This window comes from Methylomonas sp. Uni0009 (assembly GCF_054188105.3).
Map to the genome: position 1 here is coordinate 1,325,400 of NZ_JBTAFN010000001.1, position 461,373 is coordinate 1,786,772.

The 461,373-nt window shown below is 52.3% G+C and carries 425 protein-coding genes, 1 other RNA gene, 6 pseudogenes and 1 riboswitch (2 of these 433 running past the window's edge); of the genes and pseudogenes, 230 read left to right on the forward strand and 202 right to left on the reverse strand.

Annotated features, from left to right (window positions below):
• From polA to ACWAU0_RS06195, 5 genes are all read left to right on the forward strand, one after another.
• On the forward strand, positions 1–1,881 hold the 3' portion of the coding sequence (polA, locus tag ACWAU0_RS06175) for a DNA polymerase I (protein ID WP_458138665.1). It extends 906 nt beyond the left edge of the window; the window shows 1,881 of its 2,787 coding nt (coding positions 907–2,787); its start codon lies off the left edge, out of view; its stop codon occupies positions 1,879–1,881.
• Between the two features lie 22 nt (positions 1,882–1,903).
• Entirely contained in the window at positions 1,904–2,800 is an 897-nt protein-coding gene (locus ACWAU0_RS06180; RefSeq protein WP_171696914.1) for an MBL fold metallo-hydrolase, read from the forward strand.
• Positions 2,778–3,188, forward strand: coding sequence for a hypothetical protein (locus tag ACWAU0_RS06185; RefSeq protein WP_415879594.1), 411 nt, complete (start codon positions 2,778–2,780; stop codon positions 3,186–3,188). The genes ACWAU0_RS06180 and ACWAU0_RS06185 overlap by 23 nt, the downstream gene beginning before the upstream one ends.
• A gap of 89 nt (positions 3,189–3,277) precedes the next feature.
• Positions 3,278–3,814, forward strand: a complete 537-nt coding sequence (locus ACWAU0_RS06190) for an REP-associated tyrosine transposase (RefSeq protein ID WP_033158295.1) — start codon at positions 3,278–3,280, stop codon at positions 3,812–3,814.
• Between the two features lie 215 nt (positions 3,815–4,029).
• Positions 4,030–4,584, forward strand: coding sequence for a hypothetical protein (locus tag ACWAU0_RS06195; RefSeq protein WP_129871319.1), 555 nt, complete (start codon positions 4,030–4,032; stop codon positions 4,582–4,584).
• A 500-nt stretch (positions 4,585–5,084) separates the two neighbouring features.
• Here the strand turns inward: ACWAU0_RS06195 and mltB are convergent, their stop codons facing one another.
• The 4 genes from mltB to ACWAU0_RS06215 all read right to left on the reverse strand — a co-directional run bounded on the left by mltB (position 5,085) and on the right by ACWAU0_RS06215 (position 8,928).
• Positions 5,085–6,266 (reverse strand): lytic murein transglycosylase B, encoded by a 1,182-nt coding sequence (mltB, locus tag ACWAU0_RS06200; protein ID WP_033158297.1) that lies wholly within the window; start codon positions 6,264–6,266, stop codon positions 5,085–5,087.
• Positions 6,267–6,283: 17 nt separating this feature from the next.
• Positions 6,284–7,417, reverse strand: a complete 1,134-nt coding sequence (locus tag ACWAU0_RS06205) for a PilT/PilU family type 4a pilus ATPase (protein WP_171696916.1) — start codon at positions 7,415–7,417, stop codon at positions 6,284–6,286.
• 15 nt (positions 7,418–7,432) lie between these two features.
• Positions 7,433–8,470 carry a type IV pilus twitching motility protein PilT gene (locus ACWAU0_RS06210; protein ID WP_101053853.1) on the reverse strand — a complete coding sequence of 346 codons (1,038 nt, stop codon included), beginning with the start codon at positions 8,468–8,470 and terminating at the stop codon, positions 7,433–7,435.
• Between the two features lie 116 nt (positions 8,471–8,586).
• Entirely contained in the window at positions 8,587–8,928 is a 342-nt protein-coding gene (locus tag ACWAU0_RS06215; protein ID WP_033158299.1) for a TraR/DksA family transcriptional regulator, read from the reverse strand.
• 145 nt (positions 8,929–9,073) lie between these two features.
• Between ACWAU0_RS06215 and ACWAU0_RS06220 the strand changes: the two genes are divergently transcribed.
• Genes ACWAU0_RS06220 through ACWAU0_RS06230 form a run of 3 tightly spaced genes read left to right on the forward strand, consistent with a single transcriptional unit; the run spans position 9,074 to position 12,878 of the window.
• Positions 9,074–9,979 carry an AAA family ATPase gene (locus tag ACWAU0_RS06220; RefSeq protein WP_458138666.1) on the forward strand — a complete coding sequence of 302 codons (906 nt, stop codon included), beginning with the start codon at positions 9,074–9,076 and terminating at the stop codon, positions 9,977–9,979.
• The gene (locus tag ACWAU0_RS06225) at positions 9,976–10,926 is read left to right on the forward strand and encodes a DUF58 domain-containing protein (protein WP_458138667.1); all 951 of its coding nucleotides are present in this window, start codon (positions 9,976–9,978) and stop codon (positions 10,924–10,926) included. The genes ACWAU0_RS06220 and ACWAU0_RS06225 overlap by 4 nt, the downstream gene beginning before the upstream one ends.
• A 2-nt stretch (positions 10,927–10,928) precedes the next feature.
• Entirely contained in the window at positions 10,929–12,878 is a 1,950-nt protein-coding gene (locus ACWAU0_RS06230) for a transglutaminase TgpA family protein (RefSeq protein ID WP_458138668.1), read from the forward strand.
• A 110-nt stretch (positions 12,879–12,988) separates the two neighbouring features.
• On the opposite strand, the gene ACWAU0_RS06235 is transcribed toward ACWAU0_RS06230, so the two are convergent.
• On the reverse strand, positions 12,989–13,252 hold the full coding sequence (locus tag ACWAU0_RS06235) for a hypothetical protein (protein ID WP_458138669.1): 264 nt from the start codon (positions 13,250–13,252) through the stop codon (positions 12,989–12,991).
• A 101-nt stretch (positions 13,253–13,353) separates the two neighbouring features.
• Between ACWAU0_RS06235 and ACWAU0_RS06240 the strand changes: the two genes are divergently transcribed.
• From ACWAU0_RS06240 to rimK, 8 genes are all read left to right on the forward strand, one after another.
• Complete coding sequence (locus tag ACWAU0_RS06240) at positions 13,354–14,274, forward strand: SPFH domain-containing protein (RefSeq protein ID WP_033158304.1); 921 nt, start codon at positions 13,354–13,356, stop codon at positions 14,272–14,274.
• A 2-nt stretch (positions 14,275–14,276) separates the two neighbouring features.
• Entirely contained in the window at positions 14,277–14,723 is a 447-nt protein-coding gene (locus ACWAU0_RS06245) for an NfeD family protein (RefSeq protein WP_458138670.1), read from the forward strand.
• A gap of 76 nt (positions 14,724–14,799) precedes the next feature.
• On the forward strand, positions 14,800–15,510 hold the full coding sequence (locus ACWAU0_RS06250; protein WP_458138671.1) for a hypothetical protein: 711 nt from the start codon (positions 14,800–14,802) through the stop codon (positions 15,508–15,510).
• A gap of 398 nt (positions 15,511–15,908) precedes the next feature.
• An RNA gene (rnpB, locus tag ACWAU0_RS06255) (RNase P RNA component class A) lies at positions 15,909–16,258 on the forward strand.
• Positions 16,259–16,291: 33 nt separating this feature from the next.
• Positions 16,292–16,918, forward strand: coding sequence for a methylthioribulose 1-phosphate dehydratase (locus ACWAU0_RS06260; RefSeq protein WP_458138672.1), 627 nt, complete (start codon positions 16,292–16,294; stop codon positions 16,916–16,918).
• Complete coding sequence (locus ACWAU0_RS06265) at positions 16,915–17,472, forward strand: 1,2-dihydroxy-3-keto-5-methylthiopentene dioxygenase (protein WP_458138673.1); 558 nt, start codon at positions 16,915–16,917, stop codon at positions 17,470–17,472. The genes ACWAU0_RS06260 and ACWAU0_RS06265 overlap by 4 nt, the downstream gene beginning before the upstream one ends.
• On the forward strand, positions 17,469–18,143 hold the full coding sequence (gene mtnC, locus ACWAU0_RS06270; RefSeq protein WP_458138674.1) for an acireductone synthase: 675 nt from the start codon (positions 17,469–17,471) through the stop codon (positions 18,141–18,143). The genes ACWAU0_RS06265 and mtnC overlap by 4 nt, the downstream gene beginning before the upstream one ends.
• 18 nt (positions 18,144–18,161) lie before the next feature.
• On the forward strand, positions 18,162–19,052 hold the full coding sequence (gene rimK / locus ACWAU0_RS06275) for a 30S ribosomal protein S6--L-glutamate ligase (RefSeq protein WP_171696927.1): 891 nt from the start codon (positions 18,162–18,164) through the stop codon (positions 19,050–19,052).
• 83 nt (positions 19,053–19,135) lie between these two features.
• Here rimK and ACWAU0_RS06280 read toward each other — a convergent pair whose 3' ends face one another.
• Genes ACWAU0_RS06280 through ACWAU0_RS06290 form a run of 3 tightly spaced genes read right to left on the reverse strand, consistent with a single transcriptional unit; the run spans position 19,136 to position 21,008 of the window.
• Positions 19,136–19,546, reverse strand: coding sequence for an ExbD/TolR family protein (locus ACWAU0_RS06280; RefSeq protein WP_033157489.1), 411 nt, complete (start codon positions 19,544–19,546; stop codon positions 19,136–19,138).
• A gap of 4 nt (positions 19,547–19,550) precedes the next feature.
• The gene (locus tag ACWAU0_RS06285) at positions 19,551–20,231 is read right to left on the reverse strand and encodes a MotA/TolQ/ExbB proton channel family protein (protein ID WP_033157490.1); all 681 of its coding nucleotides are present in this window, start codon (positions 20,229–20,231) and stop codon (positions 19,551–19,553) included.
• 15 nt (positions 20,232–20,246) lie between these two features.
• Entirely contained in the window at positions 20,247–21,008 is a 762-nt protein-coding gene (locus tag ACWAU0_RS06290) for an energy transducer TonB (RefSeq protein WP_523070768.1), read from the reverse strand.
• Positions 21,009–21,263: 255 nt separating this feature from the next.
• Between ACWAU0_RS06290 and ACWAU0_RS06295 the strand changes: the two genes are divergently transcribed.
• A complete protein-coding gene (locus ACWAU0_RS06295; protein ID WP_458138675.1) occupies positions 21,264–23,150 on the forward strand; it encodes a potassium transporter Kup in 1,887 nt (628 codons plus the stop codon).
• 25 nt (positions 23,151–23,175) lie between these two features.
• Here ACWAU0_RS06295 and ACWAU0_RS06300 read toward each other — a convergent pair whose 3' ends face one another.
• A complete protein-coding gene (locus ACWAU0_RS06300) occupies positions 23,176–23,622 on the reverse strand; it encodes a hypothetical protein (protein ID WP_101053827.1) in 447 nt (148 codons plus the stop codon).
• 73 nt (positions 23,623–23,695) lie between these two features.
• Positions 23,696–24,571: a fumarylacetoacetate hydrolase family protein gene (locus ACWAU0_RS06305; protein WP_101053824.1), complete on the reverse strand. Its 876-nt coding sequence runs from the start codon at positions 24,569–24,571 to the stop codon at positions 23,696–23,698.
• Positions 24,572–24,910: 339 nt separating this feature from the next.
• On the opposite strand from ACWAU0_RS06305, the gene mmoX reads away from it, so the two are divergent.
• The 13 genes and pseudogenes from mmoX to ACWAU0_RS06370 all read left to right on the forward strand — a co-directional run bounded on the left by mmoX (position 24,911) and on the right by ACWAU0_RS06370 (position 39,547).
• A complete protein-coding gene (gene mmoX, locus ACWAU0_RS06310; RefSeq protein WP_033157495.1) occupies positions 24,911–26,494 on the forward strand; it encodes an aromatic/alkene monooxygenase hydroxylase subunit alpha in 1,584 nt (527 codons plus the stop codon).
• Between the two features lie 28 nt (positions 26,495–26,522).
• Positions 26,523–27,701 carry an aromatic/alkene monooxygenase hydroxylase subunit beta gene (gene mmoY / locus ACWAU0_RS06315; protein ID WP_458138676.1) on the forward strand — a complete coding sequence of 393 codons (1,179 nt, stop codon included), beginning with the start codon at positions 26,523–26,525 and terminating at the stop codon, positions 27,699–27,701.
• A gap of 9 nt (positions 27,702–27,710) precedes the next feature.
• A complete protein-coding gene (gene mmoB, locus ACWAU0_RS06320) occupies positions 27,711–28,136 on the forward strand; it encodes a methane monooxygenase regulator MmoB (RefSeq protein ID WP_192392557.1) in 426 nt (141 codons plus the stop codon).
• Positions 28,137–28,145: 9 nt separating this feature from the next.
• Complete coding sequence (gene mmoZ, locus ACWAU0_RS06325) at positions 28,146–28,643, forward strand: aromatic/alkene monooxygenase hydroxylase subunit gamma (RefSeq protein ID WP_458138677.1); 498 nt, start codon at positions 28,146–28,148, stop codon at positions 28,641–28,643.
• Positions 28,644–28,798: 155 nt separating this feature from the next.
• Positions 28,799–29,059: a soluble methane monooxygenase-binding protein MmoD gene (gene mmoD / locus ACWAU0_RS06330; RefSeq protein WP_458138678.1), complete on the forward strand. Its 261-nt coding sequence runs from the start codon at positions 28,799–28,801 to the stop codon at positions 29,057–29,059.
• Between the two features lies 1 nt (position 29,060).
• Positions 29,061–30,098 carry an aromatic/alkene monooxygenase hydroxylase FAD-binding subunit MmoC gene (gene mmoC / locus ACWAU0_RS06335; protein ID WP_171696933.1) on the forward strand — a complete coding sequence of 346 codons (1,038 nt, stop codon included), beginning with the start codon at positions 29,061–29,063 and terminating at the stop codon, positions 30,096–30,098.
• Between the two features lie 115 nt (positions 30,099–30,213).
• Positions 30,214–30,507, forward strand: a complete 294-nt coding sequence (locus ACWAU0_RS06340; RefSeq protein WP_192393531.1) for a hypothetical protein — start codon at positions 30,214–30,216, stop codon at positions 30,505–30,507.
• Positions 30,508–30,527: 20 nt separating this feature from the next.
• Entirely contained in the window at positions 30,528–32,210 is a 1,683-nt protein-coding gene (gene groEL / locus ACWAU0_RS06345) for a chaperonin GroEL (protein ID WP_458138679.1), read from the forward strand.
• Between the two features lie 212 nt (positions 32,211–32,422).
• Positions 32,423–34,210, forward strand: a complete 1,788-nt coding sequence (locus ACWAU0_RS06350) for a sigma-54-dependent Fis family transcriptional regulator (RefSeq protein WP_458138680.1) — start codon at positions 32,423–32,425, stop codon at positions 34,208–34,210.
• Positions 34,211–34,962: 752 nt separating this feature from the next.
• Positions 34,963–35,184 carry a hypothetical protein gene (locus ACWAU0_RS06355; protein ID WP_445369930.1) on the forward strand — a complete coding sequence of 74 codons (222 nt, stop codon included), beginning with the start codon at positions 34,963–34,965 and terminating at the stop codon, positions 35,182–35,184.
• Positions 35,185–35,195: 11 nt separating this feature from the next.
• Positions 35,196–35,288 (forward strand): annotated as a pseudogene (locus ACWAU0_RS06360) (DUF6531 domain-containing protein); the annotation flags it as partial.
• Positions 35,289–35,360: 72 nt separating this feature from the next.
• The gene (locus tag ACWAU0_RS06365) at positions 35,361–38,969 is read left to right on the forward strand and encodes an RHS repeat-associated core domain-containing protein (RefSeq protein ID WP_458139205.1); all 3,609 of its coding nucleotides are present in this window, start codon (positions 35,361–35,363) and stop codon (positions 38,967–38,969) included.
• Positions 38,957–39,547, forward strand: coding sequence for a hypothetical protein (locus ACWAU0_RS06370; protein ID WP_523070769.1), 591 nt, complete (start codon positions 38,957–38,959; stop codon positions 39,545–39,547). The genes ACWAU0_RS06365 and ACWAU0_RS06370 overlap by 13 nt, the downstream gene beginning before the upstream one ends.
• A 161-nt stretch (positions 39,548–39,708) precedes the next feature.
• On the opposite strand, the pseudogene ACWAU0_RS06375 reads toward ACWAU0_RS06370, so the two are convergent.
• Both ACWAU0_RS06375 and ACWAU0_RS06380 read right to left on the reverse strand, forming a co-directional pair.
• Positions 39,709–39,897, reverse strand: a pseudogene (locus ACWAU0_RS06375) (IS110 family transposase); the annotation flags it as partial.
• Between the two features lie 344 nt (positions 39,898–40,241).
• Entirely contained in the window at positions 40,242–40,475 is a 234-nt protein-coding gene (locus ACWAU0_RS06380; RefSeq protein WP_458138681.1) for a hypothetical protein, read from the reverse strand.
• A gap of 140 nt (positions 40,476–40,615) precedes the next feature.
• Between ACWAU0_RS06380 and trpE the strand changes: the two genes are divergently transcribed.
• From trpE to ACWAU0_RS06410, 6 genes are all read left to right on the forward strand, one after another.
• On the forward strand, positions 40,616–42,124 hold the full coding sequence (trpE, locus tag ACWAU0_RS06385; protein ID WP_458138682.1) for an anthranilate synthase component I: 1,509 nt from the start codon (positions 40,616–40,618) through the stop codon (positions 42,122–42,124).
• On the forward strand, positions 42,121–42,711 hold the full coding sequence (locus tag ACWAU0_RS06390) for an anthranilate synthase component II (RefSeq protein ID WP_458138683.1): 591 nt from the start codon (positions 42,121–42,123) through the stop codon (positions 42,709–42,711). The genes trpE and ACWAU0_RS06390 overlap by 4 nt, the downstream gene beginning before the upstream one ends.
• Positions 42,712–42,820: 109 nt before the next feature.
• A complete protein-coding gene (locus ACWAU0_RS06395; RefSeq protein WP_458138684.1) occupies positions 42,821–43,252 on the forward strand; it encodes a DUF2442 domain-containing protein in 432 nt (143 codons plus the stop codon).
• 86 nt (positions 43,253–43,338) lie between these two features.
• Complete coding sequence (locus ACWAU0_RS06400; protein ID WP_033157508.1) at positions 43,339–43,575, forward strand: hypothetical protein; 237 nt, start codon at positions 43,339–43,341, stop codon at positions 43,573–43,575.
• Positions 43,572–43,829, forward strand: coding sequence for a Txe/YoeB family addiction module toxin (locus tag ACWAU0_RS06405; protein WP_171696943.1), 258 nt, complete (start codon positions 43,572–43,574; stop codon positions 43,827–43,829). The genes ACWAU0_RS06400 and ACWAU0_RS06405 overlap by 4 nt, the downstream gene beginning before the upstream one ends.
• Before the next feature lie 7 nt (positions 43,830–43,836).
• Positions 43,837–45,081: a TIGR03862 family flavoprotein gene (locus tag ACWAU0_RS06410; protein WP_458138685.1), complete on the forward strand. Its 1,245-nt coding sequence runs from the start codon at positions 43,837–43,839 to the stop codon at positions 45,079–45,081.
• A gap of 66 nt (positions 45,082–45,147) precedes the next feature.
• On the opposite strand, the gene ACWAU0_RS06415 is transcribed toward ACWAU0_RS06410, so the two are convergent.
• Positions 45,148–45,993, reverse strand: a complete 846-nt coding sequence (locus tag ACWAU0_RS06415; protein ID WP_458138686.1) for a hypothetical protein — start codon at positions 45,991–45,993, stop codon at positions 45,148–45,150.
• 376 nt (positions 45,994–46,369) lie between these two features.
• On the opposite strand from ACWAU0_RS06415, the gene trpD reads away from it, so the two are divergent.
• The 4 genes from trpD to trpC all read left to right on the forward strand — a co-directional run bounded on the left by trpD (position 46,370) and on the right by trpC (position 51,029).
• Positions 46,370–47,386 (forward strand): anthranilate phosphoribosyltransferase, encoded by a 1,017-nt coding sequence (gene trpD, locus ACWAU0_RS06420; RefSeq protein ID WP_458138687.1) that lies wholly within the window; start codon positions 46,370–46,372, stop codon positions 47,384–47,386.
• Positions 47,387–47,887: 501 nt separating this feature from the next.
• Positions 47,888–48,256, forward strand: coding sequence for a hypothetical protein (locus ACWAU0_RS06425; protein WP_458138688.1), 369 nt, complete (start codon positions 47,888–47,890; stop codon positions 48,254–48,256).
• 81 nt (positions 48,257–48,337) lie between these two features.
• A complete protein-coding gene (locus ACWAU0_RS06430; RefSeq protein WP_458138028.1) occupies positions 48,338–49,435 on the forward strand; it encodes an IS5 family transposase in 1,098 nt (365 codons plus the stop codon).
• Between the two features lie 796 nt (positions 49,436–50,231).
• Positions 50,232–51,029 carry an indole-3-glycerol phosphate synthase TrpC gene (gene trpC, locus ACWAU0_RS06435; RefSeq protein ID WP_458138689.1) on the forward strand — a complete coding sequence of 266 codons (798 nt, stop codon included), beginning with the start codon at positions 50,232–50,234 and terminating at the stop codon, positions 51,027–51,029.
• 166 nt (positions 51,030–51,195) lie between these two features.
• On the opposite strand, the gene ACWAU0_RS06440 is transcribed toward trpC, so the two are convergent.
• Positions 51,196–51,939, reverse strand: a complete 744-nt coding sequence (locus ACWAU0_RS06440) for a methylenetetrahydrofolate reductase (protein WP_458138690.1) — start codon at positions 51,937–51,939, stop codon at positions 51,196–51,198.
• A gap of 334 nt (positions 51,940–52,273) precedes the next feature.
• Between ACWAU0_RS06440 and ACWAU0_RS06445 the strand changes: the two genes are divergently transcribed.
• The 13 genes from ACWAU0_RS06445 (at position 52,274) to ACWAU0_RS06505 (ending at position 68,911) form a co-directional block, all read left to right on the forward strand.
• Positions 52,274–53,650 (forward strand): efflux transporter outer membrane subunit, encoded by a 1,377-nt coding sequence (locus ACWAU0_RS06445; protein WP_458138691.1) that lies wholly within the window; start codon positions 52,274–52,276, stop codon positions 53,648–53,650.
• On the forward strand, positions 53,647–54,825 hold the full coding sequence (locus ACWAU0_RS06450) for an efflux RND transporter periplasmic adaptor subunit (protein WP_458138692.1): 1,179 nt from the start codon (positions 53,647–53,649) through the stop codon (positions 54,823–54,825). Before ACWAU0_RS06445 ends, ACWAU0_RS06450 begins: the two co-directional genes overlap by 4 nt.
• Positions 54,822–57,929: an efflux RND transporter permease subunit gene (locus tag ACWAU0_RS06455; RefSeq protein ID WP_458138693.1), complete on the forward strand. Its 3,108-nt coding sequence runs from the start codon at positions 54,822–54,824 to the stop codon at positions 57,927–57,929. The genes ACWAU0_RS06450 and ACWAU0_RS06455 overlap by 4 nt, the downstream gene beginning before the upstream one ends.
• 477 nt (positions 57,930–58,406) lie before the next feature.
• A complete protein-coding gene (locus ACWAU0_RS06460) occupies positions 58,407–60,704 on the forward strand; it encodes a PKD domain-containing protein (protein WP_458138694.1) in 2,298 nt (765 codons plus the stop codon).
• Positions 60,705–60,995: 291 nt separating this feature from the next.
• The gene (locus ACWAU0_RS06465) at positions 60,996–62,882 is read left to right on the forward strand and encodes an ATP-binding cassette domain-containing protein (RefSeq protein WP_458138695.1); all 1,887 of its coding nucleotides are present in this window, start codon (positions 60,996–60,998) and stop codon (positions 62,880–62,882) included.
• Positions 62,883–62,884: 2 nt separating this feature from the next.
• A complete protein-coding gene (locus ACWAU0_RS06470) occupies positions 62,885–63,394 on the forward strand; it encodes a hypothetical protein (protein ID WP_458138696.1) in 510 nt (169 codons plus the stop codon).
• Between the two features lie 8 nt (positions 63,395–63,402).
• Entirely contained in the window at positions 63,403–63,846 is a 444-nt protein-coding gene (locus tag ACWAU0_RS06475; RefSeq protein WP_458138697.1) for a universal stress protein, read from the forward strand.
• Positions 63,839–64,366, forward strand: a complete 528-nt coding sequence (gene cobU / locus ACWAU0_RS06480) for a bifunctional adenosylcobinamide kinase/adenosylcobinamide-phosphate guanylyltransferase (protein ID WP_458138698.1) — start codon at positions 63,839–63,841, stop codon at positions 64,364–64,366. The genes ACWAU0_RS06475 and cobU overlap by 8 nt, the downstream gene beginning before the upstream one ends.
• 7 nt (positions 64,367–64,373) lie before the next feature.
• Positions 64,374–65,414, forward strand: coding sequence for a nicotinate-nucleotide--dimethylbenzimidazole phosphoribosyltransferase (gene cobT / locus ACWAU0_RS06485; RefSeq protein WP_458138699.1), 1,041 nt, complete (start codon positions 64,374–64,376; stop codon positions 65,412–65,414).
• Between the two features lie 174 nt (positions 65,415–65,588).
• Complete coding sequence (locus ACWAU0_RS06490) at positions 65,589–66,002, forward strand: TM2 domain-containing protein (RefSeq protein ID WP_205451919.1); 414 nt, start codon at positions 65,589–65,591, stop codon at positions 66,000–66,002.
• A 2-nt stretch (positions 66,003–66,004) separates the two neighbouring features.
• On the forward strand, positions 66,005–66,727 hold the full coding sequence (locus ACWAU0_RS06495) for an adenosylcobinamide-GDP ribazoletransferase (RefSeq protein ID WP_458138700.1): 723 nt from the start codon (positions 66,005–66,007) through the stop codon (positions 66,725–66,727).
• Entirely contained in the window at positions 66,724–67,437 is a 714-nt protein-coding gene (gene bluB, locus ACWAU0_RS06500; protein ID WP_458138701.1) for a 5,6-dimethylbenzimidazole synthase, read from the forward strand. Before ACWAU0_RS06495 ends, bluB begins: the two co-directional genes overlap by 4 nt.
• A complete protein-coding gene (locus tag ACWAU0_RS06505) occupies positions 67,427–68,911 on the forward strand; it encodes a cobyric acid synthase (RefSeq protein WP_458138702.1) in 1,485 nt (494 codons plus the stop codon). The genes bluB and ACWAU0_RS06505 overlap by 11 nt, the downstream gene beginning before the upstream one ends.
• Positions 68,912–69,006: 95 nt before the next feature.
• Here ACWAU0_RS06505 and ACWAU0_RS06510 read toward each other — a convergent pair.
• Both ACWAU0_RS06510 and ACWAU0_RS06515 read right to left on the reverse strand, forming a co-directional pair.
• Positions 69,007–69,099 (reverse strand): annotated as a pseudogene (locus tag ACWAU0_RS06510) (IS5/IS1182 family transposase); the annotation flags it as partial.
• Positions 69,100–69,225: 126 nt separating this feature from the next.
• A complete protein-coding gene (locus ACWAU0_RS06515) occupies positions 69,226–69,669 on the reverse strand; it encodes a winged helix-turn-helix transcriptional regulator (RefSeq protein ID WP_458138703.1) in 444 nt (147 codons plus the stop codon).
• Positions 69,670–69,773: 104 nt separating this feature from the next.
• On the opposite strand from ACWAU0_RS06515, the gene ACWAU0_RS06520 reads away from it, so the two are divergent.
• The 4 genes from ACWAU0_RS06520 to ACWAU0_RS06535 all read left to right on the forward strand — a co-directional run bounded on the left by ACWAU0_RS06520 (position 69,774) and on the right by ACWAU0_RS06535 (position 73,487).
• Positions 69,774–70,616: an oxidoreductase gene (locus ACWAU0_RS06520; RefSeq protein WP_458138704.1), complete on the forward strand. Its 843-nt coding sequence runs from the start codon at positions 69,774–69,776 to the stop codon at positions 70,614–70,616.
• 100 nt (positions 70,617–70,716) lie between these two features.
• The gene (locus ACWAU0_RS06525; RefSeq protein ID WP_458138705.1) at positions 70,717–71,718 is read left to right on the forward strand and encodes an NADP-dependent oxidoreductase; all 1,002 of its coding nucleotides are present in this window, start codon (positions 70,717–70,719) and stop codon (positions 71,716–71,718) included.
• A gap of 54 nt (positions 71,719–71,772) precedes the next feature.
• A complete protein-coding gene (locus tag ACWAU0_RS06530) occupies positions 71,773–72,570 on the forward strand; it encodes an SDR family NAD(P)-dependent oxidoreductase (RefSeq protein ID WP_458138706.1) in 798 nt (265 codons plus the stop codon).
• A gap of 347 nt (positions 72,571–72,917) precedes the next feature.
• Complete coding sequence (locus ACWAU0_RS06535; RefSeq protein ID WP_458138707.1) at positions 72,918–73,487, forward strand: TetR/AcrR family transcriptional regulator; 570 nt, start codon at positions 72,918–72,920, stop codon at positions 73,485–73,487.
• A gap of 121 nt (positions 73,488–73,608) precedes the next feature.
• Here ACWAU0_RS06535 and ACWAU0_RS06540 read toward each other — a convergent pair whose 3' ends face one another.
• The 6 genes from ACWAU0_RS06540 to amoA form a co-directional block, all read right to left on the reverse strand.
• On the reverse strand, positions 73,609–74,115 hold the full coding sequence (locus tag ACWAU0_RS06540) for a DUF1993 domain-containing protein (RefSeq protein WP_458138708.1): 507 nt from the start codon (positions 74,113–74,115) through the stop codon (positions 73,609–73,611).
• A 64-nt stretch (positions 74,116–74,179) separates the two neighbouring features.
• On the reverse strand, positions 74,180–74,560 hold the full coding sequence (locus ACWAU0_RS06545; RefSeq protein ID WP_458138709.1) for a tautomerase family protein: 381 nt from the start codon (positions 74,558–74,560) through the stop codon (positions 74,180–74,182).
• A gap of 20 nt (positions 74,561–74,580) precedes the next feature.
• Positions 74,581–75,843: an MFS transporter gene (locus tag ACWAU0_RS06550; RefSeq protein WP_523070770.1), complete on the reverse strand. Its 1,263-nt coding sequence runs from the start codon at positions 75,841–75,843 to the stop codon at positions 74,581–74,583.
• A 431-nt stretch (positions 75,844–76,274) separates the two neighbouring features.
• Positions 76,275–77,048 (reverse strand): bacterial ammonia monooxygenase, subunit AmoC, encoded by a 774-nt coding sequence (amoC, locus tag ACWAU0_RS06555; protein ID WP_033157540.1) that lies wholly within the window; start codon positions 77,046–77,048, stop codon positions 76,275–76,277.
• A gap of 16 nt (positions 77,049–77,064) precedes the next feature.
• Complete coding sequence (gene amoB, locus ACWAU0_RS06560) at positions 77,065–78,303, reverse strand: bacterial ammonia monooxygenase, subunit AmoB (RefSeq protein ID WP_458138711.1); 1,239 nt, start codon at positions 78,301–78,303, stop codon at positions 77,065–77,067.
• A 12-nt stretch (positions 78,304–78,315) separates the two neighbouring features.
• Positions 78,316–79,068, reverse strand: coding sequence for an ammonia monooxygenase, bacterial type, subunit AmoA (amoA, locus tag ACWAU0_RS06565; protein WP_033157542.1), 753 nt, complete (start codon positions 79,066–79,068; stop codon positions 78,316–78,318).
• A 251-nt stretch (positions 79,069–79,319) separates the two neighbouring features.
• Here amoA and ACWAU0_RS06570 point away from each other — a divergent pair, with 251 nt between their 5' ends.
• Positions 79,320–80,255, forward strand: a complete 936-nt coding sequence (locus ACWAU0_RS06570; protein WP_033157543.1) for a LysR family transcriptional regulator — start codon at positions 79,320–79,322, stop codon at positions 80,253–80,255.
• Here ACWAU0_RS06570 and ACWAU0_RS06575 read toward each other — a convergent pair.
• The 3 genes from ACWAU0_RS06575 to ACWAU0_RS06585 all read right to left on the reverse strand — a co-directional run bounded on the left by ACWAU0_RS06575 (position 80,252) and on the right by ACWAU0_RS06585 (position 82,344).
• Entirely contained in the window at positions 80,252–81,346 is a 1,095-nt protein-coding gene (locus tag ACWAU0_RS06575) for an L-dopachrome tautomerase-related protein (protein ID WP_458138712.1), read from the reverse strand. The genes ACWAU0_RS06570 and ACWAU0_RS06575 overlap by 4 nt on opposite strands.
• Positions 81,347–81,703: 357 nt before the next feature.
• The gene (locus ACWAU0_RS06580; RefSeq protein WP_458138713.1) at positions 81,704–81,925 is read right to left on the reverse strand and encodes a hypothetical protein; all 222 of its coding nucleotides are present in this window, start codon (positions 81,923–81,925) and stop codon (positions 81,704–81,706) included.
• A 167-nt stretch (positions 81,926–82,092) separates the two neighbouring features.
• Positions 82,093–82,344, reverse strand: a complete 252-nt coding sequence (locus tag ACWAU0_RS06585) for a hypothetical protein (protein WP_033157546.1) — start codon at positions 82,342–82,344, stop codon at positions 82,093–82,095.
• Between the two features lie 719 nt (positions 82,345–83,063).
• Between ACWAU0_RS06585 and ACWAU0_RS06590 the strand changes: the two genes are divergently transcribed.
• Positions 83,064–84,065: a hypothetical protein gene (locus tag ACWAU0_RS06590; RefSeq protein ID WP_458138714.1), complete on the forward strand. Its 1,002-nt coding sequence runs from the start codon at positions 83,064–83,066 to the stop codon at positions 84,063–84,065.
• 603 nt (positions 84,066–84,668) lie between these two features.
• Here ACWAU0_RS06590 and lspA read toward each other — a convergent pair.
• Together lspA and ileS are read right to left on the reverse strand one after the other, a co-directional pair.
• On the reverse strand, positions 84,669–85,148 hold the full coding sequence (gene lspA / locus ACWAU0_RS06595) for a signal peptidase II (protein WP_458138715.1): 480 nt from the start codon (positions 85,146–85,148) through the stop codon (positions 84,669–84,671).
• Positions 85,141–87,972, reverse strand: a complete 2,832-nt coding sequence (ileS, locus tag ACWAU0_RS06600; protein WP_458138716.1) for an isoleucine--tRNA ligase — start codon at positions 87,970–87,972, stop codon at positions 85,141–85,143. Before ileS ends, lspA begins: the two co-directional genes overlap by 8 nt.
• 326 nt (positions 87,973–88,298) lie before the next feature.
• Here ileS and ACWAU0_RS06605 point away from each other — a divergent pair, with 326 nt between their 5' ends.
• Together ACWAU0_RS06605 and ACWAU0_RS06610 are read left to right on the forward strand one after the other, a co-directional pair.
• Positions 88,299–88,901, forward strand: a complete 603-nt coding sequence (locus ACWAU0_RS06605; protein WP_458138717.1) for a nitroreductase family protein — start codon at positions 88,299–88,301, stop codon at positions 88,899–88,901.
• A 44-nt stretch (positions 88,902–88,945) separates the two neighbouring features.
• Complete coding sequence (locus ACWAU0_RS06610; protein WP_458138718.1) at positions 88,946–90,337, forward strand: sensor domain-containing diguanylate cyclase; 1,392 nt, start codon at positions 88,946–88,948, stop codon at positions 90,335–90,337.
• Positions 90,338–90,385: 48 nt separating this feature from the next.
• Here the strand turns inward: ACWAU0_RS06610 and ACWAU0_RS06615 are convergent, their stop codons facing one another.
• Positions 90,386–91,459, reverse strand: coding sequence for a TIGR03790 family protein (locus tag ACWAU0_RS06615; RefSeq protein WP_523070771.1), 1,074 nt, complete (start codon positions 91,457–91,459; stop codon positions 90,386–90,388).
• Positions 91,460–91,681: 222 nt separating this feature from the next.
• On the opposite strand from ACWAU0_RS06615, the gene ACWAU0_RS06620 reads away from it, so the two are divergent.
• Positions 91,682–92,113 carry a DUF2721 domain-containing protein gene (locus ACWAU0_RS06620; RefSeq protein WP_458138720.1) on the forward strand — a complete coding sequence of 144 codons (432 nt, stop codon included), beginning with the start codon at positions 91,682–91,684 and terminating at the stop codon, positions 92,111–92,113.
• A gap of 39 nt (positions 92,114–92,152) precedes the next feature.
• Here the strand turns inward: ACWAU0_RS06620 and ACWAU0_RS06625 are convergent, their stop codons facing one another.
• Together ACWAU0_RS06625 and ACWAU0_RS06630 are read right to left on the reverse strand one after the other, a co-directional pair.
• Positions 92,153–92,539: an MAPEG family protein gene (locus ACWAU0_RS06625; RefSeq protein WP_458138721.1), complete on the reverse strand. Its 387-nt coding sequence runs from the start codon at positions 92,537–92,539 to the stop codon at positions 92,153–92,155.
• Positions 92,540–92,706: 167 nt separating this feature from the next.
• Positions 92,707–93,333, reverse strand: coding sequence for a DUF998 domain-containing protein (locus ACWAU0_RS06630; protein ID WP_458138722.1), 627 nt, complete (start codon positions 93,331–93,333; stop codon positions 92,707–92,709).
• A gap of 213 nt (positions 93,334–93,546) precedes the next feature.
• Between ACWAU0_RS06630 and ACWAU0_RS06635 the strand changes: the two genes are divergently transcribed.
• From ACWAU0_RS06635 to ACWAU0_RS06645, 3 genes are all read left to right on the forward strand, one after another.
• A complete protein-coding gene (locus ACWAU0_RS06635; protein ID WP_458138723.1) occupies positions 93,547–94,227 on the forward strand; it encodes an SDR family NAD(P)-dependent oxidoreductase in 681 nt (226 codons plus the stop codon).
• Between the two features lie 46 nt (positions 94,228–94,273).
• A complete protein-coding gene (locus ACWAU0_RS06640; RefSeq protein ID WP_458138724.1) occupies positions 94,274–95,533 on the forward strand; it encodes an NAD(P)/FAD-dependent oxidoreductase in 1,260 nt (419 codons plus the stop codon).
• A 252-nt stretch (positions 95,534–95,785) separates the two neighbouring features.
• Positions 95,786–96,202 (forward strand): hypothetical protein, encoded by a 417-nt coding sequence (locus tag ACWAU0_RS06645; protein WP_458138725.1) that lies wholly within the window; start codon positions 95,786–95,788, stop codon positions 96,200–96,202.
• A 176-nt stretch (positions 96,203–96,378) separates the two neighbouring features.
• Here the strand turns inward: ACWAU0_RS06645 and ACWAU0_RS06650 are convergent, their stop codons facing one another.
• Positions 96,379–97,230 (reverse strand): YicC/YloC family endoribonuclease, encoded by an 852-nt coding sequence (locus ACWAU0_RS06650; protein ID WP_240618080.1) that lies wholly within the window; start codon positions 97,228–97,230, stop codon positions 96,379–96,381.
• 54 nt (positions 97,231–97,284) lie between these two features.
• Between ACWAU0_RS06650 and ACWAU0_RS06655 the strand changes: the two genes are divergently transcribed.
• From ACWAU0_RS06655 to ACWAU0_RS06670, 4 genes are read left to right on the forward strand one after another with little or no spacing between them, the layout of a single operon-like run.
• Positions 97,285–98,190, forward strand: a complete 906-nt coding sequence (locus tag ACWAU0_RS06655; RefSeq protein ID WP_458138726.1) for a serine/threonine protein kinase — start codon at positions 97,285–97,287, stop codon at positions 98,188–98,190.
• A 57-nt stretch (positions 98,191–98,247) separates the two neighbouring features.
• A complete protein-coding gene (gene rph / locus ACWAU0_RS06660; RefSeq protein ID WP_171697841.1) occupies positions 98,248–98,997 on the forward strand; it encodes a ribonuclease PH in 750 nt (249 codons plus the stop codon).
• 4 nt (positions 98,998–99,001) lie between these two features.
• Positions 99,002–99,589: an RdgB/HAM1 family non-canonical purine NTP pyrophosphatase gene (gene rdgB / locus ACWAU0_RS06665; RefSeq protein ID WP_458138727.1), complete on the forward strand. Its 588-nt coding sequence runs from the start codon at positions 99,002–99,004 to the stop codon at positions 99,587–99,589.
• Positions 99,586–100,650: a phosphotransferase enzyme family protein gene (locus ACWAU0_RS06670; protein ID WP_458138728.1), complete on the forward strand. Its 1,065-nt coding sequence runs from the start codon at positions 99,586–99,588 to the stop codon at positions 100,648–100,650. Before rdgB ends, ACWAU0_RS06670 begins: the two co-directional genes overlap by 4 nt.
• Before the next feature lie 244 nt (positions 100,651–100,894).
• Here ACWAU0_RS06670 and ACWAU0_RS06675 read toward each other — a convergent pair whose 3' ends face one another.
• The 10 genes from ACWAU0_RS06675 to ACWAU0_RS06720 all read right to left on the reverse strand — a co-directional run bounded on the left by ACWAU0_RS06675 (position 100,895) and on the right by ACWAU0_RS06720 (position 116,250).
• On the reverse strand, positions 100,895–101,305 hold the full coding sequence (locus ACWAU0_RS06675) for a hypothetical protein (protein WP_523070772.1): 411 nt from the start codon (positions 101,303–101,305) through the stop codon (positions 100,895–100,897).
• A gap of 250 nt (positions 101,306–101,555) precedes the next feature.
• Positions 101,556–103,919, reverse strand: coding sequence for a penicillin acylase family protein (locus tag ACWAU0_RS06680; protein ID WP_458138730.1), 2,364 nt, complete (start codon positions 103,917–103,919; stop codon positions 101,556–101,558).
• A 247-nt stretch (positions 103,920–104,166) separates the two neighbouring features.
• Positions 104,167–105,726, reverse strand: a complete 1,560-nt coding sequence (locus ACWAU0_RS06685) for a SulP family inorganic anion transporter (protein ID WP_101053743.1) — start codon at positions 105,724–105,726, stop codon at positions 104,167–104,169.
• 32 nt (positions 105,727–105,758) lie between these two features.
• Positions 105,759–106,391: a carbonate dehydratase gene (can, locus tag ACWAU0_RS06690; RefSeq protein WP_319962767.1), complete on the reverse strand. Its 633-nt coding sequence runs from the start codon at positions 106,389–106,391 to the stop codon at positions 105,759–105,761.
• Positions 106,392–106,539: 148 nt separating this feature from the next.
• Positions 106,540–108,111, reverse strand: a complete 1,572-nt coding sequence (locus ACWAU0_RS06695) for a complex I subunit 4 family protein (protein WP_458138731.1) — start codon at positions 108,109–108,111, stop codon at positions 106,540–106,542.
• On the reverse strand, positions 108,104–109,645 hold the full coding sequence (locus tag ACWAU0_RS06700; RefSeq protein ID WP_458138732.1) for a complex I subunit 4 family protein: 1,542 nt from the start codon (positions 109,643–109,645) through the stop codon (positions 108,104–108,106). Before ACWAU0_RS06700 ends, ACWAU0_RS06695 begins: the two co-directional genes overlap by 8 nt.
• A complete protein-coding gene (locus ACWAU0_RS06705) occupies positions 109,642–111,219 on the reverse strand; it encodes a proton-conducting transporter transmembrane domain-containing protein (RefSeq protein ID WP_458138733.1) in 1,578 nt (525 codons plus the stop codon). Before ACWAU0_RS06705 ends, ACWAU0_RS06700 begins: the two co-directional genes overlap by 4 nt.
• On the reverse strand, positions 111,216–114,416 hold the full coding sequence (locus ACWAU0_RS06710) for a DUF2309 domain-containing protein (RefSeq protein WP_458138734.1): 3,201 nt from the start codon (positions 114,414–114,416) through the stop codon (positions 111,216–111,218). The genes ACWAU0_RS06705 and ACWAU0_RS06710 overlap by 4 nt, the downstream gene beginning before the upstream one ends.
• A 2-nt stretch (positions 114,417–114,418) precedes the next feature.
• A complete protein-coding gene (locus tag ACWAU0_RS06715) occupies positions 114,419–114,781 on the reverse strand; it encodes a hypothetical protein (protein ID WP_458138735.1) in 363 nt (120 codons plus the stop codon).
• Positions 114,778–116,250, reverse strand: a complete 1,473-nt coding sequence (locus ACWAU0_RS06720; RefSeq protein WP_458138736.1) for a complex I subunit 4 family protein — start codon at positions 116,248–116,250, stop codon at positions 114,778–114,780. Before ACWAU0_RS06720 ends, ACWAU0_RS06715 begins: the two co-directional genes overlap by 4 nt.
• Before the next feature lie 322 nt (positions 116,251–116,572).
• Between ACWAU0_RS06720 and rlmH the strand changes: the two genes are divergently transcribed.
• The 6 genes from rlmH (at position 116,573) to ACWAU0_RS06750 (ending at position 124,357) form a co-directional block, all read left to right on the forward strand.
• On the forward strand, positions 116,573–117,037 hold the full coding sequence (gene rlmH / locus ACWAU0_RS06725; protein ID WP_033157571.1) for a 23S rRNA (pseudouridine(1915)-N(3))-methyltransferase RlmH: 465 nt from the start codon (positions 116,573–116,575) through the stop codon (positions 117,035–117,037).
• 4 nt (positions 117,038–117,041) lie between these two features.
• Positions 117,042–117,617: a Maf family protein gene (locus ACWAU0_RS06730; RefSeq protein WP_319962772.1), complete on the forward strand. Its 576-nt coding sequence runs from the start codon at positions 117,042–117,044 to the stop codon at positions 117,615–117,617.
• Positions 117,614–119,071: a ribonuclease G gene (gene rng, locus ACWAU0_RS06735; protein ID WP_192392342.1), complete on the forward strand. Its 1,458-nt coding sequence runs from the start codon at positions 117,614–117,616 to the stop codon at positions 119,069–119,071. Before ACWAU0_RS06730 ends, rng begins: the two co-directional genes overlap by 4 nt.
• A 9-nt stretch (positions 119,072–119,080) precedes the next feature.
• Positions 119,081–122,881, forward strand: coding sequence for a YhdP family protein (locus ACWAU0_RS06740; RefSeq protein WP_458138737.1), 3,801 nt, complete (start codon positions 119,081–119,083; stop codon positions 122,879–122,881).
• A 70-nt stretch (positions 122,882–122,951) separates the two neighbouring features.
• Entirely contained in the window at positions 122,952–123,770 is an 819-nt protein-coding gene (locus ACWAU0_RS06745) for a carbon-nitrogen hydrolase family protein (protein WP_033157575.1), read from the forward strand.
• Between the two features lie 5 nt (positions 123,771–123,775).
• Positions 123,776–124,357: an outer membrane protein assembly factor BamC gene (locus ACWAU0_RS06750; protein ID WP_033157576.1), complete on the forward strand. Its 582-nt coding sequence runs from the start codon at positions 123,776–123,778 to the stop codon at positions 124,355–124,357.
• A 15-nt stretch (positions 124,358–124,372) separates the two neighbouring features.
• Here the strand turns inward: ACWAU0_RS06750 and moaC are convergent, their stop codons facing one another.
• Positions 124,373–124,861: a cyclic pyranopterin monophosphate synthase MoaC gene (gene moaC / locus ACWAU0_RS06755; RefSeq protein ID WP_033157577.1), complete on the reverse strand. Its 489-nt coding sequence runs from the start codon at positions 124,859–124,861 to the stop codon at positions 124,373–124,375.
• Between the two features lie 53 nt (positions 124,862–124,914).
• Here moaC and ACWAU0_RS06760 point away from each other — a divergent pair, with 53 nt between their 5' ends.
• Together ACWAU0_RS06760 and ACWAU0_RS06765 are read left to right on the forward strand one after the other, a co-directional pair.
• A complete protein-coding gene (locus ACWAU0_RS06760; RefSeq protein ID WP_101053714.1) occupies positions 124,915–125,148 on the forward strand; it encodes a MoaD/ThiS family protein in 234 nt (77 codons plus the stop codon).
• 1 nt (position 125,149) lies between these two features.
• Positions 125,150–125,608, forward strand: coding sequence for a molybdenum cofactor biosynthesis protein MoaE (locus ACWAU0_RS06765; RefSeq protein WP_033157579.1), 459 nt, complete (start codon positions 125,150–125,152; stop codon positions 125,606–125,608).
• Between the two features lie 5 nt (positions 125,609–125,613).
• Here the strand turns inward: ACWAU0_RS06765 and ACWAU0_RS06770 are convergent, their stop codons facing one another.
• From ACWAU0_RS06770 to trxA, 5 genes are all read right to left on the reverse strand, one after another.
• Positions 125,614–125,874, reverse strand: a complete 261-nt coding sequence (locus tag ACWAU0_RS06770; RefSeq protein ID WP_033157580.1) for a hypothetical protein — start codon at positions 125,872–125,874, stop codon at positions 125,614–125,616.
• Between the two features lie 134 nt (positions 125,875–126,008).
• A complete protein-coding gene (locus ACWAU0_RS06775) occupies positions 126,009–127,109 on the reverse strand; it encodes a glycoside hydrolase family 5 protein (RefSeq protein WP_033157581.1) in 1,101 nt (366 codons plus the stop codon).
• 43 nt (positions 127,110–127,152) lie between these two features.
• Entirely contained in the window at positions 127,153–128,823 is a 1,671-nt protein-coding gene (locus tag ACWAU0_RS06780; protein WP_084153348.1) for an ABC transporter ATP-binding protein/permease, read from the reverse strand.
• Between the two features lie 231 nt (positions 128,824–129,054).
• Positions 129,055–130,311, reverse strand: coding sequence for a transcription termination factor Rho (gene rho, locus ACWAU0_RS06785; protein ID WP_033157583.1), 1,257 nt, complete (start codon positions 130,309–130,311; stop codon positions 129,055–129,057).
• A gap of 174 nt (positions 130,312–130,485) precedes the next feature.
• On the reverse strand, positions 130,486–130,812 hold the full coding sequence (gene trxA / locus ACWAU0_RS06790) for a thioredoxin TrxA (RefSeq protein ID WP_033157672.1): 327 nt from the start codon (positions 130,810–130,812) through the stop codon (positions 130,486–130,488).
• A 101-nt stretch (positions 130,813–130,913) separates the two neighbouring features.
• On the opposite strand from trxA, the gene rhlB reads away from it, so the two are divergent.
• Complete coding sequence (gene rhlB, locus ACWAU0_RS06795) at positions 130,914–132,254, forward strand: ATP-dependent RNA helicase RhlB (protein ID WP_101053711.1); 1,341 nt, start codon at positions 130,914–130,916, stop codon at positions 132,252–132,254.
• Here rhlB and yrfG read toward each other — a convergent pair.
• Positions 132,193–132,849 (reverse strand): GMP/IMP nucleotidase, encoded by a 657-nt coding sequence (yrfG, locus tag ACWAU0_RS06800; protein WP_101053708.1) that lies wholly within the window; start codon positions 132,847–132,849, stop codon positions 132,193–132,195. The two genes, rhlB and yrfG, sit on opposite strands and share 62 nt — an antisense overlap.
• Positions 132,850–133,026: 177 nt before the next feature.
• Here yrfG and ACWAU0_RS06805 point away from each other — a divergent pair, with 177 nt between their 5' ends.
• Positions 133,027–134,538 carry a methyl-accepting chemotaxis protein gene (locus tag ACWAU0_RS06805; RefSeq protein ID WP_101053705.1) on the forward strand — a complete coding sequence of 504 codons (1,512 nt, stop codon included), beginning with the start codon at positions 133,027–133,029 and terminating at the stop codon, positions 134,536–134,538.
• Positions 134,539–134,621: 83 nt separating this feature from the next.
• Positions 134,622–135,173 (forward strand): ADP compounds hydrolase NudE, encoded by a 552-nt coding sequence (gene nudE / locus ACWAU0_RS06810; RefSeq protein WP_101053702.1) that lies wholly within the window; start codon positions 134,622–134,624, stop codon positions 135,171–135,173.
• A gap of 11 nt (positions 135,174–135,184) precedes the next feature.
• Here nudE and ACWAU0_RS06815 read toward each other — a convergent pair whose 3' ends face one another.
• The 18 genes from ACWAU0_RS06815 to gshB form a co-directional block, all read right to left on the reverse strand.
• Positions 135,185–136,873, reverse strand: coding sequence for a BatD family protein (locus ACWAU0_RS06815; RefSeq protein ID WP_458138738.1), 1,689 nt, complete (start codon positions 136,871–136,873; stop codon positions 135,185–135,187).
• 12 nt (positions 136,874–136,885) lie between these two features.
• Complete coding sequence (locus tag ACWAU0_RS06820; protein ID WP_458138739.1) at positions 136,886–140,011, reverse strand: efflux RND transporter permease subunit; 3,126 nt, start codon at positions 140,009–140,011, stop codon at positions 136,886–136,888.
• 3 nt (positions 140,012–140,014) lie between these two features.
• Positions 140,015–141,151: an efflux RND transporter periplasmic adaptor subunit gene (locus ACWAU0_RS06825; protein WP_458138740.1), complete on the reverse strand. Its 1,137-nt coding sequence runs from the start codon at positions 141,149–141,151 to the stop codon at positions 140,015–140,017.
• A gap of 191 nt (positions 141,152–141,342) precedes the next feature.
• On the reverse strand, positions 141,343–142,641 hold the full coding sequence (locus ACWAU0_RS06830) for a hemolysin family protein (RefSeq protein ID WP_458138741.1): 1,299 nt from the start codon (positions 142,639–142,641) through the stop codon (positions 141,343–141,345).
• Between the two features lie 71 nt (positions 142,642–142,712).
• Positions 142,713–144,506 (reverse strand): vWA domain-containing protein, encoded by a 1,794-nt coding sequence (locus ACWAU0_RS06835; protein ID WP_458138742.1) that lies wholly within the window; start codon positions 144,504–144,506, stop codon positions 142,713–142,715.
• The gene (locus ACWAU0_RS06840; RefSeq protein ID WP_458138743.1) at positions 144,503–145,489 is read right to left on the reverse strand and encodes a vWA domain-containing protein; all 987 of its coding nucleotides are present in this window, start codon (positions 145,487–145,489) and stop codon (positions 144,503–144,505) included. Before ACWAU0_RS06840 ends, ACWAU0_RS06835 begins: the two co-directional genes overlap by 4 nt.
• Positions 145,486–145,953 (reverse strand): DUF4381 domain-containing protein, encoded by a 468-nt coding sequence (locus ACWAU0_RS06845; protein ID WP_458138744.1) that lies wholly within the window; start codon positions 145,951–145,953, stop codon positions 145,486–145,488. The genes ACWAU0_RS06840 and ACWAU0_RS06845 overlap by 4 nt, the downstream gene beginning before the upstream one ends.
• A 9-nt stretch (positions 145,954–145,962) precedes the next feature.
• Positions 145,963–150,105 carry an EAL domain-containing protein gene (locus ACWAU0_RS06850; RefSeq protein ID WP_523070773.1) on the reverse strand — a complete coding sequence of 1,381 codons (4,143 nt, stop codon included), beginning with the start codon at positions 150,103–150,105 and terminating at the stop codon, positions 145,963–145,965.
• Positions 150,106–150,138: 33 nt separating this feature from the next.
• Positions 150,139–151,056, reverse strand: a complete 918-nt coding sequence (locus ACWAU0_RS06855; protein WP_458138746.1) for a DUF58 domain-containing protein — start codon at positions 151,054–151,056, stop codon at positions 150,139–150,141.
• Positions 151,057–152,043: an AAA family ATPase gene (locus tag ACWAU0_RS06860; RefSeq protein WP_205452208.1), complete on the reverse strand. Its 987-nt coding sequence runs from the start codon at positions 152,041–152,043 to the stop codon at positions 151,057–151,059.
• 66 nt (positions 152,044–152,109) lie between these two features.
• A complete protein-coding gene (locus ACWAU0_RS06865) occupies positions 152,110–152,814 on the reverse strand; it encodes an LOG family protein (protein ID WP_205452219.1) in 705 nt (234 codons plus the stop codon).
• Positions 152,815–152,870: 56 nt separating this feature from the next.
• Positions 152,871–154,160: a dihydroorotase gene (locus ACWAU0_RS06870; protein WP_205452221.1), complete on the reverse strand. Its 1,290-nt coding sequence runs from the start codon at positions 154,158–154,160 to the stop codon at positions 152,871–152,873.
• Positions 154,161–154,230: 70 nt separating this feature from the next.
• Positions 154,231–155,196: an aspartate carbamoyltransferase catalytic subunit gene (locus tag ACWAU0_RS06875; protein WP_458138747.1), complete on the reverse strand. Its 966-nt coding sequence runs from the start codon at positions 155,194–155,196 to the stop codon at positions 154,231–154,233.
• The gene (gene pyrR / locus ACWAU0_RS06880; RefSeq protein ID WP_033157601.1) at positions 155,193–155,714 is read right to left on the reverse strand and encodes a bifunctional pyr operon transcriptional regulator/uracil phosphoribosyltransferase PyrR; all 522 of its coding nucleotides are present in this window, start codon (positions 155,712–155,714) and stop codon (positions 155,193–155,195) included. The genes ACWAU0_RS06875 and pyrR overlap by 4 nt, the downstream gene beginning before the upstream one ends.
• 101 nt (positions 155,715–155,815) lie before the next feature.
• Positions 155,816–156,262, reverse strand: a complete 447-nt coding sequence (ruvX, locus tag ACWAU0_RS06885; protein WP_415879516.1) for a Holliday junction resolvase RuvX — start codon at positions 156,260–156,262, stop codon at positions 155,816–155,818.
• Positions 156,255–156,821 (reverse strand): YqgE/AlgH family protein, encoded by a 567-nt coding sequence (locus tag ACWAU0_RS06890; protein ID WP_020483975.1) that lies wholly within the window; start codon positions 156,819–156,821, stop codon positions 156,255–156,257. Before ACWAU0_RS06890 ends, ruvX begins: the two co-directional genes overlap by 8 nt.
• Before the next feature lie 16 nt (positions 156,822–156,837).
• Positions 156,838–157,731 (reverse strand): energy transducer TonB, encoded by an 894-nt coding sequence (locus tag ACWAU0_RS06895; protein WP_458138748.1) that lies wholly within the window; start codon positions 157,729–157,731, stop codon positions 156,838–156,840.
• 1 nt (position 157,732) lies between these two features.
• On the reverse strand, positions 157,733–158,683 hold the full coding sequence (gene gshB / locus ACWAU0_RS06900) for a glutathione synthase (protein WP_033157674.1): 951 nt from the start codon (positions 158,681–158,683) through the stop codon (positions 157,733–157,735).
• 139 nt (positions 158,684–158,822) lie between these two features.
• On the opposite strand from gshB, the gene rpmB reads away from it, so the two are divergent.
• Both rpmB and rpmG read left to right on the forward strand, forming a co-directional pair.
• The gene (rpmB, locus tag ACWAU0_RS06905) at positions 158,823–159,059 is read left to right on the forward strand and encodes a 50S ribosomal protein L28 (protein ID WP_033157675.1); all 237 of its coding nucleotides are present in this window, start codon (positions 158,823–158,825) and stop codon (positions 159,057–159,059) included.
• Positions 159,060–159,070: 11 nt separating this feature from the next.
• Positions 159,071–159,226, forward strand: a complete 156-nt coding sequence (gene rpmG / locus ACWAU0_RS06910; RefSeq protein WP_013816853.1) for a 50S ribosomal protein L33 — start codon at positions 159,071–159,073, stop codon at positions 159,224–159,226.
• 59 nt (positions 159,227–159,285) lie between these two features.
• Here the strand turns inward: rpmG and ACWAU0_RS06915 are convergent, their stop codons facing one another.
• Positions 159,286–160,617 carry a cyclic nucleotide-binding domain-containing protein gene (locus ACWAU0_RS06915; protein WP_033157604.1) on the reverse strand — a complete coding sequence of 444 codons (1,332 nt, stop codon included), beginning with the start codon at positions 160,615–160,617 and terminating at the stop codon, positions 159,286–159,288.
• A gap of 152 nt (positions 160,618–160,769) precedes the next feature.
• Between ACWAU0_RS06915 and ACWAU0_RS06920 the strand changes: the two genes are divergently transcribed.
• Positions 160,770–162,110: a DegQ family serine endoprotease gene (locus ACWAU0_RS06920; RefSeq protein WP_101053671.1), complete on the forward strand. Its 1,341-nt coding sequence runs from the start codon at positions 160,770–160,772 to the stop codon at positions 162,108–162,110.
• 2 nt (positions 162,111–162,112) lie between these two features.
• Here ACWAU0_RS06920 and rep read toward each other — a convergent pair whose 3' ends face one another.
• Complete coding sequence (rep, locus tag ACWAU0_RS06925) at positions 162,113–164,119, reverse strand: DNA helicase Rep (RefSeq protein WP_458138749.1); 2,007 nt, start codon at positions 164,117–164,119, stop codon at positions 162,113–162,115.
• A gap of 582 nt (positions 164,120–164,701) precedes the next feature.
• On the opposite strand from rep, the gene ACWAU0_RS06930 reads away from it, so the two are divergent.
• Both ACWAU0_RS06930 and cueR read left to right on the forward strand, forming a co-directional pair.
• The gene (locus ACWAU0_RS06930) at positions 164,702–165,526 is read left to right on the forward strand and encodes a class I SAM-dependent methyltransferase (RefSeq protein WP_101053667.1); all 825 of its coding nucleotides are present in this window, start codon (positions 164,702–164,704) and stop codon (positions 165,524–165,526) included.
• A 188-nt stretch (positions 165,527–165,714) separates the two neighbouring features.
• A complete protein-coding gene (gene cueR / locus ACWAU0_RS06935) occupies positions 165,715–166,116 on the forward strand; it encodes a Cu(I)-responsive transcriptional regulator (protein ID WP_101053665.1) in 402 nt (133 codons plus the stop codon).
• Between the two features lie 103 nt (positions 166,117–166,219).
• Here the strand turns inward: cueR and ACWAU0_RS06940 are convergent, their stop codons facing one another.
• Positions 166,220–168,181, reverse strand: coding sequence for a Wadjet anti-phage system protein JetA family protein (locus ACWAU0_RS06940; protein WP_458138750.1), 1,962 nt, complete (start codon positions 168,179–168,181; stop codon positions 166,220–166,222).
• A 103-nt stretch (positions 168,182–168,284) separates the two neighbouring features.
• On the opposite strand from ACWAU0_RS06940, the gene ACWAU0_RS06945 reads away from it, so the two are divergent.
• Complete coding sequence (locus ACWAU0_RS06945; protein WP_415879503.1) at positions 168,285–169,085, forward strand: WYL domain-containing protein; 801 nt, start codon at positions 168,285–168,287, stop codon at positions 169,083–169,085.
• 300 nt (positions 169,086–169,385) lie between these two features.
• On the opposite strand, the gene avs1c is transcribed toward ACWAU0_RS06945, so the two are convergent.
• The 11 genes from avs1c to ACWAU0_RS07000 form a co-directional block, all read right to left on the reverse strand.
• Positions 169,386–169,715 (reverse strand): AVAST type 1 anti-phage system protein Avs1c, encoded by a 330-nt coding sequence (avs1c, locus tag ACWAU0_RS06950; protein ID WP_458138751.1) that lies wholly within the window; start codon positions 169,713–169,715, stop codon positions 169,386–169,388.
• Between the two features lie 13 nt (positions 169,716–169,728).
• Entirely contained in the window at positions 169,729–175,584 is a 5,856-nt protein-coding gene (avs1b, locus tag ACWAU0_RS06955; protein ID WP_458138752.1) for an AVAST type 1 anti-phage system protease Avs1b, read from the reverse strand.
• Positions 175,581–176,792 (reverse strand): AVAST type 1 anti-phage system MBL fold metallo-hydrolase Avs1a, encoded by a 1,212-nt coding sequence (gene avs1a / locus ACWAU0_RS06960; protein ID WP_458138753.1) that lies wholly within the window; start codon positions 176,790–176,792, stop codon positions 175,581–175,583. The genes avs1b and avs1a overlap by 4 nt, the downstream gene beginning before the upstream one ends.
• A 334-nt stretch (positions 176,793–177,126) precedes the next feature.
• Positions 177,127–177,876 carry a hypothetical protein gene (locus ACWAU0_RS06965; RefSeq protein ID WP_171694460.1) on the reverse strand — a complete coding sequence of 250 codons (750 nt, stop codon included), beginning with the start codon at positions 177,874–177,876 and terminating at the stop codon, positions 177,127–177,129.
• Positions 177,877–178,093: 217 nt separating this feature from the next.
• Complete coding sequence (locus ACWAU0_RS06970; RefSeq protein ID WP_458138754.1) at positions 178,094–178,861, reverse strand: BglII/BstYI family type II restriction endonuclease; 768 nt, start codon at positions 178,859–178,861, stop codon at positions 178,094–178,096.
• Between the two features lie 7 nt (positions 178,862–178,868).
• Positions 178,869–180,722 (reverse strand): TniQ family protein, encoded by a 1,854-nt coding sequence (locus ACWAU0_RS06975; protein ID WP_458138755.1) that lies wholly within the window; start codon positions 180,720–180,722, stop codon positions 178,869–178,871.
• Complete coding sequence (locus ACWAU0_RS06980) at positions 180,719–181,390, reverse strand: TniQ family protein (RefSeq protein ID WP_458138756.1); 672 nt, start codon at positions 181,388–181,390, stop codon at positions 180,719–180,721. Before ACWAU0_RS06980 ends, ACWAU0_RS06975 begins: the two co-directional genes overlap by 4 nt.
• A complete protein-coding gene (locus ACWAU0_RS06985) occupies positions 181,384–182,358 on the reverse strand; it encodes a TniB family NTP-binding protein (protein WP_458138757.1) in 975 nt (324 codons plus the stop codon). Before ACWAU0_RS06985 ends, ACWAU0_RS06980 begins: the two co-directional genes overlap by 7 nt.
• 13 nt (positions 182,359–182,371) lie before the next feature.
• A complete protein-coding gene (locus tag ACWAU0_RS06990; protein WP_458138758.1) occupies positions 182,372–184,369 on the reverse strand; it encodes a TnsB C-terminal domain-containing protein in 1,998 nt (665 codons plus the stop codon).
• A complete protein-coding gene (locus ACWAU0_RS06995) occupies positions 184,332–185,090 on the reverse strand; it encodes a TnsA endonuclease N-terminal domain-containing protein (RefSeq protein WP_458138759.1) in 759 nt (252 codons plus the stop codon). The genes ACWAU0_RS06990 and ACWAU0_RS06995 overlap by 38 nt, the downstream gene beginning before the upstream one ends.
• Positions 185,091–185,316: 226 nt before the next feature.
• Positions 185,317–185,604, reverse strand: coding sequence for a hypothetical protein (locus ACWAU0_RS07000; protein WP_458138760.1), 288 nt, complete (start codon positions 185,602–185,604; stop codon positions 185,317–185,319).
• Between the two features lie 163 nt (positions 185,605–185,767).
• Here ACWAU0_RS07000 and ACWAU0_RS07005 point away from each other — a divergent pair, with 163 nt between their 5' ends.
• A complete protein-coding gene (locus tag ACWAU0_RS07005) occupies positions 185,768–186,649 on the forward strand; it encodes a hypothetical protein (RefSeq protein ID WP_458138761.1) in 882 nt (293 codons plus the stop codon).
• Between the two features lie 47 nt (positions 186,650–186,696).
• Here the strand turns inward: ACWAU0_RS07005 and ACWAU0_RS07010 are convergent, their stop codons facing one another.
• Positions 186,697–187,422: a hypothetical protein gene (locus ACWAU0_RS07010; protein ID WP_458138762.1), complete on the reverse strand. Its 726-nt coding sequence runs from the start codon at positions 187,420–187,422 to the stop codon at positions 186,697–186,699.
• Positions 187,423–187,933: 511 nt separating this feature from the next.
• Here ACWAU0_RS07010 and ACWAU0_RS07015 point away from each other — a divergent pair.
• On the forward strand, positions 187,934–188,173 hold the full coding sequence (locus tag ACWAU0_RS07015; RefSeq protein WP_458138763.1) for a helix-turn-helix domain-containing protein: 240 nt from the start codon (positions 187,934–187,936) through the stop codon (positions 188,171–188,173).
• Positions 188,174–188,406: 233 nt separating this feature from the next.
• Here the strand turns inward: ACWAU0_RS07015 and ACWAU0_RS07020 are convergent, their stop codons facing one another.
• A complete protein-coding gene (locus ACWAU0_RS07020; RefSeq protein WP_458138764.1) occupies positions 188,407–189,213 on the reverse strand; it encodes an NYN domain-containing protein in 807 nt (268 codons plus the stop codon).
• A 329-nt stretch (positions 189,214–189,542) separates the two neighbouring features.
• On the opposite strand from ACWAU0_RS07020, the gene ACWAU0_RS07025 reads away from it, so the two are divergent.
• Positions 189,543–191,681, forward strand: coding sequence for an SEC-C metal-binding domain-containing protein (locus ACWAU0_RS07025; RefSeq protein ID WP_458138765.1), 2,139 nt, complete (start codon positions 189,543–189,545; stop codon positions 191,679–191,681).
• Between the two features lie 393 nt (positions 191,682–192,074).
• On the opposite strand, the gene gyrB is transcribed toward ACWAU0_RS07025, so the two are convergent.
• The 4 genes from gyrB to dnaA all read right to left on the reverse strand — a co-directional run bounded on the left by gyrB (position 192,075) and on the right by dnaA (position 198,298).
• Entirely contained in the window at positions 192,075–194,480 is a 2,406-nt protein-coding gene (gene gyrB, locus ACWAU0_RS07030) for a DNA topoisomerase (ATP-hydrolyzing) subunit B (RefSeq protein WP_033157627.1), read from the reverse strand.
• A 120-nt stretch (positions 194,481–194,600) separates the two neighbouring features.
• Positions 194,601–195,674 carry a DNA replication/repair protein RecF gene (gene recF / locus ACWAU0_RS07035; RefSeq protein ID WP_415879482.1) on the reverse strand — a complete coding sequence of 358 codons (1,074 nt, stop codon included), beginning with the start codon at positions 195,672–195,674 and terminating at the stop codon, positions 194,601–194,603.
• A 14-nt stretch (positions 195,675–195,688) separates the two neighbouring features.
• Entirely contained in the window at positions 195,689–196,792 is a 1,104-nt protein-coding gene (gene dnaN, locus ACWAU0_RS07040; RefSeq protein ID WP_171697042.1) for a DNA polymerase III subunit beta, read from the reverse strand.
• Between the two features lie 189 nt (positions 196,793–196,981).
• Complete coding sequence (dnaA, locus tag ACWAU0_RS07045; protein WP_033157630.1) at positions 196,982–198,298, reverse strand: chromosomal replication initiator protein DnaA; 1,317 nt, start codon at positions 198,296–198,298, stop codon at positions 196,982–196,984.
• A 121-nt stretch (positions 198,299–198,419) separates the two neighbouring features.
• Between dnaA and gmk the strand changes: the two genes are divergently transcribed.
• The 9 genes from gmk to ACWAU0_RS07090 all read left to right on the forward strand — a co-directional run bounded on the left by gmk (position 198,420) and on the right by ACWAU0_RS07090 (position 204,965).
• Complete coding sequence (gmk, locus tag ACWAU0_RS07050) at positions 198,420–199,034, forward strand: guanylate kinase (protein WP_192392404.1); 615 nt, start codon at positions 198,420–198,422, stop codon at positions 199,032–199,034.
• 17 nt (positions 199,035–199,051) lie between these two features.
• Complete coding sequence (locus ACWAU0_RS07055; RefSeq protein WP_033157632.1) at positions 199,052–199,492, forward strand: hypothetical protein; 441 nt, start codon at positions 199,052–199,054, stop codon at positions 199,490–199,492.
• 141 nt (positions 199,493–199,633) lie between these two features.
• Positions 199,634–200,920: a glutamate-1-semialdehyde 2,1-aminomutase gene (gene hemL / locus ACWAU0_RS07060; RefSeq protein ID WP_458138766.1), complete on the forward strand. Its 1,287-nt coding sequence runs from the start codon at positions 199,634–199,636 to the stop codon at positions 200,918–200,920.
• Between the two features lie 76 nt (positions 200,921–200,996).
• The gene (locus tag ACWAU0_RS07065) at positions 200,997–201,245 is read left to right on the forward strand and encodes a CCDC90 family protein (protein WP_458138767.1); all 249 of its coding nucleotides are present in this window, start codon (positions 200,997–200,999) and stop codon (positions 201,243–201,245) included.
• 204 nt (positions 201,246–201,449) lie between these two features.
• On the forward strand, positions 201,450–201,812 hold the full coding sequence (locus tag ACWAU0_RS07070) for a lysozyme inhibitor LprI family protein (protein ID WP_523070774.1): 363 nt from the start codon (positions 201,450–201,452) through the stop codon (positions 201,810–201,812).
• A 420-nt stretch (positions 201,813–202,232) separates the two neighbouring features.
• Positions 202,233–202,505 (forward strand): type II toxin-antitoxin system Phd/YefM family antitoxin, encoded by a 273-nt coding sequence (locus ACWAU0_RS07075; RefSeq protein WP_458138769.1) that lies wholly within the window; start codon positions 202,233–202,235, stop codon positions 202,503–202,505.
• Positions 202,486–202,755, forward strand: a complete 270-nt coding sequence (locus ACWAU0_RS07080; protein ID WP_458138770.1) for a Txe/YoeB family addiction module toxin — start codon at positions 202,486–202,488, stop codon at positions 202,753–202,755. Before ACWAU0_RS07075 ends, ACWAU0_RS07080 begins: the two co-directional genes overlap by 20 nt.
• Before the next feature lie 187 nt (positions 202,756–202,942).
• Complete coding sequence (locus ACWAU0_RS07085; RefSeq protein ID WP_458138771.1) at positions 202,943–203,590, forward strand: hypothetical protein; 648 nt, start codon at positions 202,943–202,945, stop codon at positions 203,588–203,590.
• A gap of 31 nt (positions 203,591–203,621) precedes the next feature.
• Complete coding sequence (locus tag ACWAU0_RS07090; protein WP_458138772.1) at positions 203,622–204,965, forward strand: DNA recombination protein RmuC; 1,344 nt, start codon at positions 203,622–203,624, stop codon at positions 204,963–204,965.
• A 482-nt stretch (positions 204,966–205,447) separates the two neighbouring features.
• Here the strand turns inward: ACWAU0_RS07090 and ACWAU0_RS07095 are convergent, their stop codons facing one another.
• Positions 205,448–208,432, reverse strand: coding sequence for a cytochrome c peroxidase (locus ACWAU0_RS07095; protein ID WP_523070775.1), 2,985 nt, complete (start codon positions 208,430–208,432; stop codon positions 205,448–205,450).
• A gap of 512 nt (positions 208,433–208,944) precedes the next feature.
• On the opposite strand from ACWAU0_RS07095, the gene ACWAU0_RS07100 reads away from it, so the two are divergent.
• Genes ACWAU0_RS07100 through ACWAU0_RS07110 form a run of 3 tightly spaced genes read left to right on the forward strand, consistent with a single transcriptional unit; the run spans position 208,945 to position 214,093 of the window.
• Positions 208,945–209,871 carry a hypothetical protein gene (locus ACWAU0_RS07100; protein WP_033157639.1) on the forward strand — a complete coding sequence of 309 codons (927 nt, stop codon included), beginning with the start codon at positions 208,945–208,947 and terminating at the stop codon, positions 209,869–209,871.
• Between the two features lie 41 nt (positions 209,872–209,912).
• Positions 209,913–210,980, forward strand: a complete 1,068-nt coding sequence (locus tag ACWAU0_RS07105) for an efflux RND transporter periplasmic adaptor subunit (RefSeq protein ID WP_458138774.1) — start codon at positions 209,913–209,915, stop codon at positions 210,978–210,980.
• Positions 210,977–214,093: an efflux RND transporter permease subunit gene (locus ACWAU0_RS07110; RefSeq protein WP_458138775.1), complete on the forward strand. Its 3,117-nt coding sequence runs from the start codon at positions 210,977–210,979 to the stop codon at positions 214,091–214,093. The genes ACWAU0_RS07105 and ACWAU0_RS07110 overlap by 4 nt, the downstream gene beginning before the upstream one ends.
• A gap of 240 nt (positions 214,094–214,333) precedes the next feature.
• Here the strand turns inward: ACWAU0_RS07110 and ACWAU0_RS07115 are convergent, their stop codons facing one another.
• The 7 genes from ACWAU0_RS07115 to hldE form a co-directional block, all read right to left on the reverse strand.
• Positions 214,334–214,981 carry a glutathione S-transferase family protein gene (locus ACWAU0_RS07115; RefSeq protein ID WP_101052874.1) on the reverse strand — a complete coding sequence of 216 codons (648 nt, stop codon included), beginning with the start codon at positions 214,979–214,981 and terminating at the stop codon, positions 214,334–214,336.
• Positions 214,982–215,244: 263 nt separating this feature from the next.
• Positions 215,245–215,694 carry a nucleoside deaminase gene (locus tag ACWAU0_RS07120; RefSeq protein WP_171697028.1) on the reverse strand — a complete coding sequence of 150 codons (450 nt, stop codon included), beginning with the start codon at positions 215,692–215,694 and terminating at the stop codon, positions 215,245–215,247.
• Positions 215,695–215,846: 152 nt separating this feature from the next.
• Entirely contained in the window at positions 215,847–216,710 is an 864-nt protein-coding gene (gene ubiA / locus ACWAU0_RS07125; RefSeq protein ID WP_458138776.1) for a 4-hydroxybenzoate octaprenyltransferase, read from the reverse strand.
• Between the two features lie 103 nt (positions 216,711–216,813).
• A complete protein-coding gene (locus ACWAU0_RS07130) occupies positions 216,814–216,969 on the reverse strand; it encodes a hypothetical protein (protein WP_458138777.1) in 156 nt (51 codons plus the stop codon).
• 42 nt (positions 216,970–217,011) lie between these two features.
• Positions 217,012–217,278 carry a hypothetical protein gene (locus ACWAU0_RS07135; protein ID WP_171697025.1) on the reverse strand — a complete coding sequence of 89 codons (267 nt, stop codon included), beginning with the start codon at positions 217,276–217,278 and terminating at the stop codon, positions 217,012–217,014.
• A 4-nt stretch (positions 217,279–217,282) separates the two neighbouring features.
• Positions 217,283–217,516 carry a DUF4258 domain-containing protein gene (locus ACWAU0_RS07140; RefSeq protein WP_216614915.1) on the reverse strand — a complete coding sequence of 78 codons (234 nt, stop codon included), beginning with the start codon at positions 217,514–217,516 and terminating at the stop codon, positions 217,283–217,285.
• Between the two features lie 71 nt (positions 217,517–217,587).
• Positions 217,588–219,018 carry a bifunctional D-glycero-beta-D-manno-heptose-7-phosphate kinase/D-glycero-beta-D-manno-heptose 1-phosphate adenylyltransferase HldE gene (hldE, locus tag ACWAU0_RS07145; RefSeq protein WP_458138779.1) on the reverse strand — a complete coding sequence of 477 codons (1,431 nt, stop codon included), beginning with the start codon at positions 219,016–219,018 and terminating at the stop codon, positions 217,588–217,590.
• Between the two features lie 72 nt (positions 219,019–219,090).
• Here hldE and arsC point away from each other — a divergent pair, with 72 nt between their 5' ends.
• Both arsC and wrbA read left to right on the forward strand, forming a co-directional pair.
• Positions 219,091–219,438 (forward strand): arsenate reductase (glutaredoxin), encoded by a 348-nt coding sequence (gene arsC, locus ACWAU0_RS07150; protein ID WP_458138780.1) that lies wholly within the window; start codon positions 219,091–219,093, stop codon positions 219,436–219,438.
• Positions 219,438–220,028 (forward strand): NAD(P)H:quinone oxidoreductase, encoded by a 591-nt coding sequence (gene wrbA, locus ACWAU0_RS07155; RefSeq protein WP_458138781.1) that lies wholly within the window; start codon positions 219,438–219,440, stop codon positions 220,026–220,028. The genes arsC and wrbA overlap by 1 nt, the downstream gene beginning before the upstream one ends.
• A 10-nt stretch (positions 220,029–220,038) precedes the next feature.
• Here wrbA and blaOXA read toward each other — a convergent pair whose 3' ends face one another.
• From blaOXA to ACWAU0_RS07195, 8 genes and pseudogenes are all read right to left on the reverse strand, one after another.
• The gene (gene blaOXA / locus ACWAU0_RS07160; protein ID WP_458139206.1) at positions 220,039–220,821 is read right to left on the reverse strand and encodes a class D beta-lactamase; all 783 of its coding nucleotides are present in this window, start codon (positions 220,819–220,821) and stop codon (positions 220,039–220,041) included.
• A 186-nt stretch (positions 220,822–221,007) separates the two neighbouring features.
• A pseudogene (locus tag ACWAU0_RS07165) lies at positions 221,008–221,304 on the reverse strand (VOC family protein); the annotation flags it as partial.
• 46 nt (positions 221,305–221,350) lie between these two features.
• Positions 221,351–221,827, reverse strand: a complete 477-nt coding sequence (locus tag ACWAU0_RS07170) for an SRPBCC family protein (protein ID WP_458138782.1) — start codon at positions 221,825–221,827, stop codon at positions 221,351–221,353.
• Positions 221,828–221,856: 29 nt separating this feature from the next.
• A complete protein-coding gene (locus ACWAU0_RS07175) occupies positions 221,857–222,384 on the reverse strand; it encodes an SRPBCC family protein (RefSeq protein WP_458138783.1) in 528 nt (175 codons plus the stop codon).
• Between the two features lie 25 nt (positions 222,385–222,409).
• Entirely contained in the window at positions 222,410–222,766 is a 357-nt protein-coding gene (locus ACWAU0_RS07180; protein ID WP_033157653.1) for a YciI family protein, read from the reverse strand.
• Between the two features lie 11 nt (positions 222,767–222,777).
• Positions 222,778–223,185, reverse strand: a complete 408-nt coding sequence (locus ACWAU0_RS07185) for a VOC family protein (protein ID WP_205452348.1) — start codon at positions 223,183–223,185, stop codon at positions 222,778–222,780.
• 42 nt (positions 223,186–223,227) lie between these two features.
• Positions 223,228–223,713 (reverse strand): VOC family protein, encoded by a 486-nt coding sequence (locus ACWAU0_RS07190; RefSeq protein ID WP_458138784.1) that lies wholly within the window; start codon positions 223,711–223,713, stop codon positions 223,228–223,230.
• Between the two features lie 121 nt (positions 223,714–223,834).
• Positions 223,835–224,227, reverse strand: a complete 393-nt coding sequence (locus ACWAU0_RS07195; protein ID WP_205452345.1) for a YciI family protein — start codon at positions 224,225–224,227, stop codon at positions 223,835–223,837.
• Positions 224,228–224,532: 305 nt separating this feature from the next.
• Between ACWAU0_RS07195 and ACWAU0_RS07200 the strand changes: the two genes are divergently transcribed.
• Entirely contained in the window at positions 224,533–224,805 is a 273-nt protein-coding gene (locus ACWAU0_RS07200) for a YchJ family metal-binding protein (RefSeq protein ID WP_458138785.1), read from the forward strand.
• Positions 224,786–225,112, forward strand: a complete 327-nt coding sequence (locus ACWAU0_RS07205; protein ID WP_458138786.1) for a hypothetical protein — start codon at positions 224,786–224,788, stop codon at positions 225,110–225,112. Before ACWAU0_RS07200 ends, ACWAU0_RS07205 begins: the two co-directional genes overlap by 20 nt.
• 43 nt (positions 225,113–225,155) lie before the next feature.
• On the opposite strand, the gene ACWAU0_RS07210 is transcribed toward ACWAU0_RS07205, so the two are convergent.
• From ACWAU0_RS07210 to ACWAU0_RS07225, 4 genes are all read right to left on the reverse strand, one after another.
• The gene (locus ACWAU0_RS07210) at positions 225,156–225,647 is read right to left on the reverse strand and encodes a DUF4411 family protein (RefSeq protein WP_033157657.1); all 492 of its coding nucleotides are present in this window, start codon (positions 225,645–225,647) and stop codon (positions 225,156–225,158) included.
• Positions 225,644–226,783 (reverse strand): XRE family transcriptional regulator, encoded by a 1,140-nt coding sequence (locus tag ACWAU0_RS07215; RefSeq protein WP_458138787.1) that lies wholly within the window; start codon positions 226,781–226,783, stop codon positions 225,644–225,646. The genes ACWAU0_RS07210 and ACWAU0_RS07215 overlap by 4 nt, the downstream gene beginning before the upstream one ends.
• A gap of 465 nt (positions 226,784–227,248) precedes the next feature.
• On the reverse strand, positions 227,249–228,475 hold the full coding sequence (locus ACWAU0_RS07220) for an RNA polymerase sigma factor (RefSeq protein WP_458138788.1): 1,227 nt from the start codon (positions 228,473–228,475) through the stop codon (positions 227,249–227,251).
• A 23-nt stretch (positions 228,476–228,498) separates the two neighbouring features.
• The gene (locus ACWAU0_RS07225; protein ID WP_205452335.1) at positions 228,499–228,981 is read right to left on the reverse strand and encodes a MarR family winged helix-turn-helix transcriptional regulator; all 483 of its coding nucleotides are present in this window, start codon (positions 228,979–228,981) and stop codon (positions 228,499–228,501) included.
• A gap of 71 nt (positions 228,982–229,052) precedes the next feature.
• Here ACWAU0_RS07225 and ACWAU0_RS07230 point away from each other — a divergent pair, with 71 nt between their 5' ends.
• Positions 229,053–230,213: an aminotransferase-like domain-containing protein gene (locus ACWAU0_RS07230; RefSeq protein ID WP_458138789.1), complete on the forward strand. Its 1,161-nt coding sequence runs from the start codon at positions 229,053–229,055 to the stop codon at positions 230,211–230,213.
• 1 nt (position 230,214) lies between these two features.
• Here ACWAU0_RS07230 and ACWAU0_RS07235 read toward each other — a convergent pair whose 3' ends face one another.
• Positions 230,215–231,015, reverse strand: coding sequence for a helix-turn-helix domain-containing protein (locus ACWAU0_RS07235; protein WP_458138790.1), 801 nt, complete (start codon positions 231,013–231,015; stop codon positions 230,215–230,217).
• A 147-nt stretch (positions 231,016–231,162) separates the two neighbouring features.
• On the opposite strand from ACWAU0_RS07235, the gene ACWAU0_RS07240 reads away from it, so the two are divergent.
• The 7 genes from ACWAU0_RS07240 (at position 231,163) to ACWAU0_RS07270 (ending at position 235,449) form a co-directional block, all read left to right on the forward strand.
• Entirely contained in the window at positions 231,163–231,633 is a 471-nt protein-coding gene (locus ACWAU0_RS07240) for a hypothetical protein (RefSeq protein WP_458138791.1), read from the forward strand.
• Between the two features lie 341 nt (positions 231,634–231,974).
• Positions 231,975–232,775, forward strand: coding sequence for a hypothetical protein (locus tag ACWAU0_RS07245; protein ID WP_458138792.1), 801 nt, complete (start codon positions 231,975–231,977; stop codon positions 232,773–232,775).
• A 211-nt stretch (positions 232,776–232,986) separates the two neighbouring features.
• Positions 232,987–233,220 (forward strand): addiction module protein, encoded by a 234-nt coding sequence (locus tag ACWAU0_RS07250; RefSeq protein WP_494522769.1) that lies wholly within the window; start codon positions 232,987–232,989, stop codon positions 233,218–233,220.
• Positions 233,221–233,343: 123 nt separating this feature from the next.
• Positions 233,344–233,748, forward strand: a complete 405-nt coding sequence (locus tag ACWAU0_RS07255; protein ID WP_458138794.1) for an MbcA/ParS/Xre antitoxin family protein — start codon at positions 233,344–233,346, stop codon at positions 233,746–233,748.
• A complete protein-coding gene (locus tag ACWAU0_RS07260; protein WP_205452319.1) occupies positions 233,748–234,446 on the forward strand; it encodes an RES family NAD+ phosphorylase in 699 nt (232 codons plus the stop codon). The genes ACWAU0_RS07255 and ACWAU0_RS07260 overlap by 1 nt, the downstream gene beginning before the upstream one ends.
• 9 nt (positions 234,447–234,455) lie before the next feature.
• The gene (locus tag ACWAU0_RS07265; RefSeq protein ID WP_205452318.1) at positions 234,456–234,932 is read left to right on the forward strand and encodes an MEKHLA domain-containing protein; all 477 of its coding nucleotides are present in this window, start codon (positions 234,456–234,458) and stop codon (positions 234,930–234,932) included.
• A gap of 40 nt (positions 234,933–234,972) precedes the next feature.
• A complete protein-coding gene (locus ACWAU0_RS07270) occupies positions 234,973–235,449 on the forward strand; it encodes a CreA family protein (RefSeq protein ID WP_205452314.1) in 477 nt (158 codons plus the stop codon).
• Positions 235,450–235,463: 14 nt separating this feature from the next.
• On the opposite strand, the gene ACWAU0_RS07275 is transcribed toward ACWAU0_RS07270, so the two are convergent.
• The 5 genes from ACWAU0_RS07275 to ACWAU0_RS07295 form a co-directional block, all read right to left on the reverse strand.
• Entirely contained in the window at positions 235,464–237,389 is a 1,926-nt protein-coding gene (locus ACWAU0_RS07275; protein ID WP_205452312.1) for an ATP-binding protein, read from the reverse strand.
• Positions 237,386–237,895, reverse strand: a complete 510-nt coding sequence (locus ACWAU0_RS07280; RefSeq protein ID WP_205452311.1) for a YfiR family protein — start codon at positions 237,893–237,895, stop codon at positions 237,386–237,388. Before ACWAU0_RS07280 ends, ACWAU0_RS07275 begins: the two co-directional genes overlap by 4 nt.
• A 17-nt stretch (positions 237,896–237,912) precedes the next feature.
• Complete coding sequence (locus ACWAU0_RS07285) at positions 237,913–239,943, reverse strand: TonB-dependent receptor plug domain-containing protein (protein WP_458138795.1); 2,031 nt, start codon at positions 239,941–239,943, stop codon at positions 237,913–237,915.
• A gap of 304 nt (positions 239,944–240,247) precedes the next feature.
• Positions 240,248–241,096, reverse strand: coding sequence for an aldo/keto reductase family protein (locus tag ACWAU0_RS07290; RefSeq protein ID WP_458138796.1), 849 nt, complete (start codon positions 241,094–241,096; stop codon positions 240,248–240,250).
• A gap of 342 nt (positions 241,097–241,438) precedes the next feature.
• Positions 241,439–243,076: a hypothetical protein gene (locus ACWAU0_RS07295; RefSeq protein WP_458138797.1), complete on the reverse strand. Its 1,638-nt coding sequence runs from the start codon at positions 243,074–243,076 to the stop codon at positions 241,439–241,441.
• Positions 243,077–243,761: 685 nt separating this feature from the next.
• On the opposite strand from ACWAU0_RS07295, the gene ACWAU0_RS07300 reads away from it, so the two are divergent.
• The 6 genes from ACWAU0_RS07300 to ACWAU0_RS07325 all read left to right on the forward strand — a co-directional run bounded on the left by ACWAU0_RS07300 (position 243,762) and on the right by ACWAU0_RS07325 (position 250,069).
• Entirely contained in the window at positions 243,762–246,257 is a 2,496-nt protein-coding gene (locus ACWAU0_RS07300; protein ID WP_458138798.1) for a hypothetical protein, read from the forward strand.
• Positions 246,258–246,263: 6 nt separating this feature from the next.
• Positions 246,264–246,599, forward strand: coding sequence for a J domain-containing protein (locus ACWAU0_RS07305; protein WP_458138799.1), 336 nt, complete (start codon positions 246,264–246,266; stop codon positions 246,597–246,599).
• Positions 246,596–247,246: a nucleotide exchange factor GrpE gene (locus ACWAU0_RS07310; protein WP_458138800.1), complete on the forward strand. Its 651-nt coding sequence runs from the start codon at positions 246,596–246,598 to the stop codon at positions 247,244–247,246. Before ACWAU0_RS07305 ends, ACWAU0_RS07310 begins: the two co-directional genes overlap by 4 nt.
• A 17-nt stretch (positions 247,247–247,263) precedes the next feature.
• Positions 247,264–249,000, forward strand: coding sequence for an Hsp70 family protein (locus ACWAU0_RS07315; RefSeq protein ID WP_458138801.1), 1,737 nt, complete (start codon positions 247,264–247,266; stop codon positions 248,998–249,000).
• Entirely contained in the window at positions 248,997–249,404 is a 408-nt protein-coding gene (locus ACWAU0_RS07320; protein WP_458138802.1) for a hypothetical protein, read from the forward strand. The genes ACWAU0_RS07315 and ACWAU0_RS07320 overlap by 4 nt, the downstream gene beginning before the upstream one ends.
• A gap of 194 nt (positions 249,405–249,598) precedes the next feature.
• Positions 249,599–250,069, forward strand: a complete 471-nt coding sequence (locus ACWAU0_RS07325; RefSeq protein ID WP_192392320.1) for a hypothetical protein — start codon at positions 249,599–249,601, stop codon at positions 250,067–250,069.
• 11 nt (positions 250,070–250,080) lie between these two features.
• Here ACWAU0_RS07325 and ACWAU0_RS07330 read toward each other — a convergent pair whose 3' ends face one another.
• On the reverse strand, positions 250,081–250,830 hold the full coding sequence (locus ACWAU0_RS07330) for a zinc ribbon domain-containing protein (RefSeq protein WP_458138803.1): 750 nt from the start codon (positions 250,828–250,830) through the stop codon (positions 250,081–250,083).
• 148 nt (positions 250,831–250,978) lie between these two features.
• On the opposite strand from ACWAU0_RS07330, the gene ACWAU0_RS07335 reads away from it, so the two are divergent.
• Entirely contained in the window at positions 250,979–251,500 is a 522-nt protein-coding gene (locus ACWAU0_RS07335; RefSeq protein ID WP_458138804.1) for a GNAT family N-acetyltransferase, read from the forward strand.
• 23 nt (positions 251,501–251,523) lie between these two features.
• Here the strand turns inward: ACWAU0_RS07335 and ACWAU0_RS07340 are convergent, their stop codons facing one another.
• From ACWAU0_RS07340 to ACWAU0_RS07355, 4 genes are all read right to left on the reverse strand, one after another.
• A complete protein-coding gene (locus ACWAU0_RS07340; protein ID WP_319962154.1) occupies positions 251,524–252,435 on the reverse strand; it encodes a response regulator in 912 nt (303 codons plus the stop codon).
• Positions 252,436–252,915: 480 nt separating this feature from the next.
• Positions 252,916–255,303, reverse strand: coding sequence for a Lon protease family protein (locus ACWAU0_RS07345; protein ID WP_319962153.1), 2,388 nt, complete (start codon positions 255,301–255,303; stop codon positions 252,916–252,918).
• An 8-nt stretch (positions 255,304–255,311) separates the two neighbouring features.
• Positions 255,312–255,920 (reverse strand): GTP cyclohydrolase II, encoded by a 609-nt coding sequence (ribA, locus tag ACWAU0_RS07350; RefSeq protein WP_020484109.1) that lies wholly within the window; start codon positions 255,918–255,920, stop codon positions 255,312–255,314.
• 27 nt (positions 255,921–255,947) lie between these two features.
• Entirely contained in the window at positions 255,948–256,187 is a 240-nt protein-coding gene (locus tag ACWAU0_RS07355) for a DUF7230 family protein (RefSeq protein WP_319962152.1), read from the reverse strand.
• A gap of 54 nt (positions 256,188–256,241) precedes the next feature.
• On the opposite strand from ACWAU0_RS07355, the gene mnmG reads away from it, so the two are divergent.
• The 4 genes from mnmG to ACWAU0_RS07375 are packed head-to-tail and all read left to right on the forward strand — an operon-like array spanning position 256,242 to position 260,350.
• Positions 256,242–258,110, forward strand: coding sequence for a tRNA uridine-5-carboxymethylaminomethyl(34) synthesis enzyme MnmG (gene mnmG / locus ACWAU0_RS07360; protein WP_458138805.1), 1,869 nt, complete (start codon positions 256,242–256,244; stop codon positions 258,108–258,110).
• Entirely contained in the window at positions 258,110–258,736 is a 627-nt protein-coding gene (gene rsmG, locus ACWAU0_RS07365) for a 16S rRNA (guanine(527)-N(7))-methyltransferase RsmG (protein WP_171697833.1), read from the forward strand. Before mnmG ends, rsmG begins: the two co-directional genes overlap by 1 nt.
• Positions 258,729–259,505, forward strand: coding sequence for a ParA family protein (locus tag ACWAU0_RS07370; protein WP_171696985.1), 777 nt, complete (start codon positions 258,729–258,731; stop codon positions 259,503–259,505). Before rsmG ends, ACWAU0_RS07370 begins: the two co-directional genes overlap by 8 nt.
• Complete coding sequence (locus tag ACWAU0_RS07375) at positions 259,502–260,350, forward strand: ParB/RepB/Spo0J family partition protein (protein ID WP_458138806.1); 849 nt, start codon at positions 259,502–259,504, stop codon at positions 260,348–260,350. The genes ACWAU0_RS07370 and ACWAU0_RS07375 overlap by 4 nt, the downstream gene beginning before the upstream one ends.
• Positions 260,351–260,515: 165 nt before the next feature.
• Here ACWAU0_RS07375 and ACWAU0_RS07380 read toward each other — a convergent pair whose 3' ends face one another.
• Positions 260,516–260,662: a hypothetical protein gene (locus ACWAU0_RS07380; RefSeq protein WP_165385999.1), complete on the reverse strand. Its 147-nt coding sequence runs from the start codon at positions 260,660–260,662 to the stop codon at positions 260,516–260,518.
• On the opposite strand from ACWAU0_RS07380, the gene ACWAU0_RS07385 reads away from it, so the two are divergent.
• From ACWAU0_RS07385 to glmS, 11 genes are all read left to right on the forward strand, one after another.
• A complete protein-coding gene (locus ACWAU0_RS07385) occupies positions 260,661–261,029 on the forward strand; it encodes an ATP synthase subunit I (RefSeq protein WP_033156958.1) in 369 nt (122 codons plus the stop codon). The two genes, ACWAU0_RS07380 and ACWAU0_RS07385, sit on opposite strands and share 2 nt — an antisense overlap.
• Before the next feature lie 17 nt (positions 261,030–261,046).
• A complete protein-coding gene (atpB, locus tag ACWAU0_RS07390) occupies positions 261,047–261,811 on the forward strand; it encodes a F0F1 ATP synthase subunit A (protein ID WP_026147085.1) in 765 nt (254 codons plus the stop codon).
• Positions 261,812–261,853: 42 nt separating this feature from the next.
• Complete coding sequence (gene atpE / locus ACWAU0_RS07395; RefSeq protein ID WP_020484117.1) at positions 261,854–262,138, forward strand: F0F1 ATP synthase subunit C; 285 nt, start codon at positions 261,854–261,856, stop codon at positions 262,136–262,138.
• An 84-nt stretch (positions 262,139–262,222) separates the two neighbouring features.
• Positions 262,223–262,696: a F0F1 ATP synthase subunit B gene (locus ACWAU0_RS07400; protein WP_026602690.1), complete on the forward strand. Its 474-nt coding sequence runs from the start codon at positions 262,223–262,225 to the stop codon at positions 262,694–262,696.
• A 3-nt stretch (positions 262,697–262,699) separates the two neighbouring features.
• A complete protein-coding gene (locus ACWAU0_RS07405) occupies positions 262,700–263,230 on the forward strand; it encodes a F0F1 ATP synthase subunit delta (RefSeq protein WP_033156957.1) in 531 nt (176 codons plus the stop codon).
• Between the two features lie 21 nt (positions 263,231–263,251).
• Entirely contained in the window at positions 263,252–264,793 is a 1,542-nt protein-coding gene (gene atpA, locus ACWAU0_RS07410; protein WP_033156956.1) for a F0F1 ATP synthase subunit alpha, read from the forward strand.
• An 11-nt stretch (positions 264,794–264,804) separates the two neighbouring features.
• Positions 264,805–265,668: a F0F1 ATP synthase subunit gamma gene (gene atpG / locus ACWAU0_RS07415; protein ID WP_415879432.1), complete on the forward strand. Its 864-nt coding sequence runs from the start codon at positions 264,805–264,807 to the stop codon at positions 265,666–265,668.
• A 42-nt stretch (positions 265,669–265,710) separates the two neighbouring features.
• On the forward strand, positions 265,711–267,084 hold the full coding sequence (atpD, locus tag ACWAU0_RS07420; RefSeq protein WP_033156954.1) for a F0F1 ATP synthase subunit beta: 1,374 nt from the start codon (positions 265,711–265,713) through the stop codon (positions 267,082–267,084).
• A 24-nt stretch (positions 267,085–267,108) separates the two neighbouring features.
• Entirely contained in the window at positions 267,109–267,531 is a 423-nt protein-coding gene (locus ACWAU0_RS07425; protein ID WP_033156953.1) for a F0F1 ATP synthase subunit epsilon, read from the forward strand.
• A gap of 72 nt (positions 267,532–267,603) precedes the next feature.
• The gene (gene glmU / locus ACWAU0_RS07430; RefSeq protein WP_458138807.1) at positions 267,604–269,025 is read left to right on the forward strand and encodes a bifunctional UDP-N-acetylglucosamine diphosphorylase/glucosamine-1-phosphate N-acetyltransferase GlmU; all 1,422 of its coding nucleotides are present in this window, start codon (positions 267,604–267,606) and stop codon (positions 269,023–269,025) included.
• Position 269,026: 1 nt separating this feature from the next.
• Positions 269,027–270,862 (forward strand): glutamine--fructose-6-phosphate transaminase (isomerizing), encoded by a 1,836-nt coding sequence (gene glmS / locus ACWAU0_RS07435; protein ID WP_458138808.1) that lies wholly within the window; start codon positions 269,027–269,029, stop codon positions 270,860–270,862.
• A 116-nt stretch (positions 270,863–270,978) separates the two neighbouring features.
• Here the strand turns inward: glmS and ACWAU0_RS07440 are convergent, their stop codons facing one another.
• On the reverse strand, positions 270,979–271,128 hold the full coding sequence (locus ACWAU0_RS07440; protein WP_523070776.1) for a hypothetical protein: 150 nt from the start codon (positions 271,126–271,128) through the stop codon (positions 270,979–270,981).
• Between the two features lie 119 nt (positions 271,129–271,247).
• On the opposite strand from ACWAU0_RS07440, the gene ACWAU0_RS07445 reads away from it, so the two are divergent.
• The 3 genes from ACWAU0_RS07445 (at position 271,248) to ACWAU0_RS07455 (ending at position 273,748) form a co-directional block, all read left to right on the forward strand.
• The gene (locus tag ACWAU0_RS07445) at positions 271,248–271,400 is read left to right on the forward strand and encodes a hypothetical protein (protein ID WP_415879429.1); all 153 of its coding nucleotides are present in this window, start codon (positions 271,248–271,250) and stop codon (positions 271,398–271,400) included.
• Positions 271,401–271,513: 113 nt separating this feature from the next.
• Positions 271,514–272,932 carry a deoxyguanosinetriphosphate triphosphohydrolase family protein gene (locus tag ACWAU0_RS07450; protein ID WP_415879428.1) on the forward strand — a complete coding sequence of 473 codons (1,419 nt, stop codon included), beginning with the start codon at positions 271,514–271,516 and terminating at the stop codon, positions 272,930–272,932.
• 345 nt (positions 272,933–273,277) lie between these two features.
• Positions 273,278–273,748 (forward strand): hypothetical protein, encoded by a 471-nt coding sequence (locus ACWAU0_RS07455; protein WP_415879427.1) that lies wholly within the window; start codon positions 273,278–273,280, stop codon positions 273,746–273,748.
• 686 nt (positions 273,749–274,434) lie between these two features.
• On the opposite strand, the gene ACWAU0_RS07460 is transcribed toward ACWAU0_RS07455, so the two are convergent.
• The 3 genes from ACWAU0_RS07460 to ACWAU0_RS07470 all read right to left on the reverse strand — a co-directional run bounded on the left by ACWAU0_RS07460 (position 274,435) and on the right by ACWAU0_RS07470 (position 280,533).
• Positions 274,435–279,069 carry an EAL domain-containing protein gene (locus ACWAU0_RS07460; protein ID WP_458138809.1) on the reverse strand — a complete coding sequence of 1,545 codons (4,635 nt, stop codon included), beginning with the start codon at positions 279,067–279,069 and terminating at the stop codon, positions 274,435–274,437.
• A 69-nt stretch (positions 279,070–279,138) separates the two neighbouring features.
• Complete coding sequence (locus tag ACWAU0_RS07465; protein WP_171697112.1) at positions 279,139–279,828, reverse strand: tetratricopeptide repeat protein; 690 nt, start codon at positions 279,826–279,828, stop codon at positions 279,139–279,141.
• Between the two features lie 231 nt (positions 279,829–280,059).
• On the reverse strand, positions 280,060–280,533 hold the full coding sequence (locus ACWAU0_RS07470; RefSeq protein ID WP_319962136.1) for a CYTH domain-containing protein: 474 nt from the start codon (positions 280,531–280,533) through the stop codon (positions 280,060–280,062).
• Positions 280,534–280,657: 124 nt separating this feature from the next.
• Here ACWAU0_RS07470 and sodB point away from each other — a divergent pair, with 124 nt between their 5' ends.
• Complete coding sequence (gene sodB, locus ACWAU0_RS07475; RefSeq protein WP_458138810.1) at positions 280,658–281,239, forward strand: superoxide dismutase [Fe]; 582 nt, start codon at positions 280,658–280,660, stop codon at positions 281,237–281,239.
• A 226-nt stretch (positions 281,240–281,465) separates the two neighbouring features.
• Here the strand turns inward: sodB and ACWAU0_RS07480 are convergent, their stop codons facing one another.
• The 8 genes from ACWAU0_RS07480 to ACWAU0_RS07515 form a co-directional block, all read right to left on the reverse strand.
• Positions 281,466–282,455: a stage II sporulation protein M gene (locus tag ACWAU0_RS07480; protein ID WP_458138811.1), complete on the reverse strand. Its 990-nt coding sequence runs from the start codon at positions 282,453–282,455 to the stop codon at positions 281,466–281,468.
• A 7-nt stretch (positions 282,456–282,462) separates the two neighbouring features.
• The gene (locus ACWAU0_RS07485) at positions 282,463–283,233 is read right to left on the reverse strand and encodes an RDD family protein (protein ID WP_101052851.1); all 771 of its coding nucleotides are present in this window, start codon (positions 283,231–283,233) and stop codon (positions 282,463–282,465) included.
• A 52-nt stretch (positions 283,234–283,285) separates the two neighbouring features.
• The gene (locus ACWAU0_RS07490; RefSeq protein ID WP_101052849.1) at positions 283,286–284,584 is read right to left on the reverse strand and encodes a DUF58 domain-containing protein; all 1,299 of its coding nucleotides are present in this window, start codon (positions 284,582–284,584) and stop codon (positions 283,286–283,288) included.
• Positions 284,584–285,552, reverse strand: coding sequence for an AAA family ATPase (locus ACWAU0_RS07495; RefSeq protein WP_101052847.1), 969 nt, complete (start codon positions 285,550–285,552; stop codon positions 284,584–284,586). The genes ACWAU0_RS07490 and ACWAU0_RS07495 overlap by 1 nt, the downstream gene beginning before the upstream one ends.
• Positions 285,549–286,844, reverse strand: coding sequence for a DUF4350 domain-containing protein (locus ACWAU0_RS07500; protein ID WP_101052845.1), 1,296 nt, complete (start codon positions 286,842–286,844; stop codon positions 285,549–285,551). Before ACWAU0_RS07500 ends, ACWAU0_RS07495 begins: the two co-directional genes overlap by 4 nt.
• A complete protein-coding gene (locus ACWAU0_RS07505; RefSeq protein WP_101052843.1) occupies positions 286,841–287,722 on the reverse strand; it encodes a DUF4129 domain-containing protein in 882 nt (293 codons plus the stop codon). The genes ACWAU0_RS07500 and ACWAU0_RS07505 overlap by 4 nt, the downstream gene beginning before the upstream one ends.
• Positions 287,722–288,489, reverse strand: coding sequence for a YciC family protein (locus ACWAU0_RS07510; RefSeq protein WP_101052841.1), 768 nt, complete (start codon positions 288,487–288,489; stop codon positions 287,722–287,724). Before ACWAU0_RS07510 ends, ACWAU0_RS07505 begins: the two co-directional genes overlap by 1 nt.
• A 311-nt stretch (positions 288,490–288,800) precedes the next feature.
• Positions 288,801–289,451 (reverse strand): glutathione S-transferase family protein, encoded by a 651-nt coding sequence (locus tag ACWAU0_RS07515; protein ID WP_458138812.1) that lies wholly within the window; start codon positions 289,449–289,451, stop codon positions 288,801–288,803.
• A 115-nt stretch (positions 289,452–289,566) separates the two neighbouring features.
• On the opposite strand from ACWAU0_RS07515, the gene ACWAU0_RS07520 reads away from it, so the two are divergent.
• Positions 289,567–290,139, forward strand: a complete 573-nt coding sequence (locus ACWAU0_RS07520) for a TetR/AcrR family transcriptional regulator (RefSeq protein ID WP_319962132.1) — start codon at positions 289,567–289,569, stop codon at positions 290,137–290,139.
• 115 nt (positions 290,140–290,254) lie between these two features.
• Positions 290,255–291,736 (forward strand): oligosaccharide flippase family protein, encoded by a 1,482-nt coding sequence (locus ACWAU0_RS07525; RefSeq protein ID WP_319962131.1) that lies wholly within the window; start codon positions 290,255–290,257, stop codon positions 291,734–291,736.
• Here the strand turns inward: ACWAU0_RS07525 and ACWAU0_RS07530 are convergent.
• Positions 291,733–291,963, reverse strand: a complete 231-nt coding sequence (locus ACWAU0_RS07530; RefSeq protein WP_319962130.1) for a DUF1289 domain-containing protein — start codon at positions 291,961–291,963, stop codon at positions 291,733–291,735. The genes ACWAU0_RS07525 and ACWAU0_RS07530 overlap by 4 nt on opposite strands.
• Positions 291,960–292,904, reverse strand: coding sequence for a bifunctional riboflavin kinase/FAD synthetase (gene ribF, locus ACWAU0_RS07535; protein ID WP_319962128.1), 945 nt, complete (start codon positions 292,902–292,904; stop codon positions 291,960–291,962). The genes ACWAU0_RS07530 and ribF overlap by 4 nt, the downstream gene beginning before the upstream one ends.
• A gap of 156 nt (positions 292,905–293,060) precedes the next feature.
• Here ribF and ACWAU0_RS07540 point away from each other — a divergent pair, with 156 nt between their 5' ends.
• Positions 293,061–293,651 (forward strand): LOG family protein, encoded by a 591-nt coding sequence (locus ACWAU0_RS07540; RefSeq protein WP_458138813.1) that lies wholly within the window; start codon positions 293,061–293,063, stop codon positions 293,649–293,651.
• A gap of 108 nt (positions 293,652–293,759) precedes the next feature.
• The gene (locus ACWAU0_RS07545) at positions 293,760–294,653 is read left to right on the forward strand and encodes a PilZ domain-containing protein (RefSeq protein ID WP_458138814.1); all 894 of its coding nucleotides are present in this window, start codon (positions 293,760–293,762) and stop codon (positions 294,651–294,653) included.
• Positions 294,654–294,714: 61 nt separating this feature from the next.
• On the opposite strand, the gene ACWAU0_RS07550 is transcribed toward ACWAU0_RS07545, so the two are convergent.
• On the reverse strand, positions 294,715–295,071 hold the full coding sequence (locus ACWAU0_RS07550; protein ID WP_458138815.1) for a hypothetical protein: 357 nt from the start codon (positions 295,069–295,071) through the stop codon (positions 294,715–294,717).
• Positions 295,072–295,462: 391 nt separating this feature from the next.
• On the opposite strand from ACWAU0_RS07550, the gene ACWAU0_RS07555 reads away from it, so the two are divergent.
• The 4 genes from ACWAU0_RS07555 to ACWAU0_RS07570 are packed head-to-tail and all read left to right on the forward strand — an operon-like array spanning position 295,463 to position 299,468.
• Positions 295,463–296,455 carry an SPL family radical SAM protein gene (locus ACWAU0_RS07555; RefSeq protein ID WP_458138816.1) on the forward strand — a complete coding sequence of 331 codons (993 nt, stop codon included), beginning with the start codon at positions 295,463–295,465 and terminating at the stop codon, positions 296,453–296,455.
• Complete coding sequence (locus ACWAU0_RS07560; protein ID WP_458138817.1) at positions 296,443–297,156, forward strand: SDR family oxidoreductase; 714 nt, start codon at positions 296,443–296,445, stop codon at positions 297,154–297,156. The genes ACWAU0_RS07555 and ACWAU0_RS07560 overlap by 13 nt, the downstream gene beginning before the upstream one ends.
• A gap of 6 nt (positions 297,157–297,162) precedes the next feature.
• Positions 297,163–298,767 (forward strand): NAD-binding protein, encoded by a 1,605-nt coding sequence (locus ACWAU0_RS07565; protein WP_458138818.1) that lies wholly within the window; start codon positions 297,163–297,165, stop codon positions 298,765–298,767.
• The gene (locus tag ACWAU0_RS07570) at positions 298,764–299,468 is read left to right on the forward strand and encodes a potassium channel family protein (RefSeq protein ID WP_033156927.1); all 705 of its coding nucleotides are present in this window, start codon (positions 298,764–298,766) and stop codon (positions 299,466–299,468) included. The genes ACWAU0_RS07565 and ACWAU0_RS07570 overlap by 4 nt, the downstream gene beginning before the upstream one ends.
• Positions 299,469–299,496: 28 nt before the next feature.
• Here the strand turns inward: ACWAU0_RS07570 and ACWAU0_RS07575 are convergent, their stop codons facing one another.
• Entirely contained in the window at positions 299,497–300,717 is a 1,221-nt protein-coding gene (locus ACWAU0_RS07575; protein WP_033156926.1) for a potassium/proton antiporter, read from the reverse strand.
• A 321-nt stretch (positions 300,718–301,038) separates the two neighbouring features.
• On the opposite strand from ACWAU0_RS07575, the gene ACWAU0_RS07580 reads away from it, so the two are divergent.
• The 5 genes from ACWAU0_RS07580 to ACWAU0_RS07600 all read left to right on the forward strand — a co-directional run bounded on the left by ACWAU0_RS07580 (position 301,039) and on the right by ACWAU0_RS07600 (position 306,767).
• Entirely contained in the window at positions 301,039–301,992 is a 954-nt protein-coding gene (locus ACWAU0_RS07580; protein ID WP_084153300.1) for a universal stress protein, read from the forward strand.
• A 70-nt stretch (positions 301,993–302,062) separates the two neighbouring features.
• Positions 302,063–302,560: a disulfide bond formation protein B gene (locus ACWAU0_RS07585; protein WP_101052790.1), complete on the forward strand. Its 498-nt coding sequence runs from the start codon at positions 302,063–302,065 to the stop codon at positions 302,558–302,560.
• Positions 302,561–302,960: 400 nt separating this feature from the next.
• A complete protein-coding gene (locus tag ACWAU0_RS07590; protein WP_458138819.1) occupies positions 302,961–305,168 on the forward strand; it encodes a primosomal protein N' in 2,208 nt (735 codons plus the stop codon).
• Positions 305,169–305,341: 173 nt separating this feature from the next.
• Complete coding sequence (locus ACWAU0_RS07595; protein ID WP_458138820.1) at positions 305,342–306,094, forward strand: DUF5765 domain-containing protein; 753 nt, start codon at positions 305,342–305,344, stop codon at positions 306,092–306,094.
• 1 nt (position 306,095) lies between these two features.
• Positions 306,096–306,767 (forward strand): NAD(P)H-dependent oxidoreductase, encoded by a 672-nt coding sequence (locus ACWAU0_RS07600; protein ID WP_458138821.1) that lies wholly within the window; start codon positions 306,096–306,098, stop codon positions 306,765–306,767.
• On the opposite strand, the gene ACWAU0_RS07605 is transcribed toward ACWAU0_RS07600, so the two are convergent.
• The 7 genes from ACWAU0_RS07605 to ACWAU0_RS07635 all read right to left on the reverse strand — a co-directional run bounded on the left by ACWAU0_RS07605 (position 306,764) and on the right by ACWAU0_RS07635 (position 313,401).
• Positions 306,764–307,321 carry a C40 family peptidase gene (locus ACWAU0_RS07605; protein ID WP_240618033.1) on the reverse strand — a complete coding sequence of 186 codons (558 nt, stop codon included), beginning with the start codon at positions 307,319–307,321 and terminating at the stop codon, positions 306,764–306,766. The genes ACWAU0_RS07600 and ACWAU0_RS07605 overlap by 4 nt on opposite strands.
• A gap of 463 nt (positions 307,322–307,784) precedes the next feature.
• Entirely contained in the window at positions 307,785–308,696 is a 912-nt protein-coding gene (locus ACWAU0_RS07610) for a hypothetical protein (RefSeq protein ID WP_033155283.1), read from the reverse strand.
• Between the two features lie 302 nt (positions 308,697–308,998).
• Positions 308,999–310,423, reverse strand: coding sequence for a hypothetical protein (locus ACWAU0_RS07615; RefSeq protein ID WP_458138823.1), 1,425 nt, complete (start codon positions 310,421–310,423; stop codon positions 308,999–309,001).
• Positions 310,424–310,592: 169 nt separating this feature from the next.
• A complete protein-coding gene (dinB, locus tag ACWAU0_RS07620) occupies positions 310,593–311,684 on the reverse strand; it encodes a DNA polymerase IV (protein WP_458138824.1) in 1,092 nt (363 codons plus the stop codon).
• Positions 311,685–311,690: 6 nt separating this feature from the next.
• Positions 311,691–311,993, reverse strand: a complete 303-nt coding sequence (locus ACWAU0_RS07625; protein WP_033156920.1) for a DUF4389 domain-containing protein — start codon at positions 311,991–311,993, stop codon at positions 311,691–311,693.
• A gap of 7 nt (positions 311,994–312,000) precedes the next feature.
• Positions 312,001–313,020 carry a DUF2333 family protein gene (locus ACWAU0_RS07630; protein WP_020484171.1) on the reverse strand — a complete coding sequence of 340 codons (1,020 nt, stop codon included), beginning with the start codon at positions 313,018–313,020 and terminating at the stop codon, positions 312,001–312,003.
• A 108-nt stretch (positions 313,021–313,128) separates the two neighbouring features.
• On the reverse strand, positions 313,129–313,401 hold the full coding sequence (locus ACWAU0_RS07635) for a YcgL domain-containing protein (protein ID WP_101052774.1): 273 nt from the start codon (positions 313,399–313,401) through the stop codon (positions 313,129–313,131).
• 86 nt (positions 313,402–313,487) lie between these two features.
• On the opposite strand from ACWAU0_RS07635, the gene ACWAU0_RS07640 reads away from it, so the two are divergent.
• The 8 genes from ACWAU0_RS07640 to ACWAU0_RS07675 all read left to right on the forward strand — a co-directional run bounded on the left by ACWAU0_RS07640 (position 313,488) and on the right by ACWAU0_RS07675 (position 322,871).
• Positions 313,488–314,078 carry a CPBP family intramembrane glutamic endopeptidase gene (locus ACWAU0_RS07640; protein WP_458138825.1) on the forward strand — a complete coding sequence of 197 codons (591 nt, stop codon included), beginning with the start codon at positions 313,488–313,490 and terminating at the stop codon, positions 314,076–314,078.
• Between the two features lie 9 nt (positions 314,079–314,087).
• On the forward strand, positions 314,088–314,573 hold the full coding sequence (locus tag ACWAU0_RS07645; RefSeq protein WP_458138826.1) for a hypothetical protein: 486 nt from the start codon (positions 314,088–314,090) through the stop codon (positions 314,571–314,573).
• Between the two features lie 76 nt (positions 314,574–314,649).
• The gene (guaB, locus tag ACWAU0_RS07650) at positions 314,650–316,116 is read left to right on the forward strand and encodes an IMP dehydrogenase (RefSeq protein ID WP_033156917.1); all 1,467 of its coding nucleotides are present in this window, start codon (positions 314,650–314,652) and stop codon (positions 316,114–316,116) included.
• An 83-nt stretch (positions 316,117–316,199) separates the two neighbouring features.
• Positions 316,200–317,159 carry a class I SAM-dependent methyltransferase gene (locus tag ACWAU0_RS07655; RefSeq protein WP_240348151.1) on the forward strand — a complete coding sequence of 320 codons (960 nt, stop codon included), beginning with the start codon at positions 316,200–316,202 and terminating at the stop codon, positions 317,157–317,159.
• A gap of 72 nt (positions 317,160–317,231) precedes the next feature.
• Complete coding sequence (gene guaA / locus ACWAU0_RS07660) at positions 317,232–318,818, forward strand: glutamine-hydrolyzing GMP synthase (RefSeq protein ID WP_205452472.1); 1,587 nt, start codon at positions 317,232–317,234, stop codon at positions 318,816–318,818.
• A 1,365-nt stretch (positions 318,819–320,183) separates the two neighbouring features.
• Positions 320,184–320,690 carry an RNA polymerase sigma factor gene (locus ACWAU0_RS07665; RefSeq protein ID WP_205452469.1) on the forward strand — a complete coding sequence of 169 codons (507 nt, stop codon included), beginning with the start codon at positions 320,184–320,186 and terminating at the stop codon, positions 320,688–320,690.
• 150 nt (positions 320,691–320,840) lie between these two features.
• Positions 320,841–321,785 (forward strand): FecR family protein, encoded by a 945-nt coding sequence (locus tag ACWAU0_RS07670; RefSeq protein ID WP_205452461.1) that lies wholly within the window; start codon positions 320,841–320,843, stop codon positions 321,783–321,785.
• Between the two features lie 399 nt (positions 321,786–322,184).
• Positions 322,185–322,871 carry a hypothetical protein gene (locus ACWAU0_RS07675; protein ID WP_458138827.1) on the forward strand — a complete coding sequence of 229 codons (687 nt, stop codon included), beginning with the start codon at positions 322,185–322,187 and terminating at the stop codon, positions 322,869–322,871.
• A 73-nt stretch (positions 322,872–322,944) separates the two neighbouring features.
• Here the strand turns inward: ACWAU0_RS07675 and ACWAU0_RS07680 are convergent, their stop codons facing one another.
• Positions 322,945–323,445 (reverse strand): septal ring lytic transglycosylase RlpA family protein, encoded by a 501-nt coding sequence (locus ACWAU0_RS07680; protein WP_458138828.1) that lies wholly within the window; start codon positions 323,443–323,445, stop codon positions 322,945–322,947.
• 274 nt (positions 323,446–323,719) lie between these two features.
• Between ACWAU0_RS07680 and ACWAU0_RS07685 the strand changes: the two genes are divergently transcribed.
• From ACWAU0_RS07685 to ACWAU0_RS07700, 4 genes and pseudogenes are all read left to right on the forward strand, one after another.
• Entirely contained in the window at positions 323,720–325,021 is a 1,302-nt protein-coding gene (locus tag ACWAU0_RS07685; RefSeq protein ID WP_458138829.1) for an NAD(P)/FAD-dependent oxidoreductase, read from the forward strand.
• A gap of 25 nt (positions 325,022–325,046) precedes the next feature.
• Positions 325,047–325,571 (forward strand): YcxB family protein, encoded by a 525-nt coding sequence (locus ACWAU0_RS07690; RefSeq protein ID WP_458138830.1) that lies wholly within the window; start codon positions 325,047–325,049, stop codon positions 325,569–325,571.
• Positions 325,572–325,654: 83 nt separating this feature from the next.
• Positions 325,655–326,161 carry a hypothetical protein gene (locus ACWAU0_RS07695; protein WP_458138831.1) on the forward strand — a complete coding sequence of 169 codons (507 nt, stop codon included), beginning with the start codon at positions 325,655–325,657 and terminating at the stop codon, positions 326,159–326,161.
• 132 nt (positions 326,162–326,293) lie between these two features.
• Positions 326,294–326,785 (forward strand): annotated as a pseudogene (locus tag ACWAU0_RS07700) (transposase); the annotation flags it as partial.
• A gap of 792 nt (positions 326,786–327,577) precedes the next feature.
• On the opposite strand, the pseudogene ACWAU0_RS07705 reads toward ACWAU0_RS07700, so the two are convergent.
• A pseudogene (locus ACWAU0_RS07705) lies at positions 327,578–327,670 on the reverse strand (REP-associated tyrosine transposase); the annotation flags it as partial.
• Between the two features lie 447 nt (positions 327,671–328,117).
• On the opposite strand from ACWAU0_RS07705, the gene ACWAU0_RS07710 reads away from it, so the two are divergent.
• The 8 genes from ACWAU0_RS07710 (at position 328,118) to ACWAU0_RS07745 (ending at position 335,415) form a co-directional block, all read left to right on the forward strand.
• Complete coding sequence (locus ACWAU0_RS07710; RefSeq protein ID WP_458138832.1) at positions 328,118–328,912, forward strand: chemotaxis protein CheW; 795 nt, start codon at positions 328,118–328,120, stop codon at positions 328,910–328,912.
• A 154-nt stretch (positions 328,913–329,066) separates the two neighbouring features.
• Positions 329,067–330,587, forward strand: a complete 1,521-nt coding sequence (locus ACWAU0_RS07715; protein WP_458138833.1) for a fumarate hydratase — start codon at positions 329,067–329,069, stop codon at positions 330,585–330,587.
• A 205-nt stretch (positions 330,588–330,792) separates the two neighbouring features.
• Positions 330,793–331,323 carry a hypothetical protein gene (locus ACWAU0_RS07720; protein WP_458138834.1) on the forward strand — a complete coding sequence of 177 codons (531 nt, stop codon included), beginning with the start codon at positions 330,793–330,795 and terminating at the stop codon, positions 331,321–331,323.
• The gene (gene pssE / locus ACWAU0_RS07725; protein ID WP_458138835.1) at positions 331,320–331,778 is read left to right on the forward strand and encodes a PssE/Cps14G family polysaccharide biosynthesis glycosyltransferase; all 459 of its coding nucleotides are present in this window, start codon (positions 331,320–331,322) and stop codon (positions 331,776–331,778) included. Before ACWAU0_RS07720 ends, pssE begins: the two co-directional genes overlap by 4 nt.
• A gap of 125 nt (positions 331,779–331,903) precedes the next feature.
• On the forward strand, positions 331,904–332,908 hold the full coding sequence (locus tag ACWAU0_RS07730; RefSeq protein WP_458138836.1) for a helix-turn-helix domain-containing protein: 1,005 nt from the start codon (positions 331,904–331,906) through the stop codon (positions 332,906–332,908).
• A 162-nt stretch (positions 332,909–333,070) separates the two neighbouring features.
• Entirely contained in the window at positions 333,071–334,360 is a 1,290-nt protein-coding gene (locus ACWAU0_RS07735) for an NAD(P)H-binding protein (RefSeq protein ID WP_033156903.1), read from the forward strand.
• Positions 334,357–334,830: a DUF2269 family protein gene (locus ACWAU0_RS07740; RefSeq protein WP_033156902.1), complete on the forward strand. Its 474-nt coding sequence runs from the start codon at positions 334,357–334,359 to the stop codon at positions 334,828–334,830. The genes ACWAU0_RS07735 and ACWAU0_RS07740 overlap by 4 nt, the downstream gene beginning before the upstream one ends.
• Before the next feature lie 3 nt (positions 334,831–334,833).
• Complete coding sequence (locus ACWAU0_RS07745; RefSeq protein WP_458138837.1) at positions 334,834–335,415, forward strand: DUF4166 domain-containing protein; 582 nt, start codon at positions 334,834–334,836, stop codon at positions 335,413–335,415.
• Positions 335,416–335,860: 445 nt separating this feature from the next.
• Here ACWAU0_RS07745 and ACWAU0_RS07750 read toward each other — a convergent pair whose 3' ends face one another.
• The 6 genes from ACWAU0_RS07750 to ACWAU0_RS07775 all read right to left on the reverse strand — a co-directional run bounded on the left by ACWAU0_RS07750 (position 335,861) and on the right by ACWAU0_RS07775 (position 342,988).
• A complete protein-coding gene (locus ACWAU0_RS07750; protein ID WP_033156900.1) occupies positions 335,861–336,937 on the reverse strand; it encodes an alkene reductase in 1,077 nt (358 codons plus the stop codon).
• A gap of 951 nt (positions 336,938–337,888) precedes the next feature.
• A complete protein-coding gene (locus tag ACWAU0_RS07755; protein WP_171697175.1) occupies positions 337,889–338,107 on the reverse strand; it encodes a DUF3820 family protein in 219 nt (72 codons plus the stop codon).
• A 58-nt stretch (positions 338,108–338,165) separates the two neighbouring features.
• The gene (locus tag ACWAU0_RS07760) at positions 338,166–339,212 is read right to left on the reverse strand and encodes an NUDIX domain-containing protein (RefSeq protein ID WP_205452519.1); all 1,047 of its coding nucleotides are present in this window, start codon (positions 339,210–339,212) and stop codon (positions 338,166–338,168) included.
• A 10-nt stretch (positions 339,213–339,222) separates the two neighbouring features.
• Positions 339,223–340,920, reverse strand: a complete 1,698-nt coding sequence (locus ACWAU0_RS07765; RefSeq protein WP_205452520.1) for an NAD+ synthase — start codon at positions 340,918–340,920, stop codon at positions 339,223–339,225.
• A 19-nt stretch (positions 340,921–340,939) separates the two neighbouring features.
• Entirely contained in the window at positions 340,940–342,130 is a 1,191-nt protein-coding gene (pncB, locus tag ACWAU0_RS07770; protein ID WP_205452521.1) for a nicotinate phosphoribosyltransferase, read from the reverse strand.
• A 9-nt stretch (positions 342,131–342,139) separates the two neighbouring features.
• Complete coding sequence (locus ACWAU0_RS07775; RefSeq protein ID WP_205452522.1) at positions 342,140–342,988, reverse strand: cysteine hydrolase family protein; 849 nt, start codon at positions 342,986–342,988, stop codon at positions 342,140–342,142.
• A 128-nt stretch (positions 342,989–343,116) separates the two neighbouring features.
• Between ACWAU0_RS07775 and ACWAU0_RS07780 the strand changes: the two genes are divergently transcribed.
• Complete coding sequence (locus tag ACWAU0_RS07780; RefSeq protein ID WP_205452523.1) at positions 343,117–343,815, forward strand: NUDIX hydrolase; 699 nt, start codon at positions 343,117–343,119, stop codon at positions 343,813–343,815.
• On the opposite strand, the gene yfbR is transcribed toward ACWAU0_RS07780, so the two are convergent.
• From yfbR to ACWAU0_RS07800, 4 genes are all read right to left on the reverse strand, one after another.
• Positions 343,810–344,433: a 5'-deoxynucleotidase gene (yfbR, locus tag ACWAU0_RS07785; protein WP_205452524.1), complete on the reverse strand. Its 624-nt coding sequence runs from the start codon at positions 344,431–344,433 to the stop codon at positions 343,810–343,812. The genes ACWAU0_RS07780 and yfbR overlap by 6 nt on opposite strands.
• Positions 344,433–345,218: a retropepsin-like aspartic protease family protein gene (locus ACWAU0_RS07790; protein WP_319961565.1), complete on the reverse strand. Its 786-nt coding sequence runs from the start codon at positions 345,216–345,218 to the stop codon at positions 344,433–344,435. The genes yfbR and ACWAU0_RS07790 overlap by 1 nt, the downstream gene beginning before the upstream one ends.
• Positions 345,219–345,412: 194 nt before the next feature.
• Positions 345,413–345,868 (reverse strand): hypothetical protein, encoded by a 456-nt coding sequence (locus ACWAU0_RS07795; protein ID WP_319961566.1) that lies wholly within the window; start codon positions 345,866–345,868, stop codon positions 345,413–345,415.
• Positions 345,869–346,288: 420 nt separating this feature from the next.
• A complete protein-coding gene (locus ACWAU0_RS07800; protein ID WP_458138838.1) occupies positions 346,289–346,693 on the reverse strand; it encodes a hypothetical protein in 405 nt (134 codons plus the stop codon).
• A 215-nt stretch (positions 346,694–346,908) separates the two neighbouring features.
• Between ACWAU0_RS07800 and ACWAU0_RS07805 the strand changes: the two genes are divergently transcribed.
• Positions 346,909–347,721, forward strand: coding sequence for a sulfite exporter TauE/SafE family protein (locus tag ACWAU0_RS07805; RefSeq protein ID WP_033156889.1), 813 nt, complete (start codon positions 346,909–346,911; stop codon positions 347,719–347,721).
• A gap of 69 nt (positions 347,722–347,790) precedes the next feature.
• On the opposite strand, the gene typA is transcribed toward ACWAU0_RS07805, so the two are convergent.
• The 4 genes from typA to ACWAU0_RS07825 all read right to left on the reverse strand — a co-directional run bounded on the left by typA (position 347,791) and on the right by ACWAU0_RS07825 (position 351,580).
• On the reverse strand, positions 347,791–349,599 hold the full coding sequence (gene typA, locus ACWAU0_RS07810) for a translational GTPase TypA (RefSeq protein WP_415879388.1): 1,809 nt from the start codon (positions 349,597–349,599) through the stop codon (positions 347,791–347,793).
• Positions 349,600–349,706: 107 nt separating this feature from the next.
• Positions 349,707–350,099 carry a rhodanese-like domain-containing protein gene (locus tag ACWAU0_RS07815; RefSeq protein WP_319961570.1) on the reverse strand — a complete coding sequence of 131 codons (393 nt, stop codon included), beginning with the start codon at positions 350,097–350,099 and terminating at the stop codon, positions 349,707–349,709.
• A gap of 12 nt (positions 350,100–350,111) precedes the next feature.
• The gene (locus ACWAU0_RS07820; RefSeq protein WP_458138839.1) at positions 350,112–350,681 is read right to left on the reverse strand and encodes a class I SAM-dependent methyltransferase; all 570 of its coding nucleotides are present in this window, start codon (positions 350,679–350,681) and stop codon (positions 350,112–350,114) included.
• Positions 350,678–351,580 (reverse strand): LysR family transcriptional regulator, encoded by a 903-nt coding sequence (locus ACWAU0_RS07825; protein WP_020484211.1) that lies wholly within the window; start codon positions 351,578–351,580, stop codon positions 350,678–350,680. Before ACWAU0_RS07825 ends, ACWAU0_RS07820 begins: the two co-directional genes overlap by 4 nt.
• A gap of 142 nt (positions 351,581–351,722) precedes the next feature.
• Between ACWAU0_RS07825 and ACWAU0_RS07830 the strand changes: the two genes are divergently transcribed.
• The 9 genes from ACWAU0_RS07830 (at position 351,723) to ACWAU0_RS07870 (ending at position 357,569) form a co-directional block, all read left to right on the forward strand.
• Complete coding sequence (locus ACWAU0_RS07830) at positions 351,723–351,923, forward strand: hypothetical protein (RefSeq protein ID WP_319961571.1); 201 nt, start codon at positions 351,723–351,725, stop codon at positions 351,921–351,923.
• Positions 351,924–352,106: 183 nt separating this feature from the next.
• Positions 352,107–352,427 (forward strand): phosphoribosyl-ATP diphosphatase, encoded by a 321-nt coding sequence (locus tag ACWAU0_RS07835; protein WP_171697187.1) that lies wholly within the window; start codon positions 352,107–352,109, stop codon positions 352,425–352,427.
• A 23-nt stretch (positions 352,428–352,450) separates the two neighbouring features.
• On the forward strand, positions 352,451–352,666 hold the full coding sequence (tatA, locus tag ACWAU0_RS07840; protein WP_033156884.1) for a Sec-independent protein translocase subunit TatA: 216 nt from the start codon (positions 352,451–352,453) through the stop codon (positions 352,664–352,666).
• A gap of 8 nt (positions 352,667–352,674) precedes the next feature.
• Positions 352,675–352,998 carry a Sec-independent protein translocase protein TatB gene (gene tatB, locus ACWAU0_RS07845; protein WP_026602621.1) on the forward strand — a complete coding sequence of 108 codons (324 nt, stop codon included), beginning with the start codon at positions 352,675–352,677 and terminating at the stop codon, positions 352,996–352,998.
• Positions 352,973–353,728, forward strand: coding sequence for a twin-arginine translocase subunit TatC (gene tatC, locus ACWAU0_RS07850; RefSeq protein ID WP_205452536.1), 756 nt, complete (start codon positions 352,973–352,975; stop codon positions 353,726–353,728). The genes tatB and tatC overlap by 26 nt, the downstream gene beginning before the upstream one ends.
• Positions 353,721–354,404: a YggS family pyridoxal phosphate-dependent enzyme gene (locus ACWAU0_RS07855; protein ID WP_458138840.1), complete on the forward strand. Its 684-nt coding sequence runs from the start codon at positions 353,721–353,723 to the stop codon at positions 354,402–354,404. The genes tatC and ACWAU0_RS07855 overlap by 8 nt, the downstream gene beginning before the upstream one ends.
• Positions 354,405–354,461: 57 nt before the next feature.
• A complete protein-coding gene (gene argS / locus ACWAU0_RS07860; protein ID WP_458138841.1) occupies positions 354,462–356,219 on the forward strand; it encodes an arginine--tRNA ligase in 1,758 nt (585 codons plus the stop codon).
• On the forward strand, positions 356,219–356,863 hold the full coding sequence (locus ACWAU0_RS07865; protein WP_458138842.1) for an SPOR domain-containing protein: 645 nt from the start codon (positions 356,219–356,221) through the stop codon (positions 356,861–356,863). Before argS ends, ACWAU0_RS07865 begins: the two co-directional genes overlap by 1 nt.
• Before the next feature lie 145 nt (positions 356,864–357,008).
• On the forward strand, positions 357,009–357,569 hold the full coding sequence (locus ACWAU0_RS07870) for a FlgO family outer membrane protein (RefSeq protein WP_033156879.1): 561 nt from the start codon (positions 357,009–357,011) through the stop codon (positions 357,567–357,569).
• An 85-nt stretch (positions 357,570–357,654) separates the two neighbouring features.
• Here ACWAU0_RS07870 and ACWAU0_RS07875 read toward each other — a convergent pair whose 3' ends face one another.
• A complete protein-coding gene (locus ACWAU0_RS07875; RefSeq protein ID WP_458138843.1) occupies positions 357,655–358,677 on the reverse strand; it encodes an asparaginase in 1,023 nt (340 codons plus the stop codon).
• Between the two features lie 56 nt (positions 358,678–358,733).
• Here ACWAU0_RS07875 and ACWAU0_RS07880 point away from each other — a divergent pair, with 56 nt between their 5' ends.
• From ACWAU0_RS07880 to phoU, 6 genes are all read left to right on the forward strand, one after another.
• Positions 358,734–359,279, forward strand: a complete 546-nt coding sequence (locus tag ACWAU0_RS07880) for a dihydrofolate reductase (RefSeq protein WP_458138844.1) — start codon at positions 358,734–358,736, stop codon at positions 359,277–359,279.
• 80 nt (positions 359,280–359,359) lie between these two features.
• A complete protein-coding gene (locus ACWAU0_RS07885; RefSeq protein WP_458138845.1) occupies positions 359,360–360,349 on the forward strand; it encodes a PstS family phosphate ABC transporter substrate-binding protein in 990 nt (329 codons plus the stop codon).
• A 216-nt stretch (positions 360,350–360,565) separates the two neighbouring features.
• Entirely contained in the window at positions 360,566–362,845 is a 2,280-nt protein-coding gene (locus ACWAU0_RS07890) for an ABC transporter permease subunit (protein WP_319961580.1), read from the forward strand.
• The gene (gene pstA, locus ACWAU0_RS07895) at positions 362,842–364,497 is read left to right on the forward strand and encodes a phosphate ABC transporter permease PstA (protein ID WP_458138846.1); all 1,656 of its coding nucleotides are present in this window, start codon (positions 362,842–362,844) and stop codon (positions 364,495–364,497) included. Before ACWAU0_RS07890 ends, pstA begins: the two co-directional genes overlap by 4 nt.
• A 36-nt stretch (positions 364,498–364,533) precedes the next feature.
• A complete protein-coding gene (gene pstB, locus ACWAU0_RS07900) occupies positions 364,534–365,367 on the forward strand; it encodes a phosphate ABC transporter ATP-binding protein PstB (protein WP_033156874.1) in 834 nt (277 codons plus the stop codon).
• A gap of 10 nt (positions 365,368–365,377) precedes the next feature.
• On the forward strand, positions 365,378–366,097 hold the full coding sequence (gene phoU / locus ACWAU0_RS07905) for a phosphate signaling complex protein PhoU (RefSeq protein WP_033156873.1): 720 nt from the start codon (positions 365,378–365,380) through the stop codon (positions 366,095–366,097).
• Positions 366,098–366,283: 186 nt separating this feature from the next.
• On the opposite strand, the gene ACWAU0_RS07910 is transcribed toward phoU, so the two are convergent.
• The 4 genes from ACWAU0_RS07910 to ACWAU0_RS07925 form a co-directional block, all read right to left on the reverse strand.
• A complete protein-coding gene (locus ACWAU0_RS07910) occupies positions 366,284–366,826 on the reverse strand; it encodes a YfiR family protein (protein ID WP_319961584.1) in 543 nt (180 codons plus the stop codon).
• A 27-nt stretch (positions 366,827–366,853) separates the two neighbouring features.
• Positions 366,854–368,842 (reverse strand): TOL_0244 family TonB-dependent receptor, encoded by a 1,989-nt coding sequence (locus tag ACWAU0_RS07915; protein WP_458138847.1) that lies wholly within the window; start codon positions 368,840–368,842, stop codon positions 366,854–366,856.
• A gap of 99 nt (positions 368,843–368,941) precedes the next feature.
• Entirely contained in the window at positions 368,942–369,559 is a 618-nt protein-coding gene (locus ACWAU0_RS07920) for a class I SAM-dependent methyltransferase (RefSeq protein ID WP_319961586.1), read from the reverse strand.
• 6 nt (positions 369,560–369,565) lie between these two features.
• Positions 369,566–370,537: a Tim44 domain-containing protein gene (locus ACWAU0_RS07925; RefSeq protein WP_319961587.1), complete on the reverse strand. Its 972-nt coding sequence runs from the start codon at positions 370,535–370,537 to the stop codon at positions 369,566–369,568.
• A gap of 170 nt (positions 370,538–370,707) precedes the next feature.
• On the opposite strand from ACWAU0_RS07925, the gene ACWAU0_RS07930 reads away from it, so the two are divergent.
• The 6 genes from ACWAU0_RS07930 to ACWAU0_RS07955 all read left to right on the forward strand — a co-directional run bounded on the left by ACWAU0_RS07930 (position 370,708) and on the right by ACWAU0_RS07955 (position 377,775).
• The gene (locus ACWAU0_RS07930; protein ID WP_458138848.1) at positions 370,708–371,073 is read left to right on the forward strand and encodes a hypothetical protein; all 366 of its coding nucleotides are present in this window, start codon (positions 370,708–370,710) and stop codon (positions 371,071–371,073) included.
• Between the two features lie 127 nt (positions 371,074–371,200).
• Positions 371,201–372,511, forward strand: a complete 1,311-nt coding sequence (locus ACWAU0_RS07935) for a TolC family protein (protein ID WP_415879375.1) — start codon at positions 371,201–371,203, stop codon at positions 372,509–372,511.
• Positions 372,508–373,599 (forward strand): efflux RND transporter periplasmic adaptor subunit, encoded by a 1,092-nt coding sequence (locus ACWAU0_RS07940; protein WP_458138849.1) that lies wholly within the window; start codon positions 372,508–372,510, stop codon positions 373,597–373,599. The genes ACWAU0_RS07935 and ACWAU0_RS07940 overlap by 4 nt, the downstream gene beginning before the upstream one ends.
• On the forward strand, positions 373,599–376,658 hold the full coding sequence (locus ACWAU0_RS07945; RefSeq protein ID WP_458138850.1) for an efflux RND transporter permease subunit: 3,060 nt from the start codon (positions 373,599–373,601) through the stop codon (positions 376,656–376,658). Before ACWAU0_RS07940 ends, ACWAU0_RS07945 begins: the two co-directional genes overlap by 1 nt.
• Positions 376,658–376,963, forward strand: coding sequence for a DUF3240 family protein (locus tag ACWAU0_RS07950; RefSeq protein ID WP_033156867.1), 306 nt, complete (start codon positions 376,658–376,660; stop codon positions 376,961–376,963). Before ACWAU0_RS07945 ends, ACWAU0_RS07950 begins: the two co-directional genes overlap by 1 nt.
• 98 nt (positions 376,964–377,061) lie before the next feature.
• Positions 377,062–377,775 carry a DUF3240 family protein gene (locus ACWAU0_RS07955; protein ID WP_458138851.1) on the forward strand — a complete coding sequence of 238 codons (714 nt, stop codon included), beginning with the start codon at positions 377,062–377,064 and terminating at the stop codon, positions 377,773–377,775.
• A 447-nt stretch (positions 377,776–378,222) separates the two neighbouring features.
• Here the strand turns inward: ACWAU0_RS07955 and ACWAU0_RS07960 are convergent, their stop codons facing one another.
• Positions 378,223–383,379, reverse strand: a complete 5,157-nt coding sequence (locus ACWAU0_RS07960; RefSeq protein ID WP_523070778.1) for an MG2 domain-containing protein — start codon at positions 383,377–383,379, stop codon at positions 378,223–378,225.
• 31 nt (positions 383,380–383,410) lie between these two features.
• Between ACWAU0_RS07960 and ACWAU0_RS07965 the strand changes: the two genes are divergently transcribed.
• Entirely contained in the window at positions 383,411–383,740 is a 330-nt protein-coding gene (locus tag ACWAU0_RS07965; protein ID WP_523070779.1) for a hypothetical protein, read from the forward strand.
• Here ACWAU0_RS07965 and ACWAU0_RS07970 read toward each other — a convergent pair.
• The 5 genes from ACWAU0_RS07970 to ACWAU0_RS07990 all read right to left on the reverse strand — a co-directional run bounded on the left by ACWAU0_RS07970 (position 383,710) and on the right by ACWAU0_RS07990 (position 390,592).
• Positions 383,710–384,180, reverse strand: a complete 471-nt coding sequence (locus ACWAU0_RS07970) for a hypothetical protein (RefSeq protein WP_205452571.1) — start codon at positions 384,178–384,180, stop codon at positions 383,710–383,712. The genes ACWAU0_RS07965 and ACWAU0_RS07970 overlap by 31 nt on opposite strands.
• Positions 384,177–385,865, reverse strand: coding sequence for a hypothetical protein (locus ACWAU0_RS07975; protein WP_458138853.1), 1,689 nt, complete (start codon positions 385,863–385,865; stop codon positions 384,177–384,179). The genes ACWAU0_RS07970 and ACWAU0_RS07975 overlap by 4 nt, the downstream gene beginning before the upstream one ends.
• Positions 385,835–387,373: a DUF1175 family protein gene (locus ACWAU0_RS07980; protein ID WP_458138854.1), complete on the reverse strand. Its 1,539-nt coding sequence runs from the start codon at positions 387,371–387,373 to the stop codon at positions 385,835–385,837. The genes ACWAU0_RS07975 and ACWAU0_RS07980 overlap by 31 nt, the downstream gene beginning before the upstream one ends.
• A 235-nt stretch (positions 387,374–387,608) precedes the next feature.
• Entirely contained in the window at positions 387,609–388,205 is a 597-nt protein-coding gene (locus tag ACWAU0_RS07985; RefSeq protein ID WP_458138855.1) for a VPLPA-CTERM sorting domain-containing protein, read from the reverse strand.
• A gap of 221 nt (positions 388,206–388,426) precedes the next feature.
• Positions 388,427–390,592, reverse strand: coding sequence for a zeta toxin family protein (locus ACWAU0_RS07990; RefSeq protein WP_458138856.1), 2,166 nt, complete (start codon positions 390,590–390,592; stop codon positions 388,427–388,429).
• Positions 390,593–390,897: 305 nt separating this feature from the next.
• Between ACWAU0_RS07990 and glyQ the strand changes: the two genes are divergently transcribed.
• The 4 genes from glyQ to ACWAU0_RS08010 are packed head-to-tail and all read left to right on the forward strand — an operon-like array spanning position 390,898 to position 395,152.
• Complete coding sequence (glyQ, locus tag ACWAU0_RS07995; protein ID WP_458138857.1) at positions 390,898–391,812, forward strand: glycine--tRNA ligase subunit alpha; 915 nt, start codon at positions 390,898–390,900, stop codon at positions 391,810–391,812.
• Between the two features lies 1 nt (position 391,813).
• A complete protein-coding gene (glyS, locus tag ACWAU0_RS08000; protein ID WP_458138858.1) occupies positions 391,814–393,883 on the forward strand; it encodes a glycine--tRNA ligase subunit beta in 2,070 nt (689 codons plus the stop codon).
• Positions 393,880–394,422 carry a D-glycero-beta-D-manno-heptose 1,7-bisphosphate 7-phosphatase gene (gene gmhB / locus ACWAU0_RS08005; RefSeq protein ID WP_445367599.1) on the forward strand — a complete coding sequence of 181 codons (543 nt, stop codon included), beginning with the start codon at positions 393,880–393,882 and terminating at the stop codon, positions 394,420–394,422. Before glyS ends, gmhB begins: the two co-directional genes overlap by 4 nt.
• Positions 394,388–395,152, forward strand: a complete 765-nt coding sequence (locus tag ACWAU0_RS08010) for a lysophospholipid acyltransferase family protein (RefSeq protein ID WP_445367600.1) — start codon at positions 394,388–394,390, stop codon at positions 395,150–395,152. The genes gmhB and ACWAU0_RS08010 overlap by 35 nt, the downstream gene beginning before the upstream one ends.
• 386 nt (positions 395,153–395,538) lie before the next feature.
• Here ACWAU0_RS08010 and ACWAU0_RS08015 read toward each other — a convergent pair whose 3' ends face one another.
• From ACWAU0_RS08015 to ACWAU0_RS08025, 3 genes are all read right to left on the reverse strand, one after another.
• Positions 395,539–395,676: a hypothetical protein gene (locus ACWAU0_RS08015; RefSeq protein ID WP_165385996.1), complete on the reverse strand. Its 138-nt coding sequence runs from the start codon at positions 395,674–395,676 to the stop codon at positions 395,539–395,541.
• A 100-nt stretch (positions 395,677–395,776) separates the two neighbouring features.
• Positions 395,777–397,684, reverse strand: coding sequence for a DCC1-like thiol-disulfide oxidoreductase family protein (locus ACWAU0_RS08020; RefSeq protein WP_458138859.1), 1,908 nt, complete (start codon positions 397,682–397,684; stop codon positions 395,777–395,779).
• A gap of 135 nt (positions 397,685–397,819) precedes the next feature.
• Complete coding sequence (locus tag ACWAU0_RS08025; RefSeq protein WP_255189959.1) at positions 397,820–397,948, reverse strand: hypothetical protein; 129 nt, start codon at positions 397,946–397,948, stop codon at positions 397,820–397,822.
• A 213-nt stretch (positions 397,949–398,161) separates the two neighbouring features.
• On the opposite strand from ACWAU0_RS08025, the gene ACWAU0_RS08030 reads away from it, so the two are divergent.
• A complete protein-coding gene (locus tag ACWAU0_RS08030) occupies positions 398,162–398,581 on the forward strand; it encodes a hypothetical protein (RefSeq protein ID WP_033156855.1) in 420 nt (139 codons plus the stop codon).
• A gap of 58 nt (positions 398,582–398,639) precedes the next feature.
• On the opposite strand, the gene ACWAU0_RS08035 is transcribed toward ACWAU0_RS08030, so the two are convergent.
• Positions 398,640–398,831, reverse strand: coding sequence for a DUF2970 domain-containing protein (locus ACWAU0_RS08035; protein ID WP_458138860.1), 192 nt, complete (start codon positions 398,829–398,831; stop codon positions 398,640–398,642).
• Between the two features lie 75 nt (positions 398,832–398,906).
• Between ACWAU0_RS08035 and metH the strand changes: the two genes are divergently transcribed.
• Together metH and ACWAU0_RS08045 are read left to right on the forward strand one after the other, a co-directional pair.
• Positions 398,907–402,578, forward strand: coding sequence for a methionine synthase (metH, locus tag ACWAU0_RS08040; RefSeq protein ID WP_458138861.1), 3,672 nt, complete (start codon positions 398,907–398,909; stop codon positions 402,576–402,578).
• 11 nt (positions 402,579–402,589) lie between these two features.
• A complete protein-coding gene (locus tag ACWAU0_RS08045; RefSeq protein ID WP_458138862.1) occupies positions 402,590–402,853 on the forward strand; it encodes a glutaredoxin family protein in 264 nt (87 codons plus the stop codon).
• Between the two features lie 67 nt (positions 402,854–402,920).
• On the opposite strand, the gene ACWAU0_RS08050 is transcribed toward ACWAU0_RS08045, so the two are convergent.
• The gene (locus ACWAU0_RS08050; protein ID WP_523070780.1) at positions 402,921–407,060 is read right to left on the reverse strand and encodes a PAS domain-containing protein; all 4,140 of its coding nucleotides are present in this window, start codon (positions 407,058–407,060) and stop codon (positions 402,921–402,923) included.
• Positions 407,061–407,364: 304 nt separating this feature from the next.
• Positions 407,365–408,390: an HD-GYP domain-containing protein gene (locus ACWAU0_RS08055; RefSeq protein WP_101052714.1), complete on the reverse strand. Its 1,026-nt coding sequence runs from the start codon at positions 408,388–408,390 to the stop codon at positions 407,365–407,367.
• A 332-nt stretch (positions 408,391–408,722) separates the two neighbouring features.
• On the opposite strand from ACWAU0_RS08055, the gene ACWAU0_RS08060 reads away from it, so the two are divergent.
• The gene (locus ACWAU0_RS08060) at positions 408,723–408,908 is read left to right on the forward strand and encodes a YjfB family protein (protein WP_171697219.1); all 186 of its coding nucleotides are present in this window, start codon (positions 408,723–408,725) and stop codon (positions 408,906–408,908) included.
• 21 nt (positions 408,909–408,929) lie between these two features.
• On the opposite strand, the gene rsmI is transcribed toward ACWAU0_RS08060, so the two are convergent.
• Positions 408,930–409,781: a 16S rRNA (cytidine(1402)-2'-O)-methyltransferase gene (rsmI, locus tag ACWAU0_RS08065; RefSeq protein WP_458138864.1), complete on the reverse strand. Its 852-nt coding sequence runs from the start codon at positions 409,779–409,781 to the stop codon at positions 408,930–408,932.
• Positions 409,782–409,802: 21 nt separating this feature from the next.
• On the opposite strand from rsmI, the gene ACWAU0_RS08070 reads away from it, so the two are divergent.
• Genes ACWAU0_RS08070 through ACWAU0_RS08080 form a run of 3 tightly spaced genes read left to right on the forward strand, consistent with a single transcriptional unit; the run spans position 409,803 to position 412,586 of the window.
• Positions 409,803–411,623, forward strand: coding sequence for a penicillin-binding protein activator (locus ACWAU0_RS08070; RefSeq protein WP_458138865.1), 1,821 nt, complete (start codon positions 409,803–409,805; stop codon positions 411,621–411,623).
• Position 411,624: 1 nt separating this feature from the next.
• The gene (locus ACWAU0_RS08075; RefSeq protein ID WP_458138866.1) at positions 411,625–411,993 is read left to right on the forward strand and encodes a YraN family protein; all 369 of its coding nucleotides are present in this window, start codon (positions 411,625–411,627) and stop codon (positions 411,991–411,993) included.
• Positions 411,994–411,998: 5 nt separating this feature from the next.
• Entirely contained in the window at positions 411,999–412,586 is a 588-nt protein-coding gene (locus ACWAU0_RS08080; RefSeq protein WP_020483819.1) for a phosphoheptose isomerase, read from the forward strand.
• 55 nt (positions 412,587–412,641) lie between these two features.
• On the opposite strand, the gene glgC is transcribed toward ACWAU0_RS08080, so the two are convergent.
• From glgC to ACWAU0_RS08095, 3 genes are all read right to left on the reverse strand, one after another.
• The gene (gene glgC / locus ACWAU0_RS08085) at positions 412,642–413,907 is read right to left on the reverse strand and encodes a glucose-1-phosphate adenylyltransferase (protein WP_458138867.1); all 1,266 of its coding nucleotides are present in this window, start codon (positions 413,905–413,907) and stop codon (positions 412,642–412,644) included.
• A gap of 103 nt (positions 413,908–414,010) precedes the next feature.
• A complete protein-coding gene (locus tag ACWAU0_RS08090) occupies positions 414,011–414,484 on the reverse strand; it encodes a carbohydrate-binding protein (protein WP_458138868.1) in 474 nt (157 codons plus the stop codon).
• A gap of 303 nt (positions 414,485–414,787) precedes the next feature.
• Positions 414,788–416,680 carry a thiamine pyrophosphate-binding protein gene (locus tag ACWAU0_RS08095; protein ID WP_171697225.1) on the reverse strand — a complete coding sequence of 631 codons (1,893 nt, stop codon included), beginning with the start codon at positions 416,678–416,680 and terminating at the stop codon, positions 414,788–414,790.
• Positions 416,681–417,610: 930 nt separating this feature from the next.
• Here ACWAU0_RS08095 and ACWAU0_RS08100 point away from each other — a divergent pair.
• Entirely contained in the window at positions 417,611–418,075 is a 465-nt protein-coding gene (locus tag ACWAU0_RS08100; protein WP_319961611.1) for a hypothetical protein, read from the forward strand.
• Positions 418,076–418,149: 74 nt separating this feature from the next.
• Here ACWAU0_RS08100 and ACWAU0_RS08105 read toward each other — a convergent pair whose 3' ends face one another.
• The 3 genes from ACWAU0_RS08105 to rluD are packed head-to-tail and all read right to left on the reverse strand — an operon-like array spanning position 418,150 to position 420,686.
• On the reverse strand, positions 418,150–419,025 hold the full coding sequence (locus ACWAU0_RS08105) for a ZIP family metal transporter (RefSeq protein ID WP_458138869.1): 876 nt from the start codon (positions 419,023–419,025) through the stop codon (positions 418,150–418,152).
• Position 419,026: 1 nt separating this feature from the next.
• Entirely contained in the window at positions 419,027–419,752 is a 726-nt protein-coding gene (gene pgeF, locus ACWAU0_RS08110) for a peptidoglycan editing factor PgeF (protein ID WP_458138870.1), read from the reverse strand.
• Entirely contained in the window at positions 419,733–420,686 is a 954-nt protein-coding gene (rluD, locus tag ACWAU0_RS08115; RefSeq protein ID WP_458138871.1) for a 23S rRNA pseudouridine(1911/1915/1917) synthase RluD, read from the reverse strand. Before rluD ends, pgeF begins: the two co-directional genes overlap by 20 nt.
• Before the next feature lie 83 nt (positions 420,687–420,769).
• Here rluD and ACWAU0_RS08120 point away from each other — a divergent pair, with 83 nt between their 5' ends.
• From ACWAU0_RS08120 to ACWAU0_RS08130, 3 genes are read left to right on the forward strand one after another with little or no spacing between them, the layout of a single operon-like run.
• On the forward strand, positions 420,770–421,618 hold the full coding sequence (locus ACWAU0_RS08120; protein ID WP_171697229.1) for an outer membrane protein assembly factor BamD: 849 nt from the start codon (positions 420,770–420,772) through the stop codon (positions 421,616–421,618).
• 3 nt (positions 421,619–421,621) lie between these two features.
• Positions 421,622–422,842: a hypothetical protein gene (locus ACWAU0_RS08125; protein ID WP_458138872.1), complete on the forward strand. Its 1,221-nt coding sequence runs from the start codon at positions 421,622–421,624 to the stop codon at positions 422,840–422,842.
• 54 nt (positions 422,843–422,896) lie between these two features.
• Entirely contained in the window at positions 422,897–423,451 is a 555-nt protein-coding gene (locus ACWAU0_RS08130) for a DUF2058 domain-containing protein (protein WP_458138873.1), read from the forward strand.
• Between the two features lie 73 nt (positions 423,452–423,524).
• Here ACWAU0_RS08130 and trmB read toward each other — a convergent pair whose 3' ends face one another.
• The 4 genes from trmB to aroG all read right to left on the reverse strand — a co-directional run bounded on the left by trmB (position 423,525) and on the right by aroG (position 427,253).
• The gene (gene trmB / locus ACWAU0_RS08135) at positions 423,525–424,214 is read right to left on the reverse strand and encodes a tRNA (guanosine(46)-N7)-methyltransferase TrmB (RefSeq protein ID WP_458138874.1); all 690 of its coding nucleotides are present in this window, start codon (positions 424,212–424,214) and stop codon (positions 423,525–423,527) included.
• 425 nt (positions 424,215–424,639) lie between these two features.
• Positions 424,640–424,837 carry a (2Fe-2S)-binding protein gene (locus ACWAU0_RS08140; protein ID WP_458138875.1) on the reverse strand — a complete coding sequence of 66 codons (198 nt, stop codon included), beginning with the start codon at positions 424,835–424,837 and terminating at the stop codon, positions 424,640–424,642.
• Between the two features lie 355 nt (positions 424,838–425,192).
• On the reverse strand, positions 425,193–426,170 hold the full coding sequence (gene thiS / locus ACWAU0_RS08145; RefSeq protein WP_458138876.1) for a sulfur carrier protein ThiS: 978 nt from the start codon (positions 426,168–426,170) through the stop codon (positions 425,193–425,195).
• 3 nt (positions 426,171–426,173) lie between these two features.
• Entirely contained in the window at positions 426,174–427,253 is a 1,080-nt protein-coding gene (gene aroG, locus ACWAU0_RS08150; RefSeq protein ID WP_319961620.1) for a 3-deoxy-7-phosphoheptulonate synthase AroG, read from the reverse strand.
• Positions 427,254–427,359: 106 nt separating this feature from the next.
• Here aroG and ACWAU0_RS08155 point away from each other — a divergent pair, with 106 nt between their 5' ends.
• Together ACWAU0_RS08155 and ACWAU0_RS08160 are read left to right on the forward strand one after the other, a co-directional pair.
• Positions 427,360–428,154: an RMD1 family protein gene (locus ACWAU0_RS08155; protein ID WP_033156832.1), complete on the forward strand. Its 795-nt coding sequence runs from the start codon at positions 427,360–427,362 to the stop codon at positions 428,152–428,154.
• A 216-nt stretch (positions 428,155–428,370) separates the two neighbouring features.
• The gene (locus ACWAU0_RS08160) at positions 428,371–429,093 is read left to right on the forward strand and encodes a hypothetical protein (RefSeq protein WP_458138877.1); all 723 of its coding nucleotides are present in this window, start codon (positions 428,371–428,373) and stop codon (positions 429,091–429,093) included.
• Here the strand turns inward: ACWAU0_RS08160 and cobD are convergent.
• From cobD to ACWAU0_RS08180, 4 genes are all read right to left on the reverse strand, one after another.
• A complete protein-coding gene (cobD, locus tag ACWAU0_RS08165) occupies positions 429,064–430,083 on the reverse strand; it encodes a threonine-phosphate decarboxylase CobD (protein WP_458138878.1) in 1,020 nt (339 codons plus the stop codon). The genes ACWAU0_RS08160 and cobD overlap by 30 nt on opposite strands.
• Positions 430,076–430,993 carry an adenosylcobinamide-phosphate synthase CbiB gene (gene cbiB / locus ACWAU0_RS08170; protein ID WP_458138879.1) on the reverse strand — a complete coding sequence of 306 codons (918 nt, stop codon included), beginning with the start codon at positions 430,991–430,993 and terminating at the stop codon, positions 430,076–430,078. The genes cobD and cbiB overlap by 8 nt, the downstream gene beginning before the upstream one ends.
• Positions 430,994–431,108: 115 nt before the next feature.
• Positions 431,109–431,684, reverse strand: coding sequence for a hypothetical protein (locus ACWAU0_RS08175; protein WP_458138880.1), 576 nt, complete (start codon positions 431,682–431,684; stop codon positions 431,109–431,111).
• A 19-nt stretch (positions 431,685–431,703) separates the two neighbouring features.
• Entirely contained in the window at positions 431,704–433,527 is a 1,824-nt protein-coding gene (locus ACWAU0_RS08180) for a TonB-dependent receptor domain-containing protein (RefSeq protein ID WP_458138881.1), read from the reverse strand.
• Positions 433,528–433,646: 119 nt separating this feature from the next.
• A riboswitch (cobalamin riboswitch) is annotated at positions 433,647–433,864 on the reverse strand.
• A 139-nt stretch (positions 433,865–434,003) separates the two neighbouring features.
• On the opposite strand from ACWAU0_RS08180, the gene fliW reads away from it, so the two are divergent.
• On the forward strand, positions 434,004–434,462 hold the full coding sequence (gene fliW, locus ACWAU0_RS08185) for a flagellar assembly protein FliW (RefSeq protein ID WP_033156828.1): 459 nt from the start codon (positions 434,004–434,006) through the stop codon (positions 434,460–434,462).
• 47 nt (positions 434,463–434,509) lie between these two features.
• On the opposite strand, the gene panD is transcribed toward fliW, so the two are convergent.
• The 5 genes from panD to pcnB form a co-directional block, all read right to left on the reverse strand.
• The gene (panD, locus tag ACWAU0_RS08190; RefSeq protein WP_033156827.1) at positions 434,510–434,890 is read right to left on the reverse strand and encodes an aspartate 1-decarboxylase; all 381 of its coding nucleotides are present in this window, start codon (positions 434,888–434,890) and stop codon (positions 434,510–434,512) included.
• Between the two features lie 97 nt (positions 434,891–434,987).
• Positions 434,988–435,839 carry a pantoate--beta-alanine ligase gene (gene panC / locus ACWAU0_RS08195; protein ID WP_458138882.1) on the reverse strand — a complete coding sequence of 284 codons (852 nt, stop codon included), beginning with the start codon at positions 435,837–435,839 and terminating at the stop codon, positions 434,988–434,990.
• A gap of 4 nt (positions 435,840–435,843) precedes the next feature.
• A complete protein-coding gene (gene panB, locus ACWAU0_RS08200; RefSeq protein WP_458138883.1) occupies positions 435,844–436,653 on the reverse strand; it encodes a 3-methyl-2-oxobutanoate hydroxymethyltransferase in 810 nt (269 codons plus the stop codon).
• Entirely contained in the window at positions 436,650–437,153 is a 504-nt protein-coding gene (folK, locus tag ACWAU0_RS08205) for a 2-amino-4-hydroxy-6-hydroxymethyldihydropteridine diphosphokinase (RefSeq protein ID WP_458138884.1), read from the reverse strand. The genes panB and folK overlap by 4 nt, the downstream gene beginning before the upstream one ends.
• The gene (gene pcnB / locus ACWAU0_RS08210; protein WP_458138885.1) at positions 437,140–438,450 is read right to left on the reverse strand and encodes a polynucleotide adenylyltransferase PcnB; all 1,311 of its coding nucleotides are present in this window, start codon (positions 438,448–438,450) and stop codon (positions 437,140–437,142) included. Before pcnB ends, folK begins: the two co-directional genes overlap by 14 nt.
• A gap of 327 nt (positions 438,451–438,777) precedes the next feature.
• Between pcnB and ACWAU0_RS08215 the strand changes: the two genes are divergently transcribed.
• The 3 genes from ACWAU0_RS08215 to ACWAU0_RS08225 are packed head-to-tail and all read left to right on the forward strand — an operon-like array spanning position 438,778 to position 439,868.
• On the forward strand, positions 438,778–438,957 hold the full coding sequence (locus ACWAU0_RS08215) for a hypothetical protein (RefSeq protein WP_020483849.1): 180 nt from the start codon (positions 438,778–438,780) through the stop codon (positions 438,955–438,957).
• Positions 438,958–439,422, forward strand: a complete 465-nt coding sequence (locus ACWAU0_RS08220) for an RDD family protein (protein WP_523070781.1) — start codon at positions 438,958–438,960, stop codon at positions 439,420–439,422.
• 59 nt (positions 439,423–439,481) lie between these two features.
• Positions 439,482–439,868 carry a hypothetical protein gene (locus ACWAU0_RS08225; protein WP_033156821.1) on the forward strand — a complete coding sequence of 129 codons (387 nt, stop codon included), beginning with the start codon at positions 439,482–439,484 and terminating at the stop codon, positions 439,866–439,868.
• Between the two features lie 68 nt (positions 439,869–439,936).
• On the opposite strand, the gene lptG is transcribed toward ACWAU0_RS08225, so the two are convergent.
• Both lptG and lptF read right to left on the reverse strand, forming a co-directional pair.
• The gene (lptG, locus tag ACWAU0_RS08230; protein ID WP_503428545.1) at positions 439,937–441,007 is read right to left on the reverse strand and encodes an LPS export ABC transporter permease LptG; all 1,071 of its coding nucleotides are present in this window, start codon (positions 441,005–441,007) and stop codon (positions 439,937–439,939) included.
• The gene (gene lptF, locus ACWAU0_RS08235; RefSeq protein ID WP_458138887.1) at positions 441,004–442,137 is read right to left on the reverse strand and encodes an LPS export ABC transporter permease LptF; all 1,134 of its coding nucleotides are present in this window, start codon (positions 442,135–442,137) and stop codon (positions 441,004–441,006) included. Before lptF ends, lptG begins: the two co-directional genes overlap by 4 nt.
• Positions 442,138–442,228: 91 nt before the next feature.
• Between lptF and ACWAU0_RS08240 the strand changes: the two genes are divergently transcribed.
• The 6 genes from ACWAU0_RS08240 to ACWAU0_RS08265 all read left to right on the forward strand — a co-directional run bounded on the left by ACWAU0_RS08240 (position 442,229) and on the right by ACWAU0_RS08265 (position 447,646).
• Positions 442,229–443,713, forward strand: a complete 1,485-nt coding sequence (locus ACWAU0_RS08240) for a leucyl aminopeptidase (RefSeq protein WP_458138888.1) — start codon at positions 442,229–442,231, stop codon at positions 443,711–443,713.
• A 76-nt stretch (positions 443,714–443,789) separates the two neighbouring features.
• The gene (locus ACWAU0_RS08245) at positions 443,790–444,245 is read left to right on the forward strand and encodes a DNA polymerase III subunit chi (RefSeq protein WP_033156818.1); all 456 of its coding nucleotides are present in this window, start codon (positions 443,790–443,792) and stop codon (positions 444,243–444,245) included.
• 118 nt (positions 444,246–444,363) lie between these two features.
• Positions 444,364–445,500: an efflux RND transporter periplasmic adaptor subunit gene (locus ACWAU0_RS08250; RefSeq protein WP_033156817.1), complete on the forward strand. Its 1,137-nt coding sequence runs from the start codon at positions 444,364–444,366 to the stop codon at positions 445,498–445,500.
• On the forward strand, positions 445,497–446,168 hold the full coding sequence (locus ACWAU0_RS08255; RefSeq protein WP_033156816.1) for an ABC transporter ATP-binding protein: 672 nt from the start codon (positions 445,497–445,499) through the stop codon (positions 446,166–446,168). Before ACWAU0_RS08250 ends, ACWAU0_RS08255 begins: the two co-directional genes overlap by 4 nt.
• 113 nt (positions 446,169–446,281) lie before the next feature.
• Positions 446,282–446,710, forward strand: coding sequence for a hypothetical protein (locus tag ACWAU0_RS08260; RefSeq protein ID WP_415879339.1), 429 nt, complete (start codon positions 446,282–446,284; stop codon positions 446,708–446,710).
• A gap of 36 nt (positions 446,711–446,746) precedes the next feature.
• Positions 446,747–447,646, forward strand: coding sequence for a hypothetical protein (locus tag ACWAU0_RS08265; RefSeq protein WP_458138889.1), 900 nt, complete (start codon positions 446,747–446,749; stop codon positions 447,644–447,646).
• A 102-nt stretch (positions 447,647–447,748) separates the two neighbouring features.
• Here ACWAU0_RS08265 and ACWAU0_RS08270 read toward each other — a convergent pair whose 3' ends face one another.
• Together ACWAU0_RS08270 and ACWAU0_RS08275 are read right to left on the reverse strand one after the other, a co-directional pair.
• On the reverse strand, positions 447,749–448,663 hold the full coding sequence (locus ACWAU0_RS08270) for a DMT family transporter (protein WP_458138890.1): 915 nt from the start codon (positions 448,661–448,663) through the stop codon (positions 447,749–447,751).
• A 151-nt stretch (positions 448,664–448,814) separates the two neighbouring features.
• On the reverse strand, positions 448,815–449,780 hold the full coding sequence (locus ACWAU0_RS08275) for a helix-turn-helix domain-containing protein (protein ID WP_458138891.1): 966 nt from the start codon (positions 449,778–449,780) through the stop codon (positions 448,815–448,817).
• A gap of 299 nt (positions 449,781–450,079) precedes the next feature.
• Here ACWAU0_RS08275 and ACWAU0_RS08280 point away from each other — a divergent pair, with 299 nt between their 5' ends.
• The 6 genes from ACWAU0_RS08280 to ACWAU0_RS08305 all read left to right on the forward strand — a co-directional run bounded on the left by ACWAU0_RS08280 (position 450,080) and on the right by ACWAU0_RS08305 (position 456,551).
• The gene (locus tag ACWAU0_RS08280) at positions 450,080–452,071 is read left to right on the forward strand and encodes a TonB-dependent receptor (RefSeq protein ID WP_205452664.1); all 1,992 of its coding nucleotides are present in this window, start codon (positions 450,080–450,082) and stop codon (positions 452,069–452,071) included.
• Positions 452,072–452,135: 64 nt separating this feature from the next.
• Entirely contained in the window at positions 452,136–453,350 is a 1,215-nt protein-coding gene (locus ACWAU0_RS08285; RefSeq protein ID WP_205452671.1) for an amidohydrolase family protein, read from the forward strand.
• Between the two features lie 150 nt (positions 453,351–453,500).
• Positions 453,501–454,706 carry an ABC transporter permease gene (locus tag ACWAU0_RS08290; protein ID WP_458138892.1) on the forward strand — a complete coding sequence of 402 codons (1,206 nt, stop codon included), beginning with the start codon at positions 453,501–453,503 and terminating at the stop codon, positions 454,704–454,706.
• A 1-nt stretch (position 454,707) separates the two neighbouring features.
• Positions 454,708–455,907 (forward strand): ABC transporter permease, encoded by a 1,200-nt coding sequence (locus tag ACWAU0_RS08295; RefSeq protein ID WP_101052681.1) that lies wholly within the window; start codon positions 454,708–454,710, stop codon positions 455,905–455,907.
• Between the two features lie 125 nt (positions 455,908–456,032).
• Positions 456,033–456,308, forward strand: a complete 276-nt coding sequence (locus ACWAU0_RS08300; protein ID WP_101052679.1) for a late competence development ComFB family protein — start codon at positions 456,033–456,035, stop codon at positions 456,306–456,308.
• 42 nt (positions 456,309–456,350) lie between these two features.
• Complete coding sequence (locus ACWAU0_RS08305; RefSeq protein WP_101052677.1) at positions 456,351–456,551, forward strand: hypothetical protein; 201 nt, start codon at positions 456,351–456,353, stop codon at positions 456,549–456,551.
• 83 nt (positions 456,552–456,634) lie between these two features.
• Here ACWAU0_RS08305 and ACWAU0_RS08310 read toward each other — a convergent pair whose 3' ends face one another.
• The 4 genes from ACWAU0_RS08310 to speE form a co-directional block, all read right to left on the reverse strand.
• Positions 456,635–457,330, reverse strand: coding sequence for an OmpA family protein (locus ACWAU0_RS08310; protein WP_033156808.1), 696 nt, complete (start codon positions 457,328–457,330; stop codon positions 456,635–456,637).
• Between the two features lie 35 nt (positions 457,331–457,365).
• On the reverse strand, positions 457,366–457,803 hold the full coding sequence (locus ACWAU0_RS08315; RefSeq protein WP_033156807.1) for an exosortase system-associated protein, TIGR04073 family: 438 nt from the start codon (positions 457,801–457,803) through the stop codon (positions 457,366–457,368).
• Positions 457,804–457,966: 163 nt separating this feature from the next.
• A complete protein-coding gene (locus tag ACWAU0_RS08320; RefSeq protein WP_101052675.1) occupies positions 457,967–458,881 on the reverse strand; it encodes a GGDEF domain-containing protein in 915 nt (304 codons plus the stop codon).
• Positions 458,882–459,133: 252 nt separating this feature from the next.
• The gene (gene speE, locus ACWAU0_RS08325; protein WP_033156805.1) at positions 459,134–459,979 is read right to left on the reverse strand and encodes a polyamine aminopropyltransferase; all 846 of its coding nucleotides are present in this window, start codon (positions 459,977–459,979) and stop codon (positions 459,134–459,136) included.
• Between the two features lie 83 nt (positions 459,980–460,062).
• On the opposite strand from speE, the gene speA reads away from it, so the two are divergent.
• On the forward strand, positions 460,063–461,373 hold the 5' portion of the coding sequence (gene speA, locus ACWAU0_RS08330) for a biosynthetic arginine decarboxylase (protein ID WP_033156804.1). It continues 516 nt past the right edge of the window; 1,311 of the gene's 1,827 nt are visible here — the first part of the coding sequence; the start codon lies at positions 460,063–460,065; the stop codon falls past the right edge of the window.

A 461,373-nucleotide genomic window follows, 5' to 3' on the forward strand; every position in this document is an offset into this window, starting at 1 on the left:
GCAAAAAACGATTCTTCGGAATCCTCAGCCCAGCTCTCTCCCGCTGGAGAGAAGGAGCCGACAGCTGCGTTAGCAAGGGATTACCAAACCATCCTGACCCAAGCCGATTTCAATACTTGGCTGAACAAGCTGCAAAAAGCCGAACTTTTTGCCTTCGACACCGAAACCACCAGTTTAAATTACAGCGACGCGCAAATCGTCGGCGTGTCGTTTGCGGTAGACGCCGGCCAGGCCGCTTATCTGCCGGTGGCGCACGATTATCCTGGTGCGCCAGTCCAGCTCGACCGGCAAACCGTTTTAGACGCCTTGAAACCCTTACTCGAAGACCCAAAAAAAGCCAAGCTGGGCCAAAACCTGAAATACGACAGCCATGTGTTGGTCAATCACGGCATCGCACTACGCGGCATCCAGCACGACACCATGCTGGAATCGTATGTGCTGAACAGCACCGCGACCAAACACAATATGGATGATCTGGCCAAGCATTACCTGGGGGTGGATACCATTCATTTCGAAGACGTGGCCGGCAAGGGCGCCAAGCAGATCGGCTTCGCCGAAGTGGCTATCGAGCAAGCCAGCGAATATGCCGCCGAGGATGCCGACATCACCTTGCGCCTGCATCAAACCCTGTCCGCGCAATTGCAACAACACCCTCGTTTGTGGGAGTTGTATAACGAAATCGAAGTGCCGCTGATCGGCGTGTTGGCGCGCATCGAGGAAAACGGCGTGTTGATCGACAGTGCAATGCTGGCCCAGCAAAGTCTGGAGTTGGCGAACCGGATGATAGGCATCGAACAGCAAGCTCACGACCTGGCCGGCTCGGCGTTCAACCTGGGTTCGCCCAAGCAGATTCAAGAAATATTGTACGACCGCTTGAACTTGCCGGTGTTAAAGAAAACCCCGAAAGGTCAGCCTTCCACCGACGAATCGGTATTGCAGGAACTGGCGGTGGATTATGCTTTGCCCCGGTTGATTTTGGATTTTCGCAGCATGAGCAAGCTGAAATCCACGTATACCGACAAATTGCCGCAGCAGATCAATGATCGCACCGGCCGGGTGCATACCTCCTATCATCAAGCGGTGGCCGCGACCGGCCGTTTGTCCTCGTCCGACCCCAATCTGCAAAACATCCCGATTCGTAGCGAGGAAGGTCGCAAAATTCGGCAGGCTTTTATCGCCCCGCCCGGCTATAAAATTGTCGCCGCCGACTATTCGCAGATCGAACTGCGCATCATGGCCCATCTATCCGGCGATGCCGGCCTGCTGGCGGCGTTTTCGCAAGGTGTGGACGTGCATCGCGCGACGGCGGCGGAAGTATTCGAAGTGGAACTGGATCAGGTGACTCACGATTTGCGCCGTTCGGCCAAGGCCATCAATTTTGGTTTGATTTACGGCATGTCGGCGTTTGGACTGGCTCAGCAATTGGGCTTGCCGCGCAACCAAGCCCAGGCGTATATCGATCTGTACTTCAGCCGTTATCCCGGCGTGAAGCAATATATGGACAACACCCGGGAACTGGCCAAGCAGCAAGGCTATGTCGAAACCATTTTCGGCCGGCGTTTGTATTTGCCGGAGATCAACTCCCGCAACGCCGCGATGCGCCAGTACGCCGAGCGCACCGCGATCAACGCGCCAATGCAAGGTACAGCCGCCGACATCATCAAGCGGGCGATGCTGGCTTGCGACGCCTGGATAGGTGCAGACAATCCGGACGTAAAAATGATCATGCAGGTACACGACGAATTGGTGTTCGAAGTAGCCGAAGTGCGCTTGACCGAACATATGGAAACCATCCGCGGCATCATGTCCGGCGCCGCCGAGCTGCATGTACCCTTGCTGGTGGAAGTGGGTAGCGGCGAGAATTGGGACGAAGCGCATTGAGCATTGCTGAGGCTGTCGGGCCATGAAATTCAAGTTCTGGGGAGTGCGCGGCTCGATTGCCACGCCGGGGCCAAGCACGGTTAAATACGGCGGTAACACCACCTGTATCGAAGTCACCAGCAGTGCCGGCGATTTAATCATTCTGGATGCAGGCACCGGCATCCACGCACTGGCGCAAAGCTTGCCCCAACAAGCGTTGACAGCGCATATCCTGATTACCCATACCCATTGGGATCACATCCAGGGTTTGCCGTTTTTCCTGCCGATGTTCAAAGCCGGCAATATCATCAACATCTACGGCGGCCTGGAACCTTTGACGCATCAAGGCATCGAGCGGGCGATGCATGTGCAGTTGCAGCACAGTTACTTCCCGATCAGCGAAGCGCAGTTAAAGGCCGAGGTGCGTTATTTCACACTGAAAGCCGGCGCGCCGATTACCGTGGGTAGCGTACGGGTGACGCCAACGGTACTGAATCATCCGGTTTACAACTTTGGTTATCGTCTGGATGACGCTGACGGCAGCTCCTTGTTTTTCACCGGCGATTACGAGCCGCAGCTTAATCCTTATCAGCCCGATCATCCCGGCTACCCGGCCATGCAGGAATTAATAGAACAAAAGCACGAAGAGGTGATTGCGGCGATGGCAGGTGTCGATGCGTTGATTATGGACAGCTCCTACACCGACGCCGAATACGCCAACCGGCATGGCTGGGGCCACGGTACTTATCGTTCGGCGATGAATTTCGCGGCCCAGGCGGGCGCTAAACGCTTATTTTTGACGCACCACGAGCCGACGCGGAGTGATGCAGATTTGGAGGCGATTTTTGCATCGCTTTTGCAGACTGGTGAGGTTTCGGTTTGTTTGGCTCGGGAGGGGGAGGAGTTTGAGTTGTTGGATGACTCTGGTCAGTCCGAATAAGTTAGGTCTGATTTTGCTGGAGTTTGGTTTTTTTGTGTCGCTGGCGCGACGGGTTATTTGTAAGTCGGGGCTCGGCCCGACAGCCGAGATACTTTCGCTACGAAAACCATCCCTGGTTTTTGCCCTTCGGGCCAGCCTGACGGCTGTTCAAATTCGCTCCCGGCGAATTTGTGCTTCGCCAAAAGAAAGTATCCAAAGAAAAGGCCACCCGGATGCCGCTTATTCCCTGTGCTCCTCGCTTTTGAACGGGGTCGCCGAAAGAGGCTTCCTGCCCCTTCGGCAACGCGATGCATCCATGCATCGCCCCTACGGGCTGCTCCGTTCAAAAGCTGCGGTGCTCGGCGCGGTATACGGGAGAAAACCGTACCTCGCTTTGGATGTTATTTAGTATTTCCTCGTTCCCACGCGCCGCGTGGGAACGCAGACTATCCGCGCCAGCGGTAACATACGACAAAGCAAGCAAACGAGGTCAAACCCATGGGCCGCAGTCGTTACCGCATTCTCCAATCCCAGCAGCCGCATTTCATAACCTGTACCGTACTTAACTGGATACCGTTATTCACGCGCCCGGCTACCGTGCAAATCGTGCTGGACGCCTTGATTTACCGTCAACAGCAGCACAATTGGCGAATTTACGGCTACGTCATTTTGGAAAATCACTTGCATTTGCTGGTACAAGTTGACGATTTATCCCATCAATTGGCCCACTTCAAATTATACACCGCGCGCCAGCTGATCGATTATTTGCAAGCCATTAACGCCGAGCGCTTATTGAAGCAATTGAACTGGTTTCGCAAGGCTCATAAAACCGACCGGGATTATCAGTTGTGGGAAGAAGGTAGTCATCCGCAGTTGATCGACAACCCCGACGTCTTGCGGCAGAAATTAGACTATATCCACCTGAATCCGGTCAAACGCGGCTATGTCGATTTACCGGAGCATTGGCGGTATTCGAGTGCCCGGAATTATGCGGGGCAGGATGGATTGTTGCCGGTTTATCGGGATTGGTTTTAGCTGACCGCAGCGCGGCTGGTTTGCATTCCCACGCGGCGCGTGGGAACGAGATAATACCGTTGATCGGCTCAACGGATGGACAGGAGTCAACGCCTCCGCCGTTGGCAATGCGGCAAATGATAAAACCTGGAGATTATCCGCATGAAAAATAATAATGCGTTAATGCAAGACCTGGCCCCTATTGCGCGTGATAACGGTAATTGATGGAGTTTTATATGATTTTGAATAGTTTGAAAATACAGCGCAATGCCTGTTGGTTATTGCGCCTTGCAGCCTTCTGTTTCACCTTATTGTCATGCCAAAACAGCTTGGCAGAAACTAATCCCGAGCCTGTTTTCGAGTTGACGCATACCTGGGGCGGCGTTCCTACTTCCGTTATCAAAATATATCCCGATGGCAAAGTCCATTTTCACCGCAACAAAACTGATTTTGGTAGTGAATCCGAAGACCGCTATGCACAGATGACAGCAGAGCAGTTGAATGAACTGGTGGATGTATTTTTATCGCTTCCATTTGATGCCTCAAAAAAGCTTGAGCGGGCAAAGGAAAGTGTAAGTGTACCTTGGCGTGTTTTTATCGCCTATAAAGATAAATTCATTAATATTACTATTCAAGACTCTATTTTTTTTCAATTTTTTGAAAAAAAAATGAGTAAATATAGCAATCTAAAACAATTGCTTTGCGGTGAAAACAATCAAGATGAATGTGGCACCAATGTATCCAATATACCCGATGATTTACAGGGCCTTAGAAAATACATGGAACCATGAAGCTTACTTTAAATTTTAACTTACATACAAACAGCGGAAAACTATGACAACGGTAACCGATGACCAAAAAGGCCAACTCATTAAATCCAGCTGGTTTTACCCGATGGAGACTAAAGGATTGACACTTATCTATAGCATCGTAGCCCCGATTAGCGAAGCGTAATCGGGGGGATGTGAGTCTTGCGTACGATTACGCTCCGCTAATCGTACCTACGGGGTATCGTGAAATCGGGATGGTTTTGTTCCCGTATGCCGCGCCGAGCACCGGAGCTTTTGAGCGGAATAGCCCGCAGGGGCGATGCAGGGATGCATCGCGTTGCCGAAGGGGCAGGAAGCCCCTTTCGGCAACCCCGTTCAAAAGCGAGGAGCGGAGGATCAAAGCGGCATCCGGGTGTCTTTTCTTTTGGATACTTTTCTTTGGACAAGCAAAGAAAAGTATCTCGGTTGTCGGTCCAAGAACCGACATTAAATCAAGCCGTCGCGCCAGCGACACAAAAATCCTACCCAGCATCAGACCGATTAACAGCCACCCTCTGATACCCCCTCTTAATCGCCAACGCCAACTCATGCACCGCCATCGCATAGTGCGTGCTCTGGTTGTAGCGGGTAATCGCATAAAAGTTAGGATGTCCCAGCAAGTATTCGTCTTTGCTTTGATGCCTGAGCAACAACAGCCGCAACGGATAATCGCAAGCACATGTGTCAGCCGGTTCCACACCTGCTTTAACCAAGGTATCCAAAGAATAAGCATGGTCCGCGCCGGGTTCCAGGCTGTCGATGCCATGGAAGCTGCCGCGTGTGGCCGAGACGATGGGTTGACCGGCTTGCCAGCCGTGCTGAGCAAAATAATTGGCCACGCTGCCGATCACGTCCTCCGGATTCCACAGGTCGCGGCGGCCGTCGCCGTTAAAGTCCACCGCCCATTGCAAAAAACTGCCGGGCATGAATTGGCCCAGGCCCATTGCGCCGGCGAAGGAGCCGACCGGTTTGCCGGGGTCCAGGCCCTCGCTACGGCTCATCACCAGAAAATTTTCCAGTTCGCTGCGGAAATATTCGCCACGCCGCTGGTAGTCAAAGCCCAAGGTCGTTAGCGCGTCGATGATTCTATGGTTGCCGACGAAGCTGCCGAAAGTGGTTTCCACGGCCATGATGCCCAGGATGTATTCGGCCGGCACGCCGTATTGCTGGCTGGCGCGTTGCAGCGTTGCATGATGCTGTTGCCAGAAGCTGATGCCGGCGTTGATATGCCGGTCGTCCAGAAATTGCGCGCGGTAGCGGGTCCAGCCGCCTTTGCTGGTTTTACCTTTCATGCCCTGATCGGATTTGGCCAGATAATCCAACGTCCATTGCTTGCGTTTGGCTTGCGAGAACAGGCCTTGCAGATATTCGCGGTTAAAGCCGTGCTTTTGCACCATCTGTTCGATGAACTGGTTCAAAGCCGGATAGCCGGCGTAATCACCGGTGACGGCTGTAGCGTGATAGCCGCCGACGCTGGCGAACGGCCGTAAGTCCGGCGTGGCTTGGCGCGACTGGTTGGGCGCGGTTTGTTGGGTGGGTGTGCGGACGCGAGTATTGGCTTTATCGCCGGCGGGCGGCTGCGAGGCGCAGCCCGCCAAAAGTGTTATTAACAGTGCCGAACCGGCGTTTTGTAGCGAGACTTTACTAGTACTAAATGTATACAAGCGAGTTATATCCAGGGCTATTTAAAAAGACTGCCTCCCTCGTCGTCGTTTTCGGCCAGGGTCATGCCGGCGGTTTCGAAGTTGACGTTCTCGGCCCCCAGTTTAATCATCAGGCGCACCTCGTTGCGGGAGTCGGCAGCGTGCAAGGCGTCATCGTAACCAATTTTACCCGCCGTATACAGATCGTAAAGCGCTTGGTCGAAAGTCTGCATGCCATGCTCGCGGGAGCTTTTCATCAGTTCTTTTAATTTGTGTACTTCGCCCTTGCGGATCATGTCTGATGCCAGCGGGGTATTCAGCAAAATCTCAATAGCCGGGTAGCGGCCCTTGCCGTCGGCGCGCTGAATCAATTGTTGGGCGACAATACCGCGCAAGTTCAAAGACAAATCCATGAACAGCTGGCTGTGCATTTCTTCCGGGAAAAAATGCAGGATACGGTCGATAGCCTGGTTGGCATTATTGGCGTGCAAGGTGCAAACGCACAGGTGGCCGGTTTCCGCGAAGGTGATGGCGTGTTGCATGGTTTCCCGGCTCCTGACCTCACCGATCAGAATCACATCCGGCGCTTGCCGCAGGGTGTTTTTTAAAGCCACTTCGAACGATTCGGTATCCAGGCCCACTTCGCGCTGGGTAATGATGCAGCCCTTGTGCGGATGGATAAACTCGATAGGGTCTTCAATGGAAATGATGTGGCCGCTGCTGTTTTCGTTGCGGTGCCGAATCAAAGCCGCCAGCGAAGTGGATTTACCGGTACCGGTGGCACCGACAAACATCACCAAACCGCGCTTGTACATGATCAGTTCTTTCAACACCGGCGGCAGATGCAATTCCTCGGCGCTGGGGATGGTGGTTTCGATGCGCCGTAACACCATGCCGGCCGAGTCGCGTTGGGTGAAGGCGCTGACCCGGAACCGGCCCAAACTGTGGGCGCTTAAGGCAAACTGGCATTCGTGAGTGTTTTCAAACTCGTCCCGTTGGCGCTGCGACATAATGCTGAGCACCAGCATCATGGTCTGTTCGCTGGTTAAAACGGTTTTCGACACTTCGACGACCTTGCCGTTGACTTTCATCGACGGCGGCCGGCCGGCGGTGATAAACAAGTCGGACGCTTTCTTTTCCACCATCAGGGCCAATAGGGCTTTAAAGTCCATGACGCCTCCTAAAATTTAACGGAACATGTCTTTGTTGACGGCTTTGACCATCGCGCCTTTCGCGGTAATCAGGCCTTTATCGACCAACTCCTTCAGGTTTTGATCCAGCGTCTGCATGCCGTCTTTGCGGCCGGTTTGGATCGCGGAATACATCTGCGCCACCTTGGCTTCGCGAATCAGGTTACGGATGGCCGGCGTACCGACCATGATTTCGTGCGCGGCAATCCGGCCGCCGCCGACTTTTTTCAACAGGGTTTGCGAGATTACTGCCTGCAAGGATTCGGACAACATGGCGCGGATCATGTCTTTTTCCGCAGCGGGGAACACGTCGATAATCCGGTCTATGGTTTTGGCGGCCGAGGTGGTATGCAGGGTGCCGAATACCAAGTGACCGGTTTCCGCGGCGGTCAATGCCAGGCGGATGGTTTCCAAATCCCGCATCTCACCCACCAGAATGATGTCCGGGTCTTCCCGCAGTGCCGAGCGCAAGGCTTCGTTAAAACCTAAGGTATCGCGATGAACTTCACGCTGGTTGATCAGGCATTTCTGGCTTTCGTGGACAAACTCGATAGGGTCTTCGACGGTGAGAATATGGGCGTAATCGTTGGTGTTAATGTGGTTCACCATCGCCGCCAGCGTGGTGGATTTACCGGAACCGGTCGGGCCGGTCACTAGAATCAGGCCGCGCGGTTTGGTACACAATTCCGCAAAAAACTTTGGTGCATCCAGGTCTTCCAGGGTTAACACCTTGGACGGAATGGTCCGGAATACCGCACCGGCGCCTCTATCCTGATTGAAGGCATTCACCCGGAAGCGAGCCACGCCGGGCAGCGCGAACGAGAAGTCGGTTTCCAGAAACTCTTCGTAATCGCGGCGCTGCTTGTCGTTCATGATGTCGTAAATCAGCGCATGGACTTCCTTGTGATTCAAGGACGGGATATTGATGCGGCGGATGTCGCCGTCCACCCGAATCATCGGCGGCAGGCCGGCGGAAAGATGCAAGTCGGAGGCTTTGTTTTTGACGGAAAAGGTCAAGAGTTCGGCGATATCCATGATTTATGTCCCAACAATAAAAGGAATGATCGTCGGCAAGGATAGTACACAATTCAAAACCGGCCGGCTTATTCCTGCGTAGCAGCAACCCTTATGCTGGTAAGTGGTGGATCGGCCTAGCGGTGCTGGCTTTTTTCGGCGCAGTGTATACATTGATTGGCATACGGCACCGCAGCCAAGCGTTCCTTTTTTATGGGTTCGCCACAGCTCAGGCAAATGCCGTAGGTACCGGCATCGATGCGGGAAATGGCTTGTTTGATTTTTTCGACTTCATCGCGCGTAGCATTGCCCAAGGCGTCCAATACTTCGTCATTTTCGGTTTCGACGGCCTGCTCGGAAAAGTCCTGGGCCAGCGGTTTGTCGGTGTGTCTGACGTCTTCGGTGATTTTTCCCAGCCTGTCGTCAAGGTCTTCCAGCATATTCAATAGTTGGTCGCGTACATCGGTATAGTCTTTCATGGTGCTCTCCGCAGCAGGGCTGCATGGTTTAATAACCGGCTTCTGTCGGCCGGATGTCGTTCCCTGGTTTATACAATGAAGCCGATAGCAGGTGCAACCAAGCTGATCTATACTCGAGTCATCGACATTTCTAGCTTTTTGCACAATGGACCTTGCTCTCGACCGCTTACTCGCCGCCGCCAATCAAGTCATTCTCGGTAAACAAGCACAAATTCGTTTGGCGGTGTGCTGCCTGTTGGCCAGGGGGCATTTGCTGATCGAGGACATTCCCGGTGTCGGCAAAACGACCTTGTCGCATACGCTGGCGCGCTTGTTTGGTCTGGAATATCAGCGGATTCAATTCACCAGCGATATTTTACCGGCCGACATCGTTGGCTCTTCGGTATTCGATGCCCATCAGCAGCTCTTCAGTTTTCATCCGGGGCCGATTTTCAAACAAATGATTTTGGCCGACGAAATCAACCGGGCGACGCCCAAGGCACAAAGTGCCTTGTTGGAAGCGATGGAAGAACGGCAAGTAACCGTCGAAGGCCGGACTTACCCCTTGCCGCAACCGTTTTTCGTCATCGCTACCCAAAATCCGGCGCATCAGATTGGCACCTTCCCTTTACCGGAATCGCAAGTCGATAGGTTTTTGATGCGTATCGAGTTAGGTTATCCCAGCCGGCAAGCCGAACGGGAATTACTGAGCGGTCAACCCCGGCATGTCTTGATCGACGAGTTGCCGGTGGCCTTACTGCCCGCGCAATTGGCCGATTTGCAACAGGCGGCGGATCAGATACACGTATCGCCGGCCTTGCTGGATTATCTGCAAGCTATTTTGGCCTTTAGCCGCCAATCCAACGACTTTGCCAGCGGCCTGTCGCCGCGTGCGGGCTTGGGTTTGTTGGCCGCCGCCAAGGCATGGGCGCTTATTGACAAGCGCAAGGCCGTGTTGCCGGAAGATCTGCAAGCGGTTTTGCCGGCAGTGGCCGGGCATCGTTTAAACGTGGGCGCCAATGATTCGGCCGCCATCGTCGCGCCCATTCTCAAGCACGTACCGGTACTTTGAACGAAGCGGCCTTATCCATAAAACAGCGCTTTAAACTGTCGCGCTTTTTTACCGGTGAGGCGCCGACCGCAGGACCTATTGTATTGACGCAGCGGCGGGTGTTTATTTTACCGACCCGACGCGGTTTGGCATTTGTGTTGTTGATTCTGTTGCTGGTACTGATCGGCTTTGTCTACAACAATAATCTGGCTTATTTACTGGGATTTTTACTGGCCAGCATCTTTTTCGTGACCATCCTGCACAGCTTCAAAGCCTTGGCCGGACTAACGATTCAGCCGTCCCGGCAGCAAGCAGTGTTTGCCGGCCAGGCCGGACCGTTTAATTTCCAGATCAGCAATCCGGGTTCACAGCCGCGCTTTGCTTTGGATTTGGCTTTGCAATCCGAGTTATCCATAAGCTTGGCAGCCGAACAAACCCAAACGGTGACGCTATATCAACCCACCCGGCAGCGTGGCTGGCTGTTGCCGGGCACATTGACCCTTTCCAGCACCTACCCCTTGGGTTTATTTCGGGCTTGGGCGCCACTACGTTTCGATAGCCCGCTGCTGGTGTATCCCAAGCCGGCCAGTAAATTACTGCCGTTTCCAGACAGCGACGGCGGCCAGGATAAGCCCGGTCAAAACCGCCGCAGTGGTGACGAGTTTGATGGCGTAAGAGTGTATCAGCGTGGTGACGCGATTCGGCAAATCCATTGGAAAGCCTTTGCCAAAGGCCAGGGTGTGCACAGTAAACATTACAGCGGCGCCAGTGCTAGCGAATTGTGGTTGGATTATCAACAGGCACCAGGGCATCACACCGAAGAACGCCTCAGCCAGTTATGCCGTTGGCTAGTGGACGCCGAACAAGCCGGTTTACGCTACGGCTTGGTGCTGCCTGGCTTGCGTCTGCCGCCGGACAACGGCACCGCGCATTACCGTCACTGCCTGCAAGCCTTGGCGCTGTTTTGAGCATGCCGTTTCTGCCGTCCACGCGGCTGATGTTGTTTATGTTGGGTTCGATAGGCCTGATTACCTTGCCGCATGCCTGGCATATTCCGCCGATATTGTTTAGTTTTTTCACTCTGCTGCTACTCTGGCGCTTGCTGAGCATTTGGCAGCCCCGCTATTTGCCGAACCGGTTTGGCGTGTTTTTATTGATGCTGCTGGGAATAGGCTTGTTATACAGCCAGCAGCACTCGGTATTCGGCCGCGATGCCGGCACCAGTCTGTTCGTGGTGGCCTTGGGTTTGAAGTTGCTGGAAATTCACGGCCGGCGCGATGTGTATGTGATCGTTTATCTGGCTTTCATCGTCGCCGTCACCCAGTTCTTGTACGAAGAAAGTATCTTGATGGCGCTTTATATTCTGGTAGTTTGCGGAGTTTTGCTGGCTACCTTGATTACGCAAAACAGCCACACGCCGCAAACCCTGGCGGCTTTAAAAACTTCGGCGGCGATTATTCTGCAAAGCCTGCCGTTGGCCCTGGTGTTGTTTGTATTGTTTCCGCGTCTGGAAGCGCCACACTGGAGTTGGTTGGACGATGATACGCATGCCAATAGCGGTTTAAGCAATACATTGGAGCCTGGCTCCATCGCTGAACTAAGCCTGTCGCCGGAACTGGTGTTCAGGGTTAAATTTGACGGAGAAATGCCGCCGCCGGCGCAGCGCTATTGGCGCGGACCTATTTACGCCAGTACCGATGGCGTAAGTTGGCGAGCGCCGCCGGTGTTAGGGCGGGAAAACAATCCGGATCAACCTGTTTTTACTGGCGCGACTTACGATTACACGCTGATGATGGAGCCGCAAAAACAGAATTGGGTATTCGCGTTGGAGATGCCCAGCCAGTTTGACGGCTTGCGGCGCAATGGCCTGTATCAGCTACTTACCAACAAAAATCCCGGCGACCGCGCCGAGTATCGGCTGAGCTCGTCGCCAGCCTATAACACCGGCGGCATCAGTAAATCCGAGCGCCGGGAAAATTTGCAACTACCCGGCAAACCATCGGAAAAAATCGTCGAATTGGTGAAGCAGTTACAAGGGCGGCAGGCAGGCCCCGAGTTGTTTATCGCCAATTTGTTGCAGCATTTTCGCCAGGAGAATTTTCATTACACCTTAAGCCCGGAAGCGATGCCGGATAAACCCATCGAGACGTTTTTGTTCGAGCGCCGCGCCGGGTTTTGCAGCCATTACGCCACGGCTTTCGTGTATTTGCTGCGGGTGGCGGAGATTCCGGCACGGGTGGTGGGCGGTTATCAAGGTGGGCAGATTAACCAAGTCGGCGGCTTTCTGGAGATCAGGCAAGCCGACGCGCATGCCTGGGCGGAAGCCTGGCTGGAAGGACGCGGCTGGGTTAGATTCGATCCGACCGCCGCCATCGCTCCGGAACGCATCGAGCGCGGCGTGAATGTGGATTTACAAATTGCTAGCGGCGCGGTGAATTTCAGCCCGGTGCAACTCGACGCCAAGACTTTGTCCTGGCTGCAACGCGGCCGGCAACTGTGGCAAAGCGTCGATTACAACTGGCAACGTTGGGTCATCAATTACGACACGGTTAATCAGAAAGCGTTTTTACAGAGCTTAGGAATAGACAGCTTTGTGAAGCTTGGCTATTGGCTGGTGATTAGCGTTGCCGGTATCGGTGGTGTCGTGGCTTGGCGCTTGTTGCGGCCTAACCGGCGCCGCCAAGATCCGGCGTTGCGCTTGTACCGGCAATTTTGTACCAAGTTGGCTAAAGCCGGCTTAAGCGTTGAAATTGGCGACGGCCCCAAAACCGTCGCCGAGCGCGCCAAAAAACTGCGCCCGGATTTGGCCGAAACGATTGAGCGGATCACCGCGCTTTATATTCGCTTACGCTACCAAGCCGACAGCGAAGCCGGCGATTTGCAGGTTCTAAAAGGACTAGTCGCGCGCTTTAGGGTTTAAATATACCTTTCCCACCCCAAATTTCGGCATATATGCTTGATGCCATCAGGGAGCGGGCTGGCGTGAGGGAAGCAAAAAGCGAAATTTGCAGCGCGAATTTATGCGACGGATTAATGTAAATCCGGCACTTCTTCAGCCCCTTTTTGCGCCGGTTGTTTGGTGGCGGCCGCGGCTTGTTCCTGCTGTTTTTGTTTATTGCCTTCGCCGAACATCACCGCGCCGGCCATGAATATGGCACCGGCAATCGCGATGATAGGCAGGCGGCCGGGCTTATCCATCCACAACAATATCCACTTGGGTTTGATCAGACCGACGACCAATATAATCGCCGCCAAAATCATCACGTTAAAACTGTAGTAGATCAAAGTATTCATGAATCGGAACCCTGTTTCCAGCAAGTTAAAGAGACATACATTATTATTAGCCGCGTGACCGTTGGCAATACACAATTCATTTTCATAATTTAGGAGGCGCTATGGGCGGCTTTGGTTTATTCGCAATAATGTTGTTGGTATTTGCGGTTTTGATGGTGTTCATGAGCGTCAAATCTGTTCCGCAAGGCATGGAATACACCGTCGAACGCTTCGGTAAATATACCGCGACTTTGACACCTGGCTTGAATATCATCATGCCTATCATCGACCGCATCGGCCGCAAGCTGAATATGATGGAACAGGTGCTGGACGTGCCGTCGCAAGAGGTCATTACCAAAGACAACGCCATGGTGCGGGTGGATGGGGTGATTTTTTACCAGATCATGGATGCCGCCAAAGCGGCGTATGAAGTCAATTTCCTCGACGTGGCAATCATCAACTTGGTGATGACCAATATCCGAACAGTGATGGGTTCCATGGACCTGGACGAACTCTTGTCACGTCGTGATGAAATCAACGCCCGCCTGCTCAATGTAGTCGACGAGGCCACCTCGCCGTGGGGTATTAAAGTCACCCGTATCGAAATCAAAGACATCGCCCCGCCCAAGGACTTGGTCGATTCCATGGCCCGGCAAATGAAAGCTGAGCGGGAAAAACGCGCACAGATTCTGGAAGCCGAAGGCTTGCGGCAAGCGGAAATTCTGAAAGCCGAAGGTTTGAAACAAGGTGCGATTTTGGATGCGGAAGGCCGCAAAGAAGCCGCATTCCGCGACGCCGAAGCCCGCGAACGTCTGGCAGAAGCGGAAGCCCGCGCCACGATGATGGTGTCGGAAGCCATTTCCAAAGGCGATGTACAAGCCATCAATTACTTCGTCGCGCAAAAATATATCGAGTCTTTAAAAGACGTCGCCTCCGCCAACAACAGCAAACTGATCTTCATGCCGCTGGAAGCCTCCAGCGTCATCGGCGCACTGGGCGGCATCGGCGAACTGGCTAAAGAAGCCTTAAACAAAAAGGCCTGATTATGGGGGAGCAAGACATCGTATTTTGGTACTGGTGGGTGCTAGCGGTCGGCTTTTTGGCCTTGGAAATTGTTGTCACCGGCTTCTTTTTTCTGTGGTTGGCGGTGTCGGCGTTCATCGTCGGCGCGGTAGTGCTGTTAGTGCCGGCCACGCCGTTCAACGTGCAGTTATTGATGTTTTCCTTGTTGGCGGTGTTGTCGGTATTGGGCTGGCGTAAATACGCCCGCACCCGCGCCGTGGTGGCCACCGATCACCCCTTGTTGAATCAGCGTGGGGCACAGTACATCGGCCGAACCTTTAATTTGATCGCGCCAATTGAGAATGGTCAGGGCAAGATTAAGGTCGATGACACCTTTTGGAAGGTGCATGGGGAGGATAGTCCGCTGGGGGCTAAGGTTAAGGTAGTGGCGGTTAAGGGGACGGTGTTTGAGGTGGAGGTTTGTGAGTAATTCTAAACCGTTAACCTGATGCTATTTCTCCTAATATTAGCTTGTTACATCAATACTTAATCTCTAATTGTAAATTATGAAGAGAACTCTCATCGTAATGGGCGTGGTTGCTGGACTACTACTTCTTATTCCGATAGCTCCGTATATCTGGGTCTACGGATTTCATTGGTCCGATTCACAAGAGATATGGGGACAGTTTGGCGACTTTTTCGGTGGCTTGCTAAATCCGATTTATGCGTTTCTGGCGTTTCTGGCGTTGCTATACACGATCGCTATTCAAGCCACAGAGCTCAAGCTTGCAACTACTGAGTTTGCTCGGCAGGCGGATTCTATGCAAAAGCAATTAGATCACAACAGACTTTCAGCGGAGAAAGAAGACCTGTTCAAAATTATAAAAGATATCGACGATGATCTAGAGTCTATTTTACAAACTGTGGTTAGTCCTGAACACTCCGAGCCTGAGTTAAGAGTTCAACATATAATTCACGAGGGGTTTAGGCTCAGGCATACGCCAAATAAATCAGATAGTTACGAAAACTTTATTGTTCTCGCAAAATCTAGCGGAAGCATAGTTGAATCGGTATATTTAAGGCTGGCATTGGCGGCTGGCAGTCTGTATCGATATTTGAACATGTACCGAGTTATCTCAAATGATTCCTCTTATGTTGCTGATTACTTTAGATACAAACATTTCATGGTGGGTCAACTATTGAAAGACGTAGGGAATGTGGACAAAGAAATTTATGAATTTTTTCTTTCAGCTAATAGCTCAACAGGTAAACATTAAGTTTTTCTGCTCACGCGGGATTTGAAGGCTTACAGAATAATTTGTCGCTGACGCAACTGCTCTATTTAATCGGGTCTCGCACCCGAAGGCGAGATACTTTCTTTTGCTCCGCCAAAAGAAAGTATCCAAAGAAAAGGCGGCCCGGATGCCGCTTGCACCCTGCGTTCCTCGCCTTCGCCGGGGGTTGACGAAAGCACCGGTACTCGGCGCGGCATACGGGAAAAACCCCGTCCAGTGCTTTGAAGCTTGATACGCATCGCGTACCTTTTCGCTTTCGCCGATACAGTGGCCTTCGACTTTTGCGACTACCGATCCATCACATCCCGTCTGATTCCTCTCTGAGTAGATAAAGTGCGCAATTACTCCTATTTCCCGGCTTTGCCTGTATAATCCACAACAGAGTTGGCCGAACAGTCGCCGTTTTACGCAAATAAAAGGGAGGAAAGTCCGGGCTCCATAGGGCAGGGTGCCAGGTAATGCCTGGGAGGCGTGAGCCTACGGAAAGTGCCGCAGAAAATATACCGCCTGGTTTTTCGGAACCCGGTAAGGGTGAAATGGTGCGGTAAGAGCGCACCGCGCAACTGGTAACAGGTGTGGCAGGGTAAACCCCACCCGGAGCAAGATCAAATAGAGGAGCATTGGCGTGGCCCGCGCTGCTCCTGGGTAGATTGCTTGAGCGTCAGAGTGATCTGACGCCTAGATGAATGGCTGTTCAAGACAGAACCCGGCTTACAGGCCAACTCTTTCTCTTCTTTTTCTTTTGCAATCCGCAAAATACTCCATGACAGCAAAAACCGACGAATTTTTCCGCAAGGCAGATCAGTTGATTGCCGCCGGCCGCTTCATTGACGGCAAGGGCTGGGTGCCCGCCACCAGCGGCAATTTTTCCGCCAAACTCAGCGACGGCAATATTGCGATTACCGTATCCGGCCGGCACAAAGGCCGTTTGCAAGCCGACGATATTATGCTGATCGACAGCAAAGGCAACTCGCTGGACGGTAAGAAACCGTCGGCGGAAACGCTATTGCATACTGCGCTGTACCAACGTTTTCCGGAGATTCAGGCGGTGCTGCATCCGCATTCGATCAACGCCACGTTAACGGCGCGCTTGTTCAAGCATGAGATCGTGCTGAAGGATTACGAACTGCTCAAGGCGTTTGCCGGCATCAATACCCATGAGACCCGTATTGCCATCCCGATTTTTGCTAACGATCAGGACATTCCCCGGTTGGCCGACAAGGTGGACAATTACCTGGACCATCACACGCATGACGTTTACGGCTATATTATTGCCGGCCACGGTTTTTATACTTGGGGCGCATCGGTAGATGATGCCTTGCGCCACCTGGAAGCACTGGAATTTTTATTCGACGTTGAAATTCGCCTACATGGAGTAACACGATTATGAGCGCATTAACCCTCTACCCCGCCACCCAGCCGCAACATGGCCGCACTTTCCGCGACTTTGCAAGCATCGCAGAGCAGTTACAAGCAATTGGCGTACAGTTCGAACGCTGGCAGGCCGATTGCGAATTTTCGCAAGCTGACGATGCCGATGCAGTATTAAAGGCGTATGCAAGTTCGATAGACAAACTCAAACAGCAATACGGTTTTCAGTCGGTGGACGTCATCAGCCTGAACGCCGACCATCCCAATAAGGATGCCTTGCGGCAGAAGTTTTTGGCCGAGCATACCCATAGTGATTTCGAAGTGCGGTTCTTCGTGGAAGGCAAAGGGCTGTTTTATCTGCATGTCGGCGATCAAGTTTATGCCATGCTGTGCGAGCAAGGCGATCTGATCAGCGTGCCGGCCAATACCACGCATTGGTTCGATATGGGGGAAAATCCGGCGTTTAAATGCATACGCTTGTTCACCACCGAAGACGGCTGGGTAGCGGAGTTTACCGGCAATCCGATTGCAGAAAGTTTTCCGACGCTGGACCAATACGTCGCCGGCTTATGATCAAGGCTATCGTTACCGACATTGAGGGAACCACGTCATCGCTGTCGTTTGTTAAAGACGTGTTGTTTCCGTACGCCCGCGCCCGCTTGCCGGATTTTGTGAGCCGCCATCGAGAGCAAGCCGAGATCAAGCTATTATTGACCGATGCCAAGCAGTTAGCCGGCGGTGAACTCGATGACGAGGCATTGATTGCGCAGTTCATCCACTGGATAGATACCGACCAAAAAATTACGCCGTTAAAATCCTTGCAGGGCTTGATCTGGCAGGAAGGCTATCGCAACGGCGATTTCACCGGCCATGTCTATGAAGACGCTGTGCGCAACTTGAGAAACTGGTTTGGCCTGGGCTACAAGCTTTATGTCTATTCCTCCGGCTCGGTGCAGGCGCAAAAGCTGTTGTTCGGGTACAGCGACTTCGGCGATCTTACCCCTTTATTTTCCGGTTATTTCGATACACATATCGGTGGCAAGAAAGAGGCAACGTCGTATGAGCGGATTGCCGCCGAGCTTGGCTTGCCGGCCGAACAAATCCTGTTTTTGTCGGATATAAAAGACGAATTGGACGCCGCGCGCCAGGCCGGCTTCGCCACTTGCTGGCTGGTGCGCGACCAGGTTCCCGACTCCGACACTGAACACGTGCAAGTCAGCGATTTTGATGGCATTCATCTGTAAACCTGGCACTGTTTACCTATGAAAATAGCCATCCTGTCGCGCGACGCGACGCTGTATTCCAGCGTCCGGCTGCTGGAGGCCGCCGCCGCTCGCGGCCATGAGGCCAGAGTATTGGATCCGACCCACTGCTATATGAACATCACCTCCATGAAGCCGTCCATTCATTACATGGGTGAAAATTTGGTGGGTTACGACGCAGTCATTCCCCGCATCGGTGCGTCTATCACCTTTTACGGCACGGCGGTGCTTAGGCAATTCGAGGTGATGAACACCTTCGTTCTCAACAATTCCGCATCGATCAGCCGCTCCCGCGACAAACTGGCGTCCAGCCAGTTGCTGGCGCGCAAGGGCATAGACCTGCCGATTACCGCGTTTGCCCATAATCCGGACAATATCGAAGATCTAATCGCCGAAGTCGGCGGCGCACCGTTGGTGATCAAACTGGTGGAAGGTTCGCAAGGCATAGGCGTCGTGCTGGCCGAAACCCATAACGCCGCACATAGCGTGATTCAAGCCTTCATGGGCCTAAACGCCAACATCATGGTGCAGGAGTTCATTCAGGAAGCCGCGGGTAGTGATATTCGCTGCTTTGTTATCGGCGACAAAGTGGTCGCGGCAATGAAACGCCAAGGCCGCGAAGGCGAGTTTCGTTCCAATCTGCATCGTGGCGGCACGGCCACACTGGTGAGGTTGACCCCGCAGGAGCGCTCGGCGGCAGTGCGCGCCGCCAAAATCATGGGCCTCAATGTCTGCGGCGTGGACTTGCTGCGTTCCAAACGCGGACCGCTGGTGATGGAAGTCAATTCCTCCCCTGGTTTGGAAGGCATAGAAAAAACCAGCGACAAGGATATTGCCGGCTTGATGATCGAATATATTGAAAAGAATGCCGGGAAAAATAAATCCGGGTAATCGGTAACCCGGATTTAGTCAACAGAATCGTTAAAGCGTTGGAGGGGGATCGCGGGTTGGGCGAGAAACCCAGCCGATATGGATTATTTTTCCAATGTCACGAATGCCAACTTGGAAATCCCGGCATGCTGTACTGTCGCCATCACTTCCGCCACTTTGCCGTAATTCACGCCTTGATCGGCATAAATGTGAATGATTAGCTCGGGGTTGCCGGCCAATTCGTTCCTCAGCGTGGTATCCAACGCCGCTAAATCGGCCACGGCGTTTTTATTCAGGGTTACGGCACCTTGCGCGTCGATACCCAGTTGCATAGGCTGCTTTTCCAAATCCGGGGTCGTGGAGGCCGTTTTCGGCAAAGCCACGTTGACCGATTGGGTCAACAACGGTGCGGTGACCAACAAGATAATCACCAACACCAACATCACATCTACCAGCGGCGTAACATTAATCTCGCTAACCGGCCCATCGTCGTCTGAGTTTGTTTTAAATCCCATGTAATTAATCCTTGTTTTTACTGGTATTGATGTTTGAGTCGCCGAAGGCGATATGCAGAAAACCCTCGACGAAATTTTCCAGCGAAGCCCGGTGGTGCTTGGCGCGACGCTGGAAGAAATTATAGGCCAACACTGCTGGTACGGCTACGGCGATACCGATAGCCGTAGCAATTAATGCATCGCCGATTGGCCCGGCCACTACGTCCAAACTGGCCGAACCGCTGGCGCTGATGTCGTGCATGGCGTGCATGATGCCAAGCACGGTGCCGAACAGGCCGACGAACGGCGCGGTGCTACCGATACTGGCCAGCATGGTCAAGCCGCTTTCCATTCGGCGTTGTTCGTCCTGAGTCTGTTTACGCAGGGTTTGTTCCAGCAAATCTTGTGGAGAGCCACGAAACTTCAGGCTGGTGCAGGTTTCCGGATGCGTCATTTCCGCCAACCAGGCAAAGCCGCAGGCTGCAACCCGAGCTTTAGGGCCGCGCGCGGTTTCGGCGGGCAGTTGCTCGGCGGCATTTAAATCGGTAGTGTCCCAAAAAGCGCTGTCGTATCGTTTGTTGTAATAATTATTCTTGGCAAACTGCCAGATTTTGAAAAAAATCAACGTCCACGTTATCAACGAAAACACCAGCAATGTGTAAAGGGTAGCGTCGATAACCGCTTCCGGGGCTATATGGTAGGGCATTAATCTCTCCGATTTTTATTCACGCAAAGTAAAAATTATTGGCACAATCACCGAACTGGCCACCGGCGTTTCGCCGCGTTTGGCCGGAATGAATTTCCATTTTTTCACGGCTTCCACTGCCGATTCGTCTAGCATCTCGTGGCCGCTGCTGTGCTCGACCGCCACCGAATCGCTTAAACCCTCCGGCGAGACTTGTACCCGTAACATCACCTTGCCCTGCCATCCGCGGCTTTTCGCAATCATCGGATATTCCGGCTTGGGGTTGTGGGCGTAGTTTGCCCGAAAATTGGCTTCGGTAAACTGCTCGGCGTTGGTCGCGGTCGTGTTGGTCGTCGTAGTCGTTACCGGCGCACTGCTCGCTGTATTGCTTACCGGTGTCGGCGGCGGCTCGGAAACCGGCTCAACCGGCGCATATTCGGGCGCCTTTTGCACGATGGGCGGCGCTTTTTTGGGAACCGGCTTGGGCTGCGGCTTTTTCGGCGGCGGCTCTTTTTTGGGCGGCGGCGGGGCGGGAGGCGGCGGGGCGGCGGCGGGCTTAGGTGCGGACATCGCAATCATCGATACTTCCATCATCAAAGGTTGCGCCGGCGTGACTTTTTCCTCGGGTTTCAGCAATTGCTGCAAACCCCAAACATGTAGCAACGCGACTAATAGCGTTAACAGCCTCAGCATGCTGGCGGGCCGTTCTTCTCCCAATAGCGTCCGCCAAAATGAGCCGGAACCGCTTGCCACTGCCGGCAGATAACCGCCGAACGACGCTAACTCTTTATTTTGCAAAGCATCCTCGTGGTTTTTAAATAAATACATATAAACTGTTGAATACAAAATTAAGCGCGATTCGAATTTAGCCGGGCATTGTAAATTAATACGTCTTAGCGCGACAGCCATCCTTACAGGAAACAACACTATCTAACCATTCCTTACTAAGACGTTTCAGCCGTCAAAATCCCCACTGGCTGATGACGGTTTCGGGCTAAATTACAATCTGTGGCATAATTTCCACTCCCGTCTTGTATTTCCGATTGATTCCATATGTCCGTAAAACAATCCGATCATCCCCAGGGTCAAGTCAACACACTGGCTTTAAGCGCGATAGGCGTGGTGTTTGGGGACATCGGCACCAGTCCTTTGTATGCGGTAAAAGAGGTTTTTCACGGCGGCTTGCCGACCGATGCCGCCCATGTGCTCGGGGTGCTGTCCTTGATTTTTTGGGCTATCACCTTGGTGGTCACCACCAAATACGCAATTTTTATCATGCGCGCCGACAACAAGGGCGAAGGCGGCATCATGGCCTTGATGGCGCTGGCCTTGCAGGGGTCCAAAGATAATCCGGAACGCAAAGCGTTCATCGTCACCATCGGCCTGCTTGGTGCCTCGTTGTTTTATGGCGACAGCATGATTACCCCGGCCATTTCGGTACTCAGCGCCGTGGAAGGTTTGCAAATCGTGGCGCCGCGTCTGGAACATTACGTTTTGCCGATCACCATCATCGTGCTCAGCGTGCTGTTTTTTATCCAGACCAAAGGCACCGGCAAAGTCGGCAGAATGTTTGCGCCCATCATGTGTTTCTGGTTTGCCACGCTGGGTCTTTTGGGGGGCATCAGTATTGTCCAACATCCGGATGTATTGATGGCGGTCAACCCCTATTACGCGGTCAGTTTATTAATTGAATTGGGCTGGAAAGGCTTTTTAATCATGGGCGCGGTGGTGTTGGCGATAACCGGCGCCGAAGCCCTATATGCCGATATGGGACATTTCGGCTTAAAACCAATTCGGCGCGCCTGGTTCTATTTCGTATTTCCGGCCTTGCTGCTTAATTACTTTGGCCAAGGCGCATTGTTGATCGGCAATCCCAAGGCCGTTGAAAATCCGTTTTATCTAATGGCACCGCATTGGGCCCTGTATCCGCTGCTGATCCTGGCGACACTGTCCACCGTGATTGCCTCGCAAGCCGTCATTTCCGGGGCGTTTTCTGTAACCCGGCAAGCCATACAACTCGGTTACTGTCCAAGGATGAATGTTCGCCACACCTCCGGCGACGAAATGGGCCAAGTCTATTTGCCTGCCGTCAACTGGCTGCTAATGGTCTCGGTGTTTATTTTAGTTTTGAGTTTCAGATCGTCGTCCGCATTGGCATCGGCATACGGCATTGCCGTAACCGGCACGATGATTGTCGATACCATCCTGGCCTTTATCGTGATCCAGGCCCTATGGCAATGGAACAGAGCCACCAGCATTGCTTTTCTATCGACCTTTTTGATTATCGACCTGCTGTTTCTGTCTTCCAACAGCCTGAAAATCCCACACGGCGGTTGGTTGCCGCTGGTGGTGGGTACGGTATTTTTCTTGATTATGACCACCTGGATCAAAGGTAAGGAATTGTTAGCCAGGTACCTGGACGAAAAACGGGTATTGTTCGAGGACTTGGACGAACGTTTGAAAGACCGGCCCCTGGTTACGGTACCCGGCACGGCAATCTATATGGCCCGCAGCGTACACGGTGTGCCGCAGGTCTTGCTGCACAACCTGGAGCACAACCATGTGATGCACGAAAAACTCATCGTGCTGACCATCGTGACCCGCGAGGAACCTTACGTGGATGAAGCGCATAGGGTAAAAATCCGCATGTTCGGGGATAGCGGCGGCTTTTACCGGGTGAAATTGTATTTCGGCTTTCAAGAAGAACAGGACGTACGCCGCGCCCTGCAACTTTGCTGTCATGAAGGTTTGGATATCGATCAAAAAACCGTATCGTTTTTTATCGGTAGCGAGAAACTGTCGTTCCGCCGCAAAAGCCCGATGCCGAAATGGCGGCGCTCCTTGTTCAGTTTCTTAACGCATAATTCCAGTAGTGCGATAGAGTATTTCAAAATCCCCGTCGAACGTGTGATCGAGCTGGGAATCCGCATCGAATTGTAGAAATCCACTGTGCGCCTCGGCGCGCTTAGTCGCCGCGTCTGCCGAAACGGCCGCCCCAGCCGCCGCGCTGATGGTCGCCGTCACTGTCCCTGCGCCCGAAACCGCGTTCCTGTCGCTCCGGCATCGATTGTTGTTGGAGGGATCTTTGTTCGGCATGCCGTTCACGATCAAAGTCCCGACGCCCCAAGTCCCGCCCCTGCCAACCGCCAACACGATGATCGAAATGCGGCATTGGTTGATGCCAGTCATGATGATCATCGTGATGATGCTCCGGACGATAACTCGGCTGCACATAATAGCGGCCGTAAGTAATACTGGTGCTCGGGCTGGCATAACTACGCCCGTAGCTTTGGTAATAGCCGGGCGACGAGTAAGCACTGCCATAACCATAGTCACGCTGATAATAGCCGGTCGCGCAACCCGATAGGGTTAATACGGCGATGGTAAGAATGCTGACTTGTATGGTTTTCATGACTGCCTCTTGGCTGGTTGGCCCTCTAATGTAAAGTTAGGCTTAGCATATCCGAGGCAGACTTAATCAATGCTTAACCTGAGGCGCCGACCAAAAAATGTTCCGGCTCGGCAATCACCGGATTGCTTAGCGCGCCGATGCCTTCTATCTCGATACGCACAGTTTGTCCCGGTTTCAGATACCCGCGCGGCTTCATTTTTACTCCCACCCCAGCCGGTGTACCGGTACTGATCACATCGCCCGGCTCCAACGTCATCACTTGTGTCAGATAAGCAATCAACTCGTAACAATTAAAAATCATGTCGCCGGTATTACCGTTTTGCCGCAACTCGTCGCCCACCCAGGTTTTTAAACTGAGATTATGCGGATCGGCGATTTCGTCGGCTGTCACCAGCCATGGCCCCAGTGGACCATGAGTATCGAAAGATTTGCCCAAGGTCCAGGTTGGCGTGCGTTGCTGCCAATCGCGCACCGTCACATCGTTGCAAATGGTGTAGCCGGCTATCACTTCATGTGCCTGTTCTACCGTTACGTGTTTGCAGCGCTTGCCAATCACAAACGCCAACTCACCTTCGTAATCAACCTTGTCCGACACCGGCGGCAGATGAATCGCCTCGCCATCGGCGATGACACAGGTACTTTGCTTGGTAAAAAAGGTTGGATATTCCGGTTTTTCCATTCCGGTTTCACCGATGTGATCGGCGTAATTCAAACCAACGCCCAACAGCTTGCCGGGACGCGGAATCGGCGCCAACAACTGCACGTCGCTGAGAGCGATGCGTTCGCCGTCGGCAGCAATCTGCTTTTGCAGCGCTAGTTTTGCCGACTCTCCAGCCGCCAGAAAATCGAGCATATTGCCGGGCAAATCCGCGCCGGCCGGGACGATTTGCGCGCCAACCAGTGCGCCTATATGTACTTGACCATTGTATTTATAGCTCAGTAGTTTCATACCGAATCAACTCTTCATCCAAACAAAATCCGCATTGTATCGCAGTGCCGGTGTCGCCCGGCAAAACCCGCGAATTGGACGTCTTATTTCTAAGCAGTGTCCAGTTATTGGACGCTCATTCTTTAAAAAGCGCCGGCTCAAAGCCGTAGGTAATTCCATCTAAAGTATTGTTAATAAAAGACTTAATCAAATAAAGCAATCCTGGCACACGTGTTGCACTCTGACCACCGAGGCTGGCGTCAGTCCAGGCCAATCAGCGCTTTAAGGCAACGGAAAGTCACCGCTTAGCTTAATGACGACAGCCTCGCCATTCTTATAACACCACAACGAGGATTCAATATGGCTATAAGTACCGCCACAAAAGCCGCAACCGATGCGTTGGCCGCCAATCCGGCGCCCGTCAGTGTGGGTGCACAGGAAGTTCACCGCTGGATGCAGAGCTTTACCTGGGATTTTGATAAAAATCGTACCAAGTATTCAACCAAATACAAAATGGCCAACGATACCAAGGAGCAATTCAAGCTGATCGCGAAAGAATATGCCCGCATGGAATCGGTGAAGGACGAGCGTCAATTCGGCAGCTTGCAAGACGTTTTGACGCGGGTGGATGCGGCGAACCGCGTGCATCCGAAATGGAATGAATCGATGAAGATCATCTCCAACTTCCTGGAAGTGGGTGAATACAACGCCATTGCCGCTACCGGCATGCTGTGGGATTCCGCTACCGCGCCCGAACAAAAAAACGGTTACTTGGGCCAAGTGCTGGACGAAATTCGCCACACAAACCAATGTGCTTACATCAACTATTACTTTGCCAAACAAGGCCAGGATGCGGCCGGCCATAACGATGCCCGCCGCACTCGAGCAATTGGTCCGCTGTGGAAAGGCATGAAACGGGTATTCTCGGACGGCTTTATTTCCGGCGATGCGGTGGAATGCTCCATCAATCTGCAATTGGTCGGCGAAGCCTGCTTTACCAATCCATTGATCGTGGCCGTGACCGAATGGGCGTCCGCCAACGGCGACGAAATGACTCCGACCGTGTTCTTGTCCATCGAAACCGACGAGTTGCGTCACATGGCCAACGGTTATCAAACCGTGGTGTCCATCGCCAACGACGAAGCGGCTTCAAAATATCTGAACACCGATTTGAACAACGCCTTCTGGACCCAGCAAAAATACTTCACCCCGGTATTGGGCATGATGTTCGAGTACGGCAGTCATTTCAAAGTCGAGCCATGGGTGAAAACCTGGAACCGCTGGGTGTACGAAGATTGGGGCGGTATCTGGATCGGCCGGCTGGGCAAATACGGCGTTGAGTCGCCACGCAGCTTGCGCGATGCCAAAAAAGACGCCTACTGGGCGCATCACGACTTGTTCCTGATTGCTTATGCCTTGTGGCCCACCGGTTTCTTCCGTTTGAGCCTGCCAACCCAGGAAGAAGCGGAATGGTACGAAGCCAATTACCCTGGCTGGTACGACATGTACGGCAAAGTCTACGACGAATGGCGCGCACGCGGTTGCGAAGATCCAAGCAGCGGCTTCCTGCCCATCCAATGGTTCATCGAAAACAACCATCCGATCTATATCGACCGGGTTTCGCAAGTACCTTTCTGCCCTAGTTACTGCAAAGGCGAAAGCACCTTGCGGGTGCTGGAATACAACGGCAAGAAACATTCCTTCAGCGACCAATGGGGCGAAAGAATGTGGCTGTCCGAGCCCGAGCGTTATGAGTGCCAAAACATCTTCGAACAATACGAAGGCCGCGAATTGTCGGAAGTGATTGCCGAAGGCTTTGGCGTGCGTAGCGACGGCAAAACCTTGATCAGCCAGCCGCACACCAAAAAGGACGGCAAGCTGTGGACGCTGGATGACATCAAACGGATTAACTGCGTGTTTTCCGATCCTTTGAAAGCTCTGTAACCGTTTCAACACTTTAAGGAACTAGCTTATGTCTATAGAAGTAAATGGCGGCAGACGCGGCCTGACCGACCCGGAAATTGCCGCAGTGATCATGGCCGCAGTGCCGGACAAGCCTCTGGAAACCCAGCGCAAAATGAACTACTTCATGAAGCCGCGCGGTAAGCGGATCAATGAATATGAAGTGTTGTGTTGCTATAGCCAGCCGACACCGGACTGGATTCCCGGCGGCTTGGACTGGGGCGATTGGACCCAAAAATTCCACGGCGGCCGCCCATCCTGGAGTAACGAGTCCACCGAAATGCGCAGCTCGGATTGGCTGGCGCACCGCGACCCGGCTTTCCGTTGGCATGCGCTGTATGTCAAGGATAAAGCCGAAGAGTGGCGTTATACCGACCGCTTCCTAAAAGCCTATTCCGCCGACGGCCACGTGCGTTCCATCGATCCGGTATGGCGCGATGAGGTTTTGGGCGATTATCTCGGCGCTTTCGGCTTTTACGAATACGGCTTGTTCAATGCGCATTCCTCCGTGGTGCGCGATTGCCTGGGCGACACCCTGCGGATGAGCAGTGCGATGATCGGTCTGGACAAGGTCGACAACGCGCAAATGATTCAAGCGGAACGTACCTTTTTGTCTAAATTGGTGCCGGGTTTCCCCGAGTCCACCGACATTCCCAAACAGGAATGGACAAAAGGCACTATTTTCAAAGGTGCTAGAGAATTGGTGCAAGATATTTGGCAAGCGACTTATGACTGGAACGAAATCCTGTTCTCCGGCCATATGATTTGCGACCCCATCTTCGGGCAATTTGTCCGCAGAGAGTTCTTTATGCGTTTGTCGTCTTATTACGGCGATAACTTGACCCCGTTCTTTATCAATCAAATGCAGTTGTATTTCTCGCAAACCAAAGGCATTACCACCGACATGTTCCATACCTGTCTGGGGGCCGACGTGGAATTTGGTGATTACAACAACCGTTTGATGCGGGCTTGGGCCAATAAGTGGCTACCCAGAACCGTCAATGCACTGAAAGATTTCATGGCGATTTACACCACCATTCCGGAAATCAAAGGTGTCAGCGACAAAGCCGCCATCGAAGCGGCGTTGGTTAGGGTGTTTGCCGATTGGAAACGCGATTTTGCCGATCCGATCAACTTTAAAGTCGATACCAATGCCCTCGTCAAAACCGTGTTAAGCGGACTTAAATAAGGAAAACTCATGTCGAAAAGTTCAAATGCTTACAACGCAGGCATCATGCAAAAACACGGCAAGGCCTTTGCCGATGAATACTTTGCCGAAGACAACCAGGTCGTGCACGAAAGCCACGAAGTGGTGCTGGTGCTGAAAAAATCCGACGAACTCAACACCGTGGTGGAAGAGATTTTGCTGGGGTCGCATAAAGCGGACAACCCCACGCTGGTGGTGGAAGACCGCGCCGGTTTCTGGTGGTTGAAAGCCACCGGTAAAATCGAGATCGACTGCGTCGAAGTTTCGGAGTTACTGGGCAAACACTACAGTGTTTACGATCTGTTGGTGGATGTGTCGTCCACCATCGGCCGTGCTTATACCCTGGGCGAGACCTTCACCATCACGTCCGAGTTGATGGGTCTTGACGTCAAACTGAAAGACTTGGCTGCGGCGTAGGAGAACACCATGGCAAATATTCATGACAACCCCACCCGCAATGCCTGGATGGCCAAAATTGCCACGCTGGATACGCTGGCAAAAGCGCACGACTTCATTACCGACTTCCGCGCCAAGCACATGAGCCCGTTTAAAACCGATTGGTCGCTGGAATTGGATGGCCTGTGGATTGAGTTGAAAATCGAAGAAAAGCTGGCGCTGTTGAAGCACAAGGAATTCAACGACACCCAATTGCTCAACAATTGCACCTGCGGCGCCAATGCCCAGCAAGTGGCAAATGAAGTAATTGCCAAAATGGAGGCATGCACGGACATGTACGAAGCGGAGCGCATTCATATCAACTTCAGACTGGCCTGCAAACCGCCTGTGATGCCGGTCAATGTGTTTCTGGACACCGACCGCCAGTTGGGGACCAAGTTGATGGAACTGCGCAACACCGACTACTACGCCTTGCCGTTAGAGGCATTGCGTCAGAAACGTGGCGTGAAAGTGGTCACCTTGCAGTAATCGTTCGGCAGGATGCGCCGCACTTGCGCGTGGCGCATCCTTTATAGCCAACAAACCGATAGCGGACAAAACCTACTCGTCGCTTACATAGCCGTGAGCGAGATGGCGTTTGTGTGCGCTTCGATCTCAACGAACCATTTCATAGAATCAGTATTATGGATTTTTTCTCAAATTTTAAGTCGGCGGTTGCGCCCGCATTTCCGAGTGAAACTGACAAGCTCACCACGCTATACGACACCGCGCCCTACGCTGCTTTCTGCGAAGATCTAGAGTTCATGTGGCGCTGGACCATCTACCGCGACCAAAAACTGGTGCAGGAAGGGTGTTCGCTAACCCTGGACGCATCGCGGCGAGCGGTTGAGCACGTATTGGCGTTTTTCAGCGTGTCGGCCAAAAACCAATGCCTTGGAGAATGACATGAGCGCCCATCAAATTAAAATCATTACGCAAGACGGGGAATCCGTTTGCTTTGATTGTTACGAAGACGAGGATGTCATCACGGCAGCGGTACGGCAGGATATTTATTTGATGTCGTCGTGTCGCGAAGGCGGTTGCGCGACTTGCAAAGGATTTTGCGCGGAAGGCGATTACGTTTTGGGCAAATGCAGTTCGCAGGCTTTGCCCTACGAAGAAGAAGAGGCCGGCGAAGTGTTGTTGTGCCGCTGTTACCCCGTAAGCGATTTGGAAGTCGAAGTACCTTATACCTACGACCGGATTTCATTCTCACCGGAAGGTTTGACGTTTGTAGCGGAAGTAATTGAGCTAACGCCAATTTCCATCAACGTGGTGAAACTGCTGCTGCGGCGCACGGGCGACGATCAAACCATCAAGTTCGACTCCGGGCAGTTTTTTGATTTGGAAATTCCCGGCACCACCATCACCCGTTCATACTCCCCCGCCAACACGTCCAATAAAACCGGCGATCTGGAGTTTTTGATTCGCATCGTCGATGGCGGCAAATTTTCAGAATATTTAAAAAACGACGCCAAGTTGGGTCAGAAATTAAACGTCAAAGGCCCGTCCGGCGTTTTCGGTTTGAAGGAAAACGGTTTTACCCCGCGCTATTTTGTAGCCGGCGGCACCGGGCTGGCGCCGATATTATCGATGGTGCGGCGGATGCACGAATGGGAAGAACCGCAAAAGTGCATCATCTATTTTGGGGTAAACACCGAAGCCGAAATTTTCCATCTGGATGAACTGAATCAACTGGCCGCACAAATGCCGACGCTGGAGCTGAGAAACTGCGTCTGGAAATGTTCGGACGACTGGCATTGCGAAAAAGGCAGCGTGGTGGACATCCTGCGCCGCGATTTGCAGGATACCGGCGCCAAGCCCGATTTATATCTGTGCGGGCCGCCGGGCATGGTCGACGCCACCTTTGCGGTGTGCGCCGAAATGGGTATCCCCAAGGAACGCATCTATCTAGAAAAATTCCTGCCCAGCGGCTCGCCGTAACGCTACTGGCAAACAGGGTGCCGCGCTGCTGTTTCGACGCTCGATAATCCTGTTTGCTGATCCAAATCAACCTTTTTTTCCTATCGAAAAATCGCGCAACCATGCTGAGGCGACTATGAAAGCCGACGATGTAGAGTTTCTTGTTGGTATGGCTGTGCAACTGGACGAAACGATCAGAAAACTGGTGATAGATGAGCAGGAGATTTTTGAAAAATTGGGCGATGCCAGAGTTCAGGAATTAAAGGCGTTCTGGAATCAGGAATTCACGGATGAAGAAGAGCTGGACTTTAAACGCAGCCTGGATTACTGGGACAAAATCCTGATTCGTACTTGGGCCAATGCGCAACGTGCTCGGCAAACCCGTGCCCAGGTGGGGCAAACCCTGATGAAATTAAATTCGCACCTCTAACCGATGGGAACACCCTAGAAATGAGTAAACACGTTATTTACAACCCGGAAGCTCGCCAACGTCTGCTGCAAGGCATCAATGCGGTAGCACGCGCGGCGAGCGTTACGCTGGGTAGTGCCGGCCCTGCCGTGATGATTCAACACCGAACCGACGGCATCATGCCCGTCTTTACCCGAGATGGCGTTACGGTTGCCAATGCCATCATCATGGAAGACCGGATTGCCGATTTGGGTGCCCGCATGTTGCGGGATGTCGCTGGCGCGGTGTCTCGTGAAGTGGGCGACGGTACCACCACGGCGATTGTGCTGGCGCAAAGCCTGGCGGAGGAAGCACTGAAAAGCGTCGCGGCCGGCTTTCATCCCATGCAATTGCAAAAAGGCATGGAGTTGGCGCTGATCTTGGTGGAGCAGCATTTACAAAAATCGGCTGTCACCGATAGCGCGGAAGACTGGGTCGAAAAAATTACGCGGGTCGCCAGCAAAGGCGAAGCTGGTGTCGGCAAGCTCCTGAAACAGGCCCTGGCCGAGCTTGGCGAAACCGGCACCCTGACCTTTCAACTGGGTAATGGCCGCGAAGACCAGTTGGAGGTCGTGGAAGGTATCCATTACGAGCAGGGCTTTTTGTCGCCCTATTTCATCACCGATAAAACCCGCGCCGAAGCGGTTTTGGAGCAGCCCTACATACTGTTGTACGACCGGGAAATCAGCGACTTCATGGATCTGGTACCCCTGCTGGAAGATGTCGCGACGGAAGGCCGCCCGCTTTTGGTCATCGCCGAAGCGGTGGCCGAACAGGCGTTGACCGGCTTATTGCTGAATCATGTACGCGGCATTTTCAAAGTGGTGGCGGTCAAGCCGCCGGGTTTTGGCGACAATCGTATCAATCGGCTGAACGATTTGGCCCTGTTGACCGGCGGCAGCGCTATTTTGCAGGAGCGGGCCATGCGGCTGGAAGACGTCACGCTGGCGCAACTGGGTCAGGCGCAGCGCGCGGTCATCTCGGAAGGTAATACGACTATCATCGGCGCCGTGGGTGCGCGCGAACCGGTTAACACGCGCATAGAGGCGTTACGGCGCGAGTTGGCACTGGTTCGCGCCCGTAAACCCGGCGAAGGTTCCGCCACCGGCAATTTACACGAAGCCGAAGAGCTGGAAGAGCGCATCGCTATCCTGTCCGGCAAGACCGGCAGCTTCCAGGTCGGCGGTATCTCCGACGTGGAAATCAAGGAGCGGCTGGTGCGCATCGAAAATGCCTATTTGTCCGCCAAGGCTGCGCTGCAGGAAGGCGTGTTACCCGGCGGCGGTATCGGTTTGTGGCGTTGCGCCACGGTGCTGGACGAAGTGATAGCCGAAAATGCCGAACAACAACAAGGCATCGCCATCGTCAAGCAGGCACTGGGCGCGCCGCTCCGGCAATTATTGAACAATGGCGGCCTGAACAACGAAGACGTGCTGATGCGCTTAGCTGCCCAGGCTGACCCGGCATTTGCCGTGGATATGCAGTATTTACACTACGGGCATTTTCTGGACATTGGGATTATCGATCCGGTAAAAGTGTTGCGCAGCGCCCTGCGCAATGCAGTGAGCGTGGTGGCTACTTTGATCAGCAGCGAGACGGTCATCATGAACGTGCCGGACTTGTCCATCATGGCCGGCTATTCGCCGGAATGGGCTGCCGCCACCCGCGAAGATCCCCGTATGTAATTGTTATTTCTACCTCAACCTCCTCTCTCCGAAAGTTAGAGCTATCCATTATTCTGCAATGGAGTAAGGCAATGTGACGTTATGTCGCATTGCCTCTTTTTTTGATTTTGTTATTTTGGACAACATCGCCGTAAAAAGCAGCTAAACCTCTGTTTTTTATATTTTTGTTTTGTGCCGATACTAAATTGGCGCACCAAAATACAAGAGGAAAAATGGATATTGCCTTGCACTTGCCCCACAACGTTAAAATCATCAAAGAAGCCTGCGCGTTCAAAACCTCACTAGCGTTTGAAGTTGACCGCCCGATACAGGCCTGGCGCTGGATGGCACAGAGCCGTTGCGTGCCTGATCATACGGACTGGGTACGCCCGGAGGTTTCGGAATCCTGGCGCCGCTGCCTGGAAGAATACCAATTGCCTTTGGGCAATTACGCGCGCTGGGATCATTGGCGTTTCATCACCGATCCGGAGCCGCTTATCAACCGCGCCGCTCACGATATTTCAGAAATGCTCCGGCATTTGGGGCATCAGTTCGACGTGTTTTTGAAAGAAGCCGGCGTCATGCTGGTATTGACCGATGCCGACGGACACCTGTTGCAAGTCTTGGGCGAAAATCCGTTTGCCAGCCCTTTCATGCTGAGTTTGTACGAAAAGCACAGCCGCTGGAGCGAAGCGGTGTTGGGTAATAACGGCATCGGCACCGCCGCGCAACTGAAAAAACCGATTGCCTTTCAGGGCATGGAGCATTTTGTCAGCCTGTTGCACCCCTTCACCACGGTCGGTTATCCCTTGTTGGATGAGAACGATAACGTGCAAGCCGTGATCGGCTTGATCAGCGATAGACAGGAAAGCATGAACTCCTTGTTCGCATTTTTGCATTTATTGTGCGTACTCCTAAATACCAATCTGCCCTTAACCCGGAGTCCGGTTGCGCAAGCGCGGGTATTGGAAAAAATCCCGTTCAAACCCGCCAAAAGGCCGCCCAGCCAATACGAATCGGCAATGTCCGAACAATTGACCGCCTTGGTAGATAAGGCCGTGAAGCTGCAACACCATAAGATTCCGATGCTGATTACCGGCGAATCCGGCGTGGGCAAGGATCATTTCGTCAATCTGCTGAAACAGGCCGGACCGCGGAAAAATCAGCCTTTGATCGCGATCAACTGCGCATCGATTCCGCATGACTTAATCGAAAGCGAACTGTTCGGTTACGAAGCCGGCAGTTTTACCGGCGCGCGCAGTGCCGGCAAACCGGGGAAATTTCTGTTAGCGGACAAAGGTATTCTGTTTCTGGACGAAATCGGCGATATGAGCCTGGATTTGCAATCGACTTTGCTGCGAGTATTGGAAACCTCGGAATTCACGCCGGTCGGCGGCAGTAAACCGATCAAGGTGGATGTGCAAATCGTCGCGGCTACCAACGTACCCTTGTTGGAAGCCGTCGAAGCCGGCCGCTTCCGCCGCGATTTGTATTACCGTTTGAACGGCGCGCAAATTCATCTGCCGCCCTTGCGCGAACGCGAAGACAAACTCGGCATCATTCACCACATCTTGCAGCGCGAACTGGCTAATCTACCCAATCCGCAGGCGATCAGTATTTGCCCCAGCGTCATTGCCTTGATCGAGCAGCACCCGTGGCCGGGTAATATTCGCCAACTGATCAACGTCATCCGGGCGACGCTGTACACCGCCGGCGACACGCTGATTACCCGCGAGGATTTGCCGCTGGATTTTGTCGAAGAGCTGGGTAAAGTGCTGCCGGGGAACGACAATAACGCTTTGGACAACACGCTAACTTACCCAATATCGGCGGCTGCGGGCCGTACCATGACACTGGAAGACTGGGAGTTGCACGGCATTAAAGCCAGTTTGCGGGAATGCGCGGGCAACATTTCCTTGGCTGCGAAAAACCTGGGGATAACTCGTACCACGCTATATCGGAAAATCGAGCGCTTCGGTCTGGATAAAATCGATTGGCGGGAGCATTCTAAGGCCGGGTAAGAAGCACACTGATTCGAGAGGCGCGTAATTGCATCCATTTGCACATTCTCCGGCTGACAGGTGCGTAAATGACAGTTTTCGGTAGTATTTTTGCCTTTCAGCTTCCGCATTGATTCTCCCTTGCATGTCCCGTTTTACCCGATAGTCAACTGGCTAATATGTTTTTTGGTTAGTTTTCAGAGCTGTTGCCCATGACTTTTCTCTGTTTGTTGGGCTGGCTGAAGCTCTGATAATAATAGACCTGGTGTAGATTCAGTCACAAAAACACCCGCTAGTGGTTAAACCCACTCCTGTAATTAGCTTTTACGGCTATGCTGAGTCGGCAACAAATAGTAAGGACTGGATGTTGTATTTTCTAAAACGGCTCAGAGAACAGGACAGATATCAAGATTTAATCTGACAGCCCGCAGAACATTATTGGCAGTACGCACTATTGCTGATCGCTTGACACAAAATCCTTGGATAAATTATGAGCCACAAACAAAACAAAGTATTGCCCGTAACTTATGTCACTTGGTGGAGTCATAACACAAACCATCATATTTTGATGGTTGCCGCTTTGATTATGGCAATAATATTGCCAACAACTGGATTAGCAACTTACCCCGCTACCATTGTGAGCTGGTACGATTATGGCTACGCTCCCGGTAAGCTTTCTATGCCGCCCTCTGGAAATGGGCGTATAGCTGATTGGCACGCCACATGGCCGGGTCACCCAGACATGTATTTAAGCCCTGCTCAATGTTCTTATTATGGACAAGGACTTATTATTAACTGCTCAAGTACTGGATGTGGAGGGGGATTTACATGTAGAGCAGATCTTTCATGTCCTGATGGTTCTGCACCAAATTACGCTAATGGGACGTGCGCCGGGGTCAATTACCAAAAGAGTGCGGGTGAAAATAGTGGTTGCGCTAGTAAAGTTGGAAATCCATGTGATTCCGCAACAGGAAATAAATATCAAAAAGACGTAGATTTTTCTAATGAAAGTATTGGTTTATCTTTCAGACGTCACTATAACAGTGTTCAGCAATTACGGAATACTAATAGCATAGGCTACGGTTGGAGCCATCAACTTGCCCCCAGTCTGGAAATTCTAACCGGCAAGATTTTTATCCACCAAGCCGATGGCCGTGCCGAATGGCTCACATTGAGCAACGGACTCTGGCAAGGCGATGCCGACAGCCAATTGCGGCTAACCCAAGATAGCACCGGCTACAGCTTGACCGATCAACTGGGCGTGGTGGAACGTTACGACACCGCCGGTCGCATCGTGTCCCGCACCGAAGCCAACGGTCGCACCACCACATACAGCTACGACAGTAGCCAGCGTTTGGTCACGGTCACCGGTCCCTTCGGCCACAGTCTGCAACTGGCTTACGACAGCGCCAACCGGATCAGCAGCGTCACCTACCCGGACGGCCTGAGTAGTCAATATCAATATGATAGCGATGGCAACCTCAGCAAAGTGACCTATCAGGATGGCAGCTTCAAACTCTACCATTACGAGAGCACCGCCTTCCCGCATGCCCTGACCGGCATCACCGACGAGAACGGCGACCGTTATGCGACTTGGGCCTACGACAGCCAAGGTCGCGCCAATTTATCCAAACATGCCGGCGACGTTGAACAAGTAGCGCTGAGCTATAACAATGACAATAGCACCGATGTCGTCGATAGCTTCAATGCCAGCCGGCATTACACGTTTCAGACTATCTTAAACGTTCAGAAACTAACCGCTATTAGCCAGCCCGCCGGAGCCGGTAGTGTTGCGGCAACCCACACCCAAAGTTACGACGCCAACGGCAACCTCGCCAGCCGCACCGACTTCAACGGCAACCTGAGCTGTTACGTCTACGACCTAAGCCGCAATCTGGAAACGACCCGCATCGAAGGCCTGGCGCCCGGTGCCAGCTGCCCGGCCAATCTGAGTACTTACGTACCGGCGCCGAACAGCATTGAGCGCAAAATCAGCAGCCAGTGGCACGCCAACTACCACCTGCCCACCCAAATCGACGAGGCCGGCCGGCGCACCGCCTTCAATTACGACGCGGGCGGCAACCTGCTAAGCAAAGCCGTCACCGATACCGCGACCGGGCAAAACCGCAGGTGGAGCTATACCTACAACAACCTCGGCCAAGTGCTGAGCGCCGACGGCCCGCGTACCGACGTTAGCGACATCACCGCCTATAGCTATTACTCGGATACCACGGCCACTCACCATCCCGGCGACCTGTGGAAAATCACCAATGCTCTCGGCCACACCACCACCTTTACCGCCTACGACGCTAACGGCCGCCTGCTCAGCCTGACCGATCCTAATGGCTTGGTGATTGGCTTTGCTTACGACGCTCGCGGCCGCCTGACCCAAAAAACCGTCGACGGCAACACCACCGCCTACACCTACGACAAAGCCGGCAACCTGACTCAAACTACCTCGGCAGCCGGTGTGACCCATACGTTTACCTACGACGCTGCGCACCGCCTGACCGACATCACCGACGCCCTGGGCGGCAAGATTCATTACACGCTGGATGCGATGGGGAACCGCACCAAAGAGGAAATTCTCGATAGCAGCGGCGCAGTGGTTAAAACCCGCAGTCGCGTCTACGACGCCTTGAACCGCTTGGCCCAAGACATCGGCGCCTACAACCAGACCACACGCTACGAATACGACGCCAACGGCAACCTGACCCAGGTCACGGACGCTAACGGCCATGCCACCCAGCACCAATACGACAGCCTGAACCGGCTGATCCGCAACACCGATGCTCTCGCCGGCTTGACCGACTATCGCTACGACGGCCAAGACCGCCTCACCCAAGTCACCGATGCCAACAACCACGACACCGTCTACAGCTACAACGGCCTCGGCGACCTGATGCAACTGGACAGTCCCAATACCGGGATTACTCAATACGGCTACGACAGTGCCGGTAACCGGATCGGTAAAACGGATGTGGCCAAGGTGTCGGTAACATATACCTACGATGCGCTGAATCGGATTAAAAGTGGCGACGGCGGCGCGCAGTTTTATTACGACGAAAACGGCAACTTGGGCAAGCTGTCGCGCGCCTTGCGTTCGGGCTCCAGCGGTAACCGGACTCTCAAGTACGACCGGGCAGGACGGTTGACTTCCATCACCGCCAAGGGTTTGCCGCATACCTACGATAACTTTATTTACTATGCCTACGACGCCGATGGCAAAGTAGAAAAAATATCGCATTCGGGATACCGTGAAGTTCTTTATGGCTTTGATGCGGCCGGCCAAGTCGACTCGGTATCGCTGCACGACTGGGATGATGGTACCGTTAGCTGGGTCTACGACATAACAACACCGCTAGCAACTCACATCACCCATCTGCCGTTCGGCCCGGTCAAATCGCTCACCTACGGCAATGGCAAACAGATCAGCCGTCGCTACGACTTAGACTACCGGGAAACCGGGCGCACCGTGCCGGGCGTCATGGCCGCCACCTATGGCTATGACTTGAACGGTAACCTCGACAGTGTGGCCGACGAATTAAGCTCCTCGGGGCGTCATCGAAATTTCGGTTACGACCCGCTGGACCGGCTGTCCAGCGCCACCGGCGTGAACACCCATGCCTTTAGCTATGACGATGTAGGCAACCGTCTGAGCAGCGAGCGGAATGGCGCACAGACCTCGTATACCTACGACCTCGGCAGCCAGAAACTGCTGGCGCTCACGGGCGCGCAGCAGGCCAGCTACCAGTACGACGCGAACGGCGACGCGAGCCAGAAAGGCAGCCGGCATTTTTACCAGGCCACCGACCATTTGGTCACGGCCATCAAGGATGAGGCGGGCGGAAGCCTAGTCTCAGTTCAGGCTAATAAGTACGACGCCTTCGGCTATCGCAGCATGAAACTGACAAACAGCGGTAACGTCGCGTTTGATTATGACGTGCTGAGCGGAACGCTGCTGGATGAAACCAAGTGGGGAGGGACGGCCTTCTCGCACAGTTATGTTTACCTGGAAGGCGAGCCACTGGCGCGGATCAACTATGACGTGGACTCGGATCCAAACCAGACACCCTGGCCTATCCATTATTACCACAACGACCGGTTGGGCACGCCCCAAAAAACCACGGACCGCACGGGCAACATCAGTTGGGCAGCAGATTTCGATCCGTTCGGCAAGGCCACGCCGACCACGGCCTTCATCACCCAGAATCTGCGTTTCCCCGGTCAATACTACGATGAAGAAACCGGCCTGCATTACAATATCGCCCGTTTCTACGATCCTAACCTCGGGCGCTACCTGCAATCCGATCCGATTGGGTTGGCGGGGGGCATTAATACCTATGCCTATGTTTATAACAATCCTCTGAGATATACCGATCCTCAAGGATTGGTTGCAGTTGCAGCGCCTCTTGTAATACCAGCTGTTCAGGCGCTTGTTGATGCTGCAACGGTTGTACTTGGCGGCGCAATGATCGCTGATTCACTTAGTTCTGGAGATGAAGGTCCATCAGTACCAATTGATTTGCCGGAAAATATTCCAGACTTTGATTTTGATAAACCCGGTCAATGTCCCGTAGACAAGAATGGCAATCAATGGCCTTGGAAAGGCAAACCACCACAAGGTGGCGATAAAGGCGGCTATAAAAATCCAAATGGCCCGGAAAGTTTGCATCCTGACTTAGATCATGGTGGAGATATTGGCCCACACTGGGATTTTAATGATAGAAATGGCCCTGGCTATCGAATTGGGCCTGATGGAACGATATGGCCGAAATAATGAAAAATTCATCAGTTCAATCAATCTTAGGCTTGGCGAGGGAAAAAGCTATTAAGCACATATTAAATGTTCTTGATATTGATAATTCCTTATGCCAGTTTGTAAAAACTCAAGTCGATTTAAGCGTTGGCGGTGTTTTTTCTGTTGTTCCTGCAGATTTAAATGTCGAAAATGTTGTTGATTTTTCTTGGGGATTTGGCAAAGGCTCTGACAACTCATTGCCGGATAGAATACTAAGAGCTTTGAAGTTAAATTCTCCGTCTATTGCAATGTTTGATGATGTAATGGGAAGTGCGGAAAATGTAGCTGGCCACGGTTCATGTCTTACAAATAATGACGAGGTCTATCATTGGGTTGTTGATACAGAAGCCACGGAATTAAAATTGAGAGATTTAATTAGAGGAACTGGTGTTTCGTGGCATTTTTTGTGCGTTGTTTTTGAGTTAGAAAATTCTATTGATATTAAAGATTGTGTTATGAATTCAAAATACGATTCGTTCAAAAATATACTAGAAGTTGTTGTTGGCGCCTATGATGGAGAAGGTTATATTCATTGGTCACCGAATAGTCGCTTGTAACAGGCATAAAGCGGAACTTTTGGCGGGTTCCGCTCATGACTGCAAGACCGCTGGTCTCTCATAAGCAAGCCCGCGTAGATACTGTTATCCAAATCAAATCAAACGAATAGCCGAATCGAAGGGTTTTGCGGATTTCAGGGCCGTAGATACTGTTATCCAAGTCAAGCCAGATGAATAGCCGAGTCGAAGGGTTTTGCGGATTTCAAGACACCGAATGCCACATGAATCAATTTACGCATCATGGCCCCGATAATCAGCTTATTGGGTTTACCAGCACCGGCTAATCGTCCACGGAATTGTTTACCCCAGGCTGTTTTATAAAGCGTCACCATGGCCGGCATATAGAACGCGGAACTCATATTTAACGGCAAAACATATCCAGAAAATCCCACAGTCCCACCTGCTCGACAAGTAAAAGAACAATCGACAGGAGAGGTGGTAATCTCATTGCCCAACACTGGAATTAAATAGCCATAGCCTTGGAGCCTTCTTAAGGCCGTAAGTCGCAATCGGTAGGGCGTCAATAGGCGAAGCCGTATTGCGCCGTATGTCTTACGGCCTTGCCCGTCAATCAAATCTTCCTTGCTATAGTTTTGGTTCCAACGCGATAACGTGCGCTGATCTATAGGATGCTGCCGACAGGCGCATCGTTCGCGACCGTTGCGCCTTGCATGGCTCGACACAAACTGCAGATTCAAAACCGAAGTGCAATACCCGAAATGCGCATGGATTCGCCAAACTCTTTATTCACCGCCAATGTTTTAACCTTGCCGACAGGGCTATCAGCTGCCGAAGGCCCTTGATCAGCTGCTGCCGCGTCTTGTCCCAAACGCTGATGCCTTTCCTGCTCCAACACCTCAATGTCACGCTGTAACAACTCCATTTTTATCAGCCCGATAGATAGAGGTGCAAAATATAAGGCTGTCAACGTGCGGCCAGTTTAATTTTGGACGTCCAAGCAGTTTACAATTTCGCAGTAGGCTCAGTTTTCAGCCGCGCGGGTCGCTGCTGGGCGCGTTGTGCGTTACAATCGCGAGTCGCACAACCGGTTGCTTCAAGAGAATAATAATGACACCCGCCGAATTTACCGCATACGCCCAACAAGGCTACAACCGCATCCCGATCTGCCGCGAAGTGCTGGCCGATCTGGACACGCCGCTCAGCGCTTACTTAAAGCTGGCCGACGGCCCTTATTCCTATTTGTTTGAGTCCGTACACGGCGGCGAGCAGTGGGGACGGTATTCGATCATCGGCTTGCCTTGCAAAACCCGTATCAAAATCAGCGGCCACCGCATCACGGTCGAAAAAGACGGCCACGACAACCAGACTTTCGAGCACGCTCAACCGCTGGAATGGATAGAAGAATTTCGGCAAAACTACAAGGTGCCGGATGTGCCGGGTTTACCGCGCTTCAACGGCGGTCTGGTCGGTTATTTCGGTTATGAAACCATCGGCTATATCGAGCCGCGTTTAAAGCCCAGCGGCAAACCGGACCCTATCGGCGCGCCGGACATTTTGTTGATGGTGTCGCAAGACCTGCTGGTATTCGACAACCTGTCCGGCAAAATGCTATTGCTGACCCACGCAGATCCATCGCAAACCAATGCCTACGAAAACGCCAAAGCCAGACTCGACGAACTGGTGGTGAAGCTGCGTGAATTGCAAGCCAATCCGCAAGCGCATCCTGCCGTTAAGCACGTGCACGAACACGATTTTGTCTCCGGCTTTACCCAGCAAGGCTACGAAGACGCGGTGTTAAAAGCCAAACAATACATCACCGACGGCGACTGCATGCAGGTGGTGTTGTCGCAACGTATGTCGATTCCGTTTGAAGCCGCGCCGCTGGATTTGTATCGGGCTTTGCGGTGCTTGAATCCGTCGCCGTATATGTTTTTCATGAACCTGGACGATCTATATGTAGTGGGCTCGTCGCCGGAAATTCTGGTGCGGCTGGAAGACAACGAAGTGACGGTGCGGCCAATCGCCGGCACCCGCCGCCGCGGCGAAACCCATGAGCAGGATCTGGAACTGGAAAAGGAACTGCTGGCCGATCCGAAAGAGATTGCCGAACACTTGATGCTAATCGACCTGGGCCGCAACGATACCGGCCGGGTAGCGAAAATTGGTAGCGTCAAACTGACCGATAAAATGATCGTCGAGCGCTACTCGCACGTGATGCACATCGTCTCCAACGTCACCGGCGAATTGCAAGAGGGCAAGAATGCCTTCGACGTATTGGCAGCTACCTTCCCGGCCGGCACCGTCAGCGGCGCGCCGAAAATTCGCGCGATGGAAATCATCGACGAATTGGAGCCGGTCAAGCGCGGCATTTATTCCGGCGCAGTCGGTTATATCTCCTGGTCCGGCAACCTGGATACCGCGATCGCGATCCGCACCGCCATCATCAAAGACCAAACCTTACACATTCAAGCCGGCGCCGGCATCGTTTACGATTCCGTGCCGCGCAACGAATGGGATGAAACAATGAACAAAGGCCGCGCGGTGTTCCGCGCCGTCAGCATGGCCGAAGCCGGCCTCCTGAGCAGCGCGGCTCAATCTAAAGGAGCACAAACATGAGCGGCGTCAGATTGGTGATGGTCGACAACTACGATTCGTTCACCTACAACCTGGTGCAATATTTCGGTGAACTGGGCGCCGACGTGGTGGTGGTACGCAACGACGAAGTGACGGTGGAAGACATTGAGGGTCTGCGCCCGGACAAAATCGTGATTTCCCCCGGCCCCTGTACACCCAAAGAAGCCGGCATCTCGGTGGAAACCATCCACCGCTACGCCGGCAAATACCCGATTCTGGGCGTTTGCCTGGGTCACCAGAGCATAGGCTACGCCTTCGGCGGCAACATCATCCACGCCAAGCAAATCATGCACGGCAAAGTATCGCCGGTGTATCACAAAGATTTGGGCGTGTTCAAAGGCTTGAGCAATCCGTTCACCGCCACCCGTTACCATTCGCTGGTGATCGAGCAATCGACTATGCCCGATTGCCTGGAAGTGACCGCCTGGACCCAGGACGAGACTGGCAACATCGACGAAATCATGGGCGTAAGACATAAAACGCTGGATATTGAAGGCGTGCAATTCCACCCGGAGTCGATCCTGACCGAGCATGGGCATGACATGTTGCGGAATTTTTTGGCGCGGTAAGATTGAGGTGACAGGAGCTAGGCCTTGCATTTCAACATTGCTTGGCTTGAGCTTTTGGTTCTTGATTTTCGCTTGGGACTTATATTTCGTATACCGTTGTCTGGAAGCATTGTTTACTGGTGAAATCGGTTTTGGCCGCAGTAGCTCGATTATTCATATCAACAAGCGTCCCGGATGGTTCTGGTTTGCTTTTTGGTTTCAATTCATTTTGGGTTTAGCTGCAATACCTGTTATTTGGCAGGAAATTTCAATGCTGCGAAAAAATTGTGCGACACCCGACTCGGATGCTCCGGATAGCGATACAGCTTTCAGCGTTGAAATAACCCAAATTTCCAGCCATGGCCTTTGGTTGAAAACTAGGGAAAATACCTTGTACATGTCATATAACGATTTCCCGTGGTTTAAAAGCCAGTCTCTTCAGACCATCTACCAAGTCGAAGAGCCATCGCCGGATCATTTTTATTGGCCGGAGATCGATGTCGATTTGACAATAGAAATGATCAAGCATCCTGATAGACATCCGTTGCAAGCCAAGCTATAAGCCACTTGAATTAGGGAGTAACGGCAATTCCTGTTACTAATGCTGACTTTGTTACCGCCAACTCAAAATTTCCGGAGCGCATTAACATGTACACGACTTACAAACTCAAAGCCAGCGAGCTTAACGACGATTTTCTGCAATCTGTTAAAGCCTTGTTCCACGATAAAGTAGTGGAAATCGCCATTTGCGATAGCTTGGAGGCCGAAGAAGACGAAACCACATATTTGCTGAAAAATCCGGTTAACAGCGAACGCTTGCTAACAGCCATTAACAATATCGAGCAAAAGCAAAATATCGTTCGCGTTGACCTATCCGAGCTATGAAAATCGCTTTCGAGCAAAGTGCATTTCAAGACTTCAATGAATGGGCGCAAACCGACAGAAAAATCTACCAGCGTATCGTTTCGCTGATTAACGACATAGCCCGCAATCCTCATAGTGGATTGGGTAAACCTGAGCCTTTGAAGCATCAGCTGCAAGGATTTTGGTCTAGGAGAATCGACCAGGAACATCGTTTGGTTTACCGGGTGCAAAATGGTGAGTGCCTAATCGTCGCGTGCAAATATCATTACCGTTGATTCCAAGGTGGCCGCCATTAGCTATTCAGCAATTATCATCGGCGCCGGCCCCGCCGGCTTGATGGCCGCCGAAGTGCTCAGCCAGGCCGGCTTGAGCGTCGCTGTGTTTGACGCTATGCCCTCCGCCGGGCGTAAGTTTTTGATGGCCGGTAAGGGTGGATTAAACATTACCCATTCTGAACCGTTCGAGCCGTTTTTGACTCGCTACGGCACGCAGCGTGCCGCACTGGAACCGATGCTGAACGCCTTTTCTCCGGAGGCCTTGAGAGCCTGGGTGCAAGGCTTGGGCATAGAAACTTTTGTCGGCACGTCCGGCCGCGTGTTTCCAACGGAGATGAAGGCCGCACCCTTGCTGCGCGCCTGGTTGCATCGCTTGCGTTCAAACGGTGTGCACTTTCATATGCGCCACCGCTGGCTGGGCTGGGATGACGATGGCGCGCTGCGCCTGAGCAATCCGGATGGCGAAATTTCGGTCAAGCCGCAAGCAACCGTGTTGGCCTTGGGCGGTGCCAGCTGGCCGCAACTAGGGTCGGATGGCGCGTGGGTGACTTGGTTACAGGCGCGCGGAGTGGAAATTGCACCCTTGCAAAGCGCTAATTGCGGATTTGAAGTAGCGTGGAGTGCGCATCTGCGCGAGAAGTTTGCCGGCGCGCCGCTCAAATCGGTAGCGCTAACCTTTACCGACACGCAGGGCTACGCCGAACGCAGGCTAGGCGAAATGGTGATTAGCACGCATGGCGTGGAAGGCAGCCTGATTTACGCATTTTCGCGGCGGCTGCGCGAATATCTGCATGTTCACGGCAGCGCCACCTTCACCATTGACCTGCTGCCAGGACGCGATGCGGAACGGGTGCTGGCCGAAATCAGCCGCCCCAGGGGTTCCCGGTCCTTATCCAGCCATTTGCAGAGTCGGCTGGGTATTTCCGGCGTCAAAGCGGCCTTGCTACGCGAAGTGCTCAGCCAGGCGCAATTTGCCGATGCCGCCATTCTAGCGAAGACGATCAAAGCCTTGCCCATCACTGTCAATGCCACCCGGCCCATCGCCGAAGCGATCAGCAGCGCCGGCGGCGTGAGTTTTAACAGTCTTGATCAAAATCTGATGCTTACCGCGCTACCCGGCGTTTTTGTCGCCGGTGAGATGCTGGATTGGGAAGCGCCGACCGGGGGATATTTGCTTTCGGCTTGCTTCGCTACCGGCCGCAGTGCAGGACTGGGCGTGTGTGACTGGCTAAACCGGCATCAAAAGTTTTAAAGAACTCCCCACTCCATAGCCGGACGCAAAAAAGGGGTAGCCGGCGCCACCCCTTCAACATCTTGTTTAGCGTGCGACTTCTGCGAATGGCCGCATTCTGCGCATTGTATTAGCCGACCGCAACGAGGCGGCTCCGGCCAATACACTGCCAAATAGCCAGAAAGCCCCCGGTAGCGGTACGCTGCCGCCTCCTCCGGTTCCGTAGTCGTACCCGTAAACCGATGCACTGGTATTCGCGGAAAAACTTCCGCTCCAACCGTCTTTAAAGACCAAAGCAACAGACAATATATCGTTTTCCGTCACGGGCGCGGAGCCGGTTGATAGGTACTGATTGACATTTTGGTTGACTGACCCGGAGTTTCCACCATTGTAGTAACTCAAATTGAAGCTTGCGTTGGAGCTTGCCGACGCATTACTTGAGGCCCCCAGGTCCCCCATCAAACTGTAGTTCGCTTCGAAAATTAACAGTCCGCTGCCTTGCACGGTAAAACTGCCGGATCGCTGGCTACCGCTGCTGGCTGATAAACTTTGATACGGAAAAGAGCCGTTCAGAGCAGCATTGGCGTTGATCTGATTAATCGATGTAGCGCTGGAAGCAGATCTGCTATAGATCGATGTGGACAGTGTCTCTGTAGTCGAAGTCCCTGAGCTCCAATTTGCCGCGCTATCATAGGTGTTGTAGTAGTAACCAGTATTCACTTGGCTAGTGTCGTTCTGATTACTCCACGTCACAGTTGGCAGGCCATTGCCAATATCAATGGCGGTAATTTTAAAGGTACTCCAGTCGATGACCGCGCTCGCAGAAACCGTCGCCGCCTCAGCAGATTGGGCAAGGCAAAGCGATAGCACCAGAATGCTGAACAGATTAGTCTTAAAGTAAGGTCGCCGAATCGGCTTGGCAAGGTGTTTCATGGTAATGTCTCCATTGATTAACGAGCACAAATTTTCAGCGCACGGCCAAACGGCCAAAAACCGTTGCCATGCTGATCAAGACTAGCTATTTGCGACAAGCCGCTTATTTAAAATGCTAGTCTTGACCGTCATTTAACAGCTAAGTTAACCACCGTCAATTACCATAAAAACATAACGGCTTAATCAATGTGCTACGTCAATAAAACTTGAAATTTATAAGCTGGCTTGGAATAAAATCGCCTTTTTATCTACCCGTTCTCGAGATGGTGTAAGCAAGCGACCTCGCTCGCGAGGGATTGACGGCCCGCAAGGTTTTCGATATGAGCCGTCGTTTGTTATCATCCCCGCCTTGACAAAAACACCGGCTACCCACTCCATGCAAATCCAAGCCACGCTGCAAAAACTTCTGGATAAACAAGACCTCAGCACCGAGGAAATGCGCGATGTGATGCGTACCATGATGCAAGGCGAGCTGACCGACGCGCAAATCGCCGGCTTTTTGATCGCCTTGCGTTGCAAGGGTGAGACCATCGAAGAAATCGCCGCGGCGGTCAGCGTGTTGCGCGAGTTGGTGCGGCCGGTGCCGGTGCATGGCGAACATGTGATCGACACCTGCGGCACGGGCGGCGACGGTGCCAACACTTTCAATATTTCGACAACGGCGGCCTTCGTGGTCGCGGCGGCGGGCGGCAAGGTGGCCAAACACGGCAATCGCTCGGTTTCCAGCAGCTGCGGCAGCGCCGATGTACTGGAAGCTGCCGGCATTAATCTGGATATGCCTGCCGAACAAGTGGCGCAATGCGTCGACGAGATCGGCGTGGGCTTTTTGTTTGCCGCCAAGCATCACAGCGCGGTGCGCCACACGGTTGGTCCGCGCAAGGAAATGGGCGTGCGCACATTGTTCAATCTGATCGGCCCACTCTCCAACCCGGCCAATGCGCCGCATCAATTGATCGGCGTGTTCGATAAGCAATGGCTGGTGCCGGTTGCGGAAGTCTTGAAAAAACTGGGCAGCAAGCATGTGCTGGTGGTGCATGCGCGCGACGGCCTGGATGAAATCAGCATCGCCGCACCGACCGACGTCGCCGAGTTGATCGACGGCATCGTGCACAGCTGCACCGTCACCCCGGAACAATTCGGCATGCCGCGCGCCAGCCTGGCAACCTTGTCGATCACTTGCGCAGCCGATAGCCTGGCAATTATGCGCGCGGTATTAAATAATCAAGCCGGCCCGGCCCGCGACATTGTGGCATTAAACGCCGGCGCAGCGATTTATGCCGCCGATTTGGCCGATTCGCTGGATGCCGGCATTCGCCGAGCGCATCAGGTGTTGGCGGATGGCAGTGCGTTGGGGAAATTTGAGGCGTTGATTGGGTATTCTCGGGTAGTTTGATGTTGTGTCGCTATCGCGACAGTTTTTTTAAGTCGGGTCTCGGCCCGACAGCCGAGATACTTTCGCTACGAAAACCATCCCTGGTTTTCGCCCTACGGGCCAGCCTATCGGCTGTTCAAATTCGTTCCAGACGAATTTGTGTTTGGCCAAAAGAAAGTATCCAAAGAAAAGGCCACCCCAACGCCGCTTTGATCCTGCGCTCCGGAGAGTTTGAGCGGGGTTGCCTGAAGGGGCTTCCCAGCCCCTGCATGCAACGCGACGCATCCATGCGTCGCCCCTATCGGGCTAATCCGCCCAAACTCTCCGGTGCTCGGCGCGGCATAGGGGATCAACCTCGCGCCTTGAAAACTGAACGCCGCAGATAATTTTCAAAGCTTGGGTAAGTTTTCTGATGTAGGATGCAGCCGACGTCAGGAGGCGCATCGTTCTCGACCGATGCGCTTCACTTTGTTCAGCACATCCTACGGTCCTAAAATTAGGCAGGAATTGACGGAGATTTATTTGAGTTTGAATAATGCGAAAAAAATAGAAGTATGGCGCAATACCCGTTGGTTATTGCGCCATACGGCCTTATGTATTGTAACGTTAATAGTCTTGCCAGTGTTTGCGGAAGAGCATAGGGTCGCAAGTTGTCCTGCGATTGATGTTACGGCAATAATTAAAGAAGCTACGGACACATATAATTATAGAGACAGGAATAAATTTGGTCTTTATACCGATGTTAGCCAAAAAATTAGTAACTATATTCCACTTGATTGCGATGTAAAGACCTTAGTGACCGAATTAATTAATGGTGGCTTTGAGCTAAATAGCAACCATCCAGAAATGCTTACTGAAATTCATTTGAAAATACCGCTAACAGGCTGGTGAAAAACTCGAAAAGCCAAGTAAGCTAAGGCATAGATGAGCGGCTAACTGTTAAAATAGGCTACCTAAATTTGGAGCCTTTCAATGCGCGGACACGATGCCATTCAAAACAGCTGGTTCAGCTATGTTGGCCTGGAAGACCGTATTCCCAAACAGCATCCGTTGCGTCGTTTACGGCTACTGGTTGATGGCGTATTGGCCTCGATGGATGCCGTCTTTGCCGAGCGTTACTCGCACACAGGCCGTCCCTCGATTGCCCCTGAAAAACTGCTGCGCGCCTTGCTGTTACAAGTCCTGTATACGGTCCGTAGCGAGCGTCAGTTGATGGAACAACTGGACTACAACCTGTTGTTTCGCTGGTTTGTCGGTCTGGGCATCGACGACGCCGTGTGGGAACGCACAGTGTTCAGTGCCAACCGCGAACGCCTGCTGTCCGAAGCCCTGAGTCGCGAATTTTTTGAGCGGGTACTGGCCATAGCCGAATGGCAAAATCTGGTGTCCGACGAACACTTCAGTGTCGACGGTAGCCTCATTGAAGCCTGGGCCTCGCACAAAAGCTTCGTCAAAAAAGATGGTAGTGGTCCCGATAAACCCGCCGGCCGCAATCCCGAGATCGACTTCAGTGGCGAAAAGCGCAGCAACGCCACCCATCAAAGTACAACCGATCCCGAAGCCCGGCTTTACAAGAAAGGCGAATACACCGAGGCCAAACTGCGTTACATCACCCATGCCTTGTCCGAGAATCGCAACGGCCTGATTGTCGATGTCGAAACCACTCAAGCCACCGGCACCGCCGAAATCGAAGCCGCGCAAAAAATGATCAAACGCCGCGTGCCCCAAGGTGGCAGCGTCGGTGCCGACAAAGGCTATGACCAAGCGGCGTTCGTCAACGGACTCGAGTCCCGTGATATCAAAGCCCATGTGGCCCGCAAAAAGATTGGCAGTGCCGTCGACGGCCGCACCGCGCGCGGCAAAGGTTACGCCCAAAGTCTCAAGCGCCGCAAAATCGTCGAAGAAGCCTTTGGCTGGGTCAAAACGGTCGGCGGCCTGCGCAAAACCCGTCACATCGGCTTAGCCAAAGTCGCGGGTCAGGCCTTGTTTTGCTTTGCCGCCTACAACCTGACGCGCATGCTCAACCTATTGGTGTTCACGCCGAAACCGGCGTGGAGTGCACCCGCCTAGGGTGAAGTTCGCCTGAAAACCGTCCACAGACGGCTTCAGGCGAATAAAAAGCCCTTGAAACCGGGGCAAAACGCTTGAAACTCGATGTCATGACCGATTTCAACTCGAAAAAATCACGAACATCGTGGGTAAGGGGAAATATCGGCGGGTTTTTCACCAGCCTGCTAAGCAAATACGAAAAACAGATTATGTTTTATATAATTTTTGAGTATAAAGGCATTCGAGTTGAGGCATTGAAAGCGATTATATATGCCCCTGTTAGCTATTATTAAAAGGCCGCAGATGCAATAACCAACGAATATTTCGCCTTATTTATACCATAAATTAATACTAAGCAAATGGATTGCCGGCGAATTTGGCATCCTGACGTGACCTATTTTTACTGTCAACTTATAATAAACAATTAGCCTGGATGAAGCGTAGCGGAATCCGGGATAATTGAGGCCATCAAAACCTCGATTTCGTTTCACTCCATCGAGGCTACATAATTTTTAGACCAGGCGACTTATAAACCCGGGACAGTTTTCTCCCCTATGCCGCGCCGAGCACCGGAGGGTTTGGACGGATAAGCCCGATAGGGGCGACGCATGGATGCGTCGCGTTGTATGCAGGGGCTGGGAAGCCCCTTCAGGCAACCCCGTTCAAACCCTTCGGCGCGCAGGATACAAGCGGCATCGGGGTGTCTTTTCTTTTGGATACTTTTCTTTGGACAAGCAAAGAAAAGTATCTCGGCTGTCGGGCCGAGACCCGACATTAAAATAACCGTCGCGATAGCGACACAAACTAAACAAGAAACATGACCGACACACCCGACATCCTAAAAACCATCCTAAGCAAAAAAGCCGAAGAAGTAGCCCGCCGCAAAAGCAATACGCCGTTGTCGCTGCTGGAAGAACTGGCCGGCACCGTGCAAGGCCCGCGCGGCTTTTATTCAGCATTGCGCAGCAAGGCCGATCAGAAAAAGCCGGCGATCATCGCCGAAATCAAGAAAGCCTCGCCCAGCCAGGGCGTGATCCGCGAGAACTTCAAGCCGGTGGAAATTGCCGTGGATTATGCGTTCAGCGGCGCGACTTGTTTGTCGGTGCTGACCGACAAGGAGTTTTTCCAGGGCTCGGAAGCCAATCTGCAAATGGTGCGGCAAAACTGCCCGTTGCCGGCGATTCGCAAGGACTTCATGATCGATCCGTATCAAATCCACGAATCGCGCGCACTGGGTGCGGACTGCATCCTGTTGATCGTCGCTGCTTTGGACGATGCGATGCTGGAAGAATTGGCCGACACCGCTACCGGCTTGGGCATGGACGTATTGACCGAAGTGCATGATGCTCAGGAACTTGAACGCGCGCTAAAGCTCAACACCAATATGATCGGCATCAACAACCGCAATCTGCGCACCTTCGACGTGTCCCTGCAAACCACGCTGGATTTGAAAAACACCATCCCAGCCGACAAGTTGATCGTCACCGAAAGCGGTATCCACACGCCAGCCGATGTGCAATTGATGCAGGACAACGGTATTTATACCTTCCTGGTTGGTGAAGCGTTTATGCGCGCGGAATCGCCAGGGAAAAAAATGCGCGAGTTGTTTTTTTAGGCCAACAGCAAGACCTTACACAGAGAATCTAAAGAGGCGTTCCCTCGTGGAACGGCAGGCGTTTCTCCCGTCGTTCCCGCTAATGCGGGAACCCAGGAAAATCAAAAAAGTGGATCCCCGCCTGCGCGGGGATGACGGATTCGTCCGGATGCCCAAGTATCTGATATTAGCCGCCCAATTTAATCTCGCCAAAATACCGGGCCAAATCAATCCGAATCGGCATGAAATACACATTCAAGCCATTCGCCGCCGCCGAGGCAATTACGCCGTTGGCAAACTCGACGTTCCAGTCGTAATCCGGCCGAAAACTCTTTGGAAACTTCACCTTATTTTTCACTTCCCAATAATTCATCGAGGCCTTGCTGGTGATGGGGCTGATGCCGATATAGGTTTCCAGGTTTTGCATCTGCTCGGCGTAGATGTCAATCATGCGGCTGTCGTAGAAGGGCTGGGAGAAAAAGCCGCCGGCACCGGCATCGACCTTGCGTTGGATGTAATCGCATTCATCCTGCACACCGCTACGATGCGGGTCGAAGCCGGCATAAATATGTAAACTGGGAAAACGCTGGCGCACGGCTCGAATCAAATCCACCACATCGGTATTGTAAAACGACCGCTTCAACCCCTCCGGCGGATCGCCGGACACCAACAACACGCTGTCTAGCGCATACTCTTCGATGATGCGGTAGAGTTCGCCGCTGTCGATTTTGAAGTCTATCGCCCGAAAATGCGGAATAAACCGGTATTTGCTTCGATCTACGCGGACCGCCAACTCCCAGCTGCGGGTATCGAAGCGTTGGATGTCCGGGACATTAATGATGTTGACGCCTTTATCCAAGGTTTGCACAAAGGCGTATTGCTCGTCGAAAGCCTCTAGGCTGCGCGGGACAATTTCAAACGAAATATTCATCGTGTGGCTGGGTAGTTAAAAGATTTGACTGGAAACGAGCGCAATGCGCAAAGTATGGATTGTAACGCAGTAAAGACAAAGCCCGATGCACATGGCCGATTTCTTTGGTTTGGCTGAAGCGGCCTAAGCACCAAGAGGCGGAATGAATTCGCCCCAGAGGGGTTGCTGAACAATTATGTTGGGCCCAAACAGTTGCTGCCAGTGAGCTGACTCAATTATTTTTTCGCTTGCGGTGGGGATTTGGCCGGCTTGATCGTCTTATTCAATAGCTGCCTCTATTCATCGGATTTATTCAGTTATTCCCGCCCCAATGCCCGCCAAACCTTGTCGCCCGATGTTATGGATTTTGCCAGCTCTATCGGCGTTATGGGCCGTTGGCTGCGAAGCACCCGTTCCTCGGGACCCACATGCTTTGGCTTTTCAGGCGCCGCAAAACTGGAGCAGCAACGGCCAGTTTGCCGAACCGGCCGCAACGGGCTGGTTGGCAGCCTTTAATGATGAGCATCTGACGGGCTTGGTAAACAGCGGCCTGGCCGATAACTTTGATTTGAAAAGTGCCGCGGCCCGTGTTGACGCGGCGCGCGAACAAGCCGTTATCGCCGGCTCCGGCCGTTGGCCGCAATTGTCGTTAACCCCCGGCTATCAACGCGCAAAAACCAATATGGGCGGCGAAAGCAGCGAATCCGGCGCGTATACGGCGCTGTTCAACCTGAGCTGGGAGCTGGATGTTTGGGGCCGGATCAAGGCCGGACAACAAGCGGCGGAAACCGAAGCAGAAGCAGCTGGCGACGATTATCGTGCCGCGCAATTATCGCTGGCCGCACGGATTGCCCAAGCCTATTTCGAATTCACTGAAGCGCAATGGCAAGCGACGGTGGCGGCACAGTCGGTCAAGGACCGCGGCACCATTGTCGATCTGGTACGCGGCCGTTTCAACAGAGGTTTGACCCGCGGCCTGGATTTGCGCTTGGTGCTGACCGATCTGGCAAATGCCCAAGCGCAACTGGCGCAGGCTAGAAATGATGCGCAATTAATCGGTAAGCGCCTGCAAACCTTGCTGGGCCGGTATCCGGGTAATGATCCAGCTAAACAAGAATTCGACGCGACATTCCAATTACCGCAGCCGCCGGAAACCTTGAGCGCCGGTTTGCCGGCCGAGCTATTGGAACGCCGCCCGGACGTCATCGCCGCATTCAAACGCTTGCGGGCCGCCGACTCGCGCCTGGAAAGCGCCGAAAAAGCCTTGCTGCCGCGGGTGACGCTAACCGGCGCCGGCGGCTCCAGCAGCGCGGCCTTGACCGAGATCATCGACCCGCGCGCGGCGGCCTGGAATTTAGCCGCCGGCCTGGCCCAGCCGCTATTTACCGGCGGCCGGCTGCAAGGCGAAATTCGCTTTAATGAAGCTAAAGTCCAGGAAGCGTTTAACCAATACCAAAGTGTGGCCTTAAACGCCTTTCGCGAAGTCGAGCAAGCGCTGGCCGCCGAAGCCTGGCTGCGCACCCAGGAACAGGCCTTGCGCGAAGCCGTCGAGCAAACCGAGGCCAGCCGTAAGCTGGCGGTGTATTCCTACCGGCAGGGTTTGATCGAAATCCTGACTTTACTCGACAGCTACCGCAGCACCCTCAATGCGCAAAGCGCTCACCTGGCCGTACAGCGGCAATTATTAAACAATCGTATCAACCTCTATCTGGCATTAGGCGGTGGCGTTTGAATCCGCAAGCACTCAATTTAAAAATCCTGTTACCGATTCTGGTATTGCTGGCGGCGGCCGGCGCGGCCTGGGCGATTATCGCCGGCAAGCCGCAAACCGTTCAGCAAAATGCCGAGCCGACGATTCCCAAGGTCAATGTGGTTCGTGTCGAGCCGCAAAGCTTGCGGCTGAACGTCATGTCCCAAGGCGTGGTCGCGCCGCGCGAGACTATTGACTTGGTCACCGAAGTGGGCGGTAAAGTAGCGCAGGTACATTCGGCGATGGCTGCCGGTGGTTTCTTTGCCGCCAACGAATTGCTGCTGACCATAGACCCGCGCGATTACGATTACGCCATCGTTGCCGCCGAAGCCCAGCTGGCCGAGGCCCAGCGGGTCTTGATCAACGAACAGGCGCAAGTCGAGCAGGCACACAGCGAATGGCAAGCGTTGGGCGAAGGCGAGCCGACAGCGTTGGCGCTGCGTAAGCCGCAATTGGCCGAGGCGCAAGCCAAGCTCAAGGCCGCCGAAGCCGATCTGGCCAAGGCCAAACTCAATCGCAGCCGCTGCGAATTGCGGGCGCCGTTTGCCGGCCGGGTGCTCAGCAAGCAAGCAGGTTTGGGTCAATATCTGCCATCAGGCGCAGTGATAGCTCGGATTTACGCCAGCGATGTCGCCGAAATACGTCTGCCGATCAGCACCGAGCAACTGGCCTTTTTGGAGCTGCCTTTGGGGCAACATGGCAAGACCGGCCACTGGCCGGCGGTGACTTTGCGCGCGGAACTGGCCGGCAAACCGCATAGCTGGCAAGGCCGCATCGTCCGCAGCGAAGCGGCGCTGGACGACAACAGCGGCCAGCTTTATCTGGTCGCGCAAGTCGCCGAGCCGTTCCGGGAAAGCGCGGATAGGCCGCCCTTGCTGAGCGGATTATTCGTGCAAGCCGAGATCGAAGGCGTGTTCCGGGAAGGTTTGTTTAGCTTGCCGCGCACGGCTTTGAACGGCTTGCAACAAGCCAAATTGGTCGACGCCGAGCAACGCTTGGAAATCCGCCAGCTGCAAGTGCTGCGCCACGACGCCGAGCGTGTCGTCGTCAAGGCCGGATTAAATCCCGGCGAGCGGGTAGTGGTGTCGGAATTGCCGGTGGCGGTGGCCGGCATGAAAGTCACCGCAGTCGAAGCGCAGCCTGACGCTGCCCCATGATGCCCACCAACCAGCGATTGGGTTTATTGGCTTGGTTCGCCGGCAATCCGGTCGCGGCCAATCTATTGATGCTGCTGATTCTGACCGGCGGCGTGCTGGGTGTGCTCGGTATCGATAAAGAAGTATTTCCGCGTTTCAGCCCTAATATCATCGTGATCGAAGCTGTATTCCCTGGCGCTGGCCCCTCGGAAGTCGAGGAATCGGTATGCGTACCCATTGAGGAAGCGATCCATGATGTACCGGGCGTTAAACATCTGCACGGCGAGATTAGGGGCGATAACTGCAAGATCGAAGTTGAAATTCTGCCGGACCATGACCGAAACCAGATGATGGCAACCCTGCAAAGCCGGGTGGAAGCTATTCCGCGCCTGCCGAAACAGCTGGAAAAAATCCAGGTGTTGCCGGCTGGCCGGGACGACGACGACGGTGTGATCTGGCTGGCCTTGCACGGGGCCACCGATGCCGCCACCTTGCAACGCTACGGCGACCGGATTCAGGAACAACTAGCGGCGATTCCGGGCGTCAGCCGCGCGCGTAACTACGGTGAGCTGGCCTATGAAATCGACATCGAAGTGTTGCCGCACCAATTACGCAAATATCAGCTGACGCTGGACGACGTAGCACAAGCCTTGCGTAAGGCCTCGGTCGATCTGCCGGGCGGCCTGATCAAGAATCCCGACGGCGAGTTGCAACTGCGAGTCAGCGGCCGGGCCCGCGATGCCGACGCCGTCGGCGCGTTGATCGTCAAGACTTTGCCGGACGGCAACCGGGTGCGGCTTGAGCAAATCGCCACCATCAAAGACGGCCTGGAAGAACGCTTATGGGCCTGGCATCACAATGGCCAAACCGCGCAGGGTTGGGAGATTCACGCCGAACAGGACAGCGTGGCGGTGGCGCGGCGCGTCAAAGCGTATGTCGAAGAAATGCGCGGGCAATTGCCGGACGGCTTGCGTCTGATTACCTGGTGGGACGATTCACAAGCTTACGACGAGCGCATCGGCACGCTATTGGAAGATGGCTTGAGCGGCTTTGTGCTGGTCTGTTTGGTGCTGACCTTGTTCTTAAGGCTGCGGGTGGCGCTGTGGGCCGGCGTCGGCATTTTTACTTCGGTGCTGGGTGCGTTTTGGCTGATGCCGGCCCTGGATATTTCCTTGAATATGCTGTCCTTATTCGGTTTCTTGCTGGCGATGGGCATCTTGGTGGACGACGCCATCATCATCGGCGAAAGTGTGCATAGCCGGCAGATAGAAGGCCGGTATTCGCCGCTGCAAGCTACGATAAAGGGGGTACAGGAGGTAGCGCTGCCGGTGAGCCTGTCGGTATTAATCGTACTGGTAGCGTTTTTGCCCGGCCTATTTTTACCGGGTTGGGCAGGGCAACTGATGCGGCCGATTTGCCTGGTGATGATCTTGACGCTGGTGTTCTCGCTAATCGAAGCCTTGCTGATTTTGCCGTCGCATCTGGTCGGCGACATCGATACCCAGGCCAAACCCGGCCGTTTACAACGCTTGCGCGAGCGAATGAATCAGAGCTTGGATCGTTTCGTCGTGCGTGTTTACCAGCCGCTGTTGGAAACGGCACTGGCTTGGCGCTATTTGACCGTGGCCTTGTTCATCGCCCTGCTGGCAATTTGCACGGCCTTGGTGCTGAGCGACCGGGTGCGGCAGTCGATTAATCCGGATGTCACCAAGGACAGTTTTTGGGTATCGATGCAATTGCCGCAGAGTGCGCCTTACAGCGAGGCTCAAGCACTGGCGACCCAAGTGGAAAAAGCCCTGTTTGCTTTACGCGACGAACTGGACGGCGTGGATCCAGCAAGCCGGCAAAACATGCAAGCCGCTCATGCCAACGACCACAGTGTGATCGTCGGTGTGGAAACGATTATTTGGGAGCATGGCGCCGGCATTTGGTTGGAGTTTTCGGCAGAAGGCCGCCGGCGTTTGAAAGTAGAAGACTTCATCCGCGACTGGCGGCAACGTATCGGCGATATTGGCCGGGGCAAGGTCGATTTTATTTACAAAGAAGGCGATGTGCCTTACGACATCGAGTTGCTGCTGGGCGCCGGCGACCCAAGTCTGCTGCAACCCGCCGCCGAGCAACTCAAAACGGCATTGGCGACGTTTCCCGGGGTTTACGATGTGATCGACTCATCCGAACCGGGCAAACCGGAAGTACGGCTGGCGTTAAAGCCGGAAGCCGAACGCCTGGGCTTGCGCCTGGAACAACTGGCCGAGCAAGTCCGCCAGGGTTATTACGGCGAGGAAGTGCATCGCTTCCTGCGCGGCCGCCGGGAAGTAAAAGTGATGGTGCGCTATCCGTTGGAACAACGACAATCGTTGGATGCGTTGAAGGCGCAACCGGTGCGCCTGCCGAACGGCAGCAGCGTACCGCTGAACGATCTGGCCGAGATCAAGCTGGTGCAAGGCTATTCCCGGCTGAATCGCGAAGACCGGCATCGGGTGTTGAAGGTGCAGGCCCGCGTCGATCCGACCAAGGCCGATGTCAACGGCATTTACGCCGAGCTGGAGAACAGTGCTTTGCCGGATCTGGAGCAGGCGTTTCCCGGCTTGAATGTGCAAATCGGCCAACAGCGCCAGGAACAGGAAGCGATGCTGGCGGCCTTCGGTAAAAATACCTTGATCGCGCTGTTGGTGATCTATGCTTTGATCGCGGTGCCGTTTAAATCTTACAGCAAACCGCTGATCTTTCTGTTGGCCGCGCCGGTGGCCTGGAGCGGCGCTGTGCTGGCGCATTGGACGGCCGGACTGCCCTTGTCGATGGAATCGTTAGTGGGCATGATTGCGGCTAGCGGCGTGGTGGTAAACGATAGCCTGGTGCTGCTGGATTATATTCGTCAGCACGGCGACGAGGATACCCCGGTGGAACAGCTGATCAGCGCCGCCTGTATCGCCCGTTTTCGGCCGATCTTGCTGGCCTTTCTAACCAACTTTGCCGGTTTTTTGCCGACCTTACTGGAAACCAGCCAGCAAGCGCAGTTCCTGATTCCGATGACTTTGTCGCTGTCGGCCGGTCTATTGATCGGGATGGCAGCCAGCTTGATTTTGACACCGGTTTGCTATGCGATTTTGGGGGCCAGGCGATAGGCAGTATCGATGTAAAAACCAAAGCGGTAAGTTTGGCCTGATACATTGGTGGCGGGGGTTTTTGGCAGGTAGCGATGTTGCCACCGCTTACTAAATTAGCGGCGGATTCGCGTTGTAAGGCAATCCTATCAAGCCGGTGTTATGCTGCGAGGTACGGTGGCAGTGACGGCTATTTTCAACTACGACAATCATAGCTTTAGGGAGGTCTGAAAACATTTGTCATCGTTGTGTATGCGCGGATCTAGTAAGGTGATTGCAAAGGGCCCGCGCTTTCAGGGGAGCGGCACTTGGGTATTGTTATGAGTTACCTTGGGAAAGGTCGGCGCCGTTCAGTTTTTTCCGTTCTTTTTAAAATAGCCACTCTGATCTCAGAATTTTTGGGCACATTGTTCTTTACTTTGTCGTCAGTATTACTCGCCTGTGCCTGCCGATTTTTGAGAATGGGTACAGTGATCTTTCCATACACGGGAGTCCACCATGAACAAACAGACATTCATCGCATCCGCCGTCATCACTACCTTAGTGGGTTGCGCCACGCCGCCGATTGAGCAGAAAGCGACCATCGAAAATGATTTGAGTACCGAATTACCCGCTTCAGCCGCCGGCATATCTGCAGAGCCACTGTACTTTTCTTCGCAACAAGAAGCCGAAAGCGCTTTGATCGGTTATAACTACGGGCTGACCCTGCTTGCCGATGGCCGGGTTCAAGCATTTGTCTCGGGTTTAAACGGGTCGGGCATGGAAAACCCCTTCGACGTGGTCAGGGCAAAATCGCAAAGTTCATCAGCCAAGATTACCGACTTGGCCGAAGCGGAAACTGAAATGGCGTTTCCGCAAATTACGCTAACAGGCAAAAAGAACGGTCAGGCAGCTATCGACGCATTGGGCGACAAGCTGGGGGATGTGGCGAAAGCCTACGACATGTCCAGCGAACGCCTGGAAGATATATTGCGCACCGATGCGTCGGCCTGGATCGATGAAAGCGGCCGCCTGCTTTATATCGATGAGCATACCAAAATCACTCAAGGACAAGGCGAGCAAGAAACCGCTACGGTCACCAGCACAGGTAGCGGTGTTGCCAGTACGGCAACTGCAGACCCATTCGCCCTGCACAGCAAGCCTGGTTCCAATCGCGTTATTTATTTGGACTTCAATGGCCACGTCGCAACCAACACGGCCTGGAGTATGACTACGCTTACCGCTCAAGCCTATGATATAGACGGGAACCCGGGCGCTTTCAGCACTACGGAATTAAATAACATTCGCGAAATATGGCAACGGGTAGCGGAAGACTACGCACCCTTCGATGTTGACGTGACGACCCAGGAGCCCACTTTGGATGCCTTGAGGCGCAGTAGCACCAGTGACATTCAGTACGGCACTCGAGCCGTGGTTACCCGGTCTATGCCGGAACTTTGCAACCAAACTTGCGGCGGCGTCGCTTACGTTAATGTGTTTTCATATTATTCAGCCGCCTACCCGGAACGCTATCGGCCCGCCTGGGTATTCTTCGACAAACTGGGCAACGGTTATCCCAAATATGTTGCAGAAGCTATTTCACACGAAGTAGGGCATAACTTAAACCTCAATCATGATGGCAATGCCAGCACCGGCTACTATGCCGGCCATGGTAGCGGTACTACCGGCTGGGCGCCGATCATGGGGGTGGGCTACTACAAACCTGTCGCACAATGGAGTAAAGGCGAGTATCCGGGCGCCAACAATCTGCAGGATGATCTTGCAGTAATAAACGCTGCGGGTGCTTCTGTGCGGCCCGATGACTTCCCGGATACAACTGCCAGTGCGGCACCATTAGCCGGCGACGCCAGTGCGGTTTCACAAAGTGGTATCATCGAGCGCACAACGGACGTCGACGTTTTCGTATTTTCAACCGGCGGGGGCAGCGCGCAGTTGAATGTTACACCCGATGCAATAGCGCCCAATTTGGATGTGTTGTTAACGTTAATTGACGCGCAAGGCAAAACGGTGGCCCAAGCCAATCCGGTGGACAGCTTGGCGGCATCCTTAAACGTCTCGCTCAACGCCGGAAAATATTTCCTGAAAGTCGAAGGAGTAGGCAAAGGCGACTTAACTACGGGTTACTCTGACTACGGCAGCCTTGGCCAATACCAAATTACCGGCAATTACCCGGTTGTAGCGTTGGTGCCACCCTCAGCAGTCATCACAGCGCTGCCAACTGTCGGCGACGCTCCGCTCAATGTTACGTTGAATGGTGCCGGCTCAAGCGCTAAAAACGGCTCGATCTCTTCATACGCCTGGAATTTCGGCGATGGTTCTGCGGCAACCAGCGGCGCATCGGTCAGCCACATCTACAATACCCCTGGCGCCTATACCGCAACACTAACCGTTACCGATAGCAGCGGTTTGAAAACCAGCACCACACAAAGTATTCAGGCGGCGCAAAGTGTCGTAGCGATGAATATGAAAGTTGCCAGTACCGTGATGACTCGAAAATTGTTAAGCGGAGGTAAATCGCAATGCGTCGCCAACATTACCGTTAAATCCGGAACATCGACCATTACCGGTGCCGGCGTTTATGGTACTTGGAGTGGCTCAGTCACCTCGGGCACCAGCAAAACTAATGTGACCGGGGCAAGCTATTCCATTACCGGCACAAAGGGCTCGACCAGTTTGAGCAGTGCCCTGTTACCTAGCAACAGCAAGGGTACTTGCGCGTTCACCGTCACCAAGGTAGTTAAAAATGGCTACTTGTACGATGGTAGTGGCGCTATTTCACGCAGTTTGTCCTGGTAAGTTAATGCTAGGGGGCTGCTGGTTCTTGGCCGTCCCCGACGTATTCCGGAGTTGTCCCGGTTGACGATAATTTATCCGAAATCGGGATAACCTTAAAAACATTACCGCTCCCGCTTACATCCCCTAGCGGCTTATCCCTCCTATCCCAAAAGCTTCTATTGCCCTGCTCAACAACAAGCCCGCAAATAGTCGGCTCTGCGTCGTCACGTAAACTGCAAAAGACGCGCAACCCCCTGCCGCGCTAAAATTCCCCTATTGTGCGGCATCGCACTCAGCCAACTTTTGACCATCATGCTCAATTTCAAAAACATCGCCATCCGTCGGGGCAACCGTTTGCTGTTTAGCGAGGCCTCTTTCACGATCCATAAAGGCCAAAAAATTGGTCTGACCGGAGCCAATGGCGCCGGCAAATCCAGCCTTTTTGCATTATTGCGCGGCGAATTGCATGCCGACGAAGGTGATTTTTCCATGCCTCCGAATCTGGAAATCGCCCATGTCGCCCAGGAAACCCCGGCCTTGGAATGTTCGGCCATTGATTATGTGCTGGACGGCGACAGAGAGTTACGTGCGTTGCAGGCAAAATTACATACGGCCGAACAAGCGCACGACGGCATCAAATTAGCGGAGCTGCATGCAGCTTTGGATCATGTCGGCGGATACACGGCGCAAGCCCGGGCCTCGCGTTTGTTAAACGGTCTGGGTTTTAGCACGGAGCAAGAAAGCCGGCCGGTCAGCTCATTCTCCGGTGGTTGGCGTATGCGTTTAAATTTGGCGCAAGCGCTGATGTGTCGGTCCGATGTTTTACTTTTGGACGAGCCCACCAACCACCTGGACTTGGACGCAGTGATTTATCTACAGGATTGGCTCGGCAAGTACCCCGGCACGCTACTGTTGATTTCCCATGATCGGGATTTTCTGGACACCATCACCGACCACATCGTGCATATCGAGCAAAACAGAGCCGAAATATACACGGGCAATTATTCCGACTTCGAACGCATGCGCGCCGAAAAACTGGCTCAGCAACAAACCGCCTACGAAAAGCAGCAGCGTGAGATTGCCCATATCCAAAGTTTTGTCGACCGTTTTAAAGCACAAGCCACCAAAGCCAGACAGGCGCAAAGCCGGATCAAAGCGTTGGAGCGCATGGAATTGATCGCTCAGGCTCACGTCGATTCGCCGTTTGGTTTCAGTTTTCCGCCGCCGAAGAAAATGCCCAATCCACTGCTGAAAATCGAAGAAGCCAACATCGGCTACGGCGATAAAGTAGTGATTAAAAACGCCAGCCTGTCGATTGCGCCAGGCGACCGCATCGGCCTGCTCGGCCCCAACGGTGCCGGCAAGTCCAGCTTGATCAAAGTACTTTCCGGGCAAATGCCGGCATTGACTGGTAAGCTACAAACCGCTCAGGATTTGCATATCGGCTATTTCGCTCAGCATCAATTGGAATTGCTAAGCCTGGAAGAAAGCCCGCTCTGGCATCTGCAAAAGCTGGATAAACAAGCGACTGAAAAAGATTTACGCAATTTTTTGGGCGGCTTCGATTTTCGCGGCGACAAGGTCAACGATCCGGTCGGACCGTTTTCCGGCGGCGAAAAAGCCCGCTTGGTACTAGCCATGTTGGTTTATCAAAATCCGAATTTGCTGCTGTTGGACGAACCGACCAACCATCTGGATTTGGAAATGCGCCACGCGCTAAGTGTGGCTTTGCAGGAATACCAGGGCGCTCTGGTGGTGGTTTCGCATGACAGACATTTATTGCGCTCGGTGACCGACCAACTGTTATTGGTGGCCGGCGGCAAAATCCAGCCGTTCGACGGGGATTTGGACGATTACAAGCAATGGCTTGCCGAACAAAAGAAAGCGGGCGACGAACCGGTCGCCAACGACAATGGCGGCGGGGTGTCGCGCAAGGATCAGCGTAAACTCGATGCGGAGCGCCGGCAGCGTTTAAAACCATTGTTGGACGCGGTGAAAAAAGCCGAAGCGGCAGTGGAAAAGTTTCATCAGCAACAGCGCGATCTGGAAGAACAATTGGCCGATCCGGCCATTTATGCCGAGGAATATAAGGAACAATTAAAGCAGTTACTGAGCCGGAAAGGCCAAATCGATAGCGCGCTGGAACAGGCAGAAATGGATTGGCTGGCAGCGGAGGAAAACCTACAACAAGCGGAGTGATCATGTACCAACTGATGGTGTTGTTTTTTGAGATTTGCATTATGCGCAAAGGCCCGCAGGATGTGCCGGCGTCGCCTTGGTTAATGCGGCTGATGTTCATACCCTATTTGCTGGTTAATCTATTGATTTTGCTGCTGGATAGCGATTGGTCGCATGCCCTGCTGCAAATTGCCGCCGAGACGGTGTTGATGATAGGTTTTTGCTATCCGCTACTCTATTTTTCCGGGAAAACCGCCCGTTTTCCGCAAACTCTGACGGCATTACTGGGTTCCGATGTGGTGATTAGTCTGTGCGCCATTCCGGCGGTCGCCAGTCTATATACCCAGGTCAGTCAGGTGGCCTATATCGCCATGATAGTTCTGATGGGCTGGCATTGGCTGGTTAACGGCAATATTTTTCGGCATGCCTTGGATAGGCCGTTGATGTTCGGCTTGGCGTTGGCTTTTTTATATATACTGATTTCCACACAGGTCATGACTTTGTTGTTTACCGAGATCGCTGTTAGCGATTAGGAGGAATTATGTCGATTTATAAACATGTTTTATTGGCGGCCGATTTTTTTGAACATGGCGGTCAAGTTGCGGAAAAAGCCAGGCAAATCGCCGCGCAAAACGCTGCCCAACTGAGCTTGGTCCATGTGGTCGATAATTTGCCGATTACCGATCCGGCCTATGGCCCCATCATTCCCTTCGATGTGGATCTGACCCAGGAACTGATGGATGCCACCAAGAAACGCCTGCACGAGCTGGGCGAAAAACTGAATGTCCCCACCGAACGGCAACATCTGGAAATGGGTAGCCCCAAACTGGAAATCGTCCGGGTAGCCGAAGAGATTCAGGCCGACTTGATTGTCGTAGGTTCGCACGGCCGCCATGGTTTAGCATTGTTGCTCGGCTCTACTGCCAACGGCGTGCTACATCACGCTAAATGCGATGTACTGGCGGTGCGGTTAGCGGATGATTGAGCTGGTTTTGGGCGGCGCCCGTTCCGGTAAAAGCCGCTATGCCGAGCAACAAGCTTTGGCCTCCGGCCTGGCCGTGGTTTATATCGCCACCGCTGAGGCCGGCGACGACGAAATGCACAGCCGCATCCAGCACCATCAACAACGCCGGCCGCCGCATTGGTTAACCGTTGAAGAACCCCTCGCCTTGGCGAACGTGATTAACGAGTATGCCGGCAAACAACATTGCTTGCTGGTGGACTGTCTGACGTTGTGGTTATGCAATGTGTTGTTCGATAAACAAGGTAATCTGCAAGAACAGCGCTATCAGCAACAAACCGATGCCTTATGCGCCGTGCTGGAGGCCGGCCGGCAACGGGTGATTATGGTCAGCAACGAAGTGGGCCTGGGTGTCGTAGCCGCGGACGCCATGACCCGCCGATTCGTCGATGAAGCCGGCTTTTTACATCAAAGACTCGCGCAAATCAGCGACAAGGTGGTACTGGTCACCGCCGGTTTGCCGCAAATCCTCAAAAACCTCTAATTTGATTATGAACAGTTTATCCGCGCCGATTGCCGCGCCTGATGCCGCTTATTACCAACAAGCTTTAAGCAGGCAAGCGCAATTGACCAAGCCGCCCGGCTCCTTGGGCTTGCTGGAGGATTGCGCGGTCAGATTGGCGGCGATGCAGCGCCGGGAAGCACCTAAACTGGAAAAAATCCATGTCAGCGTCTTTGCCGCCGATCACGGCATTGCCGAGGAAGGCGTCTCGGCATTTCCGCAAGTGGTGACGATGGAAATGGTCAAAAATTTTGCGGCCGGCGGAGCGGCGGTGAATGTGCTGGCCAGGCATGTCGATGCCTATTTCGAAGTCGTCGATGTCGGTCTATTGCAGCCAGTGGCCTTACCCAATGTAATCAGCCATCGAGCCGGTGCCGGCACCGCCAATTTTTCACGGACAGCGGCGATGAACGACGAACAGTTAACGATAGCCTTGACCGCAGGCCGATCTGCCGTCGAGCGGGCGGTAGCGAACGGCGCCGATTTGTTTATCGGCGGGGAAATGGGCATCGCCAATACCACCAGCGCCAGCGCTTTGGCGACCGCCAGTTTGCGGATACCGGCCGCCGAGATTACCGGCGCCGGCACCGGTTTGAATGCCGGACAAATTGACCACAAAGCCCGTGTTATCGACTCCGCCTTACAGCTCCACCAAGCTGCTCTGCAATCGCCTTTGGATATTTTAAAAACCTTGGGCGGTTTTGAAATCGCCGCGCTCACTGCAGCCTATATCAGCGCCGCCCAGCAAGGTCTGCCGGTGTTGATAGATGGCTTTATCAGCAGTGTCGCGGCGTTGCTGGCGGTGGGGATCAATCCCGGCTGCGTGGACTGGTTTTTTTACGGCCACTGTTCCGCGGAAAAAGGCCATGCCCGCGTCCTGCAAGCCTTGAACGCTCAGCCGTTATTGAATCTGCAGATGCGTCTGGGCGAGGGTAGCGGCGCGGTGTTGGCGGTACCCTTACTGCAAATGGCCTGTCGTTTACACAATGAAATGGCCACATTCAGTCAAGCGCAAGTCTCTACTGCCTGAAATAGGCTTGCGTTAGCAAGCTGCGTCAAGCGCAATGGCGGGGCCTTGGGCTTTCCCGTATCATTAGCCGCGAAAAATAAGCTGGGCTGACGTCGAGCTTGCTTTGCGACCGGCAACTGTCCTAATGGCAGCTGCACATAATAATAAAAACATACAACTGATTTGGTAAACAACATGCTAGGACACATAGAAAGTTACGATGAAAGATGCCAGACCGGCGTGATCAAATACGAAGGTCAATTCTACGAATTCCACCTGGATCAATGGACATCGGAAGCGCCGCCCAAAGTCGGCGATGATGTGGATTTCGATCACGACGAAGATAAAGTCACCGACGTCAGCCTGGTCGGCGCTTATCTGATGGAAGCCAAGCCAGTCAAAAGCAAGTTGGTCGCGGCTTTGTTGGGGATTGCATTCGGCGCGATCGGCTTGCATCGCATTTATCTGGGCTTCTATTTCCTCGGCTTCACCCAAGCCATAGTCACGCTGGTTACCGGCGGTTTTGGCGTCATGTGGGGCTTCATCGAAGGCGTGTTGATTGCAACCGGCCATATCTACAAAGATGCCAAGGGACGTCATCTTAAATAATCGTGGATGCTTTTCTGCTTGCCTTGCAATTCCTGACCCGCATACCTGTTAGCTGTCGTGACGAGGCTGGCGCTCCCTTGCTGGGGCGTTCGGTTTTGTACTATCCAGCGGTCGGCCTGCTACTGGGTGTTCTCCTAAGCCTGCCGCCGATACTGTTTGCCGGCAGTGCGCCCATGCTGTTGGCGGCTATCGTCTTGACCGGCTGGGTATTACTGACCGGCGGCCTGCATTTGGACGGTTTGGCCGATTGCGCCGATGCTTGGGTCGGCGGCTACGGTGACAAACAGCGTAGCCTGCAAATCATGAAAGACCCGGCCTCCGGGCCGATTGCGGTTAGTTTGCTGGTGCTGGTTTTAGTCCTGAAGTTTGCTGCACTGACCGCCATGTTCGAGCAAACTCGCCTCGCCCCCTTGCTGCTGGCCCCGGTTTTAGGCCGAACCGCAATTCTGGGTTTGATGCTGACAACTGACTATATTCGCCCAAAAGGCCTGGCCGAGGCGCTATTGCAACAATTGCCAAGAGCGCATATCCAAGCGGTGTTGGTGATTAGCGTCCTGACTGCCGCGGTGTTTTTAGGTTTACCGGCCGTACTGTTCGCCGGAGGCTTACTATTTTGGGTACGGCAAACCGCGGTCTCGCGCTTGGGCGGGGTAACCGGCGACGTTTACGGTGCGGCGGTCGAGCTAACGGAAGCCGCCGTGCTAATGGTTGCCATGCTGCAATGACACAGCAATCGCCGCGTTCGCCGGCAACTCCCGAGCACAAATCGGCACCGCAAGACGCCTCTGCCGCGCACCGCTTCCCTGACCAACAACTCGCCGGCGTCTATCGCGCCATCGCCGAACGCCGCGACATGCGGCATTTTCTTTCCGATCCGGTCGATGCCGAAGTCTTGGCTCGTCTATTACAAGCCGCGCACCAGGCCGGCAGCGTCGGCTTGATGCAGCCTTGGCGCTTTATCCGCATTACTGATCGCCGCATGCGTAACGATATTTACGCGCTGGTCGAACAGGAACGCAAACTTACCGCAGAAGCCCTCGCCGAACGGCACGACGAATTCATGAAGCTTAAAGTGGAAGGCATACTCGATTGCGGTGAATTGCTGATCGTCGCTTTACCTGATCGACGCGAGCAACACATTTTCGGCCGCCGGACCCTGCCGGAAATGGATTTGGCCTCGGCGGCCTGCGCGATTCAAAATCTGTGGCTGGCCGCCCGCGCGGAAGGCCTGGGGCTGGGCTGGGTATCGCTATTCGATCCGGATGCATTGGCGCAATTATTAAAAATGCCTACCGGCAGCCGGCCGATTGCGGTGCTTTGCTTGGGCCATGTCGCCGAATTTTACCCCAAACCGATGTTGGAACTAGAAAACTGGGCAACGCCACAACCTTTATCAGCGTTTGTCTACGAAAACGGCTGGCCCGATGCATCCTAAGCCGCCTTTCCAAGCCCTGATGGTGCAAGGCACCACCTCCGACGCCGGCAAAAGTACCTTGGTAACCGCCTTGTGCCGTTATTACCGGCGTCAAGGCATCGCCGTCGCGCCGTTCAAGCCGCAAAACATGGCATTGAATAGCGCGGTAACGATAGACGGCGGCGAGATCGGCCGCGCCCAAGCCGTACAAGCCTCAGCCTGCGGTTTGCCGCCGCATAGCGATATGAATCCGGTGCTGCTCAAACCCAATACCGACACCACCGCGCAAGTCATCATTCACGGCAAAGTCCTGCAAAACCAATCAGCCAGCCAATACCACGATTATAAAAAAATCGCCAAGCAAGCGGTTCTGGAATCGTGGCAACGCTTGGGCGCTCATTACCAGATGCTGATTGTCGAAGGTGCCGGCAGTCCGGCGGAGATTAATTTGCGCGCCGGTGACATCGCCAATATGGGCTTTGCCGAAGCAGTGGATTGCCCAGTCATTCTAATCGCCGACATTGATCGCGGCGGTGTGTTTGCGCACTTGGTCGGCACGCTGGAATTGCTATCAGCAAGCGAACAACAGCGCGTGATCGGTTTTGTCATCAACCGTTTCCGGGGCGATATTGCGTTGTTAAAACCCGGCTTGGATTGGCTGGAACAGCGAACCGGGAAGCCGGTGTTGGCCGTGCTGCCGTATTTGCACGATCTTTATCTGGAAGCCGAGGATGCCTTATCCACTCGGCATGCCCAACAGGGCCAAACCGGCGCGTTTCATATCGTCGTGCCGCATTTGCCCAGCTTCAGCAATCATACCGATTTCGATCCATTGCAATTGCACCCCGGCGTACAAGTCAGTTTTGCGAAAAGTCCGGACCAGGTAGCCGGTGCAGACTTGGTTGTGCTACCCGGCAGCAAATCGGTGCGTAGTGATTTAGCGCGTCTTAGAGAGCAAGGCTGGGACAAATTTATTGCTCGCCATTTGCGTTACGGCGGCAAACTGCTGGGGATTTGCGGCGGCTTTCAGATGCTGGGCAAAAGCATAGACGACCCACTGGGGCTGGAAGGTCCGGCCGGTAGTGCTGCCGGCCTGGATTTATTGGATATGCAGACGGTTTTGCGAGCGGAAAAATGCTTGAAACAAACTACCGGCACGTTTTATGGGCAAACGACAAAGGTGGCGGGCTACGAGATTCATCTGGGCGTCAGTAGTGGTCCGGCGCTGGCACAACCCTTATTTTCGCTAGCGGATGGTCACGATGGCACCGTTTCGGCAGACGGACAGGTGGCGGGCAGTTATCTGCACGGTTTATTCGATTTGCCCGCCGCCTGCGATGCGCTGTTGCATTGGGCAGGCTATCGGCAAGCGCAAGCCCTGGATTTCAATGCGGTGCGCGAAGCCGGCATCGAGCGTCTGGCCGATTGCCTGGCAACGCATTGCAATTTCACCTTGCTGGAAGCATTGGCGGCATCTACCCGACGCGCTTGCTGACGCTCAGCCATTGCGGCGAATGGCTGAAATATACGCAATTTCCGGCAGCGGATTTTTTGCATAAACCCCTTTGTTTGATTAGGGCTGTTGCCGTTTTAACTGGGCAACCAAATAAAAGCGCAGGCCAAAGCGGCAAGGCTTTCAACATGGCGTTTCAATGTGTCATATCGCGTCGCGCTGGCTTTGAATTTATTCCAGTATTCGTCCGTGAACAACTGCCGAAGCATCGCTTAATGCTCTTTTGATTCAAAATTTCAAGCCCTTGGGCAAATCAGTCCGATTTCAAAACTAGCATTCCAAAGCAGCAACACCCCCTAGTCGCCATCCGGCTCGACAATGCGTATCGGCCGATTCCCGATCTTTATCCCGGTGACCTCATCCACAAGCACCGGTCTGATTTCTGCCCCCGTTTCTGCGTCCAAGATGCGCACCAGCCGGCCCTCGCCGCGATATTGACGTCCCCAGGCTCCAATCGTGAACAGCACCGGCAGAAAATCGCGGCCGGCGGCAGTCAACACATACTCCTCACGCGGCGGGCGTTCCGAATAAAGCCTTTTTTCCAACAAGCCTTCCGCTGTCAGAGTCGCCAATCTGCGGGTCAGGATCGCCGGTCCGATTCCCAGGTTTTTCCGAAACTGGTCAAAGCGGGTGAGGCCGAAATGGGCATCCCGCAGAATCAAAAGACTCCATGCGTCTCCCAGAAAAGCCAAGCAGCGCGCGATTGGACAAGGGTCATCACAAATATTTTTATCGTTCATACAATTTTGGTAGTGACTTGCTTTCAAATTGGTAGTAACATAACTACCGAAATGATAGTAACACTTAGATGATAGACAATCCACCCCGCAAGGAGATTTGAGTTATGAGTATTAAGCAAAATATTAGTGTCGCGCTGGTTACCGGCGCATCCTCGGGCATCGGCGAAGCAACCGCTCTGCGGCTGACCGCGGCTGGCTACAAGGTCTACGGGACCAGCAGACGGGCCGTCCAAACGAATCGACATCCTTTTCAGATGCTGCCTCTCGACGTGACTAGCGATGTTTCCGTCGAAGCTGCCGTTAGCGAGGTGATGCAACGGGAAGGACGCATTGACCTGCTTGTGAACAACGCCGGATTCGGGGTTGCCCCTGCCGGAGCGGAAGAAAGTTCGATCGAACAATCCCAGTCGGTTTTCGATACCAACTTCTTCGGCATTGTCCGCATGACTCGCGCCGTTACACCCCATATGCGGCGCCAAGGCAGCGGTCGCATCATCAACATCGGCTCCGTGCTTGGCGTATTGCCGATGCCGTATATGGCCATTTATGCCGCGAGCAAGCACGCGATCGAAGGCTATTCGGAATCGCTCGATCACGAGTTGCGTACCAGAGGAATCCGGGTCTCCGTCATCGAGCCCGCATACACAAAAACGAAGTTCGACGCGAACCTGCTGGCGGCCGATTCGCAGCTTGAGGAGTATCACGAAACCCGCGTGATCTTGGACAAGGTGCTGGAGGAAGTGATGGCTATTGCCGACGAGCCGGAAGTCGTGGCCGATGTGGTGCTGAAAGCAGCCAGAGCGACTCGTCCCAAGCTCCGATATACCGCCGGCGATCTCGCTAAGCGCTTGAGCTTGCTACGCCGATTTGCGCCTGCTCGCGTATTGGACGCAGGGCTTCGTAAAGATCTGCGGCTCGACGCAATAAAAAAACCACAAATGTCATGAAGGCGTTCGTCGTCCAGCGTTATGGAAACCAAGTCGCATTTCAACACCGATTTAGTCTGAACTTAGCAACAAGGAATTTTTTGTGAATAGCACATTAACCATGAAAGCCCTCACCTTCAAACGCTATAGCAAGTCGCCCGAGATCGGTTTTTCCGACATTTCTCGTCCCACACTGAAGGCGGACGAACTGCTGGTAAAAGTCCACGCCGCGGGCCTGAACCCGATCGACAACATGATTCCGACCGGGATGTTCAAGCCGGTCCTGCATTTCCAGCTTCCGGCCACGCTGGGCAGCGATCTGGCGGGCGTGGTGACTGAGGTTGGCAGCCGCGTAACGCGCTTCAAGCCCGGCGATGCGGTCTTCGCCAGTATCTTCGATCTTGGTAAAGGATCGCTTGCCGAATTTGCGGTGGTGCCGGAGAGCGCCGCCGCGCTGAAGCCGGCCAATCTGGATTTCGTGCAGGCCGCATCCATTCCGATGGTCGGGCTTACCTCCTGGCAAGCGCTGAAGGAACGCGCCAATCTTCGGGCCGGCCAGAAGATTTTCATCCCGGCAGGCTCAGGCGGCATTGGCACCTTTGCGATCCAATTGGCAAAGCACCTGAGCGCCACGGTGGCAACCACCACCAGTACGGGCAACGTTGAACTGGTGCGCAGCCTGGGAGCAGATGAAGTCGTCGACTACAAGAAGCAGGAATTCGAGAAAGTGCTGCACGGCTACGACGCGGTGCTTGGCACGCTCAAGGGGGGCGAGCTCGAGAGATCCGTCGGCATCCTCAAGCCGGGGGGCAAGATCGTCTCGCTGATCGGGCCGCTGGATGCGGCGTTCGCGGATGCCAAGCGCTTGAATTTCTTCCTCAGGTTCGTGTTCGGACTGATGAGCCGCAAGATCACACGGCTTGCCAGAAAACAGGCAGTCACTTATTCATTTCTGTTCGTGCGTCCCGATGGCGATCAACTCGGCGACATCGGCAAACTCCTCGAAGCCGAGCGTATTAAGCCTGTGATCGACAAGGTGTTTCCGTTCGAGGAAGCCAAAGATGCGCTTGCCTACCTCGCTCAGGGGCGTTCGAGGGGGAAAGTCGTCGTCAAGATGCAGTAAACAGAAGACAAGCAAAGCTCCACATTTTTCAAACACATCCAAAGGTAAAAAACCATGACTTCATCTAAAAAAATCGCTGTTGTAACAGGTGCTTCTTCCGGCATAGGATCAGTTTACGCTGATCGTCTAGCTCAACGCGGATATGACCTTTTGCTGGTCGCCCGGCGCGGCGACCGCTTGCAAAATCTCGCCGCCAAACTAGAGCAGGCTTACGGCATCAAGGCCGAAACGCGGGTGGCCGATCTTGAGAACGAAACAGACCTCGCGGGTCTTGAAGCCGTTCTCGCTGCCAATCCCGCTATCAGTCTATTGGTCAACAATGCCGGCATTGCCAGACTCAGCCCTTTTGCGGAAGCGCCAGTGAAAGACTCCTTGTCGCAGATCGCGTTGAATATCACGGCGCTGACGCGATTGACGCATGCCGTACTGCCTGCGTTCAAGGCACGCAACGACGGTGTCATTATCAACATCGCCTCGGTATTGGCTGTTCATGCATTTCCGGTGAGCTCGGTGTACAGCGGCACGAAAGCGTTCGTGCTCAATTTCAGTCGCGGGCTACAGCAAGAACTGGCAAATACTGGGATTAGGGTGCAAGTGGTGTTGCCTGCCGCCACAGCCACCGAACTTTGGGATACCGCCGGGATGCCACTGACCGCGTTTCCAGAAGAAGCGGTGATGACTACCGAGCATCTTGTCGATGCCGCGCTGGCTGGTTTCGACCAAGGCGAGCTGGTCACCTGGCCCTCCCTGGCTGACGCCGGGCACTGGGATCGATACGACGCTCACCGCTCCGATCTCTTCGCGGCGACGCAAACCGGCCAGTCCGCGCCACGCCTAGCTACGCAATCTTGATTGTTTTCTATGTGAATAACATGCGCTGTTTTTTGATAACTCCACAGACCGCTATAAATCGCATCTGGAAAGGCACGGGGCTGGTTGGCGTATGACAGACATTCTTCACAGATACGGGTAGGCTGAGCAACGAGTCGTTAGTCGCGCGGATTACCAAAAAATCCGCGCCTAGCGGCGAGTTTCTATATCGCCATTAAACTTCATTGATTTATTACCAGGCGCTTTTTAAAAAATTTGCATGCACCGTTGTTTCATGACGATTTTTACTCAAACTCCAGCGAACAAAGGATGAATGCAGAATTTTTATTGGGCGCCATAATATAGCGTTTGATTTATATTGATTAAAAATGTCAAATAAAACTCAGGATAAAATTTTAGCCGCTACGACTCATCTTTTTAATGAGCACGGCATTCGCGCAACCGGAATAGATGGTATTTTGAAAGAAGCTGAAGTGTCTAAAATGAGTCTTTATAAATATTATGCGTCGAAAAACGACTTAATCGCTGCCTATCTTCTGCGTCAGGAAGCATTATTCATGTCCCGATACGAAAACATAGCCGCCGAAATGATTGATCCGAAAGATAAGTTATTGGCGATGCTGGATGTTTATAATGATTTAATTCAAAGTGGAGAGTTCAAAGGCAGTCCGTTTTTGAATGCGCTTTCGGAATTTCCAATCAAGGATGATCCTGTGCATCAAGCGGCGATCAGGATAATTCATAATTTTTGGACGCATATACTAAACCTCGCCAATCAATGCGGGGTAAGTCAGCCAAAAACATTAGCATCACAAATTGCCATGTTAATGCATGGCTCAATCCTATTTTCTCAAACGAATTGCAATTCAGATTATATAGCTAACGCCAAAGAACTAGTTTATTCCCATCTGGATTGCCTTGCTACGAATCAGCCATAACTTGAGATCCAAGCCGTGATCAAGACTCTGCCTATTCCAGGCTAAGGAACAGCGCTACCATAGGCAAAACACCGCATTCTACCTATGGAAAACAAAAGACATGAATAATTCAAATGCGGAATTAATCCACGCCCAAAAAGTCCGATTTCCCCAATTCAACCCCATTGTGCCTAAGGATTGCGTAGGTCATCGTGATGTGGAAATAAAAATTAGGTAGGACAAAATCTAACACGTATGGAAGACCGACAAAGCTTTTCTCGGCGCCGCCAATCTTGAAATTAATAGCCAGGTTCTCAGTGCCATTTATTTGCGCCGGGGTTACATCTTGGATAAAAGCGATGGTTTTGGATATACGAGCCTGCAAATCGGCAAAGGTGGTTTCATTGTCTTCGTAGCATGGAATCTCTAATCCCGCCAGGCGCGCGGCACAGCCTTTAACCATATCCGTTGCAATTTGCACTTGTTTGCTGAGCGGAAACATATCGGGGGCCAAACGGTAATTTATAAAGACCGATTGATCAATGTTTTTCGCTTCGGCATGGATTGCTGCTTTATCTAGTATTTTCGATAAATTGCCCAGCATTTTGATAAAAACTTGTATTGACGCTTGATACATGTCGATTGACATAATAACCCCCTATTTTTAAAAACATTTAATCAGATTAATGAAACGCAGAAGTATTGACCGCTTATTACGCATACTGCGCAATGCCATTCCCAAACGACCAATTTTCCTTTTTGACTTCAACAAGGCTTATTAAGACATCTTCTCTGCGTATATCTAGCTGATTATGCAGACTATCGGCTATGTTTTTATAAAGTGATTTCTTTAAATCGATACCTCTGCCTTCATTCAAGGTTATTTGTATAAAAACGATGCCATCGCTTCGATGTATACCAAGATAATTGAAATCGTAAATTAAAGAATTATTATCATGCTCGGTAATAACCTGAAAACAATCTTTTTCGGGTACATTGATTGTGCGCACCATTTCTTGGTGAACGATTTGGCCAATCTTTCTCCCGAACTCTTTATTTTCTTGCTTGATTAACGATATTCGAACTAAGGGCATGTTATTCCTCCAAAATTAAATTAAAAACGAACAGTTTGTGGTTCTTTTATGAAAAGAACGATACCGGTTGCGATAAAAGCGAATAGACCTGACGCCACAAAAGCCAGGTGGTAATCACCCACCAGGCTATGGACATACCCGGCACTGTAGGCAGCAATCGCCGCGCCGATTTGATGCGCGAAGCAGATCCAGCCGAACACCACACCGACGTTTTGTTTCCCGAATAAATCCGCGGTTAAGGCTGAGGTTGCCGGAATGGTGGACAACCAATTCATGCCGTAGATAATCGAGAACAGCATTAATTGTCCGGTGGTATCAATGCTGGGCAGCACTATCAGCGTTGCGCCTCTGACTATGTAATAAAACGCCAGCGGCCAGCGCTTGCCGTAGCGATCGCACAACCAGCCGGATAAAATGGTGCCGAACACATCGGCCGCACCCATGACGCCTAAGGACATGGCCATGGTCATTTCAGTGAAGCCGTGTTCGATGCCGTGTGGAATCAAATGGGTCTGAAAAAGCCCGGAGGTGGTTAAACCGCAAATGCCAAAACTCAAGGCTAACAACCAGAACTGCGGACTGCGCATGGCCGAGCGCATGGGATTTTGATCAGGCTTAAGCATTGTTCTATGAACGCCATGCTCCCCATAGGCCGATAGGCCTTTTGATTTGGGATCGTCTCTTAAAAATCTCAGGACCAAAGGTAAAGCCACTAGCCCCAAGCCTACGGCGATAAATATCGTCGCTGCGCGCCAACCTTCATGCACATTGATCTGCATGAGCACCGGGGTGAACACTAACTGGCCGGAGGAGAAAGCTGCCCCCAATATGCCTAAGGCCAGCCCCCGGTGTTTATGAAACCAGCGATTGATCAACGCCGAGCCCATAATCATCGACGTGCCGCCCGAACCTGCGCCTATCAGCAATCCCCAAAGCAAATACAGTTGCCAGGATTCCTGCATAAAAACGCTGCCGCCGGCACCCGCCACCGACAAAATTAAAGTGATAACGCTGATCCGTTTTGCGCCGTAGACATCCATCAATCGACCTAGAAAGGGACCGGCAAGGCCAAATAGCAGCAGGTTGAGCGAAATCGCGCCGCTAATGGTTTCCCGGTTCCAGGCAAACTCCTGTTCCAGAGACAGCATGATGATCCCTGGAACGGAGCGCAGTGCAGACGCCATAAACAAGCACAGAAACGTCACCGCGAGTACGACCCAGGCATAGTGAACTGAATCAGCGTGACTCTTTGGCATGGCGACATCGGATTTGGATTGAAACATGGTCGTGTGGGTTGATTAGTAAGGTATGGAAACGCTTCGCGAGACTACTTTAAAAGTCGGGTCTCGGCCCGACAGCCGAGTTTCTTTCTTTTGCTCGGCCAAAAGAAAGAAACCAAAGAAAAGGCCGCCCCGCATACCGCCTTAATCCTGCGCTTCTCGCCTTTGGCGAGGGTTTTTCGAAAGGGCATCCCAGCCCTTGCGAAAAACGCGCGGCATCCATGCCGCGCCCCTGCGGGCAATTTCTCGTCAAAGGCTGCGATGCTCGGGGCGGTATGAGGGGATAAAAACCAGCCTTCGGCTTTTTTCGCTTCGCGGTTTTTTGATTTTTCACATCAATTTGAACCGCACCCATTGCATTCAGCCCGACCTACCTTGGGTACGGCAGCCTTGTTATGATGCGCTCTTCATGCCAGTTGCATCCCAAAGCAGACCTATTCGGCGTCTTCGATTTTTTCCATTAGCTCGATCAGCCGAGTCACGCCTTGTAACAATATCCCGCCCACACCATGGGCAAACCATACGCCAATCACGAATCCCCAATGGATAGGCGCGGCGAAGAATTCCTCTCTAAACCAGAAGGTATGCCCCCATTCGTTGAATCCGACGCTGACTAAGATCATGAAGGGTCCGAACACCGCCAAGGTCAAAGGCAAGGAGATGCCTTTGGCATACAAGGGCAAGCGGGTTCTAGCATACAACCAGGCGCAGCCGCCCAGGATCACGTACAGCGGGAAGTTGAAGTAAAACTCGATGATGTGATTAGCGGTAAACGGCGTATCGCGGATCGCCACCTGATGCCAGGAATTGTCCTGTTCGGCAAAATAACTGCCCGCCCAGTACACCGCAAAGGTGTAGATGCTGATCCACATCGTCAAGGTGAAATAGCGGCGGATTTCTTCCTTGGGCGCCAACTGATCCAGATTCCGGTCGCGCGTGGTCCATAAGTAACCCCAAAAGCCGCTGACGACGACGGCGAGAACCGCCAGTTCGATATAAAACAGCCGCATCCAGTACTGTTCGAACGCCGGTTCCGTGGAATCCAAACCGTGCGCGATGGCAAAAGCGCCCTGATACAACCGTAAACTGATGTAGATAACCGCTAATAGACCAAAACCCTTTAGGTACTTAGGTAAGTCGATCAAATACCAAGGCAATGATTTTGGGGTTTCGGTGCTTAAGCTAACATGTTCTGTCGTGGTAGCCATGATGTGTGCTCCTGAATTAATTGAATTTGGGAATGACGGCGGCGGAAATGCTGGAGATATAGCGTTTTCCCATCACGTCGTCGTAAAGAAACAGTAAGCCACCCACTCGGCTATCCGCGTCTTTGATTAGTCCATCCAGCTTTTCCGACTCCCAGGCCGCATCGCGCACTTCAATAGTGACGGTACGTTGTTCGCCGGGGGCGATAGGCGTGTTGTCATTCAGGCTCAGGCCTTTATTGCTGACGTCGTCCTTGCCGGGCACGTTGCCTACCTCGGATAGATCATCATTCATGAAATGCACGTTGGAACTGGAAAACTCGCCTATCCTGACCGCCCCTTGGCTGCGATTATCGACACTAACCTGCAACACCATGGCACGTTGCGCCACGTTGTATTCGGCTTTTAGCGTGTCGACATTGACCGTTCCGGCATTGACTTGAGCCGGTAAAGGCAAAATTCTATCCAGTCCTGCTTGTAATGGGATGGTGTCCGGATAACGGCTATTGGTTACGGAATTAATCACCAATACCAATACCGGAATGCCCACTAACACGGCCTTGGCGATGGTTTTGTCCCGAGCTGTGATCAACTCATGTTCCAAACCGGCATCCAACATCCGGTAGCGGCTGATGAACAAGGGACGGCGCACCCACCACAACAGCCAGGCAGCCGCCAACGCTCCCCAGAACAGGTGCCAAAACACCCCATTGGCAAAGCCGAAACTTTCCATGTCGATCATTTCACCGTTGATGGTTTGAATGGTATTGCTAAAGTCCGCGGGATCGCCGCCAATGTCCAGCCACACCCCAGGGCCCATCACCTGACCCGCGTCTTTTAAATTAAAAAACGGATGGATGTGATAATGACCCGGTAAACGGCCCTTCATGACCACCTTGAACTCGTAGTCGCCGCCCGGCTCCAGGGCTACCGAGTTGGTCCATGGTTTGCCGTTCAGGTAACGTTCGGTGCGGATCAGTACCGGCCCAGGTGTTGAAATATTCAGGAAAGTGGCTTCCGGCTTTGGCACACTGATCGGCCAGTCTTCGGCGACATGAAACTTGCCGCTGACGCTGACTTCATCGTTGACGTTGAATTTTTGCGTGGACCATTGCACGTCGTACCACTGGATGGTGCGCATCCTGATGAACGGCTCCAGGGCTTTTTCGCCATGTGCCTGCGCGGTGGGTACTGCAAATATCGACAATACATTGACGCACAGCAACGCCAACAGCCAAGGTTTAAAGAGTGATTTCATGACCATTCCTCCTTAGATTTTTTTCAGATAACGGGTGGTGGCGAACCATTTACCGATGTACCACCACAGCGGATACATCAACGAGCACAACAACGCCGAACAAAACGCCGCCAAAGGTGTGGCGTACTGGCCGTAGGTGCGCAAGGTGCCGCGTTCGATGATGCGCAGGTATTCCGGCATGCCGGTGCGGATATATTGGAAACCAAATAAATCGGCCACAGTCAGCTGGCTGTTGTGGTATTCGACAGCTTGGTGGAACATGCCGAAGATCGGCCAGTTGGTGGGGTAGAACAACAAGGCAAACGCGCCACCGCCAAAAATGGAGGTAATGGTCAGGCTGTTGGTCAGCATCAACAAGGTATCCAGTACCAAGGCTCCCGGCACCATGGTGGCCGGCAACACCATGTTGACGGGAAAGAAATTCCAGTAGTGATAGGCAAAGATTCGGGCAACCCAAGTGCCGATCAACAACGCTGCAACGCAGAGCGTGGCGCCCAAAGGTAGCCGGAACTTATCCCATAACACAGCTTGAACAGCCGCTGGAAAGGTGATGCCGATTAAGGGTGTGACCAAAGGCCACCATTGCCGATCTTTCCAGTCCACCCAGAAATCCCAGTCGCCGACGGTCAGGGCAAAATGCAGATGGAACGAGCCGATGAATAAAAATAGGGCCAGTACCAGAATCAGATAATCGTAAGCTCTGGCCAGCCGGGCTTTTTCGCCCCGATAAGGTTTGAATGTTGAAATTGGAATTTGTGCAGACATGGTAAGAATCCCCCGTAATGCGTTTTAGTGAATGGCTGTTGCCATTGAGTATTTGGGCGCGCCGCCAACCGAAAAGCTACCCTTGGGGGGAGTTAAACCTTGTAGGCTTGGACGACGCGCTCGGGGTATAAGGTAGGGAGAAAAGGCTTGGCTGTGAAATGGTGAAATTTCATCCGCTACCATCAAGACTGTTCATACCGGCCAGCAGCGATTTTGTTTAGTATGCAGCCGAATTTTTTGAGGAACTCAGGATGGCTAACCTACGCACTTTCGACTTAAACCTATTGCTGGCTTTCGATGTTTTGATGCGGGAGCGCAATGTCACCCGCGCGGCGGAATGCATGTTCGTCACCCAGTCGGCGATGAGCCATACCTTGCACCGCTTACGCCAGCAATTGAACGATCCAGTCTTGGTTAAATCGCCCACCGGCATGCAGCCGACCGCACTGGCGCTGGCCTTGGTGGAGCCGGTACGCAGTCTGTTACAGGAAATGGAACGATTGCTAGAGGCACCCCAGGCCTTCGATCCGGCATCCAGTCAGCGCCGTTTCACCATCGCCGCGACCGATTACATGGAGTTTTTGATCTTGCCAGAGTTGTCGCAATTGATAGAGCAAACGGCGCCGGGCGTGGATATTCATGTCAAACGTACGGAATCTGCTTTTCCCTTGGCGCAGTTGGAAAACGGCAGTCTGGATGTGGTGTTGGGCTTTGCCTCGGTACTGAATCCGCCCGCGCATTTGCACTGCGAACATTTATTCATGGATCGCATGGCTTGCGTGGTCAGGCAGGATCATCCCACCATCCAAGCCGCACCGTCGTTGGAGGACTATTTGGCGGGGACGCACATGCTGATCTCCCGAACCGGCGATAAATTGGGGGTAATAGACGAGAAATTGACCGAGTTGGGCTTGGAGCGGCGTATCAATTTCATCGTGCCGCATTTTCTATCGGCACCCTTGATCGTGGCCCAAACCCACATGATTTTGTCTTTGCCTTATCGCTTGGCCATAGCTTTTCAGAAACTGGTGCCGCTGCAAGTATTACCCGTGCCGGTGAGTTTACCGGACTACGATTTGGCGATGATTTGGCATCCGCTATGGGAAAAAGACCCGGCCCACGGTTGGTTGCGCGAACAAATCAACGCCATAGGCCGGAAAATAAGCGCATCTCAAATCAATCTTTAACGTCCTGGCAGGCCCGCGGCCAAGGTTTTGACCTTCAACAGAAAGTAAGGCGGTTTGGATTGGTTGTCGCCGCCGTTCAGTGTGGCTGAGCGATGCAAGCGATTCACTACCGCATAGAGTTGGCCGTTAGCGCCAAAACTGAAGGAATCGACCCATGACAGCCTTGGACACTGCGCCAATTGCCGGTATTGTCGGTTAGGCGCGATCACGCCAATCGCATTATTCGCCAAGTCCCCCAGATAAATATTGTTGTTTTCATCAATGCTGATGCCGTCCGAAATCGGTTTGTCGCTGTAGCGTTCCACCTGCTTTGCCAGTTCTTCAGGCGTTAACGACTCGTTGACCAAATCCGCCGCTTTAATCCGGTAAAGACTGAGGCCGTGCATCGGCCCGAAATAGACCCATTCGTTGGCCAAATCCTCGGTAATCGGATTGACGCCAATATGCGGTTTGACCAACTCGCCCGCCGGGGTTTTCACCTGAATCGGCACATTGTCGATGACCAAATCGACGTTTTCCGGCACCACACTTTTATGGCCTTCCAGCACCCGCCGCGCCGCACCGGTAGACAGGTTGACCACAATCAAGGCGGCATTCGCGCCGCCCGCCGGATCGCTGATGAAGGCATGATTGTGGTTGGCATCCAATGCAAAGTCGTTAACGAACGCATCTTTCGGGGCAATCGGGGCCGGCAGGTAAATCAGCCGTTGGAGTTTGTTGGTTTTGGTATTCCACCCTACCAGCTTAGGCGTCACGCCGCTACGCATGCCGTTGTCCAGCATCCAGACGATGCCGTTGGCGTCGGAGCGGATACCCAGCACCGAGTCGAGTTTGATCGGTGCGGTCGAATCCGCTGCGGACATCTCCTTATTCGGAAAAGGCAGCAAGGTTTGATCCTTGTATTCCACCACCGTGTATTGCGGTTGATAAAACTGATGTTGGCTCATGATGATCCGGCCGTTGGCGGTTGCCGTGACATTGCCAGGACCGTTATCGAGGTTGGCGAATACATCAAAATGAGAATTGCCATCCGCCAAAGCCTCAAAGGCTGCAAACACCATGGCGGTGCAAAATAGGATTCCACGGTTCATTATCATCTCCAGTAAGTTGTTGGGTTAGGCAACACCATACTGGATCGTTAGAGCCCTGTTAAATGACATCCATTCATCACGAACCATTCAGTACATTGATGATGATTGGCGTAATCAATTTTGGAAGCGCAGCGATAGCGAAGTGAAGGTTTTTATCCCTAGATAGCCGCAGCGCCAAGTCGAGGGAGAGTCTAAGCTCAACCCCTGGCTAGAGTGGAACAATGTGACACGGGTGCCGTTCGGGCTGAGCCCATCGAAGCCCAGGCTGGCGCCCCCTTCGATAGACTCAAGGCGAATGGTATTTAGGGGGCGAGTTAATAATAACGCCCAGAAAAACGCCGTATTTGAATTTATCCATTACATTTCAACATCCAATACATTCAAAACATCCGGCCTTTGTTGCACCAACACTTCTGGTCGCTGAAGTATTCGATGCCAATTGCGACGAGTCATTTGTTCAATCCAGTCCAACACATCATCAAACTCGTCATCGCTCCATGATTCGATAATCGCCAGGGTGACGGGAGGCGCATATAAAAATTCGAGCGCACTTTTCATATTTGCATAACGTAAATTCATGGTATTTCTCCTATGGCTTTATGCTTGGCTGTGAATGACAGTAAGGATCTTTAATGTGTCGATGATTTGGCTTTGGTTAAAAAAATACCCATAAGGTTCCGCCTTGATTAGCAATGCCCGCATTTGAGTCTGCGCCACAAGTTGCCGATAGCGGCCAGCCTACACTCTTAAACCCGCGCAGGTGTTGCTTGATTCAAGTTACTGGCCAATGATGCGGAACCAAATAAAAGTGTGGATAGGATAAATTGACCGGAGACGAAGCTGAGCACGCCGGTGACAAAAAACAAGCCAATCATCACGTCTCTATAAATGTTTTTTGAAATATTCATGGGGTCCACCTTGACTATGTTTAGTCGTTTTGTAAGTACGACTTCACTATATACCCACCAAAAATATTTACAATCAGGCATTTTATTCATGATTTGTTTCCTATAAGGAAACAAATTGCCCGGAACTTTTGCAATCTGTAGCGCAATATAACTACCGTCATTCAAATTCGCGGAATTGTGTGAGTGGTGGTTTAGCAGCTTGTTTGACGTGGGATTTTTGACCTTAGCGTGGCTGGGTTTGCGTTCCCAATTAGCTCAAAACTGCCCTCTTATTAGGTTATCAACGGATAAGAATAATTTTTCTGCGCGACGGTGCCGCGGGCGGGATTTGAGATTTCGGGGATGATGCCAATGCGGTTGGTGTTATAGGTGTCGCTAGCGCGACGGCTAGTTTTTAATGTCGGGTCTCGGCCCGACAGCCGAGTAACTTTTCTTTGTTTGGCCAAAGAAAAGTCACCAAAAGAAAGGCCACCCGGATGCCGCTTAGCTCACTCGGCACATCCCAGTGCCTCGCCCTTCGGGTGCGATGCATGCAAATCGGCTATCCTGCCGATTTGTCCTGCGATCCAAAGCTTTTATCGAGGGTCGGCAGAAGGGAGAAAACCCGCCGCGGATTTGAAATTCAATCTGGTACGATCAACGCGAAAAGTTGCGCATCCATAGGTTGTGCCGAGCCAGCGGCGAGGCGCAACGGTCATGATCGATGCGCCTCGTGCCTCGGCAGCATCCTATGGCCGTAAGAACCTGAGATCCTAATCCTAAAGGTTGAGATGACAAATAATTTTTTCAGAATAGAGAGTACTTAAGACATGGATTTTACAAAACTCAATGAAACCGATGTACGCGAGGAAATTATTGCACCGTTGATTCGAGAATTGGGTTATCGATCAGCGTCGAAACACAATGTCTTACGAGAGCAGTCTCTTCGCTACCCGAGAATATATCTGGGCCGAAAGGATTCCAAAAAGGATCCGGTTTTGCGAGGGAAGGCTGATTACATTCTAGAAGCGGGTGGGGAGGTGCGTTGGGTGATCGAAGCTAAAGCGCCATCTTGTGCCATTGACGCTGATGAGATAGAACAAGCATGGACATATGCTAATCACCCAGAAATACGAGCGGTTTATTTTTCGTTATGTAACGGCAAACACCTATTGATATATCAAACCAATCGTGGGGCTGAATCACCGCCTATTTTGTCAATTGACTACGAACAACTCAGTGATCAAATTACCATGGGTGTGCTGCAAAATTTGCTGTCTCCAGAGGCTGTACTCAGAGATCATCCAGCACAAGTTATTGATATAAATCCTGCCCTTGGCCCTGGCCTCCGATCAATCGCTCGGATAACTGGCGGACACATTCACTACGAAAAATGTAGTTTCCCTATGCCAGCCCTGGAGGCATTACAAATATCAATAACTTCTGGAGCGGTAGAGAGGGATTCAGAAAACAGAATGGTCGTTTTTTTAGAAACGCATGCTCCAACTCGTTCATTTCAAGAACTCAATGAGCGTATGGGTCTAGCTACTGTTGAGCTGGTCTCGATCGACTCATATATTTCCACTGACCCAATAACGCCAACCCGTTTTACATCCTCAAAATCAGTCATATTCCCTGCTGGTGAAGAGTTACTTGATATGAATACCTGGAAAATAGTTAGGTTACCGAACAACATGTTTATCAGCTTGTCTGCCTCAGCGACTGGCGTACTCGAGGAAAACAAGTTCTATGGTACTGTCCTTAACAATATGGTGATTAATAATTCTTACCCAATTAGTCTGGAGGGTCAGTTTTGCTTATATGTCACATGATTAAGTTAGCGACGTAAGGTGTCAAAAGGCGTAGCTGCTATGCCTCGCATAATGCCTTTTATTATTCGGTGCCATACGCTATTGGCAATAAGCCCTAACAGGCTGGTGAAAAACCAGCTGATCTTTCCCCTTATCCACGGTTACTGTATTTTTTTGCGCTGAATATCCTTAATTCCTCCGAATACCCACCCTTCGCAGCTCGGATCTGCCTCACTATATTTACATTCTTCAAATCTCGGGCGCGGTTTCTCCCGTATGCCGCGCCGAAGCACCGGAGCTTTTGGCGAGAAATGCCCGAAGGGGTGCGGCAGGGACGCCGCACGTCGGCGGAGGGGCTGGGAAGCCCCTTCTGCCGACCCTCGGCAAAAGCGAGGAGCGGAGGAAATAAGCGGCATCCGGGCCGCCTTTTCTTTGGATACTTTCTTTTGGCCAAGCAAAAGAAAGTATCTCGGCTGTCGGGCCGAGACCCGACATTAAAAACCAGCCGTCGCGCTAGCGACACCTGATTGGAAAATCTCCCCTAACCCCTCTTTTCCAAAGAGGGGAAATAAGCAGAATTCACAGTTTTTGGCTAACGTTTGATCAAAAAGTAATTCGAAAAGCCTATTCCAAAACATCCACAGTTTTGCGCCCAACCCCAAAACTCTCCAACAACATCAAGCCCACGCCCACGCAAATCGCCGAATCAGCAATATTGAACGCCGGCCAATGCCAGTCCTGGTAATAGACATCCAGAAAGTCGATCACATAACCGTAAGCCACCCGGTCGATCAGATTGCCGATAGCCCCGCCCAACACCAAAGCCAGGGCAACTGCCATCAAAGTCTCGTGTTTTTTTAAACGATAAAGCCAGACGGCAATGATGCCGCTCATCACCACGGCTAAGCCGGCGAACAGCCAGCGCTGCCAACCGCCGGCCTGGGCTAGAAAGCTGAATGCCGCACCGGTGTTATGCACGTAGGTCAGATTGAAATACGGAAGCAAGGGTATCGACTCAAATAGCTGCATCGAACCGTCCACCGCCAGCTTACTGGCTTGGTCCAGCACCAGTGTGACTGCGGAAATCCACAACCACTTAAGCATAACGACGGGTCTCGCCAGGGCCGGCGACGTTTTCTACACAGCGGCCGCACAATTCCGGATGCTCAGGGTTTTCGCCGATGTCGTAACGTTGGTGCCAGCAGCGCACGCATTTTGGATGCTCGGATACCGTCACTTTCAATTTCACGCCGTCCAATTCGGTCGCTACCGCATCGTCCGGGCAGAATTGCATGTCGGCGACGCCGGCGTTGGAAGTGATGAACACGAAATGCAGCTCGCTGGCCAGTTTGTTGAGCTCCGCGCCATAGGCCTCGTCGCAATACAATTCCACTTCCGCGTTTAGCGAGGCACCAATCGCTCCCTTGCCGCGCAGTTGCTCCAACTCTTTGGACACCACGGTGCGTACCGCCATCACTTTGTCCCAGGTATCGCGGCTGATCGTCGCGTTGGCGTCTAGCGGGAACAACCCCTCGTACCAGGTTTCCAGAAACACTGATTCGCCGCGTTGACCGGGAATGAATTGCCATAATTCGTCAGCGGTGTAGCTGGTGATGGGCGCCAGCCAGCGGGTCAGCGCTTCGATGACATGGTACATCGCGGTTTGCGCGGAGCGGCGGGCCAGACAATCTTCCTTGGCGGTGTATTGGCGGTCTTTGATGATGTCCAGGTAAAAGCCGCCCAAGTCGATGCTGCAGAAGGTCAGCACTTTTTGGTAAATGCTTTGGAACTGATACGCGCTGTAAGCGGCTTTGATATCTTCCTGCAATTGCCAGGCTTTATCGACGGCCCAACGGTCCAGCGCCAGCAAATCGTCCTTGGCGACCAGATGTTGTGCGGGGTCGAAGCCGTCCAGGTTGGACAGCAGGAAGCGCGCGGTGTTGCGCAAGCGCCGGTAGCCGTCCGAGGTGCGTTTCAGAATCTCGTCGGACACCGACATTTCGCCGCGGTAATCGGTACCGGCCACCCACAAGCGCAACACATCCGCACCCAACGATTTCATCACGGTTTGCGGCAGCACCACGTTGCCTTTGGATTTGGACATTTTCTTGCCCTCGGCATCGACAGTAAAGCCGTGAGTCAATACTTGTTTGTAAGGCGCGACGTCGTTCATCGCTACCGATGCCAATAAGGAAGATTGGAACCAGCCGCGATGTTGATCCGAGCCTTCCAGATACAAATCAGCCGGGAAGCGCAGTTGCTCGCGGCGCTCCAACACGGCGGCATGGGTCACACCGGAATCAAACCAGACATCCAGCGTGTCGGTCATTTTTTGGTAATGCTCGGCATCGGCACCGATCAGCTCCGCCGCATCCAATTCAAACCAGGCGTCTATGCCTTGTTGTTCGATGCGTTTGGCCACTTGCTCGATTAACTCGCCGGTACGCGGATGCAGTTCGCCGGTTTCCTTATGCACGAAAAAGGCAATCGGTACGCCCCAGGTACGCTGGCGAGAAATACACCAGTCCGGCCGGTTATTCAGCATGGCTTCGATACGGGCTTGGCCCCAATCAGGGATCCACTCTACTCGTTTCACTTCGTTCAACGCGGTATCGCGCAGGCCGTTTTTTTCCATGGAAACGAACCATTGCGGCGTGGCGCGGAAAATGATCGGGGTCTTGTGGCGCCAGCAATGCGGATAGCTGTGCAGCAAGGCGTGGTGATGCAGCAATTTGCCGCGTTCGCGCAATACTTCCAGCACTTTTTCGTTGGCGGTAAACACATGCAGGCCGGCGAACAATTCGGTGCTGGGCAAGAATACGCCGTTGCTGCCGACCGGATTGTCGACGGGCAAGCCGTATTTCATGCCTACGACATAGTCTTCCTGACCGTGACCGGGTGCGGTGTGGACCGCGCCGGTACCGGCATCGGTGGTGACATGGTCGCCCAAGATCACCGGAACTTGCCGGTCGTAAAACGGATGCTGCAACAATTGGTTTTCCAATGCCGCGCCTTTGCAGTAGCCAACGATATGATGTTCACCGATACCGTAACGGAGTACCGCGTCTTTCAGCAAGGCTTCGGCGATGACCAAGCGCTCGGTTTGGCCGTCGATTTCGCATTGCACCACCGCGTATTCCAGATCCGGATTCAAAGCCACGGCTTGGTTGGCCGGCAACGTCCACGGCGTGGTGGTCCAGATCACCACCGACAGCGGGCCTTTGCCTTCGCGGTCACCGGCGTGATGGCACTTGGTCATGAAAGCGTGTTCATCAACGACGGCGAAACGCACATCAATGGCCGGTGAGTGTTTGTCTTCATATTCCACTTCCGCCTCTGCCAGCGCCGAGCCGCAATCGGTACACCAATGCACCGGTTTGGCGCCTTTACTAAGATGGCCGTTGGCGGCGATTTTGCCTAAGGCGCGGACGATGTCGGCCTCGAAGGCGAAATCCATGGTTAAGTACGGATTGTCCCAATCGCCCAACACACCCAGGCGGATGAATTCTTCTTTTTGGATATTGACCTGCTTTTTCGCGTAAGCGCGGCATTCCTTGCGAAACTCGGCAGGCGACACTTTGACACCGGCCTTACCGACCGACTTTTCCACCATCAACTCAATCGGCAAGCCGTGGCAATCCCAGCCCGGCACATAAGGCGCATCGAAACCGCTGAGGGTTTTGGATTTGACGATGATGTCCTTCAACACTTTGTTGACGGCGTGGCCGATGTGAATCGCGCCGTTGGCGTAGGGAGGGCCGTCATGCAGCACAAATTTAGGCCGGCCGGCGCACACCTCGCGAATTTTTTGATAGAGCTGGTTTTCGTTCCATTTTTTCAGCATCTCCGGTTCGCGTTGCGCCAGATTGGCTTTCATCGCAAACTCGGTCTTGGGGAGGTTCAGGGTTTGTTTGTAATCCATGGTCATGATGTTGTCTGCGTTGCATTCCAGCGGCTGGGTGCGGACTTAGGCCGCTGAAAATAACGGTTGCGCCGATTAGCCGAATGAGTCTAAGGATGATAGTAAACGCGCGATTTTAGCACCAAGTGCCAAGTGGCATAAAGCCTACTCGGCGCTGGACCTTGAACCGTGCTAAAAATAGACGGGACGGCGTCGGCGAGTTACCATCGGTTAGCGTATCCGGTTTGCTGATTTAGGAAATTTACCGGCGGGTTTATGCGTGGCACAGGGTCGGCAAACTACTGGTCCGGCATGCACTAAAAATTACTTAAGCACACAGAAGAGGCTCAACCATGCAACATAAACGCGCCACCACCCAGGTTCAGATTCACGACTTGATCGCCAGCCGTTGGAGCCCGCGGGCTTTTGCCGTGGATAAAATGGTCAGCCACCAGGATTTGACCGCTTGCCTGGAAGCGGCGCGCTGGGCGCCGTCTTGTTTTAACGACCAGCCTTGGCGCTTTGTGGTTTGCGACAAATCCAGCAATCTCGCAGCCTGGGAAACCGCGCTATCGGTGATTGTCGAAAAAAATCAGCTCTGGGCCAAAAACGCCCCGGTGTTCATCTTGACGGTGGCGATGCAGAATTTCAATCACAACGGCAAAGCCAACCGCTTTGCCGCTTACGATACCGGCGCTGCCACGCTGAGCTTATGCTTGCAAGCCAACGCCTTAGGCTTGATTACCCATCAAATGGGCGGGTTCGATGCCGATAAAGCCCGGCAAGTGCTGAATTTACCGGACGACTGTACGCCGATGGCGATGTTGGCGTTAGGCTATCAAGCCGAGGCGGATAACTTAGCCGAAGAGTTTCAAGCCGGCGAGCAGGCGGAACGCAGCCGTGCGGCCCTGGAGCAGCGGTTTTATCTCGGACAATGGGGCGAGGCATTTGAATAAGCGTAGCCGATATTCATGAACTGCGATTGCCTTGAGTCGCGCCAATGAAAAATCTTAAAACCTCCTATGCGCGCAGCCTGATCGAGGCCAGTCTCGATCCGCTGGTGACTATCAGCGCGGAAGGTAAGATCATGGACGTGAACAGCGCTACCGAAAAAGTCACCGGCGTACCGCGGCAGCAATTGATCGGCAGCGATTTTTCCACTTACTTTACCGATCCGCAAAAAGCCCGCGACGGTTATCGCCTGGCGTTTTCGCAAGGCAAAGTCACGGATTATCCACTGGCTATCTGCCATACCTCCGGCCAGATCACCGAGGTGATGTACAACGCCTCGGTTTATCGGGATGAGAAAGGCGACGTCGCCGGGATTTTTGCCGCCGCGCGGGACGTCACCGCCTTAAAAAAAGCCCAAACCGAATTGGAGGCGGCGATATTGCATATGCAATTAATCCGCGAAATGACCGATTTGTTGCAGAGCTGTCAAAAAATGGACGAGGCCTATCCGATTATCAAAGCGGCATTGGTACGTTTGTTTGCCGATTCCGTCGGCGGTCTGTATATGCTGGACGCCGCTGGCAATTCGCTGGTGCTGGCCGATGCTTGGGGCTGTGGCGAAAGCGAACTGGAAGCCGTGTTTACCCCGGACGAATGCTGGGGCATGCGGCGCGGCTGCATTCATATGGCGCGCGTCGGCCAGAGTATCAATCCGGTTTGCAGCCACGTAAAACCGGGAACCAGCCCTTATCTGTGCATTCCGTTACTGGCGCATTCGCGGGCTTTGGGTTTGATTTACATCGAGCATCGGTTTACTAGTGGTCACCCGGAAGATATTCAACGCGAGCTATCGATAGCCGAAGCCGCCGCCGATAGCGCCCGGCTGGCCTTGGCGAACTTGAGCTTGCGCGAGGAATTGCACGAGTTGTCGATACGCGATCCGCTTACCGGATTGTTCAATCGGCGTTTTCTGGAAGAAGTGTTGGACCGGGAATTATTGCGGATGAGCCGCTGCGGCAAAATGCTGGCCGTGGCGATGGTAGACATCGATCATTTTAAAATTTTTAACGATAACTACGGCCACGACGCCGGTGACGAAGTTTTGAAAAAAACCGCGCAATTGATGAACGGTTTTCGGGAAGGCAGCGATATGGTTTGCCGTTTCGGCGGCGAAGAATTCGTGGTGGTCACAACTGAAATCCAGCCAGACAAAATCTTGCAACGTCTGGACGCTTTGCGCGTGGCTATCGAAAGCCTATCGCTGAAGTTTGGTAATCATCAGTTGCCGCAGGTGACGGTATCGATAGGTGTGGCGATTTATCCGGTGCATGGCGGCAATCGGCTCGATCTGTTAACTCGTGCCGACCAAGCGCTTTACGTCGCCAAGGAAGCCGGCCGCAATCGGCTTGTCGTCGCGGATGAAGAGGCAGATGTGGGGTGACTGCTAAAATCCCACCTTCTTGGGGGAAAGGGTTTTTATGGATGCCTACTAAGGCGCCGGCGTTTGGCGCGGTTGATAAGCAAACGGTTTTGCCAACGGTTCGCCGACAAAAATCCCCTGGCCAGGTTGGGCGACGCTTTTCCAGTAAGCTTCAATCACAGTGCTGCCGCGCAAGTAGAAATACATCAATACGCCCGGATTGGGAAACTTGGCCGGAAAATTACACGGTTCCACCACCGCGCCATAGCTGGCGGTAGCGCCGGCACGCAGCCATTCGATGATATTCATTTGGTCGCTACCCGACATCACGCCGCCCGTAGACGTGAGATGGTCGGCAACAGCGCCCGGTAAATAGCGGTTATCAGCCAGATGCGGCACTTTGGTCAGTCCGGTGAAATAAAACATCACATCCTGGCGTCCCTCAATATACTCTTGCTCCAGATAATGCACAGGCCAAAAACTGGCCAGCGATTCGGCCACTTTCGGAAACAGCGCGGCTCGGGAACTGCGCGCCTGGTCCGAGGTTTTTAACAAGTATGCCGAGCCTTGCGGATGCGAATAATCCGAGGCGACACCGGTATCGATCAGTTTTTTCGCTTCCGCGAAGGTTTTACCCGCCACGGCCATGGTGGGCCGCCAGCCGTGGGTTTTAAACGGTTTATCGGTTTCGGAGGTGAAATAAGGGCTGTTATGGGTTTGTACGCAGCCTTTGGCACAAAAGGATTCGCTAAAACCCGCTGTGAAGGCCGTGGTGATGGACATGCAATCGACGCGAAACGGTTGCAGCCAGGTCAGCGCGTAGGCCTGCACATGTGCCGGCGTTTTTTGATCGACTTCCTGCTTCACTTGCTCAAATTGTTGTTTGGACAACACGGCCTGATTCGGTGCAAAACGCACATGTATCATCTGTTCCGCCGGAATTTGCCGCTGCTTTTGGTAATAAGCGGCGATTTGTACGCTCAAGGGATCGGCGTCGTTGACGATGACGGCCAGATCTTGGCCGGTCAGCGCCGAGGATGGCCGGTACATCGGCGAGACCGGGGCGGCCAATGTGGGCGAGCAAAGCAGCTGGCTGAGGATAAGCCCGAGCAGGGCAAATTTGCATGACTTAACGGGAAACACACGTTACTCCGTGAGGTTGGCGGTCGAATTTATCGGATCGGTCACTTTAACCGGACACGCATTAAATGCAACACTCATTGTAAAATTTTTCGACAGTGGGCAAGGTGCGCGTTTAATTTGTCCGATTAAACCCGGCCTTTGAATGTCGCGGGAATCAGGAATCCAGGGCATTTAAAGCTTGGCTGGATAAATGCGTTATTTTTAATTTTGCGGATAGTCATTATGGATGCCATAGCCAACGTACCGACAGTTGCTCATGTGATTCAACAAGCGGTCGCTCCGGTTTTTCTGCTGTCCGGCGTTGCCGGTATTTTGGCGGTATTGACCAGCCGCCTGGGACGCACCGTGGACCGGTTTCGTTTGCTCAGTGAGCTTGATGGCGCGCAAGCCGAGCAACATCATCCGGAATTGCAAATCTTGACGCGGCGGGCACGTTGGAACCAATGGTCCATCATCCTCTGTACCAGTTGCGCCTTGCTGGTTTGCCTGTCCATCGTCGTCATGTTTGTTGGCGTGGAATTGGCCATCGATCTATCGGATGCGGTCTCTCTTTTGTTTGTGGCATCAATGCTGGCGCTGATAGCCGGTCTTTTGTGTTTTCTTAGAGAAATCATCTTGGCAACGGGCATTTTAGCCCTGCTCAAACGGCCTTAAGCTATCCAGCAATTCCGCAGATTATTGCCCAAGCATCAGTTAACCGAATGCGGCATAAGCGGCGTAGCCCAAATTAGCGACGGCCAGGCCTATCAGGGTGAAAATAGTGATTTGCATGCCAAGCACTCGTTGATCCAGATTCGCGCGCAGCAAGCCCCGGGCGTGGACTATTCGCCCCAGGATGATCGCAAAACCGCCGGTATGCAGCAGCGCGGCATGTCCGCCGCTTAATTCCAGCAGCGCCAATAAAATCAACAATATCGGTATGTATTCCGTAGCGTTGCCTTGGGCGCGGATGGCGATTTGCAAATCGGTCTCGCCGCCATCGCCGAAAATCACTTTTTTGGCCCGGCGCAATTTGATAACTCTCTGTGACAACCCGGCTATTAGCAAGGCCGCCAAAGCGGCATATACGGCACTGATCACATTATTCTCCCGCGGTTTTGGTGTTGAAATTTCGGTGATTGAAATCCTGGAAAGTTCCTGCCATCAAGCAGACCCTTAAATTTCATACTCCACTGCACTCGACACTTGCCTGTGCCGGAGTGTCGTTATCAAGGGTCGGGCAATAACTAAAGTTTGTAGCAAGAACATTATTCATCCGTCACAGCCGACGTTTGCTGTAAACGCGCCGCAAGCACCAGCGTCCAGATGGAAAGCACGCCGGTTGCCCAGTGTTCGAACAGGCCGGTGGTTTTGATAGGATTGGCCTCCCAAGTCATCAGCAGCAGCAAAGTCGTCGCCAGCAAGCCGCTACCAATCGAGTAAGCGCTAAGTATGCCCAGCCACGCATGGCGTCGGAATACCACACCGCAAACAAGCGTTGCCAGAATAGCCGCGGAAAACCCGGTCATCGCAAACAGCCGATGTAATTCCTGGCTGGAAGACAAGCCATCGCAGCCGGGGTCGCAGGCGAATACACCGGCCCCAATACGCCCAATTCCGTCCAGACCAATCAGCGTGGCGAGCAGTGCCGAACGCCAACCTTCGCGCAAAGTGGCCGGGACGGCTAATGCAAAGCACACATACAATAATCCGGCGAATCCGAAGCCGATATAGCGCATCGGTATTTCCGTAATACTGCCGCGTTCACCCAATTCGCTGATGTACTGATAGCTGTGGTTGAACTCCGGGCGCATGGCGCCGGCCAAACCAATCAGCGACAGCCAGATTACCGGTGCCGCGATGCCGCTAAAGATGCCAAATCGGCCTGGATTCATCTGCAAATCTCGTCACGTAAAAACACTAGTTTATCCCGTCCAGCTTAGCCGTGCGTAGTGCATTGACTAACTGCATCCGCAAGGTAGCCTTCAGATCACGGGGGGCTAGTGGTGCAAAACTCAGTCTGTTACGGCGCATACAAGAAGAAATCATTAGCACCCCCACCGCAAACGACAGATTTTGTTTGGATTGATCGGCTGACAGAGGACAACATGGGTAATGTTTTGATTGTAGGAGCCAGTAGCGGGATTGGTGCCGTACTTGCGGGTTTGGCTCAGCCGCACTGTCAAATTTACTCGTTAAGCCGTTCTGCTGCGGTGCCGAACGTGTTCAAACATTTTAGTTGCGATGTAGCAAGCGACGCATTGCCGACCATTGATGAACCCTTGCAAGGCTTGGTGTATTGCCCCGGTAGTATCAATTTAAAGCCTTTCGTCAGGATCAAGCCCGAGGAATTTATCGCGGATTTTCAACTTAATTTGATCGGTGCCGTGCGCTGCCTGCAGCACTATCATCGCAATCTACAAGCGGCTGAGGGTGCTTCGGTCTTGCTGTTCAGCACGGTGGCCGTGCAAACCGGGTTTCCTTTCCATGCCTCGGTCTCGGCATCCAAGGGCGCGATAGAGGGTTTGACCCGCGCCTTGGCGGCGGAATGGGCGCCAAAAATCCGGGTAAACGCTATCGCGCCGTCATTGACCGACACGCCATTAGCGGAAAGTTTGCTGCGCGAAGACAGTAAAAAACAGGCTGCGGCGGCGCGGCACCCTTTGAAACGTCTAGGCGAAGCAGAGGATATTGCCCAGATGGCCTGGTTTTTACTGTCCGAAAATGCCGCCTGGATTACCGGGCAAGTCATGCATGTCGATGGGGGAATGTCTGCTATCAAGACTTGATAGCCGCTGAAAATTGCTTTGCAGCGCCAGGCTGCGCGGAGACTTGATGAATAAGCTCTATCATACCGTGGTGATTGGTGGTGGCTGCCTCGGCGCGGCATGCGCTTTTTCGTTACAACGCCGGCTGGGCAATAACAGACATAAAGTCGCTATTATCGAGAAAAAAGTTTTGGGTGCCGGCCTTAGCTCGCGGCATAGCGCCATCGTCCGTTCCGCCAATGCGTCGCCGATGGCGGCCAGGATGGCTAAAATGGCCACCCAATACTGGAAAAATCTCAAACCTCTTTGGGGCGTCAACATCCCCTACGAGCAACCGGGCGCAATCTGGATTGCGGAAAATACCCCCGACAGCCGCGCCGAGAGTTGGACGGCGCTGGAGCAAATGCTGCAACAGGAAGGCATAGGCTTTGCGATGCTTGCTCATCGCGACGTGATGGATCTGAGCCGCCACGCCCTAAAAACCGTGCCGGACGAAATCTACTACTACGAACCGGACGTTTTGCAGTTGGACTCGCCGCAGATATTAAATGCCATGCAAACGGCGGCTAAAAAGAACCGCATTGATGTGCTGGAACATTGCGAAGTCATAGACTTTGAAGGTACCGGACAGGGTATCAGCGCCATTAATACGAGCCAGGGCAAAATTTTTGCCGAACACGTGATCAATGCCGCCGGGGCTTGGAGCGCGGAATTATTCGCTGGTATCGGCCTAAGCATCCCGGTGGCTTTGGAACCGGTGTATGCCGCCAATTTTTTAGTGAGCGCCGATGACATTCCCGAAGGCATGCCCATCATTGCCGATTATGTCAATCAAGCCTATTTTCGGCGCTGGCGCGGCAGCATTTTGCACATGCACCAACCTCGTAGCCGCAACGCCAAGGATATTGCCCGCTCGTTTAGCAGAGCGGTGATGAATCCGGAGGGCGCCAACGTCATTTATGACGCGCTGAGTTTTAATGTTACCCATCAACAGCTCGATAATTATCTGGGTAAGGTGATTAATCGTTTCCCGAAAATTGGTAAGCCGGTTTATGCCGGCGGTTATCATTCGTTTTTCGATATTACCCCCGATTTGAAATTTATCTTAGGTCCGGACACCCAGTTGACTAATCTCTACCACTGCTTGGGCGCCGGCCAAGCTTTGAAATACGCGCCAATTTTCGGCGAGATCATTGCCGACTTAATTATTGAAGGCCATGTGAATTCAAAGTCTATTGATATTGCAGAGTTTTCCATAGGCAGGTTTTCGAATAACGATATATCCCAGTTTTGGCAGTCCAATGCACTGAAGAAAAACAGCTTGTAAATTCTAGTTATTATTAATCGAGGAGTTAATCCAGGCCGAGGCTTTATTGTGCCGATTATTTTTATTGAGTTTTTATAAATTTGCAGTTGATTTGTAAATATTCGACAAACCTATTTTTTATGGAATAGTGAGTGAGCGTAAGCTGGTAACTAAATACTCTAACCGCCGAGTAATTTATTAGCGAGCCAAAAATATAGTTTTTAGTGATTAAATTATATTAAACATCAATATTAAATAGTGAGGGATTTACCCATGAAAACATCAAGTAGTATTTACCGTTTTATCCGCACCTCGATTGCCGTCGGCTCAATTGCATTGTTTTTTAATCCTGTGACAGTTCAAGCCTCCGACCATGAATCAGAATGCTTTAACTCGGTGCAAGGCAAAATCCCCTGGAATGACGAGAAAAATATGAATTGGGAGCCCAAAAACGTCAAGCAACTCTGTGCCGGAACGACTAAATCCGCAGAGCCTGGCGCATGCTTTCTAAGCGTACTGGACGGCCGAGTGAACTGGGGCAAGGGTATCAGTTGGGATTGGCAAAATATTATTAATCTCTGCGCCGGCACCAATAATGCCAAAAACACAGTAGAGTGCTTCCAGAATGCCACAGGAAAAGGTTTGGATTGGCGAGACGCAATATTGTTTTGTCAGCGCGCTGATAAGTAGAGCTTTAATTTACGCTATCAGTGTTGTTTAGCTTTATTATGGGTCTTGAGCTTGTCGGATAATAGTGAGCCGCTAACGCCGACAAGCTCAGTTTGATTTTTAAATTAGAGGGATCACAAAATATATGCGGCACGGGAAGTAAGATAAAAGTCTAAGCGCCTGTATTGGTTGAGACTTCATTCAATATTCTGTATCTGCTCACGCATCTGTTCGATAAGCACTTTCAAATCGATGGAAATCTGCGTCATTTCCCGGTCAGCGGATTTGGAGCCCAAGGTGTTAGCCTCGCGGTTCATTTCCTGCATTAAAAAATCCAGGCGGCGGCCGGTGGGTTCCGGTTGTTTCAGGGTGCGCAGCACTTCGGCGACATGGGTTTCCAGGCGATCCAGTTCTTCCGCTACGTCCAGCTTTTGCGCCAGCAACACCAACTCCTGCTCCAAGCGATCAAAATTGGGTTCGGCGACCATTTCCAGCACCCGGCTGGTAAGCTTGCTGCGCAGGTTATGCAGTACATCCGGCATGCGTTTGTGGGCGGCATCGACCAACACATTGATCTTTTGACAGCGGTCTTCCAACAACTGCGCCAGTTGCGCGCCTTCACGGGCGCGGGTTTCCAGCATTTTGTCCAGGGTTGAGTCCAGCAACCGGACGATTTTATCGCGTAGCGCTTCCTTGTCGGTTTCGGTTTCTTGTTGCACCCCCGGAAACGCCAACACCTCCAGCGCGGAAAACGGCTGCGGGTTGTTCATCAAGGCTTCGATACCGGCAGTAGCGGACAACAGTTTTTCGACTATTTCCCGATTGATATTGAAGCTGTTGTCGCTGGCTTGTTTTTTGTAGCTCAAGGCGCATTCGATTTTGCCGCGCTTGAGTTTGTCACTGATCAGGCGGCGGGCGTCGGCTTCGACAAAACGCAGTCGCTCCGGCAACTTGACGCTAACATCGCTGTAACGATGGTTGACCGAACGTAATTCGCAAAGGATGGTCAGATTGTCGGCGCTTATTTCGCCGTCCGCGAAAGCGGTCATGCTTCTTATCATTTTTCACCTATAATCGTTACGCTTAACCCGCGCAGCTTGCACATGGCCGAATACTACGATCCAGAAACTTATCCCAAGGAATGGAATTACCTTCAATCGGGAACCATTATAGATCAGTACATGATCGAGCGGGAATTGGCGCACGGCGGCTTCAGCTCGGTGTATCTGGCCAGACAGCTGGCCGATCAAATTCAGGTGGCGATTAAAGAATATCTACCGCGCAAACTGGCACACCGCACCTGGAACAATCTAGTCGTACCCAATAATGAAGAGGCCAAGACGCTGTTCATGCGCGGCCGCTCGCTATTCTTTGAAGAAGCCAAAGTGCTGGCGATGCTGAAGCACCATAATATCGTCGATGTGATTAATTTCTTTCAGGCCAACGACACCGTGTATATGGTGATGACTTACGACTACGGCATCACGCTAGACAAAATCCTGCACAAACGCAGCCTGCCGATTAACGAAGAATTCTTGCTGACCGTATTCAAGCTATTGCTGACCGGCGTGGAAGCGGTGCATCAAAAAGGTCTGGTGCATCTGGACATCAAGCCCGCCAATATTCTGATCCGCAGCGAAAACGACCCCTTGCTGCTGGATTTCGGCGCCATCCGCAAAATCACGCTGGACCCGCAGCGCAATCGTGCCAAGGTGCTGACCAACGGTTATTCGCCTATCGAGCAATACGATAACAATGGCAATCTCGGACCCTGGTCGGACATTTATGCGGTGGGCGCCAGTATGCGCGCCTGTCTGGATTATAAAATCCCGCAGCCCTCGCCGGACCGCATCAAACAGGACGATTTAGCCCCGGCCGTGAAGGCGCATAAACGGCATTTTCCGGAGTATTTACTGAAAGCCATCGATTGGGCCATGGCGGTTTTTCCAGAGAATCGGCCACAAAGCGTGGCGGAGTTACAGCAGGCCCTGAGTCCCGGCAATAGTTAAAAATCCGCCCGGTAAAGCCAGTATAATGCCGGCAATTTATAGACCAGCGAGAAGAATATGAGACCAAGCGGACGCAACCCCGATCAACTGCGCGAAATACGCTTTACCTGCAATTACACCAAACACGCCGAAGGTTCGGTGTTAGTGGAATTTGGCGATACTCGGGTTCTGTGCACCGCCAGCGTCGACAATAGCGTCCCGCGTTTTCTAAAAGGTAAAGGCGAAGGTTGGGTTACCGCTGAATACGGCATGCTGCCGCGCTCCACCCACAGCCGCATGGACCGCGAAGCCGGCCGCGGCAAACAAGGCGGCCGCACCCTGGAAATTCAACGTCTGATCGGTCGCTCCTTGCGCGCAGCAATCGATCTGAAAGCCCTGGGTGAAAACACCATCACTATCGATTGCGACGTGATTCAGGCCGACGGCGGCACCCGCACCGCATCCATCACCGGTGGTTTTGTCGCCTTGTCGATTGCGATTGAGCACCTGTTAAAAACCCACAAGATCAAAAAAAACCCGCTGCACGGCCAGGTCGCGTCGGTGTCGGTCGGCATTTATAACGGCGTGCCGGTGTTGGACTTGGACTATGCCGAAGACCATCAAGCCGAAACCGATATGAATGTAGTGATGAACGAAGCGGGCCACTTCATTGAGGTACAAGGTACCGCCGAAGGTCACGCCTTTAGAAAAGACGAACTCAACGCGATGCTGGAATTGGCTGAGTTGGGCATCAACCAATTGATCGAAAAACAGCAAGCCGCATTGCGCGAAGCCAAAAAGCCCGCGCCGCTGCGAGTCGTGCTGTAAAAAAATGAGTTTGATCGTTTTAGCCAGCGGTAATGCCGGCAAGATTCGGGAAATTCAGGCCATCCTGCAAAACGACCAAATCCTGCCGCAATCGCAATTCAACGTGGTCGAGCCGGACGAAACCGGCGCCACCTTCATCGAAAACGCCATCATCAAGGCCCGCAACGCTGCCGCACATTGCAAACTGCCGGCCATCGCCGACGATTCCGGGCTGGCCGTCGATGCGCTGGGCGGTGCGCCGGGGGTGATTTCGGCACGTTATGCCGGCGTCGGCGCTTCGGACCAAGCGAATCTGGACAAGTTGCTGGCAGACATGCGCGACGTGCCGGACCCAGAACGCAGCGCGCGTTTCATCTGCGTGATGGTCTATCTGCGCCATGCGTTGGACCCAACGCCCATCATCGCCCAAGGCGTCTGGGAAGGCCGGATTCTGCGGCAGGCAGTCGGTGAAAACGGCTTTGGCTACGATCCGGTGTTCTGGGTCGAGCAATACCAATGCTCGTCGGCGCAACTGGCCCCGGAATTAAAAAACGCCCTCAGCCATCGCGGCCAAGCCTTGCGGGCGCTTAGTCAACAACTTGCCGGGCTGTGAGTCGGCTACAGCAGATAGCCGAACAATTCACCGGCCTCGGCAGCAACCCGCAGATCAGCCCGCTCGGTAACGGCCTGATCAACGACACCTATCTCGTCACCCCAAGCAAGGGTAATCGCTTTGTGTTGCAAGGCCTGAACGGCCGGGTATTTCCGCAACCGGAACAGGTCATCGCCAATCTGCAACGGTTGAATCGGCACATCGGCTCTCAGCGTCCCGGCGATGTGTGTCTGCAAATTCCGGCCATGCTTTCCACCGTGGCTGGAGCAGCGAGTTACCGGGACGACAGCGGCCAAGTCTGGCGAGCGCTGCAGTTAATCGAGCCCGCCGAGAGCCGCGAGCACATCAGCAATCCGGCGGAAGCCAGCCAAGTGGGTTTTGCCTTGGCACACTTCCACAAGCTATGCGCCAACCTGCCCGCTGCTGAATTGCACGACACCCTGCCGGGCTTTCATATCACGCCAAGCTATTTTGAAACTTATCGGCAACGGCTGGCGCAGCCGTTGCAAGTCACCGTCGATGCGGCATTTAACCAATGCCGGGATTTTATCGACCGGATGCAGCAACAAATCCCCGTCCTGGAACAGGCCAAACAGGGCGGCGAACTGCGCGAACGGGTGATACACGGCGACCCGAAACTGAACAATTTTCTATTCGAACCCGGCAGCGACCGCATCGTCAGCCTGATCGATCTGGACACCGTCAAACCCGGCCTGGTGCACTACGACATCGGCGACTGCCTGCGCTCCTGCTGCCACAACCCCAGCAACAACGAATTCGACCTGACCCGCTGCCGGACCATTTTGGAAAGCTACCTGCAAGAAGCCGGCGAGTTTTTCAGTGCCCACGACTACGACTATCTCTACCCGGCCATCTGGCTGATTCCGTTCGAACTGGGCCTGCGCTTTTTCAGCGATTACCTGGACGGTAACCAATACTTCAAAGTCAGCACGCCCAGGCAGAACCTGGAACGGGCAAAGGCGTTATTTGCGTTGTGCGGGAGTATCGAGCTGCAGAAGGATTTGTTGGAGCGATTGATTGCTCGGTGCCGACACGAGTAACCAGAGCGCTCAAAATTACCGCGAAATCGCGTGGTGAGCACCGGTCAAAACAGCCGCCACCGTCCATATCAAAACCAACTGAAGTACCGATTTGAGCGTCGAGATAAATTCGGCAGGATTTTTTGGAGGCGGGATACAGCCAAAACCCGCCAAACGACATGAGCCTGCCAATGCCAAATGTCAAAGCAAAAGCAGGCGTAGGGTGCGGTGAGTTTACGAACCGCACCAATCGCGAACTACGGCCCTATTTTGGCGCATTGACCTTTAAATCGAATATTTTGTCGAGCGTTGAATCGTAGTGTGCGCGAAAAAAGCAACCGCCACCGCCGAATATGCGAACCCATTCACTTGAAAGCTTAAAATGTGCGCGCCATTCTTCCGGAATATTCGAGCAGAAGGCATTTATGTCAATAATTTTCTGGCCTGTCGGCAATTTGCTTCCCTGATATTGAAATGTGTAGTCCTCCCATCGATCTCCAGGTCCAACGTATCGGACATGCGACTGAAACTCGTGCTTCAACTTTGCATCTACTGTGATAAGTATCGTTTCGTCAGGCTCCCAGGAGCCCCCGGCTACTTGTATCCAGTGTTGCTTATCAAACCCAACTGCACTGGTGGCATATAAAAAAATAGGTATAAGCAAGAAAAGTCGCATTTATTTCTAATAAGTTATTAAGCTGCTAACAGTATATCTACCTGAAAGTGACCATTGACATACTAATTTATTGATTAGTAAAGAACGTTTGTTCTAGATAACATCTGTGACGGTTAGTAATGGGTCGTCATTTTCCATTCACTCAAGGCGCCGATAGTCGTTGTTGGAGTGATTGCTTTCGGATCGTCGCTTGATTTGCCTTGATGGGCGCTCGTCAGTGAACACTAAAGGACATCAAATAACGCTGCCGTTACCTCGGCACAAACTGCAAAACATCCTCACCCACAGCCGTCCGCATCGGCAAAGCCACCCCATCCCGCCAAAAATTCTGCTGGTCGCGGTAGTGCGCCGATAAAGGGTGGCCGGACTGGCCGCCCGGCATGTGGAACAGGGCGTTTTCCGGGTGCGACGGCGACAAGACCAGCCGTTCGCTGGCGCCATGGGCATTGTCCATGACCTTGACGCAAACGCTGGCGCAGCCGTCGCTGTCGAAGGCGGGCATGTCCAGCACGCCGCTCAAAGCAGACGCCACTTTGCTGAACGGGTGGCGTAAATTAACCGGGTGGGTCATGCCCCAGGTCAGTTGATCGGGCTCGACAGAGGGATATTTCTCGCGCAACGCTTGCACGGTTTGCTGCAAGGTTGCCACGATCATCGCCTGCCAATCGTCTTGATAACGCGGGTTCAGCACGCCTTTGGGCCGTTGCGTCAATAATTGCCGTAGCGGCGTTTCCATTTCCCGCCAGGCGTAACGAAATTGCGGGTCCAGTGTTTGACCTGCCGCCACCACTTTCTCAAACACTGCGCCGGCTAGGCGCGTGCGGAATTCACTCAAGATTGGCGCGCCTATGCTGCCGGTTTGCATGTAGCCGTCCCAGGCGGCGATGGAGTTGCGGGCTTTTTGCAAACTTTCGTCGGCGTCGCTCAGATGGTCCAAAGCGTCCAGTGCCAATTGCCGATAAAACGCCAGAACTTCACTGCGGGTATCCAATTGGATTGCCAGCAAATCCGGCTCCGTCAGGCCGTTGCGATTTTTCAGCAATTCCTCGATGCGGTGCGCCCGATAGCTCAAGGACCAGTTATGGCCGATCACATACGGGTAATCCCGGCCCAAGGTGCGATTGTTGGCGGTGACGATAAAACCGTCGGCCGGGTCGAACAGGCGCGGCAATTCATCGGGAGGAATAGAACCGCCCCAAGCGAGGTTACCGTCGGCCCACGACTGGCTGATCAGGCCGTCGAATCCGCGACGATTAGGAAAACGGCCCATGTAAGTCCAGGCGATATGGCCGTCACGATCGGCAATCACCACATTTTGCGGCGGCCCGCCGAAGCGATTCATCACCGCCACGGCTTGCTCGGTATTGCGGGCTTGGTCCATATCTATTAGGCCCAGATCCACAAAGTGCGGCTCCAGCGCAGTCCATTTGATGGCCACTGGCTGCCCCAGCAAATCTTGATCGGATACCGGCCCCCACTCGCTGTCGCGCAAGGTCAGCGTCACGTCGGGTTCACCTTTAACCCGAATGGTTTGCTGGTGTTCGGTAAACGCTTGCCAGCCCTGCGGTGTGCGATATTGGCCGGAATGGGCCGGATCAGTCTCCAGGCGGATCAAATCCAGAAAGTCGCCGGTGACATTGGTAAAGCCCCAGGCCACATCACCGTTGCCACCCAGGATTACGGCAGGAGCACCAGGTAAGGTCACGCCGTAAATATGGCGATTGCCATAACTCAGATCGGCGCGGTACCAGATGTTGGGCACATTTAGCGCCAAGTGCATATCGCTGGCGATCATCGCCCGGCCATCGCGGGTTTTGTTGCCGGCAACCACCCAGTTGTTGGACCCGGACACCACGTTTTCGGCATCCACGGCTTGGTTAAGCGCCAGCGTTGAATCGGTGCCGGGCAGGCTGGCCAGCGCCTCAAGCGGAATTGACGCATTAAAGCGGCGCGGTAGGCTGCCGCCGATTAATGCCTTGGCGTAGGGATCGGTATCGGGCGTCAAGAAAGTCACCAATTCCTGAGGCAGCGCGCGGGCCATGACGCTGACCATGCGCTCGTCCTGTTCCTGGCCGTTAAGGGTTTGAAACATCGCCAACTCGACGAGGATGCTGTCTTCGGGACGCCAAGGCTCGGGGCGGTGGCGCAGTGCCAGAAATTCCGGCGGTAGAACACGGGCAGTGCCAATGAATTGATTCACGCCGTCGACATAAGCTTGCAGCGTCAAACGCTGAGCCGGGGGCAAATCGGCAACGATGCGTTGCGCGGCGCGATCCATTTGATAGACACGTTGCTTGCGGTCCGCGTCCAGTGCCTTGGCGCCGAACAATTCGGCCAGGCGCCCGGCGCTTTTGCGGCGCATCAATTCCATCTGAAACAATCGGTCGCGGGCATGCAAGTAGCCCAGCACGCGATAGGCGTCTTCCCGCCGGGTTGCTTCGATGTCCGGCACACCGAAGGTATCGCTTTTGACGCTGGCTTGACTGGAAAGGCCGGGTAAAACCACTTCGCCATTTTCGGCGGGTAGCGATGCCAGCAACAGCCCTGTTACCAAAGCAATTCCACCGACAATAACACCGGCAATCGACAGGGAGGCAACGCGCTTTTTGGACATGGTTGATATAGCCTCGGGGAGATTGGAAAAATTGGCGCGGAGAAAGTCGCCAACTGCCCCGGCTATTATAGGGCTAAGATTTCAAAAGGTGATTGAGCGGATTTTTAGCAAAGCGGAGTTTAGCAATTAGACTCCGCTAGCAAAAACATTCGAAATTCATGCGTCAAAAAATCGGTTTCGGCACGGCGTTTTCCGAAACCGATTAACAACTTTCGATTGGTAGTGGCTTAAAGAAATTGACTTTGCATCAGTGAGCCGACGAAGACACGTCGCAAGAGACGCTAAAGCCCTGGATTTCCACATTAATACCGCGGTCCGGCGCGGCCAGTAGAAAATCCGCGATGGTTTCAATGATGTCTTGATCGATGAACAACGCTTTGGAGCCGTCAATCAGCAATTCGCAGTCATCGGTTACGGCAGATAGATGCTTACGTAGCAAGGCTTTATTCAAGAAGGAGACATCTTTATGTAAGCGCAGCAAATAATGATCGCCGTGCTGAGTCAAGGTAATCGCCGCGTGGAAGTTGGCTTTCAAGACGAAGTAGAATCCAGCCGCCATACCAATCGCGATACCCAACAACAGGTCAGTGAATAAAATCGCCACCACGGTAATCGCAAACGGCGCGAACTGATTCCAGCCCTTGCGATAAAACTCCACGAACAGTGCCGGCTTGGCCAGTTTGTAGCCGGTTTGCAGCAGAATTGCCGCCAAACAGGCCAACGGAATCATATTCAAATATTTCGCAAAAAACAGCACACTGACCAATAGCAAAACGCCGTGTAAGAATGACGCGATTCTGGTCTGGCCCCCGGCATTGATATTGGCCGAACTACGTACGATCACGGCGGTAATCGGCAGGCCGCCCATCAAGCCGCTGACCATGTTGCCCAGGCCCTGCGCTTTCAGCTCCCGATTGGTCGGCGCAACCCGTTTGTGCGGGTCCAATTTATCGACCGCCTCTATGCTCAGCAAGGTTTCCAGGCTGGCGATAATCGCAATGGTCACCGCCACGCTGTAAATTTTCGGGTTACTGAAATAACTGAAATCCGGTAGACGCAATTGGTTGATAAAGTTGGCGGCACTGCCCAACTCGGGAAGCGACACCAAGTGCTTTTCGCCAATCATCATTTCCGGGGCAAAACGCACTGCCAGAGCGTTGAAACCGACACCCCAAATAACCGCCAGCAACGGACCGGGAATTAACTTTAAAAGCTTGAACTGCTTGATAAACCCGGAATCCCAGATCACCAAAATCAATAGTGCCACGGCACTGACGATGGTAACGCCGGGGGTAATCGCTTCCAACGCTTCGGACAATTCGAAGAAGCTGGATTCAGCGCTCTCCTGCATATAACTTTCATCGCCTTCGAAGCTGGTATCGTAACCGGTGGCATGCGGCGTTTGCTTGATAATCAAAATCAAGCCAATCGCCGCCAGCATGCCTTTAATCACCGAAGCCGGAAAAAATGCGCCAATTACCCCGGCTTTTAAATAGCCCAGAATTATTTGCAAGCCGCCGGCCAGCACCACGCTGAGTAAAAAACCGCCAAAGCCGCCCAAGGTTTCGATGGCTTCGAAGACGATAACCGTCAATCCGGCTGCCGGTCCGGAAACGCTCAATTGCGAGCCGCTGGCCCAGGAAACCAGAATGCCGCCCACCAAGCCGGCGATAATGCCGGAGAACAACGGCGCACCGGAGGCTAGCGCAACCCCCAGGCATAACGGTAAAGCCACCAGAAAGACCACGATACCGGCCGGTAAGTCCTGGTGCAGATGTTTCATATAAGAATTCAATTGCGATGTCATTGGTTTACCCAGTCGTTGCGAAAATCCGGATGCTAGTCGGCATAGCGGTAAATCGGATTGATTTGCGTGTTATGGTCGAGCTTGATCAGTTCATTGATCAAGCCGTCGTTCAGGCCGTATACCCAGCCGTGTAAAGTGGGTTTGTGCCCATGTTTCCAGGCCGACTGAATAATCGAGGTATGCGCCAGGCGATAAACTTGCTCGATGATATTCAGCTCGATCAGGCGATCGGTTTTTTTCTCCGGCGCAATAGACTCAAGCTCTTCCTGATGCAAACGGTAGACATCTTTAATATGCAGCAACCATTTATTGGTGATAACCAGATCCGATTTTTGCGGCTGCAAGGCCGCTCTCACGCCGCCACAGCCGTAATGGCCGCAAACGATAACGTGCTTAACTTTTAAGACGGAAATGGCGTATTGCAAGACGCTCAGGCAATTGAAATCGGTGACGATGACCTGATTGGCAATATTGCGATGCACAAAAATCTCGCCGGGCTTGGCGTTGACGACGGTCTCCGCAGGCACCCGGCTATCCGAGCAGCCTATCCATAAAAAGTCGGGCTTTTGTTCTTTGGCCAACTGGACGAAAAATTCCGGGTCTTTCCTACTGACTTCTTCCGACCAGGCTTTGTTTTCCAGCAGTAATTTCGTGGGTGTAATCATAATGGGTGTCCTTATTTTCTATCACTATGCGTCCTGGAGCGGATCCGGAACGGGTTGTTCAAAAGAATGTGTCTTTACCGGTAATACTATATCGAATCGAAACTATATAGCAATTGCTTTAGGCTCTAAATCTGGGCTAAATCAAAAGTTATATTGAACCATCGCTCAGCGCGCCTGAAATTGTGGTTCTCTGCGTGAGTATGGATGTTGGTGCCGCCTGCGGAGCCTCCACACTTAACCGCTGCCACCAGGACTGCACACTGGTTTCTTGCCAGGACAACAGCCATTGCGGATACAGGCCTATCACCAATACCAGCAGCGCCGGCACGACCAGCAATGCCAACTCGCGTGGGCGCAGATCCTGTACTTTGGCTACGCTGTTGTGCACAAGCGGGCCGAAGAATGCCCGTCTGACAAAACCCAACAGATACGCCGCGCCCAATACCGCGCCAAACAAAGCCACCATCGCCAGTGCCGGATAAGCCTGCAATGCGCCGAGTATCATCAGCAATTCCGCGGGGAAGCCATTGGTGCCGGGCACGCCGATACTGGATAGCGCAAACACGAAAAATAGCGTCGTTAAGCGCGGCAGCGGTTTGGCCAAGCCGCCGAGATGAACCAGATCAGTACTACCCAAGCGTTGCTGAATCATGCCGGCGATCAACATCAGGCTGCCGACGACGATGCCGAAATTCAGCAACTGCATGACCGCACCTTGTAAACCTTGCAAATTAAAAGCGGCGATGCCGACGATGACCAGGCCGACATGACTAATACTGGAATAAGCCAGCAAGCGGCGCAGATTGGTTTGCTGCAACGCAATCAAGGCACCGTAAATCAGCGTCACCGCACCGAGTATCGCCAACAGCCAGCGATGTTCCAAGGCCGCTTGCGGCGCCAGCGGTATCGCAAAACGAATGATGCCGTAAACGCCCAGTTTCAAACCGACCAGCAAGGCGCTGAGAAAAGTCGGCGCCTCAATGGCCGTGGTCGGCAGCCAGGTATGAAACGGCAGCAGCGGCGCTTTCACCGCAAACCCCAAAAACAGCAGCAGAAAGATCAGACCCTGCGCCGACTCGGGTATCGGCGTGTTGAGTAAAACCGGCAAACTGAAAGCCAAATCCTGCGGAATGGTCCCGCCGTTAGCCTGCGCGTGATTAATCGCCAGCAAAATAATCCCGAACAACAAGGGCACGCCGCCGAATAACATATACAAGGTATATTTCATCGCCGCGTACCGTCGCTCTGCGCCTACGCCCCATAACCCGATCAAGAAAAAAATCGGCGGCAAGGTCAGCTCCCAAAACAGGAAGAACAAGGCCAGGTCCAATGCGGTAAATACACCGATAGTTACGCTCTCCAGCGCCAGCATCAACGCCAACTGAAAGCGATTTAACTGCCGCACGCTGTTCCAGCCGGCCAACAAACCCATCAGGGTCAGCAAGGCCGTCATCGGCAAAAACAGGATCGAGATGCCGTCCACACCGAGTTGATAGTGAATATTCAGGCCCGGTATCCAGGCATAGTCTTCCAGCAACTGAAAATCGCCACGCGCGGTATCGAAAACCCCAGCCGCCGCGACGGTAAACAGTAATTCCACAACGGCCACCAACAAAGCGCCGCGCTTGGCTAACTGGGTATCCTGGATGAACGCCAGCGATAAGGCCCCCAACAAGGGCCAGACCAGACAGAGGGACAGCAAAGGAAAACTATCAGTCATGGTGCGGGCCGTTCATGTGGTGGCTGTGATGTTCCGGATAATGTTCGCCGATTTCCTTGGCTTCCTGATCGATATATTTCAGCCAGGGCGTGGTGTAAAAACCGGTGCCGATCAGCAGGCCGCAGATGGTCACAGCGATAATCCGCTCCTTAACCGCCGGATGGTGGACGCTGCCGTAAGGCTGAACAATGCGCTTGGCATGAGCAATAAACAGCCTTTGAAACGCCCACAGCAGAAAAGCCGCCCCCAGCACGTTACCCAGCAAAATCGCGATGGCGATATACCAGCCGTGTTCCTCTATGGTGCCTTCGATTAATAGGTGCGCGGCATCGAAACCCGGTGTGCCGGGCATGACCATGGTGCTGAGCGCGGAAATCAAAAACAGCAAGGCGATAGTCGAATTGGTCTCGAACAGTCCGCCCAAACGCGGCAGGAACGAGGTGCGGGTACGTTCGTAAATCAAGCCGATGCTGAACAGCATGCCGGCCGTGGCCAGGCCGTAGGCTATCGATAGCAGAATGCTGCCTTCCAAGGCAAAGTCGTTGAAGGAGAATACGCCTATCGCCAACATGCCGGTATGACTGATCACCGCAAACGCCAACAGCCGGCGCATATTGATTTGCATCAGCGCCAGCAGGGCGCCGTAAAAAATCCCGATCAAGCCCAAATCGACGACAAAATGCACCCATTGCTCGGCCGCACCCGGCACTAGCGGCAGGATGAAGCGGATCAAGGCGTAGATGCCTAGCTTTAAACCGGTCAGAAAAATCGCCGCGCTGGCGGCGGTGCCGTGCTCGGCCAGCAACGGAAGCCAGGCGTGAAACGGAAACAGCGGCATGCGGATGGCAAAGCCGAAAAACAGCAAGATAAAGATCAGGGTTTCGTTAGGAATCGCCAGATTGTGATGTTTTAGAGTCAACCAATCGAAGCTCAAATCCAAGCCGTTTTGCGCCAAACCATAGCTAAGCAACACAAAGCCGGCTAGAGTCATGACCAAACCGGACAGCCAGTATTGCAATACCGATTTCACCACCTGATTGCGCTGCTTGCCGGTACCGGCAAATACCGTTAATAACACCACCGGCACCAGCTCCAGCAAGCACCAGAACCAGAATTGCAGCGTATTCAGCGCCGCGAATGCGCCGATTAATATGCCTTGGTAGGCCAGCAGGCAGGCGATGAACAAGCGGTCGTTGCGATGCCGGGTGATCAAGGTATAGACCAGCGCCAGCAAGCCTAAAATTGCCGTTAGCGGAATAAACAGAATATTGGTGCCGTCCACGCCAACCCGATAGTTCATACCCAACAATTGAAAATGTTCGGCAAGATGGAGCCCAGGGGTTTCCGAGTCGAATATCAGCAACAGATAAATGCTCAGCAATACGTTCAGCAATGCCCCGGCAAAGGCCAGTCGCACGCTGTAAACCGGTTTGGCGAACACCACTGCTAACATGGCCAGCAAGGGCACCAGCGTCATCAAAGTCAATAGCGGTACCGCCGCCACTGCCTGCCAGAAAACAATAGGGGTATTCATCGGTATCCCAGCGCTACCATCAAGGTGATCAACACAAACAACGCCAGATAGCGCGGCTGTAACAATAATTGCTCAAAACGGTTGGCAGCCTGACCCAGGCGCCGGCCAAATCGAATCGAATCGCGGCCGATGCCGCGCAGAATGAAGTGATATTCAAACCAGTTCAGCAAGGCGGCGGTCCATTGCGCCAATTTGCCGGCCAGACCGCTGCCTTGAGCGAAGCTGTCTTCCTGGCTATCCAGGTTGGCGCCCATTTTTTGCTCTTCCCACTGCGCCAAGGACGACACCGCTTTGATAGCCGGTGCCGGCGCGCCCAAGGCCTTATCCACAATGTGTTCGTCGATGTAACGCGCATCCTTGGCTAAGCGTAAAACCGGCTTGACCATCAGCCAATCCAGGGCCGGCTCCAGCCAGCCGCGCTGCAAAGAGGCGATAAAGGCCCAGCGGCAATTTGCCAGCGCCGGCGCCACCGATTTGATGGGTTGTCCGTGGGTGTTGTGCAAGATGGACGGCGCGGTTAGCAGCAAATAACAACGCACTACGGCATGCGCGGCCAGATGCCAGGCCGCCAAAGTCCAAAATCCCAAGCCGCATTCAACAAACATCAAACCCAGTTGCCCGGAGGTGGCGAAGATTTGCGAGCTTTTGATGTCGGTCTGGCTCAAGCCTACCCAGTAACTGTAAATTGCCGTCAGCGCGCCAACCACCGTCAACAACAGCATAGCCAACGGCGCCTGCATGAACAAAGGCTGCAATTGGATAATCAAGAACACGCCGGCATGGATCATCGCCCCACCATAGAAAATCGCGCTGGATGGCGTTGGCCCTTCCATTGCTCTGGCCAGCCAGGGCGTGAATGGAATTTGCGCAGATTTGGCGAATGCCGCCATGGCAAAACTCAGGGCCAGCAAGGTAGCGTCGCCCACTTCCAGATCGCCCGCGCTGCTGTTGATGGTTTGCCAATCGGCATTTTCCAGCCAGGCCAAGGCCAGACCGATTGCCAGAATAAAACCGCCGTCGCCGATGCGGTTGGTCACAAATACGCGGGTGGCGTTATGCGCGGCGATGGGTCTGTCGTAGGCGTAAGCAATCAGCCAGTACGAGCAAACCCCGGCCATCTCCCAGGCGATAAAGGTAAACACCGCGTTGCCGGACAACACCAACAGCAGCATGGCCGCCGCAAATAGATTCAGGATGAAGAAAAAGCGATGGAAACCGGCCTCGCGGTGCAGGTAATTCACCGAAAAGCGCATCACGACCAGCAGTAACAGCGAGAACAAACTGACCAAGGCCAGATTAAAACCGCTGGTGCTGAGTTTGTAGTCTACGCTCAGCGAGCCGCTACGCAGCCAAGTGCCGTACGAAACTGAGTCGGCCAGCTGGCCGGACAAATCGCCGGCTAATAAAGCCAAGGCCGTCAGTACCGATAGGCTGATAGCCATTACACCCAGCCGTGCCGTGGTTTTCTCGCCGGCCTCGCCATCGATAATCCGGAAAAAGTGCAGGCCGCCAATCAGTAACGCGGCCAATAGCGGAAACAAGGGCATTAGGGTTGCGTAGGCTGCCATACTCATACAACCCCCATTAAATCGGGCTGTTTGATCAACATGGGTGCCACCGGCAGGGTTTCGTCGCGATAGCAATCCGGCGAGTTATCTCGCAACGGCAGCTCGCTGTCGCCGGGTTGCCAGCGCACAAAGCCGACACCGCGCTGAAACACAAATATCTCGCCGCTATCCGGGTCTTTGGCACTGAGATGCACCCAACCGCCGCCGATCAGTTCTCGCAGGCTTTCCTGCCGGCCGTAAATTTGCGCCAACACCGCGGTTTTCGCCTCGACAACGATTTGCAAACGCATGGCCTCGTGAATCTCGATCATCTGCCTTGGTAAGCCGGTGCGCAAGTCGCTGCTGGCACCTTCCATCACCGCACAGAAGCCAGTCAGATTGTGCGGCACTTTCGAACCGCAACCCAGCCGTTCGTTATTCACGGTGGAGAAATAATATTCCAGGTTGATGCCGGCGCCGACCGGACCGACCGCCAGCAAGATGCCTTCCAGCACTGTACCTTCAGGGTCCTGGCTCGGATCGTAGGAAATCAAAAACAGGCGACGGTCAAAAAATGCACCTTGCGTTAAAGAGCGTCTACCGACCAGTGCCGCGGCGTTGGTGGCATGGCCCAACTCCGGCCGAGCCTGGGAAAAATCGGCAGCGCGATTTAGAAAATGCCGTAACGCTTGCTTGGGCTCCGGCCGGCGCGGCGCGGACGCCAAACGCCGGCAGCGCTCGTGAGCCGACATGCGCTGCGCGTGTTGCATCTGCTGCATAAATTTGTTGAAGGCCGGTTGGCGCTCCTGCGGCACGGCGCTGCTGTCATACCAGATGATGTCTTCGTCGCAGGTATTGTGTTCGGCTCCGATGAACCAGGTGTCGGCTGGAATGACGATACCGCGCTCGGCCAGTAATTGCCTGACTTCTGGCCGATTCGCCATTGCCGCGAACAACCGGGCATTCGGCCCACCGTGCCGGCCGCTGCAGGCGCCGCAATCGTATGCGGACAAATGCGGATTGTTTTGGCTCAATGACCCATGGCCCATCAATACCACCAATTCGGCAAAGCCGTAAGTCAGACCGGTATTACGCAAAAACCCGGCGATCCGCTCGGCTTGCTCCTGGTCGGTAAAGCCCCATCTAGGTTGTTGGGGCGTGGCCGGTGTATCGGGGTTGCCAGCGGTAAAATGCAATTGCGATGGCACATCAGGCGCGATGCCTTTCGCCACCGCAGCCAGCAACTGCTGCTGCGTTTTGGGAATGAAACTTTTCGCCAGCAACCCGAGCAAAGTAAAAGGTGCCATGGCATTGATCACCGGATATGCCAGCAGCGTATCACGGCGCAAACCGTGCTGAAGCAAATCGGCAAGCCGTTGCTTTAGATTGCGGCCTTGCCGGCGCCGGGCCAAGGCTTTTTCCTGGCCGGGTTGACTGCATTCCTGAACGTTATGTGCCGGTACGACCACCACCGGACAAAGGGCCGTCAATTTGCTATCGTCGAGGCCTTGATAATTCATCGGTACGCCAAAAAAACCGGCGGCTCCCAGCGTTTCGATAGCCGGATTGAGTTCTTCCAAGTGACGGCGGATGCCTTCCTCGCGATCATCCATGCAAAACACGATTTGTGCTGCGGGGCGGTTGTCTCGTTGCGCCCAGCGCCCGCGATTATGATTGGCGTGCAGGGCTTGCAGCAGCGCTTGTTGATAGTGGCGTTCGTAGGCGTTAAGCCAAATATTGCTGCGATCCGCCTGACTGAAAGTGTCGATGACGGCCAAGCAATCCAACAGCGGGGCCAGCTCTGAACGCTGCACGTCGCTGGCGATTAATCCAAGCAATTGGCAAAGGCGAAACAAGCGCCAACCCTGGTTATAAATACTGAGGGCTGAGGGAGCCAACGGACTAAGTTGCCAGGTCCAAATCCGTTCGGCCACGGTCTGCCAGACCTGTTTGTCCCGCGCCGAATCTTTCAGTAAAGCCTGTGACGCAAGCGCCAGATATTCCGGCAATTGGCCTTGAAACAAAGTATGCCTGACCGAAAACTCGGCCAGGTTTTTTGAAAAATAACCGCGGAGTTTGTCCAGTTGCGCCTCGCAACCCCATTGCTGCCTGCATAGCTGTTCTGCGTACAGCCGATCCAGAATCAAGCGTATCGCCAGATAATCGGCCAATAGGGGCTGGGTGGCGTCATCCGCTTGATAATCGGGATGAGTTTGCCGCCAGTTGATCAAACCCGACCAACCCGGTAGTTCAAGGGCTAGCCTTTGCAGATAGCCAACCCAGCGGGATTCTGTGATTTTCAGTGCTACCAGCTCTTGCGCAATCGCATCTATGGGTTCGGCAGGTAGCGCTCCCGTAACCGTTTGCCAATTATGTAGTTCCTGAAAAACCGGCTGGGCATCGTAGATCAAACTCTCACGCCAGGCTTCGTACAACCCCAGTTCTTGGCGCTTGGGCAATCGCCAGGCCGCCAGGCCTTCGTCCAATAACGATGCGCATAAACGAATCAATTGCGGACGCACCGTGTCCAGAATATCCTTGCCGGTCAACGCCAGCAACAAGCCGCGCAGGGTCAAACGGTCGCCGACCCGTGCAAAAAGGCTTTCCAGGCTCTCCATGCAAGATTGGCGCATCTGCTGTTCCGCACCGGCATTCGCCGCATCCGGCAGCCATTGCCGGATTTGCTCGGCGGACAAATCCAGCAAATCTTCCGGATGCAAATTCGGTGTTTGCAGCTCAAGCTTGGCGAGCAAGGCATCCCACAATTCACGAGCCGTTTCGCCAGCGGCGGCCGGCTTATCCAGCACTCCGAGCTCGCGCACCTGCCAATCGAATTGCCCGGGTGTCAGCGCCTGCAACTCGTGCAGCAAGGCCAGCCGGTAAAGCATCTGCTGAGTAATGGGTTTGCCATTGACCTTGCAAATCTCAGTGTCCAGCGCTTCTCCAAATTGCTGCGCCAATGCGCCATCAATATCTTGATCGGCTATCCGGCCCTGTGCATAAAACTCGCGAAACTGTTCGGCCGGCAGGTAGCAACTGATACCCGTCAATTCGTTAAATTCCTCCAGCGCTTGTTCGAACGGCAGGTGTTGAAAACCATGCAAGGTATTGTGATGCACGAAATCGTGAATCGGTGCTTGTCCCGGTAATACGTGATCCAGGTGATGGATCGCGTCTATGATGATGTCGCGCTGGGAAGCAATATTTGATAAGGAATCGTGCATGGTCAAATCAATTCCACATTCATTGACACGCCAAACGATTGGGGTCGTACCTTGAAGTTGGTAACGGTGTTTATCCCGTATGCCGCGCCGAGCACCGGAGCTTTTGGCAGGATCAGCCCGAAGGGGCGATGCAGGGATGCATCGCATTGCCGAAGGGGCAGGAAGCCCCTTTCGGCAACCCCTGCCAAAAGTGAGGAGCGCAGGGAATAAGCGGTATCCGGGCCGCCTTTTCTTTGGCTACTTTCTTTTGGCGGAGCAAAAGAAAGTAGCTCGGCTGTCGGTCCGAGAACCGACGTTAAAATGCCGTCGCGATAGCGACACATCATTATCCAAGCGACCGCAGGTTCAACAATAAACAACATCACGGCAACCTCTCCCCCATTACCGCCAACATCTTCCCCACTGTCGCCGTAGACAAGCCAATCAAAGGTGCCGGCAACAAACCGAACAACACGATACCAGCCACCAATACGCCGGACGCCATCAGTTCAAGCGGTTTCAGATCGGCAATATTAAGCATTTGCGACTTCACCGGCCCGGTAAACAACAAGCCGATGGTGCGCATCGCATAGGCGGCGCTGATCAGAATACTGAGGCTAAAAAACACCATCAAACCTCCCCATTCTTGAAAGCCGCCGATTAGGGTATGCAGTTCCGCGATAAAACCCACGGAGCCGGGCAAGCCCATGGCCGCCAGCAAGGTCAAGGTGGTTAAGGTGGCGAAGCGCGGCATGACCTGCACCAGCGAACTGTAATCTTGAATGTTACGGGTATGCGTGCGTTCGTAAAGCAGACCAACCAATAAAAACAACGCGCCGGCGATCAAGCCGTGCGCGGTCATTTGTAATATCGCACCGGTGAAGCCTGTTTGATTCAGCGCGGCAATGCCCAGCAGGACCACGCCCATATGACTCAAAGAGGAGTAAGCCACCATGGCTTTCAGATCGCGTTGCCGCCAGGCCAGCAAGCCGCCGTAAATCATGCCGAACAGCGCTAGAAATACCAGCAAGGGCTGAATCAATTTGGCGGCAACCGGCAACATCACCACGCAGCGCAATAAGCCATAGGCGCCCATTTTCAAAAGAATGCCCGAGAGTAAAATGCTGATCGGGCTGGGCGCTTCGACGTGCGCCAACGGTAGCCAGCCATGCAGCGGAAAAATCGGCATTTTCACGCCAAAGCCGATCAGGAAACCCAGCAGCACTAGGACTTGCTCGACCACCGGCATGTTTTGCGCGGCCTGCCCCATAGAGGCCATTAAGGAACCCTGGTTTTCCAGATCGTATTGACTGATCGCCAGCAAACTCAGCAACATGAACACCGAGCCACCCATGGTGTACAGCACGAAATTTAAACTGGCGGCATGCCGGCGCTTGCCGCCCCAGCGGTCAATCAGGAAAAACAGCGGGATCAAGGTCACTTCCCAGAAGATGTAAAACAGCGCCCAGTCTTGCGCCATAAACACGCCGAGCATGCCGAATTCCAACAACAGCACGGAAATATGATAGCCCTTGATGCTATCGGCCAAAGAAAAGGAAGCCAGCAGGGCAATGCAAGTCAACAGCGCAGCCAGCACCAGCATCGGCATGGACAGGCCGTCCACACCCAAAGCATAAGCACTGCCCAGTTTGGGGTTAAGCGGATAGAACTCGCTAAATTGCAGCGCGGTGTCGTCGGCGTCAAACTGGAGCAATAGCAAACCAGCCAGCAACAAAGCCGCCAAGCTGAATACATTAGCTACAATTCTGATCAATCGGCTATTCCGGCCGGAGACCAGTACCAGCAATATTGCCCCCAGCGCCGGGGTCCATAACAGCGCGCTTAGCATCACCATTGTTATCGTCTAAGTCCAATACAGCAAACATTCTAACGACATTTGGTTGAAAAAAGCCAATCCGACCAAGAATTGGTTTAAATAAACCAGATGGCCGTTTAGGGCTTGCACTATCGGACGGTAGAGCCGATTTCGCAAAGCCCGGCGCTTCGTGTAACCTAAGCGCAGCAAAAAATATCGGGATTTGGGGATCCTGCGCATGCCAAACATGGTCACGCTAGCGATTAGCGCCAATAGCTCGGCGACGTTTGTAAACGCTGTGCGCATGAATGCCACCCGTTCTTTACCCCGTTTTCCCGCGAATTGATAGCCTGTAACAACTATGCAAATCCACATGATAGCCGTCGGCAACAAAATGCCGGACTGGGTACAGCAAGGTTATAATGAATATGCCAAGCGGCTGCCGCGCGAATGCGAGTTGCTGCTAAAGGAAATTGCCCCGGACAAACGCCGCAGCGGCGACATTGCCCGCATTACCAAGGACGAAGGAGAACGCATGATAGCGGCATTGCCCAGCCGGGCGCACGTGGTGACGCTGGACATACCGGGCAAACCCTGGACCACGCCGAATCTGGCGCAAGCCTTGCAACGCTGGCTGGGTAACGGCCAGCCGGTCGCGCTGATGATAGGCGGACCGGAAGGCTTGTCTCAGCAAGTGCGCGATCTGGCTCAGGAATCCTGGAGTCTTTCGCCGCTGACCTTCCCGCATCCCTTGGTTCGAGTGATTGTCGCTGAACAAATCTACCGGGCCTGGAGTCTGTTGAATAACCACCCTTACCATCGTTAAGCGCATGCACCCACAACTGATCCTGGCGTCCGCCTCGCCGCGCCGCAGCGAATTGCTCAAGCAAATCGGCATCCGTCACAGTATCATGGCGGTCGACATCGACGAAACGCCGTGGCCGGGCGAAGCGCCCGCTGCTTACGTCGAGCGGGTAGCCGCGGAAAAATCCGCACTCTGTCTGGCAACGGCCGCTACCGATTTACCGGTACTGGCTGCGGATACCAGCGTGATTTGCGACGGCCGCATCCTCGGTAAACCCGAGGATTTGCAGCACGCCATTGAAATGCTCAGTCATTTGTCGGGACGCAAGCATCAAGTGTATAGCGCGGTATCCTTACGCGGTGAGCAACACTGGCAGGCGCTTAGCGTTAGCGAAGTGCGCTTTAGGCCCTTGAGCCACCAGGAAATCGTCGCTTACTGGCAAACCGGGGAACCGCACGACAAGGCTGGCGCCTATGCGATTCAAGGCTTGGCCAGCGTATTTATCGAATCGATCACCGGCAGTTTTTCCGGCGTGATGGGCTTACCGCTGTTCGAAACCGCGCAATTATTAAGCCTAGCAGGCATAGACATTATTCAATGAGCGAAGAAATATTAATCAACGTCACGCCGCCGGAAACCCGAGTCGCAGTGATCGAAAACGGTGTGCTGCAAGAACTGATTATCGAACGGGTCCGGCAAAAAGGTTTGGTTGGCAACATCTACAAAGGCGAGGTGTGCCGCGTGCTGCCGGGCATGCAGGCGGCTTTTGTGGACATTGGTTTGGAAAAGGCGGCGTTTTTGCATCTCTCCGATTTCAGCAGCAAGGAACTGGCCGAAAAAGCCTCGGAAAATATCGAACACTATTTAAAGGAAGGCCAAAAATTGGTGGTGCAAGTCACCAAAGATCCGCTCGGCAACAAGGGCGCGCGACTGACCACCGATATTTCCATCCCGTCCCGCTACCAAGTTTACATGCCCTATGCCGGTAACTCCGGCGTGTCGCAACGCATAGAATGCGAATCCGAACGCACTCGTTTGCGGGCTTGCATCGAAGCCTATCAGCTAAAGCACCAGGTACCGGGCGGCTTTATTGCTCGCACCGCCGCCGAATGCGTGGAAGATGTAATTTTGTATTCCGACATGACTTTTTTGCACAAACTCTGGGAATCCATCCTGGAAAAAAGCAGCAAGGCCAAAGTCAAAACCCTGATCCACGAAGACCTGCCGCTCAGCATCCGCACCTTGCGGGATTTGTACAAAGACGGTATCGAAAAAATCCGCGTGGATTCCAAGGAAACCTTTCTGCGCTTGGTCGAATTCGCCGAAACCTTCGTACCGGAAATTGTGTCGGTGATCGAGCATTATTCGGGCGAGCGGCCGGTGTTCGATATTTATAACGTGGAAGACGAAATCAGCAAGGCCTTGGACCGCAAGGTCAAACTCAAATCGGGTGGTCACCTGGTGTTCGACCAGACCGAGTCGATGACTACTGTCGACGTCAATACCGGCGGCTATGTCGGCGGCCGCAATCTGGAAGAAACCATCTTCAAGACCAATCTGGAAGCGGCCCAGACCATTTCCCGACAGCTACGGCTGCGCAATTTGGGTGGCATCATCATCATCGATTTCATCGATATGCAGAGTGAGGACCACAAGAAGCAGGTGTTGACCGCCTTGCAGCGCAATTTGGACAAGGATCACGCCAAGACCAAGATCACCGAAGTATCGGCGCTGGGACTGGTGGAAATGACCCGCAAGCGTACCCGCGAGAGTTTGGAGCATATCCTCTGCGAGCCTTGCTCGACTTGCGGCGGCCGTGGCGTCTTGAAAACCGCCGAATCGATCTGTCTGGAAATTTTTCGGGAAATTATTCGCGTGGTCAGGCAATACAATGTCCAGCAAATCCTGGTACTGGCCTCCGAACAGGTCGTGGAAATGCTGCTCGACGAAGAAGCCGATATGCTGGCGGAGCTGGAAATGTTCTTGAAAGTCGGCATTAAAATCCGCGCCGAAGCCGAATATAACCAGGAGCACTACGACGTGGTGTTGTTATAGGCGGCTATTTTGGTTATTCACCACGTTACCCGGGCTACCCGACACCTGTTGTTCTGGTCGCTGATCACGATTGCCCTCGTCTTGAGCGCGGTACGGGTTTTTTTGATCGACATTGCCGATTACCGCAGCGCACTGGAACAAAAAGTCCGCGAGACCACCGGCATTCCGCTGCATATCGGCAAACTGGGCGCGAATATGCGCGGCTTCAGCCCGGAATTATTGTTGCGGGAAATCGCTATCGAAGGCGCCGAAGCCGGGGCGAAGCCGGCTATCCGCCTGCAAGAAGTGCGGATCGGCATCGATTTACTGGAATGGCTATTGACCCAGGACCCTATGGCCGCCAGTTGGGTGACGCTGGTGGGCGCCAAACTGGATATTCTGCGTAATGAGGACGGCAGCCTCAGCATCAAAGGCCTGCAAAGCAGCGACGGGCAACCGCTGTGGCTGTTACAGGGCGGCAAATACGAGATTCTGCAAAGCCAGGTGACGTGGCAGGATTTAAAGCGGCATCGGCCGCCGGTGACGGTCGAACACTTCGATTTGCTGATAAAAAACCACTATCTGGATCAAAGCCACGAGCTCCATCTAATCAGCAGTTTGCCGGAGCAATACGGCGACAGCTTGCGCATTTCCGCCCGACTTGACGGCAATATCTTTCAGGCCAATGGCATCAACGGCCAAATTTATGTGGAAGGCAGCAATCTGCAAGGGCCGGCTTGGCTGATCGAGGATTTACCGCTGGGTTTGCATTTGGAATCCGGCTCGGGCGATATGCGGATCTGGAGCCAATGGCGCGACTCGATGCCTTACCAAGTTAGCGGTTATCTGCAAGGCCAACAGATTAAACTCGGCAGACAGCAAGGCAAACCGCTGCAACTCGATACCTTTGAAGGCAATCTGGCCTGGACCGAACAAAACGGCCGGCAACGTTGGAGTGCCTACGACGTCAACGTTTTCGCCAATCATCAGCGCTGGCGGGATGCCGAGCTCTATCTACAGCAAGATGCGCAAGGCAACCTCAGCGGCGTGATCAAACAGTTGAATCTGCAAGCCTTGATGCATTTGATACCGCCGTTTCTACCGGCAGAGCAAACCGATTGGGCTAAATGGCTGTCACTCAATCCACGCGGCACTTTGCGCGACCTGTCGTTTTACGCTGAGAGTAATCAGCAACGCTATGCGCTCAACGGCCATTTCAGCCAACTGGGCAACGATGCGCAAGGCGACGTGCCGCAATTACAAGAGCTAAGCGGCTCGATCATTGCCGGCGACCAGGGCGGGCAACTGATATTCGACAGTACAAACGCCAAATTCAATGCGCCGCAAATGTTTAGGAGTAGCCTGGACGTCCCGCGTTTACAAGGCCGAATCAACTGGCGGCAAACCGACACCGACTGGCAAATCGCCAGCGAAAATCTGCAACTGGACAGCGCGGCCTTCCACACGCAGACCCATCTGCAACTCAGCATCCCGAAGAATGACGACAGCGCTGTCATCGATATGCGCACCCGTTTCGACAATTTCAAAGACATCAGTAATGTACCGCAATACCTGCCGGCCAAAATCATGGGTAAGGATGCGGTCGCCTGGCTGGACGATGCTTTTATCGGCGGGCATATCGACAAGGGCGAAATGCGCTTGAACGGAAGGTTAGCGGACTTCCCGTTCACTAACGGTCCCGGCCTATTTGAAGTAGTGTTTGAGATAGACGACGGCGAAATTCAGTTCAACGCCCTGTGGCCGCATTTGCGTGCGGTGCATGCCGATGTGCAATTCCTCGGTGCGGATCTGAACGTGGCGATTAACGGCGGCCATAGCGAAAACGTCGACATCAATCAAGCCGTGGTTTCGATTCCTGATCTGGCCAATAGCGATTATGTTTACGTATTGGGCCAGGTGCAAAGCAAGCTGCCGCACAGTTTACAGTATCTACAAAAAACCCCGTTACGCGCCAAAATTGATCCGCTGGCCAAAGTGTTGGCCCCGGATGGCCATACCCAAGTCGATCTTGATTTGAAAATCGCTTACTACGAAACGCTGCCGACCACCGTAAAAGTCGATGCGCATCTGGATAAGGCCCGCTTGCTGGTCAAACCCGTCGATCTGGCCGTCAACGACATCAGCGGCGTGCTGCGCTTTACCGAAGACCGGGTCAGCAGTAACCGCCTGGAAGGCAATACCCTGGGTTATCCGATACATGCCATCCTGCAAAGCGATGCCAGCGCCACGCAAATCCTGATAGACGGTACCACCGACATCCAGCGCCTGGAAAAGCAATTCAGTTTCCTGAAAAACCAGGTTGCCGACGGCAGCTTGAATTATCAAACCGTATTGACGCTGCCTTACGATGCGGCTAAGCCGTCCACCCTGAGCATTAACAGCAACTTACAGGGCGTAACGATCAACACCCAGGATGCTCTAGCCAAATCGGCCGATCAAGAGCAAGCATTGAATCTAAGCTTTATTTTTAACAACAGCCCATACTTGCCACTAAAAATTACTTACGGCAAGGAGTTGAATGCTGCGCTGTTGATCGACGGCAAACAAAATCAACTCCATTCCGGGCATATAGTGTTCGGCCGGAACTCGGCGGACTTTTACGAACCGGCAGGGTTGAAGCTGGAAATCAATCAGCCGCAATTCAAATTGTCCGACGCGCTTGCCGCATTCTCCGACAACGAAACCCAGCAACGTTTGCCGGCGTTAAAAGAAGTTATTCTGGATACCGAGCAACTGATCTGGCAAGGCCAGAACATCGGCGCGCTAAAATGCCGGTTGCAGCATATCAATCAAGCTTGGCAAGCCACGTTGGACAGCGCGATGGCACGCGGCAAATTGACGATCCCCGACCAGCGCGGCGGCACCAACATCATCAAGCTGCAAATGGATTATCTGAATTTGTCGGCGATGGATAGCCTGAATTTCGACGCGGCAGAAGACGTCGTTACCGACTTGCCCTTGATCGAGATCGACAGCAAACAACTGCTATGGCGCGGCGTGGATTTGGGTAGCTTGAAGCTGAATACCGAGCGGCTGATCAACGGCATTCATTTCAAACACGTGCAACTGGCCAGCGTGGCCGGTACGATAGATTTCAGTGCGGACTGGATCAAACTGGTCGGTGGCAGTTCGACGCAATTAACCGGCAAACTGAACATGAACGGTTTCGGCTTGTTTCTGTCGCAGCTAGGTTTTACCGACGACTTGAGAGGCACACACGCCGAAATCAATTTCAACGGCGGCTGGCGCGGCGCCCCGCAGCAATTTTCAGCGGCCAACCTGACCGGGCAAATGCAGCTGAAGTTCAGTGACGGCCGCATTTCCAGCATCGAGCCGGGCTTTGGCCGCTTGCTGGGCTTGATCGCGATGGAACAATGGGCCAAGCGCTTGAGCCTGGATTTTACCGACGTCTACCGCCAGGGCTTGGCCTTTGATCAGATTACCGGCGACTTCAAAATCAGCAACGGCTTAGCCTATACCGACAATTTATTAATCGACGCGGTATCGGCGAAACTCAGCATAGCCGGGACCGCCGACCTAGTAAAAAAGACCATGGACCACCGCGTTGCCGTCGTGCCCAAGAGTTCCGGGGCGGTGCCGATTGCTGGTACAATCGTGGGCGGTATCGCTGCCGTCATTACCCAAGTGGTGACTGACGATTACAAAGAAGGTTATTTTTTCGGCTCGCAATACAAACTCGCCGGGCCCTGGGGCAATGTCGAGGTCACGCCGTTACACGATCAAGACGGCTTGGTGCAAAAGGCTTGGCGCGGCTTAACCGGCGGCTGGCTGGAGTCGCTGAGCAAATGAACGGCTCTGCCGAATAAACGGCTCCCCAACAGTTAAAACTATAGAAAACAATTAAAATCAGGGACACCTCATGACCATATGTGCCGCCATCCAGATGGCCTCCGGACCGCAAGTCAGCGCCAATTTGCTTGAAGCCGAGAAACAGATCGCCGAAGCCGTGAAAGCCGGTGCGAAACTGGTAGCCTTGCCGGAAAACTTTGCCATCATGGGTATGAACGAATACGACAAGGTTAAAGTCAGCGAGCAGGATGGAAACGGCCCGATTCAGGATTTTCTGGCCGCCATAGCCAAAAAATACGGCATATGGGTGATAGGCGGCACGATGCCGATGCAGGCCACCGCCGCCAATAAAGTCCGCGCGGCTTGTTTGATCTACAACGAGCAGGGCGAGCGAGTCGCCCGCTACGACAAAGTGCATTTATTCGACGTCAGCGTGCCGGATACCGCCGAGGAATACCGCGAATCCGACTCCGTCGAAGCCGGCGACGCCTCCTGCGTGATCGATACGCCGTTCGGCCGGCTGGGTGTGGCGGTTTGCTACGACTTACGCTTTCCGGAATTTTTCCGGCCGATGACCCGGCAAGGCCTGGATATATTGGTGATCCCTTCCGCGTTTACCGCCAAAACCGGCGCCGCGCACTGGGAAGTATTGTTGCGGGCCCGCGCCATCGAAAACCTCTGCTACGTCATCGCGCCAAACCAAGGCGGCTTTCATATGAATGGCCGGCAAACCTACGGCCACAGCATGGTGATCGATCCTTGGGGCGTGGTACTGGATTGTTACAAAACCGGCCCTGGCTTTGTCAGCGCCGAAGTCGATAAAAGCCGCCTGGAAAAAACCCGCCTGTCTTTCCCGGTGCTGGAACATAGACGCTTTTTTTGCGAGTGAGCCTTATGTTGTTAAGAACGCTGACTTACAGCCTGCCTTGCCTGTTGCTGACGGCTTGCGCGGATGCGCCGGACAAATACCGTGATACCCACCACCTGGAACTGCCGCCGGTTTTACCGATAGAACATACCAATCCGCAGCCGGCAGTGGCTGCCGACGATTTAAAGCCTAAGTCGGCTTTGGCCGATTTGATGGCGTTTACCGACGAAGGGGGCAAGCCTGTGCTTACCTTGAAAACCCGCCCCGACCGGGCTTGGGAAATGGTCGCCACGGCATTGAAAATCAGCAATATCGAAGTGCTGGATAAAAGCCAGGAAGATCAACGCTTTCAGGTGCGTTATGACCCCGACACCAGCGGCAAAGATGTCGGCTTGTTGCGCGCTTTATTGAATAATGATTACGACGAAGCCGAATACACCATCAAGTTGAAAGAAGAGCGGCGTGGCTTAACCGTCAACGCCAGCCTGACAAAACCGGAAGACTTGGAGTTTGGCGAAGATGGCTCGGCGGAGCTGATTCGTTTGCTACACAAAGCCATAGACGAAAAAATCATCAACCGCCCGCCTGACAAGAAGGCCGACGAGTAAGCGGCAAGGCTTGATTTAAGCGTCGTCCCGGCGCCAGTGCCCGGATTTGCCGCCGCTTTTTTCCAGCAAACGCACCCCTTGAATCGTCATGCCGCGGTCCACGGCTTTGCACATATCGTAAATGGTCAGCAAGGCAATCTGGGTCGCGGTGAGGGCTTCCATTTCCACGCCGGTTTGGCCGGTAGTCTTCACTGTGGTTTGACAATAGACCCGACTCAAGTCGGTTTGGGCTTGCAGGCTAAGCTCGACATGACTGATCGGCAACGGGTGGCAGAGCGGAATCAGATCGGCGGTTTTTTTACTGGCCATGATGCCGGCAATGCGGGCGATGCCCAGTACGTCGCCCTTCTTGTGGGTGCCGGACACAATCAACGCCAAGGTTTCCGGCTGCATCTCTATGTACCCCTCGCAAACCGCCTGACGTTGGGTGATGGCCTTATCCCCGACATCCACCATATGGGCTTCTCCGGCGGCATTAAAATGAGTGAGCGGCGAATGGGACATGGCATACTAGGCAAGTGGAATCAGCCAAGCATTGTATTACCGGGTGAATAAAGATGTCGATTAAAGTGCTTTACTTTGCAAGCTTGAAGGATCGCATCGGCCGCAGCTACGACGAGCTGACAATCGATGCGCCGTTGACAGTGCTAGAGGTCTGGCATCGCGCTAATCCGCACATGGACATGCCGGGCACGGTATTGGCGTCGATCAATATGGAGTATGTCGGTCTGGATGCCGAAGTTAGCGACGGCGACGACGTGGCGTTTTTTCCACCGGTGACCGGAGGTTGAAATGAGTACCATCAAACTTAGCGCCGAGATTTTCGACCCCTGGCAAGAACTGGCCGATTTTCAAGCTCAGGCGGTCGACATGGCCGGCAAATACGGCGCCACCGGCGTTTTCGTTGGCAGCATGCGCGACTTCAATGAAGGCGACGAGGTACGCGGTATGTACCTGGAGCATTATCCAGGGATGACCGAAAAGCAATTACAGCGTATTGTCGAACAAGCCCAAAGTCAGTGGCAGTTATTAGACGTGCTGCTGATCCATCGCATCGGCCAGGTATGGCCCAACGATACGCTGGTGCTGGTGGCAGTGTGGTCCGCGCATCGCGGCGACGCTTTTGACGCCAGCCGCTTCATTATGGAAAACTTGAAAAGCCAGGCACCGTTCTGGAAACGGGAAACCTTGGAATCCGGACAAACACGCTGGGTCGAAAAGAACAGTGACGGCTATCTAAAGCAACCTTAGGGCTGTTAAGACTGACGCAAATTACCCGTGGACTTTGTCTCGGCAGCATAATTTACCGTTGGCATTTCGGCCAATGACTGGGCTTGCAGCTGCTGTTGCAGTTCGGCAATTTGCTGGTTGGACTGAGTAAGCTGCTGTTTCAGTTCATTGATGGTTTCATGCAGATATTCGAAGTGAACTTGAAAATAGCGCGCAGACGGGAAGCAGGCATCCAAGGCTTCCGGCGACATTTTGTCCAATTTGGTTCGAGATCGTCTTGTTTTCATATTACACCTAATCATCATTATCGGCTAAAGCATACCCATGCGGCATGATTGCTATGATGCTGTTAATAGTAAGACGTTCCAGAACGCAAATCCCCCACTTAAAATACCAAATATTTTAGCAATAGCCCCAAGCGTCAAGCATACTTACCCGGTAACCAGCCACGCTCGACGCATTCCCGAAAATTCCATTGCGGCATATTCTCGGTTTTATAACTCCAGAAAAACCAGCCCAGATACTTTTCGAACACGGCCAGTTGGGCGGCCGCGTAGCCGCGACAAGCGATATCGAACTGCATGTCGTCCATTTCCGTATGGACATGATCGAAAAGCCCCTCGGCCCAAAGCGCCGCCAGTTTTGCATCCAACCCCAAACTCCATTCGCCGACGTAGGTCGGCAAACTCAGGCCGCTGATAATCTCGTCAGCTTCTGCTTTCCAATCGCAAACCACTTTTTGCAAATGCTGATAAATATCCCTGTCGATATCGTCCTGCACAAAACATTGATAACGGTGTATGTCAAAGATCACATTGCCATGCTCGGGCGACTGTAAAAAACCGGCGTATTCGCGAAACGACCGGAAACCATCATGAAATATCACCGCCACCTGTTCAGCCGGACAATGGCGGCGAATGCGCCAATAAGCGGCTTCGGTGTAACGTTTCAACAGTTCAGTATCCACATCCCAGCGCGGCTCGTTTAAGATCTCAATTCCGTGCAATGCCGCGCGTTTGCCGTAACGCTGGGCCAATCGCTCCAGGGTCTCCAGGGAATAGTCGATATAGCTGTTTTGAGTATGCCACTCGCAAACGTCCTGGATGCCGCCATTATCGAAACCGTTCTGACAGCCGGGCGCGGCATGGAGATCGACAACGACCTTTAAGCCAAATTCTTCAGCCCAATCGAAAGCCCGGTCAAGTACCTCCATGCCGCCGCCGACAAAAGGAAATCGCACGGCGCCGAAACTATGATGATAGGGATAATCGGCTGCAAACAGCCAATAGCCAACCGGGATGCGTACCGCATTGATCCCGACTTGCGCCAACCAGGCAAAGTCGGCGCGGGTGATGAAGGTTTGCCAATGTTGCTGCAAACGGGTTTCGGCTTCGCGGCCCAATTCGACGCACCAACTGGTCTCGTCCCTGGCATTCAACCCGGCAAACAAACTGGGCGTCATCCATTTTTCTAAAACCAACCATCCGCCCAGATTGACCCCGCGCAGTTTTTTGGCAGACATTCGGATAGCCCCTGTAACAAAGCGCCTTAGAGCACGTTTCCCGTTAGCAGAGCGTAATCCGCCGCTTGTACAAAGCCTGTATATTGGGCACCTTGGTGATGGTCAGGACAGCGGAATCCGTGAGCCTTTTATGGATTAGATTGACCATGTCCACTTCGCTTTCAGGGTCGAGCGAATCAAAGGCTTCCTGCATCAATATCCATTTGGGTTTGTGCAACAACAGCCGCACCAAGCCCAAGCGTTGTTGTTGTTCGCGCTCAAGATTCTTCTCCCAATCGGCAACCTGGTCGAGCTGTTCCTCCAACTCTTTCACTCCGGCCAGTTGAAGGGCATTTTCAAGTATCTGCTGATCGAAAGTGGAGGGGTTGGATGGGTAGCAAATCGACGCGCGCAAGGTACCGGTAGGCAGATAAGGACGCGGCGGCATAAAGAACATGGTTTCATCATCCGGCAATTCAATTATGCCTTCGCCCCATGGCCACAGACCTGCTATAGCTTTGAACAGCTTGTTACCGGAAAACGCATTGCCAGCAATCAACACCCGCTCTCCGGCCTTGATTTCTTCATTGAGAGTGGACACGCAGACGATTCTGTCCAAACGCGAAATGCATAAATCGCGAAACGCCAATACGGATTTGTCGCTTTTCACCAAGCGAATCCGATAGGGGTCAGGCTTGGCTATTTCGCGTTCCAATTGCTCCAGGGCCTTGCTCAATCCCAAAACTCGCTCGACAGAGGCCCGCCATTCCGCAACCTTACCCATATTGTCAACCGGCCAGGACAAAGCCGCGACCATTTGCTGGAAAGCCTGCGCGGATTGCATCAACGCTCCCAGGCTGATCGTACCCAGAATAAAGCGCGGCGCCGACACCAAGATAGGAAATGCCATGGACAATATCGAATAACCGGAACTGAACATGGTGATCCGCTGCCAGGCATGGGTTTGCTGATTCCAGGCATCGACAATGTTTCCGAATAAATGATGAAAATGCGGATTCTCATGGCGCTCACCGTGGATCAAGGCAATGGCTTGCGCATTCTCCCGGGCTTTGACCAGCGCGAAGCGGAAATTGGCTTCCACGGTCTGTCTATTGTCGGTAGCCATAGTGAGCGGCTTACCTATCCACCAACCCAGCGTGGATGCGCTAGCGGCGTAAATCAACGCCAACCAGACCAAATGGCCTTGAACCGGGATTTCGACCAAACCTAGATTTACCGTAACGGTCCCCGACAAGGTCCACAGGATCTCGGTAAAACTGGTCAACAACAGTACGCAGTAAAAGAAAGTGTGTAACAGATCGATTGCGTATTCAGTGGAAATGCGGACATCTTCGGCGATGCGTCCGTCAGGATTATCGTGCTGACCCGGTAAGTGGGTAACCAGATAATGCCGGCCGTCGCGCATCCATTGCCCGATCAATTTATCGGTTAACCAGCCCCGCCAGCTCAGTTGCAAGCGGCGTTTGACGACCAAATGGGTCGCCGTGATTGCCATATTCGCGATAAAAATCAAGACGATCAACCCAACTTGGGTAAACAGCCTCGACATAGAGCGCTGCTCCAAGGCATCGAATAAATCCGCGCTCCATTCGGTAATAATGACCGAGACCGCAATTTGCGCCACTGTTAACGCGACCAAAAACGCCGATAAGGTCCGAATGGTCGTCTTATTTTCCGAGCACCAGAAAGGGCCGGCTAATCGGACGAATTGCATAAAAAATTTGCTGGTTGTTCGCAAGGCCATACTCCTCGTTTAAGGTCGTCGCGCAATATAACAAAATTAATCGCATCGATAACCATCAAATGTGCTGGCGCGCTGCTGGCTGCACATCAGAATGAGTCTAGGCTTCTGTGTTTTATGACAAAAAAGAGAAAAACAGCGGTGGGGATGTTTGACGAGTTTGTGACGAGCGCTGTAGCGCTCGTCGGTACAGAGGTTTTGCGCTCAGCGCTTCATCGAATCGAAAAATGCAGCGTTGGTTTTAAAGTCCTTGAGTTTGCCCAGCAAAAACTCGGATGCCGCCAACTCGTCCATTGGCTGCAGGATTTTGCGCAAAATCCAGGTTTTTTGCAGTTCGTCCGGATCGACCAGATATTCTTCGCGGCGCGTGCCGGAGCGGTTGATGTTAATCGCCGGATAGATACGTTTTTCAGCGATTTTCCGCTCCAGATGCAGTTCCATGTTACCGGTGCCTTTAAACTCTTCGAAGATCACCTCGTCCATCCTCGAGCCGGTTTCCACCAGCGCGGTAGCGATAATCGTCAAACTGCCGCCTTCTTCGATATTCCGCGCCGCACCGAAAAAACGTTTGGGTTTTTCCAGCGCATTAGCGTCGACACCACCGGACAACAGTTTGCCGGAAGACGGTACCACCATGTTGTAAGCACGGGCCAGACGGGTAATCGAGTCTAACAGGATAACCACGTCGTGCTTGTGTTCAACCATGCGCCGGGCTTTTTCGATGACCATATCCGCCACTTGCACGTGACGGGTAGCGGGTTCGTCGAAGGTACTGGAAACCACTTCGCCACGCACGCAACGCTCCATCTCAGTCACCTCTTCCGGGCGCTCGTCGATCAAGAGCACGATCAGATAACACTCGGGATTGTTCTCGGCAATCGCATGGGCGATGCTTTGCATAATCATGGTTTTACCGGCTTTCGGCGGCGAAACGATCAAGCCACGCTGGCCTTTACCGATAGGGGCGATCAAGTCGATGATACGGGCGGTTAAATCTTCACTGGTGCCGTTGCCTTGCTCCAAACGGAAACGTTTATTGGCAAACAGCGGTGTCAGGTTGGAAAAGGAGATTTTGTTTTTGGATTGTTCTGGCGATTCGAAGTTGATGCTTTCGACCTTCAACATCGCGAAGTAGCGTTCGCCTTCCTTCGGCGGGCGGATTTTGCCGCTAACGGTGTCACCGGTGCGTAAACCGAAACGTCTGATCTGGCTGGGCGATACATAAATGTCGTCGGGGCCCGCCAAATAGGAGCAACCCGGTGTTCTTAAAAAACCGAATCCATCCGCCAATATCTCCAAAACCCCATCGCCAAAAATATCTTCCCCACTCTTCGCCTGTTTCTTCAAAATCGCAAAAATCAATTCCTGCTTTCGGGCTCTGTCGATGTTTTCGAGACCCAAGGATTCAGCGATTGCAATAATTTCAGTGGCTTGTTTAAGTTTTAACTCGGTAAGATTCATGTTGATTAAGGGAAATGAAAGAAATGCAAAACAGCAGAGTGCTGTTTACAGCGGCAGGTAGTTGTTGGATTTGTTAAGGACGTTCAGAATGCGAAGAAGCAAGCGGGGAAAATTCTAGCGCAATAACCGGACTTATCAAAAACATTTTTAATAAATCCGGTTATTCGGCTTGATTTATATGTTGCTATCGATAAACGCAGCCAATTGGGATTTGGTTAAGGCGCCAACTTTAGTCGCTTCCACTTCACCGCCTTTAAAAAGCATCAAGGTCGGGATGCCGCGCACACCGTAGTGCTGCGGGGTTTTGGGGTTTTCGTCGATATTCAGCTTGGCAACAGTGAGTTTGCCTTGATATTCGGATGCAATTTCATCCAAAACCGGGGCAATCATTTTGCATGGACCACACCATTCTGCCCAATAATCGACCAACACCGGCGCACCGGCTTTCAACACAGTTTCATTAAAATCAGCGTCTGATACATGAAGGACTAGGTCGCTCACGCCATTCTCCATTAGTTTACAAAGTCAAGACTATAGTTTCGCGGCGCTTTAATTGTCAATCGATTTCAACCGCGCGGCTTTTTAGTTTATTCTATCGGGCTATGAAGAAAACACATTTGACGGAAACACGTTTTAGCAATTTGGAGCTGTCCGACTCCATCATTAAAGGTCTGAAAGAAGCAGGATTCATCAACTGCACACCCATTCAGGATAAATCCTTGCCCTTGTCTTTACGCGGCAAGGACATTGCCGGCCAAGCCCAAACCGGCACCGGCAAAACTGCCACATTTTTGCTGGCGACTTTTCAGCACCTGATCAACGACGAAAGCGAAAAAATCAAGAACCCGCGCGCGCTGATTCTCGCTCCAACCCGCGAGCTGGCGATCCAGATTCACAAAGACGCGGTGGCTCTCAGCAAGTATCTGAATCTGAAATTTGCATTGATCTACGGCGGTACCGACTATCAAAAGCAGTTGGATAAAATCAAAGGCAATGTCGACATTATTATCGGCACACCGGGCCGCATTATCGATTTTTACCGGCAAGGCGCCTTCACTTTGGATAACATCCAGGTCACCGTGATGGACGAAGCCGACCGCATGTTCGATTTGGGCTTTATTAAAGACATCCGCTTCCTGCTGCGCCGCATGCCGCCGGCGGAAAAACGTTTGAACATGCTGTTTTCGGCCACACTGTCTTATAAAGTCACCGAACTGGCTTACGAGCACATGAACAATCCGGTGCTGATTCGTATCGAATCCGAGGAAGTGACCTCCAAGGCCATCAATCAGGTGGCTTATTGTCCGGCCAATGAGCAAAAAATCCCGCTCTTACTGGGCTTGCTGAAACATCACCAACCGCAGCGCAGCATCGTTTTCGTCAACACCAAACGCTGCGCCGAGCAGCTCGACGATTACCTGGCTGCCAACGGCCATAAAGTGGCTATGCTCAGCGGCGACGTGCCCCAGGAAAAGCGCCAGCGCCTGCTTAACGACTTCCAGGAAAACCGGGTCACGCTGCTGATCGCTACCGACGTGGCGGCGCGCGGCCTGCATATTCCGGACGTATCTCACGTGTTCAACTACGACTTGCCGCAAGACGTCGAAGATTATGTACATCGGATTGGCCGTACTGCCCGTTTCGGCGCCAGCGGCGAGGCGATCAGTTTTATTTGCGAAGAATATGCGTACTCGATGCCGGACATCGAGGATTACATCGGTGAGAAAGTGCCGGTGCAAAGCATCACGCCGGAATTGATGGTGGAAGAAGTGATCAAGCCCCAACGCCGCGAGCCGCGCGAACGGGTCATGCCGCGCGACAAACGCCCGCCGCGCTCGGAGCACAAACCCAGAGAGCATAGGCCGGCGCGTCCAGCACCTGCTACAAACCAGGCATCAACGCCCGAAAATCCTCCACCGCCGCAAACTCAGCAACCTGCTTAACCGGCCGTCGGCTATCCGGCTTGCTGATCGACACCAGATGAGCAATGCCGAACGTCCGGGCGGACGCCAGTACCGCAACGCTATCGTCTACCAGTAGCGTTCTATCCTTTGCAAACAGATGCTGGTCTTGCAGGATCTGCCAAAAACCTTGCTGCTCCTTGGCAAAACCAAAATCGTGCGACGACACGATTTCGTCGAAAAACCCATGCAGACAGGTTTTTTCCATTTTCAGATTCAAGCTGTCGCGGTGCGCGTTCGTCACCAGCAATAGCCGCTTGCCGCTGGCTCGCGCCGCATCGAGAAACTCGGTGACATGTGGATGCACCGCAATCAAACCGGCCAACTCCTGCTTCAATTCGGCGATATTCAAAGCCAATTCCTGGGTCCAATAATCCAGGCAATACCATTCCAACTTGCCTTCCATGGCCTTGAAACGCGGCGCCAACTGCTGTTTGGCGTCCTCAAGCGTTAGACTATGCAGTTCGGCAAAGCGCAAGGGTACAAACTCCTGCCAAAAATGATTATCGAAATTCAAATCCAGCAAAGTGCCGTCCATGTCCAGCAGTACGGTATCGATTTGTTTCCAGTCGAGCATTTCAGTTTATCCCTATCATTCAATAGCGCTTGTCATTCCCAAACACGGCCTAAATTAGTTTTTTATTCTAACCGGAAAATCCCTAAGTTCAGCTAGGCTTGATGTCTATTAGAAAAAGGATTAAAAGCTTTTATATCTGTTCTGTCACGGCATCAACCGTCGAAAGGAGTTAAATTCATGAGCACCATGAAAGTGAGAACCCGTTTAGGCTTGGGTTTTAGCGGAGTCTTGCTGCTGCTGACCATGATTGCCGGCATCAGCATCAACAGCATGAACGACCTATTGTCCAACATCGACAACATGGTCAACGATAAATTTCCGAAAACGGTCTGGGCCAACGACGTCATCGGCAACATCAACGTAATTGCCCGCTCGATGCGCAATACCCTGATTATCAAAGACCGCGCCACCATCGATAAGGAACTGGCCCGCATTCAAGACGCACGGCGAGCTATCAAGGAAAACCTGGATAAACTCGACGAGACTATTAGCAGCGCGGAAGGTAAAGCCGCACTCAAAAAAGTGTTGGACGCCCGGACACCTTACGTAAATGCCCAGGATCAGTTCATCAAACTGGCCGGCGATGGCAAGCAAGCGGAAGCGGCGGATTTTCTACTGTCCCAAGTCAGGAAGTTGCAAACCGAGTATATAGATTCGGTAGACGCGCTAATTGATTTCCAAACCAAGCTAATGAAACAATCCGGATTAGAAGCCAAGGAAACGGTCAATCAAAGCGTGAATTTGATTACCACGCTGGCGCTAGTTTCCGTACTGATTGGCGGCGTTGCCGGCTATCTGATCACCAAAAGCTTAATGACCCAGCTTGGCGGAGAACCCGGCTATGCTGCCGAAGCGGTGAATACCATGGCCGCCGGCGACCTTTCCGTGGCGATAGAGCTGCGGGAAGGCGACACCGGCAGTTTGTTGTACGATTTAAAAGGCATGCGCGATCAGCTTAGTAACGTTGTCCAGCAAGTTCTGGGTAATGCCGACGTGTTAAGTTCGGCCTCCAAGGAAGTCAGCGCAACCGCGCAATCGATCAGCCAAGCCACCACCGAGCAGGCGGCCAGTGTCGAAGAAACCACCAGTTCCATCGAACAACTCAGCGCCTCGGTGCAACAAAATACCGAAAATGCTCATGTCACCGAACAGATGGCCGGCAAATCCGCCAGCGAGGCCAAGCAAGGCGGCGAAGCGGTAATCGAAACCGTCAATGCCATGAAACATATCGCCAAAAAAATTGGGCTGATCGAAGACATTGCCTACAAAACCAATTTATTGTCCTTAAACGCGGCAATCGAGGCCGCCTCGGCCGGCGAACACGGTAAAGGTTTTGCGGTGGTGGCGGCGGAAGTCCGTAAATTGGCGGAAAGCAGCCGCACAACGGCGGCGGAAATCAACGAGTTGGCGTCCAACAGCGTCTCGATTGCGGAAAAAGCCGGGGTGCTCATCGGCCATGTGCTGCCGGACATCGTGAAAACAGCAGATCTGGTCCAAGAGATCAATGCCGCGTCAGCAGAACAAGCCAGCGGTATCAAACAAATCAGCGAGGCCATGCGGCAGTTGGATAGAGTGACGCAACAAAACGCGGCCGCCTCGGAAGAAATGGCCGCAACCGCCGAGGAATTGAACGGCCAAGCCGAACAACTGCAAAGCGTGGTTGGTTTTTTTAAGTTAGCGAATAGTTGAAAGTACTTTCACGCCGATCTTGGCATTGAAAGCAAACCCGCGTCAGCAACCCAACCAACAACCAAGCTGTAGACCCTGAGCCGATGCCCAACAGACCAAAAATCCTCAAACAAACCGTCATCGCCCAAACCCGACAATTCTGCATCGAAGCGCTGGACCTGGAGTTTAGTAACGGCGAGCGCCGCCAATACGAACGACTGGCCCGTAGCGCCTCGCACGGCGCGGTGCTGGTGGTGCCGATGCTGGATGCAGATACTGTGCTGCTGGTTCGGGAATACGCCGCCGGCATCCATCGTTACGAGCTGGGGTTACCGAAAGGCAAGCTGGATGCCGGCGAGGATATGCTGGACGCCGCTAATCGCGAGTTGAAAGAAGAAATCGGTTACGGCGCGGCCAAATTACACCATTTGCATCGTGTATCGCTGGCGCCGGCCTATCTGGAACACACGATAGATATTATTCTCGCTGAAGACCTGTATCCGGAAAAACTAGTCGGCGACGAACCCGAAGAGCTGCAAGTGGTGCCTTGGCCCTTGAATAGTATCGATACCTTGCTAGCCAGCGGCGAATGCAGTGAAGCCCGCTCGATTGCTGCCTTGTACATGGCGTTGGCGCATCTGAGCGGGCGCGGCTGAGGAATCGAACCTTAAATCTTGAACAAGGGCTCCAAACCGTCGTCGCTTTTGCCTTTGCCGCTGACCGCTGCCGGTTTAGTGGAAAACACCTGCCAAAGATTCCGGCCTTGCCAGTCCTGACTTTGGCCGGAATATAGCAAGCGATTCAGCGCCAAAATCTCTTCACGCAGCGCCTCGGGACAATGCGCCGCAATCGCCCCCAAACTCTCCGCACCGAACTCGGCCTTACCCCATTGCAGCAAGGCCTGTTTGGCGGCCTGCGGGTTATTTTCCCAACAAGCACGTTTCAGGGTCTTTTCCATAGCGGTTTCCGGCACCCGTTCAACAGGCTTATCCTTAGATACTTTGCCGGAAGGGCGGCGATAAAACACAACAATAGTCAATAGCCAGCCCAGCGCCAACGTCGCCGATACCGCTTGCCAAAAGCGGGTGTCGCTGCTGTTGGTCACGGTAATCGGCGACGTGGTCATCGGGCTAGTTACCGGCTCTTGCGGCGTGCTTGATGTAGCGGGCGGTGCGGAATTTTGGGCATCCGTGCTGCCGGCTAAAGCCGTGAGCTTGACGCTAGGCAGATGTGCAGTTTCCGTTTTCTGGGTTTTGGTGTTGAACCAAACGATGTCCAGCGCCGGCAAGGTATATTCGCCGGGCTTGGAAGGGATGAAGGCGATTTTTTCCTCGCGCAGCGCGGTTAAGCCGTCGCTGTCTTTGTCTTCCTTCAGCAGCGGTTGGTCGGGATAGGTTTTGATGCCGTCGATAGTCGTTTTATCGAGCAGCTCCGGCAACTGGCCGACCGTGGTGCCTTTCGCGCTCAGTGTGAGGGTGCGGGTCAAGGGTTCGCCCACTTTGGTTTGCAAGCCGGCGTCGGACCAAGCTTCGCTGAGTGTTAATGACTCGGCACTCAACCAGTTCGGGCCTTTAAAGCCTGCCGGCACCGCTTGCACGTTCAACGTGATGGCTTTGGAAGCCACCCGCCGAGTTTCCGTATCCGGCCGATTGAAGAAACCGTTAAAACGAGGTTGGCGTTGATTGCTCAGGTATTCGGCATTCAGAATCAGCGGCGCAATGGTAAATACCCCGCTCTGTTGCGGAAAAATGGCATATTTGCGCTCGGTCACCCAATAATCCACACCCTTGACTTGGGTGGTGTAGGTGCTGTCCTCGCCCAGTTTTTCGACTAAGGCATCCTTAATTTCCGGCTCGCTGAGGCTGGCTTGGGTAATCTGTACCTTGCGAAACAACTTCAGCGTGTACAACACTTGTGACTGTACGTAAGGTTGCTCTGGCGTAGCGGTCACGTCCAGAAATATGTCATCGTTGCCTTGCGGAGCGGCAGTATTTTCGTTGACGATAAGTTTCAACGGTTTGCTGCTGTCGGCACCGAAGGCAATCGGCGGGATAAACAACTCGCCGGCTTGTTTGGCCATCGCCCGGACTATCCATTGTTCAGTCCGGCTACTTTTGCCGTTGACCCAAGAGGAGCTGGTGCTGCGCTGCTGACTGAGAATTTCAAAATTCTCCTGCAAGGGCGCAAACTCCGGATTGCCGTCCGGAGCTTCACTGGCGGTAAAGGTAATTTGAAACGATTCATTAAGGCCAACCGGGTTGCGGTCAACCGCTACTTGAATCTCCGCCGCCTGTATCGCGGCGCTGAGCAGCATTAACAGGCCATACAGCAGCCATGAGTAACTATGTCTATGCATACAACGGATCATTTACTTCATTGAAAAAGGTTTATGAACATCAGGACGGTCATCAAACCAGCAGTATAACACCGGCAATACCACCAAGGTCAGCAGCGTCGAACTAATCAAGCCGCCGATCACCACGATAGCCAGGGGTTTTTGCACTTCCGAACCTGGGCCGATGGCGAATAAAAACGGCACCAAACCCAGCAAGGCCACCGTGGCGGTCATCATCACCGGCCGAAAACGCTGTTCGCAGCCGCGGCGTATTGCATATTCCAGACTCAAACCGCTTTCGCGCTGGGAGCGGATATACGATACCAACACCACCCCATTCAGCACCGCGATGCCCCATAAGGCGATAAATCCAACCGAAGCCGGGACCGACAGGTACTCGCCGCTGAGAAACAGCGTGATGATGCCGCCTATCGACGCAAACGGCAGTACCAGAATAATCAACGCGGCAAAGCGCAGCGATTTAAACAACATAAACAGCAAAAAGAAAATCGCCGCGATAGTAACCGGAATGATCATTTGTAAATGCCCCAAGGCCCGCTCCATATTCTGGAATTGGCCGCCCCATTGCAGATAATAGCCTTCCGGCAATTGCACTTTATCGGCCACGGCTTTTTGCAGCTCGGCGACGAAGCCGCCTAAATCCCGGTCGCGCACGTTAATCCCTACCACGATGCGGCGCTTACCCATTTCCCGGCTGATCAAGGCCGGACCATCATTTAAGGTGATATTGCTGACATCGCCCAGCGGCACGCGCGCGCCGTTCGCGGAGGTCAGCATCAACGCATCGATGGCACCGATATTGTTCCGAAATTGCTCCGGCAAGCGCACCGCCGCCGAAAAGCGCCGCTCGCCTTGATAAATCTCGGTAGCCACTTTGCCGGCTATCGCGGTTTCTATGACATCGTGAATGTCCGAGGCATTCAAACCGTGGCGCGCAATGGCCTGCCTATCGACGGTAATATTCAAATATTGCTGACCGGTCAAACGCTCGACCCGAATATCGCGGGCACCGTTCACGTCGTTCGCCACCCCGGCAATGGCGTCTGCCAGGCGTTTCAGTTCAGCCAGATCGTCGCCGAAGACTTTCACCGCCACGTCCGAGCGCACGCCGGTGACCATTTCATCCACCCGGTCGGAAATCGGCTGGGCCATCACCACCTGCATGCCCGGCAGATTTTCGGTGAGTTTCGCGCTCATCGCATCGGCAATATCGTCCTGAGTCCAGCCTTTCGGCCATTCTTCCCGCGGTTTCAATGTAACGATAGGCGTGGACTCGTTTTGCGCTTGCGGATCGGCCGGACTTTCGCCGCGCCCCACACCGCTGACCACGGTTTTTACGCCGGGGATTGCCATCACCATTTTCATCGCCTGCATTTCCACATTGATGCTTTCCTCAAGCGAAATGTTCGGCATTCGGTTAATGCCCGGCACGATGGAGCCTTCCTTCATTTCCGGAATGAACGAGGTGCCCAGCAAAGGCAGTAAGGCCAAGGTCGCGGCAAACACACCGACCGCACCGCCCACCACCTTCAGCCGATTGGCCATCGCCCAATCCAGCATCCGTAAATAAATCCGCTTGATGAAAGCGATCAGCCGGGTGTCATGTTCGCCGTCGTGGCCTTCCAGTAAAAAGGCACAGAGTACCGGCGATAAGGTCAACGACACGATCAACGAAATCAGCAAGGCAATAGCAATGGTATAAGCCAGGGGCGCGAACATCTTGCCTTCCATGCCTTGCAGCGTCATCAGCGGCAAAAATACCAATACGATGATGCCGACACCGAACAATACCGGCGTCGCCACTTCCTGTGCCGCGGTCTGCACCACGCGCACCCGGCTGGTAGCGCGGCCCTTGCGTTCGCCGAGCAAACGAAAAGCGTTTTCCACCACCACCACCGAGCCGTCCACCATTAAACCGATGGCAATCGCCAAGCCGCCCAGCGACATCAAATTGGCGGACAGACCCAGCTGATTCATCGCGATAAACGTCACCAAAGGCGTGACGATCAAGGTGCTGACCACGATCAGACTGGAGCGCACATCGCCCAGAAACAGGAATAACACGATCACCACCAACACAATGCCTTCCAGCAGAACCTTGGTCACGGTATGCAAAGCCGCATCGACCAAATCGCTACGGTCGTAATAGGAGACAATTTTCAGGTCATGCGGCAGCATGCCTTTCGCGTTGATTTCCGCCACTCGCGCCTTAATACGACTGACGACTTCCTTGGCGTTGCCGCCGCGCAGCATCATGACAATGCCGCCCACGGATTCGGTGTAGCCGTCCTTGAGCACTGCGCCCGCCCGGACTTCGTGGCCGATTTTGACTTCGGCAACGTCATGCATATGTACCGGCACCGAGTCTTCTTCCTTCAAGACGATATTGCCGATGTCTTTGACGTCGTTGATCAAACCGACACCGCGAATCAGATATTGTTCGGCATAATGCGGCAGTACACCGCCTCCGCTGTTGGCGTTATTTCTGGCCAGCGCCTCGAATACTTCAGTTAATGAAATCCGGTAATGATGCAAGCGGTTGGGATCAACCAAAACCTGGTATTGCTTGACATAGCCGCCCTGGGAGTTGATTTCCGCCACGCCGGGAATCCCGCGTAGCAGAGGCCGTACCACCCAGTCCTGGGCTTCGCGGCGCTGTTGCAATTCCTCCTGGGTCAAGGCCCGCTGACCGTCGTCGTCGCGTTCCAAGGTGTATTGATAGACCTCGCCCAAACCGGTGGACACCGGCCCCAGCACCGGATTGATGCCTTCCGGCATCTGCTGCTTCACCTCTATCAGCCGTTCCATCACCAACTGCCGGGCAAAGTAAACCTCGGTCTTATCGGTAAAGATTAAGGTGATCAAGGATAAGCCGTTCTTATTCATCGAACGCATTTCTTCCAGACCCGGCAGGCCGGCCATCGCTATTTCCAAGGGCACGGTGACCAATCGCTCCACTTCGTCCGGCGATTTGCCGGTCGCTTCGGTGGCGATTTGAACCTGGATATTGGTGACATCCGGAAATGCATCCACCGACAACTGCTGCACGGCGCGCACGCCGAACAGCGTGACCGCCACTGCCAGCACCGCCACCAGAACACGTTGATGCAGAGCGGCTGCTATTAGGCTATTAATCATGCTCTACTCCAATGTGCTGCGCAGGCGTTCGTTATTTAAATGAAACGCGCCGCCCACGACAATTTTTTCACCCGCTTTCAAGCCTTCCAATAAGGGCCGTTTCTGCGCTTCTTCGCGCCCCAAACGTACCGGGCGCAACTCAAAACGTGCGGCAGCGGTTTCCACAAACACGAAATCCTTATCATTTTCCCTGACCACCGCCTGGCTGGGCACGATCAAGGTTTGCGAACCGGGCTTGCTGATTTTTAGAGTAGCCAGCATCTGCGGCTTAAACAGACGCTGCGGATTGGCCAGGGCCATGCGCACCGTCACCGTGCGGGTGTCCGAATCGACCATATCGGCGACGTAAATCAACTTACCGCTGACTTCCTCCCCAGGTAGGGCCGGCACTTCGGCGAAGGCTTGATCGCCTTGCCGCGCCCAATGCGCTTGTTGCTCGGGAATTTCCGCCACCAGCCACAGCTGCGACAAGTCCGCAACGGTATACAAGGCGTCTGCCGGCTGTACCACCTGGCCGATGGCGACGTTACGTTCGATGACGACGCCGTCGATGCTGGCGGTCACCGGCGAAAAGGAGTGAATGCTGCGTTGTTTGTCTATGCGCTGCAAATCGGCATCCCTCATGCCCATGACCCGCAACTGGTCGGCGGCGGCGCGTAAATCCACATCCGCTTCAGTCAACACGCTCTGCCGCTCCTGAAACTCGGCTTCCGAGATCACGCCGCTTTCCAGTAGACGCTCGGCACGTTTCACGGTAATCCGCCGCAAATTGACTTGCGATGCGGCTTTTAAATAGTCGGACTGGGCTTTACCGAGCTCGGTACTGTTCAATAGCGCCAGACGTTCCCCTTTTTTTACCGCTTGGCCGAGCATGGCATCGATTTCGGTAATCCGCCCGGTTACCGAGGCGCCGATGCGCGCGACCCTATGTTGATCCAACTCCACCCGAGCCGAAAGATTCAACGACTCGCCGACTTCGCCGGGTTTGACTTCGGCGATGCTTAGCAGCTTTAACAGGGCGGGCGAGGCTTCCAATAAGGGTTTATGATCCGCGCCAAGGGCGGGCAGGGCAAAACTCAGCAAAAACAGCGCTGCCATAAGCGGCGAAGAGCGGAATGGCGTATGGAGCTTGGCTTTCATGGTATTTCCTTTAAGCAAAAAATCTTTTCAAACAACTAACAAATCACGGGCTATTTCTACGTTGCCAGGTGATTTTCTAGGTCGTCAGGTAATCTAACGATGTAAAGCGAATGCCGATGCAAGCAATGTTGGCGTATAACTCAGGTGTCGCCTATTGCGCTTTAGGTCGACAAACCCAATTTGGCAAAGCGTTAAATTGCGGCCTCGGGCGGCTTGGCGCTGACCAACACCTTGTCAATACGAGTACCGTCGATGTCGACGATCTCGAAACGCCACTGCCGATATTCGAAGTTGTCCGTTACTTGGGGAATTTTTTCCAGGTAAAACAAAATAAAGCCGCCGACGGTGTGATAGGCGTTGTCGGCTTCGCCGGGCAAATTGCCGTCTATACCGATCACCCTCTTCAAACGCTGAATCGATAAGCCGCCATCCACCAACCATGAGCCGTCGCTACGTTGCACCACATCGACGTCCAGATTGGTGCGGCTGGGCAGATGGCCGACGATGGCTTTTAGGACATCACTCAGCGTGACCAAGCCTTCAATATCGCCATATTCGTCGACGACCAGCGCCAGATCGGCTCGCTTTTCCTGGAAAAACTCCAGTAATTGCCTTAGCGTCATGGCTTCCGGCACGTATAGCGGCGTATGCAGGATCGGCGCTATATCCAAGGTCTCGCCGGCCATCACCAGTTTCAGCAGATCGCTTCTCTGCAAGATTCCGACCACATTTTCCAGACCGTCCCGGCAAATTACTGCCCGGGCGTAAGGACAGTCGGCGATTTCGGCGCGCACTGTCGCTTCCGGATCGCTTAAATCAATAGCGTATATTTGTTGCCGGGGCGTCATGGCCGCACCCAGCATTTGTTCATCCAGTTGCAAGACGTTGCCGACCAAATGGCTTTCGCTGGCGTGAAATACCCCGGACTCCGCACCGATTTCCATCAGCAGTTTGATTTCTTCGTTGGTGACACTGGTCTGCGGCGGCCGATGCGCGCCAAATAGCCGCAGTATCAGCGTACTGGATGAAGACAGCAGCCAGACGATAGGGCTGGCAACCAGTGACAGGGTGTGCATGGGCCGGGCGATAAACACCGCAATCCGCTCCGGATGTAGCAAGGCCAGTCGCTTGGGCACCAGTTCACCTATGACTACCGAACAATAAGTAATCAGAAATACCGTGGCGATTAATGCAATGCTCTGGGCATAGGGAGCCAGCGCGGGGATGTTCAGCAGTTGCCGATACAGGGGCTCGGTCAAGGCATCCTCGCCCAGCGCACCGCTGAGAATGCCGACCGAGGTAATGCCGACCTGCACGGTAGACAAAAATCGGGACGGGTCCTGGTGCAATTTCAGCGCGGTGCGCGCACCCGCGCGTTTTTCGCCGGCCAATTTCTGCAAGCGCGCCAGTCCGGAAGAGACCAGCGACATTTCCGACATCGCAAACACACCGTTGATCAGGATTAAAATCAGTATCAGGCCAATATCCATCGTTTCATCGCGTCCAAAATTAAAATGTGTCGGTCTTACGCCAATTCGTTCCGGATTCCCGATCCGTCAATTTACCAGGCCGGACCGGTCGGGTTAGCTCGATTGCGCTGACCGTATTGATATTTGAATTTACGCTTTAGTAAGCCCGTCGGCTCGTCGGGTATGCGCTTCAACAATTGCTCGTTGGCTCGCTCGGTTTCGTTTTTTTCCGTGGCTTGCGCGGCTTGTTCCTGGTCTGTCGGCTCTTGCTTGGGCGGCTGCGGCTCAGCTTGCTGTTTGGCCTCGGCTTCGGATTGTTGGTCTTCTTTCGCCTTATTTTGTTCCGCGTCCTGCTTGGCGTCGGATTGTTGCTGGTCTTGCGGTTTTTGCTCCTGCTGCGCATCTTTGTCGGCTTGATCGGGCTTGCCGTCCTGCTGTTGCTGCTGCTTTTGCTGTTGCTCAGAAGAATCCTGTTTGTCCTGCTTTTGCTGGTCTTGCTGTTGATTGTCCTGCTGATTTTGTTGTTCCTGTTCTTTCAGCTTCTTCTCGACCAGCTCCTTATTGTATTTTGCATCCTGATGCTTAGGATCAAGTTGCAGCGCCTGCTGATAGGCTTGCACGGCTTCTTGCAACTGGCCGGCCTGAGCCAAGGCATTGCCGCGGTTGTAATGGCCTTCCGCGCTTTGGGTGTTTTTCAAGGTCTCGGCGGCTTCTTGGAATTTACCGGCCTTGTATTGGGCGGCGGCGCGCCAATCCGGATTGTCGAACTGCTCGGCGGCTTGTTGATATTGCTGTTGCTCGAAAGCCTGCTTGGCGCGTTGATCCGGCGTTTGCCACAGGCTCTGCCAGTCCAGCGCGTAGCTGTTCTTCGGCAACGGCAACAGGCACAGCAAGGCCAATAACAAACCCTTTCTAAATTGCAAAGCCGCCCACGGTAACACCAGCAATAGCAGCCAGGGTCCCTTTTCATCCCATTGTTCCAGCAACAGATTGCTATCCAAATTTTCGTTACCGGTTTCCGCGCTATTGAATAAACGCCCCAAATTCTCGACATCCGCATCGTTTGCCGTCACCGGCTGGTAAATGCCGCGACCGTGTTGCGCCAGCGTGCTCAGCGCGGCCTCGTCCAACTTGGCAACCACGATGGCGCCATTGCTATCTTTTAAAAACCCTGCGCCTTGCAACTGGATAGGCGCGCCTTCCGGTGTGCCCATCGCCAGTACCGAGAGCCGGTAATCGCCCAGCCAGTGTTCGGCCTGCTCAGCGACATCGCTATCAACGCCGTCGGTGACCAGCAGGATATGGCCCTTGACCAAGCCGGCTTGGCGCAGCAATGCCACCGCCGCATTCAATGCCGCACTGGTGTTGCTGCCCGGACTGGGCATGATGTCGGTGGTCAGGGCGCTTAGCTGGCTATCAATGGTCGCGGTATCGTTTGTCAACGGGGTTACGGTAAACGCATCGCCGCCGTAGACCAGTAATGCAGTTTGGCCGTCTTTGCGCTGTTTTAATAAATCGGCAATTTTGTAACGGGCCTTGGCGATACGGCTGGGTTTGATGTCGGCGGCATCCATGGACTTGGACAAATCCAGCGCAATCACCAGCGCGGCATCGTTTCTAAAGGCCGGGCCGGGCAAGCGCTGCCAAGTGGGGCCGGCCAGGGCGATTATGGTTAGCAACGCGGCAAAGCCGGCACCGAACAAAGGGCCACGCGATGCTTGCAACGGTTTGTCTTGCAAAATAAAGGGCAGCAACTCGGCATCGCACACCTCGCTCCAGTTGCCACGTCCTTGTCGATGCCGCACCAGCAAAATCAAAAACAGCGCGGCCGGCAATAATGCCAGCAACCACCAGGGCCGCAGGAAATGAAAATCGGCAAAATTCATGACCACCTCAAGCGGGCCAAGGTTAAGCATCCCGTCAATAGCAAAGCCAGACCCAGCGGCCAATAAAATAGCTCACTGCGCGGCCGAAAATATTGTTTGTCTTTTTCAACCGGCTCCAGCTGATCCAGCATCCGGTAGATTTTTTCCAGTTCTTCGGTATTGCGGGCGCGGAAATAATGGCCGCCGGTCGTATCGGCAATCGCAGTCAGGGTTTTTTCGTCCAGATCGGCGGACGGATTGACCCGGCGGGTACCGAACAGGCTGCGCACCAATACTTCATCGGCACCTATGCCTATCGTGTAGATTTTCAGCTTATGTTCGGCGGCCAGTTCAGCGGCTTTTATCGGCGTTAATTCGCCGGCGGTATTGGCGCCGTCGGTCAATAAAATCAACACGCGGCTGGCATCTTGCTGTTGTTGCAGTCGCTTGATCGCCAAGCCGATGGCGTCACCGATTGAGGTCTTCGGGTCGTCTTCGGTGATGCCGATAAACGCCTCGTGCAACAAGGTTTGCACGGTCTTGCGATCAAAGGTTAACGGCACGTGCAAATAGGCTTGCGTGCCGAACAGGATTAAGCCCAGGCGGTCGCCGACCCGGCGCTGAATAAACTCGCCCGCGACATGTTTGATGGCGGTTAAGCGGTCCACGCGCTCCTTGCCGATGATGAAATCTTCTTCCTGCATGCTGCCGGAAACGTCCACCGCCAGCATCAAGTCGCGGCCGCTGACCGCTTGCTCAATGGGTTCGCCGAGCCATTGCGGACGCGCGGCGGCCAACAGTAAACAGGCCCAGGCAAAAGCTGCCAGCCATAAAGGCCAACGCCGTTCGCTGCTGACCACCCGCGTTTCGCTGGGACCAAGATCATCCAGAAACGGTACTTTCAATGCTGCCTGCTGGGCGATGGCGCGCGCGGGCAACAGCCAACGCAATAACAGCGGTAGCGGCAGTAGAGATAACAACCAGGGCCAGTACAATTCGATCATCGTTTTTTCGCCTGTTGTTTCAACCAGCGTTCGCACAATTCAAACAAGGCCTCCAGTTCGGTATCGGCGGGCGGTGTTTGCCGATAATGGCCGTCGGCCAGACAACGGCCGGGGCCTTGGCTAAACGGTGCATCCGGCAGGGATTGATCCAGATAGCTAAGCCAGGCTTCGCCGCGCAAACTCGCGGCATCGCTACGCGGCGCCGTACTGATGGCTACGCGCCGCAACAGAGCCGATAAAGCTACCAAGGTCTGTCTGGCGTCGGCAGCGCCATCCCGGCGAAGCGCGGATAACAATTTGCCGGCGGTTTTCACCGCTGTCTGCCGGCGGATGCGTTTATAAAAATACCGGCACAAAAAAATCAACAACGGCAGCAATACCGCTAACAACCACCAGCCCGGCGCCGGCGGCCAAAAAGCCACCGAATCGGGCAAATGAATATCTTTTAAGGGCAATGGTTCCATATTGAATATCTACATCGCGTCCAAATTAGGGAGTGGGGTATACAAAATCAACATGTCGTCGATTTGCTGCTGAATAGCCCGCAGATCGTTAAAACCCGCCTGCGCGGCATCGCGCTGGCCGGCCTCGCAGCGTTTCAGCAAACTTTCGGCCAGGACATGCAATTGCCGCTGTAATTGTTCGATATGTTCCAGCCAATCCTGGGCATACTGTCTGTCGTGTTGTACTTGCTTCAGCCAGCGGCCCAGATGGGTACGACGCTGGTCCATAATGGGCCAGCTTTTCACGGCAGCTTGCGGCTCTGCGAACAGGCAGGCCTGGACCCGCTGCAACCACTGCCGGGTGTCGAAGCGGCGAATCGCTATGTCAACCTGTTCCGCCGACAGCTCGGCATCCGCATAAATTTGCCAGTCGTCGAAAGGCCGGTAAGCAATCACCCAGTCGGCAATCGCCGCTGCCGGCATCGGCCGGGCAATCGCATAACCTTGCAGCAGATGGCAGCCCAGCAGCAACAGCACGATACCTTGTTCCTGACTTTCCACGCCTTCCGCCACGACTTCCCGGCTAAAAGCCTGACTGAGATCGATCACGCTGTCGATGATGGCGTAGTCGTCCGGATCGTCGAGCATGTCACGGACAAAGGTCTGATCGATTTTCACGGTATCTACCGACAGATGCCGCAAATGAGTCAACGAGGAGTAGCCGGTACCGAAATCGTCTAGGGCCACGCTGATGCCCAGTTGCTCGCGGCAGCTGGTGATAATTCGGTTTACTGCCGACAAATCATCCAATGCGGTACTTTCCAGAATTTCCAATTGCAGGTAGCGGGCATCCAGTTCCGGATGAAGGCGTAAAGTGTCTTCGATATAAGCGCCAATCCCGGACCACAGTAAATGATAGGAGGAGATGTTGACGCTGACTTCCAACAGCAAGCCGCGCGCATGCCAGCCCGCCAGCTGCTCGCAAGCTTGCGCGATGACCCAATTGCCGATGCGGATTTCCAGATCGGTGGAGGCAATCACCGGTAGAAACTCCAACGGCGGCACCATGCCGCGCTGCGGATGCAGCCAGCGGATCAAGGCCTCCACGCCTTTAACCTGGCCGGATTTAATATCCACCTTGGGCTGGTAATACATGCACAACTCGTTGTTTAAAAACGCCGCTTCGATGTCGCGCAGTTGTTGGTGGCGATGCATGATTTGTTGGTCGTGGCTGGCATCGAACAACTGGCAACGGTTTTTGCCGGCCAATTTAGCCTGGTACATCGCGTAGTCGGCATGCCGCAATAAGGCGTCGGCGTCGGCATCATCCAGCGGATATACGGTAAAACCGCTGCTGGCGCCGACCGAAATCGGCTGATCGTCGATGACATACGGCTGGGCAATCGCCCGGTGAATGCGCATGATGGCTTGCTCGCATTGTTCAATCGAGTCTATATCGCCCAGTAATAGCGCGAATTCGTCGCCACCGTGGCGGGATACGCTGTCTTCCTCGCGAATCGCGCTTTTGATCCGTTCCGCCACTTCCACCAACACCCGGTCGCCGATGTCGTGGCCGAACTGGTCGTTGACCGGCTTGAAGCCGTCCAGGTCCAGGAAGCAAATCGCCAGCAAAGTGTTTTCCCGCTTGCTATGGGCGATGGCTTGATTCAAGCGGTCGGCGAATAAAATCCGGTTCGGCAGGCGGGTGAGCGGATCGTAATGGGCAAACAATTCCAGCATCTGTTGCTGCTGCTTGGCCTGGGTGACATCGGAAAATAGCCCGATATAGTGAGTGATCTTACCGTCGGCATCACACAAAGCAGAAACCGTTAGCCACTCAGCATACAACTCGCCGTTTTTTTTACGGTTCCACAATTCGCCTTGCCAATGCTGCGCTTCATGCAAGGCTTGCCACATATCCCGGTAAAAATCCGCACCGTATTTACCGGATTGCAAGAGGCTGGGGTTTCGGCCTATCACTTCAGCGCGGCTATAGCCGGTAATCTCGGAAAAAGTCGGATTCACATCGACGATGATGCCGCCAGGATCGGTAATTAAAATACCTTCGTGCGCCTCGCTGAATACCCGCGCGGCCAGTTTCAGATGTTCCTCGGCCTGCTTGCGTTCGGTAATGTCTCGGGTCAAACCCAGCAGGGCTACGATATTGCCTTCCGCATCGCGCATCGGCACAGCGTGGGTGTCAAACCAGCGTTGCCGGCCTTTCAGGCCGACGATTTCAAATTCCAGTGTGCCTGATGCGCCGGCAAACACCCGCCGAGTCAATTTTTTAAAGGCTGCCCGGTACTTAGGCAATACCAGATCCTCCATGCGTCCTTGTTGGGCTTGCTCCAGCGTCTCGGCTTCTATCATGTCCAGACCGGCGCGGTTCATTTGCAATAAACTGCCGTCCCGCGCCAGCAGTTTCACGCACTCCGGTTCGGAATCGACGATAGTGCGCAGCTTTAATTCCGATTCTTTGGCGATATTGGCGGCGGCTTCCAATTCCGCGACCGCGTCGGCCAATGCCTGGGTGCGTTCGTCCACCAAAGCTTGCACGGAGGCGGTTCTGCCGCTGATGATCAACAATAAAATACTCAGCAAGCTGGTAAAACAGAGTCCGCCGATCAGCGTAATCAAAGGTAGCGATGAACCTTGTTCGTTGACGAAATCGCTATCCGGCGTGACGGTAATTTGCCAATTACGATCCACAAACGCAAAATTATGCTGCCATTTTTTTAAGTCGTAGTTTAGCGACACCGGTTTGCGTACCGGTTTTACATACAAAGCCGTTTGTCCGGCGGGCGCGCTGAGGTCATCAATGCTGATACCCAGCGTATCGGTGTTGAGCCCCCTGGTGACTGTTTCCACCATTTTGGCCGGCAGTAAGATTGCCGAGACATAGCCGGTAATATCCAAGACATCGCCGCCGGTGCTATGCCGGCGAACCGGAATGGACACCAAAATACCGGGATCAGTATCGTCACGCTGCATTAGCGTCAGTTTTTGCGAGGCGGTGGGTTTACCGCTGGCGCGGGCCAGGATTTTTGCTTGCCGGCTAAGAGGATTTGTCATGGAATCGAAGCCAAAGGCTTTTTCGTTGCCGGCCATCGGCTCCACAAACATGATCGGAAAATACTCCTGCCGGGCACTTGCATGCACCAATTGACCGGCACTATCTCGTTCGATGACGCGAAAATCAGGAAATCCTTCGGCGCGTACCGCTTGTTCGAAGGCCGGTAAATCAGCTTGGGTAATCAGAGGTAGCCATTCCAGGGCTTGGATTTCCGGATGGCGTTGCAGGATACCCTGGGAAAACACGCTAAATTCGGCTCTGCTCACCTGCCCGGATGCCAGAAATACATCTCTTAGCGCCAGCGTACTATCGATTACATCAATGGCATATTCCGCCAGCAGCCGGTCTAACTCGGCAGCCCGACTGTCGAAAGCTTGTTGAATGCGTGCGCGTTCCGCTTGAAAGGCTTGCAAAAATACCAGCACCAAACCCAGCAGCGTGCCCAGTAAGGGTAACGCGACACTCAAGCGCCGCGCCTGCCAAAGCGCACGGGGGCGTCCGAAATAACAAAACAATAGCGGCGTCACTATCATCACGCCCAAACTGTCGCCAACCCACCAGTTTCGCCAGGACGACCAGAGTTGTGCCTGGCTCATCAAGTCCAATGAATAAAGTACGGCTCCGCCTACGCTGGGCGCGATCAGACAGGCTACCGGCCCGGCCAGGACAAAAAACTTGAGGATGGCGGCCGGACTATCCAATTTGGGCAAACCCGGTTCTACGTAGGCTTTGGATAAAGCCAGAGCCGCCAACGCCTGCAAGGCGCTGCCGCCGCCAATGGCAAAGGAGGACATCGCAGTTTGCGCGGTCAATTGACCGGAAAAATCAATAGTCACCAGAAAATTGCTTAACGCCGCACCCAGCCAGATTCCGGGCCAAAGCCTGCGGCCACCCATAAATAGCGCAGCCAGTGCGATGCCGGCTGGCGGCCATAGCGGACTGGCATAGCCGGGCGGAATGATCATTTTGCCGCCCAGCCAGCCGCCGGCAAACATCAGCAAACTCAGTACGCCGATTTGTATCAGTAAAACCAACGGGCTGACGAGCGCGATACTTTGTGTCTCGTTATCCGGCACCGGAAAATCTATTGAATGAGACAAATTGGGGATGCGCATGGCCAGATTGAGAAGGTCTTAGGCCGCCGGACGCGCGCGGGTGCCGTTCAATGCGTCCAAAGGCATTTGCTGGGTCGTGCAGGGTATCAAGGTCAGACGCAGTTTATTGGTCAGCTTTTGCAGATACGCCTGCCGGTCTTGGAAGCGCTGCCGATAGGCTTGCAGGCGCTGTTTGTCACCACTATCGAACAGCACTTCGCGCCAACCGTCGGTAAAGCGGTAGCGGCCTTGGGTCGGTAAACTGCTTTCCAGCGGATCGGCGATGTGTACCAACACTACTTCGCAATGCCGGGCCAAATTAGCCAGATGATTTTCGGCCGCGCTATTCATGCCGCGAAAATCGCTGAGAATATACACTCGGCTGCCGGGCCGGGCATGATGCAGCAATCTGGCCAGAGGCTGCGCCAGATTGACCACAGCCGCACCGTTGTAATCCGGATTGACCAGGGCATTTAAAAACCGTAACAGCGCCGGTTTGCCGGTTTGCGGTTTTACTTCCTGGCAACCGTCATCGCTGAAAATCTGCCCGCCGATGCGGTCGCCTTGCTTCAGTGCCGCCCAAGCCAGTAAACCGGCCAAGCGGGCAGCCTGCACGGATTTGAACACGCCGCGCGTGGCAAAAGCCATGGTGGCGCGGTAATCCACGGCAATGAACATGGGCCTTTCCCGTTCTTCCTTGAAAATCTTGCTGTGGGGCTTATCGGTGCGGGCCGTGACGCGCCAGTCGATGCGCCGCACATCATCGCCGGGTTGGTAGAGCCGGGTTTCGTCGAAGGCCATGCCGCGGCCCTTCAGATGCGACAGATAATTACCGCTTTGCGCGGCGCGGATATTGGCGTGCCCCAGACTGAGCATGCCGGCCGGCTTGGCTAGGTCCACTAGGGCTTTGAGAGTGACCGTCACCCGGGGGTTGTCGGTCGCTGGCGATTTATTCATTTAGGGTACGGCAATTCTGGCTATCAATTCTTTGATCACATAATCGCTGCTAATGCCCTCGGCTTCCGCCTCGTAAGACAAAATCAGGCGGTGGCGCAACACGTCATAAGCCATATCTTGAATGTCGCCGGGATCGACGAAATCGCGCTGTTGCAGCCAGGCCTTGGAGCGCGCGCAGCGGTCCAGAGCAATGCTGGCGCGCGGGCTGGCGCCGTATTGAATCCAGCCGGCCAAATCCTGACCATAAGCGCCGGGATTGCGGGTTGCCAGCACGATTTGCAGCAGATATTGCTCCAAGCTGTCGGCGAGATATAAATCCAACACTTCACCGCGCGCGGCGAATAAGGCTTGCTGGCTCACTTTAGGCGGTGCGCTGCCCTGGTTTTGCAGTGCGCCCTTGGCCTCGGCGCGGGCCAAATGCAGAATGGCTTGCTCGTGTTCGGCATTGGGATAATCGATTTTGACATGTAGCAGAAACCGGTCGAGTTGCGCTTCCGGTAAGGGGTAAGTGCCTTCCTGCTCAATAGGATTTTGCGTCGCCATTACCATAAACAAGGGTGGTAGCGGATACGTGGCTTTACCGACCGTGATCTGCCGTTCAGCCATGGCTTCCAGCAAAGCGGCCTGGACTTTAGCCGGTGCGCGGTTGATTTCGTCGGCCAGGATTAAGTTATGAAACAACGGACCTTTCTGAAACTCGAAACTGCCTTGCTGCGGCCGGTAAATTTCCGTACCGGTCAAATCGGCCGGTAATAAGTCCGGGGTAAATTGCACGCGATGAAAGTCGGCTTCTATGCCTTGGCTGAGCACGTTGATGGCGCGGGTTTTCGCCAAGCCCGGCGCACCTTCCACCAACAAATGACCATCGGCCAGCAGGGCAATCAACATCCTTTCAACCAGCACTTCCTGGCCGATGATCTGGGTGTTGATGTGAGTTTTGAGGTTTTGTAAGGCGGCTTGGCTGGGGCTAAGACTTGTCGCAGTCATGTGTATAAAAAATCCTTATGTTTAACGAGGTTGTGACCGAGTTGAGTCCTGAAAGTTGCGCTATGTCTAATTTTTACGCTGCAGATCTTTCCACTCGCGATGCGCAACCATGATGTCGACCACTTCTTGCGGATCGTCGGTGACGGTAATCAGCTTTAAATCTTCCGCGGAAATGGTGCCGTATTCCATCATCTTGGCTTTCATCCAATCCATCAGTCCGCTCCAGAAATCAGTGCCGAACAATACCAACGGAATCGGATAGATTTTGTGGGTTTGCATCAAGGTCAAGGCTTCGAAAAACTCATCCAGCGTGCCGAAACCGCCCGGCATACATACGTAACCGATCGAGTAGCGCACGAACATCACTTTGCGCACGAAAAAATAACGGAAATTCAGCGAAATGTTTTGGTAAGGATTGGGGGTTTGTTCCATCGGCAATTCGATGTTCAAGCCGATAGACGGTTGATCATGCAAAATCGCGCCTTTGTTGGCGGCTTCCATCACGCCGGGCCCGCCGCCGCTGATCACGGCAAAGCCTTCCTTGCTGAGCATTTCCGCCAGTTCCACAGTTTTTTGATAATAAAAATGCTCGGGCGGCAAGCGGGCGGAACCGAAAATCGAAATCGCGTCGCACAATCCGGAGAGTTCGTCGAAGCCTTCGGTAAACTCGCTGATGATGCGAAAAATCCGCCAGGATTGATCGCCTTTCAGGTCGTCGATGATACTGGAGGACGTCGAGCCGTCAGTGCGGCGATTTTTGATGCAACTCATGATTTATTCCTTAAATGAGCACGCTGTGCTAATGGCAATGGGACGAAATAACCTGCTCACGACGGCTCAACCAAGCGATACGCCAGCTTACCGGCCAGCAAAGTATGGGTCACGCGCCCGGTCAAGGTCTGCTGCCAATACGGCGTATTGCAACCGGCGCTAAGCCAGTTGTCGCGATTAACCTGCCAATTGGCTTGTGGATCGAAAATACACACATCAGCCGCAGAACCCGGCGTTAATGCGCCGCTAGCCAGGCCTAAAATGTGTGCAGGTTTGCAGGTTAGATTGGCGATGGCTTGCGACAAACCGATGCGATGTTGTTGGGTCAGTGCCAGCGTCAATGGCAACAGGGTTTCCAGTGCAGCCACGCCCGCTTCGGTTTCCGGAAATGCGCCGAGTTTGGCATCCAGGTCGTGGGGTTGGTGATCCGAGCAGATCGCGTCTATGGTGCCGTTAACCAGGCCCTCGCGCAGATATTGGCGGTCGATGGCGCTACGTAGCGGCGGCAACACATGATAGTTGCTGTCGAACGGGGTAATGTTGTCTTCGGTCAGATGCAACTGATGAATCGCCACGTCGGCCGTGACGTTCAGGCCGTATTTCTTGGCCTGTTGCAATTTGATCACCGATTGTTTGCAACTGATTTGACTAATATGCACCCGACAACCGGTCAACTCCGCTAACTCCAGGCACTGGGCCAACGCAATCGATTCGGCGGCCTCCGGAATACCCGGCAAACCGTAGCGGCTGGCTACCGCGCCTTCATGCGCACAACCCTTGCCGGACAGGGCGGGTTCATTGGCGCGATACATTAATAGCAAGTCATGAGTGGCGGCATATTCCATCGCCCGCCGTAATATCAACAAATTGCCGAGCGGCTCGCTGGCGTTGCTGACGGCAATGCAGCCGGCCTGTTTCAACGCGAACATCGCACTGAGTTCGCACCCGGCCAAGCGCTGCGTCAATGCGCCGATGCTATAGATTTGCGGGTAGTCGGCTTTTTCGGCCTTGTCCTTGATGAACTCGACTACCGCCGGGCTATCGATGCAGGGTTTGGTATCCGGCGGCAAGCACAATGAGGTGACGCCTGCGCTAAGCGCGGCGCGAGTTTCGCTGAGGATATTACCTTTTTGGGTATGACCGGGTTCGCGCAAACGCACGCTGAGATCGATGAAGCCGGGGCAGACGATCTGACCGTTGGCGTCGATTGTCTGCTCGGCCGTGAAATCGGCGGCTTGCTCCAGCACGGAGACAATCTTGCCATCAGCAATACAAACTGGACCGATGGCGTCGATGTTGTTGGCCGGATCGATGATGCGGCCGTTTTGAATCAAAATCTTGGTCATGACGCACCTCCCTGTGCGTCACCCTTACGGGCCGCCGTAGGCGGTGCAAAAATCCTGTCCTGTATTTTTGTCATGCCGCACCTCCCTGACTGTGCATCGCCATCGACATAATCGCCATCCGCACAGCCACGCCATTACTGACTTGCTGCAAGATCACCGATTGTGGGCCGTCGGCGACGCTGGAGGCAATTTCCACACCCCGATTGATCGGTCCGGGATGCATCACAATGGCATCGGCTTTGGCGCGTTTAAGCTTGGATTCGGTCAAACCAAAACAGCGGAAAAACTCGCTTTCGCTGGGCAAAAACGCCGAATTCATGCGTTCTTTTTGCAAACGCAGCATGATGACCACATCCACATCGGCCAAGCCCTCGTCCATGTCGTGAATCGGTATCACGCCCATGGTTTTGACTTGCGCCGGTAATAGCGTTTTGGGGGCTATTACCCGCACTTCGGCAACGCCCAATGTGTTCAAAGCCAAGATTTGCGAACGCGCCACTCGCGAATGCAAAATATCGCCAACAATGGCGATCTTCAGGCCGGCGAATTGTTTCTTGTGTTGCCGAATCGTAAACATATCCAGCATCGCCTGGGTGGGATGGGCGTGCTGGCCGTCGCCGGCGTTGATCACGCTGATATACGGGGCGGTGTGTTGAGCGATAAAATGCGCCGCCCCGCTCAGGGCATGGCGAACCACGAACATGTCCACGTGCATCGCTTCCAGGTTGTGAATGGTGTCCAGCAGACTCTCCCCCTTGGAAGTGGCGGACGTGGCGATGTTCATGCTCAGCACGTCCGCCGACAGCCGGGTGGCCGCCAGCTCGAAGGTGGTACGGGTGCGGGTGCTGTTTTCGAAAAACAGGTTAACGATGGTTTTGCCGCGCAGCAATGGCACTTTTTTGACTTGATGTTCGGACATGCCGGCAAATGATTCGGCGGTATCCAGAATTTCGGTCAGCAGCTCCTTATCCAGGCCTTCGATCGTCAGAAAATGCTTGAGCTTGCCTTGTTCGGTAAGCTGGATGTGTCGGGTCATGCCGCCACCACTTGTGGGGATTGAATCTCGATGCCCAGTGGATCAGGACCGGTCAGTTTGATACGTTGATCGCCGGCCAGATCGATGCGGATACCGTAACAGTCCGGTTGCAAGGGAATCTGCCGACCGTTGCGCTCTATCAATACCGCCAGTACTACTTGATTGGGGCGGCCGTAATCGAAAATCTCGTTCAACGCGGCACGGATAGTGCGGCCGGTGTAAAACACATCGTCGATCAGAATGATGTCGCGGCCTTCCAGATGCGGCGGCAATTGGCTGGTCTTGACCTTGGGATGCATGCCGATTTGCGAAAAATCGTCGCGATAAAAGGTGATGTCCAGCATGCCCAAGGGTTCGCTCAAACCCAAACGCTGATGCATATGCCGTGCGATCCAGGCACCGCCGCTGTGTATGCCGATTAGCAAAGGATTATGCAGGTTACGCTCGCTAATCTGCCGGCGAATCGCGGCTTCCAGAGTGTCGAGCAGGTTATCGATATTCAGCGTGGTGATGGGCATGGCGGTTACAGGGGGAATCTTGTTATTGTTATGAAATTCGGGAAAAAGCTGAAAGCGACGGGATAATAAGGCTGCATGGGCGTAAAACCGTTTTCGTCTTTTTACTGATCAAACCAGCTTTGCAGAATGATCTGAGCGGCCAGTTGATCTTGCACGGCCCATAGTTTAGCAGCGCTAACCTTCAAGTCGTCGAACAGCATTTGTTTCGCGGCGAACGTGGTCAGTGTTTCGTCGATTTGGTGCACCGGCAGATTGTAACGACCATTCAGCTGCCGACAGAATTTTTGCATGCGCGGGGTAATCACATTATCCGAACCATCGTTCTGTCGAGAAATGCCGACCACCAAACCTATGGGCCGCCATTCGGCGATCAGCTGTCCGATTTTATGCCAGTCCGGCACTTGATTAAGCGATTGGATGGTTTGCAGCGGACTGGCAATGCCGGTATCCGCATGCCCCACCGCGACCCCAATTTTTTTGTTGCCGAAATCAAACCCTAAATACGCATCGCTGCTGAATTTTGCCGCCAGCGGATCGAGCTTAACCATGACCTGCCGGCGTGGTCAGGCGATTAATGTCGATACCTAATTGTCCCGCCGCCGCATTCCAGCGCTGGCTAATCGGCGTTTCGTAGAGTATCTCTTCACCGCATGGCGTGTTCAGCCAGGCGTTTTCGACCATTTCTTTTTCTAGTTGGCCGCTACCCCAGCCGGCGTAACCTAAGGCGATCAAATAGTGGTTGGGGCCTTTACCTTCGGCAATGGCCTCGAGAATGTCGCGAGAGCTGGTCAGCGTAATATTCTCGGCGGTACTGATACTGGAATCCCAGCGCTGTTCGCAGGCATCGTGAATGACAAAGCCGCGTTCCTGCTGTACCGGACCGCCGGCAAACACCGGGGTTTCCAATACATTTTCCAGCTCGGTTTTAATCCCCATTTGCTCGAAAATGTCGCGTAATTTCATGCCGGTCGGTCGGTTGATGACGATGCCGAGCGCGCCTTCTTCATTGTGCTGGCACAGGTATGTCACCGTGTGAAAAAAATGCGGGTCGGCTAAGCCGGGCATCGCAATCAAAAACTGGTTATTTAAATAAGTAACGTCTGTCATTGGAGTGCTGTATGGGCTAGCGGGCAGTCATGCCGGTTTCGTCTGAGAATTTCCAGACCCTGGTAATCACCAAAACGTTCACTTCTCTCAACAAATCATCGGGTAAAGCGGCAAAGGGCGCACTCATCTTCACGATCCGTTTCGCGGCGTCGTCCAGTGCGGAATTGCCGGATGACCGGACAATCCGCATGCTGTAAATGCTGCCGTCGGCATTGATCCCCACGTCCATGGTCAAGGATTGCGAAACGCCTTTTTTGCGCGCCGCCTCAGGATAATTCAGATTGCCGGTGCGCTCAACCTTGTCCTCCCAATCCTTGACATATTGCGCCGCGAGATACTTGTGCGTGCTAACCGCGTTGACGAATTTAATCTTAGTATCTTGCGCGCTTTGTTGGGTATTTCTGATGCGCTCGCCGAGTTGGGCGATTTGTTGTTGAAGCGCTTCCGGGGATAATTTGGGGGCGGACTCCGGAACTTCAACGGCTTCAGGTAATTCTACCGGTTGCTCGGGTTCCGTCACCACCTTAACCGGCGCTTTGGCTTGGGTAAGCAGTCTCTCGGCGACCGGTTTGACTTGTGTAACCACCGGATGCGGCAAGACTTTCTTTGCCGGCGGACTGATCGATTGTTCCTGAGTGGCTATTTTTTGCTGCGGCGGCTCCGGTTTGCGGGTTTCCTCGCCGGCACCTATTTGATGTTCCGTTGCCAGATGTTTCGCATCCTTGGGCGCCTTTTTCACCGGAGCATGGGCCACGGTGATCTCAATAGAGCGGTTGATCTTAGGTGGCTGCGGTGCGGTGAAATTAACGCCTAACAACACGATCACATGCAGTACCGCCGCCACAAACAACGCCGTTAGCAGCGAATCACCCTGCGACAACGGCGTGGGAGTCAAGTCCGGCGCGTACATATCAGGCCTGGCATTGAGCGGCGATGTGGTCCATTAATTGAGCGCTGATATTAATGCCGAACTGTTTATCCAGCTCCTGCACGCAGGTCGGACTGGTGACGTTGACTTCGGTCAGATAGTCGCCGATGACATCCAGGCCGACAAATATCAGGCCTTTTTCGCGTAAGGTTGGCCCGACCTGTTCGGCAATCCAGCGATCACGGTCACTCAATGGCCGGCCTTCGCCGCGTCCGCCGGCTGCCAGATTGCCCCGGCTTTCGCCGCTGGCCGGAATCCGTGCCAGACAATAAGGTACCGGTTCACCATTGACCACCAAGATCCGTTTGTCGCCGTCTTTCACGGCAGGCAGATATTTTTGCGCCATGATGTAACTACTGCCGTGTTGGGTCATGGTTTCCAGGATCACGCTGAGATTGGGGTCGTGTTCTTTGACATAAAAGATCGACGCGCCACCCATGCCGTCCAAGGGCTTCAGGATGATTTCCCGGTGCTCTTTTAAAAAGTCGCGGATTTTTTGCGGGTCTCGGGCTACCAAAGTATCGGTGCAACATTGCGGAAACCAGGCGGTGAACATTTTTTCGTTGGCGTCGCGCAGCGATTGCGGTTTGTTGACCACATATACACCTTGGCGCTCCGCCTGTTCCAGCATATAAGTGGCGTAGATATATTCCTGATTAAAGGGCGGATCCTTACGCATGATGATCGCGTCCAATTCGGATAAGGCTATTTGCTGTTCACCGAGAAACCTATGCCACTGCTTGTCGTCGCGTTCGACTTCCAGCACGCGGGAACGGGCATAAGCGTCGCCGTTACGCATGTACAGGTCGGACAGTTCCATGTAATGCAGCTCCCAACCGCGCGACTGGGCTTCCAGCAACATCGCGAAACTGGTGTCCTTTTTGATGTTGATCTGGCCGATGGGGTCCATGACCATGCCGAGTTTAATAGCCATTAAAGTCCTGTAAATTTCGAAGCAAGGGAAAATAAAACCGATTTTATCAAATTTATTTTGCAGGCTGTTGTTTACCAACAAAAGTTTTTTTGTTATAAAGCGCGGCTATTTTGAATTAAAAGCTCGCATTGAGGTAGTCATGTCCAGAGTATGCCAAGTAACAGGTAAACGCCCAGTAACAGGGCACAACGTTTCACACGCGATGAACAGAACCAAAAGACGTTTTACGCCTAATCTGCATCACCACAGATTTTGGGTTGAAAGCGAAAACCGTTGGGTTCGTTTGAGAGTATCTTCCAAAGGTATGCGTATCATCGACAAAAACGGCATTGATGCTGTTTTGGCCGATATGCGTAAACGCGGCGAACAATATTAAGGAGACTGACAATGCGCGACAAAATCAAATTGGTATCTAGCGAAGGCACCGGCCATTTCTACACCACCACCAAAAACAAAAAAACCATGCCTGAAAAAATGGAGATCAAAAAATTTGATCCCGTGGTTCGTAAGCATGTGATGTACAAAGAAGCCAAGATCAAATAAACAGCGTTTTATTGATCCGCTTTCAGGCGTTGGCGGGCTAGTAGCAGGGTTTTTTCCGACTAGCCACCGCCACCGGCTTTCTTCATCGCTTCCAGCTCGGCTTTCAGCGATTCCGTAAATTTGGCAAGTGCCAAATATTTCATCTCCAAAGCTTTCTTCTCGGCTTCCAAAATATTATATTTGGTTTTAAGTTGCTGCAGAAAACGCCGCAAACGCTCCATATCATCTTGTATTGAGGATTGCTCGGTGAACGAGTGACTCGTCTCGCTCTCGCCGCTGCTCCCTCTAAAATTACCGGTCTCAATGCCGTCGTCGATCGGAAACGATGAAGGTGCTTTCAGTTCGTCCGGGTTAATGCTGTCGATACCGCCGCTTAAAATCAGCGCATTGAATTTGTGCCGCATCAGGATAAAAGCCGCCGTTTCGCTAATCTTGCCGTTCTGGCAAACCACGACGATGGGATGCTGCCGATTCAAGGTTTTTAGCTGCATGCGCAAGGAAAAAAACGGCAGATTAATGCTGAACGGCAAATGCTTTGGCTTGTATTCATCGGGCTCGCGCACATCGATCAAATCCGCACCCTTGGTCACCAAGTCTTGAGCGTCTTTATAGCTGATATATTTAAGCGTCGGCTGTTTGATCAAGTTCAGAAACTGCTCCTTACCCAATCGCAACAGGCAAACATCCGTCAACGCACTGACCGTAACGTTGCGAGGCTCGCCTGAAATCAATGCATCCTCACCAAAAGTATCTTGATCGCTGAGTTGCGCCAGCTTAATCTCCTTGGCATTGGGTGCGGGTTTCCTGCTCACCAAGCATTGCCCTCGTTTGATGATGTAGTAAAAGTCGCCCTGCTCACCTTGATTGACAATGACAGTGCCTGCATTCACGCGCACTTCCTCCATGCCCATCAAAATTTTTTGCAAATTAGCCGGAGGCAACGCTCGAAATACCGGCGACTTCAACAATGTCGTCATCCAGTCGTCATTATCCTCCACCTCTTCAGCTACCATAAAACTCTCTGCTTCTTCATACGGAACGTCTTGAACCGATTTCATCATATCAGCATTCAAACGCAAAAAACGAATTCGGCTATTGGCAACGGCATGCACTTTCCTGGGGATTTGATGCGCCAGCGCAAAGCGCGCCGAGGGGCTATCGGACTTGATCGTTTCGATCTTTAACAGATCGGTCTGTAAGGTCACGCTGCCATCGATCAAATACACCAGATCGTTAGGTTCATCCCCGCATTTGAACAAAAATTGGCCTTCTTCCGCATCCTCGACCTTGATTTGTGCGCACAGCGCCTCAAATTTACTGAAGGGCAAGGTGGATAGCGGAATTAATTGCCGAATCACACGGCCTTCAGCGGAATGGATGTCGACAGCCACGTATTCGTCGCGAATAAAAAGTGAAGGGAAACCAACAAGAAAACTTAATCTATGATAGTCGATTATTAAGTAAACTCTCAGTGAAACATTTTCCCGCCCAGCGAGTCCATGCTGGCAACTTAACTGCCTGGAATGCAAAAACCATGACGAACATGAACAAACTATTCCTGATTATCTTGTTTGGCCTGAGCAGCTGGCGAGCCAGCGCAGAATTGCCCGGACAAGTCGACGGCGCACCTTTGCCGTCCCTGGCGCCGATGCTGGAGCAAAGTATGCCAGCCGTCGTTAACATTTCCACCTCGACCAATGTGCGGGTGCAGGAAAATCCGTTAATGAACGATCCGATGTTTCGGCGTTTTTTCAACATCCCCAAAAACCAGCGGCAACAGCAAAAAAACAGCTTGGGCTCCGGCGTGATTATCGATAAAGATCAAGGCTATGTGTTGACCAATAATCATGTGATAGACAAAGCGGACAAAATCACCGTCACGCTTAGCGACGGCCGGCAGCTTAACGCCAAGCTGCTGGGTACCGACCCTGAAGCCGACGTGGCGGTGATTCAAATTCCCGCCGACAACCTCAGTGCCTTGAAAATTGCTGACTCCAATCAACTGAAAGTCGGTGACTTCGTAGTCGCCATCGGCAACCCGTTCGGCTTGGGCCAAACCGTCACCTCAGGCATCGTCAGCGCGCTGGGCCGCTCCGGCTTGGGGATTGAAGGTTACGAAGATTTTATTCAGACCGATGCCTCGATCAATCCCGGCAATTCGGGCGGTGCCTTAGTGAATTTACGCGGCGAATTTGTCGGCATGAATACGGCAATCCTCGCGCCTACCGGCGGCAATGTCGGCATCGGTTTTGCGATTCCGTCGAATATGGCGGTTCGCTTGATGGAATCCTTGGTGCAACACGGCGAAGTGCGCCGCGGTTTGCTGGGTGTGACCACGCAAGATTTAACGCCGGAACTGGTTAAAGCCTTTGCCTTGAAAAGCCAGCACGGCGCGGTCGTTAGCCGCGTGGAGGCCGGATCGCCCGCCGAAAAGGCCGGATTGGAGCCTGGCGATATTATTATGGCCATTAACGGCCAGGACGTAAAAGGCGGTAGCGCGCAAATTCGCAATGCGGTGGGCTTGCTGCAAATCGGCGACACTGCCAACCTGGAGATCATGCGCGGCGAGGAACGCAAGTCGCTGCAAGCCACCATAGGCAAGCCGAAACGGCCGGAGCTGGACGGCAGTAAACTGCATCCGACTTTAAGCGGCGCGGTGCTGGGCGTGACCCCCAAGGATCAAGTGGAAGGGGTGATGATAGAAAAAGTCGAACAAAACTCCAAAGCCTGGAAAACCGGCTTGCGGCCCGGTGACATCATCGTCACCGCCAACCGCTACCGGGTCAGAAATCTGGATGAGATCAAGCAGGTGGTCAATCCCAATGCACCGCTGTTAGTCAATCTGCAACGCGGCGGCGAAGGCTTTTTCGTGGTATTGCAATAAACTCAATTCAGCATCGTTTTCAGCGCGGCCAGGCTGGCCTTGCCGCGCTGTTTAATTTCTTCCGGCGGCAACTGTTTTTTGTTGGCCCATTCCAAATCCTCTTCCGGCAATTCGTTTAAAAATCGGCTGGGTTCGCATTCGGTCATATCGCCAAAGCGTTTGCGGTGGGTACAGTAACTAAACGTCAACGTCTGCTGGGCGCGGGTGATGCCCACATACGCCAGTCGCCGCTCCTCTTCGATATTATCGGTTTCGATGCTGTTTTGATGCGGCAACAGGTTTTCTTCCATGCCGATCAAAAACACATGCGGAAATTCCAAGCCCTTGGCGGCATGCAATGTCATCAAACTCACCTGATCGCCGGCTTCGTCTTCTTGATTGCGGTCCAGAATATCCAACAGCATCACCTTGGCAATCACATCGGCCAGCGACTGTTCACTGCCTTGCTCCTTGGTGGCGATACGCTGCAGCCATTCGATTAACTCATACACATTTTTCAGTTTACGCTCGGCGGAGGCCGGGGTTTTGCTGTTTTCCTGTAACCAAGCCGAATAGTTGATCTCGTCTATCATCCGGTTGATCACGACAAAGGTATCCTCGCGCTCGATCTTAATCGCCGTTTCTTTCAACCAATCGCAAAACTTGCTCAAGCGTTGTACCGACTTTTCCGGCAACCGTTGTTGCAGGCCCAACTCATTGCAGGCCGCGAACAGACTGATATGCCGCTCGTTGGCATAGGCGCCGAGCTTTTCCAGTGTGGTCGGCCCAATCTCCCGGCGCGGGGTGTTGATCACTCGCAAAAACGCCGCGTCGTCGTCGCGATTAACCAGCAAACGTAGGTAGGCCAACACATCCTTGATTTCCGCATACGAAAAAAACGAGGCGCTGCCGCTGATGAAATAGGGCACGTTGTTCTCGCGTAATTCCTTCTCGAACAAGCGTGACTGGTGATTGCCGCGATACAGAATGGCGTAATCGCCATAACTGCCACCGGTCTTGAAACGGTGATGGACAATCTCGGCGGTGACTTGCTTGGCTTCGGCAACATCATTCTTGTGACTCAGCACCCGTAGCGGGTCGCCATAACCCAACTCGCTCCAGAGCTTTTTCTCGAAGGCGTGCGGATTGTTAGCGATAAGCTGGTTGGCTACTTTCAAAATCCGCCCGGCGGAACGGTAATTTTGTTCCAGCTTGATAACTTGCAAGCGGCTGTAATCTTTTTGCAACTGGCTGAGATTTTCCGGTTGCGCGCCGCGCCAGGCATAGATGGATTGGTCGTCGTCACCCACCACGGTAAAGCGGCCCAGATTGCCCGCCAATAGCTTGACCAATTGATACTGGGTGATGTTGGTGTCCTGGTATTCGTCCACCAATAAATAGCGAATCTTGTTCTGCCATTTCTCCAATACTTCGGGATGTTGCTGGAACAGCAGCACTGGCAGCAAAATCAAATCGTCGAAGTCGGTGGCGTTATAGGCCTTTAAACTGCGGGTAAACGCCTCGTAAAGCAGCGCCGCCGGCAAGCTGTTGGCATCGGCTTGGCTCAAAGCCTGGATGGGCGTCACAAAGGCGTTTTTCCACTGGCCGATTTGCCAGTTGTACTGCTCCACATGATCAATGTCGCAGCCGCCCACGCCGTGACTGACCAGATTGCGCAGCAAGGTCAGCCGGTCCTGTTCGTCGAACAAGGTGATCGCCGCCTTATAGCCCAGGGCTTTGTGTTCCTTGCGCAGAATATCCAAGCCCAGGGAATGAAAAGTCGATACCCGCAAGCCGCGACTGGCTTTGTCATCGATCAGCCTGCCGACCCGGCTCTTCATTTCCCGCGCCGCCTTGTTGGTAAAAGTCACCGCCGCGATATGTCGTGCTGGCGTGCCCTGTTGAACCAGATAAGCGATCTTCTCAGTAATCACCCGCGTCTTGCCGCTACCGGCACCGGCCAGTACCAACAAGGGATGATCGATGGTTTTAACGGCAGCGAGTTGTTGGGGGTTGAGTTTGGGGGACACGAAAACAAAGAGGTTATTGACAGGCCGGCCATTATCGCAGGGCTAGCTGAAATTGTGTGAACTTGGGCGAATGAGCGTGGGCTTGATGGGAGCTCGCGGAGCATATTAGTCTTTTTGGAAATCGGAGACATAGCAACGAGAGTCGCGCAGCCTCAATGCAGCGTCAGCGAAATCGAGGACGTCGGCTTACCGACTACCAATTCTAAAGCGCATGATGAGAAAAGACGGTGCCTAACATGGCAGTCAAACGGACGGGCAAAAAGCTTCGCTTTGCTCTACGTGGCGCAACAAACAAATGAACATGACACACATCAATCTTGTTGCCATACTTTTTACTTGGCGCCGTTACGGCCTTATTCCCTGGGGCAACGCTGATTAAATCCCCCGCCAGGCTTTGAATCTGGTGTTCAGTAGTTGATCTGGCGACGATCCGAGCAGATTATTCATCTAGCGATCATAGTTAAGCCTTAATTTTGCTTGACCTTCCCATTATGTAAACCTTTAGATTGATGCCTCCGGATGGTCTCCGAGGTAAGGTGACTATCCATGACTAAAATTTGAATATTTTTTCAGGAGGTTGAAATGGAATCACATGGGGTAGCCAATCAGAAAACCGCACATGCTTATAACACAGCCGCCGATTTATTCGATCACCCGGCCAACACGTTTTGGAACCGTTTCGGTCATAGCACCATTGAGCGAATAGGTTTGAGGCAAGGTGACCAAGTATTGGATGTTTGTTCCGGAACCGGCGCTTCAGCCTTACCGGCCGCGCGGATGGTCGGCTCGGATGGCCGGGTGGTTGCGGTCGATTTGGCAGAAAAACTATTGACTCGGGCAGCCGATAAAGCCCAAGCCGATGGTCTTGAGAATCTGGAATTTCGGGTCCATGATATGCTTGCTCTAGGTTATCCCGATGGTTATTTCGACGCCGTCGTTTGCGTGTTTGGGATCTTTTTCGTACCTGATATGGCCGCCGCCGTCAAAGAATTATGGCGCCAGGTCCGGCCAGGCGGGCGATTGGCTATTACGACCTGGGGACCGGATTTATTCGAGCCAGCCAACACCTCGCTTTGGCAAGCCATCCGCCAACAACGCCCCGAACTCTATAAAGACTTTAATCCTTGGGATCGTATTTCCACACCGAAAGGACTGTTGGACATGCTGGCCGAAGCCGGTTTAACCGAAGTGCACATTTCTGCCGAAACCGCGACTCATGCTCTGTCTGAGCCTGAGGATTGGTGGACCCTGGCGATGGGTAGCGGTTATCGGGGAACCTTGGATCAGCTCAATAGCGAACAGCTACAGAAGGTGAAGCAGGCCAATCTCGACCAATTAGTGAGCCAATCGGTTACTGAGATTTCAGCCAATGTGATTTATGCCGTCGCCGATAAACCTGTCGTTTAGAGCCTTGCGTTTTTTTCATGAGCGATTTTTTCAAAAAATACCAGGGACTAAAAAAGCAAAAAAATCGCTTGTCCTTCCCATCGCGGTAACCCGCCGGCTTATTGCAATCCGTCAGGCATTAACCGAACCCGCTAGCGGGCAGCGAACTGGCCGCCCGCAACACTGAGCCCCCTATTGGAGAGTGAGCGATGAATAGCAGCCAAGCTCTGAAAATGACCGGCGTATCCGCCAAAATGATTCGTCACTACGAAGGTATCGGACTGATCAGAAAATGCGTGCGCACCGCATCGGGCTACCGGACCTACAACGACACCGATTTGCAAGTGTTGCGGATGATCAAACGAGCTAGGGGGCTGGGGTTTTCGCTGGAGCAAATCCGCGATCTGGTTTCGCTGTGGCAAGACCCGGTAAGAGCCAGTGCCGATGTCAAAGCGCTGGCCCAATCCCATGTCGAAGATTTGAATCGACGCATTGCCGAATTAACCGAAATGCGCGACATTCTGGCCCGGTTGGCTCAGACCTGTAGCGGGGACAATAAACCGGATTGCCCGATTATCGATACATTGGTACTCGGCCAGCAGCTGGTTTAAGACTACATAATCCAGCGATTATTCTCCCTTGGTTGTCTCCCCGTTTTGCTGGTTCCGGATCTGCAAATACGCGGAAATGACTGATGTTTAAGGATAATCAGTCTCAAGTTATTAACCCGGCCCTCAAATATCGTCGCTCCCGCTTAGGCGGGAATGACGGAGCCAGAGAAATTAACAGTCTGGTTAATAAGGACAAAGATAGCTGTGCTTCCTGGGCATCAAGCAGCTCTTGATGCAGCAAAGGAATATCGCTACTCAATAGTCGGCGAGCAGGCTCTTTGACTCGAACTTGCTCCACAAAGACATCCGCACCATAGCGAACCAAATCATAATAATTGTCCAAAAGAGGCGCGAGTTTACCGACATCGGAGTCAGGCCCAGCCATCAATAGTTGTAAGCCAAGGCTTTTCAAGAATTCAGCTGTCACAAAAGTGTTCTGAGCATCCATTCCGTAAAAGGCTTCATCTAAAATCATCAATCCAGCGCCTGAACGCTCTACACCAGGGCGAATACGGTAAGCAGTCGCTAAGGCTGCTCCAGCGATAACATAGAAGGGCACACGATGCTCGCCATTTGAAGCAACCCCCATCCGCTTACTCAAGAAATCAACCACTTTTCCGTCCTGACGAATTTCCAGGTCAAAATTAAAAAGCAGACGATAGTCCTCTAATGGATTGTTGCCCTTATCTTGACCGCTCTCGCTAGCCTCCAATAAAGCCATGATGTTGACCTGAGTTTCTGGTTGGCTGAACAAGTCAATTTCAGTATCACCAGAATTATTCACTATCAGTTCGTAAAGGGACCTATGTGCAGGAGAAATATTAGCGACGAATTGATATTTCTCACCATTTGTAAAAGCTGGGCAGGTTTCGAGAATTTTATTGAGATCTCGTATCTCCTGGCGAACCCGAAGAATGGCCTCCCGCATTTTAAATTTAACATCTGACTTGAAAGATTGCTCAGCAGCCTCTCTTGCAGACTGGGCTTGGTTCTCATAATTAGCTAGAGTCGAATCTTTCAATTTTCCGATATGCGACGTTAGCCGATAGTCAGCAATCACGGCGGATGGAGACAGTAGCCTGGATTCGATAGGTATACCGACTTCCGCAGCACGGCAAACTGATGAAACCGCATTTTTTAGGACATACTCCATTCGCTCCGATGCCTTGAGTCGATAGCCCAGATAAGCTAAGGCACGCTGAGTTGCCGAATCGATCACGCGATCCATACGCTCAAGGAATTTTTCAACATCCAGCAAGCGATGAAATCGAGCAATATCCCGAGCCAATGCATCCTCCGCGGTTGTTTGTCGATCACCTGGTAGTTCACGATAGCCATCAAGTAGTAATGAGCGCGATGGTTCACTTTGCGCCGCTTGATCAACCAGCTCTATGATTTCAAACCTTAACATCAAAGGATGGTTCTCTGTACGCATCTGGCGAAAATCACGCACATAAATTTCCTCGATATGCTCCGCAAAAAAACGTTTGACGAAAATCGGTGTAGCTTCTTCCTGAGTCAAATCACGAATCAAATCACGGACTCGTAGCGTTGTGGCATTCAAAGCATTGATCAAACGGGAGCATAGTAAAGCCGCACTCTGAAAACCGGCTGCCTGACCTTTTGGATCAGTAACCACGTGTTTCAACTGATTGTGGATCAATTGGATATTGCCCCCTACCAATTGAGGACCTTCCATAGTGAAACTTTCTAACATCTCAAAAAAGCGAGCCACTACAGGCCGCATACTTACGAAAACTCTCGCTCCCACTCTATCTTCAATGAACCAACCGGTTTCAACAAAACGAGATAAAAGCTGGTTTGCTTGCACATTGACAGGTGTGGAGGATTCTTCTTCACCTTCAACCTCCCATCCACGATCAAGCAGAAATCTCTCAATTTCCTTGGTTATTCGCTCATGGAGATAACCCTCTGGATAATCCGGCACACAATCTGGACCAAAAAATCGTTCGGATAGTTGAGTAAGTAAGTCCCAAGCACGCCGGTTGTTCTGCCCAGTTAGAGGGTTAAACAAAGCTTGAGGCAGTCGGTCGAATAGGTTCATAGCAAATTTATACAATAAGCTAAATTATCTTTCAAGCTAATTTAGCCTTAAAGCTAAATTAGTGCTAGACTTCAATCCTGCATTATTTTATGAAACCTAGCCTGTGTCTCACTTAACTGATCTCGAAACAATACTTACCTGGGAAGGATCGATTGATAATGAGCGAATTCGCCAGCTGTTGGACGTTAAAACAGTATGGGCTAGTCGCCTAATGGGAGAGTTAACAACCAGAATGGGAGATCGTGCCCGCAGAGCATCTGCGCACGCTCCACTGGAATTCATAGGACGATCAAACAACAGATATTCCCCTGATGAATATTTGCGGGTAATTTCCCACCATGATGACAAAGTATTAATTGAGCAAATAGAAGACGCCCGTGTGGATTTGTCACCGATTCACTTACCGATTTTTTCTGCATCTTTCTCGGCAGCAAAAACCGGCAGGGGTATAAAAATTGTCTATCGGTCTATGACCTCACCATCAGGGCGAGAAAGTATAGTGTTTCCCCATAGTATCGTCCGTGCCCCAAGGCGCTGGCACATGCGAGCGTGGTGCGAAGAGAGAAAATCCTTCCGCGATTTCACTCTTGGGCGCATAACGTCAATTGAACCAGTTGATACACCTGCACCCTATACAAAAATTGATGATGTAGAGTGGAATCAAATATTAGAACTCGTAATCGTAGCTCATCCTGATTTGTCAGTAGAACAGCAGGAAATGATTGCGGCAGAGTATTTTCCGGGGACTACAGCCAAACGGCTACGTGTAAGGCAATGCCTAGCTAGCTATGTCATTCAAGACCTTCGTTTAGCAATCGATCCCATCAGCCAACTTCCACCTGAATATCAACTATTGGTGAGTAATGCTGATAAATTGCCAAATCTATTCGTGTCAAATTTTTAAGTTATCTTTTTTCAGTTCAATTGTTGCCGCCTCAAAACCTACTTAGACCAGCAACCTATTCTCAGCATACCTAAACGGACTTTTTTAACGCAAACGGCCGATTGTGTTGAAAAAGGGCTATTCTGCGAAAAACGCTCTTTTTATAAAAAACATTACCTATTGCAAACAATGGGTTGCAAATTCTCTTATAGGTAAAATCGGCCAAAATTCACCGAAAACCTCCTTTTTCAACACAATCGGCCATCACCAGCCAGTCGAGTTGAGTAATTGTGTGTCTGCCTTCCCAGCAAAAACAGCCATTCAGTTCTGTTTCTCTCCAGAGTTTGTGGAATTCCCTATGTGCTCTGTTGTAGTGTTTTGTGAATCTTGGTTTTCTAAGTTATTTATCATTTCTTCCATGGCCTCACTATTAAATTGAACGCTTGTGTTAACGAGACATCGCACAGATTCGTTCACACTGAGAAAATCTATTCGCTCGTTCGGCAATAGCCGTACTTTCAGGATACCATCAATTCCAAGAGCCGCACTTGCACTGAAATGGATTTTTTCTTGCTTCATCTGTTCCTTGAGAAGATGGAAACGACGCTCAAACTCTGCACGCGTCCTAGGTGTATTCATGCTTTGCATCATCGCCTACGAACTCCTAAATCAATTGATTGTTTTGCGAATCGACTACGGCAGCTAATTCTCCGTTAATTCGAATTATCCAAGCTAATTTCTTTCCATCTGGAAGTTGGACCGCATTTCGTCTTACCGCAAGTAAACAACCTTCCTGCATCGGTCGCGCGAAGAAGCGAAAGTCATCTGATCTTCCATTTCTCCAATTTACTCGGTAAAAATCAGTTTCTTTGGCTTTGATCAAATCTTTAAAAATCGGAAGGGGAAATCCTGGAGTGAATGAACCAAAGAAAACGAAATCAGGCTTTAAATGCCAACAAGTTTCATGATATGTAGTTCCAGCACTGAAATTTGGGATTTGTTTAGATTTAAAAGACTTCTTCAAAGGGGGCAAAAAGAAGTTATCTTTGAACAAAATAGATGGAACAATAGTGGCCAAAACTTCAAGATGAGCCATCTTGCCATCGTCACCAAATTCGGTCAGTTCGTTATAGGCAAGAAAATAATATTCCTGGTCACCGATTGCACTGCGATAATCTTTTCCAGAACTAATCGCTTTAAGAACTGCATTGGCTGGCGAAGAAAAATCAGGAATTAATGACAGCTCGGGAATTGATGGATTGAAAACTCTCAACGCAGATTCAATTTTCATAAAATTACGCTGTGAAGCATACGGAAATAGCGCTACGTTCAACGCAAAACGCACCTTGGATTCCCATCTATTCAAATGACGATTTTTTGTCTCTCGAAAGGCGATAGAAACTGCATTTTCGAGGTCCCAATTTTCCTGAATGTTTAAAGGTAAACAAATTTCACCCATCTTATCTTCAAGGCAACTGACAATTTCTTTAGTAGCTAATTCGAGGCGTTCGAGAAGTTTCCATTCGTTTTTTATACAATGCGCCCAACTAGGAAGGTTGACGTAATTATCAGAGTCTGCAAATTCGATATTTCCAGAGCGAAATAATCCAACAATGCGCGATGCAGCCTCGTGTCCAGTGCTTGAACCCGCTTTTCCAGCTCTGTCAGCAATACGGTGAAGCACAGTCAAGCGACTAACATGCTGGCAATTTTGTAAAACGTCATCCATATCTAGAAAGACATAGATTTGATCCCATAGGCTGAGAGGCTGCATCGTCGACATCGAGTCAAGGACACCGCAAAAAATATCGGCACTAAATCCAGATGCCATTGAAAAAGCTTCCTTGGTTGCCAGATCCAAATAAGCAGATGGATTCCTTTCGACTAGCCAAGCAATCATTCCAGCTGCTTTATCACGTCGTAGTGATTTGGGATGATCAAGAAGCCAAATAACAAATTTGAACAGTTCTGATGAAATATCGCATTCGGCTTTTTCGCTGAGAAAATCGAACATCGCTATCTCATTTGTAGCATCACCGACCATCAAATGAACATGATCGATTACATATTGCAATACTTGACTTCTCTCATTCTCATCAAGCAAGTCCGCTACTTTCTCGATGAGATGTTCCGCAATACTCCATTTTGAATCATATCGCTCAGCTGCAATCAGTGGAGCATAAGCACAGATCAGCTCAACTGGATTCTCTATATGTTGCCGCAGTAACTCTTCCGCAGCTTGATGCGTGTTTCCCAATCTTCCGCCCCATATTGACCAACCACCATCCTGCAGAATCTTTAGCACCTTAACAGCCTGCGTCTTGGCTGCATCCAGATTTCTGAGTTTCAGTTGTTTTTCTGCGGCTACTAATGTAGCGTCTGCTTCTCTTGTCGCGGATTGTTTTCCAAAAGTACCGGGGAAATAAAATTTATCGTCAATGTCTGTATCGTTGTATTCAACGGTTGATGCTCTGTTCACTGTATCTCCGAACTGCATTTTTACGTCATGATCCATATCTGCCTTATCATCTTGAGTGATGATTTTTGAGAATACTTGGTAATGCTGTTTGTTAAGGGCTTTACGGAATGACTTTAGAAATCGAGTTCGTTGTTTAGGGGCTATTTCTGCTCCAACTACAAACTCTACTCTACGGACCATTTCAGAAATTGCAGTAACATCCGTACCGGCTCGGTTAATTAGTTTCGCATATTCGCTTGCAAAATCGTCAAAGTGTCGTTCGTCTCCACATTGATATATTTCGAGTAGAGACCAACATAACCTCCAATCGGCGTATTCTGTATTTCGCACGATTTCTAAAATTGCATGTTGCTCATCCAACGCTGCACCTGGGTACCGCATTCCGACCATGGGACGGAGTTTATCAATGGTGCCTTGCCGTGCCTCTAATAACAACTCGGAGGTTGTTCCACAAGTCTGACGCTTGAAATAATGGCAGCCGCTCGCGATATATTTTCGACGGAATAATTCTCCAATAAGAGCCATTTTCTCGTATCGGACAAATCGTTGAAACGTCATCTCTCCAGAAGCACGCTCCAAATATCCCGCAACTAAAGGTAAAGAGGCGTGCACATCATCCGATAATGGCATCTTGCGCAAAGTGCTTTCCATCAGCCCAAGTTGATCTTCTTTGTACCAACTAGGCCCCATGGAAACACCAAGCATATATCTGTAGAGGTTATCCGCCTCTTCATTTGCCCCGACTTTAACGAATAGCGGAATCATCTTCAGCAATTCGGGAACAAGCTCATGTCGGTTTTCTACACCATGAATGACGTGTTCTTTCCAACAATTAAGTAATCCAAATACTTCGTCGAAAATTTTTGTTCCTATCTCATTTGTCGAGACCCTTTTTAATACTGTAAATATGACTTCTCGAAAGCCTTCTGTATATAACCCCAATTGATCATCAGCTCTCTCTAACAAGCCTCCTAGAAATGTTGGTAGTTCTTCTGGATAACAATCCATCAACAATAGTGCAATTCGCTCGTAAACTAACGGAAATAGATTCTCAGGAATGGCATAGCTATCCTCCCATTTCACTCGTTGAGCTAGAGAGAATTCCAACGATTGCAGGACTCTTGTCTTCAATAACTCCAGCGTTTGCTGTCGCAAACTTTGATCACCATCGGCCAAACTGCGACGTGCTTTACCTTCACACCAGAAAAGAGCGCAAATACATTGATTGAGTGCTAATTGCCACCCAGTTTCTTCAAATGCACCAACTATTGGGCAATCAAACTCGCTATCGATAAATGCTTTTGTACGCCATTCTTCTGCATTTCGGTGAATACTAGGAAAATCTACATCAACCCGATTTTTAGCTCTGATCTCTGTAGACTGAGGTACCGCTACCAAATTTTCATCCTTGGTAGCAATAAGTTGCACGATTTCCGAGGGAGCTCCCAATTGAATGAGCGAGTCTAAAACCGCTGGAATGAGTTGCCCATCGAAGTTTGCTCCAACAGTTACAAGTTCTTCAATATCTGAAAACACCTGTGGTAACGATTGAATATTCTTCGGTAAATTGTATATATCGAGAGATGTTTCACATTCGAACAATGTCCATATTATGGGCAATATCAAGTTAAGTATCGGAACATCCGGGTCAATCTCTTTTAAATCTGCCAAACTCGCATAAGTATCACGAAAGCATAAAAAATAACCACTGCCTACACTATGTAATTGGGCAAGATAGTTGTTAGCAATTTCTAATGAATCGTCATCTAAAGCATGCCCAACCACATGTTTTGCATAATCTAATATTTTGATGACTTGATGCATCCTCCCGTATCCATCAGCAAGACGCATGAAATGTAATGTCCTAAGGTGCAGCCTACAAATATGAATGAAATTATCCAGCGTAATTCCATTGGTTACGTGGTAAGACTCAAATATCCTCTGTTGCAATATTTTTAAAAGTTCCAGAGCTTCGTCTGAATATTCATGTTGAATCAAGTTCAATGCAATTTGTAACGCTTCATTTGGATCAACGATAAGATTATTAAATCTAATTACATGTTTCAAAGCTTCCCTTGGACGTTTAAGACAAATCAATGCCTCAGTAACCAACCGTGCTGATTGAGCAAATAGAACGTTATAACGAAAGCCGATACGCTGTGATAGCAAGAGAAGGCGTATTGCTTCTACTGGCGGGCCTAATCTTGTAGCAGTTGCTACCGCTCCCTCAATATCAAAAAGAAGCGTGTCGGGTTCGACTCCAAGAGTCACACATCTATCAACCCAATTCTGATCACAAGCAGCTACTGCACGTGAGCGATGTGTATCATCGGAACGAAGTAAATGGAAAACAAGATTCAGAGCGCAATAATCTAGATCAGACTCCCTAAAGCAAAAATCTGCCAAGCGACGTTGAATTGTCGTCTCAAGGTTGACTGTCTTTAAAGTTAAAAACTCTGCAAATGACGGGTGATAAATTGTTGTTGTATCTTGACACAACAAGTGTCGAATCCGGCTAACAGTCGCTGTAAATGACGTCTGTTCGGTCGATGTGAGAATTCTCGGCAGATCACTTGTCCTAATTCCCCAGCGTAGGCGAGCAATGATAGCTAGCAGGTTAATCGCATTCTCATCAGTCAGCAAGCTCGTCCAAAGCGACTCGTAATACTCTTCAATCGCACCAGAGAGGATGGGAAAGTCATCTAAGGAATCTTCCGCAGAGCTGCTGTTCGCGTACTCAATCAAGTAGCGAAGATAAAGAGGATGCCCTTTAGCTTTTTCAACAATACGGGTTACTAATGCCGCATTTGCCCTATCATCCAGAAGCTCTTGCCAGCAATAGCTTGAACTCACTTCGTCGCTTAATAATGGCAGTGATATCAGGTTTTGACTCTTCACTCGACCGCTAAGGGAATTGGCCAAGGTTTGATAATTTGGCGCAGTTAAAATGATCGTAATGTTATGCGGCAATGGCTGGGGTAAAAGGCCAAGGAGTTTCACCATGGCATTAGAATCAACTGCTTGAGCTTCGTTAAGGCCATCAAGAAACAAAATGCCATGCCGATGTGTAGATGCGCAATAGTTGGAAAAAGCTTCAAACAAAACCGGAGTTTCGCGGACTAAAGTTACATAATTCCGCTCTTCCTTACGTGAAGGCTTTCCAGTTATAAGGGTAGATAGTGTTGTCGATAGCCAGTCGAAAAAAACTTCAGGTTGGGTGTGATAAATCGCTCCTGGACCTCGGCCCTGAGTTGTAAAACTGTACGTTCCCAGCGTAAATAGCGTTTGGTCTTCGGTTTGGAACTCACTACAAAAAGTCGTTTTCCCAATGCCATGAGCTCCTTCAAGGAAAATGTAATTCCCAGGGTTGTGAAGAATCGCCTGCTCAAACGTTTTCTGAAATACACTCCGGTCAGCCCGCCTTTTACGCGATCCTTCGGAGACGGTTTCCTCAGTATTCGGTTTTGGAACTTGAATTTCATGTTCCGCAAGGAAACCTTCCAGCTGTTGAATACTGATAGCGCCAAGTGAACCATTTAGTTTTAGCCTGATCATGCCTCTGCTAGCATTTCCACTTACTAGAGCGGCACCTGAAAGGCCTCGGTAGTCGCTTAGGGCAACAGATGGATCAACTGAAAGGTCGATGTCCATTTTCAGTTTTGGATTTTCAAGCAAATGCGAAACGGTTCCAGAGATGCGATGACCGATAGTAGTCTTTCCACTCGGGTAGCCAAATGATCGCCAACCATCACCTTCTCGAGGCATTGTTGTATTTAGAGGAATTGGCTGACAACCCAATGGTTGAGATATCGATAAAATGCAGGCATCTAGTTCCTCAGAATGCGCCTTGATGGTGGCCTGAAGACAGGTATCCCCCTCAGATCCAAAAAATGTAAGCTCTATAATCCTTTCAGATTCTATTGCTGGAAGGATGCAATGGCGAGCGGTCAAAATATAGGATTCAGCGATCAAATGACCTGTACCTGACTCGTTCTCACACATAACTCGACAGGTCGCCGCTTTGACAATATTGTCAATCATTCTTCCCTCACTTCGATGTCGATCCAATCAGTAGCGTTTTCATAAATTGAGAATTTCGCACCGGTTGCAGCCGTGTAATGGTGCATTTGCTGAGATGCTGGTGTGGTGTAATTAAAGTACAGATGCCGCTTGAAGGTTGCCGGCCTATCAACGATTGCCTTTAAAACTTCAATATCTGGGTGATTGTGACGTTCGCCGCTGGAAGAAATCAAAAAAATTGGTGAGTCGATCAGCTCAAGAAGAGTCGGACTTGTATTGTGCAGGCTACCATGGTGGGAAATCTTAATCGCGTCGAAAACTATAGGGAATGTGGCATCCGGTAAAGCTCGAAGCTCTGCTTCGATGTCTTCTGCCCATGAGTCACCTAGAAAAAGCAGCCGCGAGCTGCCTAGTTCGACAATTAGTGAGATTGAGCTGCCGTTCGTCACAGAACTATCAGACAGATAAACGTCGCCCAGACTAAGATTTGTGGAAGCACTAATCGTAGCCGGCTCAGATTGAACAGCTGCGCGAAGAGTATCATATGCACAAAGAAACTCGAACGCGTCGTCGAAAACATCGTTCTCTCCAATTTCCCCAGTGAAACCCAGGCGACGCAGGTCAGCAACCCACTGCCGACGTAGTTCTTCCAATCGAGCCACCGTTGGCCCTATCACGCGTATCCGTATCTCATCAGGGAGATTTAATTTTGAAGCCTCTTCAGAATTAATGCTTTGAGTACCGTTACCAGCATTCCAGAAGTATTCGCCGCCGAGTAGTAGAGCTGCCAAAGAGCTTCCCTGCCGCGCACTGATATCAACTGGTTCCACTTCGGCTCCAGCAGGCAATGGATAACCTCTCCTCCGAATCTCGGAAAGTAAGTCCTTATCATCAACTGTCAAATTACCAATTGTCTCAGTCAGGGAACCAAGGCTCCGTAGGCTGTTATGCCAAACATTTTCAACTTGAATCAGCTTTGGCGCTTGCGAACTACCATTAACTTTAAAAAATTCAAGTAACCCAGCAACATGATCAGCATCAATGTGCGTCGCGACTACCAAATCTAAGGTGTAGCCCAAGTGTGCAAGATGTTTAAGATCGGGAGAAATCCATTTTTTGAAGGTAATTGCATATCCGCCATCTATGAGGATTGCCGTTGGTTTGGAGGAATTCTTTGTAATTAAGAATGCATCACCGTTTTTAGCGGGATACATTTTTATTTTTAGCATATTTTAATAGCTTAATTGGGTGATTATAAAAACTAGGAATATTCAAATTTTAGACTTATCAACGACCAGAATCATAGTTCATAAGTATCGTGAAATTACATTTTGGTTCTATCAATCAATAATTTGTCTGCAATGAAGAACTAAGCCGACGAACAAATGATTATCTGGAAAGTCGGCAACGGGTCGGTTTTGCCCATTCAGTGCTGACAGCGCACGTTCGGCCACTATGCGACACTCAATTACTTAAACGTTTGACTGCTACAAGCCAGAAAGCTGTCTTTCAACGTTGAGCAATGCTTGAAGGTTGTGATGAGTTTACGAGTTGCACCAATCGCTAATGAGTATTCAGAACAGAATCCAAGGCTTGAAAATTTTCAGTTTCACCGATACCGAATTGCATAAACGCTAAAATAATTTCGGCATCGCGAATAATTCTATACTTTTCAGCACCTGCCCGAGTGACGATCCAAACTGCTAATAAATTATTTCTCACCTTTATTGCTGCTACGCATAAACTTGCAGGCCTTCCCTGTTTGTCAAGCTGGCAATAACTTGATGGCGTTTTGTCGATAAATTTCATTTTTTTCAACAATTCGCTAACACTGCAGCAGTTCCCGAGCTGAATGCGTTCAAGTAAGTTAACGCTGTCTTCTCTAACCAAAGTAAACTCACCTATTCCATGGAAATCAATATGTTTTTCTGCTGGGGTTGTCAAGCAAACTCGGCGAGCCCATTCTTGGCTCAGCATTTTACAAATCTCAGGAAACCAAATTGAACCTTCTGTTCGGTAGTCAGGGAAGCGGCTGTAACCTTCGAGTGGAATGTCTAAAGAATTTACGACAATTGGCTGATTGGCCTCAATTTTTTCTATGGGCAACCCGCAAAACTTGTCCTTCGCGCTGCACACGGTGCGCCTAGTCGATATAGCAACCAATGGCAATCGAATTATTTGATCAGCAATAGATATCCGAACATCATGAGCTAAAGAAGGCAAAGGAAAAACCGGTTCGGGTTTGGGCTCTGAGCCACATGAGCTCAACAAAACTAAAAGCAAATACGCTTCAAATTTAACTTTCAAATTCATACAATACCTTAAATGGCAGATCATGAAGCACAGCCGACATTAAGCATAGATCTATGGATGTCGCCTTAGGGTCGGATGTTGCCGGTCATCTAAGTCTCGTTGTATAAATTGGTCTGTCGATGATTCAAGCGTTAATAATTAGTGCGCAAGCAGAGAAATGCCATATTATTATCAAGGATAAAGAATTGGGTTTTTGCATATTTCAACTTTTTACGCTTCATATTTGTACCCAATCCTCAATCAATTTTGGCGTTATGCCAAATACCAAAACAGGACAACCTTCATGTAATCTGGCATTGAGCCGCTTTAGGAGCTGGTTCATCCAGGTTGTGCTAACTCCGTATTTTACTATTACGGCTTCATCGGTTTCCTCGCCCGCCTTATTAAGCTGAGGCACTTTGTTCAAAACGAGATTCAACTTGTCACTACGTGTCACGATGACCACCGAGCTAATCAGTCCGAATTCGTGGAATGCCCGAAAGGCATGCAAATCCCGGTCGAACTTTTCTTTGGTTGAGTTCCATTCAAAATCAAAGGCAACACGACCTTTTACATAGTCGATTTTATGCCTGTCAGTAAAGGCCTCGATCAGCTGAGTTTTAGTGTCAGGGCGTTTCACTTTATGGACTTTTCCATCAGACAAAACCTGTTCATCGTACTCCTGAAGCCTCACTATAAGGTCTCCTTGAATCCGTGATTCGACCCATCCACTAGGGCGTAAAGTACGCGAAAATTTCTTGGGTATATCGGATTTGTTTCCACCTGACGCTCCTAAGTCTCGCTTCGTAATGCGGAAAGCCAGCAAGGCCGCTTCAATATCTTTCAGTTCCTCGGGAAAGGAATTAGCCAAAATGGCCGCTGCGTGTCGGTAGCTATAAACTTCATACAACGCACGTACTTCGCCACTAATATATCGGTCAACATGTGCCGGGTTGTCGGCATTACCGTTTTCATCGACTGGGCTGCAAAGATTACATGACATCATAGGGTTTCTATTCCATTTCTTTTGGGGAGGACGGGTAAATCAAACTAGCTACATTGCCACTCGATTCACTGTAAAGGTCGGATTTCCGAAAAAAATACTGCCGGCTACCATCAATGATTGGCCCTGAAACCGGCTGTACCTGTAAAGTTGGTAGCAGCCATCGCGGCGCCCGTTTTATTGACTTGGCATATTCAGCCAGTGACATATAGGTGGCTTGAAAATCGTCGAGACTTGCTTGCGTGACTCGCCGACAAGGAAGATTATCTTGGATAGTCGCCAGTAACCCCTGCCTGACCAAGTCGTACACCACCTGTTGTTTAAAGCCCAGCCTCTTCGCTGCCTGGTCCACAGACATACTGGCACCGCCGGCGTAACGCATTTCCACCAACCACTGCCAAGTCTGCTGCTGATCAAGCTGGATAATTCCTAGTGGGATTGGCTCAGTCGGCTTGCCCACTGGTTTCAATTGGTTTGCCAAAAGCCCCCGAATTAGTGCGATGAATTCGCCATCGCGCAGATGCCAATATTTCAATATGTATCTGACGTTTATTGTCGGTGGCGAGTGCATTGCTTCTGTGCCGGTGAAAAACAATGCTTGCACTTGCTGCTCCGGAATTAACCAAGCAGCCGCATTGCCATGCATCCTTGAAACCAAAGGCTTTAAGATGCCATTCGCTATTATTTCTCTGACCCGGCCCTTCGGCAATACCAGTTGTTTGGCGGCTTGATCAAGGGTGAGACATCCCTTTGCCAGACGCGCTATTTCAGTAAGACTCTGTTCATTGATTGAACGCAGTTTACGACCGGACGGCAATTCAATCTGATGCCCAGCGATGACCTCGGCTCGAATAAAATGACGAACAGTTGATGGTGCCACGCCGGCTTTTTTGGCCGCTTGTTTCCAAGTCACATGAGGATGTCTGGCAATCGTCTCAGGCTTAAACGCTCGATGGCGTTTATTCACAAGACCAGACCAATGCTCGTGTAAATAGCGCTCGAATGCGTCGCGCAGAAACTGGAAACAATCGTCTGAGAGATCGGTGTAAAGAACATGGTAAAGCGTGCCAAACATATCTCTGATACGCGTCGTGCGCTTTGTCTCACGTTCGGCCTGACGTTGAATGGCAATCAAAAGGGCGTGGAAATTTTCCGGCCAATTATCGAGTAAATAACTTGCCTGCAGCATCAATGCCGAAGCCGTATCCAGTTGATGCATATTTCCAAGCTTTCCCGGCTTTCTTGGCTGGGCGCTTTCGGAATACTGCCCCAGGTAACTGATCAGTTTGAGCCATTCCGACAGTGACAGGAGCGGAATGCCCGGTAACCCTGATGGGCTATCTATCGCGGCCTCAACCGTCTGGCTGAGGCGCACTAATGAGTTACGAACCAACTCTTGAGCCTGGTGCCCAGCCAACCATGCGCCACAGTCACATTGGAGGTAGTTCACTCGCTCTAGGCGCTGGACGATGCCACAACAAGGACACCGGTCATGTAGCAGAACAGCATGTCGGCTACAGACACAACTGACTTTTAACAACCATGGCCCACGGATATGGGCTGATTCCTGAAAACACAACGAACACCAGCGCATCAGACTATGGTTGAAATCAGCATTCGTCAGCGAATTCGAAATTTCGGTTGATCCCCAAAAACTCGAGTGTGGACCAAACAGCGCCTGTCTTTCTTCGGTTGATAAATTAAGCCCTTGGCATAGGGCGTCAAAGCTTCTAAACGTCTTAACTAACTGCCCAAGGGTCTCGTAACCGTTAGCCTGCGAAACGCGCAACAAATATCCGATAGTCGCCTCCCCACGAAAGGGGCGAATACGAACCGGCAATGTAGGCTGATTCTCAGAAATCATCTTCCCTGCGCGACCTTTGTCAGGTCGCGAATCTGCTTGAGTTTATGACGACCGAATTCGTAAGAAACTGTATTTGGCTTCAGATTTCGTTGCAATTTGACTGGCAATTCACGAAACATCACAAATGCAACTTGATGAGCTAAATCCAACTCATATTGCCTAGCCGGTTTTGTGATTAAGGTGACAAGTTCTAAACCGCATACACATTTCCAATCCGCTGAAAGCCAACGCCAAGAAAAATTTCTGCGGCATTTCGGACAACTTCGTGCCAATTCGATACGGTGGAATGGGCAAACTTCAATTAATTTGCACTCCCATAGTCCGTAATAGAACTCATCTTCGCTTAAACATTTTGGACAAAACCAAAGTGGTGTGGGTATTCGCAGGATTCCAGTCAGGGTCCTATTTCGTTCTAAAGCATTGACCAGCGGATTTTGTGCGTATCGAATCCACCAATAATTTTTAAGCGATAGAAATCCACCGAAAAGCGATTGAGCCATTTGGAATGATTCATCCTGCTCGTAAGTATACCAACGAGACAGCAATTGCCTAACGTCTAAAGGCAGACTGTGACCGTTAGCACTGTAAAACCGGTACACATAACCCATCAGGCTTTCCCCCGGCTGTAGCTGCGGTCGAACAGGATAGTCGCTAAACGGTATCAACAAACCGCCTCCTTACGACCCTTGCGGGCACTACTGAAATTGCCAGACTCGAATGGCTCATTACCCCTGTCCAGGCGACGAAACTCGAACGCAGGATTGAAAGGATTCAGTTTGCCCACTCCCTCCCACCAGATTTCCTCAGTAAAGGCTTGTTCCAAGAGCGTTGGGCCAATCTCCACCATTTCAGTTTCTAATGCGAGTCGCAACGCGGAGGCCAACAGCTTTTTAATGTATGCAACACGGCCATCGCTAGCATAGTGCAAACGCATACCCAGTTCATCCCAGCCAAATTGACCGCACATCAAAGGCAGCGGTAGGCAGGAACCTAGCGAACGAAACAATTGAAGGCACTCGGCATGGATGGAACTTTTGTCACTTTGCCCCAGGGCTAAACGAATGCGCCGGGAAAAGCGCCGCCGGAGTTGTTCGTTGACTTGTAAGATTTGTTCCAGGCGAGGCAAGCCAAGAAATACGGTCGGCACACCAGTCTGGTCGATCAATGATTTTATCCAGTCACCTACCATGTAATGCGTGGTGGCTCTGCCCCGGTCGTGAATATGTTGGGCTTCATCGAACAAGATCATTTCCACTCGACAGGCCCGGCATAACCTGATGACCCGTGATGTTTTCGCTGACACTGTGCCAGTGGTCGCCGCTGGATCTCCCAACTTTTCAAGCAAAGCCGTTGCCACGCTCGCTATAGTGGCCGCTGAGGGAACTGACACGATCAGTACCGGTGTGACATCCCGGTCAAGCAAGGCAAATTTGGGATATTGTTGCTCAATCCAGCGGCAAAGACTGCTTTTGCCAGCGCCGCTTTCACCGAGTATTAACAAGTGCTGGGCAATACCCGTTTCGCGAAACAGTGCGAGATTCGTTTTTACCGCATCGACCGCGACGACAAAGGGCGGGAAGGGAATGTACTCTTCATCAAAACGTTGTAACTCGTCGAAAATCTCTTTGAAATTCACTGAGACCTCCTTGTCAGCGCTTCATTTGAAAGGAGGAGATGATTTCCATCGCCGTCTGTTCTTGACTCTGTTCGACTACTTCAGACGTTTTGTTTTTTTGCGGCTTGGATAACTTTTTAACGTCAGGTTTAGTATCGGTATTTAGATCGGACCCGCTGGGTTTACTACTGCTGATGCCGCGCAACGCCGCACTACGACGTCTAGCCGAGTGTTTGCGGTTAGTCATTAACGTTTCAACGGCTTGTGCTAGTTCATATCGAGCCCGCTCGAGAGCAACTTTATCGATAATTTCCGCACCTTGCTCCCGAAGATATTGACGAATGAAGTCGTTCTGTTTTTCGGTGAGTCCATGGGCAAACGCGTAGTCGACGGCCTTCACCGTCACCGGCTCGACATCATTGGGACCCCAGACCTGGATTTCACCCAAGTCTTCCGGGTCGTAGACCAACCGAACTTTCACCCCCTCACCAAATCCACGAAGTATGTGACCGAGCTCATCGCCACTGTAGCGGATGCCATGCAGGAAAATGCCGTCGCGGCGCAACGAGCGCTCTGCGACTAGGCCAATTCGGCGCTGCAACGTACGCAAATCATCGGGCAGTATAGGTTCGTGATGCGCAATGCTTTCTTGCCAGCGAGCCCATGGGGTAGTTTTACCGAGTCCTCGATGTTCATCCTGGGCATAAACATCAATCACCCACTTTTCGAAGATTTGCTTAAATTCGGCAAAGGTTAACAACGCCGCTTTTTCTGGATCGTAATCGCCGCGCAGATAAAATTTAGCGAAACTGGTGCCAGGCAACTGATGAGCAAAGAAGTAGTTGATCGTTTTTAGATAGCGCTCTACCACGCCTTTGAAACGGGGCGCATGCTTGGGACAGTATTGAATGCGAATGCCTAAATCGTAAGCAACGCTTTCCAGATCATCGCTATGGAACTCCAAGCCGTTATCGACCACCACTAATTCATGAAGACCGTAACAATTCCACGTATTAACGGTTTTTAGGTTTGCTATGACCGCAGTTGCTAACTTCTTGGGCAGAATGGCATGCCGTAAGGCCCCCATCACCGCCGCAGTCGAAGGGCTATCGAAACTCAAATAGTAGCCAAGCAACATCCGGCTATAGTGGTCGATAATCACGGTCAACGTTGGCCTGCCCAGAGGTAGCCAAGTTCTTTCGTCAACTAGGAATAGATCGAGCGGTGTATGATCAACTTCAACCCGCTCCAGGATACGAGAAGTTTTTACACCAGCTTTGCCGATCCTAAAACGCCTATCGGCAGCCGCCTTACCTTCCTTTAAGGCCACGAGTTCATAAGCCTCGGCACGCTCAACCAATCGGTACAAGGTGCGTAAGGATGGCGGTTTGATAGGCTCACCCCCGAGAGTGCGTTGATTCTCAAGGTCGATTTTGCCAAGCAAGCGCGTATACACGTTACGACAGGTGGCCTGCGGCGAGACCTTAAAAGCTTCCTCCAAAGATTCTGCGACCAACTGGAGAATACGATCATTTTGCCGCAACTCTTTGGGACCACGAAGATCAGTTCTCGGAATGATCGCTCGCGGATCGTTAACTGATTTAAATCGGCGATACCAACGATATACGGTAGTCACACCCGGCGGTTTTAAATCGCCGATTTCCGTAGCGGCCTGCCCAATCAACGGCTTCAAATACTCCGGTGTAAAAATCGGATCACCATGATCGAGAATACTTTCAAGATAATATTTACGCCGCTTCACGGCGTTTCTAACGCCTTCAGAGAGTTCATCGAGCGGTCGTGAAAATGAAGGTACTAACGAGGTAGTAGTAGCAGAAGCAACATCAACTGTCTTCGCGGAAATTTTGCCTGCCCCGTACTCAGTGAGCAGTTGCTCACGACTGATCACCGAAAAATGGCCATCATTCGTGCTTTCCAGCAGTAAATCACCATTCGGTTGGATACGATCAATCCGATATGCAGTACCGTCCCAGTTAAAAACCCTGTTCTTGTGCAATGCAAAACCAGCCATTGTCTGCCCCCATATTCAATTCAATTAAGGTTTCTTGAGAAATTGGCTGATCCAAGGCACAGCGCAGATGTCCCGCTAGCAATAGGCTAAAAGGGTCAATGTCACATACATCGATAAATTGGCTAAAAGGATCGACACAAAATGTCCTGAGCAAAGTCGTTGCCTTTTCAATCGATACGGGAAAACAATGACGAATCTTATCGATGGCAACTGTCATTGCATCCGGCGAAGGTGGAATCCGTCGAGCTCGATGATAGACCCAGCGCAGATTGGATAAGCGAGGTTCCTGACGAATGACTTGATCAGTCAAAATGACGAAGGTTTTTTCCGAGCGACGCATATGCTCTGCAACACAATCAAGTTTATGCTTCACCTTAGCGTGCTGGAGGCTGCTGACCGGCTTGACCTCGATGAGGACAATTTCGCCGGTTGCCAACACTACCTCGAAATCCGGGGTATATCGGCGCAATTTGGCACCGTCCGGATAATGAAGGGTTATTGGTTGCTCACGGTATCGGACAATATTGGGAGATGCCTCAAACAGATAAATGGCTGCGAGTTCAACTAATCCCTCATGGTGGACCATCCGACCGTTCTTGCGGCTGGGAAATTTACCCCGAACAATGCCACCTGATGGGGTGATGAAATTTCGAGCTCGACGGTGGTCATCACCTGCTGGCTTTACACCACGCCAACGCCCTTGCCAAAGGTTTGAGGACATAAGTCATCTCCGTTAATCTAATTTCAGTGCGCACAAATCCTGCGCCCTGAATAATGCGTTTAAAAATGGTGCGCATAAACAGGCCGCAGGCTTGACACCCACGATTTTTAGATTAACAATGAGGTCGTCTTGAGGATCAAAATCTCGACGGTTTCATAAAAAGCTTAGGGTTGCAGCCCTAGGCTTTTTGTCTTTCTAAGCCTGTGTTTTAGTCAGAACAAATTGCTTAGGTCATATCGTTCTCTCCTTCTAGTAAATGTGGTTTAGGGTTTGACATACGCTGCTTTGCCAGCCAGCGTGCAACATCGACCGTTAACGCAAAGTGACCACTACGGCCTTCAATTTCAAATTCCGGTACCGAAATTCTTTTTCGTAACCGAGCTTGCCGATAAGCGCCTGAACTTGAGTACCCGAGTACCTTCCATAAATCTCGAGCGGCAATTAATGGTCCATATAATTGATTTAGATCGCCCCGAATTTCTTGAATGAGTTGTTCAGTGACGTCTGGTTGCATAGAGCAGTCTTGAGTAACGGTAATGTCATTAGGATCTAGCCTAACTTAGGCTAACTGGCTGCGTCAAAGGAACGATTTTTTACACAAAATATTAAATATTTAATAAATATCAATTAGTTAAACAATACTCCTCATTTTAGCGGCAGCTGAGGCTAAAATTCACATGGTCACTTATCAAAAAAAGAGACAGAACGTTCCAAGACACCTTGACTCAATTAAAATCCTTCGCGTGCGTTATTGGTACGAAGGCGTCCGAATTCGGTTGGGCTATACTCAGGCTAAACAAATAGAAAACCATTTCCGAGCAAAGCTCGACCCAAATTTTCTGGAAAAAGACCCTTCGGGCAAATGGAGTCGCTACAAACTGGGTAAAAATACTCCACTCACAGGATCAATCAAAAACGTGGATAGGGAAGCTGATGGATCAGCAAAGGAAATAAACCATATCCTATGGGACGTTATCTCGCTGCATGAAACTGATGTAGTACCAATTGACACATGGTTAAATCAGCTTAAGGAAACTGAAGTCGGCGATATCGTTTTCCAACCGAAGTTAAGACACCCGGGTCAATGGGAGCCGTTACATAAGCTCTCAACGCCACACTTCCGAAAACTTGTGGAAATAGGAAATTTCGATAGTCTTGCTGCATTAGTGCTGTATTGGCAAAAAGCGAAGATTAACGGCAAGGGAGATCAAGAGCCTCTTGCTTACACCATATTTGAGATCTTATTGATCATCGGTTGTGAACTGGATCGAAGGAAGCTTTTAAACGAGTTTTTTGAATTATTCCGAGTGAATATTTTTGAAAACATGGATTGGGGCAATGAATCGTTTACGATGACTCTGGAACAATACAGGAACAATGTTCATTTACTCTCTGAAATAGTAAGCCAAATAAATGGCCGCGATTATGCCCACTCGTTAGATGACCACAAGCTGAAAGTTAATATCCTGACCCAAACTCGTTGGCTTAACATTAAACTAGCGCTCGGACTCACCGGAAACTGGTATCAAAGACTCGTAGCACAGCAGCAATCAACCTGACGGATTAGACAAATGATGAGGCTCAATCAATTGGGTCGCAAAAAAATTTACATGTTTGGCCTGGCAATTTGATCCAAAGCCAAATTGAATCCATCATCCCCAGATTTCAGAAAATCTTCGTACAGCACAAAGCTAATCATACTTCGCGGAAGTTCGTGGTTTCGGTTAAATGGAGTCACCACCCAGTTTTCAGCTCGTGCCCGATCTAGCCAACGTTGGCATGCTCCGATCATGTAATTGGCGGCATGCTGCGGAGCACAAGAAGTCCTGACCAAGAAGTCAGCCGCTGCCTTGGCTCCGGCATAGATAATTCGATAACATTGAGCCACCGAATGATCTTGCAATAGATTATTCAACATCACCGAGGTACTGCGTTGGGCCGAGGCCGGCAAGCCACGTTGTTTGGCGCAATAGTCGTAAAACTCCTTACATTCGGCAAAGGCTAGAGCGCGCACTAAATCTGGCAACTGATCAGACCAATGCCTAGGCCACTTACCCTGGGCAGCACATTGTTCAATGGCTTGAATCAGATTGGTACGAGCACCGCATGAGATACTCCAGAAAATCGGAAAGGGCGTTTCAATTCGCGGCTCATTTTCGAACACACTGAGTAATTTCGCCTGACTTAATTTCTGGACAAGCGTATGACCATAGTGACCTTTGGGCGCAAATGGCAAAGCTGCCATATCCCAGGCTGCCGGCGCGACCATGTCATCAACATCGGCAACCCCACGACAACGCGTTAGAGCTAGTAAAGCGACGGCCTGTTCCAATGTTAGCGTGGCGGGTGTAATACCCAGATTTTGGTTCTGTCCAATTGAGGCATTTTTAGTATCAAGAACTTTTCTCGAAACCTTGCCAGAGACTGATCCCCGACGATTGCGGCAATGGTTACATTTACATCGAGAAGTATCCTCGTGTCTGCATTGGGAGCAACGCGTAGCGTTTTCAAAATACGCGCTCTTAGATACTCTTGGCGACATCATGACTGCACCGCAGCAAGGACATACCAAAGACGAATGGATTATCGGTGGGAATAATTTGAATAGGTGATGCACGTTGCAATCGATTTTAAATTCACTCAGTAAATCGACAATCGTTTCTCCCGCGTAATACCTTGTCATCAGATTATCTATCTGACTGTCTGAAAGATGAGCCAATTTAGGGTGGATAGACGGATTCGGCATTGGGGAGCAAAGACAAAACGCCAAATATAAGCCTGCAAGGCAGAATTGTCACTTATAGAGCGTGGCCTCATAGGATACTGGTAAGTAGCATCATGAAATGCCTACCGATTCAAAGCCAACACCCGATCCGCTCGTTTTGTTTGGACAACGTCTTGTCCAATTGAGGAAAGAGCGCGGCTGGTCTCAAGAGCAACTCGCACTTGAATGCGGTATGGCACGAAGTTATTTGGGCGGGGTAGAGCGAGGGAAACGAAATATTGCCTTGCTGAATATTTGCAAGTTGGCGGATGCGTTATCGGTCTCCCCGGCAGAGATGCTGAAATTTCAAATTGGATAAATACGACCTAAGGGCCAACTTCAATTAGATCGGAAAATACTCAGTAATGCTGCCGAATATATCTACCTGTCACACAGTTTAACTACGAATGCTTGATTGCAAGATATGGCCCCGCTGACCTCTTTAGCGCGGCAAAGTGGACTAGCAGGTTCTAACCGTCTGCCATCCAGGTCGTAACGACCGATTGAATAACGAAACATGCCCAACACCTTCACCTTACAACCCCGTAAAAATCACTTGGCACGAATGTACAAGGGCTTATGGTTCGAACCTTCGATTTGCCGTTCTTCAACTACAAATAAATCGGTTTTAGCTTTTACAAGATCAGAGAGTTTTTTATATCCGAAAAGCCTTGAATCAAAGTCGGGCTGTAACTTAGTCAGATAACTTCCAAACGTACCCAGATTAGCCCACCCGGAATCATCCAACGATTGATCAAGGGCCGACATAAGGAACTTAGTAGGGAATTCGACAGTTGGGGCGGGAGCCGGGGTTAAAGCTTGGTCGGTCGCCGCCTTTGGCTCGTTTTCGGTTCGTGCGGCTTCCACCACGGGCGCAGTTTCCACCGTTGGTCGTAGCAGTTCGGTCAACACAAATTTATGACAAGCATTACGGAACGCTTCGGGCGTTTTGCTTTCGCCAAATCCAAAAACCGTAATCCCCTCTTCCCGCAACCGCATGGCCAAGCCTGTAAAGTCGCTGTCACTGGTCACTAAGCAAAACCCATCGAATTTTCGCGTATAGAGCAAATCCATTGCATCAATAATCATTGTACTATCCGTGGCATTTTTACCGGTCGTGTACGCAAATTGCTGGACTGGTTTAATGGCGTTCTTCTGTAATACCTTTTTCCAGGATGAACTGGACTGAGAGGTAAAATCGCCGTATATCCGCTTAACAGTGGCCTCGCCAAACCTTGCAATCTCGGCGAGAAGGTTTTCGATAATTGCCGCCTGCGCATTATCGGCATCAATCAAAACAGCCAATCTAAGCGTCGGCTCTTCTTGCTCAATTTTGGCTACTAATCGAGGTGAAATCATTGCAACTCCTAATTGCAGGGACTTAAGCCATAGGCTAATGGGAAAAGTTTTCGCCGATCAATTATTGGCTTAAGCTAACGCTATTTCGATAAATGAGCTTAAGTGCATATTCTAGTCCAAACCAGCCACGGGTTCCGATGCAAAGCCGGCGACGGATTCCTATTACAAACCCACCACTTTCGCCGACGGATTTTTACAGGAATGACCATAACAGACTTTGGTAAATGTCTACTTTCGGGTCCCTGTCCATGGTTTCTACACAGTAAAAGTTTATCTGTCGGCGAACAGATTAAGGTACAACAGCTCAACAGACTCAAAGGAAATTCACAATGCGTTCTGAGCAAGGGATCTTAAACGAGTTGGCAAGCCTGTGCGCGTCGCCGGGCTACGCTCATGCCATTGCCTACTTGTGCTCGCGGGACAACATGATTCGCTATTCGGGGGAGATGAAGGCCGAGGACATGCAGCATCTCTTTTCTAAGAGTCGGCTGATCCGCACCGAGACATCGACTCTCATCGGACTCATGCTCAAGAGCCCGATTGACTTCACGCTTCCGGCACCCCCTGTCCTTGAAAAGTACATTGAATCCACGGAAGTCTTGCTGGAAGAGATCCATCGCACGATGTCGGCCTCGTTCTGGCAGGACATCGATCCCGCTAAAATCGCTGAGGGAAGTTTCAACCCTTTCATGTGCGGCGCTGCAATGCGCGAGCCTATCTTCTATGGTGGTGAGTCCGCGTACAGCTTTCAATACCGCGACTTTTCCCCTGCGAAGTACGCGAACGATGACCCGTGGCTCATCGCCAATAAGGGCTTTTCGATCCACGATGCGCGCAACGTCGTCTTTGCCATTTCGCGATTGCAGGATGAAAAGTCGATCAACGGCATGCGCGGCACGCCCCAAGAGACTTGGACCTTCTTGCCCGGCTTTACGTTCTCGATTCAAGAAGTCGCCGACTACGGGCACATTGACCCGGCAATCGTAGATAGGGTCCTGTCCGCATTTGCAGTCCCGCCAGGCGCGTACAACGAGCAGTTCAAGGCGCTGCATGATTTCAACATCGCCAACGCCAGTCCGCTCATCCGCATGCCGGATGGCACCTACCTGCTCTTCCACATCTACAGCCTCGTGGAAGCGCTGTATGAAGCGCCGTTCTACTGGATGGGCGCTGACAAGGCCTATGCCAGCACGGCCATGCACAACCGCGGCGTCTTCACCGAGCAGTTCGCCGTTGAGCGCCTGCGGCAGGTCTTCGGCACAGAGAATGTTCTTGCCAACATCGACATCTACGAGTCAAAGGACACCAAGCTTGCTGAAATCGATGTGCTGGTGCTGTTTGGCAATCGCGCCCTGGTGCTGCAGGCGAAATCTAAGCGCCTGACGCTAGAGGCCCGGCGCGGTAATGACCTGCAGATCAAGGACGACTTCAAAAAGAGCATTCAGGATTCCAGCGATCAAGCCTATCGTTGCGCAAAACTTATCGAGGAAGGCAAGTGCTCTTTCAAAGATGCCGCTGGCAACGCAGTAACACTGCCAACAAGCTTCAAGCGGATCTACGTGATCTGCCTGATCTCAGACCACTATCCGGCGTTGAGCTTTCAGTCCAGGCAATTCTTGAAATTCGCAGCGACTGACACGATTTCTGCTCCCTTCGTCTTGGACGTTTTTGCGCTCGACGCGATGACCGAAATGCTCAGTTCCCCCCTACATTTCTTGAGTTATGTAGATCGCCGGACAGGGTACACGGACAAAGTAATGGCGTCACATGAGTTGACGATCTTATCCTACCACTTAAAAATGAACCTTTGGTTGGACGACGAGCATGACATGGTCATGCTGGATGACGATATCTCTGCTGATCTGGATCTAGCGATGCTGGTACGACGCGAAGGTATCCCTGGTAAGGACACTCCAGAAGGCATCCTGACGCGGTTCAGCGCAACGGCGCTGGGGCGCATGGTTGAGGCAATAGAAGTCCGGCCTGACCCCGCAACAATTGACCTTGGTTTCACGCTGCTGATGCTCGGTGAAGACACCGTGCTTAAGGTCAGTGCTGGTCTCGACCTGCTTGCTAAACAGAGCGTCGCTGATGGCAAGAACCATGATCTCACCGTGTGTCTGGGTAGTGGGGGCACCGGCCTCACGATTCACTGCAACGACGACCCAATAGAGATTGCCGGCCCTGCGCTCCAAAGGCATTGCTACGCGCGGAAATACACCGAGCATGCGCAAACCTGGTTCGGGGTCTGCGTGCACCCGATGGATCAGGCGCTGCGCTTTGGGATAAATCTTGAATTCCCGTGGGAGCAGAACGACACCATGGACACGCTCACGAGAAATATGGGCAAGCCAGGAAATTTGAACTCTCTACTGAGAGAGGCAGCCAAGGCGCGAGCCAAGGTAGGCCGCAATACCATATGTCCGTGTGGTAGCGGAAAGAAATATAAGAAGTGCTGTTTGCGATAGTTCCAACTTACGCTAGAGACTACTTGCCTTAGGGCTGCGATGTAACTTCAGATTGTGAGTGATGTTGGACAGCCAGTTTTGAATGTCAGCTTTCGCTCAGTGTATTTACGAAACACTATTTACGCTTTGGATCGTTTGCGCCAGTTCTCCGCCCGCATAGGCCGACATTCACTAGTTTGTGAAACCAGTAGACGATTAGTTTCTTATTCTGACCGTCAATATCATTTGTTCCGACTCAATAAAAAACCAGACTCCCATTAGGTCATCTGGTTTTAAAGGGGTTACTGAAAATTTAGCAGTAGCGGAAATTGCCGGATTTTTTCATTTTTTGTGTCAATAGTTTTTCACTAATTTGGCACACTTTTCACTTTTTGTGGCACCCGACAGTATTAGTCAAACATCCAAATTCGCCACATCCAGCGCATTCTTCACAATAAAATCCCGACGCGGTTCCACCACATCGCCCATTAGGGTGGTGAAGATTTCGTCGGCGGCAACTACGTCGTTGATGGTGACTTGCAGCATGCGGCGGCCGTTGGCGTCGAGAGTGGTTTCCCAAAGCTGTTCCGGGTTCATTTCGCCCAAACCTTTGTAGCGCTGGATATGCTGGCCTTTTTTGACTTCTTTCATCATCCATTCGAATGCTTGCTTGAAGTTATCCACTTGCTGTTCGCGTTCGCCCATGCGCATGACAGAGGTTTCGCCGAACATGCTGAGGGTTTTTTCTACATAGCGGGCGATTTTTTGATAATCGTTGCCGGCGAAGAACGGCGCGTGCAAGACAAAGCTTTTGGTAATGCCGTGCAGACGCTTACTGACTTCCACATCGAAGTCGTCGCTGCCGCGATATTTTAACTCGGTGCTGAATATGGCTTTATGACCACCCTCGTTCAGATTTTTTTGCAGCAAATCCAACCAGGCTTGCAGCTTTTGCTGATCGGCTTTGATTTCGTCGCTTAACACCTGCATGTAGGTCATTTGCTCCAGATACAGGTCGTCGTAGCGTCTGGACAGGCGATTGATGATGCTCATCACGTCGGCAAATTCAGTCGCCAATTTTTCCAGACCTTGGCCTTGGATGACCGGGGTGTCGGCATCGGTTTGTAGTTGCGCTTTGTCCAAAGCCAATTGGATCAAGTATTGATTTAAGGCGTTGTCGTCTTTGACGTAATGCTCTTGTTTGCCTTTTTTGACTTTGTATAAGGGCGGTTGGGCGATGTAGATGTGGCCGCGCTCGACCAACTCCGGCAATTGCCGATAGAAAAACGTCAGTAACAGGGTGCGAATGTGCGAGCCGTCGACGTCCGCGTCGGTCATGATGATGATGCGGTGGTAGCGGAGTTTATCGATGTTGTATTCGTCTTTACCAATTCCGCAGCCCAAGGCGGTGATCAGGGTGCCGACTTCTTCCGATGAAATCATACGGTCGAAGCGGGCGCGTTCCACGTTAAGGATTTTACCTTTCAACGGCAGGATGGCTTGGGTGCGGCGATCACGGCCCTGTTTTGCGGAGCCGCCCGCCGAGTCCCCTTCCACGATGAACAGTTCGGACAAGGCCGGGTCTTTTTCCTGGCAATCGGCGAGTTTGCCGGGTAAACCGGCAATATCCAGGGTGGTTTTGCGGCGGGTCATTTCCCGAGCTTTTCTAGCCGCTTCACGTGCTCTGGCTGCATCGATAATTTTGGCGGCGATGGCTTTGGCGACTTGCGGTTGTTCCAGCAGGAACTCTTGCAGTTTTTCGTTCATGGTCGATTCGACCAAGGGTTTGACTTCCGATGACACTAATTTGTCTTTGGTCTGCGAGGAGAACTTGGGATCGGGGACTTTTACCGACAACACAGCGGTTAGACCTTCGCGGGCATCGTCACCGGTGGTGGCGACCTTTTCTTTTTTAGCCAGGCCGTTAGTTTCGATGTATTGGTTGATGGTGCGAGTCAAGGCGCCTCTAAAACCGGCCAAATGCGTACCGCCGTCGCGTTGTGGGATGTTGTTGGTATAGCAGAACACGTTCTCTTGGTAGGAGTCGTTCCATTGCATCGCCACTTCCACCGTTACGCCTTCTTTTTCGGCGATAAAGTGAAAGACTTTTTCAAACAACGGGGTTTTGTTTTTGTTCAGATGCTGCACAAAGGCGCTGATACCGCCCTCGAATTCGAATACATCTTCCTTGCCGGATCTTTCGTCGCGCAAGGAGATGCGCACACCGGAATTTAAAAACGACAGTTCCCGCAAACGTTTGGCAAGGATGTCGTAATGAAATTCGATATTGGTGAAGATAGTTGGGCTGGGCTTGAAGTTGATGTAGGTACCGCTACCTTCACAATCACCTATCACCGCTAAAGGCGCTACGGGTTCGCCGAGCACGTATTTTTGCATGTGTAGCTTACCGTTCTTACGAATCTTTAGGGTCAACTCTTCAGACAAGGCGTTTACTACCGAGACACCTACGCCGTGTAAACCGCCGGAGACTTTGTAGGCGTTATCGTCGAATTTACCGCCAGCATGCAGGATGGTCATGATGACTTCGGCGGCGGAACGGCCTTCTTCCTTGTGTATATCCACCGGAATACCGCGACCATCGTCGTAGACAGATACTGAACCGTTTTCATGGATCACGACATCGACGCCTTTGCAATAACCAGCCAATGCTTCGTCGATGGAGTTATCGACCACTTCGAACACCATGTGATGCAAGCCGGAACCGTCATCGGTGTCGCCAATGTACATGCCTGGACGTTTTCTGACCGCATCCAAGCCTTTAAGTACTGTGATATTCGAACTGTCGTAATTTTCACTCATGGGTATATCCATTGTGTTGTGTTTTACCGCAACGATGCCCGGCCTTCATGTCACTCATGAATCGGTTGTATCGTGTGTGATGGGAGTTGTTAATTTTTATTATTTGTTCCACGTGAAACATCAAAATTGTTTTACATCGCCGTGTTCCACGTGAAACCATTTATAGTTTTCTACCGAACTTAAGTCGCCAAAATCAGCTATATCGGTACTGCTGATAAAAACCTGGCAACTCAATCCAACGAGGTATTTTATCAATTTTGCCCGGTTTTCTGTATCCAATTCGGACGCTAGATCGTCAATGAGAATGCAGCACGAGTATGGGCTTTCCTGGTTTAATAAAGTCACTTGCGCTAACAACAAAGCCAAGACCAAAAGCTTTTGTTGTCCGCGCGAAAGATAATCTTTCGCCAGTCTTTTGTTTTGATACGTTTGAAAATCCGCTCGGTGCGGGCCGCTATGTGTAAAGCCATAGCGCATATCTCGGTCTAGATCGTTTTTCAAAATAAAGTCTAAGGCTTGTCTATCGTCCCAGCCTGGCAAGAAGCGTAAATCGACATCATCCCTATCCAAGAAATGGCCAGCCATTTCTAAAAACACCGGTTGCAGGCTGGCTACATAGGCCAAACGAAAATCGTTAATCACCTGCCCGTATTCCACAAGTTCTTTGTCCCAGGCAGGCAGCTGCTTGATTTGCCGGGTTTTCAACAAAGCGTTGCGTTGCTGCAAAGCCTTATTAAACTTGCGCCAACAGGGCAGAAAGTTTTTGTGCTGATTAAAAATCCCCCAGTCTAAAAACTCTCTACGGATTTGCGGCCCGGAGTCCAGCAAGCGATAACTCTTGGGATGAATCAATTGCACCGGCAATGCGTAAGCCAAATCCGCTTTTTGCCGATCTTCCTGGTCGATGCGAATCTGGCATTGCTTATTGTCAATTTGAATCCCCAGCGTGCTGACGGATCCGGAGTGTTGCCGATTTTGCGCCGACACGGTCAATTGCGACTGTTCGAAAGAAATTGCCTGCTTGGTATGGGTCGTTCTAAACGAACGGGATCTACCCAAAATAAAAATAGCTTCCAGCAGCGAACTCTTGCCGCTGGCATTGGCGCCGGTGATGAAATTAATGGCAGGAGACGGCGAGATACTTGCGGAATGGATGTTTCTGACCGACAGCACATCCAGCTTTAATAAGGTCATAATCCCTGGACAACCTACATCCGCATCGGCATCACAATAAATTTAAATAAAGGCTGTTCGGGTTCTTCAATAAAACAACTGCTGGCATTGCCGGCTATGGTCAGCACCGCCATTTCGGAATCCAAATTGGACACAGCATCCAACATGTACTGCGAGTTAAACGAAATACTCAAGGGCTCACCTTGATAATCGATGATCAACTCTTCCTCGGCCTCGTCATGCTCGGGATTATGCGTACTGAGTTTCAGCAAATCGCCGGATATATCGAAAGTCACGCCCTTGTACTTTTCATTAGACAGAATCGCCACCCGCGTTAACGCATCTCTCAAGACTTGTTTTTGGATTAGCAAAGGACTCATAAAGCTTTGATTAAACACTTTACTGAAATCCGGAAACTTGGCATCGATCAGTTTGGAAGAGAACACTACATCCTTGTAATAAATTCGGATGTTGTTGCTGGAAAACTGGATGTTTAGTTCAGCGTCTGCATCGTCCAGCAAGCGGCTAAGTTCCTGCACCGCTTTTCTGGGCATGATGATGCGGGATTCATAACCGGTCGCCTGTCCAATATCGTCTTCATAAATCGACAAACGATGACCATCGGAAGCCACCAACTTCAGCCTGGAATTACTCACGTTCAACAACAAGCCGTTAAGGTAATAGCGTACATCCTGATTAGCCATACAAAACACGGTTTTATCCAACGCCTTCTTGAATTTGCCGGCATTCAATAAAAAGCTATGCTCAAACTCTGATTCATTGAATTCAGGGTAATGCTCGGCCGGTAAGGTGCTTAAAGAAAATCGGCTACGCCCGGCGACAATCTTGACTTTGTCGTCTTGCAACTCAAAATGAATTTCCGCGCCATTGGGTAATAAGCGACAAATATCCAGAAATTTCCTAGCAGGAACCGTGATTTCTCCGGAATGCGCTATTGATTCGATATTTAACTTAGCAACAATCTGGATTTCCGTATCCGTACCGGTCATCACCAACTGCTCGTCGCTAGCCTGCAACAACACATTGGACAGAATCGGCATAGTCTGCCTTTTCTCGATCACGCTGACGATTTGCTGCAACGGCGGCAAAATTTGATCTTTGCTAATAATAAATTTCATATAAATATCTTTTATATATTGTTACTACTATGTAAATAAAAAGCTGTGGAAAACCTATTTTATCTAATTTAAATCAAAATCTTAGCATGTATCAAACATTGTTATCGGATGCCGTTTTAGCTTGTATTGAGTTTGTGGATAAGCTGGATAGGCTATTTTCGGCACACTTTATCCACAACTTAAGCGCAATTAATGCGATAAGGTTCTCAACAGGTTTTTGTAATCCTCAGCCATCTTCACATCATCATCTTTCAACTCGGCCACGCGCTTGCAGGCATTAATGACCGTCGTGTGATCGCGCCCGCCAAAGGCATCGCCGATTTCCGGATAACTGTGCGAAGTCAATTCTCTGGCCAGACACATAGCCACCTGTCTGGGTCGGGTGATGGATTGTTTGCGGTTTTTTGAGGATAAATCGGCCACCCTGATCTTGAAATATTCGGCCACGGTCTTTTGAATGTTATCGATACTGATCAACTTGTCTTGCAAGCTAATCAAATCGTGCAGCGCTTCCTTGGTAAATTCCAGAGTGATGTCGCGGCCGGTAAATTGCGAGTTGGCTACCACCCGCCGTAACGCACCTTCCAAATCTCTAACATTGGAAGGTATCCGCTTGGCGATAAAAAAGGCGATATCTTGATCCAGATCCACACCCACCTGCATGGCCTTTTTTATCAAGATCGCGGCCCGGGTTTCCAGATCCGGCGGTTCTATCGCCACCGGCAAGCCCCAACCGAAGCGCGATTTCAAACGATCTTCCAAACCGTCGATTTCCTTGGGATACTTGTCGCAAGTCAAAACCACCTGATGTTTGTTATCCAGCAGATTGTTAAAGGTGTGGAAAAACTCTTCCTGCGAGCGTTCCTTACCCGCCAGAAACTGGATGTCGTCCATCAATAAAATATCGATGCTGCGGTAGTACTCTTTAAATTGGTTGATGCTGTTTTGTTGCAGCGCCTTGACCATGTCCTGCACAAACTTCTCGGAATGCAGATAGACAATATTGGCATCGGGCTTTTTTAAAAGCACCGCGTTGCCGATGGCATGCATCAAATGGGTTTTACCCAAACCGGAACTGCCGTAGATAAACAGCGGGTTGTAGACCTTGCCGATGTTATCCGAAACCGTCATCGAAGCGGCTCTGGCCAATTGATTGGATTTACCTTCCACAAAGCTTTCAAAGGTGAAGGCTTTGTTTAAAAAATTCGGTTGATTCTTCTTTTGCGCCGGACTCTTATTAAGTGCCGGTGCTTTGATGGCCGGCGATTTTTTACTGCCTATTTCAAACTGCACCGCTAAAGTTGCATTGGAAAATTCGTTGACGGCGTCTTCGATGATCGCGAAAAAATGTTGTTTGATGTGGTCGATAATAAACCGGTTGGGAGCAAGCAATTTTAACTGGCTGTCGGTTTCCACTGCTTGCAGCGGCCTGATCCAGGTGCTGAAATCGGTACTGGGAATTTCATGTTCAAGCTTGGCCAGGCAGTTGTTCCAAATCACACTCATCGGCATTCAAGAAGGGGCTTAGAAAGGCCTTGCATGATACCACAGTGACCGCTTAGGGCTTGACTCTATGGACGTTATCAGAAAAGAATGACGGCCGCATGGATTACCCTCATTACTACACATGATTTCGGGCAAACTTTATATTATTTCCGCACCATCCGGGGCAGGCAAAACCAGTCTTGTTAAACAACTGATTGCCGAGATGGACGATCTGGCTGTGTCGGTATCACACACGACGCGGGCGATGCGCAGCGGCGAACAGGATGGCGTCGATTATTTTTTCGTCTCGGTCGAGACTTTTAAAGCCATGATCGAGCGGCAAGCTTTTTTGGAGCATGCTCAAGTGTTCGACAACTTTTATGGCACCGCACAACAGACCGTAGAAGATAATCTGGCTAAAGGGCTGGATGTGATATTGGAAATCGATTGGCAAGGCGCTCAGCAAGTCAGAAGGATGTTGCCGGAAAGTCTGTCTATCTTCATCCTGCCGCCGTCTATCGAGGTATTGAGCCAGCGTTTGCAAAACCGCGGTCAGGATAATCCGGAAGTGATTGCCCGGCGCATGCGCGATGCGGTGACGGAAATGAGCCATTATCCGGAGTACGATTATCTGATCGTTAACGACGATTTCAATCTGGCGTTGCAACAATTAAAAAGCATTGTGACCGCAAACCGCTTAACCCAAAATCAACAACAAAAAACCTTGGCAGCATTGTTGCAAGATTTACTTAACTAATAGAACTAACAACACTTATGAAAACTAGAAAAACGTCTTATCTGTTTGCCACACTGATTGTTTCGGCGTTGACCCTTGCCGGCTGCTCCAGCGATGAAGCGGAAACACCCAAAGCCAGTGCCCCGTCTGCAAGTAAAAAGGCTGTGCATCGCGTGGATAGCGGTGAAGCGACCGAACCCGAGAAACGTCAATTCGAAAAAGAGTTTTCAGCCAAATGCGTCGCGCGGGAACTGAAAAATTCGAATAACAAAGATGTCGACGAAAAACGCTTCCAAGAAAGTTGCGACTGCATTGCCGAACACATCATGAAAGACCTGTCGGAAATCGATGCCGAGAAATACCTGGAAGACCACGAAGACACCCACACCTTGCAGATCAAATTCGATGCTGCGGCGTATTTCTGTTTGCAAAACAAACCGCAGCCGAAAGGCCCGCATTTGTTTGGCAAACCGCAATAACGATGTAGGTTGGGTTTGCCCGAAAGGGCATAAAAGGCGTTAGCCGTAACCCAACACGTCGGCCTTAAATGTTGGGTTACCCTCTATCGAGCTTATTCAGGGTAAACCCAACCTACCGATTTATCCAATCTTTCATTCCCCATGACACTATCTTCCGAATTATTTTCTCAAGCCAAACAATACATTCCCGGCGGCGTCAACTCGCCGGTGCGTTCCTTCAGCGGTGTTGGCGGCACGCCGGTATATTTCGATCGCGCAGCCGGCGCTTATGTTTACGACAGCGAAGGCAAGCGTTACATCGATTATGTCGGTTCCTGGGGACCAATGATTTTGGGACACGCACATCCGGCCGTAATCGACGCGGTTAAACACAGCGCCGAAAAAGGTTTGAGTTTTGGTGCGCCCACCGAAATCGAAACGCTGATGGCGCAAACAGTTTGTGAACTGCTGCCGTCGATAGACATGGTGCGGATGGTCAGCTCCGGTACCGAAGCCACCATGAGCGCATTGCGCCTGGCACGCGGTTATACCGGCCGTGACAAGATCGTTAAATTCGAAGGTTGCTACCACGGCCATTCCGATTCGTTGTTGGTCAAAGCCGGTTCCGGCGCCTTGACCTTCGGCGTCCCCAGCTCACCCGGCGTACCAGCCTCCGTCGCTGCCGACACCCTCACGCTGACTTACAATGACAGCGACGCGGTGCGCAGCACCTTCGCCGAACTGGGCGAAAAGATCGCTTGCATCATCGTCGAACCGGTGGCCGGCAACATGAACTGCATCCCGCCTGAGCCAGGATTTCTGCAAACCTTGCGCGAGGTTTGTGATCAATACGGCAGCGTTTTGATTTTTGATGAAGTAATGACCGGCTTCCGCGTTGGTTTGCAAGGCGCGCAAGGCCTGTACGGTATCAAACCGGATTTGACTACGCTCGGTAAAATCATCGGCGGCGGCCTGCCGGTCGGCGCTTTCGGCGGCAGCCGCAAGATCATGGAATATCTGGCGCCGCTGGGTCCGGTCTATCAAGCCGGCACCTTGTCCGGCTGCCCGGTGGCGATGGCCGCCGGCTTGAAAACCCTGGAACTGATCAACCAGCTGGGTTTCTACGAAGATTTAACCACCAAAACCACTAAATTATTGGCCGGCCTGCAAGCCGCCGCCGACGCAGCCAGCATCGCCTTTACCACCAACCAGGTCGGCGGTATGTTTGGCTTGTTCTTTAGCAGCGAAAAATCGGTCAGCCGTTTTTCTCAGGTGATGGCTTGCGATGTTGATCGTTTCAAACGCTTTTTTCATGGCATGTTGGACAAAGGCGTATATCTGGCACCGTCGGCATTCGAGGCTGGGTTTGTTTCTGCCGCGCATTCGGATGAAGATTTGCAGGCAACGGTAGATGCGGCGGCGGAGGTGTTTAAGTGCTTGTTGGATTGAATGTAGCGTATGTTCAAACCCCTGAAAACTCATTGAATTCTGGTACACTGACAGGCAAATTGAAAGGGGATATGCAATGGCTAGTGTGACTTTTGATACTCACAAATTTGTGCGTAAGTTGAAAGAAGCCGGTTTTGACGAAAAACAGGCGGAGGCTGTATCGGAAGCTTTTCGCGACGCCCAAACCGAAGCCGATCCGCTCACCAAAAAGGATTTGCAAATCGAGCTAGCGCCGGTCAAATCGGATTTATTGATCGTCAAATGGATGCTCGGCTTGGTATTTGCCGCCGAAGTCATGCCGCTGCTTGCCAAGCTTTTGGCTTGAGTAGCCATCCTTCGTGAGGTATACACGTTGCTAACAGCACCACCGACCTTCTTTTCGGCGGCGCATACCAAGGAGAATTTGCAGGCGACTGTGGATGCTGCGGTTGAGGTATTTCGGGGTTTGTGAGGATTAGTTTGGCGGTAAGATATTCTGACTTTTTGACTACCTTTTAGAGGTTCTGATATGGACATTAGAGTCTTAGCTATGTCTCTAATCACATTGTTTGCATCTCAAGCCTATTCCTTTGACGACTGCGGGGAAGCTGACGGGAGCACCTATTTTTCTGCGTGTATTGCCAGGAAGAGTACTGACGACAGTCAATTAAAAATTAATGTTTTGTACAAGCAACTCCTGTTCGAATATAAGAAAAATAAAATGAATAACGCACGAGACTCATTGGTTAATTCCCAGCAGCGTTGGGTCAAATATAAAGAGTCTGAATGTGATCTTGAGCAAATTGTCAACGGAGGCATCAACTCCGTTAGCTATGGGCGGTGCGTTTCAAGAATCACGTCTATGCGCCTTCAGGAACTTGAAGAACTTGCTGGGGAACGGAGCAATCAGTGACCTCTATTTTGGTGATCGGCTTGCCTTCCCCAGTCCGTATCCCCATATCATAGCCAGCTCAGATTAGCGAAGCGTAATCGGAGGCATGTAAGCCTCCCATTCGTACGGTTACGCTCCGCTAACCGCACCTACCAATAACGATTTCCCCGTTTTTACGCGGTGCTTGAGCAAGTGACAGCCAACAAGCCCGGTAGGTCAGGGTTCGCGATAGCGTTCCCTGACAACATGGCTCGATTTGTCACGTAGCCGCTCGGCAACTGCTCCTGCGTTGCCCTACCTCCTGTATCCATACAGTCGTATCGCGCCAACGTGACCTACGAAACTTTTTCATAGAGAACACCCCAACAACCCCTTGCCTGTAGTTATATCCCTGTTTTCGCCTTATAATGGTACGGAACTTCCGTACAGGAGAAAGCCATTATGGAAACCGTCAGCGTCAATCAATTTCGGGACAATTTAAAAAGCTACGTCGAGCAAGTGGTCGATAATCACGAGCCGTTGAAAGTCACCCGCCGAGCAGGCGATGCATTTGTGGTGATCAGCGCAGACGATTGGGAACGGGAGCAGGAAACGCTTTATGTGTTGCAAAACGCCAACCTGATGGCACAAATCGCTGCTTCCGCCGCCACACATACTCAACAGCAAGGCTACCGGCCAAGCGAAGAGCAATTCAATGAGATCACTAGCATTTGAAGGTAACACTTGGGTTGTCTACGAAGCGCTTAGAGACAAAGACCAGGTTTTACACAAAGCGCTGTGCAAACTGCTCAAGGAAATGCTGCGCGGCGATCCCGCAACCGGTTTGGGTAAGCCGGAACCTTTGCGTCACACTCTTGCCGGACTTTGGTCCAGGCGAATTTCGCATAAAGACCGGCTGATTTATAAGTTCGACGATAACTGCATTTATATTTTTGCTATCGGCGGACATTACGAGCAACATTGAATGTCAGTATCTGAGCGTCGCCATCGCCCAGCGGTACAATTTTGATTTTCGCCATTCCCACCCGCTAATCCCAAGCCTACAATCTCTCCTGATAACTCACAGCAAGCTTTCCCAGCTTTGAAAACCAACGATTTGTGCTCTCTGGCCAAATCGTATATTCCGTGTCTAACTGATTTGGACGAAATAGATGAATAAACAGCCAACGAACTTGCCAGCCCCAAACAAACAGGGGTATCGCCAAATTCCGAGTGACTTAGCCAAGCATAAGATTTCTGGTCGGAAACTGCTTTATGTCGCCTGCCTATGTGCCGGTTTTTCCAATATAAGCCACGCCGATTTTGTTACCCATCCGCTAACCGACGCACCGTCTCCAAAGCCATCGGAACCGGCAACGCCGGCCGTGCCGGAAGCCACTGATAGCGGCCAGCCTAATCAGCCCGAGATTGACTTTAACGAGCAATTTGGCGAAAAGAAATTGGGTACTTGCAGCATGACCTACAAGCTGGAAGGATTTTCACTGGCTTACAAGCAATACGATGGCACCGGGGAGATAAGCTGCCGCAATGGTCAAAAAGCCAAGGTGACGCTGTCGTCAAAAAGTATTGGCTTTACGATAGGCTATTCCGTGATAGAAGGCGAAGCCTATTTCACCGACGTCAAATATATCAGCGAGCTATTTGGCGATTATGTCTCGCTGGGCAATCACTTTGGCTTTAAAAACTCGGTGGATAGGCAGGTGTTGACCCGAGGCGAAATTTCCTTAGTGATGCTGGGCAGAGGGAAGGGGTTTGATATTGGTTTCACGATTGGCGACTTATCCATCAAACCGCGTTAAGCCGTTCGCTTGATTCATTAAGAGGGTTTCGATGGAAACAGAAATAAGGATGGCACTGGCGGCAATACCGTTGGCGGCTTTGCTTGGTTACCTGACTTGCGCCTGGCTGAGCGGTAAGCGACAGCGCGAATTGCAAAGTCAGTTAGAGCAGCAGCAACAGCAAGTCCAACAACAAGCCGTTAAATTGGCCGTGGCCGAAGAGCGGGTTTTGCTGTTGGCGCAAAAAGAATCTGAGTTGCAGTTGCTACAGCAACAATTGTTGGAGTTGAAAACCGAAAACGCGGATCTCAACGCGCGTCAGCAAGAACAACACAAAAGCAACGCCGAAAAAATCCGTCTGCTACAGGATGCCGAAAATCAATTGAAAACGCAGTTCGAGAATCTCGCCCACAGGATTTTCGAGGAGCGCGGCAAGCAATTTACCGAACACAATAAGGTCAGTATCGAAAGCTTGGTCGCGCCACTTAAGCAACAGCTCGGCGAATTCAAAAGCCGCGTCGAAAGTGTTTACGACAACGAAACCAAGGACCGTATTTCCTTGCGCGAGGAAATCGTCTCGCTACGCCGCGACACCGCCAAGATGAATCAGGAAGCGCTGAACCTAACTCGCGCCTTGAAAGGTGATCATAAAACCCAAGGCAACTGGGGCGAAATGATCCTGGAAAAAGTCTTGGAACAATCCGGCTTGCGCAAAGGCATCGAATACGAAACCCAAGGTGCGTTTCGCGATGAAGACAACCGCCTGTTCAAGCCCGATGTCATCGTCCGCTTACCGGAAAACAAGGATGTCATCATCGATTCCAAAGTTTCATTGGTGGCCTACGAGCGCTATTGCTCGGCGGAAGACGATAATCAACGCATCGAAGCGCTGAAACAACATACCGAAGCGGTCAGAAACCACATCAAAGGCTTAAGCAACAAAGACTACTCCAGTTTGAAAGGCTTGCGCTCATTGGATTTTGTATTGCTGTTCATGCCCATCGAAGCCGCCTTCATGGCGGCGTTCCAGGCCGACGAAAAATTATTCAACGATGCTTTCGAACACAAAATCGTCGTCGTCACCCCGACTACCTTGTTGGCGACTTTGCGCACCGTGCAAAACATCTGGCGATACGAACAACAAAACGAAAACGCCCGCTTGATCGCCGATAAGGCCGGCAGTCTGTATGACAAGATCCGAGGTTTTGTAGAAGACATTGAAAAACTGGGCAATCAACTCAGCACGGTACAAAAAACCTACGAAGGCATCGTCAACAAGCTCAGTAGCGGTAGCGGCAATTTGCTGCGTCAGGCCAGCGCTTTTGAAGAGTTGGGAGTTAAGGTTAAAAAGAAGCTACCTAAAAACCTGACCGAACAAATGTCATCGGAGGATTGATGTTTCCGTGATCTGAAATACTCAGGTCCAATCATCGTAGTAATAATAATAACTTTATATATATCTTTAGATTGTTATTACTACTAAGGCGGAAAAATCTGTGGAAAACCATATTTATATTTTTTAATTCAATACTTTATTAAAAAATAAGGCTGTTAGGCATCGGCTATTGTGCTTGTTCACAGCTTGGGGATAACCAAAAATTAGGTTTTCTTTGGCTACTTATCCACAAATTTATAGCTATTTAAACAACAGGTTTTCAACAGCTGTTGCAAACTATAGGAAAAATGCAATTGGGATGGGCCGTCAGACTTGTGTAGGAGATTGAACTAACACTCGGAAAAAAGGGAAAATCCCTAGGCAGCCCTAGTGTTGCAGGCTTACATAAAAAAGGCACAGGCTTATCAGCCCGTGCCCATGTCTTTTTGAATGGGATCTCTCCACCAGCCTTAATCGGTGGGTGAAGAGATTTAAGCGGTCGTTTATTTCAAGCCACTTTCGAAGGTAGGCAATGGAGCCGATTTGCCAAACCGGCCAACGGCAGGCAAAGTGCGATTTTCATCCACACCCAGAGCTGGGTCCAATTGATTACCATCCGTTACGAAAAACTCGTTACCGACATGGCCATGCGGAATGGTCAGTGATGGGTGGTCGAAAGGTGCTCGTTCATAACTGACTCGGGGATCCGTGAAAGTTTTCATGAATGCCACCAAATCCGCTTGTTCTTGCGGTGTTAAACCCAGCGGTTTGACATCCGGATGTTTTTGCGGATTATCAAAGTTGCCGCCTTGGTTGTAAAAGGACACCACTTGTTCCAGCGTTGATAAGCTACCGTTATGCATGTACGGTCCCGTAAATTCCACATTACGCAACGTAGGTACTTTAAAGCTGCCATCTACCACAGCAGTGTTCTGAGCGCGTCGCGCCGGTGAGTTATCCGCACACAGGCCGTTATCTTGGTCAAACTTACAAGGTTCAACACCAAAACTGTCGACAAACTGACTTTGCACATACTGGCGTGATAGAGACAGCGTGTTACCGAACGGATCCAAACCGCCACCGCCAATATCGTAATCGGTTGGAACGACACCGATGTTGTAAAAGCCTTTATCGTAAATCGCCACCTGGTTGTTTTTCATCAACATGCCTTCGATGACATTGTCACTGGTTTGCAAGTTGGTGGCGTTGGACATCGTTGGCCCTTTATGACAGGCATTGCATTGCCCCTTACCGTTGAATATCGCTTCACCGTTACGCTCGGCTGTGGTGGGGATGTACAAGCTGCGTTTCCATTTGTCGAAGCGGCTGTCATCGGATACCAATGTTTCTTGATAGAGCTGTAAGGCAATACCAAAATACATCGAGAAATTGGCTTCCATCTGATTGTAAGCCGCGTTAGGCGCCACCCCTGTACTGGGCGTACCGCATTGGCTGCCGCAATCACCGTTCCAGTAAGCGGGTGCAAAGGCTTTTTGGATCAGGGTGCTATAGGTTCCGTTGCTGCCCAGCAGCGTAGGTAAAGCAGACAACACGCTGTCATCAGCCGCTATCGATTGGAACTGCAAGGGCTTTCTATTCAAAAGCTTACGTCCGACGTCAGCAAATTTACGCGCCCGACAAGCCATTTCAAAATCACTACCGACCGGGCCAACCGCTTGAGACGCCAAGGAGGCGTTGTTCAATTTGAGCGGTTTTTTGACGATTTTGGCCGGTGGCGTGTAGGTCACGACCAGTCTTGGCCGTTGTGATATGGTGGTTGCTTGGGCGCTGGCTATAGTCCAGTTATCAGCGTCTGTTGAGCCCGTGTTAATCACCCAGCCGTAATTGGGCGCACCATTGGACCAAGCTTGAAGTGATGAAGCCAAGTTGTCGAAACTTTGGTTTCCTGAACCGCCTGCGGACAAGCGGAACAATTGGGTGCTGCTCGCTTCCACATTGTTGGTCGAAATACCGCTGGTGAGAGAGTTCCAGGTCGAAGTATCGCTCCAGGGCACCAACATTTGATTGATTCCGACGTAATCCAGACCATCGGTTTTGGTCACAAATACCTTCAGTGACGCGCTTTCGATTTTCGAACCGGGCGGAATTTGTCCTGGACCGTTCCCAAACAAGCCGTCGAAACGAATCAGAATGTTTTTCTGATTGGGAGAGCCATCGTCAACTAACAGGGAAGTAGCGGTCGCATACGCTGTATTCCTGAAGCTGGCGTCGAGATAGGTGTCGACAGTGCCGCTGAAATTGTTTGTGCCCTGTTGGAAATCCACGTTCCGGGTTAGGTTATCGTTGATGTAAACGCCCGCCGCAACGTCGCGCGCGCCGAAGGGCGACACACCGTTGAACTCATTGTTGGCTCGACCATCCCAGAAGTTACGGTAGTTATAAGCGGCATTGATCACGGTTGGTGAGTTTCGCGGCTCAACATTCCGGGTACCCACGCCATTGACATGGAAGATGGGGGACACATCGCGGTCGCAATCCTCGTTATTGCTGTCAGCAATTGTCGAGAAGAATTGACCCGAGAAGGTACCTGAGGAAGTCACCGTGTCGTCATTGGCAGGGTCAAAGGGAAAGTCGGCTTTAGTCAGGGTGTAATTTGGACCACCGAGCGCGCCAGACAAAGTGGGTTCAAAGGTAGTGCCTGTTGCTGCAGCATGGGTTAAGCCGGGCGAAAGCTGGTTTTTTACCCGGTTATCACCGCCAGCGTGAAAGTGGCAACTGGCGCAAGCCATTTGATCACTACCAACACCTTGCTCCCAAAACAACGCTTTACCCAGAGCAATCGCGGCCGATTTATCGACAACAATAGGGGTGACAATGTCGGTTCGGGTTTTTTCATTGCCAAATAGGCCGGGTGTGGCAGGCGGTAAGATGCCGGTCAAGGCTTCAGGGGTATTGGGATCCCCTGAAATCGTAGTTTCCAGCGAAACGTCATCTAGGAAGGTGCCGATGCCATCAGACGTGCCAGTGGCTTCAAAACTTAATGTGGCTTCACCGGTTGGTCCGCTATACAAAAACAGGAACTGCCACTCCGTCCAGTTGCTAGTACCTACAACAGAAAAATAACCGCTGTTAAAGTTGGGTGCTGTCACTGCGGCACGCAAACCGCCTCCCAACTGGAAAAGGCTTCTTGAGCGGCTGTGAAACCGCAGACGATAATGTTGGCCGTTGACCAATTTAACTTTGGTGGACATGCTGGAATTGGCCCACGTATCCAATTCGACAAAATGTCTGCCGCTGTGTGCGTTGACACCGGAGGCACCATTTGTCAGCAATTCCAGATTATTGTCGCCTGCAGTCCAAACTCGGGTTTTGGGAAAATACTGATAGGCGCTATTGGGCATTTGATCCTGAATTAATCCGCTTGGAGAACCCGCACTTTGTTCAAGTGTGGTGCGCTCGAAATCGTCGGAAAAAAACACCACCGCCTGAGTGGCGGGGAAATAGCACGTCGATAAAATGATCGCCAAAACTGAAAGAGCATTTATTTTGGTTCTCGGGGGTGCCGATTGCTGGTCGACAAGCGGCAACTGGGTACAATTGCTTTGATTCATATCATTTAGTTAGGAAGTTGAAAAATTGAATGTTGAGCGGTTCCAGAATGGTCAGCTCGGATTGAGAACAGCAATAAATATACCGATAGGACAAATTTTCTTATCAGTTAAGATGTTAACTAGCAATTGGACCAAGGTATTTTTTCAACTGTAAAAAAATCAGACAATGCCTACGATTTATGTAGGGAAGTACTGATCAGATAGCTATCCTGGATTTTAAGAAACATTGAATAAGTTGAGTTAGTTAATGACTCCTCAAAGAGTAAATGGGGTTCGACAAGCTTGCGGCAATTGCTGTCGATCATGAACAGAATCAAAAATTTCTGTTTCTAAACGGGTAAACGGTAGATGTATGTTCTATCCTCGATAAGTTGGTCGCATGGGATTAAACTTGTCGTTTCGACGATAGCTGAGCGGAGGCTTCCCACATGAATCTAAACAATGCTGATGTTTTCAGTCAGCTACATATCGACATCGCCCGCAATTCCACCGACGATTTCAATCTGTTTCACGATAGCCGGAAGTGGCAGAACATCAATGGCAATCCGTTTAATGGCCCGATTACCTTGGGGTTTCAGCTGGAGTCCTTGATCGAAGGCAAGATAGCGGATTATCGCCGGCAACATGACGAAGAAAAATTGCTGGCCGAACAGGGCTTGAACTTCAGCAATTACCAGTTTGCTTTTGCCAATGCCATTAAGCCGAACCAGGCGATTGAAGTGGATATTAAAGAATCGGTATTTAAGAACGAACCGTCGCCAAGCTTGAGCAATCGGATTATCGTCAAGGCCGACGGCAAACTGGCCCTGACCGGCTATAAAAAAGAAACCGCCGAACCGCTGTTTTTAGATCAGCCGGATTTGTCTCGGGTCGGCGAATTAAAAATCCAGCCTGACCGTTGTTTTTTGAGCAATGGTTTTTTTCTCAAACGCAAGTTCATGATGACCAGCAATGCCAAGAATTTTTTGTGTGCATCGCTGCGTGATCAAACCCAGTATTTCGACGAGCTACAGGATAAGGTGATTTTCCCGGAGATGTTTCCGTGCGCATTGCTGTCCAGTGCGTTGCTGGAAAAGGCCTTGAAATGGCTGCACGATTTCGAGCGTAACCCCATGGTCTATACTTCGCACAAAATTTCCATCGACAGACGTTGTTTGTCGCAGCTTAAAAGTAACGACGCGGTGCATATTTTGATCAAACCCGCAGCGGATTGCGCCGCGCACGATTTCGGCGATTTGAACGCCACACCCTTGGATTACGAATGTTACGGCTTAGTCAACAATCATAACGCCTTGTTGTTTAGAGCATTGATTTCGCTGGTGCCGCTGGAGTTAATCCGCAAGGCCATGGCATAAATAACTCTGGATGCAGCTAGTGCCATTTTTTAGGGGATAAAATGAAATATTTGTTGTTGACGTTGCCGCTATTGCTGGCCGCTTGCGAAAAACCAGCGCCCACAGCATCAGTGCCCAGACCGGCTTTAGTGGTGACAGTAGGCGAGCAAACTGCAGCCGCCCCTATCATATTGATAGGCGAAATTCGCTCCCGCTACGAAAGTGCTCAAGGTTTTCGCATCAACGGCAAAATTATCGAACGCAATGTCGATACAGGCGCAGTGGTGACGAAAGGTCAGCTGTTGGCCAAACTGGATAGTATGGATACCGGTTTATCCACCCAAGCGGCGCAGGCGGAAGTCCGGGCGGCGGAAGCCGATTTGGCTTTGGCACAAGCAGAGCTGGACAGACAACGGCAATTACACGCCAGCAAATTCATTTCCAACCAGGCTTTGGATATTCAGGAAGCGCAATTCAAGGCGGCGGCGGCCAGGGTAAAGCAAACCCGCGCGCAAGCGGCGGTAACCGGCAATCAGTCGCGCTACACGCAGTTACTGGCGGAGCGGGATGGCGTGGTTACCCACATTCAGGCCGAACCGGGCCAAGTGGTTGCCGCCGGTGAGCCTATTGTTCGTATCGCCGTGCCGGAGAATAAGGAAGTCGAAATAGCCGTTCCCGAGTCGCGCATGCTGGGCATCGCTGTCGATGTGCCGGCGGAAATCAGATTGTGGGCCAACCCCACCACTGTATACAAAGGTAAGGTTCGGGAAGTGGCACCGGCTGCTGATAATCTCACACGTACTTTTCAAGTACGTGTGGTTTTGCTGGATGCGGACGATTCGGTGCGTTTGGGCATGACGGCCGGCGTTCGCTTTTATCATCAGGACACCAAGGATTTTTTATTACCCACCACAGCGCTCACTCAGCGCGATGGTCAATCCGTCGTCTGGGTGGTGAATCCGGCGAACGGTGAAGTTCAGCCTAGAACCGTTCAGGCCGGCGCGTTTCGCGAAGATGGCGTGTTGATTGCCGGCGGTATCCAAAAAGGCGAACAAGTAGTAGTGGCGGGGGTGCAAACTTTGATACCCGGCCAGAAAGTTAGGGCAACGCCGCTGCGGAGCCAACCATGAAATCGGGCTTCAATCTCTCCGAGTGGGCTTTGCGGCACCCGGCATTGGTGTTATATGCCATGTTGATGCTGACCTTGGTGGGGATGCTTTCGTATACCAGGCTGGGCCAGTCGGAAGATCCGCCGTTCACTTTCAAAGTGATGGTTATCCGCACCGGTTGGCCCGGTGCCAGCGCGCAGGAAGTGGAACAACAAGTCACCGATAAACTGGAGAAAAAACTCCAGGAAGTACCCTGGCTGGACAATTTACGCAGCTATTCCAGACCGGGCGAATCCTTAATTTTTCTGTCGGCCAAGGACTCCACACCAGCGGCGCAAGTCCCGGACATTTTTTATCAGGTTCGCAAAAAAATCGGCGATATTGCTTACACCCTGCCGGCAGGCGTTGAAGGGCCGACATTCAACGACGAGTTTGGGGATGTATACGGAAACTTGTATGCCTTGACCGGCGACGGCTACGACTATGCGGAACTGAAGCGTCACGCGGAAACGTTGCGTGCCGAACTGCTCAGAGTGAACGATGTCGCCAAGGTTGACTTTTTCGGCGAGCAGAAACAACGCATTTACGTCGAATTGTCCAATGCCAAATTAGCGACCATCGGCATCGACGTTGCCACCTTGCTCCGCACCTTGCAAGCGCAAAATCTGGTGACGGGCAGCGGTAGTTTCGATTCTGAAAACGAGCATATTCGGATTGCGGTAACCGGTCGTTACGATAGATTGGAAGAACTGCGGGACGTGCGTTTTCGCGCCAATAACAACGAATTTCGGTTGGGCGATGTCGCCAAAGTCAGCCGCGGCTTTGAAGATCCCCCCAAGGACCGGGTGCGTTATAAAGGTCATGACGCGCTGTTGATCGGCGTGGCGATGCGTGCCGGCGGCGATATCATCAAGCTGGGCCGCGATTTGGACCAGGCCGTAAACACTACCCAAGCCCAATTGCCGGTGGGTTTGGAATTGCATACGGTGTCTTCGCAGCCGAAAGCGGTGCAGCGCTCGGTTAACGAGTTTGCCAAATCGCTGACCGAAGCGGTCGTCATAGTATTAGGCGTTAGCCTGCTGTCTTTGGGTTTACGCACCGGCATCGTGGTCGCGATCACGATTCCGGTAGTGTTGGCGGTCACTTTTTGGCTGATGCATCTGTTTGGCGTTGGCCTGCATAAAATTTCCCTGGGTGCATTGATTTTGGCTTTGGGCTTGTTGGTGGACGATGCCATTATTGCCGTGGAAATGATGGCGTCTAAGATGGAACAGGGTTGGGATAGAACCCGTGCTGCCGCATTTGCCTATACATCCACCGCGATGCCGATGCTGAGCGGCACATTGGTCACGGCTGCCGGCTTTTTGCCGATTGCCACGGCCGCGTCTTCTACCGGCGAATACACCCGCTCGATCTTTCAAGTGGTGGTCATCGCCTTGTTGGTCTCCTGGTTCGCGGCGGTAGTGTTTGTACCGTATTTGGGCCATCGCTTGTTGCCTGACTTGAGCAAGGGACAAGAGCAAGCGTCGAGCTGGGCGCGGATTTGGGCCAAGTTGCGGAAACAACCACATGCCGAACAGCCCAAGAACCACGCCCACGAGCTTTATCAAACGCCCTTTTATCTGCGCTTCCGAAAACTGGTGGCCGCTTGCGTTATCCACCGTTGGCTGGTGATTGTTTTAACCATAGCCATGTTTATTACCGCGATCTTCGGTTTTAAGTTTGTCCAGCAACAGTTTTTTCCGGATTCCACTCGGCCGGAGTTAATCGTCGATTTGCGTTTGGCTGAGGGTGTGTCGTATGCCGCCACCGAAGCCGATGTGAAAAAACTGGAGGCCTGGCTGGATGAGCAAAGCGGCATCGATAATTACGTGGCTTATGTCGGCAACGGCAGTCCGCGTTTTTATTTACCTTTGGATCAGCAATTACCGCAACGCAGCTTTGCGCAGTTTGTGGTGTTGACCAATGGCCCAGCGGAACGAGAACAACTGCGCGATAAACTCATACATTTGTTTGAACAGGATTTTCCGGATATGCGCGGCAGCGTATTACGTTTGGAGAACGGCCCGCCGGTAGGTTTTCCCGTGCAATTCAGAGTCTCCGGGCCGGATTTATCAACGCTACGCACGATTGCCCGCCAGGTGGCGGATGTGATGCGCGCCAACCCTTATCCGTCAAACGTGCAGTTGGATTGGGAAGAGCCGGTGAAAGTCGTGCGCGTGAATGTTGACCAATCGAAAGCCAGACTGCTGGGGATTAGCTCCAGTGATATTGCCAATATTGTCAACGGTGCGCTACAAGGCTTGTATGTGACCGAATTTCGTGAAGGCATCGAGCGCATCGACTTATTGGTGCGTGGCGCCGAAATCGAACGTAAGCATTTATCGCGTCTGCAAAATTTGATGATACCGATCCCCGGCGGACGCAGTGTGCCCCTGTCGCAAGTCGCGGAACTGGAATACGGTTTTGAGGAAGGTTTGATTTGGCGGCGTAATCGCATTCCTACCGTCACGGTGCGCGCGAATTTGTATGGCAATATGCAGGCGCCGATGGTGTCGGCTCAGATAGAAGAACAACTGGTCGACATAAAGCGGCAATTACCGCCTGGCTACCGCCTGGAGACCGGCGGCGCGGTGGAAGAGTCGGCCAAAGGCGGCGATTCGGTCGCGGCCGGTATGCCTTTGTTCTTTCTGACGGTCTTGACTGTGCTGATGATCCAGTTGCAAAGCTTTTCGCGGATGGCCTTGGTGTTATTAACAGCGCCGCTGGGACTAATCGGCGTGACCTTGTTTTTGTTGATTTTTCAACAACCGTTCGGTTTTGTGGCGATGTTGGGTACTATCGCACTTTCCGGCATGATCATGCGTAATTCGGTGATTCTAGTCGATCAAATCGATCAAGATAAGCAGGCCGGGCGTTCGGATTTTGATGCGATTGTCGATTCGACGGTGCGCCGGTTTCGCCCCATCGTATTAACGGCAGCGGCGGCAATATTGGCCATGATTCCCCTCACCCACAGCGCGTTTTTCGGCCCGATGGCGGTGGCGATTATGGGAGGTTTGACCGTCGCGACTGCGTTGACGCTACTGTTTTTGCCGGCTTTATATGCAGCTTGGTTCAGAATCACTGTTTAATTTTTAAGGTTTAGAAACCGGTGTTTTCGGGTGGGTGAAATTCAGGTTTCGAATGCCCCGGTATGAACTGGAGAAAAGCATTACAGGAACGACCGATTAATGGCTGGTCAATGAGTTGATCTTTCCAGTTGCCTTTTACATCTGCACTGGCATATCGGCAAAACTCAGTTTTGAAAATATCGATCATTTCAGTAAAGCAGTGACCATTTTATTTTGGTGATAAGCAACGTTGTAAACCGCTTATTCAAACGCGGTGATTACCTCGCTTTCCAACTTGCCGGCTTCCATCCAGGCGCTTACAGCCGGGCAAGCCAGCACTGAGTCCACATAGGCCTGCGCCTCTTTATTGGTTGCCAGTTGATAGCTGTGAAATCGCAAGGCGACGGGGGCGAACATCGCATCGACTATCGTAAAACGCCCAAATAACCACGGACCGTCGTGGCGGTGCAGTTGCCGGTAGTGTTGCCAAATTTCACCGATACGTTCGATGTCCGGATGCACCGCTTCCGGCAAGGGTTTGGCTGAGGGAGTCCGCTTGCAATTCATCCCGCAATAGGTACGCAGCGCCGTAAATCCGGAATGCATTTCGGCAGCTAAGGAGCGGGCCGCAGCGCGTTCGGCAAAATCCTCCGGCCAGCCTTGGGTTTGCGGAAAGCGTTCCGCCAGATATTCCAATATTGCCAGCGAATCCCAAACCTTAAGCTCACCATCCAGCAAAACCGGTACTTTACCGGTCGGCGAGTATTGCAGCAGCTTGTCTTTCGAATCCTCTCGATACAGCGGGATGCGGATTTCCGTGAAGTCGATGTCGTGATATTTCAAAAACAACCAAGGCCGTAACGACCAAGATGAGTAATTTTTGTTACCGATGACTAAGGACAGACTCATAAACGAAAACTCCTTTGCAGATTATGGATCGAGAATTTATTAAATCGGATTCGTCGTCCCAGAGAATGTGTGAACCCAGGGAAATGAGAAGCCCTGTTCCACTCTCGAAGGTTTGACAGCGAAGAACGCCTTTAGGTATCAGCGAATCATTCTCGCCGTTTTATAATAATTAACCGTATAGAGCAATGCCATTTTGTAATGGATTTTTAGTTGGGTTCTACGGCTGTGCTATTCAACGGATAGAATCAGCGGCAAATCTTGGTTTAACAACAGTCCTCACCGATGTCTTCAAACCAAATCTTTGGCGATTGAGCAATAAAACGGCTCATTAACTCGATGCAGACGGGGTCGTTCAATTCCACAATCTTGACGCCGGCTTCTTTTAGCCAGTCCAGATGCCCGGAAAAGTTGCTCGATTCGCCGACAACCACCGTGCCGATATTGAATTGCCGAATCAATCCCGAGCAATACCAGCACGGTGCCAAGGTGGTGACCAAAATTTTGTCGCGGTAACTGGTCTGCCGGCCGGCATTGCGGAAGGCATCGGTTTCGCCGTGCACAGACGGATCGTTATCTTGCACGCGGCGGTTGCGGCCCCGGCCCAGCAAGCTGCCATCAGCATCGAACAAGGCCGCGCCGACCGGCACGCCGCCTTCGTCAAAACCGGCTTTTGCTTCGGCAAACGCCACGGCGAGCATCTCCTGATAGTTCATCGCAAATCCTAAAATCAATTGGGTAAGGTTGAAAATTCGTTCTACAAAGGCCGGGTAGATGAGTATGGGCTTAAGTTGAGTTTTAGGGGCTCCAAAAACCTCTTTAAAAAACGGGGCTGGGGAGATTTTCCAACCCTAAGCGCCTCGATTCGCTATTGCCAATAAGCCAACACAATCCCCACAAATACCGCCAGACCGAACCAGTTGTTATTCAAAAAAGCCTTGAAACACTTGGGTTTGTCGAAATGAAAAATCAGCGTTTGCTGATAAATTGACAGACCGGCTGCCACGGTTAAACCGGCGTAATATGGCCAACTCAATTGCTTCATCAGGCCGACTGTCATCAACAACACTAGGATGACGATTTGCAGTCCGCCGGTTATTTCCCGCACCCGCTTACCGAACAAAATGGCCGTGGATTTCACGCCGATTTTCAAATCATCGTCGATGTCCACCATCGCATACATCGTGTCGTAGACCAGCGCCCACAGCAGCACCGCTAGATACAGAATCCAGCCTACCAAGGGGATTTCGTTGGTTTGCGCGGCAAACGCCATCGGCACAGCAAACCCAAACGCCGCGCCCAGATAAGCCTGCGGCAAATGGGTAAAGCGCTTCATGAACGGATAACTGGCCGCCAGAAACGCGCCGATGAAGGACAAACCGATGGTGTACCCATTCAGCAGCAACACCAAACCAAAGGCAGTGAGACACAGCACCGCAAATACAATCAACGCTTCCTTAGGGCTGACTTTGCCGGCCGCGATAGGCCTTAGTTTGCAGCGATCAACATGCGGATCGAAATCCTTGTCGGCGTAATCGTTAATCACGCAACCCGCAGCGCGCATCAGCACCACGCCCGCAATGAACACGGTCAGCACCAAATTGTCCGGTCTACCGTCACCGGCAATCCACAAGGCCCATAATGTCGGCCACAGCAAAATGAAAATGCCGATGGGTTTATCAAAGCGGGCCAGTAGCCAGTATTGGTGGAGGCGGTCTTTTAGGTTAATCATTCGAAAAGCAATTCTTTTGGGAGAGCGATTGTCTGTTATTTAAGTTCGCGGCAAATTCAGGAAGATTGTTCCCAATCCGGCTGAGCTAGGGCAGATAAAGATTCTACAGACTCATATTCGGCCAGAGCTGCTTTTGCCACTGTGTGTAATCGAATTTGTCACGCTTAATCAGCATGATAAACCTCTCGGCATCAACCATGCCCAAGGTTGAAAAAATCGATTCGAATCCGCTATGGATGATTTCGGCGTCAGTTTTCATGAGTTGTCTTCAGCACATGATTTATTGATGTCGCGACACTTCTTAAGTTTCCAATCGTATTTTGCCCGTCGCATATTGATGTACCAGCGAAGAAATTAGCGTTTGATACGGGATACCAACATCTTGAGCCCGGTTTTTAATTAATGTCACATCGCCCAAACTAAGGCGAATAGTGACGTTTTTTGATTTTGATAGATATTCTTTAGCGGCCTGTTTTGCCAAAGCAATTTCTTCATCGGCATTGATGCTACGTACCAGTTGGTCATTTTCCAATGCGTTTAATATCGACATCTCTTCATCATCGAACATGGCTTTACCCTTTGTAACGTTTTTTGGCTTTGCGACTTGGAATGATGGTTTTAAGAAAGATGCCGTCTTCGTTCCGCAAAAATGGCACCAAATACACATAATCAAGCGCTTCAACGACATAAATTTTTTGTTGCGGATAGCGTATTTGATCGGGATGCTCAAATACATCGAGTATTTTTCCTGCATTGATTGCCGCGATAATCTCCTCAAAGCCGATGCCTCGACTTTGTTTGAGCAATTCATTTTTCTCTTGCCCACATGACATCATAGAACGCCAGTCTTATACATACATTGTATTGACGACATGGCCTAGTTGCCAGTTTTATCTCTAATCGTCTGAATAATCGAAGTCGTCGAATGCCCCTCGATAAACGACAAAATCTTCGCTTCGCCGCCGTTGGCCAGCACGCTTTCGTGGCCGGCGATGCTGGTTATGTCCGTATAGTCGCCGCCTTTGACCAGAATGTCCGGCAGTAATTGGTCGATGACTTCTTTCGGGGTGTCTTGCTCAAATTCCACCACCCAATCAACGCATTCCAGTGCGGCCAGCATTTCCATACGATGATCCAGTTTGTTGACCGGGCGCTCCGGGCCTTTCAGCCGTTGCACCGAGGCGTCACTGTTGACCAATACCACCAAGCGGTCGCCCAGGGTTTTGGCCTGTTGTAGATAGCGGACGTGGCCGGGATGCAGGATGTCGAAGCAGCCGTTGGTGGCGACGATTTTTTCGCCGTTTTGTTTGGCGGCGGCGCGCTCAGCCAGCAGGTCAGGTAGGCTGCAGACGCCTTTGTGATGGGCGCGTGGGCCTTGTAAGGCGTTAGCCAGTTCGTCGGTGTTGACGGTGGCGGTACCCATTTTGCCGACCACGATGCCGGCACCGATATTGGCGAGTTGCGTGGCTTCGGCCAGCGACTTTTTCGCGGCCAGACTGGCGGCTAGTACGGAGATCACCGTATCGCCGGCGCCGGTGACATCGAAAACCTCGCGGGCATGCGTTGGTAGATGTAAGGGTTCTTCATTCTTGCTGAGCAGGGTCATGCCGTTTTCGCCACGGGTGACCAGCAAGGCTTGAAGTTCTAGCTCGTTCAGCAAATTCATGCCGCGTTCGACGATTTTCTGTTGATCGGCACAGCGGCCCACTACTGCCTCAAATTCGCTGAGGTTGGGCGTAATCAGCGTGGCTTGCCGGTAAATCGAAAAATCGCTGCCTTTCGGATCGACCAGCACCGGCTTGTTCAGTTGTTTGGCCAAGCGGATGAATTGCTGCACCTGGCTCAAGGTGCCTTTACCGTAATCGGATAGCACAATGACTTGCGATTGCATCAATTCGGCATGGTATAGATGCAGTAACGCATCGCTATCGACATTGTTAAAACCGTCTTCAAAATCCAGCCGGATCAACTGCTGGTGCCGGCTCATCACCCGCAATTTAGTAATCGTCGGATAACCCGGCACCGCTTGAAACAGGCATAAAACCTTGGCCTGTTGCAGCAAAGCTTTCAACGCCGTCGCCGCTTCGTCTTCGCCGGTAAAACCCAGCAGCGATACTTTTGCACCCAGTGCGGCGATATTCAAAGCCACGTTACCGGCGCCGCCCGCCCGTTGTTCGTCTTGTTTGACGTGCACCACCGGCACCGGCGCTTCCGGGGAAATTCGTGAAGTGGCGCCGTGCCAGTAACGGTCCAGCATCAGGTCGCCGACCACCAGCACGCGGGCGGTTGAATAGTTGGGTAATTGCATGGCTTTGGGGGCTTATCCGTGATTCGAAGGGTGCTATTATAGCCGCAACCCGTCATGATTAAGGTGCAAACCATGAGCGTCAGAATCTACCACAACCCGCGTTGCGGCAAATCCCGCGACACTTTGAAACTATTGGAAGCGCAAGGCGTCACGCCGGACATTGTCGAATATCTTAAATCCCCGCCTACCGCCGCTGAACTGCAGGACATTCTGACCAAGCTCAACATCAAGCCGCGCGACTTAATGCGCACCAAAGAACCGGAATACAAAGACAACGGCCTGGACGATAAATCTTTAAGCGATGCGGACTTGATCGAAGCGATGATCAGAATTCCCAAATTGATCGAACGGCCCATCGTGTTGAAAGACGGTAAAGCCGCCATCGGCCGGCCGCCGGAAAACGTATTGGCCATACTCTGATGGCGAAAATCCTGATCCTGTATTACAGCCGCGACGGCAGTACCGCGCGCATGGCCCAGCAGATCGGCCGGGGCGTGGAATCGGTAACCGGAGCGGAAGCGGTGTTACGCACTGTGCCGGAAGTATCCGCGGTGTGCGAGAAAATCGCCGACAGCATCCCGGATGCCGGCGCACCTTATGCAAGCTTGCAAGACCTGGAAACCTGTGACGGCTTGGCGCTGGGTAGCCCTACGCATTTCGGCAATATGGCCGCCTCGTTAAAGCATTTTCTGGATGGCACCACCGCGTTGTGGTTTTCCGGTGCGTTGTCCGGCAAACCGGCCGGCGTATTTACGTCCACCGGCAGCATGCACGGCGGCCAGGAAACCACGCTGTTATCGATGATGCTGCCCTTGATGCATCATGGTATGTTGTTGATGAGCCTGCCTTGCAACGAAATCGCCCTGCGCGAGACGGTCAGCGGCGGCACGCCTTACGGACCCAGCCATGTCGCCGACACCGATGCTGAACTCACCGAGCACGAAAAACGCTTGTGCTGGGTGCTGGGGGAACGTCTAGCAAAAACGGCACTGGCCTTGCGAGCCAGCTAATCCGTTGAGCTTAGAATATCCCTAAGGCCTTAAGGCAGGCCTTGCCAAGTTCGACGCGCTTGGGCGCATCCGCAGCTTGGGTAATATCGATGTTCAAAGCAAAACTATACAGGTGTTGCCCATTCGAAACCCAGCCCACCCACCAGCCGATACCGGGGTTGGGCGCGTTTAACCAGCCGGTTTTGCCGTATAAAACCCGTTCGCCGCTTTGTTCGAGCATGGCGATTTCCCGGACTTTGGCCTGAACATCGGCAGAGAGCGGTAATTGATCCCGCGCCAAGCGGGCCAAAAATGCTGTCTGTTCCACCGCGCTGATTTGCAGCGGACCATCCAGCCAAAACCGATCGACTTTATCCCCTATATCGGCGTTACCGTAGCCCAGGTTGGCAACTCCCTCGCGCATCCGCTCGTGGCCGATGCGCCGCGCCAGTGCTTGATAAATCGGCACGTTGGATAGTTTGATAGCCTCGCGCAAGCCCATATCCCGTTCCCAGTCTTTGATCATTTGTGCTTGGCCGCAGTATGGCAACGGTTCGTCTACGCTACTGACCGCGCCTACCGACAAGCCGATCAAACTATTGGCAATCTTGAACGTCGAGGCCGGGATGAAGCGGGTTTCCGCGCGAAGTCGGTCGTGGCCGATTAGCCTATCCGCATCGACATCGTAGGCTACGAAAGTGCCATGCACGCCGGCTTCGCTGAACAGTGTGGCGAGCGCAGGACTATCCACCCATTCGATGGCGTTAACCCGGCCGGCAAGTAGTAACAGTAGAGTGGCGAATAGCGGTTTCATCAGGATTGTGCGTAGGCTAGTTTTAAGGTGTCTATGTCTATTTTGGTTATTTTCAGCATGGCCTGCATCACCCGTCCGGCTTTTACCGGGTCGGGATCGCTGATCAATTCCAAGCAGCACATTCGGCACGATCTGCCAAGTAACGCCAAATTTGTCTTCCAGCCAGGCGCATTGATTCTGCTTGCCGCCCGCGGATAGTTTTTCCCAATAGTGGTCCACTTCTGCTTGAGTTTCGCAGTGTACGACAAACGAAATTGCTGGGGAAAACGGTTGCATCGGGTACGTCGGGCCGCCGTTGAGCGCGGTAAATACTTGTCCGTCCAGCTCGAAATTGGCAGTCATCACGCTGCCTTTCGGTCCCGGTCCGGCGTCGCCGTAGCGGTTGACACTCAAGACTTTGGAGTCTTTAAAGATAGACAGGTAAAAATTCATCGCCTCTTCGGCTTGGTTGTCGAACCATAAAAACGGAGTGATTTTCGGCATGCTGTTTACTCGGTAAGTGATAAAAAGTGATGACCGGATTCCCGGCTTACAAGCCGGCTACCAGCTCGGCCAGTTGGTCGGTGGCCTTGCCCCAGCCTTCGTGAAAGCCCATTTCTTCGTGGGTTTTCCGGTCTGCCGCGCTCCAATGCAAAACGCGAGCGGTGTAGCGGGTTTTGCCGGCTTCAGGTGCAAACGTGACAATGCCGGTCATAAACGGTTTTTCAGACGGTTCCCAGGTACATGTGTAGGCATCGGTAAACACCAAACGCTCGTTTGGCACGACTTCAAGATAGATTCCTTGGTTTGGAAACTCCTGGCCGTCCGGGCTGCGCATCACGATGATGCTGGTGCCACCGGCTCTGACATCGAGTTCGGCAGATGCCATCGTCCAAGGCTTCGGACAAAACCACTGCTTGAGCAGCGCCGGTTCGGTCCAGGCTTTATAGAGTTTCTCGGGTGGCGCATCGATCAGGCGCGTCAGCATTAATTCACGCGATTCAGCTGTTTGTTCAGTTGGATTCATGGCTTTTCCTATGCAATTGAAATAGACAGTTACTTTTCGGCGATGGTCTTTAGCTTAGCTAAACCTTCCTCGAATTTGCCGCCTATCATTTTGTCCATGCTGAACACCAGGCTCATCACTTTAGATAGGAAGGGGCTGGGGCCGTATATGGCCTGAGTGACATGAGTAATACTGCCTTCAGCTTGCAACGTAAATTCCACGCTGTTCTCGGCTGGAAATGGCTTAATAAAAGTCAGCCGCAGCATCAGCTTTACGGGTGGATTGGTCTCCAGAATCTCCATGCGACCCTGGCCTATCTCCTTGTTGCCTTCCCATTCATAGACTGAGCCCGGCCCGCTGGCCGCGCCGCTGTATGAGCGCTTCATGCCCGGATCGACTTTCTCCCAAGCCGACCAGGTTTGCATATTGTGCAAATCGCTGATCAACGGAAAAATCTTATCCGGGGCCGCTTTGATGGTGATGGAGCGTTGTACGCGGAAGGTATCGGGTTTGCTTGCCGCATAGATCAGCAGCGCGACGACTATGATAACGAGAACGATAAGGATGGTTTTGATCATGGTCTGCTCCTAAAGCATGGTAAGTTCAATCGCCGGGCAAACCCGGAATCTCGATCAGCGGCCGCACTTCGACGGTACCTTTGCGTGCCATCGGAATCTGTTCGGCGATAGCGAGAGCCGCGTCCAGATCCGGGACGTCGACCAGATAGTAGCCGCCCAGTTGTTCGCGGGTTTCCGCGAACGGGCCATCGGTGATGAAGCGTTTGCCGTCGCGCACCCGCACGCTGGTCGCCATGGCTGTGGGGTGTAACGGGCTGGCGGCCAGATATTGGCCGTTGGCTTTGAGCTTGTGCGCGAGTTGGGTGGATTCGGCATAACAAGCTTGCCGGTCGGCTTCGTCCAGGCTGTGTTCTTCGAGATAAATCAGTAGCATATATTTCATCGCTTTCTCCGTTAGTGCTGGGATACCGCATCCGGTGCCATGTAGACCAGTTCCCAGATATGGCCATCCAAATCCTGAAAACCGTGCGCATACATAAAGCCGTGGTCTTGCGGCTGGTTATAAGTGCTGCCGCCGGCTGCAACCGCCTTACTTACCATGTCGTACACCGCCTCGCGACTTTGGCAGGATAAGCAGATCAGTACTTCCGTGCTTTTCGTGGCGTCGCAAATGCTGTTGGGCGTAAACGTGCGGAACTTGTCTTCCGTCAACAGCATGACGAAGATGTTCTCGCTGAAGATCATGCAGGTCGCGGTCTCATCGGTAAATTGCGCGTTGAAGGTGTAGCCCAGCGCGGTAAAAAACGCCACGGATTGATCGAGATGTTTTACCGCTAGATTGATGAATATTTGATTGTTCATATTGCTTCCTTTAAAGGTGCGAGGATGCCGAAATCGGCCGATTTAAGGTTTACCGGCTGTTGCCTGAGCGGCGAAGAAAGCCTCCATTCTGCCCTGAAATTCGCTGGGGTCGACGTCTTCGATGTGCGTGGCGATCAGCCATTTATGACCAAACGGGTCGGTCAGCGCGCCCATTCGGTCGCCCCAGAACTGGTCGGTGGGTGGCATGATTTCTGTTGCGCCGGCTTGTATGGCGGCGGCGAACACCGCATCGGTATCGGTGACATAAAGGTGCAGTTTCACCGGCGTACCGCCCAGTGCCTGCGGCGAAATATCGCTGCAATTCGGATTCTCGTCGGCCAGCATGAAATGCGAATCGCCGATTTTAAATTCGGCGTGGGCGATAAGTTCGCCGGGCGCGTTGAGGCGCATTAGCTCGGTGGCGGCAAAGGCTTTTGCATAAAATTCCAATGCCGCCGCCGCGCCGCGCACAACTAGGTAAGGAGTTAAGGTGTGGTGACCGTCGGGGATAGGTTTGATGTTGTTCATGGCTGTGCTCCTGGTTTAAGGTTTGTCGTGGAAAAAAGATTGCTTACATCTGTTGTCGAACCGCGAATGCCGAAATCGACAAGCCGCGGAAATTTTTTCCACTAGTTGGCAAACTTGCCGGCTAACGCAAATTGTCCGGTTCCAAAAAACCCAACGCTTGCAGCGTTTGCCGGTCTTCGGCTATCGGCCGCACTTCCACGCAACCGTGTTTTGCCCCTGGAATGCGCGCGGCCACCTGGATAGCCTCGTTTAAATCGTTAGCCTCGATCAGATAATAGCCGCCGAATTGTTCCTTGGTTTCCGCGAACGGGCCGTCGGTGATGCTGACTTTACCGCCGCGCACCCGCAGCGTGATGGCCGCATTGGCCGGCAGCAGCCGATTGCAGCTCAGGTAATGGCCGCTGTTGCGGATAGCTTGGGTAAATTCGGCGTATTCGTCAAAGTGTTTGGCCGCGGTCTCATCGGTCATCTGTTCCATCACGGTTTCGGCGCAAATCAGGCATAGGTATTTCATGGTCAACTCCTGGGTTAAAAATAATGTTCGCACTGAGTAGTCGTCCGGCGCCGGGCATATTCGACAATTGGAACGTTTTTATCGTTGAAACAGGCTATCGAAAGTGGTGTCGATGCATGGCGACAATTTCCAGTGCTTGCCCTGAGCCGAAGCCGGCTGTCGCTTACCATTGAAAGATCGACCTCAATTTTTCGCAACCTAACCGGAGATCAATGATGACGCTTTGCCCTTGCGGCTCCAAACTGGATTATGTCGAATGCTGAGGCCCGATTATCGACGGTGCGCCGGCGCCCACCACCGAAGCCTTGATGCGTTCGCGCTACACGGCTTTCGTACAACGCAAGCTGGACCATGTCGAACGCACCCATGCGCCGGAAATCAAAGAGGATTTTAATCGGGCTGAAGCCGAGCGGATGGCGGAAGAATGCGAGTGGCGCAGCCTGGAAATTCGCAACGCCACGGAAATGGCGAATGGCTATATGTCACCAGCGGGGCGCCACGATAAAACTAGCCAACCGGAAAGAATTGGCGGCGCCGGTATTTGCCGACAAGAAAATCTTGTCTCGCGAGGATTTTGATGCAGAAAGGCAGGCCTTGGAGGAACAGATCCCGCAGATTCGCCGCTATGTGGACTATATGTTGAAGTACACGCCACAGCTGGTCGATAGTCTGGTCAAAGTGTCGCTTAAACCCAAAGGCGGACAAGTGGTGACCAGCCTGTCGTCATTCTTGACCGCGATTCGCCACCCCAATGCCCAACAGCAACTAGCGGTTTTGAAAGGTTATGTAGAAAAAATCGCATCGGAACCGGGCCTGGCGGAATTTCATCGCCATCACATTTCCGAGGTCAAAGAAATGCAGTATTTATCTCAGCTAGCCGGATAACTATTCTACGATTGCCGGTTGTCACAACTCAGTGCATTTTGCTTTAGTGTTCCAAAACAAACCGCGCATCCAATTCCCGCAGAAACTGAAACGTATCCAGGCAAGGCACACCGAATTGCAGGCAAATGTTGGGAACTTTGACTTTCTTAGTGTTCGGCGCCAGAAAGGCTTCGTGGGTGACCACCGTTGCCCCAAGGGTTTTAGCTTTGGCGATGAGCCAGGGATCGGCTTTTGCTAAGAAGTTGTCGCGGTTGCCGGGGTTATAGTCGCCGGCTGCGACACTTTGAACAATTTCGGAAAACACCGACTGGGTTTCGGTGTCGTCGTTGTTGATGAAGTGTTCTGAGCGCGCCTTGGCCCATGCGGCTAGTTCGTCGTGACCGTCTTTAAGTTCCTTGCCTATCATCTGAACACTGGCGACCAAACCCGCTTGAAATTGCCTATCCAGCCAATCCCAATAAGCCGGACAGATGTCCATGCCGTAATAGAAATTCTTGGCTTGTATGTAGGTATTGGCATCGAGAAGATATTTCAAACGCCCAACTCCTTGGCAAAGGTGGCGATTTTGTCGGGTTTGATACCACCCAATAACTGGCTGGCTTCACGGAGTAAAAGTTGGCCGCTGAGAGCCTCACTGACGACCGCGCGGGAAAAACGCTGGCTAATCTGGGCTTTTTTGGTACGGTAATAACCGGGGCCGCCGTTATCGTCGCGATCCTTATAAGTCGCTTGCTGGGTGTTGATATAACGCTGGTATTCGTCCTGAGTTATGTAGTTTAAAGCCAGTGCGCGGCGCGCCAAGGTCCACGTACTGACGTGGAAATGCGATTCCAAAGTCGGCAAATTGGACTGCCAGTTGTCCAGATCATGCCTCCATATGGTCTGAAATTCAGTGGCCGGGACTAAAAACTCGGCGGCTACCGCATTACAAAGAATCTCTTCTGCCCGATGGGTTTGCGTGCTAGCGTCGGAAATGCCAGACTGGCCGATCCAGATATGGCAGAGTTCGTGGATCAGGGTGAACAGCCGTGCACCCAAGGCATCTGCATGGTTGACGAAAATGATCGGCGCGTAATCGTCAGCAATTGCAAAACCTCGAAACTCTTCGACGCGCAATGGTCGCGTGTAGTGACCCAAATCGCTTTGGCGCATCACCAACACCCCTACAGACTCGATACGGTTGACCAGATCACGGTAATAATCTTCCCAGCTGCCGCGTTGCGGGTGATTGCCGACGCCGAGCGCGGTGCGAATGTCGCGCACGATGGCGGTTACCCCATCTTTGACGGCAAAACGGCCAACGATAGGATTTGGACCGACAAGATGCTGTTGCAAATAGTCTTTGTACCATTCCTGGCGCTGTTGCATCAGCTTGATCAGATCGAGCAATTCCGCACTGAGTCTACGGTTGATTTGGCCTTCGATCGTTCTTAAATCGGGAATAGGCAATTCGTCGATTGGCGGCTGGGCAAGGAACAAATAGCCGAATGGGATATGTGCTTTTTCAGCGTAAGTCATAGCTTGCTTGAAGGTCAACGGCTGGTAGCCGGATTCCCATGCGCTGAGTTTATCTAGGCTGACACCGCATTTTCGCGCAAATTCAGACACGGCAATGCCGGAGCGCTCGCGCGCCCAGGTCAGCATGGTAGTGTTGATGTTGGCGGTAGTCATAAGTCTATTTTTTTCTTCCAACTATTCGATCATTAAAACATTTATAGCAACTTGTCGATACCGAGTGCTGCGATTCGTTTTGTATTGATTCCGCTGTGCCAACGCGGCGAGATTGGCAGGCCTCATTATAGGCAATACTTTGAACCTAAGCGCATGAATTACAAATAGTAATTATTTCTTCCTAATGAGATTGTCTGAGCTCTACTTGTTTGATCCACGGGCAATTAGCCGACGCCCTCGATTCCACTACCGCTGCATCAAGGCTACAATGGCTCGACTTCAATCGACGCAATTTCGTGGCGGGTGGCACCTATTTTTACGTCGGGTGGGCTTTGGCCGAACTTGTTCTATCAGAAAGATGGGGCGCGAAACTTTTCATTTTTGGTATCAATAAGCGGGTATGGCGCGCGACTAAAACAATGAGATACCGCTTTAAAATCAATTGCCCATTTTTCACTAATTCTGTTACTCGACACGGATTTCCTGCAATCTGCGCGCCAAAAAACGCCGTTCAGGTTCCTGCCGCGCCAAAGCCAGGGCTTGTTCGTAAGCTGCGATAGCTTCGTCGGTTCTGCCCAGACGCCGGTACAAATCTGCTCGGGCCGCGTGCGCAAGGTGATAATCGCTAAGGTCGCCGTTCTGTAAAATCGCATCGATCAAAGCCAGCCCGGCTGCCGGTCCATCCCGCATCGCTACCGCGACGGCCCGGTTTAATTCGATCACCGGCGAAGCAGCGATGCGCAACAAGACGTCGTAGAGTGCGACGATTTGCGGCCAGTCCGTGGCGGCGGCATGGCTGGCGTTAGCGTGCAGCGCAGCGATAGCGGCTTGCACGGTATAAGGGCCAAAGCGCCGCGATCCTAAGGCTTTCTTTACCAGCGCCGAGCCTTCCTCTATGCGTTTCCTATCCCACAAGCTGCGGTCTTGGTCGTCCAACAAAATCAGTTCGCCGTCGGCGCCGGCTCTGGCGGCGCGGCGCGATTCGTGTAACAGCATCAACGCCAACAAACCTTGCGCTTCCGGCTCCGGTAGTAATTCGACCAGTAAGCGTCCCAAGCGTATCGCTTCTTCCGATAAATCGTGCCGGGTTAGCGCGTCGCCGGACGAAGCGGAGTAACCTTCGTTGAACACCAGATAAATTACCCGTAACACGGAATCCAAGCGTTGTGGTAGCTCGGCCGGCGCAGGCACTTGATAGGGAATCTTGGCATCACGGATCTTGGTTTTAGCGCGGACGATGCGTTGGGCCAGCGTCGGTGTCGGCGTCAGAAAGGCGCGGGCGATTTCCTCCGTCGCCAAGCCGCAGACTTCGCGTAGCGTCAATGCGACTTGGGCATCCGGGGATAATGCCGGGTGGCAACAAGTAAAGATCAGCCGCAGGCGGTCGTCTTCCAAGCCTTCGTCATCGGTGTCGCCGTGTTCGCTGGCTGGATCCGCCAAGGTATCGGCATCTTCCAGCACGTCGAAGCGGGCTTGCCGGCGCAGGCCGTCTATGGCCTTGAAGCGGCCGGCCGACACCAACCAGGCGCGTGGATTGGCTGGTAAGCCGTCGCGCGGCCATTGTTCGAGCGCGGCGCGAAAGGCATCGTGCAACGCTTCCTCGGCCACATCGAAATCGCCGAGCAGCCGAATCAAGGTGGCCAGCACATGGCGGGATTCGCTTTGGTAGATGGCGTCGATTTTTTCGCGCACTGTCGTTTCGCCTCCGTCGGCTTTCAGCCTTGTGCACTCAAGCTACGCATCACTTCATGCCAGCCGGCTTCGGCTTCGGCGCCGACTTGCGCGAATACCGTTTGCAGCTGTTGCATCTGGGTGCCGGTCAGTTGCGCTTCCAATTCCGCGCCGTCCGGCGTTAAGCTGAGTTCGCGTACCCGCTTGTCATGCGCGGCCGTGTCTATCATGACCAGCTGCATGTCCATTAACTGCCGCAATGGTGCGTTCAAAGCTTGTTTACTAACGCTGAGCATGCCCAGCAGCGCGTTCACGGAAATCCGCGGGTTGCGGCCGACGAAATACAAGATCCGGTGATGTACTCTCCCAAGCCCGCGCTCGGCCAGGATGCGGTCCGGCTGTATGGTAAAGGCGCGATAGCCGAAGTAAAACTGCTCGATCGCCAGGCGCAACGCGGCTTCGCGCCTTTCCGGCGTCGGCATTTCATCAATCGGGGGAGTATCGATAGCGGCTATTTGGTCAACCATGTTGACATTATAGGCAGGCAGCCGTTAGCATGGCTATAGGTCAACTTTATTGACATTTATCAGCGCTCGCCATGAACTCATTTTTACTGCAACATCCTATCCGCTTTTCCACTCGTACCCAAGACCTGCATCCGTCGCCGATCCGCGAAATCCTGGCTGTTGTCGACCGACCCGGCATGATTTCCTTTGCCGGCGGCTTACCATCGTTGGAAAGTTTTCCGCAATTCAACCTGCAAGCCATGCCGCAGCACATGCTGCAATACGGTGCCAGCGAAGGCGAAGCGGAACTGCGCGAGCGGATTGCCGAAGACATGCAAAGCTTGGGCGTCCAATGTTCGGCTGAACAAGTGTTGATTCTGTCAGGGTCACAGCAAGGCATCGATTTGGTCGCCAAACTGTTCATCGATCCCGGTACGCCGGTAGCCGTGGAAGCGCCGACCTATCTGGCGGCATTGCAGGTGTTTCGCTTTTTCGGCGCCCGTTTTGTTCCTTACGATGCCGGGGTTACCGGTCTGGGTACTTTTGAGCGGGAAAAGCCGGCGTTTGCCTATGCAATTCCGACGTTCCAGAACCCCAGTGGCCGTTGCTTGGATGCATCGGCACGTGCCGCCTTGGCCGCAGCCTGCGATGCGGCGAATATTCCTTTGTTCGAGGACGACCCTTACCGTGATTTGGTGTATGACGACTGCGAGCGCACGCCGGTGTGTGCTCAGTTGCGGCACGCGCCGTGGATTTACCAGGGATCGTTTTCGAAAAGTCTGGCGCCGGGCTTGCGCCTGGGTTATCTGGTGGCGTCGCCGGAATTAATGCCTTTTTTGACCCGGCTGAAGCAGGCTGCCGATTTACACAGCAATCGCATCAGCCAATGGTTGGTGCTGCAACAGCTGAACGATCAAGATCGCAGCCAGCAGCTAGTGGAACTGGCCGGACATTATCGCCAGCGCCGCGATGCGTTTGAAGCCGCGCTACGCCGGCATTTTTCCGATCTGGCCGTTTGGCAAACGCCGCCCGGTGGCTTATTTTTCTGGCTGACGCTGAACCGTCAAATCGACACTCGCAAGCTGTTGCCCAAGGCTATCGAAGCCAGCGTGGCCTTTATGCCCGGCGAGCCATTCATGCCGGTGGATGTGCAGGCCTGCGGCCAGCTGCGTCTGAATTTCAGTCACGCCGACGCTGGACAGGCCGAGCTCGGTTTGCGGATTTTGGCAGGCTTAGTTAGGGAGTTTGGTTGAGTTAGCGTTGCAGCCGCGCCAAATTATGCAGGCCTACGGTGGGCGCGGCGCCGAAGGTCTTACGAAATTCGTGGCTGAAATGGGCGGAATCGGAAAATCCGCTGGCATGGGCGGCGGTCGTGAAGTTGTGGCCCTTGATCACTTGTTGTATGGCCTGCCGCATTCGATTCCAGCTGCGATAACGGCGAAACGGCACACCGATCTGCTGGGAGAACAGATGCTGAAACCGGGACGGCGACAGTCCGACATGGGCGGCCAGCGTCATAATCGAGGTCAGGTCGTCACCGTGCGCGAATAAAAATTCAACGATTTCGCCGATGCGTGGGTCTAAGCTGTCGGCTTGAGACCGGCGTTTCGAAAAATCCAGCAAATCGGCTAAGGGCTGCGCGCTCCAATGCGGATCGTAACGAGCCTCGTACAGATCGCGCATGAAGGCGATTTCACCGCCGTAACCCACCAAAGCGCCGTTGACCGAGCGGGTGTTGCTGGTCAAGGGCAGTAGTGCTTCGACGCCGGCAATGGTCGGTTCGATGTAAAACACCGCCAGCGGATCGCCGCCCACATCCAGCTCGTGCCACACACCGGCCGGAATCACCGCAGTACGGCAAGACAGCCAATCGCTACCCGCTATTTTCAAACGAAACTTGCCATACAGTCCGGCCAGAAACACCGGGGCACCGTGTTGATGGTTGGCGTTGTAATACAGCGGGCCGCAAAAAAACGTGCGGCCGCCGCTGATGTCCCACAACGCATCGAAAGGGACGGCGGTAGCACGTTCATACAAGCCTGGTGTATTAGTCATCGTTTAAGCTCCCTGTCGCGTCCGGCTCGCCGGCAGTTTGCCAGGCAGTCTAGTCAATGCACAGGTTGTTGGCAACGGGCTTGGGGCGTTTGCCTTAACCGGCATTCAATCAGCGGGGCTAAGCTCCCCATTACTTTGAGGATAATCATGAGCAAGCAAACATTTCCACCCGAACCGATGGCCAACGTATTCCTACTGGCGTTTGCCATATTCTGCCTGGCGATAGCCTTGGGCATCGCCTGGGTATTGGGTTTTACGCTGTTTTTTCCCGACGGCGCATTGGCCGGCCATTTGGTCGAACGAGCGGACGTTATCCGCGCCCACATTGATTACCTGATGATGGCGCAATTTCTGTTCATTTTCTTTTTATTGTTCCGGCAATACGCCATCGCTCCGCCGGCATGGGTTGTGGCGGCTTGTTGCTTTGGGGCATTTTTCAACCCGCTGTCGTTTTTACTAAGAGGCTTGTCGGCCAAGCCGGCGGCCTCCGCTTTACCGGTCGAACCGCACTTCCCGATTCAGGCCGGCGTCAGTTTTACCCTGACCACGGTCGGTTTTCTAACGGCAGCGATTTTGGTGGCCCGAGCGGCCTGGAAGTCGAGATCGGAACAGGATTAACCCAAATCGTTTGGAGGCGCTTGGGCAGCTAGACAAACCGACTGACAGAGGTTGAGCGTTGGAATATTCTTTGATTAGTTTGGGTCTTAGGTTATCTTTGCAAACAACACCGAGCCAAAATGTTTATTTCAGCGAAAGCGATAGTCTGGAAAACGCAGTAATAAGGAGTTATCCGGCAGATGGCTGGGATTATAAGACAAACGATGTCGTGCTCTTTTCAAGCGTTCCTGCTGAGTTGACCTTTAATTCGAACGTTGGGCGTAACCATAACTTATCCTGCTATGTGCATAGACTCGATCACTTCATTCCTATCTTCCGCGGGAACCGCTGGCTGGCAATTTTTGAACTCAAACATCGTCATAGCATTTGTCGGTGGTTTAACCGGCGCTATTGGTGGTGCCCTTGGTGCACAGCGCATTGTTGAGCGTTCACGGAAGCTAGAAGAAAGTCTAAAGGAGCTTCGATACACAAACGCCGCGATTATGGTCGCCCATACGATTTGCAATGCGGCACTCGCACTAAAGAAGCAGCATGTTCGACCAATGCATGATGCATTTCTACAGCTGAGGGGAGATTTGGAGGCATTTAAGGACAAACGGAATGCCAAGCAAATTGCATCGGATGTTGAGTTCCATCTCCAAATGGATATGCGCACTTACCCGGCTCCAATTTTGCCGGTTGAAACTTTGAAGCACTTAGTGTTCCAGGAACTCTCCGCAGTCGGCAGGCCATTGGCTCTCGTTGCAGTAATCGAGCAGTCCCTAATCGGTTTGAGTGGTGCAATAGCGAAGCGTGATCAACTTGTCCAAAAATTTGCATCGGGCGAAATTCCTGAGAACAACTACGCGCACTACTATTTCGGTCTACCTCTTCCGGGTGGTCATTTGAACCAGGAGTACCCGGATCTTGTTGAGGCCATATATAGCTATACCGATGATCTATCATACTTTAGCTATCAGCTTTGCAATGACCTCATGAAACATGGAGCCAAGGTAAGAGCAGCCCTTACCAAGAAGCCGTCGAAACAATTGCCAAACGTAAGTGAGGCTGATTTTTCCGGGCCGCTAAAGTCAGGACTTTTGCCACCGGACTCACAATACAGCGACTGGGTGAACGCTTTCGTCGAAAGGCCTGAAAAGTGACGCCCATCCAATCGGACGCATATTTTTTGTCGTTCCTCCGTTACGCTTCGCTAATCTGAGCTACTCGGGCTGTCGTCACCCCAACTCACGTTCTGTTCGCCGGCCACACCGAATAATCGAGTTGATGAGTTAGTAGTGCAAGAACTTAAATCGTCGGGCCGCTTATAAGGGTCGCTTTTGATTTTTACCAAAAATGGATACGGTATCCGCCATGAACAATATCTCTATTACCGATATTCTCGAGCTTCCGTTGCAGGAACGCATTCAGCTAGTTGAGCTTATTTGGGACAGCGTCGCCGCAGTGCCTGAAGCTGTGGAAGTATCGCCGGCGCTTAAAGCCGAACTGGAACGACGCATGACTGAGTTTGAGCGGAATCCAGAGTCCGGCTATTCCTGGGATCAAGTAAAATCGTGTCTTAAAGATGGCTCATGGCGTACCGCCTGAAATTTTCCGCACGCGCTTTACGTGAAACGGGCGAAGCCCAAGAATAAAACCAATCCCCCTTTGACAAAGTCCATAAATAGACTTATTTTAAACCAAAGTTTAGATAAGTTGTTTGGAGGACTTATGTTGTCTACCGCTCATGCGCAATTACCCGCCGATAGCGCGCTGGTCGCCAGCGCGGCATTACGGACCTTTTTTAATATCGCCGATGCTTGGCGTTTGAACGTCGAGCAGGCCATGGTGTTACTGGGGCTGGATTCGCGCAGCACGTATTTTAAATGGAAGAAGAACCCGGAAAGCGCCAGTCTTAACGCCGATAAACTGGAAAGGCTGTCTTACATCTTTGGGATTTACAAAGCCTTGCAGATTTTACTGCCCAAGCCGGAAGCGGCGGATGGTTGGTTGCATCAGCCTAATCAGGCCGCGCTGTTTTCCGGGCAATCCGCTTTGCAACGCATGCTGTCCGGGCGGGTGGCGGATTTGTATGTGGTGCGCCAATATCTCGATGCGCAGTGCGGTTGGGCCTGATGTTGCCTGCAAAAATCAGTAAGGTGGATTGGCGACCCTGCTGGCGCTTGGTGCCCAGCCGGTTTCCGCCTACGGGTTTATTCGACAGAGTGGCCGACCCGGCCGATCTGGACGTGGTGTTCGCCATTGAAGCGCTGACTAACGACAGGCTGCGCGACGAAGCCGGCGAAATTAGATTGGTCGCGGCGGCGGATCGGATTGCCGGGCCGGGGACCACGCCTATCATGGCTGCCTTCACTCATCTCAATCCAGAAGGCAGCCGGTTTTGCGACGGCAGTTACGGAGTGTATTACGCCGCTAAGGACATTGATACCGCGATTGCCGAAACCCGTTTTCATCGCAACCGGTTTATGGCCGCGACCCAACAAGCGCCGATTGACATCGACATGCGCAGCTATGCCTCGGATTTAAATGCCGATTTGCACGACATTCGCGGCCGGCAAACCGAATTACCGGAAATTTACGACGCCGACACCGGCAATTACGCCGCCGCGCAGGCCTGGGCCAGGCAGTTACGCGCGGACGGTGCGGACGGTGTCGTCTATTCCAGCGTCCGAGCCGCCGGCGGCGAATGTGTGGCGGTGTTTAGACCGCGTTTGCTGGCGCCAGTCAAGCAAGGCGCGCATTACTGTTATGTGTGGGACGGCCGGCAAATCAGCGCAGTTTATAAAAAAGAACTTTACCAGCCCGGGGTTTAACGGATAGCCATGCTCGACTTGCCAGCACCCAGCCAAGAAAACGATTTTTACGAAACCCATATCCAATTGCTGTTGCACAGCTATCAGCAATTACTGGGCAAGCCGTTGTTGGAAAAGTCCGCAAGCTTATCGCTGGGCCGGCAAGTCTATGAAGTCGATTTCGCCCTGCTATCGCATAACACCGCCGCCGATCCTTTGTTCAATTACGCTAATCAAACCGCGCAGAATTTATTCGAGCTAAGTTGGCCGGAATTTATCGGCATGCCGTCGCGCTTTTCGGCAGAACCGGTCAACCGCGAGGAACGGGAGCGCTTGTTGAATCAAGTCACCAGCCGGGGTTATATCGACAACTATTCCGGCATACGTATCGCCAAATCCGGCCAGCGCTTTTTGATCGAGCGCGCGGTAGTGTGGAATGTCCACGATAGCGCGCAACGCTATGTTGGTCAGGCGGCTTGTTTTAGCGACTGGCGCTTGTTACCCTGAGTCTGACCCTTTCGATCCACTCACTGTCTGCGAGAAATTTATGCTGAAAATATCCTTAAAACATAGCGGCCGCTTAGGCTGCGGATTGTTGCTAATGCTGGCCAGCTCGGCGCGGGCCGATGAAGTGGGTTGCGTAACCACGGCCTGGAAATTGATCGGCGCCAATCACAAGGTCTGTGTCGATGCGTTTGAAGATCCGAAAATCCCTAACGTGATTTGCCATATCAGCCAGGCCAGATCGGGGGGGATTTCCGGCGGCTTGGGTCTGTCGGAAGATCCGTCGGAATTTTCGCTGGCTTGCCGGCAAACCGGGCCGATCACATTGCCGGCTAAACTGAGCACGGAAGAAACCGTGTTTTCGGAAAGCACCTCGCTGTTTTTCAAGTCCACCAACATTACCCGTTTATGGGATGCCAAGCACAACACCCTGGTATATCTGGCGATCAGCCGCAAAGTGATCGAGGGTGCGCCGGCCAACAGTGTATCGACGGTGCCGGTGATGCCTTGGGGTAAATAGGGCGTTGATTAATGCTATCGCAGGTCCAAAGGCTGGTCGGCAACCGGTTTAATCCATTTCAATAAGGTTTCGTAAAGCGTGGCCGGTAGAATCGGTTTGCCGATGAAGTCGTTCATGCCGGCGGCCAGGCAGTGTTGATGATCGCCGTGCATCACGTTGGCGGTCATCGCAATGACGGGTAGGTCGCGGCAAGCCGGGATTTGCCGTAACAGCCGGGTGGCTTGATAGCCGTCCATCACCGGCATTTGTACATCCATCAGCACACAGTCGTAGTCGTTACGCCGCAACTTTTCCAAGGCCAGTTCGCCGTTTTCGGCAATATCCACCGCTAATTGCGCTTGTTCCAATAGCTCGATGGCGACGATGCGGTTGATTTCGTTATCTTCCACCAGCAACACCCGCCGCCCCTGCAGCCGCGCCAATTTACCGATGTCTATGCTGGTACGGTGACGGCGGATTTGGAAATTACGGATGGTATTCAAATCGGTGGCGCCCAGCAGCACATTAAAGGTAAAGGTGGAGCCGACGCCGGGTTCGCTGCTGACCTCTATCGTCCCGCCCATTTGTTCGATCAGCTGCTTAGATATGATCAAGCCCAGGCCGGTACCGCCGTAGTTGCGGGTCACGCTGCTGTCGCCCTGGCTAAAAGCCTGGAACAATTTGGTTTGCTGTTCGGCGGTGATGCCGATGCCGGTGTCGCTGATGGCAAATTGCAGACGCACCGAGTGCGCATCGCGGCTGATTTCGTTGAAACTGACGGTTATCTCGCCGTGCTCGGTAAACTTGATGGCGTTACCGATGAGATTGATTAACACCTGCCGCAGCCTTTGCGGATCGCCGATTACCGCGTGATACTCGCCGACCGGCGGCCTGATCAGTTGAATCCCCTTATTCGCGCTGAGTTGCAGCATGGTGGAAAACACATGCTCCAGCATCTCTTCCAGCAGAAAGGGTATGGTCTCCATCTGCATTTTGCCGGCTTCCATTTTGGAGAAATCCAGAATGTCGCCGATCAGTGTCATCAAGGACTGCGCGGACGACTCGACCCGTTTCAGATATTCGCGTTGTTTAAAGCTCAGTTCGCTATTCAGGCACAGTTCCACCAAGCCGACAATCGCGTTCATCGGCGTGCGGATTTCATGGCTCATATTGGCCAGGAACTGGCCCTTGGCCTGATTGGCGGATTCCGCCTCCCGCTTGGCGAGCTCAAGCTCCTGCGTGCGGCTTCGCACCTGGCTTTCCAAGTCGGTCTCGTGCGCCTGGATTTGCGCCAGCATATTGTTAAAGGCTTCGGCCAAATCGCTGATTTCGTCGTTACCGGCATAATCCGAGCGCCGGCTGTAATCGTGGTCTTTTTCGATTTGCCGCGCGGTATTGGCCAATTTCAACAGCGGGCCTAAAAACGAACGTTGCAAGCGCTGCACATACAAGGCCACCACGCTCAAGGCGATCAAAATAATGCCGGTGTTAATCAGGGTATTGAACAGCAAGGAGTGGTAGGCGCGTTTCAGATCGGCAACCAGGGTAATGTGGCCGACAATCTGTTTATTTTTATGCAAAATCGGCTGCGTGATCTGCCGGGTTTTCGACAGCCAGGCCGGCCACCAGCCGTGCCAATTGCTTGCCGGTTTTGCGTAACGGACCAGCGTGACGCCGCTGGGGGTTTGGATTTGCCCGGCGATGATGTCCGGATCGTGGGCCAGCGCATCCAATATTTCCTGGGCGGTTTGATTATCGTCGAACAACAAGGCAAAGCTGCTGTTTTGACCGATCATATTCGCGGTCAAGGTCAATTTTTGCCCAATGTTCTGCTGCAAAGCCGAATATTCCCGAATCGACAGCGACACCGTCGCTACCATCAGGCTTAACATCACCATCACTCGCAGGATTTTACCCAGCTTGCGGCTGATGGAAATGCGAGGATTTGTTGACGCTGTCATTCTATTATTTCGGCCATCCGCAGTAATTTCGAACTCAGCTTTAAATCGGCTGATTTCACCGCGGCTAAATTTACCACCAGTTTTAACCTGTTGTCGCGCAACGTAAATTGCACCATACCCCCGTGGTTAGCAAAGTTTTCCACGTCGCCGACCAACAACACATGATGTTGCCGGGCTTGCTCGGCTAATACCGGCGTTAATCCGACTAGGTCGCTTAGAAACAAGATGCTGCATTGGGTGATGTCGGGGGCGTCGGCCAAATTGACATGCACCGCATTACCGTTGATTTGTTGGCCTTCCAAAACCGGCAAGTAGGCGCGTAACAGGCTGCGGCCTTGCAAACAAATCGTCACCGGCGCAGCGCTGGGCCACTGAGCCAGCTCGGCGAAATGAAACAGATAGGCAGTCTTTAATTGAAACTCCCGGCTTTGGCTATTTTCCTCCGCGCGCGCGAAACCGGCGAACCAAACGCAGACACTGAGTAGCAAAAGGGTGTGCAGACGCATCGGCGCAATAACCTGTCTTAAAAATGCCAGGAGATTTGCGCCAGATAGCCGCGTTGAATCTGGCTGGCGACCGGTATGTACAGCACGTCGCTGAATTCAGGATGTTGATCATCCAGCAGATTTTGCCCGCTTATCGATAACTCCAGATTTTTGTGCGGATGCCAGCCCAGGCGTAAGTCCAGCGAGATATAGGCCGGAATGCTGCGTCTATCGATATACACTTCATCGACATAGCGGGCCCAGGCATCCAGTTCGATTTCGCTGGTCAGGTTGTATAAAGAGCGCAGTGAGAGATTGTGTTGCGGATTGAAATGTTCTTCGGTGAGTGGATCGCGAAACCAGGGCTGGTTTTTATCGTAATTGACCGAGAATTGGTTGGCGCTGTAAGAGGCTTGTAGCCGCCAATCGTGGTTTACCCGGTAATTGAGCGCCAACTCCAGGCCGTAACTGTCCACTTGCCGGTAATTGGCCACAGTGGCCTGCTTGATGTTGCCGTACGTTGGGTTGTTATAGGTCACACTGGTAAATTTAGTGCCTTGCATCCGGTCATAGATGTTGTAAAACAAGGCGCTGTCGATATCCAGACTAGTGGAAACTTGCCAACGCCAGCCCAATTCGTAGGCCAGCAAGTTTTCCGTGAGCATGTCCGGGTTGGCTTTGGCTTCGAAAAATCGGTTGGTATCCGGGATTTGTTTGAATAAACGAATGCTGTGTTGCGCCCTATTCGGCAGGACCACGGCGCGCGACACCGCGGCCCACAGGCTGTGCTGTTTGTTGGGTGTCCACAGCAGCCGGGCGTTGGGCTCGGTTTCCCAGCCGGTGAAGGTGAAATGCTCCACCCGGTTGCCCAGCGTTAGGGTCAGGTCGTCGGTCAAGCCGATTTGATCCTGTAAAAATACCCCGACATTGTGCTGCGTTAATTGCTCGGGTTCGAAACCCAGGGTCAGCGTGTTATCGAAACTATCGGAGATATTTTGATAGTTCACCCCCCACATCAGTTTGTGGTTGTCGATGATGGCCGGCAGGGTGTGTTGAAAGTCCAAATCGTAATGCGAGCGGCTCATCCGATTCATCGCCAATTGCCATTCGGTTTGGGTAAACGCCATATTCAGTCGCCAGTCGTGGCCGCTGTCGGTGCGATGAGACCAATTGCCCTGCAAACTGCCGGTCACGCCGTCCCTGCCGAAATCGTCGTTTTGCCACAGCGGCGCGGTCGTCGAGGTTTTGCCGATATAGTAGCCGCCCAGCCGGTAACGGGAGACGTTGGCTTCCAGCATCAATTTATCCTGGGCGCTGAGCTGGCTGTCCAACCGAAAATTGGCGGTCTCGGTATCGCCGGTGTCGTGGGTGTCTTGCTGGCCGGCCAGATCGATACTGGCGTCGCGCACCATCGTGCTGATCGTGCCGCGCAGGAAAGTGGATTCCGACAATTTCTGGCCGTAACGAATCCCACCGAAACCGCGTTCCTCGGTGCCGCCGCCGGCATTGAGCAAGCCGCCCTGGGTATCGCGAGCCGAACGGGTGATGATGTTGATGGTGCCGTTAACGGCATTGGCGCCCCACAAACTGCCGCTGGGGCCGCGCAATACTTCGATGCGCTCTATATCCGGCAGCGACGGGTTTTGCTGGCCCCAATACACGCCGCTGATCAATGGATCGTAGATGCTGCGGCCGTCTATCATCACTTGCAGCTTATTGGCGTACAAATCATTAAAGCCGCGCGCGCTGACCGCCCAATTCCAGGCATTGATTTTGGCGACATTCATGCCCGGCACCATGCGCAAAACTTCCGGTAGGCTGGTGGCGCCGGAACGGCGGATGTCTTCCGAGGTGATGACGAATGCTGCGGCTGGGCTGTCTTTAACCGTTTGTTCCTGCCGCGCCAGGCTGGATACTTCCAGTTCGGTGAGTTCCTCCCAACTTAGCGGCAGCAATTCGTTGGTCGCTTCGATGTCGGCCGGGTTTCCTTGAGCAAGCACGTTGGCATGCACCAGGCAAAGCCCGCTGCATAGGTAGGCAAATTGACGCAGATAACGGTTAATCAGCATGACATTTGGGCTTGAAGAGGCAAGGTTCCCGTTATTATAAAAGCCTTAACCGTTAACTGGGCAAATCAGTTGATGATGGGTCAGGTCAATAGAGATCCATTACAAACTTGGCAGCTTGTGGGCTTTAAGAAAAGCTTCTCTCCTCGGGGGTATCGTAAAAGAGGGGTTTTGTTCCTTCTCCCTTCGGGAGAAGGTTAGGATGAGGGTTATAAATCAGTGACTTACCGCTGTTCTATAAGCCTCTGCCGGGGGAGAGGCTTTTTTTGGGAATTGGCTATTGATTCTTAGCGACGTCGAACCTCGCTTAAAGCAAGGCCTCCACCGCCGCGCATTCCGCGCTACTCAACTCAAACTCGAAAATAGCCAAATCCTCGCGGATATGTTCGGCGGATGTGGTGCCGGTTAAAGGCACGATGCCGTTCTGCGTTAAATAGCGGAAGAATATTTGTGCCGGGCCGCGCTGGTATTTTTCCGCCAGCGTTTTTACAGCCGCGTCAGCCAGGATTTTGGGGTTGGCCGTCAGTGTCCAGAAGCTTTGATAAGCGATCTGCCGCTGCCGGCAAAACGCCCGCAGCTGTTTGTCGTAGCCGGTATCGGCATAAAACCGGTTCTGCAATACGGCCGGTTTAACCGTGGCGTTATCGTACAAAAATTCGAATAATTTAGGATCGTAGCAATTGCTGATACCCAACTGTTTGGCGCCACCGCTTTGCTGGATAACTTCCAGCGCTTGCCAAACCTCCAACAACTGCGCGCGATCCGCCAGCGGCGAATGCAGTACCAAGCCATCCAGATAATCGGTTTGCAGATTCTTTAACGAAACCTGGAAGGACTGTGCGACTTGCTCGGGCAAGCTGGCCTTGGCATCGTAAGGAATGCGCAGCGGATCGTGACCGTTCAAGGGCGTGAACTTGGTTTGCAAATATAGCTCGGATCGCTGCAAGCCCAACGTCCGGCAAGCTGCCGACACGCCTTCGCCAACGCCGGCCTCGTGATAATGTTTGGGCTGGCAAGCCGTGTCGATGCCGCGAAACCCCAGTGTTAGCGCCTGTTCCACCAGTGCGGCGGTACGCTCCTGCTTCCAGGCCGTGCCGTAAATAATGCCCGGCATGCGTACCCCGGCGGCGGAGAGAATAAAGTCGTTGTCACTCATCACAGCTCCCGAAAAAGCCTTGATCTTCGGTGATCGCGGCCTGGGCGTCAATTACTGAGGCTACTAAAATCCGGGATTGTTGAGTGAGCTTAGTGTGGGGTGATTGAATAACTAGGGGTGGGTGCTTGATATTGTCGGCTGCGTTAGGCCAAGAGCCGTCTATCGCGTGGATTTTTGAATGTCCGGTTAATACCGAAAATTGCTCGTCTAGCATAGAGCTAAGCCGACCGCTGGAGTGAAGCGGAAGCGGGTCGGCTTGAGCGTTTTGTTAGGCCAAGTAGTTATTATTCCTACTCATTTAGCGGAACCGCTGGCGCGTTCCGCCTTAAGCTGGTTACGGCCTTAAAGCCGTTCCTTATGATCTTGGCAGCCACCGTGTTCAAATTGCTTTTTGATGGCTTTGAGTTGTTTTAACTCGGCGTTTAATCGGCGATGTTCGCTGTCAACGAGTGTTTTGACGGCATCCAATGCACCCATGCGTACCCGTTCCATGCCAATTTCCAGATCGATTTCATCAATTGATTCAATCTGGCTGAAGCCGAGCAATGCGCCGCCAAGTGCCGCTTGTGCAAGCTGTCGCGGCGGTATTGGCCAATGCCGCATGGGGGCATCGTCCGGGCCAGGATCCGGGCCCGGACCAGGATCGCCCCAAGGACCCCAAGGGATGGGGACCACTTCTGGAATCACGATATTTACTAGTTCAATTATTGTGCAGGGGGGATAGAGGCGCAAAACGTAATCCCAGGCATAAGCGCCTATCAATGCTGGCGAACCACTGCCGTTCTCAAGGATTTCGCGGATATGATGGCTCATTGCGAGATTGGCTACCATGGCATTGAATCTAAAAATCCTGCCGACATCGGGCGACAACCAATGGACTATATTTTTGAAATACTGGTCTATTTGTCCCAATATGCGCAACCCATTGGGGGACGCCGTAAAGCCCTTCCGCCAGAGCGCCGCCCTTGGGTCGGAAAAGCCCGGACGGTTGGCGGCATTGTCGCCAATTAGGTTGATGTCGAAGAAATGGTGCCAGGTCGAATGGACGACTACCCGACCAACCCCTGCCTGATGTCCATCGTATACGCCAATCGTGCCCGTCCAGCGCGGTGTGGCTGTCTCTGAGTCGCCCGTATGGATGCCGTGCATCACTTCCGGGTCGGCGCGGCCTGTTGTCCAGCCCCACGCTACCACTTCCGGCGAGACCCGATTGCCGTGTCTGTCTTTGGGATATTCGTCAAACGTCATGCCGCCCACACTTATTTTGGCATCGAGATTGTCGGGGATGACGACTTCCCCTTCGTGCATGTGATCCGGGAATTCTGTGATGGCGCCTGACGGGCTGCACAGCAAAGGATGCGGATAGACCTCCCGAAACCATCTGCGGCGGGACCATTCGTACATTTTCAGGCGGAGAACCTGCGGAATGTCGTCGGATTGATTCTCAAAGACTACAACATCATTCACATCAGGCCGCGTAGTATCGACTCGATCAGGTCCCAGCGCCGGTGGGGGTGACTGCCAATGGCGCATGGACCGCACCCTAGGGAGCGAGCCAGCCAATGCTGAGCCGAGGCCGGCGTGGTCGCCGGTCGCAAATACACCACCACCTTGGTTCATGAATGCTGCTATGGCGGCTTGTTCAGGATCGGGAAGGGTGCCGGAGCCATAGCCGAGTAACCAGATTTGGTCGTAATCATTGAGGTTATGTTCGTTGAAGCGGAAATTCTCAATGACGCCCGGCGCGGTCAACGGGTCAGCTCCGCGGTGGGCTTTGGTGACTTTGCCCTCCTGCTCCAGCACACCAATAAGGTGGCTCATCCCAAAGTAATCTTCATTTAGGTTGCGCGGGTCATGCTCCGGCCCGAAAGACACGATGGTGTCGGCCACCACAAGGATATCAATCCTTAACCAACGTAAAATACTGTCGTGAAAATTTTTGTTTACCTCGAACTTGGCGAGATCAGACCAGATAGTCATAACGCACCTCCGCGTATTACTCTTGCAAAGCTATTAGATTTGATTGGTGCTAGTTGATTAGCCCCTTGAATTTCAAATTGAATTTTTGCCATTTCTGCCGTCTCCATAAAAGTTTACGACCATGGAAATAATTAAACAGGCATTATTAAAAGTAAGCCTGATTTATTGCCCGTCTTAGCGCGAACTAAGACATCGACAGTTATAGAATGCAGCTAACGTGAGATAAAAAATGTGATTTTTTGCACTTGACAAAAGTGGACTACTACCGCTTGGGAGTGTCGAATCCACAAATGCCTGACTAGTTATTATCTAGGTCTGCATATCCTGTACATTAGGGTTATAAGTTTGCGTCAATCTGTTTTTGGAGCTCACTAGTTCTAGACGGGATAACGGGCATTTTTGACACGATACCCGGGTCCCAATAACACCAACGAGTGGACCACTATCGACAGTCTGCTTGGCGTCGGTTTTGCTCGTTCGCATCCGGCAGAATGTCAGTTAGCTCAACAGCCGATTCGCAAGCTATCCCCTTAAAGTTCAAAAAAGTCTGTGAACATCCATCGTTCATTACTGACTCTTCAAAGGAACTGGAATCGAAGTCTGGACGTGAAAGCAAACCGGCCTAGTATGCAGGTGCTGCTTTATAATGTTCTTTTTTAAAGCGAGGGCTAATCCCTAAACAGCCGTGAAAAAAATCATCCAGAAAATTTCCGCCGGGCTCTCGGAATCGTCATTACCGGAAAAAGCGCAGGCGCACTATGCCGCCGGGCGCTATAAGGAAGCGAGCGATTTATTCAAGGAACTGTTAAAGCAATCGGCCGACGCCGAAACCAAACGCTGCTTGGCCGATTGTTATCTGCAACGGGCCAGGGGAATGGCGGCCAAGGCCATGTTCAAGGAAGCCTGCGTGCTTTGGGAAAATTACGCGGCTAACGCGCAACCGCCGCTGCAAGCGCAAGATGCTTACCTGTTGTGGCTGTTGGCCGGCAAAAACGAGCGCAAAGCTTACGCCCTATTGGATGGGTTGAATGCTCGGCAGTTGGACGAAGAGTTTCCAGTGCTTTCGGCATTTCTGGGGATGCTACTGGTTTCCGGGGACACGGAGTTGTTGCCGCATTTGCCCCAGGATTCCGCGCTGCGTAAACATTGGGAGTGTGTAAGCGCGGCGCTGGCGGCGTATCGCAACGGCGAACGGGAACGTTGCGAGCAGGCCTTGAAACCATTGCCGTTTCGTTCGGCGTTTCGCGATTTGCGGGGCTTGCTGAAAGCGCAGCTGCTGGCTGGCGCGGATATCGAGCAAGCACCCGCCATTTTAGCCAAAATCCCCGACGAATCGCCTTATCAACCGCTGGCTAAGGCCTGCTTGGCGTATCGGCAATCCGGCGCGGATTTCGTTGCCAGCCTGTCGAGTCTGGAACACAATCAGCGCCGCATCGTTGCTCAGGCCAAAGGTCTCAACGCCCGCCAGACTCAGTTAGCGGAAGCGCTGGTCAAACTCAACGGCCAGATCGACGCCAAGACCCGCTTCAATCTGGTCCTGCAATATCGCGACGTATTCGGCAACGCTGCCGCGCAAGCCTATTGCCTGGGGGCCTTGGCCGAGTATCCGGGCGGTGAAAAAGACTATTTCAAACACTTCGCCAGCAAGGACCCGTTCGAGGAAAACCGCTTGCAGGCCTTGTTGCACGAGCAAGCCGAAAACGCCTACGACGCCGGTTTTTTTTGGCAACGCTGCATCGATATTCTGAAACAAGACCGGCCGGCCAATGACCGAAAAATTGCGTTGATCCTCAGGCATATGGCCGACAAGGCTTATTCCGGCGAAGCGGCCGCAATGTTGGCCGACAGCCTGGAGTACGACCCCGACGACCGGCAAAGCTATCTAAAACTGTTAACGGTTTACCAGGAACAGCGGCCGAATGCGGCTCAGTACGAACACTGGTTGGAACGTGGCTTGCAACGTTTTCCCAACGATACCGATCTGCTGGTGCGGGCGGCCAAATCCGCCGCCGCGAGAAAAGCCTTTAAAAAGGCGGCGGCTTACGCTAAAGCCTTGTTGCAGATAGACCCGGTCAATACCTTGGCTAAACAGCTATTGTTTGCCAATCACATGGCCCATGCCCGCCGCTTGGTGAAAGCCGAAAAATTTCATTTGGTGGAAAAGGAAATTCAAGCGGCCGAACAATTAACCATCGATAAAAGCCTGCGCCGCCAAGCCGAGTTGTTGCGCGGATTTTATCTGTGGCATGCCGAGGACAAAGCCCAAGGCTTGCAACGCATCGCCGATACGCTGGCAAGCCTTTATGACGATCCGGTTAATATGCATGTGCAAGCGCAGATCGAAGCCGGATTGCTGGAACTGCCGACACAGGGGCTTAGCCGCGCGCTGCCGGCGTTTAAGGACTATCTGCTGTCCGCCCCGCAATTGCAGCGGCTGATCGGCTTGCTGAATTATTACGACGAGCAATTGGACGATAACAGCCTGGTGCTGAAAGCCTTGGACAAAGTCAAAGCGCCGCTGAAAAAGTCGGTGGAATGGCTACTGGACCATGAAGCGCTGCTGCTTGCCTGGTGCCAAGCTTTGGAAAGCGTCGGTCATTTCGAGCTATTGAAGCACTGCGCCAAAATGGCTCAGGCTCGCCGACATACGCCGGCCTTGATGTATTACCGGACGCTGGCCGAATGCCAAGGCGATGCCAGCCATTTAGACTTAATGAGCTTATACCGCTTGGAAATCGGGTTGGCAGATGCGCGGGCGGATAACGACAACAGGACCGCCGGGTTGATCGCGCGCCTGCTCGAACGGGCCAGAGGCGTGCCTGAGTATTTGCCGATGCAGGATGAAGCGGACGACTTCGACCAGCCGCCGTTTAGCGACGATCCGATTGAAGATTTGTTCGGCCACGTTCCGGACGCCGTGTTCAAGCGTATCGAAAAGAAAATCGAGGAGCTGGTGCGCAAGCGCGGTCCAGAGCAGTTCGTCGCCCAAATCATGCATCAATACGGCAATGGCCGCGATGAGCAAAACCTGGCGATCTTGTTCATGAATCAAGACTTCCTATGGTGTGTGACGGTATACGCCGCCGCAGAGGAGCTGAAACTCGAGATCGGCGTCGGTTTCGACGACATCGTCGCCCGCTTCAACCACGACTCACCGCAGTATTCGCTGCCTTTTAATTAAGTGCTTATGATTTCACCGTATGACATTCTGGGCGTGCCCGAACAAACTAGCGACGCCGACATCAAACAAGCCTATTTACAGCGGGTCAAGGACAATCCGCCCGACCGCGATCCCGCGCGCTTTCGCGAAATCCAGGAGGCTTTCGAAGCGATTAAAGACCAAGACAGTCGGCTGCGCCATGCATTGTTTGCTATGCCGCGTGTCGAATTCGACACGTTGCTGGCGCAAGCCTTCGGCCAATCGGCTACTGGCGAGACTATGCCTGCGGACGATTTCCTAAAGCTGGCGAGCACGCTGACCATCGAAAAATCGCTCGCTCAATTGACTAAAACGCCATCATGACGACAGACACCCCGCAAGACGAGTTGCTGACAGCCTTGCAGCACTATCTACAGGAAACCGACTTCGCCCATCTGACCGCAATCGACCAACCGGATTTGACCGCCTTATTCAGCGATTTGGCCGGCTTGAAAACCGAAGTCAAAGCCGAGTCGCGGCAATTTAAAGCCACGCTGGATAGTTTGAGCGAGGCGGTTTCCACGCTGAAAGCCGACAATCAAGCCTTGGTGGACGAACTGGCGAAAGCCAACGAACGCCTGCAGCAACAACGCCGGGAGGACGAGCGAGCCCTGCTGCTGGAATGGCTGGATATTTACGACCGGCTCGATGCCGGCTATCGGGCCGTGCGGCAGTATCGGCCGGTCGATGGCTTGTTCCGGCATTCCAAACCACAGGACGTGCGCTTCATCGCCAGCGTCGGCGAAGGCCAGGAAATTACATTGAAGCGCTTGGAACAGATGCTGCAACGCCGGCGGGTGTTTGCCATCGATTGCGTCGGCCAGCCCTTCGACGCGCGGACCATGACGACGGTCGCGATCGGCTCCGATCCCTCGCAGGTAAACGCCGTCGTGCTGGAAGAACTGCGCAAGGGATTTTTACTCGAAGATCAAGTGTTGCGATTGGCGGAAGTCAAAGTCAATAAACTTTAAGCATTCAGGGAACACATATGAACGACATCATCATCGGCATCGATCTAGGGACCACGAACTCGGAAGTGGCGATTGTCGAAAACGGCGAGGTCACGGTGATCGCCGACAACGGCAGCAAGATTTTGCCGTCTTTCGTCGGGCTAGACGATAACGGCGAGATATTGGTCGGCGCCAGCGCCCGCAATCAATACCTGATATATCCGGAGCGCACCGTCAAGTCGATCAAGCGTTTGATGGGTCAGGATACGCGAGTCACGATGGCCGGTCAGGCTTACACGCCGCAGGAAGTCTCCGCGATCATCCTGAAGCGTTTGAAGGCGATTGCCGAAGCCTATGTCGGCCGGCCTATCGTCAAGGCGGTGATTACCGTACCGGCCTATTTTTCCGACGCCCAGCGCCAGGCCACCCGCGAAGCCGGGGAAATCGCAGGGCTGGAGGTGGTGCGGATGATCAACGAGCCGACCGCCGCCGCGCTGGTTTACGGTGCCGGCCAGCTCGATGCCAAACGCATGCTGGTTTACGACCTGGGCGGCGGTACCTTCGACGTGTCGGTGGTCAACGTGCAGAGCGGCGTCGTCGAGGTGCTGGCCAGCCATGGCGACAATCACCTGGGCGGCGACGATTTCGACCAACTGATCGTCGATCGCATCCTGGCGCATATCCGCGAGCAGTACGGGATCGAAGTCGAGCCGCACGGCAAGGCGATGGCGCGCATCGTGCGGGCGGCGGAACAGGCGAAACTGCGCTTGTCCGACGAGCCGTTTGCGACGATAGAGGAAGAATATTTGCTGGAACGCCAAGGCACGCCGCTGCATTTGACGATGGAATTGGCGCGTGCGGAATACGAAGACCTGATCGCCGACCATATCAACGCCACGCTGGACGCGACCCACATCGCGCTGAAGGGCGCAAAATTGATCGCCTCCGACATCGACGAAATCATCCTGGTCGGCGGTTCGACGCGCACACCGTGCATACGCGAGCGTTTGTTCGACGAATTCGGTTTCGAGCCGCACGGCGAAGTCGATCCCGACCTGTGCGTGGCGATGGGGGCGGCAATGCAGGCGGCGATGATTAACGGCGAGGACATCGGTACGGTCTTGGTCGACGTGACGCCATACAGCTTCGGCACTTGTGCGGTAGGCTATCTGGACGGCATGCCCTATCCGTATCAGTACGTGCCCATCGTACATAAAAACAGCGTGTTGCCGGTGCGCAAGTCCGAAGCTTTCGAGACCTATCACGACAATCAGCGCGAAGTGAACGTGCGGATTTTTCAAGGCGAGGACCCGGATGCGCTGAACAACGTCGAAATCGGCGAGTTTTTGGTCGAAGGTTTGTTGGACGTGCCGGCCGGCAACGTCATCACCTTGACGCTGGACCTGGATTTGAACGGCATCTTGCATGTTTCGGCTCGGGAGAAAGCCTCCGGCAAGGAAAAAGCCATCACCATCAGTAACGCGATTTCCCGCTTCGATAGCGGGGAACTGAGTGGCGCTAAACGGCGTATCGACGGTTTGTTCGGCGAAACCGCCGGCGAAGCGGGGTTGTCGCCGGAAAGCCCGGCCGTGGCGGCCGCGCGTCAAGCGATCAAGAAAGCCGAATCCTTGTTCGAAACCGTCTCCGCCGAAGACAAGGAAGACATGGTCGATCTGATCGAAGCTATCTCGACGTGTCTGGAAAGCGGTGACGAGGCCGGTCTGAAACAGCCGGTCGAGCGCTTGAACGACATCATTTATTACCTGGAATCGTGATACCTCGCTGCCCGGCCTGCAATGCCCGGCTCGGTGCGGCCACGGCGTGCCCGCGTTGCGGTGCGGAGTTGCAGCACATCTTTCGAAGCCAACGCTTGGCCGAGCAGTGGCTAGGCGTCGCATTACAAACTACGCGGGCCGGACGCTTGGCTATCGCGGTGCCGGCGGTGCTGCGCTCCTTGAGTTTCAAGCAAACGCCGGCAGCCAAGCTGTTACATGGCTTCTTGATCCAACAGTTGTATCGGACGCTGTACGAAAATTTGGGCCGACAGGATTGGCAAGAAGCGCGTGGCATGCTCAGTCTGTTACAAATGTTGCAAGCTGACAATGAAACCTTGCGCCGATTTGCCGAGATGATTGCCCAGTTGTCGGCGCAAGCGGAATCAAATCATAGTGTTGCTTAGGCTGTTAGCGGATTGCCGCTAAGCTACGCATTCCGGCTATTACCCGGTCCTGAATACCATTCGCCTTTATGCCCTTGAGGGTACTGAGCTTGTCGAAGGGCATACCAGCGATAAAGCGGGCCGGATTAATAAATTGACGACAAGCGCAAGTGCGCTTGGTTATAGTGTCCGAGTCCAACTATCGGGAAATAATCGTGAAAAAACTCCTGCTTACGCTGCTGGCCATCCTGCTGATCATCGAGGAATGGTTGTGGGATTTCCTGTCGGCTTGTGGGCACTATCTGGCGCTACTGCTGAGGCTGGAAAGTGTTGAGCGTTGGTTGGCTCAAACTTCGCCGGCCATGGCTTTGCTGGCATTTACGATTCCGGTATTGATCGTCACTCCGCTGAATCTGGCTGCGCTGTCTTTGATAGTACATGGCCTGTTGTTGCAAGGCATTTTATTGGAAGTGTTCGCCAAGTTGCTCGGTACCTTGCTGGTGTCGCGGGTGTTTAAATTGACCAAGCCGCAGTTGCTGACCTTCGGACTTATCGCTTTTGTTTATCACACCGTGATGGGTTGGCTGCAATGGGCGCATGCCAAGATTGTCGATACCGAGATTTACCGTTGGTCGCGGCAGGTAAAAGCGCAGGTTAAGGCCAAAGTGAAAGCGTGGTTGGGCTAAATTGTTTCCCGTTAATCGGGTTTTGAGCCAGTCAGTTTTTGTCGCTGTTTGAACAACACGTAACCGCAGCTGATCAGCGCCGCTATCATCAACATTGCACCGAGTAACTGCGCGAGTTTAGCCAGCGCATGATCCTGGGCCAATAGGCCGGATTCGGTCAGTAAATATTCCCAATCGTGAAAACCGTAAGGGGCGGAATGGCCGAAATTGCCGCCCAGCAAGGGCAGTTGCCCGGCGCGGGCGTCGTTGATATATGGGGCAATGTCCAAGAAGTTCTCGCCCACCCACCATAAACACAAGCCGGCGCCGAACGGATCGCGGGTTTTTAGCAGCAAGGTCAACATGCAAATCGTCGGCATCAGAATTTGGCCGAGGGTGCCGCCCAGCGAGGTGATAAATTGCCCGAACGGCCGGAAAATCACATGGCCAGCTTCGTGAAACGGCAGGTTGACCAAATGCAGAAACGATGCGCCGACCGCATTGCTGGCCAGACCCGGCGTAATCAGCAACCAGCTCCACAGCAAAAATCCTGGTAATAATAGGCAGCGGCCGATAAAAATGGCTTCGTTGTCCCGGTAGGCGTCGTCGCCAAATAGGGTGTCTGCGGGGGCTTCAAGAGTAATGACAACTTGTGGGCGTTCCGCCGCCGGGGAGTTTGTATCGCCGTGGTATTTGTAATATTTGGCAAAGACGATGCCGCAGTGCGGGCAGGTTTCCTCCGCGGGCAGCACATCCCGATGACACTTTGGGCATGGCTTCATGTTGGGGCTCCAGGCTTGGTGGGGGAAGAAGAACGTAGGTTATTGCCCATAAACCTTAGCAGCAAGGCGGGGATTTTTTCTGCTTCGGCAAGGTTTTGTTTGTGCGTAAGGTAGCTTGCCGAAGCAGCGAGTTTTTTTGAGGTTAATCATGTTGGAACTGACATTTACCAGAGCCAAACCGGCTGATGCCGAGCAATTGGCGGAGTTTATCAATGCGGCGTATCGCGGCGAATCCAGCCGGCAGGGTTGGACCACCGAAGCCGATTTGCTGGATGGCCGACGCACCGATGCGGCGGATATTCTGGACTTAATCTCCGGTGCGGGGTCTATGATTTTGCAGTGTCGGCGGCAGGGAGATTTGTTAGGTTCGGTGCATTTACAAAAAGTCGATCAACAGGGGCATATCGGCATGTTGGCGGTCGCGCCGGCTATGCAAGGTTTGGGGATTGGCAAGCGTTTGTTGGCGGCGGCGGAAGCAGAGGCCGTGCAAACTTGGGGAGTTAATCATTTGGTGATGGCGGTGATCCCTTGTCGGGCCGAGCTGATGGCGTTTTACGAACGGCGCGGCTATCGGCGTACCGGCATCAGCAAAGCGTTTCCGATAAATCCCGAGATGTGGACACCAAAAGTGGCGGATTTGTCTTTGGAGTTACTGGAAAAGTGCCTGTAAGCCAGCTTGTTTAAGCGCAGAACCTAGGTCGGTAAATTAACGGTGGCAATGACTTGATTGCCGTTTCCAAGGTATTCCAGTGAGTCGAAACTCAGCATTCGCGACAAGGCTATGCCGCGGCCATGCAGATCGGAGGCGCGTTCCGGGGAGAAATCCAGGTAAGGAGATGGATCGAAGCCTTTGCCCTGGTCTTTGATGGTAAAGATGGTCTGAGTGGGTGTTCTAACGATTTTAACCTGCACGAATTTGTTTTTATATTCGGGCAAACCCAGTCGGCGCTCGATTTCTTCCCGCCAACAACCTTGACCTACCAATTCGGTTTTTTCTTGATAACTAATGCCCAGATTGCCATGCTCGACTGCGTTGAGCAGCAATTCGGAAAGCCCGGTGGCGACCTTTTCCGGGTTGCATGACAACCCGGTCAGCAGTGCGGTCAAGCCATTGACCTCGCTCAAGGTCCGGAAAGAAAACTCCGCTTTTCTCAATAAACCCAGCGCCACCTTTTTGTTGCTAATCCGGGTTCTCAAAGTCTTGTGGCGGCGGCTGTCTTCCAGCGCTGCCGCTACGAAAGCCAGTAAAATTTTTTCGTCGTAGGGCTTGGTGAGGTAATGGTAAACCCCGGCTTGAATGCCTTCCACGATCGACTCCCGCGATGATTCACCGGTCTGGAAAATAACCGGCAGATCGCTAAAGCGCGGGTCAGCTTTGATCTTGGCCAATAAGGCCATTCCATCCATCTGCGGCATGTTGCGGTCGGTAACCACAATGTCAAACGGCTTTTCGCTGCTGTTCAACATCTGCCAGGCTTCGAGCCCGTCCTCGGCGGATTGAACTTCGTAACCGGCAGATTGCAGATATGTGCGGAGGATGTCCCGCATCAGTTTCACATCGTCGGCGATGAGGATGCTGGCTTTATAGTCGGAATTGGATTTCAACGCCAAATCTCCTTGAGGCTACGGATAATACAAACATTTTAGTAGCCCTGGCCTCATAGACAGTCTGCTGTGATAGAAAATAGCGTTTCGAAACAAAGTTTAGCGGCCAATCCCCATTTTGCCCACACAGTGAGTATCGATAATTTATTTTTGCGATTTTTCAAATATATGTTAAACGAATCACAAAAGCATACGGGCAAAAATGCCGCTTGCTTTTGGTGCGGCCCTGTTCGGCCTGTCATGGCTGAATCGCAAGCGCGATATGGCCTAGCTTGCGATAACTTTTTTGTATTCTAAGCTGCTTGGTTAGCCTTATCCGAATGTCTTCGATTAAGGCTAACCAGGTTTATTGAAGCCCGCGTTTTTAAGATCTAGCCCTCACGCATGTCTCAGCTGTAGTGAGCATTTTCAATCGGTTGCCACCGACTGCACGGGTTGTATCTTGCTGCAATCTTGGTTGATGAGCCGAGCGACACGGCGTTATGCCCCGGTCTCGGTTTCCTTATCCTCGTCCACCGACATATCGGAAATTTCCTTTAAACGGGCGACGGCTTTGAAATTGACGCTGCCTTCCGGGTACTGGCCTTCCGCATTGATAGTGCCGGCTTCTTGTCCGGTGAGCAGGCTCAAGGCTTCATCGACGCTGGATACGGTGTAAATGGCAAATAGGCCTTGCTCGACGGCATCCACCACTTGCTGTTTCAGCATCAAATTGCGTTTGTTCGATGCCGGAATGATCACGGCTTGTTTGCCGGTCAAACCGCGCGCCGCGCACAGTTCGAAAAAGCCTTCTATTTTCTCGTTGACGCCGCCGATGGCTTGCACTTCGCCGTACTGGTTGATCGAGCCGGTCATGGCAAAGCCTTGTTGAATCGGCGTGCGCGTCAGTGCGGAAATCAGGCAGCACAGCTCGGCCAGCGAGGCGCTATCGCCGTCGATGTGGCCGTAAGACTGCTCCATGGCAATGCTGGCAGAGATGGCCAACGGAAATTGCTGGGCATAGCAATGGCCGAGATAGCCGCTCAAAATCATCACGCCTTTGGAATGGATGGGTTGCCCCAGTTCCACTTCGCGTTCGATATCGACAATGCCTCGGGAGCCCGGATGCACGGTAGCGGTAATCCGCGCCGGCGCGCCGAAGCTGCTGCCGCCGATGTCCATCACGGTCAGGCCGTTAACTTTACCGATGGCTTCACCGTCAGTGTCGATCAGAATGGTGCCTTCCAGCATTTCTTCCAGAATCGCTTCGGCGATGCGGCCGTTGCGTTGCTCACGCGCCGATAGTGCCAGTTCGATCTCGGCCTTACCGATGTTGGCCGCGTTGGTTTGGCCGGCCAACAAATTGGCTTCGGCGATGATTTCCAGGCAGCTGTTCACGTGAGCGGACAGGCGTTGCTGGTTTTCGGCTAAGCGGCAGCTGTATTCGATCAAGCGCAGCAAGGCGCCATCGGTCAAGGCTTTGGCGCCGGAGTCGGCGGCGTGGCGTTTTAGCAAGGTCACAAACTGGCTAACGTTGTCCGGGCTGCGTTTGATGTGGTCATCAAAGTCGGCCAGCACCCGGAACATTTCGTTGAATTCGCTATCCAGCTCTTCCAGTAAATAGTAAATATCGCGCGAGCCGACCAGGATGACTTTGACATTGAGCGGGATGACGCCGGGTTTAAGCGTGATGGTGTTAATGCCCAGCTCGGAATATGGCGACTCGATTTCGATGCGGCCGGCTTGCAGTGCGCGTTTCAGGCCTTCCCAGACGAAGGGATAGGTCAGGACTTTTTCCGCGTCCAGGATCAGATAACCGCCGTTGGCGCGATGTAAGGAGCCGGGGCAAATGCGCCGGTAACTGGTCACCAGCGTGCCTTGGTCGCTGATGTACTCGATGCGGCCGAACAGGTTCTGATAGATCGGATGCGGCTCGTAAATCACCGGTGCGCCGTTGCCATCGTGTTTGCAATCCACCAGGATGTTGGGCAGGTATTGCTCGATCAAAGCCGCGCGTTTGGCGATGATCTCTCGGCTGTCCTGGCTGCGGCTGGGCATCAGCAATTCGCCGATGGTGTTGCTCAGGCTTTTTTCGATTTCCGCCAAGTAGGTGATGACATCGTCGACGTTCTGATATTTTTCGTTCAATTCGGCCAGCAAGGGTTCCAAGGCTTGCTTGATGGTGTCGTTATCAAGTTGGCGAATTTCCTCCACCAATGTCCGGCGCCATTGCGGCAGTTCCAATAAGACATCGCCGAGAAATTCTTCCAATTCTTCGGTGTGCTGATGGAAGGCATCCCGTTCGGCCTGCGGCAGCAGGGTGAACTGATCTTCGTCCAGTGCTTTATCGTTGCGGATTGGTAGAAAAGTGATGGTGTCGCTGTCACGATATAGCGCTACGCTCATCTCCCGGGCTTTGGCGTCGACCAGGTCGATGGCGGCGTTGTAACGCTGGTTAAAGCGGCGCTCTATCGCCGTCTTTTTTTGTTGGTAACTCGGGCTTTCGAAGGCGGCGGGAAAGGTGGCCAGCACGTCGTCGATCAGCTTTTCGATGTCCTTGGCAAAAGCATGCCCTTCCCCGGATGGCAGTTCGATAGCCACCGGCTCGCGCTGATTCTCGAAGTTATCGACGTAGGCATAAGACAGCGGCGATTCTTGTTGTTCGGCATAGGTGCTTAAATAATGGCTGACCATGGACAGGCGGCCGGTGCCGGGGTCGCCCATCACGAAGATGTTGTAGCCCGGCGCCTTCATCGCAATGCCAAACGCTAAAGCGGATTGAGCGCGCGTTTGGCCGAGGATGACGTTGTGTTGTGCGCTTGGCACGGCACTGGGCAAGTCAATCGCCAGCTTTAGGGCCGAGACCGGCAATTTCAATTGTTCAAGCATGATGCGGGTTATTTGCTGTTAGGCATCGACAGCATGTGGCTCATGCGTTCGGCTTTGGTTTTCAGATATTCAAGATTGTCTTGATGAATGCGGGTTTCGATGGCGATGCGGTTGTTCACCTTGATGCCCAACTTGGTCAGTTCGTCGATTTTCAATGGATTGTTGGTGATCAATTCGATAGAGCGGACTTGCAAGCTATTCAAAATCAGCGCGGCAATGTCGTATTGGCGTTCGTCGGCCAAATGACCTAGCTTGATATTGGCATCCACGGTATCCAGGCCCTGGTCTTGCAGGTTATACGCCTGAAGTTTTTTCAGCAAGCCGATGCCGCGGCCTTCCTGACGTAGATAAATCAGTACGCCGCAACCGGCGGTATTGATAAGATCCAGCGCCATGTCCAGCTGTTCGCCGCAGTCGCAACGCCGTGAGCCCAGCACATCGCCGGTAAAGCACTCGGAATGGATGCGGACCGGCACGTCTTCCTTGCCTGCTACCTCGCCTTTTACGAAGGCGACGTGTTCTTTTTTGTCGAGGCTGTTGCTGTAGTAGTGCAGGATGAATTCGCCGTGTTTGGTGGGAATTCGGGTTTGAACTTTATCTTCTATGCTTGCTTTCACTGCTGTGGGAGTCCTCAATCTGCGGCATTAAGCGGCAAGTGCCCGCTTCTGCTTGGCAGCAGAAGCGATGGCCACTGGCCTGGAGCCTTTCGTAATTGCTGAGTTGGCAACGATTACGAAAGGCTCCAGGCCAGCGTGTTTGGCTTTGCGGCGATAGCGGGTTTTGTCGGCGAAAACCTGCGCTTTGTTGAACTGATGGGCGAATTTCGCCACCGGGTTTTTATTGGGCTTGTCTTGCAAGTCCTTGTTGGGGTTTTGTTTTCTCATGCTTTTTTCTCCGCAAGCTATTAAAATAACGTTTTATTTGAACATAGATTGCCTGTGAAATTCCAGAAAGACTTTGATGTGATAGTAGTGGGTGGTGGCCATGCCGGTACCGAGGCAGCCTTGGCTGCTGCCCGTTCTGGGGCGCAAACTCTGTTGTTATCGCAAAACATTGAGACCCTAGGGCAGATGAGTTGCAACCCGGCCATCGGCGGGATTGGTAAGGGTCATCTGGTCAAGGAGGTGGATGCGCTGGGCGGCATTATGGCGCAGGCCATCGATAAAGGCGGCATCCAGTTCCGTATCTTGAATGCCAGCAAAGGCCCGGCGGTACGGGCGACCCGGGCGCAGGCGGACCGGATGCTTTACAAGCAAGCGGTGCGCACAGCGCTGGAAAATCAGCCCAATCTGGCGCTGTTTCAACAAACCGTATCCGATCTGATCGTGCAGGGCGACCGGGTGACCGGTGTCAAAACCCAGATGGGGCTGGAGTTCAACGCCAGAGCGGTGGTGTTGACCGCCGGTACTTTCTTGGCTGGCCGTATCCACATAGGCTTGGAAAATTACAGCGGCGGTCGGGCTGGGGATGCCGCATCGATTGCCTTGGCCGAGCGTTTGCGGGAGCTGCCGTTTCGTATTGGCCGTTTGAAAACCGGTACCCCGGCGCGTATCGACGGCCGAACCATCGATTACAGCAAGTTGCAGGAACAGCACGGCGACACGCCGCTGCCGGTATTTTCCTTCATGGGTAGCCGCGAACAGCATCCGCGGCAAATTTGCTGCCATATCACCCGCACCAATCAAGAAACCCACGACATCATTCGCTCCGGTCTGGATCGGTCGCCAATGTATTCCGGCATTATCGAAGGCGTGGGGCCACGTTACTGTCCGTCCATTGAAGATAAGGTAGTGCGTTTTGCCGACCGCGATTCACACCAGATTTTCGTCGAACCGGAAGGCTTGACGACCAATGAAGTTTACCCGAACGGCATTTCCACCAGCTTGCCGTTCGATATTCAGTATCGGTTTATCAGGACCATGCTCGGTTTTGAAAATGCCGAAATCGTCCGTCCCGGTTATGCCATCGAATACGATTTTTTCGATCCGCGCGATTTGAAAACCTCGCTGGAAACCAAGCATATGAACGCACTGTTCTTCGCCGGCCAAATCAATGGCACCACTGGCTACGAAGAAGCTGCTGCCCAAGGCTTGATCGCCGGTTTGAATGCGGCGCGTCTGGCCAAAGGCCTGGAAAGTTGGTGTCCTGGCCGTGACGAAGCCTACATCGGCGTAATGATCGATGATTTGATCACGCGCGGCACCGCCGAGCCGTACAGGATGTTTACCAGTCGCGCCGAATATCGTTTGCAACTGCGCGAAGACAATGCAGATCTGCGTTTGACTGAACAAGGCCGCGAGCTGGGCTTGGTTGACGATACCCGCTGGCAGCGCTTTGAAGAAAAGCGTGAAGCCATCGCCAATCTACAAGGCAAGCTGGCCAAAAAATGGATACGCACCGAATCTGATGAAGCCGCACTGGCCGAGCAATTGTGGGGCAAAAAGTTGCTGAAAGAAGCCAGCCTGATGGAAATGCTGCGCCGGCCGGAAGTGGATGTCGAGAATCTGCTGCGTTTCAGCGATGAAGCCGAAGTCGATGAGCAAGTGGCCGAACAGGTGGCAATTCAAGCCAAATACGCCGGCTATATCGACAGGCAGCAAACCGAAATTAACCGGACTCAGCGCTACGAACATTTGAAATTACCCGAAAACGTCGATTACAGCTTGGTCTCTGGGCTGTCCAATGAGGTCAGCGAAAAGCTCAAAAAACAAAGGCCGGAAACCTTGGGTCAGGCCTCGCGGATTCCGGGTATTACCCCGGCGGCGATTTCGTTGTTGTTGGTGCATTTGAAAAAGAAAAGCGCTTGATGGACGTCTGTCGCGAAAAACTGGAGCAAGGCTTAAGGGCCTTGTCGCTGGAGATTGGTGGCGAGCGAATCGACGCGCTGCTCAATTTCGTCAAATTAATCGTCAAGTGGAACAAAGCCTATAACCTAACGGCGGTGCGCGATCCGCTGGAGATGGTCAGTCTACACATTCTGGATAGTTTGGCGATTCTGCCGTATCTTCATGGTTCGCGTGTTGCCGACATCGGTACAGGTGCCGGCTTGCCGGGCATTCCTCTGGCGATTTGCCGGCCGGATTGTCATTTCACCTTAGTTGACTCTAATTCCAAAAAAACCCGCTTCGTTCAGCAGGCCGTACTTGAGTTAAAGCTGAAAAATGTCGAGGTCGTGCATAGCCGAGTTGAACTGCTGGAGCCGGCAGAATTATTTTCCACGGTGCTTTGCCGGGCGTTTGCCAGCATGCCCGACATTCTGCAACTCACCGGGCATTTGTTGGCGGAGGATGGTGTGCTGCTGGCGATGAAAGGTCAGCAGCCCGAGCAAGAGCTGATAGACTTGGCCGCAACATACAGCGTGATTTCGCTGACGGTGCCCGGCATAGACGCCGAACGCTGCCTGATTCGACTGGAGAAACCCAAGCATGGCTAAGATTATCGCGATTACCAACCAAAAAGGCGGCGTCGGCAAAACCACCACTAGCGTCAATCTGGCGGCGGCTTTGGCGGCAACCAAGCGCAAGGTGTTGTTAATCGATCTGGACCCGCAAGGCAATGCGGCGATGGGTTGTGGCGTGAATAAGGAAGAAATCGAATATTCCAGCTGCGAGCTGTTGCTGGAAGAAGTGCCGGTTTCCGAGATTGTCGTGAAAAACAAGCAACTGGGGTTTGATTTGATCCCCGGCAATGCCGATTTAACCGCTGCCGAAGTGCAATTGATGAGCGCACAGCATCGTGAACGGCGCCTGGCAGACGCTTTATTGGCTATAAAAGATCAGTACGACTACATCTTGATCGACTGTCCTCCGTCCCTAAATATGCTGACCCTAAACGCGATGGTCGCCGCCAACAGTGTGTTGATTCCGATGCAGTGCGAATATTATTCGCTGGAAGGTCTGTCGTCATTAATGTCGACCTTACGCAGTATCCGCGATAGTGTGAATCCCGGTTTGTATCTGGAAGGCATATTGCGAACCATGGTGGATAGCCGTAGCCGCTTGGGTAAGGATGTTTCCGACCAGTTAATCGAATATTTCGGTGACAAAGTCTTTAGGACTACTATCCCCAGAAACATTCGTCTGGCTGAGGCACCTAGCCATGGCGTGCCGGTGTTGGCTTACGATAAAGCTTCACGCGGCGCGATGGCATACATCGCGTTGGCGGGTGAAATGATCAGAAAAGAAAAAGCGGCAAAAAAATGATGCAAAAAAAACGCGGTTTAGGGCGAGGTTTGAGCGAGTTGCTGGGCGACGTGAGCGCGCCGGTGCCGGGAAAATCTCAAGACACGCAAAGTTTGCCCATCGAGTTTTTGCAGCGCGGCAAGTATCAGCCGCGCAAGGATATGGATCCGGAGAAGCTGAAGGAGTTATCCGATTCGATTGCCGCGCAAGGCATCATCCAGCCTATCATCGTCCGCAAAATAGATAGCGAAAAATACGAAATCATCGCCGGCGAGCGCCGTTGGCGGGCGGCGCAGTTAGCCGAGCTGCAAGATGTGCCGGTATTGATCAAGGACCTGGATGATCGTTCAGTGATGGCGATAGCCTTGATTGAAAACATTCAGCGCGAGGATTTGAATGCGCTGGAAGAAGCCGAGGCCTTGCACCGTTTACAGGACGAATTCGAACTTACCCATCAGCAGATTGCCACGGCGGTAGGCAAGTCGCGCACTACGATCACTAATTTATTGCGTCTGCTGGAGTTGGCCGGCGAAGTGAAAGGCATGTTGGGGAAGGGTTTGCTGGAAATGGGGCATGCCCGCGCCTTGCTGGGGTTGGACGAAGCCAAACAAGTAGAAATTGCCAACAAAGCTGTGAAACAAGGCTTGACCGTCAGAGCGGTAGAAAAGCTGGTGCGCGAACAGCATGAAGATAAGCCTGCGGTAGTAAAAAAAATAGATCCGGATACCTTGCGTTTGCAACGCGATCTGAGTGAGCGAACCGGTGCCAAGGTGGAAATCAATCATCAGAGCAGCGGCAAAGGTAAATTGATTTTTACTTACACCAGTTTGGAAGAGCTGGAAGGCATCATAAAGAAAATCAATTGAGTGCTTCGGGGCTGGCAAATGTCGTATTTCGGCCATGGTTCGGTGCTTTGTCGGATTTGCTACAATGCCGTTTTGGGTAACATTGCAGAAAATCAATATGTTACGAAATGGCATGCGTATTGCCGTAAGCGTTGGGATTGAGCGTTTGGAATACGTCTGTAGTGGCTAGGTGTGGACAGTGGGCTCGTTGGGATAGTCTTGCCAAATCAACAAGGTGGCGACGCTGATTGCTTCTTGCTGAATGTGCTTACCTTGCTTTAGACGTGCTGGCTGGATATAATCGCCCAGCTCAAGACGAAAGGGGAAGTACATGACAGCTAGAAATGATTTTTCTACTGTCAGAAAAGTAGTTTTTGGACAAGTCCTGATGGCTGCATTAGTGGCGTCGGGATTTTTATTGATAGGCGGTTGGAAAAGTGCAGTGTCTCCATTATTCGGAGGGTTTGTGGCTTTATTGCCCAATCTGTATTTTGCCTACAAAATCTATCTGGCCAAGGATTTGGGCGCGCAGGGTATCGTTAATGCATTTTATGCAGGCGAAACGGTTAAGTTAATTTTGACGGTAGCCCTGTTTTCTATCGTTTTACAGATTCCCTCTGTTGATTTCTTAACGCTGATGGTGGGTTACATCGCAGTGTTGTCGGTTTTTTGGTTTGCGCTGTTTTGGTGGCGTGATTAGTTTTTTAGCGAGGACAAATGAGTACTGAAGGTGGCGCAACCGGTTATATAGTCCATCACTTGACACCGTTGTCGGTGGGTGAGGGATTTTGGACATTGCATCTGGATACCTTGTTTTTCTCCGCATTTTTAGGCGGATTGTTCATTCTGTTCTTCAAAACGGTGGCGGAAAGAGCGACATCCGGCGTGCCTGGCTTGGCGCAAAATATTGCGGAGACCTTGGTCGAATTCGTAGATACCCAAGTTAAGGACAGTTTTCATGGCCGTAGTCCTTTAATTGCGCCGTTGTCGTTAACGATTTTCTGCTGGGTGTTCATGTGGAATGCCATGGACATGTTGCCGGTGGATTTGCTGCCGATGATCGGTAGCTTGATGGGCATGGAATATATGCGCGTTGTGCCGAGTACCGATTTGAACGGTACCTTTGCCTTGTCTATCAGCGTATTTTTCCTGATCTTCTTTTACAGCATCAAGGTTAAAGGCTTGATGGGGTTTGCCAAGGAAATGACTTGCACACCTTTCGGCCCGAAAATGATGCCGTTCAATCTGCTGCTGAAAACAGTTGAAGAATTGGCGAAACCTATCTCGCTGGGCCTGCGGTTATTCGGTAACTTATATGCCGGTGAGCTGGTATTTATCCTGATCGCTTTGCTGCCACCTATCGTTCAGCCATTGCTGGGTTTTCCTTGGGCGGTATTTCACATCCTGGTTATTACCCTGCAAGCCTTCATATTCATGGTGTTAACCATTGTGTATTTGAGCTTGGCGCACGAAGATCATTAATAGTTTTATTTTCAACTTTCATATCAATATTTAGGAGACACTATGGAACTCGCATCATTAATTGCCAACGTACAAGGCTTCACCGTTATCGCAGTTGGCATCATTTTGGGCTTGGGCGCAATCGGTACTGCTATCGGCTTCGGTCTGTTGGGCGGTAAATTCCTGGAAGGCGCTGCTCGTCAACCTGAGTTGGTTCCAATGTTGCAGGTCAAAATGTTCATCATCGCCGGTTTGCTTGACGCGGTAACCATGATCGGTGTTGGTCTGGCTCTGATGTTGACCTTCGCAAACCCATTCCTTTCAGCCGTTCAATCTGTTGCAGGTTAATTAGCAATTATCGGATTCATTTGAATAAGCTAAGCCTTATTCGCATACCGATAGAATGACAACGGCATTACGAGGAAAGCATCAATGAGCATCAATGCTACTCTGATCGGGCAGATGATAACTTTCACACTTCTGGTTTGGTTTACCATGAAGTATGTCTGGCCACCGATCATTGCCGCTCTGGAAGAGCGCAAAACCAAAATTTCCGAAGGTTTGGCCGCGGCCGAGAAGGGCCAGGAAGAGATTAAATTGGCCGAGAAAAAAGCCAAGAGCCTGCTGAAGGAAGCAAAAGAACAATCGGCGGAAATCGTCAGTGCAGCGCAAAAACGCGCCAATCAGCTGGTTGAAGAGTCGAAAGATCAAGCCAAAAAAGAAGGCGAGCGTTTGCTTGAAGCAGCAAAAGCCCAGATAGAGCAGGAAATGCTGCAAGCCAAAGAGAGCTTGCGCAAGGAAGTATCCTCACTGGCTTTGCGTGCCGCTGAACAGATTTTGAAAGAAGAAATCGACAAAGCCAAGCATCAAGACATTCTCAGCAAAGCAGCGGATCAATTGGGTTAAGCAATGGCTGAGTTATCGACATTAGCAAGACCTTACGCGGAAGCAGCTTTCAAGCGTGCCAAGGAAACGGGGTCGTCCAAACAATGGTCCGATTCGTTGACGTTTTTGTCTTTGGTCATCCAGGATGAGGCATTGGCTGCCATTGTCAAAAATCCTCGGGTTGGCAAACAGCATACAGCACAGCTGATTCTGGATATTTGCCAGGATCAAATACATGACGAAGCCAAGAATCTTCTGAAAGTGTTGATAGAAAATGACAAGCTGCCCCTACTGCCGCAAATTTCGGTGATGTTCGAGCAGTACAAAGCGGACGATGAAGGCTACGCCAATGTGGATTTATACAGCGCGTATTCTCTGACAAAAGCCGAGCAAGGCAAGTATGTCGCCATGCTGGAAAAGCTTTTGCATAAAAAGGTCAATGCATCCGTTTCTGTCGATAAATCGTTAATTGGGGGCATCCTCGCTAAAGCGGGCGACAAAGTCATCGACGGTTCTATCAAAGGCCAGCTTCATCAATTAGCTAAAAGACTTTAAGAGTTAGAGCGGGAAAATAAAATGCAATTAAATCCATCAGAAATAAGTGATCTGATCAAAAAGAAGATCGAGAACTTCGACGCCCATGTTGAGGCACATACCGAAGGCACCGTAGTCAGTGTCACCGACGGTATTGTTCGGGTTCACGGTCTGTCGGAAGCAATGCAAGGCGAAATGCTGGAATTCCCTGGCGGCTCTTACGGCATGGCTTTGAACCTGGAAAGAGACTCGGTCGGTGTGGTAATGCTCGGTGCTTATCAACACATCACCGAAGGCGATACTGTTAAATGTACCGGTAGAATTTTAGAAGTGCCGGTGGGTGAAGCACTGCTGGGCCGCGTGGTCGATGCCTTGGGTAACCCTATCGACGGCAAAGGTGCCATCGAAACCAAATTAAGTTCACCTATCGAAAAAATTGCTCCAGGCGTTATCGCCAGACAATCGGTCGATCAACCGGTGCAAATTGGTTTGAAAGCGATTGACTCGATGATTCCGGTTGGACGCGGCCAACGTGAGTTGATCATCGGTGACAGACAAACAGGTAAAACAGCCATTGCGATTGATGCGATCATCAATCAAAAAGGCACCGGCATCAAATGTATCTATGTCGCTATCGGCCAAAAACGTTCTTCTATTGCCAACGTGGTTCGCAAACTGGAAGAGCATGGTGCGATGGAGCACACTATCATCGTGGTGGCTTCGGCTTCTGAATCGGCAGCGCTGCAATTTATTGCACCCTACACCGGTTGCTCAATGGGCGAATATTTCCGCGACATTGGTGAAGATGCGCTGATCATTTATGACGATTTGACCAAGCAAGCTTGGGCGTATCGCCAAATTTCCTTGCTGTTGCGTCGTCCGCCAGGTCGTGAAGCCTACCCTGGTGACGTGTTTTACATCCACTCACGTTTGCTGGAACGCGCTGCGCGTATTAACGCGGTTGAAGTCGAAAAACTGACCAACGGAAAAGTAAAAGGCAAAACCGGTTCATTAACTGCATTGCCGATTATCGAAACCCAAGGCGGCGACGTATCGGCTTTCGTACCGACCAACGTAATCTCCATCACCGACGGCCAGATCTTCCTGGAAACCGGTCTGTTCAATTCGGGTATTCGTCCTGCGGTTAACGCCGGTCTGTCAGTATCTCGGGTTGGCGGCGCGGCACAAACCAAGATCATCAAAAAGCTGGGCGGCGGTATTCGTCTGGATTTGGCGCAGTTCCGCGAATTGGCGGCTTTTGCGCAGTTCGCTTCCGATTTGGACGAAAGCACACGCAAGCAAATCGAACGCGGCCAACGGGTTACCGAGCTGATGAAACAAAATCAATACGCGCCGATGTCGGTTGCGGATATGAGTGTTTCTTTGTACGCGGCTAACGCTGGATTCCTGGATGGTCTGGAAGTTAAAAAAGTCCGCGATTTCGAAGCGGCCTTGCTGGACTTCATGCATGCCGACGAATCTGCTTTGATGGCTAAAATCAACGAGAAAGGCGACTACAACGACGACATTCAAAAAGGCATCCACAATGCCATTGAGCGTTTCGTCAAAACCGGTAGCTGGTAAAGGGTCCGCACATGGCTGTTGGCAAAGAGATACGTACCAAGATCGCGAGTATTAAGAATACTCAGAAGATTACTCGGGCCATGGAAATGGTGGCAGCGAGCAAGATGCGTAAAACCAAAGACAGAATGCAGGCCACCCGGCCTTACGCGAAGAAGATAGGCCAGATAATCAAACATCTGGCTTATGCCAATCCCGAATACAAGCATCCTTTTTTGATCGAACGCGAAGTGAAGCGCATCGGCATCATCGTAGTGAGCTCCGATAGAGGTTTGTGCGGTGGTCTGAATGCCAACTTGTTTCGAAAAGTTTTAGGCGAAATGCAGCAATGGCAAAGCCGCCAGATCGAAGTAGACGTCTGCACCATCGGTAGCAAAGCGGCCGGTTTTTTCAGCATGATCAAAGCTAACCTGATCGGACAAGTCTCGAAATTGGGCGATACGCCACATCAGAGCGAAATTATTGGCACGATCAAAATCATGCTGGATGCGTTCGCCGCCGGTGAAATTGACGAGTTATTTTTGATTAGTAATGACTTTGTGAACACCATGACACAAAAACCGGTTGTGCAGAAATTGTTGCCGGTTGCCGTGGGTGATTTGGGCGACGAGTCCAAAGGCCGCTGGGATTACTTATACGAACCTGATGCTAAAGAAGTATTGGACAGTTTATTGATCCGATATGTGGAATCCGCGGTTTTCCAAGGTTTAGTGGAAAACAACGCCTGCGAGCAGGCTGCCCGAATGGTGGCAATGAAAAGCGCATCCGATAACGCCGGGAATATCATTAAAGAATTGCAACTGGTTTATAACAAAGCCAGACAGGCGGCAATTACGCAAGAGATTTCCGAAATCGTGGCCGGCGCTGCCGCTGTTTAGTGCATCAAGACAAGTTTAGAGATTTTAAAAGAGGACGACATAATGAGTTTGGGTAAAATCGTTCAGATCATCGGTGCGGTCGTAGACGTGGAGTTTCCACGCGATAACCTGCCGAAAGTATATGATGCGTTAAATGTTAAAGGCGGTCTGGTTTTGGAAGTTCAGCAGCAATTGGGCGACGGCGTAGTCCGGACCATTGCGATGGGTTCCACCGATGGTTTGAGCCGCGGTGTTGAAGTCAGCAACTCTGGCGAAGCGATCAAGGTACCGGTCGGTCAAGCAACTCTGGGACGCATCATGAATGTTCTCGGTGAGGCGATCGATGAAAAAGGGCCTATCGGTGAGAAAGAGAAGTGGACTATCCACCGTGATGCCCCTTCTTACGACGAACAAGCGCCAGCCAACGAATTGTTGGAAACCGGTATCAAAGTTATCGACTTGGTCTGCCCGTTCGCAAAAGGCGGTAAAGTCGGTCTGTTCGGTGGCGCCGGCGTAGGTAAAACCGTTAACATGATGGAACTGATCCGTAACATCGCGATCGAGCACAGCGGTTTCTCGGTATTTGCCGGTGTAGGTGAACGTACTCGTGAAGGTAATGACTTCTATCACGAGATGACCGACTCCAACGTTATCGACAAAGTATCACTGGTTTACGGTCAAATGAATGAGCCACCTGGCAACCGTTTGCGCGTCGCGCTGACCGGTTTGACCATGGCGGAGTTTTTCCGCGACGAAGGTCGTGACGTACTGTTCTTCGTTGACAACATTTATCGTTACACTTTGGCGGGTACCGAAGTATCGGCGCTGCTGGGCCGTATGCCTTCCGCGGTAGGTTATCAGCCTACACTGGCTGAAGAGATGGGTGTACTGCAGGAGCGGATTACCTCCACCAAAACCGGTTCTATCACTTCTATCCAAGCGGTATACGTACCAGCGGACGACTTGACCGACCCGTCGCCTGCTACTACCTTCGCTCACTTGGACGCGACCGTGGTATTGTCGCGCCAAATCGCCGAGTTGGGTATTTATCCGGCTATTGATCCGCTGGATTCCAGCAGCCGTCAGCTTGATCCTTTGGTTATCGGTCAGGAACATTACGAAGTTGCCCGTTCGGTACAAGGTATTTTGCAACGCTACAAAGAACTGCGCGATATTATCGCCATCTTGGGTATGGACGAATTGTCGGAAGACGACAAACTGACCGTATCCAGAGCGCGTAAAATCCAACGTTTCTTGTCTCAGCCGTTCTTCGTTGCCGAAGTTTTCACCGGTTCTCCAGGTAAATACGTGTCCCTGAAAGATACCATTGCCGGTTTCAAAGGCATTATCAGCGGCGAATACGACAGTCTTCCCGAGCAAGCTTTCTACATGGTCGGCACAATCGACGAAGCCATTGAAAAAGCCAAAGGCATGTAAACCACCTCATAGGAGAGTTTTAACATGGCAATGACAATTCATGTGGACATCGTCAGCGCGGAGCAGGAAATTTTTTCCGGCTTGGCTGAAATGGTCTTTGCGCCGGCGGAAATGGGTGATGTAGGCATTGCGCCGCGCCATGCGCCGTTAATTACCAAGCTCAAGCCCGGTGAAGTGCGGGTTAAGCTGAGCGATAAGGACTATCAAGCGTTTTACGTGTCCGGTGGCTTTCTGGAAGTGCAGCCGCATTTGGTAACCGTTTTGGCGGATACCGCGATCAGAGCAAAAGACATCGACGAAGCGGCGGCGTTACAAGCCAAAGCCAGAGCGGAAGAAATGCTCAGCGATAAATCGGGTAAATACGATTACGCGATTGCGCAAGCCGAATTGGCGCAAGCTGTAAACCAATTAAGAACCTTGGAAAGATTAAGAAAACGTGGTGCGTAAACCATTTATCGCGTAAAAATATAAGCCCGATGACGCAACGTTATCGGGCTTTTTTTGTTTTAAGGAATAGCAATGTCGATTAAAACCATCATCTTGGCGGCCGGCCAAGGCACCAGAATGCGTTCGTCGCGGCCTAAAGTACTTCACGAAATCGCCAATAAAGCGTTGTTGCAGCATGTCTACGAAACCAGTCTTTCGCTGGAAAATAATCAGATTTTTATCATCTACGGCCACGGCGGCGAGACTGTCAAACAAGCTTTGAGTAGCTTGGACGCTACCTGGATAGAGCAAAAACAGCAACTAGGCACTGGGCACGCGGTACAGCAAGCCATTCACCACGTCGACGATCCGGACACCGTATTGATTCTATACGGCGATGTACCTTTATTAAAGGCCAAAACCATCCAAACCTTATTGCACAAAGTCAGCTTGACGTCCTTGGCATTGCTGACGGTTAACCTGGACGACCCCACCGGCTACGGCCGCATAGTCCGCGATAAAGATCATGCCGTTGTCAAAATAGTTGAGCAAAAAGACGCCAACGAAGTGGAATTACAAATCAGCGAAGGCAATACCGGCATCCTGGCCTGCAAAGGCAGCCAGTTGAAGCAATGGTTATCCAGGCTGAGCAATAACAATGCGCAAAATGAATACTATTTGACCGATATTATCGAAATGGCCGTGGAAGATGGCCTTACCGTTGAAACCACTCAAGCCGGCAGCCAGGAAGAAGTGCTGGGTGTAAACAATCGTAGCCAATTGGCGCATCTAGAGCGCGTGTATCAACTGGAACAGGCGCAAGCGCTGATGGAAAAAGGCGTGACATTGCGCGATCCGGCTCGGGTGGATGTCAGAGGCAGTTTTGCCGAACTGGGTCAGGATATTGATGTGGACATCAACGTGATTTTCGAAGGTGTTAATCGCATCGGCTCCAATGTAAAAATCGGTCCCAATTGTCTGATTAAAAACGCCAGCATCGCCAACGATGTCGAAATTCTCGCTAACAGCGTGATCGAGGACGCCTCGGTCGGCGCCGGCAGCCGCATAGGCCCGTTCGCCCGGCTGCGGCCGCAAACCGAGCTGGCCGACCATGTGCATATCGGCAATTTTGTGGAAATCAAAAAATCCACTGTCGCCACCGGCAGCAAAATTAACCATTTAAGCTATATTGGCGATAGCGAAGTGGGTAGCAAGGTCAATATCGGCGCCGGCACCATTACTTGCAATTACGACGGTGTGAATAAATTTAAAACCATCATCGAAGACGGCGCGTTTATCGGTTCCGATACCCAATTGGTGGCACCGGTAACGGTCGGAAAAAACGCGACAATCGGCGCCGGTTCGACGATTACCCGCGATACGCCGGAAAGTCAATTAACCCTTAGCCGGAGTAAGCAGCTTAGCGTGCCTAACTGGCAGCGTCCGGTCAAACTGGCGGAGATTGTTCCCGACAATTCTCCGCACTCGTTAGCTCCTAGTCAGTCGGAGAAATAGTATGTGTGGGATAGTCGCGGGCGTTGCCCAACGCAATGTGGTACCGATATTGATAGAGGGTTTGAAGCGTCTGGAATACCGGGGCTACGACTCTGCCGGCTTGGCTGTTGTCAATAGCGGAGAAATATTCCGCAAGCGCGAGTTGGGCAAGGTTAAAGGCTTGGAAGCTTTGATTTCCGCCGACCCGATCGAAGGCCGCATCGGCATCGCCCATACCCGCTGGGCTACTCACGGCAAGCCCAGCACCCGCAATGCCCACCCCCACGTCAGCAAGGACCGTGTCGCGGTGGTACATAATGGCATCATTGAAAACCACGATCATTTACGCACTGCATTACAGGAAAACGGCTACGTCTTCACCTCCGAGACTGACACCGAAGTCATCGTGCACAAGGTTGCCGAGGAACTGAAAGACGCCGACAGCCTGCTCGACGCCGTCACCAAAACCGTCAAAAGCCTGCGCGGTGCTTATGCCTTGGGCGTCATCGACAGCGAACAACCGGATTTATTGGTTGCCTGCCGTAAAGGCAGCCCGCTGGTCATCGGTATCGGCATCGGCGAATATTTCATCGCCTCCGACATTGCCGCCTTGCTGCCGGTTACCCAGCGCTTCATCTTCCTGGAAGACGGCGATGTGGCCGAATTGACCATCAACGGCGTCACCATTTTCGACGAAGCAGGCCGCCGCGTCGTACGTCCGGTTATCGAAAGCCAACTAAAAGCCGACTCGGTCGACAAAGGCAAATACCGCCACTACATGCTCAAAGAAATCTACGAGCAAGCCTGGGCGGTGTCGGAAACCCTGGAAGGCCGCTTCATCGACAACCGCCTGCAGGACAACGCCTTTGGCCACAACGCCGGCGAAGTGTTCGACCAGATCAAATCGGTGCTGATCCTGGCCTGCGGTACCAGTTACCACGCCGGACTGGTCGCTCGCTACTGGTTCGAAAAATACGCCCGCGTGCCCAGCTCGATCGAAATTGCCAGCGAATTTCGCTACCGCAACCCGGTGGTGGCGCCGGATACATTAGTAGTCACCATTTCCCAGTCCGGCGAAACCGCCGACACGCTGGCCGCATTGCAGGAAGCCAAAAAGCTCGGCGTCAAACACTCGTTGGTGATCTGTAACGCGCCGGAAAGCTCGCTGGTGCGCGAATCCGATCTGGTATTGATGACCCGCGCCGGCCCGGAAATCGGCGTTGCTTCGACCAAGGCCTTCACCACCCAGTTGGTGGCCTTGTTGATGCTGATCATTGCAGTCGGCCGCCGCTTCGAGCTAAGCGCCGACCAGGAGGAACACATCGTCTCGCAACTGTTCGCCCTGCCCGGCAACATCGAAAAAGTGCTGAAGCTGGACAATGCCATCGAACTGTTGTCGCAGCGCTTCGCCGACAAGCACAACGCGCTGTTCCTCGGCCGTGGTACCCATTACCCGATCGCGATGGAAGGCGCGTTGAAGCTTAAGGAGATTTCCTATATTCACGCCGAAGCCTATCCGGCCGGCGAATTGAAACACGGCCCGTTGGCCCTGATCGACGCCGAAATGCCGGTGGTCACGGTGGCGCCCAACAACAATCTGCTGGAAAAGCTGAAATCCAATATCCAGGAAGTCAGCGCCCGCGGCGGACAGTTGATCGTGTTCATGGACGAGGACTTGGCCGAAAGCGATGCCGCCGACGAGAACGTGCAAATCGTCAAAATGCCCAGCGTCGCCAACGCTATCTCGCCGATTATCTACACCATCCCGCTACAACTGTTGTCCTACCACGTCGCCGTGCTGAAAGGTACCGATGTCGACCAACCACGGAACCTCGCAAAATCGGTTACGGTGGAATAGCGGCTGAATTGGCGGAACGGATTCCGAGGGATTAAGGTTGGAATTTGAGGGTTTGTCGGGCTTGGGTTCGGCAAGCCCTTTTTTGTTGGCTGTGATCGGCTCGTTTTTGTTTGGAATTACGTGATGATGGGATGATAGATCGGTCCGAAGCTCAATTCAACACTTCCTTTTGGAATGGCAGAAATGAACTTGGAGCGCCCTTCCAGAAAAGTGGGGCTATCTTTGATTACAATACCTGCATCGGAAATTCCTAAAATCTTTCTCATTCTTTCGAGAAAGACCTCTTTTTGTATATTTATACAAATGTCCAGATGCTATACTTGTCGCTCGCAATCTTCCCTAATGTATTAGTTGTAGCTAAAAATAAATTAACTGGAGAGAAATCATGAGAACAGGTACTGCATCATATCCTGCGTTACGTCAGGCTAATCAGTTAGCCTACAGTCAGCTTGCTATGTTTAGGGACGCTATTAAAAGTAGTAACGGAATCAAGCCAGAAGCTACTAAGCAAGCGAAAGCAAAGGTTTGCGCCAAATAACAGACATCATGGTTATTGATTTAGTAATAACCGGCGTGTGTTATTTAGGTTTCTTGCAAGGCGCTTGATGCTGGCTCATATTAAATTAATTTTTATTCAGAAAGGCCAATCATATGTTTGGCCTTTTTTATTTCTTTGAAGTTATGATTCAACTTTATAAAGACTCAGATTATCAACGCGAAGTAATAGAAAACTCAGAAGAAAATCATAAGGTTGCTTATAGGTCTGATTTTCGGCACGACTATGCGCGGTTAATTCACAGTCCAGCTTTCCGACGTTTGCAAGGCAAAACTCAGTTATTTCCAGGGCATGAGTCTGATTTTTTTCGCAATAGACTTACTCACTCGCTTGAAGTAGCGCAAATCGCAAAGACGATTGCCAATAAACTTAACACCGAGCATGAATATTTCAAAGAGAACAATATTGATACAGATTTGGTTGAATTCGCTGGTCTCGCTCACGATTTAGGTCACCCACCATTTGGTCATAATGGTGAAAAAGCACTTGATGACTGCATGAAATCGCATGGAGGATTTGAGGGTAACGCGCAAACATTACATATACTCGCTAAACTGGAGAAAAAAAGAACCAAAAGCGGTTCTAATGAATTAATTGACAAAGAAGGGATTGATCAAAGGCTCGGATTACATCTCACATATCGATCACTGGCATCTATACTTAAATATGATAAGAAAATTCCTTTGCGTAGAAATAAAGCATCTGAACTTGTAAAGGGTTACTATTGCTCCGATGCCGATCTGGTTGGAAGGATTCGAAACGCCGTTTCCCCCGGTATTGGAAAGAGTGATTTCAAATGTGTCGAATGTTACATAATGGACATAGCAGATGATATTGCCTATTCTACATATGATCTTGAAGACGGATTAAAAGGCGGTTTTATTAGTCCTTTAAGTATATTGTCCGATGTAATTACTAATCCTGAATTATATGATCGTGTTTTAACTAAGGTAAAGAAGAGTGTTCAAATTACGACTGAAGAAATATATTCAGAACTTAATTATTTATTTGGAGATCTACTACATCCTAAAATCGAAGAAGAATCAAGTGAAGAAGTTCTTAGAGCCTACTTGGCGTCATCTTTTCTCAATGATAATGGTTATATAAGAACATCATACACATCTGGACTTGTTAATGAGTTTGTTGAGGGTATAGAGATTGATTTCAATGATAAAGCTCCATGTCTTACTAGTGTTAAGCTTAATGATGAGATAAGAAGAACAGTTGAAGTATTAAAACACCTTAACTTTGAAATTGTAATTATGTCTTCAAGACTGAAGGTTGTTGAATATAGGGGCTATGAAATTGTAAAAACAATTTTTGAAGCCATCGATTCTGATGATGGTCACTTACTATTACCACCTGATTACCGCTTGGCATATATGCGCTTAAAGAATACTGATGAACAAAAACGATTAATCTGTGATTTTGTAGCAGGAATGACAGATAAATACGCTATAGAATTCTACTCAAGAATAAAGGGTGGTGGGCAAACTATATTTAAACCTTTTTAGCATAAATGGTTGCTATTAAAGTTTATGTAGATATTAAACTAATATTACTGATAGGCAGGGCCGCAGGATGTGCTGAACAGCATGAAGCGCATCGTTCGCGATTGGTGAGGTTCGTAAACTCGCCGCACGCTGCGCCTGTTTTCGGCTAGGCAATTACCATTGGAACTATTGTATTCGTCCGGTGGTTTTGGCCGCTTCGCTTCATCCAGGCTAGTAAATTGACCAAATCAAAAACGCCCATTTCTAACATATAAAATCACTCCTTTTTAGAAAAATAGCCTACGCTTTTTCTCTGCGGACTGGCGCTGCCGGTTCGCGTATTCGGCAACTTTGCAGGAGATTGAGATGAGTCAGAATTTGTTATCTTTAACGTTCACAGACGCCGCGCTGGCTGAGATCGACGCGGCTTTGAATACCTTGGAAACCCATTTCGCCGGCTTCGTATCGCTATCGCCCGACCAGCGTCGCAATATTTTGAAGATGGGCGATAAGACCGAAGCGTTCTGCCGGCAGACTATGCTGCTGGCGGCTCAAAATGCTCAGGCGATTCCGCCCAATCTGAACATGCCTGAGGCGCAAGCCGACATGACCAGTCTGGATCAACTCCGGCCGCGCTTGCATCGGCTGCGGGATTTGCAGGCGCGCGGCGACGATACCGACATGGCGCTGGGCAGCGACATTTATAGCTTTTGCCTGGACGCCTACGCTTCTTTAAAAATCGCCGGCAAAGGCGCGGCCTTGGAAACGCTGCGGCAAGCGATGGCGGTGCGATTCAATCGTGGCGCCAAGAACAAAGTGGAACCAGCCGCCGGCTAAGTTTGACGGCGGCGTTTGCAACCGGCCGCGGGGGACGGCCGACCTCTACGCTATACCGCTGAGCTTCAACGCTACTCACGCCAGGCTTTTTGCCCTCCCTCATGCCTTTTAGCCTTAAGCGCCGAGCAATGTGGAATGCCGGCAAGCCAAAATGCCATGCTCGCAAGGCGAATAGCTGCAATCGCAAACTGGCCTAAGTAAGTGCACAAGCTAAAACAGTTCTCGTCCATAGCAAATCCCTTTAATTGCCAGCCAATATAGCTTTGCGCGCGAGGCAAAAAGCTATTCGGCTACCCCAACTTGGTTCAAACTCAAACCTACTCAACCTTGCGCGCCAGCCATTTAGCCGTTCGTGCAAGGCAAATTGCTTCAATCGCAAAGCTGCCCGGGCAAGCGCGCAAGCAGAAACAGTGTTCGACAATGGCAAATTGCTTTAACCGCAAGCCACGATAACGTTGCGGGCCAGGTAAAAAGCGATTCGGCTAAACCAAATGGGCGCAACCCCAAACCTGAAAGCCTCGCGTGCAGGCTAATAAGCGATTCGCGCGAGGCTTGTGGCTTTGCCCTTAAGCAATTGGAGTGGCCCGTCAAGTGTTTGTTTCGTCAGGTGGATTGTAGCTGGTCTAACGGGTTCAAAATCCGCCTGACTTTGTATCGGCAGCTTGCTGGGGGTGATCAGAACAGGCTTAGGCCGCGGGTTCTAGGCGCTCCAGTAACTGCACTATTTGCAGATTGGCCTCGCGTAGTTGGCTAAAATCTGCGCTGTCGCCGTTTCTGCCGTCCAGCCGATGACGTTGGAGTTGTTCCGCCAGGATTTGTTGGCGGGCTTGGGCCCGCTCCAGTTGTTCCAGTAAACGCGCATCAATGCCGCGTTCGTGTTTGAGCCGTTCCAGCCATCTACCCAGATGCGATTTTTTCGAGTTCAGGATAGGCCAGCGTGCACTGCTGCCGGTTGGGGGATGCAGACATTGTTCCAGACGGCGCAACCAATACTGCTGCTGAAGTTTTAGTAATTCCAATTGGTTTTGCCAATTAGTCAGCGAAAGTCTGGCGCAATCGGTCCAGGCCTGAGGGTTGCGATAGCTGTTGACCCAAGCCAACACCGCGTCAGCCGGCATCGCTTCGGCGATGGCGGAGCCTTGGGCGATGCTGCACCCCAAATCGATCAGAAAAATCCCGTGTTCTATATCTTCCACGCCTTCGGCCACCGCTTCGCGTTTGAAGGCTTTAGCCAGCGCAATCACACTTTCGACGATGGCCATGTCATCCGGGTCGTCTATCATGTTGCGGACAAAACTCTGATCGATCTTTACCGTATTGATGGTCAAATGCCGCAAATGCGCCAGCGACGAATAACCGGTGCCGAAATCGTCGAGCGCACAGGGTACGCCCAGGTCGTGAAAGCATTGTTTCAGCGTCTCCCCCACCGAGATCAAATCCTCCAGTACGCTACTCTCCAGCACTTCCAATTCCAATTGCCAGGAAGGAATTTGCGGGTATTCCGTTAGTAAGGTTTCCAGGGTTTTGATGAAATCCGGCCATTGCAGATGGCGCGGGGATATGTTTACGCTCACTTGTAGATTCAGGCCGAGATCGTGCCAGACCTGCAATTGTTTAAAGGCTTGCCGTAGCACCCAGTTGCTCAGGTCAATTTCCAAGGTAGTGTTTTCCACTATGGGCAGAAATTCGGCCGGCGGCAACACGCCGCGTTGCGGATGGTGCCAGCGGATCAGTGCTTCTGCGCCGACCACTTCACCTGTCTTGATATTGACTCTGGGCTGGTAATACATGCAAAACTGGTTATCCATCAGCGCCTGGCCGACTTCGGCCAAGGCTTGCTCCAAACGGCTGAGACGATGATTGATACTGCTCGATTGTCCGGGCAAATGATCGTAAATCCGATAGCGGTTGCGGCCATCCAATTTGGCCTGATACATGGCTTGGTCGGCGTGGCGCAACAGAATATCCGGATCTTCCAAATCCAGCGGATAGATGGTCACGCCGCTACTGGCGGCAATCCGTACATGGCGGTTTTCCAACTCGAACGGTTCGGCCATGGCCTGATGAATGCGGGTCAAGGCATCTTCGCATTGCTGCACCGATTGCAAATTTTCAAATAACAACGCAAATTCGTCGCCGCCCAGCCGGCAAACCGTATCGCCTTCGCGCAGCTTTAACTTGATGCGTTTGGCTACTTCCACCAACAACTGGTCGCCGGTTTCGTGGCCGAAGTTATCGTTAACCTGCTTGAATCCGTCCAAATCCAGATAACACACCGCCAATAGCGATTCGGCGCGTTTGCTGTGGGCGATAGCCTGGGCAAAGCGGTCGGCAAATAGGGCGCGATTGGGCAATTGGGTGAGCGGATCGAAATGCGCCAGCACTTCCAGCGCCTGCTGCTGTTGTTTACTCTCGGTGATGTCCGAGAACAAGCCCAGATAATTGATGATATTGCCGGCGTCATCGCGCAAAGCCGAAACCGTTAACAGTTCGGCATACAAATCCCCATTTTTCCGCCGATTCCAGACTTCGCCTTGCCAATGCCCTGTCTGGTTTATGATCGCCCACATGGCTTCGTAAAACTCCGGCGCTTGCCGGCCGGATTTCAGAAAGCTGGGATTTTGTCCCAATGCTTCCTCGCGGCTGTAGCCGGTGATGTCCGTGAAGGCGGCGTTGACATCGATGATACAGGCGTTGAGGTCGGTAATGATGATGCCTTCGTGGGCGTCCGAAAAGACCCGCGCCGACAGCCGCAGTTTTTCCTCGGCCGCTTTGCGTTTACTAACATCATGGACAATCCCGCGCATCCGCACCGGTTTGCCGTTACCGTCCCGCTCGACCTGACCCACCGAGCGCATCCAGCGCTTTTCGCCGTTAGGGGTTTGGATACGGTACTCCACATCGTAATTGGCGCCGCGTTCAAGGTGCTCGCGGGTCGCTTCCAAAATTAAAGGCCTATCCTCCGGACAAACCACTTCCAGGAAATCATTCCAGGTATTGAGTGGCTTATGCGGAAAACCCAATTCAGTTGTGACGATTTCCGACCAGAACTGGCGGTTTTTCAACAAATCTGCTTCCCAAATACCGACGCCGCCATAGATTTGGCTGATCCGAAAGCGTTCTTCGCTCTCTTTTAGTGCCAGTTCGGTCTGTTTGCGCTCGGTAATATCCTGGACTAACACGACGAAACGGTCGGGGCCGGCTTTATAGCTATCGATGGCATACCAGCGGCCCAGATCGGTCACGCAGTTTTCAAAATGTTGCGGCTCGCCACTGGTATCCAGCCCGTCAAAACTGGCGATCCAGGCTCCCTCGGTGTTTGGCAACACCTGCTTCACGGTTTTGCCTATCCAGTTTTCGCGGGCAATGCCGGTCATTTTTTCAAAGGCCGGGTTAATATCCAGATAGCGATAATCGACGATTTTGCCGCTGTCGTCGCGTATTACCTGATGTAGCGCAAAGCCCAGCGACATATTGGTGTAAAGCCGCGCCAGGTCGGCCTCGCTACGTTTGCGAGCCTTGATTTCCTTACGCAGCCTGAACACCCAATAGACGAAAAACAACAGGGCCAGCAGCGCAACGGCGGCGGATCGCAATAGCGCGTCCAGTTGAATGCCTTGCTCGACCTTCAAAGCCATCCAGCGGTTAATAATGGCATCGTGTTCGGCTTGGCTGATACTGGACAGAGCTTTCTCCAGTAGCGACCGCAAGTGCGGCTGAGATGTGAGTGCGGCCATCCGGGTTTCGTTGAGGTAGCCTGGTTGGCCGGCAATTTGCAGATTCAATAAGCCTTGTTGTTTGATTGCGTAACTGGCGGAGGCCGCATCGCCGACGTATGCGGCCACTTTGCCTTCGGCCAGCAGATTAAGCGCTTCTTGCACCGAGGGGGCGGTCAGCAACTGTATCCCAGGGTAGTCTCTGCTCAGCAATTCCTGCACAAAATACCCTTGTTCGATGGCGACTCGTCTCCCCGTCAGTAGTGGCAGGGAATTGATATAACCACCGTTTTTGTCACCGATGATCACCGTAGGCGTACTGATATAGGGTTGGGTAAAACTCAGGTACTGCTCTCGGTCAGGGGTTTTGCTCGCCCCGGCGAGCATGTCCAGTTCGCCGCGTTTGGCCATGTCCAGCACCTCCTGCCAGGATTTGTCCATGATCAGCACGAACTTCACGCCCAATCTCTGCTCGATTAACTTGAGGTGTTCGGCAATCATGCCTTGATGCGCGCCAGCTGCGTCCAGCCATTCGTATGGTGGAAAATTCCTGTCTATGCCCACCCGAATTTCAGGATGTTCAGCCAGCCACTGCCGTTCCGCGTCGTTCAATTGCAAATTGGTGGATTGTCTGCCGCCGTAGACAAACTCATTGAGTTGGCCGTCGCTTATAGGACGTGCTAATTTCAGGTTGGCATAAATGTCGGCTACCCTGCGTAAGCGGGCAGTCTCTATCTGGCCTAGCGGGATGTAGTCCGGCATGATCAGCTTACGGGTTTCCTCGGCTTCAAAGCGCAGTTGCTCAGGACTAAGTTTGCTTGGGTATTGGTGTTGGATCAGCTCTATCAGCAAATCGGGATGAGACAGCGCATATTCCCAGCCTTTGAGGCTGGCCCGGAGGAAGCGCTCGGCGCGGCCGGGATGTTGCTGTAGCTCTTTGCGGCTGGTGAAAAGCAAGTCGCCGTAAAAGTCGATACCGTAATTTTGCGGATTGATAATGTTGAATTTGATACCGGCGGCGCGAAAGCTGAATGGCCGGTCGGTGATATAGCCGGACATCACATCGACTTTATCCGCGATAAAGTCGGCGTTGTTAAAGGTCTCGGCAACTTTTTGATAGCGGCTTTCGTTTAGATTGGCTTCGGCGAGTAAGGCGCGAATCTGGGCATTATTCTCGCCGACCACATCGTACATGATGCGCTTGCCGGCCATTTCATAAGGGCTGACGATGCCGGAAGCTTGTTTGCTGAACAGCACCAGCGCATCGTGCTGAAATAGGGCGGCTAGAGCCGCTATGGGCTTGCCGTTGGCATACTGGGCAATGATGCCGGAATCGCCGATGCCGTATTCGGCTCCCCCGGATGCGACCTGTTCTACGTAGTCTTGGTCAGGATTGCGCTCGCGTATCTCTACCTGCAAGCCTTCCTCGGCATAATAGCCTTGCTCGATAGCTGCGTAATAACCGGCAAATTGGAATTGGTGAAACCATTTCAATTGTAGCGCTACTGGTTCCAGCGGCTGGTTTGCTGCGGATGTGCCAGCGGTGCTGGACGTACAAAACAGTAAAAAAAATACCGAGGACAGTCCGAAAATGGTTTTTTTCATAAATGCCAGTCGTGGCCTGTTTTGAAAGTAGGGTTATTCTACAGCCAAAGGCAAACGGGCCAGGCGGATTTAGTCGGCTGTCGCGGAAGTGAACAACGATTGAAATTTATTTTTGCCGGCGTTGGATTTACGTTGCTGGGTGTGTGCCAGCGCCATTTTGGCTTCGTTTTGCAACTGGGTATCGGCAAATACTTGCTGTTTGCGCAGCGGGGCCTGGACGGCCTTGTGCAAATATTCCTCAGCTTCCGCGCTGCGATCCTGTTGCAGCAAATAATCGGCGTAGAAGTAATTGGCGTCGATACCGTTGGGGTTGATTTTCAAGCTGGCTTTCAACATTTGCTCCGCAAGCTGATTATCCCCAAAAGATACCGGCCAGCCAGGCACCATGTAATACAGCGTGCCCAGCGTGACATAGGCCGCGCCATCCAGCGCATTGGGATTTTGAGCAATGGCTTCTTCCAAGAGCGTCTTGGCGGTTTGCAGGCTGGATAAGGCGCTCAACGAAGATTGAAACGCCGCATTGGTGGCGATAATCGTCGCTTGCCAGATTTTCGGCTCTGCGGCGTTTGGGTAGCGTTTGGTTAATTCGGCGGCAGTTTCCAGCAATTGCGGATAAGTTTGTCTTTGCCGGGTTTCGTCGCTTTGATAATAAACGCTGGCCCACTCGCTTTCCAAACGGGCGATAGCGGTTGCCAGCTCCGATGCATGCAGCGGACCGGCAAAAAGTATCAATAAAACAACAAAAGTAGCTTTGCTCATACATTCAATATAGAGCATTGCATTTTGGATTTCAATACGTCCTTTAAATTATTGTTTTAACAAAGTATTGCCTGTCGCAAAAATTCGCTATGCGCCAGGCTTTAGTGAGGAAGGCTAGGTATGCATTTGTAGCGCTGTAGCGACTCTGCAAATATCTTGTCCCAGTTTTGCAACAAACGCCGCAAACCTCAGAAAACGGCAACTTTTATCGCCTATCTGGCTTATTGCCGCTTATTTATCCCAATCCTTGAACGGATGCTTGCAGAGATTATTGTTGTAATAGCGTATATCGTCGGTAACTTCCATGCCGACCCAGTCCGGCCTAACAAAGGCCTCTCCTACTGCCGACAATTCGATTTCAGCGACAATCAAACCTTGGTTATCGCCCATGAATTCGTCAATTTCCCAAACATGCCGGTCGCGATAGACAAAATGACGGATTTTTTCCACTAACGGCTTATGGCATAGCTCGTCGAGAATACTGTTGGCGTCATTCAACGGGATTTCATACTCAAACTCCTGACGATGGCTGCCGATAGTGGCGCTTTTGATATTCAGCCAAGCCTGCTTGTCGGAAATTCGCACGCGCACCGAACTGAGCGGGCTGCTGCTTAAATAGCCCTGTTTGTAGTGTACGGAATGATCAATTTCGCCGCGCCAGTCGTCGTTTGCCAGTAAAAACTTATGTTCAACCTCAAGTGCCATCGTTGTTTTCCTTAGATTAGGTAGTGTTAAGCAATAATTCTTTATTATAATGCTGGGTAATTAGGTTTGGGCGGTAAGCCCGCGCCTAATCACTGCTGCTGTTCAATCAATCTGGAGAATAAAGATGGCTTTTGAATTACCTGCATTACCGTACGCAAAAGACGCATTGGCGCCGCACATTTCCGCAGAAACGATCGAATTTCACTACGGCAAACATCACCAAACTTATGTTACCAACCTGAATAATCTGGTTCCCGGCACCGAGTTTGAAGGCTTGTCCCTGGAAGAGATCGTGAAAAAATCCTCTGGCGGCGTATTCAACAACGCAGCGCAAATTTGGAACCACACCTTTTATTGGAACAGCCTGTCTCCCAACGGCGGCGGCGCACCTACCGGTGGTTTGGCAAATGCCATTGACAGAACTTTCGGTTCTTTCGAGAAATTCAAAGAAGAATTCACCAAATGCGCGGTCACCACTTTCGGCTCTGGCTGGGCGTGGCTGGTGAAAAACGACAAAGGCGGCTTGGAACTGGTTAGCACCAGCAACGCCGGTTGCCCGTTGACCGCCGGCCAAACGCCGTTGTTAACTTGCGATGTTTGGGAACACGCTTATTACATCGATTTCCGCAATCTGCGCCCTAAATATCTGGAAGCGTTCTGGGCATTGGTTAACTGGGAATTCGCCAGCGCCAATTACGAAGCTTAAGCCTTAAAAGGCGCGGGCCGGCGTCCTCACAGGCCCGTCCGCGCCGCTTTTGCCAGACTGATTTCTCGCGCTTTTCAATACAAGACTGGCGCTAGCCTAGCTTAAAAAGCAGCAAGCCTCTACCTCGTCCTCTCCACCTATCGTTTCGACAACCAAGCTATCGCTATTATCAGCAAGGCAATACCTTAAGCAGTATTAGTCTATACCGAATAGCTGCGAAGTACTGTCACGGCTGTCTGGATTTTCCCGGCACGCCAAACAACAATATCAGCCAGAATATCATGCCGCTGCAGCAGCCGATTACCGCTCTTTGTGGCAAATTGAAGGCTTGATCGGGAGAGACAAAGCCTTCGATCAAACCGGCGAAAATCAGAAACGGAGTTACCGCAAGCAGTATTTTGCCGGCACTGATGCTGGTTTCCTGAAACGCTTGCAGTCGATTGCGGGCGCCGGGCCGTATCAGGGCTTCGCCGAGTTGCAAGCCCATCGCCCCGGCGATGATGATGACGCTCAATTCGACCACGCCATGGCCAATGATGAAGGCAAACAACCGCCCGTCCAACTGGTAAGCGGCGGTAAAGGCAAAGATTCCTCCCAGCATGAAACCGTTGAAGCCGATGATGTAGAGGGTGCCGACGCCGTAGAACGCCCCCAAGCCAAAAGCGAAGAGTGTCACCGTGATGTTGTTGGCGGCAATGCTAAGCGACAATACCGGGGACGGCGCGACGTTGAGCAGGCCGTCGGTCCATAATTCGCCTTTCTGAACGTGGTCTATCATCTTCGGCGAGGCCAGCAGACCGATCAAATCGGGATAGCTGCCAATCAGCCACCAGCCGCCGGCAATACCCAGCGCGAACAGCGCAAAGGCGCTGAAGATTGCGGTTTTCAATTCCCGCATCAGCCGCGGTATTTCCCAATGATATAAATCGATCAAACGCGCCAAAGGATGATTGGCGGGACGGTAGATTTCTTCGTGGGCTTTTAAGAACAGGTTTTCCAGGTAACGGGTAATCATGGCTTTGCCGTTTACCCGGCGCGACAAGGACAAATCGCTCAACAGGGCGCGATAGCCTGACAACAGCTGGCGGGCATCACTGATTTCCTGGTCGCGGCGGCTAGCCGTCAGTTTAAGAGTGTTTTCCAGGCTTTCCCATTGGCTTTTCCGGGCATTTAACCAATGGGACAGCGCTTGAGATGGGTTGTTTAACTGCTGCATCGCCGACTCAGGAGTTGCTTAACAAGCTTTTCAGAGCCCGTTTTAAGGCCTGTTCTTGCGTCTGTTTGCCACTTGCTTCAGGAATGTCGCGGCCGATTCGGCTTAAAAATTGTGTGGCGAACAAGATCCGGCGTTCGGAGGCCAGTTCGTCCCAGCGTTTCAACAGATCCAGCAGCAGGGTCTGATCGTCGCCGCTTAAACGGGAATGCAGGGTTAACGTGGAAATTTGCTGCAAGGAATGGGTCTTGTCGACGTTGTCATACACCAATACCAAGCCCGCCGCCAAATCGCCGATCCGCTGGTGTTTGCCGGTGAAGGCGACAACCACCAGGCCAAGAAAATAAAAGCCGGGTAGCGAGTCGATCAGGCGAAACACATTGCGCAACAACAGCGCGCCGATGCCGGGGGTATGCCCTTGTAAATCCACCAGGCGAACCCCGGTCATGCGCTTGCCCGGCGTTCGTCCGGCCATCAGGATTTCCAGCACCGGGTGATACAAAAAATATATCAGCAGGGTCGGCAAGATTAAAATCAGGCCGGTATAGCCGGGATGTCCCGGTTTAAACACGTTGCGCAGTTCTTCCCAGTTAAAAAACGCCACGCCGCAGATCGCAACCCAACTGATCGCCAACAACAGCCGTATATGCCAATCGATGACGAAGGCATAGGTACGTGCGCCCATTCCGGCAATTTCCAACTGGTAATCCATACCGTCTGCCGATTGTATGTGCAGATAATCCTGGAACGAACCGGGTTTATTCAGGGTGTTATTCATCATCTTATTAAAAACAGGTCAGTTGTTTACACAGGTTGGTACCGGGTATTTAGCATCAGGCTGCCGCGATGGTGTCGCGCTTGTTCCGGTAATAAGCCAGTATCTGCCGGTCCAGATTCTGTGCGGTGGCGCTGGTTACCGCTACGCCGCTGCCCTGTAAACGCTTGCGGGTCAACTCGCGGCCGCGCAGGTATTCGAGAATGGCGAATTTCCGATAAGGGTCCTGCCAATAGCGCCCGCTTTGTTTCAGATCATCGCCAATCGCCGGTTCATCCAGTGTGGCGACCAGGACTTGATGTTTGGCGGAAAGTAATTTCCCGGCTTGAACCAACTGCAAAGCGGCTTCCGGCTGTTCCAGTTCGGTCAGAAAAATTACCAGACCGCGCCGTTTCAGCAGTTGCTTGACCTCCAGTGCGGCATTCAGGGCATTGGCGTTCTCGTTAAAGACTGTGAGCCGGCTCAATAGCTGACGTATGGCCCGGACCGAGTTCATGCCGCCGGCCATCGGCGTTTTATCGACGGTTTGTTGGGCGTAGGCCAGACAGGCGATCCGGTCGCCTTGGTAGCTGGCAAATTCCGTCAATTTGGCGGCGACGTTGATGTAATGATGCAAGCGGTCCATGTGTTCGCTTTGCAGGCGGCTGCTCAAGCCGCAATCGATCAGCACCGCAATTTCCAGCAAATGTTCGCGCTCGAAATGCCGCACCATGGGCTTGCCGCGCCGGGCCGTGGCCTTCCAGTCTATGCTGCGCAAGGAATCGCCGCGCCGATACTCGCTTAAATCCAAAAACTCGACGCCGCTACTGCGAGCCTGGGCACTGCCGCGGCTACCAAGCTGCTGCATGCCGGACAGGTCTACAAAGTTGTTCAGCCGGGCGGGTTCTATCCGCATGGCGATGTCGTCGTCTATCCGCCGCGTCCACCAGCACAAGCCGAACGCGCCCAGCTGTTTTACATACAAACTGCCCAAGGAGGTGCCGCCCAAGCGGGTGGGCGTAATCGAAAACTGCCGGCTTTGGGTTTCATGCGCGCCCAGTAGCCAACGCTGCAGCGAGTTGTCGCCGACAATGGCGGCAGGGTAGTCGCTTTGGGTTTCGAAGCGGACCTTGGAACCGGCCCGGTTGCAGACTTGAATGCTGTAGTCGACTGACTCGCCCAGTGCCAAAGTGGGCGGAACTTGCCTGTGCAACTCGATATTGTCCGTCAACCTGAAGCGTTCCCAAGCCATCAGCGTTATCAGCAAGGCCGCCGGCCATCGCCAGAAACCTTGCAGCGGCTCGCCACTCCAGATTCCGATGATGGCTAGCAGAATAATCAAGCCGGCCAGCAGCAGTGTCAAACGCGATATTGACATTATTTCGCTTCCGCACTGCGGGGAACGGCGACCTGATTTTCGATTTCCCGGTAGATTTGGATGGCGGAGTAACCTTCCAGCATGGCTTCGGAACTGAGCAGTAAACGATGCCCGACTACCAGCGGCGCGACCGCTTTGATGTCATCGGGGATCAGGAAATCGCGGCCGTCCAGCACCGCTTCCACCCGTGCGCAGCGCATCACGGCAAGTGCGCCGCGGGTCGACAGGCCCAGGCTTAAACGCGGATGGTTACGGCTGGCTTCCGCCAGCATGATGGCATAATGGTACAAACAGTCTTCAACGTGAACAGCGGCGGCCTCTTGGCGCGCTTGCCGCAGCAGCGTTTCCGGCAGGGCTTGGATTTGTTGCAACGCCGTGCTGTGCCCGCCGCCCGGTTTATCGTAGTGCCTGAGCACCGCCACCTCCGCCGGCAGTTGCGGATAGTTAATGTCCAGACGCACCAAAAAGCGATCCAGTTGCGATTCCAGCAAGGGATAAACGCCCTCGAAATCGAAGGGGTTTTGAGCGGCAATCAGAAAAAAGTTTTCTGCTAGCGGATAGGTTTTTCTATCCAGCGTCACCAGTTTTTCTTCCATTGCTTGCAACAATGCCGATTGGGTCTTGGGGCCGGCGCGGTTGATTTCATCAACCAGCACCACTTCGTTAAACAAGGGGCCGGGGACGAATTCGAAACTGTTAGCCTCGGTGTTGAAGATATGCAGGCCGGTAATATCGGACGGCATCAGATCGGCGGTGCCTTGGATGCGCCCGAAACTGCCGCTCATCAATTGCGCCAGTGATTTGGCCAACAGGGTTTTCCCCAGGCCCGGCGCACCTTCCAGCAGCACATGGCCGTCGGCAATCCAGGCGACGACCAAGCCGTGCAGCACCTCATCCATGCCGAATACCACCTTGCCTATTTGTTGCCGCAGGTGGAGATTCAAATTTTGCGCTGCGTTGTTGCTCATAGCGTGACTGTCCTGATGTAAGTAATAGTGTTGGATAAACGCAGTAATGAAAGACGTTGTTTGGCTAACGCCCGTTTTAGTAGTGTGATCTGATCGTTGCTTACCCGGCTATGCTGTTCCAGCCAAAGCCAGACTTCCGCTTCGCTGCGCATTCCCCGCCGAGCATGAATATCCGCCAGCAGATGCTTGACCAGGGCCTCGGCCAATACAGGCTGGTTCAGGCGGCGCGCGAAAAATTCGGCGTTAACCTTGATGAAGTCCCGGGTGGATAGTTGACTGCCGGCTTGGCGCACCGGCGCCAGGCGGCTGGTGTAGCCGGCCACGTAAAGCAGCCAGAATATGCCAAAGCACCACAAGGTTTGATGTAGCCGTTGGTCTTTAAAAAAGTGCTCGGGATCGTACAGTTCGGACAAGCCGAAATGGTAATCGTCGAACAACAATCGGCCTGCCGGCGCCAGCGATTGCTTGAGCAAATTGCCGATAAACCGGGCGTTGTCTGCTTGCCCCAACCGCTGGTTACTAAACAAATCCGGGGTCAGCAGCAACACGATCCGGCCGGCGCCGGCATTCATCCACCAGGCGGTGGTGAGATGGCTATCGCGCTCGGACAGCAAGCGCAGCGAGAGATTCTCAGGTTCGCTGCCGCTCAGCGTCCATGCGGCTTTTAACAAGTCTGCCGAGGTTTGGGTCTGTAGGCTGGTGACGCCCTGCAGCAGAGGGTGCGAGGATTGAGCAAGCAATTGGCTGTCTTGAGGGAGAGCGCCTTTGAGGCTGTTTTGTAGGGTGTTTAGGGTACTTTGCAGGGTTTTATCCGTCTGTGTTTCCGGGGTGTTTGGCTCGTCTTGTTGATCTGCGGAATCCAGGATCCAGTCGTAGCGTGACAAAAGTTCCTTAACATCGCAAAAGCAATTCTCGGCAGCGGCCCAGCCCGGGTGTTGATACACGGCGCCTAGAACGATCAGCGTGTTGCCTTGCTCCAGCCAGTCCGCCAGCGCCGGCCACTCCGTTTCTCGGATTTCTTTGGAAGCTGGCATGCTGGCAATCAGCACATTGCCGCGCTCCGGAAGGGTTTTGTCCTTATGCAGATCGCTGTAGCGTTTGCGAAAACTGACGACATTCAGTCCTTCGCGTTGTAGCCAGGTAAAAAGCCCTTTCAGACCATCTGCTCCGCGGTCTTCGCTGGTCGGTAGCGATAGCGGCTTTTGCGCATCGGGATGGCGCGGCGACAACAACAAAATCACCAGCGCCAATGCCGCCAGTGCGGTTAGAAGGGTAATCAGGCGTTCTTTCATGAGCGCAAATTGCCCAATAGCGCCTGCACCTCGCGCCGGTAATTGCCGACCAAGTCCGCATCAACAGGGCGATGGCCGTAAAGCAAGGGTTCGGCTTGGCGGACCAAACGGGAAAATGCCGAATCCGCTTGTCGGGCTTGTTGTTGAAAATGACTAACGAGTTGCCGATGGGTCAGGCTGGGGTCGGCCGGAAGCAGTTGGCGCTGGATTAGTGCGTTTATCAGTTGCGCCAGCAATGCGCCGATTTGCTCTTGCGGTGTTAAGGTCTTAATCGCCGGATGCGAAGCCGATGATTGCGTTTCAGCCAGCTTACCGGCGGGAGTGACGGGCTGGCGCTTGCCGGAAAATTTGCGAAAAACCCCGGCCTGATACAACTCGCTAATCACCAGCCAGGCCGATAGTGCCAGCAATAAGGCAATCGACACGTAGATGATAATCTCTGCCGCTTGTTGCGATGGCTTCAAGGCCGCCAGCCAGCGCTGCAACTGCTGGTATTGGTCTTCATGGTCCGCCGGCTTGAGGCTATTCAGCCAGTTCAGGACGGCTTGCCACCAATTCGCTTGCGAGTCGTCGGTTGGCGTGATCAAAATTTCAGCTAACAATAGCGTCAGGCCTTCCTGGCGGATGGTCCCAGAATTATTCAGGCTGTCGGCTAAAAGCGCCAGTTGCGTGGCGCTAACGTCGGCAGTTAATGGTGGATCGAAACTGGTCAGCAGGCCCTGGTTTGCCAATTCCTTGAACAGAGCCGGACAGTGTTTTTTTATATCTAGCTGTTGCCCGGATTGTTGCCGGGCAAGGTTCAGGCAGGCTTGTAAGCTGTTGTCTTGCGCCTGGGATGAGCCGGCCAGACACAACAGCAGTAAAGCAGCAAACCGCATTATCTGCCTAGGCGAGAGGCAAGGTCGCTGCCCGATTTACGCAACTTTAAGTCGTGAAACTGCACGTAACCCAGCGCGAAAAAATAGGGCATGAAAAACACCGACAATAAATTCATCAAAATCTGCATCAAGACTTGATTGTCTGCCGGCGCCAGAAAAGCCATCAAAAACCCCAGCGCAAACATCACTGCCATCCAGATGATCATCGGTACGGTAAAGATTGTCGCAGTCCGCCACCAATGTCCCCAAACCAAAGAGTGGCTGGCTCTAAGAGCTCTATAGCCGCCAAGGCCGTCGATGACGATGAAATAGAGATAAAACATCAGCGATAAGGTCAAGATCAAGCCCGGTATCAGTAGCAGGATATAGCCCACGATTATCACAACCATGTACAGGAACGCGGCGAGGAACATAGAGGGAAAGGCTCTGAATCCGGCCGTTATCGCTTCGGAAAAACTGTCTTCCCGTTCATTGGTCAGATTATCCAAGCGGTAAATAAGGGCGGCATAGAGCACGAAAGACACCAAGGAGAAAACAATGACAAACGCTAATATCAGTAACAGGTTCTCAGACAATAATTCCAGCGCCGCAGTCTGTGGTGCGGCCGGATCGGGCTGCAAAGTCGCAGTCAGCAAACCCATGGCGATATACAGCACGGCAAGTATTGAAAGAATGCCCCATAGTCTGCTGAAGCAGGCCGAGTAAAGTTTGATACTGGCATCCAAAATTTTCGCAATACTGGCGGGTTCAGTGGCTAATAGTCGCATGAGTAAATTCCTAAATTGAAGGTTGCGGAGCTTGGCTCCCGCTAAATGTTCGAAAACAAATTGTGATAGCCGTTAGGAAGCGAAGTATAGACAATTAATTCTGAATTGGTCTATGCGTAAATGTCCTGAATAGCAGGCGCCGAAGCCCTAGCACAGCAGGGACTCCACTCGGTCGGTCCGCCTTGACTGATTTGATCGGAATACGCAAATCACTATGGAGTGGCCGCCGGCATCATTACGCCGACGGCTTAATGCCAGAAAGTGATAAGAGGGTCTTGTGCTAAATCACCTGAGGAATAGCAGAGCGGGGACTATTTATTCCGAAAAAAGGCTTCTAACGCCTTTGCCCGGTCGGCACCCACTATTTGCGCGTGCGGGCGACTTTCGATTAGTTGTATATAAGCTTCAATGCCCGGAATATGCGTATTCACCAAATTCTCCCCGTAGATTTTTTGGGTGGCAAAGCCCACCAATTGCAGATGCGGCCAAGCCACGATGTCTGCCGTACTAAAACGGTCGCCCAGGGCATAGGGCGATAATTTCAGCAGTTTGGCTAAGCCCTTTAACCCGGTATCGAGCTTGGCTCTGACTTCGTCCTTGGTTTCTGCCGATACGGTGTTGCCGAACAGAAACTCCCCATACAGGCGGCGCGCAATCAGTTCGACGTTCAATTCAAGATGTTGGATAAACTCCCGGCATTTGCCGCGCTCATAAGCATCGGCCGGATACAGCGGATGTTCCGGAAATGCATCTTCCAGATACTCCAGTATCGCTTGCGATTCGGATAGATAACCGTCGTTGGTTTTGATGAACGGGACTTTTCCCAACGGCGAACGCAGTAACAATTCTTCGCTCTGGCTGGGTGGGGTAAACTCTTCGATGAATGCTATATCCTTTTCCATCAACGCAAATTTGACTTTGTTGTAATAGTTGCTGATTGCCACGCCGTACAAAGTAATCATCGAATAATCTCCAGTAGTTGAATTAAAGACTGCGCTATAACAGACCGGTCAGTCTATTGAAATAATACATACCGGTCTGTATAGTTGCAAGCTGTTTTTTCCAGGTACTTAAATTATGGCCCGTAATCTCCAAGATCACATTTTGCAAACTGCCTCTGCGTTGTTTTACAGCCAAGGCATCAAGGCCACCGGTGTCGATGCAATAGTAAAAGCCGCCGGCACCACCAAAATGAGTCTGTATAAGTACTTTCCGTCAAAAGACGATCTAGTCTTGGCGCATCTAAGCAAAAGCCGGGAGGCCATGCTGAATCGTATCCTTATCGGTATGGAACAGCGCGCCAGCGAACCCAAGCAAAAGTTGCTGGCGGTGTTTGCGGTATTCGATGAATTATCATCCAGCCCGGAGTTTCGTGGCTGCCCGTTTATCAATGCCGCTGCCGAATTTGCCGAGGCCGCCAATCCTGTTCAACGGGCCGCCGCCGAGTTTTCCGACACCTTTCAACAAGTATTGACAGATTTAGCCCGACAAGCCGGCGCGCGGGATCCGGAAGCACTGTCCCAACAATTGGCAATGCTGATTTCCGGGGCCATGGTTAGCGAACAGAGACGCCGAGAATCCGGGGCAATGCGCACCGCCGCCGCCGCAGCGAAAGTCCTGATCGAGCAAAGTTTAGCCTGCGCAGAATAAACGTAGCCCGGGCAGCTGGCTGTGTCGTATAGAGCGGTAAGCCGGCAACTACCTTACAATATGGCTACCTTAGGCCTCACCCGGAGGTCCCATCATTCTTTGGACTTAAGCGCATTTGAGCTCACTACGCCAACTCGTCTCCCAAACCGCCATCTACGGTCTCAGCAGCATCGTCGGCCGTTTTTTGAATTATCTGCTGGTGCCGCTGTACACCTACACCTTCAGCGCCGGCGAATACGGCGTGGTCTCCGAGTTTTACGCCTATGCCGGATTTTTTGCGGTGTTGTTGGTGCTAGGTTTGGAGACCGGTTATTTCCGCTTTCGGCAGCGGCCGGAGTTTAGCGGCGATGAGGTTTACCGCGGCGCTTTAAGCTTTTTGCTGATCGCCAATCTCGGCTTCATCGCGGCAATCTACTATTGGCAACAGCCATTGGCCGACTGGCTGCAATATCCGCGACATCCGGAGTATTTGCTGTGGTTCGGTTGGATTCTGGCGCTGGATGCCCTGTCGGCACTGCCGTTTGCCCGATTGCGCGCCGAGAACCGGGCCTGGCGTTTCGCCGGCATCAAAATGACCGAGATATTCATCGCCATCGGCTTGAATCTTTTGTTTTTGCTGGTCTGGCCGAAGCTGAATACTTTATGGCCGGATAGCGAGCTGGCCGCTTATTACGACCCTAAACTGGGCGTGGGTTACATATTTTTAGCCAATCTGGCCGCCAGTGTTTGCAAGCTGCTGCTGTTACTGCCGCAATTTCGCGCGGTGCGCTTCCAGCTCGACCCGCGCGTGCTCAGGCCCATGCTGCGTTACTCGCTGCCCATGGTCATCATCGGCTTTGCCGGCATGGTCAACGAAATGCTGGATAGGGCGATTCTGAAAGTCTTGCTGCCTTACGATTTACCCACCAACCTGAAGATGCTGGGCATTTACGGCGCCTGCTACAAGCTGTCGATTTTGATGAGTTTGTTCGTGCAGGCCTTTCGCTACGCCGGCGAACCGTTTTTCTTTTCCTATGCCGGTCGTGCCGACGCCAAACGCGCTTATGCACTAGTGATGCAGTATTTTGTGATTGCCGGAGTGTTTATTTTTTTAGTGGTGATGCTGTTCATCGACCTGTTCAAATATTTTATCGGCGAGGAGTATCGAGTGGGCCTGGAGGTGGTGCCGATATTACTGATGGCTAATTTGCTGCTGGGGATCTATGTCAATCTGTCAGTCTGGTACAAACTGAGCGACCGCACCGGCTTGGGCGCCTGGGTATCGCTGGCCGGAGCAGGTCTGACGATTGTTTTGAATATCTGCTGGATACCGGTTTGGGGCTATGTCGGCTCGGCGTGGGCAACGCTGGCTTGTTATTTGTTTATGGTGGTTTGCTCTTGGGCTTTGGGCCGGCACTATTATCCGGTGAGCTATCCGCTCTTCAAGATCACCGGTTATTTTGCATTGGGTTTGGCGCTATATTTTGCCAACCGCTACGTGTTGGATAGCTATCAGGTGAATGTCTGGCTGGCCGGTAGCCTGGGCTTGTCTACGTATATAGGCATTGCGGCTTGGCTGGATGTCAGGCCGATATTACAAAGGCGGCGTAGCGCTTAAGCTTTCGGCAACTGTTCGACATAAGCAGACCTCAACCGAGTGGCCTGCAAAATCTTGCTACGCCGCTCGGCAGCCTGCTGCAAAAACAGTTCGCGAGTCTGCGTATCCGCGCTAGACCACAGGCGGATTTCATCCAGTGAGCGGTAACAGCCCAAGCAAATATCGTCGTCGTTCAGACAACAGTTACGGACACAAGGCGATGCCGGGAAGTTTGCGGAGTTAATCATTTCATGTCCAATGTTTCACTGAAAAACTGCTGAGCCTGTTCGACATCCCGGCTGATTTGCAGTTTCAATTCGCTCAGCGAGGCAAAACGGATTTCGTCGCGCAGCTTCTTTTTAAAATGCACTTCCACGTAATGCCCATAAATGTCTTGATTGAAGTTGAATAAATGCGTTTCCAAGACCACTTTAGCGCCACCGTCGAAGGTGGGGCGGGTGCCGACATTGGCGACCCCTTGGTACTCGTTGCCATTCAAGCCGGTCATCGTCACCGCGAATACGCCGACGACGGGGGTATTCTTTCTAAACATTCTGACATTGGCCGTAGGAAAGCCCAACTCCCTGCCGCGCTTGTCGCCGTGCGCCACCCGGCCGCAGACCGAATAATCCCGGCCCAGCATCAGCGTGGCCTGCGCCAATTGGCCTTCGCCCAGGGCATCGCGAATCAGCGTGCTGCTGACTCGCAAACCGGCCAGCTCGAAAGAATGGCTATCTTCCACCGCAAAACCATACTCCTGACCGCGATGCTGCAACAGCGCAAAATTGCCGCGCCGCGCCTTACCAAAGTGAAAATCGTCCCCGACCACCAAATGCTTGACGCGCAAGCGCTCGACCAAAATGTCGCGAATGAAATGCTCCGCATCGCAATCGGCCAGGCTGCGGTTAAAGGGTAAAACCAGCAATTCATCGACCGGTAATTTAGCAAACTGAATGGTTTTTTCGCGCAACCGGGTCAGTCTGGACGGTGCGTGGTCGCCGAGGAAATACTCCAACGGTTGAGGTTCAAAGACCATTGCCACCGTTGGCAAATTCAACCGCCGGCCATGCTCGGCCAGCTTTTCGATGACCAACTTGTGCCCAAGATGCAGACCGTCGAAGTTGCCTATGGTCAACACGCAGCCGTCGCGTAACGGCTCAAGATGATTTAAACCCCTGATTAGGCGCATGATGGCTGTCTGACTAAAAAGCCTAATTCTATCAGTAACCACCGCTGAGCGACCATGCCGGCTGTTGCCCGTGCATGGGGCGGCAGTAAATTTCGTCTTGCCGCGTCATGGTTTTCCACCGAATATAAGCCACCCTAATTCTCCGGCATATCCGACATGACAACGATAAACAGCATTTGCATCTATTGCGGCTCCAGTCCCGGCCGGCTTGATGCGTATGGCGAGGCCGCGCAGGCGCTGGCCCAAGCCCTGGTCAGCCGCAACATCCGCTTGATTTATGGCGGCGCCGGCATCGGCATCATGGGCACGGTGGCGGATCAGGTGTTAAAGCTCGGCGGCCAAGCCATTGGCGTTATACCCAAAGCCTTGGCGCACAAGGAGGTCGCCCATCCCAACCTCACCGAATTGCACGTCACCCAATCCATGCACGAGCGAAAAATGCTGATGGCCGAACTGGCGGACGGCTTTATCGCGCTACCCGGCGGCATCGGCACGCTTGAAGAGTTATTCGAGATTTGGACCTGGGCGCAGCTTGGCTTTCATCAAAAACCCTGCGGCGTATTAAACGTGGCGGGCTATTACGATGCCTTGATTAATTTTCTGGACCACGTCGCGGCGGAGCAATTCGTCAAACCGCATCACCGCGGCATGTTAATGGTCGAGTCCGACCCAAATTTGTTGCTGGACCGCTATGTCAGTTACCAGGCGCCTGCCGTAAAACAGTGGGTCAGTAAAGACGACACCTGAGCAATCGCAGCCAGTCTGCGTCAGGGCTATTTTTATGCAGATTGAGAGTTTGCGGTCTTGGACTATCATCGACACTACGTAACAGGCGATTTTTAGGGTTTGATGAATATGGCTAAGGTAAACGGCAAGAAATTGAATCGCAGAGTGGCTTTTCGCATCCACGAGCAAGCCAATCTGTTCTATCGCAAGCTTGATCATGATGGACAAATGCAAGCGCCGGAAAATTTCCATGATTTACTCGGCAACAGCAATCCGCCCGATACCGTCTCGCCTCAAGCGCTACCCGATTCGCAAAGCAGGGAAAACGACACGCTCAACGTCAATATCAGCGCCAGCGGTATCGCTTTTACTGCACAAGAGCCGCTGCAAGCCGGCGATTATCTAATGCTGCGAATATTGCTGTTATCCAATATGACCGCAATCATGACCTGCTGTAAGGTGGTGTATTGCAAGCCCAGCAACCCTTACGAAAACGACCGTTATCCGTATTTAATCGGCGCCCAATTCGTCAATTTGACGCCTGAAGACACGGCGCTGTTAAACAAGCATATCGACAAAACCAAAACACAACAGCGGGCCGTGAACGGCCTGCTGTTAAGCCTGGCCTTATTAATTCTGGCAATGCCGGATGCCGCATTCGGGCTGCTGATGGGCCTGATCCATCATGTTTTCGAAGTGGTTTTGCATGTGGCGCACTTGATGTTTGAGTACGCCGAATACAATCTGGACCATGTCATAGAACATGCATTCCATACCGATACGCATACTACCCAAGTCATCGTTTTTTACATTCTGTGTACGCTAGGCCTGGTTGGCTTGTACTTCATTTGGCGCATTATTCCCCGGAATTGTCGGCGGGCCGGCAATAGCTTTATAGCCTTCTGGTGCCGCAAAAAAGCCAGTTGTCTTTATTTTTGGGGCGAGCAAGCGCTGGTGGATAAGATCAAGATTGTCGGAATCGGCGTTATAGCTGTGAGCGGCTATGCCTATTTTGGGATGTAGGGGCTATGGTTTGCCCCTGAATTAGGCTGGACCGACATAACAGCCCAGCCCTGTTCAAGCCTTACAGCGCTTTATACAGTTCGATAGTCTTGGTCAATTCTTCAGTGGCTTTAGCTACGTTACCGGCTTTAGACTGGATCTGTCCTTGCATCAAAGAGGCGTGAGCTTTTTTCGCGGCTTCGGAGTTGCCGGCAATCGCTTCGGAACTGGTTCTGGCGGCTTTCAGATGAATCTGCGCAGCGGAGAAATCGCTTTTGCTGACTTCAACCAGCGCTTTTTCGATGTGAGCGATAATGCCTGCGGCGCCTGATTGTGCTGCTGCAACTGGCGCTTCTTCAGCAGCAAAGGCACAAACGTTGACCAGACTCAAAGATGCTGCCAATGACAGCGTTAACACTGCTTTTGTAAATAATTTCATTAGATAGTTTTCGTGTGATGGTTAATAGGTCCAATGCCCTAAAAAACACGTCATCACAGAATAGATTTTTTGCACCGGCAACTTATAGGTCTAAGTTCGTCGTGAAGTAGCACCGGTACAGCACCCTTTGCCATATAGCCGGCAAAAGGCTTGAAGCAAATCCATGCTGATGGGAAGTATCTTTTTTCCTACTGGGTCCAATTGAAAAACGTTATTGTTTTTCAGGCGCCATCATAACGGATTTAGCATGCCGGCAACGGACCATTTGCGCCGGGCAGTTGCGACAAGTGGCCGCAACGCGCGGATTTGCAGTTTTATCGGGCGTAAGCTGGCGCCCCGTCGCCGGCAATCATTTATAATGCTCTCCCGCCTTTTGCCGCATTCAGCCACCATGATAGACACGCTATACATCGAATCCGCTATCGAGCAGCACCCGCGCGTAGCGACGATTCGGCGGCGTTTTCCGCAAGCACGGACAGTGGTTTGCGAGCGATACGGCGAGGTGTTCAATCCCAAGGCGCAAAACTTTCGCTTACAAAAGCAACATCCGGCCCTGATTCTGGCGGAAAAGTACCAAAAGTTCGTGTTGCCCGCGCCGGCCGGTTACGGTATCGGCGGCCAGCGCAATTATTATTTTTCGCACATGCTGAATTGCTTGTACGACTGCCGCTATTGCTTTTTGCAGGGCATGTACCAGTCGGCCAATTATGTGCTGTTTGTGAATTACGAGGACTTTCAGGAACAGATTCGCCAGACCTGTCTGCAAACGCCGGATCAGGATGTGTATTTTTTCTCGGGCTACGATTGCGACAGCCTGGCTTTTGAGCCGGTCACCGACTTTGCTGAACAGTTTTTGCCGGTGTTTGCTGACTTGCCTAATGCCTGGCTGGAATTGCGTACCAAGAGTACGCAAATCAGAAGCCTGTTGAATCGCGAGGTGGTGCCGCGTTGCGTGGTGGCTTTCAGCCTGTCGCCGGATGCGGTGGCCGATAAAGTGGAAGCCAAGGCGCCAAACGTAGCCAAGCGCATCGAAGCCGCCGCTAAATTACAGCAACAAGGTTGGCAAATTGGTTTGCGTTTCGACCCATTGATTTATCAGCACGACTATCGGCAGCAATACCGGACCTTGTTCGAGCAAGTCTTTGCGGTAATCGATGCCCAGGCCCTACATTCGGTCAGCTTGGGGGTGTTTCGCTTGCCTGAGCAATATTTCAAAAAAATGCATAAGCTATATCCGGATGAAAGATTGTTCGCCAGCCCGCTGCAAACCGCGTCCGGCATGGTGTCTTACCGCGCCGATCTGGAACAGGCGATGATGGCCGATTGCGCGCAAATGCTGCTGGAATATATCCCGCACAGCGCCTATTTTCCATGCACACTGTAAAGCGCACGGTATTGGTGACCGGCGCCAGTTCCGGCATCGGTCGGGCGATTGCCCGGCAATTGCTGGCGCAAGGTCATCAAGTGATTGGCACATCGCGCGACTGCCGGAAGTTTTCCAAACATCACCCCCAGTTTATCGGCCGCGAGCTGGATCTAGCGCAATTGGCTGACGTGCCGCCGTTTGCCAAGCAACTGCAAAGCGATTTCCCGGCCTTGGATGCGGTGGTATTTGCCGCCGGTTACGGCCAATTTGGCGGTTTGGAACAGTTTTCCTACGCGCAAATCGAGACGCTGATGACCGTCAACTTTACCGCCCAAGCCTATCTGACGCGGGCGTTGTTACCGAAACTGAAGCAAAAAGCCCATGCCAACCTGGTGTATATCGGTTCGGAAGCCGCGTTAAAAGGCAGCCGCAACGGCAGCATCTATTGCGCCAGCAAATTTGCCTTACGCGGCTTCAGCCAGGCCTTGCGTGACGAGTGCGGTAAAAGTTCGGTGCGGGTGTCCTTGGTTAATCCGGGCATGGTCGATACCGCGTTTTTTGATGCATTGTCGTTCGCGCCCGGCAAACAGTCCGGCCAAGCCTTGCTGGCGGAGGACATTGCCGACGCGGTGTCTTATATCCTGCAAGCCGGCCCGCATTGCGTCATCGACGAAATCAATTTAAACCCCTCCAGCAAAGTGATCGAATTTAAGAAATAACCCCACATGCTAGCCAAACTCATCGTTTATTGCGCTTATTACCTCAAATCCGCCGACGGGTATCGCAGAGCCAAGCTGTTTTTTTACGATCTGTTAGAAAACAGCCATAGCCGCAAAAAGAAATATTTCGACGCGACGATGATCGGCTTGCTGATTTTGAGCGTGATTTTTCTGATTTACGATATAGAGCACGAAGACAGCAAGATGGGCGGTTATTTCGAGCTGGCGATTTTGATGATATTCATCATCGAATATCTGATCAGGGGTTGGATTTACTCGGACACCTATAAAGTCATCATTGAGGAATACGAGAAAGCGCTGTATTTGAATCTGGATTTCAATCTGCTCGGGGTGTTTCGCAAAGCCTTCGTCAGGGATATTGAGTACATCACCTCGCCGTTTGCGATTATCGATATTCTGGCCATTTTGCCCAGCTACCGGCCGTTGGCGATCCTGCGTATCTTCATCATTTTCCGGCTATTCAAACTATTCCGCTATTCCAATAGCGCCAAATTGTTCGCCGACGCTTTGGCGAGCAAACGCTTCGAATTGATGACCTTGTTGATCTTCACCTGCTTTTTGGTGTTTATCGCCAGCGTGTCGATTTACATGTTCGAGTATCAAGCTACCGATAGCGGCATCCATAATTTATTCGACGCCTTTTATTGGACCATCGTGACTTTGGCGACGGTGGGTTTTGGCGACATTACCCCGCAAACCACAGGCGGCCGCTGGGTGACAATTTTTTTGATACTGGCCAGCTTGGGCGTGTTGTCGTTCTTCACGTCCATCCTGATTGCCGCCTTCAGCGAGAAAATGTTGTCGGTTCGTGAATCCAGAACCTACGCCGAACTGGACCGCTATGACAATTTCATCATCATTTGCGGTTTTGGCCGGGTAGGGCAAGAGATTGCCCGGCATTTAGACAACGACAGACAAAAATTTTTAATCATCGATAGAGTGCCGGCGCGGATTGATTTGGCCAAGAAACGCGGTTATCTGGCGATAGAAAGCGATGCCAGTAACAATGAAGTGTTGATCAACGCCGGTATTTGCCGCGGTGCCAGCGCCATTCTGTGCATCACCGGCGACGATGTGATTAACGTCTATGTGACCTTAACCAGCCGGCATTTAAATAAAAACCTGCGCATAATTTCCCGCGCCAATCGGCATGACAACGTCAATAAGCTCTACCAGGCCGGTGCTGATAACGTCATCAGGCCGTTTGAGATTGCCGGATTGCTGGCGGCGGAATTTGTCGGTCAGCCCGTTGCTTTCGAGGCCATCTCCGGCATTTTGCATAATCAAACCGAGACGGTGATGGAGTCGGTATTGGTCAGCGAAAAGTCGCCGCTGGATAATCAAAAAATCGGCCAACTGGATTTGCAGCAGCGTAAGCTCACCTTGTTGGGAGTGATCAGCGACAATCCGATTCATCTGAAACACAAGAATAAATACCAGGTGAATCAGCAACATTTTTATTTCAATCCGGAAGTGGACTTTATCCTGCGGCACGGCGACATGCTGGTGTTATTGGGCCGTAAGTACGGTATCGATCATTTTCGCGATCAGGTGGAACAACGCCGTTTATTCAGCAGGCAGCCCAAATGAAAAACATCGCCGTATTCGGTTACAACCGGCTGTCGTTCGAGGCCATTAGCCGGCTGGACAAAGAGCTATATCAAATCACCGTGATCGATCACGATCCGGCCAAAGCGGCGCTGGCGCGGGAAAACGGCTTCGAAACCGCGAATATCGATTTCCGTAGCGACGACGATTTGAAGCTGATCGGCATTGGTGCGCATATCGATACGCTGTTTTGCTTTTTCGACACGGATTCGGAAAATGTATTTCTGACGCTATCAGCGCGGGCACTGGATAAGGCGTTGAATATCGTGGCGATTGTCGATAGTCCGGAGTCGGCGGAAAAACTGATAGCGGCGGGCGCCAACAAGATTATCGACCCGTATGAAATCTGCGGGCGCAAAATTCACGATATGCTGAAGCGGCCGGATATCAATGATATTTTCGATCACACTGTATTCGGCAGACACGATTTGCATCTGGCCGAGGTGGCGATTCCGGAAAACAGCTATCTGGAGAATGCCCACGTCAGCCAGCTGCATTTAAGTTCGCAGTACAATTTGATACTGATCGGCATCGTCAATAAACAAGTCAGCGAACGCCTGCATTTTGTGGCGGAAGAATTTGATCGCCGTTTGAGTGTTGGCGATATATTGGTGATTTTGGGGCCCTCGCGGGAAATTAGAGCATTTAAAAAAGACGTCGAAAATGAGTTTTGTAAAATCTAGCCGGCACTTGGACTGCGCCCTGCCGATTTTATTTTTTCTCTGCCAATCCCAGCCAACGCGCCAAAGCCGCTAGCGAAAAGCCCTGAATCAACACCGACATCACCACAATAAAACTGATCAGGACAAAAATCTCTCCGGCCTCTTTGATGCCGGCCGCCAACGGAAAAGTTGCCAGTACGATAGGTACGGAACCGCGCAAACCCACCCAGGAAACCAGCAGCTTTTCCTTAAAACTGATCTTGGCCCACAGCAAACTGATGAAGACGCTGACCGGGCGTGCTACAAACATCAGAAACAAACTAATCGCCACGGCCACACTGGCCAAGGACGACAATTCGGCGCGATAGGGTACCGACAGCATGCCCAAGGTTAAAAACATAATGATCTGCATCAGCCAGGCGAAGCTGTCATGGAAGGCATTGATGTAGTGGTGGTGGGTAACTTCCCGGTTTCCGGCCACAATGCCGGCCACGTAAACGGCCAAAAAGCCATTGCCATGCATAAACGTAGCGCCGCTATACGTCAGCAACACCAATGCTATGGAGGCTATGGCATACAAGCCGGCCGAGCTTAAGCCCATGTGATTCAGCAACCAGACCATGAAACGCCCGCCGCCATAACCCACGGCCACACCGATCAACAGTTGCATAACCAAAAACATGCCGCCTTCCAGAAAAGCCGATTCGGCCCCGGTCGCATAATTCAGCAAGGTAACAGTCAGTAGCACGGCCATCGGATCGTTGCTGCTGGATTCCAACTCAAGCAAAGGTTGCAACTTGCCCTTCAAAACAATGTGACTGGAGCGCAGCACGGAAAACACCGCGGCAGCATCCGTGGAAGAGACAATAGCGGCCAGCAACAGGCCTTGAGTCAGCGTAATGCCATGAACGCCCAGCGAAAAGGTGCTGAATGAGCCGAGGATAAACCAAGCAAAGCTGCCTAACAGCAGCATCGTGATAAACACGCCCAGTGTGGAAAGGCATAACCCCTGCCATAACACCGGGCGAATATTGGGCCAATGCGAGTCCAGGCCGCCGGTAAATAAAATAAAAATCAATGCAAAATCGCCGATAAATTTTGCAATTTCCGGGCTATGTAGTTCCGGTCCGCCGAACTCGCCGATCAGCCAGCCGGTCAAGAGAAAAAACAGCAGCGAAGGAATGCCCACTTTGCTGGCCAGTTTGCTGGAAAACACGCTGATTAATAGCAGGCTGGCGCTAACTAGACTGACCAATTCGATGGAGGGCATGGGCGATTCTCTGTGATCAGGAATTTACGGTAGTTAAGATGTATGGGCAAATGAGCGGTCTTGCAAGCTTGAGCCGGCATGTTCGGTCCAAGCAAATCGTGTCTTACTTCCCACGTCGATTTGTGCCGTGCCGATAAACAGCGGCGATTGCCTCACTTGCCGTGACGCGGTAAAGTCTGAGGCCGGAGTGTAATCGCATGGCCCCGCTGAAAACGGAGTTTTTTGGTACTGGACGCGCATCCGCCGCCAAAGTGGCTTTCGATTGCCCGGACAATATAGCCGGAATCTAAGCATTTCGGCTATTTATACGATCTCAACACCATGGCTATGAACCGATTCAAAAACATCCTGTATGTCGCCGAATTTGCCGTCGACCAGCGGCAGGCTATCGAGCGGGTGATCGCGTTGGCGGCAAACAATCAAGCCAGATTGACGTTTTTACAGGTCGTCGAACAACCGCGTCTGGGCGCTTTGCTTGAGCTTTATACGCCGGAGCAAATCGACAATCAGCTGCGCGAGCAGGAGCGCCAGAAGCTGGAAGCCTTACTGCTTGGCTACAGCAGCGTGAACCCCGTTGATGTGCAAATCCGGGTTGGCAGCCCGTTTATCGAAATTGTGCGTCAGACCCTGGATGGCGACCATGATTTGGTCATTAAATTGGCCGCCGGCGACCATGGTATCCATGACCATTTGTTCGGCAGTACGGACATGCATTTGTTACGCAAATGCCCGCGTCCGGTCTGGTTGATGCGGTCTGAAGAAACGAACAATTATGCCAAAATCATGGCCGCCGTCGATTTCGATCCGTGGTCCGCGGACGGAGCGGACGAAGGATTGAACCGCAGAATTTTGGAGCTCGCCAGTTCCGTAGCGCTCGCCGATTTCGCCGAACTGCATCTGGTACACGTTTGGGACTCGATGTTGAGCGCGTGGGCAGGCGAAATTCCGAGTAAAACCGTCGAAATGCAGATTGAAGCCGAAAGAGCCCGCTATCAGGCCGGGCTCGATGGCTTGGCTGCTAAATTACGGCATTGGATAGGCGATGAGGCTTACAATTACTTATCGCCGAGGCTGCACTTGGTCAGAGGGAGTGCGCGGGACGATATTCCGGCTTTGGCGGCAAGATTGGACGTCAATTTACTGGTGATGGGAACGGTGGCGCGTACCGGCATCAAAGGTTTGATCATCGGCAACACTGCCGAAGTCATCCTTAACGGTATCCAATGTTCAGTGCTCGCAGTCAAGCCGGACGGTTTTGTTTCTCCTTTGGCATGAACAGGGTTTGAGCCAGCTTTTGCCCTAAACCGAAGTTTTGCAGCTTCCGTATTAATCCAAGACATAGAAAATGAATTTTTTAAAATTTAATCCACGTATTTGTTTTTTCCTGGGCTTTGCCGCTTGCGCTGGGCTGTTGGCGGTCGGTGCTTATTTGCAATTTGTCGAAGAGTTGGAACCTTGCCCGCTGTGTATTTCGCAGCGCTTGGCCATTTTGGCGACAGGCGTGATTTTTTTAATCGCTGGTTTGCATAATCGCGGTCGCAAAGTTTATGCGCTGTGCAGTGCCGCTGCCGCGCTGATCGGCGCCAGCGTCTCGGCCCGCCATGTCTGGTTGCAACATCTGCCGCCCGAAGAGGTGCCGGAATGCAGTCCGGGGCTGGAATACGTGTTTCAACATTTCCCGCTGGCGGATACGATCAAATTGATGCTGACCGGCACCGGCGAATGCGCGAAAGTCGATTGGACCTTGCTGGGCCTGAGTATTCCGGCCTGGACCTTGTTCGCGTTTTTGTTGTTGGCGGGATGGGCATGCCTGCAATTTTTTAACGATGCCGATGCCGTCTAGCTTCGGGATTCGCAAATTGGTTCAGCTATGTCAAAAGTCGCCGGTGTTAGCTCCCTGATTTTTTCGCGGCACCCAATTGTTGCAACTGCAGCAGTTACCGCGTCGAATCGACACAGCTCCGCAACAGGTTATGCACAAAAACGGGGCATAGCTTGCGTAGCATCGCGATAGTGCCTGCGATATTTAACACAGATTAATTTTTTACGTAAGTCATTGATTTATAATTGGCAAATCAGCTGGCTTAAATTTGCACAATTTAACAAATGTGTAATAAAAACCGACACTAAGCGATTCTCTCAAAAGCCTATCCACAGAGTTATCCACAGCTTTTGTGGGTAACTCAGATTCCTCAATCCTGTTAACCACTTAGCGATCTAATATCAAAAAAACATCACGAGACATGCCTAACTGTGATACTTCCGGCAATTTAATTTTGAAAGTTGCCGTGCCAGTTCCGCTGGACCGCTTATTCGATTATTTGCCGCCATTCGGCGTTAATGTGTCGGAATTGCAAGCAGGTGTTAGAGTGTTGGTGCCTTTCGGTAAGCGCCAGCAGGTAGGGATTTTGCTGGCCGTCGCGGACAATTCCAGCGTCCGGATGGATAAACTCAAACCGGCTACCGCCGTTCTGGATACCCAGCCGCTATTGGCGGACACCGACATCCAGTTATTACGCTGGGCCAGCCGCTATTATCACCACCCGATTGGTGAAGTGCTGGCAGCGGCGTTTCCGGTGGCCTTGCGCCAAGGCCGGCCGGCTTTACTGCAACACCAACCCTGTTTCGGCCTCAGCCCGCAGGGTCGGCTGGTTTCCCCGGAACAATTACGCCGCGCACCCAAGCAACAAGCGCTATTGGCTTTGTTGCAGGCCACCGGGAGTGCGATGACGGCTGCCGCGCTTAGCGCCTACAAGCCGGCGTTGAAAGCCTTGCTCGACAAGGGCTTGGTCACGGCGCACGAATCCGCTCCGGGCGGCGGATTAGCCGTCACTAAGACCGCGTTACCGGCCAACCCCGACCAGCAGGCGGCTATCGATGCGGTCATCGCCAATCTGGGCCACTTTGCCGTATCCTTGCTGGAAGGCGTGACCGGTAGCGGCAAAACCGAAGTGTATATGCAGATCATCGCCGAGGTGTTGGCGCAGGGCAAACAGGTGCTGGTTTTACTGCCGGAGATCAGCCTGACGCCGCAATTGGAGCAACGTTTTCTAAAGCGTTTTGCCGTGAACCTGGTGTCCACGCATTCCAAGTTAACCGATAACCAGCGTTTGCATGCCTGGCTGAGCATGCAACAAGGCCATGCCGCCATCATGCTCGGCACCCGTTCCGCGCTGTTCACACCAATGCCGCGCCCCGGCCTGATCATTCTCGATGAAGAGCACGACAGCTCGTTCAAACAACAGGAAGGTTTTCGCTTTTCCGCGCGGGACGTCGCCATTGCCAGGGCCAAGGGTTTGGGTATCCCGGTGTTGTTGGGTTCGGCGACGCCGTCGCTGGAGAGCATGGCGAACGTCGCCCAGCACCGCTACCAATTACTGCATTTGCCCAATCGGGCCGGCAATGCCACGGCACCGAGCTTTCAGTTATTGGATATTCGCAATAAAAGAATGCAAGCCGGCCTGTCTGAACCGCTGCTGGCGGAAATCCAAGCTACGCTGGCCAAAAAACAACAAGCGCTGATTTTTCTCAATCGCCGCGGCTATGCGCCGGTGCAGATTTGCCATGGCTGCGGCTGGGTCTCGCGCTGTCGGCGCTGCGATGCCAATTTGGTGATTCACGCTGCCGACCGCTTGCTGCGCTGCCATCACTGCGGCAGCGAACAATCTTTGCTCAAGCAGTGCCCGGCTTGTAAAACCGGCGAATTGCAGGCGCTGGGATTGGGTACCGAACGTATCGAACAGACCCTGGCAAGCTTGTTTCCGGACAAGGTGGTGGTGCGATTGGACCGGGACACCACACAACGCAAAGGTTCGCTGGAACAATATCTGGAGCAGATTCACGATGGCGGGGTCAATATTATTCTCGGGACGCAAATGCTCGCCAAGGGCCACCATTTTCCAGGGGTGACGCTAGTCGCCATTTTGGATATAGACAGCGGCCTGTTCAGTATTGATTACCACGGTAGCGAAAGACTGGCGCAATTGATCGTGCAGGTCGCCGGCCGGGCCGGGCGGGCCGATCAACCCGGCAAGGTGGTATTGCAAACCCGGCATCCGCAACATCCCTTGCTGGAGACTTTGCTAAGCAAAGGTTATCGGGCTTTCGCGCAAAGTGCCCTCCAGGAGCGGCGGCAGGCCGGCTTGCCACCGTTCGGTCATCAGGCCCTGCTGCGGGTGCAAGCCAGTAAGGCCGAGGAACCGCAACAGTTTTTACAGGCGGTTTGCCGGAAAATCAGCGAGCTCAATCCCGGCAAAGTGCAGGTTCTGGGGCCGGTGACGGCGCCGATGGCTAGACGCGCAGGCTTATTTCGTTACCAGTTGCTGTTGCAGAGTCCGCAGCGCAAAGAATTGCATCAGTTGCTGGACAATTTGTTGCCCGCCATTTATGCGTTGAAGGAAGCCAAAAAGGTACGTTGGTCGCTGGATGTCGATCCGGTGGACTTGTACTAGCCTGTCCGCCAAAATCCGGCGATTTAGTCCGGTTTATGTAATAATTCCCGCCCTTTACGACGGACCGTAGCAAAACCCATAGACATCTAAATCAGTAACTTAAGCGCCGTTGGATGGCACGCTAACAAACTAGATGTCTATGCCTATAACTAAAATAAAGAAGGTATTTTTCAATGTGTTGGAGTGGAGAAGCGTCAGGCGTTCTGGCTGCCGCAGGTTTAACGACCGCCGTTTACGTGGCTTACAAAGGCGAATCCAAGGAGCTATGGATTCCGTTAACTTATTTTGCCCTGATGGAACTGCTACAGGCGGCAACGTATGTGTATATCAATCTGTGCGATAACCCCAATAATCAGGTGCTCACCCTGCTCGGTTATCTGCATATCGCTTTCCAACCGTTTTTCGTAAATATGGTGGCGATGTACTTCATTCCGGAAAGCGTCAAATTAAAGATTAGAACCACGGTTTATACCTTATGTGCCATCAGTTCGTTGGCGATGCTGATCAAGATGTATCCGTTCGCCTGGGCCGGCGACTGCGTGCCCGGTACTGAAGGCTTTTGCGGTGTACAAACCTGCTCGGTGTCCGGTGAGTGGCACATTGCCTGGCAAATGCCTTTGAACGGCTTGATGTCGCAACCCGTGACTTGGTTGTTTGGCTTTAATTGGGGCTTGCATGCGTTTTCGTACATCCTGGCGGCGTTTTATCTGCCTATCATTTACGGTTCCTGGCGCTTTGTAGGGTTCCACTACTTGATCGGACCCTGGATTTCTGACGTCACCACCAACGATCCGAACGAGTATTGCGCGGTATGGTGTCTGTTCTCGATTGCACTCTGCGTATCGGTGATCAAAACGCCGATCAGAAAACATTTGCATGTGAAGAAATGGCCGTTCTATCACCGCGAAGTAGGCGACAGCTTGTAACATGAGCATCAGCAAACAGGATATTCTCGACGCATTTCAATTTCGTCATGCCTGTAAGGAATTCGACGCCGAACGTAAAATTGCCGGCGCGGATTTCGACTTTATTTTGGAAGTTGCCAGACTCTCGCCCAGTTCGTTTGGGCTGGAGCCTTGGCAGTTTTTGGTCGTACAAAATTCGGAATTACGGGAAAAACTGCGGACTGTTACCTGGGGCGGGCAAAAGCAGTTGCCTACCGCCAGCCATGTGGTGTTGACGCTGGTGCGGAAAAGCTATTTCATGCGCTACGACAGTGCCTATCTGCAACACATCATGCGCGAGGTACAGCAGTTTCCGGAAGACATCATCAGCCTGCGTAGCGGCTTGATCGAGAAGTTTCAGCGCAGCGATTTTGATTTACTGGGTTCCGAACGTACGCTGACCGATTGGGCCACCCGGCAAACCTATCTGCCGCTAGCCAATATGATGACGGCGGCGGCGCTGATCGGGATCGATTCCTGTCCGATAGAAGGTTTTGAGCGTGTGGAAGTGGAGCGGATCTTGGCGGAAGATGCCGACGTAAATTTAGAACACTGGTCCGCGGCGTATATGGTGGCGTTTGGATACCGGAAAAATCCGCCAGCGCGGCCGAAGACCCGGCAACAGCGCGATGCGGTGGTGCGCTGGCTGGATTAATTCAGACGGCAGCCGCTGTAATCGCTGTCGTTCAGCGACAAGGAATAACGCGCCACAGGACGGCGCACCCCGATAAAGCGTTCCCGCCAATATGGCTGTCTTAAGTCGGAAACCATCACCTGCCCGGTCCGGCTACTCGGTGCATGCACGAACTGCTCACCGCCAATATAAATCCCCACATGCGAAAACGGCCGCTCGGTGGTGAAAAACAACAAATCGCCCGGTTGTTTTTGCTCGGGCTGCACAGCCGGCAATTGTCTGGCTAAGGATTGGGTATCGCGCGGCAGACGCACCCCCTGACGGTTATAGACGTAATAAACCAAACCGCTGCAATCAAAACCCTGGCTGGGCGATTCCCCTCCGTAAACATAAGGCGCGCCTTGCAATTGCAGCGCATCATTCGCTGCAATCCGGTTGCCGCCTTCGGGAGCGGGTAATACCGTCAGCGGCGCTTTTTCTTTGTTGGCGCAGCCGGTAAGCTGACTCAGCATGGCAACCGCCACTATCTGAACCAGCAGTAATAAAGCGCGGCGGTAAGATAGACAGATGGACATCGGATTTATCGGCAATAAAATCATCAATTTGCATATTATAGACAGGCTATTCGCCGTCCGCTCGCCGTATATCGCTAACCGGCTATGCATTTGTTAGCCCGATCCAGATATTGAGAGCCTTGGATAGGCCATTAGCTGACCATCGCATTTTGGCTTCATTGACCCCAGTGGAATGCATAGCTGCCTGATAGTGATTATGATTGTACGACCGGCGCTGGTCTTGCGTAGCCTCGATGCAGCGTTAGCGGAATCGAGGGTGTCGACCATCTGTCACCAGACTAACCTCGGCAAATTTTAAGGGTGTTGGCATTCGAATCCTCGATTCCATCGAGGCTACTTGCTGTATATTGCTAACCGGCTATGCATTTTAATGCCCGGTCCAGATATTGAACGCCTTGAATCGGCCAACTTCTGCCGTTCGAGGTGTCTTTGTCAATGGCTGGTATAGATCATAAATTGTTCACTAATGGCAAACAGTTGATACCAGTTCTTCGACACGTTTCGAAAAGTCCTGTGAGTGAACTGATCTATATTGTCCAAACACTTCACTTTCGATCTTCTTAACGGCATCGCATTGGCAGAATTTCCTAAAAGATTCTGCGAAATGCCTTTCTGCTACGATCGTAAGGGCTTTGGAATGTTCGGACATTTTTCTTTGAAATTCACCGGTGCCATAAGTAAGTGGCTCTATTAAGGGATCTTGAGAACGGTCGTTCATTCGCGCTTGATAAAGCACACGGAACGTAAACGATCTTCGCTTTGATGCAATTAGTTCCTCGTCCCTTCGATTAACCGCATCAACAAGCGACAATAGATCCTCACGCCCTATCCCAACTGTCTCTACCGTTATCTTATCTGCAAAAGCGCTAACGGAAGCAATGTCTAGCGAAGTTATTGCTTTGACTACTTGAAGATGAACACTTTTGCCTTTAAGAAGTGACTCAATCTCTCTGTTCGCCATTTCTTTTGCCCTCGCCTGTAGTTGTAGGTACGTTTCCACCATGGACCTACTTTTCTCATCAAGCTTCGGTTCAAGAATTAGGCGCTCTAGAGACCACTCTTTAACCATGCGCGGCCAGATTACTATGCGCATGAAGCCAAAAAGTCCATCCAATCTGCAGGAGTCAAATGGTTGTGATCCCGGTTGGCAGTAAGGGCGAAACCAATAACGCAACTCCTGACCCGAAACAGTCACGATATTCTCATTTATTGCGCACTCACTCTCTTCAATTAGCCTGTTTGTGTGGAGCATCCTAATAAAGTGCTTTGGTTGTTGTGGATGAGTAGGATACGCTTGATCAAGAATCCACTCTAAAGACCGAATCCTTCGTTCAATAGTGGTTTCAAAGGAATTCCAATTAAAGCCTGTCGTCACGTTGATTGCCTGAGTTATTTTAGTTCGTCCAACGCGGTTTTGAGCCGATAGCCGAAGCGTCCGATCATATGCAATTGATTTACGTATATCACCTGTAACAGGTAATTGTGACCGGGTATGATTAAATTGCCGCCATTGAATCAGATTGGTCGACAGACAACAACTGGTCGATTGTGACAATTCATCACTTCCAGAAACCGCAATTCTCTACTGGCATAATCTTAAAGAAATTGGCGATTGACTGTAAATTTGGAACAGATACGGTTTGGGATGGCATACTCAAACTGCAAAACGCCGAATTATTATTTGGCTTTTGTCAACCAGGGACGCGCCAGCAACAGCAAGCTAAGCAAGCTGCAAAAAACCATGTAGTGTGAGTAACGAAAATCGGGCGATGGGGCTGCCAGCATCAAGCCCAGCTCATGCAGGATGGCGCTGGAAGTTAGGCAAATGACTTCGATGTTGGCCGTCACGCCACGAAAAGCAGCGGCAAAAAATAGACAAATTGTCAGCACGAAATAAGGCCAGGGTTGAAAAAACCAGTATTCGCCATACTTCGACATACCCGCCTCCAGCCACTCCTGTAATTTGGTCGCTTTTGGATGAGATCCATAGAAGTGCTCTAAGTCGCTGGGAAAATCTTTAGCCATTATCACCGGGCTCCAGCTGTTATCCGGCACCAAGCCCAGGACATATTTCGATACAGCCAGGCGGTGACGCGCCCATAAAACCGGTTCTGCGAGTATGGTGTTTATCCACAGCGTATGCAGCATTTGCCGTTGCTGGTCGGAGATACTTTCAAAGCCATGGATCTGCGATTCCATCGAATTTTTTGGCAGCTGCAAGGTGGGCGGCTTGGTGCGGAAAACCTCCCGCCAATACATCGGCGTATAGGCTTTTAGCAAAGGCTCGACAGAACCTGTTGAATTTAGGCTACCAGCCAATTGATCGAAAATAGCTTGTTGCCTGCTTTTATCTTCAAGCCGTTTGATGACACCGGCAATATCAAATGAGGCGTTGGCGACCCAGGGATAGGTATGCCTGTCGGCAAGCCGGTTGTTTATCGCTCCGGTGGTCATAAATAAAACAAGCGCAAGCGCCGCGCCGGGAACGGCTGTGCGGATCAAGCCCAGTAGGCTGTTTTTGGGATATAAGCGATATAAGGCAAAGCTGAGTATGGGGATTGTGGCGAACAATGCATTGTGTCTGATCAGGATGGCTAACCATAAAACCAAAATTGTCAGCGCGAATAATACAAATGCAATGCGCGGGATTTGTTCGTCATGATTTTTTATCTGTCCCGCGATGCCGAAAGCCGTGAATAGCGCGCCCCACATCAGCATGTCTTTCAAAATCGCGCCGCTGATACCGAACAACGGCGGCAAAAATATTATCGCGCCAAGTAATGCCGCTAAGGCCTTGCCGCCATAGGGCTTAAAAAAGGCTTGAAAGCTCAGGTAGGCGCCGGTCCACACCAACCCAAGTTGCAGAAACAGCATGCCCGCAGGGCCTGGTGCGATGTTGTCGGTGAAGCGCCAGATAATAGCCATTAACGGCGGATGCCAATCGGAATAGACGCCTTCGCGAGCCTCAAGGATTTGATTGACCGCGTCATAGCACATGAATCCCGGATACATGATGCCGAGATGGATAAGGAATCCGCAGATAAAAATCCATTCGGCCTGCCGCATTTCCGCCACCGCGCTAATTTTTCGAGCCAATGACATTAAGTTTGACAATATTTGAAACCGCAATGTTGAAACCGAAGTATTTCCGGTGGGTTCAAAGCTTGTTGAGCCGAACAATCCCCCACCCCGATTAAGACTGTCGTGAAAAGTCACTATCTTGAAGAAAGGAACTACCCCGATGATAGCCTCGTATTATGGCAAATCCGCTTCAACCCAGGTCGAACAAATCCATCTGCCTATACTGACCCAAGCGCTTATCGCCATTTTCCAACCCGGATAAGGTCACACCCAGTAATCGAACTTTGGAGGTGCCGATGCCGGTATTTTTCAGTAATTCGGTCAATAGCAGTCTAGTGTTCGGGCTATCGCTGATCGGTTCCGCCAAGGTGCGTCCTCGGGTAATTTGCACAAAGTTTTGATATTTGATTTTCACAGTTAGCGTATAGGCCGTCAGCTGTTTTTCCGCCAATCTGACTAGGGCTTTTTCCAGCAAATCCTGCAAATAGCGCAGAATGGTGGTCAAGTCGGCTATATCGTGGTCGAACGTGGTTTCGATACCCACCGATTTGCGAGCTCGATTGGCATTGACCTGGCGCGGATCAATACCCCGGGCGATATTGTAATAATGTTGGCCGGCTTTGCCGAAATGCCGTTGCAATTCCGCCAATGGCAGTTGCTTTAGATCCTTGCCGGTCACGATGCCCAAGTCGTACATTTTCTGTTCGGTAGCGCGGCCGATGCCATGAAACTTGCCGATAGCCAGATTTTCCACAAACTCCGGACCTTGTTCGGGCGTAATCAGATACAAGCCGTCCGGTTTGCCCAGATCCGAGGCGATTTTTGCGAGAAATTTATTGTAGGAAATGCCGGCGGATGCCACTAACTCGGTTTGTCGGCGTATCTCCTGCTTGATGTGCTTGGCCAGCAAGGTCGCGGAGCCTTGGTATAGTTCGCTATCACTAACATCCAGATAGGCTTCGTCCAGCGACAAGGGTTCGAAACGTTCACAGTAACGAGCGAAAATCCCACGGATAGTCTCGGACGCTTCCCGGTAAACATCAAAACGCGGCTTAACGAAAATAGCTTGCGGGCAGAGTCGGTAAGCATGCGCGGAAGGCATGGCCGAACGTACGCCAAACTGGCGGGCCTCGTAACTACAGGTGGCGACTACGCCGCGCGAATCGGGCTTGCCGCCGACAATGATGGGTTTATTTCGATAGTGGGGATGGTCGCGTTGTTCAACCGCCGCATAAAATGCATCCATGTCGATGTGGATGATTTTGCGCGGCGATGCTTCCATTGAGGTTTACTGCTTGCCGAGCAATTCCAGTTTGGCGGTTTCGTTCCAATCGGAAAACGGGAACGGCAGTTGCTCGGTGTTGAACGTCAAAAACAGCAGAATATGATAATGGTAAGTGGACAGGCTACGGCCGAAGTTAAGGATGTTGGCATTAGCATCGCCGGTAAACAGCACGGAACCGACCTGCAGCAAGATTACCAGCCACAACAACAGTTTAACCAAGCTGTCGATGGCCGCGAACACCAGCATGAAAATGATGCGTTTCCAGGTCTCGATTTTTTTCAGGTTTTCGTTAATTTGTTCCTGCATGATGGCATTAACCTCTGTTCATCACGTCCCGCAAGTCCAGCGCAGCTGCATTGGCGCGAGCGATGTAGTTAGCCATTGCCAGCGAATAGTTGGCGAAAATGCCGAAGCCATCGCCGTTTAATACTACCGGGCTTAAGGTGGGAGACAAGGCGTTTTCCAGGGCCTGGATCATATTATCCAAGGTATTCATCGCCCGCTTATCCAGCAAAATGTCGGAAAAATCGTGCTTGATGGCTTTCAGAATGTGCAATAACGCCCAGCAAGAACCACGCGCTTCGTAGAATACGTTATCGATTTCCATCCAAGGCGTTTGGCCGATGGTTGGCATATTGATGTCGATAGGATTGGATGGATCGCCGTGGGTTGCGCCGGAAAATTTGTCGGTACTGGCCGCCAAGCGGGTCGAGAGACCACCCAACCGCTTGATGACAACCTCGGTATATTGCCAAAGATTATCGGCTCTGGAGTGAAACTGCGCGGCTTTTGAAGTGGAAGACGGGTTTTGCAAGCGAACCATATAAGCATGCAGTGCTTCGATACCCTTTACATATTCCGACTCGGTGGACGGCAAGGCCCAGGAATTGCGTTCGTAGTAAAAATAAGGTTCGGCTTTTGCCAAATCAGGGTCTTCCGCAGATTGCGATTGGTCGCGGGCGAAATGGTTACGTAATGCGGTGGTGCCGTCGCGCAACATGACCAGTGCGCCATACTCGAAGTTTTGAATGTTATCGCAAAACAGACCGGGAGGCGCCACGTCGTTGGACAGGTAACCGCCGGATTTGAACAGTATGACGTCGGCGATATGCGCTAGGGTATTGGCATACACATACCCAATCGGCATCTGATCGGTATGCGTGACATTCATTCGTTCGATCGCTTCGTCCTGAACGCTGAATTGCTCGGGTTCGCGGCTCCACCATTCGCCTAACACCAGCATGACAATCAGAACAACGCCTAACAGCGAACCAAAACCCCAAAGTATGCCCTTAGACTTTGCGTCTTCGTAAGCTAATGGATTATCTGACATGTGGTGCGTATCCTGGTCTGACTAAATAAGTGAGCAAAAACCGTGCTTTCCGATAAAGATTTTTTGTGACCATGTTAGCACGGATATACCAATATGGCGCGCCCGATTTCAGTGCAGTTGCTTGTCCAGCGACGCCGGCATGGCACTGATCAAAGTCGGTGGTAATTGCACGAAAAAGCCTTTGCTTTGCAGGCTGGCAATGACTTTTTCCGGATTTTCCCTGGCTAATTTGCGATCCGGGCTCAACTGCAACTCCATCACAAATGTTAAGCGGCCAAGGCTTTTGAACAAGGCTTCCGGCACCGCGGAAAAGTCGTCCTTTTTGTCCAGATATAAATAGAGTTCGTCTTTTTTCAGGCTTTTATAGATAAAACATTGCATGATGATGACCTGTGATCGCTAATGCTGCCAATTCTAATGGTTTTTGTTTAGAATTTTCAGTCCCCGTTTGCCTAATGCCCAACATCATGGAAAACCAGCCCGCCGCTTCAAACGCTTTTTTCAGAATTGCCTGTTATTTCGAGGGTTCTTTAGCGGTATTGGCGCTGGCTTTGGGCTGGCTTGCCGACCTCGATCCGTTTGCCAATCTGGCGTTTTCCGAGGCAGCATTAGGGATTGGCTTATTCGCAACCGGGCCGCTACTGGTATTGTTTTTTGCGATGCAACAGCTTAGCTATCCGCCCATCCAAAAGATTCGCGATTTACTGCTGGAAACCTTGGGCGCCAGGCTGGCATATCGGCATTGGACCGATTTGCTGATACTGGCTGCGATTGCCGGCTTTGCCGAAGAAGCGCTGTTTCGCGGTTTTTTACAGCCTTGGCTGGAAAATGGCTGGGGTGCGAGTGTAGGCTTGTGGGTTAGCAATGTGCTGTTTGCCTTGGTGCATGCGGTCACGCCGCTTTACGCGGTTTTAGCGATGTTGATGGGCTTGTATATGGGGGTTATGCTGGATTATGGCGGTGAACGCAATCTGCTGGTGCCCATGGTGATTCATGCCGTTTATGACTTTGTGGCGTTTGTTGTTATCCTCCGCGACTACCGCAACCGCGCTCGTTAGGAGTTATCGATGTCCGTTCAAACCCAGCCATCAGCCGAAGATTTGCGTCCGCACTGGCTTATCTGTGCAGGCGCGTTGCTAACGATACTGGGCTACAACCTGGCTTGCCATTTCTGGGCCAGCGAATTGCAACTAGGCGTTGACGAAGCGCAACGAGTGCTGATCAGGAGTGTGCTCTACGGCTTAGCGATTTTGTTGTTTCCTGTTACTAAACTGCTGCGGCACATCCTGCTGCGTCTGAATCAAACCATGCCGGGACCGAAAACCGCTAAGCAGCGCTATTTGTCTACGATAATTGTCACGCAGTTTCTGATCGAACTCGTAAGTTTGTTCGGCTTCGCGATGTTCTTTCTCGGCGATGGATTTAACACCTTGTATATTTTCAGTGCGATGGGCGTACTGGGAGTTTTCCTGCATAAGCCCAATACCAGCGAATATTTAGCGATTGCGGCGGCACTCTCGAGCGAAAACCAGCACGGACCTAAATACCATTGACTATTTCCGATTTTTCGGATTGCAGGTTAAGTTGTACAATGGCTGGCTTATTTACGATTAGCCACCCGGTGTGATTATGCAAATCATTCAAGAAGCTCTCACCTTTGACGATGTTTTATTGGTGCCCGCCCACTCCAGCGTACTGCCGCGCGAAGTCGAACTAAAAACCCAGCTGACTCGAAAAATTAAGCTGAACATCCCGCTAGTGTCCGCGGCAATGGATACAGTGACCGAAGCCCGCCTGGCTATTGCGATTGCTCAGGAAGGCGGCATCGGTATCATCCATAAAAACATGACTGTCGAGCAGCAGGCAGCGGAAGTCAGAAGGGTTAAAAAATACGAAAGCGGCGTGATCAAAGACCCGATTACCGTCTCTCCCAACGTGACGGTTCGCGAGGTAATGGAATTAACCCGCGCTAAAAACATCTCCGGCGTTCCGGTGGTGGATGGCGAAGAATTGGTCGGCATCGTCACCAGTCGCGATCTGCGCTTCGAAACTCGGTTGGACGAATCCATCCGTTCCATCATGACGCCGAAAGACAAGCTGGTGACGGTCCATGAGTCGTTTAAGCATAAAGAAGTCATAGACTTGCTGCACAAGCACCGCATCGAGAAAGTGCTGGTCGTCAACGATGCCTTTCATTTGCGCGGCATGATCACCGTCAAAGACATTCAAAAAGCCAAAGACAACCCGCAAGCCTGCAAGGACGAACAGGAAAGACTGATCGTCGGTGCGGCGGTTGGCACCGGTGCCGATACCGGCGAACGGGTTGGCGCGTTGGTGGAAGCTGGTGTCGATGTCATCATCGTCGATACCGCTCACGGTCATTCGCAAGGCGTGCTGGATAAAGTGCGCTGGGTAAAACAAAACTTCCCGCAAGTCCAGGTGATCGGCGGCAATATCGCCACCGCTGCGGCCGCCTTGGCATTGGTCGAAGCGGGCGCTGATGGCGTCAAAGTGGGTATCGGTCCGGGCTCTATCTGTACCACGCGGATTGTCGCCGGTGTCGGCGTGCCGCAAATCACTGCCGTTAGCAATGTCGCAGATGCGTTAAGAGGAACAGGCGTACCTCTGATTGCCGACGGCGGCATCCGCTATTCCGGCGACGTTGCCAAAGCCTTGGCGGCCGGAGCGCATGCGGTGATGTTGGGTGGCTTGTTCGCGGGTACTGAAGAAGCGCCGGGTGAAGTGGAACTGTTCCAAGGCCGATCCTACAAATCTTATCGCGGCATGGGCTCTTTGGGTGCGATGTCGCAGCAGCAGGGTTCCAGTGACCGCTATTTCCAGGAAGATACCGAGCAAGTCGAAAAATTGGTGCCGGAAGGTATTGAAGGCCGGGTGCCCTATAAAGGCAGCGTGTTGGCGATTGTGCATCAGTTGTTGGGCGGCATCCGCTCCAGCATGGGTTATACCGGCAACAGCACGATTGCGGCGATGCATGACAATGCCCAGTTTGTGCGTGTCACCAGTGCCGGCATGCGCGAAAGCCATGTGCATGACGTGACGATTACCAAGGAAGCGCCGAATTACCATATGAACTAAAACCGGCCCTCAGGCTGTTGCTCTCGGGTCTGCGCTTTCGCGTCGACCCGCTTTAATCGAACACAAATCACAGAAATAGCTTAATGTCCGAAACGTCTTCAACTCCATGCAATCTTTGCGGCGGCAACCACGTTGCCGTGTTATCCATGCGCAGCCGCAGCGGCGCAGAGTTACGTAGCGTCATCTGCAAGGACTGCGGACTGGTCTGGAGCGATCCGTTTCCGCACGATCCTCGGCAGTTTTACGAAGAAGATTATCGGCTGGCATACAAAAACACCTATGCCCCCAAAGCCAAACACATCTTGCGTGCCGGGCGAGTTGCGCTGACCAGGCATGAAAAAATCCAGCACTTATTGCATAAACCGCAAACCCTACTGGATGTGGGCACCGGCGGCGGTGAGTTTGCTTATTTAATCAAATCGCTGGGCCACGATTTGCACGGCATCGAACCGAACAAGGGTTACGGCCAATATTCCGCTGCGCAATACGATCTGAATTTACAGTTCGGCTTTATTCAAGATGCACAGTTTGCAGAAAACAGTTTTGATGTGATCACCATTTGGCATGTACTGGAACACACCGAAGACCCGTTTTTTGTATTGGGCAAGTTGCGCAGCCTGTTGAAAGCCGACGGCGTGTTAGTAGTGGAAGTACCGAATATCGAGGCCACTTGCCAATCGCCGAGCAGCACTTTTCATGAGGCGCATCTGTACAATTTCAATTTGGCGACACTGCGGCGCATGGGTGAAAAAGCCGGTTTAATTGAGGAAAGACATGTGTTTTCCGAAGACGGCGGCAATGTCACGCTGTTTTTCAAAAAAGCCGAACACCCGGCCGACCAAGCTATGGGTTGGGGAATCCCAGAAAATGCCGAACGAATCTCCGCGATTGTACGCGGCCACACCAATTTACGGCATTACATGCGCGCGGCCCCTTATTTGCGGTTTATCAAACGCATGAGTCGTTCGCTATTCGAAAGTCGGGACGTCAAAGGTTTCGATAACAATAAAAGCCTGCTTGACCAATTGTATCGGGGCTTATAGTACGCTCGTCACTTAGATTTTCCGGTGGGTACGCTAGTCGGCCCACCCCACATTTTTGAAAGGTTTCCCGTCATGTCATCCCACGCCGCCAACATCCATTCCGACAAGATCCTGATTCTCGATTTCGGTTCGCAGTACACGCAATTGATCGCCCGCCGCATCCGTGAAATTGGTGTGTATTGCGAAATTTACTCCTGCGATTGCAGCGCCGATGAAGTCAAAAACTTCGCACCCAACGGCATCATCCTCTCCGGCGGGCCGGAAACCGTGACCAGCAGCGACACCCCGCGCGCGCCGCAAATTGTTTTTGAGTTGGGCGTGCCGGTCTTGGGTATTTGCTACGGCATGCAAACCATGGCCGAGCAGTTGGGCGGCAAAGTAGAATCGTCCGATCACCGCGAATTCGGCTACGCGCAGATTCGCGCTCGCGGCCATTCCAAATTGTTGTTGAACATCGAAGATCACGCTTCACCGGAAGGTTTCGGCTTATTGGATGTGTGGATGAGTCACGGCGACCGTGTCGTTGAATTACCAACCGGTTTTAAATTGATCGCCAGCTCCGACGGCGCGCCAATAGCCGGTATCGCCGACGAGGACAAACACTTCTACGCGCTGCAATTTCATCCGGAAGTGACCCACACCAAGCAGGGTGGCCGGATATTGAGTCGGTTTGTGTTGGAAATTTGCGGCTGCCAAGCGTTGTGGAATGCCAGCAATATCATTGAAGACAGCATATCCGCAGTCCGCGAAAAAGTCGGCAGCGATCAAGTCATTCTGGGCCTATCGGGCGGTGTCGATTCTTCGGTAGTCGCCGCCTTGCTACATCGCGCCATCGGTGAACAACTCACCTGTGTATTTGTCGACACCGGTTTGCTACGCTTGCACGAAGGCGATCAGGTGATGGCGATGTTCGCCCAACATATGGGTATCAAGGTAATCCGTGTCGATGCCGAAGCCCGTTACATGGCGGCACTTGCCGGCGTTAACGACCCCGAACAAAAGCGCAAAATCATCGGTGGCCTGTTCGTGGAAATCTTCGACGAAGAGGCCGGCAAACTCACCGACGCCAAATGGCTGGCGCAAGGCACCATTTACCCGGACGTTATCGAATCAGCGGGCGCGAAAAGCGGCAAGGCGCATCTGATCAAATCGCATCACAACGTCGGCGGCCTGCCGGAAAACATGAAGTTGAAACTGGTCGAACCCTTGCGAGAACTGTTCAAGGACGAAGTACGTAAACTGGGCTTGGAGCTGGGCTTGCCGGCTGACATGATCCACCGCCACCCGTTCCCCGGCCCCGGCCTGGGTGTACGCATCCTCGGCGAAGTTAAAAAGCAATATGCGGACTTATTGCGCCAGGCCGATGCAATTTTTATAGAAGAACTGTATCGCCACGGCCTTTACCACAAAGTCAGCCAAGCCTTTGCGGTATTCCTGCCGGTTAAATCGGTGGGTGTGATGGGCGACGGCCGAAAATACGACTATGTGATCGCGATCCGCGCTGTCGAAACCATAGATTTCATGACCGCGCGCTGGGCGCATCTGCCTTACGATTTCCTGGATTTGATCTCACGTCGCATCATCAACGAGGTGCCGGGCATTTCCCGCGTCACCTACGACATCTCCGGCAAGCCGCCCGCGACGATAGAGTGGGAGTAATAGCTTCAAATTAAAATGGAACTTTGAAAATGACTTCCGGTCAACGCAAGCGCGGGGTGTGAAAATTTGCTCCGCGCAATAGCTTATTCATTGTTTCTCCCAAGCCGGTAGTCAATTGTTTTGACTACCGGTTTTTTTTTGCGATGAATGAGCAGTCTTGGTCGCTATGCCGAATTAAAGTTAATAAAACGCGGCTTAACCTATGTCGGTTCTTACAGGCAAACGTCCGTCATTCGCCTAACAACCCATCATTGGCGCACCCCGGTCTTAGCAGGTATAGGCTGGGTCATGTCGATGCCGGCAGCTTCTTTTCTTGAATATTGAATGTTTCGCAACTGGGCTGTTTATGCTGCACGTTGCGAAAAGGCCTTAAGTTGAGGGTTTGTCCAAATCATTTCCTTGGTGGCCGGTAAAGGTCCGCCAAATTAACCAGCCATTCACGATTTTTGACGACATTGACGTTGGTCAAAGCCATTGAATAACAGCCTGTGTCCGATACGGCAATTGTTGGGTATTTAATGACAATAAGATGAATGCTCCCAGGCACATTTAGAATGGTTTCAGGTGGAAAACGGTTAGATTATTTAGGCAAAAATGCAAGAGATTAATTTTAATTATGCACAAAAAACTACTTGACACTGTCGGCGGCCAAAGACTGCCTGGTCCTGGGCTCTAATCTTCGTATATTGCATGTAAGTTATTGATTTTAAATTGTATAAACTGTTGTCTAAAATTGAGTCAATTTAAGCAAAGGCCCCAAAAATTAGGCATTTAGAGAGCGAAAAAACTTTTTATCCCCAAGGTTATCCACAGCTTTTGTGGATAACACCATAACTTAGTTGCCTGTCAGTCAGTTAGCGTTAAAAGCTATATTCCCGTGCAGGTTTTTGTCTTATTTCCGACACGGTTGCAACTTGGCCTGCCTGGGATTTTGCAAAGGAATGTCAGCGGATGGTTACATTGGCGGAGGCATTTGATTACAGTATTTTAAATGCGGAGTTCGTTGCGGTGCTGCTTCTAGTGTTATGACAGGGCTATTAAAAACCGTTCGCCTTATGCTCTTGAGCGAACTCAGCCTGTCGATGGACGCACTCACCTGGGCTCAGACGAGCTCAGCCCGGACGGATTACCCGAGATAAAATACTGCCGGGTTAATAAGCTATCGGCTCCAACTGCGCTGGATAGAAATTAACTATGTTAAATAACTTTTCCAATTAGGTCATATACCGCATTATTTGTAGCGTGTTGCTCCGGTAATCCCGGGCAATTTGCCGCCAAATGCCCTAAATACCGCTATTTTAGTGCTCTGGCATGAATCTTGGTTGTTCGCCCAATTAACGACACCAAAATCCGCATATCCTAACCATGAGCAACGCTCTCCACATCTCCCGCCTGATTGAGGCTTACGACGAGGAATTACGCCGGGTGATGTTTAGACGCTGCGGCTGCCTGGATACCGCCGCCGACATCGTGCAGGAGACCTACCAGCGCATGTTTACCGGCAATTTGTGGCAGCAGGCCGACAACCCGCGCGCCTTGCTGCATCGCATCGCCGCCAATCTGGCCACCGATTACGAACGCCGCCGCAATACTCGCAATCAACATGTAGAGCATGACGATACCGGCGACGCGGCCTTGCAGGTTAGCGATGGTATCGATCCGGAGCAAATCAGTCTGGCGCGCGAGCGCTTGGACCGCTTGGTCGCGGCGATAGATAGACTCCCCGGCAAATGCCGGACGGTTTTCGTACTGCGCAAGTTCGAGGAACTGAGCCACGCCGAAATCGCCCAGCGCCTAGGCATATCCCGCAATATGGTGGAAAAGCATCTACGCAATGCCTTGGCCGCCTTGCAAGAACACGACGATTTTTAGCTGATTCGCTCCTGTTTTCACAGGGTTATGCGTCCTATAATGGCGAGCCACCAACCCTGAATTGCGCCCGATGAAAAACTTCAGCCTTTATCGCTCACCGCTACGCAGCAGGATGCATTGCCGCCTGTCGGCTGTAAACGGACATAGGCAATGAAAATCTCTGCCGAGATTAAAGCCGCTGCCCGCGACTGGTGGGTCAGGCTGGATAGCGGCAAACTTAGCCCTAATGAGCACGCCGAATTTACCCGCTGGTTGGCTGCCGATCCCTTGCATCGTCAGGCTTACGAGCAATTACGCGAGTTATGGGGAGCGCTGGACGCTATCGCACCGAAAATAACGATTCCGGCCGCCAGCAAACCCAAGCAGTTTGCTTGGCGATGGCAGTGGGCGCTGCCTGCCTTAGCCGGGGGCTGCCTGGCCTTGTGGTTGTTCAATCCGCTATGGCTCATATTGCGCGCCGATTTTCATACCGGCTTCGGCGAGCGGCGCGACGTGCATCTTAGCGACGGCTCGACGGTGCATCTGAATAGCAACAGCGCATTGGAAGTACATATCGACGGCGCACAGCGGCAATTGACCCTGCTACAAGGCGAAGCCTGGTTTGAAGTCAGCCCCGACAAAGCCAGGCCGTTTCGGGTAAATACTGAGCACGGCAGTGTCACCGCGCTGGGTACGGCCTTTAACGTGCGGCTGCATCACGATAAAACCGAAGTCAGTGTCACGGAACACAGCGTGGCGGTGGACTTGCAACAAGCCGACGGCAAAACGCTGCACACCGTGGTTGCCGAAGGTCAGCAAATAGCCTATAGCGCCGAATCGGGAATGGGCAATTTGCAACACATCGATAGCCAGGCCGTTACCGCCTGGCAACGCGGCAAACTGGTGTTCGAAAACCGGCCCCTGGGCGAAGTGCTTACCGAGCTGAATCGCTATCATCGCGGCTTTTTGCTGATCAACGATCCTGAACTGGCCCAACGTCGCGTCAATGGTGTGTTTCGTACCGACCAAGCCTTATCGGTGCTGGCGGCCTTGGAAACCTCTCTGCAACTGCGCTCAACGCGGTTTGGTGATTATTTGATCGTGCTGCACCGCTAAACGAGTTTACGGCATCGGTGGCGTTTATTGACCGGGCAAAGGCATTGAGGCGAATGCTATTTAAGGGCCGGGTTAATAACGCTCCCGGCAAATTACCGTTTTGACCTACTCGATAGTTGTTGTCAGCGCATTGCTGAAATTATCCCTCTACCAATTATCCGAAAAATAAATTTCAAACGCATTGAACTTGGCAACTACTTGGCGGAATTAACCTCGGAATGCAGTTCGCTTTGAGCAAGTCCCCTAAGTTGCCTCAAGGCAGGGTCGCATTCGCGCTAGGCAGTTGGTCAAAATGCCGACGCAACAGCAAAGGTTCCCATGGAACAAAAATCGCAGCCAACCTGAGGCTTGCCGCCGGTTAGCTGTACCTTAATGATCTTATCGACAGAGGATAGAAGTATGAGATTAAACATTGCTAAAACAGTAATTGCCGCCGTTTTGTTAATCGGTGCGGCGCCAGCGAATGCCAGTGCCGTGCATGATGCCGCCGGCGATTATCTGGCAACTTATTTCGGCAGTAAGACCGGCGATCTGGATGTGATCAGTGCCTCGGTTACTTACAATCCGGCCAGCGATCTTTTTCATTTCGAAAGTACCTTTGCCGGTAACCTCGGCGGCTCGCCGTCCGGTTTCTACATTTGGGGCTTCGACCGGGGCGCCGGCAGCGGGCGGTTTACCGCAAACGGCTTGCCGCAAGTACTGTTCGATTCGGTCGTACGCTTCAATATGGATGGCAGCGGTTTGGTAAGCCTGTTGGCTCCGACTTCTTCCACTACCGCTTTCGCCGCGGGGACCGCCAAAATTAAAGACAACCAGTTGATTGCCGACATTGCCGCGAGCTTGCTGCCCTCGAATGGTCTTGCCAAATCGAGCTACACCTGGAATCTCTGGCCGCGCGACGGGGCTCTGCCTGCGGGTTTTGGACAAATCTCCGATTTCGCTCCCGATGCAATCAATGAACCCGTGCAAGTCGTACCGCTCCCTGGCGCGTTTTGGCTGTTTGGTTCGGTGTTTGTAATGTTCAAGTTAGCCGGCAACAGCAAGCGGCGTTTTGCGGTAACAGTGAAATCCACCGCCATTGTCTAATTCAATAGCAGCACATTAAAAGCTGGCAAACCCGTTCCTGTTGTTTTGTAAAGGCTTGAGCGGGTTTGCGACTTCATTCCGCGCCGGACGGCGCTGCCAGATAACTTACCTCTACCTCCGTCAAGCCGCTGATGCCGATTTGCTTGGCCGCGCCTTGCGATAAATCGATCAACCGATTCGGGCTGAACGGACCTCTATCATTAATCAGCACATCCACATAACGGCCATTGCGTAAATTGGTAACCCGCACTTTTGACGGAATCGGCAAAGTTTTATGCGCCGCCGAAAAGCCTTGCGGATCAAAACGACTGCCGTCGGCGGTACGATTGCCCGATTCCGCGCCGTACCAGGAAGCCAAGCCGGTTTCCCGGTAACCATTTCCCGATGCCAAAGGGTAATACGTGATGCCTTTGACGGTGTAAGGCTTGTTGTAAGCGGCGTTGTTTTGGTACGCCGGCAACCGGGCCGGCATGGAAGGCTGCGGCGGCTCGGATGCGCAACCCGCCAGCAGGCTGAGTAAAATCAATAAAAAACCTGGATGGGCAAGCGCCTGGATTAGTTGGTTTCGCGACATTCGATAACTCCACAGGGCGTAATTTATTGGGCGCGCATGCGCTGGCAATAATCTAAGCATAATTTAAAGCTCCCCTTAAAATCCGTTTGCTTTATCAGCGCCTTTCCCGTCTTCCGAGTAGCCGACCGTTGCCGGCGCGAGTTCATCCCGTCAAAATCGGTCAGCCCTGACCGGTTTGGTTATAATGCCGGCATCAGGAAATAGACAACTAGGGCCGGGATAGCGATTTCTTTGTTTGCCGACGCGGCAAACGCCACTTGAGGGGGAAAGATACATGGCGGGTGAATTACATAAAATCTTGATTGTTGGCGGCGGCGCGGCGGGGTTGGAGTTGGCCACCGAATTGGGGCAAAAACTCGGCAAAGCCGGCAAGGCGCAAATTACATTGCTGGATGCCGCGTCCACCCATATCTGGAAACCTTTGCTGCACGAAGTGGCGTCCGGCACCTTAGCAGAAGCGGAGGAAATCGAATACTTGGCCCAAGCGCACAGCAATCACTTCCGCTTCTTGTTCGGCAGAATGGAAGGTTTGGATCGGGCCAATAAAGAAATTATCGTCAGCGCGATTACCAACAAGAGAGGCGAAGAGATCATTCCGCAACGCCGCTTCAAGTACGACACGCTGGTGATGGCGGTCGGCAGTGTCAGCAACACCTTCGGCATCAAGGGCGTGGATAAATATTGCCGGTTTATCGATACCACCAAGGAAGCCTTCCGCTTTCAAAAACAACTGGTGGAAACCTATTACATCCAGTCCTACGCCAACCAGAGCCATCAACGTGACAAGCCGCTGTCGATTGTCATTATCGGCGCCGGCGCCACGGGCGTGGAATTGTCAGCCGAGTTGCACGAAGTGACCAAATTGCTGGCCACCTACGGGCTTGAAGGTTCGATAGACGTCAACATTACCATCATTGAAGCCGCGACTAAATTGTTGCCAGCCCTGCCGCCACGGCTGTCACAAGCCACCCAGGAGCAATTGATTAAGCTAGGCATCCAGTTAAAGCTGGGTCGCAAGGTCACGGAAGTGACCGAAACCGAAGTACACACTTACGATGGCGAAGTATTCGATGCGGACTTAAAAGTCTGGGCCGCCGGCATCAAAGCCCCGGATTGGATGAAAGACCTGGATGGTTTGGAGTCCAATCACATCAATCAATTAGTGGTCGATCAAACTTTGCAAACCAGCGACCCCGACATTTTTGCTATCGGCGATTGCGCCGCTTGCGAATGGGTCGGCCACGGCGGCAACGTGCCACCGCGCGCCCAGTCCGCCCACCAAATGGCCTCTACCGTGGCCAAAACCATCATCAACCGCTTGAAAGGCAAACCGGCTGCGAAGTTTGTTTATCGCGATTATGGCTCGCTGGTGTCGCTGGGTAAATTCAGCACCGTTGGCAGCTTGATGGGTAGCTTGATGGGCACGGTCAGCGTCGGCGGCTTGATTGCCTATGGCGTGTATTTGTCCTTGTACAAAATGCACCAAGTCGCCATCCACGGCTACTTCCGCACCGCGATGTTGACCTTATCCAATCTGTTCCGGCGCAGTACCCACGCCAAAATGAAAATGCATTAACCCACAACTCCACTGAGCGATACACATGTTAGAAATCGAATACGAATTCCGCGAAGAAGACCTGGTCCACTTTAATGAGGAAAGGCTGAAAAAAGACCCGGAAATGCAGAAGAAAATCCGCCAAAACCGCATCTTCGCCCCCGGCGTGATGATGGCTATCGCCTTGTTTTATTACGTGTATTACGTGGACATGACCACCACCGCCTACATCACCATCCTGGCGCTGGCTTGGTCGTTCGCCTCGCCGTTTATCATGAAAATGGACATGCGCCGCCAGTTTTTCAACAAATACACCGAAGCGGAAAAAAAGGCTTTATTCGGTATTCATTGGCTGAGCATCGAGCCGGAATTCCTGCAAGAACGCGCCCCCGGCGGCAAAAGCAAAACCCCCTGGAAAGACATGTTGCGGGTGGAGAAACATAAAGACTATGTGTACATCTATGTGGATATCGATGCGGCGATCGTGATCCCGCGCGCTACGGTCAAGAAAGGCGATTTGAAGGCGTTTGCTAAGCAGGCTGAGGGGATGATTGAGAGGGCGGGGTCATAACTCATTTCCGAATGTCCAAGGTATATGGAAGATATACGGGAACAATATAATTGCTTGTTAGCTGTCACAACAAAGAGACATACATGGATATTGCAACAGTTTCAGAGTGGCTGAAAAACACCATACCCGGCATTATCTTGCTCGGTGTAATCGGAGGTCTTTTATCAGCCATTATTATCTGGGCTTTTAACCGAGTGTTCGTGCCTGTCGTAAATCAATCTCTTGTTGCCGCGCTTAAAAAGCTTCTGATGCATTTTGTTGGCCCTGCCACCAAACAGTTGGTGCGTCTGCACTTCGTGACAGGAGACAACAAAACTCATGTGTTTTACACACTCCAAGTAATGAAGCTCTCGGTTTTTTTATTCGTAGCTACGTGTGGGTTTGTTCTGTTTGCCCTAGCTATTTCCCAAGACGGGCAAGTTCTCTTCCGTAGCCCGGTGCTCGCTCCGCTTGTCGTATCATTCCTGGCTACCTGGCACGCGTTGCGCTGTGTGGCAGTTGCACTGATACCGCTTTATGTGGACATCGATACGTTAATAACGGAAGCCAAAGATGAAGTTATCAAGGAAATCGGGGCAAAAGACAGTTAATTTTATCGTTCCCACGCTCCAGCGTGGAAATGCATCCCTAGGAGCCTGTCGGACTTTAGCGCAGTAGATCTAACCGCGACATCGGTTTGGTAAAATAAGGACGGTCAAAAGATCAGATATACGGAGCCTGTGATGAGTCGATTCATTCCCGTCAACCGCCATCAACTTTACGTGCTACCGCCTTCGGTGGACGAATGGCTGCCGGAGGCTCATCTGGCCCGTTTTGTTGTCGAAGTCATCGAGCAACTGGATCTGAGCCAATTAACCAGCCGTTACCAGGGACGCGGCAGTGCGGCCTATCATCCCTCGGTGTTGCTGGCGCTCCTGGTGTACGGTTACGCCACCGGCGTGTTTTCCAGCCGTAAGATCGAACGAGCGACCTACGATTCGGTGGCGTTCCGTTTCCTGTCCGCGGATACGCATCCCGACCACGATACGCTGGCCCATTTCCGCAAAACCTTCCTGATCGAGCTGGAAGATCTGTTCGTCCAGGTCCTCAGCCTGTCCCAAGCGATGAAGTTGGTGACACTGGGGCAAATTGCGCTGGACGGTACGAAAGTGAAGGCGAACGCCTCCAGGCATAAAGCCTTGTCCCACGGTCACATCGAAAAGCTGGAAGCGCAGCCATGTAGATACTCTGTTCAAAAGCAACAAATTTCATCATCTTTTACTCAGCGATGATGGATTCAGGAATGGCATAAAACCGCGTGTTATCGAACGGCTGGTCGTGCTTTAGCATGCCATGAATCGCATGCAGTAATTTCTATCGTTCCCACGCGGTCAATAGGCTTTCATTTTTGGTGTCGCTAACGCGACGGCTGGTTTAGAAGTCGGGTCTCGGCCCGACAGCCGAGATACTTTCTTTTGCATCGCCAAAAGAAAGTATCCAAAGAAAAAGCGACCCGGATGCTGCTTATTCCCTGCGCTCCTCGCTTTTGACCGGGGTTGCCGAAAGGGGCTTCCTGCCCCTTCGGCAACGCGCCGCATCCCTGCGGCGCCCCTAGCAGGCTGTTCCGTTCAAAAGCTCCGGTGCTCGGCGCAGCATACGGGAACAAAACCATCCCGATTTCACAGCACCTCTGTAGGTATGATTAGCGAAGCATAATCATCTCGTTCCCACGCGCCGCGTGGGAATGCAAACCAACCGCGCTGCGGTGAGCTAAAACCAATCCCGATAGACCGGCAATAATCCATCCTACCCGGCATAATTCCAGGCAATTGAAGAACGCCAATGCTCCGGTAAACCAACATAACCGCATTTAACCGGATTCAAGGTGTAATTAGTAGGGCGTCAATAGACGATAGCCGTATTGCGCCGTCTGTTGTTCATCTCGTTCCCACGCGCCGCGTGGGAATGCAAACCAACCGCGCTGCGGTGAGCTAAAACCAATCCCGATAGACCGGCAATAATCCATCCTACCCGGCATAAATCCAAGCACTTGAATAACGCCAATGCTCCGGTAAATCAACATAACCGCATTTAACCGGATTCAGGTGGATATAATCCAAGGCCAAGGCGCAATTGGTAGGGCGTCAATAGGCGTTGCCGTGTCGTGCCGTATGTTGGCCTTAAATCATTCGGCGCATTACGCTATTGCTAATGTTGGAGTTATTGCCTTGCAGCGGCCATGCTTTATCCTGCATGCGTAGCGGTCTGAACATCGCTCTCCGCTACGCAAGGATCCCCACAAAATATTAGAGCGTGCTAATCTATACTTGCTTTGGATGTTAGACTATGGCGAATTAGGTTAGACTCTGGTTGCATTTGCTTATGCCGACGGTTAACCAACGATAAAAGGCACTAGCTTTGCTAACCCGATGGGGCGGCAAGTCCCACCGATTGGGCGGCTCAGCATCTATAAAGGCCTTCGCCGCAATGTCGTTCGAAAGCAGAGGACCTGCAAATTATTGGGAAATTAACGAAGCCCACCGGTTCATCGGGTGGGAGGAGCAAGCATGGAACTGTTACTTTTTCTTATAGGCGAAAAATATTTTTGCCTACCGCTATCCAGCGTCAAACGGATTGTGCCCATTTCCCCGGTTTATCCCTACAGCGGGCAGAACTCCGATCCCTTCTACGGTGTCGATGGCGAGGTTTTTCCTTATGTGTCGCTTTGGGATTTGTTGGATATCAAGTCGAAATACTTTGAATACGAGGAATTAAAGTCTTTTTTGGAAATTCGCAGAAAGGATCACCTGGAATGGATTGCCGAGCTGGAATACTCGGTCCGCAACCACGGCACCTTCAGCAAGGCCAGAAACCCCAGAGAATGCGCATTCGGTAAGTGGTATTACGCTTACACACCCCGGCACAAAAGACTGCATTTGCTGTTGTCTTGTTTCGAAAGGCCGCACGCCGCCATACATGAACTAGCCGATAAATTGCTGAATATGGCGGAAACCGGCCGTGTCGATGAAGCCTTGTCGGCTTTGAATCAGGCTAAACACGGCACGTTAATGGAGCTTTTGAATATTTTCGACTCAACGATTGAATTGGTTGTCGACCTGCAAAGACGCCTAGTCTTGCTCGCCAAACATGATGCCAATTACCTGGCTATCGGCATTGATGAGGTGTCTGACATTGTTAAAGTGAAGGCGTCGATGCGCCGTGACAACCCTATTACAAGGTCCGAGCATTTTTCCGAGTTCGTATCCTTTGAGAATGGTCAGGCTGTGCCGATTATTAATCTTGCATCCTTAGCCAACAATGCGCCGGGGTTGATGGGTAAATCAGCGAACTCGGCAATTTAGCACCCGCAGTGCTGGGGTGGATGATGAAATCATCCTGACTTCCAAGTTGTCGTTTTATATTTCAATACCGACGGCTTGGGCGACCAGTTTTTGATTCAGGACGGCAGCGGTTCGTGATAAATTTCCAATTCTCCTTCATAGCCCGACGACCACCATGACCACCATTCGCCAAGCCGATTTCATCCAAAGCATCGCCGATGCCTTGCAGTTCATTTCCTATTACCATCCCAAGGATTTCATCGACGCCTTGTATGTGGCTTACCAAAAAGAGGAAAGCCCGGCGGCGAAAGATGCAATGGCGCAAATTCTCATCAATTCGCGGATGTGCGCCGAGGGCCGCCGGCCGATTTGCCAGGATACCGGTATTGTTACGGTTTTTTTAAAAATTGGTATGGACGTGCGCTGGGATGCGGCATTGAGCGTGACCGAGATGGTTAACGAAGGTGTGCGCCAGGCTTATCTGCATCCGGACAACGTGTTGCGGGCGTCCATCCTGGCCGATCCGGCCGGCAAGCGCATCAATACCAAGGACAATACCCCGGCGGTGGTGCATATGGAATTGGTGCCTGGCGACAAAGTGGACGTGGAAGTGGCAGCGAAAGGCGGCGGTTCGGAAGCCAAGTCCAAATTCGTGATGCTGAATCCGGCCGACAGCATCGTCGACTGGGTGATGAAAACCGTGCCGACCATGGGCGCCGGCTGGTGTCCGCCCGGTATTTTGGGCATCGGTATCGGTGGCACCGCGGAAAAAGCCATGATTTTGGCTAAACAGGCTTGCATGGGCTCGATCGACATTCAGGAACTGATCGCCCGCGGGCCATCGAATGCTATTGAAGAACTGCGTCTGGAACTGTACGACAAAGTCAACGCGCTGGGCATCGGCGCACAAGGCTTGGGTGGCCTGACTACGGTGCTGGACGTGAAAATTCTGGATTACCCAACTCACGCCGCCAACAAGCCGGTGGCGATGATCCCAAACTGCGCTGCCACCCGCCATGCGCATTTCGTGTTGGACGGCTCCGGCCCGGCCATTCTGACACCGCCCAAACTGTCGGACTGGCCGGAGATTACCCAATCCGCCAGCAGCGCCCGCCGGGTCAATATCGATGGCTTGACCAAGCAAGACGTTGCCGACTGGAAGCCCGGCGAAACCTTGCTGCTGAGCGGCACCTTGTTAACCGGCCGCGACGCCGCCCACAAGCGCATCGTCGATCTGTTGAACAAAGGCGAGTCCTTACCGGAAGGTGTCGATTTAAAAGATAAATTCATCTACTACGTCGGCCCGGTCGATGCGGTGCGCGATGAAGTGGTCGGCCCGGCCGGCCCCACTACCGCCACTCGGATGGACAGTTTCACCGACACGGTACTGGAAAAAACCGGCTTGCTAGGCATGATAGGCAAATCCGAACGCGGCCCAAAAGCGATTGAGGCCATTGCCAAGCATAAATCAGTGTATTTAATCGCGGTCGGCGGCGCGGCTTATTTGGTATCCAAGGCCATCAAACAGGCACGGGTCGTGGCTTTTCCCGAGCTGGGAATGGAAGCGATTCACGAGTTTGTGGTGGAGGATATGCCGGTGACGGTAGCGGTGGATAGTTGCGGCGAGTCGATTCATGCGACCGCGCCGAAAGAGTGGCAAAGCCGGATAGGGAAGATACCGGTGATAACGGAATAAGCCCGCCATATTGATGTTTACGTTTTTAGTAAAAGGCGTAGGCTTCCTGGTTTTGTTACAAGCAAGGGCATACAAATTTGCCCCCGAAACACCGGCTTTCTGTTGAGTTTATCGCCGCTGGCGGAAAAATAGCATATGATTCAATCTGCGGATCGGCATAAAAAACAGGCGCATAAGCGTTCTTCACTATTGACGTAGGCAAACCATGACAGAGCATACATCGGCGCAAAAACCCTCAAAGATTGCCCTTGGCATCGGCGGAGGCGGGTTTTATTTTGAAAGTATTTGTCTGCTGAAAACATTAAGCCAACACTACGATTTTATTGCCATTATCCCTTCCGATAGTAAAATATTAAGCACGCCCATTGCGGAAAAATTTCCAAATTGTACCGATGTATATACCATTCCGGCAGTGACTAACTTCAGCCTGGAAAAAAACCAGTTTTCTAAAATAGCTTCTTTTTTTAAATCGCTTTATTCCAGTTATAAAATCATAGATAAAGAAAAGCCTTTTGCGATAATAGTCCTGGGTTCGTCGATGGCTATTCCGCTGTTTATCGCGGCAAGACTCAAAGGTATTAAAACGGTCTTTGTTGAAAGCATTACCAGGGTTAATAATCCGTCAAAAACCAGCCAGCTTATCGCCTATTTTGGCTTGGCGAATAAATTTTATGTGCAATGGCCGGAGTTATTAAGCGAGGTCGATAAATCCATCTATAAAGGAACCATCCTATGATTTTGGTCACCGTGGGCACCACCTTGACGTTTGACGATTTGATTCAAACGGTCGACGAATTGGCGGCCGCGCAATTTTTCGATGAAAAAGTGATCTGCCAAATCGGCCATGGCAGTTATATTCCCAAGCATTGCGAGTATTTTAAGTTTCAAAAAAATCTCGACGCCTTGATCGAACAAGCGTCGCTGATCGTTTGTCACGGCGGCACGGGTAGTACTCTGGAATTGTTGATCAAGGAAAAAAGATTCGTGGCGGTCGCCAATCCCAAGGGGGCAGACAATCATCAGGCGCAATTTTTGACGCGGCTCGCCGAGCAAACGCCTATATTATGGACGGCCGATTTACAGCAGCTCGCCACTATGATCGACAAGGCTAGGCATCACGAATATCAAGCCTCCAATATGCCGCATTTGGCCGACGATCTGTTGGAATATCTGTCGGCCTGCCAAGGATAACCAAAGCCATTGCAATTGATGGCGCGGCCGTTCTCCTTCTACATGTATAGCTAATTTAAACCCCATCGCGAACCTTTCGGAATGCCGTCTACACGTAGCTGCTCTTGTCGAGGCCTTATTTTTTCATGCAAATAGCTCCTCTGTTGTGCATCGGCTTTTCGCTAGGCGCGGCCTTGTTGCTGATCGTCGGCAATCTTTTACAGCGCCAGGAATCGCTGCGTTGCGTGCCGAGATTGGCGGGATTTGTATTGGTTACGAGTTTGGCGGTTGTCCAAAGCCTGCATGTGAGCTGGTTATTGAATCGATTCGATGGGGTGCATTCGCCGCTTTATCTGATATTGCTATACGGCATCGCTCCCAGTTTTTATTTCTATAGCCGGCAGTTGTTGATTGCCGAGGTGAATTACCGCTGGGCCGATGCCTGGCACGCCGCGCCGATACTGTGCGGTTGGATGCTGCCTTATCAGCTGGCTTTGCCGGGTGCGTTTTTAGTGGGCAGCGGCTATCTGGCGTGGCTGGCTAAAATTGTCTACGGCTTGCGCGGACAGCGGCGGCGCTTTCGTCTGGAACTGTTGGCTTTGGGAACCCTGTTTGCGATTGCCGTTGGGGTGTTGCTACTGGGCTTTATCTGGCCGTTATTGAACCAGACCGACTTCATCAGCAGCTACAGCATACTGATCGGGCTGGCGTTTTTTGCGGTGACATTAACCTTGTTGCGCTTCCCGAACATTACGGCCGACGTTTCCGAGGCGGTACGGGCGGCCTATGCCGGGTCCACGCTTAATAATGTCGACAGACAGGCGGTGCTGTCCAAGCTTGACGCCTTGATGACACAGGACAAACTATATGCACTGGAAACCCTGAACCTAGGTTTGCTGGCCGAGCAACTGAATTTGAGCCAGCACCAATTATCCGAACTGATCAATACCGAATTTCAACAAGGTTTTTCCCGCTACATTCGCGAACAACGCATCGCCGCTGCTAAAAAATTGCTATTGGCGGAACCCAATGCGTCGGTATTGTCGATAGGCATGACGGTGGGTTTTAGCACCCAATCCAATTTCTACGCGGCGTTTCGCGACATCGTCGGCGTCGCGCCGGGGCAATATCGAAAAACACACGCCGGCTAAACAAAAAACTCCAGTTTTATCATTTTGTAAATCCGTAACACTTTGAAGTTTATCGGGTTATATCTCGCGTAAATTATTTCTATTCCTGTCCTATCAATTCGGAAGTTCGGCCGTTTCGTGGTCGTTAATCTGCTCCTGCCTCTCAACATTTGGAGCAAAACCATGAACATCCTATTAACCGGCGCGACCGGTTTTATCGGCAGCGCCGTATTACACGAGTTGCTGCGACAGGGTCACCAGGTCACGGCCTGTTGCCGCCACCCCGAACGCCTACTCATCGATCATCCAAACCTGACCCGATTAAAATTGGATTTTGCCCAGGCCGGCATGATCGACTCCTGGCTGCCCCATCTGCGAGCTATCGACGCAATCGTCAATTGCGTGGGCATTATTGCCGAGAACAACAACCAAAGCTTTGCCCAGTTGCATAGTCAAGCACCGATAGCCTTGTTTCAGGCCGGTGCGTGCGCCGGGGTAAAAAAGATCGTGCAAGTTTCGGCTTTGGGTGCCGACGCGGGCGCCGAATCAAATTACCACCTCAGCAAAAAAGCCGCCGACGATGCCTTACGTGAATTGGCCCTGGACTGGTTTGTACTGCAACCGTCGCTGGTTTATGGTCACGGCGGGCAAAGTAGCGGCTTGTTTCATGCGTTGGCGGCATTACCCGTGCATTTGCTGCCGGATGGTGGTCGCCAGCTTTTGCAACCCATTCATATTGCCGATGTGGCCGCCACCGTCTGTCGTTGTCTCGAGCCGGCTGTCTCCGGTCGTAAGACCTTGGCTCTGGTCGGCACCAGTCCGATAAGTTATGCGGACTGGCTGCAAGGGCTTAGGCGGCGACTGGGCAAACCAACAGCCAGAACTTGCTCCGTATCTTACCAATTTGCTCTGAGCATGGCGGGTATGGGCAAATGGCTGAACGAGCCGATTGTCAGTAAAGACAACCTGGCGATGCTGAATCGCGGCAATTGCGCGGATCCAGCGCCGCTCACCCAGTTTTTGGAACGAGCGCCCATCAACGTGAACGAGCAATGGTTTGTTCAACCGGCCAGCCCAGCCGAGCGTTGGCATGCGGGTTTGTATTTTCTCAAGCCTTTGTTGCGATACGTGATTGCCTTCGTCTGGCTATGGAGCGGCATCACCTCGCTGTTTTTCTACCCGCATCAACTGAGTTATCAGCTATTGGCACCACTCGGCATCACCGGCGTGGGCGCGCCAATAGCCTTATACGGCTTGGCAGCCATGGATATGGGCTTGGGATTGGCGACCTTGGCGCAGTTTAGGATTAGTCAGCTCATGCTTTGGCAGTTCTGGGTCGTCCTCGGCTATAGCCTGATAGTGGCCGCATGTTTACCGGAATTTGTATTCCACCCGTTCGGCCCGCTACTGAAAAACCTGCCGTTTTTAATGTGCTTGTTGATGTTTAGAGTAATGGAAGGAGAGCAGTCATGATGTATTTATCGTTAAAATTGATCCATATCCTCAGCGCCATCGTCCTGTTTGGCTTGGGTTCCGGCACGGTGTTTTACAAAGTGATGGCCGATAAAAGCGGCGATCACGCGGCAATCGCCACGACCAGTAAACATGTAGTGTTGGCCGATTGGTGGTTCACCACGCCGACCGTGATTATCCAACCGCTAACCGGCGTGTTATTGGCCGATCAATTGTCGGCTTCGTTCGGCGACGGCTGGCTGTGGTGGACAGTGGTGCTGTATTTAATCACCGGGCTGTGCTGGTTGCCGGTGGTGATTTTGCAGATCCGCATGCGCGACATCGCCACCGAGTCACTGGCCCAAGGCCGGGCTTTGCCGTACCTTTACCACTATTATTCCAAGATTTGGCTATGGTTGGGCGTGCCGGCCTTCTTCGGCATGATAGGCATCACCACCTTGATGGTGTTTCATAATTCACTCTGGAGCTAAGCCATGTCTGTGTCATTAATGCAAAAAGTGTTGGGCGACGACTGGCAACAATTGCCGGAAGTGATTCAAAGACATTATCGAATCAGCGACTGCCAACAAAGCCGGCTAACGGGAACGATGGAAATAGGCTATCCAATTTACCTGTTTCCTTTGATTTGGCTGATTCATTTGTTCGGCGGCTTGTTACTGTGGCGCGGGCAGGCGGCACAAGCCGAAGTGGACAAGACCGCCGACGGCGAACTATTGCAGTGGCATAGGACGATGACTTACGCCGATGGTAAAACTGATTGCTTTAGTTCCAGGATGAGTTATGCGGCTGACCACGAGTTGGTCGAACTCATAGGCTTTGGTTTTGGTTTACGCTTGCACGTCAGCGTCGAAAACGGCGAGTTGCTGTATCGCAGTAACGGCCATTTCTGGCAATGCGGGTCGCTACGCCTGAATATTCCGGATTACTTATTGCTAGGTTCGGCCAGCATCAGCGAACGTGCTGTTTCAGAAGACGAGTTCTATCTGGATTTCAGCATCCGCCATCCCTGGTGGGGTGTGAGTTATTACTACCGGGGTAACTTTTGCTATGGCTGATAGGGTTTATCGATGGGAAGGGCGGCTACAGAGCGGGATACAAACGCGGCTCTTCCCAAGCATGCATGCCCGCTATACCGCTGTGTTCCGGTTTTCAAGACGACCCGGAATAATCGCGGATAAGTTCGAATATTGTGGGGTGAGCTCTTGCATGGCGGTGTAACCGGAGTGGGTTTGAGCCTGGTTAGTCCAGGCACCATTCCGGCTGAGCGCGAACAGCTACGACGTGTTGACTGAAGAAACCCAGCATGGCCGGTTGGCGCGTCTTGGCCAACTGTTTTTACCAAGCCGGATGTCCAAAATATCGCCAGATTTGGCTGGAATTATTGCAGGATATGGCGTTGTCTGAAGTTCCGGGTGGCGATTAATATCTCTCTGCAAGCCGCGCAAGCCACTGGTGGGTAACATGTTTGGTTCCCGTTTGCGCGGGAACCACACTATTTTTTTAGCCCACGTCCGCGACCAAACGCGGGTAATCGGTATAGCCAATTCTCGGATCCTGCCCCGCGGCCCCATAAAAGGTTTCAGCATGATAGGGGTTAAGGGCCACATTTAGTTGCAGACGCCGGACTAAATCGGGATTGGCAATATAGTCCTTGCCAAACGAAACGGCATCCGCTTCGCCGGCTGCAATGACTTGCTGCGCGGTTTCTCTATTAAAGCCTTCGTTGGCAATCAACACCCCGCCGAACCGCTTTTTCAACGCCGGGCTGATACGGTTTTCTCCGAGCGATTCTCGGGTAAAAATGAACGCAATGCCGCGTTTGCCCAATTGCTCGGCTAGATAGCCAAAGGTATTTAAGGGATCGGAATCACCCATCGTATGCGAGTCGCCTCTGGGCGCAAGATGCACACCCACGCGACCCGGTCCCCATACCGAAATAGCCGCATCCGTCACTTCCAGCATCAGACGGGCGCGGTTTTCCACCGAACCGCCGTAAGCATCGGTTCTTTTATTGGTGCTGTCCTGCAAAAATTGGTCTAACAGATAGCCATTGGCGCCGTGAATTTCCACCCCGTCAAAACCGGCAAGTTTGGCGTTTTCCGCGCCTTTACGGTAAGTCTCGACAATCCCGGGGATTTCGCTAATGTCCAAGGCTCGGGGTGTCACGTAATCCCGCATCGGACGGAGCAAGCTGACATGCCCCAAGGGCGCAATCGCACTGGGCGCGACGGGCAACTCGCCGTTTAGGTAGTCCGGATGCGACACCCGGCCGACGTGCCAGAGTTGCAGGAAAATTCGTCCGCCCGCTGCATGTACTGCTTGGGTTACCTTAGTCCAGCCCGCCACTTGCTCATCCGACCAAATGCCGGGCGTGTTCGGATAGCCCACACCTTGCGCGGACACGCTGGTGGCTTCGCTTAAAATCAGCCCGGCATCCGCTCGCTGTGCGTAGTATTCGGCCATCAACTCGTTAGGCACCCGGCCGGCGCTGGCTCGGCAGCGTGTCAAAGGTGCCAGCACGATGCGGTTAGGTAAATTGATGTCCCCCACTTTGATGGGCTCAAACAGGTTGCTCATATCGTCTCCATGTTAAATGCAATTGTTAGCTGTTTTACCTTACACCATACCATCCAGCCAGGTATTTTATGGAAATATGCAATCAGGCGGCACCGTTCATACCGTGCGCGGAAAAGTCTTATTAAGAATTGTCGTCAGTTAAGAGATGTTTAAGCCTGCGGGTGAACAATGAGCCGCAACTGAAGATCCCGGATAAGGAGGATTTATGTTCAGGCTTACCACACTATTGGCAACCATCTTGCTATTTTCGAGCGCAACATTTGCGCATGACGGCGGCTGGGGTGGCAGACATCATCATAGTTACCAACGCGAGCACTACGGGTATCACTATAACAATCCGTATTACCGCGCATACGTGCCGCCGCCCGCAGTCGGCTATTACCAGGCACCGGCAGATTATTACGGGTTGCCGCCAGTGAGAGGGTTTGTCTATCAACAACCCATCCCAGCACCGCGGTGTGATCGGAATATACGGCAAGGTTGGTAGTCGTGAACACGCGAATACGCCTTGCCCTGATGTTTTTGAGTCTGACGATGTTGAGCGGTTGTGTGGCTTACGCACCCTATGCGGAGTCTTATCCCGCGACATATACGCCGTATGGTTACGGTAGCTATAGTTACGGCTATTCGGCGCCTGTTGTGCCGGTCCCTGTGCCAATGTTTCGCGGTGGGTGGGGATACGGAGGCCATAGGGGCTATGGCGGGCATCACGGTCACGGACATTTTGGTCACCACGGGCATCACTAAACTGCGTTTCAGCCAGTTGCCGCGTGACATTATGTCGCATTCCAGGCATTAGGAAACACTGATACTATACTCACCATTGCAGAGATGTTCAGCGCAATAACTTCCTCCCTTAATCCGGCCTCGTGTCGGAATTTTTTTGCCTAAAAAACAGCCGTCTGATACCGGGCAAATAAAGACCAGTCATATTAAGGACCAGCTTAATAGTCAGGACTTTATTTGTCTGAGCGGCTCGAGCAAAAGTTTTAGGCCGTTGTGATCCATTTCCTGCATCAATGCCAATAGCCGGCCTAATTCACCGGCAGGAAATCCCTCGCGCGCGAACCAATTGAGGTAGTGGCCGGGCAAATCGGCGATAACGCGGCCCTTGTATTTGCCGTAAGGCATAGTAACGCTGACCAGTTTTGGTAAATCTTCGGGTTTCATGGATAAGTTTCCCTGGCTATTCCCTCTGCCCTGTTAAGCTTAAATAACGTGCATCGTCCTACTTAGTTTGAAATGACAGGAAGTTGCACAAGATAGCGAAATGGTCTTCAAACAGCGCTTCTTCCAGTGCCGGCAGCTGCGTGATCGGTATCCAGGCCACGCTTTCAAGATCGTCCGCTGCTTTTATCTCCGGCCGAGACCCATCAAGCCAAGGAGTTGCCAAAGCAAAGTGATGCGCATGCGTGATGACGCGGCCACGGCACGATCTTCTGGGGTGGGAAAACACTTTAACCTGTTGCAGGCAGTCTCGCAAAGCGGCATCCGGCAGGTTCAGGCTGGTTTCTTCCTTCAATTCGCGGATCGCGCCTTGCAGCAAGGATTCGCGTTTCTCCAGAAAGCCGCCGGGGATAGCCCACAAGCCTTTGCCGGGATAATGTTTGCGCTTACCCAGCAATACATGATCGTTGACAGTGACTACCGCATCGACGGTGGTGGCAATAATATCCCAAGGAATACCAGCATAGACTTGATTCTCTGCATCGATTTTGGCGTATTCCGCTTTTAATACCGCGTACTCGGGATTCTTTGCCCAATCATTTAAAAAATCCCGCACCGGCACAGAAATCCGCCTGGCGATGTTTGTCAACGCGGTCTCCGCGCTTTCCGCCGCAAACAGCTGGTGGCGCAGCGCCGTAGCATCAATATCCAGCTCGGACTCTATCGCTTCCATCGCCCAATCCGGAAAATTATCCAGGTAGTACGTGGACTCGTCCTTGTTAAAGCCGACCAACGCAACCCGTTCGCCGTCCGCCACACATGCTCCAACTTGCCGCCTGACATCGGCATTCCACAGCGTATCGTCGTAATAATCCCGCACCGGTAAAAATGTCAGGCGGGTTTGCTCGCTCTCCTGCAGCGTGGCGGTGATCATGGCCGCCCGCTCGGTCCATTTAAACGGATTGCGGATATTTCTGGACTGAAAGGACGAACCGACAATCACCAGCACCTCGTCAGCAATCTCCAAGGCCCGGCGGGTTAGTTGCTCGTGCCCCTTGTGATAAATTTGGTAACGGCCAATCACAATGGCTTTTTGGTATTTAGTCATCGCTCTAGCCTTAATGCTTGGCCGCTATCGGCATTTGCCGGCCGGCGCCGAACGCTTTGGGTCGCACCCGAATGATGGGCGGTGCTTGTCGGCGTTTGTATTCGTTGCGGGCTATCATGCCGACGATGCGTTGGTACACCGCTTCGCCGGCGGCGCTGGCTCGATAGCCAGTCACAAACTCCTGGGCTTGTTGATATTCCCGCTCAGCCAACTGCTTGCCTTCGATCAGCAGTTTCAAGATTTCATCCAACACCTCGTAAGGCGGCAAGCTATCGGTGTCTTTTTGATCGGGCGCCAATTCGGCGGAAGGCGGTTTGGTTAAAATCGCCGCGGGAATAATCTCGCGATTGGCGCGTTGGTTAATGTAAGCGGATAGCCGGTACACCTCAGTTTTGTACAAGTCACCAATCAGGCCCAAGCCGCCGTTGGTGTCGCCGTACAAGGTGCAATAACCCACCGATATTTCGCTTTTGTTACCGGTAGTGAGGACCATCGCGCCGGAGTGGTTGGAGTACGCCATCAGGATGGTACCGCGTAGGCGGGCTTGCAGATTTTCCAGGCTCAAGCCGCGCAATTCATCGTTAAAGCTGCTTTGAAATTGCCCCCCAAAATCATTGACCAGCGCCTTGATCGGATAGCTGTAAAGCGTTACCCCCAAAGCCTCGCACAGTAACTGCGAGTCGCTTACCGACCCGCTACTGGAAAATGCCGACGGCATCGTGATGGCGATGACATTTTCCGGTCCCAAGGCCTCGGCGGCAATCGCAATCGTCAACGCCGAATCAATACCGCCCGACGAACCCACCACGACTCGCTTAAAGCCGCAGCGCCGCACATAATCGCGTAAGCCCAGCAGGATATGTTGCAGAATGAATTCCTGATCATTATCAATTTGGGGCTGGGCCGATTGCGCAATGGTTTGAAATCCGCCTTCTGTAAAACGCAGCGTATCTATCACCGTTTGGAAAGCCGGCCATTCGCGCGCAATCTCACCATCGGCATTCACGGCAAAGGAAGCCCCGTCAAACACAATGCTGTCTTGTCCGCCGACTTGATTGACATACAGTATCGGCAAGCCATGCCGGCGGGCGGCGCCGCAAATCACTTGTTGGCGTTGCGCGCGTTTGCCGATATTGGACGGGCTGGCATTGATGCTGACCACCAAGTCCGGGCGCATCCGGGCAAGTGCTTCGTAAGGATTAACCGGATAATCGTCGGCGTCATCATTCCAACCGTCCTCGCAAATCATCAGCCCTACTTTATAACCGCCGACATCTATACTCACCGCGCCCTGTTGACCCGGCTCGAAATGACGGCGCTCATCGAAAATATTGTAGGTGGGCAACAGTTGCTTGTGATATTCCGCAATAGTCTCGCCGTTACGGATGGCGATCAGCGCGTTATACAGCGGCTTACCGGGGCCGTTTGCTCTTATCGGCGTGCCGACAATCGCAACGAGGTCCGGAAACTGCGTTGAAAAAGCAGTCAGCTCTGCCAACGCTTCGTAGGCTTTGCGAATAAAGGTCGATTCGTTTAACAGGTCGCCGGGGTAATACCCGCACAAGGACAACTCCGGGAACACTAACAATTGCGCCTGCTGCGCGCCGGCTTGGCGATAAGCATCTTTGGCAATCGCCAAGTTGCCGGCAAAATCGCCGACCATAGGATTGATTTGGGCGATGGCGACGGTTAAGGGACAAGTAGACATAACAATTCCTATGCAGAATTTAGGCGTAGTGATTAAAAATCTGCCGCAAGTAGGCGATAAAGGTTTGGTCATTGCATAAAGTTTTGCCGGGGGCGTCGGACAATTTCGCCACCGGGTCGCCGTTGCAGCGCACCAGCTTCATCACAATATTCAAAGGCTTGGGGCCGCCAAGATCGTTGGTTAAATTTGTGCCGATCCCAAAGCCCAACTGAATGCGATCACCAAAGTGCTGATAAAGACTGATTGCCTTGGGAATATCCAGTCCATCCGAGAACACCAAGCGTTTGCCATGCGGATTGATGCGTAGTTTTTGATAATGGCCGATGGCTTTTTCGCCCCAAATCACCGGATCGCCGGAGTCATGCCGCAGGCCGTCAAACAACTTGGCAAAATACAAATCAAAATCGCGCAAAAATGCATCCATCCCAATGGTGTCGGTCAACGCCACACCCAAATCGCCGCGAAACTCCTGCGCCCAATCTTCCAAGGCCATACGTTGAAACTCGCGCAGCCGCACCACGTGGGCTTGGTAGGATTGCAGATATTCATGCGCCATGGTGCCGATCGGCGTTAAACCAAATTTTTTGGCCAAATAGACGTTGGATGTGCCTTTAAACAAGCCGGGCACTTCGGTTTGAAAGGTCCGCACCACTTCTTCTTGCCAGCTACTCCAGGCGCGCCGCCGTAAACCAAAATCGAAAATCTCGAAGGCATGGGTTTTTGCGGGTTGCTCGGCAAAGGCTTTAAGGGTAGCTAATTTTGCCTGCAAGCGGCGTCTGCCTTCCGCCAGCAGCGCCGCTTGATCGAAGCGGCGAAAATACAGTTCCGAGACGATGTACAAACAAAATATCTCGAAATTCATCACATGCACTTGCGGACCCTGGGCTTGAATTCTCAGGGTGTCGCCTTCCGCAAATGCCTTGATGTATTTGCTTCTAAACCGAAACAAGGACAGGAACTCGATGAAATCGGGTTTTAAGTAACGTAGTTTGGCTAAATAGACCAACTCGTCGTCGGCAAATTGCAGCGAACAAAGGTGGTCCAGCTCTTGTTTGACATCAGCCAGCAAGTCGGCCAGCGGGTATTCCGGCGTACTCCGGCAGATAAAGTCGTATTCGGCGCTGGCTTCCGGGCGCTTATGCAGCATGGTTTGCCACATCGGAAATTTGTACAAATCGTTTTCGAGCAGGCTTTTGACGATGGGAGTCATGTGCATTCCTTAGTATGGGTTATTTTCGGGGACCAGTTCCAAAGCCATTTCGGCGCTGGTTGCCAAACGAATGCCTTGTGCGCGCAGTTCGGTAAAAAATTGTTCGACCGCCGCTTCGAATCCACTGATAGGACTCATGCAGTCCGTCAGGATCACTAGCTTGCGTTTTAGCTCGGCGGCGCCGAACTGCAAGATGTCGCTGATCGTCTCCTTGACGCAATGGCTGCTGGCTTGGCCGGCGATTAATAAACGATCCGACTCAGCGAGTATTTCCAGTAGTGCTCGATTCAACTGCGTGGCCTGATCGGCAGGGTCCGGGATGACGGCTTTTAGTGCGGAAAAGCTTTCCGTCCAAATGTTTTCGCCTTTTTGCGCCAGCGTAACGGGTTTGCAGGTTCGCGTTTCCCAATGGCTTAAGGCTTGCGCCAACTCGGGGTTAAGCTTGTGTCCCGGTGTCCCGATTAAACAATGCGGCGGCCAAAGGATAAAAGGCCGCTGCATCTGCTCCAGTTGTTGCAGGTAGTTTAGAACATAATCGTTTTGCTCCGGTGACACCGGTGTGACGGCCAGGCGATAACGGCCTGCTAAAAAGTCAGCGGCAGTCACCCGGGAAAATGGGGGTGGGGCTACACCCTCTGCAGTTAGCCAAGAGCTGTTGTGTGCCAGATCGATCATGTGATGGGTATCGAGCGTGGCGATAACGCCGGCAATGGCAAGTCCGGCTTGTTCAATCAACTGCGCCAGTCTCAGGCAATCCTGATAGGCGCCCGGCACGGGCAGGGCCGGAGCATAGCCTTCGGGGGTGTTATCGCAAAAGTCGTTTTGCGCATCAATGATCAGTAATTGAGTATTTGCCATGAGCTTTAACCTGCGACGATAGTTGAGATGGGCTTAGCTTAACCCTGTTAGTTACATAATGCAACTAACAAAAATTTATCGTGCGCTATTTTTTATGCAGGTATAGTTATAATTCTTTACTAACTAAGATGCCTCAAGTAGCCCAACTCAATATTGCTATGCTCGAACCCATTATTTCAACTGTTGATATTGTCTTGCTGATCATCCAAGAAGATCGCTTGTGCGTTACGCTGTCCAAACGCGACAAAGAACCTTACGCAAACCAGGAAGCCTTGCCCGGCGGGTATATTCACGCGCAAGACGATAGGGATTGCCTGGACGCCGCGGTACGCATCCTGCAACAAAAAACCGGTTTGCTGCCGCCCTATTTAGAGCAACTGAAAACCTTTGCCGGCGCAGCGCGGGACCCACGCGGCTGGTCAATCTCGGTGGTGTATTTTGCTTTGGTCGATGCCGATTTGATCTTGTCCGCAAACCATCCCGGCCTGACTATTTGTGCAGTGGATGCCTTGCGGCGCCTACCGTTTGACCATAACGACATCATTGCCGCGGCGGTGGAGCGGATTCGTAACAAGTCGCAGTATTCCTCCTTGCCTTGTTACTTGGCCGGTGAAACCTTTAGCTTGCCGAGATTGCAGAAAATGTACGAGGCTTGCTTAGGCGAGACCCTGAACAAAGTCAGTTTTCGACGAAAAATGGAGGAACTGGGGGTGCTGGAAACAGTAGAAGGGCAAACCGAAACAGCCGGCGCGCATAGGCCCGCGCAGCTTTATCGGTTGAAAAGCGAATTTAAAAATCAGTTAAAACTATTGGTGCGCGGATTATAGAGTCCGGCCTTTTTCGGCATCGCTTTTTTGCATTAAGCCATCCAGCGTCAAGCCGCAACTCGGCGCAAACGCCTGCATAAAAAACACTACTTCCGGCTGTTGCAATTCATGAATATTCTGAGCCAACTGCGCGGCGGCCATTTCAAACTCGGTGTTGCCGGCTTTGAGTTCGGCCTGGCATTTTAGATAAGCGGAAATCTTGTCGGCTGCTTTGATGATGTGCTGATGAACATCCGGCAGGTTTTCGTGTTGAATAAACGAGCGAAAATCCTCGCGCAATGCGCCCGGCAACAAGTTCAACAGCTCGGTTTCGGCCTGTTGTTCGATTTGCTTGTAAGCACCCAGAATCGCTGGCGAGTGGTATTTGATCGGCGTCGGCAAATCGCCGGTAATCACTTCGGTTACATCATGATACAACGCGGCGGTGGCGACCGCATTGGCATCGAGTTGGCCGTCAAAATAGCGATTTTTGATTAAGGCCAGCGTGTGGGCAATCACCGCCACTTCCCAGCTATGCTCCATGACATTTTCTTCATGGGCGTTGCGCTTCAAACCCCAACGCTTGATCCAACGCAAGCGCGATAGGTAAGCATAAAAACTGCTGCTAATGGCCGGCATTAATGATCGCTATAGGTTGTTGTGCAAACCTGGCGTTCATCGCAATGCACGGTTTTTTTGATGGTCGTGGGCTTTTTGGCAGATTGATTGGCGGCCAAGTTCTCCAGGCTGTCCACGTATTGGCTGGCCGGTCTGATGCCGGCTTGGTTATTGGCTAACAAAGTCAGCGTATTGCCGGTTTGCGTGATCTGGAAATATTTTAAAGTATTCATGCCAATCAACACTTCATCCAGGTGGTCGTTGATGTGCGCATCAAGATTTTTAATGACAGCACTACCCAGAACCAAGCTTGTGATTTGAGTCGCGCGATCCGCTACTTTGCCGCCAGCAGTATTGGATTGCACCACGCCGCCGAAGGGCAAACTGGCTTGGATTGCCATACTGCTCGGAATCACGGTTTTGGTCGCTCCGGTGTCGATTAGAAAAGGCATAGGCACATTATTGACTAACACCGTACCGCGAAAATGGCCTTGCGGGTCGGTTTTTAAAACCACGCCGCCGGCTTTGGGAGTAATCAGATTAGATTGTGGTTGGGCTTGCGGAGCCATAGCCGCCGGAAGCGGTATCTCCGTCTGCCTTTTGGACTGTTGGAACCTCAAAAAGGCATCGGCGCCGTACCACAGGGCGGCAATGGTTAAGACCGGAAACAAAAGATAGCGAATGCCGCTGTGACCGGATTTTCCGCGATCCCGCTGCGTCGTCCGATGAGCGACCACATCAGGGCCGGCAATATTAGACCCTGGTTGATATTTTTCCCGGTAGTAGTCGCGATCCTGTATGCCCATGTTCCGTTCCGACAATCTGCGTTCAGCGAAAAAACTCGTAGCATTCTCAGCTAGCGCCGATTATTACCTAAAACTTAGCATACCGGTGAGCGGGAGTGAGAAAACGGGGCTCCCGCTTAAGCGGGAGCAACGATGTTTGAGGGCCGGGTTAATAAAACCGGGTTAACCGGGTCCAGTGCCGATCAATCCACCGCTTATGCGAAATACAACGCGCGCAGCTCACTTTGCGATGCAGCGCTCAACTCTTTGCCATCGCTTTTGCGGGTGACTGTGTACACGCCTTTACCGAGAACGATTTCCTCGCCATCACTGGCAAAGCCAACGACGTTATGATTGGCGTCGAAAGGAATACGATGCAAACCGCCGTTGTGGCTGTTGAAGTCGGCGATAATACCCATATGCGGCGGGTTTTTTACCGAATCCCACCAAGGCAGCTTGCCGGCATCCTGCTCCCAAGTTTCACTCAAGGCTTCCGGCGGCAGGCAACGCTCGACCAGGCGCTGGCCGATCACAGCAAATTGCATACGCGCGATTTTCTCGGGTTCGGTGCCGACCATATCCCGCGTTTCCAGAATATCACCACTCAGATACGCATCGTTTGTTGAAACAACGCGGTTCCATGTGCCGTCAAGATTTTTGTGTTCAAACATTTTATTCCCCTTAGTCGATTTGATTTGGACAGGCATTAACCGCCAAGCAAAATCATGACCAATTTCCGCCGGTGCCAAAATTCGGCAATAACTGTTTGTTTTTAAAACTTAAGGCCGCTTCGAGTAAGTCTTCCGGCAGGCTCAAGGAGAAGCATATGTTATTGATTCCGTTCGTGGTAAGTTTGTCGGGCCGCCAGTGCAATCAATGTGTTAAGAGTTTCCTTGTAAATGCAAACCCAGCCCTTTCATCGCTATCTCAAAACCCGCAAAAAGCTCTATCTTCGGGAACGCTTGCCAACTGTCCGACAATTTATCGAATTCCCGACAAAAACGCTCAGTATCGTAAGGTCAATCTGAGTGAAGAGATGTCGAAAGCCTGATGCCCTTTTTCATGCTAAAGATCAATAGTTAGTTTTACAGTTACCAGCGTCCGCGTTGGTGATTCTCGAATCCCGGCATTTGCTGAGGTTGCGGTGGGTAGACAAAACCCCTTACTGGCGGTAACCCATAATAGTCGGCGGGAGCCTGATAGCCGGTCGGAGGCTGAGGAACGTAGCCGCGATAGCCGCCTCGATAGCCCTGAAAACCTTGATTGCCTTGATTTCTTTGATAGTCTTGAAAATCACGATCACGATCACGATCACGATCCTGTTCATAGTCATTGCTGTAATCGTCTCGGCGATTGTATTGCCGCTGCTCGGGTTGCTGCCGGTATTGTCGTTGCTGCGGTTGCTGACGTGGCGTGTAGACCCAGTCATCTTGATCGCCGAAGGCCGTGCCTGACAAAAGCCAGCCAAATACCAAAATTATCGCTTGCTTAACCATAAATCCCCCTAAAGTTGGATTTTAGTGAATACTCGTCAGTTTACTAAAAGATGGAGTCGGACTCAGTCATTTAGGTGTTGAGCGATTGTGCGCTCAGACCGATAAATATCTAAAAATTAAATATACATATGCAATTTAATCATTAATAAGCTGAGTGATTGCGCTGGCATAATGAAGTCACTTATCGAATATTATGAAGTTTAAGGTGATTGTCTATGAATTTAATGTATACGGCATCCGGTTTTGCCGTGGGTATGTTGGTGGGTGTTACCGGGGTTGGCGGCGGTTCGTTGATGACACCGCTTCTGGTGTTTTTGTTTGGCTTTAAACCGGCCGTCGCGGTAGGCACGGATTTACTGTATGCGTCGATTACGAAAACCGCCGGGGTGTTTGTTCATCACGGTAAGCACGGTTCGGTAGATTGGAAAATCGTCGGCTGGTTGGCGTTGGGTAGCTTGCCTTTTGCAGGTGTAACACTTTATGTGTTGAAAAATCTGATGGAGGTTGGCAAGGAAGTGACCGGTGCAATTACCTTTACCTTGGGTGTTGCTTTGTTGCTGACCGCTCTGGCCTTGCTGGTTCGCAGTATTCTGTTACGCAAAGCGTCCAAGAGTGCGGAGATTGATGACGAACACAGCAACCAGGGAAATAGTGGCCGATTTTCACCGCGCTGGGAAAAAGTTGCAACGGTTTTTACTGGTGCGGTGCTGGGGGTGTTGGTGACATTGTCGTCGGTTGGTGCCGGAGCTTTGGGAACCGTTGCTTTGCTATTTCTTTATCCAAGAATGACGACCTTGAAAATTGTCGGCACCGATTTGGCACATGCGATACCTTTGACCGCCGTGGCCGGTTTGGGACATTTGAGCCTGGGGAATTTCGATCTGGATTTACTGATTAGCTTGCTGCTGGGGTCGGTGCCGGGTATTTGGGTCGGCAGTCATCTAAGTGCGAAGATTCCCGAATATTTTTTGCGTCCGGTGTTAGCGACTTTACTGCTGGTGATAGGCTTAAAATTCGTATTGCAATAAGCCCAATCTGGTTTTCTGAATAAAAAAGCCGTGCTCGTCTTTGCGACGAGCACGGCTTTTTTTGTTTGCCTATTTCGGCGCGCGTTTGCGTTCGTTTTCAGTCAATAAGATTTTACGTAGACGAATTGATTTAGGTGTCACTTCGACCAACTCGTCATCGCTGATAAATTCCAAAGCTTGTTCCAGCGTCATTTTTTGAATTTTGGCGCAGGTCAAGCTGTCGTCAGATCCCGCCGCGCGAATGTTGGTTAAAGGTTTGGGCTTGGTCGGGTTAACCACTAAATCGTTACCGCGAGAATGGATACCGACCAATTGACCTTCGTAGATTTCATCGCCATTAACCACCAGCAACTCACCGCGAGCTTGCAGCGGATACAGTGAATAATCGACCGCTTTACCTTTGGCCATGGAAATCAACACGCCACGCACACGATTACCGACCGCGCCTTCTTTCACAGGGCCATAATGGTCGAATACGTGATAGAACAGGCCCGATCCGGAGGTTGCGGTCAGGAACTCGGTCTGGAAGCCCAATAGACCACGGGAAGGCACGACATATTCCAAGCGGATACGGCCTTTACCATCAGGTACCATATCTTTCAGGTCGCCTTTACGGTCACCCAATTTTTCCATGATGGTGCCTTGGTGCTGCTCTTCCACTTCAATTGTGACATTTTCAAACGGTTCTTGTTTGATGCCGTCAATTTCTTTGATGATCACTTGCGGGCGCGAAACGCCCAGCTCGAAACCTTCGCGGCGCATGTTCTCGATCAATACCGACAAGTGCAACTCGCCACGACCGGACACTTTAAATTTATCCGGATCGTCGGTGGTTTCAACACGCAGAGCCACGTTGTGCTGTAACTCTTTTTGTAAGCGGTCGTAAATTTGGCGAGTGGTAATGAATTTACCTTCTCTACCGGCAAACGGCGAATTGTTGACCTGAAAGGTCATGCTCACGGTCGGTTCATCGACCGATAGCGGCGGCAAGGCAACTACATTGTTAGGGTCGCACAAGGTTTCCGAGATTTTCAGATTCTCGATACCGCAGAAGGCAATGATGTCGCCGGCTTGCGCGGTTTCCACTTCAACGCGCTCCAAGCCATGGAAACCATACAGTTTCAGCATGCGGCCACTACGGGTTTTGCCTTCGTTATCGATAATGGTCAATGGCATGTTGCGCGAGACTTTGCCTTGCTTGATACGGCCGATGCCGATTACGCCGACGTAGGAGTTGTAATCCAGACTGATGACTTGCATTTGGAACGGTGCGTCCACATCAACCGGCGGCGGCGATACTTTATCGACAATAGTTTGAAACAGCGGAGTCATATCGCCGCCGGATACGTCGGCTTCCAGGCCGGCGAAACCATTTAACGCCGAGGCATACACAATCGGGAAATCCAATTGCTCATCGGTGGCGCCGAGGTTATCGAACAAGTCAAAAGTTTGGTCGACGACCCAATCAGGGCGCGCGCCGGGACGGTCTACTTTATTGATCACCACAATCGGTTTTAAACCCAAGGCAAAGGCTTTTTTGGTAACAAAGCGGGTTTGCGGCATCGGGCCGTCGACCGCGTCAACTAACAATAAAACTGAATCCACCATCGATAAAACCCGTTCAACTTCGCCGCCGAAGTCGGCGTGTCCTGGGGTGTCGACGATGTTGATGTGATAGCCGTTCCAGTCGATCGCGGTGTTTTTCGCCAGAATGGTAATGCCGCGTTCTTTTTCCAGCGCGTTGGAGTCCATCACCCGTTCGTCGACTTTGGTGTGCGCGTCGAAGGTGCCGGATTGCTGTAAAAGTTGGTCAACCAGGGTGGTTTTGCCGTGGTCGACGTGGGCGATGATCGCGATGTTTCTGAGTTTTTCTATCACAATAATTTACTAGATGATTTTTAAGGAACAGATAGGCCGAACGGACAAGCCGCCCAGCGGGATTTAGTTTTGGTTCGCGCGCGGGCGCGGACCGGTTGGCTGAGGGATTAACTTTGTTGCCAAGGCAAGCCGTGAAAACGCCAGCCACCGGTATTGCCGCGGTGTTTGTTTTCATCCAGCGGGCCTTCGAAGCCTTCCAGAATGTTGATCAGATGCTGATAACCTGCCGCTTCCAGGGCTTTGGCGGCGTCTACAGAGCGTTGTCCGCTGCGGCATAAGAGCAGTATCGGCGCGGCTTTATCTGGGGCGTGCTGTTGTACTTGCTCCACAAAACCCGTATTTAACTGCATGCCGGGAAATTCTTTCCAGGCCACATGAATGGCTTGCGGCGGGTGGCCGACAAAGCTGTGCTCAATGGCTGTCCTGACATCGATCAGTACCGCTGCCGGATTGCTTTGTAATACCGCCCAGGATTGTTTGGGGTCGAGATTTTCTATCATTAATTTACCGCTTTATTTTTGCCCGATAAAACAGGCTTCGTTTCTATTGCCGAATCGCACATCGCCGAGTTTTGCGTATTCTTGGTAAAAAACCACACTTAAGGGGCAGAACAGCCGCAATAATTCGTTGTTTTCCAGTAAATAATCGGGATTGCTGGGGCCTTGTTGGTCAAGTTTGTTGCGGGTAAATGTTTGATAAAACAGCAGGCCGCCCGGTTTCAAGGCTGCCATTATCGCATTACACAGGGTTCGGTCAAGAAAACGACTGATGACAATCACGTCGAAAGTTTGATTTGTAAGTGTTTCGGCGTAGATATGGCATTGCCGAGTGGCGATGGAAAGGCCTTTTTCGGCAGCCTGTTGTTGCAATATTCCCAGGCCGACCGAGGAAATATCCCAAGCATCGACGGCCAGTCCGGATCCGGCCAGTAATATCGCGTTGCCGCCGATGCCGCAGGCCAATTCCAGCGCTTTGCCTTGCTTGGGTAGCAAATACTGATGCCGCGCCAACACCTCGGCTGGCGCAGGTGCGGCGGTGGAATCTCGATAAATGGCGTCCCACTTGCTTTGTAGATCGGTCATGGGTTCATGCCGATTCTATGCGGTAGCCAGGCTTGAATAAACTCCAGAAACGAACGGACTTTGGCGGATAAATATTTGCGGTGTGGGTAAACCGCATAAATCTCCAGCGGCGCGATACCGTATTGCTCCATGACCACTTGTAAACGGCCTTGTTCGATGTCGCGACCGACGATGTAGCGCGGCAACATGATCAGGCCTAAGCCATTCACCGCAGCGTTGCGGATCGGATCGGCCATGTTGGCCTGCATCCGGCCTGTGACAGTAACGGTGCGTTCGCCGAGTATGCCCTTGAATCGCCACTTGTTACGGGGTGGGATCGCCCAGTTGATCAAGCAGCTGTGGTCTTCCAGGTCTTCGGGGTCTTGTGGCGTACCGTGTGCTTTGAGATATTCCGGAGAGGCGCATACGACCAGCGACGAGCTGGCCAGTTTTCGGGCCACCAGGCTGGTATCGTTGAGTTGTCCCAAATAAATAGCCAGATCGACGCCCTCATCGATTAAATCGACTTGTCCGCCTTTCAGCACCATTTCCACCGATAGGTCAGGGTAGTTTTTTAGATATTCGGTCAAGCCCGGCGAAATATGGCTGGCGCCGATGACTGGCGGTGCCAGAATTTTCAGTGTGCCACGTGGCTCTGTTTGCAGGTGAGTGATCGCCGATTCCATCTCGGCCACGTCCAGTAGGACTTGCTGGCAGCGCTCCAGGTAAGCCTCGCCGGCTTCCGTCAGGCTTAAGCTGCGGGTTGTGCGATTGAATAAGCGTGTGTTCAGTTCGCTTTCCAACTGCATAATATGTTTGGTAGCCATTGCTCTGGAAATATCGAGATCTTTGGCGGCTCCGGCAAAGCTGCCGGCTTTGGCGACGCGGACAAAGACATTCATGCTGGTTAGTTTGTCCATGGTATCTCCTGGAAAGTAAAAAATTCACCAAAAAGCGTTGACATTTTTATTGTTTCTAAATTGTATACAATTTATTTAGTAAAAGCCTAATTGTAAACTTTTTTCTATCCTGTATAGTGCGCTGCAACTGAAGAGCAAGCACATGAAGTCTTGTCAAGCGCAAGATTTAAAAATAGAGAATTTGAGCACAATGAACGACTTTAAAAAAGACATCTTAATCGGCGCTCTTTTTATTGTCGGTGTTTGGAGCTTTATTTCCGGCTTGTTCGTCATCTCTACTGTGCTGTTCGCTGTCACCTCCATATTTAGCAATATGTCGACTAAGGCGCTGCTGAATAGCTGATCCAAGAATTTGTAACTACCTCCTGGTGTTGTAATAACGAGCGGAACCTCCTTCTAAGCACTCCGCTGGTTTTTTTGCCTTCCTCTGCGCAAGCATAGGGAGGCTTTTTTTTGCCGATAGATTTTTTTTGGCTGCTTCGGCAACGTGCTATGATTTTGCAATTTTCAATCCAAACAAAAGCTAATGAGCGAAGTTTTACAGCAATTGGCCGAGGTTCTTGAGCAGCGCAAGTTGCAAACCGCCGATCAGTCCTACGTAGCCAGTTTATACGCCAAGGGCTTGGATCATATTTTGAAAAAAATCGGCGAAGAGGCTACCGAGACGGTGATTGCCGCCAAAGACGGCGATAAGGATAAAATTGTGTATGAAACTGCCGATCTTTGGTTTCATTGCATGGTGATGTTGGCGCATCAGGAACTCGGGCCGGAACATGTGATCAGTGAGTTGCAAAGGCGCTTCGGATTGTCCGGTTTACAGGAAAAAGCGCAGCGCGATATTTCCTGATAGTAAAAATTAAGGAGTGAACAATGGGTTTAAGCATCCCTCATTTATTAGTGGTTTTGGTTATCGTGATCTTGGTGTTTGGCACCAAGCGCCTGAAAAATATCGGCGCCGATCTTGGCGAAGCGATTAAGGGCTTTCGTTCTGCCGTTAAGGAAGGTAGCGAAGATAAGGCGATTGCAAGCAAGGAAGAGGAGCCTTTGGAAGGCGAAGTCACTAATAAAGAAAAAGACCGAGCTTAGTCTGCGATATGTTCGACGTCGGCTTTTCAGAATTGTTGATGGTGGGGTTGGTGGCGCTATTGGTGCTCGGCCCGGAAAAATTGCCGAAAGCGGCCCGCTTGGCTGGGTTTTGGGTAGGAAAAGCCCGTACTGTGTTGGCCACTGCTAAGGCGGAAATTAAACAGGAATTGCACGCTGAGGAAATGCGCCAGTTAATCCAGCAACAGTCCATAGCCGGCGAATTGCAGAAAGTGGTGCAGGATACTCAGTCAGCTCTCGACGATATTAACTTCAATGCTCAGGCAGCGACAGAAATCAATCAGGACGATGACAAGCCAAGCGCCGCTGGATAACGAGCAGTCATTTTTTAGCCATTTAGTCGAGCTGCGCGACCGCCTATTAAAGGTCGTGTTATGCGTGCTGCTGGTATTTGTTGGTACCGCAAGCTACGCCAACGAGATTTACGCCTATCTGGCCGAGCCACTGTTAGTGCACATGCCGAAAAACAGCACGATGATCGCCATTGATGTGGCCTCGCCGTTTTTCACGCCGTTCAAGCTTGCGTTTGTAGTGGCGGTGTTCGTTTCCATTCCCTTCATTCTTTACCAGTTCTGGGGTTTTGTGGCGCCCGGCTTATATCGCCATGAAAAACTGATGGTGGCGCCACTGTTATTGGCTAGTACGCTGTTGTTTTATAGTGGTGCGGCCTTCGCCTATTTTTTGGTATTTCCTCTGGTATTCGGCTATCTCACATCGGCGGCGCCGGCCGGCGTGGCGGTGATGACTGATATAGCCACTTATCTGGATTTTGTATTGGCAATGTTTTTTGCCTTCGGCTTATCGTTCGAAATTCCGATTTTCACTATCGTATTGGTCTGGACCGGCATCATCACCCCGGAAACGCTGTCTGAAAAAAGGCCGTATGTCATCGTTGGGGTGTTTGTCATCGCGATGTTTTTGACGCCGCCCGACGCTTTGTCGCAAACTCTGTTAGCGGTGCCGATGTGGTTGTTGTTTGAATCCGGATTGCTGTTTTCGCGATTGTTCGCCAAAAAAGAGTCGGCGGCTGAGGATCGTGAATAGTATCGCTCAGCGTTTCGCCTCGGTACGCAAGCAACTCCGTCAGGCCGAAATCGATGCGCAGCGTTCACCGGGGAGTGTGCAGTTATTGGCGGTCAGCAAGACCAAGCCCGCCGCCGATATTGCCGCAGCCTACCGTTTCGGTCAGCGCCATTTCGGCGAAAATTATTTACAGGAAGCCCTGAAAAAACAGCAGGAATTGGCGGCATTCAATATCAGCTGGCATTTCATTGGGCCGATTCAATCCAATAAAACCAAGCCTATTGCCCAGCACTTTGCCTGGGTGCACAGCGTTGATCGCCTAAAAATAGCCGAACGCCTCAGCGAGCAGCGTCCGGACTATTTGCCGCCTTTGAATATCTGCTTGCAGGTCAATATCAGCGATGAAGCGAGCAAATCCGGCATTGAATTGGCGGATTTGCCGGTACTGATCGAACAAGTCGGTAAGCTGCCCAATTTGCGTTTACGCGGGGTGATGGCGATTCCGGAGCCGCAGCAGGATTATCAGGCGCAATGCCTGCCGTATCGGCGGCTCTATCAGGCAGTGCGGCAACTTGATCGCCACGATCTCGATACTTTTTCGTTTGGCATGAGTGGCGATTTACAGGCAGCGGTTGCCGAAGGCTCAACGCTGGTGCGGATCGGCACGGCGCTGTTCGGCGAGCGTCCTAGCCAATAATTTGTTTTTCATGGATAATGCAGGGTATTTTCCGATAAATCCCCATTTTTCAACGCGATGAAACAAAAGCTGGAATCCCTGTTACAACAAGCCGTTACAGCCCTTAAAACTCAAGGTATTCTCGAAAACGATTTTATTGCGCAAATCAATTTGGAGCGCACCCGCGATGCGCAACACGGCGATTTCGCCACCAACCTGGCGATGTTGCTGGCCAAGCCGGCCAAACTTAATCCTAGACAGCTGGCCGAAAAAATCGTCGCGGCACTGCCGAGCGATGCGCTGATCACCAAGGTTGATATCGCCGGCCCCGGATTTATCAATTTCTTCATCAATCCCGATAGCCAATTTCAGGTCGTCAAACAGATACTGGATATCGGGTCGGAATACGGTTTGAGCAAGATCGGCGTTGGCAAGCGAGTGCAAGTCGAATTCGTTTCCGCTAATCCCACCGGGCCTTTACATGTCGGCCACGGCCGCGGCGCAGCTTATGGTTCTGCGGTGGCGGATTTGCTGGCGGCAGCCGGTTTTGAAGTCGAACGCGAATACTATGTGAACGATGCCGGCCGGCAGATGGATATTCTCGCCACCAGCGTCTGGTTGCGGTATCTGGAAGCCTGTGGCGAAGTTCTGCCTTTCCCTAGCAATGGCTATCGCGGCGAGTATGTCCGAGATATTTCCGCGAATTTGCATAAGAAAGCCGGCGACGCCTACCGCAGAGCTGCCGCGCTAGTGATGGCGGATTTGCCCGCCGACGAACCGCAAGGCGGCGATAAGGAAAAACACATCGATGCGTTGATCGACCGAGCCAAAGCCTTGCTCGGCGACGCTTATAAAGAGGTATTTCAAGCCGGTCTGGACGAAATTCTGGACGACATCAAAGACGACTTGGCTGAATTCGGCGTGAGTTATCAACAGTGGTTTTCCGAGCGTTCGCTGATGGACGATCATTCTGTTGAACAGGCTTTGCAGCGTCTGGATGCGGCCGGCTATCTTTATCAGCAGGAAGGTGCTACTTGGTTTGCCTCCAGTCGCCTGGGCGACGAAAAAGACAGAGTCGTGGTGCGCGACAACGGCCAGACCACCTATTTTGCCTCCGATATTGCCTACCACATGCACAAATTGGATCGGGGCTTCGATCAAATCGTCAATATCTGGGGGGCCGACCACCATGGCTATATTCCGCGCGTAAAAGCGGCGATGCAAGCCTTGGGCGCCGACGAATCCAAACTGAAAGTATTGCTGGTGCAATTTGCGATCTTGTATCGCGGCGACGAAAAAGTACAGATGTCGACCCGCTCCGGCGAATTTGTCACCCTAAGGCAACTGCGCAGCGAAGTGGGTAGAGATGCGTGCCGCTTTTTTTATGTGATGCGTAAATCCGAACAACATATGGATTTCGACTTGAAATTGGCCACTTCCAGAAGCAACGAAAATCCGGTTTATTATGTGCAGTATGCGCATGCCAGGGTGTGCAGCGTGTTGCGCCAGCTCGACGAAAAAGGCCGGCAACGCAATCCGCAGTTAGGTATGGAGCATCTGAATCTGTTGACCGAAGAGCAGGAAGCCGCGTTACTGACTACACTTTCCAAGTACCCGGAAACTTTGGAACGTGCTGCTGTGAATTACGAACCTCATCAATTGATTCATTACTTGCGTGAACTGGCCAATCAGTTCCACAGTTATTACAACGCGCACCAGTTTCTGGTGGACGACGATAAGCTCTGCAACGCACGCATCAATTTGATTTGTGCCGTGAAACAGGTATTGGTCAATGCCCTATCCCTATTGAAAATCAATGCACCCGAAGCGATGTAATGGCCAGAGACTATAAGCACCGCGTTCAAAGCCCCAGTTACACCAACAGTCGCAGAAAGCCGAAAAAGTCCTCGGTCCCACCTTGGCGCTGGTTGCTGGTCATCGCGCTGATTGTAGCTTTTGGGGTGTTTTTGAACATGATCCGCAAAATGGTGCCGGAGTTGGTGGCAGGCAAGTCGGAAGCGGAGATCCCGCAAGTAGTGGAAAAGTTAAAGCAGGAATTACCGGTCAAACCGCAAACTCAAGCCGCGGCCGTTGAGCCGGAAAAGCCGGCGGAGCCGCCGCAACCAGCGGAGCCGGAAGAACCGCGTTACGATTTTTATACCATACTGCCACAGGCGGAAGTCGTGGTGCCCGACTACGAAATCAAAACACGGGTGCGCGAGCAGCTAGTCGGCAAAACCAAGGCGGCCAAATACATTATGCAGGCCGGTTCCTTCCGGGAAGCGTCAGAAGCCGAGCGCCATAAGGCTAAGCTGGCATCGCTCGGCATAGAATCCCGGGTTGAGAAAGCTAAGGTCGGCAATGTTATCTGGCATCGGGTTAAGGTCGGTCCCTACGATAATCCCGCCAGCGTTTCCACGATTAAGGAATTGCTACAGAAAAACGGCATCGGTGTGATTGTTACCGAAAGCGGTCAATAAGCGTTCAAAAAAATCCAGGGATTTGCCTGGCATTGTTCAAGCAATTCTCCAGCGCAATGCTGTGTATACTGCGGTAGTAAATTAGATTGACTGGCTTGCTGTTTTAAGCTCTGATAACTTCAACAATTACGAGAGGAGAGGTCTTATGGTTAACAAAAAGACGATGGCGCTGATGGCTTTGGCGCTGATCATGCTGAGCGGTTGTAGCCGGGGTTTTCGGGCTAGCGAAGTCAAAGATGACGATTTGGTCGAGGTAAGCTACGAGGCTGTCGATCAGCTCCTTCTCGATTTGCGCGAGCCTTTGCCCAGAGGTAGTCTGGTGGTTATCAATTCGCTGGTTAATCTCGGAGAACTGGAGCAAACACTGGCGTTTGGCCGAATTGTCTCCGATCAAATTTCCTCGGCCTTTCATCGTTCCGGTTACCGGGTGATGGGTATGGAACTGCCTACCGAAATTTTTGCTAAAAACGAAGCCGGTATCCTGCAACTGCCTGATAAAACCAAGGAAGCTTTAAATAACGTCGGGGCTAAAGCGGTCGTCGTAGGATCGTTTGCTCCTGGCTACAACAATGTCTATGTGTCGCTAAGGGTTGTGGACATCGCCAGTCAGAACGTGATTTCTTCCACCGACTATTCTGTGTCGATGGGGCCGGATGCCAAAGTTTTGGTTAAAAAGCCGCCAGCACCCGCGCCAGCCAAGCCATAGCTCCCAACTATTAAGCGGATTGCCTTTAGGCAATCCGCTCCTCGCTATAGTTTAGCCATCAGGCTCGACGCACTAAAGTCCCCCTCTAATTACCCAGTTGCTCGTGGGCCAAGTTCTGTGCCAAATACCCAGAAATTGCCTGCGGCGTATCGAAATTGCCGTAAGCCAATAACAATTTAGCGTAAGCCGCTTCCAACGACGTATTCCAGATCATTTCCGCGCCCTCATCCAGTAACTCGCGAGTCGAGGCGTATGCGCTTTCCGAATATAGCGCCGGTGCCAGATAAATTTTGATGCCTTGCCCGGTGCAGCGTTTGACGAATTCCACCAGGCTGTATTGCTCTCCTGCTGCGGCAGAGGCGCAAGCCGTCCCGGAGTGGTAGAGGTCGTGCAGTACTGCATCGATCTTATCGAGATTGTAAGCAGCGTAATCCAGGCCTGGGTAAGGTCTGATCAACAATATTCGTTTGGAAAAATCGGGTTTAAGCGCAATCGGCGAGCGCGCGGCGGGCGCCAAATTTTGCAGAGAGTAGAAGCATCCGTTCTCGAAGCGCATCCAGGCCTGCGACTGCACGCTGATAAAATCGCTACTTAAGGGCAGGCAGGACGATAGTCGACTGCCGAGATGAATCAGCGTCGCTTGGCCTGGATTGCGATAAGGCACAAACACGCCGGCCAGACCAATTTGGCGGATAAATTCCACCGCACACAGAAAGTTCGCCACGCCGTTGGCTTGCGGGTTTTTCAGCGGCAAATCGCTGGAAACCAGCAGCAGCGGAATCGACAATCCATTGAAATACAGGCTTAGTGCGGCAGCACTAAAGGCCAGGCTGTCGGTACCGTGGGTGACGATGATGCCGGCGAATTGGCTTAAGTCCTCGGCTTCAATCGCAGCGATGATCTGGGGCCAGTGGCTGGGATGCAGGTTTTCGCTGAGAATCTGCAAGGGTTGCAAGGTTTTGAAGCTTACCGAATCCGGCTTGGCGTCGTGTTCCGCAAAACGTTGCAATAACTTAAAACCGGCGCTGCCGTCGGTATTGATGGTGTCGCCGCTGAGCTGCGAACCGATGGTGCCGCCGGTAAATATCAGCAGGATGTTTTTCTTCATAAACGATGGTTTCTAGTATGATGTTTTGCTCACAAAGCCCATCTTAAACACTCCGCATGAAAATATCACTGATCGTGGCGATGGCCGGTAATCGCGCCATTGGCCTGAACGGCCAAATGCCCTGGCATCTCTCGGCCGACTTGAAACGCTTCAAACAAATCACCATGGGCGCGCCGATATTGATGGGGCGTAAAACGTTTGAGGCCATCGGTCGGCCCTTACCGGGACGGGAGAATATCATTATCAGCCGCGACCCGAGTTATCAACAGCCCGGTTGCCGGGTGTTTGGCGACATCGATAGCGTGTTGCAATGCTATGCCGATAGCCCGGAGCTATTCGTGATTGGCGGCGCCACCTTATATGAAGCCATGCTGGCGTATGCCGATTATTTGTATCTGACCGAAATCCATAAAACCTTCGAGGGTGACACCTTTTTTCCGGAGATTGATGCCAGGCAATGGCGGGAGCTTGCCAGAGAGGACGTTGAAAATGATCAAGCCGTTGATTTCAGTTACAGTTTTTTAAAGTTGGAAAACGTCCGGCCTGGCTTTAGTGGCGTGCTGGATTTGCGCGGCCGCTCAGGATTAGGTGCGTTGTCATAAAACTGTCACATTTGCTTCATACTATTGTCACGCTAGGTTGGCAATATGAATCTTAAGTTTTAAACATTTCGAGAAAATATATGAAAAATACATTCAAGCTGAAATCGCTGGTTTTAGGATTTGGTTTTGCATCGGCCGCTTTAGTCGGCGGCGAAGCTGTGGCGGCTCCGGCGACTTTGGACCCCGCTTTGCCCGAATACGCGGCAGCCAGCGGCGTGTCCGGCAATATCTCCAGCGTTGGCTCGGATACTTTAGCTAACTTGATGACCTTGTGGGCCGAAGAATTCGGCAAGATTTATCCCAACGTCAACATTCAGATTCAAGCAGCCGGTTCTTCAACCGCGCCGCCGGCTTTGACCGAAGGTACCGCTAACCTGGGTCCGATGAGTCGGAAAATGAAAGACAACGAAATCGACGATTTCGAAAGCAAATACGGATACAAACCCACTGCGATTCCGGTTGCTATCGATGCGCTGGCGGTTTTCGTCAACAAGGACAATCCGGTTAAAGGCTTGAGCCTTCCGCAAGTGGATGCGATTTTGTCTTCAACCCGTAAATGCGGTTATGCCACTGACATCACCACCTGGGGTCAAGCCGGCCTGACGGGCGGATGGGCAAACAAACCTATTCAGCTGTATGGCCGTAACTCAGTGTCCGGAACATACGGTTTCTTCAAAGATGAAGCCTTGTGCAAAGGTGATTTCAAAAGTAACGTCAACGAACAGCCCGGTTCCGCGTCGGTCGTGCAATCGGTTACGACGTCGGCAAACGGCATCGGTTATTCCGGTATCGGTTATTCCACCTCGGGCGTAAAAGCCGTGCCTCTTGCCTTGAAAGACGGCCAGCCATTTGTTGAGGCTAGCCCGGAAAATGCCACTTCTGGTGCTTATCCCTTATCGCGTTTCTTGTATGTTTACGTGAACAAAAAACCTAACGAGCCGCTGGCCCCCATGGAAAAAGAGTTCATCAAAATGGTGTTGTCCAAAACCGGCCAACAAGTTGTGATCAAAGACGGCTACATTCCGCTGCCAGCCAAGGCAGTCGAAAAAGCTCTGACTCTGATTCAGTAATTACATCAGCCAAGGATGCCTGATAAAGGGACAATTCTGCATGGATGCAGCAAGGGATTGGCTAATACCAACAATGTCATTGCCCCTCTCGCCAAGTAATGGTGGATGATCTTGTATACTATCAAGCCGATAATTCTGTAGTTTTATCGGCTTTTTTGTCTCTGAAGGCGTTGCGATTGTTCGGCGCCGCTTTTTGTTAACTCACGATACCTAGTTATGACTGAAGTCCATTCCACTCAAGCGAAAGCCACGCTGTTTCAGACGGCGACCAGTGAGCGCTATCAGCGTTGGCGGCTAGTAAAGGACAAAATGGTGGCTCGTGGCGTCGTAGCCGGCGGGTTGAGTATTATCCTGGCGGTGGTGTTAATCTTTTTCTATTTGCTGTATGTGGTTTTCCCGATACTGATGCCCTCCCACGCGGAAGTGGTCGGCCGTTACGACGTGCCCGAGCAGGTGCTGGGCAATACCGTTTTCCTGTCGATGGAAGAACAGAACGAAGTGGCGGTGCGGTTTACCGACACCGGCAAAGCGATATTTTTTAGCGTTGCCACGGGTCAACTGATTCGCGTGGATGCCCTACCTATCCCCGAGCAAGTACAAATCACCAGTTACGCGCATGGCGGTGTCGATAAAGGGGTAATCGCCTTTGGTTTATCCGATGGCCGTGCCGTGGTCGTCAAGCATGATTACAAATTGTCTTATCCCGGAGGCAAGCGGGTCATTACCCCTGCTATTCAATATCCCTTAGGGGCCGAACCGCTGGTGGTGGATAAGCAAGGCCAGGCGCTAACCAAGTTGGCGGTGAAGTTGGGCGATAAAAACAGCACTTTGCTGGCTAAAACCGCTGATAACCGCATGGTGCTGAGCAGTCTCAGTAAGAAAGAATCGCTGTTCGACGATGAAGGCACTTGGGAAGCCACCGACTCCGTGGTCGAGATGGCCGCGGATGACGTGGATTTCATCCTGTTGGATAAAGAGTTGCGTAACCTTTACCTGGCCAGCCGTGCCGGGGATTTGACTGTCGTCGATATTCTCGACAAGAGCAAACCCGAGATCAAACATAAACTTAATGTGCTAAACCAAGGCGTGCAAATCAGCAGCATGGAGTTTTTGAACGGCGATATTTCTCTACTGATCGGCGACACCAGCGGCGTGATGGCCCAATGGTCAATGGTCCGCGACCAGCAAAACCATTTCAGCATCGAAAAGCTGCGGGCGTTTAAAGTATCCGACGCGCCGATTATTACCATCAATCCGGAACAGCGCCGCAAAGGTATGTTGGCGGCTGACGCCAACGGCGAGATCGGCATTTACAGTTCCACCGCCGAGCGGGAATTGATCAAGGAAAAAATCGCTGGCGGAAAACCTGTTTCCGTCACCTTATCGCCGCGCGCCAATGCCATGTTACTGCAAACCGAAGACGGCAAAATCAATCATTGGACTATCGAAAACGAACATCCGGAAGTATCGTGGAGCTCGTTATGGAACAAAGTCTGGTACGAAAGTTATCCAAAACCCGATTACATCTGGCAATCCTCGGCGGCCAGTAACGATTTCGAACCGAAAATGAGCTTGACGCCGCTGGTGTTCGGCACCTTAAAAGCCTCGTTTTACGCGATGCTGATGGGTGTGCCGCTGGCGCTGTTTGGGGCGATTTATACCGGTTACTTTATGGCGCCCAGCGTGCGCCAGTACGTGAAACCGGGCGTGGAAATCATGGGCGCCTTGCCGACCGTGATTTTGGGCTTTTTAGCCGGCTTGTGGCTGGCACCTTTCGTGGAAGCTAATCTCACCGGGATTTTTGCCTTATTGATGGTTGTGCCGCTGTCCGTGATGATTTTTGCCTATTTCTGGCAATTCGTACCGGAACAAACCCGCCACAAAATCCCCGACGGTTGGGATGCGGTGGTGTTGATTCCGGTGGTGATATTCGGCGCCTGGCTGGCTTTTCAGTTAAGTCCGACTATCGAAGCCTTATGTTTTAAAGGCGATCTGCGCACCTGGATGCGCGAGGAATTTGGTATTGGTTACGACCAGCGCAACACCTTGGTCGTTGGTTTGGCTATGGGTTTTGCGGTCATTCCGATGATTTTCTCCATCGCCGAAGACGCGATTTTCAGTGTGCCCAAGCATTTGACCACCGGCTCGTTGGCGCTGGGGGCTACGCCCTGGCAAACCATGACCAAGGTGGTATTGCTGACAGCCAGCCCCGGTATTTTTTCGGCGATCATGATCGGTTTCGGCCGCGCGGTTGGGGAGACGATGATCGTGTTGATGGCCACCGGTAATACCGCTGTTATGGATTTGAGTATTTTCCAGGGTCTGCGCACACTGTCGGCTAACATCGCGGTGGAAATGCCGGAATCGGAAGTCAACAGCACCCACTATCGCGTGCTGTTCCTGGCGGCTTTGGTGCTGTTTATGTTCACGTTTGTAGTCAACACGCTAGCTGAAGTCATTCGGCAGAATCTAAGACAAAAATACAGCTCATTATGATTAAAGCATGGTTTAAGAGCGGTTCGCCCTGGATATGGATGACCGCCGGCGCGGTCAGTTTGAATCTGATATTGGTGGTGGGCTTGCTGCTGCTGATTGCGGTGCGGGGCTTGGGGCATTTTTGGCCGGCCGACATTATCGAATATCGCTATCAAGATCGCGATGGCCCGGAGAGTTCCATTATCGGTGAAGCCGTGGCCACCTCCCTATTACCGGCCGCGCAAGCCAGGGCTGCCGGCCATGAGTTGCTGGATAACGGCGAATACCTGGTGCAGCATCTGGTAAAAACCGGTAACCGCGATATTCTCGGTAGCGATTTTCGCTGGATTCAGCAGCAATATATTCACAGCCAATCCACGCCGGATGATTTGATCATGGTCGAACGCCGTGAGTGGGGCAATTTCTACGGCCGCTTGTTGGCGGTTAAGGAAGACGGCGCGGTGATTGCGCAAGGCGAGCAGGCCTGGCAGGTGGCGCAACAAAAACTGGCGACAGTGTTGGAGCAGCACGACGACATCGATAGTTTACAAGACCACGAAGTCGGGGCGATCAACTATGAATTGGAGCGCTTGCGCTTGAAGCAGCGCGCGCTGGAACTGAAAAATGCCTGGAACGATGCGGCCAAGCAGGAATTTGCCGCGCAAAAGCAGACATACGAAAAACAATACCAAGCCATCCAGCAACAAATCGGCAAGTTGAGCAAGGAAAGCAAACGCTACAGCTTGGTGGTGGCGGAAGCCGGACAAAAAGAAATTAGCCTGCCCTTGAATCGGGTGGTGAAAATGACCCGCCCCAACACGATGAGCGTGCTGGACAAATGTATCGAATATGTCGGTAATTTCGCCACGTTTGTTAGCGATGAGCCGCGTGAAGCCAACACCGAGGGCGGTATCTTTCCGGCTATTTTCGGTACCGTGTTGATGGTAATGCTGATGGCGGTCGTCGTCACGCCGTTCGGCGTGATCGCCGCGGTTTATCTGCGCGAATATGCCAAGCAAGGCTTTATCACCCGAGTGATCCGCATTGCCGTCAATAACTTGGCCGGCGTGCCGTCCATCGTTTACGGCGTGTTTGGCTTGGGTTTTTTCGTGTATATCATCGGCGGCAACATCGACCGCCTGTTTTTCCCGGAAGCGGCCCCGGCACCGGTGTTCGGTACGCCGGGCTTATTATGGGCTTCGCTGACGCTGGCTTTGATGACCTTGCCGGTGGTGATCGTCGCTACCGAGGAAGGTTTGTCGCGGATACCCAAATCGATACGTGAAGGCAGTTTGGCGCTGGGGGCAACCAAAGCCGAAACGCTGTGGCGCACGGTATTGCCGATGGCTAGCCCGGCGATCATGACCGGCTTGATTCTAGCGGTGGCGCGCGCCGCCGGTGAAGTGGCTCCCTTGATGCTGGTTGGTGTGGTGAAATTGGCGCCGACCTTGCCTTTGGACGGCAACTTTCCTTATCTGCATCTGGACAGAAAGTTTATGCATTTGGGATTTCATATTTACGACGTCGGCTTCCAGAGCCCGAATGTCGAAGCGGCCAGACCTTTGGTTTACGCGACGTCGCTGTTACTGGTGATGGTTATTATCGGTCTGAATATGTTCGCTATCTCGATACGTAACAATTTGCGGGAAAAATACCGCGCCCTGGAAAATTAAATTCGCATATCCATCCGGAAGACTGGACCCTATATCATGACAACAGCCCAAAAGAATACCCACGCCATTGACATTAGCGCGTTGAAAAGGGAAGACAGAAAGAGCGTTGAGCAATTGGAAACCTGCATCAAAGTTGAAAATCTGGATTTGTTTTACGGCCAGAAGCAGGCCTTGCATGGCGTGAACATGGAAATGCCGCGTAAGAAAGTGACGGCCTATATCGGTCCCAGCGGCTGCGGTAAATCCACCTTATTACGCTGCATCAACCGGATGAATGATCTGGTCGACGGCGTCAGCATCAAAGGCAAGATTCTGCTGGATGGCGAGGATATTTACGATAAATCGGTAAACGTCGCGGCTTTGCGCCGGCGCGTGGGCATGGTGTTTCAAAAACCCAATCCGTTTCCGAAGACCATTTACGAAAACGTGGCGTACGGGCTGCGGATTCAGGGTATTAATGACCGGCGCATACTCGACGAAGTGGTGGAAAAATCCCTGCGCGGCGCCGCGTTATGGGACGAGATGAAAGACCGCTTGAACGATAATGCCTTGGGCATGTCGGGGGGGCAGCAACAGCGGCTGGTCATCGCCCGCGCCATTGCTATCGAGCCGGAAGTGATTCTGCTGGACGAACCTGCCTCGGCGCTGGACCCGATCTCGACGCTAAAAATTGAAGAATTGATTAACGAATTGAAAGAAAAATATACGATAGTGATCGTTACCCACAATATGCAACAGGCGGCGCGGGTATCCGATTTCACCGCTTTTATGTACATGGGCGAATTAATCGAATTTGGTGAAACCAGCGAGTTGTTTACCAATCCGGCAAAAAAACAAACTGAAGATTACATTACCGGCAGGTACGGCTAGGAGGTAAACAATGGATAACAGCAAAATCAAATCGCACATTTCCCGCCAATTCAACGAGGAGATGGAAGATATTCGCAACAAGGTGCTGACCATGGGCGGTCTGGTGGAACAGCAAGTCGATCTGGCGACCAAGGCTTTCATGGGTAACGACATGGAAAATGCCGAAAAAGTGGTGCTGCAGGATCAGTATGTCAACGAGATGGAAAAAGACATCGACCACGAATGCACCGAAATCATGGCCAAACGTCAGCCGGCGGCTTTTGATTTACGCATGTTGATCGCCACCATCAAAATCATCACCGACCTGGAGCGGATTGGCGACGAAGCCGCGCGTATCGCCAAAATGACCATGCGTCTGGAAGGTGCCGATTATTATCAAGACAAGTACTACGAAATCGAACATCTGCTGAATCTGGTCAAGGACATGCTGAACGGTGCTTTGGATGCTTATGCCCGCAACGATGTCGAGGAAGTGATTGCCATCACCGAGCAGGACGCCAAGGTTGATCGCGAATACACCAGCATCACCCGGCAGTTGATCACGCAGATGATGGAAAACCCGCGTAACATCACCCGAGCTCTGGATATGTTATGGGCTGCGCGCGCGCTGGAACGGATTGGCGACCACTCCTGCAATGTCTGCGAGCAGGTGATATACATGGTGAAAGGCAAGGATGTGCGTCATCTTAGCCGCGAAGAATTGGAGCGTACTGTTAATTCGGCTCGCTAGCGATAAGGTCAATTTGATTTAGGGTAACGGTTAATCCTTTACCCTGCTTTACTGATTTAGATACTTGGGGGTGCTGCTCACCAGTTTCAAAATCATTCGACGGCGCCGATGCAGATCCTTGTGCAGTGGCGAGTTCAGTAACTCATCAAGCCATGTTCAAAATTGCCCGGAAATTGCTGCCGGCAGCTACTCAATTAGCCGCGAACTGCGCAATAGCTTGGAACTAATCGTCAAACCTATTCGCGTTACATTTTTCAGTTGTATGACCGGTTGAACACGGAGGCCGTCGTTAGCCAGTCGGATCATGCCGCCCCGGTGTTCGAAATCGGTAATATCGCTGACCGTCAACACCGGAAAGGGCCTGACAAACTCCAGGGTCGCCGCGAGAATTCTTTCCTGTTGTGCCGGAATATAAATCACCTGGCATTCGTGCAATTGTTCGGGTATTGGGTCGATAACCATCTGCATCGGTAGATCGTTTACCCGCTCACCTTCGATCAGCTTGGCCAGTACGCCGGTGACCGGCGAATTGGCGTAACTGCAAAACAAAAATTCCTTGTGGGTGGTCGGCCAAGTAACGAAATAGGCAAAGTTATATAAGTACGCCGCTTTAAGTTCCGTCTCGTTAAAGCGCGGTTCACCCGCTGTGCCCGATGATTGCAGCGGCGGTAAACAGGCCAACAACAGCATTAACAGGCACCGCCGCGCAACCGCGCCGGTGCGTGTCACAACTTTGCGTAGGCTTGGACGCCGCATCTAGTAGCGTACCGTGGCTTTAAGGTAATAATTGCGTTCAACTTCGCTACTGATCACCGCGTTATCTATATTGGGGCTGAATTCCAGGTGCCGGTTGTCCAGCAAATTCTGCGCGCCGACAGCCAATTCAAAATGCAGATTCGGCTGCCAGCCCAAGCGCAGATCCAGCCGATGATAGGCCGGCACCTGATTGATTAGGTGGTCGGTGTAATACCAATGCGCATCAAATTCCAATTGATACGGCAGATTGAAGTAGGAACTGAGGTTGAAACGGTTGCGGGCGCTATTGCCTTCAGCAACTGTTGCTGCGCTATCCAGGCTGCCGTCGCGCTGGTGCAAGGCAATTGCAAACAGACTGTAACTACCTTGCACGCGCCAGCGTTCGGACATCCGCCAATTCAATGCGGTTTCCCAGCCGTAGGCTTCACCGTTTGCCTTGTTGGCAATCAGAAACGGGATAGTGATGTTATCGCCGTTTACCAGCGGTGTTTGCGGTTCGGTGGTGCTTAGTCGGCCGTAATCGCTATAAAACAGCGTTGTATCCAGGTTAAAGATGTCGTTCGGAAAAAAGCGGTAGCCCAATTCGTAAGTGACTGCGCTCTCCGAGTCAAAATTATCGTCGCCCAAGACGTTGGCTGTGGTTCCGGGGCCTACGTTGAATAAGACATTGACGTCGTGGTCGGCCCTGGCCGGTACGCGAACTGCTCTGGACACCGCGCCCCACAGGCTGTGTTGCTGATTGGGTACCCACAATAGTCGGGCGGAAGGCTGGATCTCAAAACCGGTAAAATCGTTATGCTCGACTTTACTGCCGTATATCAAACGCAGTTCGTCTGCCAGAAACCGCCATTCGTCCTGAGCAAAGACGTTGAACAAGTGCACATCGCGCTCGGATGGATCGAAGTGTAACAACGCCTGTTTTTGCTGAAGTTGATCGCTATTGAAGCGATAACCGGCCCCCCACGTTACGTGATGAGCCTGCCAACGGAAATCATGCTGCAGATCCAGGTCGAAGGTGCTGCGCCGATAATCCAGTCGGCTTTGGTTGCGGACGGCATGATCGAAATAACTGCGGATTTGTAGGCGGCTATCGTTTTCCAGGGTTTGTTGCCAACGTAACAGCAGGTTACCGCCATATTTTTTGGTGCTGTCGGGGCTAATGGGCGATGCCGGGTCGAGACTATTCAGCGATTGCTGCATGCCGCCATTGAAATAATCGCCCTGCACGATCAGGTTTTTGCGGGCGTCCGGGGTCCAGTCGTTGCGAAAACCGGCGCGGCCCATGTCCAGGCTGTCGTTGGCTTTTTCGCCGTTACCGAAATGAAAATCCTCGCGATGATTGTATTTGCCGTAGACGCGATAATTAAAATCCGGACTGAGTCGGCCGCCATAACGAAAGGTGCCGAATCCGGGCTCTTCCTTGCTGGTGCCGCCTGACAGCAATACGCCTTGTGATTCCTGCGCGGAACGAGTAACGATGTTGATGACGCCATTGACGGCGTTGGAGCCCCACAACGTTGCACCGGGGCCGCGAATCACCTCGATCCGATCGATGTCTTCCAGCGGGTAGTCTTGCTCGTTCCAGTAAACGCCGGAGTTCAGTGGGTCGTAAACGGTGCGGCCGTCCATCATCACCAACAGCTTGTTGGCATTTATCCCGTTAAAGCCACGGCTACTGATCGCCCACTGATTGCCATCCACCCGCGCGACTTCCAGGCCGGGCACTTTGCGAAGCAGTTCCGGAATGGACTGCATCCCGGAGCGCCTGATTTCTTCGTGGCTGATGACGAATACCGCCGATGGGGTTTCGCTGATAGGTTGTTGATTTTTCGAGGCGATGGAAACGGTGGTCGCACTCAGCTCTTGGAGAGATAAGGCCTTTAAATGGGATAGGGTGTCGTCCGCCCCGGCTGGGGCAGCTGCTTGCAGGGCAATACAGAAAAGCGTCAAGCGCTGAGTGTTGCCCGTCAATTTTAACTTGTTTGCCATAACTTCCGTCTTTTACGCCCGATTAAGCACGCGCGCATTGTAGACGCCGGCGATTGAATAGTAAAAACAACCCCAATTAACGGCGCTGCGACGAAGGGTTTATTTGATGGCGCGGATCAGTTTGATCATGTCGCTGCTGGCGGGATCGACGAATATTTTTTGGAACGGGCAAGCTTGTACGCTTTTTAACGTCTGTCGGTTAATATTGGCGCCAAAAGTATTCAAAATCAGCGGATTGAATAAATTCATCATCATCGCCAAAGCTTTGTTGGAGCTTAAAACGTGTTCCAACAGCAGCACTTGACCGCCGGGTTTGCAAACGCGATAGAGCTCTTTCAGGCCTTTTCTGGGTTTCGGTACCGAACAAAACACAAAACTGGCGATGACCGTGTCGAAACTGTTATCGGCATAATCCAGCGCTTGCACGTCCATCAAAGCCAGATCGACCGCAATCTGTTTACGCTGTTGTTTGCGGCGGGCCATTTCCAGCATGTTCGGGCTGAAATCGATAGCGGTAATTCGGGCGTCATCAGGATAGAACGGGAAGTTTTTCCCCGTTCCTACCCCAACTTCCAAAATGTGGGCGCCGCTAGCCTGCGACCAGAGTTTTTTACGTAAACGGCGGAACAGCAAGCCTTCCAGAAAGCCTTCCAGACCATCGAAATAAGGTGCAAGCCTATCGTAGCGCTGCCTGACTTGAGTGCTGTCCGCCGACATGCCGGATTATTCTGCAAATTGCTGAATGCCGTCTAGGAACCAGCGGGTTTGATTGCTGTTGATGGGTTTGACGAAATGCCATACTTCTTTAATGGCTTCTGCCTTGCCACCGTCTTCGCTGATTAGCGCGTCGAACAAGACCACCGCTTCGAGTTCGGTGCCGGCTTCGCGGACATCCATTAATTCGGCGCTCAGTTTCAGGACATCGGTTTTATTAATATCATTGGATGCACGTAGCTGCTCTTGAATTTCTACAAACACCTTGTCGGTAGTTAAGCCGCGGATTTCCGCCAAGTCGCGTCTATCCCAAGCTGCTTGCAGGTAGCGGTAGGCACTTTCCGCACCGCTTAAAAACGCGCGCTGATCGAACCCGGCCGGCAAGTTGGTTGCATCGAAACTAGCGGCTTGTTGATAGTCATTGCTGCCTGATCCTGCTGTTCTGCCTTTTTTGAACAGCACATCGGTATCGAAACCGGAACCGCCGGCTGCCGGTTGCTGGTTCTCGCGATAATAGTTTTGCGATTCCGCTGGTTGCGAGTGCGCGGGCCCATAACCGGCCGGCGCGGCGGGTTGCTGACGTGATCTGGCCGCAAACAAGCGATACAGCAGATAAGCGACGCCGGCAAACAGCAGCATGTCCATCAGATTGATGTTTTCGAAGGCGCCGCCGAAGAACAATGAGCCCAATAACCCGCCTAAAGCCAAGCCGCCCAGCATGCCCATCAGGCCGCCGCGACCAGCCCAGTTTTGTCTGGCTGTTTGATTTTGTGCAGCCGCTTGTTGCTGGCTGGCCGAGCGGGTCGGCTGGCTGCTGGCTCCAGTGGGAGAGGTAGAGCGTTGAAACGGTGTGCTGTAGCTCGGCTTGCTACCGAAAGACTTGCCGCCGCCCATGCGTTTAGCCTGCGCTTCCTGGACACTGCCTAGCAGTAAGGCCAGTGCAATGAATAATGTTGCCAAGGTACCGATCTTTCTGTTCATAGGTGTTTGCCTAAAGTGAATAAATGTATGCCGATATTCGGGGTAAAATCGCGTAATTCAAGTAGAATAGCCTTTCGCATGGTCCTATACAACCGCCGTCTACCGATTAACGACACCCCACAGACATTCTGAAAACATAAATGGTTGCATATTTGCGTCAATTTCTAGTTATGTTTTTGCTGCTTTTGCAAGTGGCAGCGCCGCTGGTGCATGCCCATATCGGTAGAGATGCCATGCAGGGCGGCCTGCATCTGCACGAATTCGAAGTGCTGCATATCGATCATGATGGCGAAACCGCCTTGATGGCTGTCGATCACGATCTGCAAATTCAAAATAGTATTGTCAATCTGGGCTCTGCGATTAAACAGCAGCAATGGCTGGACAGGCTGGCGCCGGTTTTCTATCTGCTGGTCAGCGTGGTTGCCTATTTGGCGGTTACGCGGCAAATCCAACTCGTTAAGTTTTCTCCGCACATACCGCTGTTCGCGCCCGACCCCGTACTTAGTCACAATCCATCCCGCGCGCCGCCGCTCTGAAAGGGGCTGGCTTCGCTGTCGAAGCAGGCTGGGTCAACACCTGGCAGCCCCTCGTCCCCAAAATTGGCCAAAAGCCCGTTAGGCGTTTGGCTGCTAGTTCTATTCAATTACTGCTTTGGAGTGCTCCATGAATGGATACCGTTATCTAAAATGCGGTTTACCTGTATTACTGCTGGTTACGGCGCCTTGCCTTGCCGAAATGAATCCTGTCGGAGAGAGTTTGGCGGCGACTCGCGGCGAAATGTTTTCGGAGAATTTGATTGTCGAACACATGGATCCTATCGAAACCGATCCGTCGCTAAGTTTGTCGCAATTAGTCGAAATAACCGTGGAAAAATACCCGGATCGTCTGGTCGGCGAAGCCTTGGCCCAGGAAGCCAATGCCTTGGCCGAACGCAGTGACGCTTGGGTGGCCGGTTCTACGGCTGTTGGATTGAATTACATGGATGACCGAATTGCCGACGACCTGGGTTCGCGTGAGGCCTCTGCTCAAGTCGAAATCACGACTTGGAAATGGGGGCAACGCGATGCCGGTCAGGCGGTAGCGGAACGGGCCGGCGTTGCCGCGCAAAAGCAATCGGCGGCGGTTAAGCTGGAAGTCACGCGCTTGATCAGAGACGCTTTGTGGAATATGGAAATCGCCAATATCGGTTTGCAACAAGCGCAAAATGCCTTGTCGATTTCCGAGCAATTGATGAAGAAAGTCGAGCGCCGGGTGGAATTGGGCGATTTGCCACGTGCGGATTTGTTGCTGGCCAAGGGTGAATATCTGCAAAACCGAGGGTTGGTCACCCAAGCCGAAGCGGAAGTGATGCATAGCCGTAAAGCCTATGCCAGCTTGACTACCTTGTCGCGGGTGCCGGGCAATTATCAGGAAAAACTAAGCGACATTACCTCGGTGAGCGGCAACCATCCGATGCTGGAAGCTATCAACGCCATCATCGACCGGAAACAGGCGGAAATTGAATGGACCAAAACCACTGATCCTATCAATCAACCCAAACTCAGTGTAGGTGCGAAAAGCCAGCGGGATGGCCGCAGCGGGCAAGACATTGAGAGCGTCGGCGTCGGTGTGGTGATGCTATTCGGCGGCGAGGCCTATAACGCGCCGGAAATCGCCAAAGTTAATCTGGAACTGAACAATGCCAAAGCCCAACGCGAGCACCTTTACCGGCAGTTGGAGAAAAATCTGCACGAAGCCGAGCATGCCCTGGAAGTAACGCGGGCGGAACTGGCAATCGCCAACGAGTTGAAACAAATCGCCGAAACCCATCTGAAAATGACCGAAATCAGCTTCTCGGCCGGCGAAATCAACCTGCTGGACCTCTTAAAAATCCAGGCCCGTAGTCTGGAAGCGATTCGCAACGCCAAATTGCAGGAGGTTAAATTACAGCGCAACATTGCTTTCTACAACCAAGCTGTCGGCGTACAGCCATGAGGCGGTTAATCTTCGGCCTGTTTTTGACTCAGGCCTTAAGCGCGTTTGCTCAAGATACCCAGATTAAAATTACCCAGCAGCAGATCGACAATTTGGATATAAAAGTCGCGCCGCTTACCGCCAGCCAGCAGATTCCGTTGTTTTACGCGCCGGGCAAAGTGGTGGTGCCGGCAGATCGGGAGGTATTGATCAGTAGCAGCCAGCCCGGCCTGGTTACCCAATTGCCGGTCAATATCGGCGACAAGATCCATAAAGGCCAACTATTGGCGCAGTTGCACAGCCCGGAACTGGTCGGATTACAGCAAGCATTTTTAACCGCTACCAGTGAACTGAATTTATCCGGCCAAGAGCGCAATCGCGATCAAAAATTATTGCAGGAAGGTGTAATTGCGCAGCGGCGCTGGCAGGAAACCCAAATGCTGCACAGCAGCAAATCGGCCAAGGCCGACGAGGCGCGGCAGTTGTTATTGTTGGCTGGCATGTCGGCCGCCGAGATTAAAAGTTTGGGGCAAAGCCATAAGCTGGACAACCGTTTGACTATTCGCGCACCCATCGATGGGGTGGTATTGGAGCGTGTGGCCAATTTGGGCGCCCGCTTGGATGTGCAGGCACCGCTGTATCGGATTGCCGATTTGTCTGAACTGTGGCTGGAAATCAATATTCCGCAGGAGCGCTTGAGCGGCATCAGGTTAGGCGATTCGGTGCGGCTGAAAGGCAGCGAGACCACTGCCAAAATTAGTCTGCTGGGCCAAAGCGTCAACCGCGACAATCAGACGGTATTGGCCAGGGCGGTGATTGACGGCAAAGCCGAGGGCTTGCGCGTGGGACAGAACGTCAATGTGCAGATCATGCAAAATAGCGCAGAGACCGGCTTCGTCGTACCCAATACCGCCATTGCGCAGAACGAAGGGCACGCCTATGTGTTTGTGCGCAATCAAGACGGTTTTGTGGTGACCGAAGTGACTATTACCGGTAAACAAGAATCCAATTCCTTGATTAGCGGACCGTTGTCCGGCAACGAGCAAATCGCCATAAAAGGCGCGGTGGCCTTGAAAGCCAATTGGTTAGGTTTGGGAGGCGACGAGTAATGGCGGGGTTAATTCGCTTTGCGTTGACCCAGCGGCTACTGATTTTACTCGGCGTATTGTTGCTGGTGGGCGGCGGCTATTATGCCGTTAAACACATTCCTATCGATGCCTTTCCCGAGGTATCGCCGACGCAGGTCAAGATCATCGTCAAGGCCAACGGCATGACGCCGGAAGAAGTGGAAGCCAGAATTACCGCGCCAATTGAAGTTGAGTTACTGGGCATTCCGCATCAAACCATGCTGCGCTCGCTGGCTAAATATGCCATTACCGATATTACGCTGGACTTTGAAGAAGGCACCGATATTTATTGGGCCAGGCAACAAGTCGCGGAACGCTTGAACGCTTTGTGGAGTAATTTGCCGGAGGGTGTGCAGGGCGGTATCGCGCCGATGACCACGCCGCTGGGGGAGATGTTCATGTTCGCCATCGAGGGTGGCGATTTAACGCTGATGCAACGGCGAGAATTACTGGATTGGACCATCCGCCCTGCTCTGCGTACCGTCAGCGGCGTGGCGGATGTGAATGCGCTGGGCGGGCTGGTACGCAGCTTTGAAGTGGTGCCCGACAATATTCGCATGGCGTCTCGCAATATCGATACCGAGCAATTAAAAGCGGCTTTGCAAAATAATAACCGCAACGACGGTGCCGGTCGGTTGAGCGAAGGCGAGGAAGCGTTGATTGTGCGCGCCGAAGGCCGTATCAAGAATGAGCAGGATGTGAAAGCCATTGTGGTGGCGCAACACGAAGGCCTGCCGACACGAGTGGACGATATAGCCGAGGTCAGAATCGGCGCGTTGACACGTTATGGCGCGGTCAGCAAGGACGGTGACGGTGAAGCCGTGACAGCGGTCGTGCTCAGTTTGCGCGGCGCCAATGCTCGGCAAACTATCGAGCAACTGGAAAGCAAGATGGCGGAATTGCAACCAAGCTTGCCGGAAGGCGTGCGCCTGAATGTGTTCTACAACCGGGGGGTGTTGGTGGGCAAGGCGGTGAACACCGTTTCCAAAGCCCTGCTGGAAGCCATTGTTTTGGTAGTGGTGCTGCTGATTCTGTTTTTAGGTGATTTGCGCGCGGCTTTGACCGTCGCATTGGCTTTGCCGTTGGCGGCGCTGGTGACCTTCATCCTGATGCACGCTTTCGGTATGTCCGCCAACTTGATGAGTCTGGGCGGTCTGGCTATCGCCATCGGGATGTTGGTGGATGGTGCGGTGGTGGTCGTGGAAAACGTGATTACGCAACTGGCCGATCATCAAAAGGCCGAGAGGTTGCCGCGCCTGCATCTGATTTATCGCGCTACCCGCGAAGTAGCGGTGCCGGTGACGTCGGGCATCTTGATCATTGTCATCGTGTTCTTACCGCTGCTGACCTTGCAGGGACTGGAAGGCAAGTTGTTCGGGCCGGTGGCGATGACTATCGTGTTTGCCTTAACGGGCTCCTTGATTTTGTCATTGACGGTGATTCCGGTACTGGCATCGCTGTTGCTAAAACAGGTGTCGCATGAGGAGCCATGGTTGCCGCGCAAACTGTTGCATTGGTATCAGCCTATTCTGGCCTGGTGCCTGACTAACAGCAAAAAAGTCTTTATCGGTGCTGGTGCGATGTTGGCGGCAAGCGTATTGGTCTTCACCCAGATCGGCAGTACTTTCATGCCGACGATGGATGAAGGTGACATCATCGTGCAGTTGGAAAAATTGCCGTCTATTACCTTGCTGGATTCGGTGGCCTTGGATGGCCGGGTGCAGAAAAACATCCTCGAGCATATCCCGGAAGTGCAGACCGTGGTGTCCAGGGTGGGTACCGACGAATTGGGCCTGGACCCGATGAGCTTGAACGATACCGACACGTTTCTGATCCTGAAACCTAAAGCGGAATGGCGGATGGAAACCAAGGAAGAGTTGATCGAAGAAATCCGCAAGATTATGGATCACACCCCGGGCATAGCCTTTGGTTTTACTCAGCCTATCGAGATGCGGGTTTCGGAGATGCTAACGGGAACGCGCGGTGACGTGGCGATCAAATTATTCGGCCCCGAGCTGGATACTTTAAATCATAAAGCCGAGCAAATCGAAGCGGTGCTGAAGACCATCCCCGGTGCCAGTGATGTATTTACCCGTAAAAATGAAGGCATGCAGTTTCTGCAGTTGAGCATTGATAGAGAAGCTGCCGGCCGGTTCGGGTTGGATAGCAATATCATAGAAGATATGTTGCGCGCGCAGATTGAAGGCGTGCAACTGGGTATTGTCCAAGAGGGGGTGAAACGCACGCCTTTGTTGCTGCGCGGCGACAGTAACACCGCCAACTTCGAGAATTTACAAATCAGTTTGCCGAATGGCGATCATGTGCCGATTACCGCAGTGGCGAAAATTCAAGCGGTGGAAGGCGTGGTGTCGATAGACCGGGAAAAGGGTCAGCGCTTCGTGGTAATCCGCTGTAATGTTGAGGGCCGCGATTTGGTTGGTTTTGTTGACGAGGCGCGCAAGGCAGTGGCCGAGCGTGTTCAATTACCCAGCGGTTTTCATGTGGCGTTCGGCGGTCAGTTTGAAAATCAACAACGCGCTTCAGCGCGTCTTTCTCTAGTGATTCCATTATCTTTAGGTTTGATATTTTTGTTGCTGTTTTCCACCTTCGGCTCGGTGCGGCAGGCGGTGCTGGTGCTGTCCAATATCCCGCTGGCCATGATAGGTGGGGTGTTCGCGCTGTGGTTGTCCGGTGAATATCTGTCGGTGCCGGCTTCAGTGGGTTTCATCGCTCTGCTCGGCATTGCGGTATTGAATGGGGTGGTGATGGTCAGCTATTTTAATCAGCTGTGCGCGACCGGTATGGAATTGTCGCGGGTGGTGATTATCGGTTCAGGGCGGCGGTTGCGGCCGGTACTGATGACGGCCAGCATCGCCGCCTTCGGCTTGATTCCGTTATTGTTTGCGTCGGGCCCCGGCTCGGAAATTCAACGGCCATTGGCTATTGTGGTTACCGGCGGTCTATTGTCATCAACCTTGTTAACACTGATTTTGCTGCCGATACTTTACCAACTGTTTGGCCGCCACCCGGAGCGTTGCTGATGAGTCACGAAGCGTTTTTATTAACTGTCAATGCGCCTCCCAGTCTGGAGGAAGCGCTGGTCGATTGTTTGCTGTCATTGGAATGGTCGCAGGGTTTCACCAGTTTTCCGGCCAATGTTCACGATCACAATCAGCAGGGTTTGTCGCTGGCAGAGCAGGTTGCCGGACATCAACGCAAAATTCGTTTTCAAATGTATGTCGAAAGACAAAACATTTCTGCATTATTGACTAAGCTAAAGGCGGATTTTACCGGTTCCGGCCTGCATTATTGGCTGGTACCGGCTATCGAACAAGGCATCATCTAAGCATAAAGCATGCAGAAAGCGACTGGGGATGCTACAGTTCGGACGAACAGCGGTTAAACATTTTTGAATGAGCTATTTTCCTTGCCACACATAGCCCTATGAATATCTTTTTGCGTCGCATTCCTGCTAATACCAGGCATACTGAAATTTCCGAATTTGTGGCCCCTGCTTTGAAACGCGGCTTGTTCAGAAAATCCGGCCGTATAGTCGATGTGCAGATTCTGGCCTTACAGGATACCCGCATAGGCACTATCGAATATCACGGTGTGGTAACGCTGGATTCTGAGCTTTCCGTGCAAAGAGTTGTTAAAGGTTTAAAAAATCGGCGGTTTAACGGCAGAATGGTGGTGGTTAGGCCTTATTATCATCGCAGTTGGTACAACGACCCCCGCCAAAATCAGATGCCTGTGTCTGCGGATATTATCGAAAAGCGCAAGGGTGATCGCAGGCGCGGTAAGTATCTGCAAGTGATCAAAAATGCGTCTGATCGTTTTAACAGTGAAGATGATTTTTTTCGAACCGTGCATCATCAACAGTTCTCCATTTCATTTATCGTGCCGCCTGTCATGGAGGGGCCGATGATGGAGTGCCTGACCAGCTTTGAGGAAGAACTGCTTAATAGTGATACCGGCGAACACAAAATCACCAAATTTCTCACCGAAGCCGATGACGCCGATCAGCAAACCGCGCGCTTTCAGATTTACGCCGAGAAAATGGCTATTTCTGCCTTGCTGGAAAAATTGAAGTCCGAATTTGCCGGGTCCGGTATCCATTACTGGATCATGCCGGTGGTCGAGAAGGGCGAAATTTAGCGCTTAATAATGCAAGCAAGCGCTAGGATGGTCGAGTATGGTGCAAGTATTAAGCGAATGGTCTGAAGCCATACCTGTAATTGCTGCGAATTGTCTAATAACCGACCACGTTACCGCTATCATTGATACCGGTGGCGCTGACCTAAACCCTAGTAGAGGCCAGCCCTGTTGACGCGATGCTCGCAATGGCAAAGGCAGCGCCTAAGCGGCGCTTTTTTTTGTATTTGGAATTCATGAATATCTACCTTTTTTAGGAAGAACTGAAAAGAGATTTTCAATTTTCTTTGGGTGATATAGTTAAGTTTTTTAAGGCAATTCCACTTTTTCAGATTATCCGTGCCGTACCGGTATATTTGCGTACAGCAACGACGAGGACGCAGTTAAGCTTTGGGGGCGCCCAACCCGTAACCTTAACGCGCAAAACCAAAGCCGTTCCGCCGAACAAGACTACTGAACACTCACCCTCCCCGCCAAACTATTCCCTTGCACCGCCTCGTTATACATATCAAACCCGCTAGCAGGGGGGATCGACGCACTACCGGCTCTGGCGACTCGCCAAACTTGATACAAGGTCAATTCGCCGCCGGTTTGGAGCTTGGCGACGCGGATGATGCGGTCCGGGTAGCGTTGGGTTTCCTTGATGCTGGCCCAATAGCTGTCGTCCTTGGCTTGGATTTTGGCGTCGGCCAAATAGGTTTCGTCGTTTTCCTGGCCTTCCGCCAAGCTGGGGATGCCGTCGTCGATGACCACATACTCGCTGCCGGGTACCGGCCGGCCGGCGTCGGCGTTGCGCTTTACCCGCACTTCGCTGACCACCACATCGCCGGTTTGCAAAGCCTGGCTCATATTGATCAACTCGCTGCCTTTGGCGGTGATGCGGCGGAAGCAGCGTTGTACCTCCAGACCGGCGGCGCGGGCGGCGACGGCTGGATACGGCACCTCGACAGCGATAGTGGCACTGGCGATTTCGTCGGCATTCAGCTCGGCCAGATGAAGTTCGCTCAAGTCGGGGCTATCGCCAAACTGGTTGAAATTGGTCAGATAGCCGCCGGGGATGCGTTCCAATTTGCCCAACTCAAAACCGTTTTTGGTTGTAGCGGTGATGGTTCGGGCATTCTGCTTGGCCGCAGCCGCCGCTTCCTTAGTTAACAATTCCCGGCTGTTGAAGATCACCTGCGCGGTATCGTATGTCGATTGCCAATAGCCGTTTTTCTGAGTTTGCAACAGCAAGCGTTTCAGCTTGGTTTCCAGTGCAGGCGGCAGCGCCTGCGCTTCATTTAACGCGCCCAGGCCGGCAGAGATCAGGCTGGGTACGCCAAAGCCAAAGCCCAAACTGTTATACAACTCGCCGCGCTGATGCTGATAACCCGCCGGGTCAAACGCATCCAGCGCAAGTTGTAAGCGTTTGACTAAATCGTTTTTCAGCTGCGGCCGGTCTTTGAACTGGTGGTTGAAACTGTGCCAGTTTTGATTCTCGTAAGCCTTGACGATGCGCAACGCGGCGACCAACTCGTCGGCTCCAGCCTTAGAATTGGCAAGCACTTTTTCGACAAAATCGGCCTGCTGTTGCCAAGGCGCGTTGTAGGCATAGCCAACCGTCGCGAAGCCGCTCAACACAAAGCCATTTGCTATCGTATTGCCCTCGGTATGATTGTTCAGCCAGTCCATACCCTTGAAATAGGCGTTATTCACGCCTTCCACTTGCAAGTCGTTAGCGTATTTTAAGGCTTGCATCGCAATCAAGGTCACTGGCACGCTGGCTTCGCTATCGCTTGACCACAAGGCAAAACCGCCATCGGTTTTCTGGTTTTGAATCAGTTTACGAATGCCCAGCGCCGCGTTCTGTTTGGCGTGTTGCAAAGTCTTTTCCAGCGGGCCCAATTGCTCGGGTTTCAGGCCGGCGCGTTCGATCAAATCGATTAACACCAGATTCGGTACGGTGCTGTGCGCCAGTTGCTCGGTGCAACCGTAAGGGTATTGCACCAGCATGGCCGCTGCTTGCAGCGCGGCACCCAGCAGGCCGGAATTGACTCGCACCGTCACTTGCCGAGGTTCGGCCTGCGCGGGCAAGTCGGTACGCAGCAGATTGTCCTGCTGAACGCTGCTAAACACCTGTGGCAGCGCGGCGGCTTTTAATGGAATCTCGAATTCCTCGGCACCGCCCACCCGCACGCCGGCCGGCGCAGTCAACGCCACCTTAAGCGCCGGTGTACCTTGCCGGGCGTTGGCGCTCAAGCGTAACGGCCACAATTGCTCGGCTTTCGCAGCCAATTCGGCTTGGGGAGAAGTCTCGCCGTTTTGCAAAGGCAAGCTGTCCGGCAAACTGATGCTACCGGCCAGTTTCACCGGCTGGGCCAAGTGATTGGTCAGTTTCACCGCTACGTCCACTTCGTCGCCTTGCCGCAAGAATTGCGGGCCGACCATGTCCACCGCCACATCGGTGATGCTACGGAATTGGCCGGTGGTTTCGCCGATGCGGCCGTCCTTGTCGCTGGCAACCGCCGTGACCAGCCATTCGGTGATGTTGGCCGGCATGTCTACATCAATCGTCGCATTACCTTTGGCGTCGGTAATCACGTGCGGAAACCAGCCGGCTGTGTCGCGCATGGCTTTTTTCGCCAACTTGCTTTGGCTCTTCAAGGCGCTGAGCGAGAAATTCGGTTTACGCAGCAAATCCGCGTAACCGTAGCCTTGCAGATCGTCGGAATAGAAAGTCGCTAAATTGCTGCGTTGCAGCGGATAGAAAAAGTCGAAAATGCCGGGCCGGAATTCGGCTTGCACCGCATACACGGCGCGGTCGACAATGGACACCGCGACTTCGGTATTCGCCGCCGGACTGCCATCCGCGCGTTTGACTTGCAGCTTGATTTGGGTGGGTTTCAGCGGCTCGGTTTCGGCTTTTTCCGGCTCGATGGTGATCTGCAAACGCTTTTCCCAGGGTACGATTCTAAAGCCCAGGGTTTGTTCCTTGTACTTGCCGCCAGCTACCGGCACGGTCACGGTGTGGTAAAAGCCGGTGCCATATTCTGGCTTGGCGGTCACTTCAAACCAGCGGCTGCGGCCTTGAGCTGACGCGCTGCGGCTATCGAACAAACGCGCGCCGGCCACGGTTTCCCAAATCGCGCCGCTTTCGTTCTTGCCCCAGGCCTTGGGCAACAAGGCAAACACCTTGGCTTGTTCGCCGGGGCTGAGGATGGTGGTGGGCGTGTACAGTTCCAGTTCCGGATTATCAGCCACCGCTTCGCCACCGCTGCCGGCGACGATCAAGGTGCTGGGTTGAGAACTGGCCGGATGGTTTAAATTGCGGCCATCCAGGCTTTCCAAACGGGCGACGGCGGTGAGCCGGCCAAATTCTTTCAAGGCCGGGATGGTCAGTTTTTGCTGACCGCGCTCGTCGGTCGCGAAATCCAGTTTCACCAGGCTGCGTTTGCTGCTACCGGGCTGTTCCAGCATCACATCGACCACGCCGCCGGCCTTGGCAGCCGGCTTGCCGTCGGCATAGCTGGATTGCAACAGCAATTGCAAATCCTGATCGCCGACAGCCGCGACGGTTTTATTAAAACGCACAGCCGGCTGCGCCTCAGACAAGGTGGCGTAAATGCTGTCGGTCAAAATCGCATTGCCGCCGGCCGCATCTTGGGCGCGCACCATCAAGGAATAAATCCATTCCTGATCAGGCGTTTCTTTGTCCGAGGCGGGCACGGTGAATTCAAAACTGCCGTCGCCGCTTTCATCCAGCTTGGCGGCGGTTTCCCAAGGATTGCTGGCATCGACGGCCTGACGTTCTTCGATGGAGCTGTACAAGCGTTGGGGCTGGGTCAACGGCGCGGCGGATTTCACCTGGCCGAAATAATCGTTACCGGCAGCTAAACCCGCGCCAGCTTCGGTCACAAATTGCGGGGCTTCGAACTTTTTCCGGTACAGAAACACTTCGAATTTGACGTTCTGCGGTACACCGCCGCTGTAGCGTTTGGCGCGGAATTTTAGTTTAAACGGTTGACCTGCTTGCACCACCGGACTCCGATCCAGCCATTCCAGGTAAAACGTGGGTTTAATGTAATCGCGCACCCGGAACTCGCCGCCATAAGCTTTATGGTCGATTTCCGCTAGCAAGCGATACAAACCAGGCGTCTGACTGGGATCGAGATCGAAACTGCCGGAAAACGAACCGAAATCGGTAAGCTGGGTTTGGCCTTGCAAACCGGTGGCGTTGCCGTCGGCGCGAATCAGCGACACATCGGTTTGCTTGGATTGAAAGGCCGGAATCCGCAACTGGCCGTCCTGCAAATTGCGCACGATACCTTTGTAATAAAAAGTCTCGCCGGGCTTGAAGATCGGCCGGTCGGTCATCACGAATACCGCGTCGTCCTTGGCTTGCGTCGGCAAAAAGTCTGTGGCGGTCAACGCGGTGCGTGCCGCATCGCCGGGTTTGGCAGCCGGCGCATCGACACGTACCAGCAATTTGCCGTCCAACACGCCGTCGGGATTATTAAAGCTCAGCTCGCCGGCGGCGTTGGTACTGGCCGGTAAGGTTTGCCAACGGCCGCGACCGTCGCGATAACTGACTTTGGCACCAGCCAACGGTTGCAAGTCGCGATTCATGGCCCGCACCAACAACTGCTCGCTGGATTGCTTGACCTGCACCGCCAGACTGCTGACCTGAATTAGGCACTGCGCTTCGTTCTTGCCTTGCACCGCTTGCAGCAAATAGATGCCGTCCGGCAACGGATCAAGCGCAATCTGCCGAACTTTATAACGATGCTCGCTCCAGGTGTCTTCGTTAAACCACCAACCCAAATCATGGGTTTGCTGGCCGTTGCGCAGTAGATCCAGATAGTTTTCCTTCACGACGCTAAACCCTTTCGGCGGCGCGACTAAAACCTGCTGCGGCACCGACACCAACGGTTTTTCGGTGACAGTCAGCACCGAGCCGCTGAAGTTGGATTCTTTTAAAGACTTGCGAAACTCCACATCCAGCATGCCGCGCAGCAGCTTCAAGGGCGATTGCGCATTGTTCAGACCCTTGGCGAAGTAATGGCCGGGATTAAGCTCGCTAACCGGCTGCTCGTAACTGCGGCTGACGTTGAACTGGCCATCCAGGAAGGTTTCCAGATTATTGGCTTTCAGCACCCGGATTAGCATGGGCTGGTCGGTGAGGGTGTAGTCCAGGCGTATGTTGGGGGTTTCGGTGTTGGTGAAGCTGCGTTCGGCGGTTAAATAAAATGGGCTGCCGGCGGTTGCGCTTATCGGTACCAGTAATGCCGTTAGTAAAATTAGCTGACTGATGATTGCTAACAGACTGTTTGGAATTGGTGTCGCTGTCGCGACGGATGTTTTGGCGTCGGTTCTCGGACCGACAGCCGAGATACTTTCTTTTGCATCGCCAAAAGAAAGTATCCAAAGAAAAGGCGACCCGGATGTCGCTTGTTTCCTGCGCGCCGAAGGCTTGGAACGGGGTTTTCCGAAGGGGCTTCCCAGCCCCTGCGGAAAACGCGATGCATCCCTGCATCGCCCCTGCCGGGCTGATCCGTTCCAAGCCTCCGGTGCTCGGCGCGGCATACGGGACAGAAATCTGGCACTTACATCAGCAAACTGAACTAACATTGGATTTCCTGTTGAAATATAGAAAAGATTTATGGACCACCTGCATAGCCCGATAACTGATTTTCTTCGCGGCCCATTACTGTCAACTCCGCAAGGTTGGGTCGTTATTGGTTTTTCAGCTATTTATCTAATTTTCGGTTTTCTCATTTTATGGATTGGTCTTCCGCAAATATTTAGCTTAAAAACAGATGTGTTAGCGACTATTTGTTTTCTGTGGCCCGGCATTTTGTTTTTATATTTCGTTCGGGTGAGCAGCCCATCGTTTTTTCCTTCATTTTTAGAAGCCGCTTGGTTATGCGTCTACGCTATCGCTCCCATCGGTTTTTGGCTTTATAACAATTGGCATTCAATTTTTTCTTGAAAACGCATGGCAGCCAGTGGTTTTGTCCCGTATGCCGCGCCGAGCACCGAAGCTTTTGCCGAGATCAGCCCGATAGGGGAGCGGCAGGGATGCCGCTCGTTTTCGGAGGGGCTGGGAAGCCCCTTCCGAAAACCCTCGGCAAAAGCTTTTGCGCGCAGGATCAAAGCGGCATCCGGGTGGCTTTTTCTTTGGGTACTTTCTTTTGGCCAAGCAAAAGAAAGTACCTCGGCTGTCGGTCCGAGAACCGACATTAAATAAACCGTCGCGCTAGCGACACCTTCTAAGAGAGAAAATGAAACCAAGTTTTGAATCGCCTCACCCCAACCCTCTCCATCAGGAGAGGGAGTTGAGTCGTCAGCATTCAAAAAGCCAGTGGCAACGACAAAGGAAATCCCAACCACCACCAATAACAAACCAAAAAGCGAATTCAAAATAATCATTTCCCACCTTCTTGAGCTACCAACCTACCTTCCAAAGCAGCACCAGAACCTCCCTCAACCCTCCCCGCATAACTCAAAATCGGCAAACCGTAAAACAACTTATCCCCCTCCTGCCGCATCGCGGCTTTGGCGGCTTCATAGTCTTGCTGCCAGCGCGGGGCAAACTCGTTGGCTTCCTGCGCGTTACCCGCACCGCCTGCTAGGAATAGTTCTCGTACCGCGGCGCCAGGATTAACAAAAGCGGTTAGTTGCGCTGCTTGCCAGCGTTGTTTTTCGATGCCGCGTTGCCAATCCAATGGGCTCAAGGACTGTTTGTTGCAAGCATCCTTCATCCGGGTCAACAGACTTTCCGAACTCGCGGCCAGGAACAAACTGCCGCCGGCACATTCCGCGCCCAAATCCGGATTTTTCAGATATTGCGCATAAACGGCGCTGGCTTGCGGTTGCTGGGGATTGGCGACGATGATGCCGACCGCGCCGGTCGGGCTGTCGGCGGTGAAATCCCAAACCAAGCCTACACCAGCCGGTTCGGGGTCAGGCGGGTTGGTCGACGGGCCGTTTGCAGCCAGTGTTTGCCAGTCTTCTGCGGTTAAATCCGGCGATAACGCTAGGCTGGTGGCGATGCCGGCAAAAGCGTCATGCGGGATGCTGGCTAAAACGCCTTCGAATAATTGCCCGTGCAATTGGCTTTGCCAAGCCGCCGCTGGCAGATTCAACGTACCCAGTTGACCGTCTTTCAACGCAAAATCCCATTGCAGCGGATACGTCGGCGAGCCGGTCAGCACCGGCAGCAAATTATCGATAAAAGCTTCGCTACGTAAGGTCAAACTCAGCGGCGCATCGCTGCGGCGGCTTTGCGGGGCGATGCTGTCGATCACGTTCAATAACGCTTCCAGACTTTGCGCCAGATAAATCCGCTCGCGGAATTGGGTGAAAAACAGCTTTTGCAAACCGATGCGGGTTTCCAGGATCGGTTCCGGCAGTTTGTTGAGGCGGTAACCACTGCTGGCCAACACGCCGGCCAAGGCCGGCATGGCTTGATCGGCAAACTGGCTATCGCTACGCGAATAACTGATCACCCAACCCTGGCTGGCATGGGCCATGTCGTAATGCAGCTCAGCATTGGCGGTGACAGCGTCGCGCAGCAGTTGCGTCAGAAACTCGCCTTGCAGGCCTTCCAGATTGAGTTGCTCGGCTTTGACTTTCAGGCTTTGCAATAACCCAAAAAACAAACCTTGTACGAAGCGATTGCCGAGCAAGCTTTGCACTTGTGGCTGCGCATCCCACCAGTTTAAAAACGCTTCGCCCTGATTGAAGTTAAGGGTAAAGGCCACCGGATGTTTTTTCACATACCAGGTCGCCTGTTTTGGGCAGTCGGCGGGACGCTGTACCGTGACATCCATGGTGGTGCCCGAGCCGACATCGCCGCCAGTCAAGGCGGGACAGTGATCGTCGCCAGCCGGCACTACATCGTTGCTGCCGACCAACGACGTACTGGCGTCCAAATCCTGATTGGCGGCATCGCGCAATTTCACAGTCAAGTCCAGTAACGGCAGCCCGCTACGCATCAAGCGGCTTAAGGGTTGTCGGGCATAATCCTGATAGCCGACCACCGCGCTGGTAACGGTCAGCACCGCAGCCGAAGCTATCGCGGTCAGGCGTTTTGCGGGGCTAAGCGGTTCCATTCGTACACTCCAAGGAAATAAGGGTTTTCCGGGCGGGGGACCCACACCGGATCGGGCGATTGCAATAACTCGGCGACGCTGACCACGCGCACCTGGGCGTCGCCGCCCTGTGCGCCGTTGTGGTACACCACCAGATTCTGCGGATGGCCGGCGGCGAATAGCATCAGGTGGTAGGGTTCGTCATTAATTAATGGCTTTTGGTATACCAGCAAATCGCCGCTTTTTGCTGTTGCCAGATCGCGGGATTTCAAGCGAAAGTTGTAGCCGATTAGAGTTTCAGCGTCGGCAAAATGGCCGTAGCGCGCTTGACCGTTGTTGAGACCGGTTTGCCAGATTTGCGGATAGTCGGGGATGGCTTTACGGGCCTGTTCGGACAAGGGCGGCAGCATCAGCTTGGCTGGTACCCCAAGCTTGGCGGTGCGTTTGGCGTCGCGCGGTTCCAAAGCGGTGCGGTAAGCAAAACGTACCAGACCGGCGCAATCGCGCTGTTTGGGTTCCCAGAGTGGGCTGAGTTTACGGGCTTGTAGCAGGGCAACATCGGTGACGACTTGGCGTAGCGCGTCGGCGTCTTGCGGCGGCAGGTAGCCCAATTCTTCCGCACTGTCCTCTGCTTCGCCTTCGCGCTTGGGCTCGTGTTTGATGTATTCCTTTACTTCTATCGGCATGTCTCGCTCGGCATCCTGCCCCGGCACATAGATTTTCGCCGGCTGGCGGTTGCCTTGGATCACCACATAAGCCAGGGTTTTGGTTTCGCCGGGTCGGGCTAGCGGTTTTTGCACGCGGCGCCGACTTTCGCTGGGTAAGCCTTCGTCAAGGATGATGTCGAGATTTGCCAGCGTATGTTGCACTGCGCCGCCCGGCCAGTAGTTGGTGTCGATGCGGAACACACCGAGCGGCGGGGCCGGATGTACATATAAATAGGGGCCGTAGCCGGCCTGGTCGAAGTTGTCGCCGTTTTGGTTTAGGAAAAAGATACCGCCGCTGTTGGAATTAGTGTCGGCCCAATACACATGGCTGTTGTCCGGCTCGTAGATATGCAAATCGGTGTAGACACCGTCGCTGTCGCTGGTCAACACCACTTTCAGGCCTATCGAAGCAATCACCGCATCGACGGTAGTTGAGGCTTTGGCGACGCCGGCGCTGTTGGCGCATTCGGCGATGACGGTATTTTTGCCCTTGGCGGCCGGAAAAGCGCGGGAGAAACTGCCATTGGCATTGCGCACGTAGTAACGGACGCCGTTGATATTGACGACTATCGGATCGGCGGCTGGGTCGGAACAGGTGCCGGCTACCGTGATCTGCAGACCGCTGGTCCAACCGCCAGCCGGCTTGCTTAGTGTCAGTGTTGGCGCTGTGGCCGGCCCGGTAGGGACTGGATGTTGTTGGCCGCGTCGGGCCAGAATATCGGGATCGTCGCTAGGCGCCGCGGCGCCTTGAGTCGATAAAGCCAACAGCACGGCGGTAATGCCGCCCAGCCGGCGGGCATCGAACAAGTGAGGTTTCCGCATCCAGGCCTCCATCGGGCTATGGGATGTAATCAGTGCTGGAAATGTAGCAAGCAAATAGGCTAACGGCAAATCTAACTGCCGGTTGTTCCGCATAACGTAGACAGAACAGATTTTTTGGCGCAAAAAAAATCCCTCGTTCCGTCTGGAGCGAGGGATATTCTTAGTCAAGCGATAAATGGCAAAAGGCGGGTAGCCGATAAGCGCCTGCTATTCGCCGGATATTCCGTGATCGGAATTAAACTGAAGTCCGACGGCGTTGCAAGCCCAAAAAGCCAACCAAACCGCTCAAGAACATCCAGGCCGCTGCAGGCAGGGGAACCGGAGAACCTAAGCCGCCGCCACCAGCCGTATCACCGCTGCTAACAAAAGAATCGCTTTTTCCATCCGCACCAATTGATCTGACATGTAAGCCGATACGCAACAAGTCGTCTTGCAAACCGCGCCCAAGGTCCAAAAAGCTAACGCCAGTCTGCAAGGCTATGCGAATACCCAACAAATCGTTACTGGCGTTGATCCCTTTATTGGGATTGCCTGGATTAACATCGGCACCAAAACCGGAAGTTGCAACAAAAGGGTTAGCCAGTGTGTTGCCGGCTGGCAGATCACTTGGGTTCAAGGTATTTCCGAAATCGGTAGTGCCACCAAGCTGTAGAAAAGGAGCATATTGAGACAGCAGAAAATTGCTGTCATCAAAATAGATTTCGGCAATATTGGAAGCAGTGCCAACCGCATTTTTAAAGGTGAATATCACGTCATTGGCGCCGATACTCTGATTCAAAATTGAAAAAGCATCGGCTTGATTGAATACCTCAACGCTTAATTGGCTCGCCACGTTTTGGCTACTATTACTGGTAACACGCGTAAAACCCAGGCTTATGGGTGACGCAAAAACTTGGGTGCTGGATATCAGCAATACTCCGGCAGCTACAAACGATTTGCTTAAAAGGAACGATTTCATTGCAAGGCTCTCATGATTTTAAATTCGATGCCTTATTCTATAGACTCAGAAATTGACTCACAACCCTCCCAAAAGGGCAGTAACCACGGATTAAATTATTCCAGCGTCCCCTGCAAACGGGTAATCCAAGCGTCTTTCGCATTCGGATCGACATGAAACGCCAGCGCCACCGGTTTGTGAAGCAGGCCGTCCTCGCCGGAGGCGTTGGGGTTGAGCTGGCGTTTTTCCACAAAATCGATCAAGCGCCGCAGATGGTAAACCAGTAATACCCGGTTGCCTTCGCTGCCTTTGTAGATTAAATAGCCGACGTTGTCTTCGCTCAAGTCCGGGTTCCGGGCGATCAGCGCGGTCAATCGGGTTTCGCAATCGCCGGCCAGGCTTTTCAATACCGAATCTGGATGCCGGCGGATAAACTCAAGTAGATGCCCGACCAAGTGGCCGGCCAACTGTTGCTGTTGCAATTGCTCCAGTTCGGCATCGCTAAGCAAGACACTTTCCGCCACCAAATAATGCTTATCCCGCTCACCATCGTTGGCAAACAGCGAAATTTTTGCCAGCGCTGTGTCTTCAAGGGCATTTAGAAACTCTTGCGGCGAACGAATGTGTTTATCGATGGTGACCACCCAGGGCAAGGCGCGACCTGTCGCTTCAAAGCGCGATTTGACACTGCCGATCACGCCGGAGCGCGATAACTCCAGTTCCCGCCCGACCGGCTTCACCAGAAATGCATCGACGGCGGCAATCTGGGTGCGAAAGCCGGCGGCCTGGAAGTGTTTGATGGCGGTCGAATAGCGCGGATGATAGGGAATGCCGGTGCCGTCGTACAGAATATTGATCCGCTGTTCGCGCGCCCGTTGCGCTACCAGGTCGCGCAGCCGGTTGGCGAACGGTTCGACGTACACGTAGTCGTCGCTATGGTGATTGGCGGCGGTCAGCAAGCGGTACAAATCGCTGAGCTTTCTAAATTCGTCCAGGGAGGCGATCACAAAATTGTCGCCGCACAGCGCCGTGGCGATTTCCTCGACCGCTGTTTTGCCTGCACCGGCGCCGCCCATGCTCATCAGAAAATGCGGTTGGTCCACCGGGGTTTTACCGGCAAAAATCGCGTCCCTGGCCGCGATCAAAATGCGGGTGATCTTGGCTAAACGCTCGTAGGCAATTTCCACGGTGCGCCGTAAGCGCACTTCGTTACGGGCGGCGACCAGCATTTTTTGTTTTAAGGCTTCGTTGTCCGCCAATAAAAATAGATTGGCTTGCTCGCCGGCGCACTGCTTCAGTAAATCCATCAATTCGGCTTGGCTGGGGGAGCGCAAGCCGGTGAGCATATTCACGTCCAAGCAAAACAGCGGCGCAACGCCGTCTTCACGAATCGGGATGGCATCGATCTCGAATTTGCCGGGGGCGCGCAAATCTTCGGTGCCCGGCAAATAGCCGATGATGTGCTCGGACACGCTCAAAGGGTTGTCGGCAAAATGCTGGCCGGCGATCAGTTGTTCGGCGCTAATGCTACTTAGCGGCACCAAACCGCCCGTCACGGTGATCAGGCATTCGATGCCGTCGCTGGTGGTATGCGACAGAAACGGAATCCCTAATAGAAAGCGTTTGTTCTCCGGCCATTTGCCGTAGCGGTTGGCTTGGTTGTGCAGGCTTTTAATCCGCCTGGGATCAAGGGCGTGCGTAAAGGCGCGGCTCAGCGCCCGGTGTTGACTATTATGATCGTGCAGCACCAAAGCGTCTTCGGCAGTTAGGCGGCGAAAATCGATGCCTTGTTCGTAGACGGCCTTGAAGGCCGGCAGGTTACCCAGCGCGGTAATGAAAAAATCCAGCGTCATCCGATTGCCGTAGCCATAAGGCCGAATGATCCGTAAGGAATGATAAAAGCTGGCCAGTCGCTCGGCGATGTCCTCGCTATGAATCACAAAGCCATTGTTATCGAAAATCGCCGTATCGGCATTGCTGTCCCCATCCAACACCAAGCGCTCAATGGCGACGCGAAACTGTTTGCGTTTATCGGCATCCGGCATCGTGCCGGGGCGGTGGGTGACGGTGGGCTGCTCCTTCCAATCGCTAAACATTTCGCGATGAATGCGCGAGTACAAGCCGGTCATGTAAGTGACTCGCTTGGTCTGGTCGTGCGAGACGGTGATTTCCAGCTCTTGCAACAAGGTCGACAACAGTCCGGCGCCTTGGGCAATAGCCAGTGCAGTACGCAGGCGTTTTAGCGGCCTGTAACCCGGAAGATTCCGGCTGGGGTTTTGCATAATCCACCCTCTTATTTTTTTATAGTTATTATTTTCTGGGGCTGATCTTAACCGGTTATTGGCGGAGAAGGAATATTGGCTGAATGTCTTGCAACGGAAAACTACTATTATTGGCGGTTGAGTAAGTCGGTATGGCATTCCGGCTTGTGAGGACGCTAGTGGGGATCCAGAGCGCACAGATTCCGCTTGCCTGGAGCGATGTTAGCAGGCTTGAGCGGGATTCTTTAAAGCCCCCTTGGCGCCTGTCTAGCGAGTACTTTTCAGGTACAATAAACTCATTTTTTATCTATCAAGTGGCTCCCGACGTGTCGATTAGCAAAAACGATGTCTCTACTTTTCAGGGCCTGATTCTGACCTTACAGGAATACTGGTCGAATCAGGGTTGTGTGTTGTTGCAGCCTTTGGATCAGGAAGTCGGTGCCGGCACTTTCCACCCAGCCACTTTCTTGCGCGCCATCGGTCCGGAGCCTTGGAACAGCGCTTACGTGCAACCTTCGCGGCGCCCGACAGACGGCCGTTTCGGGGAAAATCCCAACCGCTTGCAGCATTATTATCAGTTTCAGGTAATCATGAAGCCGTCGCCGGACAATATTCAGGAGTTGTACCTGGGATCATTGCGGCATCTGGGCCTGGATTTGCTGGAACACGACATCCGTTTTGTGGAAGACAACTGGGAGTCGCCAACGCTAGGTGCTTGGGGCTTGGGTTGGGAAGTGTGGTTGAACGGCATGGAAGTCACCCAATTTACCTACTTTCAACAAGTCGGCGGCCTGGAATGTCGGCCGGTAAGCGGTGAAATTACTTACGGCCTGGAACGGATTGCGATGTATCTACAAGGCGTCGAAAGCGTCTACGATTTGGTCTGGACCCGCGGTCCGCAAGGCGTGGTCACCTATGGCGACGTGTTCCACCAAAACGAAGTCGAGATGTCCGAGTTCAACTTCGAGCACGCCAATGTCGAATTCTTGTTCCAATGCTTCGATACCTACGAGCGTGAATGCCTGATGCTGCTGGAGAAAAACCTGCCGCTGCCGGCTTACGAAATGGTCTTAAAAGCCTCCCACTCCTTTAATCTACTCGATGCTCGCCACGCCATTTCAGTTACCGAGCGGCAACGCTACATCTTACGGGTACGCAACATGGCCAAGTCGGTCGCCGAAGCCTATTACAACCGCCGGGAAGCGCTAGGCTTTCCGATTCTCGCCAGACAGGGAGCGTGACATGACCGAGACCAATCATTTATTGTTCGAACTGGGCTGCGAGGAGTTACCGCCGAAGTCCTTAAAAAAACTCAGTCAGGCCTTGCTGGACAATATTTTGGCCGGCTTGCAAGAGGCCGGTTTGAGCTACGGCCAAGGCCGTGCCTATGCCACGCCGCGCCGCTTGGCGGTATTGATAGACGATCTGCAAACCTTTCAGGCTGATAAAGTTGTTGAAAAGCGCGGTCCGGCCATTCAGGCGGCTTACGGTCCCGACGGTTCACCTAGCAAGGCCGCGCTGGGTTTTGCCGCCAGTTGCGGTGCGTCTTTTGAGGATTTGGAGAAGCTGGAAACCGACAAGGGTTCATGGTTGATCTTCAAACAAGCGGTGAAAGGCCAAGCCACTGCCGAGTTGATCCCTGACATTATCCGCAAAAGTCTGGCCAATTTACCGATTGCTAAACGTATGCGCTGGGGAAGTTTCGATGCCGAATTTGCCCGGCCGGTACATTGGGCGGTTTTGCTGTTGGGTTCTGAAATTCTGATTACCGATATTCTCGGCCGCACGACCGGCCGCGTCACCCGTGGTCACCGCTTTCATTCACCACTGGATTTGAGCATCGGTAGTCCACACGAATATCTGGACATCCTCAAACAGCATGGCAAGGTGCTGGCCGATTTCGAAGAACGCATGACCATCATCCGCGATGCTGCCAATCAAGCGGCCAGCAATGTTGGCGGTATTGCCCATATCGAAGACGATTTGCTGGAAGAAGTGGCGGCATTAAACGAATGGCCGGTGCCGGTCGTGGGTAATTTCGATGCGCGTTTTCTGGAATTGCCGCAGGAGGTGTTGATCACCACCATGCAGGCCAACCAGAAATATTTTCCGGTTAAAAATGCTGCAGGCCGATTGCTGCCGCATTTCATTACCTTCGCCAATATCGAAAGCTCCAACCCCGATTCCATCCGGCAAGGCAATGAGCGCGTGGTGTTGCCACGTCTGGTCGACGCGGAGTTTTTCTGGAAACAGGATAGAAAACAATCGCTGGCTGATCGGGTCGACAGCTTGAAAAGCATCGTCTTCCAAAAAGACCTGGGTACCTTGTTCGATAAAACCGAGCGTGTAGCCAAGCTTGCGGCTTTGGTTGCCGAAAAATTGGGCGCCGAAGTGGAGCTTGCAAGACGAGCCGCACTGTTGGCCAAAACCGATTTGATGACCAATATGGTCGGCGAATTCGCCAATCTGCAAGGCACGATGGGTCGTTATTACGCCGCTGCGGACGGCGAACATGCCGACGTGGCTTTAGCCTTGGAAGAACATTATTACCCCAAGCAGTCCGGCGGCGCGACACCGAGCGGTCAAATCGGCCAGGCGTTGGCGCTGGCGGAAAAAATCGACACCCTGGCCGGTATTTTCAGCGCAGGCTTGATTCCAACCGGCGACAAAGACCCATACGCCTTGCGTCGAGCCACGCTGGGCATTTTGCGGGTGCTGATCGAAAACGGTATTGCATTGGATGTCGTCGAACTGCTGGATGCTGCGCTGGATCAGTTCAGTCACGACTTTAATAAAGCCGAAATCCGGCAAAAAGTGATAGGTTTTCTGTTTGACCGTCTAAAAGGCTATTGTCTGGATCAAGGCTATACCAGCCACGAGTTCGAAGCGGTATTGGCGGTTAATCCGACTAGTCCGTTGGATTTCATGCTGCGTATTCGCGCTGTGCAAGGTTTTAGAGCCTTGCCGGAAGCGGAAAGTCTGGCGGCGGCGAACAAACGTATTATCAACATCCTGAAAAAATCGGATCAAGCGCCTACGGAGAGCATTGGTACTTTGGTAGAAGCCGCCGAGAAAAACTTGTTGGCAGCCGCCGAGCAATCGGAAGCCGACATTTTGCCGTTGTTGGCCGAACAGAATTATCCGCTGGCCCTGAGCCGGCTGGCGCAGTTACGCGATAGCGTCGATGCGTTTTTCGATAATGTGATGGTGAATACCGACGACGAAGTTTTACGCAACAGTCGTTTGGCATTGCTGGCCAAATTGTCCAATCAATTCCTGAAAATCGCCGATATTTCCAAACTGCAATCGTGACCGAGCGTTACGTTATTCTGGATCGGGACGGCACCATCAATGTCGATTCCGACGATTTTATCAAATCACCGGAAGAATGGCTGCCGCTGGCCGGCAGCCTGGAAGCCATTGCGCTGTTAAATCGACATGGCTACAAAGTCGTGGTGATTACGAATCAGTCGGGGATTGCCAGGGGCTTATTCGATTTGGCAACGCTGGCGGCGATACATGCCAAAATGCGGCAATTGGCGTCCCAGGCCGACGGACACATAGAAGCCATTTATTTTTGCCCTCACGGCCCAAACGACACTTGTGACTGCCGCAAACCTCTGGACGGACTGTTTCGACGCTTTGCCGCCGATACGCAAGCTGATTTGAGCCGGACTTATGCGATTGGCGACTCCTTGCGCGATATTCAGGCCGCGGAATCGGCCGGTGCCAAACCTATTCTGGTCAAAACCGGGAAAGGCGAAAAAACTGCCCTTAATAATCCACAACGTAACGTTCCTATTTTCGATAATCTTTATGACGCAGCCACGCACATCGTCTCGACAAGCTGATTTTAGAGTCTATTTGGGCTCTACATTGTTGTTCATTTACATAGTATTCTCGACACTGATTGTCGGGGTGGCGATTTTGGGCGGATTTTTTCTGCCGTTTCCGATGCGCTATAAAATCGCCGATGTTTGGATCAATTGCCTGCTGTTTATGCTGAAGTTATGTTGCGGGCTAAGTTATGAAGTGGAAGGGCTGGAAAACATTCCTCGCGATAGCGCGGCGATTATTCTCAGCAAACATCAGTCGGCCTGGGAAACGGTGGCTTTGCGGCAATTTATTTTCCCGCAAACCGCGGTTTTGAAAAAATCGTTGCTGCAAATCCCGTTTGGCGGCTGGGCGCTGGCGACATTAAAACCCATCGCCATAGATCGGCAAAATCAGAAAGAAGCGCTAAAAATGTTGATCGATCAAGGGATTCAGCGTTTGCAGGAAGGTTTGTTCGTGGTGGTGTTTCCGGAGGGAACCCGAGTGGCGCCGGGAGCGCATAAAAAATTTAATGCGGGCGGTGCAATGCTGGCGCAAAAATCCGGTTTTCCGGTGATTCCGCTGGCGCACAATGCAGGAGAATATTGGCCGCGTAACAGTTTTTTGAAATATCCGGGCGTGATTAAGGTCAAAATTGGGCCGGTTATCAGTAGCATTGATAAAAAATCGAAGGATATTAACGCAGAGGCCGAAGCCTGGATTAATAAAGCGATGTTGCAAATCGATGCAGAACGAATAGCAGGGTAATTCGAATTGGGGAGCTAAAATTTAAGCTGCAAAAAAAAGGCCCGCATTCGCGGGCCTTTTTCTTCAAGCTTAAAGATTAAAGCGCTACAGAAGTAGAGCTAGAAACTTTTTGTTTTGATGCATCTGGATCGTCCATGCAACCGCTCAGGCCAGCAATCATCAGGGTCATAGCTAAAAGAGATAATACTTTTTTCATAACATCCTCCAAATAAAAGTTTTTTATATTTTTGCGTGTGCTGAATCTAAACAAAAAATTAAGCACAGCGAGATTTAAACATGCCGAACCAGTTTGGCGCAAACTAAATCTGTTTGGAGGAAAAGAAATCGGGATATAAGGCCCACAGGGTGGGCCTTACTCAGGAAGGAATATCCTGCCAGGGCTAGGATTATTTAACCCCTGAACCTTGTTGGTTAGGTGAGCCATAGCCTTTTGGTTTTGGGTTGCCTTGGTCTGGGTCGTCCATGCAACCGCTCAAGCTTACAATCATCATTACCATAGCCAAGACAGAAAATACTTTTTTCATAACATCCTCCGATTTAAAGGTTTTTATTTTTGTGTGTACTCAAATTCAAGCACGCAAAATTTATAGCATGACAAAACCGAGTATGCAATACCCTAGATGTTTACAAAATATCGATGTCTTTCGGCAGGTTGATCTTTATGTCCTTTCCAGTCCATTGTGCGGAGCCTATTGCTTGCCATTCTCCGGCCAAGTTGCTGTTCCTGAGATCTTTTTCCCACACAAACGGTGCTCGAATTCTCTTCATTTTGACGATAAATTGCGTGCTATCGAGCTCTAAACCACTTTTTTTTCCCCAGAACGCCGTGACTTTCATGATGAATTTTTTCAAGCGGAGCTCGTCGATATTTGGGGTTACCGCAATGTTGGCCCACATGGAATGCACCCGCCCCCAATTCGGCGCCAACAGGCGGCCTTGCCGATTAACAAACGGTAACCATTGCTCTTCGCCGTTGGCATCCAAATAGGTAATAGCCAGTAAACGGTCATAGCCTTCGAAATGGTCGTGAAGATACAGCGCGTGGGGGGTGATGCCCAAAAACGTGTGAGACATCATTAAGACCGCGTTGCTCATATCCGCCAGCATGCTGGTTATCGGCGACTGGCGGGTATCGACATGCAGGCGGTACAGCAAACCATAGTGAAAGCTGCTGTTGAACTGAAACAAGATCAACACCAGCAACACTTTGCTGATTTTGTGTACGCGACTTCTGGCCGGTAAGGCATGCTCCGCTTCGAAAATTCGCTCGTACAAACTCGGCGGCAGGTTTTCAGCTGATGCCGGCAGACAGCTCACATCGCATGCCAATCGCGTGCGCGAATCGGCAATCGCCCGGTAGCGCCCGCATATCCACTGATAAAGCAGCGGCAGTTTCATGGCCCAACCTATCATCGCGGTGTAGCGCATCGAGATTAAAATTTGCGCGTAAGTATCAACGCCGGAATAAACCAGTCCATCGCCATCCACCGCGTACAAATCGGTCAGCAGTTGCTTTTCGCCCAATTCGGCTAGAGCTGGATAATCGATTGCAAACACTTGTGCGGGCTTGAAATCAACACCGTGCAAAATGTCGAAATGATTCAGTGTCAAAACCGTACGATTGCACAATGGGCATTGTTGGTCGTAAAACACCGTTAATAGTGGTTGTTTGATCCGTAGAAGTACCCCGATTTTTCTATACCAGGCAAATGGCATCACCAATGCGTAGAAAATCAGCATTCCCATTCCGAACGGGTAAATATTGAAGGACAGGGTAATGCCCAAATGCAAGGAAATCCCGATCAGAAAGTACAGCCATCTGAACTGGCGGCGATGAAAAAACAACAGGAAAGTAAACTGGAATGCGATGATGGTGTAGCCGATGATTTTTTGCAAAATCTCGATATTCAGCAGCCAGGACAAATCCAGCGCGGACATGTAATACGGAATCGAAGACGGCAACCAAGCACCCAAGCCGTTGCGCCAATGCTCGGCAAACATCTTGTGTATCGCGGAATCGAAATACAAAAAGCCCAGACAAATCGCGACCGGTAGATAATAAGTCAGTGCAGACACTTCCGGAGCTTGGTATTGAGAATAATGCGTGAAGGGGCGCAGAAATTTTTTCCTAAGGCCATCAATAGAAAAGGCTTGGTCCATAGGCATGAAGATCAGAAAGAAATTGGCGCCAATCATGAACAAATCGAAGCCGCCGTCGAAATCGCGCTGCATAGGCGTGAAATTAACGAATAGCAGCCAAAAAATGTAGTTAGCAACACTGGCCGCCTGGCAGCGGTAACCGATGGCCAGACAAAACGCCACCGCGGCCCATAGCCAAAGGAAGAACGGAATCATCGGAAATTCGACATCCATGAATGGGATGGGGTCGAATATCAAATGGTTGAAATACAGCAGAAAAAAAACTTCCTGTAGTGTCACCACCCCAAACAAAAGCCTGAAAAGGCCTACGCCGGTAGCGGGTACTTTTTTAGAATAAAGAGCATTGACTTTCTGAACTAACAGTTTGTACATGGCGGGTCGGCAGGCTAAAAGTCCACAGATTATAAGGGATTTGAAAATGGTATGCGTCAGGCAAAAAAAAAGCGGCTACGGGATCTATCCGTAGCCGCTTTTTCCAGAAAAGCTTTGTAAGCGAGGGGGTGTAGCTTACTCTTCGTCTTTAGGCTCAGCAAAAACCCATTTTACAAAGAAGTATCCTGCAGCGATGATAACTACCGCTCCAATCATGCCCGACGGTTCTTTCAGCATTTCTGTTAAATCTAAGATCGCTCCCATGGGTGCCTCCTACCTTTAGTTAGTTGTTATAAAATTTGCCATGTCTTTGGCGGTCGAGCTTCATATGTTACTTTAGCCACCTTCAAAGTCAAGCGATTCATGGCTATCGCGGAAACATCCGACCGCAATTGCCATCCAGGTGGATTATGGTAGTATGCTTTCTCAACCTGAATTTTGAGAATTATAAAAACAGTTTCAACAAGGGGAATAGAGATGATTGGTGGCGTAATAATGATTTTGACGGCAATCTGGGTATATCAAACCCTGATAAAAGCCAAAACGGGTAATGTGCTGATGTGGGTTGCCGGCTGTGCCATAGTGTTCTTGGTCATTCAGGTGTTGTTCTACAACATCAACATTATGATCATCGACGGCTTAGACGGTAAAGATGTCGGCGGCGAATATGATCGCGACTTGACCAGCGTCGGCGATAGAAAAACCCAGGAAGGCGCCGGCGGCTGGTTCATGCCGGTTTTCTTCGAATTACTACCGCCGTTTGCCGGTGTGTTGGCTGTCGCTCTGATTCGCTGTCAGTTTATTTTGAAACAAGCGTTGACACCAGCCAACCTGTTCAGCGGTATCAAAGAGTTGTTTGTCAGCATCAAAAACAGCTTCAAAACCTCCAGCAACTAACCAACTTGGCTGGCTCCGAAGCCCAAGGCCGCTTGGGCTTCGTTACCGTCGAAATTCCTCAGCCGCCGGTAACTGCGGATACGATGCTGACTATCGTTAAAATAAACAGCACAGTCGCAATCAGCCCGACGACAATATAGGCAGGCAAAGAGCCATGCTGAAAATCAAGCGCTCTATTCTTATTGCTTTGCACGCCGATCACGGCGGCAAACACGCTTTTTATGACATGCAATAGACTGGGTTTAGACATGATTTCCCTCAAAATTTGGTTTGATAATAAAGCGGACTAGCCCACCGATATTCACCCTTACGACCCTCAGGCAGTATGAACAGCACACAAAGATTACACCAGTTATTATCTCAACGGATTTTGTTTCTGGACGGTGCGATGGGCACCATGATTCAGAGCTACAAACTGGAGGAGAAGGATTATCGCGGCGTACGCTTTGCCGACTGGCCTGTCGATCTTAAGGGCAACAACGATTTATTATCGATTACCCAGCCCGAGGTAATCAAGGCGATTCATCGCGCCTATCTGGATGCCGGCTCGGATATTCTGGAAACCAATACCTTCAATTCCACCCGTATCGCGATGGCCGATTATCGGATGGAAGACCTTGCTTACGAGATCAACGTAGCTTCGGCCCGCGTCGCTAAACAGGCGGCCAACGAAGTCAGCGCGTTAACGCCGGACAAGCCGCGTTTTGTCGCCGGCGTCTTGGGCCCCACCAATCGCACGTCATCAATGTCGCCGGATGTCAACGATCCCGGCTTCCGTAACATCACGTTCGATGATTTGGTAAGCGCCTACAGCGAAGCCACTCAGGGCTTAATCGACGGTGGAGCCGACATCATCCTGATCGAAACGGTGTTCGATACGCTGAACGCCAAAGCGGCGATTTTCGCGGTCGAACAGACTTTCGACAAACTAGGTTACAAACTGCCGGTGATGATCTCCGGCACGATTACCGACGCCTCCGGCCGTACGCTATCCGGCCAGACCGCCGCCGCATTCTGGTATTCGTTGAAACACGTGCAACCCATCTCGATCGGCTTCAACTGCGCGCTCGGTGCGCAGGAACTGCGCCAATACATCGAAGAACTTTCCAATATCGCCGACACCTACGTTTCCGCCCACCCGAACGCTGGCCTGCCCAACGAATTTGGCGAATACGACGAAACGCCGGAAATGATGGCCGCCGAGCTGGCAGACTGGGCGGCGAGCGGCTATTTGAATATCATCGGCGGTTGCTGCGGCACCTCGCCGGACACGATACGCGCCATCGTTGCCGCGCTGGAAAAATATCAGCCGCGTAAGATTCCCGAGTTGGAAAAACGCTGCCACCTGGCCGGCCTGGAAGCGATGAGCATCGGTCCGGAAACGCTGTTCGTGAACGTCGGCGAACGTACCAACGTTACCGGTTCGGCGATCTTCAAGAAAATGATCGTCGAAGAACGTTACGAAGAAGCCCTGGAAGTTGCCAAGCAACAGGTCGAAAACGGCGCGCAGATTATCGACATCAACATGGACGAAGGCATGCTGGATTCTAAAGCCGCGATGGTGCGCTTTTTGAATCTGTTGGCGGCCGAGCCGGATATTGCCAAAGTACCGATCATGCTGGACTCTTCGAAATGGGAGATTCTGGAAGCCGGCCTGAAATGCATCCAGGGCAAGGGCGTCGTCAACTCGATCTCGATCAAGGAAGGCGAAGAAAAATTTATCGAACACGCCAAGCTGGTGCGCCGCTATGGAGCGGCTGTGATCGTGATGGCGTTCGACGAACAGGGCCAAGCGGATACGATGGCGCGCAAAGTGGAAATCTGCACCCGCGCCTATAAGATACTCACCGAACAGGTCGGCTTCCCGCCGGAAGACATCATCTTCGACCCCAACATTTTCGCGGTTGCCACCGGCATCGAAGAGCACAACAACTATGGCGTCGATTTCATCGAAGCCACCCGCATCATCAAGCAGACTCTGCCGCACGCTTTAATTTCCGGAGGCGTATCGAACGTGTCGTTCTCGTTCCGCGGCAACAATCCGGTGCGCGAAGCGATCCACGCGGTATTTCTGTACCATGCCGTCCACGCAGGCATGGACATGGGCATCGTCAACGCCGGGCAGTTGGCGATTTACGCCGATATTCCGGAAGAACTGCGCAATGCCGTCGAAGACGTGATTTTGAATCGCACCCCGGAAGGCACTGAAAAGCTGCTGGAAATTGCCGAAAAATATCGTGGTAGCGGCCAGACAGCGAAACAGGAAACCTTGGAATGGCGTGAATGGCCGGTCACTAAACGCCTGGAACATGCGTTAGTGAAAGGCATTGCCGATTACATTGAAGAAGATACCGAAGCGGCAAGGCTGGAAGCAGAAAAACCGTTACACGTCATCGAAGGGCCGTTGATGGACGGTATGAACGTGGTCGGCGACTTGTTCGGCGAAGGCAAAATGTTTTTGCCGCAAGTGGTGAAATCGGCGCGGGTCATGAAAAAAGCCGTGGCCTATCTGATGCCGTTCATGGACGCCGAAATAGACGGCAGCGAGCGGCAAACCAACGGCAAAGTGCTGATGGCCACTGTGAAGGGCGATGTGCACGACATTGGCAAAAACATCGTCGGCGTGGTACTGCAATGCAATAATTATGAAGTCATCGATTTGGGCGTGATGGTGCCGGCCGAGACGATTCTGAAAACTGCCCGCGAGCAAAATGTCGATGTGATCGGCCTAAGCGGCTTGATCACGCCGTCGCTGGATGAAATGGTGCATGTCGCCAAGGAAATGCAGCGGCAAGGGTTCACGATTCCATTGATGATAGGCGGCGCGACGACTTCGCGCGCGCATACCGCGGTAAAAATTGAACCGCACTATCAGTCGCCGACCGTCTATGTCACCGATGCATCGCGCAGTGTCGGCGTGGTCAGCGCCCTGCTCAGCGACGATTTAAAAGCCGATTTCGTGGAAAAAACCCGTGCCGAGTATGAAGTGGTGCGCGAGCGTCACAAGGGGCGACACGCTAAGAATCCACAACATAATCTGGAAAAAGCCCGGCAGAACAAATTCAATTACGCCAGCCATCAGCCGGTTAAACCTAAGTTCCTCGGCACCAAGGTAGTCGATAATTTCCCGCTGGATACGCTGGTTTGGTACATCGACTGGACGCCGTTCTTCCAGACTTGGGAATTGTCCGGCAGCTATCCGGCCATTCTTAGCGATCACGTGGTTGGCGTCGAAGCCACCAAGCTATTCGAAGACGCTCAGGAGATGCTGAAACACCTGATTCGCGAGCAATGGTTGACAGCCAAGGCCGTCATAGGCTTCTTCCCGGCCAACAGCGACGGCGACGACATCGTGCTGTATACCGACGACACCCGCAGCCAACCACGCGAAACGCTGCACCATTTGCGCCAGCAAAACGTCAAGGCGCCGGGCCGACCCAATTACTGCCTATCCGATTTCATCGCGCCGGTCGGTAGCGGCATTGCCGACTATCTGGGAGGTTTCGCGGTGACCTCCGGTATCGGCATCGAAACCAAACTGGCCGAGTTCGAAAAAGATCACGACGACTACAGCGCCATCATGCTGAAAGCTCTGGCCGACCGGCTGGCCGAAGCGTTTGCGGAATACATGCATCAAGCCGTACGCCGCGAATACTGGGGCTATGCCGAAGAGGAAAATTACGACAATCACGCATTGATCGAAGAGGCCTATCAAGGCATCCGTCCGGCTCCCGGCTATCCGGCTTGCCCGGACCACACTGAAAAGGCCAAGCTGTTTGAATTGCTCAACGTGACGGAAAATACGACGATAGAACTGACCGAAAACTTTGCGATGTATCCGACCGCAGCGGTCAGCGGCTGGTATTTCTCGCATCCGGATTCGCAGTATTTCAATGTCGGCAAGATCGATCAGGACCAGTTAGAAGACTACGCGCGGCGTAAAGGCCTGAAGATCGAAGTAGCCGAACGTTGGTTGGCTGCGCATTTGAATCATTGATCGATTCAACCGTGGCTGATTTTATCCTGTTCGGCACCGAAGGCTGCCATTTGTGCGAAGAGGCGGAAGCGTTACTGGTAGCCGCCGGGCTGGATTTTACCAGCCGGGACATTATGGACAATGAGCAATGGCAGGGGGCGTATGGTTTGTTGATTCCGGTGTTGTGGCATGCCCCAAGCCAAAAGCAACTGAATTGGCCTTTCGACAGCCTGCAATTAAAAGCATTCAGCATCGCCATCGATCCAAGCGAATGCCAGTCAGCACGCCGGACGTAGTATCGGTTTGGCGGTCGCCAAATCGTACGTGCCGGAACAGTGCAACTCAAAACGGCGAACGATAAAATCAGCTGGGCAAAGCCTTCAGAATGGCCGGATAGTCAAAGTTATCAGCCAGATAGGCCAGGGTTTTGCGCAATTGAGGATCCTGCGCCGTTGCCAGAACTATGGCATTTGCTATACGTTCCGGCTCCAGGCTTTCCAGTGCATTTTTCAATTCCTCCCGTGCCGATGCCGGCAAGCCGGCTAACATGTCCGGCGTTAATGGCGCGATTGGCGGGGTTTGTTCTGGAACACCCCCGTAAACATAACGCACCCCCAAGTGCTTGGCCAGACATTCGTAGATTTCGTTGAAGCGATAAGGCTTGCGCACAAAATCGTTCATACCGGCTTCCAGAAGCTCGCCGCGCTGCTCCAGGAATGCCGAGGCTGTGACGGCAACAATGACGACCTCCCGCCCGCCAGGCAACTCCCGGATTCTTTTCGTGGCTTCCAAGCCGTCCATTACCGGCATTTGCCTATCCATCCAGATAAATTGCGGTTGCCAGGTTTGAAATAGCGATATGCCCTCCGCGCCGTTGCCGGCCACTTTGCAGGAGAATCCGACCGATTCCATCAATTTTGCCAGCAATAACTGATTTTCGAGCTGATCTTCAACGATTAATATGCGGTAGTCGCTTTGCCCTTCCTCTAAGCCGATGACGGCACCGGCTTCCGCTTTGTCGACACTGGGGCCGGTAATATCCGCCTGATTCACCTCCGCGAGCGGCAGATCTATTCTAAATAAAGCGCCTTGATTCGGGTGGCTTTCCAAGGTAAGCGTACCGCCCATCAATTCCACAAACTGGCGGGTAATGGTCAATCCCAAGCCGGTGCCTTGGCTATCCCTTTGCTCGCCTAGCTGTACGAATGGTTCGAATATACGTTGCTGATCGGCCAGCGGGATCCCCACACCGGAATCTTCGACCTCAATCTGTAGATGCGAAATGCGATTTTTGCGAGTGCCTAGGCGTAAGGTAACACCGCCTTGCTGCGTAAATTTAATGGCATTGCCCACCAAATTAATCAGCACTTGCCGCAAGCGGGCTTCGTCTCCAACAATGAAGCGCGGAAATTGCGATGCTTGGTCGATCAGCAACCTAAGGCCTTTTTCGGTGGCGCGGACGCTCATCATGTCGGTAATATCGCGCACCATATTGCCCAAATCGAAAGGCGCGTTTTCCAGGTGTAGTCGGCCTACTTCGATTTTAGCCATTTCCAATACATCGTTAATCAACATCAACAGATGCTCGCCGCTGCGATTGATAATATCCAGGTTTTGCCTTTGCTCGTCCGACAGTTGGGGATTTTTCCGCATCAATTTCGAGAACCCAAGAATAGCGTTCAGCGGGGTACGCAATTCGTGGCTCATATTGGCCAGGAATACGCTCTTGGCCCTATTGGCCGCTTCTGCCGCATCGCGCGCTATTATCAAGTCGGCGGTACGTTGCTGGATTTCATCTTCGAGGTGTTCTTTATAGCGCCGTAATTCTTCCTCGTTTTGCTTGCGATCATGGATGTCCATACGAATACCCAACATGCGTATGACCTTACCGTCCGAATCGCGCTGAATACCGAAACCGCACACATATTGCCAACGATAACAGCCGTCGGCGTGGCGCATGCGCGCTTGATATTGATATTCCGTGAAATCCCTGGACAACACGCCGCTCATTTTGTCGCTGACTTCCGCTTGATCATCCGGATGAACGCTTTCGAACCATGCGCGCCGATCAGCCATGCCGGTCCGAACTGGATAGCCGAGCATCGTGTAATAGGTGGGCGAAGCGTACCATTGGTCGTTTTTTACATCCCAGTCCCAAACGCCGACCTGCGCGGCTTCCAACGTCAACCGCAAGCGCTCCTCCGAGTCGCGTAAATGCTCTTCCGTGCGTAAGCGCTCAGCCTTATCGCGGAGCACGGAAATGCCAAAGGCCAAATCTCCGGCCAGCTCCTCTAGCAAACGAATCTCCGTTGCCGTAATCGCATTGGGTTCTGCGGAATAAATCGTCAGCGCACCGAAAATATCCGCGTTCTGATCGGCCAAAGGCAAGGCAATAACCGAGCGATAGCCGCGCGCTAACGCTGCGTCTCGTGCCAAAGCCATCAACGCATCGGTGCAGACATCCTGAACATAGACTTTTTCGCCGCTGCAAATGGCGGCGGCAGCGGGACTGTGGGCGCCCGCTGCATCCCCGCCACTGTGATCGGTGACGGCCAGATAGCCGTTTTCAAAACCGGCCCAGGCCACCGGGCGTATTGTTTTGGGAGGGCCGTTTTCCAAGTAGCCGACCCAAGCCATGCGATATTCGGCTTCATCGCAGACGATACGGCAAATTTCTTTAAGCAGGCTTGGTTCGTTGTCATGTCGCAGCAAGGCCTGATTGCAATTACTGATCGCGCGCAATTCGCGATTGAGCTTATATAAGGCCGCTTCCGTTTGCTTGGCTTCGGTGATGTCCGTGCGTAAATATAGATAATTGCAAACCTGATAAGCTTCGTCGTAAATCGGTGAGGCGGTGATCTGTTCCCAGCGCAACTCGCCGTTTTTGTGGCGATTGGTCAGCGAGGATTTCCATAATTTGCCTGCTGCCAATTGTGCTTGGCAGGCTTGGTACGTATCGGCAGTTATTTCACTGGACAATAATGCGCGAGGCGTCATTTTGTAAGCCTCGCCGAACGTATACCCGGTAATCCGCGTATAAGCGTGGTTGGTATAGGTCAATACGCCCTGCAGGTCGGTAATCTGGATGCCGGTCGGATTCTGATCCGCCGCTTGCGCCAGCCGATTGATTTCGGTGGCGAATAGATGGCGTTCTGTAATGTCGCGGTTAGTGATGCGCCGGCCTCGGTAGTTATTGTCCGCCCCGAACACGGCCTGGCAACAATGCGAGATCCAGCGTATTTCACCATCGCGGCGGACAATGCGAAAGTCTACTTCAGCGAGGCGTAAATGCTCGACATCGTGGCGATGATCGGTCATTAAGTGCCGGTCGTCGGCATGTATGATGCGCGGCAATAACCCGGCATCGGTCATAAACTCCTCGGCCGCATAACCGGTAACCCGCAAGCTGGAAGGCGTCATATACAAAATCTGCTGATCGTCGCCTTCCCAATATTCCCAGTCGAAGGTGTAGTCCGCGACGGTATGGAACTTTTCCTCTTCGGCCGCCAACTTGGCTGCAACCAGCAATTGCTTTCGCCACGCACCGATGATGAACCGGGCGCTGCTAGCCGAAATCAAAGCAAACAGCAGGACCAGTCCGGCCATTTCCAGGACTTCATTCCACCACTCCGCCAGAAAGTCGTCCCGAGCCAGGCCGACGCTGACCCATAACGGGTAGGTGTCCAGTTTGCGAAAAGATACCACCCTGGCGGTATTGTCGAAGCTGAAAGGCGTGTGAAAGACACCCGAGATGTGTCCGGATGCGAGCATCCGGCGAAATTCCGGCGAAATGGTTTTATCGCCAATCATGTTGCCGGGTTCGGCATGGGCGGGATAGCGAACGATCAAGCCCATATCGGCATCTCTCAGGTTAATCGCCCCGCGACTGCCAATATCAACGCTGGAAATCGCTTTACTCAAGTTATCCAGTGAAACATTGGCAAAAACCACGCCGGCAAAACTGCCGTCGGCGTGGTTAAGGCGGCGCGCAAAATTTAGCACCCAAACCTTATTGATATGAGACATCACCGGTTTGTTGATAAATAGCCCAAGCGCCGGATTATCCCGCAAACTAGAAAAATAGAGCCGATCCGCCATGCTGAGCGGCTTATCTTTGGGTACATCCACGCCATAGGCTAGCCAACCTTGCGCGTCGGTAGCTCTAAGTCCGATAACCCATGGCAAACGCGCTTGTAAGCGCTGCATAAAAACCGACAGCGCCTCGGCGTCAACGCTCCCCAAAGCCTGTTGCCGCTGGATTTCCTCCACGGCCACCAACACGCCTAAGTCGACCTTTTCGATAAGGCTATCTAAGTTTTGCGCGATAACCTTGGCCAGGTTCTGCGTCGTGATTTCGGCGCGCTGTTGATATTTGTCGAAGCTGCGATATAGCGCAAACCCCACGGTGGCGATAACCAACAGGTTAAGGATTACCGCCCCGGCAATCAGCCGCCTCGAGACATTGTTTGGAAAATCAAGCTGACCTGGCATAGCTGAACTCACAAGACTGTTGTGGTGTATTGGCGGCCCGTAAGTGTGCGCGGGCAAAAGGTCCCATCGTATTCCTTAAACGCGCTGCAAAACACCTAAGGATAGGGTTAAGTAACTTTTCTAGCGCGGATTAGCGGAACTTTCCCGTGCTTGTCGAAGGATCGCCGGGGAAATCCGGGCCTTCATAGCCCTTAACCGTTCATGCTTCGACTGCGCTCTCGGCAATTGCTCAGACATCCAGGCCAGTCGAGTACGAACGGTTTGCCGGGAATAGTCATTTCGGTAAGTTATTTTTAGCGGAATTCTAAGGAGCCGCTCAAGCGGGCAGGCAGTAATCCCGTTCCCGAAAGAGCTTTAAACAAATCTCGACTACTTCGGCGTTATACAGCACACCGCGATTGTCGGAAATCTCCTGCAGTGCTGCATCCAGGCCTAAACCGGCGCGGTAAGGGCGATGAGACTTCATCGCTTCCACCACATCGGCAACTGCCAGAATCTCCGCTTCCAGCAATATCTCACCCTTCTTTAGGCCGCACGGGTAGCCACTGCCGTTGGGGCGTTCGTGATGTTGCAAGACGATTTGCGCGATAGGCCAAGGGAAGTTGATGGATTTGAGGATGTCGTAGCCGGTTTCGGCGTGCCGCTTGATCAGGCTGAACTCCAAATCGTCCAACCGACCGGGCTTGCACAGTATTTCGGCGGGGATTCGAATTTTGCCAATATCGTGTACTACGCTCGCCAACGTCAGCCCCTCTATCCGCTCTTCCGGCAATTGCAAGCCGCGGGCGATAGCCGTGGCGAGGTGGGCGACGCGGCGTTGATGGCCGGCGGTGTAGGGATCGCGTGCTTCGATAGTGGCCGCAATCGCGGTCACGAAATCCAGCATGCCGGCGCGCAAATTTCTCTCGCTTTCCATCAGTTTACGGGTTCGCTCTTCCACCTGTTCTTCCAGATGGTTGCGCAGGCGGTCAAACTCCAAATGAGTACGCACCCTAACCAGCAATTCATCGCGCTGATAGGGCTTGGTGACGAAATCCACTGCACCCAAGTCAAAGCCGCGCACTTTTTCGTCGGTATCCATGATCGCGCTGACGAAGATAACCGGCACATCGCATGTATTCGGGTTAGCTTTGAGTTGCCGGCAAACTTCGAAGCCATCCATCTCCGGCATGCGAATATCCAACAGCACCAGTTCCGGCGGGTGTTTGAAAGCGGAATTTAAGGCTAATTCGCCGCTAATAGCAGAACGGACTTCGTAGCCTTCGTCCTTCAGAATATCCGTTAACAACTTTAAGGAGGCAGGGGTGTCGTCAACGGCGAGAATGTTGCCTTTATATGTCATAAAACTCTTTAATCGGTTTGCCTTAATGCTGCCAGGATACCCTGCCAAACGCAGTTTTCAGAAAATTATGCCAAGGTTTTCCGGGGCTGGCTCATATTGGTTGCGATGCGCCGGAGCGCTAAGTCGTTATAAACCATTCGGACGCCGTTCGATTTTGAAGGGGGCCGCATAGCTGATGCCGCAGGACATTATAGTGTATGCCCCAAGGCGCAGGCAGAACGCAGGTAAGCAGTTATTTTTATCGATAGCCTAAAGTTATCGGCTTGCGGTTCGATAACCTTTTTAGCCGTTACGGCAACCGCTTTCCAAAACCAACCCGACGAGGCCATGCCATGCTTGATTCCGTCTCTTCCGTCGCCGCGCTGGCGACACAAATGTCCACCCAAAAAACCGCGCAACAAGTCGAAGTTGCGATGCTGGTAAAAGCCAAGGAGATGCAGGAACAACAAGGCCAAAACGCCTTAAAGTTATTGGAGTCGGCCAGCGTACCGGCGAACGGTATCGATGTCCGGGTTTGAGGGGCGGAAGATTGCTGGAACTTAGCGGCCTTGCTTGTCCTGCATCGCCAGCGCCGCCTGATACAAGGTTTTTTTGCGCTGGCCGGTAATTTCCGCAGCCAGTGCCGCGGCGGTTTTGGTAGAACATTCCGCCAGCAATATACCCAAAATCCGCCGTTGTTCGTCGGTTAATTCATCGTCTTGCTCACCAGCTTCGCGGCCGGCTACCAATACCACGAATTCGCCCTTGCGCATGTTTTCGTCGGTCTGCACTTTCTCCAACACCTTGGCCAGTTCGTCGCCGACAATCGTTTCATGCAATTTCGTGAGCTCCCGAGCAACGACAATTTGGTGATTAGCCGGAAATACCGTCAGCATATCTTCCAACGCAGCCTGGATGCGATGGCTGGATTCGTAAAAGGCCCAAGTCGAGCAGTCAGCTAACTTGTGTTCGAAAAAGCTGCTCCGCGCCGAGCCGGTGCGTGGCAAAAAGCCTTCGAAACTGAAACGGCTGGTCGGTAAACCCGCCACCGACAAGGCGGCGATCAGCGCGCAGGCGCCGGGTATCGGACACACATCCACGCCTTGCTGTCTGGCCAATTTGACCAGAGGAAAGCCGGGATCGCTGATCATCGGCGTGCCGGCATCGGATACCAGTGCCACCGATAATCCTTCGCGGATTTTATCGATCAGGCCTTGCGAAGCGTGTTCTTCGTTATGTTGATGTAGCGATTGCAGCGGCTTATTGATGCCGTAATGTTGCAGCAACATCTTGACGTGGCGGGTATCTTCGGCGGCGATCAAGTCCACTTGTTTCAATATGTCCACCGCCCGAAAACTGAAATCGGCCAGATTACCGATTGGCGTGGCAACCACGTATAATTTTCCGTACATTTATTCTTCGGTCCCCGTGCTATGTCTCATCGCAAATTTGCCGCCATTATGCCGCGTCGTGTATTAAACCGCTGGTTTTTCGGCCTGTTGCTACTGGCTGCGTGCAGTGAGCAACCGGTCAAAAACAAGACCCAGCTGGAAGTGCGCCCGCAAACCAGTGCCCGCAAAGCCAAGCCGGCCGAGCCACCGCGCAGTTACCGGATGGCCGACAATCAAGCCAGCTTGCATTTGCTGGACGCCGACACCCGCCTGCAAGCCGGCGATAGTCAGGCCGCGCAAAAAGCCCTGGATAAAATCAACGCCGAACAGTTGCCGCCGGAGTTGTTCAGCAAATACAAATTGCTCCAAGCTCAAGTAGCGTTGAGCATGGGCGATGCGGAACAAGCCTTGAAAAAGCTGGAGGGTGTGCGGCCCGCCATACTGGCCGACGCCGATCAAATTGCTTATTACCAATCCGTGGCCTTTGTGCATGCTTTGTTGGGCGATGTTGTGCCCAGCGTTAGAGCGCGCCTGAAACTGGGCCGACTGTTGCAAAAACCCGAGCAGCAAAAGCAAAACATTATCGCCATCCTGGATGCGCTTAGCGTGTTGCCGCTGGAAACCCTTAGCGGTCCGTCACCCATCGTTGACGAACTGAGCGGCTGGATGGCCTTGGCTAAAATTCTGAAGCAACGCAATGTGGCGGGTTTCGATACAGCCGGTCAAATCCTGCAATGGCGGCAAATGTTTCCCGGCCATCCGGCCAACGCCGATTACCTGCAAGCCTATCTGAATCCGCCGCCTGTCAGTCAGCAAACCGTTCAAGAACCGGAGCAAGCTGCGCAACCACCTACTCCGGGTGCAACCATTGCCGTGTTGCTGCCTGGCTCGGGCTCTTACGCCAGCGCGGCTAAAGCCATCAAGGAAGGGTTGACGGTAGCCCACCGCCTGGCTGCCAGCGCCGCGCCGCAAATGCCGCTAAAGTATTACGATAGCGAAAAAGACGATATAGCCACTATATATAAGCAAGCCGTTAGTGACGGCGCGAAACAGGTGATAGGCCCCTTGGTGAAGGAACAAATCCAAAGTTTGGCGCAATCCACCGAATTAAGCGTGCCGGTGTTGGCGCTGAATCATGTGGAAAATCTCAGCAAAACCAATCTCTATCAATTCGGCCTCAGCCCGATAGACGACGCGGAGCAATTGGTACAAAAAGCCAAGCGCGATGGCCAACAGAATGCCGTATTGCTGACGCCGAATACCACGCAAGGTGAGCGGGTGCGCCATTATCTAATGTCGGCTTGGCAAGCAGTCGGCGGCGTGGTGGTTGGGGTGGAAAGCTACGACCCGAAACAACACGATTTCGCAGCTATTGTAAAAACCTTGCTCAGCACCAGCGTCAGCGCGAATGGCCAGAAGCAACCCTTGGCCTTATTCGTTAGCGCCAGCCCGGAATTGGCCAGAGAGTTGGCGCCGCAACTCAAGTACTCGCAAAGCAGCGAGTTGTCGATTTATGCGATGCCGAATATCTACAGCGGCCGGCAAAATCCGGTGCGGGATAGCGAGTTGGGCAAGATTAATTTCTGCGATCTTCCTTGGGTATTCGGCGACGCTTACACCGGCGCACTTAGCCAGCAAGCCGTGCAGAATACCTGGCAAGGTCTCAGCGACAGCCAGGTTAAATTAGTCGCGTTGGGCATAGATGCTTATAACATCATCGGCCAATTACCGCAGCTGACCGGGGCGTCTTACGCTGGTGCTACCGGCCGACTGTCGTTGAACGGTGAAAACCGCATTACCCGCAAACTGGTCTGTGCTCAGTTCAAAGGCGGCGTGCCGGTCGCCTCCGGCTTTATCGAATAGCATGTTATTCGGCAAAACCAAGCCGCTACATTTGCAAAAGGGCGATAGCGCCGAACAACTAGCCTTGGCTTATTTGCAAAAGCAAGGCTTGGAATGGGTGTGCAGCAACTTCCGCTGCAAAATGGGTGAGCTGGATCTGGTGATGAAGGACGGTTCGGCGCTGGTGATTGTGGAAGTACGCTTTCGCAAATCCGAGCAATTTGGCGGCGCAGTGGCCAGTGTCACCCGGCAAAAACAGGCGCGCATCGTCGCCGCTACCCAACACTATGTCATAATCAACAACCTGAGCCAGCTCTCGATTCGTTTCGACGTAGTTGCTGTATCCGGCAACAACCGCCTGGACTGGATTAAAAACGCTTTTCAAACCTGAGTATTATGAGTTTACAAGACCGCATCATCGCCCACTTTTCCGATAGCATTCAAACCAAACAGGATGCGATGGCCAGCTTGTGCGAGCTGATTGAGTTCGCCTCGCAAAAAATCGTCGAGGCTTTGGTGAACGACAAAAAAGTGCTGACTTGCGGCAACGGCGGTTCGGCGGGCGATGCCCAGCATTTTTCTTCGGAAATGCTCAACCGTTTTGAACGCGAACGTCCCGCGTTGCCGGCGATTGCCTTGAGCACCGATACCTCAACCATCACCTCTATCGCCAACGACTACCATTACGACGAAATCTTTGCGAAGCAGTTGCGCGCGCTGGGGCAGGCTGGCGACATCTTGCTGGTCTACACCAGTAGCGGTAACTCCGGCAATATCATTAAAGCCGTGAAAGTGGCGCATGACCGCGATATGACGGTCATCGCGCTAAGCGGTAAAGACGGCGGTGTGCTGGCTGGCGCGTTGAACGAAGCCGATATTGAAATCCGCGTACCGTCTTATTCCACCGCCCGCATTCAGGAAGTGCATTTGTTGATCTCGCATTGCCTATGCGATTTAATCGATCATCAATTATTTGGCGGCTAAGGCACTCAGGCGCCCGTTATCATTCAATCGGATAAACGGGCGTTTGCATACTTAATTACCTGACGTAATGTAGTTTTTGCCCCAACATTTCGGCAGTTACCAGCACTACCCCGCCCTCGCTGACATAAAATCTGTTTTTGTCGTCGTCAAGATTCTCGCCAATCACCGTGCCTGCCGGCACCTCGCAACCTTTTTCAACGATGGCTTTGGTAATTCGGCAATTTTGGCCTATGCAGACTTGCGGCAACAGAATGCTGTCTTTGATAAGCGCTGACTCGTTTACGGTGACATTGGAAAACACCATGGAATGCTGAATGGTTGCGCCGGAAATAATTGAGCCGCCGGCAATCATCGAATCTACGGCCAGACCGCGCCGGCCGTTGTCGTCGAACACAAATTTGGCCGGCGGTGTTTGTTCCTGATAGGTCCATATCGGCCAGGACGCATCGTATAAATTCAAATCCGGCTTGACGCCTATTAACTCCAAATTGGAAGCCCAATAGGCGTCTATGGTCCCGACATCGCGCCAATAACTTTGCTGGCCGCTTTGTAAATCCAAAAAGGGATAGGCATTAACAATATGATCGTCAATGACGGCGGGAATAATATCTTTGCCAAAGTCGTTGGTAGAATTTTCAGTGAGAGAATCTTTAATTAATTGCTCCCATAAAAAATCGGCGTTAAAGATATAAATACCCATTGAGGCCAACGCGGTATTGGTTCTACCCGGCATCACGGGTGGGTTGGCGGGTTTTTCGACAAACGCTCGAACGCGGCGATTTGCATCCACGTCCATTACGCCAAAAGCGGAGGCGTCTTTTAACGATACTTCCAAACAACCTATGGTTAGGTCGGCGTTTTTTTCGACGTGGTCGATTAACATGGCCGCGTAATCCATTTTATAAATATGGTCGCCGGCTAGGATTAAAATATGATCCGGTCGGCGGGCCCGCAGAATATCGATATTCTGCAACACGGCGTCGGCAGTACCTTTGTACCAGGAAGTCTCGTCTATCCGTTGTTGTGCCGGCATGATGTCGACGTATTCGCCAAATTCGCCGCGCATGAATCCCCAGCCTTTCTGAATATGCCGGATCAACGAATCGGCTTTGTATTGCGTCATCACGCCGATTTTACGGATACCGGAATTCACGCAATTGGATAACGGAAAATCGATAATTCGAAACTTGCCGCCAAAAGGTACCGCAGGCTTGGCGCGCCAATCCGTCATATTCATTAAGCGCGAGCCGCGTCCGCCGGCAAGAATTAAAGCAATAGTATTTTTGGTTAATTGATGGATATTGTGTGTAGGCGCTGACATGGTTAAATCTTTAGAAAAAATAAACTGCTGGCCGAATAGGTTTTATAGGGTGTATCAAGTTTTCCCAAGGCTTTTTTCAAACCTAAAAATTACCGGTGAAAACTCAAAATACACGCATTGTTTCAAGCGAAGCAAACGCGCTTGAGTTGTTAATATCCGGAGTGATATGTAGTTCGATAATACTTACCGCAGGCAAGTCGACAACGTGTTGTTCCGATTCCGCCGTGCAGCCTTGCGGATTAAAATTCCATTGTTGGCGGACGATTTCGCGAAACGACTGTCCGCTATCAGCAGAAATACGCAGGATGTATTCCTGTGTTCTGGCGATAGTCGATTCCAAAAAATCCAGTTGAATACATTGCACAGGCTGGGCCTGCTTAAACAGTAAGCGGATAACTTGCGATCCCGGCATTCCCGCTCGCCACCCGCCGCTAAAACCAGGCAGTAGCGCGGCTTCGATAGTGTGCTCCCTATCCTCGGATGACACTTCAACGTCAGCAAGCGCTTCCAGATTTAACTGCTCTGTCATTGAGCTGGCTTTGTTGGGCCGACTGTCACCGATAATTCGTTTTTGCATGGTTTACCTGGCGTAGGACTGTATTAATCGGTCGAAATGGTTTGAATCCGGTTTTTGTTTGTCGGGACTGATTGAAATCTTTAACTTGAGTGCGATTGCTCCGTAATTGGATAGGCAAGCACCGCATGCCTAGCGTCCGGCTGTTTGGAAACAAGGAATGTCGGCATGGCTCGGTCCCGGTGAGAGCTGAGTGTTTTACTGCGAAATTGCCTGATGGCAATTGCTGATTACAAATGGCTGTTGCTCCCAAACCCCAGCCGAAAAATATGGGCGCTTCCCTGCGCCCCAGGTCGAGAGGGAGGCTTAACCCTTTAAAAAGCTGGCCATGATGCCAGCCGGGTCAATACCTTGATGCGGGAATTGCTCCCACAGGCCGCCGCAACCTTCTTTATGCGTGGCAATATAGTTGTATTTTGGTGTGTAACCGCGTTCCAACAACCATGTGCCCATGCGGCTACCCAAACCGGTTTTACGGTTGAAGGACTCAACCACCAGCACTTTCGGTGACTTACCGATTTTGGCCAGCATGTCTTCATCGATGACGTTCAAGGTCGGTTTGTTGATCAAGCCTACATCCACGCCTTGTTGTTTCAGGCGCTCGACTGCATCCAGCGCCCTGTACAAGGCTTCACCGAAGCTGACGATATAACCGGCCGTGCCTTCGCGAATGACTTCGTCTTTGCCGGGCACGAATTTATAGTCGCCACCGAAAAACTCGTTGCCGTTGCTGTCCAGAATGGTTGGCACTTTGGAACGAGTGGAGAAGATGAAACGCAAGCCCGGATCGAAGAAGACTTTTTCCACGCAAGCTTTCATTTGCAAAGGATCTGCCGGGAAATACAGCTTGGTCTCATAGCCGTCGCTCAAACCGTTGTCGGCGAACATATTGTTCAAACCGAAATGGCAGGTGTTGTCGGCCATGTCGTCGATACCGGAATGCGAGAAGTGGCTGAGCACGTTGGATTTGTTCAACCGGGCCATGGTGATTTCCGACATCAGCATTTCCAAGAATGCGCTGAAGGTGCCGAAAATACCTTGTTTGCCTGCTTCCATGCCAAAACCGGCTGCCGCGGAGAAGTTACCACGTTCCATGATGCCGGAGGAGATAAACACTTCCGGGAAAGCTTTATGGATTTTGAACAGACCGCAAGAGCCTTCCAAATCGCTATCCACTACCCGCACTTTGGCAACCCGTTCCGCTTCGCTCAAACGGCCCAACACTTCCACGCACGCATCGCCGAAGACGTTGCGGTTGGCGTCCCATTTGTCGCTGGAACCCAAAAATACCGCGTCGTTCTTCGGTGCTTTGACTTCGCGCAGTGCATCGGCAGCGGCTTGTTGACCATGTGATTCCAAGTATTCCAACGCCACTTTCACCGACACGACGTCATGGCCGTGGGTCGAGCCTTCCAGACCGACAATGCCTGGACACATTGGTCTGTGGTTGATAACCGCAACCGGGCCAGGGGTGTTAATGGCGGTGATGATGCGTTTGTACAAATCGTCCAGATCTTCGCCGTCGCCTTCCAATACGGTGACGCCTTGACCAGCTAAGGTTTTGGCAGTGCTGCAGCCTTTTAAGTACTCGGATGGGTGGCCGGCGATGGTGACGTTGTTGTCGTCGATGATCAGTTTAACGTTCAGGCCTTGCGCCACAGCCAGACGGGCCGCTTCGGCATCGTTACCTTCCTGCTGCGAGCCGTCTGAGCCCAGACAGAACACAGTTTTGGCCGGGTTGGCAATGGCTACGCCGTTGACATACGGCCACATGTGGCCCAAGCGGCCGGAGCTGAATTTCACGCCGGGGGTGAAATCCAATTCAGGATGGCCTGGCAAATGCGAATGCGCGGCGCGGTATTCGATCAAGCGTTCGGCCGGCAAATCGCCGTTCAGGGTGGACATCAAATACTGGGTGGCGACGCGGTGGCCGGCTTCGTCAAAAAAGATGGGTACAAAATCATTGGAGCTGTGGAACAGCGCATCCATGATCATGACTTCCGGCACGGTATCGTATGGACCGCCGGTATGGCCGCCCACACCACGGGCTGCGCCGTTGGCTGTGAAATAGACAATAGCATCACGGCACAACTGAATGTTGGCTTTCAGGCTGGCACGTTGTGCATCGGTTAAAGTTGGGTTTTTTGGATCTAAGTTGATGCGCTGATAAGCGCCAAGATCGATTGGAAATTTGGACATAACTAATCTCATGGTGAGGACATTATTTTTATAGACGCGCAGCTAGGTTGTTACGCTGTCATTTTTAAACGCGACATAGAACAAAGATAATATTTAGCCCCGGCAAATATTCGTTGCTAATTAACTACAATACCGCTGCTTTTTTACACAAGCCGTTGCAATTTTGTAGTCTTAAATTTGTTTTTTCATGCCGTCGTATCGAACCTTACACCCATTAAAATGGGCTTTGCAAGACTTATTAAATACCCACTAATTTGTATATAAATTGAAACGGATAGCCTGTATAGCCCTGAGACAAATAACAGAATACGTTCTATGGAAAATCAATTAGTTATTCAAGTCGCTTCTACTATCAAAGGATTATAAGCAGCAAAAAAATTTATTTTATTTTTCGCGGCAGTGCAGCTTTGCGGGACGAATTGATTGAATGGTAGTGTGTTGCCGAAACACGCCTCGCCTATACGCAATCCCAAATCGCCAGCGGAAATATCTCAAACATTTCGCCGGAAGGATTGGAACGCGGGTTTGGAACCATTAGTTTCGTTTTTGCTCTAATCGATGGGACAAAGGATGGCTTCGGCAGAGGAGAAGGGAGGCCGATTAGTCAAGCTTTCCGGTGCGGTGACCAAAACCATCGCGTTTCAAACAGCCTGGGGGGGAGTCGGCAAGACATCGCAAAACGGTGTAAGTGGTCTTTCCAAAGGGAAAGGTTGCGTTAGTTGTATTTATCCGCAACGTGAACTATGTTTCCAGCACTAAAGTAAAACAACTGGTTGACGCTATATAGGGTAAGCAAGAGGGCCCAAGCCAATCAACTTAGCGGCAGTCCGGTAGCTTGTTTTCATGGTTTACGTATCGAGGGTAGTGAGCGTTGGCCCAAACCGTATTAACCAGCCTTGGGATACAGCTAAGTACTACCAGAGTGTCTTTATGATATTGATTATTAAAAACATCCCGTCGATTACGCAAGAAAGCGAGTTGGGAGACTTTGTCGCCCCCGCCCTCAGGTTTTGCCTGTTACTTCCCTTCAAGCTTGGCAATATTCTAAAAACCGACATCTTTTGTCTTAAAAATATCAAGACCAATGTGTTGTCGTTTCATGGCCGTATTTTTATTGACGATGACAAAGCCGGTAAGCTCGCAATCAAAAAACTGCATGGCAAGCGCTTCAAAAATAAAATCGTCGAGGTCAGAGAATATTTTATACGTTCGCACAAAAACGACAGACGCTTAACGCAGCAGCCGGTATCGACAGACATACTGGAAAAGCGTAAAGGCGAACGGCGTTGCAATATCAAGCATGAAGGGCAAGCCGCCGCTTACACGAATGTATTCGATACCGAAAACATCTATCAAATTAGCCGCCGATTGCGAGATGACGCTTATGATTACTGAGTCGCGGCGCCGGCGACCTAAATTTCGTTCGCATGGCGAAGAGACAGTTGACTTGTGACCTTATAAAGACTGGATCAAACGATACCAGTTTGCTCGACTCTATCCCCGTCAATTTTCCCTTCAAACCGATGCGCTATGCCTTGCATCACCAAAATCAACACCACCCCAGCCAAAATAAAACCAATCTGTTGTAATGAAGTTTTAATATCGGTCTTCTGATGCAAAGACGGGATTAAATCGGCCACCGCAATATAAATAAAACTGGAAGCCGCTAGGGTTAAAAAGTAGGGCAAGATGTGATGTAGGTCGCCAAGACTGAAATACGCCAATACGCCGCCAACCACCGTGCTCAAGCTGGCAAGAATGTTGTAAAACAAGGCCTCTCCGCGCTTGTAACCGCTATGCAGCAAAATCGCGAAGTCACCGACTTCTTGCGGGATTTCGTGCGCGGCCACCGCCAAGCTGGTGACGATACCCAGTTGCACGTCGGTTAAAAACGCTGCGCCGATTAACACGCCATCGACAAAATTATGGATGCTGTCGCCGAGGATAATAAACATCCCGGCGGGGCGGTGGCCGGCCGCTTGGATTGCATGCGTATGGCCGTGTTCGTGGTGATGGTCATCGTGCGATTCTTCGCCGTGGGCTTCGCAAGCGTGAGAATGGCAATGGCGCCAGACCAGGAGTTTTTCCAATACAAAAAACAATAGGATGCCTGCTAAAATCGTAGCCGAGAGTGTGGACATATCCTCGACCGGCACTTCCTCGAATGCGTGTGGGATCAATCCGCAAAACGCGCCGGTCAACAACGCGCCAATTGCAAAACTGATGCCGTGCGGCAGTACATGCTTTTGTTTGTGTTCTGGCAGTAATAAAAACACCGCAGCAGCCAGAACACTAAGCACGCCACCCAGCGCGGTAAACAAGATAATCGACAACAATACAGTCAAATTAGTCTCTCCAGATCAAACTGGCCATGCGGCCAGTATTCGCGCCGTCACGGCGATACGAGTAAAAACGTTGCGGATCGGCGACGGTGCATAGGTCACCGCCATAAACGTGTTCCACACCCAGTTCCGCCAGTTTAATACGCGCCAGCCGGTAAATATCCGCCAGCCATTTGCCAGGCTGTCGCGCGCGAAATGCGACGGCGGTAATCGGGTTGTCTTGAATAAAAGCGTCCCGCACCTCGTCACCCACTTCGAAATTATCCGGGCCTATCGCCGGCCCCAGCCAAACATGCACATCCTGACAACTCATCGCATACAGGGTTTCGGCGATGATACCGGCCTGCAAACCGCGCCAGCCGGCGTGGGCGGCGGCGACCACTTCGCCATCGTCTCCACAGAACAGCACTGGCAGACAATCCGCCGTCAATATCGCGCATACCGTGCCGGGTTGATCGGCAAAGCTGGCGTCGGCTTCCTCCTGGCCCTCGGTTTCGTCGGCGTTCACCACGCGCGTCCCGTGCACTTGTTGCAGCCAGACCGGTTCGGACGGCAGTTGCAGCATGTCCTTAATGATGTAGCGGTTGGTTTTGACGTGCTGCGGGTCGTCGTTGACGTGGCTGGCCGGATTCAAACTGGCGTAAGGGCCGGTACTGACTCCGCCGGTGCGCAAGGTGACTGCGGCGTGTACATGCGCCGGCAGCGGCCAATCAGGCTTGATCCAATTCATTTTCGGCCAATAATTTCAACAGATTTTGCATGTCTTCGGGGATGGGTTGTTCCCATTCGCAGTATTCGCCGGTTTCCGGATGCTCCAAACCCAATTTCGCGGCATGCAGGGCTTGGCGCTTAAAATTGCGTAAGGCCTCTGCCAACGCGGGATTACAGTCAGCCGGCATTTGGAAGCGGCCGCCGTAGACTTGATCGCCGACCAGTGGATAATTAATGTGCGACATATGCACTCTAATCTGATGCGTGCGGCCGGTTTCCAGCTTGACGCGAATCAGCGTATGGCGCTTAAAGCGTTGTTCCAGCCGGTAATGGGTAATCGCTTCTTTACCGCCGCGCTTTACTACGGCATTACGTTTACGGTCCACCGGATGGCGGCCGATAGGTTCGTCGACGGTGCCGCCAGCCGTCATCCAGCCTTTTACCAGCGCCAGATATTCACGATGGATGCTGCGAGCCTGGAGCTGCTCGACCAGACTGTTATGAGCCTGCAAGGTTTTGGCGATCATCAATAAACCGCTGGTATCCTTGTCGATGCGGTGCACTATGCCGGCGCGGGGCAGGGTATCCAGATTGGGGGTGTGATTGAGCAAGGCATTAACCAAGGTGCCATCCCAGTTGCCGACCGCAGGATGCACGACCAAACCGGCCGGTTTGTTAACGATGAGTAAAGAATCGTCTTCATAAACAATGTCTAGCGGGATTTCCTGAGGCGCGTATTCGATCACGCGCTCGGCTTCGGCATCCAGCTCGATTTCTTCGCCGCCGTCCAATTTCTCGCGGCCTTTCATAACCTCACCATCCACCAATACCCGGCCGGCTTTGATCCAGGTTTGCAGTTTGCTGCGCGAATAATCCGGAAACACTTCGGCCAGACACTGGTCCAGTCGCATACCCGCCAGTTCCTCGGGAACCCTTGCCGTCAATATCGTCATAGTCGTTTTTAAGTTATACTCGCGGCCAGAATGCCGCCAAAAGCTGCAAAAAACCCGCAATATTACAACGTGTTGATAAACGTATGCGATTAGTTTTAGTAAAAACCGTTTTTATCGCCTGTCTGGCTTGGACGCTGCAAGGCTGCGAGACCCTGGATGCCTTTATGAGCAAGGATTCTTCGGCTAATAATAAAGATGAAGAATACGCCGGTTGGGACGATAAAATGTTCCATGAAAAAGCCAAGGAAGCGCTGGACAATAAAAACTATCAAAAAGCGGTGACTCTTTACGAAGCGCTGGAATCGCGTTATCCGTTCGGCGACTATGCGGCTCAGGCCCAATTAAATGTTGCTTACGCTTACTATAAAAACGACGATCCGGAAGCGGGCTTAGCCGCCGCTGACCGCTTCATTAAAATCCATCCACGTAACCCCAATGTCGATTATGCCTATTATCTGAAGGGCCTGATCAATTACAACCGCGGCATCGGCTTTATAGACCGCTTTCTGCCCACGGACTCTTCGCAACGCGATCCCGGTCCGGCCAAAGATTCTTACGATAATTTCCAGGAATTGATCCGCCGCTATCCCAATAGCCAATATGTTGCCGATGCCAAACTGCGGATGATCGCACTCCGCAACAATATGGCTATGTACGAAGTTCATGTCGCCGACTTTTACATGCGCCGTAAAGCCTATGTCGCCGCTGTTAACCGGGCTAATTACATCATCAAGGAATATCAACGCACCCCGGCGGTGCCGTTTGCCTTGCAAATCATGCAGGACGGCTATCGGCAGTTGGGGATGGACGAGTTGGCCGCCGACGCCGAACGGATTTATACCTTAAATTATCCAGCCGGCGCACCGCAAGCCAATTACAAGGATGAAGGCGCCATTCAAAAAGTGTGGGACGCCATGGGCCTGGATAAATAAAACTTGCGCCGTTTGACCTTTTTGCGGCCTGCTTGCTTAGGCTGGCTGCTGTTAAATACCGGCTTTGGATACGCAGCCGAGCCGGTACCGCTGTTTCAAAACCGCTTTTTCACGTTGTCGCAGAACACTGAACTGGTCTGCGCTACCAGCCAGCAACACTTTACCCCTACTGCGGCCCTAGCTGACATCATCCGCTTTTATGAAGCGGGCCACCCGGGCTTGCGCAAACAAGCGGTGGCGGTGCTGACCGATCATAAAAACCAGGATTATCTCGACGACTTGGCCGATTACCGCGAAGATTGCGCCAACAATATCGCCGGCGAACTCTGCGTATTGGAAAAATATTGGGACGACCGCGAAGCCGCCTGGCGGGCTTTAGCCTTGTTCTACGACACCAAAACCGTGGTCAAACACAGCGATGACTATCGCTACGAAGTGCGGCGCTTCAACGTAGATCATCTGCGTCTGTTCGAAAAAGCCATTCGCAAAATCCCGGCCTTTTTGCGGCAAAGTATCAGCAAAGCCAAGCCGGTAGATAATCTGGAACAGGAAATTGCCGACAAGCCCACGGTGATGCAGGAACTGATTCGCGATGCGTTTCAGGAAGACTACAAAAACAGCATCTGGCAGGATCATACTCATCCGTTGACGCTGGTGCCGGGCATAGGCTTTCGCTCGCAGACCGTGGCACAGGTGTTCAGCGGTCAAAACCTGATCGTGTTTACCGTCAAGGCCTTCGACAAGGGCAAGGAAGGCGGCACTTACCGGGACATCGGCGTGCAGTATTTGGTGGATTTTCGGCTGCCTATCGTCGTGCATGAAATCGCCCACACCATCGATAATTTCCATTTCTGGAATGGCCAGGACGATCTGTATTTTTTCTACAAATACCACAAGATTTCCAACGACGAAGACATCATGAAAATCATCGCTGAGGCAAAATTGGCGTTGTGGCCTTCGAAATGGTTCGAGGCCTTTGAAGCTTTAGGCGAAGTCAATGAAGGCCGTTACGACGGCACCACCCAGGAAAAGTTGGCCGAACTGGTGGCGCAATACATTCTAATTCCGGAACGTTTGCAACAAAGCGCGCCGGCCGCTTATCAATGGCTACGCGAGGACATCTTCCGCGGCATCGAATACCAAGGTTACGACCGCTGCGAGGTGCCGCTGACCAAGCCGCTAAGCTGGTGGCAATACGCTACCGGCAAGATGCTGGGCCAGTAACGCTTTATGCTATGCTGACCGCGAATTTTAACCTTGCTAAACCATTGTCTAGCCATGAAAAAACCGCAAAATCTATCCCTGCAAGAACAACTGCTTAAATCCGGTCTGAGCAACGACGCCAAGCTCAAACAAGTCAAAGCCGAGAAGCGTAAACAAACCAAATTGGAACGCAATAATGGCGTCGAGACCATCGATGAGGTGAAGCTGAGTGCGGAACAACTGCGCCAGCAACAAGTAGAGCGCGACCGCGAACTGAATCGGCAACGCAAGCTGGCAGAAGAACAAAAGGCCTTGGGCGCGCAAATCAAGCAAATCGTCGAAATGAACCGTATCGCGCTGGATCCGAACGGCTTGGCTTACAACTTCACCGACGACAACAAAGTCAAAACCCTATACGTGGCTGAAAAAGTGCGGGAGGCCTTGATCAATGGTCGGGCCGGTATCGCCACAGTAGACGGACATTATGAGATCGTGCCTGCGGAGGTCGCTCGCAAAGTGCAGGCGCGGGATGCGGGTAGTATTGTGGTGTTGAACGAAGCCACGCAGGATCTGGCGGCCGCCGACGATCCGTATGCCGAGTTTCAGATTCCGGACGATTTGATGTGGTGAAAGCCGCAGGTTGAGCGGAGTCGGCAAGCGCTTCGGCTCCGCTCAGCGAACGGCTTATCGCGTCTCGACCCGTTTAAACCTTCCGAAAAATCAAATCCCAAACCCCGTGACCCAAACCCAAACCACGGTTTTCGAACTTGGTTAACGGCCGATAAATCGGCCGTTCGCAGAAATCTTTGCTGGCACTGGTGTTTTGCAAACCGGTGCCGGCCGATAAAATCCCCAGCATATCCTTGGCGTAATGCTCCCAATCGGTGGCGGCGTGAAAATAGCCGCCGGCCAGCAATTTTTTGTTCAGCAATTCCACGAAACTGGGACGGACGATGCGGCGCTTGTGATGGCGGCGCTTTTGCCAAGGGTCGGGGAAAAACAGATGCACGCCGGCCAAGCTATGGTCGGCAATTTTTTGCTCCAGAATCTCGATCGCGTCGTGGTGGTAAATCCGCACGTTGTTAATGCCGCGCTGCTCCAGCAACATCATCAAATGGCCGACGCCGGGGCGGTGCACTTCAATCCCCAGATAATTCAAATCCGGATTGGCCTCAGCCATCGCCGCCAGGCTGTCGCCGTTGCCGAAACCGATCTCGACAATCAACGGCGCTTGCCGGCCGAAGGCTTGCTCCAGATCAAAATCATGCTGCGGCGACAGGCAATATTTATCCCAATGGCTTTCCAGTGCTTGCTTTTGGCCGGCAGTCGCGCGGCCTTGGCGGCGGATGAAGCTTTTGATGCGGGCGGGGTCGATTTTTTGGGGTTCGGTCATGGAAAAATTTCTTGCTGGCCTGAATGATAGGATAGTAACGTCAAGATATTATTAGGCGATGGCGATGGACACAAATTGCGGCAGATGCAGCTGGCTTCGTTAAGCGCCACATTGCTCCATCCTAGCCTTTGCGGCCTGACCAAACACCGAATCCGGCTCCTTGTTAATGATTCGTTCTAGTACCGACGAACTGGATTTTTCTAATAAATTGATTGCTCGGAGCCTGGCCGAAGCGTGGTGGGCGTTTAATGCAGCCAGTTCAGTCAGATAGCCGCTAGTATCGCTTAGCAATTTGAAAATGACCCGTTCCGGGTCCTCGGTGAAGAGGTCCCGCACTAGTTCGTCATATCGTTCTTGGCAACGAATCAAGTCGCGGCGATCAATTTTTTTTCGGCTCGGTAGGATCGTCACAGCAGGCCATTGTCTTAAGTTTTTTGACCGTACTCGGAGATTAGCTGCTGAAATTCGAATTCGCAGCCACCGCAGCCGGATGCCGCGCCGGTAATGCGGGAGATTCGTTCCGGATCGGTGACGCCCTCGTCAAGTAGTTGTTTGATTTGCTGCTCGGTGGTGCCGCTGCAGTAGCAAACTACGTCGTTTTCGGTGTCGGGCTGGGCGGTCATGATAAGGATTTTAAGCGTATCAACTCAAATTCTACAGAGTATGTCTTTTGGCAGTGGCTTCGGTTTGTTGGGTTACGCCCTATTGGGCTAGCCCAATCTACGTTCTCAACATGTTTGGGTTGAAATCTTGGGTCACGCCCTATCGGTTGTTAACCCAACCTACATTCCGTATTTAAAAGTTACAAAGATAAAAAATCCAATTGAAGTTACTGCAACTATCAGTATTACTTTCTTGTGCAAACTCTCGAATTCCAAATTGGGGATTATAGTTTTTAATAAAAAATAGACCCCAAGAGTAATCGCTAAAATCAGAAGTTTTATTACCAACTGCTCTGATAGTTCCACAGAGTCCCCATTACAGAAACAACCCATCAATCGGCGAAGAGGCCGAAGCAAAGCGCTTGCGCGGCATGCGTCCGGCCAGGAAAGCTTCGCGGCCGGCTTCGATGCCTTTTTTCATCGCCGAAGCCATCAATACAGGATTTTTCGCAGCGGCTATCGCGGTGTTCATCAACACGCCGTCGCAGCCCAGTTCCATCGCCATCGCTGCATCGGACGCAGTGCCGACGCCGGCATCGACCAGGATCGGCACTTTGGCGTTTTCGACGATGGTCAAAATGTTGTAGGGGTTGCGGATACCCAAGCCGGAACCGATCGGCGCCGCCAAAGGCATTACCGCCACGCAGCCAATTTCTTCCAGGCGCTTGGCGGCAATCGGGTCGTCATTGGTGTAGACCATCACGTCAAACCCCTCTTTGACCAGCAATTCGGCGGCTATGTAGGTTTGGGCTACATCGGGAAACAAGGTCAGTTGATCGGCCAATACTTCCAATTTGACCAATTTATGACCACCCAATAACTCGCGCGCCAAACGACAGGTGCGCACCGCATCTTCGGCAGTGTAACACCCGGCGGTGTTGGGCAAAATCGTGTATTTGTCCGGGGAGATCACGTCCAGCAAGCTCGGTTCACCGGGATTCTGGCCGATATTGGTGCGGCGAATCGCCACCGTGATAATCTCGGCGCCGCTGGCTTCGGTAGCCAGGCGGGTTTCTTCCAGATCCTTGTATTTGCCGCTACCGACCAACAAACGCGAGCGGTATTGTTTGCCGGCCAGCGTGAAATAATCGTCTTCGCCGCCGCCGATAGCCTGTACGATTTCCAATCTATCGTCAGCTTGCAAGCGTTGGCTGTCGTGTTGGGTAAACGGCAGGATTTCTTTGTTCAATTCCACGGCGATGCGTTTGCCGGTCAAGCCCAAATCGGTAATTACGTCGGCAACGGTGGCGTTTTCGCCATACTCGCGATGATCGCCATTGACCTGTATTTTCATGCGTTAAACCTTGTGTGTTTTGGCGGCGCGGCGGCGTTCCACGGCGCCGGCCAGATGATGTAACAATTCGGCGCTATCGTCCCAACCCAGGCAGGCGTCGGTGATGCTTTGGCCGTAAGTCAGCGGTTTACCTTCTTCGACATCCTGACGGCCGCCTACTAGGTGGCTTTCCACCATTGCGCCAATGATGCGGTTGTCGCCGCCGCGAATTTGGCTGGCCACGTCCTCGGACACCAGCATTTGCCGCTGGTATTTTTTCAGGCTGTTGGCGTGGCTGAAATCGATCATGATGTTCGGCCGCAAACCGGCCTTCTCCAGCCCCTCGGCCACTTGATCGACACTGACTTCGTCATAGTTCGGGCGGCTGTTGCCGCCGCGCAGAATGATGTGGGCATCTTCGTTGCCGCGCGTCGAGAAAATCGCCGAGCGGCCTTCTTTGGTGAGCGACAGGAAGTGGTGCGGACTCATCGCGGCATTGATCGCGTCAATCGCGATTTGAATGCCGCCATCAGTGGCGTTTTTGAAGCCGACCGGGCAAGACAAGCCGGACGCCAATTCCCGGTGCACCTGGCTTTCGGTGGTTCTGGCACCGATGGCGCCCCAGGAAATCAAGTCCGAGACGTATTGCGGTGTGATCAAGTCCAGATACTCGGTGGCGGCCGGCACACCAAGATTATTCACATCCAACAATACTTGACGGGCCATCCGTAGGCCTTTGTTGATGTTGAAGCTGGAATTTAAATCCGGATCGTTGATCAAGCCTTTCCAACCTACCGTGGTTCGCGGCTTTTCGAAGTAAACCCGCATCACGATCACCAGGTCGTCTTTCAACTCGTCCATGATCAGTTTCAAGCGCCCTGCATATTCCACTGCCGCTGCCGGATCGTGGATGGAGCAAGGACCGATAATCACCAGCAATCTGTCGTCGGCACCGGTCAGAATGTTGTGAATCGCTTCCCTGGCATGCAGAATGGTGGCTGCGGCCTGCTCGGTCATCGGGATTTCTTCATGAACCTGAATCGGCGCCACCACATCCTTGGTTTCACAAATTCTTAAATCATCGGTGTTATAGTTAGTTGGCATGACGCTCAGCAATACGCTTTCAGTAGATGGATTAATTGGCTATTTTAACCGTTTTGCCTGTCGGTGTTACAAACTAATGCCGAAACCGACCTGAGAAAATACGGACATGACAGACGACAGACCCATTAAACGCTGCTTGACGGTGTGCCTGGCGCAATCGTTCGAATTCGCGCAATTGCGGGAAAAACTGCTGGATACCACCCGCGCGCAACTATTTAGAAACGCTTTGGTGGTCGATTACAAAACCGGCTGCGCGATTGTGTTTGCCTATGGCGTGATGGTGTGCTGGAACCTGAATCTCGACGACCGCCGCGCCTTGCAGGATTTATTGCTGGATTATGCAATCAAACCCGACGCGGAACCGCAGGAAGACAATTTCAGCTATGAAATAGGTTGCGAGCAGGACCGGATTCAGCACGATCATATCGAATTGCAATCTGCCGACTTCAAAGTGCTGTTGGCGCTTTCGCACGCGATGGCGCAATCGATCAAATTAGCGGCGTTCGAAGGCCACGCCATCGACACCATCCGCGCCACCAGCCATTTGCCGCAGTCGCTGGCGCGGGAAGGCAAAATCAAGCTCAATCGCAAAACCATGGCGATGATCCGCGGCCAGTTGTTTCTTACCAAGAGCGACATCATCCTTAATTACGATCTGCTGGATACCCCGGAATTTTTTTGGGAACATCCCGAATACCAGCATATTTATTCAATGGCGGCCAATTACCTGGAAATTCAGCAACGCACCGACGTATTGTCAAAAAAGCTTGAGACGATACACGAGCTGCTGGAAATGCTGGCAGATGAACAAAAACACCAGCATTCCTCGGCCTTGGAGTGGATCATTATCTGGCTGATTGCCGTGGAAATCGTGATGTCGATTTTGGACAAGCTTTTTTAGTTAGCCCAACTCTCAGCGGCCCAATTCGGCACCGGGTTTGCAGCAAGCTAACGCTTGCCCAGGAAAATCAAGGGTTGACGGTATCGACCGGCTGCCGCGATAATCGGTCCAGAGATTGAACTCGCTCACAAAAATATTGGTATCCCCTGCGCCTCCACTTAGTCTTGCTGCTAAGTATAAGAAGTCGCACCACTAAATTTACTTTAAGGACAAACCATGAAAATACTAACTGCCCTATTAGCGACGTTTTTGTATTCGGCTAACGCGACTGCGGCTCTTGAATTTACTTTTTCAGGCGATTTCGTCAATTTCAGCACCGGCAATTTTTCAGGACAAGTAACGGTCGATGCTTTGTCACCGAGCTCCAGCGACGTTTTTCCGGCGTCAGGCAGCGAATCCGCCAGTTTACGTTTGGGCTACTCGCTAAGCGCTCCGCTTTCCATGTTAGCTAACGGACAAGCGTTGGCGATCGATAACGACCACGCTGTGCTAAATATCGTCGACAACGCCACCGTCAGCGAAGCTCAGATAAACAGTCAGGGGTTTACCAGTACCCAAGTAATGCCGGGCACTTATGACATCCTGACCCTTCATATGGAATCGGCTAGCAACCAATACGATGACAGTGGCCTGTTGGTATCCGGTGCGGAATTTTCGGTGACAGGTTTTTTTGATCAGCTATTACTGGGCGGGGTAGACCTTGATCCGACTAAACTGCCCAGCCTGTTTGGCTTAGCATTTGCCGATAATTTGAAGTTTTTGGTTTTTGAAGTTAACCGAAAATTAGGCGACAGCGAAGATTTTCGTGGCGCTGGTGTCATTACCGCCAGTGACATTGTCGACACTCACGTGTTTACCCCCGTGCCGTTACCTGGCGCGGCGTGGCTATTTGCAAGCGTTATCGCCGGATTAGGTTTGCGGATGCGCAAACCAGCTTAATTGCCTAATATCAGGATGAGTCAGCGCCTGTGCCAAGCGTTGCCAGGCTGACTCGTCCTTCGGTAAGCCGAAACGCACACTGGCCGGCTCCTGAAACAAGCGGGTCAGAATACCCTGCCCAGCCAATAAATCGTGCAGCTTAGCTGCCTGCACGCACTTCACCCATTGAAATAAATCGCATCCACCGCTGGGTGGCCAACCGCTGTCGGTCAATAGCTGCTGTAGTCGTTGCCCCTGCTTCGCTAACGATGCAGCAGCGGCGGATTGCCAGCTTCGATCAGCCAAGGCCAGTGCAGCGACATAACGGCCTGGATGGCTGATAGCCCAGGGCCCAAGCCGCTCAGCAAGTTTCGCCAATAAGTCCGACTGGGTAATCACGAAGCCGCAACGGATGCCGGCCAAACCAAAAAACTTACCGACAGACCGTAATATTATCAAACCCGGCCGCACAGGTAGTGGTGCCAGACTGTATTCGGCGGGCAAACTATCGATAAACGCTTCGTCGACTAGTAGCCAGCCGCCACGCCGGCTAAGACTTTCATGCCAATTCAATAGCTGTTGCCGGTTCCATAGCCGGCCAGTGGGATTATTGGGATTGACCAAAATCAACACATCCAACTCATCCAGCCGTTCGTCTATTGCCTCCGCTTCGACTCTGACAACTTGATGCCCAGCTTTTTGCCAACTGCCGGCATGCTCGGCATAGGCAGGGTGCAGCAAGCCCACTCGTGATTTCGGCCGTAACAAAGGTAACGCTTGAATTGCCGCTTGCGAGCCGGCCACCGCCAGCAAGGAATCGTTTTGATAGTAGACCCGCGCTGCTGCTAATAAGTCGTCATCATCTTCCGGTAGGCGTTGCCAGCATTCGGCAGGAATGGCAGGCACCGGCCAGCCGTTAGGGTTGATGCCGGTGGATAAATCCAACCAGTCGGCCAAAGGAATGCCATATTGGCTCGCGGCTTGTCGCAAGCGGCCGCCATGTTCAAGCAAGGAAGTCTCCCGCGCCGATCACGACTAGCCATAACAGTAGAGCCCGGTACATCAATGCGCTGGCGCGTTCAATATCGCCGTTTTCCGGTAGTTGTGGGCCGCCGAACCAGGGTTTTTGTTTCAGTTGGCCGTGATAACAAGCCGGCCCGCCCAGCTGCAGCTGCAGTGCGCCGCCGCCAGCTGTCATCACCGGTCCGGCGTTAGGGCTGTCCAGTAGATGGGCTTGCGTCCGCCAGGACTTGATAGCCTGTGTGGTGTTGCCGAGCAGGGCATAGCTCAAGGCCGTCAAGCGTGCCGGCAACCAATTCAGCAGGTCGTCGAAGCGCGCGGCGGCCCAGCCGAAATATAAATAGCGTTGATTTTTATAGCCCCACATGGCATCCAGGGTATTGCTGAAGCGGTAGAGCAAGGCGCCGAACGGCCCCAATACGACGAACCAGAACAAGGGCGCAAACACCGCGTCGGCACCGTTTTCCAGCACCGATTCGATAGTTGCACGGCGTACGTCGGCCTCGGTCATCGCTTCGGTCTGACGGCTGACGATTTTACCCACCTGTTGCCGCGCTAACGGTAAATCGCTATCCGCCAAGGCCGAATGAACGGCCAGCGCATGTTGCTGCAAGCTACGGGCTGCGATGCAAAAATACAAAACCAGTACATCGATTGTAGTTTGCAGCGGTGGCCAACTCGGTACAAGCCGCAACCAGAGCAGACAGGGAATTAAGACTATTGCCACCGCCAAAAAGCCGCTGACTCGTTGACGAAAAACCGATTGCTCGTTGTTTAACAGCCGCATTTCTATAGCGCTAGCCCATTTGCCGAACATCACTAGCGGGTGATAAGTATTGCGCGGCTCGCCCAGCCAAAAATCGATGGTTACAGCCAACAAAATGCTGAGGGTGAGAATCATGATTTACGTTGGATAAACAGGTGTTGCAAAACTGGAAGAGCGGAAGGGCATGCTTGCCGACATAGTCCTGATCAGCGCGGCGATGAAAATCGCCGCGCTGGATTCTGGAATGCTGTTAGAGGGCTTCGCGAGTGGTTTTGGCGGCCAGTAAGGATTTTACGACAGTTACCAAGCCAAAAATGACCACACCATAGATCAAGGTGGATGTCATATAAGGCGGATAATACATCGCAACGCGCTCAATATATTGCGCGAATGAGCCGTTGGGATAGCGTCCGGATAGCCAGTAAAAACTGCCGTTGGAAAACAGAAACGCGATGGATGTAGCTGCTACTAGAGCCATCAGGCGTTGCGCGGCGTTGGCTATCGACAACCCAGTGAATTGTCGGCACCATTTGCCACCCAACCACATCGCGCCGTAAGAGCCGACCAGAAATACGTAGGCTTTGGACACGCAAAAATCGCTGACACCAAGTTTAGTGATCGCCAAGTAATCAATCAGCACCGCTTCCGCCAGCAATAAGGCGAACAAATAGCGTCCGCCTAGCCACAAGCCGGCGAAAAAAAACACCGCCAATGAAGCGTCCGGCAATGCGAACGGGGTGCCGAAATGGTGAAAACGGGTGGCCGCCATCAACGCCATCAACGCGACCGCGCCGGGTTTAACAGCCAAGGTTTGATTCAAACTCATAGGGTTCTCCAAAAAAGGTTTAGTAATTGTAGTGGATCGAAAAATAGAAATTTCTGCCGAAGCTGTTATAGGTGTTAACCGTTTGATAGCGTTTGTCGAACATATTATTCAGTTTGGCGCTTAACATCCAATTTTTGTCGATGCGATAAGTGGTACGCAGATCGGCGGTCATAAAGCTGCCTAGACGGACCCGGTTCGCGGCGTCGTCGAATCGTTCGCCCTGAGCCAGCACGGAGGCACCAATATCAATGTCACCGAACGAGCGCGAGACATCATAGGACAAGCTTTCCGTCACTCGACGCGGCAGGCGCAAATTAGTCTGCCTGTCCTTCGGTGTCATCAGGTTCATGCTTAGTTTGTTGTTCCAGCCGAGAATTTGCGTGGACACTTCGGCTTCTATGCCGTCTATCTGCGCCTTGCCGATATTTCTGGCGGTGGACGGCGTGCCGCTAAATACAATCAAATCCTCGATATTGGTGTGATACGCGCGCAGCTCCCAATTGGCCCAATCGTGATGGCCGGCAAAACCGGCTTCGAAGCTGGTGGACTTTTCCGGACGCAAGCCGGGGTTGCCGAAGCCTGGGAAGTATAACTGGTTAAAGGTCGGCGCCTTAAACGCATTGCCGAAACTGGCAAAAGCGCTGATACCGTAATCCCAATTAAACCGCCAGCCGAAATTGCCGGTGACACTATCGCCGAAAGCCTGGTTTTCGTCCCACCGCAAGGAAGCGTTCAAAAAATGCTTGTCGAAAATCCGGCTGTGCAAATCAGCGAACACTCCGACATCGTAACGCGAGGTTTCGACATAGCGTGTGGTGCTGTCGACTTCGTCGAAGCGGTAATCGGCACCCACTGTCAATTGGTGATCCTTATGCAAGGCCAGTTCGTTCAGCCAGCTGGCGTTCCAGCGTGTGGTGTTGAAACGACTGGTAAACCGACCGTTATGCCGAAACTGATCGGCATCGTCCATGCTTTGTCCCACCCGCAAAGTGGATTTCCACCTATCGCTGAAATTTGCGCTGGCTGTGGCTCCCAGCGTCTGATTGACAAACTCAGTGGTGCTACTGATGGAATTGTCGATCTCGGTTTCGCCTTCGGCTCGCAGGAAAAATGCTTCCAGTTCCGCGCCGTTGTTGAAGCGGTAACCGGCTTTGGCATTCAGACTGGTGTTGTTATAGCCGTCGCGGTCCGGATTATAGCCGCTCGCGACGCTGACACCACTCAGCGCATTGATGCCCTGGCTACCGAGTTGAGCGGCGCTCAAGCTATACCAAGCCTTGCCCCATTTACCGTTGACGGCCGCCGAGCCGTTATAGGTGTCGTATGAGCCTCCGCCGGCTTCCAGCGCAATGTTCGGCCGTTCACTGGTGCCGCCCTTGCGAGTAAATATCTGAATCACCCCGCCGATCGCTTCCGAGCCATACAGGCTGGACTGCGGGCCTCGAGTGATTTCCACCCGTTCGATTTGATCGATAGGAATAAACTGAAATGCGCTGGTGCCGGTGGTCACCGAGCCGGCCTTGATGCCGTCGATTAAAACCAGTACATGATCGGAGTTAGTGCCGCGCAGATAGACATTGGTATCCTTACCGTAACCGCCGCTTTGCACCATATCAACGCCCGGCGTGCCTTTTAGTAACTCAGGAAGGGTTCTAACCTGAAGTTTCTCGATGTCCTGACGATTATAAACCGTCATCGCCGTGGCTAATTCGTTCTGCCGAGTCTCGGTTCGGGTAGCCGTCACGACTGTTTCGGCAAGGTTGATAGCCTCATCGCCGGTTGCTGCCCACACTGTAAAAGGCGTACTCGCCAGCAATAAAGATCTGTATAGAATTGTTTGCATATTGTCCTCTGCGCCCGCCGCGCATCCGGGTGAAAAAGGACAGAGGAAAAACGGAAAACGAAAAAGACGGAGGCAGGCTAGGCATGGACTCAGACCATTCCGTCAACAGCCCTCCGCTGTCTCGAATGATCTTCCGGGCCAGTCTCCGGGCTTATAAGTGGCTTGACGCCTGATCTGCGACCTTCCCATGCAAAGCGCACAGTGGCAAAAACGCAGCTCTTTACTTATCTACCGTTGCGGGGGCAGCGCCGGCATGGGCGGTTAAAACCGCCGCACCGACTTCCTGTTTAAGCTTGGCCGAGAAAACGGCGCAAACACCTGAAAGAAGCGCGCAATTGTAGGGAGTCGGGCATGATAAAGCAAGAGTGTCCGAGCAGGTCGCCCACAATCGGCATTGCAAATACCCCTTTCCGTGCTATACATTGGTGCATTGATTAATGCTGTTAACTTAGACTTCAACGAATACGGGCGGGATCATGGAAATTCAATCGAAATTGTTAGGCAACCAAGACATCAATCCGGACACTATCATCAATTTTCCGCGCGGCCTACCCGGTTTTGAAGATCAGACCCGCTTTAAATTATTTCATCAGGAAGGCAGTGAGATTGTCTATTGGCTGCAATCGGTCGATAACGCGGAGCTGACTTTTTCCGCGGCTCATCCGTCGCACTTCAACATCAATTATAATTTTACGGTAACCGACCCCGAAGAAGCGCTGCTGCAACTAGAGCCGGGCGACGAACTGGTGATATTAATTCTGCTGCACAAAGACAACGAGCAGGATAATGGCAAGCCGACCATTAAAGGCTCGATCAAATCGCCAATCTTAATCAACGCCAACAAACGCATCGGCATGCAAAAAGTATTGGTGGCAATCGAACAAAGCATCACCCTGACCGAGAAGGTCAGTGAGATAGATGTATCTGAGGCTTAAAAATGCAAACATCCGCCGGCGATTGCGTTCGCCGGCGGATGTTTAAATCAGGCGGCCTGAACAGGAATGGAATGACTGGAATGGCTAATACGATTGTTGCCGTCGAAATACACCAAAGTCGGCTTGTAGTTCGTCAGTTCCTTCTCATCTAAGCTGGCGAACGCACAAACGATAATCAAATCGCCAGGGCACGCCAACCTTGCAGCTGCACCGTTAATCGAAAATACGCCGGAATCTTCTTCGGCGCGAATCGCATAGGTGGTAAAGCGTTGACCATTGTTAATATTGTAAATATGGATTTGCTCGTACTCCCTGATACCGGAAAAATCCAAAATTTTACCGTCTATAGCACACGATCCTTCGTAATCCAGCTCGGAATGCGTTACCCGCGCACGGTGTAACTTAGCTTTAAGCATGTTTATGTTCATGGTAAACAAGGTCGAATACTAGGGCCGGCGATTATGCCTGAAATTGACTCTGCTATCAAATTTAAGCATTAGCTTTCAAAGGTAAAAACCAATGCAGTCAGTTGTTTATTTTAGAAAAATACAGGTTATCGATCAGGCGTGTAGTGCCCAGCTTGGCAGCAGCCAAAATCAGCAGATTAGCGTCGCTGGTGCTGGCGGGCAATAAATCCTTGCTACGGCAAATGCTGAAATAGTCGACGGCAAAACCGGCTTGCTGCAGATTTTGGCGCTGCCGTTCCGCCACAGCTGGATAATCGACATGTCCCGCTAAAATCTCGTCGCGTGCAGCGATCAAGGCTTGATAGAGCTTGGGCGCGTGCTGTCTTTGTTGGTCGGTCAGATAGCCGTTGCGGGAACTCATCGCCAAGCCATCGTCCTCCCTAACCGTTGCCACGCCTTGAACCGTGACAGGTATATTCAGATCGGCGACCATTTGCCGAATCAGCGTCAGTTGTTGAAAATCCTTTTCGCCCAACAACAACAGGTCGGGCTGGACCATGTTCAACAGCTTACAAACAACCAAGGCTACGCCGTCAAAGTGTCCGGGCCGGCTGGCACCGCAATGCAGGGCCGACAAGCCGCTGACTGAAATGCCGGTTTGCGTGGCTTGCGGATACATTTCCGTCACCGCCGGCAAGAACAGCAAATCGGCGCCGTTTGCTATCAGCTTTTCCTGATCCTGCTGCTCGGTGCGCGGGTAACTGGCAAAATCTTCGTTCGGCCCAAACTGTGTGGGATTGACGAAAATACTGACCACCACTTTATCGGCCTGTTGCTTGGCCGTGCTAAGCAATTTGATATGCCCGGCATGCAGATTGCCCATGGTCGGCACGAAACCGATATCATGGCCGGCTTGCCGCCATTGCCGGATTACCTCTCGCAAGGCGGCGACGGTAGTGACTATCTGCATATGCTCAATAACTGTGTTCGGACGCTGGAAATTGCGCGGATTTAACCGCTTGATGATAGTGGCGTACCGCCTCTTCTATGCTGGAGGCATCGGCCATGAAGTTTTTAGAAAAGCGTGGTCGCTTGCCGGTGCTGATATTCAACATATCGTACAGCACCAACACCTGGCCATCGCAATCAACACCAGCGCCGATGCCTATGGTCGGAATACTCAGGCGCTGACTTATTTCGGCGGCCAGTTGCGCCGGCACGCATTCCAGCACTAAAAGGCTTGCGCCGGCTTGTTCGATTTTTTCCGCATCCGCCAAAATTTGTTTGGCTTGCTGTTCTTCACGACCCTGCACTTTATAACCGCCTAAGCGATTTACGGATTGCGGTAACAGACCTAGATGGCCGCAGACCGGAATGCCTTGATCCACCAGAAAGCGAATGACGTCGAGCTTGGCGCCTTCCAGTTTAACCATTTGCGCGCCGCCTGCCTGCATCAAGCTTGCCGCATTCGGTAAGGCCTGCTCCGGCGTGGCATAACTGGCAAACGGTAAATCGGTAACCACAAAAGCTCGCTTCCTGGCCATTGCCACGCTACGGCTGTGATACACCATATCGCTCAGTGTGACCGGCAAGGTGCTGCCGTGTCCTTGTATCACCATGCCCAACGAATCGCCGATCAGCAGCACGTCGATACCTGCTCTGTCCAACAGCGCACTGAAGCTGGCATCGTAAGCCGTTAGGCAGCTGATTTTTTCGCCGGCACGTTTCATTGCCGCCAGATCACTGATCGTCAGCGCCTTTAAGGCATCGGCATATAAGTTCATACTGTTATTTTCCGCAAGCCGTCGGGCGGACAAGCCGCCAAGAGTTGCGACAATGAATCCAGGCCCGGAATCTTCAAATCGCTGCTTGCCACATCAGCCAAGGGGTACAGCACAAAGGCGCGCTTGGACAACTCCGGATGCGGCACAATCAGGTCCGGTTCATTGATGCTCTGTTGTGCGTAAAGCAATACATCCAAATCCAGGGTTCTGGCTCCCCAACGCACGTTGCGCAGCCGGCCATGCCGGTTTTCGATTTGCTGTAATTGTCTGAGCAAAACCAAAGGTTCCAGCTCGGTCGAAATTCGCAGCACCGCATTCACATAATCGGGCTGATCTTGCGGCCCAACCGGCAAGCTGCGGTACAAGGGGGAGAAAGCTATTTCAGCCACACCCGGCAAGGCCGCGATTTCCTGTCTGGCCCGATTGACATGATCGACAGAGTCTTCGAGATTGCTGCCCAAGCCTATATAGGCCTCGACAGCTGACTTAGCTAGCGTCATTGCCGACGGGGGCGGGTTTGCCTCGAGAACGGTAACGACCGGTTTTCCGGTTACGGGGTTTGCCGCCGCCGGATTTTGGCGGCGCGGTCATTCTTTCCCGCTCCGCATCGTCGGCTTCCTGAAAACGTGTCCACCATTCGACCAGTTCCGGATCGGCGCCGCCGGTTTCCGCGCGTAGCCGCAAAAAGTCGTACGCCGCTCTGAATTTAGGCTGCTCCAGCAAACGATAAGGCCTTGGCCCAACCGTTCTGGAGAACTTGTTCTGCAAAAACCACACTTCGCGCATCGATTGGGTGATGTGGCGTGGTAGCGCGGTGACCTTGATTTGCCGGGTCAGCACTTCGTTGGCGGCGTTCTGATAGGCCAGCGTTTCGTTTTCGCCGTGGGCGATGCGTCTTTGCGCAGCCAATTGCAGCGGTTCCCACAACAAGGCAGCCAGTAAAAAATAAGGTGTCAGGGTTTTGCCGTCGTTGAAGCGGGTGTCGGAATTTTCCAAGGCCCGGATCAAGAACAAGCGCGGAAAATCGTGGTCTTCGCTGGCGAGGCAGCGGTCGGTATCCGGAAACAAAATCGCAAACAAACCGTAATGTCTGAGCATCTCGAAGGATTGCAGACCGTAACCGGACAAAAACAATTTAATGACTTCATCGTAAAGACGCGCCGAGGGGATGCTCTTCAATAAATCGGCTTGGGCGTAAATCGGTTTTTCGGTATCCGGATGCAACGTAAAACCCAGCTTCACGGCAAAACGGATGGCGCGCAGCATCCGCACCGGGTCTTCTCTATAGCGTACTTCCGGGTCGCCGATGAGACGCATGACCGCCGCCGCGTGATCCTGCATGCCGCCGGTATAATCCACCACGGAAAAATCGCGGATGTTGTAATAAAGAGCGTTGACGGTGAAATCTCGGCGCCAGACATCCTGTTCCAGTGTGCCGAACACGTTATCGCGCAATAACCGGCCGTCTTCATGCACGACTTGCTGGTCAGATTCTTCGGATTCGGAACCGCGAAACGTCGCCACCTCGATAATTTCGCGGCCGAAAAACACATGCGCCAGTCGAAAGCGCCGGCCAATAATTCGGCAATTACGAAATACTTGCTTGATTTGCTCCGGGCTGGCGTTAGTGGCCACGTCGAAATCCTTAGGCTCCCGCCCCAGCAGCAAATCCCTGACGCAGCCGCCCACCAAATAGGCCTCGTAATCGGCCTTTTTCAAGCGTTGCAGCACTTTCAGGGCGTTTTCGCTGATTTGTGCACGAGAAATGCAATGCTCTGAACGCGGATAAATCTTCACGGCACTCGACCCCGCCGATTCATTAACCGGTTCGGCAATTTGCTCATCCGGTGAAAAGATTTTTTTGAAGAAACTAAAAATGACTTTATCCCTTAATTTAGAATGACGTGTGCCAGCTTTTTCGAGGCTTCGGGCGCGAACGTCCTAGCGGTCTTATCATAACACCTCGCCAGATTTAAGCTCAATCCAGCACATTCTTTTACATTCCCTTGGGTTAAATGTAGAATTTCGCCATTCGCCGAATATTTTGGTGTAATAACATAAAAATTGGCTGTACTTGTCGCCCTTAGGCCGGTGACGGGGAATTTATATCGGAGAGTGGAGCGTATGTTTAAAAAAATTTTACTGGGTTTTGTAGACCAGCCTGTATTTACTAGTCTATTCGTCGCCGATTTCGCATTATTGGTTTTCCATAGACCGCCCTTTTTATTTTCCATCGTCATGATCGGCGCGCTGGTGGGCATGAGCATGTACATGGGGCAAAAACTAGCGATTTTCGACAAATAATTGCGACAATCCGCTAAAGCAAGCACCCCAAAACCCGGCGTGGATTTACCGTCCCCTCCGGGTTTTTTGCGTCGGCTGGCGGCTGCTGGTTACGATGCTTTCTTACTGCTGGCGATATGGTTTTTCGCCACGGCCATCGCTCTGCCTTTTAACGCCGGCCAAGCATTTGCCAGCGATCAGTTTTTTTATCCACTTTATCTGCTCGGCATCAGCTTTGTTTTCTATGGCTGGTTTTGGACCCACGGCGGCCAGACCCTGGGTTTGCGCGCCTGGAAAGTTAAAGTCAGCGCCTTGGATGGTCGCTCTCCCAATTGGCAGCAAGCCAGCGTCCGCTTCGTTGGCGGTTTATTATCCTGGGCTTGCTTGGGGCTAGGGTTTTTCTGGTGTCTATTCGATAGAAACGGCCAATGCTGGCACGATTACCTGTCAAAAACCCGGCTGGTTTTTCAGGAAGAAAAGCGCTGACGGCAAAAGCGGATATGCTATATTCCAGGCTCGATCAACCTACCAGCCGGGAATATACGATGAAAACAATAACAATACTTTTCTCCCTGTTTGCCGCCGTTGCCGCCGGCACCGCCAATGCCGAAGTCAAACTGGCGGATAACTCCAAATTACTGGGTAAATGGCAGGTCACTCACGAAGCCCTGGCTCTCGACCGCGAAAAGAAGCCCTTGCACGTCACTTGGGAATTTCAAAAAGACGGTACCTTGATAACCACCGGTGAAGATGCGCGTAGCGGCATCGGGGAAATGACCATCCCAATCAAATATAGCGTGGCCGACGGCGTGATAAAAAAGCAAGTCACACCTGGCCGGGAAAAATACGAAGATTGCGCGGTGGTGGAAATGGACGAAAAAGATGCGATTTTGAAATGTAAGTTTCTTTATTTGTTCATGACGCGCAAATAACCGCCGTCATAACGCTCCACGGAACGGAAGCAAGGGTTTTCCGTTCCGTGGAGAGGCAACTATGCCGCCTAGCTGACCCGCTTAACCGCGATCAGCGCGCCTAAAAACACCAAAGCACTCGGCAACATCGCCATCAACATCGGATTCATGTCGTAAACCAAACCGACATGGCCGGCAATCTTGTCGAAAATGTTAAATGTCATCCCGATCACGATGCCCATCATGATCCGCGCGCCGGTGCTGGTGCCGCGACCGATGCCAATCACAAACGGCGCCGACACCATCAACATCACAAAGGTCACAAACGGGTTGATTAAACGGCTCCAAAATGCCAACTCGTAACTTTGCGACTTTTGATTGTTCTGCTTCAGGAAGTCGATGTACATGAACAAATCGTAAAGCGACAGGTTGTCGGATTTAACGACAGCCACTTTCAGCAAATCCGAGTCGATGCTGGATTTCCAGTTTTGTTCTGCTTGAGTGCCGGCATAAATTTGCTGCCGATTGATTTCGGATTGTTTGACGCTTTCCAAGCGCCATTGTTTGTCGCCTAAAAACTGCGCATGTTCGGCCTGAGTGATGCGGGCGAGTTTATGTGCATCGTCGACATCGTAAATGCGTACATCGGCCAGCGAGCCATCGTCGAGAATTTTGCGGACGTTGATAAAGCTATTGCCTTCTCTCAGCCACATCCCGTATTGCGAGCGCATCACCACGCCGTCGTGCAGCGCCGTGGTTTTCAGCACTTGCGCGGCGCGTTCGCAAGACGGCGCGACGAACTCGCCCACCAGTACGGCAACGCTTACCAACAGCAAGCCTGCCAGCATAATGGTTCTGATAATCCAGGCAATGGATAAACCGGCGCCGCGCATCGCCACAATCTCGCGGTTATTCGCCATCGAGCCCACGACGAACAAGCTACCCAGCAACGCCGCCGACGGTACCAATTCGTAAAATACCCGTGGTGAGGTTAAGGTCAAAAACCATAAAATCTGTTTCAAGCCGTAACCGCCTTGCCCCAAATCTTTTAACTCGTCGCTGAAGCTGAACAGATTGAACAGCGTCAATAACAATATCACCGCAATCAAGGAGCCCTTGACGACTTCTTTAATGATGTAAATGGTCAATACGTTGATCATGACAGCTTCTCCTTAAGACTTTGCGACAACCATTGCCAGCCGTACAAACGCATCAACATTAACAAACCCAAGACCAGTAACAAGGCGTCCACCCAGAAATAGCCCAGCCAGGACGGCAGCGCCCCGCTGATTACCCAACTGTGGTTGACCCGCTGCAAATTGCCGTAAACGAAATAAATCCCAAAAGCTACCAGCATACTGCCGTATATTCCGCCGCGCGGCGACAGCTTAGCTAAGGGCACTGCCAGAAAAGCCAATAAAATAACCCCTAACGGCGTGCTGAAACGATCCTGCAACTCGGCGACATCGCGCAGTTCCGGGGACAGCCATAAATTCTCGGTAGTAGTAGCCTCACGGCCCAAATTCAAAATGGTGACCTTTTTTTCGATCAGCACGGCATATTCTTTAAATGTCTCAAGGGTGAAGTTCTTGTTACCCGGTACGCCTTGAATCCGTTCGCCATTTTCCAACACCAGATACAAGCCGCCGGGCAAGTTTTTCAACCAACCGTATTCGGCGTTTACCACGCCGGCTTTGTCGCCTTGTTTGTTTTGCACGAACACCTTGTGCATGCGGCCTTCGTCATCGACGTTTTCGGTGTAAAAAATCAACTCGCCGTCGCTGTACTCGCTGAAGCGGCCGGCAGCGATGCCGCGAATATCGGCATTTTGTTTATCCTGATGCATCAACTGCTCGGTTTTGGCCTCCGCCCACGGCGAAGCCAGCATGGATAGCGCCATACCCGCCAGACTTAATGGTATGACCAGCATGAATATCGCCCGATAAATGGTAAACACGCTGCCGCCGGCCGAGGAAATTGCCGCCATCTCCTGCTCGCGGTACATGCGGCCCAATACCATCAACACCGCCATAAACAGCGCGGCGGGCAGGAAGGTGGTCGTGGCGACGACGATTTTCAAACCCAATAAGGTCATCACCGTATCGTTGGCGATATTGCCTTCGATGGCCTGCGCCAATACCTTGATAAATTTGCGGCTGACGATGATCACCACCAACACGACCAACACGGCGGTGACGGTGTGAAACAGCTCCTTGATTATCATTTTATCCAGCACCGTCAATAGCCGGAAAGGCCGGCCCGCGCTGGGTAATCCTCGCTCAATGCTCAACAACTCACTCCTAATTTCTAAGGTATAATCGAACCACAGACCGCTGCATCCGGCGCAAACCCTCAATCCCAGATACTTACAGACTACTCTCATGGACTATTCTATAGAAAGCTCACCCTTAGACAAACTGCAAAGCGACTGTCTGCTGGTCGGAATCTACGAAAATCAACAACTCAGCCCGGCGGCAACCCAACTGGACAGCCAATTCGGCGGTTTGTTGAGCAAATTAATCGGCCGCGGCGACATCAGGGGCAAAAACGCCGAAACCTTATTGATCAATAACCTGCCCGACGGCAATATCGCCCGCATCGTGCTGCTCGGGTTTGGCGAGCGCGGCAAGGTCACGCGCAAGCAATACCGTAAAGCCTTGGCGGCTGCGATCAAAATCGTCAAGGACAGCAAAGTCAGCGCCGCCAGCTGCGCACTGCTGGATATAGACGTCAACGGTGCGGATAGCCAATGGAAAGCCCGCCAAGTGGTGGAAGTATTTAACGACGGCTTGTACCAATACAGCGCCACCAAAAAAGTCGACGACAAAAACCCGATGCAACGCTTAGCCGTTGTCGCCGACGACAGCCAAAAAGCCTTGGCTGAAACCGGCCTACAACAAGGCATCGCTATCGCTAAAGGCATGGAATTGGCCAAACACTTGGCCGACCTGCCCGGCAATATCTGCACGCCCACGCATCTGGCCGAACAAGCCCTGGCTCTGGCCGGCGAGCACGACAAACTCACCTGCGAGATTTTGGAAGAAAGCGACATGGAAGCCTTGGGCATGGGCTCCTTTCTGTCGGTATCGCGCGGCAGCCGTCAGCCTGCTAAATTGATTTGTCTGGATTACCAAGGCGGCGACAGCAACGCCAAACCCATTGTCTTGATCGGTAAGGGTCTAACTTTCGATGCCGGCGGCATTTCCTTGAAACCCGGCCTGGGCATGGACGAAATGAAATACGACATGTGCGGTGGCGCCAGCGTGTTAGGTCTGGTGCGCATGGCGACATTGTTGAATCTGAAACTGAACATCGTCGGCTTGATTCCGGCCTCGGAAAATCTGCCGGATGGCGCGGCCAACAAACCCGGCGACATCTGGACCAGCATGTCCGGCAAAACCATCGAAATCCTGAACACCGACGCTGAAGGCCGCTTGATTTTGTGCGACACGCTCACCTACGCAAAGAAATATAACCCGGATGTGGTCATTGATATGGCGACCTTGACCGGCGCCTGTATCGTCGCCTTGGGCCGGGTACCGAGCGGCTTGTTCGGCAACGACGACAAACTCTGCAACGATTTGCTGAGCGCCGGCGATGCCGCCTGCGACTTGGTGTGGCGCATGCCGATCTGGGAAGAATATCAGGAGCAACTAAAATCCAACTTCGCCGATCTGGCCAACATCGGCGGCCCGGACGGCGGCAGCATCACGGCAGCGGTATTTTTATCCAAATTTGCCGAAGAATACCGCTGGGCGCATATCGACATCGCCGGCACCGCTTGGCGCACCGGCGCCAACAAAGGCGCAACCGGCCGGCCGGTCCCGCTGGTAAGCCAGTATTTGCTAAACCGCGCCTCGGCTTAAGGCCGAGCGTAACAGAGGCTTTCGCGGTGATCCGGTGTCGCGAAAGCCCCTGCACTTTCCGCAGGCTTAAAACGACATGACCGACCCCAGTCATTCGCCATCCCTCCCCGAAGTCAGCTTCTACGTGCTGGCGACCCATGACCAGCAACAACGCCAGGATTTCGCCTGCAAGCTGATCGAGAAAATCTACCGTAGCGGCCATTTTCCCTATGTGCTGACCGACTCGGCGGAGCAAGCCGAGCAAATCGATAAAGCCTTGTGGACCTTCCGGGCCGGCAGTTTTATTCCGCACCAAACCTATCGCGGAGAAATCCCGGCATTTACCGGCACCATCCTAATTGGTGGCGAAAACATTCCTGAGGGCTGGCAGAAAATTGTCGTCAACCTATCCAGTTTGTACCCGCCGACCACCGCCCCGACCGAGCGTATCCTGGAAATATTGGACAACAGCGAAGCGTGCAAACAGGCCGGCCGCCAGCGTTACCGGCATTACCAGCAAGCCCTACTGGCGATTACTACCCACAAAATGTAGGGTGGTCACGTGGCGAACTAGAAAATGCAACGAGGACTTCGCCCCGGTTATCGCCAACCAAAGCAAAGCTCAGAAAAGTGGAATCCCAATTTGTACAACGCATCCGCCCTCTCGCGCCATGAAAAGTAAAACGCTGATTGTTGCCGCCTTGCTTATAGCTGTCACCGCACTATTTCTCTATAGCCGCCGCCCGCAGCCGGTGGCAGTGGAGGCTTACACTGTGGTGGAAGGCGAGGTGCGGGCGACGGTAGCGAATACCCGGGTGGGTACGGTCAAAGCGTGTCGGCGGGCCTATCTGGCGCCGGCAACCGGCGGGCAAGTGGCGCAGCTGCGGGTTAAGGAGGGCGACAAAGTCAAGCAGGGTCAGGTGTTATTGGAGGTTTGGAACCAGGACTTAAAAGCTCAGGTTGAACTGCAAAAAGCCCAGATCAATGCCAGCCGAGCCAGCGCAGAACAAGCTTGCCAATTGGCCGGTGGCGCGGAGCGGGAAGCGGCCAGGATGACGCAATTGCAAAAACACAAAAACGTGGTGTCTGTGGAGCAAGTCGATAAATCAGTGACGGGCGGCAAGTCGCAGCGCGCGGCATGCCGGGCCGCGCTGCAAGCCATTGAGGTGGCAGAGGCGCAATTGGGCGTGGCGGAAGCGGCGGTGCTGCGTACCTTGGTGAAAGCGCCGTTTGACGGCACGGTGGCGGAAGTGAATGCCGAGTTGGGCGAATTTGTTACACCGTCGCCGCCGGGGATTCCAACCTTGCCGCCCATTGACTTGCTGGATGTCAGCTGTTTGACCGTTTCCGCGCCTATCGATGAAGTGGACGCAGCCAGCATCAAGACCGGCATGAGTGCTTGTGTGTCGCTGGATGCGTTTCCGGATAAGCGTTGTTCCGGCATTGTCACCCGCGTCGCGCCCTACGTGTTGGAAAAGGAAAAACAGGCGCGCACGGTGGAAGTGGAAGTGACCTTGCGCGATCCCAAAGATCTGGCGGAGCTGTTGCCGGGTTACAGCGCCGACATTGAAGTGTTGCTCAGTCAAAAAGAGCGCACGCTGCGTTTGCCGGCCGAGGCGATTCTGGAGAATCATCGCGTATTGTTGATAGACGCAGACCATGTGTTGCATGAACAGAGCTTCCAGCCCGGTTTATCCAACTGGAGTTTTACGGAAGTACTGTCCGGGCTGAAAGCGGGCGATCAAGTAGTGACGTCGGTTGGCAAGGAAGGCGTGGCGGCCGGCGTAACGGTCAGTGTCAAGCCATGATTCAGCTCAGTGGCATTCGCCGGGTATTTCAGGTCGGCGAGCAGACCGTACAGGCTTTGAACGGGATAGACCTGTCTATCGGGCCCGGCGAATATGTGTCGGTGATGGGGCCGTCAGGATCGGGCAAATCGACGCTGTTAAACATTGTCGCGCTGCTTGATCAGCCCTCGGCCGGCCAATACTTATTAAACGGCACCGATGTCACCCGGCAAAGCGATGACGAGCTGGCGCGGATTCGACGCGACAATATCGGCTTTGTGTTTCAATTTTTTCATTTGATCCCCAGGCTCACCGCAGCGGAAAACATCGAAATGCCGATGATTCTGGCCGGGGTTGATAGTAAGCAGCGCAAGCAGCGGGTGTTACAGGCGCTAGCGTCCGTGAGTTTACTGGATCGTGCCGAGCATAAGCCCAATCAATTGTCCGGCGGCCAGTTGCAGCGCATTGCCATTGCCAGGGCGATGATCATGCAACCCGGTATTTTGCTGGCCGACGAGCCGACCGGCAATCTGGACAGCAAGTCTGGACAGGACATCATCGAGTTGTTGGAGAATTTAAATCAGCAAGGCGTGACTTTAATCATCATCACTCACGATCAAAATATCGGCGGCAGAGCCAAGCGGCAGTTGCGCATTGTGGACGGCCGTTTGGCGGACGGCGCGGTTTAGTTTTTCATTTAGAACGGTGCTAAAAAAGCTTGGCGGCGATAACTTTGTCGTTAGAGTTTTCCTGGTTGTGCGATACTGTCAACAGAGTTGACACGCCAGTAGGCTGAGGAGGGATGATGGAGCGATATAGATTAAGTTTTTGTAATGCCATCAAGCTGGATGAGGACTTGGCGGAGTTTATTGTCGATGAGGGAGTGGAACTCAACTTGGCGCTTGTCGACGAATATCATGCTTGGATCGTGGCGCATTTGCAGAGGCCCTATCTGCTGCTGGTGCACAAAGTAAACGCCTATCACTATGACTTTGCCTCGCAAACTGCTATGGGTACTTTGCTGGGTATTAAAGCGGCGGCATTTGTGGTGTATACCCATATTAGTCAGCTAACCACCCAAGTTATGTTGTCAATGCCGCGGGATGCCGATTGGGTTTATCGGATTTTTAATAATCGTGACGATGCGTTGATGTGGTTGGGAATGCAGCGGGAATCGAACGATCACGACGGAAAAACTTTAAAATCCACCTCTAAGTCATTAATTCGTTAGAATCTGTGTTTTCAGCCACAGATTGGGAAGTTTTTTGTGACTCAGCTCAAATATCGTTCTATTTTTACGCCAGCCAGCGACGTGCAACGGCAAGAAAATTTTGCTGATTATTGGCTGTTTACCCAACAACATGGCGGTGAGTTATTGGAAGCGGACCGGGATTTGGCTAAAAAGCGCGAGCGATTGGCTTATTTTCAAAATAATCCGGTGCGCTTGCACAAGCCCTTAGCGGACCCGGAAGCATTTTATCGTAATTATGTGAAGATGGTGGACGATCCAAAATCCTTGGACAGGCTGACCTTATTACTCTGCGGTATTTATAAATTCGCGCGCCACGAGTGGGTAGGTATCAAAGGCGCTTGGGATGTGGTGCCGGATATGGCTAATTCGCATAGCGTGGAAGACAAAATTTCCCGAGTGCATCTGGCCGAAGAGTTTTGCCATTGGCGTTTGTTCGACGAAATGCTGAAAACCTGCGGATTAGAGCGGGTGATATGGGAACCGTTGACCCCGTTTAAGGAAATGATCTACGAACAATTTCCGAAGTTGCCGGGGGTATTGATGGATACGCCGGCCTTCGTCACCGAGTTAATGGGCGTCAGCTTCTATTGTCATTTGTATCCCTTATTCGACGAGTTATTGGCCGACGAGCCGGAAGTTAGAGATCGTCTGAAAGCCTTGCTGGACGAAATCACCATCGACGAAGTCGCGCACGTCGGGCAACGCCGTAATTTCATCGGGCCGTTGGGCATTAAGATTGCCCGCTATCTGGTTAAGCCGTTTTACATACTGTTTTATCAGGACATTCCGGAAGTGGGCGAATTATTCGATGTCAAGCAAATGATCGCTCACGGCGAAGCGTTTGATTTTAATCAATTGCCGGACTACATGGTCGCCCGCAGTTGGGTTCCTTCTTATTGCAAGGTTGCCGCTTAAAATCTGGTCTCGAAAGCGACTGCCAATTCAGCAATGACATACCTTTGGTCAGGCGTTGCAAGCAACCCGGTATCTGAAGAACAGGCGTTTAGCCAGTTTGGCTTAACGCAGAAACGGCAACATCACCCCAAACACCAAAATCAGCGTAGTGCCGATCAGGGCGGTTTGGCCGGGAATTTGTTCGAATAGCAAGACGCTCCAGGCTAGGCTTAATAGCGGGGCCAAATACCCTATGGAGCTCACCAAGGCTGCTGGCGCCGCTTGATAAGCCCGGGTCATGTAATGTTGCGCGCCGCTGCCCGACAGACCTACCAAGAGTAATAAGCCCCAGCTTTCCGGCGAACCAGGTAGGCGATAGCCAAAGCGCGCAAAATAAAAGCCGTGTAACACCAAGCCGACCAGACAAAAATAGAAAATCACCGTTTGCGGCGTATTACTGCGCCCGGCGCGCGCCACCATCAAATATGCCAGCGCCGACAGCAGACCGGCCAGCAACGCCATGGCTTGACCAAACAGGTTATGGCTATTGTGCAGGTCAAATAGCAAAGATACTCCGCAAAACGACCCAATAATCGCCAGCCAAACCAGCAGCGAGTTTTTCTGGCCCAGTACCAACGGCCCCAACAGCATTACGAACACACCGCTGCTGGCGGTCAGAAAAGCGCTTTCGCCGGGACCGATGCGGACGATGGCCGCAAACGACAGCATCAAGGCCGTGCTGCCGAACAAGCCGCGCAACCACAGCGAGGGGCGGGCGTCGCCGAACAGGCCGAGAAGTCGGCCGCCGATCAGCGCCGGAATTGTCAGGATCAAGAAATTGGCCAGGATGCGGATAAAGCTGATCATGCTGGGCGGCAAGCCGGTATCGAATAGGCCGATGGCGTATGCGCCGGCGTTCATGACCGAAAACAAGACACAAGCGACCAGCATATAACTCAGACCGAGGCGGCTGTTAGGCAGCGGCAAGATAGGCGTGGGAGTTTGGATGGTTTGCGGCTGATTAGTGTCGGCGGGCACTGGTGGCTTGGCTTAAGAGCGTCGGTAAGGGCGAATAGGTTGAGGATAGGGCCGTATCGGTTCGGCCTGACGGCTTGCGACTCCAAAATGCACATCATTGCGCCGGCTACCGACGCACGGATTTGGTCAGCGTCGCAGGTATATTAACCTCTTAAGGTTTGGATGTGTGGTTTTTGGCGATACTGCGGGGGGATATTCCGAAATATTTGCTAAAAGCAGTGCTGAAATTGCTGGCGTGATTGTAGCCGACATAGGCGGCGGCAACATCGATTTGACAGCGGCTGGATTCTAATAACTGATAGGCGGTTTTCATGCGAATATCTAATAATAAGCCATACGGCGTCGTATTAAAAAAGTGATGAAACAATTGTTTTAATTTAAATTGATTGGTGCCGACACGTTTGGATAATTCGGCAACCGATGGCGGGTTTTTATATTCATTTAACAGAATGTTATGCGCAGCTTGGGCAATGACTTGGTCTTTTTTTGAAAATACCGGCGATGTCTTTCGATTATCTTGCCATAGATGAGTCATTTCCGCGGCTAATATCGACAGGGCTTGGCCGTGCATAAATACATGTCTTGCCGGATTATTCGGGTCGCAATTTAATAGCTGTCGCGTGGCTATTAATGCCGTATTTGAAATGGGTTTATAACTTATTAAACTAATGCCGTTCTTATTAAAAAATCGCGTTGCGGTATTTTCGCCGAAGTATCGACTCAACCAAGATTTACTCATCGAAAACCGCACTTGGGCCATTGGATTATTGGCTTGATATTGGCGTTCGCCAATACTGGAGCTGAATGCGGTTATCGACGTATAGCCTTCATTAAAAGTAATTTCCTGGCCCTGCGCATCAACGAATCTCGATTGCCCTTGCATGCCCAAAGTCACCACCAGGCGAGGGTTGTGCTGATCCATTCGGGTCAGAATGGCTAAATCCTGACTGGGCTGATAATGGGTTTCGATATAGTTCAAGTCTGGGTCGAGCGGAAATAATGTCGAGTAGCCTTTGCCTATGTCATCCGGCAGATACTCAGTCAGGCAGTTGCCTTGCTGGCGGGATTGCAATTCGTCGTTTTTGATGCGCCAGCGTCCCGCCGTTTTCTTCGTCATGGCAATCCCTATGTTGGTACTAATAAGCAATTTTTATTTAAACTATGTTATTTGGCTTAATTAATGGTTGCTAAATGGGCCGCTGAGTTTTTTTGGATGAAGTAGTCGAAAATTCGGATATTTCCAGCTGCTACTTATAGCATAAAAAATATTACTTTTAGCATATGAAAGTAACTCAGGCGGTTGCGAGTGATTCGTTAAAATCAGCATTGTGATAAACGCTTTCCATATTCGAACATTCAGCGATAAATGTTCGGTGGATAGGGTTTTATTTTTGCCGAATGTTGACTGGAATGATCATGAAATACGCCGTGCTGCCCTTACTGAATTTACCCAAATCCTTGCTGGTTTTTTTTGCGCTACTGCAAGCCGGTACCGCCGTCCTGGCAGAGGAAAAGACTGACCAGCTCGATTCCACCGAGGTAGTCGCCAACCCTGTTATCGAAGAAAATCATGTGGACGAGTTCTCCGGCGTATCTGCGGTCGTCACTGAAGAACAAATCCGCGACCAAAATGCATTGGATCTGGCGTCGGTCCTGAAAAGAACGCCGGGCGTGCAGATCTCGCGATACAACCCCGTCGGTGCGTTCGGCGGCGACCAGGGCGGCGCGGTGGCGATTCGTGGTCAGGGTGCCGGCCGACCAGGTAGCGAGATCAAGACCTATATCGACGATATTCCTATGTATATGGCTACCTGGAACCATCCTTTGCTGGATTTGTTGCCCGTCAACGGCATGCAATCGATTACGGTTTACAAGGGCCCGCAGCCGGCTATCAACGGCAACAATTTCGGTTCGATCAACCTGCAAACCAAGGCTGCGGCGGAGGACGGTTTGCACGGTAGCGGCCGGTTGTCCGGCGGCTTTTTCGGCACGATTACCGAGCAAGCCGATGTGCAAGGCAAGTACGGTGATTTCGATTTCTCGTTGGCACAAGGCTACGCCAAATCAGACGGCCATCGCCAAAATGGCTATGGCGAATTACGCAATGTGATGGGAAAAGCCGGCTATCAGTTAAATCCGCAATGGCGTTCGGACGTGACGTTTCTCTACGCGGATAACCGAGCGGGCGACCCCGGACAATATGGGGTCACGCCGCCTATCGGCGAGTACGATACGGTTGCGGGTATGGTAGCGGCCAGCGTCAGCCACGCGCACGGCGATTGGCAGGGCAAATTTACTCTCTACCATAACGGCGGCGACGGTAATTGGTTGAGTCAAAATACCTACTTCACCGGCTTCGCTGACAACCGCTCGAATCTGCTCAGCCAATACAGCATGGACGGCTTTCGCTGGAAAGAACAGTTTTCGCCCTGGCAGGGCGGCACCTTAACGGCTGGGATAGATAACGAGTGGCTGAACGGTAAAGTGACTAACCTGGGCACGCAAACCGGCAATCAAGTGTATCAATTTGCCACACCCACTTTCAGGCTCACCAGTCCTTACCTGGCCTTGAGTCACGATCTGGTGCTGAGCAAAGAGTGGGTGATGGTCCCGTCCCTTGGTGTGCGCTTTTACGACCATAGCCATTACCAGTCCAAAGCCTCGCCGCACGCCGGTTTGTCATTTGTCTCCGACGATTTAACCGTGTTCGGTAACGTCTCAAACGGTGTCAACTATCCCGGTATTGACGCGGCGGCTAACTCGGGCGCCTTGTCGAACGTGCCGTTAAATCTATTTTCCGGCGGCTTTTTACCGAATTTTTCAGCCGACGGCTGGCAAAACTTGTCGCCGGAAAACGTCGATCATGCTGAAGTGGGTTTGAAAGCTTCGCCGTTCAAAAGTACGCAAATCGATCTGAGCTTTTTCATCGATAACGTCAAGAATCGCTACGTGTTCGACTTAACCCAGGGTGCTTATATCAATTACGGCTCGTACTGGATGCGTGGCTTGGAAGCGTCGGTAAAACAAGACTTGATCGCCGACTGGAGTCTATTTGCCGGATTGACGCTACTCAACCCCAGCATCCCGAATTTGCCCTACACCCCGGAACAAGCGGTGACCGCCGGCATCAACGGCCCCATCGGTCCGCTGCGCTTTTCTTTCGATCTGCAATACCAATCAAGAACTTGGGCGTTGAATCGCGCCCGGAATGTCGCCGAGGTGAATAACCAACGTGTCGAAGCCTTTACTGTGGCGAATACCCGGCTGGCCTATCCTATTGCCGAGTTAGGCAAAAAAGGCGAAGTGTTTGTCAGCGTGGAAAACTTGTTTGATAAACGCTATGTCTATCGCCCTGGTTATCAAATGCCGGGTATTTGGGGGCAAATCGGTATTGCCGCCAGCTTCTAGGCGATTTAATCCATATCCACTCGACAGCGCCGGTTTTCGCCGGCGCTGCTTTTTTGAAATAGCCATGAAATCTCAATCTAGTTTCAAGCACTGCTACCGATTACTCTTGGTTTTGCTGTTGACGTTGCCGGGCAGCGTCGCCTGCGCCCAAGACCAACATTTGCTCATCGCGGCAGCGCGGGTTTTCGATGGCTATACGCTCAGAAGCGATGCTGCGGTGCTGATAAGCGACGGGAAGGTCGCCAGGATAGACAGCCGGGAAGCGTTTAACGATAGCGATGCGCCCCGGCTTGAGCTAGGCGATGCCACACTGTTGCCCGGTTTCATCGAGTTACATGCCCATCTGAGCTACCAACACGTGCCGACTGATACCGTGCTGCGCCATGGCATCACCACAGTGCGTGATGTCGGCGGGCCGCTGCATCAGCCTTACGGCGGCGACGGCAGCTTAAGACTGATGACGTCCGGGCCGATTATCACCGCGCCGGCAGGCTATCCGATCCCTAACCTGGGCGAAACTGACATTGCCATGCCGGTAGCCGATGAGCAGCAGGCGCGGCAAGCGGTGCGTAAACTGGTGGCAGGCGGCGCGGTAGTGATTAAAGTGGCGCTGGAGCCCGGCGGCGAAGCGGGCGCGCCTTGGTCTGGCGGACACACGCACGCTCATTCCCAAGACCCACGCAGCAAAGCGCACGATAAACCACATAGCTGGCCGATGTTAGCGCCGGCGGTGTTGGCGGCCATTGTCGACGAAGCGCATCTAGTCGGCCGCCGGGTGGCGGCGCATCTTGCCGAGCCCAAAGGCGCACAATTGGCCCTGGATGCCGGTGTCGATGAATGGGCCCACGCGCCCTGCGACAGATTGCCGGACGCGCAATTGCAGCGGGCCGCGGCGCAACAGGTCAGAATCGTCGGCACCATCGATACTTTGTCGAAATGTCCGGGCCTGAGCAGCAATGTCAGGCGCTTGGCCGAGTTGGGCGCGGAGTTTTTATATGGCGCGGAAATCGCCCATCCCGACATTCCCTGGGGCATAGATGGGCAGGAATTACTGTACTTACAACATCTGGCTGGTATGGCGCCGTTGGATGTGATGCGGACCGCAACCTCCAAAGCGGGCCAATACCTGAATACGCCCTTGCTTGGCTCCTTATTACCCGGCGCGCCGGCCGATCTGATCGCGGTAAAAGGTGATCCGACGCAAAAGCTTAAGTTGTTGGAATACCCTGATTTGGTGATGTCCGGCGGCAAGCTGATAATCAATTACTTCGGAAATTGATCGGTCCCGGTTCTATAGTGGCTCTGCTCAGCCTCTGGAAAACCAAAGTTCAAGGCTCTAACCCCGAGGTCTATGGAGTGCGTGCGTTTTAGCTGGGTATTTGTTGGCGGTTCCGGCTAAACTGCCGGCTAAGCTTGTTACCCAATCGCCATGCTCAGTAAAGACTTACTTCTTCAGGCCGGCAAAGCCATCCAGACTCAACCCCTGCGCGCCGCACTGATTATTTTGGCGATGAGCATAGGTGTGGCTGCCGTGAACGTGTTGACTGCATTGGGCGACAGCGCTCGCAATTATGTGGTCCACGAATTCGAATCGTTGGGTACCCATCTGGTCATCGTCCTGCCCGGCCGCACCGAAACCACCGGCGGCCACCCGCCCCTGTTCGGCGAAACCCCGCGCGATTTGACGCTGGACGATGCCGCTGCCTTATTCCGCAGCAAGCACGTCGCGGCGATTGCCCCGGTCAGTATCGGCTCCGCGCCGGTATCGGTTGGCGGTCTGGAGCGGGAAACCAATATCATGGGCTCCACGCATGCCTTGCTGCGCGTGCGGCATCTCACCATGGCTCAAGGCCAGTTTCTGCCGGAGGCCGACGCCGATAAAGAAGTCTCGGTGTGTGTGATCGGCAAAAAAATCAGCGAGGAATTGTTTGCCCATCAACAAGCGGTAGGGCAATGGCTGCGCATCAATGATCGGCGGTTTCGAGTGATTGGCGTGTTAGCCAAGGAAGGTCAATCGATAGGCACCGGCTTTGATGAACTAGTCATCGTACCGGTGGCTTCCGCGCAAGCCTTGTTCGACAGCCATTCATTGTTTCGGATTTTAATTGAAGCCTACTCTGAAGCAGCCATGTATAAGGCCGTCGACGAGGTCCGCACTATCATCAAGCTGCGCCACGAAGGCGAGGACGATGTGACGGTGATTACCCAGGATAGCGTGGTGAATACCTTCGATAAAATCCTCACCGCGTTGACTTTTACCGTGGCCGGTATTGCCGCGGTCAGTCTGGCGGTGGCCGGGGTGTTGGTGATGAATGTGATGCTGGTCAGCGTCAGCCAACGCACTGCCGAAATTGGCTTGCTGAAAGCCTTGGGCGCCACGCAAAGCCAACTGCAACGCTGGTTTTTATGCGAAGCGGCCTTGTTGTCGCTGGCCGGCGCGCTGGTCGGCAGCGTACTCGGTCAGTTCGGTATTTTGATCTTGCAGTGGTTGTATCCGAATTTTCCGGTTGCTCTACCGATTTGGGCCAGAGTGTCGGCCTTGGCCGTCGCTTTAGTGACGGGGCTGGTTTTTGGGGTGTTGCCGGCTCGCAAGGCTGCGCGACTCGACCCGGTCGCGGCTTTGGCGAGGCGCTAAGATGATCTGGCTGGATTTAGCCAAACTGGCGTTACGCAGCATCAGCAGCCATAAGCAGCGCTCGTTGTTGACCGCCTTGGGCCTGATCATCGGCATCGCCGCTGTGGTGATTTTGACCTCCATCGGCCGGGGCATTCATAGTTTCGTGTTAGCGGAATTTACCCAGTTCGGCACGCATCTGATCGCGGTTTATCCCGGAAAAACCACCACGTTTGGCATGTCCGGTGCGACCATCAGCACGGTGCGGCCTTTGTCCACGGCCGATGCGGCCAGTCTGGAAAATCTCGATCACGTGTTGGCCGCCATGCCCATGGTACAGGGCAATGCCCGGATTGAGGCCGGCAACAAACAGCGCCGGGCCAATGTGTTTGGCGTCGGCGCCGCCTTGCCGCAAGTATGGCAATTGAAAGTCGATAGCGGCCGCTTTTTACCCGACGATGGTTTGGATAATCCGCGAGCGTTCGCGGTGTTGGGCAGTAAGATGCGCACGGAATTATTCGGCAATACCAACCCTCTGGGGCAACGGATTCGCATCGGTAGCGACCGGTTTCGGGTAATCGGCGTGATGCAGGCCAAAGGACAAATGTTGGGTTTTGACCTGGACGATACGGTGTTCGTTGCCAGCGGCAAGGCCATGGAGATGTTTGATCGGCAGAGTTTGATGGAAATCGATTTGCTATACAGCAGTGAGACCAGCGCGGAAACGGTGGAGCAAGCCATCAAACGCCGCTTGATAGCGCGGCACGGTGCCGAGGATTTTACGATAGTTACCCAAAACCAGATGCTGGAAAAAATGGATTCGGTATTGAGTGTATTGACCTTGGCGGTGGCGGCGCTGGGTAGTATCTCGTTACTGGTGGGCTCGGTCGGTATTCTCACCATCATGACCATCGCCGTGTCGGAACGAGTATCGGAGATTGGTTTGTTGCGGGCTATTGGTGCCGAGCGTGGCATGGTGTTTAAGCTGTTTCTCGGCGAAGCGATGTTGTTGAGTCTGGTCGGCGGTTCCGGTGGTGTTTTATTGGGCGTGGCACTGGTAAAGCTCGCCGCTGCTTTCGTGCCGGCATTACCGGTGCAATTGGCCTGGAATTACATCGTTGCCGCTTTTGCAATTTCCCTATTTATCGGCATTGCGGCCGGTGTGGTGCCGGCCATCAAGGCCGCTAGATTGAACCCGCTGGAAGCGTTGCGGGCGGAATGAGCTATGCCCGCCGTAAAAAATGAGAATAATCAGGGCCTCTGTCAGCCTGGCGAATGGATTCGGCCAAGTCGGATTCTGGGCTATGCTTATCAGCATTGGTAGCCAATGTTTTTTAAGAGGCCTTTATGCTGAATATTAGTAATTATTACGAGCGATTGGTGATAGATCGGCTTTGGAAGCTTGCTGAGCAGGCCGACGAGCCTTTCAGTCAAGCGTTTCAGGAAGACGTGGCTTGTCTGGCGCTGAACCAATTACCGCCGTGTTATGTGCGGAACACCATCGATAAGGGTATTAATGTCAGCGAGCAGCAATATCAGGAGATGGCCGGTGCTGTCGATCTGGCGGTGGAGCAGGCGATAAAGCAGGTTTTGCGCCGTCCTCGCGAGCACCGCAATGATTGAGTTTTTGCCCTTAACCTTTGACGTCGCCGATTCGGTAAAGCCATGAAAAACGCTTTGATCTTTTTACTAATAGCTGGCGGTTTGCCGGCTTGCGATTCTTCGCCGCCAGACAAGGCGAATCCGCCAGTGGTGCAGCAGCCGCTGGCTGATGCAATCAAGCAACCCATGGATCAGGCCAGGGATGCGGAAAAACAAATTTTTGAAAGCGCGGATCGGCAGAAACAGCAGGCAGACGAGATTTAAGATGGGGCAGAGATTCGATAACCGTGTTATTGAATCTCTGCCGCCAATTACCCTGCCGCTGGCGCGAGCAGGGTGGGTTGGGCTTACTTAAATTTAGGGCAGTCGAGATAGTCGGGATGTGCGGAAATAACCACGGCAACCCGGTGATTCTGATCCGCCGTGTTATCGGGGCCACCCGCTTCGCCGATAGCTTTGGAGACCAGTTGCGAGGCTCTGGCACCGTTTTTAATCAGCAGTTCGGTAACGGATTTAGCCCTTCTTTCCGATAAGGCTTGGTTAGCCGCAGGTTTACCCACTGTGTCGGTGGAAGCAGTGACAGTCGCTGTTGCATCCGGGTGGTCGTGTAAAAAGTGACCGATATGGCTGATGGTGTCTTCCTTGGTTTTAAACGGCACATGGCTGCCGGTTTTAAAGTAGGCCACGGTTTCGTGAATGGTTTCCACGTGATGGTGGTTTTGCGAATGGGCTTCTGTCAGCCATTGGCAATACTCTTTTTCCGAGGCCAAAACGTGTGCCGCGGCCGATTTTGCGGCCTCTTGCGCTTTCAGACTCTCGTCGATGTTCCAGTAATAATCGTTTTGCCAATGTTTCAACACATGATTGGCGGTTTTCAAGTCCTGTTCAGCTGCTGAAGCATGGAGCAAAGCTTGGCCGTAATGACCTTTGGATGCAGCATCAATCTCAGCGCTGAGCCCGGCCACATCCTTTTTCGGCGTGGAACAGGCGGCCAGCGACAAAGCCATAACGGCAAGCGGGATGTATACGTATTTTTTTGTCATGATCTTATCCTCAATATCGAGCGGTATCGTCCGCGTTACTTGCCATGATCCAGCGTGTCGGTATAGCCGTGATCCAGCGGGCCGAAATGAGTCCAGTAGCCGGGGTAATGCAGACCGAAGTAACGGGTATCTTCGCTAAAACGATCCCAGACGTAGGGCGGAGAGATAAATTCATCGGTGGGAATCGGCGAGGCAATCAGCTCCGCTACGCCTATTACAGTGCGGCTGACGGTGTGAGCTACGCCACGCAGCAGACCCCAACTTGAACCCAGCAGAATGTTTTGGTCGTGAGTGATGTTGACCACGTTTTTAGGGATTTCAATAAAACTGAAGGTGGTGTTAGCAAAGCCTTGGCTAACTCTGGAAGTGAAACCTGCCAGATAACCCGGATGGTTTTCGTCCGCATTTGCCATTTGGCTGGCCAATAATGCACCTGACAGCAAACAGGTGGTGAGGAATTTATTTTTATTCATGTTAGATACTCCCGTGGTGTTACAAATTTAATTCTACGTAGCATGCCTAAGCATAGCAGCAGAACGCCGAAAACACTGGAAGTTGGACAGTAACGCACGGCGCGGATAAATGCAAATACCTTATGAAGCCAGGTGTTTGTATTGGCCGGCTGGCAAGCTAAAGTTATCGGGCGTCGATTTCTACGCGATTTCGGCCGTTTTTCTTGGCGCGGTAAAGGGCGTCGTCGGCTGCTTGAATAATGGCTTCCAGGGAGGTGTCGGCCATTATTCGGCACGAGCAGACGCCAATCGACAGGGTGGTAGGTATGGGCTGGCTTTGGTATTGAAACGTATGTTGCATCACCGTCAGTCTGATGCGCTCCGCCAAGGTGGTTGCGGCATCGCTGGAAATGTCACGCAACAACATGATGAATTCTTCGCCGCCGTAGCGGGCCAGGAAATCCTCCTGGCGCATTTCCGCATTCAGGATTTTCGCCAGTTCTTTAAGGACCTGATCGCCGGCGAGATGGCCGAAATTGTCGTTGGTGCGCTTGAAATGGTCGGCGTCGCACATCATCACCGTTAATCGGGTTTCGTTGCGTTTACAAAAAGACAATTCCTGTTGCGCGCGCAGCATGAAGGCGTTGCGGTTCAGAATGTTGGTCATCGCATCCAGATTCGCCGCCGCGTATAGCGCCTGTTCGGATTTAGCTTCGTTGGCGCGTTTGTAATCGATTTTTAAGTAAGTGTCGCCCAATAGGATTCTGTCGAGTAATTCGAGTTTATGTTTTGCGACCCGCTTGCCGTTGACGTAGGTGCCGTTGGTGGAGTTTAAGTCTTCCAGCAGGATATGCCGGTTTTGTACCCAGAGCCGGCCGTGGCGCCGGGAGACCTTAGGATCGGGAATCAGAATATCCACGGCCGGTTCGCGGCCCAACACATGCTGATGATGGTGCAATTTGTATTGCTTGCCTTGATCGCTACCGGATAACACCACCAAATACGGCTCAAGCTCCGAAGTGTCACGACTGTTTTCGGATAATTTGCCGATCAAGGTGTTGGACAAGATTAACTGAGTTTTGTCGGGAGGCGTGGTCATCGGGCGAGTCCTAATCATCTCCTGGCTTAGGTAATGAAATATGCTTTTGGGGCGTTACTCGGGCAGTTGCGAGACTATCTTGCCAGTCAGGCGCGCTGTAAGAAACCTCCTACAAGGCCTCAGTGTCGCAGATAGCCGGATAGCTAGCAAGGGATGTGAGCACGTGGCCAAACGATTTGAGGCCATGTTCAGCGTGGCGCGCTAAGAACTGCTCAGCAGAGCCGAAGCGCGTGGCTTCGGCTCGAGCAATGGTTAAGCGAAGGCTTTTTTGAAAAACTCCGGCATTGCCAGACTGGCTTTGTGGATGTCGCTGTTGTAATAAACAGTCTCAAAACCCTTGTTGACCGCGTCCTGCTCGCGGAACTTCGACAAATCGGTTTTGCTGGCCATCGTTGCGCTCCACCAGCCTGATGGATAAATGCATTGCGGGAAGAAGACCGTTTGGAAGTTTGCAAATCCCCCCGCTTTCATTTCCTCGCGCATTTCCTTGAGAATTTTCATATGCAGCAGGGCTGATTCGCTTTGTTGCACCACGATGCCGTTCTCGCTTAAAGCTTTATAGCAATCCTTGTAAAAATCAGCGCAGAACAAGCCCTCGGCCGGGCCGACCGGATCGGTGCTGTCGACGATGATGATGTCCACGCTATTCGGCGCGGCCTCTTTCACCCATTTAATACCGTCGATGAATTTCAGGTCGGCGCGCGGATCGTTGTTGGATTCGCACAGTTCCGGGAAATAGATTTCCGCCAAGCGGGTGACGCGCTCGTCGATGTCGATTTGCACGGCTTTTTCGACGCCAGGATGCTTCAGCACTTCCCGTAAAGTACCGCAGTCGCCGCCGCCGATGATCAACACATTTTTCGGGTTGGGATGGGTGAACAACACCGGGTGGCTGATCATCTCGTGATAAAAGAAATTATCCCGAGTCGAGACCATGGTGCAGCCGTCGATTACCATCAGATTGCCGAACTGTTCGGTTTCGTAGATTTCCAGAAACTGAAATTCGGATTGCTCCTCGTGCAGTTTGCGTTTGATTTTTAACGAGAAGGCCGAACCGGAAGGCTCTTGGGCTTCGCTAAACCATTGATCGTCGAGCATGGGAAAGTCCTGTAAAAAGTCATATAACGTTCATCATTATACTTTAGAATTTCTACCTCTTTATGACAGTTAGGATACCGCGCGTGCCGACACAACCCTGGTCGATTGAACAATCCAAGCAGCTTTACGCTATCCAGCAATGGGGTAACGGTTATTTTTCAATTAACGACCAGGGCCATGTCTGCGTGAAGCCGCAAGCCGATTGCGCGACCGAAATCGATCTGTTCGACATTGCCCAGGCCTTGCGGGGCAAGGGCTTGAACTTCCCGGTGCTGGTGCGGTTTACCGATATTTTGTGCGACCGCATCCGTCAGCTGCAGCAGGCCTTCGACCAAGCCAGAGCCGCGAACCATTACAGCGGCCATTACACGCCGGTCTATCCGATCAAGGTTAATCAGCAAGGCAATGTGGTGGAAAGCATTGTTGCCGCCGAGCATATCGGCCTGGAAGCCGGCAGCAAACCGGAGTTATTGGCGATTTTAGGACTGGCCAAACCTGGCGGTACCATCGTCTGCAACGGTTACAAGGACCGGGCTTATATCCGCATGGCTTTGATGGGCCAGTTAATGGGCTTGTCGGTATTCATCGTCATCGAAAAGCCCTCCGAGCTGGAGATGATCATCGAAGAAGCCGCTAAGCTACAAGTCACACCGTTGATCGGTTTGCGGGTGCGTTTATCGACCATCAGCGCCGGCAAATGGCAGAACAGCGGCGGCGAGAAATCCAAGTTTGGCTTGCATGCCAGTGAAGTGTTGCAACTGATTGCCCGTTTGCAGCAATTGAATATGTTGAATTGTTTGCAACTGATGCACTTTCATATGGGCTCGCAAATCGCCAATATCCACGACATCAAACTGGCCTTAAAAGAAGCCGGCCAGTTTTACCTGCAATTGCATCAATTGGGTGCCAACATTACCACGGTCGATGCCGGTGGCGGTTTGGGTGTGGACTACGACGGCAGCGGTTCGCGGAGGGAATGTTCGATCAACTACAGCGTCAACGAGTACGCGGAAAACATCGTCCGCGCCTTTGCGGACGTGGCTCAGCAGCACGGTCTGCCGCAGCCCAATATCATCACCGAATCCGGTCGTGCCATCACCGCGCATCATGCGGTGTTGATTACTAATGTTACCGAAGTTGAAAGCCTGCAAGGTGCGGCGACGGCGGTGACCATCAGCGGGCAAAATATCGCCGAGGCTTATCACAATGCCCAATTCAACATGGCCGAAGCCCGCGCCCAGTTCGTGCAAGGCGATTTGTCGCTGACCGAACTGGCCGAAGCCGAAAAGCACTATGTCAGTTTGTGTCAGCAAATTCAGCGCAAGTTGAACCTGGATAATCACCATCACCGCGAAATTTTGCAGGAGCTGGATGAAAAACTGGCGGACAAGGTG

Coding starts and splice junctions, on each gene's coding strand:
- ACWAU0_RS06930 (WP_101053667.1), top strand. CDS start 164,702: ATGGAATCACATGGGGTAGCCAATCAGAAAACCGCACATGCTTATAAC.
- rsmG (WP_171697833.1), top strand. CDS start 258,110: ATGGACGTCTGTCGCGAAAAACTGGAGCAAGGCTTAAGGGCCTTGTCG.
- mmoY (WP_458138676.1), top strand. CDS start 26,523: ATGTCTATAGAAGTAAATGGCGGCAGACGCGGCCTGACCGACCCGGAA.
- ACWAU0_RS06440 (WP_458138690.1), bottom strand. CDS start 51,939: ATGAATATTTCGTTTGAAATTGTCCCGCGCAGCCTAGAGGCTTTCGAC.
- ACWAU0_RS06830 (WP_458138741.1), bottom strand. CDS start 142,641: ATGGATATTGGCCTGATACTGATTTTAATCCTGATCAACGGTGTGTTT.
- ACWAU0_RS06460 (WP_458138694.1), top strand. CDS start 58,407: ATGAACAAACAGACATTCATCGCATCCGCCGTCATCACTACCTTAGTG.
- ACWAU0_RS07465 (WP_171697112.1), bottom strand. CDS start 279,828: ATGAGCAAAGCTACTTTTGTTGTTTTATTGATACTTTTTGCCGGTCCG.
- groEL (WP_458138679.1), top strand. CDS start 30,528: ATGAGTAAACACGTTATTTACAACCCGGAAGCTCGCCAACGTCTGCTG.
- ACWAU0_RS06520 (WP_458138704.1), top strand. CDS start 69,774: ATGAGTATTAAGCAAAATATTAGTGTCGCGCTGGTTACCGGCGCATCC.
- ACWAU0_RS08260 (WP_415879339.1), top strand. CDS start 446,282: ATGATGGAGCGATATAGATTAAGTTTTTGTAATGCCATCAAGCTGGAT.
- ACWAU0_RS07815 (WP_319961570.1), bottom strand. CDS start 350,099: ATGATAGAAAATCTCGACCCCAAACAATCCTGGGCGGTATTACAAAGC.
- ACWAU0_RS08075 (WP_458138866.1), top strand. CDS start 411,625: ATGTTATTCGGCAAAACCAAGCCGCTACATTTGCAAAAGGGCGATAGC.
- ACWAU0_RS07530 (WP_319962130.1), bottom strand. CDS start 291,963: ATGATTAACTCCGCAAACTTCCCGGCATCGCCTTGTGTCCGTAACTGT.
- pstB (WP_033156874.1), top strand. CDS start 364,534: ATGACAACAGCCCAAAAGAATACCCACGCCATTGACATTAGCGCGTTG.
- dinB (WP_458138824.1), bottom strand. CDS start 311,684: ATGGAAGCATCGCCGCGCAAAATCATCCACATCGACATGGATGCATTT.
- ACWAU0_RS07975 (WP_458138853.1), bottom strand. CDS start 385,865: ATGGAACCGCTTAGCCCCGCAAAACGCCTGACCGCGATAGCTTCGGCT.
- rlmH (WP_033157571.1), top strand. CDS start 116,573: ATGCAAATCCACATGATAGCCGTCGGCAACAAAATGCCGGACTGGGTA.
- ACWAU0_RS07560 (WP_458138817.1), top strand. CDS start 296,443: ATGCACACTGTAAAGCGCACGGTATTGGTGACCGGCGCCAGTTCCGGC.
- ACWAU0_RS06190 (WP_033158295.1), top strand. CDS start 3,278: ATGGGCCGCAGTCGTTACCGCATTCTCCAATCCCAGCAGCCGCATTTC.
- ACWAU0_RS08280 (WP_205452664.1), top strand. CDS start 450,080: ATGAAATACGCCGTGCTGCCCTTACTGAATTTACCCAAATCCTTGCTG.
- ACWAU0_RS07495 (WP_101052847.1), bottom strand. CDS start 285,552: ATGAGCAACAACGCAGCGCAAAATTTGAATCTCCACCTGCGGCAACAA.
- ACWAU0_RS06820 (WP_458138739.1), bottom strand. CDS start 140,011: ATGATTAATAGCCTAATAGCAGCCGCTCTGCATCAACGTGTTCTGGTG.
- guaB (WP_033156917.1), top strand. CDS start 314,650: ATGCAAATCATTCAAGAAGCTCTCACCTTTGACGATGTTTTATTGGTG.
- ACWAU0_RS08025 (WP_255189959.1), bottom strand. CDS start 397,948: ATGGGAGCGATCTTAGATTTAACAGAAATGCTGAAAGAACCGTCGGGC.
- ACWAU0_RS07960 (WP_523070778.1), bottom strand. CDS start 383,379: ATGTTAGTTCAGTTTGCTGATGTAAGTGCCAGATTTCTGTCCCGTATG.
- ACWAU0_RS07835 (WP_171697187.1), top strand. CDS start 352,107: ATGAGCGAAGTTTTACAGCAATTGGCCGAGGTTCTTGAGCAGCGCAAG.
- ACWAU0_RS07230 (WP_458138789.1), top strand. CDS start 229,053: ATGAACTCATTTTTACTGCAACATCCTATCCGCTTTTCCACTCGTACC.
- ACWAU0_RS07215 (WP_458138787.1), bottom strand. CDS start 226,783: ATGACTACCGCCAACATCAACACTACCATGCTGACCTGGGCGCGCGAG.
- trmB (WP_458138874.1), bottom strand. CDS start 424,214: ATGACCGAACCCCAAAAAATCGACCCCGCCCGCATCAAAAGCTTCATC.
- ACWAU0_RS07555 (WP_458138816.1), top strand. CDS start 295,463: ATGATAGACACGCTATACATCGAATCCGCTATCGAGCAGCACCCGCGC.
- ACWAU0_RS06405 (WP_171696943.1), top strand. CDS start 43,572: ATGAAAATCGCTTTCGAGCAAAGTGCATTTCAAGACTTCAATGAATGG.
- pssE (WP_458138835.1), top strand. CDS start 331,320: ATGATTTTGGTCACCGTGGGCACCACCTTGACGTTTGACGATTTGATT.
- ACWAU0_RS07940 (WP_458138849.1), top strand. CDS start 372,508: ATGAGGCGGTTAATCTTCGGCCTGTTTTTGACTCAGGCCTTAAGCGCG.
- ACWAU0_RS06620 (WP_458138720.1), top strand. CDS start 91,682: ATGGATGCCATAGCCAACGTACCGACAGTTGCTCATGTGATTCAACAA.
- ACWAU0_RS07280 (WP_205452311.1), bottom strand. CDS start 237,895: ATGCGTCTGCACACCCTTTTGCTACTCAGTGTCTGCGTTTGGTTCGCC.
- ACWAU0_RS07740 (WP_033156902.1), top strand. CDS start 334,357: ATGATGTATTTATCGTTAAAATTGATCCATATCCTCAGCGCCATCGTC.
- ACWAU0_RS06605 (WP_458138717.1), top strand. CDS start 88,299: ATGCAACATAAACGCGCCACCACCCAGGTTCAGATTCACGACTTGATC.
- ACWAU0_RS07195 (WP_205452345.1), bottom strand. CDS start 224,227: ATGAAATACCTATGCCTGATTTGCGCCGAAACCGTGATGGAACAGATG.
- ACWAU0_RS07745 (WP_458138837.1), top strand. CDS start 334,834: ATGTCTGTGTCATTAATGCAAAAAGTGTTGGGCGACGACTGGCAACAA.
- ACWAU0_RS06300 (WP_101053827.1), bottom strand. CDS start 23,622: ATGAAAACCATACAAGTCAGCATTCTTACCATCGCCGTATTAACCCTA.
- ACWAU0_RS07875 (WP_458138843.1), bottom strand. CDS start 358,677: ATGAAGAAAAACATCCTGCTGATATTTACCGGCGGCACCATCGGTTCG.
- ACWAU0_RS06975 (WP_458138755.1), bottom strand. CDS start 180,722: ATGATTTCTGAGAATCAGCCTACATTGCCGGTTCGTATTCGCCCCTTT.
- ACWAU0_RS07930 (WP_458138848.1), top strand. CDS start 370,708: ATGTTTTTGCTGCTTTTGCAAGTGGCAGCGCCGCTGGTGCATGCCCAT.
- ACWAU0_RS07595 (WP_458138820.1), top strand. CDS start 305,342: ATGTGTTGGAGTGGAGAAGCGTCAGGCGTTCTGGCTGCCGCAGGTTTA.
- ACWAU0_RS07370 (WP_171696985.1), top strand. CDS start 258,729: ATGGCTAAGATTATCGCGATTACCAACCAAAAAGGCGGCGTCGGCAAA.
- ACWAU0_RS06195 (WP_129871319.1), top strand. CDS start 4,030: ATGATTTTGAATAGTTTGAAAATACAGCGCAATGCCTGTTGGTTATTG.
- ACWAU0_RS06695 (WP_458138731.1), bottom strand. CDS start 108,111: ATGACTGATAGTTTTCCTTTGCTGTCCCTCTGTCTGGTCTGGCCCTTG.
- atpB (WP_026147085.1), top strand. CDS start 261,047: ATGAGTACTGAAGGTGGCGCAACCGGTTATATAGTCCATCACTTGACA.
- ACWAU0_RS07655 (WP_240348151.1), top strand. CDS start 316,200: ATGTCCGAAACGTCTTCAACTCCATGCAATCTTTGCGGCGGCAACCAC.
- ACWAU0_RS06465 (WP_458138695.1), top strand. CDS start 60,996: ATGCTCAATTTCAAAAACATCGCCATCCGTCGGGGCAACCGTTTGCTG.
- ACWAU0_RS07760 (WP_205452519.1), bottom strand. CDS start 339,212: ATGACTAAATACCAAAAAGCCATTGTGATTGGCCGTTACCAAATTTAT.
- ACWAU0_RS08315 (WP_033156807.1), bottom strand. CDS start 457,803: ATGAATAAAAATAAATTCCTCACCACCTGTTTGCTGTCAGGTGCATTA.
- ACWAU0_RS08245 (WP_033156818.1), top strand. CDS start 443,790: ATGACCGACCCCAGTCATTCGCCATCCCTCCCCGAAGTCAGCTTCTAC.
- ACWAU0_RS08225 (WP_033156821.1), top strand. CDS start 439,482: ATGAAAACAATAACAATACTTTTCTCCCTGTTTGCCGCCGTTGCCGCC.
- ACWAU0_RS07425 (WP_033156953.1), top strand. CDS start 267,109: ATGGCAATGACAATTCATGTGGACATCGTCAGCGCGGAGCAGGAAATT.
- ACWAU0_RS07710 (WP_458138832.1), top strand. CDS start 328,118: ATGGAACTGTTACTTTTTCTTATAGGCGAAAAATATTTTTGCCTACCG.
- ACWAU0_RS06675 (WP_523070772.1), bottom strand. CDS start 101,305: ATGCGACTTTTCTTGCTTATACCTATTTTTTTATATGCCACCAGTGCA.
- ACWAU0_RS07460 (WP_458138809.1), bottom strand. CDS start 279,069: ATGAAAAAAACCATTTTCGGACTGTCCTCGGTATTTTTTTTACTGTTT.
- ACWAU0_RS07775 (WP_205452522.1), bottom strand. CDS start 342,988: ATGGCAAATACTCAATTACTGATCATTGATGCGCAAAACGACTTTTGC.
- ACWAU0_RS06610 (WP_458138718.1), top strand. CDS start 88,946: ATGAAAAATCTTAAAACCTCCTATGCGCGCAGCCTGATCGAGGCCAGT.
- ACWAU0_RS08310 (WP_033156808.1), bottom strand. CDS start 457,330: ATGACAAAAAAATACGTATACATCCCGCTTGCCGTTATGGCTTTGTCG.
- ACWAU0_RS07265 (WP_205452318.1), top strand. CDS start 234,456: ATGCTCGACTTGCCAGCACCCAGCCAAGAAAACGATTTTTACGAAACC.
- sodB (WP_458138810.1), top strand. CDS start 280,658: ATGGCTTTTGAATTACCTGCATTACCGTACGCAAAAGACGCATTGGCG.
- ACWAU0_RS07470 (WP_319962136.1), bottom strand. CDS start 280,533: ATGGCACTTGAGGTTGAACATAAGTTTTTACTGGCAAACGACGACTGG.
- ACWAU0_RS07445 (WP_415879429.1), top strand. CDS start 271,248: ATGAGAACAGGTACTGCATCATATCCTGCGTTACGTCAGGCTAATCAG.
- argS (WP_458138841.1), top strand. CDS start 354,462: ATGAAACAAAAGCTGGAATCCCTGTTACAACAAGCCGTTACAGCCCTT.
- ACWAU0_RS07450 (WP_415879428.1), top strand. CDS start 271,514: ATGTTTGGCCTTTTTTATTTCTTTGAAGTTATGATTCAACTTTATAAA.
- atpE (WP_020484117.1), top strand. CDS start 261,854: ATGGAACTCGCATCATTAATTGCCAACGTACAAGGCTTCACCGTTATC.
- ACWAU0_RS07735 (WP_033156903.1), top strand. CDS start 333,071: ATGAACATCCTATTAACCGGCGCGACCGGTTTTATCGGCAGCGCCGTA.
- ACWAU0_RS08275 (WP_458138891.1), bottom strand. CDS start 449,780: ATGACGAAGAAAACGGCGGGACGCTGGCGCATCAAAAACGACGAATTG.
- trpE (WP_458138682.1), top strand. CDS start 40,616: ATGACACCCGCCGAATTTACCGCATACGCCCAACAAGGCTACAACCGC.
- ACWAU0_RS07550 (WP_458138815.1), bottom strand. CDS start 295,071: ATGAAATTATTTACAAAAGCAGTGTTAACGCTGTCATTGGCAGCATCT.
- ACWAU0_RS06970 (WP_458138754.1), bottom strand. CDS start 178,861: ATGATGTCATGTAATCTTTGCAGCCCAGTCGATGAAAACGGTAATGCC.
- ACWAU0_RS07795 (WP_319961566.1), bottom strand. CDS start 345,868: ATGTTTGAACACAAAAATCTTGACGGCACATGGAACCGCGTTGTTTCA.
- ACWAU0_RS06245 (WP_458138670.1), top strand. CDS start 14,277: ATGGGGGAGCAAGACATCGTATTTTGGTACTGGTGGGTGCTAGCGGTC.
- ACWAU0_RS06920 (WP_101053671.1), top strand. CDS start 160,770: ATGAACAAACTATTCCTGATTATCTTGTTTGGCCTGAGCAGCTGGCGA.
- rpmG (WP_013816853.1), top strand. CDS start 159,071: ATGCGCGACAAAATCAAATTGGTATCTAGCGAAGGCACCGGCCATTTC.
- ACWAU0_RS07605 (WP_240618033.1), bottom strand. CDS start 307,321: ATGTCCATCTGTCTATCTTACCGCCGCGCTTTATTACTGCTGGTTCAG.
- ACWAU0_RS07055 (WP_033157632.1), top strand. CDS start 199,052: ATGAAAACTAGAAAAACGTCTTATCTGTTTGCCACACTGATTGTTTCG.
- ACWAU0_RS06240 (WP_033158304.1), top strand. CDS start 13,354: ATGGGCGGCTTTGGTTTATTCGCAATAATGTTGTTGGTATTTGCGGTT.
- ACWAU0_RS07295 (WP_458138797.1), bottom strand. CDS start 243,076: ATGACTATCTGGTCTGATCTCGCCAAGTTCGAGGTAAACAAAAATTTT.
- ACWAU0_RS06475 (WP_458138697.1), top strand. CDS start 63,403: ATGTCGATTTATAAACATGTTTTATTGGCGGCCGATTTTTTTGAACAT.
- mmoB (WP_192392557.1), top strand. CDS start 27,711: ATGTCGAAAAGTTCAAATGCTTACAACGCAGGCATCATGCAAAAACAC.
- ACWAU0_RS06815 (WP_458138738.1), bottom strand. CDS start 136,873: ATGCATAGACATAGTTACTCATGGCTGCTGTATGGCCTGTTAATGCTG.
- ACWAU0_RS07065 (WP_458138767.1), top strand. CDS start 200,997: ATGGCTAGTGTGACTTTTGATACTCACAAATTTGTGCGTAAGTTGAAA.
- ACWAU0_RS08175 (WP_458138880.1), bottom strand. CDS start 431,684: ATGAGTTTGAATCAAACCTTGGCTGTTAAACCCGGCGCGGTCGCGTTG.
- ACWAU0_RS06995 (WP_458138759.1), bottom strand. CDS start 185,090: ATGTCCTCAAACCTTTGGCAAGGGCGTTGGCGTGGTGTAAAGCCAGCA.
- ACWAU0_RS06415 (WP_458138686.1), bottom strand. CDS start 45,993: ATGAAACACCTTGCCAAGCCGATTCGGCGACCTTACTTTAAGACTAAT.
- ACWAU0_RS07680 (WP_458138828.1), bottom strand. CDS start 323,445: ATGTCGCGAAACCAACTAATCCAGGCGCTTGCCCATCCAGGTTTTTTA.
- ACWAU0_RS08255 (WP_033156816.1), top strand. CDS start 445,497: ATGATTCAGCTCAGTGGCATTCGCCGGGTATTTCAGGTCGGCGAGCAG.
- ACWAU0_RS06490 (WP_205451919.1), top strand. CDS start 65,589: ATGCTAGGACACATAGAAAGTTACGATGAAAGATGCCAGACCGGCGTG.
- glyS (WP_458138858.1), top strand. CDS start 391,814: ATGACCGAGACCAATCATTTATTGTTCGAACTGGGCTGCGAGGAGTTA.
- ACWAU0_RS07685 (WP_458138829.1), top strand. CDS start 323,720: ATGGCGGGTGAATTACATAAAATCTTGATTGTTGGCGGCGGCGCGGCG.
- dnaN (WP_171697042.1), bottom strand. CDS start 196,792: ATGAAATTTATTATTAGCAAAGATCAAATTTTGCCGCCGTTGCAGCAA.
- ACWAU0_RS08250 (WP_033156817.1), top strand. CDS start 444,364: ATGAAAAGTAAAACGCTGATTGTTGCCGCCTTGCTTATAGCTGTCACC.
- ACWAU0_RS06355 (WP_445369930.1), top strand. CDS start 34,963: ATGGACAAGGACTTATTATTAACTGCTCAAGTACTGGATGTGGAGGGG.
- ACWAU0_RS06965 (WP_171694460.1), bottom strand. CDS start 177,876: ATGAATTTGAAAGTTAAATTTGAAGCGTATTTGCTTTTAGTTTTGTTG.
- ACWAU0_RS06545 (WP_458138709.1), bottom strand. CDS start 74,560: ATGCCCTTAGTTCGAATATCGTTAATCAAGCAAGAAAATAAAGAGTTC.
- ACWAU0_RS07455 (WP_415879427.1), top strand. CDS start 273,278: ATGAGTCAGAATTTGTTATCTTTAACGTTCACAGACGCCGCGCTGGCT.
- ACWAU0_RS07005 (WP_458138761.1), top strand. CDS start 185,768: ATGGTCACTTATCAAAAAAAGAGACAGAACGTTCCAAGACACCTTGAC.
- ACWAU0_RS07025 (WP_458138765.1), top strand. CDS start 189,543: ATGCGTTCTGAGCAAGGGATCTTAAACGAGTTGGCAAGCCTGTGCGCG.
- ACWAU0_RS06890 (WP_020483975.1), bottom strand. CDS start 156,821: ATGACAGACGTTACTTATTTAAATAACCAGTTTTTGATTGCGATGCCC.
- ACWAU0_RS07240 (WP_458138791.1), top strand. CDS start 231,163: ATGAGCAAGCAAACATTTCCACCCGAACCGATGGCCAACGTATTCCTA.
- ACWAU0_RS06650 (WP_240618080.1), bottom strand. CDS start 97,230: ATGACCGCTTTCGCGGACGGCGAAATAAGCGCCGACAATCTGACCATC.
- ACWAU0_RS07345 (WP_319962153.1), bottom strand. CDS start 255,303: ATGCTTGAACAATTGAAATTGCCGGTCTCGGCCCTAAAGCTGGCGATT.
- ACWAU0_RS06845 (WP_458138744.1), bottom strand. CDS start 145,953: ATGGAACCATTGCCCTTAAAAGATATTCATTTGCCCGATTCGGTGGCT.
- ACWAU0_RS06215 (WP_033158299.1), bottom strand. CDS start 8,928: ATGAAAGACTATACCGATGTACGCGACCAACTATTGAATATGCTGGAA.
- ACWAU0_RS08015 (WP_165385996.1), bottom strand. CDS start 395,676: ATGAAAAAAGTATTTTCTGTCTTGGCTATGGTAATGATGATTGTAAGC.
- yrfG (WP_101053708.1), bottom strand. CDS start 132,849: ATGCTCGACTGGAAACAAATCGATACCGTACTGCTGGACATGGACGGC.
- ACWAU0_RS06530 (WP_458138706.1), top strand. CDS start 71,773: ATGACTTCATCTAAAAAAATCGCTGTTGTAACAGGTGCTTCTTCCGGC.
- ACWAU0_RS06590 (WP_458138714.1), top strand. CDS start 83,064: ATGGATTTTACAAAACTCAATGAAACCGATGTACGCGAGGAAATTATT.
- atpA (WP_033156956.1), top strand. CDS start 263,252: ATGCAATTAAATCCATCAGAAATAAGTGATCTGATCAAAAAGAAGATC.
- ACWAU0_RS06585 (WP_033157546.1), bottom strand. CDS start 82,344: ATGAATAAAATGCCTGATTGTAAATATTTTTGGTGGGTATATAGTGAA.
- ACWAU0_RS06705 (WP_458138733.1), bottom strand. CDS start 111,219: ATGAGTATGGCAGCCTACGCAACCCTAATGCCCTTGTTTCCGCTATTG.
- ACWAU0_RS06205 (WP_171696916.1), bottom strand. CDS start 7,417: ATGGACTTTAAAGCCCTATTGGCCCTGATGGTGGAAAAGAAAGCGTCC.
- ACWAU0_RS06340 (WP_192393531.1), top strand. CDS start 30,214: ATGAAAGCCGACGATGTAGAGTTTCTTGTTGGTATGGCTGTGCAACTG.
- ACWAU0_RS06645 (WP_458138725.1), top strand. CDS start 95,786: ATGAAAACATCAAGTAGTATTTACCGTTTTATCCGCACCTCGATTGCC.
- ACWAU0_RS08285 (WP_205452671.1), top strand. CDS start 452,136: ATGAAATCTCAATCTAGTTTCAAGCACTGCTACCGATTACTCTTGGTT.
- ileS (WP_458138716.1), bottom strand. CDS start 87,972: ATGACCATGGATTACAAACAAACCCTGAACCTCCCCAAGACCGAGTTT.
- ACWAU0_RS06940 (WP_458138750.1), bottom strand. CDS start 168,181: ATGAACCTATTCGACCGACTGCCTCAAGCTTTGTTTAACCCTCTAACT.
- ACWAU0_RS06470 (WP_458138696.1), top strand. CDS start 62,885: ATGTACCAACTGATGGTGTTGTTTTTTGAGATTTGCATTATGCGCAAA.
- ACWAU0_RS07970 (WP_205452571.1), bottom strand. CDS start 384,180: ATGATTATTTTGAATTCGCTTTTTGGTTTGTTATTGGTGGTGGTTGGG.
- ACWAU0_RS07690 (WP_458138830.1), top strand. CDS start 325,047: ATGTTAGAAATCGAATACGAATTCCGCGAAGAAGACCTGGTCCACTTT.
- trpD (WP_458138687.1), top strand. CDS start 46,370: ATGCAAATCCAAGCCACGCTGCAAAAACTTCTGGATAAACAAGACCTC.
- metH (WP_458138861.1), top strand. CDS start 398,907: ATGAACAGCACACAAAGATTACACCAGTTATTATCTCAACGGATTTTG.
- ACWAU0_RS07235 (WP_458138790.1), bottom strand. CDS start 231,015: ATGACTAATACACCAGGCTTGTATGAACGTGCTACCGCCGTCCCTTTC.
- avs1b (WP_458138752.1), bottom strand. CDS start 175,584: ATGATTGACAATATTGTCAAAGCGGCGACCTGTCGAGTTATGTGTGAG.
- ACWAU0_RS06220 (WP_458138666.1), top strand. CDS start 9,074: ATGGACCTTGCTCTCGACCGCTTACTCGCCGCCGCCAATCAAGTCATT.
- ACWAU0_RS08320 (WP_101052675.1), bottom strand. CDS start 458,881: ATGACCACGCCTCCCGACAAAACTCAGTTAATCTTGTCCAACACCTTG.
- ACWAU0_RS06780 (WP_084153348.1), bottom strand. CDS start 128,823: ATGCAATTCGTCCGATTAGCCGGCCCTTTCTGGTGCTCGGAAAATAAG.
- ACWAU0_RS06370 (WP_523070769.1), top strand. CDS start 38,957: ATGGCCGAAATAATGAAAAATTCATCAGTTCAATCAATCTTAGGCTTG.
- pgeF (WP_458138870.1), bottom strand. CDS start 419,752: ATGAATTGGATCAAGCCTGATTGGCCGCTGCCGGCGCATGTACACGCC.
- ACWAU0_RS07090 (WP_458138772.1), top strand. CDS start 203,622: ATGGAAACAGAAATAAGGATGGCACTGGCGGCAATACCGTTGGCGGCT.
- panC (WP_458138882.1), bottom strand. CDS start 435,839: ATGCAGATAGTCACTACCGTCGCCGCCTTGCGAGAGGTAATCCGGCAA.
- ACWAU0_RS06630 (WP_458138722.1), bottom strand. CDS start 93,333: ATGAATCCAGGCCGATTTGGCATCTTTAGCGGCATCGCGGCACCGGTA.
- nudE (WP_101053702.1), top strand. CDS start 134,622: ATGCCCAACAGACCAAAAATCCTCAAACAAACCGTCATCGCCCAAACC.
- ACWAU0_RS06265 (WP_458138673.1), top strand. CDS start 16,915: ATGAGCGCATTAACCCTCTACCCCGCCACCCAGCCGCAACATGGCCGC.
- guaA (WP_205452472.1), top strand. CDS start 317,232: ATGTCATCCCACGCCGCCAACATCCATTCCGACAAGATCCTGATTCTC.
- ACWAU0_RS07440 (WP_523070776.1), bottom strand. CDS start 271,128: ATGAGAAAGATTTTAGGAATTTCCGATGCAGGTATTGTAATCAAAGAT.
- ACWAU0_RS07805 (WP_033156889.1), top strand. CDS start 346,909: ATGAATTTAATGTATACGGCATCCGGTTTTGCCGTGGGTATGTTGGTG.
- ACWAU0_RS08305 (WP_101052677.1), top strand. CDS start 456,351: ATGAAAAACGCTTTGATCTTTTTACTAATAGCTGGCGGTTTGCCGGCT.
- ACWAU0_RS07615 (WP_458138823.1), bottom strand. CDS start 310,423: ATGTCATTGGCTCGAAAAATTAGCGCGGTGGCGGAAATGCGGCAGGCC.
- ACWAU0_RS06535 (WP_458138707.1), top strand. CDS start 72,918: ATGTCAAATAAAACTCAGGATAAAATTTTAGCCGCTACGACTCATCTT.
- recF (WP_415879482.1), bottom strand. CDS start 195,674: ATGACCTTATTAAAGCTGGATGTGCTGTCGGTCAGAAACATCCATTCC.
- ACWAU0_RS06840 (WP_458138743.1), bottom strand. CDS start 145,489: ATGATCGAATTGTACTGGCCCTGGTTGTTATCTCTACTGCCGCTACCG.
- speE (WP_033156805.1), bottom strand. CDS start 459,979: ATGCTCGACGATCAATGGTTTAGCGAAGCCCAAGAGCCTTCCGGTTCG.
- ACWAU0_RS07510 (WP_101052841.1), bottom strand. CDS start 288,489: ATGCGACTATTAGCCACTGAACCCGCCAGTATTGCGAAAATTTTGGAT.
- ACWAU0_RS07695 (WP_458138831.1), top strand. CDS start 325,655: ATGGATATTGCAACAGTTTCAGAGTGGCTGAAAAACACCATACCCGGC.
- ACWAU0_RS07990 (WP_458138856.1), bottom strand. CDS start 390,592: ATGCAAAACCCCAGCCGGAATCTTCCGGGTTACAGGCCGCTAAAACGC.
- ACWAU0_RS06305 (WP_101053824.1), bottom strand. CDS start 24,571: ATGAAACTACTGAGCTATAAATACAATGGTCAAGTACATATAGGCGCA.
- ACWAU0_RS08095 (WP_171697225.1), bottom strand. CDS start 416,680: ATGTCCAAATTTCCAATCGATCTTGGCGCTTATCAGCGCATCAACTTA.
- ACWAU0_RS06185 (WP_415879594.1), top strand. CDS start 2,778: ATGACTCTGGTCAGTCCGAATAAGTTAGGTCTGATTTTGCTGGAGTTT.
- moaC (WP_033157577.1), bottom strand. CDS start 124,861: ATGTCCCATTCGCCGCTCACTCATTTTAATGCCGCCGGAGAAGCCCAT.
- ACWAU0_RS06990 (WP_458138758.1), bottom strand. CDS start 184,369: ATGGCTGGTTTTGCATTGCACAAGAACAGGGTTTTTAACTGGGACGGT.
- ACWAU0_RS07180 (WP_033157653.1), bottom strand. CDS start 222,766: ATGAAATATATGCTACTGATTTATCTCGAAGAACACAGCCTGGACGAA.
- ACWAU0_RS07625 (WP_033156920.1), bottom strand. CDS start 311,993: ATGCAGGAACAAATTAACGAAAACCTGAAAAAAATCGAGACCTGGAAA.
- ACWAU0_RS07570 (WP_033156927.1), top strand. CDS start 298,764: ATGAAAAACATCGCCGTATTCGGTTACAACCGGCTGTCGTTCGAGGCC.
- ACWAU0_RS07485 (WP_101052851.1), bottom strand. CDS start 283,233: ATGATGAATAACACCCTGAATAAACCCGGTTCGTTCCAGGATTATCTG.
- avs1a (WP_458138753.1), bottom strand. CDS start 176,792: ATGCTAAAAATAAAAATGTATCCCGCTAAAAACGGTGATGCATTCTTA.
- panB (WP_458138883.1), bottom strand. CDS start 436,653: ATGAACTTATATGCCGATGCCTTAAAGGCGCTGACGATCAGTGATCTG.
- ACWAU0_RS07955 (WP_458138851.1), top strand. CDS start 377,062: ATGAATATCTTTTTGCGTCGCATTCCTGCTAATACCAGGCATACTGAA.
- ACWAU0_RS06805 (WP_101053705.1), top strand. CDS start 133,027: ATGAGCACCATGAAAGTGAGAACCCGTTTAGGCTTGGGTTTTAGCGGA.
- ACWAU0_RS08130 (WP_458138873.1), top strand. CDS start 422,897: ATGAAAAAACCGCAAAATCTATCCCTGCAAGAACAACTGCTTAAATCC.
- mmoD (WP_458138678.1), top strand. CDS start 28,799: ATGGATTTTTTCTCAAATTTTAAGTCGGCGGTTGCGCCCGCATTTCCG.
- ACWAU0_RS07590 (WP_458138819.1), top strand. CDS start 302,961: ATGCCTAACTGTGATACTTCCGGCAATTTAATTTTGAAAGTTGCCGTG.
- amoB (WP_458138711.1), bottom strand. CDS start 78,303: ATGAAATCACTCTTTAAACCTTGGCTGTTGGCGTTGCTGTGCGTCAAT.
- ACWAU0_RS07755 (WP_171697175.1), bottom strand. CDS start 338,107: ATGAAACCCGAAGATTTACCAAAACTGGTCAGCGTTACTATGCCTTAC.
- ACWAU0_RS07885 (WP_458138845.1), top strand. CDS start 359,360: ATGAAAAATACATTCAAGCTGAAATCGCTGGTTTTAGGATTTGGTTTT.
- ACWAU0_RS06455 (WP_458138693.1), top strand. CDS start 54,822: ATGATGCCCACCAACCAGCGATTGGGTTTATTGGCTTGGTTCGCCGGC.
- ACWAU0_RS06180 (WP_171696914.1), top strand. CDS start 1,904: ATGAAATTCAAGTTCTGGGGAGTGCGCGGCTCGATTGCCACGCCGGGG.
- ACWAU0_RS08300 (WP_101052679.1), top strand. CDS start 456,033: ATGCTGAATATTAGTAATTATTACGAGCGATTGGTGATAGATCGGCTT.
- lptG (WP_503428545.1), bottom strand. CDS start 441,007: ATGATCAACGTATTGACCATTTACATCATTAAAGAAGTCGTCAAGGGC.
- ACWAU0_RS07540 (WP_458138813.1), top strand. CDS start 293,061: ATGACAACGATAAACAGCATTTGCATCTATTGCGGCTCCAGTCCCGGC.
- wrbA (WP_458138781.1), top strand. CDS start 219,438: ATGGCGAAAATCCTGATCCTGTATTACAGCCGCGACGGCAGTACCGCG.
- ACWAU0_RS07355 (WP_319962152.1), bottom strand. CDS start 256,187: ATGAGAAAACAAAACCCCAACAAGGACTTGCAAGACAAGCCCAATAAA.
- glmU (WP_458138807.1), top strand. CDS start 267,604: ATGTCGATTAAAACCATCATCTTGGCGGCCGGCCAAGGCACCAGAATG.
- rhlB (WP_101053711.1), top strand. CDS start 130,914: ATGAAGAAAACACATTTGACGGAAACACGTTTTAGCAATTTGGAGCTG.
- ACWAU0_RS08240 (WP_458138888.1), top strand. CDS start 442,229: ATGGACTATTCTATAGAAAGCTCACCCTTAGACAAACTGCAAAGCGAC.
- ACWAU0_RS06710 (WP_458138734.1), bottom strand. CDS start 114,416: ATGCACGATTCCTTATCAAATATTGCTTCCCAGCGCGACATCATCATA.
- ACWAU0_RS07500 (WP_101052845.1), bottom strand. CDS start 286,844: ATGAAAGAACGCCTGATTACCCTTCTAACCGCACTGGCGGCATTGGCG.
- tatC (WP_205452536.1), top strand. CDS start 352,973: ATGACAAGCCAAGCGCCGCTGGATAACGAGCAGTCATTTTTTAGCCAT.
- ACWAU0_RS08070 (WP_458138865.1), top strand. CDS start 409,803: ATGTCTCATCGCAAATTTGCCGCCATTATGCCGCGTCGTGTATTAAAC.
- ACWAU0_RS08180 (WP_458138881.1), bottom strand. CDS start 433,527: ATGCAAACAATTCTATACAGATCTTTATTGCTGGCGAGTACGCCTTTT.
- bluB (WP_458138701.1), top strand. CDS start 66,724: ATGACACAGCAATCGCCGCGTTCGCCGGCAACTCCCGAGCACAAATCG.
- ACWAU0_RS07665 (WP_205452469.1), top strand. CDS start 320,184: ATGAGCAACGCTCTCCACATCTCCCGCCTGATTGAGGCTTACGACGAG.
- ACWAU0_RS07780 (WP_205452523.1), top strand. CDS start 343,117: ATGCCTCAAGTAGCCCAACTCAATATTGCTATGCTCGAACCCATTATT.
- ACWAU0_RS07190 (WP_458138784.1), bottom strand. CDS start 223,713: ATGAACAACATCAAACCTATCCCCGACGGTCACCACACCTTAACTCCT.
- rng (WP_192392342.1), top strand. CDS start 117,614: ATGAGCGAAGAAATATTAATCAACGTCACGCCGCCGGAAACCCGAGTC.
- ACWAU0_RS07515 (WP_458138812.1), bottom strand. CDS start 289,451: ATGATTACTTTGTACGGCGTGGCAATCAGCAACTATTACAACAAAGTC.
- ACWAU0_RS06720 (WP_458138736.1), bottom strand. CDS start 116,250: ATGGTGATGCTAAGCGCGCTGTTATGGACCCCGGCGCTGGGGGCAATA.
- trpC (WP_458138689.1), top strand. CDS start 50,232: ATGACCGACACACCCGACATCCTAAAAACCATCCTAAGCAAAAAAGCC.
- rpmB (WP_033157675.1), top strand. CDS start 158,823: ATGTCCAGAGTATGCCAAGTAACAGGTAAACGCCCAGTAACAGGGCAC.
- ACWAU0_RS06285 (WP_033157490.1), bottom strand. CDS start 20,231: ATGCCCTACCATATAGCCCCGGAAGCGGTTATCGACGCTACCCTTTAC.
- ACWAU0_RS07670 (WP_205452461.1), top strand. CDS start 320,841: ATGAAAATCTCTGCCGAGATTAAAGCCGCTGCCCGCGACTGGTGGGTC.
- ACWAU0_RS07185 (WP_205452348.1), bottom strand. CDS start 223,185: ATGAACAATCAAATATTCATCAATCTAGCGGTAAAACATCTCGATCAA.
- gshB (WP_033157674.1), bottom strand. CDS start 158,683: ATGGCTATTAAACTCGGCATGGTCATGGACCCCATCGGCCAGATCAAC.
- ACWAU0_RS08090 (WP_458138868.1), bottom strand. CDS start 414,484: ATGCAAAAACGAATTATCGGTGACAGTCGGCCCAACAAAGCCAGCTCA.
- ACWAU0_RS07020 (WP_458138764.1), bottom strand. CDS start 189,213: ATGATTTCACCTCGATTAGTAGCCAAAATTGAGCAAGAAGAGCCGACG.
- cobU (WP_458138698.1), top strand. CDS start 63,839: ATGATTGAGCTGGTTTTGGGCGGCGCCCGTTCCGGTAAAAGCCGCTAT.
- ACWAU0_RS07580 (WP_084153300.1), top strand. CDS start 301,039: ATGGCTATGAACCGATTCAAAAACATCCTGTATGTCGCCGAATTTGCC.
- ACWAU0_RS06350 (WP_458138680.1), top strand. CDS start 32,423: ATGGATATTGCCTTGCACTTGCCCCACAACGTTAAAATCATCAAAGAA.
- ACWAU0_RS07675 (WP_458138827.1), top strand. CDS start 322,185: ATGAGATTAAACATTGCTAAAACAGTAATTGCCGCCGTTTTGTTAATC.
- ACWAU0_RS07305 (WP_458138799.1), top strand. CDS start 246,264: ATGATTTCACCGTATGACATTCTGGGCGTGCCCGAACAAACTAGCGAC.
- ACWAU0_RS07965 (WP_523070779.1), top strand. CDS start 383,411: ATGGACCACCTGCATAGCCCGATAACTGATTTTCTTCGCGGCCCATTA.
- ACWAU0_RS06575 (WP_458138712.1), bottom strand. CDS start 81,346: ATGAACCGTGGAATCCTATTTTGCACCGCCATGGTGTTTGCAGCCTTT.
- cueR (WP_101053665.1), top strand. CDS start 165,715: ATGAATAGCAGCCAAGCTCTGAAAATGACCGGCGTATCCGCCAAAATG.
- ACWAU0_RS08010 (WP_445367600.1), top strand. CDS start 394,388: ATGACGCAGCCACGCACATCGTCTCGACAAGCTGATTTTAGAGTCTAT.
- rho (WP_033157583.1), bottom strand. CDS start 130,311: ATGAATCTTACCGAGTTAAAACTTAAACAAGCCACTGAAATTATTGCA.
- tatB (WP_026602621.1), top strand. CDS start 352,675: ATGTTCGACGTCGGCTTTTCAGAATTGTTGATGGTGGGGTTGGTGGCG.
- lspA (WP_458138715.1), bottom strand. CDS start 85,148: ATGCTTAAGTGGTTGTGGATTTCCGCAGTCACACTGGTGCTGGACCAA.
- ACWAU0_RS06835 (WP_458138742.1), bottom strand. CDS start 144,506: ATGAATTTTGCCGATTTTCATTTCCTGCGGCCCTGGTGGTTGCTGGCA.
- ACWAU0_RS06230 (WP_458138668.1), top strand. CDS start 10,929: ATGCCGTTTCTGCCGTCCACGCGGCTGATGTTGTTTATGTTGGGTTCG.
- ACWAU0_RS07105 (WP_458138774.1), top strand. CDS start 209,913: ATGAAATATTTGTTGTTGACGTTGCCGCTATTGCTGGCCGCTTGCGAA.
- ACWAU0_RS06635 (WP_458138723.1), top strand. CDS start 93,547: ATGGGTAATGTTTTGATTGTAGGAGCCAGTAGCGGGATTGGTGCCGTA.
- ACWAU0_RS06280 (WP_033157489.1), bottom strand. CDS start 19,546: ATGGGATTTAAAACAAACTCAGACGACGATGGGCCGGTTAGCGAGATT.
- ACWAU0_RS07935 (WP_415879375.1), top strand. CDS start 371,201: ATGAATGGATACCGTTATCTAAAATGCGGTTTACCTGTATTACTGCTG.
- ACWAU0_RS07075 (WP_458138769.1), top strand. CDS start 202,233: ATGGAAACCGTCAGCGTCAATCAATTTCGGGACAATTTAAAAAGCTAC.
- ACWAU0_RS07335 (WP_458138804.1), top strand. CDS start 250,979: ATGTTGGAACTGACATTTACCAGAGCCAAACCGGCTGATGCCGAGCAA.
- ACWAU0_RS06390 (WP_458138683.1), top strand. CDS start 42,121: ATGAGCGGCGTCAGATTGGTGATGGTCGACAACTACGATTCGTTCACC.
- ACWAU0_RS07645 (WP_458138826.1), top strand. CDS start 314,088: ATGTCCGTTCAAACCCAGCCATCAGCCGAAGATTTGCGTCCGCACTGG.
- glmS (WP_458138808.1), top strand. CDS start 269,027: ATGTGTGGGATAGTCGCGGGCGTTGCCCAACGCAATGTGGTACCGATA.
- ACWAU0_RS06430 (WP_458138028.1), top strand. CDS start 48,338: ATGCGCGGACACGATGCCATTCAAAACAGCTGGTTCAGCTATGTTGGC.
- ACWAU0_RS07490 (WP_101052849.1), bottom strand. CDS start 284,584: ATGTCAATATCGCGTTTGACACTGCTGCTGGCCGGCTTGATTATTCTG.
- ACWAU0_RS07480 (WP_458138811.1), bottom strand. CDS start 282,455: ATGCAGCAGTTAAACAACCCATCTCAAGCGCTGTCCCATTGGTTAAAT.
- mtnC (WP_458138674.1), top strand. CDS start 17,469: ATGATCAAGGCTATCGTTACCGACATTGAGGGAACCACGTCATCGCTG.
- ACWAU0_RS06260 (WP_458138672.1), top strand. CDS start 16,292: ATGACAGCAAAAACCGACGAATTTTTCCGCAAGGCAGATCAGTTGATT.
- ACWAU0_RS07600 (WP_458138821.1), top strand. CDS start 306,096: ATGAGCATCAGCAAACAGGATATTCTCGACGCATTTCAATTTCGTCAT.
- ACWAU0_RS06295 (WP_458138675.1), top strand. CDS start 21,264: ATGTCCGTAAAACAATCCGATCATCCCCAGGGTCAAGTCAACACACTG.
- ACWAU0_RS06445 (WP_458138691.1), top strand. CDS start 52,274: ATGTTATGGATTTTGCCAGCTCTATCGGCGTTATGGGCCGTTGGCTGC.
- tatA (WP_033156884.1), top strand. CDS start 352,451: ATGGGTTTAAGCATCCCTCATTTATTAGTGGTTTTGGTTATCGTGATC.
- ACWAU0_RS07275 (WP_205452312.1), bottom strand. CDS start 237,389: ATGACAGCGTCAACAAATCCTCGCATTTCCATCAGCCGCAAGCTGGGT.
- ACWAU0_RS06400 (WP_033157508.1), top strand. CDS start 43,339: ATGTACACGACTTACAAACTCAAAGCCAGCGAGCTTAACGACGATTTT.
- ruvX (WP_415879516.1), bottom strand. CDS start 156,262: ATGGTTAAGCTCGATCCGCTGGCGGCAAAATTCAGCAGCGATGCGTAT.
- ACWAU0_RS08035 (WP_458138860.1), bottom strand. CDS start 398,831: ATGTCTAAACCCAGTCTATTGCATGTCATAAAAAGCGTGTTTGCCGCC.
- ACWAU0_RS07715 (WP_458138833.1), top strand. CDS start 329,067: ATGACCACCATTCGCCAAGCCGATTTCATCCAAAGCATCGCCGATGCC.
- gyrB (WP_033157627.1), bottom strand. CDS start 194,480: ATGAGTGAAAATTACGACAGTTCGAATATCACAGTACTTAAAGGCTTG.
- ACWAU0_RS08020 (WP_458138859.1), bottom strand. CDS start 397,684: ATGTACAAACTGTTAGTTCAGAAAGTCAATGCTCTTTATTCTAAAAAA.
- ACWAU0_RS07520 (WP_319962132.1), top strand. CDS start 289,567: ATGGCCCGTAATCTCCAAGATCACATTTTGCAAACTGCCTCTGCGTTG.
- ACWAU0_RS06750 (WP_033157576.1), top strand. CDS start 123,776: ATGTTGTTAAGAACGCTGACTTACAGCCTGCCTTGCCTGTTGCTGACG.
- ACWAU0_RS07635 (WP_101052774.1), bottom strand. CDS start 313,401: ATGCAATGTTTTATCTATAAAAGCCTGAAAAAAGACGAACTCTATTTA.
- ACWAU0_RS06760 (WP_101053714.1), top strand. CDS start 124,915: ATGTCGATTAAAGTGCTTTACTTTGCAAGCTTGAAGGATCGCATCGGC.
- pncB (WP_205452521.1), bottom strand. CDS start 342,130: ATGACTCCCATCGTCAAAAGCCTGCTCGAAAACGATTTGTACAAATTT.
- ACWAU0_RS07865 (WP_458138842.1), top strand. CDS start 356,219: ATGGCCAGAGACTATAAGCACCGCGTTCAAAGCCCCAGTTACACCAAC.
- ACWAU0_RS08060 (WP_171697219.1), top strand. CDS start 408,723: ATGCTTGATTCCGTCTCTTCCGTCGCCGCGCTGGCGACACAAATGTCC.
- ubiA (WP_458138776.1), bottom strand. CDS start 216,710: ATGATTAACCTAAAAGACCGCCTCCACCAATACTGGCTACTGGCCCGC.
- ACWAU0_RS07070 (WP_523070774.1), top strand. CDS start 201,450: ATGTCTCTAATCACATTGTTTGCATCTCAAGCCTATTCCTTTGACGAC.
- ACWAU0_RS07315 (WP_458138801.1), top strand. CDS start 247,264: ATGAACGACATCATCATCGGCATCGATCTAGGGACCACGAACTCGGAA.
- amoC (WP_033157540.1), bottom strand. CDS start 77,048: ATGGCTACCACGACAGAACATGTTAGCTTAAGCACCGAAACCCCAAAA.
- yfbR (WP_205452524.1), bottom strand. CDS start 344,433: ATGCCGGCCATTAGCAGCAGTTTTTATGCTTACCTATCGCGCTTGCGT.
- ACWAU0_RS07375 (WP_458138806.1), top strand. CDS start 259,502: ATGATGCAAAAAAAACGCGGTTTAGGGCGAGGTTTGAGCGAGTTGCTG.
- ACWAU0_RS07640 (WP_458138825.1), top strand. CDS start 313,488: ATGGAAAACCAGCCCGCCGCTTCAAACGCTTTTTTCAGAATTGCCTGT.
- ACWAU0_RS06895 (WP_458138748.1), bottom strand. CDS start 157,731: ATGTACGCGCCGGACTTGACTCCCACGCCGTTGTCGCAGGGTGATTCG.
- ACWAU0_RS06775 (WP_033157581.1), bottom strand. CDS start 127,109: ATGTCTGCCAAAAAACTGCGCGGGGTCAATCTGGGCGGATGGTTGGTT.
- ACWAU0_RS07250 (WP_494522769.1), top strand. CDS start 232,987: ATGAACAATATCTCTATTACCGATATTCTCGAGCTTCCGTTGCAGGAA.
- ACWAU0_RS08055 (WP_101052714.1), bottom strand. CDS start 408,390: ATGACATATAAAGGCAACATTCTCGCCGTTGACGACACCCCTGCCTCC.
- rph (WP_171697841.1), top strand. CDS start 98,248: ATGAGACCAAGCGGACGCAACCCCGATCAACTGCGCGAAATACGCTTT.
- ACWAU0_RS07765 (WP_205452520.1), bottom strand. CDS start 340,920: ATGTCTACTTGTCCCTTAACCGTCGCCATCGCCCAAATCAATCCTATG.
- ACWAU0_RS07920 (WP_319961586.1), bottom strand. CDS start 369,559: ATGTCGGCGGACAGCACTCAAGTCAGGCAGCGCTACGATAGGCTTGCA.
- pstA (WP_458138846.1), top strand. CDS start 362,842: ATGATTAAAGCATGGTTTAAGAGCGGTTCGCCCTGGATATGGATGACC.
- rimK (WP_171696927.1), top strand. CDS start 18,162: ATGAAAATAGCCATCCTGTCGCGCGACGCGACGCTGTATTCCAGCGTC.
- ACWAU0_RS06765 (WP_033157579.1), top strand. CDS start 125,150: ATGAGTACCATCAAACTTAGCGCCGAGATTTTCGACCCCTGGCAAGAA.
- ACWAU0_RS07310 (WP_458138800.1), top strand. CDS start 246,596: ATGACGACAGACACCCCGCAAGACGAGTTGCTGACAGCCTTGCAGCAC.
- glgC (WP_458138867.1), bottom strand. CDS start 413,907: ATGTCAGCGCCTACACACAATATCCATCAATTAACCAAAAATACTATT.
- ACWAU0_RS07100 (WP_033157639.1), top strand. CDS start 208,945: ATGAATCTAAACAATGCTGATGTTTTCAGTCAGCTACATATCGACATC.
- ACWAU0_RS06235 (WP_458138669.1), bottom strand. CDS start 13,252: ATGAATACTTTGATCTACTACAGTTTTAACGTGATGATTTTGGCGGCG.
- amoA (WP_033157542.1), bottom strand. CDS start 79,068: ATGTCTGCACAAATTCCAATTTCAACATTCAAACCTTATCGGGGCGAA.
- ACWAU0_RS07380 (WP_165385999.1), bottom strand. CDS start 260,662: ATGTACTTCCCCTTTCGTCTTGAGCTGGGCGATTATATCCAGCCAGCA.
- ACWAU0_RS07175 (WP_458138783.1), bottom strand. CDS start 222,384: ATGATCAAAACCATCCTTATCGTTCTCGTTATCATAGTCGTCGCGCTG.
- ACWAU0_RS08120 (WP_171697229.1), top strand. CDS start 420,770: ATGCGATTAGTTTTAGTAAAAACCGTTTTTATCGCCTGTCTGGCTTGG.
- ACWAU0_RS07000 (WP_458138760.1), bottom strand. CDS start 185,604: ATGCAACCAGACGTCACTGAACAACTCATTCAAGAAATTCGGGGCGAT.
- ACWAU0_RS07170 (WP_458138782.1), bottom strand. CDS start 221,827: ATGAATCCAACTGAACAAACAGCTGAATCGCGTGAATTAATGCTGACG.
- ACWAU0_RS07385 (WP_033156958.1), top strand. CDS start 260,661: ATGACAGCTAGAAATGATTTTTCTACTGTCAGAAAAGTAGTTTTTGGA.
- ACWAU0_RS07880 (WP_458138844.1), top strand. CDS start 358,734: ATGAAAATATCACTGATCGTGGCGATGGCCGGTAATCGCGCCATTGGC.
- gmk (WP_192392404.1), top strand. CDS start 198,420: ATGATTTCGGGCAAACTTTATATTATTTCCGCACCATCCGGGGCAGGC.
- phoU (WP_033156873.1), top strand. CDS start 365,378: ATGGATAACAGCAAAATCAAATCGCACATTTCCCGCCAATTCAACGAG.
- ACWAU0_RS08080 (WP_020483819.1), top strand. CDS start 411,999: ATGAGTTTACAAGACCGCATCATCGCCCACTTTTCCGATAGCATTCAA.
- ACWAU0_RS07730 (WP_458138836.1), top strand. CDS start 331,904: ATGCAAATAGCTCCTCTGTTGTGCATCGGCTTTTCGCTAGGCGCGGCC.
- ACWAU0_RS07015 (WP_458138763.1), top strand. CDS start 187,934: ATGCCTACCGATTCAAAGCCAACACCCGATCCGCTCGTTTTGTTTGGA.
- ACWAU0_RS07115 (WP_101052874.1), bottom strand. CDS start 214,981: ATGAGTCTGTCCTTAGTCATCGGTAACAAAAATTACTCATCTTGGTCG.
- ACWAU0_RS06855 (WP_458138746.1), bottom strand. CDS start 151,056: ATGAATAAATCGCCAGCGACCGACAACCCCCGGGTGACGGTCACTCTC.
- ACWAU0_RS07825 (WP_020484211.1), bottom strand. CDS start 351,580: ATGGACAAACTAACCAGCATGAATGTCTTTGTCCGCGTCGCCAAAGCC.
- panD (WP_033156827.1), bottom strand. CDS start 434,890: ATGAACATAAACATGCTTAAAGCTAAGTTACACCGTGCGCGGGTAACG.
- ACWAU0_RS07135 (WP_171697025.1), bottom strand. CDS start 217,278: ATGTTCGATGATGAAGAGATGTCGATATTAAACGCATTGGAAAATGAC.
- ACWAU0_RS06655 (WP_458138726.1), top strand. CDS start 97,285: ATGGCCGAATACTACGATCCAGAAACTTATCCCAAGGAATGGAATTAC.
- ACWAU0_RS07915 (WP_458138847.1), bottom strand. CDS start 368,842: ATGGCAAACAAGTTAAAATTGACGGGCAACACTCAGCGCTTGACGCTT.
- ACWAU0_RS07330 (WP_458138803.1), bottom strand. CDS start 250,830: ATGAAGCCATGCCCAAAGTGTCATCGGGATGTGCTGCCCGCGGAGGAA.
- ACWAU0_RS06250 (WP_458138671.1), top strand. CDS start 14,800: ATGAAGAGAACTCTCATCGTAATGGGCGTGGTTGCTGGACTACTACTT.
- ACWAU0_RS06700 (WP_458138732.1), bottom strand. CDS start 109,645: ATGAATACCCCTATTGTTTTCTGGCAGGCAGTGGCGGCGGTACCGCTA.
- ACWAU0_RS07800 (WP_458138838.1), bottom strand. CDS start 346,693: ATGGTTAAGCAAGCGATAATTTTGGTATTTGGCTGGCTTTTGTCAGGC.
- rsmI (WP_458138864.1), bottom strand. CDS start 409,781: ATGTACGGAAAATTATACGTGGTTGCCACGCCAATCGGTAATCTGGCC.
- atpD (WP_033156954.1), top strand. CDS start 265,711: ATGAGTTTGGGTAAAATCGTTCAGATCATCGGTGCGGTCGTAGACGTG.
- ACWAU0_RS06825 (WP_458138740.1), bottom strand. CDS start 141,151: ATGAAAGCCAAGCTCCATACGCCATTCCGCTCTTCGCCGCTTATGGCA.
- mmoZ (WP_458138677.1), top strand. CDS start 28,146: ATGGCAAATATTCATGACAACCCCACCCGCAATGCCTGGATGGCCAAA.
- ACWAU0_RS07290 (WP_458138796.1), bottom strand. CDS start 241,096: ATGAGTGACAACGACTTTATTCTCTCCGCCGCCGGGGTACGCATGCCG.
- ACWAU0_RS07630 (WP_020484171.1), bottom strand. CDS start 313,020: ATGTCAGATAATCCATTAGCTTACGAAGACGCAAAGTCTAAGGGCATA.
- cbiB (WP_458138879.1), bottom strand. CDS start 430,993: ATGATTCTCACCCTCAGCATTTTGTTGGCTGTAACCATCGATTTTTGG.
- ACWAU0_RS06570 (WP_033157543.1), top strand. CDS start 79,320: ATGGCTAACCTACGCACTTTCGACTTAAACCTATTGCTGGCTTTCGAT.
- ACWAU0_RS06550 (WP_523070770.1), bottom strand. CDS start 75,843: ATGTTTCAATCCAAATCCGATGTCGCCATGCCAAAGAGTCACGCTGAT.
- ACWAU0_RS06515 (WP_458138703.1), bottom strand. CDS start 69,669: ATGAACGATAAAAATATTTGTGATGACCCTTGTCCAATCGCGCGCTGC.
- dnaA (WP_033157630.1), bottom strand. CDS start 198,298: ATGAGTGTGATTTGGAACAACTGCCTGGCCAAGCTTGAACATGAAATT.
- ACWAU0_RS06540 (WP_458138708.1), bottom strand. CDS start 74,115: ATGTCAATCGACATGTATCAAGCGTCAATACAAGTTTTTATCAAAATG.
- ACWAU0_RS07585 (WP_101052790.1), top strand. CDS start 302,063: ATGAATTTTTTAAAATTTAATCCACGTATTTGTTTTTTCCTGGGCTTT.
- mmoX (WP_033157495.1), top strand. CDS start 24,911: ATGGCTATAAGTACCGCCACAAAAGCCGCAACCGATGCGTTGGCCGCC.
- can (WP_319962767.1), bottom strand. CDS start 106,391: ATGATTACACCCACGAAATTACTGCTGGAAAACAAAGCCTGGTCGGAA.
- ACWAU0_RS07820 (WP_458138839.1), bottom strand. CDS start 350,681: ATGACCGATCTACAAAGCAAGTGGGACGCCATTTATCGAGATTCCACC.
- ACWAU0_RS07565 (WP_458138818.1), top strand. CDS start 297,163: ATGCTAGCCAAACTCATCGTTTATTGCGCTTATTACCTCAAATCCGCC.
- ACWAU0_RS07890 (WP_319961580.1), top strand. CDS start 360,566: ATGACTGAAGTCCATTCCACTCAAGCGAAAGCCACGCTGTTTCAGACG.
- ACWAU0_RS06865 (WP_205452219.1), bottom strand. CDS start 152,814: ATGAGTTGCATCAAAAATCGCCGCACTGACGGCTCGACGTCCTCCAGT.
- hldE (WP_458138779.1), bottom strand. CDS start 219,018: ATGCAATTACCCAACTATTCAACCGCCCGCGTGCTGGTGGTCGGCGAC.
- ACWAU0_RS07120 (WP_171697028.1), bottom strand. CDS start 215,694: ATGAACTATCAGGAGATGCTCGCCGTGGCGTTTGCCGAAGCAAAAGCC.
- rluD (WP_458138871.1), bottom strand. CDS start 420,686: ATGACGATATTGACGGCAAGGGTTCCCGAGGAACTGGCGGGTATGCGA.
- aroG (WP_319961620.1), bottom strand. CDS start 427,253: ATGCCAACTAACTATAACACCGATGATTTAAGAATTTGTGAAACCAAG.
- ACWAU0_RS06685 (WP_101053743.1), bottom strand. CDS start 105,726: ATGACATCGCAATTGAATTCTTATATGAAACATCTGCACCAGGACTTA.
- ACWAU0_RS08030 (WP_033156855.1), top strand. CDS start 398,162: ATGATTGGTGGCGTAATAATGATTTTGACGGCAATCTGGGTATATCAA.
- ACWAU0_RS07130 (WP_458138777.1), bottom strand. CDS start 216,969: ATGAAAACTGACGCCGAAATCATCCATAGCGGATTCGAATCGATTTTT.
- ACWAU0_RS06770 (WP_033157580.1), bottom strand. CDS start 125,874: ATGAAAACAAGACGATCTCGAACCAAATTGGACAAAATGTCGCCGGAA.
- hemL (WP_458138766.1), top strand. CDS start 199,634: ATGACACTATCTTCCGAATTATTTTCTCAAGCCAAACAATACATTCCC.
- ACWAU0_RS07950 (WP_033156867.1), top strand. CDS start 376,658: ATGAGTCACGAAGCGTTTTTATTAACTGTCAATGCGCCTCCCAGTCTG.
- thiS (WP_458138876.1), bottom strand. CDS start 426,170: ATGAAAATACAGGTCAATGGCGATCATCGCGAGTATGGCGAAAACGCC.
- ACWAU0_RS07400 (WP_026602690.1), top strand. CDS start 262,223: ATGAGCATCAATGCTACTCTGATCGGGCAGATGATAACTTTCACACTT.
- ACWAU0_RS07285 (WP_458138795.1), bottom strand. CDS start 239,943: ATGCTGATTAACCGTTATCTGCGTCAATTTGCCTACCTATGCAGCGGG.
- ACWAU0_RS07790 (WP_319961565.1), bottom strand. CDS start 345,218: ATGGGCATACAGGATCGCGACTACTACCGGGAAAAATATCAACCAGGG.
- ACWAU0_RS07085 (WP_458138771.1), top strand. CDS start 202,943: ATGAATAAACAGCCAACGAACTTGCCAGCCCCAAACAAACAGGGGTAT.
- ACWAU0_RS06870 (WP_205452221.1), bottom strand. CDS start 154,160: ATGACCAAGATTTTGATTCAAAACGGCCGCATCATCGATCCGGCCAAC.
- pyrR (WP_033157601.1), bottom strand. CDS start 155,714: ATGCCCATCACCACGCTGAATATCGATAACCTGCTCGACACTCTGGAA.
- ACWAU0_RS06210 (WP_101053853.1), bottom strand. CDS start 8,470: ATGGATATCGCCGAACTCTTGACCTTTTCCGTCAAAAACAAAGCCTCC.
- ACWAU0_RS07225 (WP_205452335.1), bottom strand. CDS start 228,981: ATGGTTGACCAAATAGCCGCTATCGATACTCCCCCGATTGATGAAATG.
- ACWAU0_RS06640 (WP_458138724.1), top strand. CDS start 94,274: ATGAATAAGCTCTATCATACCGTGGTGATTGGTGGTGGCTGCCTCGGC.
- ACWAU0_RS08215 (WP_020483849.1), top strand. CDS start 438,778: ATGTTTAAAAAAATTTTACTGGGTTTTGTAGACCAGCCTGTATTTACT.
- ACWAU0_RS06875 (WP_458138747.1), bottom strand. CDS start 155,196: ATGACCCGACACATCCAGCTTACCGAACAAGGCAAGCTCAAGCATTTT.
- ACWAU0_RS08295 (WP_101052681.1), top strand. CDS start 454,708: ATGATCTGGCTGGATTTAGCCAAACTGGCGTTACGCAGCATCAGCAGC.
- ACWAU0_RS06680 (WP_458138730.1), bottom strand. CDS start 103,919: ATGTCCAAAAAGCGCGTTGCCTCCCTGTCGATTGCCGGTGTTATTGTC.
- ACWAU0_RS07750 (WP_033156900.1), bottom strand. CDS start 336,937: ATGAGCAACCTGTTTGAGCCCATCAAAGTGGGGGACATCAATTTACCT.
- folK (WP_458138884.1), bottom strand. CDS start 437,153: ATGACGCTAGCTAAGTCAGCTGTCGAGGCCTATATAGGCTTGGGCAGC.
- ACWAU0_RS06745 (WP_033157575.1), top strand. CDS start 122,952: ATGACCATATGTGCCGCCATCCAGATGGCCTCCGGACCGCAAGTCAGC.
- ACWAU0_RS07255 (WP_458138794.1), top strand. CDS start 233,344: ATGTTGTCTACCGCTCATGCGCAATTACCCGCCGATAGCGCGCTGGTC.
- arsC (WP_458138780.1), top strand. CDS start 219,091: ATGAGCGTCAGAATCTACCACAACCCGCGTTGCGGCAAATCCCGCGAC.
- ACWAU0_RS07830 (WP_319961571.1), top strand. CDS start 351,723: ATGAAGTCTTGTCAAGCGCAAGATTTAAAAATAGAGAATTTGAGCACA.
- ACWAU0_RS07575 (WP_033156926.1), bottom strand. CDS start 300,717: ATGCCCTCCATCGAATTGGTCAGTCTAGTTAGCGCCAGCCTGCTATTA.
- ACWAU0_RS07925 (WP_319961587.1), bottom strand. CDS start 370,537: ATGAACAGAAAGATCGGTACCTTGGCAACATTATTCATTGCACTGGCC.
- blaOXA (WP_458139206.1), bottom strand. CDS start 220,821: ATGAAACCGCTATTCGCCACTCTACTGTTACTACTTGCCGGCCGGGTT.
- ACWAU0_RS07945 (WP_458138850.1), top strand. CDS start 373,599: ATGGCGGGGTTAATTCGCTTTGCGTTGACCCAGCGGCTACTGATTTTA.
- atpG (WP_415879432.1), top strand. CDS start 264,805: ATGGCTGTTGGCAAAGAGATACGTACCAAGATCGCGAGTATTAAGAAT.
- ACWAU0_RS06580 (WP_458138713.1), bottom strand. CDS start 81,925: ATGAATTTACGTTATGCAAATATGAAAAGTGCGCTCGAATTTTTATAT.
- ACWAU0_RS08290 (WP_458138892.1), top strand. CDS start 453,501: ATGCTCAGTAAAGACTTACTTCTTCAGGCCGGCAAAGCCATCCAGACT.
- ACWAU0_RS08140 (WP_458138875.1), bottom strand. CDS start 424,837: ATGACCGCCCAGCCCGACACCGAAAACGACGTAGTTTGCTACTGCAGC.
- ribF (WP_319962128.1), bottom strand. CDS start 292,904: ATGCGCCTAATCAGGGGTTTAAATCATCTTGAGCCGTTACGCGACGGC.
- ACWAU0_RS07260 (WP_205452319.1), top strand. CDS start 233,748: ATGTTGCCTGCAAAAATCAGTAAGGTGGATTGGCGACCCTGCTGGCGC.
- ACWAU0_RS07980 (WP_458138854.1), bottom strand. CDS start 387,373: ATGCGGAAACCTCACTTGTTCGATGCCCGCCGGCTGGGCGGCATTACC.
- ACWAU0_RS08160 (WP_458138877.1), top strand. CDS start 428,371: ATGAAAATACTAACTGCCCTATTAGCGACGTTTTTGTATTCGGCTAAC.
- ACWAU0_RS07405 (WP_033156957.1), top strand. CDS start 262,700: ATGGCTGAGTTATCGACATTAGCAAGACCTTACGCGGAAGCAGCTTTC.
- ACWAU0_RS08100 (WP_319961611.1), top strand. CDS start 417,611: ATGATATTGATTATTAAAAACATCCCGTCGATTACGCAAGAAAGCGAG.
- ACWAU0_RS07870 (WP_033156879.1), top strand. CDS start 357,009: ATGGTTAACAAAAAGACGATGGCGCTGATGGCTTTGGCGCTGATCATG.
- ACWAU0_RS06860 (WP_205452208.1), bottom strand. CDS start 152,043: ATGACTGCGACAAGTCTTAGCCCCAGCCAAGCCGCCTTACAAAACCTC.
- ACWAU0_RS08155 (WP_033156832.1), top strand. CDS start 427,360: ATGACAGACGACAGACCCATTAAACGCTGCTTGACGGTGTGCCTGGCG.
- ACWAU0_RS07720 (WP_458138834.1), top strand. CDS start 330,793: ATGACAGAGCATACATCGGCGCAAAAACCCTCAAAGATTGCCCTTGGC.
- mmoC (WP_171696933.1), top strand. CDS start 29,061: ATGAGCGCCCATCAAATTAAAATCATTACGCAAGACGGGGAATCCGTT.
- ACWAU0_RS07505 (WP_101052843.1), bottom strand. CDS start 287,722: ATGCGGTTTGCTGCTTTACTGCTGTTGTGTCTGGCCGGCTCATCCCAG.
- ACWAU0_RS07270 (WP_205452314.1), top strand. CDS start 234,973: ATGCTGAAAATATCCTTAAAACATAGCGGCCGCTTAGGCTGCGGATTG.
- cobT (WP_458138699.1), top strand. CDS start 64,374: ATGAACAGTTTATCCGCGCCGATTGCCGCGCCTGATGCCGCTTATTAC.
- ACWAU0_RS07545 (WP_458138814.1), top strand. CDS start 293,760: ATGGCTAAGGTAAACGGCAAGAAATTGAATCGCAGAGTGGCTTTTCGC.
- ACWAU0_RS06730 (WP_319962772.1), top strand. CDS start 117,042: ATGCACCCACAACTGATCCTGGCGTCCGCCTCGCCGCGCCGCAGCGAA.
- ACWAU0_RS07110 (WP_458138775.1), top strand. CDS start 210,977: ATGAAATCGGGCTTCAATCTCTCCGAGTGGGCTTTGCGGCACCCGGCA.
- ACWAU0_RS06525 (WP_458138705.1), top strand. CDS start 70,717: ATGAAAGCCCTCACCTTCAAACGCTATAGCAAGTCGCCCGAGATCGGT.
- avs1c (WP_458138751.1), bottom strand. CDS start 169,715: ATGATGCAAAGCATGAATACACCTAGGACGCGTGCAGAGTTTGAGCGT.
- ACWAU0_RS06505 (WP_458138702.1), top strand. CDS start 67,427: ATGCATCCTAAGCCGCCTTTCCAAGCCCTGATGGTGCAAGGCACCACC.
- fliW (WP_033156828.1), top strand. CDS start 434,004: ATGGAAATTCAATCGAAATTGTTAGGCAACCAAGACATCAATCCGGAC.
- ACWAU0_RS07080 (WP_458138770.1), top strand. CDS start 202,486: ATGAGATCACTAGCATTTGAAGGTAACACTTGGGTTGTCTACGAAGCG.
- rdgB (WP_458138727.1), top strand. CDS start 99,002: ATGAGTTTGATCGTTTTAGCCAGCGGTAATGCCGGCAAGATTCGGGAA.